Origin of the sequence: Georgenia sunbinii (assembly GCF_036421875.1) — a bacterium.
GTDB classification, from domain to species: Bacteria; Actinomycetota; Actinomycetes; order Actinomycetales; family Actinomycetaceae; genus Georgenia_B; species Georgenia_B sunbinii.
In genome coordinates, this window is the sequence record NZ_JAZGOL010000003.1 from 1 (window position 1) to 456,361 (window position 456,361).

Sequence of the window (456,361 nt, forward strand, 5' to 3'; positions counted from 1 at the left end):
TCGACTTGCATGTGTTAAGCACGCCGCCAGCGTTCGTCCTGAGCCAGGATCAAACTCTCCGTAGAAAAACTTAGCCACCCACACCCCGAAAGGCACAGGCACCAACCATACGAAGACAACCCACAACCCCGAAGAGCCATGAGCCAATCCAGGCAACACCCACCCATAACAGGCAGATGATAACCAAAACAAAACAATAGACCCTAAGCACCACCAAACAACCCACCAAGACTGGCAGGCAGCTCAATGACACCCAGAATCATATGGCATCAAAAAACTTGGCACACTGTTGAGTTCTCAAGAAACAGACACACACCGTCCGAACCGACCTATCAAGACCAGATCCGAACCGGGGCAACCTCTTAACCTTACCTGAGCGACTTCACCTTGTCCAACCGGCTTGGCCGGCCATCGTGGTGATCTCGTCTCAAGTTGCCCGACTGTCAGTGGGATCGCCTGTGAGGCGATCTTCCAGACTGTCTGACCCGCGGGACCGGCCACCAAGCTCTGCGAGCTGCTGTCCGTGTCTCCCTTGCGGTGCTAGAGGATCATAGGCAGGCTCGGAACGCCTGGTCAAGCCGAGGCGGACGCTCACTGCAGGGCCAGAATCGGCCTGGTTGCTGGGTTCTGTGGCTTTCTACAGCGGGCGGTCCTGATCTTGTGAGGCAGCGCACAACGTCCCCATCAGACGTCGGAGCGGTGCCCGACCGCGTCATTCCAGCTGTTCCAGCGGTCCCCACGACGAGGCGCCGGCCGCTGCTGAGGTTGCCTTGAGCTCTGGGTCCCGACGCAGCTCCCCGATCGCCGTGCCGGTCTGCTGCTCCTCACGCTGCTCCGCGGCCAGGCCTCGCACGGCTTCCGCCACTGCCTCGGCAACCCGCGTGTCGAAGACGCCCGGGATGATGAACGAGGGGTTGAGCTCGCCCTCGCCCACGACGTCCGCGATCGCGACGGCGGACCGACGGAGGGTCTCCTCGCTGATCTGGTGTGCGCCAGCATCGAGCAACCCTCGGAAGAGGCCGGGGAACGCGAGCACGTTGTTGATCTGGTTCGGGTAGTCGCTGCGGCCGGTGGCAACGACGGTGGCATGCGCCGACGCGTCGATCGGGTCGACCTCCGGCGTCGGGTTGGCCAGTGCGAACACCACGGCGTCGCCGGCCATGCGGGCGACGTCCTCGCCGCTCAGGATGTTCGCGGCCGAGACGCCGATGAAGACGTCCGCGTCGACGAGGCCCTCCGGCAGCGTCCCTGCGAAGTCGCCCGGGTTGGTGTGCGCGGCGAGCCAGCTCCGGTTGTCGTCCGCGGGCTCCTCGCCCGGGCGGACCGGGCCGTCGATGTCGAAGCCGACGATGTGCCGGGCTCCCTGGGCGTACAGCAGCTTGATGACGGCCGAACCTGCAGCGCCGACACCACTGACGACGATGCGGACCTCGGACAGCTCCTTGCGCACCACCTTGAGCGCGTTGATGAGTGCGGCGAGGACGACGATGGCGGTCCCGTGCTGGTCGTCGTGGAACACCGGGATGTCGAGCTCCGCCCGGAGCCGGGCCTCGATCTCGAAGCACCGCGGCGCTGAGATGTCCTCGAGGTTGACGCCGCCATACACCGGGGCCAGCGCCTTGACGATCGCGATGATCTCCTCGGTGTCGGTGGTGTCCAGGCACACCGGCCACGCGTCGACGTCACCGAACTGCTTGAACAGCGCGGCCTTGCCCTCCATCACCGGCAGCGCCGCGGCCGGGCCGATGTTGCCCAGGCCCAGCACGGCCGTCCCGTCGGTGACGACGGCGACGGTGTTGCGCTTGATGGTCAGCCGCCGGGCGTCCTCGGGCCGCTCCGCGATCGCCAGGCAGACCCGTGCCACGCCTGGGGTGTAGGCACGCGACAGGTCGCGCCGGGTCCGCAACGGCACCTTGAGAGCAACCTCGATCTTCCCACCGAGGTGCATGAGGAACGTGGAGTCCGAGACCTTCAGTACCCGCACGCCGGGCAACCCGCCGAGCACCTCGACCACCTGCTCGCTGTGCGGGCCGTCGACGGTGTCGCAGGTGAGGTCGACAGTCAGCGTCGTCGTCGTGGAGTGGGCGATGTCGACGCCCGTCACTGACGCCCCGGTGGCAGCAGCCGCCGCCACCAGCTCACTTGTCGCCAGCTGCGACGCCGGGGTCTCGACGCGCATCGTGATCGTGTAACTCGGGCTCGGCATGACCACTGCGGCCGGCTCCTCTCGTCGGTGCACGCAGCGTCGCGTGCACCGTAAGTATCCGCCGCGCTCCTGGTGTTGTCCCGCAGGCACTCCGTGACGGCGCCACATTCCGTCCCCACCGGCTGCGCACGATTCTGCGACCGTGTCCAATCTCGGGACGTTAGCCCCATAACCGGGACAACCGGTGCAGCCAGGATTGTTCTCAACAGCCCGCACCGACCACCCAAGGAGAGCAGTCAGATGGCTACGAGGACCGTTCCGACGACAGTCCGCACCACCTCCCCGGCGACGAAGCCGATGTACATGGAGGACATCGTCACGCGCCCCGGCGTTCGCAAGACGCTGGCCGTCTCCCGCATCCTCATCGGCTGGGTGTTCTTCTGGGCCTTCATCGACAAGCTGTTCGGCCTCGGCTTCGCTACCCCGGCTGAGCGGGCCTGGATCAACGGTGGCACCCCGGCACAGGGGTACATCAACGGCATCGAAGGCCCGTTCGCCGGCTTCTTCCAGCTGTTCGCCAACCCGCTCGGGGACTGGCTGTTCATGCTCGGCCTGCTGGGGATCGGCGTCGCCGTGATGACCGGCGCCGGCCTGAAGGTCGCGGCCGTCACCGGCACCCTCCTCATGGCATTCATGTACCTGGCTGCCATCCCCGCGGTGCTCGGTGGCACCAACCCGGTCACCGACTCCCACGTCATGGAGGCGCTGCTGCTGATCATCCCGGCGGTGACGCTGGCTGGGGACCAGTGGGGGCTGGGCAAGTGGTGGGCCGGCAAGGTGGGCAACAGCTGGCTCCGCTGAGAACGCCGCGAGAGCAGACCCGTCCGTGGACAAGTCTGCTCTCGCGGCGTTTGGTGGTTCGGGTCAGGCCTCGGCGCGCTCCATGATGAGCTCGCGGACCCGGGCGGCGTCGGCCTGGCCGCGGGTCGCCTTCATAACGGCACCGACGATCGCGCCGGCGGCCTGGACCTTGCCGCCACGGATCTTGTCGAGGACGTCGGGGTTGGCGGCCAGCGCCTCGTCGACGGCGGTGATGAGCGCGCCGTCGTCGGAGACGACCTCCAGGCCACGGGCGACGACGACGGCCTCCGGGGCACCCTCCCCGGCGAGCACGCCGGCCAGCACCTGGCGGGCGAGCTTGTCGTTGATCCGGCCTGACTCGACCAGCGACGCCAGCTCGGCGACCTGGGCGGGGGTGACCGCCAGTGCCCCGAGCTCGACTCCCTCGGACCCGGCGGTACGAGCCAGCTCGCCCATCCACCACTTGCGAGCGGCGGCGGCATCGGCCCCGGCGGCCACCGTTGCCTCGATGAGGTCGAGCGCGCCGGCGTTGACGACGTCCCGCATCTCGGCGTCGGCGTAGCCCCACTCGCCCTGCAGCCGACGACGGCGCAGCGCGGGCAGCTCGGGCAGCGAGGCGCGGATCTCCTCGACCCACTCGCGGCTCGGGGCCACCGGCACGAGGTCCGGCTCGGGGAAGTAGCGGTAGTCGTCGGCGTCGGACTTCGGCCGGCCCGACGACGTCGTACCGGTGTCCTCGTGCCAGTGACGAGTCTCCTGGACCACTGCGCGACCGGCGTCGAGGACGGCGGCCTGGCGGGAGACCTCGTAGCGCACCGCGCGCTCGATGGACCGGAAGGAGTTGACGTTCTTGGTCTCGGTGCGGGTGCCCAGCGGGGCGTCCGGACCGGGCCGCAGCGAGACGTTGATGTCGGCGCGGACGTTCCCGCGCTCCATCCGGGCCTCCGAGACGCCGATCCCGCGAAAGAGGTCGCGCAGCGTGCTCACGTAGGCGCGAGCCACCTCCGGCGCGTTGACGCCGGTGCCGGTGATCGGGCGGGTGACGATCTCGACGAGCGGCACGCCGGCGCGGTTGTAGTCGACGAGGGAGTGCTCGGCGCCGTGGATCCGGTTGCCGGTACCGCCGACGTGGGTGTTCTTGCCGGCGTCCTCCTCCATGTGCGCGCGCTCGATGGGGATCGCGACCGTCGTGCCGTCCTCCAGCTCGATGTCGATCTCGCCGTCGAACGCGATCGGCTCGTCGTACTGCGAGGTCTGGAAGTTCTTCGGGACGTCGGGGTAGAAATAGTTCTTCCGGGCGAAGCGGCAGTTCTCGGCAATCTCGCAGCCGAGCGCGAGGCCGATCCGGATGGCGTACTCCACCGCGGTGCGGTTGAGGACCGGCAGCGTGCCGGGCAGTCCGAGGGAGACCGGGGTGACGTGGGAGTTCGGCGCCCCGCCGAACTCGTTGGGTGCGCCGTCGAACATCTTCGAGGCGGTCCCCAGCTCCACGTGCACCTCGATGCCGATGACGACGTCGTACCGGCGCAGGGCCTCGTCGAAGTCGACGAGCTCGGGCGTGGTGGCGGTCATCGGGAGACCTCCTCAGCGGTGGCGGTGGGCAGGAGGGACACGTCGGCAAGCAGCCGGTGACCGCGCTGCTGGTCGAGCAGCCGCTCGAGGACGGCGCCGACGCGATAGAGCCGGGCGTCCTGGCGGGCCGGGGCCAACGCCTGGAAGCCGACCGGCAGACCGTCGTCACTCAGCCCGCTCGGCACCGAGATGCCGGGGATACCGGCGAGGTTGGCGGGGATCGTGGCCACGTCCATGAGGTACATCGCCATCGGGTCGTCGATGCGCTCCCCGATGGGGAAGGCCGTCGTCGGTGTGGTCGGGGAGACGAGGAGGTCCGCCTGCTCGAAGGCCGCGGCGAAGTCGCGCTGGATGAGCGTGCGGACCTGCTGGGCGCTGCCGTAGTAGGCATCGTAGTGACCGGCCGACAGTGCGTGGGTGCCCAGGATGATGCGTCGCTTGACCTCGTCACCGAAACCGGCGCCGCGGGTCGCGCTCATGACGCGCTCGGCGGTCAGCGGCCCGTCGGCCGGCTCGACCCGGAGCCCGAAACGCATGCCGTCGAACTTCGCGAGGTTCGAGGACGCCTCAGCCGGCAGGATGAGGTAGTACGCGGCCAGTGCGTGGACGAAGCTCGGGCAGGAGACCTCGACGATCTCCGCGCCCGCGCCGCGCAGCAGCTCCAGGGCAGCCGCGAAGCTCGTCTCGACGCCGGACTGGTACCCCTCCCCGCCGAGCTCCTTGACGACGCCGAGGCGCAGGCCGCGCAGGTCCTGCGAAGCGGCCGCCGTGACGAGGTCGCCCACCGGGCCCGGCAGCGACGTCGAGTCGCGCGGGTCGTGACCGCCGATGAGCTCGTGCAGCAGCGCCGAGTCGAGCACGGTGCGCGACACCGGGCCGGCCTGGTCCAGGCTGGAGGCGAGCGCGATGAGGCCGTAGCGGGACACCCCGCCGTAGGTGGGCTTGACGCCGACCGAGCCGGTGACCGATGCGGGCTGGCGGATCGAGCCGCCGGTGTCGGTCCCGATGGCCAGCGGCGCCTCGAAGGCAGCCACGGCCGCAGCCGAGCCGCCGCCGGAGCCGCCGGGGATCCGGTCCAGGTCCCACGGGTTGCGGGTAGGGCCGAAGGCCGAGTGCTCGGTGGACGAGCCCATGGCGAACTCGTCGAGGTTGGTCTTGCCGAGGATCGGCAGCCCCGCCTCGCGCAACCGGGTGACGATCGTCGCGTCGTACGGCGGGACCCAGCCCTCGAGGATCTTGGAGGCCGCCGTCGTCGGCTGCCCCTTGGTGACGACGATGTCCTTGACCGCGATCGGCACGCCGGCGAGCGGGTGCAGCTCCTCGCCGCGCGAGCGGCGATCGTCGACGTCTCGGGCGGTGGCCAGCGCTTCCTCGCCGTTGACGTGCAGGAAGGCGTGGACGGCGCCGTCGACCTCCGCGATGCGGTCGAGGTGGGCCTGGGTGACCTCGGTGGAGCTGACCTCCCCCGCACGCAGCCGCTCGGACAGCTCGGCTGCGGTGGCCGTGATGAGCTCGGTCATGCGTCCTCCCCCAGGATCTGCGGCACCAGGAACTGGTCGTCCTGGCTCTGCGGCGCGCTGGCCATCGCGTCTGCCACGGAGAGCGGCTCCTCGACGACGTCGTCGCGCATGACGTTGGTCAGTGCGATCGGGTGGCTGGTGGCGGGGACGTCGGGGGTGACGACCTCACTGACCTGGGCGACGGCCGAGGCGATGACGTCGAGCTCGCCGGCGAGGCGTTCGACCTCCTGCTCCGTGAGGTCGATCCGGGCCAGGACGGCGACGCGCGCGACCTCGGCTGCAGAGATGGTGGACATGGCTGCCGAGTCTATCGCGCCACCCGGGCAACCCGGCCCGTCGGTCACGTCCTGACATAGTGGTGCCATGAGCCTGCACAGCCTCCACACCTGGATGCGTCCTCGGCTGCGGCGGGCCGCCAAGTGGTCCGTCCTCGGCCTCGCCGCTGCCCAGCTTGCTGCCGCCGCCACGGTGTGGGGCGTGGACTCGGTGCGCAAGCGCCGGGAGCCGCCCGGCGGCGAGTTTCCCCGCACCGACCCGCAGGCGGTCACCGTCGCCGACTCCGAGTTCACCGTCTACACCTACGGCGTCGACGTGTACCGGGCGATGCTCGAAGCGATCCGCGGGGCGAAGAAGTACATCTTCTTCGAGACCTACATCTGGAAGGCCGACCCGGTCGGTCAGGAGTTCAAGGACGAGCTCATCGCGGCGGCCGAGCGCGGCGTCGAGGTCTACGTGGTGTTCGACTCGTTCGGCAACCTCGTGGTGCCAGAGGCGTTCAAGCGCATCCCGGCGCCGGTCCACACGCTGCGCTTCCCGCTCATCCGGCCCGGCGTCCTCACGCTGAACATGCGCAAGTCCGGACGGAACCACCGCAAGATCGTCGTCGTCGACGGCGAGCAGGGCTTCGTCGGCGGCTACAACATCGGCGAGCTCTACGCGACGCAGTGGCGCGACACCCACCTCCGGGTCGAGGGCCCCGCGGTGTGGGAGCTCGACAACGCCTTCGTCGACTTCTGGAACGCCCACCGGCGCCCGCACCACCCCGAGCTCGAGGACCGCGGAGCACGGTCGTGGGACTCGCGGATCCAGGCGGCGCGCAACTCGCCGTCGTCCCTGCTGTTCCCGGTCCGCGGCAGCTACATCAACGCGATGGACCGGGCCACCGACCACGTGCTCCTCACCCAGGGCTACTTCATCCCGGACGTCGAGTTCATCGACGCCATGGTCGCCGCCACCCGGCGCGGGGTGGACGTGCGGGTGCTCATCCCCGAGGTCTCCAACCACGTGCTCGCCGACTGGGTGGCACGTTCGCTCTACAGCCGGCTGCTGCGCGCCGGCGTGACGATCTGGCTCTACCAGGGCGCGATGGTGCACGCGAAGACCGGCACCGTCGACGGGCGCTGGACGACCATCGGCACGACGAACATCGATCGGATGTCCATGCGCGGGAACTTCGAGATCAACCTCGAGGTCTACGACCGGGACCTCGCAGGACGGATGGAGCAGATCTTCGAGACCGACCTGTCCAACGCCCGCCAGCTCACCCTCGAGGAGTGGGAGTCCCGACCGTGGCACGTCCGGGTGATCGAGGAGCTGCTCCACCCGCTGCGGTGGCTCTTCTGACCGGCTGACGACGATGATCGATGCCCTTGTCGCCACCCCGCTGCTGACGATCATGCTCGTCGTGGCGCTGGGCACGCTGCTGGGCGCGGTCCCGTTCGGCCCGGTGCGCTTCGGCGCCGCGGGCGCGCTCTTCGTCGGGCTGGCCGTCGGCGCGCTCGACCCGCGCCTGGGGCTGGGACTGGAACTGGTGCAGACGCTGGGGCTGGCGTTGTTCGTCTACACCGTCGGGCTGGCGGCCGGGCAGACCTTCTTCCGCAACCTGCGTAGCCAGCTGGCGCTGATGGTCGCCGGGGTCGGGGTGCTCGCCGTCGTCGCGGGCCTCACCGTCGTCGCCGCCCGGGTGCTGGACGTCTCGCCCACGATGGCCGCCGGCGCCTTCGCCGGATCGCTCACCAGCACACCGGCGCTGGCCGCCGCGAGCACCGCTGCCGGCACCCAGGAGCCGGCGGTCGGGTACTCCCTGGCCTACCCGGTCGGTGTGGTCGTGACGATCGTCGTCGTCTCGCTCGTGCTCGCTCGGCGCTGGCCGGCCGGCCGCGACCACGTCCCGGCGGCCGGCATCAGCCTCGTCGACGTCAGTGTCGAGGTGGAGCACCCCGGCCCCCTCGACGACATCCCCGGGTTCACCGCCGGCGAGGTCCGGCTCTCCTACCTCTCGCGCGACGGCCGGACCCGGGTCGTCGGCGACGACGAGGAGCTACGTGCCGGGGACCGCGTCGTCGTCGTGGGTTCGCGGGACGCGGTCGCCGACGCCGTCACGCACCTGGGGCGACGGGTGCACGAGCACCTCGCGCACGACCGCAGCGTCGTCCACTTCCGGCGCTTCGTGGTGTCCGACCCGCAGATCGCCGGCCGTACCGTGCGGCAGGTCGACGTCCCCGGGCGGCTCGACGGCGTCGTCACCCGGGTGCGGCGCAGCGACGTCGACATCCTCGCCCACGACGACCTCGTCCTCCAGCTCGGTGACCGGGTACGGGTGGTGCTGCCGCGCGGCCGGCTGAGCGAGGCGTCGGAGTTCTTCGGTGACTCCGAGCGCGAGGTCAGCGAGATCGACGCACTGTCCCTCGGGGCCGGGCTCGCGGTCGGCCTGACGCTCGGGCTCCTCACCCTGCCGCTGCCGGGTGGTCTGGCCTTCGCGCTCGGCTCGGCGGCCGGACCGCTGGTCGTCGGGATGGTCCTTGGCCGGCTGCACCGCACCGGTCCGGTGGTGTGGGCGTTACCGACGGCGGCGAACCTCACGATCCGTCAACTCGGCCTGCTGCTCTTCCTCGGCACCACCGGTCTCGCCTCCGGGCAGGCGTTCGCGGCGCAGGCGGCGACGGCGCTCGGCCTGCGGGTGGTGCTGCTCGCGGTGATCCTCGTGACCGTGGCGGCCGTCGGCTTCGTGCTGCTGGCACGGCTGCTCGGCCAGAGCTCGGCCCGAGGCGCAGGTGCGCTGGCCGGGCTCGTGGGGCAGCCGGCGATCCTCGCCTACGCCAACTCGCGGATGACCGACGAGCGGATCGAGTCGGGCTACGCCGCGCTGTTCGCGCTGGGCATGGTGGCGAAGATCGTCCTCGTCCAGGTAGTGGTCGGCTGACCGCCGATGTCACCGCGAGCGCCGACATGCTGCGTGCGGGCCGCGGCTTCGTAGACTTGCCCGCGTGACAGCGACACCATCGGGCGACCCGGAGCAATCTCTCGACGAGGCACGGGCGGAGGCCCTCGAGCTATCCGAGCGGATCGAGCAGGCGCGCGAGGCGTACTACGGCCAGGACACCTCGCTCGTCGACGACGCGACCTTCGACGGCTGGATGCAGCGGCTCGAGGAGGTCGAGCGGCAGCACCCGGAGCTGCAGACACAGGACTCCCCCACCCAGCGCGTGGGGGCGCCCGGGGCGACCGCGCTACCGACCATCGAGCATGCCCAACCGATGCTCAGCCTGGACAATGCCTTCTCGCCGGAAGAGCTGGCCGAGTGGTGCGCGAAGACGCAGGCGGCGGCCGGGCGCCCGGTTGCCTGGCTCACCGAGCTGAAGATCGATGGGCTGGCGGTCTCGCTGCGCTACGAGCGGGGCGCGCTCACCTCGGCCGCCACCCGTGGTGACGGCCGTGTCGGCGAGGACGTCACGAGCAACGCGAAGCGGCTCGGCATCATCCCGGAGCGGCTCTCGGGCGAGGGCCACCCCCCTCTGGTGGAGGTGCGCGGTGAGCTGTTCATCCCCGTCGCCGCCTTCGAGGAGCTCAACGCCCTCCAGGCCGACCTGCGCGAGCGTGCCGTCGACGAGGCTCGCACCCGGTGGGAGGCACGGCCAGCGGGCACTCGTGGCCCCTTCGACGAGGACCGGGCACGCACCAGCGCAGAACGCCGGTTCCCGGCCTTCGCCAACCCGCGGAACGCCGCCAGCGGCGGGTTGCGGCAACAGCTCGACAAGAAGGAGGGGCTCGAGCTCGAGGCCGGCATCGCCAGGCTCCGTTCCCTGGCCTTGTTCGTCCACGGGTTCGGCGCCTGGGACGACCCGCCGGTGTCGGCGCAGAGCGAGGTGTACGAGCTGCTCGCCGGCTGGGGACTGCCGACCAACCCGAGGACCAAGGTGCTCGACGGCATCGAGGCGGTGCGTGACTTCGTCGAGCAATACGGGCGTGAACGCAACGAGGTCGAGTTCCAGCTCGACGGCGTGGTGGTCAAGGTCGACGAGTTCGCCCTGCACGCCGAGCTCGGCCAGACGAGCCGCGCGCCGCGCTGGGCGATCGCCTACAAGTACCCGCCCGAGGAGGTGCACACCCGGCTGCTCGACATCCGGATCGGCGTCGGTCGCACCGGCCGGGCCACGCCCTACGCGGTGATGGAGCCCGTGCACGTGGCCGGCACCACGGTGCGCCAGGCGACCCTGCACAACCAGGACGTCGTCAAGGCGAAGGGGGTACTCATCGGCGACACCATCGTGCTGCGCAAGGCAGGGGACGTCATCCCCGAGGTTCTCGGGCCGGTGGACGGTCGCCGGGACGGCACCGAGCGCGAGTTCGTCATGCCCGCGAACTGCCCCGAGTGCGGTACTCCCCTGCGTCCGATGAAGGAGGGCGACATCGACCTGCGGTGCCCGAACGCCCGTTCCTGCCCGGCACAGGTGCGCGGCCGGGTGGAGCACGCCGGCTCCCGTGGCGGGCTCGACGTCGATGCCCTCGGCGAGGTCACGGCGGCGGCACTCACCCAGCCCTCCAACCCCGCCGAGCCACCGCTGACCACCGAGGCAGGGCTGTTCGAGCTCGAGCTCGAGCAGCTCGTGCCGATCGAGGTGGTCGTGCGTGACGCCGAGACCGGCGAGCCTCGTGTCGACAAGGACGGTCAGCCGGTGCGCCGCGCGCCGTTCCAGCGCGTCGAGCTGACGTACCCACCGGGGTACGAGGACGCCACCATGGCCGAGCGTCGCAAGGCGGGCGTGAAGAAGGACTTCCGCAAGATCCACCCGTCGAAGCAGGCTCTGACGCTGCTGGAGGAGCTGGAGAAGGCCAAGACGAAGGAGCTCTGGCGCCAGCTCGTCGCGCTCAACATCCGGCACGTCGGCCCGGTCGCGGCCAGGGCGCTGGCTCAGCACTTCGGCTCGCTCCCCGCCATCCGCGCAGCTGAGCACGCCGAGCTGGCCGCGGTCGACGGCGTCGCCGGCATCATCGCCGACGCCGTCAAGGACTGGTTCGACGTCGACTGGCACCAGGAGATCGTCGAGCGCTGGACGGCAGCCGGGGTGCGCTTCGCCATCCCTGGTCACACCGGCCCCGGAGCTGCGACCAGCACCGGTGGAGTGTTGGACGGGCTCACCGTCGTGGTCACCGGCGCGCTCGAGGGCTACTCCCGCGACGGCGCCAAGGAAGCCGTCCTCGCTGCCGGCGGCAAGGCTGCCGGCAGCGTGAGCAAGAAGACCGACTACGTCGCCGCCGGTCCCGGCGCCGGCTCCAAGCTCGCCAAGGCAGAGGACCTCGGCATTCCCATCCTTGACGCCGCGCAGTTCCGTGTACTCGTCGAGCAGGGTCCCGCCGCGCTGGAGTGATCCCCTGGGTGGATGTGACCAGTACGAGCGAGCCCCTACGCTGTCCCCCGACGACCACCCCTGCCCCGTGCCCCACGGACCCGGCGCGGTCTTCAGACGACCGCTGGCTCCCGTCTTCGAGGTAGACCCCCATGCCCTTGACCTTTGCCCACCCTGCCGCCGTCCTGCCGCTCATGCGCGCACCGCTCGTGCCCACCGCCCTCGTGGCCGGAGCCCTCGCGCCCGACATGCCGTACTTCCTGCGAGCTCTGCGCATCCCCGTCAGCGCGCAGTCCTGGTGGGAGCCCTTCCTCAACCCCACGACGACGCATGACTGGCCTGGAGCAGTGACCGTAGGACTACCTCTGGCTCTCGTCCTCTACCTCGCCCTGGCATTCTGCGCGAGACCTGCCCAGTGGGCGCTGCCAGCCGGCTCCAGCGCCGAGGCCACCCGGCGGGCACCCAGGCCGTTGTGGCTCGGGTGGGTGGTGCTCTCGCTCGTGCTCGGCCTGCTGACCCACGTGGTCTGGGACTCGTTCACCCACGGCGACGGCTGGGTCGTGCAGAACCTCGCCACGCTGCGTGCCGACGCCGTCGGGTCCCTCAGCTGGGATCGTCTTCTCCAGCACCTGAGCACCGCCGTCGGCCTGATCGTGCTCCTGGTCGTCGCCTGGCGGCACCGTGGCACCTGGCTCACCTCCTCGGACACCGCGCGCCGCGTTCGGTTCTTACGAGTGATGGCGGTCGTCCTCGCCTCAGCCGTCGCCGGCATGATCGCCGTTGCCTCCGTGCGTCACGAGGCAGGTGCAGGAGCCGAGCACCTGCTCTCGAGCGCGGCGATCGGCGCCGGCCTCGGCGCGGCCGGCGCCGCTGCCGGTCTGTCCGTCCTGTGGTGGGTGGTCCGGCCGGACAAGCCGCGCACGAAGTAAGTAGGCGGCCCAGCGTCGGGTCATCGTCAAGGTGAAGGGCCGCGCGGGCGGCGATGTCAGTGCTCAGCGATAGCGTCTTGATCAGCAGGAACGCAGGCACCACCGTCGATGTCAGTGCTCACCGATAGCGTGGAAACAGGTTCAACGGCGCCGCTGCCGGGAGGGAGGGACGATGACCCTCCTCGATGACGTTCCCGAGCAGTACCTCCGCTGGATGGTCCTGCCCCGCCCCGTCGAGGGCCTGAGCCGCGACGAGCAGGCCACGTACCACCGCATGATGGACGCCCTCCTCGACGCCGCATACCTCGACGGCGATCTCGCCGGTGACGACGCAGCCGTGCCGGAGGAGACCGACGGCCCCGGTCAGTCCGGTGCTGCACCTGCGCCGATGATGACGGCTGACGACCTCGCTGCCCGGGCGCCGGACGCCGAGCTCGCCGGTGAGCTCGAGGCAATGAACGCCAGAGAGGCGGACGATGACACCCTCGTCGAGATGGCGGCCGCCTACCAGCGGCTAGCGGCATGGGCGAACGCCGGGCTCACCAGGATGGCCGGCGAGCTCGCGATCCGGCCGCTCGTCAACAGCCGGGGTGCGCTCCCGCACCCCGTCGACGCCGGCAACATGGCGGCCGACGAGCTCGCTCCTCGGCTCGGGATCTCGCGCTGGGCGGCGCGGCGAATGGTTCGCAACGGTCGAGGTTTCCGGGGAACCTTCGCCGACACCGGTCAGGCGCTCGTGACCGGGGACATCGACGTGCAGAAGGCTTCGACCATCGTGTCGATGCTCGAGGACTACTCGGCAGAGATGGCCTTCCGGGTCCAGCAGGAGGTCCTGCCCGACGCCGGCCTGCAGACCCACTCCCAGCTCGTCGCCGCGATCCGGCGGGCTGTCATCGCGCTCGCGCACGACGACGCCGACCACCTGCACGCCAAGGCGCGTGCCAAGCGCCGGGTCGACCATCCCCGCCAGCTACCCGACGGGATGGCCTCGATCCTGGCGATCCTGCCCGCCACCGAGGCCGCCACCCTCGACCTCGCGCTGGAGACCGCGGCCCGCACCGCACGTCAAAGGGGAGACCAGCGCACCCTCGACCAGCTCCGTGCCGACACCCTCGCGCTCATGGGCCACGCGGCGCTCGCGAACGGCTACGTCGGTCTGACGCCGACAGCGCCGCCGCCGGCTGCCTCCCCGACGCCGACTCCCGCTCCCGCTGCCGCTGCCGCTCCGGCTCCCACTCCCGCTGCCGCTCCCACTCCGGTTCCCACTCGCACTCCCGCTCCCGCTCCGACTCCCCCTCCCGCTGCTGCTCCGGCTCCCACTCCCCCTCCCGAGAGCAGGATTGTCGACGGCACCGGGGGCCCTGCCAGCCACGAGAGCCCCGCAGATCTCGCCGCGACCGACGCCCAGGGGACAGCTGTGCCCGGCATCGGTCCGACGGGGACCGCCGCGCCCAGCACCAGCACCAGCACCGAGGAGCCACCGTCGACGCAGGCCGACCCGATCGACGAGCCCGGTCGGCCACCCGACCGGTCCGGCGGCTGTCATCTGGCCTCGACGTTCATGCCGCTGGGCCGTATCGGCGGCAGCCGGGCCCGGATCAACGTCACGGTGCCGCTCTCGGTACTGCTCCCCCCGGACATCGCCCGGCAGCTCGGCCTGCCGGCAACCGCCGTCGGCCGATCCTCACCTTCCGCAAGCACCACGGACCCACCAGCCACCGCCTCGCCACCGCCCGGCTCGCCACCGCCCGGCTCGCCAGCCACCGGCTCGCCACCGCCCGGCTCGCCACCACTGACCGATGAGCACGACTCCCCCGCCGAGCTCGTGCCGCTGCCCGAGGAGGACGAGCTCCTCGCCTTCCTCGAGCGGGACCCGGTGGAGGTCGCCGAGCTCGAGGGCTACGGCCCGATCTCGCCGGCCGTCGCCCGCGCGGCAGCGATCGGTGGCACCTGGCGCCGGATCGTCACCGATCCGCTGTCCGGCATCGTGCTGGACCACGGCCGCACCCGATACCGGCCGCCGGCCGACCTCGCCGAGCTGGTCCGCCTCCGGGACGGGACCTGCGTGCGCCCGGGCTGCTCCAGCCCCGCCAGGATCTGCGAGCTCGACCACACCGTCGCATGGAGCAACAACGGGACCACCGCGCTGATCAACCTCGGCAACCTGTGCGTCCGTGACCACCTCATCAAGACCAGCGGTGCCTTCCAGCTCAAGCACCTCGGCGGCGGCGCCTTCGAGTGGACAACGCCCAGCGGCCACGTCTACCGCCGGGACCGCGGCGGACGGGTCACACTGCGCGGCGTCGTCCCGTCACGGCCACCGGACACCGGGCCGCTGCCGTTCTGACCGCCCCGCATCAGCGGCCAGCACAGGCGCCGTCTCCACCCTGGGGTGGACACCGGCAATCAGCCCAACGGTTGACGCCAGATGTCACCGCCACCTGGCACGCTGAGGACATGTGCGGTCGCTATGCATCGTTCCGTCAGGCCCAGGACATCGCTCGAGAGTTCGACGTCATCGAGATCACCGAGGAGGCCGAGTCGGTCCACCCATCGTTCAACGTCGCCCCGACGGACTCGGTGCGCGTCGTGCTCGAGCGCACCACCGATCGCAAGGACGGGCCGCTACGGCGCGAGATGCACGCCGCCCGCTGGGGCCTGGTGCCCGGGTTCGTGAGCGACCCGCGCAGCGGTCCACCACTCATCAACGCGCGGATCGAGACGGTCGCCGAGAAGCGTTCCTTCGCGAGCTCGTTGGTCACCCGGCGCTGCATCGTGCCCGGTGACGGCTACTTCGAGTGGCGCAAGGACAGCGCGGACCCGAAGAAGAAGACCCCCTTCTTCATCCACCGCGCCGACGCCGCCCCGCTCGCCTTCGCCGGTCTGTACGCCTTCTGGCGCGACCCCGCGAAGGAGGACGACGACCCCACCCGCTGGCTGCTCTCGACGACGATCCTCACCCGTCCGGCCCGGGCCGACCTCGCCGGCATCCACGATCGCGAACCGGTCGTCCTGCGCCGCAAGGACATCGCCCGGTGGCTGGACCCCACGCTGCAGGACGCCGAGGAGGCCCTCGGAGTTCCGCTGCCGAGCCGACCGCGCCTCGGTTTTCACCGCGTAGGGCCCGAGGTGGGCAACGTCCGCGTCGACAACCCGGCGCTCCTCGAGCCCGTGGACTGACCGGTGAGCGGCCCCTCCGGCCCCTATCCATCCGCAGTACCGCGGCTGCGCGAGGACAGCCGGATCCTCGACCTGCTGTTCGTCACGGTGATGTTCCTGACGGTCGGGCTGCTCTCGTTCGCCGTCGGCAGCGCCTACGGCGGGGTGGCCGCCGTGGCGAGCGTGCTGGCCTCGATCGTGATGCCGGTCGCGCTCTACTGGCGTCGGACCAACCCGGTGGCATCCGCCGTCGTCGTCTACACGGCCGCCCTCGGCCACTTCGCGCTCGGTGCCCCGGTGCTGTTCACCGACCTGCTCATCTTCGTCGCGCTGTACTCGGTCACCGCCCACGGCCCGGTCTGGGCCGGCCGGCTGGCGCTGGGCGGCGGGTTCATCGGTGCCCTGCTCCAAGGCTCCGTCTTCGCCGGTACGTCCGGCCCCGGGTTGGGCGGTGAGCCGATCGACGCCCGGCTGGTCGCCGCGAACCCCGGCACCGTGGTGTACACCGCCGGCCTCATCGGCGTCCTGTGCCTCCTGGCCTGGGCCCTCGGGCTGCTCCGACGCAGCCGCCTCGCCCACACCGAGACGCTCGCCGAGCGTGCCCGTCGGCTGGAGATCGAGCGCGACCAGCAGGCGCAGATCGCCACCGCCGCGGAGCGGTCGAGGATCGCCCGGGAGATGCACGACGTCGTCGCCCACTCGCTGTCCGTCGTCATCGCGCAGGCCGACGGCGGCCGGTACGCCGCCCCCGCCGACCCGGACGCCGCCGTCCGGGCGCTGACGACGATCAGCGAGACCGGCCGGGCCGCACTGTCCGACATGCGCAAGATCCTCGGCGTGCTGCGCGCTCCCGCCGACGACGACGCCTCCGCCTCGGCCATCACCCCGCAACCGATCGACGCCGACCTCGACACCCTCGTCGAGCAGGTCCGCTCCGCCGGCCTGCCGTGCTCCGTGGTGCGCATGGGCCACGCCCGCCCGCTCCCGCCGGGGACCGGCCTCACGGTCCACCGGATCTGTCAGGAGGCGCTGACCAACGTGCTCAAGCACGGCGGTCCCTCGGCCACCGCCACGGTCATGCTGCAGTGGGGCCCCCAGCAGCTGACCATCCAGGTCGACGACACCGGTCGTGGTGCGGCGGCGACGAGCGACGGCCTGGGACATGGCATCCTCGGCATGCGGGAGCGGGTCGAGCTGTTCGCCGGCACCATCGAGGCCGGCCCCAGGCCTGGCGGCGGGTTCCGGGTGCGGGCGGTCATCCCGCTGCCGCGCCAGGTAGTCCCCGGGGCCGAGCCCGGCGGCGTACCGCTGACCCCCACGAGCTGGCCGGCGCCCACCCCACAAGAAGGACCACAGTGACACTTCGCCACGACACGCCCCAGGACACCGGCGACGGCGTCGCGCCCATCAGGGTCGCGATCGTCGACGACCAGCAGCTCGTCCGGGCCGGCTTCGCGCTGGTCATCAACTCCCAGCCGGACATGACGGTCGTCGTCGAGGCGGGCGACGGCGCCCAGGCGCTGCGGCTGCTCGAGTCCTACGAGACCGACGTCGTGCTCATGGACATCCGGATGCCCGGCATGGACGGGCTCACCGCCACCGAGCAGCTGACCTCGCGGCCGTCGGTCACCGGCGCCTCTCCGAAGGTCGTCATCCTCACCACCTTCGACCTGGACGAGTACGTCATGCGCGCCATCAAGGCCGGCTCGAGCGGCTTCCTCCTCAAGGACACCCCGCCGGAAGACATGCTCGCCGCCATCCGCACCGTGCACGCCGGTGACGGCGTCATCGCACCGTCCTCGACCAAGCGCCTCATCGAGCATCTCGCCGACATCCTGCCCGACGAGCAGAAGGCCTCCCCTGCGGTGCTCGACGGGCTGACCGACCGCGAGCGCGAGGTGCTCGTCCTCATGGCCCGTGGCCGCAGCAACACCGAGATTGCCGCCGACCTCTTCGTCGCGGAGGCAACGGTCAAGACCCATGTCGGGCGTGTGCTGTCCAAGCTCGGCGCCCGCGACCGGGTGCAGGCGGTCGTCGTCGCCTACGAGACCGGCCTGGTCGCCCCCGGCCGGTAGGCTCCGCGACCCGTCGGGTGGACACGCGGCCGACGGCGTACGACCACGGGATGACCCAGGAACGATGCCGGGGCCGGACGCGGTGGTGCCCGCTGCCGAAATAGCGTCGACCACGTCGGCACACCGCCGGCGCCGGACCGGCCACCGTGGCCCGCCGGCCACCCCCAGGAGGACAGCTGTGAGCATCGCCCCCACCACGACCAGGACCCCGGCAGTACGCGCCCGCGGCCTGACCAAGATCTACGGCAGCGGTGAGGTCGCGGTGCACGCCCTGCGCGGCGTCGACGTCGACTTCGCCGCCGGCGAGCTCACCGCGATCATGGGCCCCTCGGGCTCGGGCAAGTCCACCCTCATGCACCTGCTCGCCGGGCTGGACACCGCCACCGGCGGTCAGGTGCACCTCGGCGACACCGAGCTCACCACGCTCGGCGACACCCAGCTCACGCTGCTGCGTCGCGAGCGGGTCGGCTTCGTCTTCCAGGCCTTCAACCTGCTGCCGATGTTCACCGCGCTGCAGAACATCACGCTGCCCTGCGAGCTGGCGAGCACGAAGGTCGACCAGGAGTGGCTCGACGTCCTCGTCGACACCCTCGGGCTGAGCGACCGCCTCACCCACCGCCCCAGCGAGCTGTCCGGCGGGCAGCAGCAGCGCGTCGCCATCGCCCGTGCACTCATCACCCGGCCCGACGTGCTGTTCGCCGACGAGCCCACCGGAAACCTCGACTCCCGTTCCGGCGCCGAGGTGCTGTCCTTCCTGCGCACCAGCGTCCGCGAGCTGGGGCAGACGATCGTCATGGTCACCCACGACCCGGTCGCCGCGTCCTACGCCGACCGCGTCATCCTGCTGGCCGACGGCCGCATCGCCGGCCACATCGAGCGGCCGACGCCGGAGTCCGTCCTCGCCGGCCTCGACGCGCTGCGCACCGTGGAGGCCTGATGCTGCGCCTCACGCTCTCCCAGATGCGCCACAGCACCGGGCGCCTGCTCGCCGCCGGGCTCGCGATCGTCGTCGGCACCGCGTTCATCGCGGCAACCCTCGTCGGTTCGTCGATGATCCGCGACACCACCTACGCGGCGATGACCGCCGAGCTCGGCGACGCCGACGTCGTCGCCGAGAACCACTCCGTGACGCCGCTGAGCGCTGCCAAGCTCGCCGAGGTGCGTGCCCTTCCCGGGGTCCGCGTCGCCGACGGCCAGCTCACCAGCTACGGCACGGTGACGACCGGCGGCCGGCAGGACTGGGCGCAGGTCGACGCGGTCCCCGCGGCTGGCCTCACCGCCCCCGTGCTCGTCGACGGCGAGCTGCCGCGAGCGCTCGGCGAGGTCGCGCTCTCCGACTCCATGGCCGAGCGGCTCGACGCCGGCGTCGGTGACACGGTGACGCTGGAGACCGAGCTCTGGCTGCCCGCCGCCGACGGCACCGGGACCGACAGCACCGAGGACGGCGACCAAGTGGCGGAGCAGGTGACCGCCGAGCTCACCGTCGTCGGCATCACCGAGGCACCGCTGGCGATCACCTCCTACGGCAGCACCGCCATGGTGTCCGCCGCGCAGCGCGACGCCTGGGTGGACGAGGCGGGCCTGGTGCTCGGGTACTCCCGGCTCCTCGTCGGCGCCGACGACGGCGTCTCTCCCGACGCCCTGGCGGCCGACGTCGCGGCGCTGCTGCCCGGCGACAGCGTGCTCACCGGCCAGCAGCTGGCCGAGCAGCGCACCGCCGAGCTCACCGGCCAGAACGCCATCTTCACCACGCTGATCCTCGCGTTCGGCGCGATCGCGATGTTCGTCGCGGCCATCGTCATCACCAACACCTTCCAGGTGATCGTCGCCCAGCGCACCCACACCCTCGCGCTGCTGCGGGCGGTGGGCGCCACCAAGGCGCAGGTCCGACGCTCGGTGCTGATCGAGGCCCTGCTGCTCGGCACCCTCGCCGGTATCGCCGGGCTGCTCGCCGGGCTCGGGCTCGCCCAGCTCGCGCTGTGGATCCTCGGCTCGCAGGACGTCGGCGTCCCGCTGCCGGACTCGGTGTCGATCTCACCGGCCGTCATCCTCGTGCCGGTCCTCACCGGTGCGGTCGTCACCTTCCTGGCGGCGCTCGCCCCGGCCCGGGCCGCCACCGCGGTCTCCCCGCTCGCCGCGCTGCGGCCGCCACAGCCGCCCGACCCGCGTGGCGCCTCCCGGCTCCGGCTGGTCGTCTCGGTGGTGCTCATCGTCGTCGGCGGCGCGATGCTCGCCGGCGGCCCGGCGCTCGCCGGCAGCACCGCCATCCCCGAGGACTCCGCGGTCTATCTGGGGCTCGCGCTCAGCATCGGTGGCGGCGTCGTGTCCTTCGCCGGCGTGATGCTCGGCGTGGTGTTCATCGCCCCCGCCCTCGTCCGGCTCATGGGCGCAGTGGTCGGCCGGCTCGGCGGCGGCAGCACCGTGCGGCTGGCCACCGCCAACGCCACCCGCAACCCCCGTCGCACGGCGGCCACCGCCACTGCCCTGGTCATCGGCGTCACCCTCGTCACGCTGATGTCCACCGGCGCAGTCAGCGCCCGCGCCAGCCTGGACGCGCTGCTGCGCGCGGAGTACCCCGTCGACATGACGGTCACCTCGACCGAGTGGGAGGACGACCGTCCGACGGCGCTGACCGCCGAGCAGGTCGCGGCCATCACCGGAACCGCGGGCGTCGAGAGGACGGCCGACGTCGAGGAGGGCCTGGCGTCGATCATCGCCGGACCGGCGGCAGCGACGGAGTACGGCCAGGTCCCGATCCTCGGCCTCGACGCCGGCGCGGTGCGGGACGTCGCGCTCGACCCGACCATGGTCGCCGACCTGTCGGGCACCACCGTCGTCGTCCCTGCCGTGGTCGCCCGCGACCTCGACCTCACCACCGGCGACCAGCTCACCCTCGGCCTGGGCGACGACCCGGACGTGCCGGCGACCGGCGGCGTCGAGCTCACCGTCGCGGTCACTGAGGGCTTCACCCAGTGGCGCCTGATCGTCACCCCCGAGGTGCTCGCCGAGATCGACCCGGCCGCGACGATGGCCTCGCTGTGGGTGCGGCTCGACGAGTCGGTCGACGCGGCGCAGACCATCACCACCGCCCAGGACCGGCTCACCGAGGCCGCCGCCCAGCCGGGCGCCGCCGACGAGTTCGTCTCCCCGCCGTCGGTCGCCGGCCCGGCCGCCGAGCGTGCGATGTTCGAGCAGGTCATCAACACGCTGCTGGCGATCGTCGTCGGACTGCTCGGCGTGGCCGTGGTCATCGCGCTCATCGGCGTCGCCAACACGCTGTCGCTGTCGGTCCTCGAGCGCCGTCGCGAGTCCGCGGTACTGCGCGCCATCGGGCTCACCCGGCGCCAGCTGCGCGGGATGCTCGCCGTCGAGGGGGTCTTCCTCGCCGCCGTCGGCGTCGTCATCGGCACCGTGCTCGGGCTGCTCTACGGGTGGGCGGGCGCCGCGGTGATCCTCATCGGTACCGGTTCACTGAGCCTCGCGGTGCCGTGGGCCCACCTCGGGATCATCGTCGTCGTCGCGGTGCTCGCGGGACTGGCGGCCTCGGTGCTGCCGGCCCGCAGCGCGGCGCGCACGCCCCCGGTCGCGGCGCTGGCCGCCGAGTGACCCTCACGCAGGCCCGTCGACGTCGCGGTCAGCGGCGCGGCGGGCCTGCCGGGGCGGTCCACGCCACCGACGGCGGCACGAGCAGCCCGACAGCCACCACCACCGGGAGCACGACGAGCAGCGCCACCAGCCACCCCACGAGCGTCGCCGACTGTGACACGCCGATCGCCAGCAGCAGCAGCTGCCAGGTGATCACCGGACCGCGGCCCCACCGCTGGCCCAGCCACAGTGCCCGGCAGGCGAGCGCGAGCAGCACGGTCAGCAGCAGGAAGATCACAGCCAGCACCACGGTGCTGCCCGGGGTCTGCGCCGTGCCGCCGACGGCCTCGACGATCATCCCGACGGCGAGCGCGACGACCGCGCCGAGCTCGACGAGGACCAGCAGCAGTGCGACGGCCATCGCGGCCGGCAGGGAGGGGCGGGAAGTGGTCACCTGCCGAGCCTACGTGGTGTCAAGCGATGGTCGTTGTGACCAATACCACCGGCCTCCGAGCGCAGGTGTGACGTGTCCACCCCTTGTCGGGCGTAGTCGTCCGTGTGAGGCTAGTCCACAGCATCCAGCCTTCGTCTCGGCCCTGCCACGTCAACGTTTCATCGGTGTGGGCCGATCACTGTCCCAGAGGAGTTGCCATGGACTGGCGCCACACTGCCGCATGCCTGACCGAAGACCCCGAGCTGTTCTTCCCCATCGGCAACACCGGGCCGGCCCTCACCCAGATCGAGGAGGCCAAGACCGTCTGCCAGCGTTGCCCGGTCGTCGACGTCTGCCTCAAGTGGGCGCTGGAGAACGGTCAGGACGCCGGCGTGTGGGGTGGCTTGTCCGAGGACGAGCGTCGCGCCCTCAAGCGCCGCACCGCGCGCGCCCGTCGCGCCTCCTGACCACCCGGCGGCTGACATCGCCACCGCCAGCATGAGCCGACCCCCGGCACCTCTCGAGGTCCCGGGGGTCGCTGGCGTCAGCACCGACGGCGGCGGCTCGATCTTCACGACGATCACCGACTACGCGGTCTCCCTCATGGAGACCATGGGTGGTCCGGGCGCCGCCATCGCCATCGCCCTGGAGAACCTCTTCCCGCCGATCCCCAGCGAGGTCATCCTGCCCCTGGCAGGGTTCACCGCCAGCCAGGGCGAGCTCTCCCTCGTCGGCGTCATCCTGTGGACGATCCTCGGCTCCGTCGTCGGCGCCATGCTGCTCTACGGCCTGGGCGCCTGGCTGGGGATCCGCCGGCTGCGCGCGATCGCCGTCCGGCTGCCGCTGGTCAACGGCAGCGACATCGACGCCACCGAGGCGTGGTTCGCAAAGCACGGCACCAAGGCCGTCTTCTTCGGGCGGATGCTGCCGATCTTCCGCAGCCTCATCTCCATCCCGGCCGGCATCGAACGGATGCCGCTGCCGCTCTTCCTCGGTCTCACCACCGCCGGCTCGACGATCTGGAACACCGTGCTCGTGCTCGCCGGCTACTTCCTCGGCGAGCGGTGGCACATCGTCGAGCAGTACACCGGGATCCTGCAGTGGGTCGTCATCGTCGGCGTGCTCGTGCTCGTCGGGTGGTTCCTGTGGCGCCGGCTCGGGCCGGGCCGCCGCACCGACGAGGACGCCGCCACCGACGAGGACGCCGCGACCGACTAGTCGCCGCGCCGGCCTACCGGGCGTCGGCGAGCTTGGCCCGCACGACGACGTCGGTGCCGCCGCCCTCGGCCGCCCGCCACTCGATGGAGCCGTTCAGCTCGCCGCGCACGAGCGTGGAGACGATCTGCGTCCCCAGCCCGTTGGACTCGCTGCCGTCGGCCATGCCCACGCCGTTGTCGTGCACGACGACGTCGAGCAGCCGGCCGTCGCGCTGCGCGGTCACCCGTACCGTGCCGCCGGCCGCGGCCAGCCCGTGCTCGACCGCGTTCGTCACCAGCTCGGTGAGGACGACGGCGAGCGCCGTCGCGTCGTCGGCGGCGACCTGTCCGAAGGTCCCGTCGACCTCGGTGCGAACCTGCCGCTCCCCGGCGGCGACGTCCGCGGCCAGCCGCAGCACCCGGACGAACAGCGCGTCGAAGTCGACGATCTCGTCGATGATCTGGGACAGCATGTCGTGGACGAGCGCGATCGTGGAGACCCGGCGCATCGCGTCGTCCAGCGCGGTCCGCACCTCCTGGCTGCTCGAGCGCCGGGCCTGCAGCCGCAGCACCGCCGCCACCGTCTGCAGGTTGTTCTTCACCCGGTGGTGGATCTCGCGGATCGTCGCGTCCTTGGTGAGCAGCTCCATCTCCTGGCGGCGCACCTCGGTGACGTCGCGGCAGAGCACGACGGCGCCGCGGCGCTGGCCGTTGTCCATGATCGGGATGGCACGGAAGGACAGCACGACGCCGTGCGCCTCGACCTCGCAGCGCCAGGCCGCGCGGCCCATCATCACCAGCGGCAACGACTCCTCGACGGGACTGCGGTCCTCCAGCACCCCGGTGACGACCTCGACGAGCACCTGCCCGGCGAGGTCACCGATGATCCCCAGCCGGTGGAAGGCCGACATCGCGTTGGGGCTGGCGTAGAGCACCTCACCCTCGCGGTTGAGCCGGAAGAACCCGTCCCCCACGCGGGGCGCGCCACGACGCGAACCGCTCGGGGAGCTGTTCTGCGGGAACTCGCCGCGGGCGACCATCGCGGCGACGGCGTCGGCGGCCTCGACGTAGTTGAGCTCCATCCGGCTCGAGCTCCGGGCGATCCCGAGGTTCGCTTGGCGGGCGATGACCGCGATCGCCTCACCGTCGTGCACGACCGGGATGGCGTCCTCCCGCACCGCGTGGGACCCGATCCAGCGCGGCTCGGTGGCCCGCACCGGGACCTTGCGCTCCATCGCGTCGCGCAGCAGCCGGCGCCGCCCCGCTGGGATCAACCGCCCGACGATGTCTTCGTAGTGCACCGTGGCACCCGTCGCGGGCCGGCAGTGAGCCACGATGAGGAAGTCCTCCCCGTCGCCCATCGGGATGCACAGCAGCAGGTCGGCGAAGGACAGGTCGGAGATGACCTGCCAGTCGCCGACGACGAGGTGGATCCACTCGATGGCGTGCGCTTCGAGGCGCGAGCGGTCCGCGATGAGTTCACTGAGGGTCGACACCCGCACAGCCTACGGCCGTGGCTGCCGGGCGAGACGCCGGGCCACGAGTAGGGTGGATCACCCGGCAACCCGGCCGGCCCGAGAGGAGTGGCAGTGCGCTTCGACGCCACGATCGACTACCCCGCCGACATCGACCGGGTCGCCCGGATGCTCTCCGACGAGGAGTTCGTCCGCGCGAAGATCGCCGCGACCGGTGCGTTGGACTCCACCCTCGAGGTGAGCCGCGACGGCGACGCGTTCACGGTCACCACCCGTCGCCAGCTGCCCACCGACCAGGTACCGGCGAAGTTCCGCTCCTTCGTCGGGCAGTGCCTCGACGTCCGTCTCGTCGAGGCGTGGCAGGCGCCCGGCCCGGACGGCGCCCGCAACGGCACGCTGGCCATCGACATCGTCGGGGTCCCGGTGCGGGTCGCGGGCAGGATGACCCTCGTCCCCGGCGCCCAGGGCAGCGTGCAGACCATCTCGGGGGATATCACGGCGTCCATCCCGCTCTTCGGCGGGCCGATCGAGAAGGCGGCCGCGGGGGCGGTCGGCAAGGTCACCGCCGTCGAGCGTCGCATCGGCCTGGAGTACCTCGCCGCGCACCCGGACTGACTCACCGCGACACGTGCCCGTAGCGGTGGCGTGACTCGCTCACCGCCTGCTCCCGCAGCGCCCCGAGCAGCTCCCGCCGGCCGGTGGCGAGCACCGGGCCGCCGAGCAGCGTCACGTGGGTCTCGTCGGCCAGCGCCCGCTGCAGCTCGGCAATCTCCTCACCGACCACCCGCAGCCGGCCGGTGACCTCACCGCCCCGCACCCGGGCCACGAGCTGGGCGGTGGTCTCGGCCCGGTCGACGACGTCGGCCAGCCGTCGCACCGCCGCCGCGACGACGTCGCTGCCGGCCACCGCGGCGTGCAGCCGGTCGCTGAGCCCGCCGGCGAGGCTGACCCGGACCGGCGCGGCCACGCACCGTGCGGCGAGCAGCAGCCGGACGACGTCGTCGATGGCGGCGTCCGCGCCCGCCCTCACCCACAGGAACGCCGCCGGCCGGTACCGCAGCGCGTTGCGCTCGGCGGCGAGGCCGGTGACGTCATGCTCCCGGCCGAGCTCGTGCGCCCAGGCGTAGGCGTCGGACTCCGCGGCGACCGCCAGCCGACGCCGTCGGACGGCGAGCGTGCCCTGCTCCCCGCGGCCCCGGGCAGGCATCGCCAGGACCGGTTGGAGCGCCGCGAGCAGCTCCCGGACCTCCGCGGCGGGCCGGGTCCGGCGGACGGGCTCACCGGCCGGCAGCCAGCGTCCCAGCTGCGCGACGTAGTTCGGGCCGCCGGCCTTCGCCCCGGGGCCGACGGCGGAGCCCTTCCAGCCGCCGAACGGCTGGCGCCGCACGATCGCCCCGGTGATGTGCCGGTTGACGTAGGCGTTGCCCACCGCCGCGCGTGCCAGCCAGTGGGCGACCTCCGCCTCGTCCAGCGAGTGCAGCCCTCCGGTGAGCCCGAAGGCGGTGGCGTTCTGCAGCCGGATCGCGTCGTCGAGCGTGCGGGCGCGCATGAGGCCGAGCACGGGTCCGAAGCACTCGGTGAGGTGGAAGAACGAGCCCGGGGCGACGCCGTCCTTGAGGCCGGGCGACCAGAGCCGGCCGGTGCCGTCGAGCTGGCGGGGCGCCACCACCCACGACTCCCCCGGCTCGAGCGTGGTCAGCGCCCGGCGCAGCTTGCCCCGCGGGGGTTCGATGACCGGCCCCATCGTGACCCCGAGGTCTGTGGGCCAGCCCACTCGCAGTGACCGGACGGCGTCGGCGAGCTGGCGGGCGAACCGTGGCGACTCGCCGAGCGGGCCGACGAGGATGGCGAGCGAGGCCGCCGAGCACTTCTGGCCGGCGTGCCCGAAGGCGGAGCTCAGCAGGTCCGCCACCGCGAGGTCGACGTCCGCGGCGGCGGTGACGACGAGCGCGTTCTTGCCGGAGGTCTCGGCCAGTACCCGCGGCCCGCCCGGGTGCCCGGCCCGCCACCCGGCGAACCGGCGGGCGGTCTCGGCCGCACCGGTGAGCAGCACGGTGCCGATCCCCGGGTGGCTCACCAGCGCCCGCCCCACGTCGCCCTCGTCGGCCCGCACGAACTGGAGGACGTCGCCAGGCACGCCGGCAGCGTGGAGCGCCTCGACGACGATCTCGGTGCACGCCGGCACCGGGTGGGCGGGCTTGACGACGACGGCGCTGCCCGCCGCGAGCGCCGCCGTCGTCCCGCCGGTGGGGATGGCCACCGGGAAGTTCCACGGCGGCGTCACCAGGGTGAGCACGTCGGGCTCGAACCGGGCACCGTCGGTGCTCAGGCTCCCGCTGCTCAGCTCCTCGGCACGGTCCGCGTAGTACCGCGCGAAGTCGACGGCCTCGGAGACCTCGGGGTCGGCCTGCGCCACCGTCTTGCCGCCCTCGTGCGCCATCGCGGTGACGAGCTCGCCGCGACGCTCCTCGATGGCGTCCGCCGCCCGGCGCAGCACCGCCGCGCGGCGCGCACCGCCGAGCCCGGCCCAGCCCGGCGCCGCGGCCCGCCCGCGCCGCACGACGTCCTCGACGTCCGCCGCGGTGGCGAGCACCGGGGAGGCCGCGGCCCGCGGCAGCGCCGTCACCCGGGACCGGGCCCACCGCCGGACCTCGGGCAGCGCGGGGTCGGAGTCGGTGGTGCTGGCGAACCGGTCCGCTGCCGGCGATCGCTCGGTGCCCCGACGTCGCTGCGTCGGCGCGGTGGCCGCACCGGCCACCGAGTCACGGAACCGCCGGACCTGGGCGTCGAGGTCGCCGGGCCGGTCACCGGCCACCGCGTGGAGGAAGTTCTGCGGCGCCGCGTTCTCCTCCAGGCGCCGCACGAGGTAGGACACCGCGACGTCGAAGTCCTCGGGCGCTACCACCGGGGTGTACAGGAGCACCGACCCCACCTCCTCCCGCACCACCCGGGCCTGGGCCGGCGACATCCCCTGGAGCATCTCGACGTCGAGCATCGCGCCGACGCCGCGAGCCTGGGCCAGCAGGTGCGCCAGCGCCACGTGGAACACGTGGTGGCTGGCGACGCCCACCCGTAGCGCCCCGGCGAGCTCGGGGCGCAGCATCCGCTCGAGCAGCCGGACGTAGTTGGCGTCGACGTCCTCCTTCCGGTCGTACGGCGCCTGGGCCCAGCCGTGCAGCGCCGCCTCGACCTGCTCCATGGCGAGGTTCGCGCCCTTGACCAGTCGGACCTTGATGCCGGCGTGGCCGGCCTCGCGGCGGGCGACGGCGAGGTCGACGAGCCGCTCCAGCGCGGCCACCGAGTCGGGCAGGTAGGCCTGCAGGACCACGCCGACCTCGAGCTCGGCGAACTCCGTCTCCGCGAGGACGGCCGCCAGCACCTCGAGCGTGAGGTCGAGGTCGCGGTACTCCTCCATGTCGAGGTTGACGAAGGCGTGCGGCTCGCGGGCGAGCGCCGCCCGGCACACCGGGCGCAGCCGCTCGAGCACCCGGTCGCGCGAGCCCGGGAGGTCCCAGGTGCTCAGCTGGCTCACCAGCGAGGAGACCTTGACCGAGACGTAGTCGACGTCGTCGCGGGCGAGCAGCGCGATCGTGCGCCGGGTACGGGACGCCGCCTCGGCCTCCCCGAGCACCGCCTCGCCGAGGAGGTTGAGGTTGAGGCGGACGCCGTCGGCCCGGGCCCGCGCGAGGTGGCGGCCCAGGGCCGGGTCGTGGGCGTCGACGACCAGGTGGCCGACGATCTGCCGCAGCCGGCGGCGGGCCAGCGGGACGACCATCCCCGGTGCCGCCGGCGCGAGCCGCGCGCCCACCGCGAACAGCAGCCGGTCGGCGGGGCCGAGGAACCGCGGGGCCCGGTGCCGCAGCCGGAACAGCTCCGCGGCGGCGACGGCGTCCTCCTCGGGGCGCACCACCCGGTCGATGAAACGCACAGCCAGGTCGAGCCCGGCGGCGTCGGCGACAAGGGCAGCAAGCCGACCGCTGGTGGCCCGTTCCTGGCTGGTCTCGCCCGTCCGGGCAGTGGCCAGCCAGCGGCGGCCCAGGGCCACTGCCTCGTCGACGAGGCTCGCCGGCCCGGGCGCCGGTCGCTGCGACGGCGTCGTCATGACTGCCATCTTCCATGATTGCCCCGACCGCGGCTCGATGAGGCAGGATCGTCCCGTGGAGAGTCTTGCGGAGCTGCGCGACGTCGCCGGGAAGGTCCATGCCGCCATGTCTGGCGTCATCCAGGGCAAGGACGAGGTGCTGCGCACCGTGGTGACCGTGCTGCTCGCCGAGGGGCACCTGCTCATCGAGGACGTGCCCGGCGTCGGCAAGACGATGCTCGCCCGGGCGCTGGGCCGCACCGTCGACTGCTCGGTGCAGCGCATCCAGTTCACCCCGGACCTGCTGCCCAGCGACATCACCGGGGTCAGCGTGTTCAACCAGGACACCCACCACTTCGAGTTCCGGCCGGGGGCGGTGTTCGCCAACGTCGTCGTCGGCGACGAGATCAACCGTGCCTCGCCCAAGACGCAGTCGGCGCTGCTCGAGGCGATGGCCGAGAGCCAGGTGACCGTCGACGGCCACACCTACCGGCTCGAGGTCCCGTTCATGGTGATGGCGACGCAGAACCCGATCGAGATGGAGGGCACCTACCCGCTGCCGGAGGCGCAGCGTGACCGGTTCATGGCCCGGATCTCCATGGGATACCCGGATGCCGCCGCGGAGCTGGAGATGATCGGCGCGCACTCGGCCAGCGACCCGCTCGCCGCGCTGCGGCCGGTCACCGACGCCGGGACGGTGGCCCGCCTCGTCATGGCGGTCCGCGGTGTCTACGCGAGCCCGGCGGTGCTGCAGTACGTCGTCGACCTGGCCGCGGCCTCCCGCCGCCACTCGCGGCTACGGCTCGGCTGCTCGCCGCGGGCCGCCCTCCACCTGGTGCGGGCCGCCCGCGCCCACGCCGCGCTCGAGGGCCGCGACTACGTGCTGCCCGACGACATCCAGCAGCTGGCGGTGCCCGTCCTCGCCCACCGGGTCATCCTCAGCAGCGACGCCCAGCTCGCTCGTGACACGCCGGAGTCGATCATCACCGACCTCCTCGCCGAGGTCGCCGTCCCGGCCGCGGTCGGATGAGCAGGCGGCCGCGCCTGACGCCCCGGGGCCAGTGCTTCCTCGGGCTGGGGGTGGCGACGGCCGCCGTCGGGATGCTGCTCGGCTTCCCCGACATCACCCGCATCGGGGTGCTGCTCACCTGCCTGCCGTTCCTCGCCCTGCTCTCCGGCGCCCGGCCGCAACCCCCGCTGGACGTGCACCGCGGGGTGGCGCCCGCCCTCGCGGCACCCGGCACCACGGTCCGGGTGCGGCTGGTGCTGCGCAACAGCGGCCGGCGTCGGTCCGCCCCCTGGCTGGCGCACGAAGAGCTGCCAGACGAGCGGCGTCGCTCCCCCCGCTTCCTGGTACCGGTGATGGACCCCGGCGAGCACCACGCGGTCGACTACGAGGTGCCGGCCGAGACCCGCGGCAGCCACCCGCTCGGCCCGCTCGTGCTCGAGCACCGCGACCCGTTCGGCCTCACCGGCAGCCGCCGCGCGCTCCCCGACGAGCACGAGTACATCGTGCTGCCCCGCATCGAGCCGCTCGACCAGGCAGGTCACCACGGCGCCGGGCTCGGCCGCGACGGCCAGGTGCCCCACATGGTCGCGCTGCACGGCGAGGACGACATGAGCATCCGTGAGTACCGCGACGGCGACGACCTGCGCCGGGTGCACTGGCCCACGACCGCCCACCGCGGCGAGCTCATGGTCCGCCAGGAGGAGCGTCCCGCCCGGCGGCGCGCGGTCCTCGTGCTCGACACCCGCGAGGCGGCCTTCGCCGGCTGCCCGGAGGCTTTCGAGTGGGCGGTGAGCGCCGTCGCGTCGGCCGCCGTCCACCTCACGGGGCGGGGGTACGCGGTCCATGTCGTCGGGATCGACCCGGTCCCCGCCGCCGCCGGGCTGCCCGGGCTGCTGCGGGCGCTGGCGCTCGTCGAGCCCCACGCCACCTCCGTCGCCGCCGCGCTGCGGCAGGCACAGTCGCTCACCGGCGAGGGCGCCGTCGTCGTCGCGGCGGTCGCCGATCACGATCCCACCGACACGCTGCGGCTGGCAGCGGTCCGTACCCCGGGCAGCCCCGCACTCGCGCTCGTCCTGGACACCGCGAGCTTCGCGACCCGGTCCGGGCGGCCGGCGCCGGCCCGCGAGCGCACCGACGGCCTCACCGACGCCCTCGTCGACGCCGGTTGGCGGTGCCGGACCGTCACCGAGGGCGACACCGTCCAGGAGACCTGGGTGTCCGACCGCGCCGGCGCGGCCACGTCGTGGAGCCCCCGATGATCGCCCGCGGGCGGTGGGTCGAGTCGCTGCTCGCGGCGGTGGCCGTCCTCGTCGCCGGCTGGCCGGTCGGTGACCTCGTCGCCAACCAGCCGTGGGTGTGGCCGCTGGTGTGGATCATGCTGCTCGTCGTCGTCGCCGGCGGCCTCGCCCGGGGGCTGGGCAGCCCCCGCTGGGTGGTGCTGGTGGCCCAGCTCGTCACCGCGCTCAGCGTGCTGGCGTGGACGGTGCAGCGCGGCAGCGGCGGGAGCCCGGACGAGTCTGCCGTCATGGCGGCGCTCCGGCTCGTCGAGGAGGGCAGCCGCACCATCGCCACGTACGCCGTGCCCGCCCCGGCGACCGACGGCCTGGTGTTCATCGTGCTCGGCGCGATGGTGCTGCTCATGCTCGTCGTCGACGCCGTCGCCGTCACCTTCGCCGCCCCCGCGATGGCCGGGGTGCCGCTGCTGCTCATGTGCTCGCTGACCGCCTCGAGCACCGGCGAGCCGCTGCACCCCCGCTACTTCCTCGCCGCCGCAGCCGCCTGGCTGGTGCTGCTGGCGCGGCATGGGCGCACCGAGGTCGGTCAGTGGTCGGGGCAGACGACCGAGGTGACGACGGTCGACGCCCGGGCCGCCACCGCCGGCGCCACCCGGCGGTACGGCACGCTGGCCCGTGCACTGGGGGTCAGCGCGCTCGGCGTCGCCGTCGTCGTCCCGAGCCTGCTGCCCCACCTGCCCCCGACGGTCCTCATCGACGGGCTCAGCCGCAGCGGCTCGGACACGACGGGCACGGTGAGCTTCACCGAGACCCTCGACCTCGCCCAGGACCTCGCCGACCGGTCCCGTGCCCCGGTGATCCGCTACCGCACCGACGACACCTCACCCGGCCCGCTACGGGTCACCGTGACCTCGGACTACGCCGACGGCCAGTGGCTGCCCAACGATCAGGGCTTCGCCGTCCCGGGCTCCAGCGAGATCACCACGGTCAGCTCGATGGTGCAGCAGACGGCCGGGCTCGAGCCACGCACCGTCGAGACGACGGTCATCCAGAACGGCCTGCGCGCCCCACAGCTCGCGGTGCCCTACCCGCCGAGCCGGCTCGACCTCGGCGAGATCAGCTGGAGCTGGAACGTCGTCGACGAGACGGTCGTGGTCACCACCGCACCGGAGTCCTACGAGGTCAGCCACCAGGAGGTCGGCACGGTCGGCACCCTGCCGGCGGAGATCGGCGCGCCGCCCGAGCGGCTGCTCGACCAGTTCCAGGTGGCCTCGGAAGAGTCCATCGACGGCCTGCTGTACCGGTGGGGGCCGGACTCGCAGCTGCTCGAGGTCGTCCATCCCGGCGGGCAGCGCGACGAGTTCATGACCGACGGTTCCGCACTGGTGGTCGAGCCGGACGGCTCCACCAGACGGAGCCTGCGCACCGATCTCGGTGGCGTGCTCGCCGTCGACCCGGCGTCCGCCGACGTGGTCGGCCCGCTCGCCGACGAGCTCGCGGGCGGCCTCACCAACCAGATCGACATCGCGCTCGCGCTCCAGAGCTACCTGCGCGGCCCGGACTTCAGCTACTCCCTCACCCTCGCCGACCCCGTCGAGGGCTCCGACGGCGAGCCGCTCGACGCGGTCTCCCACTTCATGGCCACCAAGCAGGGCTACTGCACGCAGTTCGCCTCCGCGATGGTGATGATGGCCCGCTCGCAGGACATCCCCGCCCGGCTCGCGGTCGGCTTCTTGCCGGGCGACCCCGGGCTGGACGGCACCCGGACGGTCGTCGCGGCCGACGCCCACGCCTGGCCCGAGCTGTTCATCACCGGGCTCGGCTGGACCCGGTTCGAGCCGACCCCCGGCAGCCGGTCCGGGGCCGCCCCGGTCTACCAGACACCGGGCGGTGAGATCCCGGTGGAGCCTGCTCCGGAGGTCCCGGAGGAGGCCGACCCGACCCCCGGCACCGTGGTGCCGGACTCCGCCGCCGAGCAGGGGCGTCGCGACGACGCCGGATGGCTGGCGCAGCACGGCCCCGCGCTGCGCACCGGCCTGCTCGCCGTCGTCGGGCTGGCGGTGCTGCTGGCCGCGGCGCCCCTGGCGGCCCGGCTGGACCGTCTCCTGCGGCGCCGCAGCGGCATGCCGGTGGAGCGCGAGTGGACGGCCCTCGTCCGCTCGCTCGAGGACCTCGGCGTCACCCCGCGTCCCGAGCTGACCCCGCGTGGTCAGGCTGCCTACTACGACGCCGAGCTGGCGCCCGACACCGCGGCCCGTGACGCCCTGCACCGCGCCGTCGGCCGGCTGGAGTCCGCCCGCTACACCGCGGCCGGTGCGCCGGTGGGCACGATGGCCGAGGACGCCCGACGGGTGGTCGCCTGGCGGCGCGGGTCGCTGCCGCGGCGGAGCCGGGTCGCTGCCGCGCTGTTCCCGCTCAGCGGCCGGCGCCGGCTGGGCCTGGCCGCCGGGCGCCGGTCGGCAGGTCCCGGCCAGCCCTACTGGCCGAGGAACCAGCGGTGGGGAGCGACGAGCTCGGCCGCCGCGGCCGGGCCCCACGAGCCCGGCTCGTAGGGCAGCGGCGCCGGCCGGCCATCGCCCTGCAGCGGCGCGAAGGCGACGAAGGCCGCGCGCAGCCCAGCCGCGGTGGTGAACATCGACCGGTCACCGGTGAGCACGTCGAGCAGCAGGGCGGTGTAGGGCGCCAGCGCCTCGGCGCCGGCGACGTCCTCGAGCTGCAGGGTCGCGGTGGCGGGGCTGAGCGAGAAGTCGTCGGGCCCAGGGGTCTTGACGGTCATCCCGATCGACACCGACCCGGTGCCGGCGAGGGAGACCTGGATGGTGTCGGGCACGTCGACCTCGCCGATGAGCGGGCCGCGGGGCGGGCGCAGCACGAGCGTCACCTGCTGCGCGCTGGCCGCCATCCGCTTGCCGGTGCGCAGCAGGAACGGCACGTCGCGCCAGCGGTCGTTGTCGATCCACAGCCGGGCAGCGATGAAGGTGTCGGTGGCCGAGTCGTCGGCCACCCCGTCCAGGTCGCGGTAGCCCTCGACCTGGCCGAGCACCACCTCCGCGGGGTCCACCGGCCGGAAACGGGCGATGACTCCCTCGCGCTCGTCGAGGAGGCAGGCGGCGTCCCGGACGTCGGTGGGCGGCTCCATCGCCACCTGGGCAGCGACCTGGAAGAGGTGGGTGACGAGCATGTCCAGCGCCGCGCCGGTCGAGTCGTAGAACTCCGCGCGGTCGGCGACGTCGAGGTCCTCCGGGACGTCGATCTGCACCTGGGACACGTGCTGGCGGCTCCACACCCCACCGACGAGCTCGTTGGCGAACCGCAGCGCGTACAGGCTCTGCACCGCCTCCTTGCCCAGGAAGTGGTCGATCCGGTAGACCTGCTCCTCCTCGAGCACCGCCTTGACCCGGCGGTCGAGCTCCTCGAAGCTCGCCAGCGACGTACCGTACGGCTTCTCGAACACCACCCGGGACCGCTCGGCGAGCTGGTGCACGCCCAGCGCCTCGGTGATCGGCGCGAAGGCGACCGGCGGGACGGCGAGGTAGTGCACGAGGCGCGGGTCGCCGTCGATCCTGCCGCGGACCTCGGCGAGGACGTCGAGCAGCTCGCCCGGGTCCTCCTCGGTGAACCCGCCGCCGGCGAACCGCACCCGGCGGCACACCTCGTCCCAGTCGTCAGGCAGCTGGCCGAACTCGCGCAGCGACTCGGCGACGTGGTCACGGAACCAGTCGTCGTCGTGGGTCTTTCGGCCGCTTGCGACCAGGTACCAGTCGTCGGGCAGGCTGCCGCGTGCGTGCAGCGCGAAGATCGCCGGCAGCACCATCCGGCGGCTCAGGTCCCCGGTCGCACCGAACAGCACGATGACGACGGGGGCTGGGTCGGCCGACCGACCGGCAGGGTCCTGGGTCATGCGCGGCACGCTACGGCAGGCCAGCCGCACGGGCATCCGGTCCCGTGCCGTGGGCAGGCAACGTCGCGCCGTCGCGCGCGGCTCGTGCCACGATCGGGGCATGAGCCAGAACGAGACATCCCCGACGGAGACCTCGCCGGACGTCCGCGCGCTGTGGGCCGAGCGGCAGGGGCGGCCGGAGTACATCGGCTACAACTCCCGCGGGGCGGAGGTACGGATCGGCAAGGGCGATGCCGAAGGAGTGTTCTCCCCCGGCGAGCTGCTCAAGATCGCGCTGGCGGCGTGCACCGCGCTGTCGACCGACCACATCCTGCGCAGCCGGCTCGGCGAGGACTTCCCGGCCGCCGTCGGCGTCTCGTCGACGGGGGTGCCGGACGAGAACCGGTACGGGTCGCTCGACGTCGAGCTCGTCCTCGACCTTGCCGAGCTGGACGAGGGCCAACGCGCCAAGCTCGCCGAGCGGATCGACCGCACCTCCAGCCGGCAGTGCACCGTGGGACGCACGATCAAGGCCGGCGCCACCTACGAGGTGACAGTGACCGACGAGCCGCTGCGGGCAGAGCGATGAGCCGGCCCCGGCAGGCCGATGCCGGTCTCGGCACCGCTCTGGACGCTGCCGCTGACCTGGACGCCGCTGCCCCTGGCGCCGCCACCAACCGGCTCGAGCGGCTGGTCGAGCGGGCGCTGGCCAAGGGCGGCGGGCGAGCAGCGGCACGCGCCGAGGCGGCGCGGCGGGCTCGGCCGGACGGTTCCCCCGCGGACGTCATCGCGCTCCTCGAGCACCGGTACCGGCGCCAGGTGCGCGTCGTCAGCGCCGCCGTCGGCCTCACCGCAGCGGTGCCCGGGGTCGGGACCGCGGTGGCCGCGCTCCTCACCTCCGCCAACCTCGTCTTCTTCTTCCGGTCGAGCACCACCTACATCGGCGCCGTCGGGCACGTCCACGGCATCGCGATCGACGACGTCGCCCGCCGCCGCACCCTGCTGCTGGCCGCACTGCTCGGCGAGGACGGCGCCCGGGCGGTCAGCGGACGCCTCGGCGTGAGCAGCCTCTACTGGGGCCGCGGCATCCTCACCCGACTCCCGCTGGGCACCGTGCGCACCGTCAACCGGGGCCTGGCGCGACGCCTCGTACGGCTCGCCGGCACCAAGGGCGGGGCGATGATGCTCGGACGGCTGGCGCCGTTCGGCATCGGGGCCGTCGTCGGCTGGTACGTCGGCGGCCGGCTCGCCACGCAGGTGGTGACCGGCGCCCGCGACGCCTTCGGGCCGCCGCCCGACGACGACGCCGCCGGCCGATAGGGACGCTGTCGTCGCAGGTCGGACCGCGCCTTGAGTCGACGAACTCACTGCTCCCAGAACGAACTTGCGTCGATCCGCCACCAGCCTGACGCGTCGACGACAACCAAGTCGATCCTGAGCTCTTCCGGTTCGGACCGCGGGCCGGCAGTAACTCGCCATCTCCCCGTGGATTCCTCGATGACGTCGAAATCCTCGGTCGTCAGTGCTTCGGCCGACGAAAGGACTCCGTCTGACGTCCATGCGTCATGTGTTCGCCCAGCCAGTGCGAGGCAGTCCTCATCCCCTCCGGTGCTCACACCTTCGTCATTCCGGGATGAGGCTTCGGTGAGGACAAGGGCGCAGGCTTCATCGAGCTCCTCGCTGGCGATGAGCTCGATGAAGGTTGATGCGATTGACGCCGGCGGAATCTGATCCACCTGCGTCGGCGCGTCCTGGCCGCAGGATCCGAGCAGCATGCCGCACGCCATGACTGCGACGAATACGCGGCGATTCACTGGCTGCGCGCCGGCGCGAGGACGATTCATTGATGGAACGACAGTGCCTTCCGGCAGGGAAACTGGCTTTAGCGGGAGAACGAAGCGTCGGCGCACGCCGCACCGAGAGAGATTGAATATTGCGATCTTGACATGCAACGCGGCGTCGGATCAAGGTGCGCTTGCAGTTCCACCAGCGGACCGTGTCGCACGCACAATCTGCCACCCACCCGATGACGCCGCTGCTCAGGTTGAGCCGAGGTGACTCAACTTTTCTCGCCTAGCGAACCGGCTTAGCACTCACCCATGCCGAGTGCCAGAATTGGCGCTGGCGGCACCGGAGGGTGCCGCCCCCGGCCGAGCCGGGCGCCCGTCCCACGGAGGTATGCCATGACTCTGTTGACCGACCCGTTCCGCGACATGGAGCGCATCTTCGGTTCCGCGCTGCGCCAGGCGCCGGCGACCACCGCGATGCCGCTCGACCTCTTCCGCAAGGGTGAGGCCTTCGTCGCGCTGATCGACCTGCCCGGCGTCGACCCCTCGACGATCGACATCGACGTCGAGGACCGCACGCTGACCGTCCGCGCCGAACGCACCAGCGTTGCGGGCGACGACGTCCAGTGGCTGTCCCACGAGCGTCCCGCCGGGACGTTCGCGCGCCAGCTGACGCTGGGCACCGGCCTGGCACTGGACAAGATCAACGCCGACTACGCCGACGGCGTCCTCACGCTGACCATCCCGGTCGCCGAGGAGGCCCGGCCGCGCAAGATCGAGGTGGCCCACACGCCGCGAGCCCTCGAGTCGCGCGACGGCGAGAAGGTCGCCACCGGCGCCTGACGGCCGTCGATCGCGGACCCTCGACGGGGCCGTCGCCCACCGGGCGGCGGCCTCGTCGCCGTTCCCGCCACGTCGGCCTACCATGGCCCGGTGAGCCCACAGCCCGTCCCCGCGACCACTCCCTACGAGGACCTGCTCCGGCTGGTGCTGGCGCAGGGCACCCCGAAGTCGGACCGCACCGGCACCGGGACCCGCAGCGTCTTCGGTCACCAGATGCGCTTCGACCTGCAGGCCGGCTTCCCGCTCGTGACCACCAAGCGGGTGTTCCTGCGCGGCGTCGTCGAGGAGTTGCTGTGGTTCCTGCGCGGGGAGACCAACGCCCGCGCGCTGCAGGACAAGGGCGTGAAGATCTGGGACGAGTGGGCCGGCCCCGACGGTGACCTCGGACCGATCTACGGCTACCAGTGGCGCTCCTGGCCCACGCCGGACGGCCGTCACATCGACCAGCTCAGCGGCGTGCTCGACACGCTGCGCAACAACCCCGACTCGCGGCGGATGATCGTCTCGGCATGGAACGTCGCCGACCTCGACGAGATGGCGCTGGTGCCGTGCCACGCGTTCTTCCAGTTCTACGTCGCCGACGGCCGGCTCTCCCTGCAGCTGTACCAGCGCAGCGCCGACCTCTTCCTCGGCGTGCCGTTCAACATCGCCTCCTACGCCCTGCTCGCCCACATGGTCGCCCAGCAGGTGGGCCTGGACGTCGGCGAGCTCGTCTGGACCGGCGGGGACTGCCACATCTACGACAACCATGTCGACCAGGTGCGCGAGCAGCTCTCCCGCGAGCCCTACCCGCTGCCCCGCCTCGAGCTGCGGCCCGCGGCGTCGCTGTTCGACTACTCCGCGCAGGACGTCGTCGTGCACGACTACCGCCACCACCCCTCGATCAAGGCACCGGTGGCGGTATGACCCTCGGGATGATCTGGGCGCAGGCCCACGACCGTGTCATCGGCAAGGACAACGACCTGCCGTGGCACCTGCCCGAAGACCTGCGCCACTTCCGGCAGACGACCGCCGGTGACGCCGTCGTCATGGGCCGGCGCCAGTGGGAGTCGCTCCCGGAGCGGATCCGGCCGCTGCCCGGGCGGCGCAACGTCGTGCTCACCCGCAACCGCGACTACGAGGCCCCCGGCGCCGAGGTTGTCGACAGCCTCCCGGCGGCGCTGGCGCTGGTCGCCGGCGAGGACGCCTGGATCTGCGGCGGTGCCCAGGTGTACGAGCAGGCCATCGCCCACGCCGACCTGCTCGTCGTCACCGAGATCGACCACGCCGTCGACGGCGACTGCCACGCACCGATCATCGCCGGGGAGTGGCGCCTCACCGAGCAGGACCCGGCCGACGGCGGTTGGCAGGTCGCCGAGAACGGCATGCGCTTTCGCATCCTCACCTACCGCCCCCCCCCCCNACCTCCCCCCCCCCCCCCCGCTGACAGCAGACTTGTCACCGACAGCGGGATTGTCACCGACAGCAGACTTGTCACCGACAGCAGACTTCTCACCGACAGCAGGATTGTCACCGACAGCAGACTTCTCACCGACAGCAGGATTGTCACCGACAGCAGACTTCTCACCGACAGCAGGATTGTCGACGCGTCGACAATCCTGCTCTCGGCGACGTGGGCCTGGGCTGGCGGGCGGGGCTGGTTGGGAGACCGACGCGTTGACAATCCTGCTCTCGGCGATGGGAAGGGGGGGCTCTTGATAGGCGAGCGCACTAGCGTGGGGCCATGGGCACCGGAGCTGGACGCACCTCGGTCACGCCGCGCTCGCGCCTCCTCCTCCCGCTGCTGACCGCCGTCATCGCGCTCGCGGTCGTGATCGGCTCTGCCGTGTCCGCCCCCTGGCACGCCGATCCGGGCGGCACGGCGATCGACCAGCCGGCGCCGCAGATCACCCTCCCGGAGCAGCCAGCCGCCGAGCCCGCCGAGCCGCCGGAGGAGTCCACCGACTCCGGCGTGCCGCTGATGCTCTGGGCAGTCATCGCCGGTCTCGTCCTCCTCATCCTCGCGCTGCGGGCGTTCCTCGCCCGAGCGAGCTTCACCCGCGGCACCGACGGCGGCGTTGTCGAGACGACGACCGGCGGGGTGCTGCCGGTCGCCGACGTCCCGCTCGAGCCGGACCTGCCCGCGCTACGACGCGGGGTGGCGGCCGCGCGGGCGGCGCTCGCCGGCCACGCCGAGCCCGACGACGCCGTCATCGCCGCCTGGCTCGAGCTCGAGGCCGCCGCGGCCAGCTCGGGCGTCGACCGTGCCCCCTCCGACACCCCGACCGAGCTCACCACCGCCGTGCTCGGCGCCACCCGCGCCGACGCCGGCGCCACCCGTACCCTGCTGCACCTGTACCACCGCGCCCGGTTCGCACCGCACGCCGTCCTCGACGCCGCTGACGTCGCACGGGCGGTGGGCTGCCTGGAGCGCATCGCCGAGTCGTGGCAAGACACATGAGCCGCTGGCGGCTGCTCGGCAGCGCACTCCTCACCGCAGGCGTGGTCACCGTGATGACCCTGCTGAACTTCGACGGCGTCAACATCGCCCTCGGCGCAGTCGCCACCGTCGCGCTCAGCACGCTCACCGGGCACCGTGAGATCGGCGGCGACCTCGGCTGGCCGGCGCTGCCCGCCGACGAGCGCGGCGGCCACCGCCACGAGGTCTCCCAGCTCTCCTGGTCACTGACCGACCGGGACGGCCGGGTCGGCGAGCGCGGGCTGCGCCGGCTGCGCGACGTCGCCGCCGGCCGCTTACGCCTCGCCGGCATCGACCCCGACGACGACGACGCCGTCCGCGCCGCCATCGGCGAGCACGCCTGGCGCACCCTGCGCATCACCCGCGACAACCGACCGACCGTGCGGGCGCTGGACGCCTGCCTCACCGCACTGGATGACCTTCAAGGAGCCCCGCATGAGTCCTGAGCCCACTGCCGCGGCCGAGCCGCTGCCCGTCGCGGAGGTCGCCCGGCTGGGCGGCGCCGTGCTGGCGGAGGTCGGCACCGCCGTCGTCGGGATGGCGCAGCCGCTCCGGCTCGCGCTCGCCGCCATCCTCGCCGGGGGCCACGTGCTCTTCGAGGACGTTCCGGGGCTGGGCAAGACACTGGCGGCGCGCAGCCTCGCGTCCGCGCTGGGCCTCGACTTCCGGCGGCTGCAGTGCACGCCGGACCTGCTGCCGGCCGACATCACCGGCTCCTCGGTCTACGACCCGGCGACGTCGACGTTCTCCTTCCGGCCCGGCCCGGTGTTCACCGGCCTGTTCCTCGCCGACGAGATCAACCGGACCGCCCCCAAGACGCAGTCCGCGCTGCTCGAGGCGATGGCCGAGCGGCAGGTCTCGGTCGAGGGCACCAGCTACCCGTTGCCGTCCCCCTTCCACGTGATGGCCACCTCCAACCCGGTGGAGTACGAGGGCACCTACCCGCTGCCCGAGGCACAGCTCGACCGTTTCATGGTGCGCCTCGCCGTCGGCTACCCGAGCGCCGCGGCCGAGGCGGAGGTGCTCGGCCGGCGGCTGGCCCGGCGCCGGGAGCGCGCCGACGTCGAGCAGGTGGTCGGGCCCGAGCAGCTGCTCGCGATGCAGGCCGGCGTCGAGGCGGTCGACGTCGACCTCGACATCGTCGCCTACTGCGTGGCGCTGGCCGGCGCCACCCGCGCCCAGAGCGCCGTGGAGGTCGGCGCCTCCCCGCGCGGCTCGCAGGCGCTGCTGCTCGTCGGGCGGGCGCTGGCCGTCCTCGACGGGCGCGACTACGTCACGCCGGAGGACGTCAAGCTGGTCGCGGTGCCGGCGCTGGCCCACCGGCTCTCGCTCACCGCGGCGGCGTGGGCCGGCGGCACCCAGCCGGAGCGGATCGTCACCGGCCTCCTCGACGTCGTCCCCGGTCCCGTCAGTACCCGGCAGCCGGCCGCGTCCCGTTGACCGCGCCGCCCCGCACCGGCCGGACCAGCCGGTGGTTCCCGCTGACCCACCTCAGCGGCAGCCTGCTGCTGGGAGCGGGGCTGCTGGTCGCCGGTGCGCTGCTCGGCCGCGCCGACGTCGCGGCGATCGGTGTCGCGCCCCTCCTCGCGGCTGCGTGGGCGTGGAGCAACCGCCCGGACGAGGACCTCACCGTGGAGCTCCGGGCGGCCCAGCAGTTGTCGACCGACCGCACGCTGACCGCCCCGGTGCGGATCGACGCACCGCCCGGCGCGCGGGCCGCCCGGCTGCGGGTCTCCAGCCCCGGCACCGAGCCCGACGACGCGCTCGTCCGGCTGCCACCCGACGGGGCCCGGGAGATGGTCGTCGCCACCACGAGCGTGCGCACCGGGGAGAACGCGCTGTTCCGCGTGGACGCCGTGGGCCTCGGTCCGGGCGCCACGACCGCCAGCTCCGTGGTGACCGTGGGACCGGCGTCGGTCCTCGTCATGCCCGGCTGGCAGCCGCTCGCCGAGCTGCCGCTGCCCCTGCGGCTGCAGGGCCTCGTCGGGCCGCACTCGTCGCGCCGGATCGGCGACGGCACCGAGCTGCACGACGTCGCGCCGTTCGCCCCCGGTGACCGGCTGCGCCGGATCGACTGGCGCACCAGCGCCCGGCGGGGCATGCAGGGCGACCGGCTCCAGGAGCTCTACGTGCGACGCACCCAGGCCACCGCGGACGCCACCGTCATGCTCGTCATCGACTCCCGCGACGAGGTCGGCCCGGACGTCGCGACCTGGGCCGGCGCCTTCCAGGTGCTGCGCAGCGACGCCACCTCGCTCGACATCGCCCGCGAGGCCGCCGCCTCGCTCACCCGCGCCTACCTCGCGCAGGGCGACCGGGTGGGGCTGGAGGACCTCGGCCGCCGGCAGCGACCGGTGCGGCCGGCCGCGGGGCGCCGCCACCTCGAGCGGATCGTGCGCCGGCTGGCGCTCTCCGCACCGGAGTCGACGGTGCGGGCGCGGGTGCGGGCGCCGCTGCTGCCGTCCGGGGCGCTCGTCGTCGTGCTCTCGACGTTCCTCGACGACGACGCGATGACGCTCGCGCTCACCTGGCGCCACTCCGGCCACCGCGTGGTCGCGGTCGACGTGCTGCCCCCGGTGCGGACCTCCCAGCTGCGCACCCGGATGCGCCTCGCCCACCGGATGGTCGAGGCGCAGCGCGCCGACCGGCTGACGGTGCTGCGCCGCGGCGGGGTAGAGGTCGTGCGCTGGGCCGGCGACAGCCCGCCGCCCTCGGGCGGCCGGGTGGAGCTGGCCGCCCTCGGCCGCGGCCGCCACGGAGCGCCACGATGACGGCGCGGCAGCTGGTGGCGGCGGTCCGGCGAGCCATCGGCTCGCGGCGGCAGGCGGGGCCCGCCCGCACGACATTACGGACCGCGACGGCGATACCCGGCTGGGTCATCCGCCTCCTCATCATGCTCTTCGCGGCGGTCGCGGGCACCGGGGTGGCGAGCACCGAGCCGCAGTGGGCAGTGGTCGCGGCGGTCGCCGTCCTCCTGGCGGTGAACCCCCACGGCGCGCTGGTGCCGGTCGGCGTCGCCGTGCTCGCCGCCATGCTGGCACTCTCCGCTACCGGGGCCGGGTGGCAGCTGCCGGCGTTGCTGCTGGGCAGCCACGCGGTGGTCGCGCTGGCGCCGGTCGCGACGGCCACGTCCTGGCGCGGCAGGGTCGAGCTGGCCGTGCTGCGCGACCTGCTGCCGTCGTTCCTCGGCGTGCAGCTCGTGGCCCAGGCCGCCGGGCTCGGCGCCCGGGTCCTCCAGGGAGCGGGCGAGGTGCCGTGGCTGGTCGTCGTCGCGGTGGCTGCCCTCGGCGGGATCAGCTGGCTGCTCACCAGGCAGCTCACCCGCCGCCCGCCGCCGACGTCGAGGTCCGCCGCCCTCGAGCGCGACCGCCGCCGCTACTTCCCGTGACAGCAGACTTGTCACCGACAGCAGGATTATCAACGGTGGACAATCCCGCTGTCGGCGAGGGGGTGGGGGTGTCGCCGACAGCCGACTTGTCACCGACAGCAGGATTATCAACGGTGGACAATCCCGCTGTCGGCGAGGGGGTGGGGGTGTCGCCGACAGCCGACTTGTCGTCGACAGCAGACTTATCCACCAGGACCGAGCACAGCACGGACCAGGCGCCCGTCCGGCTCCAGCCGCAGGACCGTATCGAGATCGAGACGCTCGAGGAACGCCCGGTCGTGGCTGACGACGAGCAGACCTCCGCGGTAGGCGGTCAGCGCCTCGACGAGCTGGTCGACGCTCGGGATGTCGAGGTCGTTGGTCGGCTCGTCGAGGACGAGCAGCTCGGGCGGCGGGTCGGCCAGCAGCAGCCGGGCCAGCGCAACCCGGAAGCGTTCCCCGCCGGAGAGCGAGCCCACGGGCCGTTCGACCATCTCGCCGCGGACCAGCAGCCGGGCCAGCCGGCCCCGCACCTCGCCCGGCGTCAGCTGCGGAGAGGCCTCGCGGACGACGTCGAGCACAGTGGCGTCGTCGTCAAGGTCGTGGCGCTGCGGCAGGTAGCCCACCCGGACCGCCAGCTGCGGCAGCAGGGTCCGCAGCAGCGTCGTCTTCCCGACGCCGTTCGCGCCGACGAGCGCGACGCGCTCGGGCCCCTGGATGACGACGGCGCGACCGTCGCTGCTCGGCAGTTCGGCCAACCGCCGGCCTCGAGGCACGCGCGGGTCGGGGACGTCGACCCGGATAGCGTCGTCGTCCCGGACGCCGGCCTCGGCGAGCTCGACGGCCGCGCGGGCGGCGTCGACCTTGGCGTCGGCAGCTCCCCGACGCGAGCCTTGCGACTTCTCCGCCGAGTTGCGCCGGTCGTTGACCACCACCGGGATGTACTTGCGGTTCGCCCTGTCCTTGCGGCCCTGCCGCTCGCTGTGGGCGATGCGCTCCTCGGCCCTGGTGCGCGCACGTCGCTCCTTTCGCAGCGTCTGCTCGGCGGTGCTCAGCACTTGCCGGGCTGCCTCCTGCTGCGCGTCGAGCCAGCCGCGGTACTCGCTGTAGGGACCCCCGAAGGTGACCAGGCTCCCGCCGCGCAGCTCGGCGGTGGCGTCCATCAGCTCGAGGAGCGCGAGGTCGTGGCTCACGACCACCAGCGTGCCGCGCCACTGCCGCACGAGGTCGTAGAGCCGCTCGCGCGAGCCGAGGTCGAGGTTGTTCGTCGGCTCGTCGAGCAGCGCGATGTCCGCCCGCCGCAGGCGCACGCCGACGACGGCGGTGAGCACCGCTTCCCCGCCCGATAATGTCGTCACGGGCCGGTCGACGTCGTTGGGCAGGCCGAGGGCGCCGAGCCCGGCGGCGGCCCGCTCGTCGACGTCCCAGTCGGTACCGACGGCGTCGAAGTGAGCGGGGTCGGCGGAACCGGCCTCGATCGCGCGGAGCGCCTCCCGGGCGGGGGTGATGCCGAGGAGGTCGGCGATGGTGGCCCCGTGGCGTGCGGTGAGCCGCTGCGGGAGGTGGTCGACAATGCCGGCGGCCGTCACCGATCCGCCGGTGGGTTCGAGCCGCCCGGCGACGAGCCGCAGCAGGGTGGACTTGCCGGTGCCGTTCGCGCCGACGAGGCCGGTGCGGCCGCGGCCGAAGGTGCCCGAGACGTGCTCGAGGGCGGCTGAGCCGTCCGGCCAGCTGAAGGAGAGGTCGTGCAGGACGACGGGGGTGGACGAGGTCGACATGGAGCCTTCCCGGTGGCGGTTGCTGCGCCGCGCCCGGAAGCAGGCGTCAGCGCACGAGCGTGGAGGTACCGCTCCGCAGACCTGTCATTCCTCAATCCTTCGCATCCGTCCCCTCACACGCGGGAGGACCCGCGGGGACGCCCCTAGTCTCGGTGAGTCGCTCGCCGGCAGGCAAGCGAATAGGCGAGAATCCGTTGGATGACCGCCTTGGCCGACGCCGTCCTGCCCCTGATCCGCACCCGCGAGGACCTGCATCGCTGGAGCACCGCGAACCGGCACGGGGCGCGGATGCACGAGGCCGTCGACACTCTGGTGGATGCCGCGGCCACCGCCGATCCGGCGGAGCTCTACACCGTGACCCATCGCGCGCTCGCGTCTGCGATCAAGGTCATCGCACGGTCCGACGACTCCAGCGGGATCATCGGCGACGCCTGCCGCCGCCTCCTCGGGCTCCATCCTCAGGCAGCGGCAGCCGCGGACGTTGCGCCGGCCAGGCTCGTGGACTGGATGATCAAGTTCCAGTTCGACGGCGACGTCGACTACTTCGAGCTCGACCCGGTCGCCTACGCGCCGGCCTTGGGTGCGACCGGAATGGTCTCCTACCGCGCCAGGCTGGCGGCGGTCGAAGCAGGCCTGGGGTCCCGCCCGTCGACGGCCGGTCGCTGGACGTCGGAGCACAGCCACGAGTGGTTCGTCCTGGACTGGAACGCCAAGCGGCTCGCGGTGCTGGACCACGACGTCGATGCCATCGTGCGGACCCACGCGAAGGATCGGCGGGTCGCTGCCTGGCTGCACGACGCAGCCAGGGCCTTCGCGGAGATCGGCGAGCCCGGGCACGCGATCGACTGGGCCCGGCAGGCTCTCGACACCGGGCCGCAGCACCAGTCCCTCGCGGCTGCCGACTACTGGTGCACGCTGTTGCAGGAGCACCGTCCCGAGCACGTCCTCGACGCCCGCCTGCTGATCTTCCGTCGCTGGCCAACCTCGGCCACCGCCGCATCCCTCCATCGCGCGGCCGGCGTCACGTGGCCGGAACTTCACGACGAGGTACTCACCGCCCTTGCCGACAGCCCCCGGGAAGCCGTCGGCTTCACCCTGCGGACCCTCGAGAACGTCCAGCACGCCTGGGAGCTCGCCCACTCGCTCGATCTGCAGGACGACCGCACCTGGGCTGATCTCACCGCCGCCTACGAGAAGATCGACCCGCTCGCTGTCCTCCCCGTGCTCACCGAGCTGGTCGAGAACGACCTCACCGTGGCAGACGCGAGGAACTACCGGAGCGCCGCACGCCGGCTCGCCCACATGCGCAGGCTCGTCCACGGAACGGCCAGGTCGGACGAGATCGACACCCTCGTCGCAGAGATCCGCGAGGCTCACCGGCGACGTCCGCGCCTCCAGCAGGAGCTCGATCGCGCCGGCCTGCCGTGAAACGGCGGTTCCCACAGCAGACTTGTCGCCGAGAGCAGGATTATCAACGGTGGACAATCCCGCTCTCGGCGAGGGGTGGGGTGGGGTGGCGAGGGAGGGGGTGTCGCCGAGAGGCGACGTAGCCACCAGGACTGAGCAGGAATGAGAAAGACCCCCTCACCTGCATTGCTGCAAGTGAGGGGGTCTTTCCTTGGTAGCGGGGGGAGGATTTGAACCTCCGACCTCCGGGTTATGAGCCCGGCGAGCTACCGAACTGCTCCACCCCGCGTCGGTAAGTACAGCCTACGTCGCCGGCCCACCGGGAAGCAATCCGCGGAGCTGTGACCCCCCTCACCGGAGCCGGCGCCGGTGGTGAGCAGGGCGCCACGGCCCTGCTCACCACCGGTCAGCCGACCTACCCGTCGGCGTCGTCGGTGGCCGCGTCGTCCGCGGCGCCGTCCTCGGTGACCGGGGCCGGCACCTCCTCGGCAGCGATCTCCGCCTCGGCCGCGATGGCCTCGGTCAGTGCCGCGTCGAGCTGCTCCTGGGCCGTGCCGTAGGCCGCCCAGTCACCGGCGGCCATCGCTTCCTGGCCGGCCTGCAGCGCCGCGCTGGCGTCGGCCAGCGCGTCGGTCAGCCGCTGCTGGGCAGCGGCGTCGACCTCGGTCGTGCCCTCGGGTGCGTCCGGGTCGGCGCCGTCGGGAGTCTCGTCCACGACGTCGGCGTCCCCGCCCTCGGCACCGGAGTCGCCGCCGAACACCTGGTCGAGCGCCTCGGTGAGCGTCGGCGCGAAGCCGATCTCGTCCCCGAAGGCCACGAGCACGTACTGCAGCAGCGGGTACTGCGTCCCGGAGGACGCCTGGACGTACACCGGCTGCACGTAGAGCAGGCCACCGCCGACCGGCAGCGTGAGCAGGTTGCCTCGCAGCACCTGCGACCCGCTGCCCTCGAGCAGGTTGAGCTCGGTGGAGATTGTCGGGTTGGAGTTGAAGGTGTTCTGCACCTGGCCGGGGCCGGGCACCGTGACGTCGGAGGGCAGCTCGAGCAGCCGGAGCTGACCGTAGTCCTGCCGCACCTCCCCGGGAGTGTCCCCGGTCTCGGAGTCGACGGCGAGGAACCCGGTGAGGATGTTCCGCTCCGTCTGGCCACCGGGGATGAAGCTCGTCGTCAGCGAGAACTCCGCGGACTCCTGGCCGGGCATCTGCATCGTCAGGTAGTACGGCGGCTGCGGCACGTTCGCCGAGCCGGCGGTCGGCTCGTTCGGGATGTTCCAGAAGTTACCGCCGGAGTAGAACGAGGCCGCGTCGGTGACGTGGTAGCTGCTCAGCAGCTGACGCTGGACCTTGAACAGGTCCTCGGGGTAGCGCAGGTGGCTCATGAGGTCCCCGCTGATCTCGCTCTTGGGCGTCAGGTGGTCGGGGAAGACGTTCTTCCAGGTCTGGAGGATCGGGTCCTCCTCGTCCCACTCGAAGAGCGTGACCTCGCCGTCGTAGGCGTTGACCACGGCCTTGACCGAGTTGCGGATGTAGTTGACCTCCGCCGGGGCGGCACCGACGGCGACGCCGCCGAGCTCGTCGGTCAGTGCATCGGTCGTCGCCTCCTCCAGCGACTCACGGGCCGAGTACGGGTACTCGTTGGTCGTCGTGTAGCCGTCGACGATCCACACCAGGTCCTTCGGTGTGGACTCGTCGCCGTCCATGTCGACGATCGCCGGGTAGGCGCGGGCGTCGAGCGTGAGGTACGGGGCGACCTTGCCGACCCGCACGTGCGGGTCGCGGTCGTAGAGGATCTGGGACTCGGCGTTGACGCGGTCGGAGAACAGGATCTGCTCCGAGCCCATCCGGATCGCGTAGAGGACCTGGTGCCACAGGTTGCCCAGGCTGGGTCCGCCGTCGCCGGCGTAGGTGGTGTTGACCTGGCCCTGCTCGGCGGAGTCGTCCGGATAGTCCAGCTCCCAGTCCGGGCCGTCCTCGGGAGACCCGACGATGGAGTAGCTGGGGCTGTCCTGACCGAAGTAGACCCGCTCCTCGTACTCGCCGATCTCGCCGACGCTGGGGATGCCGTACTCGAAGAACGCGGGCTGTCCGTCGCCGGAGACGGTGTTGCCGTAGGCGGCCACCGCGCCGAACCCGTGGGTGTAGACGGTGTGGTCGTTGATCCAGGTGCGCTGGTCGGGCCCGAGGCCGTCCTGGTTGAGCTCGCGCACCGCGATGACGGTGTCGCGCATCTCGCCGTCGATCTCGTAGCGGTCCACCGACAGCGTGGAGTTGAAGTCGTAGTACTGCCGGTTCTGCTGCAGCTGGCGGAACGTCGGGCTGACGATGTTCGGGTCGAGCAGCCGGATGCTCGCGGTCGACTCGGTGTCGTCGCGCAGCTGACCGGGCTCGGTCTCGGTGGTGGCCGCGTAGGTCTGGGTCTCGAGGTCCTCCAGGCCGTAGGCCGCCAACGTGGCGTCGATGTTGCGCTGGATGAACGGCGACTCTGCCTCGATGGCGTTGGGCGCCACCTGGAACCGCTGCACGATCGCCGGGTAGATGCCGCCGATGACGACGCCGGAGATCACCATGACGCCGACGCCGGCCGCGGGCAGCAGCCAGTTGCCGCGGAACGCCGCGACGATGAACAGCACCGCGATGATGACGGCGATGATCGCCAGGATGGTGCGCGCGGGCAGGTTGGCGTTGACGTCGGCGAAGGATGCCCCGGCGAACCGCTCGTTCTCCCCGACCATCAGCGAGTACCGGTCGAGCCAGTAGTTGCCGGCGATGAGCAGGACGAAGATCGCCGCGACGATGGACAGCTGGACGCGCGCCGCCCGGGTGAGCTTCTGCGTCCGCCCGCTGAGCTGGATGCCGCCGTAGAGGTAGTGGGTGACGACCATCGCGATGGCGCTGATGAACACCACCGTCATGAGGAACGACACCGCGGTGCGCAGGATCGGCAGGGTGAACACGAAGAACCCGATGTCCAGCTGGAACTCCGGGTCGACGGCGCCGAAGGGCTCGCGGTTGATCCACATGAGGACCTGGGTCCACGAGCCGCTGAGCGAGGCACCGGCGAAGAGCGCGAGCACGATCGGCGCGCCGATCATCACCAGCCGGCGCAGCGGCTCGACGCTCTCGCGGTACCGGTCGAGGTTCTGCTGCTCGGGGGTCACCGGTGCGTAGACCGGCCGCGACCGGTAGGCCATCCGCAGCGCGAAGAACACCGCCAGCCCCATGACGAGGCCACCGACGGCGAACAGCGCCGCCCGGGTGCCCCACTCGATCCACAGCACCCGCTCGAACTCCAGGTGCGAGAACCACAGCACCTCGGTCCACAGCTGGGCCATGATCATCAGTGCCACGCCGAGCACCGCGAGCACGACGATCGTTGGTATCAGCGCCCCACGACGGCGGCGCCCTGCTGGTCGGGGCGGTCTCGGCACGGAAGCGGTCGTCACGGGATGGCACCTCTAGGTTGTGGGCTGAACACGTACTCGGCCGGCGGGCGCCGCCCTACTGTTCGGGTAACGACGCGGCCCTCCCCTAGGTTCCCACATGACGCAACCGTGACGGGAACGTGATCTCCGGTTGTCACCGGGGGGCGACGGTGATGGATCATTGCCGCCATGAGTACTTTCGCCGAGACCTTCGAACCCCGCACCGTCGCCCTCACGACAGCGGTGCGCGACATCGAGCGGCACGTCAACGAGATCGGCTGGGACCGGCCGGTGACGGTGTTCGCGCTCGTCAACACCGCCGCCGCCCTCGCGGTGAACCCGTCGCTGAGCACCGAGCTGCCCGACGGCGCCGCAGAGGCCGCCGAGGACGACCCCGAGCACCTGCTGTCGGTCGAGCAGGACGGCCTGCCCGACGCCGACAGCCTCGAGGACCTCCTCGCGCAGCTCGCCTGGCCGGCCGAGGTCGACGGCGCGGCGATCGTCGTCGAGCGCGTCGTCGTGCCGCCGGAGGCCGAGATCGACCTGCCGGACGACGCCGACGAGGCGCTGGCCTACCTCGAGGCCCACCCCGACCGGCAGGACGTCCGCCTCGCCGTGGGCGTCCTTCGCACCGGGGAGTCCTGGTGCACGCTGCGCACCCGGGCGAATGACGCGGACGACGCCGTCGCCGGCTCCCCCGACGCCGTGCCCGGGCTGGTGGCCGCGCTGCGCGCGACCTTCTCCTAGGAGGCGGCGCAGCTCGCCAGCCCGCCGGTGTCACCGGCGGCGATCGCCTCGAGCGCGGTGACCGCGTCGTCCAGCGTGTCGACCGCGACGACACCGAGCCCGTCGGGCACCCGGCCGACCACCTCGGCGCAGTTCTCCACCGGTGCCAGGAACCACGTCGCGCCGGCGTCCCGGGCCCCGACGAGCTTCTGCGCGATGCCACCGATCGGCCCGACGTCGCCGTCGATGGTGATCGTCCCGGTCCCCGCGACGACCTCACCGCCGGTGATCGCCCCCGGCGTGAGGACGTCGACGATGCCGAGGGCGAGCATGAGACCGCCACTGGGCCCACCGATGTTCTCGATGGCGAACTCGACGTCCACCGGAAGCTGCGCCTCCGGCTGGAGGTAGACGCCAAGGACGCTGCCGCCGGCGCCGTCGTCGCCCGTGCTGACCGGCACCGGCTCCTGCTGCCCGTCGCGCCGCACCCCGACGGTGACGGTACTCCCCGGCGGCGTCCGCGCCAGCACGCCGGTGAGGACCTCGAACGTGGTGATCTCGGTACGGCCGGCGCCGTCCGTCTCGATCCACTCGACGCGGTCCTCGGGCTCGAGCAGGCCGACGACGGGACCGTCATCGACCGTACCGATGACCGACAGCTCGGTCGGCACGTCGAACCCGGCCTCGACGAGCGCCGCGACGCTCGCGTTCGTCTGCGAGGACGCCATCTGCATGCTCGACTCCTCGCTGATCTCGTCGGAGGTGCGCCCGGGGTCGTAGGCGACCTCCCGCGGCACCACGGTGACGTCGGAGGACAGCCAGCCGGTGATGACCTGGCCGGTCGTCACCGGGTAGCCCGGGCCGCCACGGGTGGAGACGGTGGTGAGGAGCAGCTGGCCGTCGGTCGGGTACGTCGGTGCGCCGTCGACGGTGATGAGCGGCTCGTCGTCGCTGTCGCCGATGGTCTCGATGTTGCCGATGGTGTCGACGGTCGGCCCTGGGCTGTGGACGGCGTAGGGCGGGCTGATGAGCAGCATCGTCAGCGCGAGCACGAAGGCCACCGCTCCGGCGACCACCCCGGTGACGGTCCGTGCGGTGAGCAGCGGTGGCACGTCGTCGGCGGCCGGGCCGAGCTCCTGCGCGGCGGACCAGGTGGGACGGTCGTCGTCGGAGAGCCCGGAGCTGGGTCCGGAGGACCGGAGGTTCGGCGTGCGCACCCGCCCATCATCCACCGGCCGCCGCCGTGCACCCAACCGCGGCCGCCGTCACGCCGTGGGCGAAACCCTTCCGTGGCCGGGTGACCCGTGGCCCGGGCGGGGTTACCGTGGATTCCTTCCCGTCGACCCATCTGGAGCGCAGACATGAGCCAGGAACCGAGCCTGCCCGGCGACGAGAGCTGGGAGGCGCTGCTGCGCTCGATGCTTGGGTCGGAGGGGGCCGAGGAGGCCGTCGCCGCGATGCGGGCGGCCGGGCTCGACCCCGACGCGATGGCGCAGGCCGCCGGGCTGCCGCAGGACCGCGCCCAGCTGTCGCAGATGCTCACCCAGATGCAGCAGGTCCTCGCCGCCGGCGGCGACGGACCGGTCAACTGGGCGCTGGCCGGCGACATCGCCACGCAGACGATCCGTCAGGCGCCCGACCCCGTCATCACCGCCGCGCAGGCCGGTGAGGTCACCTCGGCGCTGCAGGTCGCCGACCTCTGGCTCGACGCCGCCACCGAGCTCGGCCCCAGCGGCGGTTACAAGCGTGCCTGGTCCCGCAAGGACTGGGTCGACCAGACGATGCCGACCTGGAAGCGGCTGGCCGAGCCGATCGCGACCTCGGTGGCACGCGCCCTCGAGGAGGTCCTCGAGGAGCAGACCCGCGAGCTCGACGAGCCGCACCCGTTCGCCGCGCTCGGTGGCGCTGGCGCTGGCGCTGGCGCTGGCGCTGGCGGGATGATCCGCCAGCTCGGCGGGGCCGTCTTCGGCATGCAGGTCGGCCAGGCGGTCGGCGAGCTCGCCGGCGAGGCGTTCGGCACCTCCGACACCGGCCTGCCGCTCGTCGAGGGTCCAGACACCACCCTGGTGCCGACGAACGTCGCCGCCTTCGCCGAGGGGCTCGATGCCCCCGCCGACGAGGTCCGGCTGTTCCTCGCCACCCGCGAGGTCGCCCACGCCCGGCTGTTCGCCCACGTGCCCTGGCTGCGGTCCCACCTCCTCGGCACCGTCGAGGCCTACGCCCGGGAGATCACCATCGACACCTCCGCGATGGAGGAGGCGGTGCGCTCGCTCGACCCGAGCGACCCCGAGGCGCTGCGCGAGGCCTTCGCCGGCGGGGTGTTCGCGATGGAGCAGAGCGACGCCCAGCGCGCCGCGCTGGTCCGGCTGGAGACCGCGCTGGCACTGGTCGAGGGCTGGGTCGAGGTCGTCGCGGGGCAGGCCGTCGCCCCGCACCTGCCCCACGCGGTGCCGCTGCGCGAGATGATCCGGCGCCGGCGCGCCGCGGGCGGGCCCGCGGAGCAGACCTTCGCCTCGCTGGTCGGCCTCGAGCTGCGGCCCCGTCGGCTGCGGGAGGCCGCCGCACTGTGGACGAGCCTCGGCGAGCAGCGTGGCACCGCCGCCCGGGACGACCTCTGGTCCCACCCCGACCTCATGCCCACCGCCGAGGAGCTCAGCGACCCCACCGGGTTCGTCGCCTCCCGCGACGCCGACGCGGTGGCCGACGAGGAGGTCGACGCCGCCCTCGCCAGCCTGCTGGGCGACGCCGCCGCGGCGGGCGACGACGACAACGGCGACACTCACGACGGCGAGAGCCGCAGCGACAGCGACGAGGCCCCCGAGGCTCCTCCGTCAGGCAGCTGAGCCGCGATCACTGGCCGGCCGGGACCCCGTCGAGGGTGAGCACCCCCTGGCCGGCCGGCGCGTCGTCGACGTCGTCGTCGTCGGTCACCGGCATCCGACCGGCGTAGGCCACGCCGCTGAGGAAGCCGCGAGCGCGCTCGGTGTGCGGGTAGCTCTCGACCAGCGCCCAGAAGTCGGCGCCGTGCCGGGGCACGAGCAGGTGCGCGAGCTCGTGGACGAGGACGTAGTCGACCACCCACCGGGGCATGCCCTTGAGCTGGTCGGAGATCCGGATGGTCCCCGTGGCCGGCGTGCACGAGCCCCACCGGCTGCGCTGGTTGCTCACCCAGGACACCGACTGCGCCACCGCCCGACCGCCGAGGAACTCGGCCGACAGCTGCGCGCAGCGGGCCGCCAGCTCGGTGTCGGACGGCCGGCGGTGCTTGCGCTCGAGCCGCTGCACCATCCGGGCGACCCACTGCTGCTCCTCCTCGGCGGTGAACCGCGCCGGGATGGCGACGACCGCCCGGCCGTCCTCGTAGAACGCGGTGACGGTCTTGCGTCGCCGGGTGCTGCGGCGTACCTCGATCTGGCTCACCACCCCAATCTACGGTCCGCCGCTGCCACCGGCCACGAGCGGCGACCGCTGCTGGGGACCGCGACGGTTGTCCACAGCCCAAGGTGACGCCGCTGCACCCCGGGCCGGGACCTGTCATCGTCGGGAACCACACCGAGGGGGTGGACGATGAGGTTGCGTCCGGGAGTCCATGTGCTGTGGCGGCAGGAGGGCGTCAGCCAGGTCGGCGTCGACCCGGGCAGCGCCGTCGTCCTCGACGGGCTGCGGCCGGCGGAGCAGGCGCTGCTCGACACGCTGGAGAGACCGGCGGACGAGCCGGAGATCCTGCGGCGGGGCCGGGCGATGGGCCTGCCCGCCGCGCGGGTGCGCCGGCTCCTCGAGCGGCTCGTGGCCTGCGGGGCGCTGGCCGCCACCGAGCCCGACCCGGCCCTGTCCCACCGCGGGCTGGGCGCCGAGGTCGATCACTGGAGCCGGGCCACCGGGGCCGACGTGGCACCCACGCTGGCTCACCGCACGACGACGACGGTCGGTGTCCTCGGCCTCGACCGGGTGGGCCTCGCGCTGGCGGGCATCCTCGCGGCCGCCGGCGTGGGCACCATCCTCGTCGAGGACCCGCGCCGGGTGCGGCGCGACGAGCTCGGCACCGGCTACCTGGCCGCGGACGTCGGCCACCGGCGGGCCGACCGTGCCCGGGCGGCGCTGCGCTCGGCCCACCCCCACCTGCGGCTGTCGGCGGCGCCGGGGACCCGGCCGGACCTCGTGGTCCTCGTGGAGCAGGACGTCAGCGACCCGGTCCGGCAGCGCCCGCTCATGCGCGAGGACGTCGACCACCTGCTCGTCGTCAGCCGCGAGGTGGACGTCGTCGTCGGGCCGCTGGTGACCCCGGGCCGGGGCAGCTGCGGGCGGTGCGTCGACCTGCACCGGACGGACGCCGACGACCGGTGGCCGGCGCTGGCCACCCAGCTGCTGGGGGCGGCGCGCCGCGGCGTGGAGACGACGTCGGCGGTGGTGGCGGCGGGGCTCGCCGCCGGGCAGGTGCTCGCGCACCTCGACGGGCGGCCGGTGTCCACCGCGAGCACGTCCCTGCTGGTGGACCCGCGCCGGCCGGTCCCCCGGACGCAGCAGTGGCCGGTGCACCCGCAGTGCGGGTGCACCGGCCTCCTGCCGCGGGACGAGCCGGATCGTGGGCCAGCGGTGCGGCGGCCGGCGACGGCATCAGGCGACGGCGGGGTTCTTCCGGGGCCGGCCTCGGCCGCGCTTGGTCGCCACGACCTCGCCGCCGACGAAGACCTCGCCGCCCCAGACGCCCCACGGCTCCTCACGAGCGATGGCGCCGCGCAGGCAGGCCTCGCGGACCGGGCAGCGTCGGCATAGCGACTTGGCGTGCTCGACGTCGGACTGCTGCTCGGCGAACCACAGGTCGGCGTCGGTGGCCTCCTGGCACGGTGCCGTCGTGGCCAGCACCGTCAGCAGGTCGGCGGTCTCGTCCGGCACCGGCCACGACTGCGACGAGCCCTGGGTCAGTCGATCGAGAAGGTTGGTGAGTTGCACGTGAAGTTCTCCGTGGGAGCGAACCGGGTCTGGACAGACCAGCGATCACGCCATCAGATGGCACGGACCGCGGCCGGGGGCAGCGCGGTCCTGGAGGAGAACGGGTGTGGTTCTACCTGCTCCGGAGCGAGCTGCACGGAAGGCTGGCGACAGGACGACGGCGCATGGCCGCAACGTCACGCCCACCGCCGGTGGGCCTCATATCAAGGAGGCGCACCGCGGTGGTACCGACTGCCTGACGGCTGATCTTGATCATCACTGGGCCACCTCCTCGGTGCTCTGGGTCCTCCCGTGCTGGCTAGGCACCGGACCGGTCTTCACGGACAGGAAAGACCTTACGGCTCTGCCGGTCGGGCAGGCAAGGGAATATCGGGACGAACTTTTCTCGGCGTCTTTCTCAGGCTCCGGGCGGCGGCACGACGACGTCCTCGCCGCGCACGATCGCCAGCACCGCACGTCCGTAGGCCTCGAGCTTGGCGGCGCCGATCCCGCGCAGGATGCCGAGCTGGCGCAGGTCCTTGGGACGCGCCGAGGCGATCGCCGCCAGCGTGGTGTCGTGCAGCACGGTGTAGGGCGGCTTGCCCAGCGCCGTCGCGACCTCACCGCGCCAGCTCCGCAGCCGCTCGAACAGCTCGCTGGCCACCGGGTCGGTCTCGGCGAGCGTGGTGCCACGCTCCTCGGCGGTCGGCCGGGGTCGCGGCGCCGAGCGGCGGGCGGCGCCCTCCTGCGGCCACAGCCCGTCGAGGAAGCGCGACGGCTTGCGGCTCGCCCGGCCGCCGACGTTGCGCGCCTTGGCGTAGGACAGCATGAGGTGCTCGCGGGCACGGGTGATGCCGACGTACAGCAGCCGGCGCTCCTCGGCGATCGCGTCGTCCCCCTCGGCGAGCGAGATCGGCAGCAGCCCCTCGCAGACCCCGACGAGGAAGACGGCGTCCCACTCCAGGCCCTTGGCCGCGTGCAGCGACGCCAGCGTGACCCCCTCGACGGGCGGCGCGTGCTGCGCGGTGGCGCGCTCCTCGAGCTCGGCGACGAGCCCCGCGAGGTCCGCGCCGCGGCTGGTGGCGAGGTCGTCCGCGAGCGCGACGAGCGACTGCAGGGACTCCCACCGCTCGCGCACCGCCCCGCGCGCCGCCGGCGGCTCGGCGCTCCACCCGGCACCGGTGAGGACGTCACGCACCGCGTCTGGCATCGCCACGCCGGCCATCGACCGCACCGCGCCGCGCAGCAGGACGAGCGCCTCACGGACCTCCCGCCGGGAGAAGAACCGCTCGCCGCCGCGCACGAGATAGCCGATGTCGGCCTGCGCCAGCGCCTGCTCGAGCGCCTCGGCCTGGCCGTTGGTGCGGTAGAGGACGGCGATCTCGCTGCGCGGCACGCCGGACTTCTCCAGCGCGGCGACCCGGGCGGCGACGCCCTCGGCCTCGGCGACGTCGTCGTCGTACGCCGCGAAGCTCGGGGCCGGGCCCGAGGGCCGCTGGGCGACGAGCTCGACGGCGGCGCTGGACCGGTGGCGCCCGGCGCGGGCCAGCACCTGGTTGGCGAGCGAGACCACCTGGGGGGTCGAGCGGTAGTCACGCACCAGCCGCACCACCTGGGCGTCGGTGTGGCGGCGAGGGAAGTCGGTGAGGAACGACGGGGTGGCACCGGTGAAGGAGTAGATGGTCTGCGAGACGTCACCGACGACGCACAGCTCGCGCCGGCCGCCCAGCCACAGGTCGAGCAGCCGCTGCTGGAGCGGCGAGACGTCCTGGTACTCGTCGACGACGAAGTGCCGGTACTGCCGCCGGACCTGGTCGGCGATGTCGCCGCGCTCCTCGAGGATGCCGACCATGAGGAGCAGGACGTCCTCGAAGTCGATGACGCCGCGCTCGGTCTTGGCGTCCTCGTAGACCTCGAGCAGCCGGGCAATCGTGGCACGGTCGTGGCCGGCGGCGCCGTCCCGGCCGGCAGCCGCGGCCTCGGTGACGTAGTCCTCCGGGGTCACCAGGCTGACCTTGGACCACTCGATCTCGGCAGCGAGGTCCCGGATCGCCACCCGGTCCACGCCCAGCGCGAGGCGCGAGGCAGCCTCGGCCACCAGCGGTGCCTTGTGCTCCTGGATCCGTGGCACGCCGCCGCCGATGGCGGCCGGCCAGAAGTAGGAGAGCTGGCGCAGCGCCGCGGCGTGGAAGGTCCGCGCCTGCACCCCGCCGACGCCGAGGTCACGCAGCCGCGAGCGCATCTCGCCGGCCGCGCGGGCGGTGAAGGTCACCGCGAGGACGGTCGACGGGGAGTACACCCCGGTACGGACCCCGTGGGCGATGCGGTAGGTGATCGCCCGGGTCTTGCCGGTGCCGGCGCCGGCGAGCACGCACAACGGCCCGGTGAGGGTCTGCGCGACGGTGCGCTGGTCGTCGTCGAGGGCGGCGAGCAGCTGCTCGACCTCGGGCGGGCCGGCGGCGCTGGGGTCGTGGAGGTTCATCGCTCCCAGTCTCGCAGTCGCCACCGACACCACCGGCCGCCGGTGCCCGCACCGGTGGAAATATCCCCCGCGACGGGTTCGTTGGCCACAGGTGCGGGCCGGCGGCCCGCCCCGCCAACGATCCGAGGAGAGGTTCTCGATGACCACGACACTGCCCGAGGCCGGCACCATCACGATGTACACGACGACGTGGTGCGGCTACTGCCGCCGCCTGAAGAAGCAGCTCGACGGCGAGGGCATCGGGTACACCGAGGTCAACATCGAGGAGGACCCGGCGGCCGCCGCCTACGTCGAGGAGGTCAACGGCGGCAACCAGACGGTGCCCACCGTGGTCTTCCCGGACGGCTCGGCGGCGACCAACCCGTCGGTCGGGGACGTCAGGACGCGCCTGGGCTGAGCGCGTCCCCGGCGAGCGGGATCGCGGAGTCGCGCACCACGAGCTGCAGCGGCAGCACCTGGTGGGTGACGCTGCCCGGTCGCCGGGTGGCGGACTCCAGCGCCGCCATCGCCTCGGTGGCCAGCTCGCGCACCGGCTGCACCAGCGTGGTCAGCCGGGGGTTGACCCACTCGCCGGTCCGGATGCCGTCGCAGCCGACGACCGACAGGTCCCGCGGGATGCTCACGCCCTGGAGGTCGGCGCCGCCCAGCAGCCCGACCGCGACGATGTCACTCGCCACGAAGACCGCCGTCGGCGCCGGCGCGGACGTCATCAGGTGCGAGAGCACGCTGGCGCCGAACCGCTCGGTGTACGGGCCGTGGAAGGTGAGGCCGGGGTCGACCTCCAGGCCGGCGGCGCCCATCGCGTCACGGTAGCCGCGGGTGCGCTCGAGCGACGTCGGCAGCCCCGCGGGCCCACCGATGTGCGCGATCCGGCGGTGGCCGAGCGTCGTGAGGTAGCGGGTCGCCTGGTAGGCCCCGGCGTAGTTGTCCACGGTGACGGTACTGACCGCGACGTCGTCGCCGAGCTCGATGTCCTCGTCGAGGATGACGGTCGGCAGGCCGCCGGCGATCGCCTGCCGCAGCTCCCGGTTGGTGCGGTTCATCCCGGCGTAGATCAGTCCGGTGATGTTCGGTGCCGCGGCGACCTGGCGCGTCAGCCGGCTCTCCCGGGCCGCCTGCTTGCCCGACAGCGAGACGAGCAGCGACATCCCCGCCTCCGCCGCCAGCGAGACGCAGGCCTCGGCGAGCGCGGCGTAGAACGGGTTGGCGAGCTCGGGCACGATGAGCGCGAAGAAGTCGTCGGAGGTGTCCGACGACGGCGGCCGGTACCCGGTGCGCCGCACCGCCTCGTCGATCCGGTCCCGGGTGGCGTCCTGCACCTTGAGCTGGCCGCGCAGGTACCGCGAGACGGTCGACGCCGCGACGCCGGCCTCCTTGGCCACCTCGCTCAGTGTCACGCCTCTGCCCCTTCGCGGCCGTCGCTCGATGCGGCCACCGGCCACGTTTGACTCACCCTACCGGCTGGAACTAGCGTCCTCACAACTCATTGCGCAACGGTTGCGCACGGTCGAGACGAGGAGTGACGATGAAGGTCCTGCTAGCGGGCGAGTCATGGATCAGTGCGGTGACCGACCACAAGGGGTTCGACCCCTTCCCCCACACCCAGGTGGAGATCGGCTGCGCCAAGCTCCTCGAGGTGCTCGGTGAGGCCGGCCACGAGGTCCACCACCTGCGGTCGCACGACGTCGCCGAGCTCTTCCCCCAGACGCTGGAGGAGCTGTCGGCCTACGACGTCGTCCTGCTCTCCGACATCGGCGCGAACTCGCTGCTGCTCTCGCCCGATGTCTTCACCCGTGGCCGCCCCGCCCCCAACCGTCTCAAGCTGCTGGCCGAGTGGGTCGAGCAGGGCGGCGGCCTGGCGATGTTCGGCGGGTACCTCAGCTTCCAGGGCTTCCAGGCCAAGGCGAACTACCACCGCACCGCGGTCGAGGCCGTGCTGCCGGTGAGCATCTCCCCCTACGACGACCGGGTCGAGACGCCCGAGGGCATCGGCGGCGCCCGCACCGCGGTGGCGCACCCGATCACCGACGGGCTCGCGCAGGAGTGGCCGATCCTCCTCGGCTACCAGCGGCTCGAGGCCAAGGACGACGCCGTCGTGCTCGCCACCATCGAGGACGCCCCGCTGCTGGCCGTCCGCGAGGTCGGCCGCGGCCGCACGCTGGCCTTCGCCTCGGACGTGTCCCCGCACTGGGCGCCGGACGAGTTCATGGACTGGCCGGGCTACGCCCAGCTCTTCGACCGGTCGGTGCGCTGGCTGGCGGGCGAGCCGTCGATCACCGGCCCGAGCGACGTGTGAGATGACCTCCGCCACGCGCCTTGACGTCGTCGTCGTCGGGAGCATCAACATCGACATCCGCCTCGAGGTGGACGCGATCCCGCGCAGCGGAGAGACGGTCTCGGCCGCCGGGATGCAGACCGCCGCCGGCGGCAAGGGCGCCAACCAGGCCGTCACCGCCGCTCGGCTCGGACGCCGGGTCGCCATGGTCGGCGCCATCGGCAGTGACGACGCCGCCGACGGCGTCCTGCGCCGGCTGCAGGAGGAACGCATCGTCACCACCGCGGTGAGCCGGCGCGAGGCGCCCACCGGCACCGCCATCGTGCTGTGGGAACGGCCCGAGTCGACGATCATCGTCCACGGCGGCGCCAACGACACCGTCACCGACACCCTCGTCGCCGAGCACCGCGAGCTCATCGCCGGCGCGCGCAGCGTGATGTGCCAGCTGGAGACGCCGACGAGCGCGCTGCCCGCGGTGCTCGCCGCGGCCACCGGCCTCACCCTGCTCAACCCGGCGCCCGCCATCGGGCCGCTCGACCGCGAGCTGCTCGCCGGTTTCGACGTCGTGGTGCCCAACCGCTTCGAGCTCGGCAACCTCGCCGGGCTCGACGCCGAGCCGACCTCGCCGGCGGAGGTCGCTGCCGCCGTCCGTGCCATCGACGTCCCGGTCGACTGGGTCGTCACGCTCGGCAGCGACGGTGCGATGGTCTTCCCCCGGGGCTCCGCGGAGTGGGTCCACGTCCCGGCGCTCCAGGTCTCGGCCGTCGACACCACCGGCGCCGGCGACTCCTTCTGCGCCGGCCTCCTCGACGGGCTGCTCGACGGCCAGGACCTCGTCGCCGCCACCCGGTGGGCCACCGCGGTCGCCGCCGCGACCACCACCCGCCACGGCGCGATGGACTCGCTGCCGCGGCGCGAGGCCGTCCACGCACTTGTCTCCTCCACCACCAACCACGAAGAGATTGCCAGGCAATGACGCACACCGACACTCCAGAAACGGCGCCCGTGCTGACGGACGCCCGTAAGACCACCGCCACCGCACTGCTCGTGCTGGCGACCGTCCTCGCCGGAACCCTCGGCCCGATGCAGGCCGCCGTCAACGGCGAGCTCGGCAGCTGGCTCGCCGACGGTCACGCGGCCGCCCTCATCTCCTTCGGGACCGGCCTGATCCTCATGATCATCGTCATCCTCGCGCGCTCCCGGACCCGCCGGCAGGCGCTGGCGATCCCGCGCATCATCAAGGAGCGCCGGATCCCCTGGCCGAACTTCCTCGCCGGTCTCTGTGGCGCGGTCATCGTGCTCTCCGAGGGCGTCTCGGTCGGCACCCTCGGCGTGGCGACGTTCCAGATCTCGCTCATCTCCGGCCTGGTCATCTCCGGCGTCGTGTGCGACCGGTTCGGGGTGGGCGTGCCGTTCAAGGTCCCGCTGTCCCTCCCGCGGGTCGCCGGCGCCGTGCTGGCGATCGCCTCCACCGTCATCGTCATGTCGCCGAACTTCCGCGCGCCGGACGTCATCGCGCTCGCGCTGCTGCCGTTCGCCGGCGGGCTGCTCGCGGGCTGGCAGCCCGCCGGTAACTCCAACGTCGCCAAGGCAACCGGGTCGATGTACGTCGCGATCGGCTGGAACTTCCTCGTCGGCTTCACCGCGTTGCTCATCGCCTACCTGGTGCGCGCCGCGCTCGGCGGGGTGGACTTCTCGCTGCCGGACACCTGGTGGATGTACCTCGGCGGCCCGCTGGGGCTGGCCTCCATCGCCCTGATGGCGCTGCTCGTCCGCGGCCTCGGGCTGCTGCTGCTCGGGCTGGCGTCCACCGCCGGCCAGCTCATCGGCGCCGTCGCGATCGACGGCCTGGTGCCGGCGCTGGGCAACACGGTGCACGCCGTGACGATCGTGGGCACGCTCGTCGCCCTCGTCGCGGCCGGTATCGCGATGGTCCCGCCGCGGTCCGCGGCGGCGAGCGACGCATGAGCGCCGGGTACGTCCAGACGGTCACCGGGCCGGTCGCGCGGGAGGACCTCGGCATGGTGCTGCCCCACGAGCACCTGTTCAACGACCTCTCCGGGGTCGTCGACAGCCCGTACTACGAGTTCTCCTCGGTGCTCGTCGACCAGCCGGTGAGCGCCGGGCTCATGTGGGCGCTGCGGCAGGACCCCTACTGCAACGCCGACAACATGGCGGACAAGCCGGTGGACGCCGTCGTGGCGGAGGTGGAGCGCTTCGCCTCGGTCGGCGGGCGGACCATCGTCGACACCACCGGCACCCCGGCGATCGGCCGCAACCCGCAGCGGCTGGCAGAGGTCGCCCGCCGCACCGGGCTCAACATCGTGATGTCGACCGGTCCCTACCTGGAGCGCTTCGAGCAGGAGTCGATCACCGCCCGCAGCGTGGACGACCAGGCACAGGCGATCATCGACGAGCTCGACCGGGGGGTGGCAGGGACCGGCATCCGGCCCGGCCTCATCGGCGAGATCGGGATCTCGCCGGCGTTCACCGACGCCGAGCGCGGTTCGCTGCGCGCCGCGGCGCTCGCGCAGACCGCCCGCCCCCACGTCGCACTCAACGTGCACCTGCCCGGCTGGGAGCGGTACGGGCAAGAGATCCTCGACATCGTCGTGGACGAGATGGGGGTGGCCCCGACCAAGGTGTCGCTCGCGCACGCGGACCCCACCGGTCACGAGCCGGACTACCAGCGCGCGCTGCTCGACCGCGGGGTGTGGCTGGAGTTCGACATGATCGGGCTCGACGTCACCTTCCCCAAGGAAGGGGTGTCGCCGACGCCCACCCAGACCGCCGACGCGCTCACCGCACTCGTCTCCGGCGGGTACGAGTCACAGCTGCTGCTCAGCCACGACATGTTCCTCAAGCAGATGTGGACGCAGCACGGCGGCAACGGGCTGACCTTCGTCCCGACGATCTTCCTCGCCATGCTCGAGCACCGCGGCGTGCCGACGGCGGTCACCAGCAGGCTCGTGCGGGACAACCCCGCGCGGATGCTCACCTGAGACGAGCCACGGCGGTCCGCTGCCGGCGTCATGCCGGCAGCGGACCGCCGAACCACTCCTCGATGAGGGCGCGGGCGATGGACGACCGCATCGGCAGGTGCACCTGCCCGGCACGCACGTCCGCGAGCAGCTCCTCGCGGCTGAAGAACCGGGCCTCGGTGATCTCGTCGCCGTCGACGACGACGTCGGTGCCTGCCCCGGCGCGCACCCGTGCCCGGTAGGCCATCATCAGCGAGCAGGGGAACGGCCAGGGCTGGCTGCCCCGGTAGCTGAGCTCGTCGACGTCGATGCTCGTCTCCTCCGCGACCTCGCGGCGCACCGCGGACTCGAGCGACTCCCCCGGCTCGACGTAGCCGGCGAGCGTGGAGAACCGGTTCGCCGGCCAGTGGGCGGCATGACCGAGGAGCAGGCGGTCGTCGGCGTCGGTGACCGCCATGATCACCGCCGCGTCCGTGCGCGGGTGGTGCAGCGAGCGGTCGGCGACGCAGCGACGCACCCAGCCGCCGTCGATGACCTCGGTCGGCTCACCGCACCGCGGGCAGCGCGGGTGCCGCTCGTGCCAGGCGGCGAGCGCGACCGCGGTGGCGCCCAGACCCGCGTCACGGTCGCTCAGCCGGTCCCCGAGGTCGCGCAGGTGTGCGAAGTCGGTGACGCCGGCGAGCTCGACGGCGCCGGTGTCGATCGGCACGCCGTCGAGGTCGCGCTCGGTGCCGAGCTGCTCGGGCAGGACGAGCGCGACGTACCGGGCGTCCTCGTCCCGGCCGAGGTACAGCAGCCGCTCCCGGTGCCACGCGCCGTCGGGCAGCCGGGCCCGGTCGAGGAGGAGGAGCGCGCCGTCGGCCACGCCGAGGAGGCCGTGGTGGACGAGCACCACCCGGGTGCGCGGGTCGGCGGACAGCTCGTCGAAGAGCGCCGGACGCGGCCGGGCGACGGCATCGGCGTCGATGGTCGTGCGGGCGAGCGGCAGGTGGGCAAGGATCACGTCACCACCGTATCCGGGCGCGAAGTTGGGGCGCGCCGTGGCACTGGCGCGCAACGGTCCCCCGCACGTCCTACGGTGTGGTCGTGCCTCGCCGAACCCCGCTGACCCTCGCGGCCCTCGCCACCGCTGCGGTGCCCGGGCTCGACGTCGTCGGTACCCGGTCGCCGCAGAGCACCACCGCCGACTTCCAGGTCACCGGCGTGCTCGACTCCGGCGGGCGCCACTGGGTGGTGCGCAGCCCGCTGCACGCCGCCGCCGGCGCAGCGCTCGAGGCCGAGGTGGCCCTGCTGGCGAACCTTGCACCGCAGGTGGCCAGCGGGGTGCTGCCGTTCGCGGTGCCGGAGCCCGCCGGCTTCGCCCAGCTGCCCGAGGGTGGCCGGGCGATGGTCTACCGCCAGCTGCCCGGACGCCCGCTCGACCTCGGCCGGCTGGCCCCGGGGCCCGGGCTCGCCGCCGACCTCGGCCGGTGCCTCGCTGCCCTGCACGAGCTGTCGCCGCGGATCGTCGAGGAGACCGGGCTGCCCTCCTACGACGCCGACGCCTACCGCAAGCGGTGCCTGGCCGAGGTGGACGCCGCGGCGCGCACCGGGCACGTGCCGCCGGTCGTCCTCGCCCGCTGGGAGCGCGCGCTCGAGGACGTCGCCCTCTGGCGGTTCCGCACTACCCCGGTGCACGGTGACCTCGCCGAGGACCACGTGCTCGTGCTCGACGGCGAGGTCAGCGCCCTCATCAGCTTCTCCGAGGCGCACGTCGGCGACCCAGCCGTCGACCTCGCCTGGCTGCTCACCTCCGCCCCGGAGGACTGCCTCGACGCGATCTTCGAGGCCTACGCCCTCGGCCGCCCGGAGAACGCTGACTCCCATCTGGCCGACCGCGCCCTGCTGGTGAGCGAGCTCGCGCTGGCGCGATGGCTCATGCACGGCGTCAACGCCGGCGACGACCACGTCGTCGCCGACGCCGTCGAGATGCTCGAGGACCTCGCCGCCCAGGTCGAGGGCAGCGAACCGATCGGCCACCGCGAACCGATCGTCGTCCCCGGCCGCCCCGAGGACTGGGACGCCGCCGAGCAGGACCCGCCCGACGACGAGCTGCCCGACGAGGAGCTGTCGGCCGACGAGCTGCCGGCCGAGGAGCTCGCGGCGGACGACCACGACGACGCCGCTCCCCCGGACGCCCAGGAGACCCAGCCGATCCCTCGGGTCGGCTCACCGGCGTCGGCCGTCACGCCCTGACTCCTCGCTGACCGCCGAGCGCTTCCGGATGCGGGAGCGTTGCTGGTGGTGTTTGCTGACGTCATCCGGTCGCCGCAGACCGGCTGACGCGCGAAGGAGTGGATGTGCGACGACGTCGAGCAGCCGCCGCCGGACTGGCGCTGACCGTGGCCACCGGACTCGCGGCGTGCAGCTCAGAGGGTGGGCCTCCGGTCCTCACCTGGTACATCAACCCCGACGACGGTGGCCAGGAGGCCATCGCCGCCACCTGCACCGATGTAGCCGACGGCGAGTACCGGATCGAGACCTCGCTGCTGCCGCGGGACGCGTCCTCGCAGCGCGAGCAGCTCGCCCGACGGCTGGCCGCCAGCGACAGCTCGATCGACATCATGAGCCTCGACCCGCCGTTCATCCCGGAGATGGCGGCGGCGAAGTTCCTCGCACCGGTCCCCGACGAGCTCCAGGACACCGAGGACGTCGTCCAGGGCGCCGTCGAGTCCGCGTCGTGGGCCGACGAGCTCGTCACGGTGCCGTTCTGGGCCAACACCCAGCTGCTCTGGTACCGGGTGTCGGTCGCCGAGGAGGCCGGCCTCGACATGGACGAGCCGGTGACCTGGGACCAGATCATCGAGGCGGCCGCCGACCAGGACAAGCTGCTCGGCGTCCAGGGCGCCAAGGCCGAGTCGCTCACCGTGTGGATCAACGCGCTCGTCACCTCCGCCGGCGGGGACATCGTCGCCGACCCCGAGGCACCCGCCGACGAGGTCGAGCTCGACCTCGACTCCGACGCCGGTCGGGCAGCCGCCGAGATCATGTCGCGCATCGGCCAGGAGGGCTTGGCAGGCTCCGGCTTCCCCACCGCCGACGAGAACGCCTCGATGAACCTCTTCAAGGGCGATGACGGCTCCTTCATGGTCAACTGGCCCTTCGTCTACCCGGCGATCTCCGCGTCCGACCCAGAGCTCATCGACGACATCGGCTGGGCCATCTACCCGCAGGTGGTCGAGGGCACCGACGCCGCTCCCCCGGTCGGTGGCATCAACCTCGGGGTCGGCGCGTTCTCCGAGCACGTCGACCTCGCCTACGACGCCGTCGCGTGCATCGTCGCGCCCGAGCACCAGGCCGAGTACTTCGTCACCAACGGCAACCCGCCGTCGTCCATCACCGCCTACGACGACGCTGCGGTGACCGACGAGTTCCCGATGGCCGAGACCATCCGCGAGTCCCTCGACCAGGGTGCGCCCCGGCCACAGACGCCCTACTACAACGAGGTCTCCGTCGGGCTCCAGGAGACCTGGCACCCACCGGCCTCGATCGACCCGGACAGCACGCCGCGCGAGTCCGCGGAGTTCATCACGGCCGTGCTGCGAGACGAGAGGCTGCTATGACGTCCACCGTTCCCGCGGCCGGGCAGGCCGCCCACCCCGCCGGCACCGCGCCGCCGAAGAAGAAGCGCGGCTCGGACCGGTCTCGTTCCGAGGCGCGGCTGGGCTGGTACCTCGCCGGTCCGGCGTTCGTCATCATGCTCGCGGTCACCCTCTACCCGATCCTCCAGGCCGTGTGGGACTCGCTGTTCAGCCTGCGGCTCACCGCACCGGACGAGACCGAGCTCATCTGGTTCCGCAACTACCGGGTCGTCCTCAGCGACCCGGCGTTCTGGGAGTCGCTGGGGGTGACGGTCTTCATCACGGTGGTCACGGTGGCCATCGAGCTGGTCATCGGCTTCCTGCTGGCGATGGTCATGCACCGCGCCATCAAGCAGCTGCGGGGCATCACCCGCACCGCGATCCTCGTGCCCTACGGCATCATCACCGTCGTCTCGGCCTTCGCCTGGTTCTATGCCTTCGACATCAACTCCGGCGGCTACGTGAACAACTGGTTCGACTGGGTCCCCGGGATCAACGAGAACCTCAACTGGTTCGCCTCCCAGGGTACGTCCCTGTTCGTCATCATCGCCTCGGAGATCTGGAAGACGACCCCGTTCATCTCACTCCTGCTGCTCTCCGGGCTGGCGCAGGTGCCCGGTGAGCTCGAGGAGGCCGCCAAGGTCGACGGCGCCACCGGCTGGCAGGTGCTGCGCAAAGTCATCCTGCCCAACATGAAGGCCGCGATCATGGTGGCGGTGCTGTTCCGTGCGCTGGAGGCGTTCCGGATCTTCGACAACGTCTACATCATGACGAACGGCGCCAACAACACCGAGGTGCTGTCGCTGCTGGCCTACAACACCTCGATCAGCCGGCTGGAGATCGGGCTCGGCTCGGCGATCTCCGTGCTGCTGTTCCTGTGCGTGCTCATCATCGCGGGGATCGCCATCAAGGGCTTCAAGGTGGACCTCGCGGGGACGAAGGGGGAGAGCTGATGGGCGCGCTGTCGGCCCGGCAGAAGGTCGGTTGGGCGGTGATCACCGTCATCGTGCTCGTGTGGTCGCTGTTCCCGGTCGCCTCGATCCTCATGACCTCGTTCAAGACGCAGTCCGGCCTGTTCTCCGGCACCTTCCTGCCGCAGGAGTGGACGCTGGACAACTACGAGCAGATCCTCGCCCCGGGTGGCGGCGCGCAGGACCTGTTCCTGCCCTCGCTGCGCAACTCGATCGGGATCTCGCTCATCTCGACGTTCATCGCCGTCGTGCTCGCCACGTTCTGCGCCTACGCGATCGCGCGGCTCGACTTCCGCGGCAAGAAGCTCATCCTCACCACCGCGCTGGCGGTCTCGGTGTTCCCGGTGGTCTCGATCGTCACGCCGCTGTTCAACCTGTGGCGCTCCATCGGCCTGTACGACACCTGGCCCGGGCTGATCATCCCCTACCTGTCCCTCACCCTGCCGATCTCCATCTGGACGCTGTCGGCGTTCTTCCGGCAGATCCCGTGGGAGCTGGAGCAGGCCGCCCAGGTCGACGGCGCCACCCCGTTCCAGGCGTTCCGCAAGGCGGTGGTGCCCCTCGCGGCGCCCGGCGTGTTCACCACCGCGATCATCGCGTTCTTCATCGCCTGGAACGACTTCGTCTACGGCATCTCGCTCACCTCGACGAGCGCCGCCCGGCCGGTGCCCGCGGCGCTGTCGTTCTTCACCGGCGCGTCCCAGTTCGAGGAGCCCACCGGCTCCATCGCGGCGGCGGCGATCGTCGTCACCGTGCCGGTCGTCATCGTCGTGCTCATCTTCCAGCGCCGCATCGTCTCCGGTCTCACCCAGGGCGCAGTCAAGGGCTGAGGCCCGTTACGGATCGAAGGAGTCCTCATGGCATCGATCAGCCTGAAGAACGTCGTCAAGACCTACCCGGACGGCTTCACGGCGGTCAAGGGCGTCAGTCTGGACATCGCCGACGGCGAGTTCGTCATCCTCGTCGGCCCGTCGGGCTGCGGGAAGTCCACCCTGCTGCGGATGATCGTCGGCCTGGAGGACATCACCGACGGCGAGCTGCTCATCGGCGACGAGGTGGTGAACGACAAGGCACCCCGCGACCGCGACCTCGCGATGGTGTTCCAGAACTACGCGCTCTACCCGCACCTGACCGTCTACGAGAACATCGCCTTCCCGCTCCGGTTGACCAGGGGGCAGTTCACCGACGACGAGGTCGACGAGCGGGTCCGCCGCGCCTCGACGCTCCTCGAGCTGGACGAGCACCTCCAGCGCAAGCCGGCCAACCTCTCCGGCGGCCAGCGCCAACGGGTGGCGATGGGCCGGGCGATCGTGCGCCAGGCGCAGGCCTTCCTGTTCGACGAGCCGCTGTCCAACCTCGATGCCAAGCTCCGTGGCCAGATGCGCACCGAGATCGCGCGGCTGCAGCGAGACCTGGCCACCACCACCGTCTACGTCACGCACGACCAGACCGAGGCGATGACCCTCGGCGACCGGGTCGCCGTGCTGCGCCGCGGCGAGCTGCAGCAGGTCGCCAGTCCGCGCGGGCTGTACGACCAGCCGCGGGGCCTGTTCGTGGCGGGCTTCATCGGCTCGCCGCCGATGAACTTCCTGCCGGGGATCGTCGAGGGCGACGTGCTCAGGCTGCCGATCGTCGACATCCCGCTCGACGACCGGCTGCGGGCCGCCGTCGGCGACCGCGAGATCGTCATCGTCGGCATGCGGCCGGACGCCGTCGAGGACACCGACACCATCGACGAGGACAAGGTCGACGGCGGGGTGACCTTCGACGTCGACATCGACGTCACCGAGTGGCTCGGTGAGGTGCTCTACGCCTACATCCCCTACGAGACCCACGAGGCGGTGCGCGACAAGCTCGAGGAGCTCGACCGTGACCTCGACGGCGAGGGGATGCGTACCCAGCTCATCGTCGCGCTCGACGCGATGAGCAGGGTCCGGCCCGGCGACACCGCCGAGCTGTGGCTCGACCCGGCCTCGCTGCACGTGTTCGACCCGGAGACCGGTGACAACCTCACCCGGGACGAGGAGCGTGCCGAGCAGCTCGAGGAGGACGCCCGCACCCAGCGCACCCGCGCGCTGGAGCGGGCGAAGGAGCGGGCCGAGCGGACGCCGGCCGGCGCCGCGGGGTGAGCCCGCCGCCGTCGTGGCGGGCAGTGCGCCAGGTCACAACCGGCCGGATCGTCTCAACATACGGACGCAATTCCTGGGCCCGCCACGGGCCGCGGGACAACGGTGACCTTCCCGCACGGTGGCAACCGAAGCAGGTGGTCGCCGGGGACGCCGTCAGCCGCCCCGCGGGGCCAGAGCAGAGCCGCCCGGGGTACCGGACCCGGCCGGATCTCGTTACGGTCGTATGTCGTATGCCCCAGACTCCCCCCGCAGTGCCCCGAGCCCAGAACATCACCACCCGTCACCCGTCGCTCGAGGACGGTGCCCAGATGTGGCGCCTGGCTCGCGACTCCGGTGCGCTGGACCTCAACACCTCCTACGCCTACCTGCTGTTCGCGCGCGACTTCGCCGACACCTGCCAGGTCGCCGTCGTCGACGGTGAGGTCAGCGCCTTCGCCCTCGGCTACCGGCGACCCACGCAGCCCGACACGCTCTTCGTCTGGCAGATCGCCGTCGACCCCGCCCAGCGCGGCCACGGGCTCGCCGCCCGGCTGCTCGACGCGCTGAGCGACTCCCTCGGCGTCAGCTACGTCGAGGCCACCATCACCGCGGACAACACCGCCTCGCAGCGGCTCTTCGCCGGGTTCGCCCGGCGCCGCGGCACCGACCTGGCCCGGGCCGAGCTGTTCGCCGCGGACCACTTTCCTGACGGGCACGACGCCGAAGGGTTGGTGAGGATCGGCCCGCTGCGGCCAACCGACCACTGACTCGACGTACGTCTCGGCGCTCGCGCCACCGCCCCACCCGAAAGGCACACTTTTCCGATGACGATCACCTCGCCCCCCACGACAGAGCTCGAGTCGCAGGTCCGCAGCTACTCGCGGTCCTGGCCCGTCACCTTCGACCGCGCCGTCGGCGCCACCATGGTCGACAGCGACGGCAACGAGTACATCGACTTCTTCGCCGGCGCCGGCTCGCTCAACTACGGGCACAACAACCCGGCGCTGAAGAAGGTGCTCATCGACTACCTGTCCGACGACCGCATCGTGCACTCGCTGGACATGTTCACCGTCGCTCGCGACGAGTTCCTCACGACCTTCGCCGAGACCATCCTGCGGCCGCGCGGGCTCGACCACAAGGTCGTCTTCCCCGGCCCCGGCGGCGCCAACGCCGTCGAGGCGGCCCTCAAGCTGGCCCGCAAGGTCACCGGCCGCGAGTCGGTCATCAACTTCACCAACGCCTTCCACGGCATGACGCTCGGCGCCCTCTCGGTCACCGGGAACTCGATGAAGCGCGGCGGGGCCGGTATCCCGCTCGTGCACGCCACCCCGATGCCGTACGACGACTACTTCGACGGCGACGTCCCGGACTTCCTCTTCCTCGAGCGCCTGCTGTCGGACTCCGGCGGCGGCCTCAACGAGCCGGCCGCGGTCATCGTCGAGTCCGTCCAGGGCGAGGGTGGCATCAACGCCGCCCGCGCCGAGTGGCTGCGCAAGCTCTCCGACCTGTGCCAGCGTCACGGGATCCTGCTCATCCTCGATGACATCCAGATGGGCTGCGGCCGCACCGGCAAGTTCTTCAGCTTCGAGGAAGCCGGGATCGTGCCGGACATCATCACGCTGTCGAAGTCGATCAGCGGCTACGGCCTGCCGATGGCGCTGACCCTCGTGCGCCCCGAGCTCGACATCTGGGAGCCGGGTGAGCACAACGGCACATTCCGCGGCATCAACCCGGCCTTCGTCACCGCCACCGAGGCGATCCGCCGCTACTGGTCGGACGACTCCCTCGAGCGCGCCACCATCGCCCGTGGCCTGACCATCGAGTCCCGGTTCAACACCCTCGTCGCCCGCTACGAGGCGCACGGCCTGGTAGCCAAGGGCCGCGGCATGGCCCGCGGGCTCCAGTTCGCCTCCGGCGAGCTCGCCGGCCGGGTGACCCACAACGCGTTCGAGAACGGCCTGCTGGTCGAGACCTCCGGGCCCAGCGACGAGGTGGTCAAGCTGCTGCCGCCGCTGACGATCACCGACGCCGAGTTCGAGAAGGGCATGCGGATCCTCGAGCGAGCGGTCGTCACCGTGCTCGAGAACGCCTGACCCACCGACCGACCCACCCGAGGAGACTTCCCCATGATCGTGCGCAGCTTCGACGACATCACCGACACCGACCAGGACATCAAGACCCCGAACTGGCGCTCCAAGCGCCTCATCCTCGCCCGCGACAAGGTCGGCTTCTCGCTCCACGAGACCACCCTGTACGCCGGCACGGTGAACGAGTTCTGGTACGCCAACCACATCGAGGCCGTCGTCATCATCGAGGGCGAGGGCACCATCACCGACCTCGGCACCGGTGAGGTCCACGAGCTGCGGCCCGGCTCGATGTACCTGCTCAACGACCACGACAAGCACGTCGTGCGCCCGCGCACCGAGGTGCGCACCATCTGCGTGTTCAACCCGCCGGTGACCGGCCGCGAGGTGCACGACGAGAACGGCGTCTACCCGCTCGTCGTCGAGGACGACTGACCGGGCGCCCCGCCAGACCGGGGCATCCCGCCCCGCCTCAGGCCGCGGACTATCGTGAAGGGTTCGTCAGCATTGCGCTGACGAACCCTTCACGGTCTCTACAGAGTGTCCCGGCGGGTCGTCAGAGGTCGGCGAGCCAGCGCAGCAGCAGCCGCGCGCCGTAGCCCGTGGGGCCCTCGGGAATCTCGTCCGTCGCCTTGGTCGCCCGGCCGGCGCCGGCGATGTCCAGGTGCGCCCAGCGGGTGCCTGCCGCGAAGTGCTGGAGGAACAGCGCCGCGGTGATCGACCCGCCGGCGATGGTGGGGTCGAGCGCCTGGTGGCTGATGTCGGCCACCGTGGAGTCCAGCGCGGGGCGGTAGGACGCTGCCAGCGGCATCCGCCACGCCCGCTCGCCGCTGCGCTCCCCCGCCGCCACGAGCGCCGCCGCGAGGGCGTCGTCATCGCTGTAGAGCGCGGCGTGGGTACGCCCCAGGCCGAGGGTCGCGGCGCCGGTGAGGGTCGCGAGGTCGACGATGACGTCCGGGGCGAGCTCGGCCCGCGCCCACGCGATGGCGTCGGCGAGCACCATGCGCCCCTCGGCGTCAGTGTTGGAGACCTCGATGGTGGTGCCGTCGTAACCGCGCACGACGTCACCGGGACGGTAGGAGGCGGCGCCGACAGCGTTCTCGGCGAGCGCGAGCACCCCGACCACGGTGTGCGGCGAGCGCTGCTCGGCGGCCGCCAGCGTGGCAGCGAGCACCGCGGCCGCCCCGGCCATGTCCGTCTTCATGCCGACCATCGCGTCGCGCGGCTTGAGTGAGATGCCGCCGGTGTCGAAGGTGATGCCCTTGCCGACGAGCACGACCGTGCGTCCCGACCGGTCGGCGGCCGGCGGGGTCCACCGGACGGTGACGAGGCGCGGCGGGCTGGCGGAGCCGGCGCCGACGGCCAGCAGCGCGCCCATGCCGTGGCGCCGCAGCCACTCCTCGTCGTGGCTCTCGACGCTGACGCCGGGCATGCCGGCAGCCAGCGCGTGGGCCTGGTCGACCAGCCACTGGGGGTCCTTGATGTTCGACGGCGTCGCGGCGAGGAACCGCGCGCGGCAGGTCGCGGTAGCGCCGGCGCGGGCGCGAGCGAGGACGTCGGCGTCGGCCGGTGAGCCGTTGCCGAGCAGCACCAGCTGCTCGGCGGGCGGCTGCCCCGGACGGTCGCCCTGGGCGCGGCGCGGCCCACGGTAGGCGGTGAGCCAGAAGCCTTCGGCGAGCGCGGCGAGGCCGGCATCGTCGGTGGCGCTGCCGACGGTGGTCACCACGGTGCCCAGGCCCGCGGTGGCCCGGCAGATGGCCGAGCCGACGGTGCGCATCGCCCGTGGCCCGCCGTCACCGATCCCGACGACGACGAGCCTGGCGGGCAGATCCGCCCAGCCGAAGTCGCGGCCGGCGACGGGGCGGGGAAGGTCGAGGACCGCGGTCTGGCCGGCCTTGCCGGTCAGCCGCGAGCGCGACGCCAGGTCGACGATGTCGATGCCGTACCGCGCGGCGGCATCAGCGGCGCCGGGCCGCGGCTCGACCCCCGCGTCCTCGGCCTCACCGGGCGCCACGGGGACGACGACGGCAGCCACTCGGGAGCCGTCGGACCACCACCCGTCGGTACCGAAGGTGGCGTCCTGCCCCGTGACGGCGGGTAGGTCGGTGAGGCCGAGGTCGCGCAGGGTCGTCATGCGGCGGGGCTCAGGAGACGACGGCGTTGAGTGCGTCGCCGAGCTCGCCGGCCTCTCCCGGTGTCAGCTCGACCACCAGGCGCCCGCCGCCCTCGAGCGGCACGCGCATGACGATGCCGCGTCCCTCCTTGGTGACCTCCATCGGGCCGTCCCCAGTCCTCGGCTTCATCGCGGCCATCTGCCATCCCTACCCTTCGTGTGATCGCCGCTGTCCCAAGGCCTGCGACGGCGGCTTAACCACCCCCATCTTAGGGCACCTGGCCTGCAGGGTCGTGGCTACGGGTCAGGAGGTCGCGGTCTCCTCGGCCACGGCGGTCTGCGCCCGCTCCTCCGCGTGCATCGTCGCCAGCCCGTCCTGCAGCCGCGCGACGGCCTCGGCGGCGGTGTCGACCACCGGCATGAGGTCGAGGTCGGCGGGGGCGATCATGCCGGCTTCCGCCATGGTGCTGCGCAGCCAGTCGACGAGACCGCCCCAGTACTCGGTGCCGACGAGGACGATCGGGAAGGAGCGCACCTTCTGGGTCTGCACGAGGGTGAGCGCCTCGAAGAGCTCGTCCATCGTGCCGAAGCCGCCGGGCAGCACGATGAAGCCCAGCGCGTACTTGACGAACATCGTCTTGCGGGCGAAGAAGTAGCGGAAGTTGACCCCGAGGTCGACCCACTCGTTCATGCCCTGCTCGAAGGGCAGCTCGATGCCCAGCCCCACCGACACCCCGCCGGCCTCGGAGGCGCCCTTGTTCGCGGCCTCCATGACCCCCGGGCCGCCGCCGGTGATGACGGCGTAGTCCGCGTCGACGAGCCGGCGGGCGATCTCCTCACCGAGCGCGTACTCGGGGCTGTCGCGCTTGCTGCGGGCCGAGCCGAAGACGCTGACGGCGGGGCCGAGCTCGGCCAGCGCACCGAAGCCCTCGACGAACTCGCTCTGGATGCGCATCACGCGCCAGGGGTCCTCGTGCAGCCAGTGGGCCGACTGGCCGTGGGCGAGCAGCCGCTCGTCGGTCGTCTGCGCCGGGATCTGGTCCCCGCGCAGGATCACCGGGCCCTTGCGGTAGACGTCGTCGTCCCGGCTGTCGGGGACAGTGGCGCGCCGGCCGTTGCTCCGGTTGTCATAGCTGCGGCTCATGCCTCTCCTCGTGATCGTGGTCGTGGTGGTCGCGGCCGGCTCAGTGCAGCGTGCGGGCCGCCTCGGCGATCGAGCCACTGAGGGAAGGGTAGATGGTGTAGACGTTGGCGAGCTGGTCGGCGGTGATCCGCTGCGTCACGGCGACCGCGAGCGGGAAGATCAGCTCACTGGCGCGGGGCGCGACGACCACCCCGCCGAGCACCGCCCCGGAGTGCCGGTCGGCGATGACCTTGACGAACCCGTCGTGGATGCCGAGCATCTTCGCCCGCGGGTTGCGGGCGAGCGGGATCCGGGTGACGGCGGCGTCCACGGTGCCCTCGGCGATGTCCTTCTCCGACATCCCGATGGTCGCGATCTCCGGGGAGGTGAAGATGTTCGCGGCGACCGCCGCGGTGTCCAGCGGCGAGACCGCGTCGCCCAGCGCGTGCCACATCGCCACCCGGCCCTGCATCGCGGCGACCGAGGCCAGCGGCAGCACACCGGTGGCGTCGCCGGCGGCGTAGACCCGCACCGCCGTCGTCCGCGAGACCCGGTCGACCTGGATGTGACCGCTGCCGGTGACCGCGACACCGGCCTCCGCCAGCCCGAGGTCGTCGGTGTTCGGCACGCCGCCGACCGCGACGAGGCAGTGCGAGGCGGCCACCGTGCGGCCGTCGGTGAGCTCGACGACGACCCCGTCCTCGGTGCGCCGCACCGCGGCGGCGCGCGAGCGCGACAGCACGGTCATGCCACGGCGCCGGAAGACGTTCTCGATGAGCTCGGCAGCGTCCTCGTCCTCTCCCGGCAGCACCTGCTCACGGCTGGAGACGAGGGTGACGGGCACGCCCAGACCGATGTAGGCGCCGGCGAACTCGGCGCCGGTGACCCCGGAACCGACGACGACGAGGTGCTCCGGCGGCGCGTCGAGGTTGTACATCTGCACCCAGGTGAGGATCCGCTCGCCGTCGGGCCGGGCGTCGGGCAGCACGCGCGGGCTGGCGCCGGGGGCGAGGAGCACGACGTCGGCGACGAGCTCGGCGGGCCCGTCGGGCGTCTCGACGGCGACGAGCCGGGTGCCGTCGCTGCGCAGGCCACCGGTGAGCCGGCCGCTGCCGTCGACGAGGGTGACGCCATCCCGCTCGAGGCGGGCCCGGATGTCCTCCGACTGGCGCCGGGCGAGGTCGAGCACCCGCCGGTTGACCACCCCCATGTCCACGGTGTGCGCGCCGCCGTCGTGCGACCGGATGCCGAGCTCCTCGGCGGACTCGGCCACGGTCGCCCACTCCGCGGTGGCGATGAGCGTCTTGGAGGGCACGACGTCGGTGAGCACCGCGGCGCCGCCCATCCCCTGCCGCTCGACGATGCACACCCGGGCGCCGAGCTGGGCGGCGACGAGCGCCGCCTCGTAGCCCCCGGGACCGCCGCCGATGATGACGACCCGGCTCCCCTCGCGCACCGGGGACCTGCCGGCCACCTCGTGGCTGCGGGTCCCCTCGACGGGGGCGGGGCGCGCCGGCGGCCCGGCGCTGGTGGGCGGCTCTGACGGTGACGGCTGCAGGATACTCACGTGAGGCATTGTGCCCCGTTCGCCGTGGTGGCTGCCTGTTCTGGCGCCGCGCGATACCGTCGCACCATGACCTCCGCCCCGTCCTCCCCCGCTCCCGACGACCCGTTCACGGTGGCGCGGCACGCCGCCGAGGTGGTCGCCGAGCTCACCGGGGTGGCGCGGCACGACGTCGCGCTCGTCCTCGGCTCCGGCTGGGGCGGGGCCGCCGACCTCCTCGGCGAGACCGTCGCGGAGCTGCCGGCGACGGCGGTCCCCGGCTTCCACGCGGCGGCGGTCGCCGGCCACGGCGGGACGATCCGCTCGATCCGGATCACCGCCGACGACGGCGCCACCCGTCACGCGCTCGTGCTCGGCGCCCGCACCCACTACTACGAGGGCCACGGGGTGCGGGCCGTGGCGCACGGCGTCCGCACCGCCGCGGCGGCCGGCGTCACCAGCCTCGTGCTCACCAACGGCTGCGGCGGCCTGCGCCAGGAGTGGCCCGCCGGCACCCCCGTGCTCATCGCCGACCACCTCAACCTCACCGCCGCCTCACCGCTCGAGGGCGCCACCTTCGTCGACCTCACCGACCTCTACTCCCCGCGGCTGCGCGACATCGCCCTCGGCGTCGACCCGGAGCTGCCGCAGGGCGTCTACGCCCAGCTGCCCGGCCCCCACTACGAGACCCCCGCCGAGGTCCGCATGCTGCAGCGGCTCGGCGCGGACCTCGTCGGGATGTCAACCGCGCTCGAGGCGATCGCCGCCCGCCAGGCCGGCCTGGAGGTGCTCGGCCTGTCGCTGGTGACCAACCCGGCGGCCGGCATCAGCCCCGTCCCGCTCGCCCACGAGGACGTGCTCGCCGCGGGCCGTGACGCCGGCCCGCGCATCTCCCAGCTGCTCAGCACCATCGTCCGTCGTATCTGAGGGACCCGGCCTACCGGGAGAGAGGCAAGGCACGAGACCATGCACTTCGAGGACGTCCGGACCTGGATCGCGCAGGACCCCGACCCGCAGACCGCCGCCGAGCTGTCGGAGCTGCTGGCCGTCGCCGGCGGCACCGGGGCTGAGGCCACCGAGGCCGTTGCCGAGCTCACCGACCGCTTCCGTGGCCCGCTGGAGTTCGGCACCGCCGGGCTGCGGGGGGCGCTGGGCGCGGGCCCCAACCGGATGAACCGCGCCGTCGTCATCCGCACCACGGCCGGCCTCGCCGTCTACCTCACCGCGCAGCTCGACGGGCAGGCGCCGCGCGTCGTCGTCGGGTACGACGCCCGGCACGGCTCGGCGACCTTCGCCGAGGACGCCGCGGCAGTCCTCACCGGAGCGGGCGCCGAGGCGCTGCTGCTGCCCGAGGCGGGCCCGACCCCGGTGCTCGCCTTCGCGGTCCGGGACCTCGGCGCCGACGCCGGCATCATGGTCACCGCCAGCCACAACCCGCGGGAGGACAACGGCTACAAGGTCTACCTCGGTGGCCGGGTGGTCACCGACGCCGGCCAGGGTGCCCAGCTCGTCGCACCCGCCGACGCGGCGATCGCCGCGCAGATCGCCACGGTCCCCGGCGCGACCGAGGTGCCCCGGCCCGGCTCGGGCTGGCAGCTGCTCGACGGCGCGGTCGCCGAGCGCTACCTGGCCCGGGTGGCCGCCCAGGTGCCCACCGGGTATGCCCGCGACCTGCGGATCGTCTACACCCCGATGCACGGGGTCGGGGGCGCCACCGCCGTCGCCGCGCTGGCCCGGGCCGGCTTCTCCGACGTCCTCGTCGTGCCGCAGCAGGCCGAGCCGGACCCTGACTTCCCCACGGTGGCGTTCCCCAACCCCGAGGAGCCCGGTGCGCTCGACCTCGCGCTGCACCTGGCCGTGCACGAGTCGGCCGACCTCATCATCGCCAACGACCCGGACGCCGACCGTTGCTCGGTGGCGGTGCCCGACCGCGACGCCGCCGGCGGCTGGCGCCAGCTCACCGGCGACGAGGTCGGCTCGCTGCTCGGCGAGCAGGCCGCGATCACCGGTGCGGTGGTCGGCGGCGGGGTGCTCGCCAGCTCGGTGGTGTCCTCCCGGCTGCTCGCCAAGATCGCTGCCTCCCACGGGCTGCAGCACCGCACCACCCTCACCGGCTTCAAGTGGATCAGCCGGGTACCGGGGCTGGTGTTCGGCTACGAGGAGGCCCAGGGCTACTGCGTGGACCCGGCCGCGGTGCGTGACAAGGACGGCATCAGCGCCGCGGTGCGGGTGGCGCTGCTCGCCTCCCAGCTGACCGACCGCGGCTGGACGCTGGGCGACGCGCTGGACGCCATCGCGGCGCGCCATGGCCTGCACGCCACCGCTCCGCTGACGCTGCGGGTATCGGACGTCTCGGTCATCGCGCCGGTGATGGCGCGGCTGCGCGAGCGGGGGCCGGCCTCGCTGGCCGGCTCACCCGTGGTGCACACCGTGGACCTGTCCCTCGGCGAGGGGGACCTGCCCCCGACCGACGGCCTGGTGTTCGTCACCGCCGCCGAGGACCGCGTCGTCGTCCGTCCCAGCGGCACCGAGCCGAAGCTCAAGTGCTACCTCGAGGTGATCGTGCCGGCCGCCGACCGGGCGCAGGTGCCCGCCGCCCGGCGCGCCGCCTCAGCTCGGCTCGAGACGATCCGCGCCGAGCTGGCCGCCACGATCGGGCTCGGCTAGCAGCAGGAGGCCTAGTAGTAGACCGCCAGCGCGCCGTTCGGGCCGTCGATCACCTGGACCGGGGTGTCGAAGACCCGGGTGAGGACCGGCTCGGTCATGATCTGCGCGCAGGTGCCGAACTCGACGACCTTGCCGTCCTTGACCGCGCAGATGTAGTCGGCGTAGTGGCTGGCGAAGTTGATGTCGTGCAGCACGATGAGGATGGTGCGGCCCAGCTCGGTCGCCGCTCGGTGCAGGTGCTTCATCATCTGCACCGAGTGGCGCATGTCGAGGTTGTTCAGCGGCTCGTCGAGCAGCACGAACTCGGTGTCCTGGCACAGCACCATGGCGACGTACGCGCGCTGGCGCTGCCCGCCGGAGAGCTGGTCGAGGTAGCGGTCCTCGAGGTCGGCCAGCTCGAGGAAGTCGATCGCCTGGCTGATCATCTCCTCGTCGACCTTCGTCAGCCGGCCCTTGGAGTACGGGAACCGGCCGAAGGCGACGAGCTGGCGCACCGTCAGCCGGGTGATGAAGTGGTTCTCCTGGCGCAGCACCGAGACGATCTTGGCGAGGTCCTTGGAGGCGGTGGTCGTGATGTCGTAGCCGGCGATCTCGACGGTCCCGGCGTCAAGGCCCAGGAGCCGCCCGATCATCGTCAGCAGCGTCGACTTGCCGGCGCCGTTGGGGCCGATGAGCGCGGTGATGCCGCCGGCCGGGATCTGCAGGTCGACGGGGCCGATGACCACCTCGCTGCTGTAGTCCTTGCGTACGTCGCGCAGCGTGATCACAGGCGTCCCTTTCGCAGGATGACGATGAGGAAGATGGTGCCGCCGACGAGCTCGATGATGATCGAGACGACGCCTTGCGCGTAGAACAGGTTGTTCATCACGAAGTACGCCCCGGCCAGGACGACGAACCCGACGAGCACGGCGACCGGGAACACGTACCGGTGGTCGTGGGTGTCGGTGAACTGGTAGGCGAGGGTGGCGACGAGGAAGCCGAAGAAGGTCATCGGGCCGACGAGCGCGGTCGACACCGCCATGAGGACGGCGACGAGCACGAGCACCTTGACGAGCTCGGCGCGGTGGTTGAGGCCCAGGCTGGTGGTGGCGTCACGGCCCAGCGCGAGCACGTTGAGCCGCCGGGCCCTGGCCCACAGCAGGCCGGCGGCCACCACGCACAGCGGGATGGCGACCGGCAGGTAGTCGGCATCGGCGTTGGACACCGAGCCGAACAGCCGGGCGGTGAGGATGTCGAACTCGCTCGGGGTGAGCAGCCGCTGCATGAACGTGGAGACCGAGCCGAGCCCGCCGCCGATGATGATGCCGATGAGCAGCATCACGTGGAGGTTGCCGTGCCGGCCCGAGAGCAGCCAGCCGTACAGCGCGACCGCCAGCCCCACCATGATGCCGATCTGGGTGAGGAACTGCGGCACGCCGGTGAGCGAGACGAGGCCGGCCGCACCGAGGAAGTAGACCGCCGACGTCTGGACGGCGATGTACAGCGACTCGAAGCCCATGATCGACGGGGTGATGATGCGGTTGTTCGTCACCGTCTGGAAGCTCACCGTGGCGATCGCCTGGCAGAACGCGACGATGAGCATGACGACGACGTTCTTGACCCGCAGCTGCGCGATCCGCCAGAAGCCGTCAGAGCCGACGGGCATCGGGTTGTCCCACGCGATGAGCCCGGCGGCGAAGGTGACCGCGAGCAGCACGAGGCCGGCGAGGATGATCCAGTAGCGGCGGCGCGCACGAGCCGTCGGCAGCGGGCCGGACCGGCGGGCCGGGCTCGACGGGCGGGGCGTGGCCCGCGCGGTGGTGACGGCGCTAGCCACGGCGGCGCTGCTTCAGCAGGAGCAGGATGAACACGGCCGCGCCGACGATGCCGAGGATGAGCGACACCGGCACCTCGAAGGGCATGATGATCGTGCGGCCGATGAGGTCGCAGGCCGCGGTGATGCCGACGCCGAGGAGGCACACCCACGGCAGGTTGCTGCGCAGGTCGTCACCGCGGAACATCGAGACGATGTTCGGCACGATGAGGCCGAGGAACGGCAGGTTCCCGACGACGACCGTCACCACCCCGGTGGCCACCGCGATGAGGCCGGTGCCGAGCAGGATGATCCGGTTGTAGCTGACGCCGACGTTGGTGGCGATCTCCTCGCCGAGCCCGGCCACGGTGAGCCGGTCGGCGACGACGAACACCACGATGCCGACGAGCGCGACGATCCACAGCGGCTCGTACTGGCCGCGCAGCGCCGAGGTGAAGCTGCCGGCGAACCAGATCCCGAGGTTCTGCAGCATGTCGGTCTGCAGCGCGACGAAGGTGGAGACCGACCCGACCACGGCGCCGAGCATGATCCCCACGATCGGCACGATGAGCGAGGACCGCAGCGTCACCCGGCGCAGGAACAGGAAGAAGAGCATGGTGCCGACGAACGCCGCGACGATCGCGCCGACCATCCGCGAGCCGATGCTCGCCGTCGGGAACAGGATCATCACGGTGAGCAGCCCGAGCCCGGCCCACTCGGTGGTGCCCGTGGTGGTCGGCTCGACGAAGCGGTTCTGCGTGAGCAGCTGCATGACCAGCCCGGACATCGCCATCGCGGCACCGGCGAGCACGAGGGCGATGGTCCGCGGGATGCGGGTGATGGCGAACATCTCGGCGCCGTCGTCGGCACCGAAGATGTCGTAGACGCCGGTGAACAGCGACACGACGAGCAGCGCGCCGACGACGAGCACCCCGATGAGGAGCTTCCAGTCGAAGAGCCGGCCGGCGGACCGGGTCGGCGGGCGGGCGGGGGCGATGGTCGTCATGGTGCGGCGCTCAGTTCATCGGTCGTCGTGGCACGGCAGTGGTGGGTGCTGCTCCTCGGAGCGGCACCCACCACTGCCGTGCGGTCGGCTGACGGTCAGTTGGACGCCTCGAAAGCGTCCGCCACGGCGTTGAAGAACTCCGTGTAGGTCTGGATGCCCTCGTTGGTGTAGGTGTCCGCGGGCATGTAGACGAGGTTGTCCTGCTGGATCGCGGTGACGCCGGTGAGCGCCTCGGAGTCCTCGAGGACGGCGGCAGCGGGCGAGTACTCCGCGTCGTCGGCGGCGACGGCGGCGTCACGGTCCATCACCAGGATCCAGTCCGGGTCGGAGTCGGCGATCGCCTCGACCGAGATGTCGTCGCCCCGGTCGCCCTCACTGGCCTCGGGAACCTCGAGCGCCGGGGTCAGCCCGAGGATGTCGAAGACCGGGCCGAAGGTGCGTCCGTTCCCGGGGGCGGAGTAGCCGATCTCGCCGCCGGAGGTGATGACGGCCATCACGGTGTCGGCCGGGTCGTAGGCGGCGCGCGCCCGCTCGATCGCGGCGTCGAGGTCGGCGTTCAGCTGCTCGGCCTCGGCCTGCTTGCCGAAGACCTCGCCCAGGATGGTGGTCTGTCGCTTGAGCTCGGCGTCGAAGGCCTCGCCGTCGCGAGGGTCGAGCGCGAGGACGACGGCGTCGGGAGCGAGCGAGAGGAAGTCGTCGTGGTACTCGGAGAAACGCTGGCCGTTGAGGATGAGGTCCGGCTCGGCGGCGACGACGGCCTCGAGGTCCGGCTCGCGGTGGTTGCCGAGGTCGATGATCGAGTCGTCCTGCGTGTAGGAGATGGTGTCGGGCATGAGGGCCACTGCTGCGGCGCTCAGCTCGACGTCCCACGAGGCGAGCGTCTCGAAGGTCCGGTTGTCGGTGGCGACGACGGACCGCGGCGGCGTCACGACGGTCTGCGTGCCGTTGTTGTCCTCGACCTCGATCGTCGTGGTGCTCGCCTCGGCCGCGTCGTCGTCGGTGGCGTCAGCGGCTGCGCCGCACGCCGCGAGGGTGAGGGCCGCGGCCAGACCAGCGGCGGTGAGCGACGCGCCGCGTCGCAACCGCTGGGGGGAAGTGATCTGCATGATGATCCTCTGTCTGTCGAACCGGTGCTCGACCGGGGCCGAGCTGTCCTCCCGGCGGCGCCTGACCGGGCTGTCTCACCCAACATAGTGCTTAGGTAAGGCTTACCTACAAGCCCTCGTCCGATATCTGACACGGCGACGTTGCGTAAATTGGGCAGCATTGGTCGTGCCGGCCCTCGCGCCGCCGCCGGTCGGCGGTGCGGGGACCCGCGGCATCTCGCGGCAGCACGCTCGGGCACCCGGTGCGGTGGCGGTGGCCGGCACTGCCCCACCGGCCACGGACGGGTGAGGGACCTCACAGCGGGCCGAACGTCCGTGGGCGCGATGTCGGCCGGCCGTGGCACGGTAGGGCGGTGACAGCGACCGATGTGCTCGAGGAACGCGCCCAGCAGACCCTTCAGGCGCTCGTAGGCCGTGAGGACGCCCGGCTGCGCCCGGACCAGTGGCGTGCCATCGAGGCGCTGGTGGTCGGGCGCCGCCGCGCGCTGGTGGTGCAGCGCACCGGGTGGGGCAAGTCCGCGGTGTACTTCGTGGCCACCGCGCTGCTGCGGTCAGGCGCCGCGGGCCCGCCGGCCGGGCCCACCGTCATCATCTCCCCGCTGCTGGCGCTCATGCGCGACCAGATCCAGGCCGCTACCCGCGCCGGGATCCGCGCCGTGACCGTCAACTCGGCGAACGTCACCGAGTGGGACGAGATCCACGCGGCCATCGCCCGCGACGAGGTCGACGTGCTCCTCTGCTCCCCCGAGCGGCTGAACAACCCGGGCTTCCGCGAGACCGTGCTGCCCCGGCTGGCGGCGTCGGCGGGGCTCGTCGTCGTCGACGAGGCGCACTGCATCTCCGACTGGGGCCACGACTTCCGGCCCGACTACCGCCGCATCCGCACCCTGCTGACGGAGCTGCCGGCGGGGGTTCCGGTGCTGGCGACCACCGCCACCGCCAACGACCGGGTGAGCACCGACGTCGCCGAGCAGCTCGGCGTGGGCACCGCGGACGAGGACGTCCTCGTGCTGCGCGGCGCCCTCGACCGCGAGTCGCTGCACCTGGGCGTCGTCGACCTGCCGGACCCGGCCGCCCGGCTCGCCTGGCTGGCGCAGCGCCTCGCCTCGTACGACGGGTCCGGCATCGTCTACACGCTCACCGTCGCGCAGGCCGAGCAGGTGACCGAGCAGCTGCGGGCCGCGGGGCTCGCCGTGGAGTCCTACACCGGGCGCACCGAGCCCGCCCGGCGCGAGGCGCTCGAGGCCGAGCTGCGCGAGAACCGGCTCACCGCGCTGGTCGCGACGTCCGCGCTCGGCATGGGGTTCGACAAGCCCGACCTCGCCTTCGTCGTCCACCTCGGCGCGCCCGCCTCACCGATCGCGTACTACCAGCAGGTGGGCCGCGCGGGCCGTGGGGTCGACCGGGCCGAGGTCGTCCTGCTGCCGGGCCGGGAGGACCGCGACATCTGGGCGTACTTCGGTTCCCTCGCCTTCCCGCCGGAGGCCACCGTGCGCGAGACGCTCGCCGCGCTCGACGGCGTCACGCTCTCCACGGCCCGCCTCGAGACCGCCGTCGACCTGCGTCGCACCCGGCTCGAGACGATGCTCAAGGTGCTCGACGTCGACGGCGCCGTCCGCCGGGTGACCGGCGGCTGGGAGTCGACCGGGCAGCCGTGGTGCTACGACGAGCAGCGCTACGCCCGGGTGGCGCAGACCCGCGAGCGCGAGCAGCAGGCGATGCTCGACTACGTCGCGCTGCCCGCCGGCGGCTGCCGGATGGCCTTCCTGCGCGAGCAGCTCTCCGACCCGGACCTGGAACCGGGCTGGCGCTGCGGCCGCTGCGACCTCTGCGGCGGCCTGACGCTCGACCCGTCGGTCGCCGCGGACGGCGTCGCGCAGGTCCGCGAGTCGCTCGCCCGGCCGGGCGTCGACGTCGCGCCGCGACGCCAGTGGCCCACCGGGATGGCCGACCTCGGCGTCCCGCTGCGCGGCCGGATCGCCGCCGAGGAGCAGGCGGAGCCGGGCCGCGGGGTGGCCCGGCTCGACGGCCTGGGCTGGTCCGGCGCGCTGCGCGAGATGCTCGAGCCGGCGCCGGACCGGCCGCCGGGCGCCGAGGCCCGCGGCGGCCACGACGGCGAGCTGCCCACCGCGCTGCGTGGCGCGGTGTCCCAGGTGCTGGCGGACTGGCTGCCCCGGCTGCGCCGGGCGGACGGCGAGCCAGGGGTCGACGGCGTCGTCGTCGTCTCGTCGGCCACCCGGCCGCGGCTGCTCGACCACCTCGCGCGCGGCGTCGCGCACCTCGCGGGGGTGCCGGTCGTCGGTGCCGTGACGCCCGACCCGCAGCTGGCGCCCGGCCGCCACGACCTCAACTCGGCGATGCGGCTCGCCGCCATCCACCAACGGCTGCGGCTGGAGCTCGGCGAGGCTGCCCGTGCCGGGCTGCCCGGCCGCACCGTCCTGCTCGTCGACGACCTCACCGACTCCGGGTGGACGCTGGCTGTGGCGGCCCGCCTGCTGCGAGAGGCGGGAGCCGGCGCGGTGCACCCGTTCGTCCTCGGCCAGCGTTGACCGTGCCGCGGTGGGGCCGGCACGGATACCATCGGGCGCAGCCGAACCCGCGAGGTGCGCGATGAGCCGTTTCACCGTCGAGATCGACGAAGCGCTGGACCCGTTGGTCCTCGCGCTGGACGTCGGGTCCACCGCGAGCCGTGGTGGCGTGTACGACGCCGCCGGCCGCCCGGTGCAGGGCCTGCGCCACAAGGTGCCGCACGCCTTCGACTCCACCACCGATGCCGCCGCCACCATCGATCCGCTCGCGGTGCTCGGTGAGGTCGAGGAGATCCTCACCGTGCTGGCCCAGCGCCGGGTGGAGGGCCGGATCGCCGCCGTGGGGCTGGACACCTTCGCGTCCTCGCTCGTCGGGGTGGACGACGCCGGGCGTCCGCTGACGACGTGCTTCACCTACGCCGACTCCCGGAGCGCGCCGCAGGCCGAAGAGCTGCGCGCGTCGCTCGACGAGGCCGCGGTGCACCAGCGCACCGGCGCCCGGCTGCACCCGAGCTACCTGCCGGCCCGGCTGCGCTGGCTGCGGCAGAGCGACCCGGCGACCTTCGCCGCGGTGCGCCGGTGGCTCTCGCTGGGCGAGTTCCTCCACCTGCACCTCGTGGGCACCACAGGCGCCGGGACGTCGACCGCCGCCTGGACCGGGCTGCTCGACCGTCGCAGCGCGACCTGGGACCCGGCGATGCTCGACGCGGCAGGGATCGGGCCGGAGCAGCTGTCGGCCGTCCATCACCCCGACCAGCCGCTGGTCGGTGCCGAGTCGCGCTGGCGGGCGCTGGCCGGGGCGACGTGGTTCGCCGCCGTCGCCGACGGCTACGCCGCGAACATCGGTTCCGGCGCCGTCGACCAGCACACCATGGTCGCCTCGGCCGCCACCAGCGGCGCGGTGAGAGTACGGGTGCCGGCCGACTTCGACGAGCTGCCCAGCGGCCTGTGGTGCTATCGCGTCGACGCCGGGCACAGCCTCCTCGGTGGCGCGCTCAACGACGTCGGCCGCACCGTCAGCTGGCTGCGCGACACCCTCCGGCTCGACGACGTCGACCTCGACGCCGTGCTCGACGCGGAGCCCGACGAGCGGACCCCGCTGGTGCTGCCGTTCCTCACCGGCGAGCGCAGCACCGGGTGGGCGAGCGACGCCCGGGCGGTGTTCGCCGGGGTGTCGGCCGGCACCGGCCCGGCGGCGCTGGCCCGTGGCACCCTCGAGGGCGTGGCACTGGCCTATGCGCGGGTGACCGCCGAGATGGCCAAGGTGGCCGGGACGCCCCGGCAGGTGCGGGCCAGCGGCCGGGTGAGCCAGGACCTGCCGAACCTCGTCCAGCTGCTGGCCGACGCCGTCGCGGCGCCGGTGGTCCCGGTGACGATCAAGCGGTCCACGCTGCACGGCACCGCGCTGCTGGCGCTGGAGACCGTCGCGCCGGGCATCGCCCGCACCGAGCCCACGAGCGACGAGACCCGCGAGCCCGTCCCCGGGCGCCGGGCCTACTACGAGCGGCGCGCCGGTGAGGCCGCCGCACTGTACGACGCCGTCATCGCCCGGTAGCCGGCCGGCCGGGCAGCGGGGGGGGGGGGGGGGGGGGGGGGGGGGGGGGGNGAGCCCGTCCCCGGGCGCCGGGCCTACTACGAGCGGCGCGCCGGTGAGGCCGCCGCACTGTACGACGCCGTCATCGCCCGGTAGCCGGCCGGCCGGGCAGCGGCGGGCGGCACCGAGCTCGTCGGTGCCGCCCGCCGCGACCGCAGCCGGTCACAGGTGGATACTGGTCACAGGTGGATGTTGATCTCCGCCGACTCACGCAGCTGCGTCAGCAGCTCGCCGATGACCTCGCCCTGGTGCTGCTGGGTCAGCTGCTCCTCGAGCTGCGGCCGGACCTCGTCGAAGGCGGGCGGCTCGGGGGCCTCCTGGCCCTCCGCGGCCGGCGGCTGCTGGGCGATGGCCTCGTCGTACAGCGCGCGAACCTCATCCTCGTTCGGGGTGTAGTCGCCGCCCTCGTCGGTGTACAGCTGGTCGATCTTCACCTGCTCGGTCAGCTGGGCCATCACCGTGTCCGCAGTCATCCCCTGGGCCTCCAGCGCCGCGAGGAACTCGTCGCCGGTGGCCATCCCGTTGGCCTCGGCCAGCTCGGTGAGGGTCGCGTCGACGTCCTCGTCCGAGGCGGCGAAGTCACGGGCCTCGGCCTCCTGGATGAGCAGCTGGGTGTCCACCAGCACGTCGGCGGTGTCCGCCTTGAGCGTGTCCTGGTCGAGCTCCTCACCGCTCATCTGCGCCTGCATGACGAGCTGCTGGAACTGCCCCTCGTAGGTCGTGACGAACTCGTCGCGGGAGATCTCCACGCCGTTGACATCGGCGATGACCTCGGGCAGCCCCTCGAGGTCCGGCTCGGGCATCTCCGGCGCCTCGCCCTCGGGTGCCTCGCCCTCGGGGGCCTCGGCGTCGGGCGCCTCGGTGGTCGTGGCGTCGTCGGTGGGCTCGTCGTCGTCGGTGGCACAGCCGCCGAGGGCGAGCAGGGCGACGGCGGCGGCGGCAGCCAGCCGGGTGGTGGTTCGCACAGGGGTTCCTCTCGAGTGACGGAACCGGCACCGCAGCACCGGCGGCCCGGGGGGGGGGGGNGGGCGCCGAGTACCTGGACACGGTCAGGGATGCCCCTGCCGCTCTTCCCCTCAGCGTGCGCGGCTCACCGGTAATGACGCAACCCGGTTCGCTCGTGGCGCAGGACTCAGTCGTCGGCGAACCGGACATCGACGGCGTCGGCGTGGGCCGGTAGGTCCTCGGCCACCGCCAGCGCACGCAGCGGCCGGGCCATCTTGCGCAGCGCCGCCCGGTCGTAGCTGACCACCTGCACCGGCTTGAGGAACGCCATGACGCTGAGACCAGCGGCGAACCGCGCCGTTCCACCGGTAGGCAGCACATGGTTGGAGCCGGCGAGGTAGTCCCCCAGCGGCACCGGGCTGTGGTCGCCGACAAAGATCGCGCCGGCGTTGCTGATCCGGTCGGCGACCGCGGCGGCGTCGGCGGTCTGGATCTCCAGGTGCTCCGCACCGTAGGCGTCGCACACCGCGATGCCCTGCTCGAGGTCGTCGACGAGCACGGTGGCGGACTGCGAGCCGCCCAGCGCGGTGCGGACCCGTTCCGCGTGCTTGGTGGTCGCGGCCTGCCGCGCGATCTCGACGTCGACGGCGTCGGCGAGCGCGACCGAGGCGGTGACGAGGACCGAGGCGGCCGCCGGGTCGTGCTCGGCCTGCGAGATGAGGTCGGCGGCGACGTTGCGCGGCTGGGCGGTGCCGTCGGCGAGCACCGCGATCTCGGTGGTGCCGGCCTCGGCGTCGATCCCCACCCGGCCCATCACCGCCCGCTTGGCGGCGGCGACGAAGATGTTGCCCGGCCCGGTGACGACGTCGACCGGCGCGCACAGCTGAGCGGCGTCGTCGGTGCCGGGCTCCCCCGCGGCGCCGTAGGCGAGCATCGCCACCGCCTGCGCGCCACCGGCCGCGTAGACCTCCTCGACGCCCAAGAGGGCGCAGGCGGCGAGGATGACCGGGTGCGGCAGCCCGTCGAACTCGCGCTGCGGCGGGCTGGTGACGGCGAGCGCGCCGACCCCGGCCACCTGCGCCGCGACGACGTTCATGACGACGCTCGACGGGTAGACCGCGAGCCCGCCGGGTACGTACAGCCCGACCCGGGAGACCGGCACCCACCGCTGCCGGACGTGCCCGCCGGGGATGATCTCGGTGTCCCGCTCGGTGGGCAGCTGGGCGGTGTGGCCCGCGCGGTTGTGCGCGATCGCCAGCTCCAGCGCCTCGCGCACCTGCGGGTCGAGCGTGGCAAGGGCTTCGGTGATCGCGCCAACGGGGACGCGCAGGTGGTCGGGGCGCACGCCGTCGAACCGCTCGGCGAGGTCGCGCAGCGCGGCGGCCCCACGCTGCCGGACGTCGGCGATGATCGGCACCACCTGAGCGGTGGCCGCCTCGACGTCGAGCGTGGCCCGGGGCAGGGCAGCGGCGAGGTCGGCGGCCGACGGCGCGGTGCCGCGAAGATCGATACGACGAAGCATGCCCCGATGGTAGAGCCCCGCCACCCCCGCCGGCCCCCCTGTCCGCGACAGCCGACTTGTCACCCACAGCCGACTTGTCACCCACAGCAGGGTTGTCACCCACAGCAGACTTGTCACCGACAGCAGGGTTGTCACCCACAGCCGACTTGTCACCCACAGCAGACTTGTCACCGACAGCAGGATTGTCACCCACAGCAGACTTGTCACCGACAGCAGGATTGTCACCCACAGCCGACTTGTCACCGACAGCAGGGTTGTCCACGCGGGCGATGAGGCATGATCGAGCCATGAGTGCGGACAACGTCATCCCGGTCGACGGCGAGATCCGCCTCGGTCAGTTCCTCAAGCTTGCCAACCTCGCCGAGTCCGGCGCCCAGGCCCGCGAGCTCATCGCCGACGGCGAGGTGAGCGTCGACGGCGTCGTCGAGGAGCGCCGCGGACGCCAGCTGAGCACCGGTGCGGTCGTCGAGGTCTCGCTGCCCACCGGGGTGGTCCGCGCCCAGGTCGGCTGAGACGCCCAGGGCCGGCGTTGCCGGTCCCCACAGTGTCGCGACCGCCAGGTTGTCCATGGACACAGCGCCTCGGCCGCGGAGTGGGCCGATAGCGTGGTGGCAGCTCCAGTTCGACAACCCGAAGGTGAACCCATGACCGTCAGCCCCGTTCCTGCCCGCGTCCTCAGCGACGTCCTGCCGGTTGGTCTCGTCCGCGACGCCGCCCTCGTCGCCGGTGGCGCAGCCTTCACCGGAGTGCTGTCGCAGGTGCTCGTCCCGCTGCCGTTCACCCCGGTGCCGCTGTCGCTGGGAACCTTCGCGGTGCTGCTCACCGGTGCCGCGCTCGGTCCGCTGCGCGGCGTGCTGGCGATGGTGCTGTACCTGGTCGCCGGGATGGCAGGGGTGCCGTGGTTCGCCGGGCAGTCCTCCGGGTGGCACGAGGCGTCCTTCGGCTACGTGCTCGGCTACGTGCTGGCCGCCGGGCTCATCGGGATGATGGCCCGCCGTCGCGCCGATCGCCGACCGGTCTCGATGCTCGGCGCGTCGCTCGTCGCTGCCGCTGCCGTGTACGTCGGTGGCGTGCCGTGGCTCATGGTCCACCTCGAGGTCGGGCTCGGCCAGGCGCTGCTGCTCGGCGTGGTGCCCTTCCTCGTAGGTGACGCGATCAAGGCCGTCGCCGCGGCCGGGCTGCTCCCCGCCGCCTGGCGCCTGCTCACCCGCAGCCGCTGACCCCACCCGGCGCCCGCGGGCTGCTGTGATCGGCTGCACCGCAGGTCCTCCGTGGGTGGTTATGGCCGCCAGAGAGCCATAACCACCCACCTAGGCGCTCCCTGAGCCGGGCGCGCGGCGAGCCAGCCCGAAGTCCTAGACCAGGCAGCTGGGGCCGAGCAACGCCTTGAGGTCACCGAACAGCGCCGTCGACGGCAGCACCCGGAAGCTGTCCTCCAGACGCATCGTCGTCGCCCGGCCGGGGCTGGTGAGCCGCAGCCGCACCTCGGAGCGGCCGGGGTGGTCGGTGAGGATGCCCTTGAGCCGCTCGACGAGCGGTGCGGTGCACCGGCTGGCCGCCAGCGTCAGCTGCACCGGGCCGTCGGTCACCTGGGACACGTCCGGCAGCGTCATCTCCGCCGCGTAGATCGTCGGGATGTCGTCACGCCGGTTGAGTCGACCCTTGACCGTGATGATCGAGTCCTCGGTGAGCATCGTGGACACCGTGGCGTAGCTCTGCGGGAAGAACAGCACCTCGATCGCGCCCTCGAGGTCCTCGACGGTGGCGATCGCCCACGGGTTGCCGTTCTTGGTCATCTTGCGCTGCAGCGACGTCACCAGGCCGGCGATGGTCACCGTTGAGCCGTCGGAACGGCTCTCGTCGATCAGCAGCGCCGCGACGGAGGTGTCGGAGGCCCGCTGCAGGACGTGCTCGAGGCCGAACAACGGGTGGTCCGAGACGTACAGCCCGAGCATCTGCCGCTCGAAGGTGAGCTTCTCGCGCTTCTCCCACTCCGGCAGCGGCGGGATCTCCACGGTGAAGCCCGAACCGGCCGCGCCGTCGTCGCCGCCGAGCCCGGCGAACAGGTCGAACTGGCCGACGGCCTCGTTGCGCTTGACGTCGATGACCATGTCGATCGCCTCCTCGTGGCGCGCGACGAGCGAGCGACGGGTGTGACCCATGGTGTCGAAGGCACCGGCCTTGATCAGCGACTCGATGGTGCGCTTGTTGCACACCACCGCCGGCACCTTGTCGAGGAAGTCCTGGAAGGACGTGTACTCGCCCTTCGCCTCGCGAGTGGCGATGATCGCCTCGACGACGTTGGCTCCGACGTTGCGGATCGCCGCGAGCCCGAAGCGGATCTCGTCGCCGACGGCGGTGAAGCTCCCGGCGGAGGTGTTGACGTCCGGCGGCAGCACGGTGATGCCCATGTGCCGGGCCTCGCCGAGGTAGAGCCCGAGGCGTTCCTTGTTCACCTGGGTGGAGGTGAGGAGCGCAGCCATGTACTCGGTCGGGTGGTTGGCCTTGAGGTAGGCCGTCCAGTACGAGATCATCCCATACGCCGCCGAGTGCGCCTTGTTGAAGGCGTAGTCGGAGAACGGCAGCAGGATGTCCCACAGCGTCTTGACGGCGGAGGCGGAGTAGCCGCGCTCGAGCATGCCGGCCTCGAAGCTGACGTACTGCTCGTCCAGCTCGGACTTCTTCTTCTTGCCCATCGCCCGGCGCAGCAGGTCGGCCTGTCCCAGCGTGTAGCCGGCGACCTTCTGCGCGATGGCCATCACCTGCTCCTGGTACACGATGAGGCCGTAGGTGGTGCCGAGGATCTCGGCGAGCGGCTCGGCGAGCTCGGGGTGGATCGCGTCGATCGGCTGCTGGCCGTTCTTGCGCAGCGCGTAGTTGGTGTGGGAGTTCGCTCCCATCGGCCCGGGCCGGTACAGCGCACCGACCGCGGAGATGTCCTCGAAGTTGTCGGGGCGCATCAGCCGCAGCAGGGTCCGCATGCCGCTGCCGTCGAGCTGGAACACCCCGAGGGTATCGCCGCGGCCGAGCAGCTCGTAGGTAGCCGGGTCGTCGAGGGTGAGGTTCTCGAGGTCCGGCACCTCCTTGCCGTTGCGCTCGAGGTTCTCCAGCGCGTCGTCGAGCACGGTGAGGTTGCGCAGCCCGAGGAAGTCCATCTTCAGCAGCCCGAGCGCCTCGCACTGCGGGTAGTCGAACTGGGTGATCGTCGCGCCGTCCTGGGGGCGCAGCATCACCGGGATGATGTCCTGCAGCGGCTCGCTGGACATGATGACGGCGCAGGCGTGCACGCCCCACTGCCGCTTGATGCCCTCGAGCCCCTGCGCGGTCTCGACGACGGCCTGCGCGTCCGGGTCCGCCGCGTGCATCTGGCGGAACTCCTCGGCCTCGCTGTAGCGCTTGTCGCGCGGGTCGAAGATGCCGGCGAGCGTGATGTCCTTGCCCATGATCGTCGGCGGCATCGCCTTGGTGAGCTTCTCCCCCATCTGGAACGGGAAGTCCAGCACCCGGGCGGAGTCCTTGAGCGCCTGCTTGGCCTTGATGGTGCCGTAGGTGATGACCTGCGCGACCCGGTCCTCGCCGTACTTGTCGGTGACGTACCGGATGACCTCCCCGCGCCGGCGCTCGTCGAAGTCGACGTCGAAGTCGGGCATAGAGACGCGGTCGGGGTTGAGGAACCGTTCGAAGTACAGGCCGTGCACGAGCGGGTCGAGATCGGTGATCCGCAGGGCGAAGGCGACCATCGACCCGGCGCCCGAGCCACGTCCGGGACCCACCCGGATGCCGTGGTCCTTGGCCCACTGGATGAAGTCGGCGACGACGAGGAAGTAGCCCGGGAAGCCCATCGAGGTGATGACCTCGACCTCGTAGCGAGCCTGCTTCTCGACGTCGGCGGGTACGCCCGCGGGGTAGCGGTAGGCCAGTCCCCGCTCGACCTCCTTGACGAACCACGAGTGCTCGTCCTCCCCGGCGGGCACCGGGAAGCGCGGCATGAAGTTCGCGCCGTCGGCGGCGGTGCGGAAGGTGACCTCACTCTGCTCGGCGACGAGCAGGGTGTTGTCGCATGACTCGGGAAGCTCGCGCCACAGCTCACGCATCTCGACGGCCGGACGCAGGTAGTACGTGTCGCCGGTGAACGCGAACCGGTTGCCGCCCTGGTCATAGCTCGGGTCGGTGAGCTTGGCACCGGACTGCAGCGCGAGCATGACCTCGTGGGTCTTGGCGTCGCCGGGCCGGGTGTAGTGGGAGTCGTTGGTCGCCAGCAGCGGGGCGCCGATGTCCTTGGCGAGCGAGAGGAGGTCCTTGATGGTGCGCCGCTCGATGTCCAGGCCGTGGTCCATGAGCTCGACGTAGTAGTTCTCGCGACCGAAGATGTCCTGGTAGTCGCGGGCGGCCCGGAGCGCCTCGTCGTACTGACCGAGCCGCAGCCGGGTCTGCACCTCCCCGGAGGGGCACCCGGTGGTGGCGGTGAGGCCCTCGGCGTAGGTGGTGATGAGCTCGCGGTCCATCCGCGGCCACTTGCCCATCTGGCCCTCGAGCGAGGCGCGCGAGCCGAGCCGGAACAGGTTGTTCATCCCGGTGTTGTTGCGCGCCAGCAGCGTCATGTGGGTGTAGGAGCCGCGGGCGGAGACGTCGTCGCGGCGCTGGTGCTCCTCGCCCCACAGCACCCGGGTCTTGTCGAAGCGTGAGGTGCCGGGCGTGACGTACGCCTCCATGCCGATGATCGGCTTGACGCCGTGCCGCTGCCCGGCGGACCAGAAGTCGTAGGCGCCGAAGAGGTAGCCGTGGTCGGTGATCGCGATCGCCTGCTGCCCGATCCGGGCCGCCTCGGCGACGAGGTCGTCGACCTTCGAGGCCCCGTCGAGCATCGAGTACTCGGTGTGGACGTGAAGGTGAACAAAGTCGTCAGATCCACCGGCAGCCATGCCTGCAAGTCTAGGTCGGTGACGCGAGCTCCCGGACAACCGGCCCGTCAGCCCACGTGCCGCGGCGTGTCGCGCGTGGACAATCCCGCTCTCGCGGACAACCCCGCTCTCGCGGACAACCCGGCTGTCGCGGACAAGTCTGCTGTCGGTGACAATCCCGCTGTCGGCGGGTGGGGGTGGGTGGGGTGGGTGGGTGGGTGGGGGTGGGGTGGGGTGGGGGCGGTCAGGAGGGCAGGGTGCGGGCCATGGCGCGGTGCCAGATGCCGGCGTCGAGGTAGCGCTGCTCGTCGACGACGGCGAAGCCGAGCCGCTCGTAGAAGCCGATCGCGGTCTCCTGGGCGCTGAGCGCCACGCGGACCGCGGGGGGCTGGCCGGCGGCGTGCGCGGCGAGCGCGATCGCGCTCAGCTCGGTGACAAGCATCGCCCCGATCCCCCGCCCCCTGGCCGCCCGGCGAACCGCCAGCCGGCCGAGGTGCACCTCACCCGGGCCGTCGCGCAGCAGCCGGCCGGTACCGAGCGCAGTGCCATCGGCGTCCAGAGCGAGCACGTGGCTGGTCGTCGCCTCGGTGTCGTGCTCGTCGACCTCGACGTCCTGCGGGACGCCCTGCTCGTGGACGAACACCTCGAAGCGGACCCGCCACGCCTCCTCGAGCTGGGCCCGGGTAGTCACCCGCACCACCGCCACGCTCACCCGCGCATCTCCTCGAGCGCGGCGGCGAGATCCGCCGGGTACTCGCTGGTGACGACGACGGGGCGGCCGTCGCGGGGGTGGTCGAAGGCGAGCCGCATCGCGTGCAGCCACTGCCGGGTGAGCCCGAGCCGCTCGGCGAGGAGCGGGTCGGAGCCGTAGGTGGTGTCGCCCACGCACGGGTGGCGCACCGCTGAGGTGTGGACGCGGATCTGGTGGGTGCGGCCGGTCTCGAGGTCGATCTCCAGCAGCGACGCGCCGGGCATCGCCTCGAGGGTCCGGTAGTGGGTGACCGCGTGCTTGCCGTCGGCGACGACGGCGAACCGGTAGTCGTGGCTCGGGTGGCGCCCGACCGGGGCGTCGATGGTGCCGTTGAGCGGGTCCATGTGCCCCTGGACGAGGGCGTGGTAGATCTTGTGCACGGTGCGTTCCTTGAACGCCCGCTTGAGGCCGGTGTAGGCGAGGTCGCTCTTGGCCACCGCCATCAGCCCGGAGGTGCCGGCGTCGAGCCGGTGGACGATCCCCTGCCGCTCCGCTGGGCCGAACGAGGACACCTGGAAGCCGGCGGCGCGCAACCCGCCGACGACGGTCGGTCCGGTCCAGCCCGGGCTCGGGTGGGCAGCCACCCCCACCGGCTTGTCGACGACGACGAGGTCCTCGTCCTCGTAAGCGATGGCCAGCCCGACGACCGGCTCCGGCGGCGGCGTGGCGGTCTCCGGCATGGTCACCTCGAGCCAGCCGCCGGCGACGAGCCGGTCGGACTTACCGAGCTCTCGGCCGTCGAGCAGGACGGCGCCGGCCTGGGCGATCTCGGCGGCCCGGGTGCGGGAGAAGCCGAGCAGCCGTGCCAGCGCGGCGTCGACCCGTTCCCCGGCCAGGCCCTCGGGCACCGGCAGCGCGCGGATGTCAGCCATCGTCGGAGGTGGCGGTGCGCATGTCACGGCGGCTGCGCCAGCGGGGCCGCTCCATCGGCGGGTGCGTCGGCTCGTCGGCGGCACCGTCCGGCGTGGCCGGGCCGGCAGGCAGCGGCTCTGGCGGCAGCGGGTCCGCGGGGCGCTCCGGGCTCACCTCGGTGGCGTCGTCGAGCGAGGTCTCGTGCTGAGCGGCGGGCCGGCCGTCGGAGACCCAGCGGGCGAGGTCGACGTCGTCGTCCCCGCCGGCTGCGGGTGCCACCAGCGGGGTGAACTCGTCGTCGTCGACGTCCGGCTCCTCGCTCAGCAGCGTGTCGTCGCCGTCCACGGCCACCGGCTCGGCGGAGTCGGTGCTCGAGACCCGCCGACCATCGATCTCCAGCCCGATGAGCGCGAGGACCGCCACGAGGACCGCCGCGCCGACGATCGCGATGTCAGCGACGTTGCCGACGAACCAGCCGTTGTAGTTGATGAAGTCGACGACGTGCCCCTGGGCGAAGCCGGGGTCGCGGACCAGCCGGTCCGTGAGGTTGCCGAGGGCCCCGCCGAGCAGCAGCCCGAGGGCGACCGCCCACGACTTCGAGCGCAGCTTGCGCGCCACCCGCAGGACGACGACGACCACCACGGCGGCGACGATGGTCAGCACCCAGGTCATCCCGGTTGCCATCGAGAACGCGGCGCCCGGGTTGAAGATCAGCTGCCAGCCGAGGTAGTCCCCGATGATCGGCACGACCACGCGGGGTGTGAGCCGCTCGACGGCGTAGAACTTGCTCAGCTGGTCGATCGCGAAGACCACCAGCGCGATGACGATCAGCGCCCCGACCAGCCTGGGCTTGCCGCGCGTCGGCTCGGTCGCTGTCATCGTTGTTTCCCCTCGACGCAACTCAGCGGCGGCAGTCCCGAGGGACCGCCGCCGCCGATGCTCACTCAGTGACCGAACTGCGGTGCGTTCTGCTCGCCGCGGCCCGAGACGTTGCCGCGACCCTCGACGTCGCTCAGCAGCGACTCGAGGTAGCTCTTGAGGCGGGTGCGGTAGTCCCGCTCGAAGACGCGCAGCTCGTCGATCTTGCGCTCGAGGAGCGAACGCTCCTGCTCGAGCTGGGCGAGCGTGCGGTTGTGGGTGTCCTCGGCCTCACGGACGATGCGGTCGGCCTCGGTCTTGGCCTCGTGGAGGACACGGTCGCCCTCCGCCTTGCCGTTGGAGACGTACTCGTCGTGGACCTTCTGTGCCAGCGCGAGCATCCCGGCGGCTGACGTCGGCGCGTCGCCGGCGTCCGCCTGCACGGCGGCGGCAGGGGCGAAGCTGGCGGCAACCTCGGGCTCAACCTCGGGCTCGGGCTCCGGTGCGGCCTGCGGCTCGGGCTCCGCCTCGACGACCGGCTCGGGAGCGGTCTCGACCGGCGCGGCGACGGCCTCGCCGCTGCTCAGCTCACTGACGCGACGCTCGGCGGCGGCGAGCTTGGCCTTGAGCTCCTCGTTCTCGTTCTGCAACGAGCTCAGGGTGTTGACGACCTCGTCCAGGAAGTCATCGACCTCGTCCTGATCGTAGCCTTCACGGAACTTCGTTGGCTGAAACTTCTTGTTCAGCACGTCGTCTGCAGTGAGCAGCGCCATCAGTCGTCACCTCGGTTGTCCGGTCATTCGGTTGTGAGCTCATCGTTGCGCGACTCACGGCTCCACGTTAGCGGAACGTCACTATGGCACGAATCGCGCCACGAGGTGAAACACGCCTCAGGACAGTCGTGCCGCGAACTGCATCGCGATGCTTACCGCAAGGAAAAGGATGATGAAGCCCAGGTCAAGTGCTACCGGACCGAGCCGCAGCGGCGGGATGTAGCGCCGCAGCCAGCTCAGCGGCGGGTCGGTCAGGGTGTAGACGAGCTCAGCCACCAGCAGCAGCGGGCCACGAGGTCGCCAGTCCCTGGAGAACACCTGGATCCAGTCGAGCACCAGCCGGCCGATGAGAACCAGCAGGTAGAGCAGGAGCAGGAAGTAGAGGACTGCGAAGACTGCGGACACCGTCAGCTCTGGTTGAACAGGCGTCCCGGCCCACCATCGGGCTCACCGGTGTCGGTGGCGACCTCGACGCTGGCCGGGGAGAGCAGGAAGACCCGGTTGGTGACGCGCTCGATGGCGCCGTGGAGCCCGAAGACCAGTCCGGCGGAGAAGTCCACCATCCGCTTGGCCTCGGTCTCGCTCATCCCGGTGAGGTTCATGATCACCGGCGTGCCGTCACGGAACGACTCGCCGATGACCCGTGCCTCGTTGTACGTGGTGGGGTGGACGGTGCTGATCCGGCGCAGGTCCGGCTCGGCCGGCTCCGGCGCGGGCACGACGCGCATCGGCGTCACCTGCGCGGTCCGCTCGACGGGCTCGGGACGCTCGGTGCGCTCCGGCTCGCGGTGGTCCTCGGCGTAGTGGCCCTCGACCTCGTGGTACTCACCGGCCTCGTCCTCGGCAAGCCCGAGGTAGGCCATCGTCTTGCGCAGTGCTCCGGCCATGGCTGCTCCTCATCGTGGGTTCGCGCGATCACACTCGTGCCGCTTCCATGTGTGACGCTAGACCAGCACCGCACCAGATGGCGCACCACCGCACGGCGTGTCGCGCGCCGGCCTCCTCGGGCCGCCCGGGGAGCACTCACCGCCGACGCTGGACGATCCCGGCGAACCGTCCGGTGACGCCGTCGCGGCGGTAGGAGTAGAGGGCGGGGTCCTCGTACGTGCACGCCGCGTGCTGCTCGACGCGGCGCACCCCGGCGGCCGCGAGCTGACCACGCACGCCGGCGGCGACGTCGAGCGCGGGCGTCTGCCACGAGGTCGTCGCGTGCGCCGCGGGGACGACGGCGGCCACCTCGGCGCGCAGCTCGGCGGGCACCTCGTAGCAGTGTCCGCAGATGCTCGGCCCAAGGCTGGCGTACAGCCGCGGCAGCGCGGCCCCCGCGTCGGCGAGCCGCTCCAGCGTGGCCCCGACGACGCCGGCCACCAGGCCCTGCCGGCCGACGTGCACCGCGGCGACGAGGCCGCCGTCGGGGGTGGCGAGCAGCAGCGGCACGCAGTCCGCCACCATCACCGCCACCGCCACCGGGACCACCCCGGCCGGGCCCGCGGGAGACGAGCCGACCAGCGAGTCGTGCGCCCCCATCGTCGTGCGGCCCGCGCCCGGTGGCCGGGCCACGACGCGGACCGACCGGCCGTGGCCCTGGCTCATCCAGGCGACGCGGCCGCCGGCCCACCGGTCGAGGAGGTCGCGGTTGGCGAGGACACGGTCGACGTCGTCATCGACGTGCAGGCCGAGGTTGAGCCCGCCGGTGCCGTCGGCCGAGCCGTAACGCCCCCAGGAGACGCCGCCGGCGCGCGTGGTGAAGCCACCACCGCCGGGACCGAGATCGGCGGGGAGCAGGTCGAGGACGGTCACGGGCCGGCCGTTCTCCTGCGTCCCCGCTCAGCGCAAGAAGTCGGGGATGTCGAGGTCGTCGTCGCGGCGGGGCCGCACCGGCTCCTCGTCGAACACCCGGGGCACCTCGAAGGACCGCTCCTGGTTGCCACCGGCGTACGCGGGGACCGGCGGGGCCGGCTGTGCCACCGGCTCGGGGCTCACCGCGACCGGCGCCTCGGGTGCGCTGGCGGCGACCGCCGGGCTGGCGACCGCCGGGCTGGCGACCTGCGGGCGCTCGACGGCGGCCGGCACCCGCTGCGGCTCGGCAGGCGCCGGTGCGGCGTTGCTGTGGTCGAAGCCGGCGGCGATGACGGTGACCCGCACCTCGTCGCCCAGGGCGTCGTCGATGACCGCACCGAAGATGATGTTCGCCTCCGGGTGGGCGGCCTCCTGGACCAGCCGGGCGGCCTCGTGGATCTCGAGCAGACCGAGGTCGCTGCCACCCTGGATGGACAGCAGCACGCCGAGCGCCCCGTCGATGCTCGCCTCGAGCAGCGGCGAGGATATTGCCAGCTCGGAGGCCTGGATCGCGCGATCCTCGCCGCGGGCGGAGCCGATCCCCATGAGTGCGCTGCCGGCCCCCTGCATCACGGACTTGACGTCGGCGAAGTCGAGGTTGATCAGGCCGGGCGTGGTGATGAGGTCGGTAATGCCCTGCACACCGGAGAGCAGCACCTGGTCGGCGCTCTTGAAGGCGTCGAGCACCGACACGTTGCGGTCGGAGATCGACAGCAGCCGGTCGTTGGGGATGACGATGAGGGTGTCGACCTCGGCGCGCAGCGCGTCGATGCCCGAATCCGCCTGCGTGGAGCGGCGCCGCCCCTCGAAGGTGAAGGGACGGGTGACCACGCCGATGGTCAGCGCGCCCAGCGAGCGCGCGATTCGCGCCACGACCGGTGCGCCTCCGGTACCGGTACCACCACCCTCACCGGCGGTGACGAAGACCATGTCGGCCCCTCGCAGGACCTCCTCGATCTCCTCCTCGTGGTCCTCGGCCGCCCGCTTGCCGACCTCGGGGTCGGCGCCGGCGCCCAGGCCACGGGTGAGCTCGCGCCCGACGTCGAGCTTGACGTCGGCGTCGCTCATCAGCAGCGCCTGGGCGTCGGTGTTGACGGCGATGAACTCAACACCCTTCAGCCCGACCTCGATCATCCGGTTGACGGCGTTGACGCCGCCCCCGCCAACGCCCACCACCTTGATCACTGCCAGGTAGTTCTGCGGTGCCGCCACGTCGGCCCCCCTCAGTCTTGATTGTTGTTCTCGGTCGGTGCCAGCGGAAACTCCCTCAAGCTTCAACCTCTACCTGAGGCTTAGACTTATGTCAGTTTCTGGCATCCGGAACGGTAGGTTGCGTTGCCCTGCGGAGCAACGACATCACCGGGTGTGTCGCGCTCAGTCAGAGGTCGTGGGCGAGCGCGGCACGGTGACGTCGTAGACGGCTGCCGGCTCGGACCGCAGCACCTCGAGCACCGCCGCCTTGAGCTCGGACTCCTCCGCGCCGCCCCACCGCACCTCGGCGCCGTCGTGCAGCTCGAGGACGATCGCCCCGGGGCCGGTGGCCACCGCGACCGCCACGTCCGCGCGCACCGCCGGGGGCAGCTCCGCCAGCACGGCGAGCACCGCCGTCAGCGTCTGCGGCGCCCGCTCCCCCGACCGTGGCACGTCGACCTGCGCCATGCCCTCGGGGACCTCCTCGACGGTGGCGACGGTGACGCCGTCCGCGTCGAGCAGCTCGATGGCCTCCTCGGTGCGCAACGCCGCCACCGGTTCGCGGGCGACGACGTCGATCGTCAGCCCGCGCGGCCACTCCCGGTGCACCTCGGCGCTGCGTACGGTGGCCAGCTGCTCGACCTCGCTGCGCATCCCCGGCGCGTCGAGGCGTGGCAGCGGTGTCCCGGCGTGCCGGTCGACGACGGCGGCCACGTCGGCGGTGGCCACCGTGGTGCCCTCGCCGGTGCCGGTGATGGTCACCTGCTCGGTGTCGAGGGCCAGCAGCGGGGAGAGGAGCACCGCCCAGCCGACGACGCCGACCGCCGCGACGATGCCCAGCGTGATGAGGACCGCGCGCCAGCGCAGCCGCCGCTGCGCCCGGTAGCGCTCGGTCAGCCGCTGGGTGAACGTCCCCGCCGGCCGGTCCGTGGCGCTGTCCGCTGGGCGCCGGCGGGCGAGCCGCCGCGGCTCGGGCGCTGCCGGCGGTGCGGCGGCAGGCCGCGCGTCGTCGTCGGGCCGGCCGTCGTCGGGCCGGCCGTCGTCGGGCTCCGGGTCCCGTCGCGGCGGCCGCGGGCGCGCGGGTGGCCTCACTGCTCGCCCGCCAGCCGCTGCAGGACGAGCGGGCCGAGCTCGGTGACGTCCCCGGCGCCGACGGTCAGGACGAGGTCACCCGGCTCAGCGGCGGCTGCCACGACGTGCGCCGCCTCCTCGCGGGGGGCGACGTAGCGGGCGCCGGGCAGCCGGTCGGTGATGAGCGTGCCGTCGACGCCGTCGACCGGGTCCTCCCGGGCGCCGTAGACGGCCGTGACGACGACGACGTCGGCGAGGGACAGCGCCTGCGCGAACTCCGCGGCGAAGGCCTGCGTGCGGGAGTAGAGGTGGGGCTGGAACAGCACGAGCACCCGTCCGCCGGCGGCGGCCAGCCGGGCGGTGCGCAGCGTGGCGGCCACCTCGGTGGGGTGGTGGGCGTAGTCGTCGACCACCCGCACGCCGGCGGCCTGCCCGCGCGGCTCGAAGCGTCGCCCGGTCCCGGTGAAGTGCCCGAGCGCCTGCGCCATCGCCGCCGGCGCGGCGCCGACCTCGACCCCGGCGCACCAGGCGCCGGCGGCGTTGAGGAGGCTGTGGGCGCCGGCGACCGCGAGGTCGAGGACGACCCCGGCGGCGGCCGGCGCGTCCCCGGTTGGCTCGTGGTGCAGGGTGGCGCGGGCGCCGTCGGCCCGCAGCTGGACGTCGGCGAGGCGGACGTGCCCACGACCCAGCCCAGGCGAGCTGCCGGTGCCGTAGGTGAGCAGCGGGCGGCTGCCGGCGACGGCACGTGCCAGCCGCAGCGCGCCGGGGTCGTCGGCGCAGACGACGAGGAGGCCGGTGACCCGCTCGGCGAAAGACACGAACGCCTGGTCGAAGGCCTCGTGGGAGCCGTAGTGGTCGAGGTGGTCGGCCTCGATGTTGGTGATGATCGCGACGGCGGGGCGATAGTTGAGGAACGAGCCGTCGGACTCGTCGGCCTCGGCGACGAAGGCGCGCCCCCGGCCCAGGTGCGCCCCGCTGCCGAGCGCGAGCACCGTACCGCCGATGGCGTAGCTCGGGTCGAGCCCGAGCTCGGTGAGGGCGACGGCGAGCATCGCCGACGTCGTCGTCTTGCCGTGGGCGCCGGCGACGGCGACGAAGTCGCGCCCCTCGGCCGCGCGTACCAGGGCCTGGCTGCGGTGGACGACCGGCAGCCCGAGCTCACGCGCGCTCCGCAGCTCGGGGTTGTCCTCGCGGACCGCGGTGGAGACCACGACCGTCGCCCCGGGACCCACCCGGGCGGCGTCGTGGCCCGCGCGGGCGTCGACGCCCAGGGCCCGCAGCCGGGCGAGGGTGTCGCTGTCGCGTGCGTCGCTGCCGGAGACCCGCAGCCCCCGGGCGGCGAGCAGCTCGGCCACCGGCGCCATGCCGGCGCCGCCGACCCCGATGAGGTGGAAGTGCTCAGCGGTCATCGCGCCGGCTCCCGCCCCGCCGCACGCAGCACGAGGTCCGCCAGCCGTGCGGCGCCGTCGCGCACGCCGGCGCCGGCGGCGGCGGCGGCCATCGCGGCGAGCCGGTCGCGGTCGGCCAGGAGCGGCAGGACGTCGCGGACCACCGCAGCGGGGGTGAGCTCGGCGTCGGGCACGATCACCCCGCCGCCGGCGGCAACGACGTCGGCGGCGTTGCGGCGCTGCTCGCCGTTGCCGATGGGCAGCGGGACGTAGACCGCCGGGATGCCGAGCGCGGCGAGCTCGCTCACCGTGCCGGCGCCCGACCGGCACAGCACGAGGTCGGCGGCGGCGTAGCCGCTGGCCATGTCGTCGAGGTACTCGAGCACGTGGTGCCCCGGCAGCGCCGCCGTCGCCGCACGGACGTCGTCAGCCTTCCCGGCGCCGGTGAGGTGCAGGACCTGGGTGCCGGCGTCGTGCAGCTGCTGGGCGCTGCCGGCGAGGGCGTCGTTGATCCGCTGGGCGCCGAGCGAGCCGCCGGTGGCCAGCAGGGTGGTGCGGCCGGGGTCGAGGCCGAGAGCGGCCGCCGCGGCCTGCCGGCGCTGCGCGGCGAGCTCCGGGGTGGCGCGCTCGGCGACGAGGGCGGCGATCTCCGGTCGCAGCGGCAGCCCGGTGAGGGTGGCACCGGGCAGCGGCGTGCCGGCGAACGAGACAGCCACCGCGCTCGCCCAGCGGGCGCCGAGCCGGTTGGCCAGGCCCGGTCGGGCGTTCTGCTCGTGAACGACGACCGGCACCCCGAGCCGCCGGGCGGCGAGGTAGGCGGGGGTGGCGACGTACCCGCCGAAGCCGACGACCACCTCCGCGCCGGAGCGGCCGATGGCCTCGCCTGCGGTGCGCACCGCCGCCCGCAAGCGGCCCGGCAGCCGGAGCAGGTCGGGCGACGGACGGCGGGGCAGCGGCACCCGGGGCACCACCTCGAGCGGCCAGCCGGCCGCGGGCACCAGGCGGGACTCCAGGCCGGCAGCCGTGCCGAGCACGGTGACGGTCGCCCCGTCGGGCCGGCCGGCGAGCTCGGCGGCGGTGGCGAGAAGGGGGTTGACGTGGCCGGCGGTGCCACCGCCGGCGAGCAGCACCCGCAGCTCAGCCACGGCGCCGCCCGGTGACCACCGCGAGCGAGCGGCGCACGGTGCCGCGGCGGGCCCGCAGCGCCTCGGGCGCTCCTGGCTCGCTGCGCGCGAAGGACAGCACGATCCCCATCGCCAGCAGGGTCGCGATGAGTGCCGAGCCGCCGGCGGAGACCAGTGGCAGCGGCACCCCGATCACCGGCAGCAGGCCGATGACCACGCCGATGTTGATGAGCGCCTGGCCGAGGATCCACGCCGCGATGCCGCCGGTGGCGATCTTGACGAACGGGTCCTCGTGACGGCGCACGATGCGGATGAGGCCGAAGGCGAGCGCGGCGAACAGCGCGAGGACGAGCAGCGTGCCGAGCAGGCCGAGCTCCTCGCCAAGGATCGCGAAGATGTAGTCGTTGTGCGCCTCGGGCAGGTAGGACCACTTCTCCCGGGACGCGCCGAGCCCCACGCCGGAGATCCCGCCGGTGCCCAGCCCCCACAGCCCGTGCTGGGTCTGGTAGCAGGCGGCCGAGGTGTCGCAGTCGCTGCCGAACACCGCCATGATCCGGTCCATCCGGTTCCGGGACGTGACGACGAGGAAGGCCGCGGCGCCGGCACCCATGACGGCGGCGAGGCCGAACCACTTGAGCGGCACCCCGGCGACGAACATCGTCCCCGCGACCAGCGCGGCCATGACGAGCACGGTGCCGAGGTCGTGGCCGGCGAGCACCAGGCCGAGGGCGAGGGCGGACACGACGAGCCCGGGCACGAGGACGTGCTGCCACTTGTGCAGCAGCGCGGACTTGCGGGCGAGCACCAGGCCGAGCCACAGCGCCAGCGCCAGCTTGAGGAACTCCGAGGGCTGGATGGTCTGGCCGACACCCGGCAGCATGATCCAGTTGGTGTTGCCCTTCTCGCCGCGGGCGAGCGGCGTGAAGATCAACGCCTGCAGGGCCAGCCCGACGGCGAGCGCCGGCCAGGCGATCTTCCGGTACCAGGCGACCGGGACCCGGCTGGCGACGAACATCAGCGGCAGCCCGAGGAGCGCGAACTTCGCCTGGTCGAGGAAGTACCCGTAGGGGTTACCGTCGTTCTCCCGGATCGAGCTGATGGACGACGCCGAGAGCACCATGACCACGCCGATCGCCAGGAGGAGCAGCGCGGCCCCGCCGACGAGGTAGTAGCTGAGGGTGACCGGTCCGCGGGCGAGCACGCTCTGCCGCTCCGCGGCGCCCTCGGTGGTGACGCGGGCGGCGCGGGCGGTCGTCACCCCGCGGGGACGGCGTACGGTGCGGTCGATGCCGGTGGCCCGGCGGCTGCCGGGCTGGACGGTGGTCATCGCGCCCCTCTCACAGCCGCCGCACGGCGGCGGCGAACGCGTCGCCGCGCTCGCCGTAGCTGGTGAACTGGTCCATCGATGCGCAGGCCGGGGCGAGCAGCACGGTGTCGCCCGGGCGGGCGAGGCGCGCGGCCTCGGTCACGGCATGGTCCATCACGGAGCCAGTCTCACCAGCGGTGACCTCGGTGAGCGGGATCTGCGGGGCGTGTCGCGCGAGCGCGTCACGCAGCGGCCCGCGGTCCACCCCGATGAGGACGACGGCGTGCAGCCGGTCGGCGACCCGCCGGACGAGGTCGTCGAAGCGGGCGCCCTTGGCCAGCCCGCCGGCAACCCAGACGCCGCGCCCCGGGGGCAGCGCGCCGAGGCTGGCGGCGGCGGCGTGGGCGTTGGTGGCCTTGGAGTCGTCGACCCAGGTGACGCCGTCACGCACCGCGACGACCTCGATGCGGTGCGCCCCGCCGCGGTAGTCACGCAGCCCGTCACGAACGGCCGCCCCGGGGACGCCGGCGGCACGGGCGAGGGCGGCGGCGCTCAGCGCGTTGCTCAGCACGTGCGCGGGAACCTCACCACCGGGCACTGCCGCCAGGTGGGCGAGGTCGCTCAGCTCGGCGAGCGGCTCGGCGTGCGTCTGGCGCCGGGGACCGAACGCGCGGTCGCACAGCACGTCCTCGACGATGCCCAGCTCCCCCGCCCCGGGTGGCCCGATCCGGGTGCCGACCGCACGGGCACCCTCGGCGACATCGGCCTGCTCGACCATCGCCCGGGTGGCGGCGTCGGCGGTGCTGTAGATGCACGCGACCCGGGTGCGTTCGTAGACCCGGGCCTTGGCGTCGCGGTACGCCTCGAACGAGCCGTGCCAGTCGAGGTGGTCGGCGGCGAGGTTGAGGCAGGCGCTGGCCAGCGGGGCCACGCTGTGGGTGAGGTGGAGCTGGAAGCTCGACAGCTCGACGGCCAGCGCGTCGTGCCCGCCGTCGGCGACCACCTGCACGACCGGGGTCCCGACGTTGCCGACCGTCGCGGCCCGCCGGCCGCCGGCGGCAAGGATCGCGCCGAGCATGCCGACGGTCGTCGTCTTGCCGTTGGTGCCGGTGAGGGTGAGCCAGTCCGGCCAGGCGCCCTCGTCGAGGATCTCCTGCTGCAGCTGCCAGGCGAGCTCGACCTCGCTCCAGCACGGCAGGCCGGCCGCCGCCGCCCGGCGCAGCAGCGGCGACACCGCTGGTACCCCGGGCGAGACGACGACGACGTCAGCGCCGGCCGCGAGGACCGCGTCGGCGAGCGCGTCGTCGTCGGGAACGGCTCGCAGCCGGGCGCGCGCGCCGACCGCCTCGTGGGCGGCGGCCACCGCCGCCTCCGAACGGTCCAGCCCGAGCACCGTGGCACCGAGCGTGGTGAGGACGTCGAGCGCCGCACGCCCCGAGGTTCCGAGACCGACGACGACGAGCCGTGCGTCGCGCAGCGAGCTCACGCGGTGACCCACTCGGCGTAGAACACACCCAGGCCGAGGGCGACGCACAGCGCGGCGATCAGCCAGAACCGGATGACGATCGTCACCTCGCCCCAGCCGCCCAGCTCGAAGTGATGGTGCAGCGGCGCCATCCGGAACACCCGTCTACCGGTGGCCTTGAAGAAGCCGATCTGGATGACGTCGCTCATGACGATGATGACGAACAGCCCACCGAGGATGATCGCGAGGAACTGGGTGTGGGTGAAGATCGAGAACCCGGCGATGGCGCCACCGAGGGCCAGCGAGCCGGTGTCGCCCATGAAGATCTGCGCCGGCGAGGCGTTCCACCACAGGAAGCCGAGGCAGGCTCCGATGAGCGCGGCACCGATGAGTGAGAGGTCGCGGGGGTCGCGGACCTCGTAGCAGGCCGACCAGGCGTCGCTGGTCTCGCTGAGGTACTGGCAGTTCTGGTTGGACTGCCACATCGTGATGACCGTGTAGGCGGCGAACACCATCGCCGACGCACCGGTGGCCAGGCCGTCGAGGCCGTCGGTGAGGTTGACCGCGTTGGACCAGGCGGTGATGAGGAAGTTCGCCCAGATGACGAAGAGGATGAGCCCGAGCACCGGCCCGGCGAAGGCGAGGTCGAACAGCGTGTCGCGCACCAACGAGATCTGCGTGGACGCGGGGGTGCGGAAGTTCTCGTTGGCGAACTGCAGGGACAGCACCGCGAAGGTGACCCCGACGGCTGCCTGGCCGATGATCTTCCACTTGGCGCTGAGCCCGAGCGACCGCTGCCGGCTGATCTTGATGTAGTCGTCGGCGAACCCGATGACGCCCAGCCCGACGACGAGGAACAGCAGCAGCAGCCCGGACGCACCCGGCAGCCGGCCGGCGAAGATGTTCGCCACCGCGTAGCCGAGGAGGGTGGCCAGGATGATGACCACCCCGCCCATCGTCGGCGTGCCGCGCTTGGTGTAGTGGGCGGTGGGACCGTCCTGGCGGATGAACTGGCCGTAGTTGCGCTTGGTGAGGAAGCGGATGAACAGCGGGGTGCCGAGCAGGCTGATGATGAGGGCGGTGGCACCGGCGATCAGGACGCTGATCATCGGTCCTCCCCCGCCGCGGTGGCGAGGAGGTGGTCGGCCAGCCGCCACACCCCAGACCCGTTGGAGCCCTTGAGGAGCACGAGGTCGCCGTCGGTGAGGAGGCCGTCGAGCAGCTGCTGCGCGGCGGTCGCGTCGCCGGATCGGTGGATCACCGGAGCATTGTCCCCGGCTTCCGCGGCGCCGGCGCCCACGTGCTCACCGATCGGTCCGAGCGTGACGACGACGTCGATCCCCAGCTCCCCAGCGAGCCGGCCCAGCGCGGTGTGCTCGACGTCGGCGTCCTGGCCGAGCTCGAGCATCTCGCCGAGCACGGCGACCCGCCGGCGGGCCGGCATCGCGGCGGTCGCCCGCAGCGCCGCCGCCATCGAGTCGGGGTTCGCGTTGTAGGAGTCGTCGAGCACGGTGACGCCGTCGGCGCGGTGGTGCAGCGCCATCCGGTGGCCGCTGACCCGCGCCGCGCCGGCGAGCCGGCCGGCGACCGCTCCGGGGTCGAGGCCGAGCGCGACAGCCGCGGCGGTGACGGCCAGCGCGTTGGTCACCTGGTGCTCACCGTGCAGCGCGAGGGTCACCGGGTGCTCGCTGCGGGCGCCGGCGACGTCGGTGACGAGCGTGAACGAGGCCCGGGCGGCCTCGTCGAGCGTGATGTCGGCGGCGCGTACCTCGGCCGGCCGGGACCGGCCGAACCGCAGCACCGGACCGGGGGCGGCGGTCGCCATCGTGGCCACCCGGGCGTCGTCGGCGTTGAGGACCGCGGTGCCGCCGGAGGTCAGCCCGGCGACGATCTCGGCCTTGGCCGCCGCGACCGCGGCGATCGACCCGAACCCGCCCATGTGGGCGTGGCCGACGACGAGCACGACAGCGACGTCGAGCGGCGCGATCCGGGTGAGGTAGTCGATGTGACCCGGCCCGCTGGCCCCCATCTCGAGGACGAGGAACCGGGTCTGGGAGGTTGCCGCGAGCACCGTCAGCGGCAGGCCGATCTCGTTGTTGAAGGACTCGCGGGGCGCCACCGTGGGGCCGGCGCCGGCGAGCACCTGCGCAAGCAGGTCCTTGGTGGTCGTCTTGCCCACGGAGCCGGTGATCCCGACGACCTGCAGCCGGCCGCCCTCGCGGAGCCGCGCGAGCACGGTGCGGGCCAGCTCGCCCAGCGCGGACACCGTGTCGGCGACGAGGACGTGCGGCGCGTCGACCGGGCGTGAGGCCAGCACCACGGTGGCGCCGGCCTCGTGCGCGGCGACAGCGTGGTCGTGCCCGTCGGTGCGCTCCCCGCGCACGGCGACGAACACGGCGCCCGGGGTGACGAGACGGGAGTCGGTGACGACGTCGCCGCCGACCCGCAGGCCCGCGTCGATGCCGGCGGGACGGCCGCCGACGGCCGCAGCGATCTCAGCGATACTCAGCTCGATCATCGCTCGCCTCGCGGTCGGGGGTGGTCAGTGGTCACGGCTGGACAATCTATCGCCACCCCGGTCACTCCGCCCCCAGCGGGTAGTGCGAGGCCTCGGTGCCCGACGGCGGGATGCCCAGGTGCTGCATGGTGAAGCCGGCGATGTCACGGAACACCGGGGCGACCATGATCCCCGAGGACACTTGACGGCTGGGGTGGTAGACGACGATGCCGATGGCGACCTGCGGGTCGTCCGCCGGTGCGACGCCGACGAAGTTCGCCACCGTCTCGGTGAGGCGGCCGTTCTCGTCCGGCACCTGGGCGGTACCGGTCTTGCCGGCGAGCCGGTAGCCGTCGAGCTGGCCCAGCACACCGTTGCCGTCGTCGGAGACGACGCTCTCCATCATCCGCACCATCTGGTCGGCGGTGTCCTCGGAGACCACCCGGACGCCCTCGGGCCGCTCCGCCTCGTGGAACCGGCCACCGGAGTCGGTGACGCCGTCGATCAGCCGTGGCGGCACCCGGACGCCGTCGTTGCCGAGGGTGGCGGCCACGCCGGTGTTCTGCAGCAGGTTGACGGCCATGCCCTGGCCGAACATCGTGGTGTAGCGCTGCCGGCCGTCCCACTCCTCGGGCGGCTCGAGGATGCCGGCGGTCTCACCGGCCAGCTCGACCCCGGTGCGCTGCCCCAGGCCGAAGGCCCGGAAGTACTCGTAGCGCTCCTCGTCGGAGATGAGGTCGCCGATCATCACGGTGCCGGTGTTGGAGGAGGTGGCGAGGATGCCGGTGACGGTCCGCTCCTCGGTGGCGTGCGGGTCGGCGTCGGAGAAGGTCTGGCCCGACGGCGTGGTGAACCGGTCGGGGGTGGTGAACATCGTCGTCGGGGTGACCGCCCCGGCGTCGAGGGCCGCCGCCAAGGTCGCCAGCTTGCCGGTGGAACCGGGCTCGTAGGCGGCCTGGACCGCGCGCGAGCCGCGCGCCTCGGGCGGCGTCTCCTGGTAGCTGCCCGGGTCGACCGACCCGCTGTCGGCGACGGCGAGCAGCCGACCGGTGCCGATCTCCTCGACGACGATGGCGCCCCACTCGGCGCCGTACTCGGCGACGGTCTCCTCGATGATCTCCAGCGCGCGGAAGTTGATGTCGCGGTCGATCGTCGTGTGCACGGTGTCGCCCGGCTCCGCGGGGGTGGTCTCGCGCAGCCCGGTGGGGATGGACTGCCCGGTGCGGCCGATCTCCACGACGCTGCTGCCGGGGATCCCGTGGAGCTGCTCGTCGTAGCGCAGCTCGAGGCCGGCCAGCCCCTCACTGTCGCGCCCGACGTAGCCGAGGACGTTGCCCGCGGTGGTGCCGTTGGGGTAGATCCGCTCGGCGGTGACCTCGGGCTCGATGATGCCGCGCAGCCCGAGCGCGTCGACCTCGCGCCACTCCTGCGGGGTCAGGCCCCGGGCGATGTAGACGAAGGTGGAGTCGCCGATCATCTCGGCGCCCAGCTCGGCGGCGTCGCGGCCGAGCACGGGGGCGAGCAGCGCCGCCGCCGCGACCGCGCCCTGCTTCTCCTCGCCGTCGATCTCGGCGGTGAAGTCCCGCACCTTCACCTGGTTGACGCCGACGTTGTAGCGCTGCACCGAGGTGGCGAGCACCTCGCCGTTGGCGTCGAGGATCTCACCGCGCGGTGCCTCGATGGTCGAGTGCGAGAGCCTGCTGCTGAGCGCGTCCTCGGCCAGCCGCGGCCCTTCGAGCGCCTGGACGTAGACGAGCCGGCCGGCGAAGACGAGGACGACGGTGAGGATCACCGTGAGCACGGCCCCCTGCCGGCGGACCGGCAACCGCGGGGTCACTCCGTCTCCTCGCTGCCACCGACGATCTCGCCGTCGGCCAACGAGATGTACCCGATGCCCTCCGCCGGCGCCATGCCCAGCGCAGCGGCACGACGCTGCAGGTGTGCCGGCGAGCCGGCCTCCTCCACCTGCTGGACGAGCGAGACGCCGGCCTCCGTGATCCGGTTGAGCTCGCGCTGCGAGTCGTGGATCTCGTAGGCGGTGACCGCCATGTGGGTGTTGATGATCAGCGCCCCGACGAGGGAGCCGAGGAGGATCGCAGCGCACAGCACGAGGTAGGGCACCAGCGAGCGTGCCGGGGCTGGGTTGCGCACGATGCGCAGCCGAGGGCGCCAGGAGCGCTGCGGCTCCGGTACGGCGGTGCGGGTGGGCAGTGCACTCATGCGGCTCTCCTCGTCTCGGTTCGCATGTGGTCGGGGGTCGGGCGGAGCCGTTCGGCGGCTCTCAGCCGCACCGACGTGGCTCGCGGGTTGGCGGCGCGCTCGGCGTCGTCAGCCTCTTCCGCGCCACGGGTGAGCTGGCGCAGGTAGGGCCGGTGGCTGACCGGCTCCACCGGCAAGCCGTGCGGCGCGGAGGAGGTGGCGCCGCGAGCCAGCGCCCGCTTGACGGCCCGGTCCTCCAGCGAGTGGTAGGACATCACCACGATCCGCCCCGTCACGGCGAGCGACTCGATCGCCCGGGGCAGCGCGTCGTGGAGCACGGTGAGCTCGTCGTTGACCGCGATCCGCAGTGCCTGGAAGGTGCGCTTGGCCGGGTTGCCGCCGGTGCGGCGGGTGGCCGCGGGGATCGCCGCGCGCACGATCTCGACGAGGTCCCCGGTGCGGGTGACCGGCCGCTCGGCGCGGCGCCGGACGATCGCGTCGGCGACCCGGCCGGCGAACCGCTCCTCGCCGTACTCGCGCAGGATGCGGCGCAGCTCGCCGGTCGAGGCGGTGGCGAGCAGCTCGGCGGCACTGGTGCCGGTCGTGGCATCCATCCGCATGTCGAGCTCGGCGTCGTGGGCGTAGGCGAAGCCCCGGTCGGCCTCGTCGAGCTGCAGCGAGGACACCCCGAGGTCCATGAGGATGCCGGCGACCGCGCCGCCGGCGTGCTCGGCGACGACGAGGTCGATGGCGTCGTACACCGCCTGCACCGCGGTGAACCGGTCACCGAACGGGGCAAGCCGGCGCGACGCCAGCGCGATCGCCTGGGGGTCGCGGTCGATGCCGACCACCCGCAGGCCGGGGAAACGACGCAGCGCAAGCTCGGTGTGACCTCCCATGCCGAGCGTGGCGTCGATGAGGACGGCGCCGTCCTCGTCGAGCGCCGGCGCGAGCAGGTCGAGACAACGCTCGGCGAGGACCGGGACATGGCGGGCCGCGGCGTCGCCACGGCTCGCGTCGTCGGGTGCCTCGTCATGCGTCGACGGTCCTGCCGTCATGGTCCTCACCTCCTCGCCTACGGTTCGTTCGGTCGTCGCTCTGGGCCCGGTGGGCTGCGAGGTAGCTGGTCGGGGGCCCTCCACCACCCGACCAGGACTCCCCCCGTCTGACTCTGGCGCCGGGGAAGTGCGTCAGAGTCGCGGTGGGAGACCTCGCCGTGCGGGGGACGGTGCGTCCGGCCCGGGCGTTCCTCAGAGGATTCCGGGGACCACCTCCTCGGCGATCTCGGCGAAGGCGTCCTCGGACGCGGTGATGTAGGCGTCCCAGGCCGCCGCGTCCCAGATCTCTGCGCGGCTGCCGTGGCCGATGACGGCCAGGTCCCGCTCGAGCCCGGCGTAGGTCCGCAGTGCCGGCGGGATGGTGATCCGGCCCTGCTTGTCGGGGACCTCGTCGGTGGCGCCGGAGAGCAGGATGCGGGAGAAGTCCCGGGCTCGGCGGTCGGTCATCGGCGCCTGGCGGAGCTTGTCGTGGACCTCCTCGAACTCGCGCATCGGGTAGATCGTCAGGCAGCGCTCCTGGCCCTTGGTCAGCACCAGGCCGCCGGCGAGCTGGTCGCGGAACTTGGCGGGCAGGATGACGCGCCCCTTGTCGTCCAGGCGCGGCGAGTAGGTGCCGAGGAACACGGCCCCACCCCCTTCGCATCACCCACCGACCTCCAACGACCTCCACATTACTCCACTTCCCTCCCCCGTCAACGCGAAACTGGTGCGTGATCGCGTCATTCCTGACCATCGCCGCAGGTCAGCATGGTGGGTGGGAGTGGAGCAGAAGTTCACAGAAAGGTCCGCTGGGCGTGTCTGTCCGGGCGTGGCGGGCCGCTCGACGGCACGCGCCCCCCGGGAATGCCGCCGCTCCACGACCTCGTGGAGCGAAGTGGAGGAGCGACCAGCCCATGTCAGCGACAGCAGACTTGTCCCCGACAGCAGACTTGTCCCCGACAGCAGCCTTGTCCCCCACAGCAGACTTGTCAGCGACAGCAGACTTGTCAGCGACAGCAGGCTTGTCCCCGACGACAGATCTGTCTCCAGACGTCGGAAGATGCCATGAGCACCTGGCGTGAGCGGGCGACCAGAGAACCGAGCGCGCCCGACCCGCTACCCGGCAGGCACGCCGGTGCTCGTCGGCGACGATCGCACCGTCACCTGCGGCAACATCGAGAATGCCTCTTCCGGCGTCACGCTGTGCGCAACGTGCGGGCTGATGTCTCAGCTGCACTCGGGCCGGCAGCCGGTCGCTTGTTCAGGTGCCCAGCGGAACCGTCCCGACGCCCGACGTCCTCCCGGGGCCTTCGACCCGACCCATCAAGACCCTCCGTGGCAGCCCACGGCCGTGGGCAGTCGTCCGTCGTGCGCACGCACCCGGCTTCAGCGCCGGGAGCCTCCGCGGACAAGTCTGCTGTCGCGGACAAGTCTGCTCTCGCGGACAAGCCCGCTCTCGCTGACAAGTCTGCTGTCGCGGACAAGTCGGCTGTCGGGGACAAGTCTGCTCTCGGGGATGGGGGGCGGGCGTCGTTGGCGGTGCGGGGTCGAACCAGCGGCTCAGTGACCGCGGTTGTCGCGCCGCTTGTCCCAGCGGTCCTCGAGACGCTGCATGAAGCCGGCCGATCCGCCGTTGCTGCTCTTGGACCTGGCCTTGGCCGGCTGCGCAGCCGGCGGCGCGGCCGCCGTGGCCGACTTCTGCTTGGAGATCGCGAGCATGACCCCACCGAGCATGGCGACGAACCCGAGGACACCCAGCCACACCAGCGAGGTGGCGACCCCGGCGACGAGCAACGTCAGCCCGAGGGCGACCAGCAGGGTACCGATCGTCAGCCGCCGCACCGAGTAGCGGGACTCCGAGGCCAACGAGCTGGCGAACCGAGGGTCGTCGGTGCGAAGCTGCTGCTCCATCTGGTGGAGTACGCGCTGCTCATACTCAGAGAGAGGCATCGGTCCTCCGCATTCAATGTTCCGGTGAGTGCCGACGAGGCACGTACCAGCAGTCTAGTTCGCTCTTGGCCCGGGCGAAAGCCGACCGTCACCCTCGTCGCGCGCGGTCGCTGCCGGACCCTCGGCAGTGCCGTCGAGCAGTGCCGCCGGCCGCAGCGCGCCGGTCCCGAACCGCTGCCGCACGGCGTCCATCGCCGACTCCGCCTCGCGTCGCTGGTCGCCACCGCCGAGCTGCAGCTGGACGCCGTCGCTGCCGGCCACAAGGTTCTCGGCCCGCACCCCGAGCAGCCGCACCCCGCTCGGCGGGATGTCCACCCGGTCGAGCAGCTCGCGGGCGACGGTGAACACGTCGTGGGCGACGTCGGTCGCGTCGACGCCGCGAGAGCGGCTGATGGTCCGGAAGTCGGCGAACCGCACCTTGATGGCCACCGTCCGGGTGAGCATGCTGCGGCTGCGCAACCGGGCCGCGACCCGGTGCGACTGGTCGAGGAGCACGGACTCGAGGCCGGTGCGCTCGGTGAGGTCGACGGCGAAGGTCGTCTCGTGCCCGACCGACTTCTCCACGCGGGTGACCTCGACCCGGCGGGGGTCGATGCCGTTGGCGAGCTCGTGCAGCCGCTGACCGGACGCCACCCCGACCATCCGGTGCAGCGAGCGCACCGGCAGCGCCGCCAGCTCGGCCACCGTGTCCACCCCGAAGCCGCGCAGCCGGTCACGGGTCTTGTCACCCACCCCCCACAGTGCGCCGACCGGCAGCGAGTGGAGGAACGGCACGGTCGCCTCGCGCGGGACGAGGAGCAGCCCGTCGGGCTTGGCATGGCCGGAGGCGAGCTTGGCGACGAACTTCGTCGCCGCCACCCCGACCGATGCCGGGATGCCGAGCTCACGGTGCACCCGCTCGCGGACCTGCTGCGCGATGCGCACCGGCGTGCCGAGCCGGCGCCGGGCACCGGACACGTCGAGGAACGCCTCGTCGATGCTCACCTGCTCGACGACGGGGGTGACGTCACCGAGGATCCGCATGACGTGCCGTGACGCCTGGGAGTAGCGCTCGTGGTGCGGCGGCAGCACCACCGCCTGCGGGCACAGCGCGCGGGCCCGCGACACCGGCATCGCCGAGTGCACCCCGAAGGCCCTGGCCTCGTACGTCGCCGAGAGCACCACACCACGCTGGTCGCCACCGACGATCACCGGGCGGCCAACGAGGTCGGGACGCTCCAGCAGCTCCACGGCCGCGAAGAAGGCGTCCATGTCGACGTGCAGGATCGTGCTGCCCGTGTCGTCGCTGCCCCAGTCGCGGCGGGCCGCCGGACTGCGCTCGCCCCTGCTCATCTCGGCTCAAGGCTAGCCTGGAGGGCATGTCCCTCCGACCCGCCGGCCGCCGGTCCGGCCGCACCACCCACCGATCCCCCGTGGACCTGCCCACCGGGCCGGTCCGCACCAGCACCGGCGTCGTCGAGCTGCTGCGCGACCCCGCCCGCCCGTCGGCCGTCACGGTCTTCATCAACGACGCCGAGAGCTCGTACGTCGACCTCGCCGACCCACGTCACCTCGAGTTCGAGTACATGCAGCAGATGTCCGTGGTGATCGAGGCACTCCTCGCCCCCTCGCCGGCCCCGGTCCGAGCTGTCCACCTCGGTGGCGCCGGCTGCGCACTGGCACGCGCGTGGGACGCGGAACGGCCCGGGTCGGCGCAGCTGGCGGTGGAGCTCGACGGCGAGCTCGCCCGGCTGGCCCGCAGCTGGTTCACGCTGCCCCGCTCCCCGCGGCTGCGCATCCGGGTGGCCGATGCCCGCGAGGCGCTGGAGTCACTGACGCCCGGCTCGTGGGACGTCGTCGTCCGCGACGTGTTCGCCGGCATCCAGGTCCCGTCGCACGTGCGCACCGTGGAGGCGGCCCGCGCCGCCCGCGCCGCGATCAGCGACGACGGCCTGTACCTGGTCAACCTCACCGACCGGCCGCCGCTGCCGCTCGCCCGGGCGGAGGTGGCGACGATGGCCGAGGTGTTCGAGCACGTCGCCCTCATCGCCGACCCGGCGATCCTGCGCGGCCGGCGCTACGGCAACGTCGTCCTCGTCGGCAGCTCCCGGCCGGTCGAGACGTCGCGGCTCGACCGGGACCTGCGCGGGCTGCCGCTGCCGGTGCGGCTGATGACCGGGGCCGAGCTCACCGCGTTCGCCGGCACCTACCAGCCGCTGCGCGACGAGCTGCTCCAGCCGGCAGCGGACGACGCCGGCGCCTGACCGGCTTCCCCGGGTAGCGAAAGACCTCGGGCCCGCACCGTTGCCGGTGCGGGCCCGAGGTCGATCAGCGAGGATCAGACCGCGCGAACGCTCTCCGCCTGCGGACCCTTGGGGCCCTGCGTGATCTCGAACTCGACGCGCTGCGCCTCCTCGAGGGAGCGGTAGCCGTCGGAGGCGATGGCCGAGTAGTGGACAAAGACGTCGGCGCCGCCGCCGTCCTGGGCGATGAACCCGTAGCCCTTCTCAGCGTTGAACCACTTCACGGTTCCCTGTGCCATGTGCTGTGTCCTTCCGGGGACGTTGTGACGCCGGCCGTTTGCCGGCGTCGTCGTGCCGCAATGCTTCGTCCCACGTCTTGCACAGCCTGGCCGGAGCCAGGGTCATCCGTAAGCGAACTGCAACTGCAACGGCGCAAGTCTGGCACGTCCAGCCGTCGATATCTAGCGCAAACGCGAGACGAAACGTCAGCCAGCGCGCTCGGGACCGCCGGTGGGACCCATCGGCTCGTCCTCACCCGGAGCAGTCGACTCGCCGGGATCGACCTGCTCCACGGCGTCGGGCTCGGCCCGCCGCGCGTCGTCGGGTCGAGGGTCGGCAGCCGGGTCCTGCTCGGCGAGGAACGCCTCGAGCGTGGCTCCGAGCTCGTCGGCGGTCGGCAGCTCCACCGGCTGGGCGAGCAGTGTGGCGCGAGTCTCCTGCGTGGCGCCGCGCATGAAGGCGTCGTACTGGTTCTCCAGCGCCTGGACGACGGCGAGCACCTCCTGCGAGCCGGCGACCTGTCGGCCGATTTCCAGCGCGGCCTCGCTCGCCGCCGCCTCGAGATCACCGACGGGCAGCGCGAGATCGCCGTTGCGGGCGATCTGCCGGACGAGCTCGGCGGCCGCCTGCGGGAACTCGCTCTGCGCGAGGTAGTGCGGCACGTTCGCGGAGAACCCGACGGCCTCGCGGCCGGCCAGCCCGAGCCGGTACTCGACCAGCCCGGTGACGCTGCCGGGAACCTCGATGGTGCCGAGGATGTCGGGCTGCGAGGCGATGAGGTCCGGCGAGCTGGCGTGGGCGCTGACGGTGGTGGGCCGGGTGTGCGGGACGCCCATCGGGATGCCGTGCACGCTGATGGTGCGGTCGACGCCGAACCGGTCGACGGCGGCCAGCACCGCGTCGGTGAACGCACCCCAGCGCATGTCCGGCTCCTGGCCGTGGAGCAGCAGCACCGGGCGTCCCTCGTCGTCCCGCAGCAGGTCGATGACGATCTCGGGCTCGTCATAGTCGGTCCACTGCCAGTTCTCGAAGGTCATCGCCGGGCGGTGGCTGCGGTAGTCGACGAGCTCGTCGACGTTGAAGGTCATCACCCGGTGGGTGTCGAGGCTGCTGGTCAGGTGGCGCGCCACGAGCGCAGCCGCGCGACCCGCATCCATCGTGCCGGTGAGCGCGTTGATGAGCACACCAGCACGCACGTCGTCCGCGTCGGGTGCCGTCTCGTACAGGTCCACGTAACCTCCTCCGTCCTGCGCGTGTGGGCGCACGCGCCGCAAATGTGCCACTGCGGGTGTCAACGCCGGTGGCAGCGGACGCATTCCCGGGCCGTCGGGCGCCGGGCCCCGCCCGGCTCAGTGCCCGGGCAGCCGGACCACGGAGACGAAGAAGTCGTCGATCTTGCGGACCACCGAGATGAAGCGGTCGAAGTCCACCGGCTTGGTGACATAGGCGTTGGCATGGAGGTCGTAGCTGCGCATGATGTCCTCCTCGGCCTCGGAGGTGGTGAGGACGACGACGGGGATGCTGCGCAGGTCCGGGTCCGCCTTGAGCGCGGCGAGCACCTCGCGGCCGTCCATCCGCGGCAGGTTGAGGTCGAGCAGCACGAGGTCGGGGCGCGGGGCGTCGGCGTGCTCGCCCTCGCGGCGGATGTAGGCCATCGCGGACTCACCGTCGGTCATCACGGTCAGGTGGTTGGCGACCTTGTAGTCGGCGAACGCCTCCTGGGTCATGAGGACGTCACCCGGGTCGTCCTCGACCAGCAGGACCTCAATCATCGTGCTCATGGCTCACCTCGGTCGGCTCGGAATCGTCATTGTGCCCCACGGCGCCCGTCGAGCTGCGCTCCTCGGCGGGGATGTCGTCGTGCACCGGCAGCGTCCAGCGCACCGTGGTCCCGGTGCCGGCGACGTCGGGGCGTTCGTCGATCCAGATCTGTCCGCCGTGCAGCTCGACGATCCGCTGGCACATCGCCAGCCCGATGCCGGTGCCCGGGTAAGCATCCTTGGCGTGGAGCCGCTGGAAGATCGCGAACACCCGGTCGGCGTGGCGCGGCTCCACGCCGATGCCGTTGTCGGTGCACCACAGCACCCACTCCGCGCCCACCCGGCGGGCCCCGATCGTCACCACCGGCGGCCGGCCGGGCTGGCGGAACTTGATCGCGTTGCCCACGAGGTTCTGCAACAGCTGGGTCAGCGCGACCGGGTGCCCGAGAACCGTCGGCACAGCTCCCTCCACGGTCACCGTCGCCGCGCTCTCCTCGACGGTGTCCTGCAGGTTGTCCAACGCCGCGGCGAGGCAGTCCTCGAGGGCGACCGGCTCCGGTTCCTGGCCGCCGCGCCCCAGCCGGGAGAATGCCAGCAGGTCCTGGATGAGGCGCTGCATCCGTCTGGCACCGTCGGCGGCGAACTCGATGTACTGCTCGGCCCGCTCGTCGAGCTGGTCGCCGTACCGGCGTTGGAGCAGCTGAGTGAAGGACGCCACCTTGCGCAGCGGCTCCTGGAGGTCGTGGGAGGCGACGTAGGCGAACTGCTCGAGGTCCCGGTTGGACGCCTCGAGCTCCACCCGCGCTGTTTCGACCTGGTCCAGCTGGCTGACGAGCCGGCGCCGCATCTGCTCGACGTCGGTCGCCAGTGACACGACCTCGTGAGGACCGGTGACGTGGACCTCGCGCTCGAGGTCTCCCTCGCTCACCGCCCGGCTCGCCTCGGCGAGCCGGTCCAGCGGGTCGGTCACCCAGCGGCGCAGGTAGAACCACAAGCCGGTGCCGATCGCGACGGCGGCCACCGCGATCGCGGCCACCGCGAACCCGAGCGAGGTCCGCCACATCCGCAGCTGGGCGGAGACCACCTCCCGGTGGTCGAGGAGCTCGTCCAGCGTCACCGCGGCCGCCTGACGGACCTCGCCGAGGTGACCGGCGGCGACCGGGACGGCGACGCCGGTGTCCGCCGCCGCGCCGAGCTGCCGGGTGCGGTCGATGAGCGGCTCGGCTCGCTGCTCGCGCCACCCGGTGATCGCGCTCGCCAGCTCGTCGATCGCGCCGGCGAGGCCGTCGGCCCCGGGCAGCTGCTGTTCCGCGCGCTGGTGCAGCTCGGCGAGCCGGTCGGGACCGACCGCCTCGTACGGTGCGAGGAACGCCTCGTCACCGGTGACCGCGAAGTCCCGCACCGCGGTGTCGGCGGCGAGCACGTCGCGCTCGAGGCGTTCGAGCACGATCACCGTCTCGAAGATGCTGGCAGTGACCTCCTCCTGGTAGCGGGTCACCTGGCCGAGCGCGATCGCGGCCAGCACCAGCACGAGCCCCAGGGCAGTGCCGGAGACCAGCAGGCCGGTCCGCAGCCGGTTGCGCAGCGTCCAGGCACGGGCCGGCGCGCTCACCCGGCGGTCCAGCCGAGCAGGACGAGGTGCCCGCCGGCCGGCTGGGCAGGGGCGGACCGCAGCACCTGGGCGACGGCGTCACCGAGCGCGTCGTCGTCCATCGTGCCGCCGCCCGCGAGCACGTCACGCAGGTCGACGCCGGCACTCGGGGCGGGCTCCGCCGGCGAGGCGACGAACGGCTCGTCGAGCAGCAGCAGCCGGTCCGGCTCCTCGAGCACGACGTCGACGACCTGCCGGGCGAGGTCGCCCGCGGCGCCCAGCGGTGCGCCGACGGCGCTGCCGCCCAGCCGGCGCACGTCGGACGCGGTGACGAGCACCGGCCCGCCATGCCCTGCCTGGGCGACCGAGGCGCGGCGGCTGCCGGGGTCGAGGTCGAGCACCACGACCTGCGCCGTCACGGCGCTGCTGCGCGCGACCCGGCCGAGCGCCTCGAGCACCGCGGGCAGCGGGAGGCCGGCGAGTGCGAGCGCACGGAACGAGGCACGCAGCAGAGCGGCTTGCGCGGCTGTGGTCGGGTCCTCGCCCACCACGTGGCCGAACAGCGTGAGGATCGTCTCGTCGGGCCGGGCGACGAGCTCGAAGAGCTCGGTGCCGGCACGGTCGGACCACCCGTCACGGACCGTCACCCGCACGCCGGCCGGCGGTGCGTCGTGCCACAGCTGGGGCATCGCCGTTGCGAGCTGCTCGGTGCGGGCACCGGCGTCCGCGTCGGCGCGGCTGCTGCGCTCGCGCTCCCCCCGCCGGCGTTCGACGGCGTACCGCAGCGCCCGGCCCAGCGACTCGCCGTCGACGCGGCCCTTGACGAGGTAGTCCTCGGCACCGGCGGCGACGGCCTCGACCCCGCCGTCGATACCGTCGAAACCGGTGAGCACGACGAAGGCGGCGTCGGACGCCGCCCGGAGCTGGATGAGCGCGTCAAGCCCGGTGGCGTCGGGCAGACCGAGGTCGAGCAGCACGCAGTCGACCGGCACGGTGAGCGCGTCGAGGGCGGCCTGCACGCTCCACGCCCGCGTGAGGTCCGGACGCAGCCCGGCCTCGGCGAGCAGCTCCTCGACGAGGAAGGCATCGCCGTCGTCGTCCTCTACCAGGAGCAGGTGGAACGGCTCCCCGCCATCGGTGTTCACGCACTGCCCTTCCTTCGATGGCCATATCGTACGCACCGCACCGCACCGCACCGCACCCGGCTGGCCCGGCTACCGGGCGCCGGGCACATATCGCCCCGGCGTCGTTGATAATGGTCTGCCGGCCGATCGGTCGGACGCAGGAGTGGGGGTTCAGTGCAGTCGAGCAGTGACATCGCGGGCGCGAGGCCCGGTGCGGTTTGGGCGGCGGACCAGGAGTTCGTCGACGCCGCCTACCTGCGGCTGGACGAGCTGCGCGGGCGCTACCGGGACCGGCTGGCCGAGGTCCGCCGGGAAGGGCCGAGCGGCTCGCCGCAGAACCGCTCGGAGCGTGACGCCTTCGCCACGCACTACGAGGACACGCTCGCGCGCCTCGACCAGGTCGAGAACCGGCTCGTCTTCGGCCGGCTCGACCTCACCGACGGCACCAGCCGCTACATCGGCCGGATCGGCATCGCCGACGAGGACCAGGAGTCGCTGCTCATCGACTGGCGGGCGCCGGCCGCCCAGCCCTTCTACCAGGCCACCGCTGTCCAGCGCGGGGACGTGCTGCGCCGTCGCCACCTCGTCACCCGCGGCCGCGTGGTCACCGGTGTCGAGGACGAGCTGCTCGATGCCGACGCCGACCTCGACGGGCTCACCGGCGAGGGCGCGCTGTTCGCCGCGATGGCAGCCAAGCGCGAAGGCCGGATGGGCGACATCGTCGCCACCATCCAGGCCGAGCAGGACCGGGTGATCCGCTCCGACCTCAGCGGCATCCTCGTCGTCGAGGGCGGGCCGGGGACGGGCAAGACGGCCGTCGCGCTCCATCGCGCCGCATACCTGCTCTACACCCACCGGGCGCGCCTCGAGCGCTCCGGGGTGCTCATCGTCGGTCCCAGCCCGGTGTTCCTGCGGTACATCGAGCAGGTGCTGCCGTCGCTGGGCGAGAGCGGCGTCGTCGCCGCGACGATGCCCGAGCTGCTCGGTGGGGTGACGGTCGACGGCACCGAGCCGGAGGAGGTCGCCGCGATCAAGGGCAGGGTCGCGATGGCCGAGGTGCTGCGGCGGGCGGTGCGGGCGATCCCCCGCCGGCTCGCCGAGCCGCGAGTCCTCGACGTCGACGGCGAGAAGCTCACCCTGGAGCCGCAGGACGTCCAGGCCGCCCAGGACCGCGCCCGGCGGACCACGCGGCCCCACAACGTCGCGCGCAAGACCTATGCCACCGCCGTGCTCAAGACCCTCGTGCGCCGCTGGTCGGAGCTCAAGGGGCTGGACCTCGACTCCGAGTACGACTACCTCCTGCAGTCGCTGCGCGAGTCTCGGGACGCCCGGCGCGAGATCAACCTCGGCTGGATGCCGACCACGCCGGAGCAGCTGCTGCGCCGGATCTACGCCGATCCCGCACTGCTCGCCCGCCACGGCCGGGGCCTCGACGACCGGCAGCGCGGGCTGCTGTACCGGCCGGTCGACGCCCCGTGGACGACCGCCGACCTCCCGCTGCTCGACGAGCTCGCAGTGCTGCTCGGCACGCTGGAGAGCGCCGACGCCGAGCGCACCAGGCGGGCGCAGGCGGCCGAGCGCACCGCGGCCGAGGCCTACGCCGAGCACGCCATCTCCGAGGACGGCATCGGCGGCGGGATCGTCGACGCCGCCACCCTCGCCGCGAGGTTCGCCGCACCGGCGCCGCGCGCGTCCCTGGCCGAGCGCGCCGCCGCCGACCGGGAGTGGACCTACGGGCACATCGTCGTCGACGAGGCGCAGGAGCTGTCGCCGATGGCGTGGCGCGCGCTGCTCCGCCGCAACCCGAGCCGCTCGATGACGCTCGTCGGCGACCTCGACCAGCGGTCCGGCCATCGCCCGGTGACGAGCTGGACGGGCCTGCTGGGGACGGCCGCCCGGGACCAGGTCCGCACCGAGGCGCTGACCATCAACTACCGAACCCCGGCGACGGTGATGGCAGCCGCGGTGCGTACGCTGCGAGCAGCCGGCGGTGCCCACGCCGCGCCGGCGAGCTCGGCTCGAGACGTCCCCGACGCGCTGCAGGTCACACCGCTACCCGCTGACGGCACCGAGGTCGCCCTGGCCGACGTCGTCGCCGCCGAGCTCGCCGCGCTCGACGGCGGCAGGCTCGCCGTCGTCACCGCCGACCGCGACGTCGCCGCGGTGCGCCGCACCCTGCAGCCGCGTCTCGGCGAGGCACTCACCGCGCCCGGCGGGGACTTCCTCGCGGCGCCCGTGGTCGTGCTCGACGCCGTCGCGAGCAAGGGGCTGGAGTTCGACGTCGTCGTCCTCGTCGAGCCCGCCCGGGTGCTCGAGGGTGGCCCCGGCGACCTCTACGTGGCGATGACCCGTCCCACCACGCGCCTCCACGTCGTCCACCAGGAGCCGCTACCGGCAGGCATCACCGAGTAACCACCACCGCTAGCCGGTTGGGTCGCTCTTCTGGGTACATATGGCGCGTTCGAATGAGCGACCTATGGCCCAGCAGAGCGACCCAAGTCGCGGGGGCGCCGGGTGGGGCGAGCGTCCGCAGGGCGGATGTGTTTTCCGGTGAGGGCCATCGTGGTCCACCATGGAGCGGTGCGAGCACTGTTACTGGAGAACCCCCACGCCAACGCCGACGCCACCCTCGAGGCGGCCGGCCTGGAAGTCGTGCGACACCCCGGCGCGATGGACGAGGACGAGCTCATCGCGGCGCTCGACGGCGTCCAGATCCTCGGGATCCGGTCCAAGACCCAGGTGACCGAGCGGGTGCTGGCGGCCGCGCCCGACCTGCTCGCGATCGGTACGTTCGCGATCGGCACCAACCAGATCGACCTGGCTGCCGCTGCGCACCGCGGCGTCGTCGTGTTCAACGCGCCGTTCTCCAACACCCGGTCGGTGGTGGAGCTGGCGGTCGCCGAGATCATCTCGCTCAGCCGGCGGCTCACCGAGCGCGACAGCAAGATGCACGCCGGCGTGTGGGACAAGTCCGCGGCCGGCTCGCACGAGGTCCGGGGCCGCACGCTCGGCATCGTCGGCTACGGCAACATCGGCACCCAGCTGTCGGTGCTCGCCGAGGCGCTCGGGCTGCGCGTCGTGTTCTACGACAGCGCCGAGAAGCTGGCCCTGGGCAACGCCCGCCGGATGGGCAGCCTCGACGAGCTCCTCGAGATCGCCGACATCGTCACGCTGCACGTCGACGGCCGCGCCGGCAACGCCGGCATGTTCGGCCGGGCGCAGTTCGACCGGATGCGGCCGGGCTCGATGTTCCTCAACCTCTCCCGCGGCTTCCTCGTCGACTACGCCGCGCTGCGCGAGAAGGTGCTCGCGGGCACCATCGTCGGCGCCGCCGTCGACGTGTTCCCCGACGAGCCCAAGCGCACCGGCGACCCGTTCGACTCCGAGCTGCGCGGCCTGCCCAACGTCATCCTCACCCCGCACGTCGGCGGCTCCACGGAGGAGGCGCAGGAAGGTATCGGCAGCTTCGTCTCGGGCAAGCTCGCCCGCTACCTGCTCGCCGGCACGACGACGATGAGCGTCAACGTGCCCCCGCTGGTGCTCGACCAAGCACCGGCCGCGCACTACCGGGTGACGTACCTGCACCGCAACACCCCCGGTGCGCTGGCGCTGGTCAACCAGGCGCTGGCCGAGGGCGGGGCGAACATCGAGGGTCAGATCCTCGGCACGGCGGGCGAGCTCGGCTACGTCATCACCGACATCGGCGGCGAGCTCGCACCCGAGTCGCGCGAGGCCCTCGCGCAGGTGCCGGACGCCATCCGGCTGCGGGTGCTGCTCGCCGCCGACCGCTGAGCGCGCGCCTGCTGACCGGTGGGCTGCCGACCGGTCGGCGACGCCGCTGGCGGCCGATACGGTGAGGTCATGACCTACCACGCACGTGAGGACCGCTACGACTCGATGACCTACCGCCGCTGCGGGCGCAGCGGTCTGGACCTGCCCGCCATCGCCCTCGGGCTGTGGCAGAACTTCGGTGAGGAGCACCCCGCCGCCACCCAGCGCGAGGTGGTGCTGCACGCCGTCGACCGGGGGGTCACCCACATCGACCTCGCCAACAACTACGGTCCGCCGCCAGGTGCCGCGGAGAGCTTCTTCGGCCGGCTCCTGGCCACCGACCTGGCGCCCTACCGCGACGAGCTGATCATCTCCTCCAAGGCCGGCTACCGGATGTGGCCCGGCCCGTACGGTGAGTGGGGCTCTCGCAAGTACCTCCTCGCCTCGCTGGACGCCTCGCTGCGCCGGCTCGACCTGGACTACGTCGACATCTTCTACTCCCACCGTGACGACCCGAGCACGCCGCTGCACGAGACGATGGGGGCGCTGAAGACCGCGGTGGACTCCGGCCGCGCGCTGTACGCCGGGATCTCCTCCTACACCGCCGACCGTGCCGCACAGGCGGTCGCGGTGGCCGAGGAGATCGGACTGACCCTGGTGGTCCACCAGCCGTCCTACTCGATGCTCAACCGGTGGATCGAGGACGGCGAGCCGAGCGCGCTCGACGTGACGCAGCAGGCCGGGATGGGCAACGTGGTGTTCTCACCGCTCGCGCAGGGGATGCTTACCGACAAGTACCTCGACGGGATCCCGGAGGACTCCCGCGCGGCCCGCGGCGGCTCGCTGCGCCAGGAGTTCCTGTCCGCGCAGAACCTCGCCCACATCCGTGCGCTCAACGAGATCGCACGACGTCGGGACCAGACGCTGGCCCAGCTGGCGATCGCGTGGGTGCTGCGAGACGAGCGGGTCACCACGGCGCTCGTCGGGGCGTCGAGCGTGGCACAGCTCGACAACTCGCTGGGGGCGCTGGACAACCTCGAGCTCAGCGCGGCGGAGATCGCCGAGATCGACGACCACGCGGTCGAGGCCGGGATCAACATCTGGGCGCGGCGCAGCAACTAGAACGAGACCGGCGTCGGTGACGGCTTCCCCTCCGTCACCGACGCCGGTGACTCGCACAGCGCACGAAGCGCCTGCCGACGATCGTAGCCGAGATCACCTTCGCCGTCTCAGAGACTGCCGGTGCCGGGAGCGGGAGGGGCCGACGCTACGAGGGGTTGGGGGCCGGCGTGCCCACGCTGCCGGCGTCCTGCACGGTGTCGGCGTCCTCGGCGGTGATGTCCTCGCCGACGGCCGAGTCGTGCACTTCGGTGGCGTGCTGCCCGGCAGCGGCGCCCTCGTCGACGTCGGTCGACGGCACCACCCGCGGCTGCTCGCGGCGCAGCGTCGCGATCGCGGTCTCGAAGTCCTCCAGCGAGGAGAAGGCGGAGTACACGCTGGCAAACCGGAGGTAGGCGACTTCATCGAGCTCGCGCAGCGGTCCAAGGATCGCCCGGCCCACGTCGTTGGCGTCGATCTGGGCCGCGCCGGACGCCCGGACGGCCTCCTCCACCTGCTGGGCGAGGACCGCGAGGTCGTCGTCGGACACCGGCCGCCCCTGGCAGGCCTTACGCACCCCGGAGACCACCTTCGCCCGGCTGAACGGCTCGACCACACCCGAGCGCTTGACCACCGAGAGGCTCGAGGTCTCCATCGTGGTGAAGCGCCGGTGGCAGTTCGGGCACTCACGGCGACGACGGATCGAGGAGCCGTCCTCCGCGGTGCGTGAGTCGATGACCCGGGAGTCCACGTGGCGGCAGAACGGACAGTGCACGCCACGCCCTCCTCGGTCCGTGCGGACCGTCGGTCGGTCCTGCAGACGTGCACCGTACGACTGCGGGGCCTCGCCGTGCAAGAATCCGCGCCTCACCGAGGAACGTGTGCCGGTCAGCCTGCCGGGACGACGAGCTGCTGGCCGGCGGCGAGGTCGCCGGTGGGCAGCGCGTTGAGCTCCTGGATCTGGCTGACGACCTCGCGGACGTCCTGGCCGCCGCCGGCCGAGGCAGCCGCGATCTCCCAGAGCGTCTGGCCGGCACCGACGCTGACCGTCGCGGTGGGGCCGTCGTACTGGGAGGCACCGGCGACGGCGCCGCCCAGCCAGCCGCCGGCCGCCACCGCGACCGTGGTCGCGAGCACGAGAGCCGCCAACGACCGGACCATCCGGCCACGCGCCGTCAGCCGCAGCCGGGGTTGCGCCGGCGCGGCTGCCGGCACGACAGGCCCAGCGGTCGGGACGAAGTCGGGACCGACGAGCTCCAGGTGGCCGCGCCGCACGGGGCGGACGGGTAGGGCCCGACGGGTCGGGGCGGTCAGCGGGACCGGGACTGCCAGTGCACTCATGATGCCTCCTCGAACATATGTCCGTCGAACGTCTGTACGGCAACGTACCGCACTGACCCGACAGATGTCGACACGCCGTCGAACAGATGTTTGATCTCGGACGTGATCGCTTCTACGCTGTCGGGGACAGCCCACCACCGAGCACTGACATCCAGCCCGCAGCAGCGGAGCGGCGAGGAGACGGACCCGTGAGCGCACCGAAGGACGACCCCGTCACGGTCGAGCCGACCGTCCACGAGCTGCCGTCGGCCGAGGACGCGCTGGGGCCGCTGACCTACCGGCAGCGCCTCATCCTCAAGACCATCGCCAGCAGCGTTGCCGACCGTGGCTACCCGCCGACGATGCGCGAGATCGGCTCGATCGTGGGTCTCGCCAGCCCGTCGTCGGTCAAGCACCAGCTGACCTCGCTCGAGCGCAAGGGCTACCTGCGTCGCGACCCGAAGCGTCCCCGCGCGATCGAGATCGTCGGGACCGAGGTCGAGAGCCCGGCGATGAGTACGTTCGGCAGCCCGGAGGACGGCTCCGACGCGCCGCCACCGATCATGGTGCCGGTCGTCGGTCAGATCGCCGCCGGCGGCCCCATCCTCGCCGAGCAGGCGGTCGAGGACGTCTTCCCGCTACCCCGCCAGCTCGTCGGCGACGGCGATCTGTTCCTGCTCCGGGTCCAGGGCGACTCGATGATCGAGGCCGCGATCTGCGACGGCGACTGGGTCGTCGTGCGCCGTCAGCCGGTGGCGGAGAACGGCGAGATCGTCGCCGCGATGCTCGACGGCGAGGCAACCGTCAAGACGCTGCAGCGCAAGGACGGGCACGTGTGGCTGCTGCCCGCCAACCCCGCCTACTCCCCCATCGACGGCGACCACGCCCAGGTGCTCGGCCGGATCGTCACGGTGCTGCGCAGCCTCTGAGCAGCACGGTCGCTAGCATGACGGCATGACGCTCGGCCGTGGCCAACCGGGCTGGCGACCAGTCGTCGCCGCGCTCGGCAATCCCCATGCCCGTCGGGTGTTTGCCCAGATCGTCCTGGGGCACGACCCGGAGGCGGTGGGCCGCGAGCTGGGCGGCGCGCGGCGACGCCACGCGTTGGACGCGCTGCTCGGCGCGGGGATCGTCCGCGAGCACGACGGCGGGTTCGACGTGGTGCCCGAGGCCTTCGGTCAGGTGCTGGCGGCCGGGTCGGGCCCCCGCCGGGTCGGGCCCGAGCGTTTCCTCGACGGCCGGGGTCAGATCGACCGGCTACCGTCCGACGCCACCGAACGCCGGGCGCTGCTGCAGCTCGTCGCGGAGCGATCGCTCGCACCGGCAGAGGTGCTCCCCGAGGCCGAGCTCAACGAGCGGCTGCTCGCGTTCAGCGCCGACACCGCCGGGCTGCGGCGCGCGATGGTCGACGACGAGATCCTCGAGCGCACCCGGTCCGGCTCGCAGTACGCGCGGGTCCAGGAGGGCTGAGCGGGCCGGTCACCTCGGCGACGGTCACGCTAGGCGTCGGCCGAGCCGGCAAGGAGACGTTCGGCGTCGCCGTCGTTGAACGCGGCCACGTGCCGCCGGACGAGCGTGTCGGCAGGAGTCATCCCGTGATGATGCCCGGTCGCTGCCCTCCGCCGTCAGTGGTCCGGCGGGACTCACCGGTCCGCCCGCGGCTCGGACCGCCCCCGGACGGTGCCGATGAACGCGGTGGCGGCGGGGCTAGGGTTGAAGTCGCTCCAGGCGAGGTGCTGGACACGCGTCGGTCCGTCGGTCAGCGGAACCGCTACCAGTCCGGGGTGCGACCCGGCGATGCCCGGCGGCAGCAGCGACACCGCCAGCCCCTGCTCGACGAGATCGAGGATGAGGTCGGCGGCCACCACCTCGAACGCCACCTCGCGACGGATGCCGGCCGCCCCGAAGGCGAGGTCGCTCTGGCTCCGACCGGGCGTACCTGACGGGAAGTCGGCGAAGGTCTCGTCCGCGAGGTCCCGCAGCTGCAGCTGCTCCCGGCCCGCGAGCCGGTGGTCGCCGGCGAGCATCGCCACGTGACGGTCCCGGCCCACCTCGCGGCTACGGACGCGCTGCGGACGGACCCCCTCGGGCAGGCCGAGGACGGCGACGTCGACCGTGCCGGCGTCGATCGCCGCGGTGAGCTCGTCGCTGCTGCCGCCGCGCACGAGGACGCGCACCGCCGGATGAGCACGATGGAAGTCGCTGAGCGACGCCGCGAGGTCGACGGCGGTGACGGTGGGGATGACACCGATGGTCAGCCGGCCACGGATCTCACCGACGGCGGCAGCCGCGTCGACCGCGGCCCGCTCGGCGGCCTCCAGGGCCGTGCGCGCCGCCGGCAGGAACGCTGCGCCGGCCTCGGTCAGCTCCACGCGTCTGCTCGTGCGGGCGAACAGCGTGACGCCGAGCTCGCGTTCCAGCGCCTTCACCTGGTGGCTCAGCGCCGACTGCACGACGAAGCACTGCCGTGCCGCCCGGGTGAAGTTGCGGGTCTCGGCCACCGCGAGGACGTAACGCAGCTGCTGCAGCTCCATCGATCAATCATGCCTGACGATCGGTGCGGTGAGAAGGATGTGTTGGACTCATCAGTCGTGCCGGCGGACAGTGGTCGGGTGACCACCACGACTCTCCCCGACGCGTCGGCGCGGGTGCCCAGTCGCCTGCGGTCGACCCTGCTGACCGCCGTCGCGCCGGCGGTCTGGGGCTCGACCTACATCGTCACCACCGAGCTGCTGCCCACCGGCCACCCGATGTTCGCCGCGCTCGTACGCGCGCTGCCGGCCGGGCTGCTGGCGGTGGCGATCTCCCGGACGCTGCCGCGCGGCGCCTGGTGGTGGCGGGCGGCGGTCCTCGGCACGCTGAACATCGGGATCTTCTTCCCGCTGCTGTTCATCACTGCCGAGCGGCTGCCCGGCGGTGTCGCGGCCACTCTCGGTGCTACCCAGCCGATCATCGTCGCACTCCTCGCGGTGGCGGTCCTCGACGAGCGGCTCTCGCGCTGGCGCCTGGGCTGGGGCGTCGTCGGTGTCATCGGCGTCGCCCTCGTCGTGCTCGGCCCCGGCGCGGCCGTCGACGTCGTCGGCACGGTCGCCGGCCTCACCGGCGCCGCGTCGATGGGGCTGGGCGTCATCCTCACCAAGCGCTGGGGCCGGCCCGACGGCGTGGGGCCGGTCGCGTACGCCGGCTGGCAGCTGACCGCCGGTGGCCTGGTGCTGCTGGCCCCCACTCTGCTGATCGAGGGCGTCCCCCAGCGGATCGACGCGCCCGCGGTCGCCGGCTACCTGTGGCTCGGGGTCCTCGGTGGCCTCCTCGCCTACACGCTGTGGTTCACCGGGCTGCGCCGGCTGCCGGTCACCGCGACCGCCCTGCTCGGCCTGCTGTCCCCGCTGGTCGCCGCCACTCTCGGAGCACTGGTGCTGGGCCAGACGCTGGCACCGGTCCAGCTCGTCGGGTTCGCGCTCGCCCTGACGGCGCTGGCCGCCGGGCAGCTGGCGCCCCGCGAGCCGCGTCACCCCCCGGCGAGGCGGCGGAGCGCGCCGAGGGCGACCTCGCGGTCGGTGGTGCGCCACAGCGGCGGCAGCGACGTGGTGAGGAAGCTGCCGTAGCGAGCGGTGGCCAGCCGCGAGTCGAGGACGGCCACCACCCCGCGGTCGCCGGTCGAGCGGATCAGGCGGCCGGCGCCCTGGGCGAGCAGCAGCGCGGCGTGCGAGGCAGCCACCTGCATGAAGCCGTTGCCGCCGGCGGCCGCGACCGCCTCCGAGCGCGCCGAGCGCACCGGGTCGTCGGGCCGCGGGAACGGGATCTTGTCGATGATCACCAGCCGGCACGACGGGCCGGGGACGTCCACTCCCTGCCACAGCGACAGCGTGCCCATGAGCGAGGTCGGCTCGTCCTCCGCGAACCGCCGCACGAGCGTCGGCAGCTGGTCGTCGCCCTGGCACAGCACCGGGGTGTCCAGCTCCTCACGGAGCAGCTCGGCAGCCTCGTCGGCGCCGCGCCGGGAGGAGAACAGCCCCAGCGTCGCTCCCCCGGCGGCCCGCACCAGCTCGACGAGCTCGCGCCGGAACGCCTCGGACGGGCCTTCGCGGTGCGGGGTGGGCAGGTGACGGGCGACGTAGAGGATGCCCTGCCGGCCGTAGTCGAACGGCGAGCCGACGTCCATCCCCTCCCAGCCGGGACGCGGTCCGTCCGTCCCCCTGCCGCGCGGCGCGACGGCCTGCCGGGGCGCGCCGTCGTCGGCCTCGTCGTCGCCCGTGGCGGCCGCCGCGGTCCCGAGCGGGCCCGACGGGACCGCGACCCGGTCGAGGTGGTCGAGCAGCGTGACGCCGAGGTTGCGGGCGGTCGCCTCGAAGGACCCACCGAGGGTGAGCGTCGCGCTGGTGAGCACCACCGCGCGGCCGGCGAACAGCTCGGTGGCGACCGACCCGGAGACGTCGAGCGGCGCGAGGTGGAGGCGCGGCGGGTCCATGCCGTCGCGGCCCCGCTCGCACCACAGCACGTCGCGGCGGGTGGCCACGCCGTCGTCGAGCAGTCGAGTGGCGATCTCGTGGAGGACGACGACGGCGGAACGCGCCATCGCGCGGCCACCAGGCTCGGCGTCGGTGCCGTCCTTGATCGCGCTCATCACCTCGCGGGCGGCCGCCTCGAGGATGGTGCAGGCGTCGGTCAGCTCGGCCGGCACCGACCGCATCCGCCCGGCCGGGGCGACCTCGAGGAACCCCTGGAGCGCGGAGGTGGCCGCGGTGAGGCTCTCGGCCGGCACCCCGGCGTGCTTGCGGACCAGCCGAGCCGTCCGCTCGACCACGGCCGGGGACAGCTCGAGGGTGGACTGCGCGGTGACCCGGTCGGCCAGCTCGTGCGCCTCGTCGACGACGAGGATGTCGTGCTCGGGCAGCACCTTCGACGACCCGCCGGCGGCGATGCCGAGCATCGCGTGGTTGGTGACGACGACGTCGGCGTCGTGAGCAGCCCGGCGGGCACCCTCCGGGAAGCACTCGTTGATCATCGGGCACTTCGCCCCGAGACACTCGAGCTTGGTGACCGAGACCTGGCGCCAGGCGCGGTCGGTCACGCCCGGGTCGAGGTCGTCGCGGTCGCCGGTGCGGGTCTCCTGCGCCCACTCCCGCACCCGGACGACCTGCTCGGCCAGCGGCCCGCGACCGGAGGCGGCGGCCGGGTCGCCGGTCCCGGCGTCGAGCGCGAACAGTCCCGGCTCGTCCTCCGCCGGGTAGCCGCCGCCGAGCTTGTGCTTGCACACGTAGTTGTGCCAGCCCTTGAGCAGCGCGGCGACCGGCCTGGGCGCTCCGGACGCGGCGACGACGTCCGCGACCAGCGGGACGTCGTGGCTCAGGACCTGCCGCTGCAGGGCGAGGGTGGCCGTGGAGACGATCGCGCGCTGGTTCTTGCGTACCGCGTGGTGAAGGACCGGCACCAGGTAGCCGAGGGACTTGCCGGTGCCGGTGCCCGCCTGGACGAGCAGCGTGCGCGGCTGGTCCAGCACCGAGGCGACGGCGCGGGCCATGTCCTGCTGCCCCTCGCGCTGATGCCCGCCGAGCCGTTCGACGGCCGCCGCGAGCAGGGGGTCGATCGACTCAGCCGGGGTCAAGGAGGTGGTCACTGGCACCAGCCTTCCACGGACCGGGCTCGAACCGGGAGTCAGGCCGGCTGCTGGGCGGCGTGCAGCTCGGCCGCGAGGTCTGCGTCGACGCGCGCGCTCAGCTGGGTGCCGTCCGCGGTGTGCTCCTCGGTGACGATCTCCCCGGTCTGGTGCGCCCGCGAGACGAGGTCGCCGCGCGAGTACGGCACGAGGACGTCAATGAGGACCGACGGCCGCGGCAGCATCTCGGCGACCACCTCCTGCAGCTCCTCGATACCGCTGCCGTCACGGGCAGAGACCGCCACCGCACCGGGGTACCGCGAGCGCAGCACGGCGATCTCCTCGGATGAGGCGAGGTCGGCCTTGTTGAGCACGATGAGCTCGGGGATGTCCTCGGTGCCGGGAATGTCGGCCAGCACGGTGCGCACCGCGGCGACCTGGCCCTGCGGGTCCGGGTGGGCCGCGTCGACGACGTGAAGGATGAGGTCGGCCTGCCCCACCTCCTCGAGGGTGGAGCGGAACGCCTCGACCAGCTCGTGCGGCAGCGACCGGACGAAGCCGACGGTGTCGGTCAGCGTGTAGGCGCGGCCGTCCGGGGTCTCGGCGCGACGGACGGTGGGGTCGAGCGTGGCGAACAGCGAGTTCTCCACGAGCACGCCGGCACCGGTGAGCCGGTTGAGCAGCGAGGACTTGCCGGCGTTGGTGTAGCCGGCGATCGCCACCGCGGGCACCTGCGAGCGGCGCCGCGCGGAGCGCTTGGTCTCCCGCGACGGCGCCATCGCGGCGATCTGGCGGCGCAGCCGCGCCATCCGGGTGCGGATCCGACGTCGGTCCAGCTCGATCTTCGTCTCACCGGGCCCGCGCGAGCCGATCCCGGCGCCAGCGGCCACCCGGCCACCGGCTTGCCGGGACATCGACTCGCCCCAGCCGCGCAGCCGCGGCAGGAGGTACTCGAGCTGAGCGAGCTCGACCTGTGCCTTGCCCTCCCGGGACTTGGCGTGCTGGGCAAAGATGTCGAGGATGAGCGCGGTCCGGTCGACCACCTTCACCTGGACGACGTCCTCGAGGCCCCGGCGCTGGGACGGGGCAAGCTCACTGTCGACGACGACGGTGTCCGCCCCGACCCGCTCGACGATCTCGGCGAGCTCGGCGGCCTTGCCGGAGCCGAGGAAGGTCGCGGGGTCGGGGGTGGAGCGGCGCTGGAGCAGCGCGTCGAGGACGACGGACCCGGCGGTCTCGGCGAGCGCGGCGAGCTCCTGCAGCGACACCTCGGCGATCTCCGCGGTGCCTCCGGACCACAGCCCGACGAGGACGACCCGCTCGAGCCGCAGCTGGCGGTACTCGACCTCGGTGACGTCCTCCAGCTCGGTGGACATGCTGTCCACCCGGCGCAGCGCCGAGCGTTCCTCGCGGTCGAGCTGGTCGCCGTCGAGCTCGGAGCCGTCGTCCTGCCCCACCTGCACCGCAGTGCTGGCTCGGGCAAGAATCCTGGCGACGACGTCGCGGGCCGGGTCCCCGGTGCCAGCCGTCGTGCCGAGCTCGTGGTCGTCTGGTGTCATAACCTGCCTGTCGTTGTTGATCACTCCCCCCAGGATCCCACGGCGGGCCGTGATCGGCGAGTAGATATCCACAGGCTCCGCGGTAGGTTCTCCTGGTGGACGAGCACTACTTCACCGCCCAGCCGGCGACCCCTGCCGAGAAGCGCCAGATCGACGTGACCCTTCGGGGACGCTCGGCCTCGATGACGACGGCGGCCGGGGTCTTCTCCGGCGACCGCCTCGACCCGGGAACCCGGGTGCTGCTCGATGCCGTGCCGGACCCGCCGATCACCGGCACCCTCGTCGACCTCGGCTGCGGCTGGGGACCGGTGACCGTCGCACTGGCGCAGGCGTCACCGGGGGCGCGCGTCGTCGCCGTCGACGTCAACGAGCGTGCCCGGCAGCTGACCGCCGCCAACGCCGAGCGGCTCGGGCTCACCGGGGTGAGCGTCGTCGCCCCCGAGGAAGCGGCGCCCCTGGTGGCCGACGGCATCGACGAGCTGTGGTCCAACCCGCCGATCCGGATCGGCAAGCCCGCGCTCCACGAGCTGCTGCGCACCTGGCTCGGCCGGCTGTCGCCCGACGGCCGCGCCCAGCTGGTGGTGAGCAAGAACCTCGGCGCCGACTCCCTGCAGCGATGGCTGGAGACCGAGCTGGGCATGACGACCGCGCGGATCGCCACCGCCAAGGGCTTCCGGGTGCTCACCGTCCGGCGGGGATGAGCGAGACGACCCGCTCGGCCGTCGCCTCCTCCGGCGCCAGCCAGACGAGGCGCGGGTCGCGCCGGAACCACTTCTCCTGCCGCCGGGCGAGCTGTCTGGTGGCGATGGCGATCACCTCGTGCGCCTCGTCAAGACCCATCCGGCCCTCGACGACGGCGATCGCCTGGGCGTAGCCGACGGCGCGGGAGGCGGTGCGGCCACGCGCCAGGCCGGCGGCCAGCAGCCGCTCGGTCTCCGCCAGCAGTCCGCCGTCGAGCATCGTCCTGGCGCGCGCGGCGATGCGCTTGTCGAGCTGGTCGCGGGGCACGTCGATCGCCACCTGGACGGCTGGCAGGTGGTAGGTGTGGTCGGGCATCGCGGCCGAGTACGGCCGGCCGGTGAGCTCGATGACCTCCAGTGCCCGCACGACGCGGCGCACGTTGGCCGGCAGGATCCGCCCGGCGGCCACCGGGTCGCGCCGGGCGAGCTCGTCGTGGAGCGGCCGCGCGCCGTGCTCCTCGGCCCGCTGCTCGAGGCGAGCCCGGACGTCGGCGTCGGTGCCGGGGAACTCGAGGACGTCGATCGCCGCCCGGATATAGAGGCCGGAGCCGCCGACGAGCAGCGCCCGCCGGCCGCGGGCCATGATCGCGTCGATGTCGGCCCGCGCCTCGACCTGGTAGGCGGCGACGTTGGCCTCGTCAGTGACGTCGAGGACGTCGAGCCGGTGGTGGGCGATGCCGCGCCGCTCGGCGGGCGCCAGCTTGGCGGTGCCGACGTCCATCCCCCGGTAGAGCTGCATCGCGTCGGCGTTGACGACCTCCGCCGCGGCGGGGCCACCGAGCAGCTCGGCGACGTCGAGGGCAAGGTCGGACTTGCCGGTCGCGGTAGGACCGACGACGGCGATGACGGGCAGCGGCACCGCGGTCAGGCCCGTCGCAGCGACGGCATCCCGAGGCTCACCGAGCCGGCCGCGGCCACCCCCGCGCCACCGCCGTGGTCGTGGCCGCCCTCGCGGGCGCGCTGCCAGGCGTCGCCGGCACGGGTGCGGCGCAGCTCGTAGCGCCCGCCCTGCAGCGCGGAGTCCGCCACCAGGTGGTGCGGTGCACCGTGGCTGACGGTCGCGGTGACCATGTCGCCGGGCCGGGGCAGGTCGGCGGCCACCGCCCCCTCCGGTAGCGCGACGTGGACCAGCCGGTTGTCCGCGGCGCGGCCGCTGATCCGCGCCGTCGCGCCGTCCTTGCGGCCCTCGCCGTCGGCGATGAGCACCTCGACGGTGCGACCGACCTGCGCCACGTTCTCCGCGGTACCGATCCGTTCCTGGAGCTTCATCAGCCGGCCGTAGCGCTCGGCGACGACGTCGTCCGGGACCTGGTCGGGCAGGTCGGCGGCCGGCGTGCCGGGACGCGGGGAGTACTTGAAGGTGTAGGCGGTGGCGAACCGGGAAGCCTCGACGACCTCGAGCGTCCGCGTGAAGTCCTCCTCGGTCTCCCCCGGGAAGCCGACGATGATGTCGGTGCTGATCGCGGCGTCGGGCATCGCGGCCCGGACGCGGTCGAGAATGCCGAGGAACTTCGCCGACCGGTAGGAGCGGCGCATCGCGCGCAGCACCCGGTCCGAGCCGGACTGCAGCGGCATGTGCAGCTGCGGCATGACGTTCGGGGTGTGCGCCATCGCCTCGATGACGTCGTCGGTGAAGGCTGCCGGGTGCGGGGAGGTGAAGCGCACCCGTTCCAGGCCGTCGATGTCGCCGGTGGCCCGCAGCAGCTTGGCGAACGCGCCACGGTCGCCGAAGCCGACGCCGTAGGAGTTGACGTTCTGCCCTAGCAGCGTGACCTCGATGGCGCCCTGCGCGACGACGGCCTCGACCTCGGCGAGGACGTCGCCCGGCCGCCGGTCGCGCTCCTTGCCGCGCAGGTGCGGCACGATGCAGAAGGTGCAGGTGTTGTTGCACCCCACCGAGATGGAGACCCAGCCGGCGTAGGCGGACTCCCGCTTGGTCGGCAGCGTGGAGGGGAAGACCTTGAGCGACTCCTCGATCTCCACCTGCGCCTCGGCGTTGTGCCGGGCCCGCTCGAGGAGCGTGGGGAGCACGTCGAGGTTGTGGGTGCCGAAGACGACGTCGACCCACGGCGCCTTGTCGACGATGCCGTCGCGCATCTGCTGGGCCAGGCAGCCGCCGACGGCGATCTGCATGCCGGGGCGGACCCGCTTGACCGACGCCAGCTGCCCGAGGTTGCCGAACAGCCGGCTGGCCGCGTTCTCGCGCACCGAGCAGGTGTTGATGACGATGACGTCGGCCCCCTCGGCGAGCCCGTCGCCGTCGGCCGCAGCGCGCCCGGACGCCGTCGGGTCCTGGGCGACCGGGACGTAGCCGGCGCCCTCGAGCATCCCGGCGAGCCGCTCGGAGTCATGGACGTTCATCTGGCAGCCCATGGTGCGCACGAGGTAGGAGCGCGGGGCGGTGATCGGTGTGTCGGTCATCGTGCGCCAGTCTAGGTCGGCCGTCCGCGCCCCGGGTGCTGGGACCTCGGGATGCTGCTGTGGCCGCATCGTGACCCGGATGTGCGTGACCCGCGCCACATCGGAGGTTAGGTTGTCTCACATGACAGACGCTGTTCCCCTCGACGCGATGCCCGCGCCGTCCACCGAACCGCTGGTGGAGATGCGAGACGTCGACAAGTACTTCGGCCAGCTCCACGTCCTCAAGGGCATCAACCTCACCGTGCACCGCGGCGAGGTCGTCGTGGTCATCGGCCCGTCGGGCTCCGGCAAGTCGACCCTGTGCCGCACGATCAACCGCCTGGAAACCATCGACTCGGGCGAGATCGTCGTCGACGGCACCCCGCTGCCCGCCGAGGGCAAGGCACTCGCCCAGCTGCGGGCCGACGTCGGGATGGTGTTCCAGTCGTTCAACCTCTTCGCCCACAAGACGGTCCTGGACAACGTCACCCTGGGACCGGTGAAGGTCAAGGGCCTGAAGTCGAAGGAGGCCAAGGAGCAGGCCATGGAGCTGCTCGAGCGGGTAGGCGTGGCCAACCAGGCTGCCAAGCTCCCCGCTCAGCTCTCCGGCGGTCAGCAGCAGCGGGTGGCGATTGCCCGGGCGCTGGCGATGCAGCCGAAGGTCATGCTCTTCGACGAGCCCACCTCCGCGCTGGACCCGGAGATGATCAACGAGGTCCTCGACGTCATGACCTCCCTCGCGAGCTCCGGCATGACGATGGTCGTGGTCACCCACGAGATGGGCTTCGCCCGCAAGGCCGGCGACCGCGTCGTGTTCATGGACGAGGGCGAGATCGTCGAGGAGAAGACCCCCGAGGAGTTCTTCACCCACGCAGAGACGGACCGGGCCAAGGACTTCCTCGGCAAGATCCTCACCTACTGACCCGCCTGACCGCTCGACCCGCTGAAGTGTCGCAACCGAAGGAGACAAACATGCGAAAGACCCGGAAGACCATGATCGCCTTGGCAGCAGCAGGAGTTCTGGTGCTGTCGGCCTGCGGTGACGACGACGGCGGCGGCAACGGCGCCGACCCCGCGGACCCTTCGGAGTTCCCGGAAGGCAGCACGATGGCGCGCATCGTCGAGGAGGGCACCATCACCATCGGCACGAAGTTCGACCAGCCGCTGTTCGGACTGCAGGGTCCCGATGGCGTGCCGGTCGGCTTCGACGTGGAGATCGGCCAGCTCATCGCCGACACGCTCGGTGTGGAGGCCGAGTTCGTCGAGGCGCAGTCGGCCCAGCGGGAGACCCTCATCGACAACGGGTCGGTCGACATCGTCGTGGCCACCTACACCATCAACGACACCCGCAAGGAGGTCGTCGACTTCGCCGGCCCGTACTACATCGCCGGCCAGTCGCTCATGGTGCTTCAGGACAACACCGACATCAACGGCCCGGACGACCTCGCCGGCCACACGGTGTGCTCCGCCGACGGGTCGACCCCGGCGCAGAACATCATCGAGAACTACCCCGAGGCCGAGCTGGTCACCTACGGTGCCTACACCGACTGCCTGGACCCGCTCCTCAGCGGACAGGTGGACGCGGTCACCACTGACAACGTGATCCTCGCCGGCTACGTGGACGAGTCCCCGGACGACTTCAAGCTGGTGGGTGACCTCTTCACCGAGGAGCCCTACGGCATCGGACTGGCCAAGGGCGATGACGAGTTCCGCGACTTCATCAACGACGTCATCGAGGACGCTTACGTGAGCGGTGCCTGGGAGGAGGCCTGGAACAACACCGCCGGCGCCGTGCTCGAGGTCCCTGAGCAGCCGGAAATCGACCGGTACTGAGCTGACGAACCTCGGTGGTCCGGGGCCCACCGCCCCGGACCACCGAGTCGCTGATCGGGAGCACTCTCAATGAACGTCGTCCTCGACAACCTGCCGGCCTTCTGGAACGGCTTCCTCACCACCCTGTACCTCGCGGTGGTCGCCGGGGCCATCTCCCTGGTGGTTGGGATGCTGCTGGCCGCCATGCGCGTCTCCCCGCTGTCCACGCTGCGCTGGGTCTCCACCGCGTGGGTCGAGGTGATGCGCAACACGCCGCTGACCCTGCTCTTCATCTTCGTCTCCGGCGTACTGCTGACGATGGACATCCTCATCCCGATCGGCCGCACCCAGGCGATCGTCGCCCTGTCGGTCTACACCTCGGCCTTCGTCTGTGAGGCGGTGCGCTCGGGCATCAACAGCGTGGGTATCGGTCAGGCCGAAGCAGCGCGGGCGATCGGCCTGACCGGTGGGCAGTCGCTCAACCTCATCGTGCTGCCGCAGGCGGTGCGGACCGTCGTGCCGCCGATCATCAACGTGCTCATCGCCATGATCAAGAACACCTCGATCGCCGCCGGCTTCGCCACCGTCGAGCTGGTGTCGACCGCCCGCCGGGTCTCGATATCCAACCCGGGCGAGTCGATCTGGATCTTCGGCGGCATCGCCATCTTCTACCTCCTCATCACCGTGCCCGCGGGCATGCTTGCCAACCGGATCGAACGGAAGGTGGCCTTCGCACGATGAGCACCAGCACCGTCCTGTACGACGCGCCCGGCCCGGTCACCCGGCGCCGGCAGCGACTGCTCTCCGCCCTGGCCGGGCTGATCATCCTCGCCATCTTCGCGTGGGGCATCTACGCGATGTACCAGAACGACATCTTCAACGACCGCTGGCTGGTGCTCATCGACCCGCCCCGCGGCCAGACGGCGAAGAACGTGTGGTGGGACTCCCTCCTCTACGGCGGGCTGATCCAGGGCACACTGCGGGCCGCCGCCCTCGCCATGCCACTGGCCGGGCTGCTCGCCCTCGTCCTGGTCATGGTGCGCACCACGCCGACGAGGATCGTCAGGGTTCCGGCACAAGGTGTCATCGAGATCTTCCGAGGTCTGCCGGTGCTCGTGCTGATGATGTTCGGGTACTTCGTCTTCGGCTTCAGCTCTTTTGCCTCGGTGGTCTTTGGCCTGGTGATCTACAACGCCGCCATCGTCGCCGAGATCCTCCGCGCCGGCCTCGCCTCACTGGCGAAGGGGCAGGGCGAGGCAGGTCAGGCGATCGGGCTGTCGTGGTTCCAGAACTTCTTCATCATCATGCTGCCGCAGGCGATCCGGGTGATGTTGCCGAGCCTCATCGCGCAGCTGGTGGTGCTGCTCAAGGACACCTCGATCGGCTTCATCATCGCCTACTCCGAGCTGCTGCGGGCCTTCCAGCTCAACTACAACTTCTTCGGTAACGAGAGCCGGCTCCCGCTGTTCCTCGCCACGCTGGCGATCTACCTGACATTGAACTTCACGCTGACCCGGGTGGCGATCTTCGTCGAGAGACGGCTGCGGCAGCGCGGCCAGAAGGCCGACCTCCCCGGCCCACTGACGGGCGCCTCGCACCCGTTCACCACGGGGTCGAGCGTGTGACTCAGACGCCGTCGTGCATCGGCTCGCCGTCGTCGGCGACATCCTCGCCGTCGGCCGCTAGCGCCTCGTCGACGGCGCGCATCGCCACCCCTGCGGGGTAGCCCTTGCGGGCGAGCATCCCGCCGAGCCGCCGACGGCGCTTGTCGCGGTCCAGGCCGCGGCTGGAGCGCACCCGGCGCATCGCGAGATCACGGGCGGCGGCCAGCTCGGCGTCGTCGTCGACCTGCTCCAGCGCCTGCTCGGCGACCTCTCCGTCGATGCCCTTGCGGCGCAGCTCCTGCGCCAGCGCCCGGCGTGCCAGCCCACGCTCGCGGTGACGGGTGCGTACCAGCATCTCGGCGTACGCGGCGTCGTCGAGCAGCTGGACCTCCTCGAAGCGGTCGAGGAGCGGCTGGACGATGTCGTCGGGCACGTCGCGGTCAGCGAGCTTGGCCGCCAGCTCCCCGCGGCTGCGCGGTGCGGCGGCGAGCAGCCGCAGCGCGATGGTCCGTGCCGCCTCCTCGGTCGGCGGCTCGGCGTCTGGCGTCCGCCCGCCGTCTGCCGGTTGCTCGCGGCGGCGGCGTTGACCGAAGTTGCCCCCGCCGCCGCGAGCGGACCCGCCGGTCGTCATGCTCAGAACTCGACCTCGGGCTCGGCTGCCTTGGCGGCCTCCGCCGCGGCCTTGGCCTTGGCAGCAGGGCTGATGCCGAGCTTGTCGAGGATCTTCGTCTCGATCTCGAGAGCCAGCTCGGGGTTGTCCTTGAGGAAGCTGCGCGAGTTCTCCTTGCCCTGGCCCAGCTGGTCGCCCTCGTAGGTGTACCAGGCGCCGGACTTGCGCACGATGCCGTTCTCCACGCCGAGGTCGATGAGACCGCCCTCGCGCGAGATGCCCTGGCCGTAGACGATGTCGAACTCGGCCTGCTTGAAGGGCGGGGCCATCTTGTTCTTGACGATCTTGGCCCGGGTGCGGTTCCCGACCGGCACCGTGCCCTCCTTGAGGGTCTCGATGCGGCGGACGTCGATCCGCACCGAGGCGTAGAACTTCAGCGCCTTGCCACCGGTGGTGGTCTCCGGGGAGCCGAAGAAGACACCGATCTTCTCGCGCAGCTGGTTGATGAAGATCGCGGTGGTGCCCGAGGCGGACAGCGCGCCAGTGATCTTGCGCAGCGCCTGGGACATCAGCCGGGCCTGGAGGCCGACGTGGGAGTCGCCCATCTCGCCCTCGATCTCGGCCTTGGGCACGAGCGCCGCGACCGAGTCGATGACGACGATGTCGATCGCGCCGGAGCGGATCAGCATGTCCATGATCTCCAGCGCCTGCTCACCGGTGTCCGGCTGGGAGACGAGGAGCGCGTCGGTGTCGACGCCGAGCCGCTTGGCGTACTCCGGGTCCAGCGCGTGCTCCGCGTCGATGAAGGCGGCGATGCCGCCGCCCTTCTGCGCGTTGGCAACGGCGTGGAGCGCGACGGTGGTCTTTCCCGAGGACTCCGGGCCGTAGATCTCCACGACGCGGCCGCGGGGCAGGCCACCGATGCCGAGGGCGACGTCCAGCGCGACCGAGCCCGTCGGGATGGTGGCGACCGGCGGGCGGGTGTCATCGCCCAGGCGCATGATCGACCCCTTGCCGAACTGCCGGTCGATCTGGCTCAGCGCCGCCTCGAGTGCCTTGCTGCGGTCTGCTACTGGTGCAGCCATCTGCGTTCTCCTTGGTGCTTGGCGGCCGCCGCGCTGCGCGACGTGCCGGTCGTGTGTAGGGCTGGTCTGTCAGGGCCCGCCCTCGCCGAGCGGCTACCTGTGGGGAGGCTATGTCCGACCACCGACATCCGGTCCAGGTGCCCCACGGGCTGTGGGGATCCGGGCACCGTCCTGCCCCTGTGCAGAAGCCTAGCCCGAACGGCTGTTCGAATGGAGTGGCGACACGCGAGGCAGTTTTGTCGCCGTCGCCGGAACGGGCGGGCCGCCGCCACGAGCGGTCAGCGGCGCTTGGGGTCCAGCGTGCCGCGGTGGCGCCAGCGCACCCGCTCGTCGAGCTCCATCTCCCGGCACACCGCGTCCCAGACCTCCTGCGGCGCCACGCCGTCGGCGAGCGCCTGCTCCGCGGTCCGGTTGCCCAGCGGCAGCAGCACGAGCTCGGTGGACAGCGTCCGGCCGTAGGCGGCGCCGAACGTCTCGTCCAGGGCGCGCCGGAACTCCGAGTACTTCACCGCACCAGGGTGCCACGTCGCGCACCCCACCTGTACCACCCCGCCCAGCAGCCGCGCCGGTGTCGGTGGCTGCCCCCACAATGGGGCGATGACCGAGGACCGTGCCACGCCGGTGGACTTCTCCGCGCCCACCCGCGCCTGGTTCAGCGGTGCCTTCGCCGCCCCCACCCCCGCCCAGCTGGGTGCCTGGGAGGCGATCGGGGCCGGGGACCACGCGCTCGTCGTCGCGCCGACCGGCTCCGGCAAGACCCTGTCGGCCTTCCTGTGGGCCGTCGACCGGCTCCTCACCAGCCCCGAGCCGGCGCGCGAGCAGCGCGCCCGGGTCATCTACGTCTCGCCGCTCAAGGCGCTGGCGGCCGACATCGAGCGCAACCTGCGGTCGCCGCTGGTGGGGATCCGCCGGGCCGCCGAGGCCACCGGCACCGTGCTGCGCGACGTCACCGTCGGGGTGCGCACCGGGGACACCCCGGCGGCCGAGCGCCGGTCGCTGGCCACCCGGCCGCCGGACATCCTCATCACCACCCCCGAGTCGCTCTACCTCGTCCTCACCTCGGCGGCCCGCGAGGGCCTGCGCGGCGTGGAGACGGTCATCGTCGACGAGGTCCACGCCGTCGCCGGCACCAAGCGCGGCGCCCACCTCGCGGTCACTCTCGAGCGCCTCGACGCCATGCTGGCCAGACCGGTGCAGCGGATCGGGCTGTCGGCGACCGTCCGGCCGGTCGACGCCGTCGCCCGGTTCCTCGCCGGCGCCCGCACCCCGGCGGACGGCGGCCGGCCGGTGCGCGTGGTCCGGCCGGCGACGGTCAAGGAGCTGCAGATCGACGTCGTCGTCCCGGTGCCCGACCTCACCGAGCTGCCCGAGCCCGCGGCGCAGCCCGGCGCCGACGCCGGCCCGGACCTCTCCGGCTCGGCCGCCGGCGCCCTGCCCGGCTCCCAGCGCGCCTCGATCTGGCCGCACGTGGAGGAGCGGCTGGTCGACCTCATCACCGCCCACCGGTCCACCATCGTGTTCGCCAACTCACGCCGCGGGGCGGAGCGGCTGGCGGCGCGGGTGAACGAGGTGTGGGCGCAGCGGCAGGCCGGCACCGACGGCGCCTCCCGCCCTGATCCTGGCGCCTCCTGGGCGGCGCAGGTCCCCGGGCAGTCCGGTACGGCGCTGCCTGCCTCGGACCACGGCGAGATCGCCCGGGCCCACCACGGGTCGATGAGCCGCGAGGAGCGCACCGCGATCGAGACCGAGCTGAAGTCCGGTCGGCTGCCGGCCGTCGTCGCCACCTCCACCCTGGAGCTGGGGATCGACATGGGCGCGGTGGACCTCGTGGTCCAGGTCGGCGCCCCGCCGTCGGTGGCCTCGGCCCTGCAGCGCATCGGCCGCGCCGGGCACCAGGTCGGCGCGCTGTCGCGCGGGGTGGTGCTGCCCACCCACCGCGGGGACCTCCTCGCCGCCTCGGTCGCCTCGATCCGCGCCCAGGACGGCGCCATCGAGGAGCTGCGGGGCGTGGCCAACCCCCTGGACGTCCTCGCCCAGCAGGTGGTGGCGATGCTCGCCGTCGACGACTGGTCGGTCGCCGAGCTCGCCGAGCTCGTGCGCCGCAGCGCACCGTTCGAGACCCTCGGGGACGCCTCGCTGCACGCGGTGCTCGACATGCTCGCCGGCCGCTACCCGAGCGAGGACTTCGCCGAGCTGCGGCCACGTGTCGTGTGGGACCGCTCCGCCGGCACCCTCACCGCCCGGCCTGGCGCGCTGCGGCTGGCCACCACCAGCGGCGGTACCATCCCCGACCGCGGCCTCTACGGCGTGTTCCTCGCCGCCGGCGGCGAGGGTGGCGGCGACGGCGCGGGTGCGGTCACCGCGGCCGGTCGCGGCGGGCGGCGGGTCGGGGAGCTCGACGAGGAGATGGTCTTCGAGTCACGGGTGGGCGACACCTTCACCCTCGGCTCGAGTACCTGGCGGATCGAGGACATCACGCCCGACCGGGTGCTCGTCTCCCCCGCCGCCGGGCAGCCCGGCCGGCTGCCGTTCTGGAAGGGCGACTCGCCGGGCCGGCCGGCCGAGCTCGGCCGGGCGCTCGGCGCCTTCGTCCGTACCACCGCCGCGCTGCCGGCCGCCCTCGCCCACGAGCAGCTCGCCGCGCACGGGCTGGACGAGTGGTCGCGCGACAACCTCCTCGGCTACCTCACCGAGCAGCGGGAGCACGCCCAGCTGAGCGACGACCGCACCATCGTGCTCGAGCGGTTCCGCGACGAGATCGGTGACTGGCGCCTCGTCATCCACTCCCCGTTCGGTGCCCGGGTGCACACGCCGTGGGCGCTGGTGCTCGCGGCGCGGCTGCGTGAGCGCCTCGGCATGGACGTCGCGGCGATGCCCGCCGACGACGGCATCGTGCTGCGGCTGCCCGACGTCGGCGGCGAGAGCGGCGAGCTGCCGATCGGCGCCGAGGACCTCCTGCTCGAGCCGAGCGAGGTCACCGGCCTGGTGGTCGAGGCGCTGACCGGCTCGGCCCACTTCGCCTCGCGGTTCCGGGAGGCCGCCGCACGGGCGCTGCTGCTGCCCCGGCGTCGGCCCGACCGCCGCCAGCCGCTGTGGCAGCAGCGCCACCGCGCCGCCCAGCTGCTCGGCGTCGCTGCCGACCATCCCGACTTCCCGATCGTCCTCGAGGCGGTGCGCGAGTGCCTGCAGGACGACTTCGACACCCCCGCGCTCACCGAGCTCATGGCACAGGTCGTGCGCCGCGAGGTCCGGGTGCTGGAGCTGGCCACCCCCACGCCGTCACCGTTCGCGCGCACCCTGCTGCTCGGGTACGTCGGCCAGTTCCTCTACGACGGTGACGCGCCCGTGGCCGAGCGCCAGGCTGCCGCGCTGGCACTGGACCCCCGGCTGCTCGCCGAGCTCATCGGGCCCGGCGCGGCGGAGCTGGCCGAGCTGCTCGACCCGCTCGCGCTGGCGGAGGTCGAGGCCGAGGTCTCGCTGCGCAAGTACCCGGCCGGCGATGTCGAGGCGCTGGCGGACCTGGTCCGACGGCTCGGCCCGGCGACGACGGCAGAGCTCGCCGGTCGCTGCGAACCCGCCGAGCGGGCCGACGAGTGGCTCGCCGAGCTCACCGGGAGCCGGCGGGTCATCCGGGTGACGGTCGCCGGCGAGGACCGGTGGGCGGTCGTCGAGGACGCCGCGCGGCTGCGTGACGCGCTCGGGGTGGCACTGCCGGTCGGGCTGCCGGAGGACGTCCTCGAGTCCGTCGCCGACCCGCTCGGCGACCTCGTCCGCCGCTACGCCCGCAGCCACGGGCCGTTCCCGGTCGCCGACCTCGCCGGCCACCTCGGGCTCGGCACGGCGGCGCTCGACCCGGTGCTGCGCCGGCTCACCGCCGCCGGCACGCTGGTCAGCGGCCGGCTGCGGCCCGGCAGCGAGGGTGAGCAGTACTGCGACGCCGACGTCCTGCGACGGGTTCGACGCCGTAGCCTCGCGGTGCTCCGCTCCGAGGTCGAGGCGGTGCCGGCGGCGGTGCTCGGCGCGTTCCTGCCCCGCTGGCAGCAGGTCGGTGCCGGCGCCACCGGGCCGGGTGCCCTCGCCTCGGTGATCGACCAGCTCGCCGGGGCCCGGGTGCCTGCCTCCGCTCTCGAGCCGCTCGTGCTGCCGGCTCGGGTGCCGGACTACCGCCCGGTCCAGCTCGACGAGCTCACCGTCGCCGGGGAGGTGGTGTGGTGCGGTGCCGGTGCGCTCCCTGGCGTCGACGGCTACCTCGCCGTCGTCCCGGCAGACTCCCCCGAGCTGCTGCCCGAGCCCCAGGAGCTGCCCGACGGGCCGCTGCCCCGCGCCGTCGTCGAGTCGCTGGCCGGCGGCGCCTACTTCTTCCGCGACCTCCTCGTCGCCTGCCGCCAGCACTCGGAGCAGACCGCGCAGGTCACCGGGACCGAGCTGGTCGAGACGCTGTGGGAGCTGGTGTGGGGCGGGCACGTCACCAACGACACGCTGGCACCGGTGCGCGCCCGGCTCGCCGGCGGCAGGCCCGCGCACGCGGCACCACGCCGTGGCCCGCGAGCCCACGGCGCCCTCTCGCGGCGTCGCTCGCTCGTCGCGTCGGCCGGTGCCCGGCCCGACGGCCCGCTGCCGCCGGCCGCCGCCGGCCGGTGGTCCCTCGTCCCCCGCGGCGCAGCCGAGGGGTCCTCCCACACGGCGCTCGGCAGGGTGGCGGCCCTCATCGAGCGGCACGGCGTGCTCACCCGTGGCGCCGCCGGCCTGGAGGACGTGCCCGGCGGCTTCGCCACCGCCTACCCGGTGCTCACCCGCCTGGAGGACGCCGGCCGGGTACGCCGCGGGTACCTCGTCGAGGGGCTCGGCGCCGCCCAGTTCGCGCTGCCCGAGGTGGTGGACCTGCTGCGAGACACCGCCCGTCGCAACGACGCCGCACCGCTGCTGCTCGCGGCGACCGACCCGGCCAACGCCTACGGCGCGGCGCTGCCCTGGCCCGAGCCCACCGCCGAGGGGGCCCGGCCGCGGCGGGCGGCGGGCGCCGTCGTCGTGCTCGTGGGCGGCGAGCTGGTGCTGTACGTCGAGCGCGGCGGCCGCACCCTGCTGTCCTTCACCGCGGACCCCGAGCCGTTGGCCGCCGCCGCCGGCGCGCTCGCAGATGTCGCGGCGAGCGGTCGGCTGGGCCGCATCACGCTGCAGCGGGTGGACGGCGAGCCGGCGCTCGGGGCCACCGGGCCGGTGCGGCAGTCGCTGGAGGCCGCCGGGTTCTTCGCCACCCCCCGGGGTCTGCGGCTGCGCGAGAACCGGTCGCTGCCCGAGGCCAGGAGCGCCGGTGCCCGAGGGTGACATCGTGCTGCGGGTGGCCCGGCGGCTGGACGCCGCGCTCGCCGGCGAGACGCTCGTGCGCGGCGAGCTGCGCTGGGGCGGGCTCGGCGGCATCGACCTCGCCGGCGCCGTCGTCCTCGCCAACGTCCCGGTCGGCAAGCACCTGCTCACCCGGCTGGACGACGGCCGCACCGTGCACACCCACCTGCGGATGGAGGGCAGCTGGTGGATCACCCGGGCCGGCCAGGAGCGCGGCGCCGACCGCTCCCACCGCGTCCGCGCGGTGCTCGGCACCGCCCGCTGGACGTGCCTGGGCCGCCAGCTCGGCATGGTCGACCTCCTGCGCACGAGGGACGAGCACCGGGTGGTCGGGCACCTCGGCCCGGACCTGCTGGCCGACGGCGTCGACCTCGCCGACTGCGGCCGTCGGGTGCAGGCGGCCGGAGACCGGGCCGTCGGCGCTGTCCTGCTCGACCAGACCGTCGTGTGCGGCATCGGCACCATCTACCTCGCCGAGTCGCTGTGGGCGCACCGGATCCACCCGCTGCGCCCGGCCCGGGACGTCACCACCGCCGCCGAGGTGTGCGCCACCGCCCGCAAGCTCATGCTCCGCTCGGCCGCGGCGACGCTGCCGACGGCCACCGGGGAGAACGGCCACGGCCGCACCTCCCACGTCCACGGCCGCGGGCGGCTGCCCTGCCGCCGCTGCGGCACGCCGATCCGGGTGGTGGAGGTCGGGCCGCCGGACAAGCGCCGGCCGGCGTACTTCTGCCCGGCGTGCCAGCCCGACTGAGCCGCCCGGACTGAGCCGGCCCGGACACAGCGGCGGTGCGGCCCAGGACGCACAAGAGCCCCGACCGTTCCCGGTCGGGGCTCAGGTGGACAGCTGGTGGGTCTAGGCGACGCCGACGAGCTCGCGCCGCATCGAGACGGCCAGCTCCTCCGGCACGGTGTCGGGGACGTGGACGCCCTCGGCGACCGCGATCCGGTCGCTCACCTGACGCAGGATGAAGGACAACGGGACGTCGAGCGCGCCGCAGATCGCGGCGAGCAGCTCGGAGGATGCCTCCTTCTGACCGCGTTCGACCTCGCTGAGGTAGCCGAGCGAGACCCGGGCGGCGGAGGAGACCTCACGCAGGGTACGACCCTGGTGCTGGCGGACGGAACGAAGGACGTCACCGATCTCTCGTCGCAGGACGATCACCGGGACCACCTCCTCATGCGTCACAGTCATGGCGCTACCGTACCCCGGTCGGGGGGTGCTGCGCCGGTTGTCCCGGCCGGCAGGGCGACTCGACGCCCGCCCCGGGCGGAGGCCGAGGTTCTTGTTCGTGTTCATTACCTGTCTCAACTCCGACCGGCCGGAGAATGTTCCCGGTCGATCAGCAGGCCGAGGAGGAGCGCCAGGGCCGAGTCGACGGTGGCCCGGCGGACCAGGGCACGGGTACCGGCGAGCTGCAGCCGGCGCACCGCCACGCGGTCATCGAGGCACGCCGCGACGAACACGGTGCCCGCCTCGTGGCCGTCGGCTTGCCCCGGGCCCGCCACCCCTGTCGTCGCCACGGCGCAGTCGGCCGCCATCACCCCGGCCGCGCTGCGCGCGAGCTGGCGGGCGACCTCAGCCTGGACGGGGCCACCGGCGGCCAGCAACGACCCGTCGACGCCGAGCACACCGGCCTTGACCTCGGTGGCATAGGCGACGACCCCGCCACGGACGACGGCCGAAGCCCCGGGCACCGCGGTCAGCGCCGCCGTGACGAGACCACCGGTGAGCGACTCGGCGGTCGCCACGGTGAGCCCGCCGGCGGTCAGCCGAGCGACGACGGCGGCGGCAACGGGGGCGGTCACGGGCTCAGGCCGACGCGCGGTCCGCGGGCCCCTCGGAGAACCGGGCGGCGCGGACGATGTAGTCGAGCCCGGTGAGCACGGTGACGGCCACCGCGATGATCATGATCCACCAGGTGATGGTGAGGATGACGTCCGCGACGCCGCCAGGCAGCAGCGCGGCCCACGGGACGAGGTAGGAGATGATGAAGGCCAGCTGCAGCACGGTCTTGAGCTTGCCGCCGCTGGACGCCGCGATGACCGACCGCCGGATCATCACGAAGCGCAGCACGGTGATACCCAGCTCGCGCACGATGATCACCACCGTCACCCACCACGGCACCAGCCCGTCGAGGGACAGCAGCACGAGGGCGCTGATGACCAGCGCTTTGTCGGCGATGGGGTCGGCGATCTTGCCGAAGTTGGTCACCAGGCCGCGGCTGCGGGCGATCTGGCCGTCGAGCCGGTCGGTGATCGCGGCGATGATGAAGACGGCGGTCGCGATGATCCGCGACGCGGTGGAGTCGCCCAGGAAGAAGACCACGAACACCGGCACGAGGAGAACCCGCACCATGGTGAGGATGTTGGCCAGGTTCCAGAGGGGCACCGGGGCGACAGTCGACATGAGCCCAGGGTACGGCCCGCCGTCCGGTCGAGGCGCCACCGGGCGGTAACCTCCCAGCCATGGCTCGTCATGCCCTTCCTCGGCGGCCGGTGCCGGCCGCCGCCCTGCTGCTCGTCGCCGCCGTCGTCGTCCTGGTGGCGGTGGCCGCGCTGTGGCGCCCGTGGGAGCCGGCGCCCGGCGCGCAGGCTCCGACGCCGGTCGCGACGACGTCGCCGGCCGCGGAGGAGACCCCCAGCACCGAACCGACGCCGGAGCCGGAGCCGTTGCCGGATGCGACGTTCACGATCATCGCCGGCGGGGACGTCCTGCCACACACCACCGTCATCAACACCGCCGCCACGGACGCCGGCGGGGACGGCTACGACTTCGAGCCCATGATGGCGGCCACCGCCGACTTCACCCGGGGCGCGGACCTCGCGCTGTGCAACTTCGAGGTGCCGCTCGCCCCGTCGGGGACCGCTCCCAGCGGCTACCCGATGTTCGGTGCCCCCACCGAGCTGGCGGGCGACCTCGTCCGGCTCGGCTGGGACGGCTGCTCCACCGGCACCAACCACACCCTCGACCGTGGCATGGACGGGCTGGTGCACACGCTGGACACGATGGACGAGGTGGGCCTGGGGCACGTCGGCAGCGCCCGCAGCCAGGCCGAGGCGGACAGCGCGCAGTGGTACGAGCTCGAGCGGGAGGGGCAGACCATCCGGGTCGCCCAGCTCGGCGCAACGTACGGCACCAACGGCATCCCGATCCCGGCCGACAGCCCGTGGGCGGTCGACCTCATCGACCCCGACCGCCTCGTTGAGATGGCCGCCGAGGCCCGGGAAGACGGCGCCGACCTCGTCGTCGCGAGCGTCCACTGCTGCAGCGAGTACAGCGGCACCCCGCACCCCGACCAGGTCGCGCTCGCCGAGACGCTCGCCGAGTCCGGCGAGGTCGACCTCATCATCGGTCACCACGCCCACGTCCCCCAGCCGATCGAGAAGCTCCCCGGCGGGCCGCACGGCGACGGTATGTGGGTGGCCTACGGCCTCGGCAACTTCATCTCCAACCAGGACGAGCGGTGCTGCGTGCCGCAGACCGCCACCGGCCTCCTCGCGCTGGCGACCGTCGTCAAGCCCGACGGCGAGCCGGCCCGGGTCGAGTCGATGGAGTGGACGGCGGTGACCGTCGACCGGGTCGGCGACCAGCGGCTCCACGTGCTGTCCGACCTCGTCGCCGGCGACCGCCCCGACGGCCTCACCCTCAGCGATACCCAGATCTCCAGCCGCTACGAGCAGGTGCTCGAGGTCGTCGGCGAGGACGCCACCGAGCGCACCCAACCGCCCGAGCCCACCGGCCCCGAGCCGACCGTCATCCCCCGTTCCCCCACCAGCTGACAGCTGCGCCGAAATACCCGATCTCGGCGCAGCAGAGCGCCGGAACATCCGGTCTCGGCATGAGATATCCGGTCTCGACGCCAGGGTCCGCCAGCGGACCCTGGCGTTCCATGGTGGTCCTGGGGTCGCCTGACCGCTGCGCCCCGGGTCTCACGCATTCGCCGAGATACCCGATCTCGGCGAAAGAGGGAGGGCTCAGCGGGGGGTGAGGTTCCAGGCGTCGTCGTCGCTGGCCTCGTCGTCGTCGTAGTAGTCGACGGCCTCGGTGATCGTGGGATCGTGCTGGGGCAGCACGGTGGTGGCCGGCGCACCGCCGTCGGGCTCGTCGTCGGTCTCGACGTCGTAGGGCTCGTCGTCGCCGGCCGGCGGCGGGTCCTCCCCGCGGAGCATCGCGAGAGTGCCCGGCAGGTCGTCCGGCTGGACGAGGACGTCGCGGGCCTTGGAGCCCTCGGAGGGGCCGACGATCTCGCGGGACTCGAGCAGGTCCATCAGCCGGCCGGCCTTGGCGAAGCCGACCCGCAGCTTGCGCTGCAGCATGGAGGTGGAGCCGAACTGGGTGGTGACGACGAGCTCAGCGGCCTGCAGCAGCAGGTCGAGGTCATCACCGATGTCCTCGTCGACCTGCTTCTTCTTCACCGTGGGGACGACGTCCTCCCGGTAGGTCGGCGTCAGCTGGGCCTTGACGTGCTCGACGACGGCGTGGATCTCGGACTCGGTCACCCACGCGCCCTGGACGCGCATCGACTTCGGCGCGCCCATCGGGAGGAACAGCGCGTCACCCTGCCCGATGAGCTTCTCGGCGCCGGGCTGGTCGAGCACCACGCGGGAGTCGGTGAGCGAGGACGTCGCGAACGCCAGCCGGGAGGGCACATTGGCCTTGATGAGGCCGGTGACGACGTCGACGCTGGGTCGCTGGGTGGCGAGCACGAGGTGGATGCCGGCGGCCCGCGCGAGCTGGGTGATGCGCTGCACCGAGGCCTCGACGTCGCGCGGGGCGACCATCATGAGGTCGGCGAGCTCGTCGACGACCACCAGCAGGTAGGGGTAGGTGGTGATCTTCCGCTCGCTGCCGGGCAGCGGCTTGACCTTTCCGGAGCGCACCCCGGCGTTGAAGTCGTCGATGTGCTTGTAGCCGTACGCGGCGAGGTCGTCGTAGCGGGCGTCCATCTCCCGCACCACCCACTCCAGGGCCTCGGCGGCCTTCTTCGGGTTGGTGATGATCGGGGTGATGAGGTGCGGGATGCCCTCGTAGATCGTCAGCTCGACCCGCTTGGGGTCGACGAGCACCATCCGCACCTCCTCCGGGGTGGCGCGCATCATGATCGAGGTGATCATCGAGTTGACGAAGCTCGACTTCCCCGCGCCGGTGGCGCCGGCCACCAGCAGGTGGGGCATCTTGGCGAGGTTGGCGACGACGTAGCCGCCCTCGACGTCCTTGCCGACGCCGATCATCAGCGGGTGCTCGACGCGCCGCGCGGCCGCCGAGCGCAGGACGTCGCCCAGGGCGACGGTCTCCCGGTCGGCGTTGGGGATCTCGATGCCGATCGCGGACTTGCCGGGGATCGGGGACAGGATCCGCACGTCGGCGCTGGCGACGGCGTAGGCGATGTTCTTGCTCAGCGCGGTGACCCGCTCGACCTTCGTCCCCGAGCCCAGCTCGACCTCGTAGCGGGTGACCGTCGGGCCGCGGGAGAACCCGGTGACCTTCGCGTTGATGTCGAACTGCTCGAGGACGTTGGACAGCGACTCGACGACGCGATCGTTGGCCGCGGAGCGGACCTTGTGCGGCGCTCCCTGGACGAGGACGTCGTCGGTCGGCAGCGTGTAGACGATGTCGGGCGCCAGCTCGAGCTGCTCGGCGCGTGCCGGCAGCGGCTGGGTCGGCGGCGCGTGCAGCTCGCTGGGCTCGGGCTCGGGCGCGGCGTCGGCAGTCGCGGCGGTCGCGACTGCCGCGGCGGCGGCGGGTGTGGTGCGGGCCTTGGCGGCCTTGGCCTTGCCGCGGCTGCCGGGCAGCACCGTGGTGCCCTCCTCGGCGGCGGCGACCTCGGCGGCCCGGGCGAACGCCTCGTCGGCGTGGTAGCCGGGCAGCGGCTCGGTGTCCGCCTTCTTGCTGCGGCGCCGTGGCTTGGCGGGGCGGTCCGGGTCCTGGGCGACGTCGTCGTGCTGGTCGTCGTCCTCGTAGGCCCGCTGCCCGAGCGAGGCCAGGCGTCGCGGGATCGAGGCGACCGGCGTCGCGGTGATGATGAGCACGGCGAAGAAGCCGAGGATGACGAGCACCGGGATACTCACCCACGGGCTGAGGAGCGTGGTCAGCGGGGTGCCGATGAGCCAGCCCACGAGGCCGCCGGCGGCTTGCACCCCGGCGAAGTCCTCGGTGGGGCTGGGGACGCCGCGGGCGACGTGGATGGTCCCGGTGACCGCGACGACGGCGACCGCGATCCCGATCGTCACCCGGCCGTTGGCCTCGTTGCGCTCGGGGTGCAGCATGAGGCGGACCGCGGTGAGGACGAGCACGAGCGGCAGCAGCACGCCGAGCACACCGATGCTCCCGGCGGCGACGGCGTGGATGACGTTCCCGGCACTGCCGGACAGGCCGAACCACTCGCGCGCGGCGACGATGACGGCGAGCGCCATCAGCAGCAGCGCGACGCCGTCCTTGCGCAGTGCCGGGTCCAGCCCGCGCGCTCCGTGTCCCATCCGCCGCAGCGTCCCTCCGATGACGTGGGCGAACCCGAGCCAGACGCCGCGCACGAACCGGACCGGCCACGGGGGCCGGGGCGGCGGTGGGGCAGGGCTCTTCCGACCTCCGGTGCGGGCCGCCGAGCTCGGACTCGGCTTGCTCGCCCGGGCGGACCGTCCGGGGGAAGTCGTACGGGTCGCCATGTGTGAGTGGTCCTCCAACCAGCAGGCGGGTGCAGGACACGCCTGTGCCCCCACTGAACCAGACGTTGGCGCCGATGGCCCGCGGGACACGCACGAGGGCGCCAGATGCGGCGCGCCCGGTCAGGCTGCGGCGAGCAGCCCGATGCCCAGGGTAGCGAGCCCGGCGATGAGGAACCCGGCACCGAGGTAGAGCAGGACGACGAGCCGGTTGGGCCGCTCGCGCCCGCGGCCCATCGCCGAGAAGAAGAACCCGGCCGGCATGACGATCGCGGCGACGAGGGCGCCGGTGCGCGCCAGCCAGGCCCAGCCACCGCTGAGGTCGGTGGCCTCGGTGAGCAGCAGGCAGACGAGGCCGAGGATGATGAACACCCCGGCGTGCGCGTGGCCAGCGCGGAAGAACGACGTCTGGAACGGTGTCGCCGGGACCTTCCCCGCGACGACGCGGGTCATGAAGTAGCCACCGGTGGTGACGGTGATCGCGGCAAGGACAGCGATGCCCGCGGTGAGCTGGGCTGGCTGGGAAAGTTCGAGCATGATGACCTCCTCTTCTAACACTGTTATCTAACAGCGTTAGACGTGCGGGGTCAAGACCAATAGACTTCTGCCCATGGCACGGCCCCTCCCCCACGACGACGCCCTGCGCATCACGCTCGTCGAGCTCGCTTCCCAGGCGGTCGTCGATGGGGGCGTTCAGGCACTGTCGCTACGAACGCTAGCGGCGGCGGCCGGGACGACAACGGCCGCGATCTACACGCTCTTCGGCGGCCGCGACGGGCTGCTGCGCGCCGTCGTCGATGAGGGCTTCCGGCGCTTCGCGAGCTATCTCGACACCGTTCCGCTCAGCACGGACCCGGGTGCCGACCTGCTCGCCCTGGGGGTCGCCTACCGGCAGAACGCACTGGCGAACCCGCACTTCTACCGTGTGATGTTCGCCGGCGGGCACCCGGGCGACTCCGCGGACGAGCCGGGGGTACCGCCGGTCGCCCGGCCGACGTTCGGCGTGCTGCGCGACGCTGTCGCGCGGCTCCCTCGCGAGGGGGCCGGCGCCGGCAGCGACCCGACCGACGTCGCGCTGGGGCTGTGGGCACTCGTCCACGGCCTGGTGAGCCTCGAGCTGGCCGGCCTGCTCCCCGGGCCGCCTGACGAACGCGCTCGACGCTATGTCGAGACGCTGCGGGCCGCTCGGGGCTGAACTGGTGACCGAGGCCGAACATCTACCACCGAGACCGAGTGTCTCGGCGCCCTCGTGCGCCGAGATCGAGTGTCTCGGCGCACGAGGGGCTGGGGTGGTTAGGCCTCGATGACCACGGGGACGATCATCGGGCGACGACGCAGCCGCGAGGACGCCCAGCGCCCCACGGTCCGTCGCATGATCTGCTGCAGCTGGTGGGTGTCGGTGCTGCCGCCCTGGATCGCCTTGGTCAGCTCCTCGGCCAGCTGCTTGCGGACCGGGTTGAAGACGGAGTCGTCCTCGGCCATGCCGCGGGCCTGGATGTGCGGGCCGGCGACGACCGCGCCGGTGGCGGGGTCCACCGCGGCGAAGATCGAGATGAAGCCCTCCTCGCCCATGATCCGACGGTCCTTGAGCTCGGCGTCGGTGATCTCCCCGACGGACGAGCCGTCGACGTAGACGTACCGGCTCGGCACGGCCCCGACGATGCGGGCCTTGCCGTCGATGAGGTCGACGACGACGCCGTCCTCGGCGAGCACCACCCGCTCGGCGGGGATGCCGGTCTTGACCGCGAGCGCTCCGTTGGCCACGAGGTGGCGGATCTCGCCGTGCACCGGCATGACGTTGCGCGGCTTGACGATGTTGTAGCAGTAGAGCAGCTCACCGGCGCTGGCGTGACCGGAGACGTGCACCTTGGCGTTGGCCTGGTGCACAACCTTCGCGCCGAGCCGGGTCAGCCCGTTGATCACCCGGTAGACCGAGTTCTCGTTGCCCGGGATGAGCGAGGAGGCGAAGATCACGGTGTCGCCGGGGCCGACCTCGACGCGGTGGTCACGGTTGGCGATGCGGCTCAGCGCGGCCATCGGCTCGCCCTGGGAGCCGGTCGCCATGAGGACGACCTCGTCGTCGGGCAGGTTGTCGACGGCCTTGATGTCGACGAGCGTGTCCGCCGGGACCTTCAGGTAACCGAGGTCGCCGGCGATCTTCATGTTGCGCACCATCGACCGCCCGACGAGGGCGACCTTGCGGCGGTGGGCGTAGGCGGCGTCGAGCACCTGCTGCACCCGGTGGACGTGCGAGGCGAAGGACGCGACGACGATCTTGTGCGTGGCGTCGGCGAACACCGAGTCCAGCACCGGGCCGATCTCACCCTCGGAGGTGGTGAAGCCGGGGACCTCGGCGTTCGTCGAGTCGGTCATGAACAGGTCGACGCCCTCCTCACCGAGGCGGGCGAAGGCGCGCAGGTCGGTGATGCGGCCGTCGAGGGGCAGCTGGTCCATCTTGAAGTCACCGGTGTGCAGCACGTTGCCGGCGCCGGTACGCACCATGACGGCCAGTGCGTCCGGGATGGAGTGGTTGACGGCGACGAACTCGAGGCCGAAGGGCCCGAGCTTGATGGTCTGGCCCTCCTTGACCTCGCGGGTCACCGGCTTGATGCGGTGCTCCTTGAGCTTGGCCTCGATGAACGCCAGCGTCAGCCGCGAGCCGATGAGCGGGATGTCCTTGCGCATGCGCAGCAGGTACGGCACGGCGCCGATGTGATCCTCGTGGCCGTGGGTGAGGACGACGGCCTCGATGTCGCCGAGCCGGTCGGCGATGTAGTCGAAGTCCGGCAGGATGACGTCGACGCCGGGCTGGTGGTCCTCGGGGAACAGCACCCCGCAGTCGATGATGAGCAGCTTGCCGCCGTACTCGAGCACGGCCATGTTACGGCCGACCTCACCCAGGCCGCCGAGGGCGACGATGCGCAGTGCACCGTCGCCCAACGGGGGCGGCGGGGTGAGGTCGGGATGGGGATGACTCACACAAGTCCTTCCTGGCGCAGCACCGTCTCCAGTGCCGCGATCTCTGTTTCGGAGGCGCGCACGAGCGGCAACCTCACGGTGGGGTTGGGGAGGCGTCCCTGCAGATGCAGTGCTTCCTTGACCATGACGGCACCCTGCCCGCCGCCCATGATCGCATTGACGAGCGTCCTCGTCCTGGTGGCGACGCCGCGGGCGGCGACGAGGTCGCCGTCGTCGACCTCCTGGACCATGTCTGCGTACTGCCTGGCGGCCAGGTGGCCGACGACGCTGACGACGCCGGAGGCGCCGTGGGCGAGCCAGGCGAAGTTGAGGTTGTCGTCACCGGAGTAGTACTCCAGGCCGGTGCGCGCCATCCGCTCGAAGCCGCTGGGGACGTCACCGGTGGCGTCCTTGACGGCGATGATCTGCGGGTGCTCGGCGAGCAGGTCGAGGGTGTCGTCGGCGATCGCGAGGCCGGTGCGGCCGGGGATGTCGTAGAGCATCGCCGGCAGGTCGGTGGCCTCGGCGACGGCGACCATGTGGGTGTACAGCCCGGCCTGCGACGGCCGGTTGTAGTACGGGGTGACGATGAGGATGCCGTGCGCTCCGCTGCGCTCGGCGCCCTTGGCGATCCGCACGGCGTGCGCGGTGTCGTTCGACCCCGCCCCGCCGATGATCATCGCGCGGTCCCCCACCGCCTCGACGACGGCGCGCATGAGCGCGTCCTTCTCCGGCTGGTGGGTGGTCGAGGACTCCCCCGTGGTGCCATTGACGACGAGGCTGTCGCAGCCGGCGTCGACCAGGTCGACGGCCAGCCGCTGGGCGGTGCCGAGGTCGACCGTGCCGTCCGCGTGGAACGGCGTGACGATCGCGGTGCTGACCGAACCGAAGGTCCGCGACGGCGTGGCAGAGACACTCATGGGATGACGGTACCGCTGCCGGCGACCGGGGCGGGGACGTGTCCGCCTCCTGGCGTAGCCTGGGCCCGTGACAACTGCCACCCCACGCCCCGGCCACGACGACTTCGGCGGGGACGACGTCCTCGGCGAGCTGGCCGCCGAGGTGGGTGCGTTCGCCGGTGATCCGCTGGTCGCGGCGCCGGTATCCGACCGCGCCGAGGAGCCCGATCCGCACGCCGGCCACGACCACGGCCCGACGGCCGACGTCTCGGTGCGGCCGGCGATCCCCGAGGACGCCGCGCTCGTCACCAGCGTGCAGCTGCAGGCCTGGCAGCGGCGCGGCCTCGTCGCGGCCGCGCAGCTCGCTGCGATCGACACCGCCGCGGTGCGGGCCCGCTGGCTCGAGGGCATCAGCAAACCGCCGTCGGCGCAGCACCGGGTGCTCGCCGCCTGTGACGGCTCCCTCGTCGTCGGGTTCGCGGCCTACGCCCCGGCGGCCGCCGTCGAGCTGCCCGCCGCGGGCCCCGTGACCGACGCCGTCGAGATCCTCGCGCTCGAGGTGGTCGCCGACCACACCCGCCACGGCCACGGATCACGCCTGCTGGCCGCCTGCGTCGACCTCGCCACCGACGCCGGCGCCGGCACCCTGCTCACCTGGGCCACCGACGACGACGACCCACGCACCCGCTTCCTCCACTCCGCCGGCTTCGCCCCAGGCGGTCTGCGCCGCGAGCTGCCCACCCCCGGCGGCACCATCGTCGAGCACTGCTGGTACACCCGGGTCTAATCGCCGGGCGAACGGTCGCGCCCAGGGCGCGCGCCGGCCACCGCCGGTACTCTGTGCGCTGAGCCCAATGACGGGAGCCAGCGGTGCGCCACAAGGTCATCCTCGACTGCGACCCGGGGCACGACGGTGCGCTCGCGATCCTGCTCGCCGCCGGTGATCCGCGCTGCGAGCTGCTCGGCATCACCACCGTGGCCGGCAACCACGTCCTCGACCAGGTCACCCGCAATGCCGGCGCGGTGTGCGCGGTCGCCGGCATCGACGTCCCGATCGCACGCGGCGCCGCCCGTCCGCTCGTGCGTGAGCCGATCGTCGCGCCTGGGTACCCGAGCGGCTCCACGCCCGACGGGCCGCTGCTGCCAGAGCCGCAGCGCGAGCCCGACAGCCGCAGCGCGCCGCAGTTCATCGTCGACACCGTGCTGGCCCACGCGCCCGGCGCGGTCAGCCTCGTGCCCACCGGCCCGTTGACGAACGTCGCGCTCGCGCTGGCCCTCGAGCCGGCGCTCGCCGGCCACCTCAGGCAGATCTGCCTGATGGGCGGCACCTACACCCGCGGCAACCGCACCCCGGCGGCCGAGTTCAACATCCTCGTCGACCCGGAGGCGGCCGACGCGGTGCTCTCCGCGCCGTGCCCGGTGACCATGGTCGGCCTCGACCTCACCTACCAGGTGCGGGCCGACGACGGCGTCCGGGGGCGGATCCGCTCAATCGACGGGCCGGTGCCGCGGTTCGTCGAGGAGCTGCTCGCGTACGTCGCCGCAGGCAACGGAGAGCTGGGGAACCCGGTACCGGCGGTGCACGACCTCTGCGCGGTCGCTGCGGTCGTCGCGCCGGAAATCATGACGTACCGGGAGGCCTTCGTCGCCGTGGAGCTGACCGGGCGCTGGACCACCGGGATGACGGTGACCGATTTCGACGGCCGGTTCGGCCGGGAGGCGAACACCTCGGTGGCGGTCTCGCTGGACCGTGACGCGCTCTGGGCGATGCTCATCGGGGCCGTCGAGCGGCTGGGCCGGGCGAGCTAGCCGAGGTCGAGCAGCTGGTCCAGTCCCACGGTCAGCCCCGGCCGGCCGCCGACCTCCCGCACGGCGAGGAGCACGCCGGGCATGAAGCTCACCCGGTCGAACGAGTCGGTGCGGATGGTCAGCTGCTCGCCGGGGTTGCCGAAGAGGATCTCCTCGTGCGCGACGAGGCCGCGCAGCCGTACCGCGTGCACCGGCACGCCCTCGACGTCGGCCCCGCGGGCGCCGTCCAGCTCCGTCTCGGTGGCGTCGGGCATCACCCCGAGGCCGGCGGCGGCCCGGGCGGCGGCGATGTGCTGGGCGGTGGCCACCGCAGTGCCTGACGGCGCGTCGACCTTGTTCGGGTGGTGCAGCTCGATGATCTCCGCCGACTCGAAGAAGCGGGCCGCCTGGGCGGCAAACCGCATCGCCAGCACCGCGGAGAGCGCGAAGTTCGGCGCGATGAGCACGCCGAGGCCGTCGGTGCGGGCAGCATGCTCCTGGACCCGGTTGATCGCGGCATCGTCCCAACCGGTGGTGCCCACGACGGCGTGCACCCCGGCGTCGAGCAGCGCGTGCACGTTGGCCTCGGTCGCCGACGGGACGGTGAAGTCGACGGCGACGTCGGCCCGGCCGGCGAGCGAGGCGACGTCGTCGTCCAGGTCGAGGCGGGCGACAAGCTCGAGCCCGGGAGCGTCGGTCACCGCCTGACAGACGGTGGCCCCCATCCGTCCCTGCGCGCCGAGCACTGCAACCTTGATCGAGTCAGCCATGAGCACGAGCCTACTGGCGCAGACGCCCCACCCCCACCTCCGCCGCCCACAGCAGGATTGTCCACGCCCCCACCGCCGACAGCGGGATTGTCCACGCCCCGCCCCCACTGCCGACAGCGGGATTGTCCACGCGACGCGCTCGTTGGAGCGCGTGGGCCGCTTGCGCAGACAACTCAGCTCTCGCGGACAAGTCTGCTGTCGACGACAAGTCAGCTGTCGGCGACAAGTCTGCTGTCGCGGACGATCCCGCTCTCGCGAGCAAGGGAGGGGGAGATCAGCGGGCGAGGATGTCGGCGGCGATGTCGTGGGTGAAGGGGCCGACAACGACCAGGGAGCGAACCCGGCCGGCGAGCTCGGCGGCGAGGTCCTGGACCTCCTGCGCGGTGACCGCGCGGATCCGCTCGAGCGCGTCGTCGACGGTGGTGAGCTCGCCGTGGACGATCTCCGCCCGGCCGAGCCGCGACATCCGTGAACCGGTGTCCTCCAGCCCCAGCACGAGGTTGCCGCTCAGCTGACCGATCGCGCGGCTGAGCTCGTCCGCCGGCAGCGGTGCTGCAGCGACCTTGTCGAGCTCCTCACCGAGCAGCTCGACGACCTGCCCGGTGTTCTCCGGGCTGCAGCCGGCGTAGAGGCCGATGGTGCCGGCCTCGGCGTAGGAGGACGCGAAGGCGTAGGTCGAGTAGGCCAGCCCACGGCGCTCCCTGACCTCCTGGAACAGCCGCGAGCTCATCCCGCCACCGAGGGCGGTCATGAGCACCGACAGCACCCAGCGGCGCTCGTCGGCAGCGCTGAGGCCCTGGCAGCCGAGGATGACGTTGGCCTGCTCGGTGGGGCGCTCGATGGTCAGCGCCCGGCCCGCCGTCGGCAGGTCGCCGGCCCGGCCGAGGGCCCCGACCGCTCCGCGGCGCGCCACCGGGGCGGCGCCGTCGTCGAGCTGCCAGCCGGCCGCCCGCACTGCGTCCAGCACCTGCTGGCACAGTGCGTCATGATCGATGGCGCCGGCGGCGGTGATGACGAGCTCGTCGGGGACGTAGGTGCGGCGGTAGTGCTCGACGACGGCGCCGTGCGGCACCGCCCGGATGCTCGCCGGGGTGCCGCCGATCGGCCGGCCGAGCGGGTGCGGCCCGAGGACCGCGGCGGCGAACTGCTCGTGGACGACGTCGATGGGGTCGTCCCCGGCCATCGCGAGCTCCTCGAGGATGACGCCGCGCTCAACCTCGAGCTCCTCCGGATCGAGCAGCGCGGAGGTGATCATGTCGGTGATGACGTCGACCGCCATCGGGACGTCAGCGTCGAGCACCCGGGCGTAGTAGCAGGTGTGCTCCTTGCCGGTGGCGGCGTTGGCCTCGCCACCGACGGCGTCGAAAGCGACCGCGATGTCCATCGCGTCGCGCCGCCCGGTGCCCTTGAACAGCAGGTGCTCGAGGAAGTGGGTGGAGCCGTGGTGGCCGTCGGTCTCGTCACGCGAGCCGACGGCCACCCAGGCGCCGATCGTCGCCGAGTGCTGAGCGGGCATCGCCTCGCTCAGCACCCGGATCCCGCCGGGCAGGACGGAGCGCCGGATGACGCTGCCGTCCTGCTCCAGGCGGACCTCGGTGCCCGGCGCGGCGGCCGGGCCGAGGTTGAGTACTACTGGCACCTCAGGCGTCGCCACCCTCACGGGTGCGGTTGCGACGCTCACGGCTCCGGTCACCACGGCGACGGCCGGCCTCGCGGGCCTTCTCGTCCTCCGTCTGGGCCGGGGCGTCCTCGGCGGCGGCCGGGGCCGGCGCGTCGGTGGACGCCTCCTCGGCGCCCTCCTCGTCCTCGACGACGGCGTGCAGCGAGAGCTTGCCACGCGCGTCGACCTCGGCGAGCTCGACCTGGACCTGCTGGCCGACCCCGAGGACGTCCTCGACGTTCTCCACGCGCTTGCCACCGACGAGGCGGCGGATCTGCGAGATGTGCAGCAGGCCGTCCTTGCCCGGGGAGAGCGAGACGAAGGCGCCGAACGACGTCGTCTTGACAACGGTGCCGACGAAGCGCTCGCCGACCTCCGGCATCTGCGGGTTGGCGATGGCGTTGACCGCCTGCCGTGCCGCCTCGGCGGACGGGCCGTCGACGGCGCCGATGTACACGGTGCCGTCGTCCTCGATGGAGATGTCCGCGCCGGTGTCCTCCTGGATCTGGTTGATCATCTTGCCCTTCGGGCCGATGACCTCACCGATCTTGTCTACCGGGACCTTGACGGTGATGACCCGCGGTGCGGTCGCTGCCATCTCGTCGGGGGTGTCGATGACCTGGGCCATGACGTCGAGGATGTGCAGGCGGGCGTCGCGGGCCTGGGTCAGCGCACCGGTGAGCACCGAGGCCGGCAGGCCGTCGAGCTTGGTGTCGAGCTGGATCGCGGTGATGAACTCCCGCGTCCCGGCGACCTTGAAGTCCATGTCGCCGAAGGCGTCCTCGGCGCCGAGGATGTCGGTGAGCGCCGCGAAGCGGGTCTCACCGTCGACCTCGTCGGACATCAGGCCCATCGCGATGCCCGCGACCGGGGCGCGCAGCGGCACACCGGCGTTGAGCAGCGAGAGGGTCGCGGCGCAGACCGAGCCCATCGACGTCGAGCCGTTGGAGCCCAGCGCCTCGGAGACCTGGCGGATCGCGTAGGGGAACTCCTCACGCGTCGGCAGCACGGGCTGCACGGCGCGCTCGGCGAGGGCGCCGTGGCCGATCTCGCGACGCTTGGGCGAGCCCACGCGGCCGGTCTCACCGACCGAGTACGGCGGGAAGTTGTAGTTGTGCATGAAGCGCTTGCGGGTCACCGGGGAGAGGGTGTCGAGCTGCTGCTCCATGCGGAGCATGTTCAGCGTGGTGACGCCCATGATCTGGGTCTCGCCGCGCTCGAAGATCGCCGAGCCGTGGACCCGGGGCAGCACCTCGACCTCGGCGGACAGCGTGCGGATGTCGCGCAGCCCACGGCCGTCGATCCGGACGCCGTCCTTGAGGACCCGCTGGCGCACGAAGTGCTTGGTGGCGGCCCGGAAAGCGGCCTTGAGGCTCTTCTCGGCGTCCGGGAACTGCCCGGCGAGCGCCTCGACGGTGGCGTCGCGGATCTCGTCCAGGCGGGTCTCGCGCTCCTGCTTGGCGGGAATCGCGATGGCCTTGCCGAGGTCCTTCGCGGCGTGCGCGGCGACGGCCTCGTACTGCTCGTCGGTGTGGTCGAGGTAGCGCGGCAGGTCGTGGGCCGGCTTGGTGGTGGTCGCGGCAACCTCGGCCTGCGCCTGGCACAGCTGGAGCAGGAACGGCTTGACGGCCTCGAGGCCCTGAGCGACGACGTCCTCGGTCGGGGCGGTGGCGCCCTGCTCCTTGATGAGCGTCCAGGCGTGGTCGGTGGCCTCGGCCTCGACCATCATCACCGCGACGTCCTCGTTGCCCTGCGCGTCGGTGACGACGCGGCCGGCGACGACCATCGCGAAGACGGCCCGCTCCAGCTCGGAGTAGCGCGGGAAGGCGACCCACTGGTCGTCGATGAGCGCGATGCGGGTGGCGCCGATCGGGCCGGAGAACGGCAGGCCGGAGATCTGGGTGGACAGCGACGCGGCGTTGATGGCCAGTACGTCGTAGCTGTCATCGGGGTGCAGCGCGAGGACGGTCTCGACGACCTGGACCTCGTTGCGCAAGCCCTTGGCGAAGGACGGGCGCAGCGGGCGGTCGATGAGCCGGCAAGCGAGGATCGCGTCGGTCGAGGGGCGTCCCTCACGACGGAAGAACGAGCCGGGAATCTTGCCGGCGGCGTACGAGCGCTCCTCGACGTCGACCGTCAGCGGGAAGAAGTCGAAGTGCTCCTTCGGGTGCTTGCCGTAGGTCGTCGCCGACAGCAGCATGGTGTCCTCGTCGAGGTAGGCGACGGCGGTGCCGGCGGCCTGCCGGGCCAGACGCCCGGTCTCGAAGCGGACGGTGCGGGTGCCGAACTTGCCGTTGTCGATGACAGCTTCGGCGGACGTGATCTCGGGTCCCTCCATGGGTGCCCTCCTTCGTGTTCGTCCGCGTCCGGTGCTCGTCGGCCTTCGATCGAGGCCCACGGACGAGCCGGCGTCGAGCCGGGGTTCCGGAGGCCACTACCGAGGACCGGGGCGAGTCCCCGGCGCGGTGTGATGGGTGCTTCAGTTGTTGTCCGCCACCAGGCGGACATGCACAACCGGCCCGGACCCCAGCGGGATCCGGACCGGTCGAGAGTCAGCGGCGCAGGCCGAGGCGCGCGATGAGGCTTCGGTAGCGCTCGATGTCCTCGCGCTGCAGGTAGCTCAGCAGCCGACGGCGCTGGCCGACCAGCAGCAGCAGCCCACGGCGGCTGTGGTGGTCGTGCTTGTGAGTGAGGCCGTGCTCCGTGAGGTCGAGGATGCGGCGCGTGAGCATCGCGATCTGGACCTCGGGTGAACCGGTGTCGCCCTCGTGGATGGCGTACTCGGTGATGATGGACTTCTTGACGTCTGCAGCGAGGGGCACAGTTCTCCTTGATGGTCGTTGCGCGGCGCACCGGGGCATTTCCACCCGGGCATGCGGCATCCGCGGCCGATCTGACGGCAGCGACGATCCTAGCAGAACTACCGTTGGTCGAGCGCGGCGGCCGCGTCGAGCACGTCCTGCTGCATCTGGGTGATCAGCGGCCCGACACCGTCGAAGCGCAGCGTGGGGCGCAGCAGCGTGACGAACTCCACCACGACCTCCTCGTCGTAGAGCTCCAGATCGTCGCGTCCGAGGACGTGCGCCTCGACGGTGCGACGGGCGACGTCGTCGAAGGTCGGGTTGGTGCCGACCGAGATCGCCGCGGGCATCGGCCTGCCAGTACCGCCGTGCCGGCTCAGCCAGCCGGCGTAGACGCCGTCGGCGGGCACCGCGCCGCTGGCGGCGGGCTCGAGGTTGGCGGTCGGGAAGCCGAGGTCACGACCGCGGGCGTGCCCGCGCACCACGATGCCGCGCATCCGGTGCGCCCTGCCGAGGATCTCGGCCGCCTCCGCGACGGCGCCGACCTCGATGAGCTCACGTGCCCAGCTGGAGGACCAGCGCCGCACGCCGGCCCCGCCGAGGTCGGGCACCACCTCCACCGCGAAGCCGTAGCGCTCCCCCAGCTCTGCCATGGTGCCGGTGTCGCCGCGGTTGTCGCGCCCGAACCGGGTGTCCTGCCCGACGACGACGGCGCGCGCCCGCAGCGACTCGACGAGGCAGCGGCGGACGAACTCCTCGGGCAGCGCCTGTGCGAAATCGAGGGTGTAGGTGACGACGACGGCGGCGTCGAGGCCGATCTCGGCGAGCAGCTCGAGGCGGTCGACGAGACCGGTGAGCAACGGCGGGGTCGACTCCGGGCGGTGGACCTGGGCCGGGTGCGGGTCGAAGGTCATCGCGACCGCCGGTAGCCCGAGCTCGCGGGCCCGCGCGACGGCGGCAGTGAGCACCGCCCGGTGGCCGCGGTGGACGCCGTCGAAGTTGCCGATGGTGACGACGCTCGCGACGAGGTCGGCGGGGACCTCGTCGAATCCGTGCCACACCTGCACCCTGCGGGCCTCCTTCGTTGCCGGCCGCGGACACGGCCGGTGCCGACCTTACCGGCGGTCAGCCGATGAGGATGCCCGCGACCGCGGCAGAGAGCAGATTGCCCAGTGTGCCGGCTGCCACAGCGCGCAGCCCGAGCCGGGCGATGACGCTGCGCTGGGTGGGGGCGATGCCGCCGAGCCCGCCCAGCAGGATGGCCAGCGAGCCGAGGTTGGCGAACCCGGTGAGCGCGAAGGTGATGACCGCCTGCGCCTTGGCGGAGAACTCCTCGGCGCGCGGCGCGAAGTCGGAGAAGGCGACGAACTCGTTGAGGATCACCTTCTGCCCGAGGAAGCTGCCGGCGTCGACCGCCTCGGTCAGCGGCACCCCGACCGCCGCCATCACCGGCGCGAACACGTAGCCGAGGACTTGCTCGATGCTGAGGTCCCCGTAGCCGAACAGTCCCCCGATGCCGCCAAGGATGAGGTTGCCCAGCGCGATGAGCGAGACGAAGGCCAGCAGCATGGCGCCGACGTTGAGCGCGAGGTCGAGCCCGTCCGATGCGCCGCGGGAGGCGGCGTCGATGACGTTGACCGGGGCGTCGTCGTCGTTCTCGTTCTGCTCGTCGTCGTTCTCGTTGTCGTCGTTCTCGTTCTGCTCGTCCGAAGCTCCTGCGGCGGCCACCGTCCCACCGCTCGCCCGCCGCACCAGCTCGTCGCGGCCGGCCTGCGTGTTGCCCCGCCGTGAGCCCCGCCGCAGCGCGCCGGCCAGTCGCGCCACGAGGCCACCGCGCGCCTCGGTGCCGGCGTCCCCCGCGGCGGCCGGTGGCGACGGCGGTGGCGCGACGACCTCGGCGTTCGGGCCGATGCCGGCCATCGCGCCGGCCGGCACGAGGATCTTGGCCATGAGCAGGCCGGCGGGCGCGGCCATGAAGCTGGCGGCGATGAGGTAGTCGAGGTTCGCACCGAGGAGCGCGTACCCGACGAGCACCGACCCGGCGACGGTCGTCAGGCCGCCGCACATGACGGCGAACACCTCCGACGGCGTCATCGCCTTGATGTAGGGCCGGATGACGAGCGGTGCCTCGGTCTGGCCGACGAAGATGTTCGCCGCGGCGTTCATCGACTCCGGCCCGGTGGTGCCCAGCGCCTTGGCGAGGCCGCCGCCGATCCACCGGGTGATGAGCTGGAGTATCCCCAGGTGGTAGAGCACCGCGGTGAGCGCGGCGAAGAAGACGATGACCGGCAGCACCTGGAAGGCGAACACCGAGCCCTCGTCGGGCAGCACCGGGCCGAAGAGAAAGTCGATCCCGGCCGCCGAGGAGTCGATGACCCCCTGAACGCCGCTGGCAACCGTGGTGAGCACCTGCTGACCGACGGGGACGTACAGCACGAGGACGGCGAAGGTGACCTGGATGAGGAGCGCCAGGCTCACGGTGCGCAGCCGGATCTTGCGCCGGTCCACCGACAGCAGCCAGGCGATGAGCAGGACGAGCGTCATCCCGCCGATCCCCCACAGCACTTGCACGTGTCCCCCTCGGGGCTCGCGTCCGGCGCGGCGGCCACCGTGCCGTGGTGGCAGCGTGGCACAGCCCCTGGCCCCCCGCCCGCCGAGCCCGTGGCCGGCCGCCGAGCCCTCGACCGGGAGCGGCGGCGCGTCAGGCCGGGTCGAGCACGAGGACCGGCTTCGCGCGGTCGTCCCGGTCCTCGAGGACGGCGACGACGTGGCCCGCCGGGGCGAGCACCGCCACCGGCCCCGGCTGCCCGCTGGGGGCGACCCGCTGGCCGTACCGCACCGCCGTCGTCTCCTTCTCGTCGAGCTGGCGCAGCGGGAAGGTCGCGCGGCAGGCGTCGGTGAGGGTGATCAGGGCGACCGGTTCGCCGGCCTCGTGGGCGGCTCCGAGCGCAGTGAGGTCTGCGGCGTCGTCACTGCCGAACGGGCCGACCCGGGTGCGCCGCAGCGCGGTCAGGTGCCCGCCGGTCCCCAGCGCCCCACCGAGGTCGCGGGCCAGGGCACGGATGTAGGTTCCCGAGGAGCAGCCGACGATGACGTCGAGGTCGGTGACCGGGGTGCCGTCGGCGGCGGTCGTGGTCCGCTGCGCGAGGAGGTCGAAGCGGTGGATGACGACCGGCCGGGCGGCCAGCTCGACCGTCTCGCCGCCGCGGACACGTGCGTATGACCGTTGGCCGTCGACCTTGATCGCGCTCACCGAGCTGGGGACCTGCTCGATCGGGCCGCGGAGCGCGGTCAGTGCGGCCTCGACGGCGTCCGGCGCAGTCGCGGGGGCACCGGCGGCCGCGGTGACCTCCCCCTCGGCGTCGTCGGTGACGGTCGTCTGCCCGAGCCGGATCGTGGCGGTGTACTCCTTGTCGGCACCGACGAGGTAGGTGAGCAGCCGGGTCGCGCGGTTGACGCCGAGGACGAGCACCCCGGTGGCCATCGGGTCGAGCGTGCCGGCGTGGCCGACCTTGCGGGTGCCGGCGAGCCGCCGGGTCCGGGCGACGACGTCGTGGCTGGTCCAGCCGGCCGGCTTGTCGAGGACGAGGATCCCGTCAGCGGGCACGGTGGAGCCGGAACGGGCGCGAGGGGAAGTCACGACGGCGACGCTAGCAGCGTCGGTACGGGGACAATCCCGCTGTCGCGGACAAGTCGGCTGTCGCGGACAATCCCGCTGTCGCGGACAAGTCGGCTGTCGCGGACAATCCCGCTCTCGCGGACAAGTCGGCTGTCGCGGACAAGTCTGCTGTCGGGGACAAGTCGGCTGTCGGGGACAAGTGGGGGGTCAGGGGCGGCGGGCGCGGCGGATCAGCTGGATCGCCGAGTAGACGAGCACGACGGCGAAGATCCGCTGCAGGCCGGTGCCCGGGAGGCTCAGCGCGAGGAGTGCGCCGAGCGGTGCGCCGAGCACGCCGCCGGCACCGAGGAGCGCGCCGGCGCGCCAGTCGGTGTAGCCGTGGCGGGCATGGCGCCAGGCTCCGAGCAACGAGACCGGCGCCATCACCGCGAGCGAGGTGCCCTGCGCCTCGTGCGGGCTGAAGCCGAAGGCGATGACCAGGACCGGGACGACGACGATGCCGCCGCCGATACCGACGAGTGCGGAGAGCACGCCCATGGCCAGCCCGACGCCGCCGTAGGCCAGTGCGACCCAGCCGGTGAGCCCGACGACGGCGGAGCCGCCGTCGGTCGCCGGCACCAGGGCCATCCGCAGCGCCACGACGACCATCAGGGCGGCGAACATCCAGCGGAGCTGTCGCTCGGACAGCCGGTGCACCAGCTCGGCCCCGAGCACGGTGCCGACCAGTCCCCCGGCGACGATGAAGGCGGCCGGCAGCAGCCGGACGTCGCCGGCGGCTCCGTACGTGACGGCGCCGGCCACCGAGACCAGCGTGATGGCGGCCAGCGACGTCGCCTGAGCCTGCTTCTGGGCGTGGTGGAAGAGGAAGACCAGCAGCGGCACCAGGACGATGCCGCCGCCGATGCCGAGCAGCCCGGACAGCGCTCCGACGCCGACGCCGGCGGCGAAGACCCCGAGGGGTCTCACCGCACGTCGTCGGCCAGCGGGCCTCCGTCGTCGTCGGCAAGCTCGTCGTCGTCCGGCTCCTCGAGCAGGACCTCACCGGCGGGCTGCCGGTAGGGGTCGGCGTCGCCGGCCGGGGTCGCGCCGGCGGCGATCTGGGCGAGCTCGGCGTCACGTGCCGCGGCGATGCGCAGCACCTCGTCGAGGTCCGCGGCGGTCTGCGGGACGACGTCGGGCGCGAACGCGAGCGTCGGCGTCAGCCGCAGCCCGAGCTGCTTGCCCACCTCGGAGCGGATGAGTCCGCGGGCCGAGCTGAGTGCCGCGGCGGTCTCCCGCTCGGCCTCCTCGTCACCGAGGACGGTGTAGAAGACGGTGGCGTTCTGGAGGTCACCGGTCACCCGGACCTCGGTGACGGTGACGAACCCCAGCCGCGGGTCCTTGATCCGCGACTCGAGCATGCGGGCCACGATCTGCTTGATCCGGTCACTCACCCGGCGCATGCGTTCGGTCTCAGCCATCGGTCTCTCCTGTCTGTGGGACGCCGTGTGGCGCCGGCCCTGGTGGACCGGNGCCGGCCCTGGTGGACCGGCGCCACACGACTAGAGCGTTCAGCCCCGCGGGATCTCGCGCATCTCGTACGTCGAGATGGTGTCGCCCTCGGTGACGTTGTTGAACGACCCGAGCCCGATACCGCACTCGAAGCCCTCGCGGACCTCGGTGACGTCGTCCTTCTCCCGGCGCAGCGAGTCGACCGACAGGTTGTCGCCGACGACCACGCCATCGCGCAGCACGCGGGCCTTGGTGCCACGCCGGATGGTCCCGGAGCGCACGATCGAGCCTGCGATGTTGCCGAACTTGGAGGAGCGGAACACCTGGCGGATCTCCGCCGTGCCCAGCTGGACCTCTTCGTACTCCGGCTTGAGCATGCCCTTGAGGGCCTGCTCGACGTCCTCGATCGCCGCGTAGATGACCGAGTAGTAGCGGATGTCGACGCCCTCGCGGTCGGCCATCTCGGTGACCCGCTCCGCGGGCTTCACGTTGAAGCCGATGATGATGGCGTTGTCCACCGTGGCCAGGTTGACGTCGTTCTGGGTGACGGCACCCACGCCGCGGTGGATGATCCGCAGCTCGACGTCGTCGCCCACGTCGATCTTGAGCAGCGAGTCCTCCAGCGCCTCGACGGCACCGGACACGTCGCCCTTGAGGACGAGGTTGAGGGTCTCGACCTTGCCCTGCTGGACGGCCTCGTTGAAGTCCTCCAGCGAGATCCGCTTGCGACGCTTCGCCAGCGACGCGGCACGGTCGGCCGCGGACCGCTTGTCGGCGATCTGCCGGGCGGTGCGGTCGTCACCGGCGACGATGAACGTGTCACCGGCGCGCGGCACGGACTGCAGCCCGAGGACCTGCACCGGGCGTGCCGGGCCGGCCTCCTCGACCTGCGCGCCGTGCTCGTCGAACATCGCCCGGACCCGCCCGTGAGCGGTACCGGCGACGATCGAGTCACCGACGTTCAGCGTTCCGGACTGGACGAGCACGGTCGCCACGGTGCCACGGCCCCTGTCGAGGTTGGCCTCGATGGCCACGCCTCGCGCGTCCTTGTCGGGGTTGGCCCGCAGGTCGAGCGCGGCGTCGGCGGTGAGGAGCACCGCCTCGAGCAGCTGGTCGATGCCCATCCGCTGCAGGGCGGAGACGTCGACGAACATGGTCTCGCCGCCGTACTCCTCGGCCACCAGGTTGTACTCGGTGAGCTGCTGGCGGATCTTCGCCGGATTCGCAGCCTCCTTGTCGACCTTGTTGACCGCGACGACGATCGGCACGCCGGCCGACTGCGCGTGGTTGAGCGCCTCCACGGTCTGCGGCATCACGCCGTCGTCCGCGGCGACCACGAGGATCGCGATGTCGGTGACGTTGGCACCACGGGCACGCATGGCGGTGAACGCCTCGTGACCAGGGGTGTCGATGAAGGTCAGCGCACGGTCCTGGCCCTCGTGCTCGGTACGGATCTGGTAGGCACCGATGTGCTGGGTGATCCCACCGGCCTCGCCGGCGACGACGTCGGTGCGCCGGATCGCGTCGAGCAGCTTGGTCTTTCCGTGGTCGACGTGACCCATGACGGTGACGACCGGCGGACGGGGCATGAGGTCCTCGTCCGTCTCGGCAGCCTCCTCGGCTGCCAGGTCGATGTCGAAGCCACCGAAGAGCTCGCGCTCCTCGTCCTCCGGGGAGACGATCTCGACGATGTAGCCGAGCTCGGTTCCCAGTGCCGCGAAGGTGTCCTCGTCCAGCGACTGGGTGGCCGTGGCCATCTCACCGAGGTGGAACAGCACGGTGACCAGCGCCGCGGGGTTCGCGTCGATCCGGTCGGCGAAGTCCGCGAGGCTGCCGCCGGCGCGGATCCGCACGACGGTCTTGCCGTCGCCGCGCGGGACGGAGACGCCGCCCAGCGACGGAGCCGACTGCTGCTCGAACTCCTGGCGCTTGGCGCGCCGCGACTTACGGCCACGGACCGGACGACCGCCGGGACGCCCGAAGGCACCCTGCGTGCCACCGCGGGCACCGGGACGACCACGACCGGCGAAACCGCCGCCGCCGCCGGGCCGTGCGCCACCGCCGCCGGCACCACCGGGACCGCCGCCACCGGGACGACCACGGCCGCCACCACGCGCGGGTGCACCGGGAGTACCGACCGAGCTCTTGCCGGGCATCATGCCCGGCGACGGGCGTGCGCCGCCCGGACCGGTCGGCCGCGAGCCGCCGGCCGGGGGACGGGGACCGCCGGCAGCCGGCGCGCCCGGACGCGGAGCGCCGGGGCGAGGACCACCGGAGCCACCGGGCCGGGGCATGCCCTGGCTCGTGGCGAACGGGTTGTTGCCCGGACGCGGTGCGCCCGAACGCGGGCCACCGGGACGCGGGCCACCGCCGCTGCCACCGGACCGGGGCATGCCCTGGCTCGGTGCGAACGGGTTGTTGCCCGGGCGCGGTGCACCCGGGCGGGGGCCCGGCGCCGCGGCGGGCTTGGGAGCCGCCGGCGTCGGAGCCTCGGCCGCAGGGGCCTGCGGCTCGGGAGCCTTCGGGGCGGGCGCCTTGGGGCCCGGTGCCGGAGCTGGCGCGGCCGCTGCGGGCGCCGCCGGTTCCTGCGGGGCGGCCGGTGCTGCGGGCGCAGCGGCTGCTGCGGGTGCCGCCGGCTGCTGCGGGGCGGCCGGGGCGGGCGCCGCCGGCGCGGGAGCCTCGGGGGCTGCCGGTGCCGGCTTCTTCGGCGCGGGCTTGGCCGCGGGGGCCTTCGCCTTCGGCGCGGATTCCGGCGCGGCGGGGATCGCCTCGCGGAGCTTACGAACCACGGGTGCTTCGACCGTGGATGACGCTGACTTGACGAACTCACCGAGCTCGGTCAGTTTCGCCAGGACCGTCTTGCTGTCTGTACCGAGCTCTTTTGCGAGCTCGTGGACGCGGAGCCTTGCCACATCTCTCCTGTCTCGGCCCGCCCGGGACAGGGTGGGGCCGTGCTAGTGCTGGGTGCTCATCGCTGGGTACTCATCGGGTGCCCATCGGCTTCCAACCCGCTTTCTTCTTCGATGACTCGAATGATCGTCACGCCGGGGTTCCGGTGTGAGGTGTGAACCAGTCACGCACGGCGGCGAGGTCCACCGGCCCTGCTGCTCGCAGGGCCCGAGGTACTGCTCGACGGCGCTCGGCCAGGTCCAGGCATGCCCGGTCGTTGTGCAACCAGGCACCCCGCCCGTGAGCGGCCGCCTGCTCGTCCACCACGGCGCGGGCCGGGTCTGGAGCGAGGACGAGCCGCACGAGGACGGATCGCGGGGCCGTGGCACGGCAACCGACACAGGTACGAACCGGTCCCGCACCGGGAGGTGGGGGCTGAGTTGGTGTCTGCATAGGATTCCGGGCGGTGGCCCGCCGTCGAGTCTACCCCCCTGGTACCAGAACAGGCACCATGACGAGCGCCACGCCCGCCTGCCAGAGCCGGGTGTGCTTGCTCACAGCGGCCGGCTCATCGGTGCTACCGCTCGTCGTCCGCGGCGGCGTCATCGGCCACCTCGGCCGCCGCCTGGTCCTCGGTGTCGGAGTGGATGTCGATCCGCCAGCCGGTGAGACGGGCCGCGAGGCGGGCGTTCTGGCCCTCCTTGCCGATCGCCAGCGACAGCTGGAAGTCCGGGACGACGACGCGCGCCGAGCGCTCCTCGAGGTCGACGACCTCCACGCTCGTCACGCGCGAGGGCGACAGCGCGCTGGCGACGAAGGCTGCGGGGTCGTCGGAGTAGTCGACGATGTCGATCTTCTCCCCGCCGAGCTCGCTCATCACCGCACGCACCCGCTGGCCCATCGGTCCGATGCAGGCGCCCTTGGCGTTGAGGCCGGCGACCGACGTCCGCACTGCCATCTTGGTGCGGTGGCCAGCCTCGCGGGCGAGCCCCATGATCTCCACGGTGCCGTCGGCGACCTCGGGCACCTCGAGCGCGAACAGCTCGCGCACGAGGTTCGGGTGGGTGCGGGAGAGGGTGACCGACGGACCTCGCATGCCGCGGGTGACCTCGAGCACGTAGGCCCGCAGCCGGTCGCCGTGGCGGTAGGTCTCGGTGGGGACCTGCTCGTGGGCCGGCAGCACCGCCTCGAGGTCGCCGATGTCCACGAGCACGGTGCGCGGGTCACGGCCCTGCTGGACGACGCCGGCGATGAGCTGGCCGGCGCGGTCGCGAAGGCTGCCCATCACCTGGTCGTCCTCGGCGTCCCGCAGCCGCTGCACGATGACGCTGCGCGCCGTCGCTGTCGCGATCCTGCCGAAGCCGCTGGGCGTGTCCTCGAACTCGCCGACGGCGTTGCCCTCCTCGTCGACCTCGGTGGCCATCACGGTCACCCGGCCGGTGCGGCGGTCCAGCTCGACCCGGGCCTTCTCGGCCGAGCCGGGGGTGCGCTGGTAGGCGAGCAGCAGCGCCTCCTCGATCGCGCCCACGAGGACGTCCAGGCTGATCTCTCGTTCGCGCTCGATCATCCGCAGCGCAGTCATGTCGATGTCCATAGGTCTTCCTCAGCCCTCGTCCTCGGTCGTCGGCCGGTTGAGCTCGGGCTCCACCGTGCCCGACGTCACGTGTGCCAGCGGCACCGTCCGTGTCGTGCCGTCGATCTCGAGGTGCAGCACCTCGCCCTCGACCGTGGTGAGGCGGCCGCGGAGCGGGCCGTCACCGGTGGTCAGCCGCAGCAGCCGGCCGACCGCGCGGCGGTAGTGACGCTCGTCGGTCAGCGGACGTCCGACACCCGGCGTGGAGACCTCGAGGGTGTAGGCACCGCGCACGACGTCGGCGTCGTCGAGCGCGGCGGAGATCGCCCGCGAGACGTCGGTGAGCGCGTCCGAGCCGACGCCCCCGGGGCCGTCGGGCAGGTCGACGACGATCCGCACGACGGTGGGCCGACCGGCGGAGCTGCTCACGTCCTCGAGGTAGAGCCCGGCGTCGGCGACGACGGGCTCGAGGAGGGCGCGCACCGCGGTGGCGACCTGGGACGGGCGGCTCATTGGCTCAACTCCTTGTGCTGATGTGAAGACCCCACACCCTACCCGCGCCCCACGCAACCGCCCCGCCCGCGCCCGCCGCCCAGGACACGTCAAGGCACCGTTCCGGGCCGTTCCTGGCGGGTGCGGCCGGGGCGCCGTGGCAGGATCGTGGCGATGCTCTCCCGAACCGCCCGCGTCGTCGTGGCGCTTGTCACCCTCCTCCTCCTCGCGGGCTGCTCGCTGCGCTGGGACACCCCGCCACCGGAGGTCCAGGCGCCCGACGCCGCGGAGGTCGCCCGGCAGGCCGCGGCCACGCAGTCCGCCACGCTGGCCGGCCTCGCCGTCCCGGACGGGGACGACGCCGCGGCGGCCGTGCTCGCCGACGTCGCCGTCGACGCCGAGGCCCACCTTGCGGCGCTCGGCGGGGTCTGGGAGCCGTGGCCGGGTGCCGGCCCCGGGGCGACCGCCTACCCGACGGCTCCCCCGGCCCCGTCGGCGGCGCCGCCGCTGACCGCCGAGCAGGCCCTCACCACCCTCGTCGACGGCGCAGGCTCCGCCGGCGAGGCCGCCGCCGCGGCCCCCGGTGAGCTCGGCCGGCTGCTGGCCGCGGTCTCGGTCTCCCGGACCTTCGCCGCGGCGGACCTCGCCGCTGCACTCGGCGTCGAGCCGCCGCCGTCGGCCGGCGCGCCGCTGCCCGCCCCGGCGGCCGGTCTCGACGCCCCCACCGTGCAGGCGCTGGACGCCGCCCGCTATGCCTTCGAGGTGGTCGCGGCGCAGAGCTCCGGCGGGGCGCGCGAGACCGCCGTCGAGCGCGCCACCGAGCTCGGCGCGCTGGCCGCCAGCGAGGTCCCCGGGGAGGATCTGCGTGAGGTCGCCTACGACGTCAGCACGGTGCTGGCGGCCGCGCCGGAGGGCACGACCCCGCAGCGCCACCTGGCGGCGCAGGCCGAGCTCGACGTCATGACGGCGTTCCTCGCCCGTCTCGCGTCGGCCGACGCCGCGCCGCTCCCCGACGCCGCAGCGCTGGTCGCGGCCGCCACCCACGCCGCGGGGCAGGCCCGCTCGTGGGACGCCGAGCTGCCGGCCCTGCCGGGGCTGACCGGCTGACGGGCCAGGGCCGGCTGCTCGCTAGCGGGCGAGACCGTCGCGGACGGCCGCCGCAACCGTCTCGACCGCGTCGGCGACGGCAACCTGTAGCCGCTCACCGGTGGCCCGGGAGCGCAGCTCGACGGTGCCGTCGGCGAGCCCGCGGCCCACGACGAGCACGAACGGCATGCCGAGCAGCTCGGAGTCGGCGAACTTCACGCCGGCGGACATCTTGGGCCGGTCGTCGAGCAGCACCTCGATGCCCCGCGCGGACAGCTCGGCGCCGATCCGCTCCGCCGCCGCGAACACCTCGGGGTCCTTGCCGGTGGCCAGCAGGTGCACCTGGTAGGGCGCGAGGTCGATCGGCCAGGCGAGCCCGAGGTCGTCGCAGGTGTTCTCCGCGACCGCCGCCAGCGCGCGGCTGACGCCGATCCCGTAGGAGCCCATGGTGACCGTCACAGCCTTGCCGTTCTCGTCGAGCACCTTGAGCCCGAGCGCCTCGGCGTACTTGCGGCCGAGCGCGAAGACGTGGCCGATCTCAATACCGCGAGCCAGCTCGAGAGGTCCCGAGCCGTCCGGCGCCGGGTCCCCGGCGCGCACCTCGGCGGCCTCGATGGTGCCGTCGGCGGCGAAGTCGCGGCCCGCGACGAGACCGAAGACGTGCGTGCCCTCCTCGTTCGCGCCGGTGATCCAGCTGGTGCCGGGGACCACTCGGGGGTCGAGGAGGTAGCGCAGCGCGGTGCGGTCCTCGCCGTCACCGGCGGGCGTGTTGGGGCCGAGGACCTGGGGCCCGAGGTAGCCCGTGACGATCTCCGGACGGCCGGCGATCTGCTCGTCGGTGGCCGGCGTGACGACGGTGGGCTCGAGCGCTCCCTCTAGGCGGCCGAGGTCGACCTCGCGGTCGCCGGGCAGGCCGACGACGACGAGCTCCTCGGTGCCGTCGGGGTGGGCGAGGGCGAGCACGACGTTCTTCAGGGTGTCGGCCGCGGTCCACGGCCGGCCGTCGCGGGGGTGACGCTCGTTGGCGAGGTCGACGAGCGTCTCGATGGTCGCGGAGCCGGGGGTGTCGCGGACCTCGGCGGCCGGCAGGCCGGTGGCGTCGATGCTCTCGGGCACCGCGCTGAGCGCGGCCTCGACGTTCGCCGCGTAGCCACCGGGCGAGCGGACGAAGGTGTCCTCGCCGGACGGCGTCGGGAAGAGGAACTCCTCCGAGCGGGAGCCGCCCATCGCGCCGCTGGTCGCGGCGACGACGACGTACTCCAGGCCGAGCCGGGTGAAGATGCGCTCGTAGGCGTCGCGCTGCGCCTGGTAGGAGCGCTCCAGCCCGGCGTCGTCGATGTCGAAGGAGTAGGCGTCCTTCATGATGAACTCGCGCCCGCGCAGCAGGCCGGCGCGCGGCCGGGCCTCGTCGCGGTACTTGGTCTGGATCTGGAAGAGGGTGAGCGGCAGGTCCTTGTACGAGGAGTACAGGTCCTTGACCAGCAGCGTGAACATCTCCTCGTGGGTGGGCGCGAGCAGGTAGTCGTTGCCGCGCCGGTCCTTGAGGGTGAACAGGTTGGGGCCGTAGTCGGTCCACCGGCCGGTCGCCTCGTAGGGCTCGCGCGGCAGGAGCGCCGGGAAGTGCACCTCCTGGGCGCCGGCGGCAGCCATCTCCTCGCGCACCACCTGCTCGATCTTGCCGAGCACCCGCAGCCCGAGCGGCAGCCAGGTGTAGATCCCGGGGGCGGCGCGCCGGATGTAGCCGGCACGCACGAGGAGGCGGTGGCTGGGAAGCTCGGCATCGACCGGGTCTTCGCGCAGCGTCCGCAGGAACAGGGTGGACATCCGATTCAGCACGCGGGCCAGCGTATCGCGACTAGAACAACACGGTGGCGTACGTCCCGACCTGCCGGAAGCCGGCCCGGCGGTACGTCGCGATGGCGGCGGTATTGAAGTCGTTGACGTAGAGCGACACGGTGGGCGCCAGCCGCGCCTGGACGTCGGCGACGACGGCGGCCATCGCCGGGGCCGCGACGCCCTGCCCGCGGTAGGCCGGGTTCACCCAGACGCCCTGGATCTGCGCCACGCCGAGCGCCAGCGCGCCGACCTCGGCCTTGAACACGACGTGGCGGCCGTCGGGGCCGTCGTCGATCCGCACGTAGGAGCGCCCGCCCGTGACGAGCTCCTGGACCCGCTGGGCGTAGCCGCCCCCGGCGGACACCGGTGAGTAGCCCACCTCCTCGGTGAACATCGCCACGCACGCGGGCACGACGAGCCCGAGCTCGTTCACCCGCGACAGCCGGACCCGCGGGTCCGGCGCCACGGCCGGCTCGCCGTCGATGACCATCGACGGCTGCGCCGCGCGGATCTCCCGGGGCCGCGACCAGCGCCCGCCGAGCCGCTGCCACAGCGCCAGTACCTGGTCCGCCGGGCCGACGATCGAGGACGCACGCCGGCCACGCTCCGCGACGTGCTCCGCGAGCAGGTCGAGCAGCCCGGGGGTGGTGACGCCGACGGGCACGAGGTTGGCGCCCGCCCAGCACAGCGCCCGCAGCTCGCTGTCCTCCCAGAGGCCGAGGACCTCCATGCCGGGCAGCCGTCGCTTGCCGAGCTGCTCGGCCTGCACGGCGGCGAGCACGCTGCCGACCGGGTCGAGGGCGCACAACGCCAGCGCGGCGTCCTTGTCCTCGCCGCGCAGCGCGCGCACCCGGGTGCCGTGCTGGCGCCACCGCCCGATCACTATCGTCTCAGCCGACGGTGACGACCGGCCCGGCGGCGTCCGTCTCGAGCCCCATCTCGGCGGCGATCCGGTTCGCCTCGGCGATGAGCGTCTGGACGATCTCGTCCTCCGGGACGGTCTTGATGACCTCACCCTTGACGAAGATCTGGCCCTTGCCGTTGCCCGAGGCCACGCCGAGGTCCGCCTCGCGCGCCTCGCCCGGGCCGTTGACGACGCAGCCCATCACCGCGACCCGCAGCGGCACCGTCATACCCTCGAGCCCGGCGGTGACCTCGTCGGCGAGCGTGTAGACATCCACCTGGGCGCGCCCGCAGGAGGGGCAGGACACGATCTCCAGCTTGCGGGGCCGCAGGTTGAGGGACTCGAGGATCTGGTTGCCGACCTTGACCTCCTCGACCGGCGGCGCGGACAGCGAGACCCTGATGGTGTCCCCGATGCCCTGCGACAGCAGCGCCCCGAACGCGGTGGCCGACTTGATGGTGCCCTGGAAGGCGGGGCCCGCCTCGGTGACGCCGAGGTGCAGCGGCCAGTCGCCGCGCTCGGCGAGCATCTCGTAGGCCCGGACCATGACGACCGGGTCGTTGTGCTTGACCGAGATCTTGAAGTCGTGGAAGCCGTGCTCCTCGAACAGCGAGGCCTCCCACACCGCGGACTCCACGAGTGCCTCGGGAGTGGCCTTGCCGTACTTCTTCAGCAGCCGCGGGTCGAGGGACCCCGCGTTGACGCCGATCCGCAGCGACACGCCGGCGTCCGAGGCCGCCTGGGCGATCTGCTTGACCTGGTCGTCGAACTTGCGGATGTTGCCCGGGTTGACGCGGACCGCGCCGCAACCGGCGTCGATCGCCGCGAAGACGTACTTCGGCTGGAAGTGGATGTCGGCGATCACCGGGATCTGCGACTTCATCGCGATGATCTTCAGCGCCTCGGCGTCCTTGTCGGTCGGGCAGGCCACCCGGACGATGTCGCAGCCGGACGCGGTGAGCTCGGCGATCTGCTGCAGCGTGGCGTTGATGTCGTGGGTCTTGGTGGTCGTCATCGACTGCACCGTCACCGGCGCCCCGCCGCCGACCTCCACGTCACCGACCCGGATCCGGCGGGTGGCCCTGCGGGGCGCCAGGACCGGCGGCGCCTCCTTGACGGTCGGGATGCCCAGGGAGATCGGTGTGCTCACCACGCCAGTATCACCCAGATCGCTGCGCGGCACACGACGCACGGCTCATCCGGTGAGGGTGACGGGACGGACGATGTCGGCGTAGGCGAGCAGCAGGCTCATGCCGAGCATCGCGACGACGACGACGTACGTCAGCGGCAGCGCCCGCGCGACGTCCACCGGGCCGGGGTCGGGCCGGCCGCGCAGCCGGGCGAGCCGCCGCCGCAGCCCCTCCCACAGCGCGCCGGCGACGTGACCGCCGTCGAGCGGGAGCAGCGGGATGAGGTTGAACATGAACAGCGCGAGGTTGAGCGAGGCGAGCAGCCCGAGCATGTCCGCGGTGCGCTCGGCGAGCCCGTAGTCGGCGCCCTCGAGGGAGGCGATCTCCCCGGCGAACCGGCCCACCCCGACGAGGCCGACCACCCCGGGGTCCCTCTCCTCCTCGCCGAAGGCAGCCTGGGCGACGTCGACGAGCCGTTGCGGCAGGGTGAGGACGACCCGGCCGGTCGCCACGACGGCGTCCCAGGCGTAGCCGGGCACCTCGGCCGGCGACTGACGCACGAGCGCTGCCGTCGGGCCGATGCCGACGAACGGCGCGGGCGCTGTCACCGGCTCGCCGGCGGAGTCCAGCCGGACCTCGCCGTCGTCGACGACGGGCCGTTCCACCATCGCGGCGCTGACGGTGAGCGGCACCCGCTGACCGTCCCGCTCGACGACCACCGGCACCGCGCCGGTCCCGGCGTCGGCGATGGCGGCCCGGACGTCGTCCCAGTCCTGGGTGGGCACCCCGTTCCACGACAGCACGGTGTCGCCGGCCAGCAGTCCGGCCCCGGCTCCCGGGGCCGACGAGCCGGCCGGGCAGCCGGCCTCGAGCCCGGTCCCGTCCTCGGTCTCGAGGCACTCCTGCACGTTGCCGAGAGTGCGGGTGAACGCGGGCGTGCCGAAGCCGACGAGGATGACGGCGATGAGGACGACGGCGATGAGCAGGTTCATCACCGGCCCGCCGAGCATGACGACGAGCTTCTTCGGCACGCTCAACGCGTAGAAGGTGCGGTCCTCCTCCCCCGGCAGGACCTCTGCCTGGGAGTACTCGCGGGCCTCCTCGACGAGCGTGGCCCGGCCCGACGGCTTGCGGCGCACCGGGGTGCCGGCGCGCGCCGGCGCGTACATGCCGACCATCCGGACGTAGCCGCCGAGCGGCACGGCCTTGACGCCGTACTCGGTCTCCCCGCGGCGCACCGACCACAGGGTCTTGCCGAAGCCGACGAAGTACTGGCTGACCTTGACCCCGAAGCGCTTGGCGGGCAGCAGGTGCCCGACCTCGTGCAGCGCGATCGAGAGCATGAGGCCGACGACGAGGACGAGTACCCCGACCAGGAAGCTCATCGTGCCGACACCAGCTGCCGGGCGCGGGCGCGTGCCTCGCGCTGGGCCTCGTGCAGCCCGGCGAGGTCGAGACGGTCGGCGGGCACGCCGTCGTGCTCGGCGAGCACCTGCTCGATGACCTCGGTGATGCCGAGGAAGGACAGCGCGCCGGCCCGGAAGGCGGCGACGCACTCCTCGTTGGCGGCGTTGAGCACCGCCGGGTGGGTGGCCGAGGCTGCCGCGGCCTGCCGGGCGAGCCGGACGGCCGGGAAGGTGTCCTCGTCGAGCGGCTCGAAGGTCCACGCGGTGGGCTCGTCCCAGCGGCACGGAGCGACCGCCTGCTGCGACGGTCGCTGCGGCCAGGACAGCGCGAGCGCGATCGGCAGCCGCATGTCCGGCGGTGAGGCCTGGGCGATGGTCGACCCGTCGGTGAACTCGACCATCGAGTGGACGACCGACTGCGGGTGGACGACGACGACGATGTCGTCGGTGGGAACGTCGAACAGCAGGTGCGCCTCGATGAGCTCGAGGCCCTTGTTCACCAGGGTGGCGGAGTTGATGGTGATGACCGGGCCCATCTGCCAGGTCGGGTGGGCCAGCGCAGACGCGGCGGTGATGTCGCGCAGCTCGGCGCGGGTACGGCCCCGGAACGGCCCGCCGGAGGCGGTGAGGACCAGCCGGGCGACCTCGTGGGAGGCGCCCGAGCGCAGCGCCTGCGCCATCGCGGAGTGCTCGGAGTCCACCGGCACGATCTGGTCCGCGTCGCGCCGGGCGGCCCGGACGAGCGCGCCGCCGACGACGAGCGACTCCTTGTTCGCCAGCGCCAGCCGCGACCCGGCCCGCAGCGCGGCGAGCGTCGGCTCGAGGCCGACGGACCCGGTGATCGCGTTGAGCACCACGTCGCTGCCGGCGCCGGCGAGCTCGGTCATCGCCGCCGGGCCGACGAGGACGTCGACGGCGGGGGCCGGCCGGCCGCGCTCGGCGGCCACCGCGGCGACGGCGTCCCGCACGTCCTGGGCGTCACCGGTGGCGACGGCGACGACCGGGACGTCGTGGTCGAGCACCTGCTCGGCCAGCGTCCGCAGCTGGTGCCCCCCGGCGCCGAGCGCGGCGACCGCCACGCCCTGCTGCGCGACGACGTCGAGCGCCTGGGTGCCGATCGAACCGGTGGCACCCAGCAGCGTGAGGGTGGTCATTCGACGGCCAGCAGGACCTCGACGGCACGGTCGAGGTAGGCGTCGACCGGCCCCTCGGCATAGGCGTTGGCGGCCCGGGCCGACGGGAAGATGGCGGCGCGCAGCTCGGCGGCGCTGAGGTCGGCGTCGGCGTCGAAGTAGCCGATGAGCCGGTCCATGACGGCGTCGACGGCCTCCCGCTGGTAGCCCTTGCCGGACTCCGGCGGCGCGAACCGCTCACCGGCCGGCCGCACCAGCCGGGGGTAGAGCGTGGTGGCGAGGTCAGCGACCTTGTCCATCCAGGCCTGCTGCCCCTGGCCGCCGATGAAGCTGTCCCGGCGGCGCTGCACGAGCGCCGCCTCGAGGCGGTCGAGCGCGGCGTCGACGGCGACCGTGCTGTACCCGGCGCGGACGAGGTCGAAGGCCACCGAGCGAACGTCGTGCTCGGTCAGCGGCTCGGCGGTGCCCCCCTCGTAGTCGGCGCGGGCGCGGGCGAAGAAGGCGTCGACCTGCTCGCGGTCGTACCCGGTCGACATCCGGCCCGCGGCCGGGAACAGCGTGGTCATCGCGGCGGCTCCTCCCCCTTCGGGGCCGAGCGGGCGAGCGACTCGGCGGCGAGCTGGCCGCACGCGCCGTCGATGTCGCTGCCGCGGGTGTCGCGCACCGTCGTCGGGATACCGGCGCGGCGCAGCGTGCGCACGAAGGTGTCCTCGACCTCCGGGTCCGAGGCGGTCCACTTCGAGCCCGGCGTCGGGTTGAGCGGGATCGGGTTGACGTGCACCCAGCCCTTGCCACGCTTGGTGAGCTCGTCGGCGAGCAGCTGGGCCCGCCACGCGTGGTCGTTGATGTTGCGGATGAGGGCGTACTCGATGCTCACCCGGCGGCCGGTGGCCTCGAAGTAGCGGCGGGCCGCGTCGAGCAGCTCACCGACCTTCCAGCGGGAGTTGATCGGGATGAGGTCGTCGCGCAGCTCGTCGTCCGGGGCGTGGAGCGAGACCGCGAGGGTGACCGGCATGCCCTCCGCGGCGAGCTTGTCTATCGCCGGCACGAGACCGACCGTGGAGACCGTGACGTTGCGGGCGGACAGCCCGAATCCGGCCGGCGACGGCTCGACCATCCGGCGCACCGCGCCGACGACCGCCTTGTAGTTGGCCAGCGGCTCGCCCATCCCCATGAACACGATGTTCGTCAGCCGGGTCTCGCCGCCGGCGAGGAGCCCGTCACGGCACGCGGCCGAGGCCAGCCGGACCTGCTCGACGATCTCGGCGGTCGAGAGGTTGCGGGTCAGTCCCTGCTGGCCGGTGGCGCAGAACGGGCAGGCCATCCCGCAGCCGGCCTGGGAGGAGACGCACAGCGTCGCCCGCGACGAGTAGCGCATGAGCACCGACTCGACCTTGGCGGCGTCGTGCAGGCTCCACAGCGTCTTACGGGTCGCACCGCCGTCGGCGGCCATCGTGTGGACGTCGGTGAGCAGCTCCGGCAACAGCTCGGAGACCAGCTCCGGGCGGCCGTCGGCCGGCAGGTCGCTCATCTCGAGCTCGTCGCGGGTCAGGTGGGTGAAGTAGTGGCGCGACAGCTGGTCCGCGCGGTACCCGGGCAGGTCCTTGTCGACCAGTGCCTGGGCGCGCTCAGCGCGGGTGAGGTCCGCGAGGTGACGCGGCGGCTTGGAGGGGAGAGGGGCGGGGGAGTGGTGGTGGCCATAGGGATGCGATTCTTCCAGATGTTGCTGAGGATCTGCTGATCGGCAGGTCAGCCGACGAGCGTGGTGAGCAGGAGGTAGCTGGCGGGGGCGGTCATCAGCAGCGAGTCGAGGCGGTCGAGCACCCCGCCGTGACCGGGCAGCAGGCTACCCATGTCCTTGAGGCCGAGGTCCCGCTTGAGCAGGGACTCGGCGAGGTCGCCGAGGGTCGCGGTGACCACCGCCACCGCGCCGACGAGCAGCCCGACCCACCACGGTGCGTCGAGCGCGAGCACGGCCATCGCCGATCCGACGGCGCAGGCGAGGACGAAGGACCCCGCCAGGCCCTCCCACGACTTCTTGGGGCTGATCGACGGTGCCAGCGGGTGACGGCCGAGCAGCACCCCGGCGATGTAGCCGCCGGTGTCGTTGGCGACCGCGCAGAGGATGAAGGTCAGGACCAGCCACGGCCCACGGTCGTGGCTGAGGAGCAGGACCGCGAAGCCGGCGAGCACCGAGACGTAGCAGGCGCCGAGCACCCCGGCACAGGCGTCACGCAGCGCGTCAGGCCCACCGCCGTCGAGCACCCGCCACACGAACACGCCGCCGGCGGTCAGGAAGAACGCGACGAGCATCGCGTCGGTGCCGGCGGCGTAGGCCGAGACGATGATGCCGGCGTTGCCCACCCACAGCGGCAGCAGCGGGACCGTGATGCCGCGGGCCGCGACGGCCCGGGCAAACTCCCACAGCCCGCCGCTGGTGGCGACCAGTGCGAGGACGACGAACGCCTCCGCGCGGACGAACAGGCTCAGGCCGAGGACGGCGAGCAGCCCGAGCCCGACGCCGATCGCCGCGGGCAGGTTGCGCCCGGCGCGGCTGGTCACCTCGGGCGCGGGCTTGGGCGCCACCGGGGGCACGAGTGGCTGCCGCGCGAGCTCGGCCGCCTCTCGCAGCTGGCGTCGCGTCGGGGACGGCCCTCCCTCACTGATGCTCACACCGACCGCTCAGACCTCGAGCAGCTCTCGCTCCTTGCCGCCGAGCAGCTCGTCGACGGTCTCGACGTGCTGCTTGGTCAGCGACTCCAGCTCCTTCTCGGCGCGGTCGACCTCGTCCTCGCCGGCCTCGCCATCCTTCTTCAGCCGGTCGAGGTCCTCCTTGGCGCGGCGCCGGACGCTGCGGATGGAGATCCGTGCGTCCTCGGCCTTGGTCCGGGCGAGCTTGACGTAGTCCCGGCGCCGCTCCTCGGTGAGGACCGGCAGCGTGATGCGGATGACGTTGCCGTCGTCGGTCGGGTTCACCCCGAGGTTCGACTCCCGGATGCCCTTGACGATCGCGGCGGTGGCGCCGCGGTCGTACGGGGTGATGAGCACGGTGCGGGCCTCGGGGATGGTGAGCGACCCGAGCTGCTGGAGCGGGGTCGGGGCGCCGTAGTAGTCGACGAGGATGTTCGTGAACATCCCCGCGTTCGCGCGGCCGGAGCGGATGTTCGAGAAGTCCTCGCGCGCCACCTCGACAGCCTTGTCCATCTTCTCCTCGGCCTCGAGGAGGATCTCGTCGATCACCGCTGCTCCTTCGTCTCGTCCACGTCCGCCTGGTCGGCGTCGGTCGGTCCGGCCTCGACGGCGGGTCCGCCGTCGACCGTGACCAGTGTGCCAATCTTGTCACCCAGCAGCGCGCGCGTGACGTGGCCCGGGGTGGTCATGCCGAACACTCTCATGTTGAGACCGTTGTCCATGCACAGCGAGAACGCCGCGGCGTCCACCACGCGCAGGCCACGCTGCAGCGCGTCGCCGTAGGTCACGTGGCGAAGCAGCCGGGCGTCGGGCTCGAGGCGCGGGTCGGCGGTGTAGACGCCGTCGACACCGTTCTTGCCGACGAGCACCTCGACGCAGTGGGTCTCCAGCGCGCGCTGCGCGGCGACCGTGTCGGTGGAGAAGTACGGCATCCCGGCGCCGGCGGCGAACACGACGACGCGCCCCTTCTCCAGGTGCCGGATGGCACGCAGCGGGATGTAGGGCTCGGCGACCTGGCCCATGGTGATGGCGGTCTGCACCCGGGTGCGCACCCCGGCCTGCTCGAGGAAGTCCTGCAGCGCGAGGGCGTTCATCACGGTGCCGAGCATGCCCATGTAGTCGGCGCGGGACCGGTCGATGCCGCGCTCGGAGAGCTCGGCGCCGCGGAAGAAGTTGCCGCCGCCGACGACGATCGCGATCTCGACGCCGGTGCGCGAGGCCTCAGCGATCTCCCGGGCGACCCCGGCGACGATGTCGGCGTCCAGACCGATGGCGCCACCACCGAAGACCTCGCCGGACAGCTTGAGCAGGACGCGGCGGGCAGCCGGCGTGTCGGTGGTCCCCGCAGGGACGAGGTGATCGGTCATGGGTGCCTCCGGATGGTCATGCACCGGTGGCCCCGGCCCGTGCGGGCCGAGCCTCGACGATCTTGCCGACCGTCGACTTCGGGTCACGCGCGAAGGGCTGGTCCAGCAGGACGACCTCCTTGAAGAAGCCACCGACACGACCCTCGATGATCTTCGGCAGCGCGGCCTCCGGCTTGCCCTCGTTGCGCGAGGTCTCCTCGGCGATCCGACGCTCGCCGGCGACAGTCTCCTCCGGGACGTCCTCACGGGTGAGGAAGCTCGGGGAGAACGCCGCGATGTGCATCGCGACGTCCCGGGCGACCTCTGCCGCGGCGGCATCGGTGGCCACGAGCACGCCGACCTGCGGGGGCAGGTCCTTGGCGGTGCGGTGCAGGTAGCTCGTCACCTTCTCGCCCGAGACACGGACGACCCGGCGCACGACGAGCTTCTCGCCGAGGGTCGCGGCGGTCTCCGAGACCAGCTCGCCCACGGTGGTGTCACCGGTGGGGGCGGCAAGCAGTGCCTCGACGTCTGCGGCGCCGGTGGCGACCGCGGCGGCGAGCACCTTGTCGGCGAGCGCGACGAAGATCTCGTTCTTTGCGACGAAGTCCGTCTCGGAGTTCACCTCGACGAGGACGCCGGTCTCGCCGTCGCCGTCGGCGACGACCTCGACCGCGACGAGGCCGTCGGAAGCGGCCCGGTCCTCACGCTTGGCCACGCCCTTGAGCCCCTTGACGCGGATGATCTCCAGCGCCTTCTGCGAGTCGCCGTCGGCCTCGTCGAGGGCCTTCTTGACGTCGAGCATGCCGGCGCCGGTCTTCTCGCGCAGGGCCTTGATGTCAGCGGCTGTGTAGTTCGCCATGTGCAATCTCTCCGGAGTGTTGAGGGTGGCTCAGGCCTGGTCGGCTGCGGGCTTGTCCGCGTCGGCGGGTGCCTCAGCGGCTTCCGCGGGTGCTTCAGCGGCCTCGGCGGGTGCCTCGGCGGCCTCCGCTGCGGCCTCGGCGGCCGGCGCGTTGTCCGCGGTCTGCGTGGCGTCGGCGCTCTGGGCGTCGAGCACCGGGGCAGGAACCTCGGCGGTGTCGGCGGCCTCCGCGACGTCGACGGCCTCGTTGGTGGTGCCGGCGACGTGCTGCGCGGCCTCGACCGCGGCGTCAGGCTGCTCGGCGGCGGCCGGCGAGGCCTGGTCGCTCTGCGTGGCCTCGTGGGTGGCGAGGAGCTCGCGCTCCCACTCGGCGAGCGGCTCGGCCTCGGTCGGAGCGGCGCCGCCGCTGCCACCGTGACGGACGACGAGGCCCTCGGCCGCGGCGTCGGCGATCACGCGGGTGAGCAGGCCGACCGCGCGGATCGCGTCGTCGTTGCCGGGGATGCCGTAGTCGACCTCGTCCGGGTCGCAGTTGGTGTCGAGGATCGCGACGACCGGGATGTTGAGCTTGCGCGCCTCGGCAACCGCGAGGTGCTCCTTCTTGGTGTCGACGATCCACACCGCCGACGGCACCTTGACCATGTCGCGGATCCCGCCGAGCGTGCGCGTGAGCTTGTCCTTCTCGCGGCGCTGCATGAGCAGCTCCTTCTTGGTGAAGGAGCTGGCGGCGACGTCGTCGAAGTCGACCTGCTCGAGCTCCTTGAGGCGCTGCAGACGCTTGTTGACGGTCGCGAAGTTGGTGAGCATGCCACCGAGCCAGCGCTGGTTGACGTAGGGCATGCCCACGCGTGCGGCCTGCTCGGCCACGGCCTCCTGCGCCTGCTTCTTGGTCCCGACGAACAGGATGGTGCCGCCGTGGGCGACCGTCTCCTTGACGTACTCGTAGGCACGGTCGATGTCGGTCAGCGACTGCTGGAGGTCGATGATGTAGATACCGTTGCGCTCGGTGAAGATGAAGCGCTTCATCTTCGGGTTCCAGCGGCGGGTCTGGTGCCCGAAGTGGACGCCGCTCTCGAGGAGCTGGCGCATGGTGACGACGGCCATGGCTCGTCCTTTCTCGGTGCGAGGTGTCCTCGCACGTCGGGCGCGCCGTACCGGCGGGAGGCCCGTCTCGGTCGGCACGCAGTTCGGTTGTTCGCATCCGGTCAGGTGACCGCTGCGCCTGGTGCTCACGACCACCGGCACCCGCGGTGAAGCGGGACCTTGCCGGCGAGCCTCGTCGAGCTGGGTCGGGATGAACCGACTGCGCGACGACATGTGGGCACGCGATGTCAGCCGGATGACTCCGGCTGCGCGGCAATCCTACCGCACCCCCGCCCCGCCCCCTCGCGCCGACAGCAGAGTTGTCCCCCACACCACACCTGGCGCCGACAGCGGGATTGTCCGCGAGAGCAGACTTGTCCCCGACAGCGGGATTGTCCGCGAGAGCAGACTTGTCCCCGACAGCGGGATCGTCGCCGACAGCGGGATTCTCCACGCGTGCTCCCGCACGTTGCTCCACAGCTGCCCGGGCAGTCACGGCGCCCACCCGAGCACCGACGCCGCAAGCGGGCTCGATGTGGCAGCACGATGATCGTCCGATGGGTATGTGGACGGCAGTCGCGACCGGGACGGCCCTGCTCGCGGTGGGCGGCGCGCTGCTGCTGGGGCACCAAGGCGACCGCGACCTCGCGACGTCGTCGACGGTCGAGCTGGCGCGGGCTACCGTCCCCGCCACCGCACCTGACAGCCGTGGCCGGTCGATCTACGACTGGCCGACAGGCGGCGCTGTACCGCTCGTCCGGGGCTTCGACGGCCCGGACGTCCCGTGGGCAGCGGGCCACCGAGGCGTCGATCTCGAGCTCGATGACGGCGCGCCGGTGCTGGCAGCGGCGGACGGCGTCGTCGCGTTCGCCGGGCGGGTGGTTGACCGGGGCGTCGTCTCCATCGATCACGACGACGGCGTACGAACAACGTACGAGCCCGTCGAGGCGGAGGTGGTCCGGGGCCAGCACGTGTCGCGGGGCGACGTCGTGGGTCGGCTGGCGGGCCGGAGCCACTGCGCTCCGACGTCGTGCCTCCACTGGGGGGCCCGCCTCGGCAAGGACGACTACATCGACCCGATGGCGCTGCTCCGCGACGAGGTAGTGATCCGGCTGCTGCCGGGGCACGGACGTCCCTGACTACGTCGAGCCGAGCCTCCCAAGAACGTTTCCGGGATCACTCTGCGCGCGTCGACAACTCTGCTCTCGGCGAGAAGCCTGCTCTCGCAGACAAGTCTGCTGTCGGCGAGAAGTCTGCTCTCGCGGACAAGTCTGCTCTCGGCGAGAAGTCTGCTCTCGCAGACAAGTCTGCTGTCGGCGAGAGGTCTGCTGTCGCGGACGGTGGGGAAGTCAGGCGCGGGGGTGGGCTTGGCGGTAGGCGGCGCGCAGCCGCTCGGGGGTGACGTGGGTGTAGCGCTGCGTCGTCGCGAGCGAGGAGTGGCCGAGGACCTCCTGGACGGTGCGCAGGTCGGAGCCGCCGGCGAGCAGGTGGGTCGCGGCGCTGTGCCGCAGCCCGTGCGGGGCGAGGTCGCGCACGCCGGCGAGCGCGGTGAGCGCGTGGACCCGCTCGCGCACCGCCCGGACGCCGAGCCGCCCGCCGCGGGCGCCGAGGAACACCGCCGGCGGCGAAGCGGCGGTGGCCAGCGCTGGCCGGCCGTGGTCGAGCCACTGCCCGAGCGCGCCGTCGGCCGGGATCCCGTAGGGCACCACCCGTTCGCCGCCCCCCTTGCCGAGCACCCGCACGGTGCGTTCGGGCCGGTCGACCGCTCCGAGGTCGATCCCGACGAGCTCGCTCACCCTCACTCCGGTGGCGTAGAGCATCTCGAGCGCCGCCCAGTCGCGCAGTGCTGCCGGGTCGCCGTCATCGGCCAGCCGTGCCGCGACCTCGAGGAGGGTCGTGGCCTCCCCGACGTCGAGCACCTCGGGGACCCGCTTGTCCGGCCGGGGGCTCTGCAGCCGGGCGCCGACGTCCTCGGTGAGATGGCCCTGCCGGTGGGCCCACGTGCTGAACGCGCGGGCTGCCGCGGCGCGGCGCGCGATGGTGGCGCGCGACCGGCCGGCGCGGGACTGCTCGGCGAGCCAGCGGCGCAGCGCGGTGAGGTCGAGCTCGGCGAGGTCCACGGTGGGCTGACCGCCGTCGTCGTCCTCACGGGCGATGGTCGCCAGCAACGACCGGGTGTCGCCGAGGTAGGCGCGCACGGTGTGCTCGGACAGGCTCCGCTGCAGCGCGAGATGGCGCCCGAAGGCGTCGAGGAGTCCGTCGAGGTGCGCCATCCCCCCACCGTGCCGCGCGCATGCCCGCGACGTCGGCCCCCACGCCGGTGGCGGGCGTAGCCGGCTGCGGCTCACCGGTCGTCACGGGCCCGCCGCCAGCCGCTGCCGTGCCGTTGCACCTCGCCCGCCAGCTCGAGCCGACCGAGGCCGGACCGCACCTCCTCCGGGCTGAGCCCACCGGCGCGCGCCAGGCTCTGCGGCGTCGCCGCACCACGCGCCGGCATCGCGTCGAGCAGCCGGCCGGCCACCGGGTCGAGGCCGTCGAGCAGGCCCGGCGCGACCGCCGGCTCGGTAGGCAGGTGGTCGCCGATCGGGGCGAGCAGCTCGAGGACCTCCGCGGCATCGGTGACGCACACCGCGTCGCTCTCGCGCAGCAGCCGGTGGCAGCCGGCCGACGCCATCGAGGTGACCGGACCGGGCACCGCGGCCACCGGTCGCAGCAGGCCGGCCGCGTGGTTGGCGGTGTTCAGCGCCCCCGAGCGCCACGCGGCCTCGACGACGACGCAGACCTGCCCGAGGGCGGCGATGAGCCGGTTGCGCTGGAGGAAGCGCCAGCGGGTAGGAGCACTGCCCGGCGGGAATTCCGCGACGACGAGCCCGTCGTCGAGGATCCGCTCGAGCAGCGCGGTGTTGCCCGCCGGGTAGAGCCGGTCCACGCCCCCGGCGAGCACCGCACAGGTCGGTGCGTCCCGGCTGAGCGCGCCGCGGTGGGCGGCGGCGTCGATGCCGTAGGCGCCACCCGAGACGACGACGACGCCACTGCCGGCCAGCCCGCTCGCCAGCTCGGCCGCGACGTGCTCGCCGTAGCCGGTGCTGGCCCGGGCACCGACGACCGCCGCCGTCCGGCGCAGGTCGGTCAGCCGGCCGTGCCCGCGCAACCACAGCGCCGCGGGTGCGGCGGCCCCGAGATCGTCGAGCGCTGCCGGCCACTGAGGCTCGGCCGGGACGACCAACCGCCCACCGAGAGAGGCGAGGACGTCGAGCTCACGGCGGATGTCGAGGTCGGGCAACCGGGGCAGCCAGCGGGCCACCGACTGCGACCAGCGCGCCTGAGAGGCCTCGCCAGCGCTCATCCAGGACGGCCGGGCAGCCGCGGCGGCCGGGCCCTGACGCGCCGCGTGGCACAGCCAGTCGAGCGCGCCGGACGCCCCGAGGGCGGCTCGCAGCAGCCCGGCCGCCAGGTCGCCCGCCTCGGCGAGCCGCGTCCACGCCGCCGCCGCGAGACGCTCATCGGTGACGTCGAACGGCAGGTCAGCCATAGCTCGCTCCTCGCGTCCGCAGGCTCATCGCGCCGCCGATCTCGTCGAGCCCGGGCTGGGCGACGCCGGCCAGGTCGGCCAGCGTCCACGCCAGGCGCAGCACCCGGTCCATGCCGCGCAGGCTGAGGGTGCCGGCGTCCAACGCCCGTTCGAGCGCCACCCGCGGACCGTCGCCGAGGCCGTGCTCGGAGGACCGCAACCAGCCACCGGGCACCTCGGCGTTGGTGCGCCACGGGGTCTGTGCCCACCGGTCCTGCTGGACCTGCCGCGCGCGCCGTACCCGGGCGGCGACGTCGGCGCTGCTCTCCGCCGTCGTCGAGAGCTCCGCGCGGGTGACGGCGGGGACGTCGAGCTGGATGTCGACCCTGTCCAACAGTGGTCCGGACAGCCTCGCGAGGTAGCGGCGGCGCACCAACGGCGAGCACGTGCACCGCAACCCCTTGCCGGAGGCCTGGCCGCACGGGCAGGGATTGGCGGCGAGCACCAGCTGGAACCGGGCGGGATACCGGGCGGCGCCGCGGGCGCGGTGGATGACGAGCTCGCCATTCTCCAGGGGCTGGCGCAGCGAGTCGAGGACGCGCCGCTGGAACTCCGGCGCCTCGTCGAGCAGCAGCACCCCGCGGTGCGCACGGGAGGCCGCTCCCGGCCGCGGGACGCCCGAGCCGCCGCCGACGACGGCCGCCGCCGTCGCGGTGTGGTGCGGGTCCTCGAACGGTGGTCGGCGCAGGAGGCCGGCGGCGGGGTCGAAGGTGCCGGCCACTGAGTGGATCGAGGTGACCTCCAGCGCGGCGTCGTCGTCGAGGTCAGGCAGGATGCCGGGCAGCCGGGCGGCGAGCATGGTCTTGCCCGCCCCGGGCGGCCCGACGAGGAAGAGGTGGTGCCCGCCGGCCGCCGCGACCTCGAGCGCGAACCGGGCGTCGGGCTGGCCGAGGACGTCGGCGAGGTCGGCGTCGAGTTGCGGGGGCGGCGGCGCGGCCGGCACCGGGGCGGGCGGCGCGGGCGCAGCGACGTCGAGGCCGTAGTCGCGCGCCAGCTCGGCGAGGTGGTGGACGCCTCGCACACGGGCGCCGGGAACGAGCCGCGCCTCGGCCAGGTTCCCGGCCGGGACGACGACGTCGCGCCGGCCGGCGGCCACTGCCGCGGCGACCGCCGGCAGCACGCCGCGGACCGGGTGGATGCGGCCGTCGAGGCCGAGCTCGCCCAGGTGGACCGAGCGGCCGGCCACCGCTGCCGCGGGCAGCCCGGACGCCAGCAGGCAGGCGACCGCGACGGCGAGGTCGAAGCCCGAGCCAGCCTTCGGCAGCGATGCCGGGGAGAGGTTGACGGTGCGGCGCCGGGCCTCCCACGGCAGCTCGCTGGAGGTCACCGCGGCGCGCACCCGCTCCTTGGCTTCCGACAGCGACGCGTCGGGCAGCCCGACGATGATGAACGCCGGCAGCCCGTTGGCCACGTGCGCCTCGACCTGGACGAGGTGGCCCGCCACGCCGACCAGTGCCACCGACCAGGTGCGCCCGAGCCCCACTCAGCCCACCGCCCGCAGGTGCTCGACGAGCGCCGGCCGACCCGGTCGCGGCCACACCGCGACGACGTCGATGCGGACCTGCCCGGCATGCGTGGCGTGCTCGGTCAGCCACCGGCCGGCCAGCCGTCGCAGCCGGCCGAGCTTGGCGGGCGTCACCGCCTCGGCGGGGTGCCCGAAGCGCATGCCGCTGCGGGTCTTGACCTCGACGAAGGCGATCGCGCCGTCCTGCGGGTCGCGGGCGACGATGTCGATCTCGCCCTCGCGGCAGCGCCAGTTGCGGGTGAGGATCTCGAAGCCGTCCGCCTCGAGCATGGCGGCGGCGATCCGCTCCCCCGCGGCACCGACCTCGTCCTTGGCGGCCACCGGCCATCACCTCCGCGACCAGCGTCGCGCAGGCGCCCGTCATGGCGACCGGCGGCGGGTGCCACCGGTGGACGGGCACGTCGTCGGGCGGTGCGGTGCAGCAACCCGCCCCGGCCAAGCGGTTAGGAGGGCAGGTTGAGCTCCGCCTTGGGCAGCTCCTCGACGTTGACGTCCTTGAACGTCACCACCCGCACCGACCGGACGAACCGCGCCGAGCGGTACACGTCCCACACCCAAGCGTCGCCGAGCGTCAGCTCGAAGAACACCTCGCCGCCCGCGGACCGCACCTGCAGGTCGACCTCGTTGGCGAGGTAGAAGCGGCGCTCGGTCTCGACCACGTAGGAGAACAGCCCCACGACGTCGCGGTACTCGCGGTAGAGGCCCAGCTCCAGGCCGGCCTCGTAGTTCTCCAGATCTTCAGCACTCACCGGTCCATCATGCCCCTTCGACGGCCAGCGCACGGCCAGCGAGCACCGCGGGCGCCGCCTCCCGGACGGGCAGCCGCCAGGACTGCCGGTGCCACGGCGTGGGGCCCATCGTCCGTAGCGCGGCGAGGTGCCCCGGCGCGGAGTAGCCCTTGTTGGATTCCCAGCCGTATGCCGCGTGCTGCGGCGCGAGGTCGACCATGAGCCTGTCGCGCTCGCACTTGGCCAGCACGCTGGCCCCGGCGATGACCGCGCAGCGCAGGTCGCCCTTGATCTCGGTGCGGACCGGCGGCGTCGCTGCCGGCTCACCGAGCCCGGCGAACAGGTCGACCGGCGGGGTGAGCCAGTCGTGGTTGCCGTCGAGCAGCACGATGTCGGGCACCAGGCCGGCGGTGGCGAGGGTCGCCAGCGCCCGGGTGCCGGCGAGGCGGAGCGCCGCGATGATGCCGATGGTGTCGATCTCGGCGGCGGCCGCGTGTCCGACGGCGCTGCCGACCGACCACCGCCGCACCGGCTCGCACAGCGCCTCGCGGGCCTGGGCGGTGAGCAGCTTGGAGTCGCGCAGCCCCCGCGGCAGCCGCCCGGTGGTCGCGTCGACGACGACGACACCGACGCTCACCGGCCCGGCCAGCGAGCCGCGGCCGACCTCGTCCATCCCGGCGACGAGGCGGTGCCCGGCGTCGAGCAGCTCACGCTCGAGGCGGCGGGTGGGTGGCGGAGCGACGGGTGGCACTCCCCCATCGTAGGAAGCCGCGGCGCCGGGTCAAACCTGCCCCGCCGGGACCGGCGCCTAGGGTGCCGGGACGGTGGCGAAGGTGTCGCCGGGGTTGCGCAGGATCGTCCAGTGGTCGGCCGGCCACATGATGAGGAAGGCGTTGCCGACGACGTTGCGCAGCGGCACGGCGCCGCCGCCCGGGTCGCCGGTGTGGGAGCGGGAGTCCTGGGAGTTGGAGCGGTTGTCGCCCATCAGCCACAGGTGCTCGTCGGGCACGGTCCGGGAGAACTCGCTGTTGCTGGGCTCGACGCCCGGCTTGAGGTAGGGCTCGTCGATGCCCACGCCGTTGACGGTGAGGCGGCCGTCGTCGTCGCAGCACGCGACGGTGTCCCCGCCGACGCCGATGACCCGCTTGATCAGGTGCTCCCCGGCATTCTGCGGCAGCAGCCCGATGAAGGTGAGGACCTCCTCGACCGTCTCCCGTACCGGTCCGCGGTCCACCGGCTGGTGGTCCAGCCAGCCGCCCGGGTCGACGAACACGACGACGTCGCCGCGGTTGACGTCCAGCGGCCCGGGGGTCAGCTTGCTCACCAGCACCCGGTCACCGACGGCGAGGGTGTCCTCCATCGAGCCGGACGGGATGAAGAACGCCTGGACGAGGAAGGTCTTGATGAGGATTGACAGCACCAGCGCGCTGACGACGACGATCGCCGTCTCGCGCAGCATCCCTCCCTTGCGGCGGGCCGGCTTGGTGGTGCGGGCCTCGCCGGCGGCGGCGGCCGACGTCGCGTCGTCCTCGCCGCGCAACCGGTCCCGGTCGCGTCGCGGGATGGCAGAAGGAACGCCGTCGGCCTGTGCGTGCTCGTCCTCGTCCAACACGACCGCCGTTCTGCTGCTCGGAAACACCACTGCCCGGCTCGAACGAGCCGGGCAGTGGTCCATGTTACGGGAGGGGCGTCACTTCGCGGTGAAGCGCTTCTCGCGGATCTTGGCCTTCTTGCCGTGCAGGCCGCGCAGGTAGTACAGCTTGGCGCGGCGCACGTCACCCTGCGCGACGACCTCGATGTGGTCGATCGACGGGGAGTGCACCGGGAAGGTGCGCTCGACGCCGACGCCGAAGCTCACCTTGCGGATGCAGAAGGTCTCGCGGACGCCGGCGCCGTTGCGGGCGATCACGTGGCCCTGGAACACCTGGATACGCGACCGGCTGCCCTCGACGACCTTGACGTGCACCTTGAGGGTGTCGCCGGCCCGGAAGGCGGGGATGTCGTCGCGCAGCGATGCTGCGTCGACGTGGTCAAGGGTCTGCATAGTTGGTGTCCTTCCACCGGTGCCACAGGTCACCGGCGCTTCATTGTGGCAGCGCGGGGGCTGCCGAGGTCATTGGATGATGGTCATTGCCCTTGCGGTACCGGATCCCCTGAGGCAGACACGGCTCACGGACGAATGACCTGCCCATTCTGCCACACCGCGCCCGGGGCCCGGAACTATCGCGGCGTCGCAGCGGGCACTGTGCGGGACATCACGACGTCGTCTTGCGGCTCTCCCCCGACGACGAACTCTCGTCGGCCGGCAAAGCTGAACCCCTGCCGCTCGTAGAACCGCCGGGCCGGCCGGTTGGCGACGTTGGTGCCGAGCCACATGCTCACCATCGCGTGCTCCGCCGCGGCGGCGAGCGACGCCGCCACCAGGCGGCCGGCCAGCCCGCTGCCCTGCACCTCGGCGAGGACGTAGCACTTGCTCAGCTCGGCGACCGCGCCGGCCGCGGCTCCGGTCGGCGGCGGGGAGTCGAGCACCACCATGGTGTAGCCGAGCAGCTCACCGGTGGCCTCGTCGGCCGCGACCGTGACGATCCGCCGCGGGTCGGCGAGGTACCGGCGAAAGCTCGGCGCGTCGAGGTTGGCGGCGATGAAGTCGGCGATCGCGTCGGCGCCGAGCGTCGGCGGGCAGGCGAGGGGGAAGGTGACGGCGGCCAGCGCGGCCAGCGCGGCGGCGTCGTCGTCGGCCGCCGGACGGAGCGTCGCGCGCCGGGGGCCGGTCGGTGCGACGTACCAGCCGAGCCCGGCGAGCACCCGCCGGTCGGCGCGGTCGAGGTCGACGGGGGCGAGCGCCGCCAGCAGGTCGGGCCGGCGTGTCGCGGTGCGCTCGAGGGCGCGGTCGCGGCGCCACCGGGTGACGTTGCCGTGGTGGCCGGAGGTGAGGACGCCGGGGACCTCGTGGCCGCGCCAGCTCGGCGGCTTGGTGTAGACGGGGTACTCCAGCAGCCCGGCGGCACCGTGGGACTCCTCGACGAGCGACTCGGGGTTGCCGACGACGCCGGGCAGCAGCCGGGCGACGGCCTCGACGACGACGAGCGCGGCGACCTCGCCGCCGTTGAGCACGTAGTCACCGATCGACAGCTCACGGACGACGATGCCAGGCCGGGCGGCATACTCCTCGGCCACCCGGGCGTCGATGCCCTCGTAGCGGCCGCAGGCGAACACCAGCCGGTCAGCCCCGGCGAGCTCCTCGGCCATCCGCTGGCTGAAGACCTCCCCTGCCGGGGTGGGCACGACGAGGACGGTGCGCGCCTCGCGCGCCTGCCGGCCGTCGTCGTCGTCGGCGCCGAGGCTGTCGTCGTCGAGACTGCCGTCGTCGAGGCCGCCGTCGTCGAGGACCGCGTCGAGCGCGGTGCCCCACACGTCGGGGCGCATGACCATGCCGGCGCCACCGCCGAACGGGGTGTCGTCCACGGTGCGGTGCCGGTCGGTCGTCCAGTCCCGCAGGTCATGGACGGCGAGGTCGAGGACGCCGGAGCGGCGCGCCTTGCCCACGAGCGACAGCTCGAGCGCGGCGAGGTAGTCCGGGAAGATCGAGACGACGTCGATACGCACGGCTCAGTCCTCGTCGGCGGCGAGCAGTCCCCGGGGCGGGTCGAGGACGACGCGGCCGCCCGCGACGTCGACGACCGGCACGATCTCGGCGACGAACGGCACGAGGGTCCGCTGCCCGCCGGTCTCGGTGACGACGAGGACGTCTTGCGCCGGGTAGTGCTCCAGCGCTGCCACAGTGCCGATCGCTCGCCCGGCGGTGTCCTGGACGGCGAGGCCGACGAGCTCGTGGCGGTACCAGGCGTCGTCCTCGGGCTCCGCCTCGGCGAGCAGCAGAACCCCGCGCAGCTCCTCGACGGCGGTCCGGTCGGCCGCCTCGACGAACCGGACGTGCCAGGTGCCGCCCTGCTCGGTGCAGGTCGCGACGGTGAGCGGTCCGGCGTCGGCGGGGTCGGTGGTGAGCACGGCGCCGGGGGCGAGCCGGCCGGCGGGGTCGTCGGTGCGGATCTCTAGCCGCACGTCCCCACGCAGCCCGCGCGGCGCCCCGATACGAGCGACAACGAGTTCCATCTCAGGCTCCCTCTTCCCGCCCGGCTGGGCGAGGACGGCGGTGGGTGGGGACACGTGAGCCCTGGGTCGCCGGGGCGGCCCAGGGCTCACGTACGCGTGGTGCGTCAGTCGCGGTCGGTGTCGACGACGTCGACCCGGACCGGGCCGCGCGTCGACAGCGCGGAGACAACGGTGCGCAGCGCGCGGGCCGTGCGTCCCTGACGGCCGATGACACGGCCGAGGTCGTCGGGGTTGACCCGGACCTCGAGCAGCTCACCGCGACGCAGCGACCGGGAGGTGACGGTGACGTCGTCAGGACTGTCGACGACGCCGCGCACCAGGTGCTCGAGTGCGTCAGCCAGCATTGGTCTCGTCGGCGCTCTCGTCGGCGCCCTCGGCCGCGGCCTCCTCGACCGGTGCTGCAGCGGCGGCCTCGGCCGCGGCCTTGGCCTCGGCGGCCTTCGCCTTGCGCTTCTCGGCGTCGTCCTCGGCAGCCTTGACCGCGGCAGCCTTCGCCTCGGCGGCGGCCTCGGCCGAACCCGCCTTGGTGCGCAGGGTGCCCTCGGCGCCCGGCAGGCCCTTGTGCTTCTGCCAGTCGCCGGTGATCTTGAGCAGCGCGGCGACCTGCTCGGAGGGCTGTGCGCCCACAGAGAGCCAGTACTGGGCCCGCTCGGAGTCGATGTCGATGAGCGACGGCTCCTCGGTGGGGTGGTACTTGCCGATCTCCTCGATCGCCCGGCCGTCGCGCTTGGCGCGCGAGTCCATGATGACGACGCGGTAGTACGGCGCGCGGATCTTGCCCATGCGCTTGAGACGGATCTTAACTGCCACTGTGGTGGACGCTCCTGGTTCAGATGGGTATGGCCCTTGCACGGTCCCGGTGGGTCGGTCACGTGATGAGGCCTTGACACGGCACCGTCAGGAGAGAGGGTCCCTCAGGTCCGAGTACAGCGGATCATTCTGCCAGAGATCCGGCGGCGGTGACACCTGCCTCCGGCGGCGCCCCCGCGACGTACCTCACACCGCGCTAGGACCAGCGGAACACCTTGGCGGTCAACGGGTAGACGACGACGGCGTAGCCCGCCATCACCGCCAGCTCCAGCCACGGCGTCGCACCGCCGAACCAGGCCGTGGTGAGGACCTGGCTCGCGGCTCCGAGCGGGGTGAAGGTCGCGATGGTCTCGAGCACGTCCGGCATGAGCGCGATCGGCAGCCACAGCCCGGCGAAGAACAGCATCGGGAAGTAGACGCCCATGCCGATCGCCGATGCGGTGCTGGCCTTGGGCGAGACGCCGGCGATGAGCAGCCCGACGGCGAACAGGGCGAGCGTGGCCAGCACGAAGCCGGCGACGGCGAGCAGCGGCTGCTGCGGCATCGGGATGTCGAGCAGGAGGGCCCCGGCCCCCACCGCGAGGACGATCGCCAGCACGGTGACGACGCCGCTGACCACCACGTGCGCGAGCAATACGCCCGCGGGGCGCATCGGCGTCGTCGACATCCGGCGGAACACGCCGTGCTCGCGGTAGCCGGCCACGTACGCGGGCAGAGTGGACAGCCCCACCGTGGCGACGGCCACCGCGACGACCACCGGTGCCCACAGGTGGATGAGCGGCATCCCGTCCAGACCGGTGCCCATATCGGTGACCGGCTCGGTCATCCCCGGGATGATCAGGCCCATCCCGAGCAGCAGCACGACCGGGAAGAACAGCGCGAAGAACACCGCGCCGGCATCGCGCCGGAACAGCGTGGCCTCGGTGCGGATGAGGGTGCCCAGGCCACGGCGGCCGGGGCGCGACGCGGTGGCGAGGGGGCTGGTCGTCGTGGTCATGATCCGGCTCCTTGCGTGGTGAGTTCTCCGGTGAGGTCGAGGAACACGTCCTCGAGGTTGTGGCTGACGGTGTTGATCTCGTCGGGGACGATGTCGTGGCGGGCCAGCTCCAGGACGACGGCGGGCAGCACGGTGCGGCTGCCGGTGACCTCCACCGACCCGCCGTGGGCGACGGCCCGGCTGACCTCCGGCAGCGCCCGGATGACGTCGAGGTCGATCTGCCGGTCGGTGGTCATCCTGAAGGTGCGCTCCTCGCCCGAGCGGGCGGCGAGCGTCGCCGGGGCGCCCTCGGCGACCACCCGGCCGTTGTCGATGATGATGACGCGGTCGGCGAGGTGCTCGGCCTCGTCCATGAAGTGGGTGACGAGCAGGACGGTCACCCCGCGCTGGCGGACCTGGTCGATGAGCGCCCAGGTCTCGCGGCGCGCCTGCGGGTCGAGCCCAGTGGTGAGCTCGTCCAGCACCGCGATCCGCGGGTTGCCGACGAGCGCCAACGCGATCGACAGCCGCTGCTGCTGGCCGCCGGAGAGCTTCTCGAAACGCTTGTCCCGGTGGTCGGCGAGCCCGAGCGACTCGAGCAGCTCGTCGCCGTCGGCCGGGGCGGCGTAGAACGACGCGTACAGCGCGACGGCTTCGGCCACTGTGATCTTGGCCGGCAGCTTGGCCTGCTGCAGCTGGATCCCGACGTGCTCGCGGATGCGCTCGGGATGCCGCTGCGGGTCGACGCCGAGCACCCGGATGGTGCCAGAGTCGATGGCGCGCAGGCCGGTGAGCGCCTCGACGGTCGTCGTCTTCCCGGCGCCGTTGCGGCCGAGGATGCCGACGATCTCGCCGGGGTGGACGTCGAAGCTGACGTCGTCGACGGCGACCGTGGTGCCGTAGGTCTTGCGGAGGTTGCGAACCTCGATGATGGGTTGCATGTCATGACTCCTTCCGGGCGATGGGGACGTTGCGGGCCAGCAGGACGAAGGCGAACCCGCCGGCGAGGATGAGGACGACCGTGACGACGGTCCCGAAGGTCGGCGTGAGGACCCAGGAGCCGAACGTCAGCTGGGTGTCGCCCCCGAGGAACGTCACGGCGAGCGCCGGCAGCACCGTCAGCGGGAGCGCCAACGTGCCCCACCAGCCGCCGGCTCGGTAGTAGGCCATCCCGACGAGCAGGCCGGCGACGGCGCCGCTGAGGCAGGCGAGGGTGTAGTCGAGCAGCATCGGTCCGAATCCTTGCTGCCACACCCCCGCTGCCGCGTCGGCACCCGAGGTGGCGTCGTGCGCCCACCCCATGGCGTCGTAGACGGCGCCCTCGGCGAGCACCGCGAGGCTCATCGGCACGGAGAAGAGCAACGAGCCGAGCAGCGCCGCCAGCAGCGCGCCGCGGATGGCGGACCGACGGGTCAACCCGTTGGCGACGTGGAACGGCAGGTAGCCGGTCGTGACGATGACCGCCACCGCGAACAGCATCCAGATGCCCGGCCCGTTGCGGACGAACTGCAGGATCGAGACGTCGACGGTGCCGACGCGGTCGGTGATCAGCAGGATGACGACGGTCGCGGGCAGCACGATCGCCCACATCCACACCCCGAGGAAGGCGTAGACCTGCAGGTACCACTTGCTGCTCCGGGCCCACTGCGGGGCGGTGGAGCTGATGCGGCCACCCAGCCGCGGGGTCGTCGCGGGACTCATGAGCGGGCCTCCTTCTCGGTGAGAGCGATGAACATGTCCTGGATCGGCACCGCGCCGACCTCCAGCCCCGCGGCGGCGAGCGCCGCCCGGGTCGCGCCGTCGAGATCACCGACGACAGTCACCTGCTTGGTGGGGCCCAGCGCCCGCTCGCTCAGCACCCGCAGGTGCCGGACCGCGTCGTCGACCCGGCCAGCCGGGCCGGTGATCGTCGCGCCCTGGCCGCGGAGGTCCTCGGCGTCCGCGGCGAGCAGCACCCGGCCGCGGTCGAGGACGACGACGCGCTCGAAGAGCTGCTCGACCTCGCTGATGAGGTGGCTGGAGAGGATGATCGTGCGCGGGTGCTCGACGTAGTCGACGAGGAGCAGGTCATAGAACCGCTGCCGCGACGGGGCGTCCATGCCGAGGTAGACCTCGTCGAACATGGTCACCGGCGCCCGGGAGGCGAGCCCGATGACGGCGCCCAGTGCCGAGCGCTGGCCGCGCGACAGCCTGCTCGGCTTCTTGCGGACGTCGAGCTCGAAGGCGTCGAGCAGCTCCTCGGCGTAGGCCTGGTCCCAGTGGGGCCGGGCGGCGGCGACGAAGCCCAGGGTGGCCTTCATCTTCTCCTCACCGAGCACGTCACCGCTCTCGCGGATGAGGGCGACCTGCCCCATGAGGTGCTCGTCCTCGTACGGGTCGCGGCCGTCGACGAGGACGGTGCCGCGGGTGGGACGCCGCAGCGACGCGATCGCGGAGAGCATCGTCGTCTTGCCCGAGCCGTTGCGCCCGAGCAGGCCGGTGATGGTGCCGGCGGGGAAGCTCGCCGTGACGCCGTCGACGGCCTTCGTGTCGCCGAAGTGCACGCCGAGGTCGCGCAGCTCGATGTCGAGGCCGGTCATGCGCCGGCTCCCTTCTGCTCGATGTAGCGGACGAGCTCGGCGGGGCCGATGCCGAGCATCCTGGCCTCGTCGAGGACCGCGTCCACGTGGTCCGTGAAGAACGCACCCCGGCGCCGCTCGCGCAGCCGCTCCCGGGCGCCGTCGGCGACGAACATCCCCACTCCTCGTTGCTTGTAGATGACGCCCTCGTCGACCAGCAGCGTGAACGCCTTGGCCGCGGTGGCGGGGTTGATCCGATACGTCGTGGCGAACTGCGTGGTGCTCATCACCTGGTCGCCCTCGTTGAGCGTGCCGGTGAGGACCTGGCTGCGCAGGTGCTCGGCGATCTGCAGGTAGATCGATTCAGGACCGTCGAACATCTCCCACCTCGGCTCGTTGGTTCATTACTTGACTAATGAACCACAGAGCCTCCTCGAGTGTCAAGCACTCCCCCACCCGCCCCGTCACCACCCCGCCGACAGCAGGATTGTCCGCACCCCCCCATCACCGACAGCGGGGCTGTCCGCACCCCCATCACCGACAGCGGGGTTGTCCGCACCCCCATCACCGACAGCGGGGTTGTCCGCACCTTCGGAGCCCACAGCAGGCTCGTGGGCCACGTCGGTCCTCGATGCCAAACCCTGCCCGCGTGGACAATCCCGCTGTCGGCGAGAAGTCTGCTGTCGGCGAGAAGTCTGCTGTCGGCGAGAAGTCTGCTGTCGAGGACAAGTCTGCTGTCGGGGACAATCCCGCTGTCGCGGGCAAGTGTGCTGTCGAGGGACAGGACCTGGGGTCAGTAGCGGGTGCCGCGGAGGATGACGGCGAGCGGGCTGGCGAGCACGGTGATGTCCTCGCGGGGGTCCTCGGCGTAGACGACGACGTCGGCGGAGGCGTTCTCGGCGATGCCCGGCACGCCGAGGGTCTCGCGGGCGCGCCAGGAGGCCGCGGCGACGACGTCGCCCAGCGGCACGCCTGCCCTGGCCACCTCGGCCAGCTCGGCGGGCAGCGAGCCGTGGGCGATGGTGCCACCGGCGTCCGAGCCCATGAGCAGCGGCACGCCGGCCTCGTGGAGGGCCAGCACCTGGGCGTAGCGGTTCTCGTGCATGGCGCGCATCCGGGCGGCGTACACCGGGTACCGGGTGCCGGCCTGCTCGGCGAAGTCGGCGAAGCTGCCGACCTGCAGCAGGGTGGGCGTCACCGGGATGCGCCGCCGGGCCGCCTCGGCGATGTGGTCGGCCGTCATCCCGGTGCCGTGCTCGATGCCGTCGATGCCGGCGTCGAGGAGGTCGTCGATCACCTCGCGGGAGAAGGCGTGCGCGGTGACCTTGGCGCCGTTCTCGTGAGCGGCGGCAATCCCCTCGGCCAGCAGCGCGGCGGGCCACAGCGGGCGGAGGTCGGAGTCGGCGCCGTCGGCGCGGTCGATCCAGTCGGCGACGATCTTCACCCAGCCGTCGCCGGCGCGCGCCTCCTGCGCCATCGCCTCGGGCAGCTGGGCGACGTCGTCGAGGTCGCGGCCGTAGTCGCGCAGGTACCGCTTGGGCCGCGCCAGGTGCCGCCCGGCACGGATGAGCCGCGGCAGGTCCTCGCGCTGCTGCACCCAGCGGGTGTCGACCGGCGAGCCGGCGTCACGCACGAGCAGCGTCCCGGCGTCACGGTCGGCCTTGCCCTGGACCTCGGCCTCCGCGTCGCTCACCCCACCGGCGAGACCGAGCCCGATGTGGCAGTGGACATCGACGAGCCCGGGCAGCACCCAGCCCTCGAGCCGCGTGGCACCGGTCGCGCCGGGCGGCGGGTCGAGCGTGAGGCGGCCGTCAGCAACCCAGAGCTCGTCGAGCTCGGCGTCGTCCCCGAGGACGATCGTCCCGGTCAGGTGCAGCGGCCCGGTCATCTCAGCGCAGGAACTTCTGCAGCTCGTCGAGGTCGGGCAGCGGCGTTCCCCCGGGCTCGCCCTCCTTGCCACGCAGCCCGAAGGCGGAGCCCGCGGGTGCGGCCGGCTGCTCGTCGCCCCGGCTGGTGGCCTGCGCCTCCTGCTGCGCCCGCTTGGCGGGGTTGGCGGACTTGCCCTTCTTGCCGCGCTTGGGCGGCGGCGCCATCCGGCCGCGGGACTTCTTGCCGCCGCCGGGCAGGCCCCCCATGCCGGGCATCATCTTCCCGCCGGTGCGGGACATCTGCCGCATCATCGTCTTGGCCTGCTCGAAGCGCTCCATGAGCTGATTGATCTCGTTGACCGTGGTGCCCGAGCCGCGGGCGATCCGCGAGCGCCGCGAGCCGCTGATGAGCTTCGGGTTGTCCCGCTCGGCCGGGGTCATCGAGCGGACCATCGCCTCGATGCGGTCCACCTCGCGCTCGTCGAAGTTCTCCAGCGCCTCGCGCATCTGGCCCGCGCCCGGGAGCATCCCGAGCATCTTCTTCATCGAGCCCATCTTCTTCAGCTGCTGCATCTGGTCGAGGAAGTCCTGCAGCGTGAAGTCCTCACCGCCCGCGACCTTGGCGGCCATCCGCTCGGCCTCGTCGGAGTCGAAGGCCCGCTCGGCCTGCTCGATGAGGCTGAGGACGTCGCCCATGTCGAGGATGCGCGAGGCCATCCGGTCGGCGTGGAACCGCTCGAAGTCGGTGAGCTGCTCACCGGTGGAGGCGAACAGCACCGGCCGGCCGGTGACCTTGGCGACCGACAGCGCGGCGCCACCGCGGGCGTCGCCGTCGAGCTTGGACAGCACGACACCGGTGAAGTCGACGCCCTCGAGGAAGGCCTGGGCGGTGGTGACGGCGTCCTGGCCGATCATCGCGTCGAGCACGAACAGCGTCTCGTCCGGCTCGACGGCGTCGCGGATCGCGGCGGCCTGCGCCATCATCTCGGCGTCCACACCCAGCCGACCGGCGGTGTCGACGACGACGACGGAGTAGAGCTTGTCCTGCGCGTGCGCGAGCCCGGAGCGGGCGACGGCGACCGGGTCGCCGACCCCGTTGCCGGGCTCCGGCGCCCACACCGCCACCCCGGCGCGCTGCCCGACGATCTGCAGCTGTCCGACGGCGTTGGGCCGCTGGAGGTCCGAGGCGACCAGCAGCGGGGTGTGCCCCTGGTCCTTGAGCCACTTGCCGAGCTTGCCCGCCAGGGTGGTCTTCCCGGCGCCCTGGAGGCCGGCGAGCATGATCACCGTCGGCGGGCGCTTGGCGAAGTGCAAGTCACGGGCCTGGCCGCCGAGGATCTCGACGAGCTCCTCGTTGACGATCTTCACGACCTGCTGGCCGGGGTTGAGCGCGGCGGAGACCTCTGCGCCGCTGGCCCGCTCCCGCACCGCGGCGGTGAACTGGCGCACGACCGGCAGCGCGACGTCGGCCTCGAGCAGCGCGCGGCGGATCTCGGCGACGGTGGCGGCGACGTCCTGCTCGGAGAGCCCGCCCTTGCCGCGAAGGTTGCGGAAGGTGGCTGTCAGGCGATCAGAAAGGCTGGCGAACAAGGTGGTCCTCATGCTCGATGGGTCCGGTCAGACTCCCAGGGTATCCGCCGTGGCCGACGAGCGGCGACGTCGGGAGCTCGCCCTGGCCATCCGCGCGAGCTCCCGGCGCACCACCCGTCCTCACACCGCGGCGGGGCCGCGCTCGCCGGTGCGGACCCGGACGACGTCGTCGACCGGCACGGTCCACACCTTGCCGTCGCCGATCCGGCCGGTCTGCGCGGCCTTGACCAGCGCGCCGGTGACGAGCGCGACGTCGTCGTCCTCGACGAGGACCTCAAGACGTACCTTCGGGACGAGGTCGACGGCGTACTCGGCGCCGCGGTAGACCTCGGTGTGGCCGAGCTGGCGGCCGTAGCCGCTGGCCTCGGACACCGTCATGCCGCGCACACCGACGTCGGTGAGCGCCTGCCGGACCTCGCTCAGCCGGTGCGGCTGGATGACTGCGGTGATGAGCCTCATGACGAGACCTCCTGGTTCATGACGACGGGACGGGCGCTCGTGGCGGCCGGCACCGTGGCCGGCCGGGCAGCGCCGACGCCACCGCCGATGCCCTCGTAGGCCGACTCGCCGTGGACCGCGGAGTCGACCCCGGCGGCCTCGACGTCGTCGGGCACCCGCCAGCCGAGGGTGGCCTTGAGCGCCAGCGCGATGACCAGCGTGACGACCGCGGAGAACACCATGGCCACCACCGCGATGATCACCTGGACGGCCAGCAGGCTCGGCCCGCCGCCGTAGAGCAGGCCACCGTCGGTGGCGAGGAAGCCGATGAGCACGGTCCCGACGAGCCCGCCGACGAGATGGACGCCGACGACGTCGAGCGAGTCGTCGAAGCCGAAGTGGTGCTTGAGCGAGACGGCCAGCGCGCACAGCCCACCGGCGAGCAGCCCGAGCACGATCGAGCCGACCGGGCTGAGGGAGCCCGCCGCGGGGGTGATGGCCACGAGGCCGGCGACGATCCCGGAGGCGGCGCCCAGCGAGGTGGCGTGGCCGTCGCGGAGCTTCTCCACGGCCAGCCAGCCGAGCACCGCCGCGGCGGTGCAGGTGGTGGTGTTGACCCAGGCGAGCCCGGCGAGACCGTCGGCGCCGTAGGCGGAACCGGCGTTGAAGCCGAACCAGCCGAACCACAGGAGCGCGGCGCCGAGCATGACGAACGGCAGGTTGTGCGGCCGGCTCGGCTCCCTGCCGAAGCCGCGGCGCTTGCCGACGACGAGCGCCAGCACGAGGGCGGCGACGCCGGCGTTGATGTGGACGACGGTCCCGCCGGCGAAGTCGATGGGCTCGGCGATGGCCGCGAAGGGGCCGTCTCCACTGAGCAGCCCGCCGCCCCACACCATGTGGGCCATCGGGAAGTAGGCCAGCGTCACCCACACCCCGGTGAACACCAGCCAGGTGCCGAACTTCACCCGCTCGGCGAGCGCGCCGCTGATGAGCGCGGTCGTGATGATCGCGAACGTCACCTGGAAGCCGACGTCGACGACGACCGGAAGCCCGCCGTCGACGACGAACTGCCCGGCGTCGTCGTAGATCGCGCCCTGCAGGCCGAACATCTCGAGGGGGTTGGCAACGACGCCGCCGAGGCTCTGCGAGCCGTAGGACATCGACCAGCCCCACAGCACGTAGACGACGCCGATGACGCCCATCGCCCCGAAGGACATCATCATCATGTTCAGTACTGACCTGGACCGGGTCATGCCGCCGTAGAACAGCGCCAGCCCCGGTGTCATGAGCAGCACCAGGGATGCCGAGATCAGCATCCACGCGGTGATACCGCTGTCGAGCTCCATGGGTGGTCCTCTCGCTCCCGGCTCTGTCGGCCGGACGAGGACCACCCTGCTCGCGCCGCGTTTCGGTCACGGGGCAGCAATGTTGCCGTCACGTGACAACTTGGCGCGTCGTGTGACGGGAGTGTTACGCGCTGTACCGGCGGTGCTCGGCCGAGCGGTCACCACGGCCGCGCGAGACCGGACAGCTCATACCCAGGTGGCTGGTTTCGGCGCCCGTTTCCGCCGAGATACCCGATCTCGGCGAAAGGTGGGGGGCGGGGCGGGTTAGGCGAGGAGCGCGTCCACGAACTCCTCGGCGACGAACGGCGCGAGGTCGTCGGCGCCCTCCCCCAGGCCCACGAGCTTGACCGGGACGCCGAGCTCGCGCTGGACGGCCACGACGATCCCGCCCTTGGCGGTGCCGTCAAGCTTGGTGAGCACGATCCCGGTGACGTCCACGACCTCGGCGAACACCTGCGCCTGCCGCAGCCCGTTCTGGCCGGTGGTGGCGTCGAGCACGAGCAGCACCTCGCTCACCGGCGCCTGCCGGGAGATCACCCTTTTGATCTTGCCGAGCTCACCCATGAGGTCGGCCTTGTTCTGCAGCCGTCCGGCGGTGTCGACGAGGACGACGTCCGCGCCGGTCTCCCGGCCGGACCTCACGGCGTCGAAGGCCACCGCGGCCGGGTCGGCGCCGTCGCGGTCCGCGCGCACGGTGCGCACCCCGACGCGCTCGCCCCAGGTCTGCAGCTGGTCCGCGGCAGCAGCCCGGAAGGTGTCGGCCGCGCCGAGCACGACGTCGAGCTCTTCGGCGACGAGCACCCGGGCGAGCTTGCCGACCGTCGTCGTCTTGCCGGTGCCGTTGACGCCGACGACGAGCACGGTGGCGGGGTGGGGCTCGCCGTCGTCGCCCACGCCCTTGGTGGTGCGCAGCGAGCGGTCCATCGTCGGGTCGACGAGCTCGAGCAGCTCGGCGCGCAGCACCTCGCGCACCGCGGCGGCGTCGTCGGTGCCGAGCACCTGGACGCGGGTGCGGAGCTTGTCCATCAGCTCGGTGGTGGGGCCGATGCCGATGTCGGCGAGCAGCAGGGTCTCCTCGATCTCCTCCCAGTCCTCCTCGCCGAGCGAGCCGCGGGAGAGGATCGCGAGCAGCGAGCGGCCCAGCGTCCCGGAGCGGGCCAGCCGGTCGCGCAACCGAACCATCCGCCCCGCGACCGGCGCGGGGCGCTCGATCGTGGCCGCTGGCGCGGCCGGCTCGTCGACGGGCTCGCCGTGCTCAGGTGCGTCGGGCTCGGTCTCCGGGGCGGCGTCGGGGAGGGTGACCGTCGGCGAGGGACCGGTGAGGTCGACCTCCTCCGGCGGCAGCGACGGGCCGCGGCGGCGGCGCACCCCGGTGGTGAGGGCAGCGCCCCCGGCGATGAGGACAAGGACGACGGCGGCGAAGATCGCCCACAGCTGTTCGGTCACAACAACCAAGTGTGACGCACCGCGGCGGGTGAGGCGAACCTCGGGTCAGCCGGCGTGCGAGGCGCGCCGCGGCCGGGCGCGCGGCGCGGACACCCGGTCCGACGCGTGGTGCCGGGAACGGGCCACGATGCCGATGCGCTCCTCGAGGTCCTCCGGCGGCAGGGTGTAGCCGTTGCCGGGCTCACTCATGAGGAACAGCGTGCCGAGGTCGCCGACCGCCGAGTCATCGACGCCGCCGTCGGCGTCGACCCAGGTCAGCTCGCGGCCCCGCCACGCGGCGTAGGCGCCGCGCAGCCAGCCGCCCCAGCCCTCAGCAGGGCGGCGGGTGACGAGAAGCACGGCAAACACGCCCGCGACGCACAGCGCCGCCAGGATGGTGATCGCTATCGCTGCCGGCATAGGCCTATTATCACTCATCACGCCGGCGATGAGCAGTGAGATTCCCCGTGTTGCCACCGTCTGCCGGTGATCTCTCTCACCGGACCGGGGCGGCCTCGGCGCGGTCCTCCTCGCTCAGCCGTTGGCTGATCACCGTGGTGACGCCGTCGCCGCGCATCGTCACGCCGTAGAGCGCGTCGGCGATCTCCATGGTGCGCTTCTGGTGGGTGACGACGATGAGCTGGGAGTCCTCCCGCAGCTCGGTGAAGATCTCCAGCAGCCGGCCCAGGTTGGTGTCGTCCAGCGCCGCCTCGACCTCGTCCATGACGTAGAACGGGCTGGGCCGGGCCTTGAAGATCGCCACCAGCAGCGCGACCGCGGTGAGCGACCGTTCCCCGCCGGAGAGCAGCGACAGCCGCTTGACCTTCTTGCCGGCCGGCCGGGCCTCGATCTCGATGCCGGTGGTCAGCATGTTGTCGGGGTCGGTGAGCACGAGGCGACCCTCGCCGCCGGGGAAGAGCCGACCGAACACGTCGACGAATGCCTCGGCGGTGTCGGCGTACGCCTCGGTGAACACGCGCTCGACCCGCTCGTCGATCTCCCGGATGATCTCCATGAGGTCCGCGCGGGACTTCTTCAGGTCCGCGAGCTGCTCGGTGAGGAACCGGTGGCGCTCGTCCAGCGCGGCGTGCTCCTCGAGCGCCAGCGGGTTGACCTTGCCGAGCCGGGCGAGGTCGCGCTCGGCGCGGCGCAGCCGCTTCTCCTGCTCCTCGCGCACGTACGGGACCGGCTCGCGCGGCTCCTCGCCGTCCGGGACGACGACCGGCACCAGCTGGTGGGGCCCGTACTCCTCGACGAGCACCTGCGGGTCGGTGCCGAGCTCGCTGATCGCGCGCTCCTCGAGCTGGCCGATCCGCAGCCGCTGCTCGGTGCGGGCGACCTCGTCGCGGTGGACGGCGTCGGTGAGCCGGGCGAGCTCGGCGGTGGTGCTCTCCTGCTCGGCGCGCACCGCCGTGATCTCGGCCTCGCGGGCCGCGCGTGCCTCCTCGGCGTCCTCACGGGCGTCGGCCGCCTGGGCCAGCGACCGTTCGAGGGCGGTCAGTGCCTGCTCGGCACCGGCCTGCACGGCGCGGGCGGTGCCGGCCTGCCGGGCCCGCCGCGCTTCGCGCTCGGCGGCCTTGCGGCGGGCCGCCCGCTCGGCCTGCGCGGCCCGCTCGAGGGAGGTGGCCCGGCCGGCGAGCGCCGTCGCCCGCTCCTCGACCGTCCGCAGCGCGAGCCGCGCCTCGGTCTCGTGCCCGCGGGCGGCGCGGGCGGCCTCGGCGGCATGGTCACGCTGCTCGGCGGCCGCGGCCAGGTCGTCCTCGGTGCGCTCCGGCTCCCGCTGGGCGACCTCGAGGCGCTCGAGCAGCGCCGCCAGCTCGGCCTCGTGCTGCTCGCCGGCAGCGACCAGCTCGGTGATGGCGGGGCGGACCCGCTCGGCCTCGGCCTCCGCCGAGCGGGCGGCGGAGCCGAGCCGGCCGAGCCGGTCGGCCACCCCGGCCAGCCGCGCGTCCGACGCGTGGAGGTCGGTCAGCGTCGCCTCGGCCGCCTCCCGGGCACGGGCCGCCCGGTCCCGAGCCCCGACGAGGGCGAACCGTGCCTGCTCGGCCCGGGCGGTGGCGTCGGCCAGCTCGGCGACAGCCTCCTCGTGGGCGGCGTACAGCTCGAGGACGCTGGGGCCGGCGCTGGTGCCGCCGCTGGCGCTCGACCGGGACAGCACGTCCCCGGCGAGGGTGACCGCGGTGACGTCGGCCTGCGCCACCGCGGTGCGGGCGGCAGCGAGGTCATCGACGACGACGACGCCGGCGAGCAACGTCGACAGGACGTCCCCCAGGCCGTCGCGGGCGGTGGCGACGTCGGTCGCCCACCGGCCGCCGGCCGAGGCGGTGCCGCTGGCCGGCGACGCGGCCGCGCCGGCCACGACGAGGCGCACCTGGCCGAGGTCGTTGTCGCGGGCGCGGCGCACGGCGTCCACGGCGACGTCGGTGGACTCGGCGACCGCGGCGTCGGCGAGCGGGCCGAGGGCGGCGGCGACCGCGGTCTCGAAGCCGGGCTCGACGTGCACCGAGTCCGGCAGCGCGCCGCGCAGCCCGGCGAGCGGCTCCGCGGCGTCGAGCAGCGCGCCGGTGCCGTCCTTGCGGGCGAGGGAGAGCTCGAGGGTGTCGCGGCGGGTCTGCCAGGTGCGGCGCTCGCCGTCGGCGGCCCGCTCGTCCTCGACCAGCCCGGCGACGGCGGCGTCGGCGGCGTCGAGCTCGGCGAGGGCGGCCTCGTGGGCGTCGTCCAGCCCCTCCTCGCCCTCCTCGGCACCGGCGGCCTGCTGCTCGAGCGCGACGAACTCGGCGGACGCCTCGGCGGCGCGCTGCTCGGCGGCGGTGAGGTTGGCGCGCAGCCGGCCGAGCTCGGCCTGGGCGCCCTCGGCGGCGCTGCGCCGGGCAGCGACCTGTCCGGTGAGCCGGGCCAGCCCCTCGCGGCGGTCGGCGACCCCGCGGTGGACGGCGGCCAGCGCCCGCTCCGCCTCCCGCTCGGCGTCCTCCTGCGCGCCGCGGGCGGTCACCAGCTCGGCGAGCGCGGCCCGCGCCTGGTCGAGCTCCTCCCCCAGGGCCTCCTCCTCCGCCCTCGCGGTGGCCGCCCGGGCGTCGAGCTCGTCGGGGTCGCTGCCGTGCTGCTCGGTCGTGGGGGTGGCGAGCAGCCGGGCACGCTCGGCGGCCAGCGAGTGCAGGCCGCGCAGCCGCTCGCGGAGCCCGGAGAGGGCGTGCCAGGTGTCGGTGGCCTCGCGCAGCTGCGGCGCAGCGGTGGCGGCCGCCGCCTCGAGGGCAGCCAGCCGGGAGCGGGCGACGTCCGCGGCGGCCTCGACGGCGGCCCGGCGCTCACGCAGCGCGGTCTCGTCGGCGACCTCCTGCTCGACGGTGGCGGTCAGCTGGACGAGGTCGTCGGCGAGCAGCCGCGCCCGGGAGTCGCGGACGTCGGCCTGGATGACCTGTGCGCGGCGGGCGACGTCGGCCTGCCGGGCGAGCGGGCCGAGCTGGCGGCGGATCTCGGTGGTGAGGTCGGTGACGCGGTCGACGTTGGCGCGCATCGCCTCGAGCTTGCGCAGCGACTTCTCCTTGCGCCGCCGGTGCTTGAGCACCCCGGCGGCCTCCTCGATGAAGCCACGGCGCTCGTCCGGGCCGGCCGACAGCACGGCGTCGAGCTGCCCCTGCCCCACGATGACGTGCATCTCGCGGCCCATGCCGGTGTCGGAGAGCAGCTCCTGGATGTCCAGCAGCCGTACCCCCTCGCCGTTGATCGCGTACTCCGAGCCGCCGCCGCGGAACAGCGTGCGGGAGATCGTCACCTCGGAGTACTCGATCGGCAGCAGGCCGTCGGTGTTGTCGATGGTCAGCGACACCTCGGCGCGACCCAACGGGGCGCGCGAGGAGGTGCCGGCGAAGATGACGTCGGCCATCGTGCCGCCGCGCAGCGACTTGGCCCCCTGCTCCCCCATCACCCAGGCGAGCGCGTCGACGACGTTCGACTTCCCCGAGCCGTTGGGGCCCACCACGCAGGTGATCCCCGGCTCGAGGTGGAGGGTCGTCGCCGACGCGAAGGACTTGAACCCTCGCAGCGTCAACGTCTTCAGGTACACAGGCGGCAGCCTAACCGGCGGCGGGGACCCCCTCGCGTCACACCCGACGCCGCCCTCTCGCGCCGCCCTCTCGCCGAGACCGAAGGTTCGATACCGAGACCGAGGGTCTGGGCGTGCCCGGAGGCCGAGATCACGTATCTCGGCGCACGAACGGGAGGGGTTAGTGAGTTGGGAACCAGAGGGCGATCTCTCTCGCGGCGGACTCGGGCGAGTCCGAGCCGTGGACGAGGTTCTGGATCACCTGGGTCTCCCAGGCGCGGGCGAGGTCGCCGCGGATGGTGCCGGGCGCCGCGGTCGTCGGCTCGGTGGCACCGGCGAGCGAGCGGAAGCCCTCGATGACGCGAACGCCCTCGACGACCGCCGCGACCAGCGGCCCGGAGCCCATGAACTCCACCAGCGGCGCGAAGTGGGGACGGCCCTCATGCTCGGCGTAGTGCTCGGCGAGCAGCGCGTCGGGCGCCTCGCGCAGCTCCAGCGCGACGATGCGGTAGCCCTTCGCCTCGATCCGGCGCAGGATCTCGCCGACGAGGTTGCGCTGGACGCCGTCGGGCTTGACGAGGACGAGGGTGCGTTCGGTCTGCGTTGAGGAAGTCACGGCCCGACCCTACCCGTCGGCGCGCTCGAGGTACTCGCGTTCCTCACGCTCCCGGACGACGCGCTCGGCATCGATCTGGCCACCGACCCGCAGGCTCACCAGCCACAGCACCGCGAACACGCCGCCGATGCCAAACATCATCGGCACCACGAGCCCGGTGGCGACGATGGCCAGCTGGAGCATCGAGCCGAGCACGTAGCCGGCGATCCCGCGGCGCAGCAGTCCGGCCGCGACGATCGCCCACACCATGAGCGCGCCTCCGCCCCAGAGGATCGCTGCGGTCGAGGCGAGCTCCAGGCCGTGGGCGACCAGCCCGGCGAACAGCACGACGAGCGCCTCGGTGACGAGGACCGAGCTGGCGAACATCGCCCGGGCACTGCGCCTGGGCCGGGCGGTGGCGGTACGCGTCATGAGGTGGTGGGGCCAAACTCGGTCACCAGCGGCACGACGTCGGCGATCGAGTCCATCACCCGGGTAGGCACGAACGGGAACCGGTCGACCTGGTCGGCGCGGGTGGAGCCGGTGAGCACGAGGATGGTCCGCATGCCGGCCTCGAGCCCGGAGATGACGTCGGTGTCCATCCGGTCGCCGACCATCACGGTGGTCTCGGAGTGGGCGTCGATCTGGTTGAGCGCGCTGCGCATCATCAGCGGGTTGGGCTTGCCGACGAAGTACGGCTCGACGCCGGTGGCCCGGGTGATGAGCGCGGCGACCGCACCGGTGGCCGGCAGCGTGCCCTCCTGCGACGGCCCGGACGGGTCGGGGTTGGTCGCGATGAACCGGGCGCCGCCCTCGATCAGCCGGATCGCCCGGGTGATCGCCTCGAAGGAGTAGGTGCGGGTCTCGCCGAGCACGACGTAGTCCGGGCGCGCGTCGGTCATCGTGTAGCCGATGTCGTGCAGCGCGGTGGTGAGCCCGGTCTCGCCGACGACGTACGCGCTGCCGCCGGCGCGCTGGCTGTCGAGGAACTGGGCGGCGGCCAGCGCGGAGGTCCACAGCGCCGACTCCGGGATGTCGATGCCGCTGGCCTGCAACCGGGCACGCAGGTCGCGCGGGGTGTAGATCGAGTTGTTGGTCAGCACGAGGAAGCGGCGGCCGCTGGCGGTGAGCGCCGCGATGAACTCCGCCGCCCCCGGGATCGCGCGGTTCTCGTGGACGAGAACCCCGTCCATGTCGGTCAGCCAGGTCTCGACGGGTCGTCTCTCGGTCATGGCACTATCGTGCCCTACTCCTCACCGAACCTGTCAGCGACGACCCGGCCGACGGCGTCGAGGACGTGCTCGGCCTGCGGGCCGGCCGCCCGCAGCCGCAGCAGCGCGCCCATCGGCAGCTCCAGCGCGGTGAGCGCGGACGTGCTGGTGCCGTCGACGCCGTTGATCTCGACCCGGGCGTCGAAGCCGGCGACGACGCTGGCGAGCATCGCCGCGGCACGGGCGTGCAGGCCGAGGTGGTTGCGCAGCTCGACCGCCCGGTCGATGACCTCGGCGGGGTCCGGCGCGGCGACCTCCGGCGCACGGGCGGCGGTGAAGAACAGCGCGGCGTCCTGCGCGGCGCGGTGGACCGCGGCGAGGTCGCCGCCGATCTGCGACTCGACCGCTGCGGCGACGGCGCCCTCGACGAGCGGCCCGTCGGCGAGCGCGAGGCGGCCCGGGTCGTCCAGCGCCTCGAGCACCGCCTCGGCGGTCATCGTCGCCGAGCCGATGTCGGTGAGGACGACGACGCTCTGCGCGCGCTCGGCGAGCTCGCTGACCGCGGTCATCACGGTGTCGAAGCTGGTGCCGATCCCGCCGTCGTCGGTGCCGCCGGCCGCCCGGAGCTCGACGTCGGGCGCCATCTGGGCGGCCAGCTCCACGACGCCGGCCGCCAGCTGCTGGGAGTGGGAGACGACGACGATCGCGGTCGTCGGGGCGGTGCCCACGGTCACCGGCCGCCGGTCGCGTCGGCCGCGGCGCGCAGCAGCAGCGCGCTGGACTGCGCGCCGGGGTCGCGGTGCCCCGTCGAGCGCTCGCCGAGGTAGCTCGCCCGGCCCTTGGTCGCCACCATCGGCTCGGTGGCGGCCGCACCGGCGGCCGCGGCCTCGGCTGCCGCGGTCAGCGCGGCGGCCGCGTCACCGCCGACCTCGGCGGCTTCCCGGGCGGCCTGGGCGGCCGGCGCCCACGCGTCGACCATGGTCTTCTCCCCGGTGGTCGCCTTGCCGCGCGCCATGACGCCCTCGACTGCGGCAGTGAGCAGCGCGGCGACGCCCGCGCCGTCGAGCCGGGCGTTGCCGGCCGCGGTGGCGGCGCGCAGGAACGCGGTGCCGTACAGCGGGCCGGCGGCGCCACCGACGCTGGACATCAGCGTGGTGGCGATGATCTTGAGGGCGTCCGCGGCGCTCTGCGGCGCGGCGTCGGGCAGCTTGGCCTGCACCGCGGTGAAGCCGCGGTCGAGGTTGTCGCCGTGGTCGCCGTCACCGATGGCACGGTCGAGCTCCATGAGCTCGATGCGGTGCTCGGCCACGACCTGCTGGGCGAGCTCGGCCCACCGCAGCACCCACTCGGTCCCCAGCGTCGGATCGGTCATCTCGTCCTCACAGTCCGTGTCGTAGGGCGGGCGTACGGACGGGAGCATCCCACAGCTCGGTGAGCTCGTGGTCGAGCGGCATGACGCTGATGCTCACGCCGGACATGTCTAGCGACGTGACGTAGCTGCCGACCAGCGAGCGCGTCACCGTGGCGCCGTGCTCCTCGAGCCACCGCCGCGCCCGGCCGTAGACGACGTGCAGCTCCATGCTGGGCGTGGCGCCCATGCCGTTGACGAGCAGCAGCACGTCTCGGCCGGCGACGTCGCCGAGGTCCGCGATGATCGCCTCGAGCAGCAGCGCGGTGACCTCGTCGGCCGCCGGGGCGGTGATCCGCTCCCGGCCGGGCTCGCCGTGGATCCCGACGCCGAGCTCTGCCTCACCGGCGTCGAGGTCGAAGGACGGCCGTCCCGAGGCGGGCGAGGTCGGTGCGGTGAGCGCGATGCCCATGGTGCGCACGGCGTCCGCGGCCCGCTGCGCGACGGCCGCCACGGCGTCCAGGTCATCGCCCCGTTCGGCGGCCGCGCCGCCGACCTTCTCGACGACGAGGGTGCCGGCGACCCCGCGGCGGCCCGCGGTGTAGGTCGAGTCCTGCACCGCGACGTCGTCGGCGACGAGCACGGTGCGCACCGCCAGCCCCTCGGCCTCGGCCAGCTCGGCGGCCATCTCGAAGTTGAGGACGTCCCCGGTGTAGTTCTTCACGATGTGCACGACGCCGTTCCCGCCGTCGGCGGCCTGCGTGGCAGCGAGGATCGGGTCGGGCGTGGGCGAGGTGAAGACCGGTCCCGGCACCGCGGCGTCGAGCATGCCGACGCCGACGAAGCCGGCGTGCAGCGGCTCGTGGCCGCTGCCACCGCCGGAGACGAGGCCGACCTTGCCCGGCACTGCCTCGCGGCGGGAGACGAACAGCGGGTCGGTGTGCAGCTCGAGGAGGTCCTCGTGCGCCGCGACGAGGCCGGCGACGGACTCCGCGACGAGGTCGGCAGGGTCGTTGATGAGCTTGTGCATGGTGCTCCCTCGGTCAGGTGGCGGTCCCTCGCTCCCCCATCCTGCCCGCTCCCCCCGCCCCGCGGAAGGCGGCCGCTCTCCCCGCGACAGCCGACCCCTCCGCGACAGCGGGATTGTCCGCGACAGCCGAATTGTCCGCGACAGCGGGATCGTCCGCACGGGCGCTCGTGCAGACAATCCCGCTCTCGCGGAAGGGGGTGGGCGCGAGCGGGGTCTGCTCAGCCGCGGCCGAGGAGCATCCGCGCTTCGCCCGCGAGGATGACCGAGCCGGCGACGAGCACCGCACCACCGGTCGCCCCGCCGTACTCGGCGCGGGCAGCGGCGAGGTCGATGGCCTCGTCGAGGCGCTCGCGCACGTGCACACGGTCCTCGTCGAACACGTCCCGCGCGATCTCGGCGAGGTCCTCGACGTCGTGGGCCCGGTCGGTACCCGCCCGGGTGATGACGACCTCGGCGAGCAGCGGCTCGAGCCCAGCGAGGATCGACTCGGCGTCCTTGTCGGACATGACGCCGACGACACCAATGAGACGGGTGAGGTCGAAGGCCTCGTTCATCGCCTCGCGCAGCGCGTCGACGCCCGCGGGGTTGTGCGCGGCGTCGACGAGCACGGTGGGGCTGGTGCGCACCAGCTCGAGGCGGCCGGGCGAGTCGACGGCGGCCAGCGCCTGCTCGACGACGCCGCCGTCGAGCACGCCGCCGCCGAAGAAGGTCTCGACGGCGGTGAGCGCGAGCGCCGCGTTGTGCGCCTGGTGGGCGCCGTGCAGCGGCAGGAAGACGTCGGTGTAGGTGCCGGCGGGGGTCCGCAGCACGAGCATCTGGCCGCCGACGCCGAGCTGGCGGTCGACGACGTCGAGGTCACTGCCGTCGACGAGCAACCGCGCGTCGAGCGCGTGGCTGGCGTCCTGGACGACCGCCGTGACCTCCTCCTCCTGGGCCGCGCTGACCACGGTGGAGCCGCGGGTGATGATGCCGACCTTCTCCGCGGCGATCTGGCTGAGCTCGTGGCCGAGCCAGCGCTCGTGGTCGCGGGAGATGGGAGTGAGGATCTCCACGGCGGCGTCCACGACGTTCGTCGCGTCCCAGCGCCCACCCATCCCGGTCTCGACGACGGCGACGTCCACCGGTGCGCCGGCGAAGGCGGCGAACGCCATGACGGTGAACACCTCGAAGAAGCTCAGCCGCGGCCCGCCCGCGGCGAGCGACTGCTCGTCGACCATCGCGACGACCGGCTCGATCTCCTGCCAGGTGGCGACGAACTCCTCCGGGCTGATCGGCTCGCCGTCGATCGCGATGCGCTCGCGCACCGAGAGCAGGTGCGGGGAGGTGAAGCGCCCGGTGCGCAGCCCCTTCTCCCGCAGCAGCCGCTCGACGATCCGGGCGGTGGAGGTCTTGCCGTTGGTGCCGGCGATGTGGATGACCGGGTAGGCACGGTGCGGGTCCCCGAGGAACTCGCACGCCCGTGCCACCCGCTCGAGGCTCGGCTGCACGTCGTGCTCCGGCGCGCGGGCGAGGATCTCGGTATAGATGCGGTGCACCTCGGTCTCCGCCAGCGCCCGCTCGGTCGCGTCCGGGGGCAGCGGCTCCTCGGTGACGTCGGGCGCGGCGAGGACGTCATCGACGATGCTCGGGTCCGGCCCGGTGAACAGGCCCGAGGCGAGCAGCTCGCGGGCGGCCGCGTCGTGCGGGTCGGGCGCCGGCGCCTCGGGGACCTCCTCGTCGGGAAGTCTGCTGTCGCGGGTGGCGGGGGGCAGGTCGGGGGTATCGGGCGTGTCGCTCATGAGGTCACCACGGTGAGTCGGACACCGAGCTCGTCGGTGTGGCTGACGTCGACGGTGAGCGAGACGGCGAGCGTCTCGTCGGTGACGACGTGGGAGTTGGTCTCGATCCAGCGGGCGTAGGTGGCGGGCACCTCGAGCTGGAGCGCGATGCGGTCGGTGACGTGCAGGCCGGCGGCCTTGCGCTCATCCTGCACCCGGCGCACGACGTCGCGGGCGAAGCCCTCGGCGAGCAGCTCGTCGTCCAGGCCGGTCTCCAGGACGACGAACCCGCCGGCGGCGAGCACGCCGGCGGCGATCTCGTCGCCGGCCCGGTCCTCGACCTCGGTGGTCAGTGTGTACTCCGGCTCCTCCAGCGCGATGCCGTCGACGACGACGACGCCGTCGGCGGTCTGCTCCCAGGCGCCCGAGCGGGCGGCCTTGATGACGCGCTGGACGTCCTTGCCCAGCCGCGGCCCGGCGGCGCGGGCGTTGACGGTGAGCTTGGTGTAGACGCCGTACTCCGCGGCGGCGCCGTCGGCCAACGAGCGCAGCTCGACGGCCTTGACGTTGACCTCGTCGGCGACGAGGTCGGTGAACGGCTCGAGGGCGGCGGCGTCGTCGGTGACGACCCGCAGCGCGCTCAGCGGCTGGCGCACCCGCAGCGAGTTCGCCTTGCGCAGCCCGAGCGTCGTGGAGACGACGTCGCGCACCCGGTCCATGGTGGCGACGAGCTCGTCGTCGCCGAACGCGTCCGGCAGCATCGGCCAGTCGGTCAGGTGGACGCTGCGACCGCCGGTGAGGCCGCGCCAGACCTGCTCGGAGATGAGCGGGGCGAGCGGCGCCATCACCCGCATGAGCACCTCGAGCGCGGTGTGCAGGGTGTTGAACGCGTCGGCGTCCTCCGCCCAGAAACGGTCCCGCGAGGTGCGGACGTACCAGTTGGTGAGCATGTCGAGGTGCTCACGCACCGCCTGGCAGGCGCCCGGGACGTCGTAGCCCTCGAGCAGCTCGCGGACCTGCCCCGCGAGCGTCCGGGTGCGGGCGAGCAGGTAGCGGTCCATCACCGGCAGGCCGGGGACCTCCTCGGCGGTGACCTCGCGCCCGACCATCCCGTCGCCGTCGTTCGTGACGCCCGCGTACAGCGAGAGGAAGTGCCAGGTGTTCCACACCGGCAGCAGTACCTGGCGCACGTTCTCCCGGATGCCCTCCTCGGTGACGACGAGGTTCCCGCCGCGCACCACCGGGGAGGCCATGAGGAACCAGCGCATCGCGTCCGAGCCGTCGCGGTCGAAGACCTCGTTGACGTCGGGGTAGTTGCGCAGCGACTTGCTCATCTTGCGGCCGTCGGAGCCGAGCACGATCCCGTGGGAGACCGCCGTGGTGAACGCGGGACGGTCGAACAGCGCGGTGGCGAGCACGTGCAGCGTGTAGAACCAGCCGCGGGTCTGGCCGATGTACTCGACGATGAAGTCACCCGGGTAGTGGTGCTCAAACCAGTCGGCGTTCTCGAACGGGTAGTGCACCTGGGCGTAGGGCATCGACCCGGAGTCGAACCACACGTCGAGGATGTCGGTGATGCGTCGCATCGTCGAGCGGCCGGTCGGGTCGTCCGGGTTGGGCCGGGTGAGCTCGTCGATGTAGGGGCGGTGGAGGTTCGGCTTGCCGTCCGGGCCGGTGGGCAGCCGCCCGAAGTCGGCCTCGAGCTCGGCGAACGAGCCGTAGACATCGGTCCGGGGGTAGGCGGGGTCGTCCGACACCCACACCGGGATGGGGGTGCCCCAGTACCGGTTGCGGGAGATCGACCAGTCCCGGGCGCCGGCGAGCCAGTTGCCGAACTGGCCGTCCTTGATGTGGTCCGGCACCCAGCTGATCTGCTGGTTGAGCTCGACCATCCGGTCGCGGAACTCGGTGACGCGCACGAACCAGCTGGTGACGGCCTTGTAGATGAGCGGCTGGCGGCAGCGCCAGCAGTGCGGGTAGGAGTGGTCGTAGGTCTCCTGGCGCACGAGCACCGGCCGCTGCGCCTCGGGGCGGCGCGCGAGCGAGCCGGTGCCCGCCTTGAGGTCGGCGATGATGTCCTTGTTGGCGTCGAAGACGTGCGTACCCGCGTAGTCGGGCACCTCGTCGGTGAAGCGCCCGCCGGCGTCCACCGGGACCACCGTGGCGATCCCGGCGGCCGCCGAGACCGTCATGTCCTCCTCACCGAAGGCCGGTGCCTGGTGGACCAGGCCGGTGCCGTCCTCGGTGGAGACGTAGTCGGCGGTGAGGATGGTCCACGCCCGGTCGCCGAGGTCGTCGCGGCCGACGAAGTAGTCGAACACCGGGGAGTAGCCGCGGCCGGCGAGCTCGGTGCCGGTGGTGCGGGCGACGACCTGCGGCTCCTCGCCCAGCTCGCGGGCGTAGGCGGCCAGCCGCGCCTCGGCGAGCAGCACCCGCTCGCCGGCGAGCGCGCCGTCGGTGGGCACCACGGTGACGTACTGGACGTCCGGGCCGACGGCGACCGACAGGTTCGACGGCAGCGTCCACGGCGTCGTCGTCCACAGCAGCGCCAGCTCACCCGTCGACAGCCGCACGCCGACGGTGACCGAGGGGTCCTGCCGCATCTGGTAGACGTCGTCGTCCATCCGCAGCTCGTGGTTGGACAGCGGGGTCTGGTCGTTCCAGCAGTAGGGCAGCACCCGGTAGCCCTCGTAGGCCAGCCCCTTGTCGTACAGCTGCTTGAAGGACCAGATCACCGACTCCATGTAGGAGGGGTCGAGGGTCTTGTAGTCGTTGGCGAAGTCCACCCACCGTGCCTGGCGCGTGACGTGCTCGCGCCACTCATCGGTGTAGCGCAGCACCGAGTCCTCGCAGGCCTTGTTGAAGGCCTCGATCCCCATCTCCTCGATCTGCGACTTGTCGGTGATGCCGAGCTCACGCTCTGCCTCGAGCTCGGCGGGCAGCCCGTGGGTGTCCCAGCCGAAGCGGCGCTCGACGCGGCGGCCGAGCTGGGTCTGGAACCGGCCGACGACGTCCTTGACGTACCCGGTGAGCAGGTGGCCGTAGTGCGGCAGTCCGTTGGCGAACGGCGGGCCGTCGTAGAAGACGAACTCGTTGCCGCCGTCCTCGCCGGCGTCGCGGTTGTCGATCGATGCCTGGAAGGTGTCGTCGGCCTTCCAGTAGGCGAGCACCTGCTCCTCGAGGGCGGGGAAGCTCGGGGAGGCGGGGACCTCGGGGTAGCGCGGGGCGCTGGGCATGGTGGTGGTGCTCCTCGTCGTCGTTCGCGTCGATGCGAGGACGACGACGCTCCCGCCCTGGACGGGGCCGCTGCCGCGGTACCACCTCGCTTGCCGCCGGCGCGTGGCTGGGTGCCGCGTTCCGGGGCCACTCTCGTGCGGGGATGACGGTCCGCGTCCGGCCGGGTCTACTGGGAGCTGGCGCCCCGTTCTTCCGGCAGCTCACCGGTGATGGCCGGGTCGTCGCCTGTCGGGCGATTCTAGCCTCTACTCCGTCCGGGCGACCACCGTGTTCGACGCCTGCGCGCGGGGCCGCAGCACCATGAGGTCGACGTTCACGTGGTGCGGGCGGCTCAGCGCCCACGCGACGGCGTCGGCGACGTCCTCCGCGACGAGCGGCTCGGCGACGCCTCGGTAGACGGCCTCGGCGGCATCGGCGTCGCCGCCGAGCCGGTTGAGGGAGAACTCCTCGGTCTGGACCATGCCCGGGGCGATCTCCAGCACCCGGACCGGCTGGCCGACGAGCTCCAGGCGTAGCGTCGTGGCGACCACCCGCTCGGCGTGCTTCGCCGCGACGTAGCCGCCACCGCCGGGGTAGGTGTCCAGCGCGGCCGTCGAGGTGAGCACGAGGACGTCGCCGGCGCCGCTGTCGCGCAGGTCCGGCAGCAGCTGCTGGGTCAGCCGCAGCGTGGCGAGCACGTTGCGCTCGTACATCGCCAGCCAGTCCTCGGCCCTGCCGTGCTCGACGCTGTCGGCACCGACCGCGCCGCCGGCGTTGTTGACCAGGCTGTGCAGCACGCCACCGCCGCGGACGTGCGCGACGAGCGCGGCGACGTCGTCGGCGCGGGTGAGGTCGGCCGGGAAGAACGTGCAGCCGGTCTGCGCGGCGAGCGCCTCGAGCCGGTCGGCGCGCCGGGCGGTGGCGACGACGTCCCAGCCGTCGGCCCGCAGCCGCCGGACGGTCGCGGCGCCGATCCCGGTCGAGGCGCCGGTGACGAGGGCGCGGCGGGGCTGGGCGGTGGGCACGGCAGGATCGGTCATGGCGGCCATCTTGCCCGAGCAGTCAGTCGTGCTCGGGGAAGCCCAGGTTGAGCCCGCCGTGGCTGGGGTCCAGCCACCGGCTGGTGACGGCCTTCTCCTGGGTGTAGAACGCCAGCCCGTGGCGTCCGTAGGCCTTCGCGTCGCCGAACAACGAGGCCTTCCAGCCGCCGAAGGAGTGGTAAGCCACCGGCACCGGGATCGGCACGTTCACCCCGATCATGCCCGCGGTCACCTCGAGCTGGAAGCGGCGCACCGCACCGCCGTCGTTGGTGAAGATCGCGGCGCCGTTGCCGTAGGGGCTCGCGTTGACCAGCGCCAGGCCCTCGTCGAAGCCGGCGACCCGGATCACCGAGAGCACCGGCCCGAACACCTCGTCGGTGTACACCGTCGAGGAGGTGGGCACCTGGTCCAGCAGCGTGGGGCCGAGCCAGAACCCGCCGGGGTCCCCGTCGGGCTGCACGTCGCGCCCGTCGACGACGAGCTCGGCGCCGTCGGTCACCGCGACGTCCACGTAGGAGGCGACCTTGTCCCGGTGCGCGGCGGTGATCAGCGGACCCATGTCGGTGCCGCGCCGCCCGTCCCCGGTGCGCAGCCCGGACATCCGCTCGGTGATCTTGGCGACCAGCTCGTCGGCGACGGAGTCGACCGCCAGCACCACCGAGATCGCCATGCACCGTTCCCCGGCGGAGCCGAAGCCGGCGTTGATCGCGGCGTCGGCGACGAGGTCGAGGTCGGCGTCGGGCAGCACGAGCATGTGGTTCTTCGCCCCGCCGAGCGCCTGCACGCGCTTGCCGTGCGAGGTCGCCGTCTCGTAGACGTGCCTCGCGATCGGGGTGGACCCGACGAAGGAGATGGCGGCGACGTCCGGGTGGACGAGCAGCGCGTCCACCGCCTCCTTGTCGCCGTGGACCACGTTGAAGACGCCGTCGGGCAGCCCGGCCTCCTGCAGCAGCCCGGCGAGCCAGCTCGCGGCGCTGGGGTCCTTCTCCGAGGGCTTGAGCACCACGGTGTTCCCCGCGGCGATCGCCAGCGGGAAGAACCACAGCGGCACCATCGCCGGGAAGTTGAACGGGCTGATCAACCCGACCACGCCCAGCGGCTGGATCACCGAGTACACGTCCACCCCGGTGGAGACGTTGACCGAGTACTCCCCCTTGAGGTGGGCCGCCGCGCCGCAGGCGAACTCGACGACCTCGAGCCCCCGGGCGATCTCGCCGCCGGCGTCGGAGAGCACCTTGCCGTGCTCCGCGGTGAGGATGTGCGCCAGCTCGTCCCGGCGGGCGGCGAGCAGCTCCCGGAAGGCGAACATCACCCCCTGGCGCTTGGCCAGCGACACTTGGCTCCACGCGCCGAACGCGTCCTTCGCGGCATCGACCGCGGTGGCCACGTCGGCCGCGGAGGCGAGGCGGACCTGCTTGCTCACCACGCCCGTCGCGGGGTCGTAGACCGGCCCGGTCCGGTTCCCCGTGCCGGCGTGGGTGGCGCCGGCGATCCAGTGGTCGAGCACGTCGGTGGTCATGTCGTCTCCTCCAGGTTGTTGCGGTCAGCCGAGCAGGTCGATCGTGAGGACCTCGTCGAGCGCGGCGACGCCCCGGGCGACCTCCTCGGCGGTGATGACGCACGGCGGCACCACGTGGATCCGGTTGTCCACGATCATCGGCAGCACCCCGCGCGCGAGCAGCTCGGTCTTCACCCGGCCCATCACCACCCCGCTCGCCGGCTCGCGGGTGGTGGGGTCGGCGACCAGCTCCAGCACCCAGAACACGCCCTCGCCGCGGGCCTCGCCGACGACGGCGTGGCGCTGCGCCAGGTCCGCCAGCGCGGGACCGAGGACCTCGGCGCCGATCCGGGCGGCGTGCTCGACGATGCCCTCGGCGGCCATCGCCGTGATCGAGCCGACGATGCTGGCCATCGCCAGCGGGTGGCCGGAGTAGGTGAGCCCCCCGGGGTAGACCCGGTCGTCGAAGGTAGCGGCGATCTCGTCGGAGATGATCACCCCGCCAGCCGGGACGTAGCCCGAGTTCACCCCCTTGGCGAAGGTGATGAGGTCCGGAACGACGTCGTACCCGTCGAGCGCGAACCACCGGCCGGTGCGGCCGAAGCCGGCCATCACCTCGTCGAGGATGAGCACGATGCCGTGGCGCTCGGTCAGCTCGCGCACCCCGCTGAGGTAGCCGGGGGGCGGGACGAGCACCCCGGCGGTCCCGGGCACGGTCTCCAGCAGGACGGCGGCGATCGACTGCGGCCCCTCGGAGATGATCATCCGTTCCAGGTGGTGCAGCGCCCGCTCGCACTCCTCCTCGGGTGTCGTCGCCCAGAACTCGCTGCGGTACAGGTAGGGGCCGAAGAAGTGCACGTGCCCCCGGGCGTACTCGTTGGGCACCCGGCGCCAGTCACCGGTGGCGACGATCGCCGCCCCCGTGTTGCCGTGGTACGAGCGGTAGGTGGAGAGCACCTTGTCCCGGCCGGTGTGCAGCCGGGCCATCCGGACCGCGTTCTCGATCGCGTCGGCCCCGGCGTTGGTGAAGAAGACCTTGGACATGCCCGACGGCGCACGCTCGGTGATGAGGCGGGCCGCCTCGCTCCGGGCGGCGTTGGCGTACGCCGGGGCGACGGTGGTGAGGATCTCGGCCTGCTCCCGGACAGCGGCGACCACCGCGGGGTGCTGGTGGCCGATGTTGACGTTCACCAGCTGGCTGGAGAGGTCCAGGTACTCCCGGCCGGCGCCGTCCCACACGGTGCTGGCACGACCGCCGGCGATGACCATCGGGTCGAGCGCGCCCTGGGCGGACCACGAGTGGAAGACGTGGGCGCGGTCCAGGTCGCGGACCTCCTGGTCGGTCATGGGGTGCTGGGACATCGGTTGCCGCCTTTCTCGAGGGTCGGTGCTCACGCGCGGGCCGTCACGTGCTCGCCGAGGGCCGGGATGACCGTCTCGCCGTAGACCCGCAGCGTCTCTTCCTTGTTGTCGTGCTGCAGGTAGCCGGCGAACTGGTCCACGCCCAGCGCCTGCAGCGCCCGGAGCTTGTCGATGTGCTCGGCGGCCGTGCCCATGACGCAGAACCGGTCGACGATCTCGTCCGGCACGAACTCGGTGTGGGTGTTGCCGGCGCGGCCGTGCTCGTTGTAGTCGTACCCCTGCCGCCCGGCGATGTAGTCGGTCAGTGCGGCCGGCACGGCGCCGCCGGTGCCGTAACGGGCGACGATGTCGGCGACGTGGTTGCCGACCATGCCGCCGAACCAGCGGCACTGCTCACGCATGTGGGCGGTGTCGGTGCCGATGTACATCGGGGCGGCGACGCAGACGGTGATCTCCGCGGGGTCGCGCCCGGCGTCGGCGGCGGCCTGGCGCACCGTGGCGATCATCCACTCGGCGATGTCCAGGTCCGCCAGCTGCAGGATGAACCCGTCGGCGACCTCACCGGCGAGCTGGAGCGCCTTGGGCCCGTACGCCGCGACCCACAGCTCCAGCTCGGAGCCGCGGGACCAGGGGAACTGCACCTGTACCCCCTGGTGCTCCACCGGCCGGGAGTTGGCCAGCTCCCGGATGACGTGCACCGCCTCGCGCAGCGTCTGCAGCGTTGTCGGCTTGGCCCCCAGCACCCGCACCGCGGAGTCGCCGCGGCCGATCCCGCAGACCGTACGGTTGCCGTACATCTCGTTGAGGGTGGCGAAGACCGACGCGGTGACGGTCCAGTCCCGGGTGGCCGGGTTGGTCACGAACGGCCCGACCTTGATGGTGCGGGTGCGCTCGAGGATCGCCGAGTGGATGACGTAGGGCTCTTGCCACAGCAGGTGGGAGTCGAAGGTCCACACGTGGCTGAAGCCGTGCTGCTCGGCGAGGGCCGCCAGCTGCACGGTGCGCGCAGCCGGCGGGTTGGTCTGCAGGACGACACCGAAGTCCATGCTCGCTCCTCAGCTGAGGTACTGGGTCAGGTCGCGCTTGAGGTAGCGGCCGTCGCCCTTGCGCCCCAGGTAGGCGCCGTCGTCGACGACGACCTTGCCACGGGAGAGCACGGTGTCCACGTGCCCGTCGATCTCGAAGCCCTCCCACGCGGAGTAGTCCATGTTCATGTGGTGCGTCTTGCCGTACCCGATCGACGTGTGCCCGTTCGGGTCGTAGACGACGATGTCCGCGTCCGCGCCGGGCACGATGACGCCCTTGCGGCCGTACAGGCCGAACATCCGCGCCGGGGTGGTCGAGGTGAGCTCGACCCAGCGCTCGAGGGTGAGCCGGCCGGTCACCACGCCCTGGTACATGAGGTCCATCCGGTGCTCGAGCCCGCCGATCCCGTTGGGGATGGCCCGGAAGTCGCCGCGGCCCAGCTCCTTCTGGTCCTTGAAGCAGAACGGGCAGTGGTCGGTGGAGACCATCTGGAGGTCGTTGGTGCGCAGCGCCTGCCACATCGCGTCCTGGTGGCCCTCCTCGCGGGACCGCAACGGCGTCGAGCACACCCACTTGGCGCCCTCGAAGCCGTCCTGCCCGCCGGCGGCGAGCTGTTCCTCGAGCGACAGGTAGAGGTACTGCGGGCAGGTCTCGCCGAAGACGTTCTTGCCGGCGTCGCGGGCGGCAGCGAGCTGGGCGACGGCCTGCTTGGCGCTCACGTGGACGACGTACAGCGGTGCCCCGGTGACGTCGGCGAGCATGATCGCGCGGTGGGTGGCCTCCTCCTCGAGCTGCCAGGCCCGCGCGATGCCGTGGTAGTACGGCCCGGTCTTGCCGGCGGCGACCAGCTGCTCGGCGAGGACGTCGATCGCCGGTCCGTTCTCCGCATGCATCATCGTCAGCAGCCCGGTGTCGCGGGACGTCTGCATCGCGCGCAGCACCTGGGCGTCGTCGGCGTAGAAGACGCCCGGGTAGGCCATGAACAGCTTGTAGCTGGTCACGCCCTCGTCGACGAGGGAGCCCATCGCGGCCAGCGAGTCCTCGTCCACGCCGCCGATGATCTGGTGGAACCCGTAGTCGATCGCGCAGTTCCCGGCCGCCTTCTCGTGCCACGTGGCCAGGCCGTCCTGGACCCGCTCCCCGTGGCGCTGGACGGCGAAGTCGATGATGGTCGTGGTGCCGCCGTGCGCTGCGGCCCGGGTGCCGGTCTCGAAGGTGTCGGAGGCGTTCGTCCCGCCGAAGGGCATCTCCATGTGGGTGTGGGCGTCGATGCCGCCGGGGATGACGTACTTGCCCGCGGCGTCGATCACCCGGTCCACCGAGGCGGCCAGGTCGGTGCCCAGCAGCACGCTGCCGGGGGCGAGGACGGCAACGATCCGCTCGCCGTCGACGAGGACGTCGGCGGCCCCGCGCCCGGTGGCGCTCACGACGGTCCCACCGGTGATCAGGGTGGTGCTCATGCGCAGCTCCTTCGCTGGTTACGGCTGGGGTATCGCGGTGTAGGTGTCGGGGCGGCGGTCGCGGTAGAACTGCCAGTCGTCGCGCATCTGCTGCACCAGGTCCAGGTCGAGGTCCCGGACGATCAGCTCCTCCTGCTCGGCGGAGCCGAGCTCGCCGACATGGTTGCCGCGCGGGTCGATGACCTGGCTGGTGCCGTAGAACGTCACCGCCTCGTCGCCGTACTCGTTGTCCTCCAGCCCCACCCGGTTGGGCTGGAGCACAAAGTAGCCGTTGGCGACCGCGGCGGACGGCCCCTCGACCTCCCACAGCCGGTTCGACAGCCCCGGCTTGGTGGCGTTGGGGTTGAACACGATGTGCGCCCCGCCCAGGCCGAGCTCGCGCCAGCCCTCGGGGAAGTGCCGGTCGTAGCAGATGTAGGCGCCGACCTTGCCGACGGCGGTGTCGAACACCGGGTAGCCGAGGTTCCCGGGACGGAAGTAGAACTTCTCCCAGAACTTCTCCAGGTGCGGGATGTGGTTCTTGCGGTACTTGCCCAGAACGGTGCCGTCGGCGTCGACGACGACGGCGGTGTTGTAGTAGATCCCGGGCTGCTCCTCCTCGTAGATCGGCAGCACCATCACCATCGACAGCTCCTTGGCCAGCGCCGCGAACCGCTGCACGATCGGCCCGTCGGCCGGCTCGGCGAGCCGGTAGTACTTCTGGTCCTGGGTGATGCCGAAGTAGGGGCCGTAGAACAGCTCCTGGAAACAGATGATCTGCGCGCCCTGCGCGGCGGCATCACGCGCGAACTGCTCGTGCTTGTCGAGCATCGACGCCTTGTCGCCGGTCCAGGTCGTCTGCGTGATCGCTGCCCTGACGGTGGTCACTGTCGCCTCCCGTTCATCGACTGCTCCCTCGGCGGCGAGGGGGTCTGGGAACGGTATCGGACCGGGCGGCAAAGACAACCCCCTTCGGCCACCGGAGTTCGGCGTCGCTCGCGTCATACTGGGCACCGCCCCTACTTATCGCAGGAGAGATCATGACGATCGGATTCATCGGGGCCGGCAACATGGCCGGCGCCATCATCCGCGGCCTCGTGGCCGCCGAGGTCGTCACCGGCCGCGACATCCTCGTCCACGACGTCAGTCCGCAGGCCGCGCAGGACCTGGCCCGGGAGACCGGCGCCTCGGTCGCGAGCTCGGCGTCCTCCCTGGTGGCCGGCAGCGAGGTGGTCGTGCTCGCGGTCAAGCCGCAGGTGGTGGCGGCGGTGCTGCGGGAGACCGGGGAGACCATCGCCGGCCACCGGCCACTGATCGTCTCGATCGCGGCGGGCACCACGCTGGCCACCCTCGCCGGCCACCTGCCGGCGGGCAAGGACGTGCCGGTCGTGCGGGTGATGCCCAACGTCAACGCGATGATCGGCGCCGGTGTGGCCGCCGTCTGCGGCAACGAGGCGGCCACCGCCGCGGACCTCGCCCGGGTGCAGGAGATCTTCGCCGCGGTGGGCGAGGTCGTCGAGCTGCCGGAGAAGGACTTCTCGACGTTCACCGCGCTCGCCGGCTCCGGACCCGCGTTCGTCTTCACCTTCATCGACGCGCTGGCCCGCGGCGGGGTGATGAGTGGCATGCCGAAGAAGCTCGCCACGCTCATCGCGGCGCAGACCGTGCTCGGCAGCGCGCAGCTCGTCCTCGACAGCGCGGAGGACGGCCACACCCCGGCCGATCTCGTCGACATGGTCAGCTCGCCGGCGGGCACCACGGTCGCCGGGCTGGTCGCCATGGAGCAGGCCGGCTTCTCCCCTGCCGTGGTCCGCGCCGTCCAGGCCACTGTCGCGCGCGGCGACGAGCTCGCCGGCTGAAGACGTTCGGCGCGCCGAACCCCACCGCCGTCGCTACGGTCGGCAGACCACTCGACGGGGGGAACGCGACATGACCGACACAGCACCGACCGCCACGATGAACGGGCGGATCCTGGGCATCAGCCTGGCCGCCGCGATGGGCGGGTTCCTCTTCGGCTTCGACACCGCGGTGATCAATGGTGCGATCGAGGCGATGAGCGCCGACTTCGGCCTCAGCGGGTTCCTCAAGGGCTTCGCGGTGTCCTCGGCGCTGCTCGGCTGCGTCGCCGGTGCCTGGTTCGCCGGGCCGCTCGCCTCCCGCCAGGGCAGGGTCCGAGTGATGGTCGTCGCGGCGGTGCTGTTCGCCGCCTCGGCGATCGGCTCGGGCCTGGCCTTCGGCACCTGGGACCTCATCGCCTGGCGGGCGCTGGGCGGCCTGGGAGTCGGCGCCGCCTCGGTGATCGCGCCGGCGTACATCGCCGAGGTCTCACCCGCCGACGTCCGCGGCCGGCTCGGCTCGCTGCAGCAGCTGGCGATCGTGCTGGGGATCTTCGCCGCGCTGCTCACCGACGCGTTCCTCGCCGACGTCGCCGGCGGCTCGGCCGAGGTGCTGTGGCTGGGCCAGGAGGCCTGGCGGTGGATGTTCCTGGCCGAGGCGGTGCCCGCGGTGCTCTACGGCCTGTTCGCGCTGACCATCCCGGAGTCGCCGCGGTACCTCGTCGACCAGGACCGCGACGACGAGGCCGCCGAGGTCCTGCGGAAGTACACCGGGGTCAAGGACACCGCGGCGAAGATCAACGAGATCCGCAAGTCGCTGCAGCGCGAGGCCCGCGAGGGCCTGGGCGACCTCAAGGGCGGTGCGATGGGCCTCAAGCCCATCGTGTGGGTCGGCATCGCGCTGGCGGTGTTCCAGCAGTTCGTCGGGATCAACGTCATCTTCTACTACTCGACGACGCTGTGGCGCTCGGTCGGCTTCGACGAGAGCCAGGCGCTGACCACCTCGGTGATCACCTCGGTCACCAACGTCCTCGTGACCATCGTCGCGATCCTGCTAGTGGACAAGGTCGGCCGCCGGCCGATGCTGCTGTTCGGCTCGATCGGCATGGCGGTCACGCTGGGAACGATGGCGGTCGCGTTCTCCCAGGCGGATGTCGTCGACGGCGTGGCCACCCTGCCGCAGCCGTGGGGGACGGTCGCGCTCATCGCTGCCAACGGCTTCGTCGTCGCGTTCGGCGCCACGTGGGGGCCGGTGATGTGGGTGCTGCTCGGCGAGATGTTCCCCAACAAGATCCGGGCGACCGCGATCTCGGTGGCGTCGGCGGCGAACTGGGTGGCGAACTTCGTGGTCTCCACGACCTTCCCGACGCTCTCGGAGATCGGGCTCACGCTGGCCTACGGCCTGTACGCGTTCTTCGCGCTGGTCTCGTTCTTCTTCGTGCTGTGGAAGGTGCCGGAGACCAAGGGCCGCGAGCTGGAGGACATGAGCGACGAGAGCCACCAGCGCGGCCCCGCCACGACGGCTGAGGGGACCGGCATGTAGTCTGGGCGGCGGATCCCGGGCGGTGCCCGGTGGCCGGCCTCGATCTGGGCCGGCGATCCGCGCGCGGCGCTGTGACTGCGCAGAGTTCCTCATCCGAACCTGCCTGGAGTCCCTGTGCACCGTCGCCCGCTTTCCGTCGCCGCCTCGCTCGGCGGCCTGGCCCTCCTGCTCGCCGGCTGCGGCTCGGCCGCGACCGAGGAGCCCGGCGCACCGGCCACCACCGCGACGGCCGGCTTCCCGGTCACCGCGAGCAGCTGCGGCACCACGACGACGCTCGACGCGCCCCCGGAGCGGATCGTGACGATCAAGTCCTCGGCGACCGAGATGGTCCTCGCGCTGGGCGCCGGCGACCGGCTCGTCGGCACCGCGTTCTCCGACGGGCCGCTGCCCGACGGCGTCCCCGAGCCGCCGGTCCTCGCCGAGCAGAACCCGTCGCGCGAGGCCGTCCTCGACCTGGAGCCCGACCTCGTCTACGCCGGCTGGGAGTCCAACCTCTCCGACGACGGCGCCGGCGAGCGCGCCGGGTACGAGGAGCTGGGGATCTCGACCTATGTCTCCCCCTCTGCCTGCGAGGACCCGCAGCTGGCGCCCGACGCGCTCGGCTTCGAGGACGTGTTCGCCGAGATCGAGGAGGTGGGCCGGATGCTCGGCACGCCGGACGAGGCCGCCGCGCTCGTCGCGGAGCAGCGCGAGGCGCTGGCGGCGGTCACCCCGACCGGCGAGGGGCTGACCGCGCTGTGGTACTCCTCGGGATCCGACACCCCGTTCGTCGGCGCCGGCATCGGTGCCCCGCAGATGATCATGTCGGCCGCCGGGCTGACGAACATCGCCGACGACGTCGCCGACACCTGGACGTCGCTGTCCTGGGAGGCGGTCGCCGACCGCAACCCCGACGTGCTCGTGCTCGTCGACTCCGCCTGGAACACCGCGGAGTACAAGATCGACCTGCTCGAGTCCAACCCGGTGACCGCGGCCCTGCCTGCCGTGCAGGAGCAGCGCTACGTGGTGATCCCGTTCCCGGCGACCGAGGCCGGCGTCCGCAACGTCGCCGCCGTCGAGGACCTCACCCGTCAGCTCGCCGAGCTGAGCGTGACGCCATGACCGACCTCGACCGCCCCCGGTCCCCCACAGCCGACTTGTCCCCCACAGCAGGATTGTCACCCACAGCCGACTTGTCACCGACAGCGGGATTGTCCCCGACAGCAGACTTGTCACCGACAGCCGACTTATCGCCGACAGCGGGATTGTCCACGGCGCCCCCGCGCCGGCCCGGCCGGCTGCGGCTGGGCGTGGTGGTCGCCGTGATGCTGGCCGCGCTGCTCGCCGCGATGAGCTGGGCGCTGACCGTCGGTCCCGCGTCGATCACGGTGACCCAGGTGTGGGCCTCGGCCTGGCACCACGTGTGCACCGCGCTGACCCCTGGCTCGATCAGCTGCTCGGCCGACTCCCTCACCGCGATCCAGGACGCCATCGTGTGGCAGGGCCGCGGCGCCCGGGTGGTGGCGGCGGTGGCCGTCGGGGCGGGGCTGGCGGTGGCCGGGACGGTGATGCAGGCCGTGGTGCGCAACCCGCTGGCCGACCCGTACCTGCTCGGCGTGTCCTCGGGCGCGTCTCTCGGAGCGGTCAGCGTGCTCGTGCTGGGGATGACCGTGCTGCTGCCCGTGGCCGCCTTCGTCGGCGCGATGGGCGCACTTTTCCTCACCCTGCTGCTCGCGGCGGGCCGCGGCGGCGGGCTGCCGCCGGTGCGCACGGTGCTCGCCGGGGTGGCAGTCGGCCAGGCGTTCTCCGCGATGGTGAGCTTCGTGATCTTCTGGTCGGCGACCGGCGACTCCTACCGCGAGATCCTCTCCTGGCTGCTCGGCTCGTTCGGCGGGATCAGCTGGCCGGAGGCGCTGCTCGCGCTCGGCGCCACCGTGGTGCTCGGCGGGCTGCTCGCCTCGCGCGGCCGGGTGCTGGACGCCTTCGCCTTCGGTGACGTCTCCGCGTCGTCACTGGGCATAGACGTCCGGCGAGCCCGCTGGCTGCTGCTCGTGGCGGTCACGCTGCTGACCGCCGTCCTCGTGTCGGTGTCCGGCGCGATCGGCTTCGTCGGGCTCGTCGTGCCGCACGCGGTACGGCTGGTGATCGGCGCGCGCAACCACCGGGTGCTGCCGGTCGCCGCCCTCGTCGGCGCACTGTTCCTGCTGCTCGCCGATACCGGCGCCCGCACCCTGTTCGACCCGCGCGAGCTGCCGGTCGGCATCCTCACCGCCGCCATCGGGGCGCCGGTGTTCGCCGTCCTGCTGCGACGGAGCCGGCTGTGAGCACGACGACGGCGCGTACCGGTGCTGCGCTCACCGTCGCCGGCCTCGACGCGACCATCGACCGGACCGCCATCCTGCGCTCGGTCGCCGCAGAGCTGCCGTCGGGCGCGGTGAGCGCGGTGGTGGGCCCCAACGGCTCGGGCAAGTCCACCCTGCTGCGCGTCCTCGTCGGCGCGCTCGCCGCGGATCGCGGCGCAGTGCTGCTCGACGGCCGCGAGCTGGCGGCGCTCTCCCGGCGGACCCGGGCCCGTGAGCTCGCGCTGGTCGAGCAAGACTCGGCGGCGGCCGTCGCGATGGACGTGCTCGACGTCGTCCTCCTCGGCCGGACCCCGCACCGTGCGGCGTGGGGCGCGGACTCCGAGCACGACCTCGCCGTCGCGCACGACACGCTGCGCCGCACCGGCGCGGACGGGCTCGTCGGCCGCGACGTCGCGACGCTGTCCGGCGGTGAGCGGCAGCGGGTCCACCTCGCTCGCGCGCTGGCGCAGGCGCCGCGGCTGCTCATGCTCGACGAGCCGACCAACCACCTCGACGTCGCCGCGCAGCTGGACGTGCTGCACCTCGCCGGCGAGCTGGCCGCCGGCGGCGTCACCGTACTCACCGCGCTGCACGACCTCAATCACGCGCTGCGTTACTGCGACCACGTCGTCGTGCTCGACGGCGGCCGGGTGGTCGCCGCCGGCGCGCCCACCGAGGTGCTCACCGAGGAGCTGGTGTCCCGCGTCTACGGCGTGCGCGCCGAGCGGGTGCAGGTCCGCGGCCGGGAGATGCTGGTCTTCGAGCGCGGCTGACGTCGTTACGCCCGGTCGTCCGTCAGCCGCCCGTCGGCCAGCCCGCGGGCGTAGGCCTCGGCCGCGCCCTCCCGGAACAGGTCGTCGCCCGCCGGCCGGGCGAGCAGACCGGCGCCGGCACCGTCCTCGACGGTCACCAGGTGCCCGAGCCCCCGCACGACGGCGACCGGCCGGCCCTCGGCCTTGCCCTTGACCAGCTCGGCGGCGGCCGCGATCTCGTCGGCAGCGGCGATCGTCGTCATCTGCAGCTGCCGGCCGTAGCCGTCGCGCCGGCCGCGGTGGTCGACGAGCACGACGACGCCGGCCGCGCCGATCGCAATGTCGGCCACGCCTTCGCGCCACGGCCGTCCGACGGTGTCGGTGACGACGACGCCGGGCCGCACGCCCAGCCGCGCGTCGAGGCCGCGCCGCAGCGCCCGGGCCGAGGCGTCAGGGTCCTCCGGCAGCAGCAGCGCGGTGCCCAGCGGCACGTCGGAGGTGTCGACGCCGGCCGCCGCCAGCACCAGGCCCTGCGGGGTCTGCACGATCTGCAGCGTCGAGCCGTCGGGCCGCGCCCGCTCGGCGACCACCCGCACCGTCTGCGAGGCGATCGCCGCCGCCACCTCGGCGCGGTCACGGCCGGCCACCAGCCGCCGCTCCGCCTTGGCGATCACCTTGCTGGCCACGACGACGACGTCGCCGTCGGCCATCCCGGTCGAGCCGTCGGGCCACACCAGCGCGCGCAGCGCCGGGGCGATGATCGCGGGGAGGTCGTCCCCGCCGGTGACCGGGGGCAGCCCCTCGACGGCCTGGACGAGCAGCATCAGCGCACCACCTTCGGCAGCACCTCGCGGCCGAAGACCTCGGCCCACTCGCGCTGGTTGCGCCCGACGTTGTGCAGATAGATCCGGTCGAACCCGAGGTCGACGTACTTCTCGATCTCGGCACGGTGGACGTCGGGGTCGGCGGAGATGACCATCCGGCCCTCGAAGTCCTCGGCCCGCACCTGCTTGGCCATCGCGGCGAAGTCGAACGGCGAGCGGACGTCGGACTTGGCGAACCGCATCGCGCCGTTGGGCCACTGCTCGAGTGCGTTCGCCACGGCCTCCTCGTCGGTGCGCGCCCACGACAGGTGCAGCTGGAGCAGCTTCGGCATGGTCGCCGGGTCCTTGCCGGCCTCGCGGGCGCCCGCGGCGAACCGGGCCAGCAGCCCGTCGACCTTCTCCACCGGCGCCCCCATCGTGATGAGGCCGTCGGCGTGCTTGCCGGCGCGGCGCGCGGTCACCGGGCCACCGGTGGCGACGTAGATCGGCGGCGCGACCTCCGGCATGGTCCACAGCCGGGTGGACTCGTGGCGGTAGAAGCTCCCGGAGTGCCGAGTGTCCTTGCCGGCGAGCGAGCTGGTGAACAGCTTGCTGATGATGTCCACCGCCTCGAACATCCGGTTGATCCGCTCCGGCGCCTCGGGCCAGTAGCTGCCGGTGACGTGCTCGTTGAGAGCCTCGCCGGAGCCGACGCCGAGCCAGTGCCGGCCGGGGTTCATCGCCGCGAGCGTCGCCGAGGCCTGCGCGACCATCGCCGGGTGGTAACGGAAGGTCGGGGCGGTGACGCCGGGACCGAGGTCGCCGCGGGTGCGCTCCCCGAGGGCGGCCAGCACGTTCCACACGAACGGCGCCTGCCCCTGCGAAGGGGTCCACGGCTGGAAGTGGTCGGCCGCCATGACGCCGGAGAAGCCCTGCGACTCCGCGTACGCGGCGAGGTCCACCGCCTCGGTGGGGTGGAGCTGCTCGAGGGCAGCGACGTAACCGATCGTCAGGTCCATGGGGCAAGTCTCTCAGGGCCACGCGGTGGCGATAGCCTGGCGTCCATGATGAGCGGCGCCCTGATGATCGCGGCCGTCGACGGTCTCCCGCAGCTGCAGCACGGCGACGAGCTGGTCGACGTCCTGCTGCCCGGACTCACCGGGCTGCGCTGGCCCGACGGCACCACCGGGCTGCGCCCCGACGACATCGTCGTCGTCACCAGCAAGGTGGTGAGCAAGGTCGAGGGCCGGCTGGTGCGCACCGACCGCGAGCAGGCGATCGCCGCCGAGACCGTCCGGGTGGTCGCCAGCGTCCGGCGCGGTGACGTCACGACGAGCATCGTGGAGAACCGCCAGGGCCTGGTGATGGCCGCCGCCGGCGTCGATGCCAGCAACACCGAACCGGGCACCGTGCTGCTGCTGCCGGTCGACCCCGACCGGTCGGCCGCGCAGCTGCGGTCCGAGCTGCAGGAGCGTACCGGCACCCGGCTCGGCGTCGTCGTCACCGACACCGCGGGCCGGCCGTGGCGCTCGGGGCTGATGGACCTGGCGATCGGCAGCGCCGGCGTGCGGGTGCTGGAGGACCTGCGCGGGCAGCTCGACTCCCACGGCAACGCGCTGACGTCGACGGTGGCGGCGGTGGCGGACGAGATCGCCTCCGCGGTGGAGCTGGTCACCGGCAAGACCACCAACCGCCCGGTCGCGGTCGTGCGCGGGCTGTCGCACCTCGTCACCGACGAGGACGGGCCGGGCTGCCGCAGCGTCCAGCGGCCGTCCGACGAGGACCTGTTCCGGCTCGGCGCCGCCGAGGCCTACGCCGAGGGCTGGCAGGCGGCTCTCGCGTCCACGCCCACCGCACCGTGACACCGGTCGGCCGCACCGACCGGGCCGTCACGCTGCTGTCCGGCGGCGGCGGTGGCGCGAAGCTCGCCGATGGTCTGGCCCGGGCCACGGCGGGGCTGACCGTCGTGGTCAACACCGCCGACGACGCCGTGCTCTACGGGCTCTCGGTCAGCCCCGACGTCGACACCGTCATGTACACGCTCGCCGGCCGGGTCAACCCGCAGACCGGGTGGGGCGTCGTCGACGAGACGTTCACGACGCTGACGACGATGGCCGCCCTCGGCGAGGACATCTGGTTCCGGCTCGGCGACCGCGACCTCGCCACCCACATCCTGCGCACCCAGCGGTTGCGCGACGGCGCCACGCTGAGCGAGGTGACGGCACAGCTGTGCACCGCGCTGGGCGTCGCGCCACGCGTGCTGCCGATGACCAACGACCCGGTGGTCACCCGGGTGGCCACCGCCGCCGGGACGATGAGCTTCCAGGAGTACTTCGTCGGCCGCCAGCACCGCGACGAGGTGCACGGCATCTCCTTCGCCGGGATCGACGGCGCCCGCCCGGCCCCGGGCGTGCTGCCCGCGCTCACCGACGCCGACGTCGTCGTGCTCGGCCCGTCCAACCCGTTCGTGAGCATCGGGCCGATCCTCGCCGTCCCCGGCGTCCGGGCGGCGCTGGCTGCCAGCTCGGCGCACCGCGTGGCGGTCAGCCCGATCGTCGGCGGCGGCGCGCTCAAGGGGCCGGCCGCGGCGATGCTCGCCTCTCTCGGCCACGAGGTCTCCCCGCTGGGCGTCGCGCGGCTGTACGGCGGCCTGGTGGACACCTTCGTCCTCGACGAGCTGGACGCGCAGCTCGCCCCGGCCGTCGAGGACCTGGGGATGTCCGTGCTCGTCACCCGGACGGTGATGGCCACCGCGAGCGACCGGGAGCTGCTCGCCGGCGAGCTCCTCGCGGCGGCGGCGTGACCCGCCCGGTGACCACCGCCGTCGTCCCGCTTCGCGACGGCTCCGGCAAGACCAGGCTGGCCGACCGGTTCGGCGCCCAGCAGCGCAGCGACCTCGTCGCGGTGCTCGCCCGGCACGTGGTGGCCGCGCTGCTCGACGCCGGCGTGGTCCGCGACGTGCTCGTCGTCACCCGCGACCCCGGCTTCGCTGCTGCCGCCCTGCCGGCCGACCCGCGGCTGACCGTCGTCAGCCAGCCCGTGGACCGGCCCGGCCTCAACGCCGCCGTGGACCTCGGCCGCCGGCTCGCGGTCGTCGGGGGCGCCGGCCGGCTGCTGATGATCCACGCCGACCTGCCGCTGCTCGATGCCGCCGATGTGCGTGCCCTGCTCGCGCCGGACGCCCCGCTCGTGCTGGCGCCCGACGACGCCGGTGAGGGCACCAACGCGCTCGTGCTCGACGCGTCGGTGCGCGGCTTCGCCTTCCGGTTCGGCCCCGGCAGCCGGGCCGCGCACGCCGTGCACGGCGCCGCGCTCGGGCTGCGCACCGCCGTCGTGCACCGGCCGGGGACCGCGACGGACCTCGACACCCCGGCCGACTGGGCGCGGCTGCCGGCGGCCACGCGCGAGACGCTCAGTGCGTCCAGTGACCGCGGCGGACGACGTCCTCGACCGGCGTCCGCGGCCGGCTGACCGCCGAGCCACCGGCGCGCTCCTGCGGCGCCGGGTGCCCCACGGTGATGGCGCCGACCGGCGCGTAGGCCGACGGCACCCCGAACTCCTCGCGGAACACCTCGAGCCGGCCGCCGGGGATGCCGAAGAAGCACGCCCCCAGCCCCTCGTCGGTGGCCGTCAGCAGGATGAGCAGCGACGCCATGCCGGCGTCGACGTGCCAGTAGGGCACCGGCCAGCGGTCCTCCCGCCGGTCGGTCCACCCCTTGTCCGGCTCCGCGTACCGGTCGAGGTAGGCGGCCTTGCTCGACAGCGGCACGATCACCACGGGCGCCGCCCGCATCCCCCGGAGCCAGCCGTCCGGCTCCGCTGCGCGCGCCGGCGGCGTCGTCGCCGTCCAGAAGCGCTCGACGTCGGCCGGCCGGTCAAGCACGAGGAACGCCCAGCCCTGGCTGAAGCCGGCGCTCGGGGCGCGCACCGCGGCGCGGACCAGCCGGTCCACCACGGCGGGGTCCACCGGCTCGTCGGAGTACCTGCGCACCATCCGCCGTTGGTGCACGACGTCGTCGAGTTCCACCCCCGGAGTATGGCAGTCGACAACCATGAAAGAATCGGGCCTCATGACCGACGCGCACTCCCCGGACCAGTCCGCCCCGCTGCCCGCCCCCGCGGTCCCGGACAAGGTGAGCCTCGACGGCCTCGAGCTCACGTGGGCCGCGGCGTGGCAGGAGAACGGCACCTACGCCTTCGACCGCACCGCCACCCGCGAGCAGGTGTTCTCCATCGACACCCCGCCGCCGACCGTCTCCGGGTCGCTGCACGTCGGCCACGTGTTCTCCTACACCCACACCGACGTCGTCGCCCGCTACCAGCGGATGCGTGGCAAGCAGGTGTTCTACCCGATGGGCTGGGACGACAACGGCCTGCCCACCGAGCGCCGGGTGCAGAACTACTACGGCGTCCGGGTCGACCCCTCGCTGCCCTACGTCGCGGACTTCGTTCCCCCGCACGACGGCGGGGACGGCAAGAGCGTCAAGGCCGCCGACCAGCAGCCGATCTCCCGCCGCAACTTCGTCGAGCTGTGCGAGCGCCTCACCGTCGAGGACGAGAAGCAGTTCGAGGACCTGTGGCGCTACCTCGGGCTGAGCGTCGACTGGGCCCACCACTACCAGACCATCGGCAACGACGCCCAGCTCGTCGCGCAGGCGGCGTTCCTGCGCAACCTCGCCCGCGGCGAGGCCTACCAGGCCGCCGCGCCAGGGCTGTGGGACGTCACCTTCCAGACCGCCGTCGCCCAGGCCGAGCTGGAGGCCCGCGACCACCCCGGCCACTACCACCGGGTGGCCTTCGCGCTGTCCGACCCGGCTCTCGGCGCCGACCTCGAGCAGGTCACCGACGGCAAGGTCTACATCGAGACGACCCGTCCCGAGCTGCTGCCCGCCGTCGTCGCCCTCATCGCCCACCCCGACGACGAGCGCTACCAGCCGCTGTTCGGCACCACGGTCCGCTCCCCGCTGTTCGACGTCGAGGTCCCGGTCCTCGCGCACCCCGCCGCGGAGATGGACAAGGGCGCCGGCATCGCGATGTGCTGCACCTTCGGCGACCTCACCGACGTCCAGTGGTGGCGCGAGCTCGACCTGCCCACCCGCCCGGTGGTCCGCCGCGACGGCCGGCTGCTGGCCGAGGCACCCGAGTGGGTCGCCACCGAGCAGGGCCAGGCGCTGTGGCACGAGTCGATCGCCGGCCGCACCACCTTCACCGCCCGCAAGGAGATCGTCGACGCGCTGCGCACCAGTGGCGACCTCGACGGCGAGCCGGTCGCCACCCAGCGCAAGGTCAACTTCTTCGAGAAGGGCGACAAGCCGCTGGAGATCGTCACCTCCCGGCAGTGGTACATCCGCAACAGTGGCCGCCCCGGCACCGACGCGCAGGGCCGCGACCTCCGCGAGGCGCTGCTCGCCCGCGGCCGCGAGCTCGGCTTCCACCCCGAGTTCATGCGGGTGCGGTACAACAACTGGGTCGAGGGCCTCAACAGCGACTGGCTCATCTCCCGCCAGCGGTTCTTCGGCGTCCCGATCCCGGTCTGGTACGGGCTGGACGACGACGGCGAGCCGGACTACCAGCGAGTGCTCAGCGCGGACGAGGCGAGCCTGCCGGTCGACCCGAGCATCGACGTGCCGCCCGGCTACACCGAGGACCAGCGTGGCGTCCCCGGCGGGTTCGTCGGTGAGGTCGACATCATGGACACCTGGGCCACCTCCTCGCTCACCCCGCAGATCGCCGGCGGCTGGCTGCGCGACGAGGACCTGTTCGCCCGGGTGTTCCCGATGGACCTGCGCCCCCAGGGGCAGGACATCATCCGCACCTGGCTGTTCTCCACGGTGGTCCGCTCCCACCTGGAGTTCGACTCGCTGCCCTGGCAGCACGCCGCGATCTCCGGCTGGATCCTCGACCCGGACCGCAAGAAGATGTCGAAGTCGAAGGGCAACGTCGTCACCCCGATGGGTCTGCTCGAGGAGCACGGCTCGGACGCGGTGCGCTACTGGGCGGCCTCCGCCCGGCTGGGCACCGACGCCGCCTTCGAGGTCGGCCAGATGAAGATCGGGCGCCGGCTGGCGATCAAGCTGCTCAACGCCTCGAAGTTCGCGCTGACCATGGGCGGCGACGCCCCGGTGAGCATGGAACTCACGGCGGTCACTGAGCCGATCGACCGCGCGCTGCTCGCGGGCCTGGCCGACGTCATCGAGACCGCCACCATCGCGCTCGAGCGCTACGACCACACCCGGGCGCTGGAGGTCACCGAGACGTTCTTCTGGACGTTCTGCGACGACTACCTCGAGCTGGTCAAGGACCGCGCCTACGACTCCGAGGGCAGCCACGGCGCTGCGGCGACCTCCGCCCGGGTCGCGCTCGCGGTGACGATCGACTCGATGCTGCGGCTGCTCGCGCCGTACCTGCCGTTCGCGGCCGAGGAGGTGTGGAGCTGGTGGCGCACCGGCTCGGTGCACGCCGCACCGTGGCCGACGTCATCGGCGCTGCGGGCCGCGGTGCCCGACGGCGAGCCGGCGCTGCTGACCGCGACCGGTGAGGCGCTGGCCGCGCTGCGCAAGGTGAAGTCGGAGGCCAAGGTCTCCCAGCGCACCACCTTCGCCCGCGCCCGCCTCGAGCTGCCCAGCGACCACGTCGAGCACGTCTCGCGGGCGCTGACCGACCTGCGGGCCGCCGGCCGGGTCCGGGGCGACCTCGAGATGCTCGGCCGCAGCGCGCTGGACGGCGCCGAGGTCACCGACCACGAGCTCGACGACCCGCCCGCCAAGCGCTAGGAGCACCGATGACCGAGCAGCGACCGCACGCGCGCACCCCCGGCCTCGGCCGGGTCGAGCCTCAGATGTCCATCCCGTGGCTACTGACCGACCGGGTCTCCCGCGACCCCGCCGGCACCATCTTCGAGCGGAAGTCCGCGCTGGGCACCGAGTTCGTCCCGGTCTCGACGACGACCTTCGCCGACGAGGTCACCGCGGTGGCCAAGGGGCTCATCGCGATGGGCGTCGAGCCCGGCGACCGGGTCGCGATCATGTCCCACACGAGCTACGAGTGGTCGCTGCTGGACTTCGCGGCCTGGTCGGCCGGCGCCGTCCCGGTGCCGGTGTACGAGACGTCCTCGGCCGAGCAGGTCGAGTGGATCGTCTCGGACTCCAGGGCCCGGCTGGTGTTCACCGAGACCCGCGCCATGGCAGGGATGGTCGACCCGCTGCTCGCGACGCTCGACGACCTCGAGGACGTCCTCATCATCGGTGAGGACGCCATCTCCGGGGTCATCGAGCGCGGCGCCGCCGTCGCGGCCGAGGAGGTCGCCGCCCGGCAGGCGGCGCTGACCACCGACAGCCTCGCGACCATCATCTACACCTCGGGGACCACCGGCCGTCCCAAGGGTGTGGAGCTGACGCACGGCAACTTCGTCACGCTGGTCGTCAACGGCACCGACGACCCGAACTTCTCCGACGTCGTGCGCGGCGCCGACAGACGCACACTGCTGTTCATGCCCCTGGCCCACGTCTTCGCCCGGTTCGTCCAGGTGCTGTGCGTATACTCCGGCGCCGCCATGGGCCACGTCCCGGACGCCAAGAACCTCGTGGCGGACCTCGGCGTGTTCCGCCCGACCTTCCTCCTCGCGGTGCCGCGGGTGTTCGAGAAGGTGTACAACTCCGCCGACGCGAAGGCCGGTACCGGCACCAAGCAGAGGCTCTTCCGCTGGGCGGCGAAGGTCGCCATCGAGTACTCCCGCGCGCTGGAGACCACCGCCGGGCCGCCGGCCGGGCTGCGCGCGCAGCGGGCGCTGGCCGACCGGCTCGTCTACGCCAAGATCAAGCAGGCGATGGGCGGCTCCCTCGACTGGGCGATCTCCGGCGGCGGCCCCCTCGGCGAGCGGCTGGGCCACTACTTCCGCGGCATCGGGGTCGGCGTGCTCGAGGGCTACGGCCTCACCGAGGTCGGTGCCCCCACGACCGTCAACCGCCCTGGGCTGGTCAAGATCGGCACCGTCGGTCCGCCCTACCCCGGCACCGAGATCGCCATCGCCGACGACGGTCAGGTGCTCGTGCGCGGCGACCACGTGTTCCGCGGCTACCACGACGACCCGGAAGCGACGGGGGCGGCCTTCACCGAAGACGGCTGGTTCATCACCGGCGACCTCGGCACCCTCGACGCCGACGGCTACCTGCGGCTCACCGGGCGCAAGAAGGAGATCATCGTGACCGCGGGCGGCAAGAACGTCGCTCCGGCGGTGCTCGAGGACCGGTTGCGGGGCCACCCGCTCGTCAGCCAGGTGGTCGTCGTCGGCGACGGTCGCCCGTTCATCGGCGCACTCGTCACCCTCGACGAGGACATGCTCCCGAGCTGGCTCGCCAACCACGCCCTGCCGGCGATGACGGTCGAGCAGGCCGCCACCGACGAGCGGGTGCTCGCCGCCCTCGACCGCGCCACCACCCGGGCCAACGAGGCGGTCTCACGGGCCGAGTCGATCCGTAAGGTCTCGGTGCTCACCACCGACTTCACGATGGAGAACGGCTACCTGACGCCGTCGCAGAAGGTCAAGCGGGCCAAGGTGCTGCGGGACTTCTCGTCGGAGATCGACGCGATCTACGGCAGCTGAGCCGGCTCAGCGCGCCTGACGGGACTCGGCGGTCGCCTCGTGGTGACGGATGACCTCCGAGACGATGAACGCGAGGAACTTCTCCGCGAACACCGGGTCGAGGCCGGCCTCCTCGGCCAGCGCGCGCAGCCGCTGGATCTGCCGCGCCTCACGACCGGGGTCGGAGGCCGGCAGCCCCAGGTCGGCCTTGAGGTGCCCGACGCGCTGCGTGCACTTGAAACGTTCGGCCAGCAGGTGGATGAGGGCCGCGTCGATGTTGTCGATGGTCCCCCGGGCACGGGCGAGCTCGTCGGGGATCGCCTGCGGCGTCGGTTCGTCGCTCATGGGTCGATCCTAGGACGCCGACGCACTCGCCCGGCCCGGGCGTCCACCGGTGGTCGCGCTACACCCGCGAGGTGTCAGCGCTCTGGGTGTGGACCGACTCCCCCGGCGTCGAGGCGTCGCGCCAGCGCAGCAGGGCACCGACGCCGTCGGCGATCTCCACGCTGGCCTCGTCGACGATCGTCACGCCGGCGCCCTGCTCCGCGGCGGCGCGCCCGGTGGCGAGACCGACCGGCACCTCCCGAGGCTCGGTGACGCCCAACGAGGCGAGGTCGGTCGCGTCCGCCGCGATCTGCAACGGGTCGTCCCCCACCCACAGCGTGCGCCCCAGCAGCGGCGAGTTCGGTCCGGTGGTGTCCTCGCGCAGGATGAGCTCGGCGACCTGTCCCCGCCGCAGGGCGTCGACGACGTCCGCCAGGCCCTGGGTCGCGGCGCCGTCGCGCCCCTCCTCCTGGCGGAACCGGTCGAGCACGTCCTCCCGGCGTCGCGCCCGGAAGGTCGCCAGCGCCTCCTCGACCTTGCGCTCGAAGGCATCCTCGTGGACGCCCGACGCCCGGGAACCGCCCTCGATGACCGTGACGAGCGGGCCGGCCTGGGCACCGAGGCGGTCACGGACCAGGGCCACCGCCCGGACGTCGCCGGTGAGCAGCACGATCTCCGCGTGGCGGCTCGTGACGATGCGGTCGACCTCCTCGGCCACGGCCTCGGCGTTGCGCTCCCAGGAGTCCTCCGCGCGCGCCTGCAGCCGCCGCGAGGCCATCCCGGCCCGACGGACCTTGTTGATGACGTCGTGGCCACCCTCGACGCTCGACGTGCTGTCGTCGTCGCCGCCGTACTCGACGGCGGCGCTGTGCTGCAGCGTGAGGTCCGCGCCGTGGCGGTCGACCTCGACGAGCAGGTAGCGCACCGTCCGGTCGGCGATCCGCGCGAGCGAGGTCACGCACACCCCGACGACCGCGACGTCCAGCGGCGGTGGGACGTCGATGACCCGGTCGATCACGACCCCGTCACGCCCGCCGACGATCACCCTGCCGTGCCGTCCTGCCACGTGGGTGGGGACCCGCACCTGCTCACCGACCCGGTCGAGGGCCTGGGCCGAGGCGCCCCGGGCCTCGAGGGTACGGCGCAGGTCGCGCCACCGGGTGAGCACGGTCTGCGCGCCGAGCTCGCTCTCGGTCGTCGCGTCGAAGGCGATGGTCACGACGTCGTCGTCGTCGGGGATGAGGTTCGTGAGCCAGTCGATCTGCATGGTGGGCACCTCGCTCGTCTCGAGTGAATCGGGTGAGCGACGACGGTGCGGAGCGTCCGGCGTCGCTCACCGTCGACACTACGGGAGGTCGGCCGGGCTGTCGCCGGGGAGGGGCGAGGTCAGGCGCTCTTCTCGCGAGGAGGGCGACGCTTCTTCTCGCGAGGCACGAGCGTGGGGTTGACGTTCTCGTCGACGACCTCACGGGTGATGAGGACCTTGGCGACGTCGTCGCGGCTGGGCACGTCGAACATCGGCTCGCGCAGGATCTCCTCGAGGATCGCCCGCAGGCCCCGTGCGCCGGTGCCGCGCAGCAGCGCGAGGTCAGCGATCGCCTCGAGCGCGTCGTCGGAGAACTCCAGCTCCACGCCGTCGATCTCGAACATCCGCTGGTACTGGCGCACGAGCGCGTTGCGCGGCTCGGTGAGGATCCGGACCAGCGCCTCCTGGTCGAGGGGCGACACGCTGGCGACCACCGGCAGCCGGCCGACGAACTCGGGGATGAGACCGAACTTGTGGAGGTCGGCGGGCCGGACGTCCTTGAGCTGGTCCACGGTGTCGTCCGTGGAGCGGAGCGTGGCGCCGAAACCGATCCCGCTGCGGCCCACCCGCGAGGTGACGATGTCCTCGAGCCCGGCGAACGCGCCGGCGACGATGAACAGCACGTTCGTGGTGTCGATCTGGAGGAACTCCTGGTGGGGGTGCTTACGACCGCCCTGCGGCGGCACGGAGGCCTGGGTGCCCTCGATGATCTTCAGCAGCGCCTGCTGCACGCCCTCGCCGGAGACGTCACGGGTGATCGACGGGTTCTCGCTCTTGCGCGCGATCTTGTCGATCTCGTCGATGTAGATGATGCCCTTCTCGGCCTTCTTGACGTCGAAGTCAGCGGCCTGGATGAGCTTGAGGAGGATGTTCTCGACGTCCTCGCCGACGTAGCCGGCCTCCGTCAGCGCGGTGGCGTCGGCGATCGCGAACGGCACGTTGAGCATCCGCGCGAGGGTCTGGGCGAGGTAGGTCTTGCCGGTACCGGTGGGGCCGACGAGGAGGATGTTGGACTTGGAGAGCTCGACGCCCTCCTCGGTGCTGGGCGCCTTCTCCGCCGCCTGCACCCGCTTGTAGTGGTTGTAGACCGCCACCGCGAGCGAACGCTTGGCGGGCTCCTGGCCGATGACGTACTCGTCGAGGAACTCGAAGATGTCCTTGGGCTTGGGCAGGTCCACCAGGCCGAGCTCGCTGGCCTCGGCGAACTCCTCGTCGATGATCTCGTTGCACAGGTCGATGCACTCGTCGCAGATGTACACGCCGGGGCCGGCGATGAGCTTCTTCACCTGCTTCTGGCTCTTGCCGCAGAAGGAACACTTGAGCAGGTCCGCACCTTCAACACTCCGCGCCATGCCTACTCCTTCGTCGTCCTCGCACCGTCGCTGTCCATTGGACACCACAGCCTGCCGAATGTCCTGCCCTTGGCCCGGCGCGGTGCGCCGCCCCGCTTCTCCATGCTAAACGACGGCGCGGACACCGCGCGTGCCGCGGGTCCGCGCCGTCGTCGAGGCGAGATCAGGCCTCGATGACCTGCGGCTTGCGCGACTCCAGCACCTGGTCGACGAGGCCGTACTCGAGGGCCTCGGCGGCGGTGAGGATCTTGTCGCGCTCGATGTCCTGCCGCACCTGGGCGACATCCTTGGTGGAGTGGAACGCGATGGTCTCCTCGAGCCACTCGCGCATCCGCAGCACCTCACGGGCGTGGATCTCGATGTCCGAGGCCTGGCCGTAGCCACCGCCCTCGAGCGCCGGCTGGTGGATCATCACGCGGGAGTTCGGCAGCGCGAGGCGCTTGCCGGGCGCACCGGCAGCCAGCAGCACCGCGGCCGCGGAGGCCGCCTGCCCGAGGCAGACGGTCTGGATCTGCGGCTTGATGAACTGCATGGTGTCGTAGATCGCGGTCAGCGCCGTGAAGGAACCGCCCGGGGAGTTGATGTACAGCGTGATCATGCCGTCCGGGTCGCCGCTCTCGAGGACGAGCAGCTGGGCCATGACGTCGTCGGCCGACGCGTCGTCGATCTGGACGCCGAGGAAGATGATGCGGTCCTCGAACAGCTTGGTGTACGGGTCCTGGCGCTTGAAGCCGTAGGCGGTGCGCTCCTCGTACTGGGGCAGCACGTACCGCGAGGACGGGCCGGCGGGGGCCATGCCCCCGGGGAAGGCCGAGCCGGCGAGGTGCCCGGCCCGGGCGATGAACTGGGATTCGGTGCTCACAGATGCTCCTGGGTCGTCGAGGGGGTGGTCGGGCCGGGTACTAGTCGGTGCTGTCGGTTCCGCCGCCACCGGAGACGGCGGAGGCGTTCTCGACGACGCGGTCGATGAAGCCGTACTCGAGGGCCTCGGGCGCGGTGAACCAGCGGTCCCGGTCGGCGTCGGCGTTGATCTGCTCGACGCTCTTGCCGGTCTGCTCGGCGGTGATCTCCGCCAGCACCCGCTTCATGTGGAGGATGAGCTCGGCGTTGATCCGGATGTCGGTGGCCGTACCGCCGATGCCGCCGGACGGCTGGTGCATCATCACCCGGGCGTGGGGGGTGGCGTACCGCTTGCCCTTGGTGCCGGAGGAGAGCAGGAACTGGCCCATCGAGGCGGCCATCCCCATCCCCACGGTGGCGACGTCCGGCTGGACGTACTGCATGGTGTCGTAGATCGCCATGCCTGCGGTCACCGAGCCGCCCGGCGAGTTGATGTAAAGGAAGATGTCGCGCTCGGGGTCCTCGGCGGCGAGCAGCAGCAGCTGGGCGCAGATCGCGTTGGCGTTGTCGTCACGCACCTCCGAGCCCAGCCAGATGATGCGCTCCTTGAGGAGACGGTTGTAGATGTTGTCGTTGAGACCGAGGGCGCCGCCGTCGGTCTTGGCGGTGTGGGGCATCTGGCTCACGTGGCATGCTCCTGAATCTTCGTGGTCCGGTGTTCAGCGACAGTAACGCCGACCGATCGCGTTTCCTGCCGGGGAACCGGCGGTTTCGCTGTTGGCGCACTCCCGCCGGTAGACGGACGGGGCGGCGCCTGTCGGCACCGCCCCGTCCCCTTGCGTCAGTGTGTCACTCGGCGCTCTCGGCCGACTTCGCGCTGTCGGCGCTGTCAGCAGAGTCGCCGCTGTCAGCCGAGTCGGCAGAGTCGCCGCTGTCGGCGGAGTCGGCACTGTCGGCCGAGTCGTCACGCTCGGCGGCGTCAGCGACGGCCGCGGCGGCCTGCACGGCGGCCTCGGCGTCGTCCTCGTCGGAGCCGACGAAGGCCGACAGGTCGACGGCGTTACCCGACTCGTCGACGACCTTGACCTGGCGCAGCGCCACCGCCAGCGACTTGTTCCGGGCCAGCTCCGCGCTGAACAGCGGGATCTGGCCGGCCTCGCCGATCGCCTGGAAGAACTCGTTGGGGTCCATCCCGGACTGGCGGGCCTGGGTCAGCAGGAACTCGATGAGCTCCTCCTGGCCGACCTTGACCTCGAGGGACTCGGCGAGCTCGTCGAGGATGAACTGGTCGCGCATGAGGCGCTCGGTGTCCTCACGGACCTCCTCGCCGTGCGGGTCGTCGGGCTCCTTGCCCTCCTGCTCGAGGTGGGCCTTGATCTCGGCGTCGACCGCGTTGGCCGGCAGCGGGAAGTCGAGGTCCTCGCGAAGCTTCTCGAGGAGCAGGTTGCGCGCCTGGACGGCCTGGTTGCCGGCCTTGTCCTTGCCCACCTGGGTGCGCAGGTCGGCCTTGAGCTCCTCGAGGGTGTCGAACTCGCTGGCGAGCTCGGCGAACTCGTCGTCGGCGGCGGGCAGCTCACGGACCTTGACGCTGCCGACGGTGACGGACACCTCGGCGTCCTCCCCGGCGCGCTCGCCACCGACGAGCGTCGAGGTGAAGGTGGTGGACTCGTCGGCGGTCAGACCGGTGACGGCCTCGTCGAGCCCGTCGAGCATGTTGCCCGAGCCGATCTGGTAGGACGTGCCGGTGACGGAGTCGATCTCCTCGTCGCCGATCGCGGCGCGCAGGTCGATGGAGACGAAGTCGCCATCCTCGGCGGCGCGGTCGACACCCACGAGCGAGCCGAAGCGCTCACGCAGCGCGTCGAGACGCGAGTCGACGTCCTCGTCGGAGACCTCGAGGGAGTCCACGGCCAGCTCGTAGCCGGACAGCTCGGGCAGCGTGATCTCGGGACGGACGTCGACCTCGGCGGTGAACACCAGCTTGCCGCCGGGTGCGCCGGTGACGGCGGGCACCTCGGTGACGTCGACCTCGGGCTGGCCGATCGGCTTGATCTTCGTCTCGACGACGGCGTCGCGGTAGAGGTTCGGCAGCGCGTCGTTGACGGCGTGCTCGATGACCGCACCGCGACCGACCCGCTGGTCGATGATCCGCGCGGGAATCTTGCCCTTGCGGAAGCCGGGAACGTTGACCTGTTCGCCGATGTGGGAGTAGGCGTGGTCGATGGTCGGCTTGAGCTCCTCGTACGACACCTCCACGGTGAGCTTGGCCCGGGTGGGCTCGAGGTTCTCGACGACGCTCTTCACTGCGATGCTCTCCACTCTTCGGAAATTCATGGGCCGGCGGGCGACGCGTGGCCGTGCGCACAGGCGCAGTCCATCGTAGTGCACGGCCGGCGCCGGAGGCGACGTCAGCGGTGACTTCCTGCGACGACATCGGTGTCGTCTCGCTCACACGTGTGTCGGGATGGCGGGATTCGAACCCACGACCTTCCGCTCCCAAAGCGGACGCGCTACCAAGCTGCGCCACATCCCGTCGGCCGAGGCCGCCTGCCGATTGTAGGTGACGGCGCGGGTCGCGTTACACTCGTCCAGCGAGGTCGAGCCGGTGGGCCTCTTGCGGGTGTAGCTCAATGGTAGAGCCTCTGCCTTCCAAGCAGATGGTGCCAGTTCGATTCTGGTCACCCGCTCCAGCTCGTCGCCGGCACCGTCGCCGCGCCCTGAGCTCATGTCTTCTCTCGATCAACAACGAACGGCCGCCACCCCGAGGGGTGACGGCCGTTCGTGGCAGGCTCGCCCTGAGAGTCAGCCCTCGAGGATGAGGCCCTGCTGGTAAGCCTTGGCCAGGCGCCGGGGCACCTGGATCTCGCGGCCCTCAACGCGGACGGCCTGGAGCGTGGTGGGCTCCGCCTTCCACTGGGACCGGCGAGAGCGGGTGTTGCTGCGGGACATCTTGCGCTTCGGAACTGCCATGTGTCCGCCGCTCCTTTCGTGGTCGAGACGTTTGCCGTCGGCTAGTTTGCCACGTCCGGGCCGGTTCTGACCAACCGTCCCCCTCCGCTCCGGTGTGACATTCGCCGCTCCGGCCGCCGTCCGGGGCCGGTGGCGCACAATGGCCTGACCATGGACGCCCGCACCCTTGCCCGCGCCGCGACGGTCACCACCGAGCTGGAGATCCGCCGCTCCCGCTTCATCACCTGGCTCGCCCGCGCCGAGGACGAGGCGGCAGCCCGCGCGCTGGTCGACGAGGCGCGACGGGCCTTCCCCGACGCCCGCCATCACTGCTCGGCGTTCATCGTGCGGGTCCCCGGCGCCAACCTCGTCGAACGCTCCTCCGACGACGGCGAGCCGGCCGGCACCGCGGGCATGCCGATGCTCGAGGTGCTCCGCGGCAGCGGGCTGGTCGACGTCGTCGCCGTCGTCGTGCGCTACTTCGGCGGGGTCAAGCTCGGGACCGGCGGCCTCGTGCGCGCCTACTCCGACGCGGTCCGGTCCGCACTGGAGGTCGCCGCCATCGTCGTCGAGCGCGAGACCACCCTGTTCGCCGTCGACCTGCCGCACGACTCCGCCGGCCGGGTGGAGTCCGAGCTGCGGGCGGCGGGCTTCGCGGTGGCCGACGTCGACTACGGCGCACACGTCACGCTCACGCTGGCCACCGACGACGACGGCGCGCTCGCCTCCGCCGTCGCCAGCCTCACCGGCGCGGAGGCGCAGCTGCGCCCCGCCGGGTCGCAGGTCACCGAGCATCCGGACCGCTAGGCAAAGTTGTTATAGATGAACTAGAGCATTAGACTCTGGCCATGCTCTGGCGAATCGATCCCGCGTCGGCCGTGCCGATCTTCGAACAGCTGGCCACCCAGGTGCGGGTCGCCGTCGTCGCCGGGGACGTCGTGAGCGGCCAGCGGCTACCCACCGCGCGCGGCCTCGCCGAGTCGCTGGAGATCAACGTCCACACCGTGCTGCACGCCTACCAGCTGCTCCGGGACGAGGGCCTCATCGAGCTGCGTCGCGGCCGCGGCGCCACCGTCACCGCGCACGCCGTGGAGCACTACGAGGCGCTGCTCGACGCCCTCACCACCGTCCGCCAGGAGGCCGCCGCGCTCGGGCTGCCGATGTCTGCGGTCGCCGCCATGCTCACCACCACCGAGGAGAACCGATGACCTCCCGACCACCACTGCCCCACCGCCCCCGGGCCTGGCTGCTCGGCGTCGTCGTGCCGGCCCTCATCACCGCGGCGGCGTGGCTGGCGATCCTTGCCCTCCTCCCCCGCGTCCCGGACCCGGCGGCCGTGCACTGGGGCCTCTCCGGCGTCGACCGCGCCGGCAGCACCGCTGAGCTGCTGGTGACGATGGGCGCGACCAGCGGCCTGTCGCTCGTGGTCATGGCGGTGCTGGCCGTCCGCACCGGTCGGCAGGCCCTGACCCGCCGGACGACGCTCGCGCTCGCCGTCGCGCTGGCCACACTGTTCGCGGGGGCCACCCTGGGGACCGTCGTCGTCCAGCTCGATGCGCCGACGGCGGCCGCCGCGGGCTCGCCGGAGGGCTGGATCGTCGGCGCTCTCGTGCTCGCCGTCGTCCTCGGCGCGGTCGCGGGCACGCTCGCCGGCGCTGATCCTGCGATGCCCGCCACCGGCGCGGCGGCGGGCGGCGCCACCACCGCCGACCCGCCCGAGGGGCAGCGGGCGGTGTGGATCACCAGCGTGGCCGGGCTTGGCGAGCGCACCACCGGGCTGCTGCTCGCCGGCGGCGTGGTCGTCGCCGTGGGTCTGTGGCTGCTGACCCAGAGCCTCGTCCCGCTCGTCGTGCTGGTGCCACTGCTCCTCGTCCTGCTGGTGATGACCACCTGGCAGGTGCAGGTCGACCACCGGGGCCTGACCGCGCGCAGCAGCTTCGGCTGGCCGCGGCTCAGCGTCCCCGCCGGTGAGGTCGAGCGCGCCGACGTCACCCGGGTGAGCCCGCTGAGGGAGTTCGGCGGCTGGGGGCTGCGCACGAGCACCGCCGGCACCGTGGGCGTGGTCATCCGCGCTGGCGAGGCGATCGCCGTGGAGCGCAGCGGCGGGCGACGGCTCGTCGTGACGGTCGACGACGCCGCCACCGGGGCCGCGCTGCTCAACACCTACGCGGCACGCAGCCGCCAGGGGCTCGACCGGTGACGGCGCTGGGCACCCGCCCGGGTCTGCCGCACCGCCGCCGCGCCTGGCTGCTGGGGGTGGTCGTCCCCACCGCGATCACCCTGGTGGCCGTCGCGCTGCTCGTCACTTGGGCGCCGCGACTGCCGGACCTCGTCGTCGTCCACTGGGGCGGTGACGGGCCGGACGCCACCGGGTCGCTCGCGTCGCTCGTCCTCCCCTTCGCGGTCTACGGCGGGGTCAGCCTCGTGGTGTGCGGGCTCTTCGCCGTTCTCACCGGCCGCACCTCGATGGTCCGGCGCATGACGGCAGGCATCGCGACCGGGATGGCCGCCCTCAACGCGGGTCTGGTCCTCGGCGCCGTGCACGTCCAGCTCGACGCCGCGCTGCCCGCCGAGGTCGCCGACCCGATGAGCCGGATCGCCCTGGCCATGCTGCTCGCCGTCGTCATCGGCGTCCTCGCCGCAGCGCTCGCCGGCGGCGACCCTCCGCTACCGAGCAGCTCGCCGCTGCCCGCTGACGGCACCCACGCGGCCCTCGACCACGACGACGCACCGATCTGGGAGGTCCGCGCCACGGTGTCCCGGGCGGGCCGGGTGGCGAGCTGGACAGGTGCGGCGGGACTGGTCGTGCTCGCCGTCGGCCTCGGTGCGGTGACGAGCAGTTGGTGGCTGGGCGCGATCATGCTGGTGCCGGTCCCGCTCGTGCTCCTCTTCCTCTCCTGGCGGGTGCGGGTCGACGCCACCGGCCTCACGGTGCAATCGACGCTCGGACGTCCCCGGCAGCACGTGCCCGCCGAGGAGGTCGACCACGCGGAGGTCGTGGAGGTGAGCCCGTTGAGCGAGTTCGGCGGCTGGGGGCTACGCATCGCGCCGGACCTTCACGGCACGGTCGGCGTCGTCGTCCGCAGCGGTGAGGCGATCCGCGTCTGCCGCAGCGGCGAGCGCCGCTTCGTGGTCACCGTTGACGACGCCGCCACCGGGGCCGCGCTGCTCAACACCTACGCGGCGCGCGCACGTTCGTGACGTCATGGTGGATTGCCCGGCCCGCACGGCTGGTTTACTGTTCAACGTAGGACCGGGCGCCACCGACGCGAGAGGAGACCGCCGCAGTGACGCGTGCATCGACCTCTCTCTGCGCTGCGCCGTCCTGTCTCCTCGCCCCGGCGTGTTGCCGCTGTCTGTAGAGCGCCCGGCTCAAGCGTGCGGTGATGCCGCATGCCAGGCGCTCCGGTCGAGGACCACTCCCCCCGTCTTCGACGTACCCACGTTCCTCACACCCGAAGGAGTCACCTCATGGCACAGATCTACGATGACGTCACCGCCCTCATCGGGCGCACCCCGCTCGTGCGCCTCAACCGGCTGACCGAGGGGCTGGGCGCCACGGTGCTCGCCAAGCTCGAGTTCTACAACCCCGCCAACTCCGTCAAGGACCGCATCGGCGTCTCGATCATCGACGCTGCGGCGAAGTCCGGCCAGCTGCCCCCCGGCGGCACCATCGTCGAGGCCACGTCCGGCAACACCGGCATCGCGCTGGCGATGGTCGGCGCGGCCCGCGGCTACAACGTCGTCCTCACCATGCCGGAGACGATGAGCAAGGAACGCCGCGCGCTGCTGCGCGCCTTCGGCGCCGAGCTCATCCTCACCCCGGGCGCCGGCGGCATGAAGGGCGCTGTCGACAAGGCCGCGGAGATCGTCGCCGAGCGCGACGGCGCGATCCTCGCCCGCCAGTTCGCCAACGAGGCCAACCCCGCGATCCACCGCCAGACCACCGCCGAGGAGGTGTGGAACGACACCGACGGCGAGGTCGACTACTTCATCGCCGGTATCGGCACCGGCGGCACCATCACCGGCGTCGGCCAGGTGCTGCGGGAGCGCAAGCCGGACGTGAAGATCATCGCCGTCGAGCCCGAGGAGTCCGCCATCCTCAACGGCGGCCAGCCCGGACCGCACAAGATCCAGGGCCTGGGCGCCAACTTCGTCCCCGAGATCCTCGACACCGAGGTCTACGACGAGGTCATCGACGTCAACGTCGAGCAGTCCATCGAGACGGCCCGCAAGCTCGCCACCGAGGAGGGCATCTTCGCCGGCATCTCCTCCGGTGCCGCGGTCGCCGCCGCCCTCCAGGTCGCCGCCCGGCCCGAGGCGGCGGGCAAGACGATCGTCGTCGTCGTCCCGGACTTCGGCGAGCGCTACCTCTCCACCCCGCTGTACGCCCACCTCGTGGACTGACGTGCACAACTCCCCCGTTCCGTTCTGGGTCCTCATCCGCGAGGACCTGGAGGCTGCGCGCCGCGGCGACCCCGCGGCGCGCAGCCAGGTCGAGGTGGCGCTGGGCTACCCCGGCGTCCATGCCCTGTGGGTGCACCGGCTGTCCCACCGGATGTGGCACGCCGGGCCGCTCGGCAAGCTGCCTGCGCGGCTGCTGTCCCAGCTCGTGCGAGCGCTGACCGGGGTGGAGATCCACCCCGGCGCCTCGCTGGGCCGCCGGATGTTCATCGACCACGGCATGGGGGTCGTCATCGGGGAGACCGCCGAGGTGGGTGACGACGTCGTCATCTTCCACGGCACCACCCTCGGCGGCCGCTCGATGACCCGCGGCAAGCGCCACCCCACGGTCGGGGACCGGGTGACCATCGGGGCCGGGGCAAAGGTCCTCGGCCCGATCAGCATCGGTGACGACGCCCAGATCGGCGCGAACGCCGTCGTGGTCAAGGACGTGCCGGCCGGGGCGGTCTCGGTGGGCGTGCCCGGCAAGCTCATCGAGCGCCCCGCGGAGATCGACCCCTACGCCGATCCGGCGCTGTTCATCTGACGCTGCGAAGGTCGGATCGCCGAGCCTCGCGGCGCACCGCGCCCGGCGTCCGACCGACCGTGCGGGTGAAGGCCCGGCTGAAGGCGGCCTCGGACTGGTAGCCGAGCTCGGCGGCGAGCGCCGCGACGGTGTCGCTGCCGTCGGTCAACCGGCGCTGCGCGATGCCCATCCGCCAGCGGGTGAGGTAGCTCAGCGGTGGCTCACCGACGAGCTCCGTGAAGCGCGAGGCGAACGAGGACCGCGACATCGTCGCCGTGCTCGCGAGGAGCTCGAGGCTCCACCCCCGGCCGGGGTCGGTGTGCATCGCCTCGAGCGCCCTGCCGATCCGGTCGTCCTGCAGCGCCCGGAGCCAGCCCTCGCGAGCCTCCGGGTCGTGCGTCAGCCAGGCGCGGATGGCCTGGACGACGAGGATGTCGGCCAACCGGGTGGCGACGGCCTCGCCGCCGGGCTGCGGCCTGGACAGCTCGTCGGCCATGAGCCGGAGCATGTCCCGGACCGACGACGGCACCGCCGCTGTCCCCTCGCCCAGAAGGAGCACGCTCGGCAGCAGGCGGAGGAGCTCGCGGGCGGCGGGCTCGTCGAAGGCGACGACGCCGCACACCAGCTGCGCGGTCCGTCCGCCCCCGCCGTGGTGCAGCACCGAGTAGTGCTCGCTCAGGTAACGCTGCGGCAGCAGGTCCACGCGCTCGGCCGGTCCCGCCGCCGGCGAGCTCAGCAGCTCGTGGCCCCGGCCGTGCGGGACGACGGCAAGGTCGCCCGGCCGCAGCTCGACCGGTGCCCGACCGGCCAGCCGTAACCAGCAGGAGCCGACGGTCGGCACGTGGAAGCTCACCGAGTCCGCGACAGCGGGCATCGCCAACGCCCACGGCTCACTCAGCTCGGCGTGGCAGTAGAACGTGCCACGCATCCGCAGCGTGTGGAGCGCCCGGCTCAGCCGGTCCTCGCTCTGCCAAGGCGTCAAGACGGCCATCTCCCGATTGTCGCACCCTTCCGGACGAACGATCAAGGATCCTGGCAGTTCGGCCATAGATCCTCCGACATCTCCGCCATAGCGTTGGAGCATCAGGCCATCACGACCGAGGGAGCAGCACCATGTACGTCGTCGCCGGAGCAACCGGACGGGTCGGATCCGCGACCGCGAGGAACCTGCTGGACGCCGGGGAGCAGGTCCGAGTGCTCGTCCGCAGTCAGGCCGCCGCGGATGACTGGTCCCGACAGGGCGCCGAGTGCCGGGTCGTCGACCTGCGCGACCGCGCAGCGCTGGGTGGTGCTCTCGCTGGCTGCGTGGGCTTCTTCGCCCTCCTGCCCTTCGACCTCACCGCCTCCGACCCTGCCGCCCACGAAGGTGCGGTCGTCGCCGCCCTCGCGGGAGCGGTGACCGACCAGGCGGTCCCTCACGTCGTCGCGCTCTCCTCGGGCGGCGCCGACCTGACGCACGGCACCGGTCCCATCGCCGGGCTCCACCGTCTCGAGCAGGCGCTGCTGGCCACCGGGGCCGTGGTGACAGCCCTGCGGTCGGGCCATTTCCAGGAGAAGGTCGGTGACGTCGTCGGCCCCGCCCGGTCCAGCGGGACCTACCCGGTCTTCGCCACCTCGGCGGACGCCCTGCACCCCATGGGCGCCACCGGTGACGTCGGCGCGGTGGCTGCTCGCGTGCTCCGGTCCCCCACGTCGGTGAGCGAGGCGGTAGATGTCCTCGGTCCCCGCTACTCCGAGCGCGAGGTCGCGCGTGTACTCGGCGACGCGCTCGGCCGCCAGCTCGAGGTCGTCACGCTGCCCGAGCCGGCGTGGGGCGCGTCCCTGGCCGACGCCGGCGTGCCGCCGCACGTCGCCCCGAGCCTGGCAGAGCTCTATCGCGCCGACGAGGCAGGGATGCTCGCGCCCCGCGGTGACCGGACGGTCCACGTCGCGACGAGCATCGAGACCACCATCGCGAGGCTGGTGGCGGCATGACGTCGGCACTGCTGGTCACCGCGACCGTCGGCAACGGGCTGCTCGCCGGACTGTTCTTCACCTTCGCCGTCGCCGTCACCCGCGGGCTGCGGCGCGTCGACGACGGCAGCTACGTCGCGACGTTCCGCGCGGTGAACGCCGCGATCCTCAACCCGTGGTTCCTCGTGGTGTTCCTGGGCACCCCACCGGTGACAGCCGCTGCCAGCCTGGTCGGTGCCGGCTCCTCGGGCCGCACACCGTGGCTGCTCGTGGCACTCGCGTGCAGTGCGGCGACGTTCCTCGTCACGGCGCTCGTCAACGTCCCGCTCAACCGTCGCCTCGACGCCGCGCCGGCGGAGACGGCCACCCAGCTCGCGACGGCACGCCGCGCCTTCGAGGTGCGCTGGAACCGCTGGAACGCCGCGCGCGCCGCGGCCAGCGCCGCGGCGCTGCTGCTCCTCGCGACCGCGTCGGTACGGTGACCCGCCGGGCAGCCACCGTCAGGCGGTGACCGCCGGCCGCCGCTGCTCGCGCGGGCACCAGAACACCCGGCGCGCGGCCATCTGCTCCTCGACCACCGTGCTGCCGCAGCGCAGGCAGGGGCGGCCGGTGCGGTGGTAGACGTACCAGGTGTCGTCCTCCTCCTGGCGGTCCGCCGGCTCGGTGGTGACGATCCGGCCGGTGGCCACGCCGTCACCCATGAGCAGCTCGAGGTCGGCCCACATCGCGCGCAGCGTCGCCGCTGGCACGTTGCGGCCGAGCCGGCGTGGGTGGACCCGGGCCCGGAACAGCACCTCGGCGCGATAGATGTTCCCGACGCCGGCGATGACCGCCTGGTCCATGAGCAGCTCCCCCACCGGTCGCGAGCGCCGCCGCACCTCGGTGACGAAGGCGGCCGCGTCGCCGTCCTCGCGCAGCGGGTCGGGTCCCAGCCGGCGCTGCGCGGCGGCCTTCTCCTGCGGGGTGATGACCTCGCAGGCCATCGGGCCGGTGAGGTCGGCGACGCCGTGGCGGGAGACCAGCCGCGCCCGGACCGCGCCGCGCGGCTCGGGCAGCTGCCAGCTGCCCTGCTCGACGACGACCGGTGCCAGCGCCGTCTCCTGCTCGGCCACGCGGCGCCGGGGCGCGCCGATGGAGTGGGTGCCGTGGAAGTCGCTGTCGCCGTCGAAGGTCCACGAGCCGTAGAGGCCGAGGTGTACGCGCAGCCAGCGCAGCTCGTCGTCGGCGGCTGCGTCGTCGCCGGCGAAGCCGAGGAACAGGTGCTTGCCGTGGGCGTCGGTGCGCACGAGGCGGTGGCCGTCGAGCAGCTCGGCGCCGGCCGCGAACCGGCCCTGCGGGGAGCTGACGGCGAGGCGCTCGCCCACCATGAGCTCGTCGAAGGCCAGCGCGAGGCGCCGGATCGAGTGACCTTCAGGCATCCATCTCCTCCAGGGGGTCCCACATCGCGCGGTCGAGGTCGACGCCGCCGGCCGGGCGCCGAGCGGTGCCCTCCGCGTCGTAGTGCACCGCCGCGCGGTCGCGCAGCGGCTCCGGCAGCGTGCCGTCGGCCCGCACCACCCGCCACCAGGGCACTGCCGCGCCCTCGGTCGCCATGAGCCTACCGACCTGCCGCGCGCCGCCGCGGCCCAGCCGCGCCCGCACCGCCTCGGCCACCAGGCCGTAGGTCGTCGCGCGGCCGGCGGGCACCTGGTCGACGACGTCGAGCACGGTTTCGCTCCACTCGGTCACCCGGCCATTGTCACACCGCGCAATTCCCTCGCGCCGCGGGCCACCGGTCTGTCATCGTGCTGCGGTGACCACCGACGCACCCACCGTTCCGCCCGACGTCCCGCTGCCCGCCGGCTATCTGCTGGCCGAGCTCGACGACGTCGCCGACCGTGACGCGATGATTGAGGTCGACCGGTGGGGCTTCGCCTTCGAGTTCGCCCCCGAGGACGTCCCGCACCTGGTGTGGACCCTCGAGCCCGGCCGCACCGTCGGGGTGTGGCGCGAGGTCGCGGCCGGCCGGCGGCTGGTCGCGGTCCACTCCTCCTTCGCGTTCCGGGTGCAGGTCCCCGGCGGGGCGCAGGTGCCGGCCGCCGGGCTCACCTGGGTGGCGGTCCACCCCGGTGAGCGGCGTCGCGGGCTGGCCCGCGCCATGCTCCACGCGCACCTGCGCCGCTCGATCGAGCGCGGCGAGGTGGTCTCGGTGCTCAACGCCGCCGAGAGCGGCATCTACGGCCGCTACGGCTACGGGATCGCCAGCCACCGTGCCTCTGCGACGCTCGGTCGCGGCGCGGCGCTGCATCCGGTCCCCGGCAGCGACGACCTCGTCGTGGAGTTCGCGACGCTCGACCCGGCCGCCCACGGCGACCTGATCGAGGCGCTCCACGGCGCGGTCGTGCGGCCGGGCTGGATCACCCGCGACACCGCGGCACTGCGCGCCGACCACCTGGTCGACTGGCCCTCCGCCCGTCGCGGGGCGGAGGCCCGACGCATCGCGATCGTGCGCGACGCCGACGGCGCCCCGCGCGCCTACGGCACCTTCCGACGCAAGGGCAAGTGGGCCGACGAGGGCCACCCCGACGGCGCCGTCCGGGTGCACGACACCGTCGCGCTGGACGCCACCGCGGCGCGCGCGCTGTGGGGCGCCCTCACCGACATGGACCTCATGACGTCGGTGGAGGTCGGCAACCTCCCGCCCGACGACGCGGCGCTGGGCCTGCTCACCGACCTGCGCGGCACCAAGCTCCGGGTGCACGACGACGTCTGGCTGCGGATCCTCGACCTGCCCGCCGCGCTGCGGGCGCGCACCTACCCGGCGCCGGTGGACGCCGTTCTCGAGGTGACCGACCCGCTCGTCGCGAGCAACGCCGGCCGCTGGCAGCTGCGCGCCGCCGACACTGAAGTGACGGTCACCCGGACCGATGCGCCGGCGCAGCTGGCGATCGACGTCGCGGACCTGGCCGCCGCCTACCTCGGCGGCACCTCGCTGGCGGCGCTGGCCGCCGCCGGCCGGGCGACGGAGCTGGTCCCGGGCTCGCTCACCGCGCTGAGCACCGCGTTCGGCTGGCCGGTCGCCCCGAGCACCGGCTGGGGGTTCTAGAGTCGGCTCGCTCAGCGCTGCTCGTAGGCCGCCAGCTGGTCGATCCGGCGCTGGTGGCGCTCGTTGCCGGAGAACGGCTCGGCGAGGAAGGCGTCGACGAACGAGATCGCCTCGTCGACGGTGTGCTTGCGAGCGCCCAGCGAGATGACGTTGGCGTCGTTGTGCGTCCGCGCCAGCGTGGCGGTGTCGAGGTCCCAGGCGAGGGCCGCGCGGACCCCGCGCACCTTGTTCGCGGCGATCTGCTCCCCGTTGCCCGAGCCGCCCAGCACGATGCCCAGGCTGCCGGGATCTGCCACGACGGCCTCACCGGCGTCGAAGCAGAACGCCGGGTAGTCGTCGAGGGCGTCGTAGGTGTCGGCCCCGTGGTCGACGACGTCGTGCCCCGCGGTGGTGAGGTGCTCGACGAGGGCGGCCTTGAGCTCGAACCCGGCATGGTCGGCGGCGATGTGGATGCGCATGCCTCTATCCTGCCCCGTTCCGGCCGCCGGGCGGGGAGCACGACACATGGTGAGCCGGCGGCGCCCTCCCGTATCGTCGAGGCATGACGAACGACACCGCTCCCCTCACGCCGCCGACGACCGAGGCCTTCACGGCCGCGATGGACCGCTCCGTGCGCCCGCAGGACGACCTCTACCGCTTCATCAACGGCAGCTACGTCCGCGACCACGTCATCCCGGCCGACCGGGCCCGCGACGGCGCCTTCATGGTGCTGCGCGACCTGTCCGAGGAGCGGGTGCGTGACATCATCACCGCGGCCGCCGAGGCGGACGACGTCTCCGGGGAGGCCGAGCAGATCGGCAACCTCTACGGCTCGTTCATGGCGCAGGAGCGCATCGAGGCGCTCGGCACCGAGCCGCTCGCACCGGACCTCGAGCTGGTGACCGCGGCGATGGACAAGGACGCCCTCGCACGTGCGCTCGCGTCGCTGGCGCCCACCGGGGTGGGCGGCATCGTCGAGATGTTCGTCGACACCGACTTCAACGACCCCGACCGCTACACCTGCTTCCTGTGGCAGGGGGGCCTGGGCCTGCCCGACGAGTCCTACTACCGCGAGGACACCCATGCCGAGACCCGCGCGGCCTACGTCGCGCACGTCGCCGTCATGCTCGAGCTGTCCGGGCTCGTCTCCGCCGACGAGGCGGCCGGCGCCGCGCAGCAGGTGATGGCGGTGGAGACGCGGCTGGCGGCCGGTCACTGGGACCGGGTCAAGAGCCGCGAGGCGGACCTCCTCAACAACCCGCGCAGCTGGGCGGAGATCGTCGACTCCGCCCCCGGCTTCCCGTGGGACGCCTGGCGCGAGACGCTCGCGCTGCCCGACGGCGCGCTCGACAGCTCGATCGTCGGCCAGCCCTCCTACCTGACGCACCTCGCGGCGGCCTGGCAGGAGCTCGACGTCGCCGCGCTGCGGCTGTGGCTGCTGTGGCACGTCGTCTCCGCCCGCGCGCCCTACCTGCCCGCCGCCTTCGTCGAGGAGCGGTTCGACTTCTACGGCCGCACCCTCACCGGCGCCACCGAGCTGCGTGACCGGTGGAAGCGCGGCGTCGCGCTCGTCGAGGGCGCGATGGGCGAGGCGGTCGGCAAGCTCTACGTCGAGCGCCACTTCCCGCCGTCGCACAAGGCTGGCATGCAGGAGCTCGTCGGGAACCTCATCGAGGCCTACCGCCGGTCGATCACCGAGCTGGACTGGATGAGCGAGGAGACCAAGCGCCGCGCGCTGGCCAAGCTCGAGGCCTTCACCCCCAAGATCGGCTACCCGGACGCGTGGCGCGACTACAGCGCGCTGCACACCGACCCCACCGACCTGCTCGGCAACGTGCGGTCCGCGAACGTCTTCGAGACCAACCGCAACCTCGCCAAGCTCGGCCGGCCGATGGACCGCGACGAGTGGTTCATGCCGCCGCAGACGGTCAACGCGTACTACAACCCCACGATGAACGAGATCGTCTTCCCGGCCGCAATCCTGCAGCCGCCGTTCTTCGACCCGCAGGCCGACGACGCCTGGAACTACGGCGGGATCGGCGCGGTCATCGGCCACGAGATCGGTCACGGCTTCGACGACCAGGGCAGCAAGTACGACGGCACCGGCAAGCTCGAGGACTGGTGGACCGACACCGACCGGGCCGAGTTCGAGGCCCGGACCGCCACCCTCATCGCCCAGTACGACGCCTTCTCCCCGGCACAGCTGGCGGACTCCCACCGGGTCAACGGCGCGCTGACCATCGGGGAGAACATCGGCGACCTCGGCGGCCTGACCATCGCGATCACGGCCTACGAGATCGCGCTGCGCAACGCCGGCCTCGCCGGCCTGGACGAGGCGCCGGTGATCGACGGCGTCACCGGGCTGCAGCGGATCTTCTACTCCTGGGGCCGGGTCTGGCAGCAGAAGGCCCGCGACGCGGAGGCGATCCGGCTGCTGTCGATCGACCCGCACTCCCCCAACGAGTTCCGGTGCAACGGGGTGGTGCGCAACCTCGACAGCTTCGTCGAGGCGTTCGACGTCCAGCCCGGCGACGCCCTCTACCTGCCGCCCGAGGAGCGCGTGAGCATCTGGTAGGTCAGAGCAGCTCGTAGTCGGCGCGGGCGACGTCGAACCCGGAGCCGGACTCGTCGTGGCGGCAGCTGACGCCGGACTCCTCGCTCTCGCAGGTGAAGCCGTGCGCGGTGATCGTCTCACCGTAGGCGAGGGCGGGGACGTCCCCGGCGACGACGAGCGGGTCGCAAGGCATCGAGGCGCCGGCCGGCTCCACCCGCAGGTGGCCGCCGGCGGCGTCGTCGTCGCACTGCTGCGCGTCCTCGGGCTCGTACGTGAAGGCCGCGATGACGCAGTCGGCGCTGTCGACGGTGATCGAGCAGGCGATGTTGCCCGACGGCGACGCGAAATAGGTGGGCTTGTCGTCCGGCGTCTCGTCCTTCGACGGCGTCGCGCCGTCGTCGTCGGGTGGCGCGACATCGTCGGCCGACGCGTCGTCGTCGGGCGCGGTGGTCACGACGGCCGACGGCGTGGTCGCGTCGGCGGCCGGTGAGCCGCCGCTGGTCGCGCGCTGCACAAGCATGACGACGAGCAGCAGGACGAGCACCGAGACCACCGCGATGAGCAGGATCTGCGGCGCCGTCAGTCGTGGGCTCCGACGGTCGGGTGGAGCGGACATGGTCACCTCGTCACTGGAAGACAACCAGGCACGGTACGTGACGAGGTGACCCGAGCGAAACTCAGTCGAAGACCGGGCCCTGGGTGCGGGTGCGCTTGAGCTCGAAGAAGCCCGGCACGCCGGCGACGAGGACCAGCCCGTCCCACAGCCGGCCCGCTTCCTCGCCCTTGGGAGCAGGAGTGATGACCGGGCCGAAGAACCCGGTGCCGTTGAACGCGACGACGGGGGTGCCGACGTCCTCGCCGACGATCGAGATGCCCTCCTGGTGCGAGGCGCGCAGCGAGTCGTCGAGCTCGTCGGAGGTCGCGTAGCGGGCGAGCTCGGCAGGCAGCCCCGCCTCCGCGAGCGCCTCCTCGAGCACCGCCACGTCAGCGGTGGCGCGGCCGCCGGGGTGGTAGCGGGTGCCGAGCGCGTCGTAGAGCGGCTTGACGTACTCCACGCCGTGCCGCTCGCGCGCGGCGTTGACGACCCGGGCCGGGCCCCACGCGTCACGCATGACCTGCTGGTAGTCCTCCGGCAGGTCCCGGCCCTCGTTGAGGACGGCCAGCGACATGATGTGCCAGCGCACCGTCACGGGCCGGATCTGCTCGACCTCACTCATCCACCGGGAGGTCATCCATGCCCAGGGGCACACCGGATCGAACCAGAAGTCGACGACATCACTCACGAAAAGCTCCTATCGATCGCACGGTCGCACGGCCGCGTCCGCCATCACCGCCAGCCTAATCGGGACGCGGCAATCGACATGCCGCCCTCGACACCCCCGTGAAAGGATCGACCGAGCCCGCCCGCTGAGCCAAGGAGCACCCGTGCCCGGAGAGAACCTCACCCGTGAGGAGGCGGCCGCACGCGCCGCGGTCGTCGACGTCGAGTCCTACGACGTCGCCCTCGACCTCACCCGCGGCGATCGCATCTTCGCCTCCCGCACGACGGTCCGGTTCCGCGGCACCCCGGGCGCCGAGACCTTCATCGACCTCATCGCCGACGCCGTCCACGAGGTCCGCCTCAACGGGCGCCAGCTCGACGTCCACCTGTGGGACGGTGCCCGGCTGACGCTGCCCGGCCTCGCCGCCGAGAACGAGCTGCGGGTGGTGGCCGACGGCCGGTACATGAACACCGGCGAGGGGCTGCACCGGTTCGTCGACCCGGTCGACGACGAGGTCTACCTCTACAGCCAGTTCGAGGTCGCCGACTCCCGCCGGGTGTTCGCGGTGTTCGAGCAGCCAGACCTCAAGGCGTCGTTCGGCTTCACCGTCACCGCGCCGGAGCACTGGACGGTGGTGTCCAACTCCGCCACCCCTGAGCCGCAGCCGACCGACGACGACTCCGAGGCGGCGGTGTGGCACTTCACGCCGACCCCGCGGATCGCCAGCTATATCACCGCGATCATCGCCGGGCCGTACCACCGCGAGACCGGCGAGCTGACGAGCAGCGACGGCCGCACGATCCCGCTCGGGGTGTTCTGCCGGGCGTCGCTGGCGCCGCACCTGGACACCGAGAACATCCTGGAGATCACCCGGCAGGGCTTCGCGTTCTACGAGGAGGCCTTCGACCGGCCGTACCCGTTCGAGAAGTACGACCAGCTGTTCGTGCCGGAGTTCAACGCCGGCGCGATGGAGAACGCGGGCGCGGTCACCTTCCTGGAGAACTACATCTTCCGCTCCAAGGTGCCGCAGGCGACCGTCGAGCGGCGCGCGGTCACCATCCTCCACGAGCTCGCCCACATGTGGTTCGGCAACCTCGTGACCATGCGGTGGTGGAACGACCTGTGGCTCAACGAGTCCTTCGCCGAGTACATGTCCACCTGGGCGGCGGCCGAGGCCACGCAGTGGCGCAGCGCCTGGACGACGTTCTCCTCGCTGGAGAAGTCCTGGGCCTACCGCCAGGACCAGCTGCCCTCGACCCACCCGATCGTCGCGGAGATCACCGACCTCGAGGACGTCGAGGTGAACTTCGACGGCATCACCTACGCCAAGGGTGCCTCGGTGCTCAAGCAGCTCGTCGCCTGGGTGGGGCAGGACGCCTTCCTCGCCGGCGTGCGGGCCTACTTCACCAGGCACCAGTGGGGCAGCACCGAGCTGCGCGACCTGCTCGTCGAGCTCGAGGCCACGAGCGGGCGCGACCTCACCGCCTGGTCCGAGCAGTGGCTCGAGCGCGCCGGCGTCACCTTGCTACGGCCGCAGGTCACCACCGACGACGACGGCGTCATCACCGCCTTCGCGGTCCTCCAGGAGGCCCCGGCGGAGCACCCGGTGCTGCGCCCGCACCGCCTCGTCGTCGGGACCTACGACCTCGTGGGCGACGGCGAGGACGCGCGCCTCGAGCGGACCGGCCGCGTGGAGCTGGACGTCGACGGCGCGCGGACCGACGTCCCCGAGCTCGTCGGGCGCCGTCGCCCGGACCTCGTCCTCGTCAACGACGAGGACCTCGCCTACGCCAAGGTGCGGCTGGACGAGCAGTCGCTGCGCACCGCCGTCGACCACCTCGCGAGCTTCGACGACTCCCTCACCCGCGCCCTCGTGTGGGCGGCGGCGTGGGACATGACGCGCGACGGCGAGATCGCCGCCCGCCGGTTCATCGACCTGGTGCTCAGCAACATCGGGGCGGAGACCGACTCGACGCTCGTCCTCGTGCTGCTGCGCCAGCTCACCCTCGCGGTGTCGGCCTACACCGACCCCGCGGACCGGGAGGAACGCACCCACGACGTCGTCGGCCGGCTGTGGCAGCTCGCGGTGGACGCGCCGCCGGGCTCGGACCGCCAGCTCCAGCTCGTGCGGTCGTTCGTCGGCCGGGCCAGGTCCGCGGACCAGCTGGCGACCGTCGCCGGGTTGCTCGAGGGCACCACCGCGCTGGCCGGCCTGGAGATCGACACCGACCTGCGCTGGGCGCTGGTGACCTCGCTGTCGGCCGGTGGCCGGGTCGACGGGGCCGCGATCGACGCCGAGGAGCGCCGGGACCCCACCGCCACCGGTCGCCAGGCCGCCGCCCGCGCCCGCGCCGTGCGACCCACCGCCGCGGCGAAGGCGGAGGTGTGGGCTGCGGCGGTCGACTCCGACGAGCTGCCCAACGCACTCCAGGGCGCGGTCATCTCCGGGTTCACCGACGTCCACGACAGGTCGCTGCTGGTGCCGTTCGTCGACCGCTACTTCGACGCCCTCGAGCGGGTGTGGCGCGAGCGCACCAACGAGATCGCGCAGGGGATCGTCACCGGGCTGTACCCGTTCGCGCTCGCCGGGCTGGCCGACGAGCTCGGCGTCGACGTCCTCGCCCGCAGCGACCACTGGTTGGCACGCCACCCCGAGGCGCCCGCCGCGCTGCGACGTCTCGTCGTCGAGGACCGCGACGCCGTCCGGCGGGCGATCGCCGCCCAGCAGGTCGATCGGGCGGCCGGTGACCGCTGAGCTGATCGCGCCACGCCGCACGATCGGGGCGCGGGACTTCGACTTCGCCCGCCGCGCCGCGGTGATGGCCATCGTCAACCGCACCCCCGACTCGTTCTTCGACCGTGGCGCCACCTTCGCGCTCGACGCGGCGGTGACCGCGGCGCTGGACGCCGTCGCCGCGGGCGCCGACTGGGTCGACGTCGGCGGGGTGCCCTTCTCGCCCGACACCCCCGAGGTCTCGGTCGCGGAGGAGATCGACCGGGTGGTGCCGATCGTCGAGGCGGTCGCGGCCCGCAGCGACGTCGTCATCTCGATCGACACCGCCCGCGCGGAGGTCGCCGCGGCCGGGCTGGCCGCCGGCGCCAGCGTCGTCAACGACACCAACGGGGTGCGCGACCCGGCGATGCTCGAGCTGCTCGCCGGCTCCGACGCGTCGGTGATCGTCACGCACTCGCTCGCCGCACCGCACGTGCACCACCCGCGACCTCGCTACGACGACGTCGTGACCGAGGTCGTCACGTTCCTGCGGGACCGCGTCGCGGCGCTGGTCGACGGCGGCATCGGGCCGCAGCGGCTGTTCATCGACCCCGGGCCGGACCTCAACAAGAACACCCGGCACACCCTCGCGCTGCTGCGCCGGTTCGGGGAGATCACCGCGATCGGGCTGCCGACGCTGGTGGCAGTGTCGAACAAGGACTTCGTCGGTGAGTCGCTGGACCGCGAGCGCGACGAACGGCTGGCCGGCTCGCTGGCGGCGACGACGCTGGCGGTGGCCGCCGGCGCCCGGGTGGTGCGCACCCACCACGTGCCGCAGACCGTCGACGCGGTCCGGATGACCGAGGCGGTCCTCGGTCTGCGCGAGCCCGCGTACCTGCGCCACAACACCTGACCGGGAGACGACGATGCTCGCGCACGACCAGCTGCTCACAACCTACGGCCGCACCGACCGCTCGCGGCGGTGGGTGCGGGCGAACTTCGTCGCCAGCCTCGACGGCGCCGCCACCCACGACGGTCACGCCGGCGGGCTCGGCGACCCGGAGGACCAGCAGGTGCTCCTGCTGCTGCGCAGTCTCGCCGACGTCGTCGTCGTCGGGGCCGGCACGGTGCGCGCCGAGGGCTACGGCGGTCTGGGGGTCGAGGACCCGCCGCCGCTGGCCATCGTGTCGGCGTCCCTGGACCTCGACCCGACGGCCGCGGTGTTCACCGCGCCGGGGCCACGGCCGCTGGTAGTCACCCACGGGCGGGCACCGGCCGACCGGCGTGCCGCGCTGGCGCCGGTCGCCGAGGTGCTCGTCTGCGGCGACGACGTCGTCGACCTGCACGTCCTGCTCGACACGCTCGCCGCCCGGGGGATGACCCAGGTGCTGTGCGAGGGCGGCCCGCGGCTGTTCGGCTCGTTCGTCGCGGCCGACGTCCTCGACGAGCTGTGCCTGACCCTCTCGCCGCAGCTCGAGGGCGGCAGCGCGACGCGCATCAGCCGTGGCGACGCGCAGACGACGCGCCCGATGCGCCTCGGCCACGCGATCGCGGGCGAGCGGATGCTCTTCCTGCGCTACGAGCGCGAGGGGTAGGGCACCAGCGGGCGGAGGTCGGGCACGACGGCGTCCGCGCCGGCCTGGGCCAGCGCGTCCAGGCCGAGGCTGGTCGTCACGCCGAGCACCAGCCCGACGCCGGCGGCGCGCGCCGAGGCGAGCCCGGCGAGCGAGTCCTCGGCGGCCACGCAGGCGGCCGGCTCGACCCCCAGCCGGCGGGCACCGAGCAGGAACGGGGCGGCGGCCGGCTTGCCCACCGGGGTGTCCTCGGCCGTCACCAGCCCCACGCCGGCGCCGGCGACGCCGAGCAGCACCAGCGCCTCGGTCGCCCACGACCGCATCGCGGAGGTCACGAGGGACACCGGCAGCCCGCGCTCGCGCCAGCCGGCGATCGCCTCCCCGGCGCCGGGGACCGGGCGTGGCGGGTGGGCCACCGGGTCGACGAGCGCGAGCACCGCGTCGGTGAGCGCGACCGGGTCCTCACCGCGCCACGGCCCGTCGACGGCGGCGAACGACTCGTGGCCCCGCCGTCCCATGAACTGCCGCACGACGTCGTCGGGCACGTCCCAGCCGCGCGCGACGAAGTAGGAGCGGAACGCGGCGCGCTGCATCGGCTCGGAGTCGAGCAGCGTGCCGTCGAGGTCGAGCAGCAGGCCCGCGCCCGGCGCCGACAGCGTCTCGTGCAGCCGTCGGCGCAGCGTCACGCCCACTCGAAGATGGTGTCCCCCGCCGCCACGGCGTCGCCCGGCGCCACCGCGAAGGTCAGCGCGGCACCGTCGCCCTCGAGCGCAACGACCGGGCTCACCGGCGACCGGCCACCGGCCGCCACCTCGCCGGGGTTCCAGGAGATGAGCACCTGACCGGCGCTGACGGTGTCCTGCTCGGCGGCATGGAGCGTGAAGCCCTTGCCCCCGAGCTGGACGGTGTCCAGCCCGAGGTGGACGAGCACCCCGCGGCCGTCGCCGTCGACGACGACGAAGGCGTGCGGGTGGAGCTTGAGGATGGTGCCGTCGACCGGTGACACAGCGTCGACCTCACCGCCACGGTCCGGGTCGATGGCGATGCCCGGTCCGACGATCGACTGCGCGAACACCGGGTCCGGGACGTCGGTCATCGCCACGGCGGTACCGGCGACCGGCGCCAGCACCCGGGTCGTCACCGAAGGTCCTCGATGTCCTCGACGATGTTGTCCGCCTCGGGGCCGACGACGACCTGCACAGCGCTGCCCTGCTGGACGACGCCGAACGCACCCGCGGCGCGCAGACCCGACTCGTCCACCTTGCTCGCGTCCTCGACCTCCACCCGGATCCGGGTGATGCACGCCTCGAGGTCGACGATGTTCTTGTCGCCGCCGAGGGCCGCGAGGATGGACTCTGCCTTGCTCATCGTTACTCCACATCCACGGCCTGTGCCGCTGTCTGGTGCGGTCGCCGACTGCGCCGCCGCATACATCCCCACAGTAACCGGCTCAGCGGCAGCGGACACCCCGGCGACTCGCCCGCCACGGTGTTGACAGGTCGATCCGCCGACGGTCTAGTGGGGCACCACCCGCGCATCTGCACTCGATGAGGAGATGACCGTGTCAGCAGCAACCGCCGGCTCCGCACCCGCCAAGAAGGAGCGCCGGCCGATCCCGGGCTTCGCCCAGCTGCAGCGTGTGGGCCGGTCCCTCATGCTGCCGATCGCCTCGCTACCCGCCGCCGGCATCCTGCTGCGGCTGGGGCAGCCGGACATGCTCGGCGCCGACGGCGTCGCGAGCTGGTCCGCCATGGGCTGGGTGCAGCCGGTCGCCGACGTGTTCGCCGCCGCCGGTGGCGCGCTCATGGACAACCTGCCGATGCTCTTCGCGGTCGGCGTCGCCGTCGGCTTCGCCCGCAAGTCCGACGGCTCGACGGCGCTCGCGGCGGTCATCGGCTACCTCGTGCTCACCAACGTGCTCGGCGCGCTGGCCCCGATGACCGCGCCGTGGGGCGGGACCTTCGGCACCGAGGCGGACACCGGGACGTTGGACGCCGAGAGCGGTGAGGCGATCATCGAGCACTCGATCAACTACGGCGTCCTCGGCGGGATCACCATCGGCATCGTGGCGGCGGTGCTCTACCAGCGGTACTACCGCATCAAGCTGCCGCCCTACCTGGCGTTCTTCGGGGGCCGGCGCTTCGTGCCGATCATCACGGCCTTCACCGCCGTCGTCGTCGCGGTGGTCTTCGCCTTCCTCTACCCGGTCTTCGACACCGTCATCACCGGCTTCGGCGACTGGGTGACCAACCCGGGCAACTCCGTCGTCGGTGGCTTCGTGTTCGGTACCGTCAACCGGCTGCTCATCCCGTTCGGGCTGCACCACCTGCTCAACAACCTGCCGTGGTTCCAGTTCGGTGAGTTCACCAACCCCGACACCGGGGTGACCGCCCAAGGCGACATCTTCCGCTTCCTCGCCGGCGACCCCACCGCGGGCACCTTCATGACCGGCTTCTTCCCGATCATGATGTTCGCGCTGCCCGCCGCGGCGCTGGCGATCTGGCACACCGCCAAGCCCGCCCGCCGCAAGATCACCGGCGGGATCATGGTGTCGGTCGCGCTCACCGCGTTCCTCACCGGGATCACCGAGCCGCTCGAGTTCGCCTTCGCCTACGTCGCCTTCCCGCTGTACGCGCTGCACGCGGTGCTCACCGGGACATCGTTGGCGCTGGTCAACGCGCTGGACATCAAGAGCGGGTTCACCTTCTCCGCCGGCGCCATCGACTACCTGCTCAACTTCAACATCGCCACCCGGCCGTTGCTGATCATCGTCATCGGCCTCGGGTACGCGGTCATCTACTACTTCCTGTTCCGCTTCGTCATCACCAGGTTCCAGCTCAAGACGCCCGGCCGTGAGGACGAGGGCGACGGTGGCGTGGCCGCGCCGTCGGTGTTCGACGAGGCGCAGGAGGCGGCGGCGGTCTCCACCGGCAAGCGGGCCGCCGAGGAGGACAAGAAGAAGGAGTGAGGGCGCGTCCTACCGGGCGCGCTCGGCCATCGCGCCGCGCACGACCTTCATCAGCGACGCCAGCCGGGCGGAGCCGGCGAGCTCCTCCACCGGCACCGGACGCTCAGACCCGTCTGCCAGCGGCACCTTCCAGTTCGGGTACTCGGTGTCGGTGCCGGGCTGGTTCTGGGCGCGCCGCTCCCCCACCGCGTCGACGAGCGCGACGCCGACCAGCTGGGCGGGAGTCCGCGCGATGTAGACGTGCAGCGCCTCGACGATCTGCCGCTCGGTGGCCCCCGCGGGCAGCAGCTCGTACTCGCGCAGCCGGTCGAGCATCCGCTCCCGCTCCCGGCGGGCGGCCAGCCGCACCGTGGGGACCGGCTCGGTGAGCAGGCCGAGCCGCTCGCGCAGGTCGACGTGCTCCTCCGCGAGGTAGCCGGCGGTCGGCGGCAGGTCGTGGGTGCTGACGGTGGCGAGCACCAGCTCGCGGTACTCCTCGGGACGCAGCGGCGCGTCGTCGCCGTCCTTCTCGAACCACAGCACCGAGGTGCCGAGCACGCCGCGCTCGGCCAGGTAGTCGCGCACCCAGGGCTCGACGGTCCCGAGGTCCTCACCGATGACGACGGCGCCGGCACGGTGCGCCTCGAGCATGAGGACACCGACCATCGCCTCGTGGTCGTAGCGCACGTAGGTGCCGTCCGCGGCGCCGTGGCCGTCGGGGATCCACCACAGCCGGAACAGCCCGAGGATGTGGTCCACCCGTACCGCCCCGGCGTGGCGCAGCACGGTGCGGACCATGTCGCGCAGGGGGGCGTACCCGCTCGCCGCGAGGGCGTCGGGCCGCCACGGCGGCTGCGACCAGTTCTGCCCCTGCTGGTTGTACATGTCCGGCGGGGCGCCCACGCCGATGCCGTGCGCGAAGACGTCCTGGTCGGTCCAGGAGTCCGCGCCGCCGGGGTGGACCCCCACGGCGAGGTCGTGCATGATCCCGATCGACATCCCCGAGGCACGGGCGAGGGACTGCGCGGCGGCGAGCTGGAGGTCGGCGACCCACTGCAGCCAGACGTAGTAGTCGAGGCGGTCGGCGAGCTCGTGGCGCACCCGGTAGACGGCCGGGGAGGCGATGTCCTGCAGCTCGGCCGGCCATGCCTCGCCCTCGTGGCGCTCGTGGATCGCGCACCACAGCGCGAAGTCCTCCAGGCCCTGGCCCTGCCCGGCCCGGAACTCGTCGAGCAGCCGCTGCCGTGCCGGGGAGCGGCCGGCGGCGTAGATGACCTCGAGCGCCTGGCGCTTGGCGGCCCACGCGGCGTCGCGGTCGATCGGCCCCGGGGCCGTGGCGGTGCCGCGGACCTCCTCGGCCGCCCACTCGACGAGGGCGCGCTGCGGCCCGCCGAGGTAGGCGCACTCGCGGATGTCCTCGGGCCTGATGTAGATCGGGTTGACGAACCGCCGGGTCACCGGCAGGTAGGGCGACGGGGTCATGTGGCCGGTCTGCTCGGCCGCGTGCAGCGGGTTGATGAGCAGGAAGTCGGCGCCCTCACCACCGAAGAGGCTGCCGAGCTCGGCGAGGTCGGCGAGGTCGCCGATCCCCCAGGAGTCCGCCGACCGCACGGAGTAGAGCTGGGCCATCATGCCCCAGCCGCCGGTGGCCGGGACGCTCGGCGGCGCCATCGCCGCCGGGGTGACGGCCAGCGCGCAGCGCCCCGCCTCGACGCCGTCGACGACGGCGACCAGCTCGTGCCAGCCCAGCGGCAGGTCCGCCGGCAGGACGAAGCTCGCGCGGCCGACGCGCCGGCCGTCGACGTCACGCGGCTCGACCCACCGGTCGAGCTGACGCGCGCTGCGACGCCCGCCGTCCTCGAGCGAGACGTGGACCTCGACCTCCGAGCCGTCGGGCACGTGGCTGGCGACCTCGCGCTCCTCGCCCGTCCGCACGACCACGCTCGGTGGCAGCACCGTCAGCCACGGGGCGTCATCGGCGTCCTGGAGCGCGGCAGCGGCCGCGGCGTCGGTGCCGGCCGTGATACCCAGCGCCGCGAGCACCGCGGTGATGGTGCTCGCCGGGACCACCCGGTGGTTGCCGGTGAAGTCCCAGAACTCCGTCGCCACGCCGTGGCGCTGCGCCAGGCGCTGCAGCACGTCGCTGGGCACGTCGCCGCTGCCCTGTGGGCGTGTCGTGTTCACTGGCTCGTTCGCTCCTCGCTGTGCGCCCGGACTCGGCCACCGGCCGGTCACGTGATCCTGACAGAATCCCATGCCGCCGCACGCGATGCGCTGTGGCGCGCCCGGCGGGCCGGTAGTCTCGTCGCCGACCCGACGCTGCTCGTCGCGGACGACGTCGTGCAGTGGGACACTGTCCGGACGGGACACCGACGTGAAACAGGAGTGCATGTGACCACTGAGCAGGTCGAGCCGGGGACCATCGCCGTCACCGGCGTGGGAGTCAGTCCCGGGCGCGCCGCGGCCCGGGTGGCACAGTTCGTTGGCGCCGTCGAGGCCCCCGATCCCTACGACCGGCTCCCCGAGGACGCCGACGCCGACGCCGCGGCGTCAGCCGTCGGTCACCATGCCCGGCTGGTGTCCGAGAGCCTCACCGCGGCTGCTGCCGCCACCGTCGGCCAGAGCCGGGAGGTGCTGGAGACCACCGCCCAGATGGCCGTTGACCCGGCACTGCTGGACGTGGCCCGGGCGACCGTCCGCGACACCCGCCGCACCCCGGTGCTCGCCGTCTGGCAGGCCGCCGAGGGCATCGCCGAGCAGTTCCTCGCGCTCGGTGGCTACATGGCCGAGCGTGCCCGCGACATCCGGGACGTGCGCGACCGCATCGTCGCCAGCCTGCAGGGCCTGCCGATGCCCGGCATCCCGCGACGGGACGTGCCCTTCGTCCTCGTGGCGGTCGACCTCGCGCCGGCCGACACCGCGCAGCTCGACCCCACCAAGGTCCGGGCGATCGTCACCGCCGAGGGCGGCCCGACCTCGCACACCGCGATCCTCGCCCGCTCGCTAGGGATCCCCGCGATCGTCGGCGCCCGGCACGCGATCGAGCTGCTCACCGAAGGGCTGCCCGTGCTGGTCGACGGCGCCGCCGGGACCGTCGTCGCCGACCCGAGCGAGGCGCAGGTCCGCGCCGCCGAGCGGATCGCGGCCCAGTCCCGCACCTTCGACGGCACCGGACGCACCAGCGACGGTCGCCGGGTCCAGCTCCTCGCCAACGTGGGCGAGCCCGCCGGGGCGGCGCAGGCGGCGGCCGCCGGCGCCGAGGGCGTGGGACTGTTCCGCACCGAGTTCTGCTTCCTCGACCGGGCCGAGGAACCGAGCGTCGCCGAGCAGGTCGAGCAGTACCGCACCGTGCTCTCCGCGTTCCCGGGCAAGAAGGTCGTCATCCGCACGCTCGACGCCGGCGCGGACAAGCCGATGCCGTTCCTCACCGATACCGCTGAGCCCAACCCGGCGCTCGGGATCCGCGGCCTGCGCACGTCGTGGCGCAACCCCAAGATCCTCGACAACCAGCTGTCCGCGATCGCCAGGGCCGCCGAGGCCGAGCGGGCGGACGTGTGGGTGATGGCGCCGATGATCGCCACGGTCAACGAGACCGAGGAGTTCGTCGCCGCCTGCAGCAAGTACGGGTTGAGCACCGCCGGGGTGATGATCGAGGTGCCGAGCGCCGCGCTCCTCGCCGGGCCGATCCTCGCCCGGGCCTCGTTCGCCTCCATCGGCACCAACGACCTCACCCAGTACACGATGGCCGCCGACCGCCTGCTGGGCTCGCTGGCGCTGCTGTCCGACGCCTTCCAGCCGGCAGTGCTGCGGCTGATCCACGCGGCCTGCCAGGGAGGCGAGCAGCAGGGGCGCCCGGTGGGCGTGTGCGGCGAGTCCGCCGCCGACCCGGCGTCCGCCGTCGTGCTCGTCGGCCTGGGGGTGAGCTCGCTGTCGATGTCGCCGCGGGCGCTGGCCGACGTCGACGCCGTGCTGTCGCGGACCTCGTTCGAGCGCTGCCAGGAGCTGGCGCAGCTGGCACTGGGCGCCGAGTCGGCCGAGCATGCCCGGGCGATGGTCCGCGGCCGGCTGCCGATCCTCGACGAGCTCGGCCTGTGACCGCCGGGGCATCGCCGGAGGTGACGGTCTACCAGGCGATGGGCGGTCGGGCGACCTTCGAGCGCCTCGTCCGCCGCTTCTACGCCGGCGTGCGGGAGGACGACGTCCTCGCCCCGATGTACCCGCCGGAGGACTTCGACGGCGCCGTCGAGCGGCTGACGATGTTCCTCGAGCAGTACTGGGGCGGCCCGTCGACCTACTCCGAGACCCGGGGCCACCCGCGGCTGCGGATGCGGCACGCGCCGTACGCGGTGACGCCGCTCGCCCGCGACCGCTGGCTGGCGCACATGCGCGACGGCGTCGACGAGCTCGGGCTGTCGGCCGAGCACGAGGACCTGCTGTGGGACTACCTCGTGCGCGCCGCGTACTCGCTGGTCAACACCATGGAGCAGCCATGAGCACGGTGGACGTGGGCGAGCCGACCGAGGCGCTGGCCGCCGTGCTCGCGCTCCTCGACCTCGAGCACATCGCCCCCGACCGGTGCCTCGGCGACTCCCTCGAGCACCTCAGCGGCCGCGTCTACGGCGGTCAGGTCCTCGCGCAGTCGCTCGTCGCCGCCGCGCTCACCGTCTCCGACGCCGGGCTGCCGCAGCCCCGGCTGCCGCACTCGGTGCACGGCTACTTCCTGCGGCCGGGCCGGTTGGACCGCCCGATCAGCTTCGAGGTGGAGCGGCTGCGCGACGGCGGGTCGTTCAGCGCCCGGCGCACCCACGCCCTCCAGGACGACGAGCCGATCCTGTCGATGATCACCTCCTTCCAGGCGGAGCAGGCCGGCCTCGACCACTTCGAGGCGCCGCCGCAGGCACCGCCGCCGGAGCAGCTGGAGAGCTCGGCGGACCTGTTCGCGCGCTACGACCACCCGGCGGCGCGCTTCTACGCAAAGAACGGCGCCTTCGACATCCGGCACGTCGACGGCCAGATCTACACCCCTCGCGGTCGCTCCCCGTTGAGCCGGCAGGCGCTGTGGATGCGCTCGCGCGGCCGCGTCGAGGGCGGCCAGCTGCTCCACCGGGCGCTGCTCGCCTATGCCTGCGACCAGGTCATGCTCGAGCCGGTGCTCCGACGTCACGAGCTGGGCTGGCTGGCTCCTGGGCTGTCGGTGGCGAGCCTCGACCACGCGATGTGGTGGCACCGCGACGTCCGCGTCGACGAGTGGCTGCTATACGTCCAGGACGCCCCCAGCGCGCAGGGCGGCCGCGGGCTGGGCCTGGCGCGCGTCTTCGACCGGGCAGGCACCCTCGTGGCCACCGTGGCCCAAGAGGGCATGATCCGGCTGCACCGGGACTGAGCCCGCGGTGCGGCTGCGCAGGGTGAGCGTCGATGCTCCCGGCCTCACGCGCCGGCGCAGCGGGCGCGGGTTCAGCTACCTCGACGCGGACGGGCGGCGGGTCACGGACCCCGACGTCCTCGCGCGCTGCCAGGCGCTGGTCATCCCGCCGGCGTGGCAAGAGGTGTGGATCTGCCGGGACCCGGCCGGCCACGTCCAGGCGGTGGGGACCGACGACGCCGGCCGGCGGCAGTACCTCTACCACGAGAAGTGGCGCGAACGCCGCGAGCGTGCCAAGCACCACCACGTGCTGGAGGTCGCCAAGGACCTGCCGGCCGCCCGCCGGACCGTCGCCGAGCACCTCGCGCTGCCCGGATTCCCGCGCGACCGTGCCCTCGCCGTCGCCTTCCGGCTGCTCGACGGCGGCGCGTTCCGCATCGGCGGCGAGGTGTACGCGACCCGCCACGAGACGTACGGGCTGGCCACGCTGCGCAAGGACCACCTGCGGATCTCGCGCGACGGCGCCCTGGAGTTCCGGTTCGTCGCGAAGTCCGGCATGCGCCAGTCGCTGGTGCTGCACGACGACGAGCTCGTCGGGCCGCTCACCACGCTGCGGCGCCGTCGCGGCGGCGGGGACGAGCTGCTCGCCTACCGCGACGGTGCGCGCCGCTGGGTCGACGTGTCCTCGGCCGACATCAGCACCTACCTCAAGGAGCGCCTCGGCCCCGAGGCGAGCGCCAAGGACTTCCGCACCTGGCGCGGCACGGTCCTCGCGGCGGTCACCCTCGCCCAGGCGGACCCGCCCACCTCCGCGCGCGAGGAGCAGGCGGCGGTCCGGGCGGCGGTCGCGCGGGTCGCCCAGGAGCTGGGCAACACCCCCGCCGTCGCCCGCGGCTCCTACATCGACCCCCAGGTGGTCGCCGCCTTCGCCCGCGGCCAGACCGTCCCGGCGCCGGCCACCACCCCCGACGAGACCGAGGTCGCGGTGATCGAGCTGCTTTCCTGACGGCCGGCTTTGCCCCGGGCCCTGGCAGCGAACTAGGTTCGACGGACCATGGTCTCCCCGCTGCGCCTGCGCGCGCTCCTCGCGGTGGCCGTCCTCCTCCTGACCGGTGCCGGGCCCGCCGCGGCCGAGCCTGCCGGGGCAGCGACCGAGGCGATCCACGACGCCCAGCCCGGCCACGACTACGCCAACCTCGACATCCGCGGCGAGGGGAACGCCGCCGCACAGGTCTTCGTCACCGCCGACACCGAGCTGCGCAGCCTCGGCGCCTGGATCGTCAGCGAGTCGACGACGGGCACGGTCGTGGCCTCGGTCCGCACCGACGTCACCGACCCAGCCACCGAGGTCGCCGACGCCGTGGTGGACCTCGAGGCACTGGGTGGCACCGGCAAAGGCTGGCTGCGGCTCAGCTTCGACGACGTCGAGGTACGGCCGGGCGAGCCGTACGCGCTCGTCCTGCAGGCCACCGGCACCGACGGCCCGGTCACGTGGTGGGGAGACCGCGACGAGGCTCCCGGCGCACCGATGTGGAACCACGACCTCTCCTACTGGGGCGGCTGGGTGCAGTACGGGGCGCCGCCCGCCGAGCGGTTCGCCAGCTGGAACCTGGCGTTCTACGTCAACGACTCGCTCGCTCCCGGGGGCTGCGCCGCGGTCAACGAGTGCTGGCGGCCGCTCGCGACGGACCACCCGGAGGTGAACCCGGCGGGACTGCTGGGGACACCCGGCAACCGCTACGCGCTGTCCACCTTCGAGGTGGCCGGGGCGCAGTACGTCCGGGCGTCCAGCGTGCTGGAGCTGCCGGACGGCCAGTGGCTGTACCTGCCCGACGGCGCGATCGCACCGACGGTCGTCCCGGCCGGGCACGCCGAGGCCCTCGCGCAGATCGAGGAGAGCCGCGCCTGGCTCGCCTCGGGCACCGTCCCGGGCGCCGACGACGACCGGGAGATGAGCGAGCGCGCGCTGCTGGACATGCGGCTGCTGCTGCAGGAGAACGGCGCGGTGGCCGCGGCGTGGTTCGGCGCGTGGAAGTACTCCTGGCCGCGGGACTCGGCGTTCACCTCGGTGGCGTTCACCGTCACCGGGCACCTGGAGGAGTCCTACCGGATCCTGCGGTTCATCGCCGAGACGCAGCGGGCGGACGGCACCTGGGAGGCCCGCACCCGGCTCGACGGCTCCGGCCCACCGGACTCCCGCGGCTGGCAGCTGGACGCCAACGGCTGGTTTCCGTGGGCCACCTGGCAGTACCTGCAGGCCGCCCCCGAGGAGCAGCGGGAGGCCGCGATCGCCGAGCTCTACCCGACGGTCCGGGCGGCGGCCGACCACGCCGCCGCCAGCCTCGACGAGAACGGCATCCCGCCCGCACGCCCGGACTACTGGGAGAGCGGCTACCCGGCGCCGAACCTCGGCACCGCGGCGCCGCTGCTCGCCGGCCTGCGCGCGGCGGCGGCCATCGCCGAGACGGCCGAGGAGCACGACGACGCCACGCGGTGGTTCGCGGCCGCCGACCACCTGCAGCGCGGGATCGACATGTCCTTCGGCTCGATCGGCTACCAGCGCACGATCGTCGCCGGCAGCGGCAAGGACTCCGCCGTCACCTGGTTGGCGCCGCCCTTCAACCCGGCCGACGACGTCGTCCTCGCCGAGCTCGACACCAGCTGGCAGGCGCTGGTGCAGGAGACCGGCGGGGTGCAGCCGGGCGAGGCGTGGCGCGACGACATGACGTGGACCCCTGAGACGATGTTCTTCGCGCTCGCCTGGGCGCAGGACGGGCAGACCGACCGGGCGGCCGCGCTGGTCGACTGGCTGGACGACCACCGCACCTCGATCGGCGCCTTCCCGGAGAAGGTCGACCCGCAGGGACGGCCGGCGGCGGTGGCCACCCTCGGCTGGACGGCGTCGCTCGCCGTCATGACGCTGGCGGCGCTGGAGTCCCCGCTGCCGGTGCCGCCGGCCGGCACCGCGCAGCCGGCCGCCGCGGCCGCCGACGACACGGCCGCAGACAACGCGGCGACGCCGGCGCTGGTGACCACCGCCGGCCTGCTGGGCCTTTTCCTCGCCGCAGCGCTGCTGCTGCGGCGCCGCCGCCGCTGAGGCGCGGTCACCAGCTGTGGGCGAGCTCCGGTTCGCGCTGCACCTGGTCCTCGAGCGTGGCGGGACGGCACGCGACGTACCCGCTGACGAGGAGCACGGCGAGGCTGGTGAACAGCACGACGAACGAGCCGGTCCAGGTCCCAGAGGCCGCGTAGAGCGCTCCGATGCCGAACGGCCCGAGGCACGCGATGGCGTACCCGACGCCCTGCATAGCGCCCGACAGCACGGTGGCGCCGGCGGTGGTGCTCGTGCGCGCGTTGACGAGCGTCAGGCACAGCGGGAACGTGCTGACGCCGAGCCCGAGGAGCACCACCCACACGACTGCTCCGGCGGCGGGCGAGAGCAGCAGGCCCAGGTAGCCCGCGACCATGCAGGCCGTGCACACCGCGACGATGACGAACGGGTTGCGCATCCGGATGGCCAGGGGCGGCACGACGAACGCCGCCGGGAGCCCGAGCACCGAGAAGAGCGCCAGCAGCGCCCCGCCTGACGCAGGGTCGGCGCCCGCGTCGACGAGGATCGCGGGAAGCCAGGTGAACACCGCGTGGACGTTGAGGCTGGTGATCCCCATCATGAGCACCAACGACCACAGCAGCGGAGTGCGCCAGGCGCCCGCGAGGCGCACCGGGGCCTCGTCCGTGGGACGCTCGACGACGCCTGATCGCCCTGCGAGGGCGATGAACAGCACGGCGGCGACGCCGGTCAGCAGCGCCCACATCCCGATCGCCCACCGCCAGCCCACCGCGAGCGCCACCGGCATCGCGACGAGCGGCGCGACGAACTGGCCGACCTGCAGCAGGGCGATGTAGAGCGAGCTCACCGCCTTGAGGTGCGCGGCGAAGTACTTCTTCACCAACGGGATGACGAGCACGTTGGACGCGCCGACGCCGGTGAACGCGATGACGGTGGACGCCACGAGCGCCGGCGTCGACGGCGAGAGCGCGCGCAGCAGGATGCCGGCCGTGGTGAGCACGACCGCGATCGCGATCGTGCGCTCGAGTCCCAGCCGGCGCGCGACGGAGGCTGCCAGCAGCCCGAACACGGCGAAGCTCGCGGTGACGATCGTGCCCAGCACGCCGTAGAGCGAGGGCCCGAAGCCGAGGTCCGCGCCGATGAGGTCGAGGAGGGGCGTGAACCCGGTGACCGCGGTGCGTAGATTGAGGGCAGTGAGGATGACGGCAAGCACGGGAAGCGCACTCGCGCGGACTCGGTCGGTCACGGATAGTCCAAAGGTAGGATGATGGGATGAATCGGCTCGACTCTAGCGGGTCCCCCACCCCCGTGCGCAAGGCGCCGAGCATGACCGACACCGTGACGGCGCGGTTCCACGACGCGATCGCGTCGGGCACGTGGCCCGTCGGCGAGCGGATCCCGGTCGAGGCCGAGCTCATGGCGTGGGTCGGGGCGGGGCGCAACACCGTCCGGGAGGCGATCCAGTCGCTCGTGCAGGCAGGGCTGGTCCGCCGCGAGCAGGGACGCGGCACGTTCGTCATCGCACGCTCGGAGCTCGTGACATCCGTCGCGCGTCGCGCGTCGCGGGTCGCTCGCCGCGATGTCCTCGAGCTGCGCGACGCGATCGACGGCGCCGCGTCGGCCATCGCCGCGCGCCGACGCGACGACGCCGACGTCGCCGCACTGCTCGGCGCGCTCCATGCCCGCACCCGGGCGTGGGAGTCGACGGACCGGAGCGTGCGGGTCGCCGCCGACCTCGCCCTGCACCGTGCGGTCATCGCCGCGACGCACAACGAGCTGTTCACCGAGCTCTACGACGGCCTCGTCCCCCTCTACGAGGAGGTGCTGGCGGACGACGTCGACCACGCCGACGATCCCCACCAGGCCGAGCACGAGCGGCTCGTCCACGCGATCATCGACGAGGCCCCGGCCGATGCTGCGGCGGCCGTCTCCGCCATCCTCGCACCGCTGATCGACGGCATCGCGGACTGAGTCAGTGCGGGCGGCGCTCAGTCCGTGCTGAGGTGCCCGGCGAGCCGGCCGTGCCGGGCCGCGCTCGCCTCGTTGAGCCCGGTGATGGTCACGTTCTTGCCGCGCTGCCGGTACTTGTGGGTGATGGCGTCCAGGGTCGCCACCGTCGACGCGTCCCAGATGTGGGACCGGGAGAGGTCGATGACGACGTTCTGGGGATCACCGGCGTAGTCGAACTGGTAGACGAGGTCGTTGGACGACGCCCACAGCAGCTCGCCGAGCACGGCGTAGACCCGGGTGTCGGCGTCCGGGTGCGCGACCTCGACGACCTCGGTCATGTGCGCGACCCGGTTGACGAACATCACGGCCGCCACCACCACGCCGGTGATGACCCCGATCGCCAGGTTGCCGGTGGCCACGGTGACCGCGACGGTGGCGAGCATGACGGCGGTCTCGCTCTTGGGCATCCGCCGCAGCGTGCGCGGGTGCACCGAGTGCCAGTCGAAGGTGCCCACCGAGACCATGATCATCACCGCGACGAGCGCCGCCATCGGGATCTGGCTGATGATGTCGCCGAAGCCGACGACGAGCACGAGCAGGAACAGCCCGGCGAGGAACGTGGAGATCCGGGTCCGGGCGCGGGAGACCTTGACGTTGATCATCGTCTGCCCGATCATCGCGCAGCCGCCCATGCCGCCGAAGAACCCGGTGATCACGTTGGCCGTGCCCTGGCCCCAGGCCTCACGGGTCTTGTTCGACCGGGTGTCGGTGACGTCGTCGACGAGCTTGGCCGTCATGAGGGACTCCATGAGCCCGACGAGCGCCATCCCCGCGGCGAACGGGCCGATGATCTGCAGCGTCTCCCAGGTGAGCGGGACGTCGGGCACGAACAGCGACGGCAGCGAGTCGGGCAGCTCGCCCTGGTCACCGACGTTGGGGACCGTGATGGAGAAGACGAGGGTCACCGCGGTGAGCACGACGATCGCGACGAGCGGCGCGGGCACCGCGGTGGTCAGCCGCGGCAGGTAGACCATCACCGCGATCCCGGCAGCGACCATCGCGTACACCGGCCACGGCACGTCGCTGAGGTAGGGCAGCTGGGCGAGGACGATGAGGATCGCCAGCGCGTTGACGAAGCCGATCATCACGCTGCGCGGGATGAACCGCATGAGCCGCGCGACGCCGAGCACGCCGAGCGCGACCTGGATGATGCCGGCGAGGATGACGGTAGCGATGAGGTAGTCCATGCCGTGCTCGCGCATCACCGGGGCGATGACCAGCGCCACCGCGCCGGTGGCCGCCGAGATCATCGCCGGCCGACCGCCGAGGAAGGCGATCGACACCGCCATGGTGAACGAGGCGAACAGTCCTACCCGCGGGTCGACCCCGGCGATGATGGAGAACGAGATCGCCTCGGGGATGAGCGCCAGCGCGACGACGAGTCCGCCGAGCACCTCGGTGCGCAGCCGTCGCGGGTTGCGCAGCGCACCGAGCACCGAGGTCACGTCCTCGGTCCGGATCCGTCGACGCTGCTCAGGTGTCAGGCGGGGCGGGCCGACGGGCGATGACATGGTTCTCCTTCAGCGTGATCGGCGCCGGCGGAACTCCACCGGCGCCTCGAGCAGCTCGCTCCAGGTGCTGCGCTCGTCCTCGGTGAGCCGGCGGGGCCGGCCGGTCGCGGCATCGACGAGCACGAGTGTCGTCGTGGCGCGGGCGGCGACACCGCCCGGCCCGGGGACCTCGTAGCAGACGTCGAGGCTGGCGCCGCCGAGGCGTCCCAGCCACATCTGCACGTCGATCGGTGCGGTCGTGTACTTCACCGGGGCGAGGTACTCGATCTCCTGGTGAGCGATGAGGGTCGCGGTGCTCGCGCCGTCACCGGCGGCGAGGAGGCCGCCCGCGGCGGCGCCGTCGTCGGCCGGGTCCGCCCAGAACGCGGCGATGCGCGCCTCCTCGAGGAGGGTAAGCATCGCCGCATTGTTGACATGCCCGTAACCGTCGATGTCGGACCAGCGGATCTTGACGGGAACGGTGAGTCGGGTCACGGAGCGTCAGTCGCGGGTGAGCTTGCGGTACGTCATCCGGTGCGGGCGCGCCGCGTCCTGGCCGAGGCGCTCGACCTTGTTCTCCTCGTAGGCCGCGAAGTTGCCCTCGAACCAGTACCAGCTCGCCGGGTTCTCGTCGGTGCCCTCCCACGCGAGGATGTGGGTGGCGACGCGGTCGAGGAACCACCGGTCGTGAGAGACGACGACGGCGCAACCGGGGAAGTTGAGCAGCGCGTTCTCCAGCGAGCCGAGGGTCTCGACGTCGAGGTCGTTGGTGGGCTCGTCCAGCAGCAGCAGGTTGCCGCCCTGCTTGAGGGTGAGCGCGAGGTTGAGGCGGTTGCGCTCACCGCCGGACAGGACGCCGGCCGGCTTCTGCTGGTCGGGGCCCTTGAAACCGAACTGTGAGACGTAGGCCCGCGAGGGGATCTCGACGTTGCCGACCTGGATGAAGTCGAGGCCGTCGGAGACGACCTCCCACAGCGTCTTCTTCGGGTCCAGGCCACCGCGGCTCTGGTCGACGTAGGAGATCTTGACCGTCTCGCCGATCTTCAGGTCACCCGCGTCGAGCGGCTCGAGGCCGACGATCGTCTTGAACAGGGTGGTCTTCCCGACGCCGTTGGGGCCGATGACGCCGACGATGCCGTTGGGGGGCAGCGTGAACGAGAGGTTGTCGATGAGCTTCCGGTCGCCGAAGCCCTTCTCCAGGTCCTTCGCCTCGATGACGATCGAGCCCAGCCGCGGGCCCGGCGGGATCTGGATCTCCTCGAAGTCGAGCTTGCGGGTGCGGTCGGCCTCTGCGGCCATCTCCTCGTAGCGGGCGAGCCGGGCCTTGGACTTGGCCTGGCGCCCCTTGACGCTGGAGCGGACCCACTCGAGCTCGTCCTTGAGGCGCTTCTGCAGCTTGGCGTCCTTCTTGCCCTGCACCTGCAGCCGGGCGCCCTTCTTCTCCAGGTAGGTGGAGTAGTTGCCCTCGTAGGGGTAGAGCCGGCCGCGGTCGACCTCAGCGATCCACTCGGCGACGTGGTCGAGGAAGTACCGGTCGTGAGTGATGGCGATGACGGCGCCGGCGTACTTGGCCAGGTGCTGCTCGAGCCACATCACCGACTCGGCGTCGAGGTGGTTGGTGGGCTCGTCGAGCAGCAGGAGGTCCGGTGCCTCGAGGAGCAGCTTGCACAGCGCGACCCGGCGGCGCTCACCACCGGAGAGCACGGTGACGTCGGCGTCGGGCGGCGGGAGGCGCAGCGCGTCCATCGCCTGCTCGAGCTGCGAGTCGAGGTCCCACGCGTTGGCGGCGTCGATCTCCGTCTGGAGCGTGCCCATCTCGGCCATGAGCGCGTCGAAGTCCGCGTCCGGGTTCGCCATCTCCTCGCCGATGGCGTTGAAGCGGTCGAGCTTGCCCTTGATGCCGGCGACACCCTCCTGGACGTTCTCCAGGACGGTCTTGGTCTCGTCCAGCGGCGGCTCCTGCAGCAGGATCCCGACGCTGTAGCCGGGGGTCAGGTGCGCCTCGCCGTTGGAGGGCTGGTCGAGCCCGGCCATGATCTTGAGGATCGTCGACTTGCCGGCGCCGTTCGGACCGAGCATGCCGATCTTCGCGCCGGGGTAGAACGCCATGGTCACGTCGTCGAGGATGACCTTCTCGCCGTGCGCCTTGCGTGCCTTGACCATCGAGTAGATGTACTCGGCCACATCTCTCCTGTGTGCTTCGAGGGTTGGCGGCCGGCGGTGGCCGGTCGCTGCACCCTCCAGCGTAGGTCACCCGTCCCGCGTTGACCTACCCGGCGAGCTTCTCCCAGTCGAGCGGCTCCACCGGCTCCGGGGCGAGGTACTCCTCGGTGTCCTCGTCCGGGCCACCGGGCTCGTCGGCCGAGGCTGCGGCGTCGGCCGAGGCGGTGGAGCCGGCGACGACGCCCGGGGTCTCGCGGGTGACCTTGGTGTAGGTCACCCGGCCGTACCGGATGTCGACCCCGATGGTGCGGCTGGTGACCACGTTGGTGTGCCGCGTCCCGTCGTCGGAGGTCCACTCCTCCGAGGAGAGCACGCCCTGGACGATCACCGGTGTCCCCCGGGTGAGCGAGGACGTGACGTTGTCGCCGGCCGGTCCCCACACCTTGACGGTGAACCACTCGGTGGGCTTGTCGCGCCACTGACGGGTGACCGGGTCCATGAAGCCGCTGGTAGACCCCAGCCGGAAGTTCACCACCTGCCGGCCGGCGGCCGTGATGTGGATGCTGGGCTCGGTCCCGACCCGGCCCCGCAGCGTGATGAGGTTGCTGTCGCTCATGATGTTCCCCTTCTCGCGGCCGGACGGCTGCCGGCCTGGGGACCAACGGTGCCGCGCGGCGGTGACCTCCCGCCGAGCGGGTGGGCCCGGCGGTGGACGGCGGAGCTGCGGGGCGGCGCTGTGGAGGAACGTCAGCCGAGGGCGCGGCGCAGCCGCCGGTGCCGGTCGAGCACCGCGGTGGTGGGCGCGGCGAGGTCGCGCCGTACCACCTGGTCGAGCGCCTCGTCGACGCTGCGCTCGTACCCGTCGGCCAGCTCGGCGGCGCGCGCCCGGCGCTGGGCGCGGGAGGCGAGCACGAGCACGACGCCGGCCACGCCCGCAGCTGCGCCGGCGGCCAGCAGCAGGGTCGTCGGCCAGCTCAGCGACGCCAGCAGGCCGACGGCGCCGAGGACGACGGCGACCAGGCCGAGGACACCGAGCACCAGGCCGCCGACGTGCGCGGCGAGCGCGCCCGGCTGCTTGATGACCGGCAGCGTCACCTGGCCGGCGGCGTCGGCGACATGCTCCCGGAGCTGCTCGGCACTCTCGGTCTCCCGCTCGACGGCGGTGCGCCACCGCTGCGGCAGGCCGGTGGTCGCGGTGGTCAGCCAGCCGGACCGGACCGCCTCGACTGCGGCCGGGGTGGGTGGCTGGGGGCGGGCGAGCGCCGCGCCCCGCAGGCGCGCGGCGCCCACCCGGATCGAGTCGGCGACGGCGTCGCGGCCGCTGGCGCGGCTGAGCTCGTCGGTCGCGGTGCGCACGGCGGCCGCGCCGACGGCGGGCTCCTCGGTGCCGACCGCGACCCGCAGCCGCGCGGACAGCGCGTCGACCTCGGCCTCGGCGGTGCGGGCAGCCGTCGAGCGGCGGGCGACGGCCCGGGCGAGGACCTCGCGGACGTCGCCGATGCCTTCGTGGGTGCGGGCGGAGGTGGTGAGGACCTCGACGTCGGCGAGCCCGCCCTCGCGCAGGAGGTCGCGGACCGAGTCGCGCACCCGCGGGACGGCGTCGGCCGGGATGGTGTCGACCTGGTTGACGAGCACGAGCATGGCGTCCTGCCGGCCGGCGAGGCCGCGCAGGTAGCGGGCGTGCAGCGCGTTGTCGGCGTACTTCTGCGGGTCGACAACCCAGATGAGGATGTCCACGAGCGGCAGCAGCCGGTCGACCTGCTCGGAGTGCGCCTCGGCGACGGAGTCGTGGTCGGGCATGTCGAGCAGCACGAGGCCGTGCAGGGACCGCTCGTCGTCGGCGTCGAGGGCGCTCTCCCGGCCGATCCGGCGGTGCTCGGCGACGCCGAGGAAGTCGAGCAGCTCGGTGGCCTCGGCGCCCCAGACGCAGGCGGCCGCCCGGTCGGTCGTCGGTCGGATGGCGCCGACGTCGGCGAAGCTCAGCCCGGAGATGGCGTTGAACAGCGAGGACTTGCCCGAGCCGGTGCCCCCGACGAGGGCGACGACGGTGCGGTCCACCCCGAGGCGCAGCCGGTCCTCGACCTTCGCGAGGTCCTCGAGGGACTGCCGGACGAGGGCGGGGTCGACGTCGCCGCCGTCGGCGCGCAGTGCGTCGCCGAGGATCGACACCCGTTCAGCGAGCCGCGCCTCCTGCCCGGTGGGGGTCGCGGCGTGGGCGCCGGGCCGGCGCTGGTCGTCGGTCATCGGTGTCCCTTCAGCTCGCTGGCCCGCAGCCGCAGGCCGGCGCCGGCCTCGCTGCGCAGCCCGAGCGCGTCGAGCCGGGTGAGGTAGGGCCGGGCCTCGGCCCGGACGGTGGCGGCGACGGTCTCCTCGAGGTCGGCGGTGACGCGCGGCAGCGGTGCCCCCTCCGGCAGCAGGGACCGGGCCGCGCGCGCTGCGCCGTCGAGACCGGCGGCCGCCGCCTGGAGCAGTGCGCTGAGGCCGGGGACGTCGATCACCTTGGCGAGGTACGGCGGACCGGCGAGCGCCGCCATCTCGGCGAGCTCGTCGGTGCGCGCGGCCCAGCCCGCGACGGCGGCGGCGACGCGCTCGTCGCGGGTGGCCCCGCCGTCGTCGTCGGCGAGAAGGGGGCCGGCGCCACGGCCGGGCTCGGACCAGACATCGCGGACGGCGGAGTCGGCCGCCACGCAGGCGTCACGCAGCAGCGCGACGAGGGCGCCGCGGGTCTCGGTGCCGATCGCGGCGGCGGCCTCGCTGCGGGCGCGCAGGCCGGCGCCGCGCCAGCCCCGGCGGACCCGGCTGAGGTCGCCGGTGAGCGGGGCGAGCGCTCCCCCGGTGCTGGCCGCCGCGAGCCAGCGCGTGGTGGGCGCACCGTGGGAGGCGACGCCGGCGCGCAGCCGGGTGGTGAGGTCGTCCGCGGTCGCGGTGACGGCGCGGTCGGCGGCGGCGCGCAGGCCGCCGGCGGCCATCGCCTGGGCCGAGATGCCGTCAGCGAGCCGGAGCAGCTCGTCGCGCAGGCCGCCCCACACCCCCTGGGTGGTGCGCCGGACGATGCCGCGGGAGGTGTTGCGCCCGCCGAGCAGCGCCAGCCAGCCCTGGAGCTCGGCGATGCTCGCGGCGGGCAGCGGGCCGTCGTGCGGCCCGACGTCGCGGATGACGAACAGCGGGGCGGAGCCCAGGCCGAGGCCGGTCATCCGGCGCATGAGGTCGGCGCGCACCTCGGAGAGGACGTCCCGGGGCACCCGGTTGAGGACGACGGCGATGGTGATGCCGCGCTCCTGCGCCTGGGCGAGCACCCGCCACGGGATGGCGTCGCCGTAGCGGGACGCGGTGGTGACGAAGACCCAGAGGTCGGCGGTCTCGAGGAGCAGGTTGCCCAGGGCGCGGTTGCCCTCGACGACGGAGTCGAGGTCCGGCGCGTCGAGCAGCGCCAGCCCGCTGGGCACGCCGTCGTCCTCGACGACGCCGGCGAGCTCGGTGATCGGGTGGTCGGCGACGAGCCAGGCGTCCGCGGGGGTGACGGCGAGCACCGGGCGGCGGGTGGTGGGCCGGATGACGCCGGCGGCGGTGACCTCCCGGCCGATGACCGAGTTGACCAGGGTGGACTTCCCGGCGCCGGTGGAACCGCCGAGGACGACGACGGCGGGGCCCGCCTCGCGTCGCAGGCGCGGCAGCAGGTGGGCGCCGATCTGGGTCTGCACCCGCTCGCGAAGCTCGCGCAGCTCCTCGGCCCCGGCGAGGTCGAGCGGGAAACCGGCCTCGGCGACGTCGTCGTGAAGGTCGGTGACGACGTCGAGGATGGGTGACCGGCCACGCACGTGACGATGGCGTGCCGCGGCCCCGTCACGCGGGAGCGAGGAGGAGTCGGCGGTCACTGCACCAGCCTGCCCGGTCCGGGCGCCACCGCCAAGCCTCCGCGCCGGTGACGGGGCGCCTGAAGCCGTAGGCTGGGGCGAACAACGCCGGCAAGGAGAGTTGAGGGGCACCGTGGAGCTCGACGATCTTCTCCAGGCGCTGAACACCGGGCAGACCATCACCGGTGACTCACCGCTGCACGAGGTCATGCACCGCGTCAGCCAGGACGCCCTGCGCATCACCGGCGAGCTCAACGGCGGGTACCAGGAGCCGGCGCGGGTGCGGGAGCTGCTCAGCCGGCTGACCGGCCGGCCGGTCGACGAGTCGGTGACGGTGTTCCCGCCGTTCTACTCCGACTTCGGCAAGAACATCACCCTCGGCAAGCGGGTCTTCATCAACTCTGGGTGCCGGTTCCAGGACCAGGGCGGTGTGGTCATCGGCGACGACTGCCTCATCGGGCACAACACGGTGCTGGCGACGCTCAACCACGACCTTGCCCCGTCCCGCCGCGCGGACATGCACCCGGCGCCCATCGTCCTCGGACGCAACGTGTGGCTCGGCGCGAACGTCACCGTGCTGCCTGGCGTGACGATCGGTGACAACGCCGTCGTGGCTGCCGCGTCCGTGGTCACCAAGGACGTCCCGGCGAACGCGGTCGTCGTCGGCTCGCCGGCACGCGTGGTGCGAACACTGACGACCTGAACACCCCAGGTCACGCTACGGTTGTTCCCGGCCCGGGAGGGCCGCCGCCCCCGTAGCTCAACGGATAGAGCAACGGCCTTCTAATCCGTAGGTTGCAGGTTCGAGTCCTGCCGGGGGCACCACCACGTCATCGGTGCGGATACACCGCCGCCCGCCCCTGGAACTCCAGGATCGCGGGGTTCTTGATCACGCCGTCGCGGATCTCGATGGCGTGGTCGATGGTCGCGTCCTGCGCCCAGGCAGCCGGCCCCGCCATGACCGTCGCGAGGAACGGCAGCATCGCGGCGCTGTTCTCCCAGCTGGCGGAGTTCCAGAGGTAGGACGGGCTGTGGTCCACCGCGTAGTAGTGGACGCCGTGGTCGAGCTGGATGATCGGCTCGGCGAACGTCGTCGGGCGTGCCCACGAGAACCCCATGCCCTCGTCGCACGAGACGTCGACGATGAGGCTCCCGGGGTGGAACCGCGGCAGGTCGTCCTCGTGCAGGTAGAGCAGCGGGGCGTTGGGGTCCTGCAGCGTGCAGTTGACCACGAGGTCGCTCTCGGCGAGGAACGGCACCAGCGGCACTCGGCCGTCCTCGGTGATGACCTCGCTGAGGTAGGGCCCTTCCTCGTGGTCGAACCGGACCATGTCCACCGAGTGGATCGGGGAGGCGACGGCGGCGACCTCACGGGTGGTCAGCACCCGGATCGCGGAGATGCCGTGGGCGGTCAGCGCGGTGATCGCACCCCGCGCGGTGGCGCCGAAGCCGATGACGGTCGCGGTGAGCCGCCTGCCGTAGTTGCCGGTCGTGCCCATCAGCTGGAGGGAGTGCAGCACCGAGCAGTAGCCGGCCAGCTCATTGTTGGCATGGAAGACGTGCAGCTTGAACGAGCCGTCGGCGCCCCAGTGGTTCATCGCCTCGAACGCGATGACCGTCAGCCGCTTGTCCACGGCCAGCTGGGTGAGCGTGCGGTCCTGCACGCAGTGCGGCCAGCCCCACAGCACCTGACCGTCGCGCATCGCCCGCACGTCCTCGTGCTGCGGCTTGGGCAGGACGACGACGTCGGCGGCCTCGATCACCTCGGCCCGGCTCCCGACGCGAGCCACGGATCTTGCCAGCTCGGCGTCCGAGACGCCGAAGGCGGCTCCGTACCCCTCTTCGATGAGGATGTGCCGCCGCATCTCGGCAGGGATCCGGTCGAGGTGCCCGGGATGCAGAGGCACCCGGCGCTCGTCCGGCTTCGTCGAGGTACCGATGATTCCGAGCGTGAGCACGTGTCGTCCCATCCTGGACGCCGCGGTGGCTCCCTGGCTCCCGACGATAGAGCATCGCGTCACACCAGCGAACACGACCGCAGCTGCGATGAGACAATTGGTCGCTGTGACGTCACCCTTCTCCCGCGGCTACCAGTGGGCCCGGCGATCGGCCTGGCTGGTGTGGCTGATCGGGGCGGGCGTCTACTTCCTCGGGATGGTCCACCGGGCGTCCCTGGGGGTGGCCGGGCCCGACGCCATCGACCGGCTGCAGATCTCCGCGACCGAGCTCGGGTCGTTCGTCATGGTCCAGCTCGGCGTGTACGCCCTCATGCAGGTGCCCGCGGGCCTGGCGATCGACCGGTGGGGTCCGCGCCGGATCCTCGTCCTCGCCACCCTGACGATGGGCACCGCGCAGGTGCTCTTCGGGTTCGCCACCAGCTACCCGGTGGCCCTCGGCGCCCGCGCGCTGCTCGGCATGGGCGACGCCGCGGTGTTCATCGCCGTGCTGCGGCTGGCGTCCGGCTGGTTCCCGCGCCACCGCTACGCGGTGCTGACGATGGCCACCGGCCTGCTGGGGATGGCGGGCAACCTGCTGGCCACCGTGCCGCTCGTCGTCGTCCTCGACGCGGTCGGCTGGACGCGCACCTTCGTCATCAGCGGGCTCGCGTCGATCGTCTACACCGTGCTGCTGCTGCGGCCGGCGGTCGCCGCCCCCTACCGCAGCCCTGGCCTGCCGGCCTCGCAACCGGCGCCGCAGCGGCTTCCGGTGCTCGCCGAGGTCCGCGCGACGCTGTCGCTGCGAGAGACCCAGCTCGGCTTCTGGACCCACCAGGCCACGATGGCCGGACCCACCGTCATCTCCCTTGTCTGGGGCTTCCCGTTCCTCACCGAGGGGCTGGGCTACACCAGCGGAGCGGCCGCTTCCCAGCTGTCGCTGTACGTCATCGCCACGCTGTGCGCGAGCTTCGTCGTCGGGCCGGTCGCCGGTCGCCGGCCGGGCTGGCGGATGCCGATGGCGATCGGCATCTCGGTGTCCGTCGTCCTCGCGGTGCTCGCGCTCGTCGCCTGGCCCGGCGGGGTACCGCCGACCGGCGTGGTCTCCGCGGCGATGATCGTCCTCGCGGTCGGCGGCCCCGGTTCGCAGATCGGTTTCCACATCGCCCGGGACTACAACGCCCCCTCGCGGGTCTCGACCGCTACCGGCGTGGTCAACAGCGGCGGGTTCAGCGCCGCGATGGTGGCGGCGATCGTCGTCGGCATCGTGCTGGACGTCCGCTCCGGCGGCGCCACGCCCACGCTGCTCGACTACCGCTGGGCGATGTCGTCGATCGCCGTCATCTCCGGGCTGTCGACGGTGGCGATGATCGTCACCCTGCTCTCGGTGCGCGGCGGTGTGCTCCGCCGGATGGTGCGGCGCGAGGACGTCGTCGTCCCGGTCTACCCGCGCTGGTGGGACCAGACCTACGCCCGGATGGTGCGTGTCGACCAGTCCGAGGCCGCCGAGCTAGCCGGCGAGCCACAGCCCGAGGGCCGCGGCGCCCAGCCCGAGCACGAGCATCCCGACGGCGTGCCCCACCGCGGCCGGCCGCCGCTCGTCCCGGACCAGCCGGACGGCATCGAGGCTCGCGGCGCTGAACGTGGTGTACCCGCCGAGCAGCCCGGTGCCGAGCACGGCGCCGAGCTCGCCGGCGCCGAACCAGCCGACCACCAGACCCAGCACGAACGACCCGGTGACGTTGACGACGGGGACCCCGAGCCGCCCGCGCCCGCAACGGGTGACCAGTCCGTCGACGAGGAACCGCAGGACCGCGCCGACGCCGCCGCCCACCGCGACGAGGACGGCGATCACGCGTCGCCTCCTGCGGGGGCCACCGGACCGCCCAGCCGGTAGCCGGCGGCCGCGGCGACGATCCCGGCCGCCACGCTGAGGGTCCCGTAGCCCAGCCCGGTCAGCGCGGAGCCGTCGCGCAGCAGCAGCACGACCTCGACGGCGAAGGTGCTGTAGGTGGTCAGCCCGCCGAGCGCGCCGGTCCCCGCGAGCAGCCACAGCCGCTCCCGGCCGGTGCTGCCCCACCGGCCGGCCGCGAGCGAGGTGAGCAGCAGGCCGAGCAGGAACGAGCCGAGGACGTTGACGGCGAAGGTCGGCCACGGCCAGCCGCCCGCCGCCGGTGCGAAGGTCTCGCCGGCCCACGCGCGCACCGCGGTGCCCAGCGTGCCGCCCGCGAGCACCAGCAGGAGCTTTGTCGTCACGCTGCCGGAGCCTACTCGCCACTGACCTGGGTCTTGCCACCTGACTGAACGACCGTTTAGTATGCTGTGCATGCGATCAGCCGATGACCTCCACGCCAAGGCGAGGATCCGCAATGCCGCCGTGGCACGGTTCGGCGCCGACGGCTTCGACGCCGGGCTGCGGACCGTCGCGGCCGACGCCGGGGTGAGCCCGGCGCTGGTCCTCCACCACTTCGGCTCCAAGGCCGGGCTCCGGGAGGCCTGCGACACCTACGTGCTCCAGGTCATCCACGAGGGCAAGGTCGACGTCGTCGGGCCGGGCGGGCCGGAGCACATGCTCGCCCAGCTCGCGGCGACCGAGGAGTACGCGCCGGTCGCGGCCTACGCCGTCGCCAGCCTCGCCGCCGGCGGCCACCTCGCACACGCGCTGGTCGAGCAGATCACGGCCTCGACCATCGAGTACCTCGAGCTCGGCGTCGCGGCCGGCACGATCCGGCCCAGCGCCGACGCCGCCGCCCGCGCCCGTTACCTCGCACTGTCCGCCCTGGGGCTCATGCTCACCACCTACCGGCTGCGCGCTGAGGAGGCACGCCCCGTCGACATCACGGCCCTGTTCGACGAGGTCACCACGCTCACGGTCGCCCCCGCCCTCGAGCTGTTCACCCAGGGCCTGTTCACCGACTCCCGATTCCTCGACACCTACCGGGCCAGCCCCACAGGAGGAGATCACTCATGACACCGACGATCGAGGTCCGCGACCTCGTCAAGACCTTCGGCGCCACCCGCGCTCTCGACGGCGTCGACCTCACCGTCGAGCAGGGCGAGGTGCACGGCTTCCTCGGACCGAACGGTGCCGGGAAGTCGACGACCATCCGGGTGCTGCTCGGCCTGCTGCGAGCGGACTCCGGCCGTGCCACGGTGCTCGGCGGCAACCCGTGGCGCGACGCCGTCGAGCTCCACCGCCGGCTGGCCTACGTCCCTGGCGACGTCTCGCTGTGGCCCAACCTCACCGGCGGGGAGACGATCGACCTGTTCGCCCGGCTGCGCGGTGGCTTCGACCAGCGCCGCCGTGACGAGCTCGTCGAGCGCTTCGACCTCGACCCGACGAAGAAGGGCCGCACCTACTCCAAGGGGAACCGGCAGAAGGTCGCGATCGTCGCCGCGCTCGCCTCCGACGTCGAGCTCCTCGTCCTCGACGAACCCACCGCGGGCCTCGACCCGCTCATGGAGACGATCTTCGCCGAGGCGATCGTCGAGGAGCGCGACAAAGGCCGTACCGTGCTGCTCTCGAGCCACACGCTGGCGCAGGTGGAGAAGCTCTGCGAGCAGATCTCGATCATCCGCCAGGGCGTCATCGTCGAGTCCGGCTCGCTGTCGGCGATGCGTCACCTGACCCGCATCACCGTCGTCACCCAGACCGAGCGCCCGGCCCGTCTGACGGACGTGCCGGGCGTCCACGACGTCGTCGACGACGGCGACAACCAGCTCCGCCTCGACGTCGACTCCGAGCATCTCGACGGCGTCGTCGGGGCTCTCCACGCGGCGGGGATCCGGTCGCTCGTCTCGCACCCCGCGACGCTCGAGCAGCTGTTCATGCGCCACTACGGCGAGGACCTCGCCCAGCTCGAGGGCACCCGGAGCGCCTCATGAGCACCGCCACCACCACCGCTCCGCAAACGCACCGGGCGCCCCAGCGTGCCGGCGCCCTCACCGGGCTCGGCACGTTGCTGCGCTTCAACCTGCGCCGCGACCGGGTCCGGCTCCCGGTGTGGATCCTCGGCACCGTGCTCGCCACGGTGTCCACCGCCGTCAGCTACGAGTCGATCTACCCGACCGCGGCAGACCGGGCCGCCGCGCTGCTGACCATCAACAACCCGGGCACCACGGCCCTCATCGGCGCCGTGTACGGCGACGGCGACTACACCTACGGCATCATGGTCGGCCACCAGCTGGTGGCGCTCATCTCGGTCCTCGCCGCCCTCATGAGCATCTTCACCCTCGTGCGCCACACCCGGCTGGAGGAGGAGACCGGCCGGGCCGAGCTGGTGCGGGCCTCGGTGGTCGGCCGGCACGCGGGCACCGTGGCCGCCGTGACCGTCGTCGTCGGCGCGAACGTCGTGCTGGCGCTGCTGCTCGCCGTCGGGCTCGGCTCGCTGGGGATCGACACCGTCACCTGGGAGGGCTCGCTGCTGTTCGGGGCGGCCATCGGGGCCGTCGGCCTGGTCTTCGCCGGGGTCGCAGCAGTGAGCGTCCAGCTGACCGAGAACGCCCGGACGGCGTCGAGCATCGCCGGGCTCACGCTCGCCGCGGCCTACGTGCTGCGTGCGATCGGCGACGTCGGCGAGGGCTGGATCTCGTGGCTGTCCCCGATCGGCTGGTCCCAGGCCACCGAGACGTACGACAGCAACAGCTGGGCGCCGCTCGGGATCTCGCTGGCGGCCGCGGTGCTGCTCCTCGGCGTCGCCGTGCCGCTGAGCCGGCGACGCGACGTCGGTGCCGGTCTCTTCGGCACGCGGCCCGGGCCCGCGAGCGCCGGCGGGCTCCTCGGCAGCCCGCTCGGGCTGGCGGTGCGGCTGCTGCGCGGCACCGTCATCGGCTGGGGCCTGGCACTGTTCCTCTTCGGCATCATGTACGGCCCGGTCCTCTCCGAGGCGGACACCTTCCTCGAGGACCTGCCGATCATGGCCGAGTTCCTGCCGGACATCGGCGACGCCACCGGCGCCGAGCTGTTCGGGGCGACCGTCCTGGCCGTAGCGGCGATCCTCGCCGCCGTCCCCGCGGTGCAGATCGCGCTGCGGCTGCGCGCCGAGGAGACGGCCGGCCGCGCCGGTCCGCTGCTGGCGACGCCGGTCTCCCGGGTGCGCTGGGTGGGCGCTTACCTCACAGTCGCCGTCGTGGGTGGCGCCGTCGTCCTGCTCGCCCTGGGCCTGGGGATGGGGCTCGGCGCCGGGTGGTCGTTGTCCGACATGAGCTGGGTCGGTGCCGCCGTCGGCGCGGCCCTCTCCTACCTGCCGGCCACCGCCGTGCTCGTCGGCGTCGCGGCCCTGCTGTTCGGGGTCGCGCCCCGCGCGGCCGGGTGGGCGTGGGCGCCGCTGGGGTTCGCCGTCGTCGTCATGTACTTCGGTGGGTTGCTCGACTTCCCGCAGTGGCTCATCGACGTCTCCCCCTACGCCCACGTGCCGCAGCAGCCGGCAGCAGCCTTCGACCTCGCGCCGCTGCTGTGGCTGACCGGGATCGCGGCGGTCCTCGTCGCGGCGGGGCTGGCAGGCGTCCGACGCCGGGACGTCCTCGACGCCTGAGAGGTGATGCTCCGGATCACCCGCCGGAAGCGTTGCCGGTCCGCCGTGTCAGCAGGTATGCCTACTCTGGGAGGGTGAAGAAGAACGCGCTGCGGGACCCCATCGTCTGGATCGACTGCGAGATGACGGGCCTCGACCTCGTCAACGACGCCCTCATCGAGGTGGCGGTGGTGATCACCGACTCCCAGCTCCGCCCCGTCGACGCGGGGATCGACGTCGTCATCGCACCGCCCGAGGGTGCGGTAGAGCAGATGGGCGACGTCGTGCGGGAGATGCACACGACGTCGGGCCTGCTCGTCGAGCTGCCGTCGGGGCTGACGATGGCCGAGGCCCAGGAGCAGGTCCTTACCTATATTCGTCGGTGGGTGCCGGAGCAGCGCAAGGCGCCACTGGCGGGCAACTCGGTGGGGACCGACCGGTCGTTCCTCGCCCGGGACATGCCCGAGCTCGTCGAGCACCTGCACTACCGGATCATCGACGTGTCCTCGATCAAGGAGCTCGCCCGGCGCTGGTACCCGCGCGCCTACTTCAACTCCCCTGCCAAGAACGGCGGGCACCGCGCATTGGCAGACATCCTCGAGAGCATCGACGAGCTGCGGTACTACCGCGCGGCGCTGTGGCCCGAGGGCGACGGCCCGGACTCCCCCACGGTCAAGGCGGTGGCGGCCGAGATCGCCACCCAGCCGACGGCCTCGATCATCGCCGGCCTGGTCGACGACGTCGCCCCCGGCCCGCGACGCGCCACGGTGAGCACAGGTGAGACGCATGCCACGCCGCCAGCCCCCGAGGCTGGGCTCTGACCACCTCCAGGAGCGGCTACACTAGACAATTGCTGCGCCGCCCCGGTGGGACGGCCAGGCATGGTGGGTGTAGCTCAGTTGGTAGAGCGCCGCGTTGTGGTCGCGGATGTCGCGGGTTCAAGTCCCGTCACTCACCCCATGCGAACGAGGCCCGAACGCCGACCAGCTCGGTGTTCGGGCCTCGTTCTCTTTCTGGGCGTTCCGAGCTCGCCGCCGACCGCACCTACTTGCTGAGGTTGCGGAACTGTCGCACGGCCAGCGGGACGAAGACGGCCATGATGACGACCGGCCAGAGGAGCGCGCCGGCGAGCGCGTGGCCGTCGATCCAGTAGCTCGCGTCCCCGGTGCCAGCGCCAGGGGTCGCGAAGAGCTCGCGGATCGCGCTCGCCGTCGAGGACACCGGGTTCCATGCCGCGACGGCGCCGAGCCAGTCCGGCATCATCTCCGGGGGCGTGAACACCGAGGAGATGAATCCCAGCGGGAAGGCGACGGCGAACAGGGAACCGGCCACCTCTGTGTTCTTGATCCGCAGGCCGAGGTAGATGCCCACGAAGATCAGCGCGAGCCGCAGCCACAGCAGGAGGAGGAAGGCGAACAGCGACTCCCCCAGGCTCCCGCCCGCGCGCCAGCCGATCACCAGCGCCAGCCCGGCGATGACCGCCAGGTCGATGGCCGCCTGGATGATGTCGGCGACCCCGCGCCCGGTCACCACTGCTGACGGGGACATCGGCATCGACCGGAATCGGTCCATGAACCCCTTCTCCTTGTTCAGCGTGACGGTGAAGGCGGTGTTCATGAAGCCGAAGGCCATGATCATCGCGAACATCCCGGGCATGGCGTAGTCGACGTAGCCCTCACCGGCACCCTGCCCGGTGACATCCATGGCCGAACCGAAGACGTAGACGAACATCAGCACCATGACCACCGGCATGCCGAGCTGCCAGGCGAAGGTGGAGGGCTGACGCACCAGGTGGGTGAACTCCTGCACGACGATCGTCCAGCAGTCCTTCACCGCCCAGGTGAGTCGGTAGGCGGCGGTGGCACTCATCGGATGGCCTCCTTGGCGGTCTGGGTGGTCAGCTGGAGGAACGCCTCGTCGAGGGTGGGGCGGCGTAGCCCGATGTCGTCGACCTCCAGGCCGAGCCGGCTGATCTCGGCCGCCACCGCGGTGAGGGCGCGGACGCCGTCGGGGACCGGCACGCTGATCCTGCCGTCAGCGACCACCACGTCGACGTCGACCGCCCAGCCCACGACCTCGGCAACCCGGGCCAGGGTGCCCGGATCGGCGACGGCGACCTCGAGCCGCTCGTCACCGATCCGCCGCTTGAGCCCGGCCGGGGTGTCCTCGATGAAGTTCCGGCCCTCGTCGATGACGCTGATCCGGTCGCAGAGCTTGTCGGCCTCGTCAAGGTAGTGGGTGGTCAGCAGCACCGTGGTGCCCTGCGCAGCGAGCTCACGCACCGTCTGCCACACCTCGCGCCGGCCGGCGGGGTCCAGGCCGGTGGTCGGCTCGTCGAGGAAGAGCACCTGCGGGGCGAGGATCATGCTGGCGGCGAGGTCGAGCCGGCGCCGCATCCCGCCCGAGAAGGTCTTGGGCGAACGCCCTGCGGCGTCCCGCAGTCCGAAGAGCTCCAGCAGCTCGTCGGCACGACGGCGGGCGGCCGCCCTGTCCAGCCGGAAGAGCCTGCCGAAGATGGTGAGGTTCTGCCGGGCGCTGAGGAGGTCGTCGACGGCGGTCTGCTGGCCGACCAGGCCGATGCTCGCGCGCACGTCTCGCGGCTGGGTGCGGACGTCGTGACCGGCGACCGACGCCTCGCCGGAGTCGGCTCGGGTGAGCGTGGCCAGGATCCGGACCGTCGTCGTCTTCCCTGCTCCGTTGGGGCCGAGCAGGCCGTGGACGGAGCCTCGCGGGACCGCGAGATCGACGCCGTCGAGCGCGAGCTTCGGCCCGTACCGCTTGGTAAGGCCGCTGGTGCGGACCGCGATCTGTGAGGGGTGCATGGCAGCTCCCAGGGTTCTGAGTACATTGCACGCAGCACGTTAGCGTACGCTGTCCGCAGAACGCAACGCCTTTTCTGCCAAGGGATCGAGATGTCCGACGAGAACCCGCTCGCCCGCAGCCATCAGCTGCTCTGGGAGGGGCTGCCCGCGACGACGAAGGGGCCCAAGCCCACGCTCACGCTCGAGCAGATCGTCAGTGCGGGCATCGAGATCGCCGACACGGAGGGCATCGACGCACTCTCGATGCGCAGGCTGGCCACGACGCTCGGAATGGGCACGATGTCCCTGTACCGCTACATCCCCAGCAAGACCGAGCTGCTCAACCTCATGCTCGACCACGTCAGCGGCACCCAGCTCGGCCGCATCGACCACGACGGCGGCTGGCGCGACACCTTGACCACCGCCGCGCGGCGGGGCCGGGAGCTGTACCTGCGCCACCGGTGGTTGCTCCAGGTCAACTGGGCACGGCCGGTGCTGGGCCCGGGCAGCGTCGCGCAGATGGAGGAGAACATGTCCGGGCTGACCGACCTGCCATTCAGCGACCAGCAGACGATGATGGTGGTCTCCCTGCTGGACGCCTACGTCACCGGCTCGGTCCGGGAGGAGATCCTCTACGACAACGCCGCCGTGGAGAGCGGCATGACCGAGGACGCGTTCTGGAACAACCAGCTGCCCATGCTGGTCCGGGCCATGGAGTCGGGAAAGTACCCGACCATGGCCTCGCTGGACGAGGACGTCTTCAGCGCCGACTGGGCGGAGACGTTCGAGCTGGGGCTGCGCTTCCTGCTCGACGGGATCGAGTGCGAGGTCGCCCGCCGTCGCGCGTGAGACGGAGACAACCTGACGGCGGCCATCGTCGGTCGGTCCGGCGCACCCGCGGCCGGCGCGAACCGCGTGATTGCAATGGTTCTCGGTCGATGTCAGTGGGCTCGTCTACGGTGAAGACAGGCCCGAAGAAGGGTCGGCACAGCGCGGGAGGTGATCCAGGTGACCGTCATCGAGGACCGTCGCGCGGACACGCTGGTCACGGCCCAGGACGAGGCAGAGATGGCGTGGCTGGAGGCCATGGGCGACCTCGAGGAGCTGTTCGCCGGTCCCTGCCCCACCCCCGAGGAGCTCGCCGAGCTGCGAGAGCTGGAGATGGCTGCCCTGGGCCCCCAGCGGGTGGACCTGGTGAGCGTCGCCGCCTCGCTGCAGCAGACGCTCGCCGGGGTCGCGCTGGACCCGACCGGCGTCGTGACCGGTCTGACCGAGGCCGAGCACCTCGACGTGGTTCGTGCCCTGGAGGACGTCAAGGCCGCCACCGCCGCCGCCCAAGCGGTGCTCGTCACCAGTTTCGAGCGGGTCCGACGTGACCGGGAGAAGGACGAGGGCGTGCGCGCTGCGCGCCGGGGCAAGGGCGTCAGCGCCGAGATCGCACTCGCCCGGCGGCTGTCCCCGCACCGGGCCGGCCGCGAGCTCGCCCTGGCCAGGAAGATCGTCGCGGGCATGCCCCGCACCCTGGCAGCGATGCGCACCGGCGCACTCAGCGAACGGCGCGCCGGACTCCTCGCGGCCGAGACCGAGGCAATGGACGCCACCGAGCGGACCACCCTCGACGAGCAGGTGTGCACCGACCCGGCACGATTCGCCACCTGGGGCGACAAACGACTGACCGCCGAGGCCCGGCGCGCGGCCTACGAGCTCTCCCCCGACGCCGCAGCCGAGCGCACCACCAAGGCCGCCAAGGACCGGCGGGTAACACTGCGCCCAGCAGCCCACGGCATGGCCTACCTCAGCGCGCTACTGCCCGCCGCCCAAGCACTGACCTGCCACTCCACCCTCACCAGGGCCGCCGACTCCGCCATCGCCACCGGCGACCCCCGCGGCCGGGGCCAGCTCATGGCCGACACCCTGATCGGGTACGTCACCGGCCAGTTCGACAGCCCCGCCGTACCAGTCCAGGTCCAGCTCGTGATGACCGACCACGCCCTGCTCAACGACAGCAACGACCCCGCCGTGCTACCGGGCTACGGCACCGTCCCCGCCCCATGGGCCCGCGACCTCATCGCCCGCGCACTGGCCACCGACCGGCCCACCGGCGTCTGGCTCCGCCAGCTCTTCACCCACCCCACCACCGGCCAGCTCGTCGCGATGACCTCGCGCGCACGCACCGCACCCGCAGGCCTAGCCACCTTCATCACCCTGCGCGACGGCGCCACCTGCCGCACCGCCTGGTGCGACGCCCCGGTCCGACACATCGACCACGTCGTACCCCACGCCCGCGGCGGCCCCACCACCGCCCCCAACCTGCAAGGACTCTGCGAACGCTGCAACTACATCAAAGAACTCCCCGGCTGGCAGGCCAGACTCGACGGCGCCCTCGGCCGCCTCCCCGGCACCGCCCCACCAACACCCCACCCCATCGGAGCCACCGGAGCCATCGGCACCGGATCCTCAGGCACCTGGCCCGCAGTGATCACCACCACCCCCACCGCCACCAGCTACACCACCCGACCACCACCAACCACCGGCCAGTAAGGCGCCAGGCGCCGCAGGACGACCTGCGGCGCCCCGCTCCCCACCACACAATGACCCCATGCCACTACTGACCGTCGGGCACGGCACGCTCGACCGACCCGCCCTCACCAGCCTGCTCACCGGCTTCGCCGTCGACCACATCGTCGACGTCCGGCGATTCCCCGGCAGCCGCCGCAACCCGGACGTCAAGCGAGAGGCACTGGCCGACTGGCTGCCGGCAGCCGGGATCTCCTACCGGTGGGAGCAGCGGCTCGGCGGACGGCGTCACCTGCGCAAGGCCGAGGATGCCGCCTCACCCGACACCTGGTGGCGGGTCGACGCCTTCCGCGCCTACGCCGGGTACACCCGCAGCGACGAGTTCGGCGAGGGCCTGGCCGACCTGCTCGCCGAAGTGTCGCAGGCCCGGGTCGCCGTGATGTGCTCGGAGACGGTCTGGTGGCGGTGCCACCGCCGTCTCATCGCCGACGTCGCGACTCTGACGGTCGGCGTCCCGGTCCACCACCTCATGCCCGACGGCTCCGAGCGACCGCACGAACCCTCCGCCGGCGCGCGGCTGGCCGGCGACGTCGTGGTCTGGGACGGCTCCGACTGACCGTCAGCGCCGCGGACCGTCAGCGGTCGACGTGCAGCACCTCGCCCGAGGTCACCGCCACGTAGACGTCGACGTCGTCACCGTCGGTGCGGTCGATGGAGACCTCCCAGGCGAAATCGCCGTGCTCCTCGTCGAGGCTCGCGTCGTCGAAGCGGCCGGGCACCTCGGTGAGCGCCGTCGCGATCGCCTCGGCGAGGCCGACCGTCGCCGCGTCGAGGGCGGCAACCTCGTCGTCGTCCGCCGAGCCGTCGGCGCGCGAGTCGAGCACTTCGGTGCCGTCGGCCGAGACGATGACGTCGATCTCGTCGCGGTCCACTGCCACGGAGATCTCCCACCTGCCGTCGTCCTCGCGGTCGATCTCGAAGGCGGTGCCGCCCGCGTCCGACTCGGCGAGGCTGATGGCGGCCGCGACCTCAGCGGCCTGGGCGTCCTCGGCACCATCAGTGCCGCCAGTCTCGTCGGCACTCGCGGTCGTCTCGCTCGGCGACGCGGTGTCGTCGGCAGCGGGCGTGGACTCCTGCGACGTGCCGCCAGTGATGGCCGGCGACGCCTCTGAGCCGTCGTCGTCGCTGTCGCCGCAGCTGGCGAGCGGCACTGCCAGCGCGAGAGCCGCGGTGGCGGTGAGGACGGACCGGGTGCGCATGTGCTTCTTCATGCCTCAACCATCTCGCGCCAAGGCGCCGTGAGCACGCCAGAATGCCGATTGTGGGAGCACTCTCATGCGTGCCTCAGCAGGCTCTCACCCGCGAGCGGCCCGGCGCTCCGCGGCAGCCGGCTTCCTCACCAGAACGCGCGCGACGCGATGGCGTCGGCGAAGTTCTCCAGGGCGCCCGGCACGGTCCCGAGGAACAGCGCGGCATCGACGAGCGAGACCTCCATGACGACCGGCCCGTCGTCGTTGCCCTCGACGATGTCGATCCGGCTGTAGAGCAGCTGCGCGTCGCGGCCCAGCCGCGACTTGATGTGCCCGTGGATCGCGGCGCGCGCGTTCTCCCCGAGCTTGAGCTCGGCCTCGGTCGCCTGCCGGGCGACGGCGACCTCCTCGGCGACGGCGTCCGGGGCGGCGAGCGGCCCCAACAGCATGGCCTGCTTCTCCACCGCGTGGGACAGCACGCCGTTGAAGTAGATGAGCGCGGTCTCGCCGCGCTTGTCCACCGACTTCACGTACCGCTGCACCATCACCGACCGGCCGTCCTGGAGAAGGCCATAGGCGTGCTGGATCGCGTTCATCCGCGAGACGGCGTCGCGCGCCGTGTACCGCCCGGTGTCACGCGAGCCCGACGACACCGCGGGCTTGACCACGAAGTCGCCCTGGGAGGGGAAGCGGGTGTGGACCTGGTGCTTGCTGAAGCCTCGGTCCGGCTCGAGCCACATCGTGTCGATGGTCGGCATGCCGCGCCGCCCGAGCTCCTGGAGGTAGTGCTTGTCGGTGTTCCAGTCCACGACGTCCGCGCTGTTGAGCAGCTTGCGGATGCCCTTCGCCCACGCGACGAAGTCGTCCCGGCGCGAGGCGTAGTTGTGCACCGACCGGATGACGACGACGCCGGCGTCGCTCCAGTCGACCGACTCGTCGTCCCATGAGACGACCTGCGGGTCGATCCCACGCTCGGCGAGAGCGTCGGGCAATCCCTCTTCACCGAGGTCCAGCGCGGGGCTGTCGGAGGAGTTGACTAACGTGACACGTGGCTTGGGCACCACCCCAACTTATCCGACCCCGGCAGCACTCGTGCCCAGGCTCGACCGGCGCGGTGATCCTCATCACGAGGGGCCTCCTCGGTTACAGCGCGCCGAATCTCGGTGGTAGTGTCTTGCACTGTTCATGCGCCACTAGCTCAAGTGGTAGAGCAACTGACTCTTAATCAGTGGGTTCAAGGTTCGAGTCCTTGGTGGCGCACAACAAGACGAGGCCGCATCCGATCCGGGTGCGGCCTTCGTCGTTCCCGCATCCTAGGGTTTGGCTGTGCCCATGCCGCCGTCGTCCGACCGGACCGTGCTCGTCGCCGTCGCCGTCGCCGTCGCCGTGCTGGCGGCCGCGGGGCTCGCCGTGGCTGCGGCGGACCCGCCCCTCGTCCCGAGGCTGCTCACCATCGGCGTCGGGCTGACGCCGCTCGCCTTCCTCGCCACCTCACGGTGGCGAGCCGGCCGCGTGCTCGCGGTCGTCGGCGGGCTCACGATGGTCGTCGTGGGCGTGCTCGTCCTCGTCCGGATCGGCGTTCCTGCGCTCCGGCTGCCACCGTCGTCGCGGCTGCTCCTCGTCGACGCCCACGCCGCCTACCCGCCGGTCGGGCTGGTCCTGCTGGGCGTGGCCTGGTCGACGACGGCGGTCGTCGCCGTCCAGGCCGGACGGCGGGGCCTCGTCGTGGTCGCCGGCTGGCTGGGCGGGATGACGGCGGCCGGGCTCGCTCTCGCTGTCCTGGCATGGCCGGTGTATCGCCTCGTCCGCAGCGACGCCCTCGAGCTCACCGCCGGCCAGGTTGCCGCTGCTGCCCTCGGCGCCGCCGTCGCCGTCGTCGTCCCGCTGCTCGCTCACCGCACGGCACGGTTCTTGCCGTCACGTGCCGGTGGCCCCGCTCGGCCCGCGCGGCATGGGCTGCGGCTCGCCGTCGCTACCGGCGTCCTAGCCGTGGTCGCAGTGGCGGGTGTGCTGGTCGCTCGTCCGTTCGTGCAGCGCGAGGCCTTCGCCGAGATCCTGCCCGACGGCGCACTGGCGGCCTGCGTCGCGAGCGCGGCCGGCGCCGACGGGCCCAGCACCGGCGTCACGCGTAGCGAGCTGGCCGAGGTCCTGTCGCTCGACTGCTCCGGCTCGGGCATCCGCGACCTCACCGGCATCGGCACGCTGACGAACCTCGCGTCCCTCGAGCTTCGTGAGAACGAGGTGAGCGACCTCTCCCCGCTCGTCGGGCTGGCGAAGCTCGGCCGGCTCGGCCTCACCCACAACGAGGTCAGCGACCTCGCGCCACTGACTGAGCTGCCGGTGCTCGGTGACCTCGGGCTGTCCGGCAACCGGGTCAGCGACCTCGGGCCGCTCGCCGGCATCACGACGCTCCACCATCTGGGGCTCGCGGACAACGAGGTCACCGACGTCACGCCCCTGGCGGATCTCGACCTGCTCGGCGAGCTCGACCTCTCCCGGAACCGGGTCGTCGACGTCGGTCCGCTCGCCGGGCTTGACCGGCTCGGCCGGTTGACCATCGCCGACAACCACCTGAGCGACCCGTCGCCGCTGGGCAGGCTCCCGGTGCTCACGATGCTGGACGTCTCCCGTAACGAGATCGCCGCCCCCTCCCTGTTCACCGGATTCCCGGAGCTGACCGAGCTGTGGGTGGGCGCGAACCCGGTGGACGACCTTGCCCCGCTGGCGGAGCTGCCCTCGCTCACCGGGGTGGACATCAGCGGCCTGGCCGACGCCACCGGTCGTGACGTCCTCGAGTCCCACGGCGTTTATGTCGGCGGCGGCGCCAAGTGAGATGCTGGGCGCGACGTCCAGAACCGACCGAAGGAGAACCGTGGCCCGGCTCGCTGTGGGAGACACCGTCCCCGACTTCACGCTTACCGCCTCCGACGGGTCCGAGGTGAGCCTCGCCGCGTTGCGTGGGTCCGCCGAGCAGGGCGTCGTCGTCTACTTCTATCCCGCCGCCGCGACCCCGGGCTGCACCACGCAGGCCTGCGACTTCCGCGACAACCTCAATGCGCTGGCGGCCAAGGGCTACACGGTGGTCGGGGTCTCCCCCGACGAGCCGGCCAAGCTCGCCTCGTTCGCCGCCGACGAGGGCCTGACCTTCCCCCTCGTCTCGGACCCGGAGCACGAGGTCATCGAGGCCTGGGGCGCGTGGGGCGAGAAGAAGAACTACGGGCGCACCTACGAGGGCCTCATCCGCTCCACGGTCGTCGTCGACCCGGCGGGTACCGTCACGCTGGCTCAGTACAACGTCAAGGCCACCGGCCATGTCGCTCGCCTCCGCAAGGAGCTCGGGGTCGACTAGCCTGATCCCGGGCACGCGCGAGTGGCGTAATTGGCAGCCGCGCCAGGTTTAGGTCCTGGTGTCTTCGGACGTGCGGGTTCGAGTCCCGCCTCGCGCACCAGCCGCGCCGCTGGGTCAGGCCGTCGCCAGCAGGCCGGCGGCCCAGGCGGCGCGGTACTCGGCCACGGTGGCGTCGTCGAACTCCGTCAGCTCGTCGTACCCGGGCCCGGAGTCGATGAACGCGGTGAGCTCGTACGGCTGGGCGCCCAGCTCGGCAGCGAGGCTACGAATAGTGGCCATGGCAATTGACTCCCCGTGTCGATTGTCCGTCCAGAAGTCAAACGATACGGCGAGCCGGCCGCCCGGCAACCGGAACTGTCTACGACCGTTCCTCGCGGGCCCTGACCGACTCGGTCCGTGCGCCGACGAGCTCGAGCTCTCGGCGCCAGTACTCGTAGAAGTCCTCGATCGGCCGGGACGTGCCGTCCTCGTGACCAACCTGTTCAACCCGCATGATGCCTCCCGAGCTGTGCCGCCGAGGTGATCTCGTGCCACAACCATGGCGTGGCCACCCGCAGCCGGGCAATCCTGCGAGCGCAGTAATCCGGCTACGACTTTCGTCGCTCCCCGGCGCCGTTGATACGCTGCGAATCCCGCGCTCGCGCACCACCCCGACCACGACGGAGACACCATGAGCGGTCTGGCCTCGGACGACATCACCCCGTGGCTCCCGCCGGACGAGCTCGAGTTCGTCCGCGCCCGGGTCCCGATGCTCTACCTCGACCTGCTGCCGGTCAGGGTCGGTGCCACCGGCGCGGTGGAGGAGGTCGGTCTGCTGCTGCGGGTGTCCCAGGGCAGCCTCACCCGCGCCCTCGTCTCCGGCCGGGTGCTCTACCACGAGACGATCCGCCAGGCGGTGGTGCGCCACCTGGAGAAGGACCTCGGGCCGCTGTGCCTGCCGCGCCTCGCGCCGTCGCTGCAGCCGCTGACCGTCGGCGAGTACTTCCCCACCCCCGGGCAGGGCTTCCACGACTCCCGGCAGCACGCCGTGTCGCTGGTCTACGTCGTTCCGGTCGACGGCGACTGCCAGCCGCAGCAGGACACCCTCGAGCTCAGCTGGTTCAGCCCGCAGGCCGCCCTCGAGCCGGACGTCCTCGCCGAGCTGGTCGACGGCCACGAGGCCGTGCTCCGGCTCGCGCTGTCGCAGGCCGCACGTTGACCGCGACCACCCGCCCCAGCCTCGGCTCCGCCATCGCCATCATGCTCGTCGACTGGCTGGCGATCCTCGTCTTCATCTTCGCCGGCCTCGGCAGCCACGACCAGCAGGCGACCCTCGGCAACCTGCTGCTCACCGCGTGGCCGTTCCTCGTGGCACGGATGGTCGCGCTCCCCGCCGTCCGCGGCCGCGCGGAGGCGCTGTGGCCCGGCGGCGTCATCGCCTGGCTCGTCACCTGGGCGCTGGGCATGGGGCTGCGTGCCCTCACCGGGGCCGGGACGGCGCTGGCGTTCGTCCTCGTGTCCCTCGGGATGCTCGGGCTGCTGCTCCTCGGCTGGCGGCTGCTGTCCGCCGTCGTGCGCTGGCAGGTCCGGCGCAACGCCGAGCTGGACTAGGCGCCCAGCACCGCCGCGATCCGCGGGGCCAGCGCGCGCAGCGCCTTGCCGCGGTGACTGATGGCGTTCTTCTCCTCGGCACTGAGCTCGGCCGCCGACCGGCGCTCGCCGTCGGGCTGCAGGATCGGGTCGTAGCCGAAGCCGCCGTCACCGCGAGGCGCGCGCAGCAGCGTGCCGGGCATCGCGCCGACCTCCACCACCTCGCGGCCGTCGGGCGTGACGAGCGCAGCCGCGCAGACGAACTGCGCGGCGCGATGCTCGTCTGGGACGTCACCGAGCTGGGCAAGCAACAGCTCGAGGTTGGCGCGGTCGTCGCCGTGGCGACCCGCCCACCGGGCCGAGAAGATCCCCGGGGCGCCGCCAAGCACGTCGACGGCGAGGCCAGAGTCGTCCGCGACGGCCGGCAGGCCGGTGGCCGCGGCAAGCGCTCGCGCCTTGACCAGCGCGTTCTCCTCGAAGGTGACGCCGTCCTCGACCGGGTCGAGGTCCCCGACGTCGGCGGCTCCGACGACGTCGCCCTCGGTCAGCCCCGGCAGCAGGGGCGCGAGGATGGCGCGCAGCTCACCGATCTTGTGGACGTTGCGGGTCGCGAGGACGAGCCGCGGGCTGGCGCTGCTCACGCCTGGTTGGGCAGCGGCAGGGCCAGCGCGGCGCGCTGCAGCTCGGTGAGCTTGGCGGTGCCCGCGACGGCGAGGTCGAGCAGCTCGTCGAGCTCGTGGCGCTCGAACGGCTTGCGCTCGGCGGTGCCCTGCACCTCGACGAACCCGCCGCTGCCGGTGACGACGACGTTCATGTCCGTCTCCGCCGCGACGTCCTCGACGTAGGGCAGGTCGAGCACCGGCTGCCCGCCGACGATCCCGACGCTCACTGCCGCGACCGAGTCGGTGAGCACCTGGCCCGCGGCCACCGCGCCCTGCGCCTGGCCCCACGTGATGGCATCGACGAGTGCGACGTACGCGCCGGTGATCGCCGCGGTGCGGGTGCCGCCGTCGGCCTGCAGGACGTCGCAGTCGAGCACGATGGTGTTCTCGCCCAGCGCGCTGACGTCGATGATGGCGCGCAGCGAGCGGCCGATGAGCCGGGAGATCTCGTGGGTGCGCCCGCCGACCCGGCCCTTGATGGACTCCCGGTCGCTGCGGGTGTTGGTCGCGCGGGGCAGCATCGCGTACTCCGCGGTCACCCAGCCCTGGCCCGAGCCCTTGCGCCAGCGCGGCACGCCCTGCGTGAAGGACGCGGCGCACAGCACCCGGGTGCCGCCGAACTCGACGAGGACGCTGCCCTCGGCGTGGTCCAGCCAGCCACGGGTGATGGTGATCTTCCGGAGCTCGTCGGATGCGCGGCCGTCGGCGCGGGGAACGAGGGTGCTCGCGGAGGTCGAAGTCATCGGTCCAGCGTACCCGCGTCCGCGATCATCCCCAGCGCATCGCCGAGGACCTCGGGGAACGGCGTCCGTCCCGGCGCCCGCCGCGACCAGGCCCGCAACGCAGCGAGGAACGCGCCCGCCTGCGCCGCCCCCACGACCTCCGCGTGCAGGTCAGCCAGCCCCCGCGCGCGCAGGTGGCCGGCGATGATCCGGGCGGCACGCCGCTGCCGCCGCGCCGCGGACTCCTCCAGCTCCTCCGCCACGCCCATCGGCTCGGCGTTGGCGAACGCGAGCAGCACGGTGCCAGGTTCCAGCCGGGCGGCCACGCGCAGCAGTGCGGCGGCGCTCTGCGTCACCGCGCCGTCGTCCGTCGGCGAGGACACCAGCTCGGCAGGCAGGCCGTCGAGCGCGTCGTCGACCGAGGTCCACAGCAGGTCGCTCTTCGCCGGCACGTAGTTGAAGAAGGTGGCCCGACTCACGCCGGCACGCTGCGTGATGTCAGCCACAGAGGTCGCCTCGTACCCCTGCTCGAGGAACAGCTCGCACGCCGCTTCCTCGAGGACCGCGCGGGAAACGGCCCGGGGCCTGCCCACTTTCCGCTCCTGCCGCATGCCGAGATCCTAACGTTGTCCCGGCCACGACAGGCGATATTGTTGGACGCAGACCAATAATGCGTTTCGAGTAGCGAGGACCCTCCCATGGCCCAGGCCCCCACCCCCGCCAGGCTCGCTGCCGGCGCCGTCGCGCTCAGCCTGCTGCTCGCGGCGTGCGGCAGCGGCGCCGGCTCCGACTCGCCCGACGCCAGCGGTGAGCCGGCCGACGGCGGCACGCTCGTCTACGCCACCGGCGACGCGGAGCCGACCTGCCTCGATCCCCACGTGGGCGGCAACTACCCGCAGGCGCTCATCAGCACCCAGTACCTCGAGCCGCTCGTCGGCCGCGACGCCGACGGCGAGATCCAGCCGTGGCTGGCCACCGAGTGGGACGTCAGCGACGACGGCCTCACCTGGGACCTCACGCTGGCCGAGGGCATCACCTTCAGCGACGGCACCCCGCTGGACGCCGAGGCCGTCAAGGTCAACGTCGAGCACCTGCAGGACCCCGAGACTGCCTCCTCCACCGGCTACCTCGCGGTGCAGAAGATCGCCGAGGTGGAGCCGGTGGACGCCACCCACGTGCGGTTCCACCTGAGCGAGCCGGACTCCGCGCTGCTCGAGTCCTTCACCATGCAGTGGACGGCGATCCAGTCCCCCGCCGGCATCGCCCGTGGGATGGACGAGAACTGCGCCGCGCCGATCGGCACCGGGCCCTTCGTGGTCTCCGAGTGGGTGCCCCAGCAGCACGTCATCCTCGACCGCAACGAGGACTACGCCACCCACGGCCCGCAGGCCCAGAACGACGGCGCCGCGCACCTCGAGCGCATCGAGTGGCGCTTCATCCCCGACCCGGCCACCCGCTGGGCGGCGCTGCAGGCCGGCGAGGTGCACGTCATCGACAACCCCGAGCCTGACGCGATCGTCACGGCCGAGGCCGGCGAGGAGATCACCCACATCGCCGCCCCGCGGCCCGGGGCGGCGAACCGGATCGAGCTCAACTCCTCCCAGCCGCCGTTCGACGACGCCGGCGTGCGCGAGGCCTTCGTCCGCTCCGCCGACATCGACCCGGGGATCGAGGCCCTCTACCAGGGCGTCGCCACCCGGTCCTTCTCCCCGCTCTCGAGCGTGGAGCCCCTCGGCTACAGCGACCCCTCGCTGTTCGGCACCGACGTCCCGGAGGCCGAGCGCCTGCTCGACGAGGCCGGCTGGGACGAGGTCGACGACGAGGGCTACCGCGTGCGCGAAGGCGAGCGCCTCACCGTCCGCTTCCCGGTGAGCACCAACCAGTCAGTAGCCGCCGAGCGGGCACTGTTCGAGCAGGTCCAGGCCAACACCAAGCGGGTCGGCTTCGAGGTCGTCCTCACCCCACTCGACCTCTCCGGCTGGTACGGCGCCCTGGCCGCGCCCGCGGACGGCGGCGAGAACACCTATGAGGCGGTCAGCGCCCCGTACACCAAGGTCGGCCCCGACGTGCTGCGGATCCTCTTCCACTCCGACAGCACGGTGCCCGCGCCGAGCGGCTACTTCGCCAACCTCGCCCAGGTGACCGACGACGAGATCGACGCGACCCTCGAGGAAGCCGCCCGGATCACCGACCCGGAGCAGCGCGCCGAGCTCTACGCACAGGTGCAGCAGCAGGTCCTCGAGGGCTACTACCTGCTGCCGCTCTACGACCAGCAGAACCACTTCCTCACCCGCGGGGTGACCGGGGTGGCCACGCTGGGCACGGTGGCGACGCCGACCTTCATCGACACGCGCCTGACGTCCTGACGCCCGATGCCCGTCCTGCGCTGGCTGCTCGGCCGGCTCGCCGCCGCGGCCCTCGTCGCCTGGGTCGTCGCCACCGTGGTGTTCTTCGCGCTGCGGTCGGCCGGCGGCGACCCCTCCGAGGCGATCCTCGGCGGGCCGGGCTCCCAGGCGAGCCCGGAGGCGATGGCGCAGGTGCGCGAGGAGTACCGGCTCGACGATCCGCTCGTCGTCCAGTACCTGCTGCAGCTCGCCCGCACGCTCACCTTCCAGCTGGGTGACTCCTACGCCCGACGGCGGCCGGTCGCCGAGCTCATCGGTGACCAGATCGGCGGCACCCTCGTGCTCGCGGGCCTCGCGCTCGTCCTCGCCTGGCTCATCGCACTGGCGGTCGCGACGCTCGCCGGCCGCTCCCGCGGCCGGGCCAGTCGACCCGTGGTGGCGGTGCTGCGCGGCGCGGAGGTGGTGGCCTCGGTGATGCCCCACTTCTGGCTCGGCGCGGTCCTCATCGCGGTCTTCGCCGGCGGGCTGGGCTGGCTGCCGGCGACGAGCAGCGGCAGCTCCCTGCGCGCCCTGCTGCTGCCGGCGATCACCCTCGCGGTCCCGGTCGCGGGCTTCCTCGGCCAGGTGATGCGCGACAGCCTCGACGAGGCGCACCTCGCCCCCTTCGCGACGACGTCGCGGACCCGGGGCGCCTCGGAGACCTGGGTGCTGTGGCGCCACTCGCTGCGGCACGCGGCGCTGCCGGCGATCGCGCTGAGCGGCTGGGCCTTCGGCTCGCTGCTGTCCGGCGCCGTCGTGGTGGAGACGCTCTTCGGGCGTCCTGGCCTGGGCCGGCTTCTCATCGAGGCGACCCACGCCCGCGACGTCCCGCTCGTCATCGGCGTGGTGCTCGTCATCGCGCTCGGCTACGTCGTCGTCATGTCGGTCGCCGACGTCCTCGAGCGGGTCGTCGACCCGCGGCTGCGCGGGCGGGTCCGGGTCGTCACCGACACCCCCACGAGCGAGGTGATGGGCTGATGCGCCGGGTCTTGGGGCTCGGCGGGCTGGTGAGCCTCGCCGTCATCGTCCTCGTCGTGCTCGCTGCGCTCTGGCCGGGGCTGCTCGCGCCCGGCGACCCCACCGCGGTCGCGCCGTCGGACGCCTTCGCCGCCCCCAGCGCGGCGGCGTGGTTCGGCACGGACACCTCCGGCCGGGACGTCTTCACCCGGGTGGTCCACGGCGCGGGCCAATCGCTGGGCATCGGCGCCGCGGCGACCGCCATCGGGATGGCGCTCGGGGTGCTGCTCGGCTTCGGTGCCGCGCTCGGGCCACGCTGGCTCGACGGCGTGCTCAGCCGGGTCATCGAGGTGCTCTTCGCGCTGCCGAGCCTCGTGCTCGCGCTGCTGCTGGTCTCGGTGATGGGCGCCGGCGTCCGCGCGTCGGTGATCGCCGTCGGGCTGGCGACCGCGCCGGGCTATGCCCGCATCCTGCGCTCGCGCGCCCAGGCCGTCACCCGCAGCCCCTACGTGCAGGCCGCTCGGCTCGAGGGCCTCGCCGGGCCGCCGGTGTTCGCCCGGCACGTGCTGCCCAACACGGTGTGGCCGCTGGTGGCGGTGGCGACGCTCGGCATCGGGCAGGCCATCGTGTGGGTGTCGGCGCTCAGCTACCTCGGCCTCGGCGCGCTGCCGCCGTCCCCGGAGTGGGGCGCGATGCTCAACGACGGGAGGCTGTACATCACCAGCGCCTGGTGGCTCACCGTGGCGCCGGGCCTGGCGATCACCGCGACGGCCGCGGCGCTGACCATGCTCGGACGACGGATCAGCGCGGTGGCACCGGCATGAACGACACCGAACCGATCCTCGACATCGCCGGGCTCAGCGTGAGCTTCCCCGGGGTCGGCGCCGTGCTGGACGACGTCGACCTGCGGCTGCTGCCGGGGCGCTGCCTGGCGATCGTCGGCGAGTCCGGCGCCGGCAAGTCGGTGCTGGCGCGCAGCATCGTCGGCCTCGCGGGTGAGGGCGGCGCGCCCGCGCGGGTCACGGCATCGAGGTTCACCGTCGCCGGGCACGACGTGCGCACCGCCACGCAACGCACCTGGCGCCGACTGCGCGGGGCGCACGTGGGCTTCGTGCTGCAGGACGCGCTGCAGTCACTCGACCCGTTGCGCACGGTCGGCGCCGAGGTCGGCGAGGCGCTGCGGCTGCGCGGCGTGGGACGGGTCGAGCGCGCACGGCGGGTCGAGGAGGCGCTCGCCCTCGCCGGGCTGGACGAGCCCGCGGTGCGCGCCGCCCAGCGTCCCGGTGAGCTGTCCGGCGGCATGCGGCAGCGCGCCCTCATCGCCTCGGCGATCGTCTCCGACCCGCCGCTGCTCGTCGCCGACGAGCCGACGACGGCGCTGGACGCCACCGTCGCGCGCGGCGTGCTCGACCTGCTCGCCGGGCTGCGCGACGCCGGGCGGGCCGTGCTGCTGGTCACCCACGACCTGTCCGCCGTCGCGCGGATCGCCGACGACGTCGCCGTGCTCGACGCCGGCCGGGTCGTCGAGCACGGGCCGGTCGACGAGGTGCTGCGCCGGCCGCGGCACGAGGTCACCCGGGCGCTGCTCGCCGCGGTGCCGCGCGGGCCCCGGCCGGGCGCGGCGGAGACCGGTACTCACGTGCCCGACGGCGAGATCCTGCGCGCCACCGGGCTGCGGCACCACTACCGGCTGCCGGGCGGAGGCTCGGTGGCCGCGCTCGACGACGTCGACCTCGTCGTGCGGCGCGGTGAGGCGCTGGGCGTCGTCGGCGAGTCCGGCAGCGGGAAGTCGACCCTCGCCCGGATGCTCGTGGCCGCCGAGCAGCCGGACGCCGGGACGGTGCTGCTCGACGGCGAGCCGTGGTCGCAGGTGACCGAGCGGCACCGCCGGGCGCGCCGCGCGCTGGTGCGGCTCGTGCCGCAGGACCCGCTGGGCTCCTTCGACCCACGCTGGAGCGCCGGGCGGATCCTGCAGGCGGCGCTGCGGGTCGCCGGCAGCGCCCGGACGCCCGCCGAGCTGCTGGCGATGGTGCGGCTGCCGGCGGAGGTGCTGCGCCGCCGGCCGCGGTCGTTGTCCGGCGGGCAGCGGCAGCGGCTGGCCATCGCACGGGCGCTGGCCGCCGAGCCGGCCGTGCTCGTGCTCGACGAGCCCGTCTCCGCGCTCGACGTCACCGTGCAGGCGGCGATCCTCGACCTGCTCGTCGACCTCCAGGAACGCACCGGCACCGCGCTCGTGCTCATCTCCCACGACCTCGCCGTGGTGCGCAAGGTCTGCGCGACGGTCGCGGTGATGGACCGCGGCCGGATCATCGAGCACGGGCCGGTGGAGGACGTCTGGGCGCGGCCCGCTCACTCCGTGACGCGGGCGCTTCTGGAGGCTGCGTCCTAGCTCGACCCGCGGGCCGCCTCGACGGTCCGTCCGGCGAGGATCGCCGTCGGATCGACCAACCGCGTGGGCAGCTCCTGCGAGGTGAGCAGCAGCGGCAGCTCGGTGCACGCGGCGACGACGACGTCCGCTCCGCGCTCGGCCAGGCCGGCGGCGACACCGATCAGCGCAGCCTTCTGGCCGGGCGAGACCGTCCGCGACTTCACCGCGAAGATCGTCTCCATCACCGACCGCTGATCTGCAGCGGCGGGGACGACCGGCTCGATCGCCGCACCCTCGAGGCCGTCCTGGTAGAGGCGAGCCGTCAAGGTCGCGTCGGTGGCGAGGATCCCCGCGCGCCGGACTCCCGGCAGCGCTGCGAGGTGGTCGACGGTGGCGTCAATGATGCTGAGGTAGTCGAGGTCCACCTGCTGGCGCACCCGCGGCAGGAAGGCGTGGGCACCGTTGCACACGACCACGTAGAACGCCGCGCCCGCCGCCGCGAGGTGGCGGGCGCCCTCGACCAGCCGCGGCGTCGGGTCCTCGCCGTCCCCGGCGATCGCCGCGCTCCGGTCGGGGACCGTGGGGTCCGCCCAGATCATCACGCGCAGGTGGTCCTGATCGCGCTGCGCGGCGGTGGCGGCGATGAGTTTGGCGTAGAAGTCGACCGTCGCCGCCGGCCCCATCCCCCCGAGGACGCCCACGAGCGGCGGCTCGGCACGTCTCACCTGGTCACGCTCATGCCTCCACCGAGCAGCGCGGGCCGGGCCAGTGCCGTGTACTGGCCCAGGGCACCGGTGTGCGAGATCGCCGGACGGGTCCACGCCGCACGGCGCCGGTCCCACTCGCGCTCGACGTCCCCTGGCGCCACCCGCGCCCCCCGCAGGCCCACGACGTCGAGGCTGCGCCGGGGGATGTCGATCTCGATGAGGTCGCCGTCCTGGAGGTGGGCCAGCGGGCCACCGTCGATCGCCTCGGGGTGGGCGTACCCAATGCACGGGCCGCGGCTCGCACCGGAGAACCGTCCGTCGGTGACGAGCGCCGTGGTTGCCGCCAGGGTCGGGTCGGACGCGATCAGCTCGGACAGGAAGAACATCTCGGGCATGCCGGTGGCCCGCGGCCCCTGGTACCGGACGACGACGACGTCCCCGGGCTCGATCGCGCCGTTGACGACCATCTCGATGGCGTCCTCCTCCCGGTCGAAGACACGGGCGGGGCCGGTGTGGGTGAGCATCGAGTCCGCCACCGCGTGGGACTTGACGATCGCCCCGTCGGCCAGGTTCCCGGTGAGCAAGGCGGTCGAGCCGGACTCGTAGACGGGGTCGTCGATGGGCCGGATCACCTGCTGCGCCTGCAGCTGGTAGTTGCCGAGGAACATGGCGGCGTGCCGCTGGAGCTGCCCGCCGATGAGCCGCTCGAGGTTCTGCCCCACCGTCACGCCGCTGACGGTCAGCGCATCCAGGTGCAGCCGGTCGCCGAGCTGGAGCATGAGGGCGGGTACCCCGCCGGCGTACCAGAAGAGCTCGGTCGGGTAGCGTCCGGCGGTCTTGGCGTCGACCAGCACGGGGGTCCGGCGGTGGATCTCGTCGAAGTCCTCCGCTGTGATCGTGATCCCGGCCTCCTGCGCGATCGCCGTCAGGTGCATCACGGCGTTGAGCGAGCCACCGATCGCTGCGTGCACGGTGATCGCGTTCTCGAAGGCTTCACGGGTGAGGATCTGGCGCGACGTGATGCCGTCGCGCAGCAGCTGCACGGCCTGCTCGCCGGCGGCCCGCGCCATCCGCCGCAGCTCGGCCATCGGGGCGGGGATCAGCGCGGCCCAGGGCAGCGCCAGCCCGAGCGCCTCGGACATCACCTGCATCGTGGCGGCGGTGCCCATGTACTGGCATGCCCCGCAGCCGGGGCAAGCGAAGCGCTGGAACGCGAGGAACTCGTCGAGCTCCATCGTGCCGCGGTCGACGCTGACCTTCATGCTCCACAGTTCCTCGTTGGAGCGCAGCGCCGGCCCGGACGCCATCGCGCCACCGGGCACGTGGACCGCGGGCAAGTCGAGGCGGGCCATCGCAAGCAGGTGGGCGGGGACGGCCTTGTCGCCCGACGACGCGAGCACCATCGCGTCGAACGGGGTCGCGTTGGCGTGGATCTCGACCATGTTCGCGATGAGCTCCCGGGACGCCAGCGGGTATCGCATCCCGTCGTGGGCCTGGGCGATGCCGTCACAGATGTCCGTGGTGGTGTAGTCGGCGGGCTTGCCGCCGCTCTGCAGCACGCCCTTGGCAGCTTCGGCACCGAGGTCGGCCAGGTGGTAGGAGCTGGGGTGGGAGTCCCCGGCAGCGGTCTCCACGAGGACCTGCGGGCGGGCCAGGTCGGCGACCGACCAGTCCATCGACATCCGCAGGGCATCGCCCTCGAAACTGAACTGCCGTACCCGCTGACTGGCGAGCGCCGGGTCCGCGCCGGGGATGGAGCGCGGGCTGGAGGTGGTGGTCATCATCAATCTCTCGCTAGATGGAACTTACGGTTCAGTCTCCGGCACGCAGGAGGGGAGGTCAAGGACGCTGCACGGGTTGACCGTGACGGGGAGACGTGACTAGCGTTGCAATCCTCGAAATCACCCTTCCACTAGACAGAACTTACGACCGTTTGGGCCGTGAGCCACCGGAGGAACACATGCGGATCGCCACGCTGGGCTTCAGCCACGAGGCCAACACGTTCTCCACGGTCCCGGCCGGCATCGAGCAGTGGCAGCGGGCCGGGATCCTCGAGGGTCGTGCCATCGTCGACCAGTACGGCGGCGCGCAGGCGACCATCAGCGGCTTCCTGGAGCTCGCCACCGTCGAGCACGACGTAAAGATCGTCCCGTTGGTCTTCAGCCGCATCACCCCCATGGGCTCGATCCCGGCCGACGCGTTCGAGATGCTCGTCGACCGCCTGCTCGCCGCGCTGCGGGACCACGGGCCGTGGGACGCCGTACTGCTGGCCCTGCACGGCGCCGCCGTCAGCGACGAGCACCCCGACGCCGACGGCGAGGTGACCCGCCGCGTCCGCGCCCTGGTCGGGCCGGACGTCCCGATCGGGCTGACCCTCGACATGCACGCCAACCTCTCCCCGCTCCTGGTCGACCACGCCGACGTCGTCACCGTCTACCAGACCAACCCGCACCTGGACGCCCGGTCTCGGGCGCTGACCGCCGGCCGGCTCATCGTCCGGGCGGTGCGCGGCGAGATCCGCCCCACGATGGCCCTGGAGATGCCGCCGGTAGCCATCAACATCCTCGCCCAGGGCACCGACGACTCCCCCGTCCGCGAGCTCGTCGCCCACGCCCGCCAGCAGGCCCGGCGCCCCGGCGTGCTCGACACCAGCGTCGTCGAGGGATACCCCTACGCCGACGTGGCCGAGATGGGCATGAGCTTCCTGGCGATCACCGACGGCGACGCCGCACTCGCCCAGGACGTCGCAAGGACCATGGCCCGTACCGCCTGGGACGGGCGCGAAGGCTTCGACGCCGAGGCACTGACCGTCGACGACGCGCTGGGCAGGGCCGACCGGATCGCCGACGAGGGACGCGGGCCCGTCGTCCTGCTCGACACCGGCGACAACGTCGGCGCCGGCAGCCCCGCCGACTCCACCGTGCTGCTGGCCGCGGCCCAGGCGCGCGGCGTCCGTGGCGTCTTCTGCTCGCTGTGCGACCCCGACGCGGTGCAGCAGTGCGTCGTCGCGGGCGTCGGGGCCAGCGTCGAGCTGCTGGCCGGCGGCAAGACCGACGGTCGTCACGGTGACCCGGTCCGGCTCCGGGGGACGGTCAGGCTGCTGCACGACGGCCGTTGGGAGGAGACCGGCCCGACCCACGGCGGCTTCCGGTACTTCAACACGGGCCCCGGCGCGCTGCTCGCCACCGAGGACGGTCACGACGTGCTGCTGATCAGCCGTCCGCATGGGAACGTCAGCCGGCAACAGTTGAGCGCCGTCGGGCTGGACCCCGCCCGGCAGCGGATCATCATCGCCAAGGGCGTCAACTCTCCCCGGGCGACCTTCGAGCCGATCGCGGCCGAGCTGCTCTTCGTCGGCACACCGGGGGTGACCAGCGCGGACCTGTCGACCTTCGGCTACCAGCACCGGCGGCGGCCGATGTTCCCCTTCGAGCGCGAGGCGACCTACTGACCCCCTCACCGACGTCCGCTGCGGATCGCCAGCTCCAGCAGCCGGGCGGCAGCCGGCAGCACCGACTCGTCCAGGTCGAAAGTGGCCGAGTGGTGCGGGCCGTACGTCCCCGAGCCGAGCAGCAGGTAGGCGGCGTCGCCGCCGCGGCGTTGCGTCGCGCTCATCAGCACGCTCGCGTCGTCGCTCGCCCCGAGGGACCGCGGCCCGACCGCGGTCAGTCCGGCGGCGGCGGCCCCGGCCAGCACGGCCCGCACCAGCCGCTCGTCGTTGGTCGCCGCGGTCGCCGCACCGGTGACGACGATGTCCAGGCCGACCTCGTGCATCACCGCGGCTCCCTGCAGCACCAGCCGGGCGCGCCGTTCCAGCTCGGCGTGCGACTGCTGGTCGCCCGCCCTGACCTCGGCCTCCAACCGGGCCTGGGCGGGCACGATATTGGGTGCGCCGTCGGCCCGCAGCGACCCGACGTTGACCCGTGTCGAGATCCCCGCGAAGCGCGGCAGGCCGTGCAGCGAGACGGTGGCCGCAGCCGCCGCCAGCAGCGCGTGACGGCCCTCCTGCGGGGCGTTCGCCGCATGGGCAGGGCGGCCGGTGAACGTGGCCCGCAGCTTGGTGGTGGCCAGCAGGTCGCGGGCCTCGGCGACCTCCCCCGGGCGCAGCCCGAAGCCGAGATGGAAGGCCAGCATCGTGTCGAGGTCGTCGCAGGCCCCCGCCGCGGCGAGCAGAGCCGCACCCCGCACCCCCTCCTCGGCGGGCTGGAACAGCAGCCGCACCCGGCCCGGGAAGTCCCGGTCGGCGGCGAGTCGCGCCGCCAGGTCCAGCCCGACCGCGACGTGACCGTCGTGGCCGCACGCGTGCATCCGGCCGGGGACTGCCGAGGCGAACCCGGCCCGCGCGGGGTGGTGCTCGCGGGCACCGGACTCGTGGATCGGCAACGCGTCCAGGTCGACCCGGATACCGACCGTGAGGCCCGGCCGGCTCCCCATCAGCTCGGCGACGAGGGCGGTGTGACCGCCGCTGAGCCGGTCGACGCTGACGGCGTCGACCCCGGCGGCGCGAGCCTCGACGCAGGCCTGGTCGAGCTCGTCGACCGGCGCCAGTCCGACGTAGCCGACGGCGTCGGTCAGTGCCGTACCGCCGGTCACCGACCATCCCAGCCGCTCGACGGTGCGCCAGACCAGGTCCGCGGTGCGAATCTCGCAGAACCCCAGCTCGGGCCGGGCATGGACGTGGCGGCGGACCGCGACGGGGTCCCGCGGGTCAATCAGCTCGGCGGCGGCACCGGCAGCCGGCTCAGACCGCGACAACTGCCTCGACCTCGACCGGCGTCCCCAGCGGCAGCTCGGCGACGCCGACCGCCGACCGGGCGTGATTGCCCGCCTCCCCGAGTACCTCGGCGAACACCTGGGACGCGCCGTTGGCCACCGCGGGCTGGTCCCGGAAGCCGGGTGCGCTGGCGACGAACACGGTGAGCTTGAGGACCTGCTTGACGGCCGACAGCGAGCCGAGCTCCTCCTGCAGCCTGCCGAGCAGGTTGATCGCGCACTGCCGGGCACAGGCCTGGCCGGTCGGGATGTCGACGTCGTCGCCGAGCACCCCGGTCGCCAGCAGCTCCGAGCCGACGAAGGCTACCTGCCCCGACATCATGATCACGTTCCCCTCACGGCGCAGCGGTCGGACGACGGCGTCCGGCCCGGGGACTGGGGAGAGGTCGGGCTCGAGGGCAGCGAACCGGGCGTCGGGCGTCGTGGTGGTCATGAGGTGCCTCCTGGAGTGCGCTGTCGGGTTGGTGGTGCTGGTCGTGCGCGGTGTGCTCAGCTGACCGGCTCGAGCACCCGGCCGGGGCGGACGCCGGTGTCGGCGCCGTCGAGGATCACCGCACGGCCGGCGACGAGGACGTGCCGGATCCCGATCGGTGTCAGCAGCGGCTCGTCGAAGGTCGCCCGGTCGGCCACGGTGAGCGGGTCGAGCACGACGAGGTCCGCCTCGTAGCCGGGCGCGACCACGCCGCGCCGCCCGAGCCGGAACCGCTGCGCAGGCACCGAGGTCATCCGGCGGATTATCGACGGCAGGTCGGCCACCTGGCCGTCGCGCACGTACCGGCCGAGCACCCGGGCGAAGGTGCCCGCCGTGCGGGGGTGCGGCCTGCCGGGCAGCGGGATCGTGTCGGACCCGATGAGCATCTGCGGCTGAGCCAGCAGCAGCCGGATGTCGTCCTCGCTCATCATGTGCAGCACCACCAGGACGTCCCCGCGCAGCTCGGTCAGCACCGAGGCGACGACGTCGGCCGGCTGCTGCCCCCAGGCCCGAGCGAGGTCGGCGATGCTCCGCCCCTCGATCTCGCGCCGCGCAGGGGCGCCGGCGATGACGATGCCGTCCCACCCGGCGGCGGCAGCGAAGTTCTGCCACCCCGGCAGCCCGGAGACGAACTCGGCGGCGATCCGCCGTCTGGACCTAGGATCGGCGAGGTGGGTGAGCATCGCGTCGATACCGCCCTCGTTGACCCAGGGCGGCAGGATCGCGCGGAGCATGGTGCTGCCGGCGGTGTACGGGTAGACGTCGCCGCGGACGTCGAGGCCGTCGGCCACCGCCCGGTCGATCTGGTCGATCACCGTACCGACGGTGCCCCAGCGCTCGCGGCCAGCGACCTTGATGTGCGAGAGCTGGACCGCCGCCCCGGTCCGGCGGGCCACCGCGATGCCCTCCTCGACGGCCTCGCCGACCGTCTCCATCTCGTTGCGCATATGGGTGGCATAGATGCTCCCCCGGCGCGCGAGCACCACGCCCAGCGCCCGCAGCTCCTCGGCCTGGCTGTACACGCCGGGCGGGTACACGAGCCCGCTCGACATGCCGAACGCTCCCTCGTCGAGGGCCTGCTCGAGCATCCGTTCCATCGCCGCGGCCGAGCTCGGGCCGCTGCCCACCCGGCCCAGACCCAGCACCGCGGCACGGATCGTGCCGTGCCCGATCAGCGGGGCCAGGTTGGTGGGCAGCGGCCGGCCGGCCATCGCGGTGCGGTACTCCGCGACGGTGTCGAAGGTCCGTGCCGCCCCGCCGAACACGGCCGTCACGTGGTCACGGATGAGCGCGCGACGTTCCGCGACGGCCGGGAACGGGGTCCAGCCGCAGTTGCCGACGACCTCCGACGTCACGCCTTGACGGACGGCGGCCAGCTTGACGTCCTCGGCGTCGTCGGGCAGGAAGGTGGTGAGGTCGCTGTGCGTGTGCACGTCGACGAAGCCCGGGGTCACGACCTGACCGGTGACGTCGTGCTCGCGCGCGGCACGGACGCCGGTGAGGTCGCCGACCACCTCGACGCGTCGCCCGCGCAACCCGACGTCGGCCACCACGCCGGCCGAGCCGGTGCCGTCAACGACGGTCCCCCCACGCACGATCGTGTCGAGGTTCATCTCGGTGCCTGCTCCTGTCGTCGTACGGTCAGATCGTGGGGCCGTGCCGGTCAGCCGGCGGAGCTCGCCCCACCGAGCACGAGCATGTTGTCGATGTTCCGCTCGACACCCGTGACGTCAGGGCTGATGGCCCACAGCATCGGCATGTACCCGACGGTCGGGACCCACATGGCCTCGATCATGACCTCGTTGAGCTCACGGAACGCGGCCTGCTGCTCCTCCTCGGTCACCGCGGCGTTGGCGGCGGCCACCGCCGGCTCGTACTCCGGGAAGATCTCGACCGCGTTCACCGGGTTGTCGGAGATCCGGTAGATGCTGTTGGTGGTGAACCGGGTCGGGTACTTCTGCCCGTTGCCCATCCCGGAGAACACGATCCCGAAGTCACCGACGAGCATCCGCTCGGTGTAGTCGGCGTTGTCGAGCACCTCGATCTCGAGGTCGAAACCGATCTCGCCCAGCGACGCCTGCAGGATCTGCGCGGCCTGCGAGGTCCTGGCGTTGGCACTGGTGACGGTGACCGCAGCCTGGAGCTCGTCGCTGGACAGCCCGGAGGTCTCGATGAGCTCGCGGGCCCGGTCCAGGTCGTACTCCAACGAGGCGGCCAGCTCGGCGTCGTACGCCGGCGACTCCTGGCTGTAGGGCAACGAGACCGGCTCCGAGTAGCCGTGGTACATCGCCTCGACGAGCGTCTCACGGTCGGTGGCGTAGTTGATTGCCCGCCGGACGTTCTCGTTGTCGAACGGCGGCACGGTGGGGTTCAGCCGCCACTGGTCGATCAGCGCACCCATGTTTCCGACGAGCACGGTGCTGGTGCTCTCCAGCCGCTGGGCCTCCAGCGGCGGCACGTCGACGACCACGTCCACCACGCCCGACTCGAAGCCGGAGATGAGGGAGTCCATGTCCCCGAACACGCGGTAGTGCAGGGTCTGGTACGCCGGGGCTTCGCCCCAGTAGTCGTCGAAGCGCTCCAGCACGATCTGCTCGCCGGGCAGCCACTCGGAGAACTGGAAGGGACCGGTGCCCACGCCGCGGGTCGAGTCGTCCAGCGAGGCCGGGTCGCCGATGGTCCAGGACTGCAGCAGGTCGGTGATCTGCAGCTCGGCGATCGGCTGGGTGAAGGTCACCTCGAGAGTGGACTCGCCCACCGCCTCCCAGCTGTCGACGACCGACATCGGGGCGAGCAGCTGCTGACCGGTGTCCGGGTCCGCGAAGAACTCCAGGTTGGCCGCGACGGCCTCGGCGTTGAACGGGGCACCGCTGTGGAACGTCACGTCGTCACGCAGGTTGATCGTGACCGAGGACTGGTCGTCGCTGATCGTCCAGTCGGTCGCCAGCTGAGGGCTGGTCCCCAGCTCGTCGTCGTACTCGATGAGGGACTCGTACACCTGTCGGGTGAACGGGAACAGGATGGTCTGCACCCGGCTCGGTGACCAGTCAGTCGGCTCGACGTGAACCCCGAGGTTCAGCGTCTCGGCAGCGCCGTTGCCGCCTGGAGCGTCGCCGCCGCCGTCGTCGCCGCTGCAGGCCGTCAAGGCCAGCGGGACGGCGACGATCATGGCGACCGCTGAGAGCAGGCGATTCTTCTTCCTCGTCATGATGCCTCCAGAATTTGTCGTTCCACTGCGCACCGAGCGGTGCGTCAGGGTGATGCGGTCATGCGTAGGAGATCCGTGGGTCCAGGTAGGCGTAGACGATGTCGACGATCAGGTTCACCAGCGTCACCGCGGCGATGATCATCAACGTCGCGCCCTGGATCAGGGCGTAGTCGCGCTGCTCGATGGCGGTCAGCAGCATCCGGCCGATGCCGGGGTAGTTGAAGACGGACTCGGTCACCACCGTGCCCCCGAGGAAGGTCCCGAGCTGCAGCCCCAGGATGGTGACGAACGGCAGCAGCGCGTTGCGCAGCGCGTGGCGGCCGACGACGAAGGTCTCGCCCAGGCCCTTGGCACGAGCCGTGCGCACGTAGTCACGGCCCAGCGTCTCGGACAGCGACTGCCGCAGGAACCGCCCGAGGATCCCGGAGATGAAGATGCCCAGGGTCAGCCCCGGCAGCAGCAGGTTGCGCATGGCTTGCCACGGCGACTCCCAGAACGGCACGTAGTCCGACACCGCGGGGAGCACCTGGAGCTGCACGGCGAAGACCAGGATCAGCAGGATGCCGACCCAGAACGTCGGCACACTGAGCGACAGGATGCTCTGTGCGCTAGTCAGTCGGCCGAGGAACGACTTCGGCTTGAGCGCACCGAAGAACGCGATCGGGATCGAGAGCAGCAGCGCGAACACGAACGAGACGAACGCAAGCTGGAAGGTCGGCATCAGCCGCCGGCTGATGGCCGCGCTGACCTCCTGGCCGGTGATGTAGGACTGACCGAAGTCTCCCCGCAGCACGTTGCTCATCCAGGTGACGTACTGGTTGACCAGCGGCTGGTCCAGGCCCATCCGCTGGCGCTCGTACTCGACCATCTCCGGCGTGGCGTTTTCCCCGGCGAGCGCGACGGCCGGGTCCCCTGGCAGTGCGTAGACGATCAGCCAGATGAGCAGCGACGCCACGATCAGCGTCGGCACCGTCTGTAGCAGCCGGCGCAGGACGTAGGCGATCATGCCCGGACCTCCAGCTCGACGTTGGTGTCGGTCGAGCCCTCACGGAGCTTCTGCAAGCCGCGACCGATGAGGTCCAGGGCGAGCACGGTGACGGTGAGCAGGATCCCGGGCAGCACCGCGTAGTAGGGCGCGTTGTTGAGGAAGCCCTTGCCGGTGCGCAGCATGTCTCCCCAGGTGGGTGCCGGCGGCTGGGTGCCCAGCCCGAGGAAGCTTAGGGCCGCCTCGAGCAGGATCGCGACCGACGCCGTGATCACCATCTGCACGATGATCGGACCCATGGCGTTTGGCAGGATGGTGCGCAGCATCGTGTAGCCGTTGCCCCCGCCCAGCGCCTTGACAGCCGTGACGTACTCCTCTTCCTTGAGCGACAGTGTCGAGGCCCGGACGATCCGGGCGAAGGTCGGGATGCTCGCGATGCCGACCGCCACGATCGAGCTGACGAACCCGCGGCCGGCCAGCACGATGATGATGAGGGCGAGCAGGATCGCCGGCACGGCGATCTGGATGTCGACGGCGCGCATGATCAGCGCGTCGGTCCAGCGGCCGAAGTAGCCGGACAGCAGACCGAGCGGCACACCGATTGCGGCCGCCCCCAGCGTGGCGAGCAGACCGGTGAGCAGCGAGGCCCGCGCCCCGAAGAGACTGCGGCTGAAGATGTCGCGTCCCAGCTCGTCGGTACCGAACCAGTGGACCCCGTTCGGCGGGGCGAACGCGTTGGCCGGCGCCAGCGCCAACGGGTCGAACGGGGCCAGCAGGGGCGCGAGGGCGGCGGCCAGGCCGAGCACGAAGATGATCACCGACCCGATGACCAGGGCTGGGCTGCGGCCGAACGTGTCTCGCAGCACGCGCCACGGCGAACGGCGCGACGGCCGCTTCACCGACGGTGTGGTGGCGGTCATCGGTTCACTTCCTTGCTTGCGGAGCCGGGTCGGACGGTGGGCGTCGCCAGCTCGAGCGGCCCGCTGAAGTGGCACGCCGTGGGGTGCGACTGGCCGTCACGGGTCTCGAACGCCGGCTCGGCCGTGGCGCAGACGTCCTGGACCTTGAAGCACCGCGTGCGGAACCGGCACCCGCTGGGCGGGTTGCTCGGGCTCGGCAGCTCGCCGCGAAGCAGGATGCGCCCCTCGCCGTGCTTGCGGCTGGGATCGGGCACCGGCACGGCGGACAGCAGCGCCTGGGTGTAGGGGTGCAGCGGGTTCTGGTAGATCTGCTCGCGGGTGCCGGTCTCGACGATCTTGCCGAGGTACATCACCGCGACCCGGTCGGAGATGTGCCGCACCACCGACAGGTCGTGGGCGATGAAGATATAGGCCAGGCTCAGCTCCTCCTGCAGCTCCTGCAGCAGGTTGACGACCTGGGCCTGGATCGAGACGTCGAGCGCCGAGACCGGCTCGTCGAGCACCAGCAGCTGCGGGTTGAGGGCCAGCGCCCGGGCGATCCCGATGCGCTGCCGCTGCCCGCCGGAGAACTCGTGCGGGTAGCGGTAGCGCTGGTTGCGGTTCAGCCCCACCCGGACGATGAGGTCGTCGATCATGTCGGCTGAGGTGGAGCCCTCGTACATCCCGTGCAGCCGCAGCGGCTCGGCGAGGATCTCGTGGACCCGCAACCGCGGGTTGAGGGAGGCGAACGGGTCTTGGAACACGATCTGCATATCCCGGCGCACCGGACGCATCTGGGCGCGGGAGAACCGGGCGATGTCCTGCCCCTTGAAGAGCGTGCGTCCTCCGGTCGGCTCCATCAGCCGCAGGATGGTCCGACCGGCGGTCGACTTGCCGCAGCCCGACTCACCGACGAGGCCGAGAGTTTCCCCCGCGGCGACCTCCAGGTCGATGCCGTCGACCGCCTGGACCCAGCCGGTGGTCCGCTTCGCGACGCCGGTCTTGATCGGAAAGTGCTTCTTGAGCCCTTCGACCCGCAGCAGCGTCTCGCCCCGGGCGACGGGTGCGTTGTCCCAGCGAGTCATCGTGCCTCCTTCCGTTCGGTGTCGGCCGGTGCCTGGTGGGACATCTCGGCGGACCTGATGGTGTCGCGGAACCCCGCGACCTCCTCGCGGAAGTGGCAGCGGGACTCGGTGCCGTCGGCGGCCCGGACCAGCGCGGGCTGCTCCTCGACACAGGCGGACCGCCCGCCGCTGAGGTCGCACCGGGGACTGAAGCGGCACCCGGTGGGCTGCTGGCGACCGCTCGGCGGGTTGCCGCGGATCGGGATGAGCCGTTCGAAGCGCGAGTCCAGGCGCGGCAGGCTGCCCAGCAGACCGACGGTGTAGGGATGGGACGGCGAGCGGAAGACCTGCTCCACGGTCCCGGACTCGACGATCTGACCGGAATACATCACCGCCACCCGGTCGGCCATCTCGGCGACGACGCCGAGGTCGTGGGTGATGAGGATCGTCGCCGCGTCGGCGTCGTCCTTCGCCTTGCGCAGCACGTCGAGCACCTGTGCCTGGATCGTGACGTCCAGGGCAGTGGTGGGCTCGTCGGCGATGACGAGCTGCGGGCTGTTGGCCACCGCCATCGCGATCATCGCGCGCTGCCGCATCCCGCCGGAGTACTCGTGCGGGTACTGCTTGAGGCGTGCCTCGGGGTTCGACACCCCGACCGCGGTGAGCAGCTCGGCGGCGCGCGTCCGCGCGTCCGCGCGCGACATCGGCCGGTGCACCCGGATCGACTCGGCGAGCTGGAAGCCGATCGTCAGCACCGGGTTCAGCGCGGTCATGGCATCCTGGAAGATCATCCCGATGGATGCGCCGCGGACGGCGCGCAGCTCGCGCGGGGACATCGTCAGCAGGTCACGGCCCTCGAAGACCGCGCTGCCGCCGACGATCCGCCCGGGTGGCTGTGGGATGAGCCCGAGCATGGACATCACGCTGACGCTCTTGCCAGAGCCCGACTCTCCGACGATCCCGAGGGTCTCCCCCGGGTACACGTCGAAGCTGACACCGTCTACCGCGTTGACCGCTCGGCCCTCGTCGCCGAACGCGACTCGTAGGTCGCGGACCGTCAGCAGCGGCTCAACCATGAGCGTCCACGCTGCCCGCGAGGGACGACGATCGCATCGCGTCAGAACTGGTCTCGAGGTGCATCTGATGTCTCCCGTCGGGGCGGGCGGAGCCCGTCCTCAGCTTCGTTACGGAGGAAAAATACCGGAGGGTTGTTTCCAACTAGTGACATGACTATTACAGACTATGAAACCATGCAGACGCTGGGAGGACCAGCATCCGGGCGCTCGACTTCGCCGGCGCGCGCCGAAACGGCTCTTGGCCTCACCGCCAGTCGGCGAGGTCCCGATCGATCGGGTAGATCGGCCGGGGCACCCGCCGCCAGGGCAGCTCGGTGATGCTGGACTGCGTCGGCCCAGCGGTGTCGACACGGATGACCGACATGGTCAGGTGCTCATACCACTGAAAGTTGCTCGCCGTCTTGAGCACGACGACGCCATACTCGGCCGGGCGCAGACCTAGGTGCTCGTACATCCCCGGATGGTTGCCCGCCACCCCCGGCCGCTCGCTGATCACCAGCGTGACGTTCGCGACGACAGCCACGACGGTCGTTCCCATGCGAACCTCAGCCTCCGTGTACCCCGGCAGGTCACGCAGGACGGGGTCAGCAACCGTGACCACCTCAGCGACGACCTCCACCGGGGCAAACCACTGCGTCAACCCACCACCGACTGCCAGCTCGACGCGCTCGCCGACGCCCGCCCGGGCCAGGGTCCGCGCCGCCTCCGGGTCGATCAACGGCACCAACGCGGTCGGCGCGCCAACCCTCAGCAGCTCAGCGAGCAGCACCGTGCTGTCCCCGCCCGCGCCGCCGAAGACCGAGTCACCGGTGTCGCTGAGGATCACGAGCCCCGAACTGCGCGATGCCAGCGCCACGGCCTGCTCCGGCGAGACCGACGTCGTCTCCTGGAACTGCGCACGCATGGACCAGGCCAGGTCCGCCATCTCGTCCGCGTGCCGCGCGGCCAGCTCGCGGTCGCCGTCAGTGACGACGACGACCGACCAGCCACCCTCGGCAAGGTCGAGCCAGGGCTGCATCGGGAACGGCGAGACCGCCAGCACCCCGTCCTCCTGCTCGATCGCGCGGGCGGCGTCGAACCAGGTCTTCATCGGCCCCTGGCCGGTAAGGAACTGCTCCTGGTGGGACAGCAGGCGCAGCGTACGTGCCGCGACCGTCGGCGCCACCGCGCCGGTCGCCACCCGCAGCGCGAGCTCGCCCGCCCGTCTCCCGGTGTCAGACGGGTCGTGGGGCTGGGTGCGGTGACCGATGATCGCGGTCGAGAGGTCGACCATCCGCTCGGTGATGTTCGCGTGATGGTCGAGACCGACGACGATCGGCAGCCGGGGCCCGGCGACCGTGCGCGCCGCGGCCAGCAGGTGACCGTCGGCGTCGTCCTCCCCCTCGGCGGCGCACGCGCCGTGCAGCAGCATCACCAGCACGTCCAGCGGGCCCGCACCGGCCAGCAGCGCCGTCAGCTCGCCGGCGAGCGCGTCCAGCGTCGCGGCGGCGAGCCGGCCACCGGCGACGTCGCGCGCCTTGAGCAGCGGCACCACCTCCACCGGGCCGTCCCACGCCTCGATGGCGGACAGGAAGCCGCCGACGGCCCCGACCCCGGCCAGCTCGCCAAGCATCCGCTCGCCCCGGTACACGCCGAACGACTCGAAGCCGACCATCGTCGCGGGGTGCGGGTTGAAGGTGTTGCTCTCCTGCGAGATGAACGCGACACCGATCCGGACCGGCGCCTGCGCCAGTCCCGCCGGAGCGTCGACGCCGAACCTTTCAACCTTCGCAGCCATCCCGATCGCCTACTTTCCGTTTCACTAGTCGAACCTGTCGTGCCATGTGGTGATGTCTACCCGACCGGCCACCCTCCGGGCAAGTAGCACCCTTCCCGCTCAGTCGGCAGCCCGGGCCGAGGACCAGGCGATGGCCGCGTCAAGGGGGTACAGCGGCCGCGTGACCTTTGAGTACGGCAATCGCTCGAGGCGAGAGTCAGACGGGCCACGGGTGTCGACATCGATACACTCGCGGGCGATGGGATCGAAGAACGCGCGGTAGCCACCGGCAGACTTGGTCACGACGACATGGGCATCCCGAGGGTCGAGCCCGACATGCAGGTACAGCTGATAGTCAAGCTGGCTCGCCGGGCGCGAGACGATGACGACATGCAGGTGTTCGCCCACGCGGACGACGGCGGTGGTCCCGAGGTCCGCGGGCGCCGGCGGGTAGAGGGAACGGAACCGACCATCGCTGAGCGTGACGACAGTGCCGCCGACCTCCACCGCGGAGTGGAAACCCGGAGCGAGCCTGCCACCGACATCCACCGCAACCTGCCCACCCAGCCCCACCGTCGCGCACCGGTCCGCCGCTGCCGCGTCAGTGACAATCACCTGGGCCCGGCCGGTGAGCTGCGACCGCAGCAAACCGGCCAGCACCTCGACGCCATCGCCGGTGGCGCCGGCGGAGACGCTGTCGGCGCCGTCGCCCAGCACGAACGGACCACGGCCATCGGTCGGGTCTGTCGCAGCCGCGGCCCGCAGCGCCGCGTCGATGCCGACCTTGGGTGCGAGCACCCGCTCGCGCCGGTCCCAGACCATCTGCGCCAGCTCGTCGGCGCGCGTCTGCGCCAGTCCAGGGTCACCATCCGTCAGCACGAGTGCGGACCAGCCCAAGGCAGGGACGTCGAGCCACGGCTGGGTCATGAACAGCGACGCGTCCAGCACGCCTGGCTCCGCGCTGATCACGCCAATCCGGTCCATCACCTCACTGATGGGCGGATGGTTGGTGTCCTGCCCCTCCGCTGAGGTGATCATCGGAATGTGCCGCCAGCCGAGGGTCGGCCGGGCACCCCGGAGCCGGGCGAGCAGCACGGTCATCGCGCGGGCACCGGTCTCGATCATGTCCACGTGCGGCAAGGTGTGGTAGCCCGCGATCAGCGGAGTAGCCGCGCCCATCGCGTCGGTGAAGTGGCAGTGGAGGTCGAACGACGCTGCGACCGGGACGTCCATGAGGTCAACGACCGCCTGCAGCAGGTTCCCTTCGACGTCAGGCTCGTCCTCCGCCACCATCGCACCGTGCAGTTGCAGGTAGACGCCGTCGACCTGACCGCGGTGCGCGGCGAGACCGTCGAGCAGCCGACGGCGCAGCACCGGATACACGCCGGCGGCCACCGTGGGACCGCTCATCGCACCGGCGCTGGTGGTCGGGACGACTGTCACACCCGCTGCTTCCGCCACGGCGACGGCCCCGGCCACCGAGTCGAGCCCGCCACCAACAGTGAGGACGGCCGGCCCTTCGACGAAGGTCGAGCCCTCGAAGGCAGCCAGGCCGGTGGCGCCGGGTGCGAAAGTGTTGGCCTCGAACATCAGGCCGGCAACCGCGATGCGAGGCGGCTTACCAGCGATCCATGCCATCGACAACGTCATAACGTTTCCATTCGTAGAAATAGCGGTTTCATTAACTGCGACCGTAGTGGTCATGACGGGTTCGGGCAACGACGTTCGACGGTCCGATCGGCACGTCCCGTGTTTCGGTAGCCGAAAATGGCGTACCATTCCCGACATCTCCACCCCACGAAGCACGATGGGAACCCACGATGACCGCAGAGTCAGCCGCCGGCGCGACGACCTACCCGATCCGCGCCGTCGACCGCGTGTGCGACATCCTCGACGCCCTGGCCAACGCCCCCGACGGCTCGTCCCTGTCGGTCGTAGCCGAGCAGACCGGCCTGCCCAAGAGCTCAGCGTTCCGCTACCTCACAGCCTTGGAAGCCCGGCACTACGTCGAGCGGGAGGTCGACGGCGCGTCCTACCGCCTCGGCCTGGCCTTCCGCCCGCAGAACACCCGCGGCATCGACCGCCTCGCCACCCTCGCCCGTCCGCGCCTGGACGCACTGCGCGACCAGTTCGAGGAGACGGTCAACCTCGGCGTGCTCGACGGCAGCCAGGTCGTGCACGTCGCCGTGGCCGAGTCGCCGTACATGATGCGGCTGGCGGCCCGGGTGGGCGAGCGCGGCCACGTCCACTGCACCGCACTGGGCAAGGCGATGTGCGCGACGCTGCCCGACGACCGGGTGCGCGCCATCCTCGACACCGCGGGCATGCCTCGGGTCACCGCCGCCACCATCACCGACCCCGACGCCTTCGTGGCCGAGCTGGCACGGACCCGCGCGGCGGGGTACGGCATCGACGAGGCCGAGAACCAGGCCGCCGGTCGCTGCGTCGCCGTGGCCGTCGAGGGGCTGCCCTTCCCTGCCGGCGTCAGCGTCAGCGCGCCGATGTCACGCCTGTCGCTCGACCGTGTCCCCGACGTCGTCGCCCAGCTGCAGAAGCTGGCCCGGAAGCTGACGCGGGCGATGCGGACCACCTGACCACCGACGAAGCACCAGCCAACCCACCCCCAAGGAGACCGATGCACTTCCTGCGCGTAGGCGAGCCCGGCGTCGAGCGGCCCGTCGTCGTCGATGATGACGGCACCGCCCACGACCTGACGCCGGTGACCGCCGACATCGACGGGGCGTTCCTCGCCGCCGACGGGATCGCCACGACCCGGCGCGCCCTGTCCGACCGGCGCCTGCCGGTGCTCGACATCGCGGGTCAGCGGCTGGGGTCGCCGGTGACCCGGCCGCACGCGGTGTGGTGCATCGGGATGAACTATGCGGCCCACGCCGCCGAGTCCGGCGCCCAGCCGCCGGCCGCGCCGATCCTGTTCTTCAAGACGCCGAACACCGTGGTCGGACCCGACGACGACGTGCTGATCCCTCGCGGCTCGACCAAGACCGACTGGGAGGTCGAGCTGGCGGCCGTCATCGGGACGCGGGCCCGCTACCTCGACTCCCCCGCCGACGCGGCCCGGCACATCGCCGGGTACACGATCTCCAACGATGTCTCCGAGCGCGCCTTCCAAATCGAGGAGTCCGGCGGGCAGTGGTCCAAGGGCAAGTGCGCCGAGACCTTCAACCCGCTCGGCCCGGCGCTCGTCCCGGCCGACGAGCTGAGCGGCGGCAACCTGCGGCTGACGTCCTCGGTCAACGGTGAGCCGCGGCAGGACTCCACGACCGCCGACCTCATCTTCGGCATCGACCACCTGGTCTGGCACCTGTCCCAGTTCGCGGTGCTGGAGCCTGGCGACGTCATCAACACCGGCACGCCGCAGGGGGTGGCCCTCTCGGGCCGCTTCCCCTACCTGCGTGCCGGTGACGTCATGGAGCTGACCATCGAAGGTATCGGCACCCAGCGCCAGAACGTCCGCCAGGCTTGAGGCCTCAGAACCAGGTGGTGGCCGCCCCGACGACGCGGTCGTCGTCGTCCAGCACCGCGACCAGCGGCCACTTGTCGAACGCCGTGCACGGGTGACACGGGCCGAGGCGGACGACGTCGCCGACCCGCAGCGTGTCGGGGTGGGCGAGGAACCCGTGCTGGTCGTTCATCCGTTCCACGGTGACGGCGCCCGCATCGACCCCCTCCCCGTCACGCCGCACCTCCAGAACCACCGGCGGATGAGAGTCGTACGGCGCGTCCCGCTTGCCGAAGGCCGCGAGCGCGAGACCGGGCTCCGGGGTGGAGACGACGGCGACCCACAGGTCGAGCGCCGGGCGCAGCGCTCCGAGCGGGTGCGCTGCCTCGGCGGCCAGCGGCGCGTTCGCCGACGACGGCCCGTGGTCATGGGTGGCGGTGGCACCGGAGCGCACGACGACGCGGACGGGACGGCTGAGTCTCGGCACGTCGATGGCGGCGACCCGGTCGGGGTAGACCGACCCGCCGGCGGTCAGCACGATCTCCTCGACGGCGTCGAAGTACCCTCGGCCGTCCAGGCGTGCCGCGGCGGCGGCGAGCCCGGCGAGGTAGTCGTCGACGGTCCGCAGGTGCTCGGGGGTGCGGCCCACCGGAAGGATTCCCTCGAAGCCCTCGACGCCGGCCAGCACCAGCGAGGGGCTGGCGTGCACGGCGCCGGCCAGCACCTCCAGGGCGTCCAGGTCGCGTGCGCCGGAGCGCCCGCCAGGCACGCCCAGCTCGACGAGCACGGGCAGGGGCCGGGTCGAGGCGGCGGCGACCAGGTGCTGCTCGAGCGCGGCGACCCCCTCGACCGAGTCGACCAGCGTCATCACCACCGTGCCGGGGTGGCTGCCCTCGAGCCGGGCCAGCGCGGCGATATTGGCAGCGTCCACGACCTCGTGGGCGATGAGCACGCGGGGCGCACCGATGGCGGCCAGCAGCCGGGCCTGGTGGACGGTGGCCGCCGACATCCCCCAGGCGCCGGAGTCGAGCTGGAGCCGGACGATCTCCGGCGACAGGTGCGTCTTGGCGTGAGGAGCTTGCGACACGCCGACCGAGGCGCACCACCGCGCGTGCAGGGCGACGTTGTGCTCGATCGCCCCCGCCCGCAGGGTCAGCGCCGGGAGCAGCAGGTCGGTCAGCTGCCAGCCCTGGCGACCGACCTGGTCGGCGGGCAGGCCGGGATCGGGCAGGCTGCGGAAGCGCGGGAGGGCAGGGGCGTCGGACCCGGCGGCGGACGCACGGCCCGCGGAGGTCGTCCAGTGGATTGACCGGTTCATCGGGCGATAGTAGCGTGACACCTAGTGGAACTTCGATTCCAACAGTTAAAACTACCGAGGGAGCTCCCGCACATGGTGATCACGTCGTGGCCGGCATCGAAGCAGGCATGGGAGCAGACTCGGACCGCGCTGGGCGGCGGGGTCTCCACCGGGCTGCGCGCCTCGATGAAGCCTCACCCGTTGTTCTTCGCCGGCGGGTCCGGCCCGCGGATGACGGACCTCGACGGCAACACCTATCTCGACTACGTCCTGGGATGGGGGCCGGTCATCCTCGGCCACGGCCACCCGGGCCTGACCGCGGCGGTCACCGCCCAGGCACCGTTGGGCGCCACCTACGGGTCGGGCCACCTGCTCGAGGGAGAGGTGGCCGAGAAGGTGCTGTCCCGGATCCCCGGCACCGAGCGGGTGCTGTGGAGCAACACCGGCTCCGAGGCGACGCAGGTCGCGCTGCGACTGGCCCGCGGCGTCACCGGCCGGCAGCGCTTCATCAAGTTCGGCGGCCACTACCACGGCTGGTCCGACACGATGCTGGTCGGCTACCGCCCCGGCGCCGACGGCGCCCTCGGGCTCGGCAGCCGCGGGCAGAACCCGTCGTCGCTGACCGACCTCAGCCTGGTGGAGTGGGGCGACCTCGACGCCGTCACCGAGCTGCTGCAGTCACCGACGTCGGACATCGCGGCCGTGTTCTGCGAGCCGGTCGTCGTCAACTCCGGCGTGCTGATGCCGCCCGACGGCTTCCTCGAGGGGCTGCGCGCGATCTGTGACGCCACCGGGACGGTGCTGGTCTTCGACGAGGTGATCACCGGGTTCCGGGTCGCCTCCGGCGGTGCCGTCGAGCGGTTCGCGGTCGTCCCCGACCTGGTTGTGCTGGCCAAGGCCATCGCCGGGGGCTACCCGCTGGCCGCCATCGCCGGCAAGGCCGAGATCCTCGACCAGGTCACCCAGGGAATCGTCCACTCGGGCACCTACAACGGCAACCCGATCGTGCTGGCGGCTGCGAACGCCACCCTCGACGCGCTCGGCGAGCCCGGCGTCTACGAGGCCTTCGAACAACACGGGACGTCGCTGGCCACCGGGATGCGGACGGCGATGGCCCGCCATGACGTGCCGGGGACGGTCAATCAGGTGGGGCCGCTCGTGCAGTGCATCCCCGGCGTCGTGGGCTCCCGCAGCTTCGCCGACTTCATGGCGGCCGACCAGGAGTTCTACGACCGGCTGATCGTCGAGATGCTGCGCCGCGGTGTGTTCGCCCTGCCCGGCGGCCGCTGGTACCTGTCGACCGCCCACAGCGACCAGGACGTCGCCGACACCGTGGCCGTGATCGACGACGCCCTCGGCGCCACGCTCGCGGCGGGGCCCGGCCCCGTCGCGCGTGGGCGTTGACCAGCTCGCACACGATCCTTGACATGACCGTCACGACCCCCCCCGCCGCCCTCAATGCCACGACGCTGGCGGCACTCCGCGGCCTGGGCGAACCGCAGGACGTCCGGAACCGTGCCGGCGACCTGGCGGCCATGGCGCACGATGCCTCGCACTACCTGCTGCTACCGCAAGTCATAGCGGCCGCCCGGGACATCACTCACGTGGCCGGCCTGCTGCGGGTCGCCGGGGAGCACGGCCTGCCGGTGACGTTCCGGTCGGCCGGGACCAGCTTGTCCGGCCAGGCCGGCTCGTCCGGGCTGCTGATAGACACGCGCCGCCACTTCCGTGAGATCACCGTGCTCGACGACGGCGCACGGGTGCGCTCCCAACCAGGAGCAACCGTGCGGTCGGTCAACGCACGGCTCGCCCGGCATCACACCCAGCTCGGCCCGGACCCGGCCAGCGAGGCGGCATGCACCGTGGGTGGCGTGATTGCCAACAACTCCTCCGGGATGGCGTGCGGCACCGAGCACAACGCCTACCAGACGGTCGAGTCGATGGTGCTGGCCCTCGCCTCAGGCACCGTGATCGACACCGCCGACCCAGCCGCCGACGACCGGCTGCGCGAGCGTGAGCCCACGCTGTGGACCGGCCTCGCCGAGCTGCGCGACCGGGTACGGCACGATGCGGCCATGGTCGCGACGCTGCGCCACCAGTTCTCCATGAAGAACACGATGGGCTACTCGTTGCACGCCCTGCTCGACCACGACCGACCGGTCGACATCCTCAGCCACCTGCTCGTCGGCTCCGAGGGAACGCTCGGGTTCGTCGGCGAGGTGACGTTCCGGACGGTGCCTGCGCACCCGTTCGCCGCCACTGCGCTGCTGGTGTTCGCCTCGCTCGACCGGGCCACCGACGCGCTGCCCGGCCTGCTGGCAGCCAGCGCACGCACCATCGAGCTCCTGGACGCCGCGTCCCTGCGCGTGGTCCAGCGCGACCCTCAGGCGTCGGCCGACCTGGCTGCACTGCGGGTGGTGGACCACACCGCACTGCTGGTCGAGATCCAGGCACCCTCGGCCGACCTCCTGGACCAGGAGCTGGCACGCGCGCGGTCGGCGATCACGGCGCTGGAGCTCTCGGCCCCGGCAGCCTTTGTCGTCGACACCGCCGAACGCGCAGCACTGTGGCACCTGCGCAAGGGCCTCTACACGGCGGTGGCCGCGGCTCGCCCGCCGGGCACCACGGCGCTGCTCGAGGACATCGTGGTGCCGCTGGACGTGCTGACCCGCACGACCGGCCGACTGATCGAGCTCTTCGCCACCCACGGGTACGACGACGCCGTCATCTTCGGTCACGCGAAGGACGGCAACCTCCACTTCATGATCACGCCACGGCTTGACGACCCGTCGGAGGTCGCACGCTACGAAGCCTTCACCGAGGACCTCGTCGACCTCGTGCTGGACGCCAACGGCTCCCTCAAGGCCGAGCACGGCACCGGACGGATCATGGCACCGTATGTCCGGCGCCAGTTCGGCGACGAGCTGTACGAGGTGATGCAGCGGATCAAGGCGCTCTGCGACCCGACCGGCCTGCTGAACCCCGGGGTGATCCTCACCGACGACCCCAAGGCCCACGTCGCGAACCTCAAACCTGCCCCTGTGGTCGACCCCGCCGTGGATGCCTGCGTCGAGTGCGGCTACTGCGAGCCGGTCTGCCCGTCCCGCGACGTGACCACCACGCCGCGCCAACGCATCGTGCTCATGCGCGAGATCGCACTGGCCCAGGAGCGCGGGCAGACAGCGCTGGCCGCCGAGCTGCGTCAGCAGTTCGGGCACGACGCGATCGACACCTGCGCCGCCGACTCCATGTGCATGACCGCCTGCCCGGTGCTCATCGACACGGGAGCCGTGATGAAGCGGATGCGAGCCGAGCGCGCCGGAGCCACGGCCCAGCGGGTCGGCACGGTGGCCGCCGAGCACTGGGGCCGGGCGGTCACCGGGCTGCGTGCCGGACTCCGGGTCGCCGACGCGCTGCCATCGCGGCTGCTGGCGGCCGGGACCGGCGTAGCCCGCCGCGTGCTACCGCACGACCTCGTGCCGCAATTCAATGCCGACCTCCCGGGGCCAGGGGCACGGCGCCCGCTCCCCAGGCACCCCGCCGACGCCGTCGCCGTCTTCTTCCCGGCGTGCATCGGGTCGCTGTTCGGGCCGGCCGAAGGTGGCAGTGGCGCCACGGCGGCGTTCCTGACGCTGTGCGAACGCGCCGGGCTGCCGCTGGGGGTGCCCGACGGGATCGCCGGGCTCTGCTGCGGCACACCGTGGTCGTCCAAGGGCCTGACCGACGGCTACCAGGAGATGGCGCAGCGGACCTTCGACGCCGTCTGGACCGCCTCGCGAGGTGGCCTGCTGCCTGTCGTCTGCGAAGCGTCCTCGTGCACGCTCGGCCTGCGTGACATCGGACCGCACCTGGCCGGCGAACCGGCCGCGCGGTTCGGTTCACTGCGGATCGTCGACGCCACGACCTTCGTCCGCAGCGAGGTGCTGCCGCGCGTCACCGTCAGCCAACAGCTGGGTTCGGTCGCGGTCCACCCGACCTGCTCCAGCGAGCACCTGGGGTCGACCTCAGACCTCACCGGCATCGCCGAGTTCTGCGCCGAAGACGTCGTCGTCCCGACCGCGTGGAGCTGTTGCGGCTTCGCCGGGGACCGCGGGATGCTGCACCCGGAGGTCACCGCCGGCGCCACGGCGCCCCAGGCCGCCGAGCTCGCCGACCGCGGCTTCGACGCGTACGTGTCGAACAACCGGCCGTGCGAGATGGGCATGTCGCGGGCCACTGGTCAGACCTACCGGAACGTCCTCGAACTCTTGGAGACGTTGACCCGATGAGGCGCATGCTCGGCCGGACCAGGCTCAGGCAGCGGGCGGGGGGCGCAGAATTGCTCGGGTGAGCGCCTCGACAGGTTCCCGGGCGGACCGCGGGTTTGCGACCAGTGTGGTGTCGACGTGGCCGACCGCGGGCAGGCCGAACCGTCCGGAAAGATCGACCAACCCCTCAGGGACACGACTCTCGGCGAGAAGGCCAATACCCATTCCGGCGTGCAATGCCGCATGAATGCCGTTCATCTGCCGTACGTTGCAGGTGATGCGCCACGTCCGTCCGTCACCTTCCAGAGCGCGAATTGCTGCATCGCGACTGAAGCTCGGCGCTTGATAGGTGACCAACGGAACAGCACGGGACGGTTCGATCGGCACCCCGTCGAGCCCCACCCACACCAGACGGTCACGACGGACCAGGCGTCCGCCCGGACTGTCCGGCGCCTGGTTGACGTAGACCAGGTCCAGGTGCCCGGCGTAGAGCCTTCGTAGCAATGCCGCGCTCTGGGTGACGGTGAGCTCCAGGTCAATCCGCGGGTGCCCGAGCCGGAAGGACCGAAGCACCTGCGGCAGCTCGGTCCGGGCGAGCTCGTCGGCCGCGCCGAACCGCAACCGCCCTCGCATCGCGGAACCGGTGAAGTAGCTGATTGCCTGGTCCTGAGCAGCAAGGATGGTCCGCGCGAAACCGAGCATCGCGTCGCCGCTGTCCGTGAGGGTCACAGTGCGGGTGTCCCGGGCGACCAGCACCTGACCGACGCACTCCTCGAGCCGTCGCACGTGCTGGCTGGCAGTGGGTTGGCTCAGACCGAGGCGCTGCGCACCCCGTGTGAAGCTGCGGAGCTGGGCAACGGCCACGAAGGTCCGCAGCAGCGCCGGGTCCAGCGCCCGGTCCACGGCCACGATGTCCCTCCACTCAGAGGCCTCTCCGGCTCGTCATTGCGACTCGCAATACTAGTTATAGCCTCAATAGGGTTCCATAATGGCGTGGAACGTCGATATCGTCAAGTAAGAAATCCACGTTCGACTTACCAGGAAAAGGCTCCCGTGCTCCCGGCCAGCGCCGTACTGCGTCAGCACAACTATCGACTCTTCGTCTCGTCACAGGTGTTCGCCAACACCGGTGTGTGGATGCAGCGCATTGCCCAGGACTGGCTGGTGCTCAGCCTGACCGGCAGTGTCACGGCGGTCGGCATCACCTCGACGCTCCAATTCACCCCGGTGGTGCTGTTCGGGATGTTCGGCGGTGTGCTGGTCGACCGCTACTCCAAACGAATGCTGCTCCTCGTCACGCAGGGTGCCGCCGCCGTGCTGGCCACCCTGCTCGCGGTGCTCACGTTCACCGGCACCATCGGGGTCGGGCACGTTTACCTCATCGCTCTGGCGCTCGGTCTCGTCACCGCGGTCGACAGTCCGGCCCGGCAGGTCTTCGTGCCCGAGCTCGTCGGCCGCGACCACCTGCGCGCCGCCGTGTCGATCAACTCGTCGGTCTTCCAGCTCGGTGGACTGGTGGGCCCAGCCATCGGAGGCTTGGTGATCGCGACGTTCGGCGAGGGCTGGGCATTCGCCGCCAATGCTGTCGGCTGCGTCCTCGTCATGGCGATGCTGCTTCGCATCCGTCCGGGCCTGCTCCACCGGTTGCCGAGGTCGCCACGGGCACCCGGGCAGCTCCGCATGGGTCTACGGTATGTCTGGACCGCACCACCAATCCTGTGGTCGATCGTGCTGGTCGGCACCGTCGGGATGGTCTCGCTAAACCTTCCGGTGATGCTCACCGCCTTCGCCGACCGGGTGTACGAGTCCGGGGCGGGAGGCTTCGGCACCTTTAACGCGATGGTCGCCGTCGGCGGGGTGCTCGGTGCGGTGACGGCGAGCCGTCAGCAGACCAACCGGATGCGCCGCCTGGTGACGATGGCCGCGCTCCTCGGCCTGGCACTGACGCTGGCTGCCCTAGCGCCGAGCGCCACCGTGTTCTCAGCGGCACTGGTGCTCGTCGGCATGATGACCCTGCGGGTGCTTATCGCCGCTCACCTGCTCGTCCAGCTCGGCACTGATCCCACGCTGCAAGGTCGCGTGATGGGAATCTACCTGCTGGTCCAGCTCGGTGGCCGTGCCGTCGGCGGGCCGGTGGTCGGCGGCGTTAGCGAGGCGCTCGGCGCCCGGGCGTCCCTGCTCGCCTGCGGGCTGGTGATGGTCGGGGTCGCGCTGGTGGTGGGCATGGTGCTCGCCCGGGTAGGGTCACTGCGGCTGTCCTTGCGCCGACCGCGGACCACCGACCTCCGACTGTTCGCCATCACCTCGTGAGGTAGGCCTGCACGTCCACCTCGAACTTCAGCGAACCGAGCCCGCCGGACAACGTCGTGCGCGCCGGCAACGGTGCGGTGAAGTAGCGCGAGTACTGGGCGTTGTACTCATCGCGATAGCAAGCGTCGCCGAGGTAGGCCCGGACCTGGACGACGTCGTCCATCGTCGCGCCGGCCGCCGCCAGGATCCGTTCGACGTTGCGCATGGACCTTTCCATCTCGCCGGCGAAGTCGTCCTCGACGTAGGCCCCGGTGTCATCGACCGAGGCCTGCCCGGAGACAAACACGAAGTCCCCGGCGCGGACCGCGGGCGAGAAGGGCAGGTGGCTGAGCGGGACGTCCCCGCTCGCGATCGCTTCGATGGCCATGTCAGTCCTCCTGGAGTTGGTCAGTGGTTTGCGGGTAAGTAGGTGGTCTCCGACTCGTACGGATACATCGGTCGACGCCGGTTGACGTAGCTGAAGCCGTCGACGGACAGGCGGGTCACCCCGGGGGTATCTGCCACGACCAGGCCACTGCACACGTCGGCATAGCCCGCTCGGGGACCGTTGACACCCTTGGCGACGATGGCGCGGAACGACTCAGGGGCGAGGCCCACGGCTCGAAGCTGGTGCGGGGTGATGGGCTGGACCAGCTTGGAGGTCAGCACGACGGCGATGTCAACGGCGCTGCTCCGCAGCGCCACCATCTCCCCCGCGTCGAAGTACCTCAGCCCGCCGTGCGCCATGGTGGGCTCCTCGTAGCGTCCGTCGCAGCGGCCGGTGATGACCGCGTCCAGCGGCACGGGCTCGCCGTCCTGCTCGGCGCTGCGCCCACCGACGGCCACCCAGACCCGGTCGCCGAGAGCGGCACCGGCGACCTCACGAACCGCGGCCGGGTCGAGCAGCACGATGACCAGGCCGTCGATGCCGCGCCGAAGCGCCTCGGCGAGCAGCACCGTCGAGTCACCCGGCCCCCCGCCGCCGACGTTGTCGCCGACGTCGAGCACCAGCAACGGCTGGTCACCTCGATGCTCGGCCACGGCGCTGATCGCGTCCGCGACACTGACCCCTCCGCCTTGCAGCGCGTCCCTCGCTGCCCAGACCAGCTCGGCCATCGCGACGGCTACCTCGCGGGCGGCCGCCGCGCCGTCCCGGTGGGCGACGACGACGGACATACCCATCTGGGGGACGTCGGCGTAGGGGAAGCCTTCGACCACACTCACATCGAGCACGCCGTCGAGCTGCTCCAGCCCACGGGCGTGGTCAAGCAGGCCAGCCATCGGCTCGTCGCGAGTGTCCTGCCGGGTGATGGTGACCACGAGGGGCAGCTGCTCGAGCACGAGGCCCGGCCGTGTGTTCCGGCCGACGAGCTCGAGCACCCGGCCCCGGCATTCGATGCCTCGTTCCCGAGCATCGACGTGCGGGTTGGTCTGGTACGGCAGCAGCACGTCGACGGCCTCGAGGAGGCGGTGGTCGAGGTTGGCGTGCATGTCGACCACGACGCCGACGGGCACGTCGGGGCCGACGACGGCCCGCACCCGGGCAGCGATCTCGGCGTCGGCGTCGAGCTGCCCGACCGCGACGGCGGCACCGTGCAGCCCGAGCAGCACCCCGTCCACCGGGCCGGCTGCACGCAGCATCGCCACCATCTCGCCGAGGATCGCGCCAAAAGCCTCGGCGGTCACCGCCCCGCACGGGTTGACCCATGCCGCGAGCAGCGGGACGACCTCGACGTCCTGGTCGTCGTGGGGGGCGAGGAACCCGGCGTAGGTCGCCTGGGACTCCAGGTACTCGTCGACGAGGTCTTGACCGCGATGGATGCCGCCGTCGTCGTAGGCGGCCATATCGGCCGGGACGGTCGAGAACGTGTTGGTCTCGTGCCCCAGGCCGAGGACGGCCAGTCGTACGGTCATCGGGGCGTTCCTCCGGTCGTCGCCGCCCGCGCGGTCCCGGCCAGCCAGCCGCTGACCCGGCCCGGGAGCTGGTCGATGGTGGTAGGGACGGGCCGACGGGCCGTCCCGGTGAAACGGCCCAGGTCCTTCAGGCCATGGCCGGTGAGCACGACGCAGGGCTCGTCGGCAGCGCCCAGGCGGCCGGCCGTTGCGTCGGCCCGCACGGCGGCGAGGGCGACGGCGGAAGCCGGCTCGACGAAGATGCCCTCCGCTCGAGCGAGCTCGTCCTGCGCCCGCCAGGCGTCGTCGTCGGGCACCGCGCAGCCCCAGCCGCCGGAGTCGGTGACGGCACGGACGGCGAGGTCACCGTCGGGCGGGAGCGGTAGCTGCAGCCCGGAGATCGCGGTGACCCAGGTGTCGATCCGCGGTTGCGGGATCTGCCCCGCGACCGCGCAAGCGATCGGTGCACAGCCGGCTGGCTGGGCGACGACGACGGGCACAGCGCTGCCACTGTTGCGCAAACCTCGGGCGGTGGCCACGAGCAGGCCGCCGCCGCCGGTAGGGACATAGACGTGAGTCGCCCGGCCGTGGGCAGCGATCTCCGCGCCGATGCCGTCCGCCCCACGCATGCCGACGGGGTTGTACCGGTGCGCGGTGATGGTGAGGATCAGCCGCTCCGCAGCCGCGATCGCGCCAAGCCGGGCCATGACGTCGGGCCCCATCGGTCCCGCCGAGAGCAGCAGCACCCCGTACGGCGTAATCGAGGCGAGCTTCTCGGCCGGCGCGTCGGCCGGTACCAGCAGCACTCCGGGAAGCCCCGCCCGCACCGCATAGGCGGCCATCGCAGCACCCCCGTTACCCGACGACGTCCCGAGCCAGCCGCGGTAGCCCTCGCGCCGGGCGTGCGCCATCGTCGCGACGGCGATGCGGTCCTTGTAGGAGCCGGTCGGATTGAGGTACTCGGCCTTGCCCCACAGCCCGCCCAGCCCCCAGCGCGCGGCGAGCACGTCGAGTGCCACTATCGGTGTCCCGCCCTCGCCCATGGTCAACGCTGCACTCATCGGGGGCCGCCGACCCGCTCGGCGACGATGGCGACGGTGTCACCGGTGGACACCGCGGCGCGTCGGCGGGTGAGCATGACGATGCCGTCGCGCGGGCTGTCGACCTTCGCGAGCACCCGGCCACGCTGGTCGACGATCTCACCGAGCACCTGGCCGGTCGTCACCTGCTCCCCCACGCCGGTGGACGTGACGAAGAACCCAGCGGCACCAGCCTCGATGCCGCCATCTGTGTTCCCGTCCCCCCGAACCACCACCGGCTCGGGGCCCGGTACGGGGCCGTCGTTGAGGACCCCGAGCAGGTGAAGGACACGCAGCACACCGTCGACGTAGCCGTCCAGGTCCCGGCGACGCACCTGCCCGCCCCCCTGGCCCTCGACGTAGACCGACGGCACGCCGAGCGCGGCGGCTGCGGACAGCGACCGGCCAGCCCCGGGCTCGGGATGCTCCCATCGGAAGGGCGCTCCGAAGGCCGCCGCAACGTCGGCTGAACGGAGGCATACCGGGTGAGGACCGGCGTGGTAGCCGACCATGAGCGGCATGTCGAAGCTCTGGCCACCCGAGTGAAGGTCGATCAGCAGGTCGGCGCCGGCGATCACCCGGGTGGTCAGGTGCGCAGCGACCTGCTCGGTAGGGCTGCCCTCAGCCGATCCGGGGAACACTCGCGCTAGGTTGAGTCCGTCGATCGGACTGGCCCTCGTCCCGGCAGCCCATGCGGCGGGATGCGCAGGGGCGACCACCCGGACCGTGCCGTGCATGCGACCTGGGTCCAGCGCCCGGAGCCGGTCGATGACGATGCGGGCAGCCAGGACACCCTCGAGCTCGTCGCCATGCACGCCGCCCAGCACCGCGATCACCGGGCCCACACCCGGTGTACCAACGTCGATCGCCTCAGGCAGCATGGTCGTCCTGACTTCCACTCAGAGAAATAAGAGTTTCACTATAGGCGCATCAGCGGGGCGGCGACACCCCGTGACTTACCATTCAGGCACGGCCGATGACGATGACGGAGGTCTGACCGTGACAACGAGCGAACCGACACCGCCAACCCCCGTGACCGCACCGGCGTATCCACTGCGCGCAGTGGACCGCGTTTGCGACATCCTCGACATCCTCGCCAACAGCACCGACGGCGCATCACTGACCGAGGTCGCCGACGGCGCCGAGCTGCCCAAGAGCTCAACCTTCCGCTACCTCACCGCCCTGGAGTCGCGACGCTACGTCATGCGCGACGCCACGACGGGGGTGTTCCGCCTGGGCCTGGCGTTCCGACCCCAGAACACCCGGGCGGTCGAACGCCTGACTGGGCTCGCCGAGCCCGCCCTGGCCAAGTTACGCGACCAGCTGGGCGAGACGACGAACCTTGGCGTGCTTGACGGCGCGTTCATCGTGCACACCGCCGTCGCCGAGTCCCCGCACATGATGCGCCTGGCCGCCCGCGTCGGCGAGCGCGGCTACATCCACGCCACCGCGCTGGGGAAGGCGATCTGCGCGACCCTGCCGCCCGAGACAGTCCGATCGATGCTCTCAGCCACCGGGATGCCCCGGTTCACCGACACCACCATCGTCGACCCCGATGCGTACCTGACTGAGCTCGACGAGGTCCGCGCGGTCGGCTACGGTCTGGACGACGCCGAGAACCAGCCCGCGGGACGGTGCGTCGGCGTCGCCATCGCCGACATCGGTTTCCCCGCAGGGCTGAGCATGAGCGCCCCAGCCGACCGCTTCCCGGCCGCCACCACCGAGCACGTCGCTTCGCAGCTTCAGAAGGTCGCCCGCGCGCTGAGCCGGCAGATGCAGGGTTAGCCATTCGCGGCTGAGTGCCGTTGCGTCAGTCCAGGCCCTCCCCTAGGGTTCCCCTCACTGGAACCAGAATGCCGATGGTTGGAATAGGCGGCGCCCCTGGTTCGCCGAGCGATCACACTCAAGGGACTTTGATATGCACGTCGACCTCCTCATCCACGACGGCCTGCTGATGGATGGGACTGGCGGTCGGCCCGACCATGCCGACGTTGCGGTGCTTGACGGGAGGATCGTGGCAGTCGGCGAGCTGGCCGACGTCACCGCCGACAACCTAATCGACGCTGCCGGGAAGATCGTCGCTCCCGGCTTCATCGATCTGCACACCCACTCGGACATGAGTTTGCTACTCAATCCACTGGGCGAGAGCAAGATCCTTCAGGGCGTGACCACCGAAGTCACCGGCAACTGTGGTTTCTCGCCGTTCCCGATTGCCGCCGGCCATCTCGAGCTGCACGTGGACCACCTGGCCCGCATCGGCGATGATCCCTACCCGATCACCTGGCGCGATCTCGACGGCTATGCCGTGACGCTCGAGCGTCAGGGTATCGCACCCAACGTCGTCCCCCTCGTGGGGCACGGGACGGTGCGGTGCGCGGTCCTCGGGGTCGACCAGCGCGACGCCACCCCAGCCGAGCTGGAGCATATGCGGCAACTCGTGGCCGAAAGCCTCGAGCAAGGCGCCTTCGGCATGTCCACGGGGCTCACTCACATTCCGTCAGGTTACGGCAGCACCGCTGAGGTCACCGAGCTCGTGCGCGTCGTCGGTCGCTATGACGCGATGTACGCCACCCACTCAAGGGCCACTCGGTCCAACGAGGGCTTTCCCGCCGTCCAGGAGGCCATCGACACCTGCCTCGCGGCAGGTGCGCGCTTGCAGTTCTCCCACGCTGCGATCAATGAGCCGGACAAGTGGGGCCGCGGCAGCGATCTGACCAGCCTCTTCGAGAAGGCCGAGGCTGACGGTCTCGACGTGAAGTTCGACGTCTACCCGTACGACGCGTCCTCGTCGTCCCTGACGCAGTACCTGCCCAGCTGGGTGCAGGAAGGCGGGACGGAAGGCATGCGCCGCCTCCTCGCAGAGCCGGCTGCCCGTGCTCGCGCCGAGGTCGAGCTGGCTGCCGGCTGGATGGGTGGCATCCCGTGGTTCTGGGACCGAGTCGTGCTGAGCCGAACCGGCGAGGGTTACGAGGAACACGTCGGCCTCAGCATCGAGGCGGCCGCGGCCAGTGCTGGGGTCCCCCCGCAGACCTACACGCTGGACCTGTGCTTCGCGCTGGGCAACGCCGTGCAGGTCGTCCTGTTCTACCGAACCGAGGAGGACATGACGCACTTCCTCTCCCACCGGCTCTCACTCGTGGGCTCCGACGGCTCAGCGGTCCCGCTCGACCAGCGAGGCGAGAAGCCACACCCCCGGCACTTCGGGTCCTTCCCGAGGATCCTCGGACGTTATGTGCGCGACACCCGGTTAATGCCCCTTGAGACCGCCATCTACAAGATGACGGCGGGCGTTGCCGAGCGGCTCCAGCTGACCGACCGCGGCACGGTGGCGGTGGGGCTCGCGGCTGACCTGGTCGTGATCGACCCCACGACCGTGATCGACCGAGCGACGTTCACCGACCCTGCCCAAGCGCCGCTGGGGATCGACACTGTGATCGTCAACGGGCAGGTCGTCGTCGCTGATGGAGCGGTCACCGGTGCGCTGCCTGGCCGAGTGCTGCGTCGCCGCAGAGGCCGCGTGGCTGACCGGCACGCGTCCGACTGAGAAGGGCTACGGGTTCAGGGTGCCCTGGGCCATGCCGTCCTCAACTCGATGAGCAGTCCGGTACGCCGCGAGGACCGAGAGCGGCAGCCGTCCCCGAGCGGCCACCACGTGTCCGTTCGTCTGGGCCCAGCGGCGGATCGCGGCCGGGGTTTCCGTCGGCAGCGCCTGCGTCATTGGGGCCGTGGGCATCGGCTGCCCAGCTCCGCCATGGGTCCGTGGCATTGCCGGCTGAAGGTGGGTGAGCAACCGTTCGAACTGGTCGTGATCGACGAGCCTGGTCTGGTGCTCGGCAGCCCTACGCGCCTTGGTCCCGACGAACGAGCCGTCGGTGACGAGCACCTTGGTCAAGCTCGAGACGTTGCCCATCACCCGTATGCCGAGTGCTTCTGCGCGTTGCTCGAGCCGGGCTCGCCGGCTCGGGTCACCGCCCGTGAACGCGACGCGATCGGCGACACGCAACGGCTCGCCGCCAGAGCAGTCCGGTGGCAGCTGTTGGAGCCCGGCACTGAGGCGCACCTGTCGTGCTTCAGTCACATGAGCCAGGAGATTGCTGACGATGGTGGTGTCCAGCTGCAGGATCTCTGCCACGTGCTGGAGCTCGTCACGCTCGCGGACGGTGATTCGTCCGTCATCCATCGCCAGGTGGCACAACGCGAGGAGCATCGCACGGTTCGCAGACTCGACGTCCTCGGGCGTCATGTCGTAGATGGACGCAACGTCTTGGAGCGCCGCGTGCTCCGGTTCCGACAGCTCGGCGTCCTGCAGTGCTTCCGCAAGCAGCTCGAGATAGGCCATTGACCCTTCGGGGGCGCCTTCGTCGATGACCTCTGCGAGGGTGAAGTCCGCAAGGACACTCACGAGGGCGGCAGGGCTGGGCCTTGGGGGCGGGCGGCGAACGGCCCGGGGCACGGGTGCGCGGGCCGGCGTGGGTACCCGCAGGGGCGACGACGTCGCGGCTCGGGGCTGCGTGGCGAGCACGATGTCGTGGGCCATCGGCGGAGTGTCGACATATCTGCGAAGCAGGCCTGCGGTCGCGCGCGCATCGCCGAGCGCCGAGTGTGCGTCGAGGAGCTGGACGCCGGCAGCGGCGCAGCAGTCGGCCAGTCTGCGACGGTCAAGGCTCGGGAAGTAGTGGCGACTGACCTCGAGCGTGCACACTGCGGACAGCCACGGCAGCGCGTGACCGGAGCGCGAGTACTCCGCCCGGATGAACGCCAGGTCGAACCGCGCGTTGTGAGCGGCGACCGTCAGATCGGAGAGCCTCGCGGTCACCAAGTCTGCGACATCGCGGAAGGCCGGAGCATGGGCGACGTCCCGCTGCGTGATGCCGTGGATGTGACTCGCGCCGACGGGCCCCTCGGGGTTGATGAGCGTGGTCCACTCGTCGATGACCTCGCCCCGCGCATCGACTCGGACGATGGCGAGATCGAGGATGCGGTCTGCCTTCGGGGAAAGCCCGGTGGTCTCGACATCGACGACGGCGAACACCGCCGGAGTCGCTGCTATCTCGGGCCGGCGATGCTGGTCAGCCGCTATCGGAGGCACAGCCGGTACCGCCTGCTTGCCTGCTCTCCGGCCGCGGATCCATTCGAGAAGTCGCATCTGACTCCTTCTCAGCTCGATTGTGTCGGGCGGGCGTCGTCGCCCTTCCCGCTGCGCTTGTGCTGTTCAACAGCGGCGAGCTCATTCAGGTCTTGGAGCTCCTCGGTCTCCGCCTGATGTGCTTCCTCGGTGCGGCGCCGGTTGTCGAAGTGGCTGTAGCGCTCGGCGGTGATGCGCTCCATCGAGGCGGTCGACACGCGGCCCGCGTCAGTGAGGACCGCTCGTTCGTTGAACTCGAGGAAGCGGTCGGCCTGGGCGAGCCAGTCGGTCATGAGGGTGGTCTGTCGCCGGCGGGCGCGGTCCTCAGCGAAGTCGAGAAACATGGTGGTCAGGCGGTTGAGCTCGCTCATCTCCTCTTCGGTGAGGTAGTTCTTCGAGACCGAGACGTCACCCCTGCGCACACGGTCACCCTTCCACGTCGTGAGCCCCATCGTTGGGTGCATGGCATCAGCACGCGCCTCGATGAGCTCAGCGGCCGTGTGCCCCGTGACGGCGTAGAGCAACTTGTTCTGAATAGTGGCGAAGAAGGTCCGGGCGGTCTCGCTCGCGCCGTCGTAGTCGGCACTCGTGGCCGCGAAGATGTCGCGGACTTTCTGGTAGAAGCGCTTCTCGGAGGCTCGGATCGCGCGGATGCGTTCGAGAAGCTCATCGAAGTAGTCGGTCGCTGCCGGATCCTTGAGTCGCGCGTCGTTGAGGCTGAAGCCCTTGACCAGGTATTCCTTGAGGACGGTCGTGGCCCACTGCCGGAACTGGACGGCGCGGGGCGTGGTGACGCGGTAGCCGACAGCGAGCACCATGTCGAGGTTGTAGACGTTCAAGCGTCGACGGACGTCCCGGCTGCCTTCGGTTCGAACTATTAACTCTGAGTTAATGGTTGCCTCGCCGACCTCACCATCGGCGAGCACCCGGCCGATGATCTGAAGGATGTTCGGCACCGAGGTGCCGTAGAGCTCGGCCAGCTGAGCCTGCGTGAGCCAGACGGTGCCGCCGGCCGCCCGCAGCTGCAGCGACGACTTGCCGTCGTCACTGCGGTAGAGGATCACCTCGCCGGTCGGCTCGTTCATGCCGTCACGTCCTTCAGGTACTCGCCGGCACGCTGCGCGCTGTTCATCGTTGGTGCGGTGCCTCTCCAGGCGGCGGGGTGATCCAGCCAGGGTATCGAGCCGTACCGACATCCGAGGCCGAGCGGCCCCCTCCCGCCAGGAGCATCATGGCCCTCGGGAGGCAAGCGTCGTGGACTGGTTCATCGCGGACGGCTACGAGCTGGCGCGGCTCGTGCTGCAGCGAGGTGTCGCGCTGCTGTACGTCATCGCCTTCGTCGCCGTGCTGCGGCAGTTCCCGGCGCTCCTGGGCGAGCGCGGGCTGCTGCCGGTCCCCCGCTTCATCGCGCGGGTACCCGCGCGCGCCACCCCCAGCCTGTTCCACTGGCGGTACTCCGACCGGCTGCTGCTCGCCGTCGGGTGGCTCGGGCTGGCGCTGGCGGTCGCCGTCGTCCTCGGGCTGCCGCAGCAGGGGCCGCCGTGGGTCCCGATGCTCGTGTTCCTGGCGCTCTACGGGCTGTACCTGTCGGTGGTCAACGTCGGGCAGGTCTTCTACGGCTTCGGCTGGGAGTCGCTGCTCCTCGAGGCGGGCTTCCTCGCCGCCTTCCTCGGCTCGGACCAGACCGGCACCCCGCTGATCACCCTCATCGCCTTCCGGTGGCTGCTGTTCCGGGTGGAATTTGGCGCCGGGATGATCAAGATCCGCGGCGACTCCGTCTGGCGGGACCTCACCGCGCTGCACTACCACCACGAGACCCAGCCCATGCCCGGGCCGCTCAGCCGGTTCTTCCACCACCTGCCCGGCCCGCTGCACAAGGTGGAGGTCGCGGCCAACCACGTCACCCAGCTCGTCGTGCCGTTCCTGCTCTTCGCGCCGCAGCCGGTGGCCACCTGGGCGGCCGGCGTCGTCGTCGTCACCCAGCTGTGGCTGGTGCTGTCGGGGAACTTCGCCTGGCTCAACTGGATCACCATCGTGCTGGCGTTCGCCGCCGTGGGCGACGACGTCGTCCCGCTGCTCGCCACCGACGAGGCTCGCGGGCCCGCGCCGCTGTGGTTCGTCGTCGTCGTCATCGCCGTCGGCGGCCTCATGCTCGTGCTCAGCTGGTGGCCGGCGCGCAACCTCGTGGCCAAGCGGCAGAAGATGAACGCCTCGTTCAACTCGTGGCACCTCATGGGTGCCTACGGCGCCTTCGGGTCGATCACCCGGCGGCGCGAGGAGGTCGTCGTCGAGGGCACGCTGGCGGCCGACCCCGGCGACGACGACTGGCACGAGTACGTCTTCCGCGCCAAGCCCGGCCCACCCGGGCGCCTGCCCCGGCAGTACGCGCCCTACCACCTCCGGCTCGACTGGGGCATGTGGTTCCTCGCGCTGGGCTCGGCCGCGCAGCTCGCCTGGTTCCTGCCGTTCCTGCAGCGGCTGCTGTCAGCCGATCCGCGCACCCTGCGGCTGCTGCGCCGCGACCCGTTCGACGGCGAGCAGCCGGTGTGGGTGCGGGCGCGGGTCTTCTCCTACCGCTACAGCACCTGGACCGAGCTCCGCGCCGACGGCGTGTGGTGGGTCCGGCGCGAGGTCGGCACGCTCATCGGCCCGCAGCGGCGGCGGTGAGCGTCACAGGGCGTCGAGGGCGTTGATGAAGCCGAGGATCTCCGGTACCCGCACCAGCGCGTCCCGGGCGATGAGGAACCCGACGATCCCGACGATCCATGCGGTGGTCTCGCCGCCGTTCTTCGCCATCCAGCGCGAGATCCGGTCCAGCAGAGGCGTCACGAGGCGGCGGGCGACGAGGCGCAGCGCGAGCAGCACGAGTGCCGGCAGGATCATCACCAGGCAGTAGGCCGCGAGCACGAGCACCCGCTGCGGCCAGCTGAGGTCGGCGGCGCCGATGAGCCCGGTGGCGGCGAGGTAGGGCAGCATCGAGGCGACCTCCACCAGTGCGGCCGCCAGCGCCAGGCCCATGAGGCCACCGAGGCCGGTGCCCTCCGCCATCGCCCGGTCCCGCCACCGCAGCAGCCGGCCGTTCCCGTCGCGCTTCTTCTTGCCGATGAAGAAGCTCCACACGACCAGGCCGACACCGACGACGAGCTGTGCCCGCGCGACGACGGGATTGTCCAGCAGCCGGCCGACGTCGCCGAGGAACGTCCCCATCCCAGCGACGAGGACGAGGCCCAGCAGGAGGTAGAAACCGGCGACCGTCCCGAGGAACACCAGGATCCGCCCGGGCCGCAGCCGCCCGGGAGCGAGGAGGAACCAGACCGGGATGAGCAGCGTGCCGAAGCTCGTGGAGTCGATGAGGGCGAGCACCCCGAGCGGGGCGAGGAGTTCCAGTGACATGACCCCAGCGTGGCCCCGGCGGCCCGGTCGCGGCGTCGGGCATCGGGTGGACCAGGCGCCCTCGCGCATACATCGTTCGACGGACACGCACAGCCGGCCGGTGTGCTGGGATGGTCGCGTGGAGACCATCGGCCGGCTGTGGCGCACCCGGGTGCGCGCGACGGAGCGCAACCGGGACGTCAGCGACGCCGTGCTCACCTTCGCCGGCGGGGCCGCGCTCGTGGCGGTCGGTGTCGTCGAGACCTGGGGCGCCGTCCCGGGGACCCTCACCACCTCGCGCTGGCTGTTCCTGCTGCCGCTCGCCGCCATCTGCGCGGTCATGCTGGTCAAGCGCCACCACCCGGTCCCCGCCCTCGCCGCCGGCGGGCTCATCTTCGCCGCCGACTACGCGATCGGCGGCAGCCTCGGCGTCATGCTCGCGATGTTCGACCTCATCTACGCCGCCGCGCTCTACGCCGCGGCGCCCTGGGTGCGCCGCCTGGAGGTCGGCGTCGCGGTGGTCGTGCCCGCGACCACCGCCGCGGTCTTCGTGGCCACCGGCGACCTGCGCTCGAGCGTCGTCCTCGGGATCCTCGTCTTCGCCATGCTCGGCACCCCGCTGTGGTGGGGACGGTCCGTGCGGCAGCAGGTCGAGCTCACCCGGATGGCCGCCGCCCGCGCCGGCGACCTCGAACGGCTGGCACAGCTGCGCCAGGAGGAGGTCGTGCGGGAGGAGCGCACCCGGATGGCGCGCGACCTGCACGACGCCCTCGCCGGTCAGCTGTCGACCATCGCGATCCACGCCGAGGGCATCCTCGCCGTCCCGCAGGCCGACCCGGCGCGCCGCGACCAGGGCGTCCGGGCGATCCGGACCGCCTCGGTCGCCTCACTGCGGGAGATGCGCTCGATGATCGGGCTGCTGCGCACCGGGGAGGACGCCGCGACCTCCCCGGCTCGGCTCGCCGAGCTCGACTCCCTCGTCACGCAAGTCGGCGCGCAGGGCCGGCCGGTCGCACTCGCGGTCACCGCGCCGCTGCCCACGCTGCCCGCCGCCGTCGATCAAGCGGCGTACCGGATCACGCAGGAGGCACTGACCAACGAGCTCAAGCACGGCGCCGACGGCGAGGTGTCGGTCCGCGTCACGCCGTCCCCGCAGCTGCTGACCGTCGAGGTCCTTGGCGCGCCGTCGGCCGGGCCGGCGCCGACCTCACCGGCGACCACGCCCGACGGTGTCAGCGCAGGCATCGGTCTGGTGACGATGCGGGAGCGGGCCGAGGCTCTCGGTGGCACGTTCACGGCCGGCTGGCACGGCCCGTCGGGCAGCTCCCGGTGGCGGGTCCTGGCCACCATCCCCCTGGAGGAACCGGCATGACCGTGCGCGTGCTCATCGCCGACGACCACGCGGCCATCCGCAGCGGGCTGCGGTTCATCCTCGACGGCGCCGCCGACATCGAGGTGGTCGGGGAGGCCGGCGACGGCGCCGCGGCGGTGACCAACGCCCGCGCGCTGCGCCCCGACGTCGTCCTCATGGACATCCGGATGCCCGGCACCGACGGCATCGCCGCGACCACCACGATCGTCGGGGAAGGGCTGGCCGAGGTCGTCGTGCTCACCACCTTCGACGTCGACGAGTACGTCTACGGCGCGCTGCGCGCCGGCGCGGCCGGGTTCCTGCTCAAGACGGCCGACGCCGTCACGCTCGTCGACGCCGTCCAGCGGGTCGCCGCCGGTGAGGGGGTGCTCGCGCCGGAAGTGACGCGCCGGCTGCTGCGCACCTTCGCCGAGGCCCCGACCGACCCGCAGCCCGCCGAGGTCCCTGGCGTCGCCGAGCTCACCGACCGGGAGCGCGAGGTGCTCGCCGCGCTCGGCCGCGGCCTGTCGAACGCCGAGCTCGCAGCCGAGCTGGTGATCAGCGAGGCCACCGTCAAGACCCACGTGTCGCGGGTGCTGACCAAGCTCGGCGCCACCTCGCGCCTGCAGGCTGCGATCGTCGCCCGCGAGGCCGGCCTCGCGTAGCCGGCTCAGCCGGTGTTCTGCAGCCCCGCGGCGATCCCGTTGACCGACAGCAGCAGCAGCCGCTGGATCTCGGCGGCCTCCGCCGGGTCGCGGGTGTCGACGTCGTCGGCCCGCAGTGCGCGCAGCGCCCGCAGCTGCAGCAGCGAGAGCGCGTCGACGTACGGGTTGCGCAGCTGCACCGCCCGGCCCAGCACCCGGCGGCCCTCGAGCGGCCGGCTGTGGCCGGTGATGTCCAGCACCCAGCGGGTCGTGAGGTCGAGCTCGTCGAGGACGAGCTCGGTGAGCTCGGGCCGGTCGCCCAGCTCGAGGTACTGGCGGGCGATGCGCCGGTCGGTCTTGGCCAGCGACATCTCGACGTTGTCGATGAGGGTGTTGAACAGCGGCCAGTCGCGATAAGCCTCGCGCAGCACCGCGAGGTCCCCGACGGCCTCCAGCGCCGAGCCGAGCCCGAACCAGCCGGTGAGGTTGATCCGTGCCTGCGTCCAGGCGAACACCCACGGGATGGCCCGGAGGTCGTCCAGCGACTCCACCGACAGCCCGCGGCGGGCCGGCCGGGAGCCGAGCGGCAGCAGCCCGACCTCCTCCTGCGGCGTCACCTGGGCGAACCACGGCGCGAAGCCCTCGGCGTGGACCAGCTCGAAGAACCGGGCGCGGGACACCTCGTCCATGGTCGCGGCCACCGGGGCGAAGTGCTTGGCGGCGGTCGCGTTGCGGTCCTCGGTCGAGGGAGCCAGCGCGAGCAGCGTGGCAGAGGCCACCTGGTCGATGTGCCGAACCGCGATCGCCGCGGTGCCGTACCGGGCGTTGATGACCTCGCCCTGCTCGGTCACCTTGAACCGGCCGTCGACCGAGTGCGGCGGCTGGGCGAGGATGGCCCGGTTCGCCGGGCCGCCGCCGCGGCCGAGCGCGCCCCCGCGGCCGTGGAACAGCGTGAGCCGGATGTCGTGGCGCAGCGCCCAGGCGGTGATCTCCTCCTGCGCCTCGTACAGCGCGAGGGTGGCCGCGACCGGGCCGACGTCCTTGGCAGAGTCGGAGTAGCCGAGCATGACCTCGACCTCCCGGCCGGTAGCCGCCAGCCGGGCCTGCACCTGCGGCAGCTCGAGCATCTCGTCGAGGATGCGCGGCGCGGCCTGGAGGTCGTCGAAGGTCTCGAACAGCGGGATGACGTCGAGCACCGGTGCCGCCTCCGGGCCGCCGAGCGCGTGCTCGGCGAGCTGGTAGACGGCGGCGAGGTCCTCGCTCGTGCGGGTGAAGGAGATGATGTAGCGGTGGCAGGCCGCCTCGCCGTGGCGGCGCTGGATCGCGGCGATCGACCGGAAGGTCTCGAGGACCTCCTCGGGGGCGACGCTCGGCTCCGGCACCGAGGCCGGGTCGGCGATCCACGCGAGCGTCTGGGCGTGCACCTTGGAGTGCTGGCGCACCTCCAGCTCGGTGAGGTGGAAGCCGAAGGACTCCACCTGCCAGATGAGGTTCTGCAGCTCACCGTGCGCCTTGCGCAGCGCGCCGGCCTGCCGCAGCGAGTCCTGCACGGTGCGCAGGTCGGCGAGCAGCTCCTGCGCGTCGGCGTAGGCGAGGTCGGCGTCGCGCTCCCGGGTGGCCGCGAGCCGGGCGGCGGCCACGAGCATCACCCGGCGGTGGGGCTCGCGCGGCGAGCGCGCCGCCACCTGGCTGGTGACCTCGTCGGAGAGCTGGCGCTGGGTGGACCACAGGGCCAGCAGCTCCTCCGACGGCGGCGTGCCGGTCTCGTCGAGGGTCATCGACAGCCCGATACGGGTGGTCTCGCGCTCGAGCGCGACGAGGATGTGCTCCGAGGCGATCGCGGCAGCCTGCCGGGTGACCTTCGCGGTGACGTTGGGGTTGCCGTCGCGGTCGGCGCCGATCCAGCTGCCGAGCCGCACGAAGGGCGTGGCGCGGGGCGCGTCGAGTCCCCGGCGGTCACCCTGCAGCCAGTCGTCGGCCTCTCGGTAGACCACCGGCAGGACGTCGAACAGCGTCTGGTCGAAGATCGACATCGCGGTGTAGACCTCGTCCACCGGCGACGGCTTGTCCTGCCGCAGGTGGGCGGTGCGCCACATGGTGTCGATCTCGGCGAGCATCCGGCGGCGGATGCGCAGCTGGGCGTGGGCGCCCAGGCGCGGGTCGTCGGACTCCTCGACCAGCTCGGAGATCCGGCGGATGGTGCCGGAGATCGCACGACGCCGGGCCTCGGTGGGGTGGGCGGTGAGGACGGGGTGGAACTTCAGCTCGCGCAGCCGGCGGGCCGCCTCCTCCGTCGAGGTCTCGGAGACGAGCCGCTCGTAGGCCCCGGCGAGGGTGTCGGCGCGGTGCGCCGGGCCGTCGGGGGTGTCGCGCGCCCGCAGCGACCGCACCCGGTGGTACTCCTCGGCGAGGTTGACGAGGTGGAAGTAGCAGGTGAACGCCCGGGCGACGGCGTCGGCCCGCTCGAGGGTGAACGAGTCGACCAGCTCCTGGGCCTCGCGCAGCTGGCCCTCGCCGTCCGCGTCGACCACCGCCTCGATGGCCAGCTCGCGCAGCTTCTCGACGTCGGCCAGCAGGCCGGGCCCGCCGTCCTCCTCGAGCACCTGCCCGAGCAGGGCGCCGAGCGTGCGCACATCGGTCCGCAGGGCATCTGGCATCGCGAGGCGGGCGTTGCTGCGTGCCTCGTCCGGGCTGGAGGTCTGCTTCGTCATGCCGCCCAGGCTATCGACCGAGGGGCTAGATCTCCCAAGTGGCGCCGGGCTCGGCCAGCCCGATGGGCCCGCCGAAGGCCGACCGCGCCTCGGTGCGGATCGTCTCGGCGTCGTTCCACGGCTGCAGGTGGGTGAGCACGAGGTGCTTGGCACCTGCCTGGTGCGCGGCCTGACCGGCCCGCAGGCCGGTGAGATGGATGCCACGGACCGCGTCGCGGCCCTCCTGGAAGGCGGCCTCGCACAGCAGCAGGTCGGCGTTGGCCGCCACCTCGAGCAGCCCGTCGCAGGTGTCGGTGTCGCCGCTGTAGCCGAGCACGACGTCGCCCTCGCCGGTGGTCGACGGGCCGGTGATCCGCAGCCCGTAGGCCTCGATCGGGTGATTGACCTCACGCGGCTCGATGCGCAGCGGTCCCACCTGGTGGACGCTGCCGGCGTCGAGCGTCTCGAACTCGAAGGACTCCCCGAGCGACTCGACGGTGTCCATGGTCAGTGCCGCGACCCGCTCCGGCGTCGCCGCCGGGCCCAGCACCCGCACCGGCGGCAGCGCGCCGCCCGGCCCGTACCGCAGGTAGACCTCGAGGCCGGTCATGTCCACGACGTGGTCGGCGTGCAGGTGGGAGAGCACGACGGCGTCGATCAGCGCCGGGTCGAGGTAGCGCATCAGCGACCCGAAGGCCCCCGAGCCGAGGTCGAGCAGGACGTTCCAGGTGCGGTCGCCGTCCGAGGCCTGCACGAGGTAGCAGGACGCCGCGGAGCGGGGACCGGACATCGAGCCGGAGCTGCCGACCACGGTGAGCCTCACGTGGCGACCTCCAGCTCGGCGTCGCTGTCCACGTGGTCGACCTCGGGACCGAGGAACCGGCGGGCCAGGTGGGTGAACGCCGAGCCGTCGCCGGTGGCGAGGAACCGGTGGCGCGGCGGCGGCGCCGACGGGTCGCGCAGCAGGTCGTGGGCGACGAGCGTGCGGTAGGTGTCCTTGGCGGTCTCCTCCGCGCTCGACACCAGCGTCACCTGGTCACCCATGACGTAGGAGATGACGCCGGTGAGCAGCGGGTAGTGGGTGCAGCCGAGGACGAGGGTGTCGACGCCGGCCGCGCGGACCGGCTCGAGGTACTCCCGGGCGGCGGCGAGCACCTCGGGACCGGAGGTGGTGCCCCGCTCGACGAGCTCGACGAAGCGCGGCGCCGCTGCCATCGTCAGCTCGAGGTGCGGCGCGGCGGCGAAGGAGTCGCGGTAGGCACCCGAACCGATGGTCGCCTCGGTCCCGATGACCCCCACCCGGCCGGTGCGGGTGGCAGCGACGGCGCGGCGCACCGCGGGCTGGATGACCTCGACGACGGGCACGCCGGCGCCGACCGCGTACCGCTCGCGCGCGTCGCGCAGCACCGCGGCGGAGGCCGAGTTGCACGCGATGACCAGCGCCTTCACGCCGGAGGCGACCAGCCGGTCCATGATCTCCAGCGCCATCGCACGGACCTGGGCGATCGGCTTGGTGCCGTACGGGCTGTTGGCGGTGTCGCCGATGTACAGCAGCGACTCCTGCGGCAGCTGGTCGATGATCGCGCGCGCGACCGTCAGACCTCCGACACCGGAGTCGAAGATCCCGATCGGTGCCCCGTCCACGCTGCCAGAGCCTAGTGTCACCGCGCCTGCCCGGACATCGCCTCGAGCAGTGACTCCTGCCACCAGGTCAGCGCCGCGTACAGGCTGGTGAGCGCGGCGTCGAGCTCGGCGGCGCTGGTCTGCGGCTCGCCCTGCCCGGCACGCTCGTAGACCCGCTCGGCGTCGTCGTCGGTCGTGATCCCCAGCCGCGACGCGAGCACGAGCCGGACGTCGGTGATCGCCGAGAGCCAGGCCCGCTCCTGCCCGGCACGGACGATGACGACGCCGGAGCTCGCCGTCAGCGTGCGGTGCACCACCCGCAGGTGGTCGACCTTCGTCGCCCGCAACGAGCCCTCGGTCAGCCGGCGCACCTCGGCGGCGAGCTCGTCGTCGTCGGTGCTCGCCGGTGGCAGCAGCCGCGCCAGCGCCGGGTCGCGCGGCGGCGCGCCGTCGGCGACGTCCCACGCGAGCGCGGCCAGGACCGCGTCGTCACCGGTGGCGTCGGGCGCCGCGGGGCCGTCGTCGTCGACGTGGGTGCCGAGCAGCTCGCAGGTGTCGGCCACCACCCGGGACAGGATCCGCAGCTCGGAGTCCTCGAGCTCGCAGGCGTAGCCGCCCGGGACGGCGATGAACGCGCGCACGTCAGCCGTCCTGCTGGGGCGAGAGCGTGGCCCACAGGCCGTAGGTGTGCATCGCCTGCACGTGAACCTCCATGGTCTCCCGCGAGCCCTCGGCGACGACGGCGCTGCCGTCGTGGTGCACCTGCAGCATGAGGCTGTGCGCCTTCGCCTTGGAGTAGCCGAAGTAGCTGCGGAAGACGTATGTGACATAGCTCATGAGATTGACCGGGTCGTTCCACACGATCGTGCGCCAGGGCCGCGCCGGGACGGCCTGCTGCTCCTGGTTCACGGTCTGCTCCGGCGCGGTGCGCGGGGAGGACTTGGTCGCCGACATGCCCACAGCCTATGCACCCCGCGCGCCCGGCTCGCTAGGTTTGCCCCATGTCACGCATCCGGCCGACGACGGCCCTGCTCACCGATCGATACGAGCTGACCATGCTCGAGGCCTCACTGCGCTCGGGCGCGGCGACGCGTCCGAGCGTGTTCGAGTGCTTCGCCCGCCGGCTGGCCGGCGGCCGGCGCTACGGCGTCGTTGCCGGCACCGGCCGGGTGCTCGACGCCATCGCGGACTTCCGCTTCAGCGGCGCGGAGATCGACTGGCTGCGCGACGAGGAGGTCGTCGGCGCGGCGACGCTGGACTACCTGCGCGACTACCGGTTCGGCGGGAGCATCGACGGCTACGGCGAGGGCGAGTGCTTCTTCCCCGGCTCCCCCATCCTCACCGTCACCGGCTCCTTCGCCGAGGCGGTCATCCTGGAGACCGTCATCCTCTCGGTGCTCAACCACGACAGCGCGGTCGCGGCCGCGGCGTCCCGGATGACGATGGCCGCGCACGGCCGGCCCTGCCTGGAGATGGGCGCCCGGCGCACCCACGAGGAGGCGAGCGTCGCCGCGGCGCGCGCCGCCGTCGTCGCCGGCTTCGCGGGCTCCTCGGTGCTCGAGGCGGGACGCTCCTACGGGATCGGGACCATCGGCACCGCCGCCCACTCCTTCACGCTCGTGCACGACGACGAGGAGTCCGCCTTCGCGGCGCAGGTGGCCGCGCTCGGGCCCGGCACCACGCTGCTCGTCGACACCTACGACGTCGAGGCCGGCGTCGAGCGCGCCGTCACTGCCGCACGCAACGCGGGCGGGGAGCTCGGCGCGGTGCGGCTGGACTCCGGGGATCTCGTCGCCCAGGCGTTCACGGTGCGCGCCCAGCTGGACGCGCTCGGCGCGACGACCACGAAGATCACCGTCACCTCCGACCTCGACGAGTACGCCATCGCCGCACTCGGCGCGGCCCCGGTGGACTCCTACGGCGTGGGCACCAAGCTCGTCACCGGGTCCGGCCAGCCCACCGCCGAGCTGGTCTACAAGCTCGTCGCCCGGGAGAGCTCGGCCGGGGTGATGGAGGAGGTGGCCAAGCGGTCGACCTCCAAGGCGTCCGTCGGCGGCTACAAGGTGGCCGGGCGGGTGCTGCACGACGGCGTCGCCCGCGAGGAGCTCGTCGTCGCCTGCGGCTCGGCGGACGAGGGCCTACCGGTGCTCGCCGAGGCCTCCGCCCGGCCGCTGCACGTGTCGCTCGTGCGCGACGGCGTCATCGACGACACCCACCGCGGCCCGGCGGCGCTGGCGGCTGCCACCGAGCGGCACGTGCGCTCCCGCGCCGAGCTGCCCTACGAGGGCTGGCGGCTGTCCGAGGGCGACCCGGCGATCCCCACCCGGCACGTCGACCGCGCGGGCTGAGCAGCGTCTCGAGATGCCGTGACCGTCGATCACCGCCAAGGTTGGTGAGCAGCACCACCTCCGGTGCTGCGAGTGAAAGGACGTCACATGTCTCTCTGGTTGCTGCTCATCATCGTCGGCGCGATCCTCCTCATCGTCGGCGTCGCCACGGAGGTCGGGATGATCCTCGTGTGGATCGGTGTCGCGATCCTCGTCATCTCGCTCATCATGATGGTCGTCGGGCGCGGCAAGAAGAACCGCGTCTGAGGGCTGGCGGCTACTTCTGGCCGACGAACCACTTACGCAGCTGGGCGATGCGGGCCTCGATCTCCTCGACGCTGGCCAGCGCCACCTCCGGGCCGCCGCACTTCTTGCGCAGCTCGGTGTGGACGACGGCGTGGGCCAGGTTGCTGCGCCGGGCCCACGCCGACACCAGGCTGGACAGCTCCTTGCGGAGTGCGGCGCGGCGGCGGTGGTCGGAGATCCCGGAGTTCGTGTCGCGCTGCTGCTGCGCCTGGACCTCACGCTTCTGGTGCTTGACCTGGTCGGCCTGCCGGGCGCGCAGCAGCGACCGCACCTGGTCCGGCTCGAGCAGGCCGGGGATGCCGAGGTAGTCCTGCTCCGCCGCGGAGCCGACCTCCGCCCCGGTACCGAACTCGCCACCGTCGAACAGCACCTTGTCGAAGGACGCCTGGGACTGCAGCGCCTCGAAGCCGGGCAGCATGAGGTCGTCGCTGGCCTTCTCCTCGCGCTGCGCGGCGGCGAGCTCGGCCTCCTCGGGGGTGAAGAAGGTGCCCTTCTCCTCCGCGGTGAGCACCCGGTCGAGCGCGTGGTCGCGCTCCAGCTCCAGCGCGTTCGCGTGCGCGAGCAGCAGCTGCACGCTCGGCAGGAACACCGAGGCGGTCTCGCCGCGGCGCCTGGCCCGCACGAAGCGGCCGACCGCCTGGGCGAAGAACAGCGGCGTCGACGTCGAGGTCGCGTACACCCCGACGGCGAGCCGTGGCACGTCCACGCCCTCGGAGACCATCCGCACCGCGACCATCCAGCGCTGCTCGCTCGCCGCGAAGTCGTCGATCCGGGCCGAGGAGCCGTCGTCGTCCGACAGCACGACGGCGGGCCGCTCGCCGCTGATCTCGTGCAGCAGCCGGGCGTAGGCACGGGCCTTGGTCTGGTCGGTGGCGATGACCAGACCACCGGCGTCGGGCATGCCACGACGGACCTCGGTCAGCCGCCGGTCGGCCGCGGTCAGCACCGACGGCATCCAGTCACCGGCCGGGTCCAGCGCGGTGCGCCACGCCTGCGCGGTGAGATCCTTGGTCAGCGGCTCCCCGAGACTGGCGCTCACCTCGTCGCCCGTCCGGGTGCGCCAGCGCATCTGGCCCGAGTAGGACAGGAAGATCACCGGCCGCACGACGCCGTCACGCAACGCGTCGGCGTAGCCGTAGGAGTAGTCCGCGCGCGAGCGCCGCACGCCGTCGGTGCCGCGCTCGTAGGTGACGAACGGGATCGCGGCGGTGTCGGAACGGAACGGGGTCCCGGTGAGCGCCAGCCGGCGGCGGGCCGGCTCGAAGGCGCGCTGCACCCCCTCGCCCCAGCTGAGCGCGTCACCGCCGTGGTGGACCTCGTCGAGGATCACCAGGGTCGGCTGCGCGGAGGTACGGCGGCGGTGCAGCTCGGCGTTCGCGGCGATCTGCGCATAGGTGACGGCCACGCCGTCGAAGGTCGCGCCGTGGCGCTCCTGGGCGTTGCGGAAGTCCGGGTCGAGCTGGATGCCGACCCGTGCCGCGGCGTCGGCCCACTGCCCCTTGAGGTGCTCCGTGGGCGCGACCACGGTGACCGCGGTGACGACGCCGGCGGCGAGCAGCTCGGTGGCCACCCGCAGCGCGAAGGTGGTCTTGCCGGCACCGGGGGTCGCGACGGCGAGGAAGTCCTGCGGTGAGGCAGCGCGGTAGGCCTCCAGCGCCTCGGCCTGCCAGGCACGCAGCCGGGAGGCCGTCCCCCAGGCAGCACGCGCCGGGTAGGCGGGCGAGAGGTGCTCGGCCGCGGCCGTCGAGGCGGCGGCGGGCACCCCGGTGGTCGTCGTCGACCCGCGCTGCTGCGCGGCGCTCACTCCCCGCTTCCGGAGCTGTCGCCGCCGCGGCCACCGAAGCCGAACGGGCCGCGCCCGCGCCCGGAGCCGCCCTTGATGCCCTCGTAGATCTCCTTGCACTCCGGGCACACCGGGTACTTCTTGGGGTCCCGGCCGGGGGTCCACACCTTGCCGCACAGCGCGACGACCGGCTGGCCGGACATCGCGGAGGACACGATCTTGTCCTTCTTCACGTAGTGCGAGAAGCGTTCGTTGTCGCCCGGCTCCTGCTCCCGCAGCTCCTCGCGCTCCAGGACGCTGGTGCCCGACTGGGTCATCGGGTCGCTGGGGCTGCTGGGGGGCTCGGTGGAACTCATGGCGTCAGTCTAAGCAGACTAGGCTGAGGCCGACATCGGCAGACACGAGAGGTGGCAGGTATGGCGGGCGACGGCGAGATCCTGGTCGAGACGGTCGACGAGGACGGTCGGGCGACCGGCACCAGCGAGAAGCTCGCGGTCCACCGTGAGCCGGGGATCCGGCACCGGGCGTTCTCCCTCTTCGCCTTCGACGACGACGGCCGGCTGCTGCTGCAGCGCCGCGCGTCGGTGAAGTACCACTCGCCCCTGCTGCTGACCAACAGCACCTGCGGCCACCCGTTCCCCGGGGAGCCGGTCGCCGACGCCGTCGCCCGCCGCGCCCAGGACGAGCTGGGCGGACCGGTCACCGGGCTCGTCGAGCTCGGCACCGTGAAGTACCACGTCCACGACGAGGCGAGCGGGCTGTACGAGCGCGAGTTCAACCATGTCTTCGCCGGCCGCGTAGACCCGGCCGCGCTGGTCCCGGAGCCCTCGGAGATCGACGAGATCGTCCTCGTCACCGCGGCCGAGCTGGCCGAGCTGCGCGCCCGCGAGCCCTTCACTGCGTGGTTCGACCACGTGTGGCAGGTCGCACTGCCGCGGATCGGTGAGTGGGGGTTCTAGACTTACCCTCGGTTCCCGCACTCCTTCTCGAAAGTCGACCGATGCCCTCACCCCGCTTCGCCTTGCCGCGCGCCGCTGCGGGCTCGGCGCACGCCAAGGGCATCCTCATCGGCGAGCACTCCGCGGTCTACGGCCACCCCGCGATCGCGCTGCCCCTCACCCCGCTGCGCACCGTCGCCGAGGTCCGCCCCGCCGCCGGTCCGCTGCTGCTGAGCACCGACGGCCGCAGCCTGCCGGTGGACCTGCTGCCGGAACGGTTCGTCTCGGTCGGCGTCGCGGCGACCGCCGCCCTCGACTTCTTCGGGCTGCCGGCACGGGACCTGGAGATCACCGTCCACAGCGACATCCCGCCGCGCGCCGGGCTCGGCGCGAGCGCCGCCGCGGCCAACGCGATCATCGAGGCGGTCCGCGCGTACGCCGGAATGCCGCTGGACGAGGACACCCGCTTCGCGCTGGTGCAGACCGCCGAACGGGTGGCCCACGGCAATCCCAGCGGCATCGACGCGTACGCGACCCGCGCCGACGGCCCTTTCCTCTTCACCGACGGCCGGCGCACACCGCTCGCCGTCGGCGCACCGGCGTGGCTCGTCGTCGCCGACACCGGCGTGCGGGCCTCCACCGGCGAGGCCGTCGCCGGTGTCCGGCGCGCGATCGACGCCGACCCCGCGCGCGGCGAGGAGCTGCTCGCCGGGCTCGGGGACCTCACCCGCGGCGTCGTACGTGACCTCGAGCTCGGCCGGCTCGCCGCGGTGGGCACGGCGCTCACCTCGGCGCAGGAGTCGCTCAGCGCGCTCGACGTCGGCCACCCGGCGGTCGACCTGCTGGTCGGCGCCGCGACGGACGCCGGCGCCGTCGGGGCGAAGCTCACCGGCGCGGGCCGCGGCGGGTGCGTCATCGCGCTGGCCACCGGTGCTGCGCAGGCCCAGGCGGTCCTCGGTGCGATGACCGCTGCCGGCGCCGTCGCGGGCTGGGTCGTCACGGTGGACCCGGCATGAGGGCCACCGCGGTCGCGCACCCGAACATCGCGCTCATCAAGTACTGGGGCAAGCGCGACGAGCAGCTCTCGCTGCCGGCGACCGGCAGCCTCTCCCTCACCCTCGACATCGCCCCGACCCGCACCACCGTCGCCCTCGCCCCCGACGCGGCCGACGACGTCGCGACGTGGCGCGGCGAGCCGATGACGGGCGGTGAGCTCGAGCGGGTCCGCGCGTTCCTCGCCCTGGTGCGCGAGCGTGCCGGCAGCACCGTCCCCGCGGTCGTCGACACCGCCAACGAGATCCCCACCGGCGCCGGCCTGGCCTCCTCCGCCTCAGGCTTCGCGGCGCTGGCCGCCGCGGCGAGCGCGGCCTACGGCCTGGAGCTCAGCGACCGCGACCTCTCGCGGCTCGCCCGGCGGGGCTCTGGCTCGGCCGCCCGGTCGATCTTCGGCGGGCTCGTCGTCTGGCACGCCGGCGACGACGACGCCTCCTCGTACGCCGAGCCGATCGACGCCGCCGGGCTCGACGTCGCGCTCGTCGTCGCGGTGCTCACCAGCGCCCGCAAGGCCGTCGGCAGCCGCGAGGCGATGCGCCGCACGGTGGCCACCTCACCGTTCTTCCCGGCCTGGGTTGAGTCGGTGCCGCGCGAGCTGGCCGAGATGCGACGAGCCGTCGAGCGCGCCGACTTCACCGCCGTCGGTGAGCTCGCCGAGTCCAACGCGCTGCGGATGCACGCGACGATGCTCGGCGCGGTCCCGCCGGTGCGCTACTGGAACGCCGACACCGTGGCGGCGATGGACCTCGTCGCCCAGCTGCGCCAGGACGGCATCGAGGCCTACGCGACGATGGACGCCGGCCCGAACGTCAAGGTGCTGTGCCGCCCGCAGGACTCCACGGCGGTGGCCGACAGGTTCGCCGCCGCCTTCGACGGCCTCGATCTGCTGATCTCCGGCGCCGGCCCCGGGGTCCGGGTCCTCGGGCAGGACCGATGATCGAGGCACGCGCCGCAGGCAAGCTGTTCGTCGCGGGCGAGTACGCCGTCGTCGAGCCCGGCGGCAGCGCCGTGGTCATCGCCGTCGACCGGCACGTGACGGTCCGGCTGCAGTCGGCCACCGGCCGCGGCGCCGTGCGGTCCGAGCAGGACGGCCACCGGCCCTTCGGCTGGCGGCGCGACGAGACCGGCGCCGTGCTCGAGGACGACCGGCCGGTCGACCACGTGTTCTCCGCGATCCGTACCGTCGAGACACTGGTCGCCGACCTCGGCCTGGCACCGCGGTTCCACTCGATAGCGATCAGCAGCGAGCTCGACGACGCCAGCGGCCGCAAGTTCGGCCTCGGCTCGAGCGGCGCGGTGACCGTCGCCGCGGTCCGGGCGCTCGACGAGCTCTACGGGCTTCGGCTGACCCGCACCGAGCTGTTCAAGCTCGCGCTGCTCGCCACCGTCGACGTCGCGCCCACCTCCTCCGGCGGCGACGTCGCCGCGAGCTGCTTCGGCGGGTGGGTCGCCTACCGCTCCCCCGACCGGGCCGCGCTCGCCGCGCTCCGGCAGCGCGACGGCGTGCTCGCCGCGCTCCGGACACCGTGGCCGCACCTGGAGATCAGCCGGCTGCCGGCGCCGGCGGGGCTCGACCTCGTCGTCGGCTGGACCGGCGAGGCCGCCTCGACGTCGGACCTCGTCGACGACGTCCACGCCCGCCGCTCGATGCAGAGCCTCTCCTACGACCGGTTCCTCGCCGAGAGCCGCGCCCGGGTCGAGGAGCTGACCGCCGGGCTGCGCGACGGCCGGCCGGAGCAGGTCCTCGGCGCGGTGCACGCGGCACGACGCCTGCTCGTCGGCCTCGGCACCACCCTGGGGATCGACATCGAGACCCCGGCGCTGACCCGGCTGTGCGAGGCGGCGGAGGGTGTCGGCGCCGCCGCGAAGTCCTCCGGCGCCGGCGGCGGCGACTGCGGCATCGTGCTGGCCCCCGCCGGCACCGACCTCGAGCCGATGCTGCGCGGCTGGCAGCAGGCCGGTATCCGCCGGCTCGCGCTGGCCGTGGCGCCACCGGTGGTCGACTTGGCAGCGGAGTGACGGATGATGGAGCGATGAGCGATTCCACGGCGGCCGTGCCCCTCAGCTGGGTCGGCCCGATGAACCTGAGCGGCAACGTCGTCACCGGGCAGCACAAGGTGCCGCTGGCGACCTACGAGACCCCGCTGTGGCCCTCCGTGGGCCGCGGCGCGCGGATCTCCCGGCTGATCGACGGCGGCATCGCCACCACGCTGGTGACCGAACGGATGAGCCGCTCGGTCCTCTTCGAGCTCGACGGCGCCGGGGTCGCGGTGCGGGTGCTCGCGCAGGTGCGCGACCGGTTCGCCGAGCTGCAGCAGGTGGTCGCGGCGAGCAGCCGGTTCGCCCAGCTCATCGACATGCACAGCGAGATCGCCGGCCGGCTGCTGTTCGTGCGCTTCGAGATCACCTCCGGCGACGCGTCGGGCCACAACATGGCCACCCTCGCCGCCGAGCGGCTGATGACCCACCTCATGGCCACCTGGCCCGAGCTGCGCTACGGCTCGATCTCCGGCAACTACTGCTCGGACAAGAAGGCGACGGCGATCAACGGGATCCTCGGCCGGGGCAAGCACGTCGTCACCGAGGCGGTCATCCCGCGCGCCGTCGTCGAGAAGTGGCTGCGCAGCACCCCGGAGAAGATCGCCGAGCTCAACACCCGCAAGAACCTCATCGGTACGATCCTCGCCGGCGGCATCCGCTCGGCCAACGCGCACTACGCGAACATGCTCCTCGCGTTCTACCTCGCCACCGGGCAGGACGCCGCGAACATCGTCGAGGGCTCCCAGGGCGTCACGCAGGCCGAGGTCGATGGCGGGGACCTCTACTTCTCCTGCACGCTGCCCAACCTCATCGTCGGCACCGTCGGCAACGGCAAGGGGCTGCCGTTCGTCGAGGAGAACCTCACCCGGCTCGGCTGCCGCGAGGACCGTGCCCCCGGCGACAACGCCCGCCGGCTCGCGGGTCTGTGCGCCGCCGCGGTGTGGTGCGGGGAGCTCTCGCTGCTGGCCGCGCAGACCAACCCGGGCGAGCTCATGGCCGCCCACGTCGCCATCGAGCGCAAGTCGCGCAGCACCGTAGACTTGACCCCTTCGACCGAGGAGTGACCATTTCCCCCGTGATCGGCATCGACGACCTCGCTTTCGCGACCGGCACCTACCGCATCGACCTCGCCAGCATCGCCGCCAGGCTGGGGTCGGACCCCGCCAAGTACCACCGCGGCCTCGGGCAGACCGAGATGAGCGTCGTCGCGGAGGACGAGGACATCGTCACGCTTGGTGCCGCCGCGGCACTGCCGGTGGTGGAGCGGGCGGGACGCGACGGCATCCGCACCCTGCTGTTCGCCACCGAGACGGGGATCGACCAGTCGAAGGCGGCCGGGGTGTACGCCCACCGGTTGCTCGGGCTCAACCCGAACGTGCGGGTCGTCGAGCTCAAGCAGGCCTGCTACTCGGCGACGGCCGCGATGCAGTTCGCCACCGCCCTCGTCGCACGCAACCCGGCCGAGAAGGTGCTGGTCATCGCCAGCGACATCGCCCGCTACGACCTCGGCTCGACCGCCGAGCCGACGCAGGGCGCCGGCGCGGTGGCGTTCACCGTCACCGCCGACCCTGCCCTCCTCGAGCTGGAGCCCGCCGCCGGCCTCTTCACCGAGGACATCATGGACTTCTGGCGGCCGAACCACCGGGTGACCGCCATCGTCGACGGCCAGAGCTCGATCACCGCCTACCTCGACGCCGTCGCCGGCGCCTTCGCGGACTACCGCGCCCACGGCGGCGCCGAGTTCTCCGCGATCGACTACTTCTGCTACCACCAGCCCTTCACCCGGATGGCGCTCAAGGCCCACCGCCACCTCGCGCAGCGTGCCGGCTCCGACCTCGGCGCCGCGGCCCTGGCCGCGCAGATCGACCCGACGACGGGCTACAACCGCCGCATCGGCAACAGCTACACCGCCTCGGTGTACCTCGCGCTGCTCTCCCTGCTCGACAGCGACGCCGACCTCACCGGTGAGCGCGTGGCGATCGCCAGCTACGGCTCGGGCGCCGTCGCGGAGTTCCTCACCGGGCGCGTGGTGGCGGGCTACCAGGACGGGCTGCGCCGGGCGGCGAACGAGCAGATCCTCGCCGACCGCATCCCGGTCGACGACGAGGACTACCTGGTGCGCCAGCGCCGGCAGTCCGACCCGTCGAGCCACGTCAACCGCCGGGAGACGACCGGGCCGTTCCGGTTCGCCGGCGTCGAGGGCGACCAACGGCGCTACGAGCCGACCGCCTGATCACCGGCCACGTAGGCCGCGACGCCGTCGAGGATCCGTTCGATGGGGAAGCTCGCGTAGTAGGCGTCCGCATCCTCGTCGGCGACGCCGGGCGGCATCGAGAAGAGCTCGCCGGCGGCGGCCATCGCGTGGAGCAGCGGGAACCGCCCGTCGGCGGTGAGCCGGAGCATCGCCCGCTCGTACAGCGGCCCCTCGTCCTCGGCGCCGATGCCGCGCTCGGCGTAGGCGCGGCGCATGTTGACCGTCGTGGTGGCCTCGCTGCGGGCGTGGCCGGCGAGCAGCGTGAGCAGGGCGAGCTTCTCCATCCCGCTGAGCGGCAGCTCGGCCATCAGTGACATCGCCGCCTCCATCCAGGCCAGCGAGTTCGGCATCAGCGGCGGGCCGGTGACCGGGATGTCGAGCACCCACGGCCGGTCGATCGCGGCCGCGGTCTGCGCCTCGGTCCACCGGCGTAGGCCCGTGCGCCAGTCGGTCGTGGCGGCGAGGTCGGCGGGCGGCCGTGGCAGTCCGGCGTCCTGCATGTGGGCGAGCAGCTCGTCCTTGCTGCCCACGTGGCGGTAGAGCGACATCGTGGTGTAGCCCAGACGGGCCGCCACCCGGGCCATCGAGACCGCCGCCAGCCCGTCCTCGTCGGCGAGCGCCATCGCGGCGTCGACGATGCGGTCGAGACTGAGCGCCGGCTTGCCGCCGCGGCGCCGCTGCTGCGCGATGCCGTGAGCCGCCCGCACCTCGGGCAGCAGCAGATCGTCGTCCATCCCACTCCTCGTCTCGGCCGGCCAGCAGCATATCCCTTGCGTACGCCCCACACTGCGTGTGTATCGTACAGACTATGTCTACTGCATACACAGCCACCGATCCTCCTGCCATCGAGATCAGCGACCTCCGCAAGGCCTACGGCACCACCCAGGTGCTCGACGGCATCAGCCTCACCGTGCCCCGGGGCAGCGTCTTCGCGCTGCTCGGGCCCAACGGCGCCGGAAAGACGACGACGATCAACATCCTGTCCACCCTCGCCAGGCCCGACGCCGGGCGGGTGACCGTCGCGGGGCACGACGTCGTCCGCTCGCCGCGCGCCGTCCACCACGCCATCTCGCTCACCGGGCAGTTCGCCGCGGTCGACGACCTGCTCACCGGCCGGGAGAACCTGCGGATGATGGCCCAGCTCAACCACCTGCCCCGCCGCACCGTCGGCGGTCGGGTGACCGAGCTGCTCGAGCAGCTCGACATCGCCGACGCTGCCGACCGCCTGGTGCGGACCTACTCCGGCGGGATGCGCCGGCGCCTCGACATCGCCATCAGCCTGCTTGCCCGGCCCCAGGTGCTCTTCCTCGACGAGCCCACCACCGGCCTGGACCCGCGCAGCCGGCAGGGCGTGTGGCGCCAGGTGCGCGAGCTCACCGCCGACGGCGTCACCGTCGTCCTCACCACCCAGTACCTCGAGGAGGCCGACTCGCTGGCCGACACCATCGCGGTCCTGCACCACGGCCGGATCGTCGCCGAGGGCAGCGCCGCCGAGCTCAAGCGACGGGTGGGTGCCGACGTCGTCGAGGTCGGCTACGCCAACGGCACCCGGGAGGCGATCCCCACCGACGGGTCGGTCGCGGACCTGCGGCGGATCCTCGCCGACGTCGACGACGACGGCCGCGTCGTCGACCGGATCGGGCTGCGCGAGCCCAGTCTCGACGACGTCTTCCTGCTCCTCACCCGCGCCCCTGAGACCCGGGAAGGAGTCCGGCCATGACCACGCTCACCAGCCACCGCACCGCACCGCTCGCCGACACTCTCGTGATGATCCGGCGCAGCCTGCGCCATGCCGTCCGCGAGCCCGAGGTGATCCTGCTCGGCGTCGCACTGCCGGTCGGCATCATGCTGCTGATCACGATCGTCTTCGGCGGCGCGCTCGACACCGGCGGCGGGGCGTACGTCGACTACGTGGTGCCCGGCGTGCTGCTGCTCGTCGGCGGCTACGGCGCCGCGCAGACCGCGATCAGCGTGACCAAGGACGTGACCGAGGGGATCGTGGCACGCTTCCGCACCATGCCGATGACGCCGTCGGCGGTACTCACCGGGCACGTCGTGGCCAGCGTGCTGCGCAACCTGGTGTCGCTCGCGCTGTCCCTGGCGACGGCGCTGGCCATCGGGTTCCGGCCGACCGCCGGCCTCGCGGAGTGGCTCGGCGCCACCGGCGTCATCGCGCTGTACATGCTGGCCGTCTCGTGGCTGTCGGCCGCCGCCGGGCTTGTGGTCAAGACGGTCGAGGGCGCCTCGGCGGTGAGCTTCGCGCTGCTCTTCCTGCCCTACCTGTCCAGCGCCTTCGTCCCGGTGAGCACGCTGCCCAGCTGGCTGCACGGATTCGCCGAGCACACGCCGTTCACGCCGATCATCGAGACGGTCCGCGCGCTGCTCTTCGGTCAGCCGACCGCGGGGCACCTGGGCCCGGCGCTGGCATGGCTCACCGGCCTGCTCGCCGTCGGCATCGTTGGCTCCGCGGTGATGTGGCGCCGGTCCGCGCGCGGCTGACCGCGGTCAGATGTGCGGCCAGCCCGGCCGGGCGATCGTGCTGCGGTAGAAGTCGGCGTGCACGAGGCGGCTGGCGGCCGGCTCGTCGACCAGCACGGTGGCGTGCCGGTGGTGCTGCAGGATGGTCGCCGGCCACATCGCACTGACCGATCCCTCGACGAGCTGCGCGACGGCCTCGGCCTTGCCCTCACCGAAGGCCACGAGCACGACGTGCTCGGCGTCCATGATGGTGCCCAGACCCTGGGTGACGGCGTGCTCGGGGACGGCGTCGATGTCGCCGGCGAAGAACCGGGCGTTGTCCTCGCGGGTCTGCTGGTGCAGCCGCTTGACGCGGGTGCGCGACGCCAGCGAGGACGCCGGCTCGTTGAAGGCGATGTGCCCGTCGGTGCCGATCCCCAGGATCTGCAGGTCCACCCCGCCAGACTCGGCGATGTCCCGCTCGAAGTCGGCGCACTCGGCCGGCAGGTCGGCGGCGGTGCCGTCGGGGCCGCGCACGGCCGACGGTGCGAAGTTGACGCGGTCGGTGAACTCGCGCTTGATGACGTTGTGGTAGGCCTCGGGGTGGTCCGCCGGCAGGCCGACGTACTCGTCGAGCGTGAAGCCCTTCGCTCGCGCGAAGGAGAGGCTGCCGGCCTCGTAGCGGCGGATGAGCTCGGCGTACACCGCCAGCGGGCTCGACCCGGTGGCCAGGCCGAGCACGGCGTCGGGCTTGCGCGAGAGCAGCCGCTGCACCGCGTCCGCGACGATGGCTCCGACGTCCTCGGGACGGGATCTGATGATGACCTTCACGGGACTCCTTGCGCCGAACTGCTCGAGCAGAACGAGGCGGGCAGGACGGCTAGCACCCTGCCCGCCTCGCTGATGCGATCATCACATCACTTGTTGGAGACGGCCTTCTTCAGGGCCGAACCAGCGGAGATCTTCACGCCGAAGCCGGCGGGAATCTGGATCTCCTCGCCGGTGCGGGGGTTGCGGCCAGTGCGCGCGGCGCGCTCGACGCGCTCCACGGACAGCAGACCGGTGATCTTGACGGCCTCACCCTTGCCGACAGAGTCGACAAGGACGTCCTGCAGGGCCGACAGAGCAGCATCGGCCTGGGACTTGGTGAGCGAGGAGCGCTCGGCCACGGCGGCGACGAGCTCGGTGCGGTTGACGGACATGTAATCCCTCTCATCGGTCGGCGTACGCACCCAATCGAGTGCGACTGCGCCGACACTACGACTTCCGACCCTCGATTGTCGCGTGCACTCGCCGCTTTTTCGGTGTGTCTGCGCGGATTCCTCTTCTCAGTCTCCCCACCAGTCACATCCGTCACAGATCTGGCGGCGTTTGCGGTCTCGGGGATACTCGAGGCATGACGAACCTGGAGCCGCGTCCGGTCGCGCAGGAGTGCGTCGCGGGTGGTGCCGCGCCCGATGGCCCGCTGGAGCACATCGAGCCGCGCGACGTCCCCCTCGGTGGTCCGCGAGCGATGACGGTGCGGCGCACGCTGCCCACCCGCGAGCGCTCGCTCATCGGCCCGTTCTGCTTCCTCGACCACTACGGGCCCGACGACGTCGCCGCCACCGGCGGGATGGACGTCGCCCCGCACCCGCACACCGGGCTGCAGACGGTCACCTGGCTGTTCGAGGGCGAGGTCCTGCACCAGGACGCCCTCGGCGCGGTGCAGCCGATCCGGCCCGGGCAGCTCAACCTCATGACCGCCGGCCACGGCATCTCCCACTCCGAGGAGTCCATCACCTCTCCCGTGCTCCACGGCGTCCAGCTGTGGACGGCGCTGCCGGACACCGGTCGCCACGGCGACGCCGCGTTCGAGCACGTCGCCGAGGTGCCGGTGGTCGAGCGCGACGGCATGCGGCTGCAGGTGTTCATGGGCAGCCTCGACGGCGTGAGCTCACCGGCACGGGCCTACTCCCCGCTCGTGGCCGCCCAGGTCGACCTCGAGCCCGGCGCGGAGGTGACCGTGCCGCTCGACCCAGCCTTCGAGCACGGCATCCTGCTCGACGCCGGCACGCTCACCGTCGACGGTGAGGACCTGCGCACCGCCTGGCTCAGCTACCTCTCCCCCGGGCGCACCGGCACCACGCTGCGCGCCGGGACCGACGGCCCGGTGCGGGCCGTGCTGTTCGGCGGGGCGCCGTTCGAGGAGCACATCCTCATGTGGTGGAACTTCGTCGGCCGCGGCCACGAGGAGGTGGTCACCGCCCGCGCGCAGTGGCAGGCCGTCGTCGCCCACCTCACCGCGGCCCCCGGCACCGAGCCCGACGACGCCACCCGGGCGGCGCTGCTGCGCTTCGGCCGGGTCGACGGCTACGCCGGCGGCCCGCTGCCCGCCCCGGAGCTGCCTAACGTCACGCTCCGGCCGCGGCGGCGCTGACCGGTCCCGGTGGGACGACGAGGGCCCCGGTCCGCACCTGGCTGGGTGCGGACCGGGGCCCTCGTCGTTGGTCAGCGGCCTGCTGCCGCGCGCCGGGTGACCACGAGGACGCCGCCGAGGCCGAGCAGCACCAGCAGCGCGAGCACGATGCCGGCCAGCTCGGCGCCGGTCACCGGCAGCGAGCCGCTGCCGGAGCCCGAGCCGGACGAGCCGTCCGAGCCGCCGGCGCCGGGCCGGTCGTCGTCGGTGCTGACGTCGTCGTCGCCGTCGTCCCCGCCTGCCGGCGGGTCCACCGGTGCCTCGGTACCGACGAAGGTCAGCTGCCGGACCTCGGACTGCACCTGGCCGCCGTGGGCGTCGGTGGCCTCGGCGTACCAGCCGTGGCTGCCGTCGGTCGGCGTCCAGGCCGCGCTGACCGTCGAGCCGCTCGGCACCGCGGCGGACGCGGCGATCTCGTCGTCGATGAGCACCTCGTCGGTGAGCACCTCCGCCCGGAACGCGTCGCCGCGCAGCTCCTTGACCCGGCTGGTGATCCCGGCGGTCTCGTAGCTGATGACGAAGTCCTGGTTCTCCGGCTCGAGCGTGGCGTGCTCAGCGTTGTACTGCTCGAGCGACGGCGAGTAGGTCCGGACCCGGATCTCCTCGTCCTCGTTGTCGAACTGCAGCAGCCGCAGGAAGCCCTGGCCGCCCTCGGGCAGGCCCTGGTAGTCGAACAGCATCTGCGTGACGGTGCGGTCGTCGACGCCGTCACCGTCGTCGTCGAAGGAGTCGTAGCGGGTGTAGGCGTCGTGGTAGTGCCCGGACATCACCATCGAGACGTTGGCGTTGGTGGCCACCACCTCGTCCTGGATCTGCTGCGGGATCGGGCCCATGCCACCGGTGGTGAGCAGGTACTCGTGGACGTTGATGATCCCGACCCGCTCGGGGTACTGCGCGAGGACCTCGTTCATCCAGGCGATCTCGGCGTCCCCCGGGTCCCAGCCCATCGACACCACGATGAAGTCGATGCCGCCGGCGGAGAACAGGTCGTAGTGGCCGCGGTTGTTCTCGTAGGAGCCGCCGAACCACGGGTTGGCGGCGAACCGCGCGTCGCCGAAGTACTCGCCGTAGGACGAGTAGTCGTTCGCGAAGTTGCCGACGTCGTGGTTTCCGGCGAGCACCCCGTAGGGCAGGCCCGCGTCGTCGAGCATCGCGTAGGCGGCGTCGGCGTTCTCCCACTGGTAGGGCTGGTCGTGGTTGTCGACGATGTCGCCGGTGTGGAACAGGTACTTGAGGTTGACGTCCTCACGCTGGTCGAGCAGGTACTCGTGGATCGCCAGCTGGTGGTCGTAGAACTCCTCGTTGTAGTACTGCGTGTCCGACTCCCAGCCGAGCGTGAAGTCGTACTCGTCGCGCGCGGTGTCGTCCGGGTGCGCCGGGTCGACCACCGTGGTGCGGTCGGAGGTGTCCGCACCGGCGAAGCCCTCGGAGTGCTGCACGAGGAAGCGGGCGGCGGCGCCGGCGACATGGTCGGTGACCGGCACGTCCGCGGTCAGCGTGAAGGCGCCGCCGTCCTCGGTGAGGTGACGGTCGGTCTCCTCCCAGGCCTCGGTGGCGGTGTTCCACACGTGGAGCAGCACCTTGGCCGAGTCGTTGGCCGAGCCCTCCCAGCTGACGCGGACCGAGGCGCCGTCCCCGGCCGTCTCAGGCACCGCGACGTCGAACAGCTGGTAGGGAAGCGCGTCGCTGCTGGCGACGGTGGCCGTCTCGCCGTCGGCGCCGTCCAGTGCGGCGAGCTCGTCGTCGCTCAGCGCGGCGCCGTCCCGCTCGGCCGCGAGCGCGTCGCGGGTCTGGCCGGCGGTGGCGGTGACCACCGCGTCGCTGGCGCGGTAGGCGTGCGCCGCGCGGAAGGTGACGTCGAGGTCGTCACCGGCGGGGTCGGTCACCCGGGCGGAGAGGTCGACGTGGGTGCCGGTGACGGTGGCGCCGTCGGCCGGCGTGAGCAGCTCGATCGCTGGATCCTCCTCGGGCGTCGTGAAGGTCTCGGTGACCTCCGCGACGTTGCCCGCGGCGTCGGTGGCGGTGATCGTCAGCACGTGCTCGCCCGCGGCGAGGTCGGTCGAGGACGTCACGTGCGGCAGCTCGACGGCCATGCCGTCGAGGGTGGCGACGACGTCGACGACCTCGGTGGTCGCGTCGGTGATCGTGGCGTCCAGCGTGATCGCGCCCTGGAGCTGCGCGTCGCGCACGGTGTCCGCGGTCAGCTGCGGCTCGACCACCGGGGCCGTGTTGTCGACGACGACCGCGGCGGTGTCGGTGTCGTCACCGTCGGTGGCGGTGACGGCGACCTCACCGTCGGCCACCTCGGTGGTGTCCCACGCGTAGCCCTGCGCGACGTAGGCGTCGTCGGGGATGGTGAAGACGGCCGGGTAGTTGTCGTACTGGCCGTCGTTCGAGTCACCCATCCCCAGGTTGCCGCTGGTGTAGCCGGCCGGCGCCAGGGTGCGGCCGTCGGGCAGGATGAGCCGCGGGTTGCTGATCGTGTAGTCGTCGTTGTTCTCGTCGTCGTCCTCGCAGGGCCAGGCCTTGGTGCCGGCCGAGACGAACAGCGTGAGGTCCTCACCCTGGGTGACGGCGTCGAGCGGCACCTCGGTGGTGACCGTCTCGACCTCGGAGTAGGTGCCCTCGTCAAAGATCGTCAGCACGCGCCCGTTGACGCACTGCTCGTTGGTGGTCGCGCCGTCACCGGGCAGCAGGATGCCGTTGCGGAAGTAGTCGTCGGTCGCGGTGACCTCGACGGCGAACGTCGGGGCCGCCTCCAGCTGCGGCGTCGTCGGGGTGCGGACCTCGCCGTCGATGGTCAGCGAGAGCTCCGCCGGGTAGGTGGTGCCCGCCGCAGAGACGGTGGTGGTGCCGGCGACCACGTCGCCGTCGGTGACGCTCAACCGGACCGGGCTCGTGTCGACGCCCTCGACGTCGACGCGCACCGTGTCGGTGACCACCTGGTTGCTGCCGTCGGAGGCGACGAAGCGGTACTCGAAGTACTGCTTGCCGGTGAGGTCGACGGCGCCGATGGTGTGACCGTAACTGTCATTCTCGCCGACGAGCAGGTTGTGGTCGGTGAAGTCGTCAGCGAGGTTGGCGCGCAGCTGCAGCGTGACGCTGCGGACCAGGGTGTCGTCGGTGACCGTGGCCGAGACGGTGAAGTCCTCCGCCGGGTCGATGGTGGCCGGCGTGGTGTCGACGACGACCGGGGTGGTGGAGTCGGTGGCCATGGTGGTGAGCTCGGTGGGCACCTGGTCGGGCTCGACGGCGCCGGGGGTGGCGGCGCGGGTGGCGACGATGCGCTGCAGCGAGAAGTCCGCCGGGTCCACGCCGTAGGCGATGCCCTGGTCGACGGCGACGTCACGCGCGCCGGCCATGTTGTAGAAGCCGTGGTTCACCGTGACGCCGGTGTCGGTCATGATCTCGATGCCGCGGGCGCTGCCGTTGGCCATCCCGCCGGCGTAGATCTCCAGCAGCTGTGCCTCAGGGACCGTGGTGCCCCAGAAGGCGTTGAAGTCGGCCGGGGTGAGGTCGTCGTTCTGGCCGTTCTTGATCCACAGCACGAGGGTGCCGCCGGCCGGGATCGTGGCGTCCTGCGGCGTCGCGGGCCACAGCGCGGTGCTGCCGCTGTCGGGGTAGAGGTAGCGGATCTGGTAGTCGCCGAACTCGATCGGCTCGGTGGTGGTGTTGTACACCTCGACGAACTCGTAGCCGTCCGCGCTGCCGACGTTGGTGCTGTCGACGACGAGCTCGGTGAGCAGCAGGTTGCCGACCAGCGAGTCGGCCGCCGGGCCGGCGATCGGGCCGGTGGGCTCCTCGGGCTCCTCCGGCTCCTCGGGTGTCTCGCTGTCGCGGTCCTCGAGCTGGGCAGGGTCGACGACGCCGGGTGACGGCGTTGCGTTGCCGGCCAGCAGGTCCATCGACCGCTCGGCGGCGTCCACCGGGATGCGGAACTGGGCGGCCTGGTCGATGCCGGTGGAGCCGGCCTGGTAGTGCGACCAGCCGACGGGCTCGCCGTCGGCGTCGAGCACCCGGATGCCGCGGTCGCCGCCGTTGGCCATCCCGGCCTGGCCGGTGACCTGCACGATCTCGTACGACGAGTCCCCGCCCCCACGGGTGGCCCAGAAGGCCCGGAAGTCGTTCTCGTCGTAGGCGAAGGAGTTGACGTTGCCGTCGGGGCTCTCGTAAGCGACCCAGAAGACGACGGTGCCGCCGGCCGGCACCACGGTGCCCGCCGGCGCGGTGAGCGCGACGTCGCGGGCGGTGTCCGCGGAGTCCGTGTAGGAGTAGGCGAAGGAGTAGCCGCCCTCGCCGATCGTCACGTCGGCGTCGGTCGGGTTGGTGACCTCGAAGTACTCGAAGTGGTCGTAGCTGTCGGGGTTGGGAACGATCTCGGTGACGACCAGCGGCCAGGTCGGTGCCGGGGCAGCGGTGGCGATGGGGATCACCGTGCCGAGCGCGATGGCGGCCAGCGCGGCGGACGCGACGGTGGCGCGCACCCGCCTGACGGGGAGCGAGGTCATGGTTTCCGGACTCCTTCTTCGGGGACCCCGGCAGGGTAGGGAGGTGGGATGACCTCGCGGTGAACGGACGGTGACCGCAGTCAGACCAGGTCGGTCAGCTCGCTGCTGGCGCGGCCGCGCACCGCCTCCAGGGCGTCGACGGCGGTCCGGGCGGCGCGGGCCGCGCGGGCCAGCGCCTGGCACTCCGGCAGCGTGTGCAGCGCGAGGGCGAGGCGCACCGCCGGCACCTTGCTCGGCGCCATCGACAGGCTGGTGACGCCGAGCCCGACGAGGACGAGCGCGAGCAGCGGGTCGCCGGCGGACTCCCCGCAGACCCCGATCGGGCGGTCGACCCGCCGGGCGCCCGCGCAGGCGGCCGCGACGACGTCGAGCACGGCGGGCTGCCACGGGTCGAGCAGGTCGGACAGCTCGCCCTGCATCCGGTCGGCCGCCATCGTGTACTGCGCGAGGTCGTTGGTGCCCAGGCTGGCGAAGTCGAGGTCCGCCAGGACGTGCTCGGCGCGCAGCGCGGCTCCGGGCACCTCGATCATCACCCCCGCCTTGGGCAGCCCGTTCTCCCGGACGCGCCGGGCGAACCACGCGGCCTCCTCGGCGGTGGCGACCATCGGCGCCATCACCCGGACGTCCGCGCCGGTCTCCTTGGCGGCCACCGCCAGCGCCTCGAGCTGGGCGTCGAGCAGGTCGGGCCGCTCGGCCGACAGCCGCAGCCCGCGCCGGCCGAGGGCAGGGTTCTCCTCGGGGCCGAGGTCGGCGAACGCGAGCGGCTTGTCCGCCCCGGCGTCGAGCGTGCGGACGACGACGCGCCGGCCCTCGAACGGCTCGAAGACGCCGCGGTAGATCTCCACCTGTTCCGCGACGGTCGGTGCCCGGGTCGCCGAGAGGTAGACGAACTCGGTGCGGAACAGCCCGACGCCCTCGAGGTCGCGCGCGCCGGCGTCGACGGCGTCCGCCACGCCGCCGATGTTGGCGAGCAAGGCGACCGGCACACCGTCGCTCGTACGTCCCGGGCCGCTGTAGGCGGCCAGTGCCGCCGCACGGCGCCGCACCCGGTCCTCCTGCGCCGCGACGAGCGCCGGGTCGGGGTCGATGGTCACCTCGCCGGTGTCCCCGTCGAGTGCCACCTGGGTGCCGGCCGGGACGTTCGTGGCGCCGGCGAGCTGGACCACCGCTGGGATGCCCATCTGGGCGGCGAGGATCGCGGTGTGGCTGGTGCGGCCGCCGGCCTCAGTGACGATGCCGACGACGAGCGACCGGTCGAGGGTGGCGGTCTCCGCCGGAGCGAGGTCGCGGGCGACGATGACGCTCGGCACGGTGAACGGTGGCACCCCCGGCGGGGCGACACCGAGCACCGCGGCGACGGCACGGTCACCGATGTCGCGCAGGTCGGCGACCCGTTCGGCGAAGTAGCCGCCGAGCGCCTCGAACTGCACGGCGTACTCCTCGACCGCGCCGGCGATCGCGGTCGCCGGGCCGCGACCGGCCGCCAGCTGCTTGCCGGCGGCGTCGATCAGCCCGGTGTCGCGGGCGATGAGCGCGGTGGCCTGCAGGATCTGCTGGGCGGTGTCGTCGACGAGGGCGGCGCGCTGCTCGAGCGTGACGGCCACCGACTCGAGGGCGGCCCGCACGTCGGCGAGCGCGGCCTCCTGGTCCTCGGCCGGCGGTTCGTCAGCCGGCGGTGGGACGGGCGGCGACACCTGGACGACCGGGCCGTGGGCGGTGCCCGGGCTGACGCCGATCCCCTGCTTCGTCTCGGACGCCATGGCCTACTCCGCGTCGAGGTCGCGGGCGAGCAGCGCGACGAGGCTGTCGAGGGTCGGGTCGGCGTCGTCGCCGTCGGCGCTGAGGACGACCTCCTCGCCGTGCTTGGCGCCCAGGGCCATGACGCCGAGGATGCTGCGGGCGTCGACCGGGGTCTGGCCCGGCCGGCCGATCTTGACTGCGAGGCCGGAGGCGGTGGCCTCCTGGACGAACATGGCGGCGGGCCTCGCGTGCAGGCCGACGGACGAGGCGATGGTGACGTTGCGGGTTGCCATGGCGGTGCTCCTTGGGTCAGGTGAGGGTGAGCGTGAGGTCGGGGTCGACCGTGGTCTCGACGACGATGCCGTCGAGGTCGGCCGGGGTCGGGACCCGGCTGCCGGGCAGCGTGACGGCTGCCGCGCCCCAGCGCACCCCGGTCGCCAGCGCGGCCGCGGCGGTCGTCCCGCTCGAGAGCCCGTGGAGCAGGCCGGCGAGCATGCAGTCACCGGCCCCGACGGTGGAGAGCGGGGCGCCGACCGTGGCCCGGGCGTGGACCACGGTGTCCGCGGTCACCAGCAGCGCGCCGTCACTGCCGAGGCTGACGGCGACGATCGTGATCCCGCTGGCGACGAGGTCCCGAGCGGCGGCCCGGACGTCAGCGAGGGTCGGCAGTGGGTGCCCGACGACCTCCGCGAGCTCCTCGTGGTTGGGCTTGACGAGGTCCGGGCGGGCCGCGACGGCGGCCACCATCGGGGGGCCGGAGGAGTCGATCGCCACCAGCCCGCCGCGCGCCCGCACCCCCGCCACGAGAGCGGCGTAGAAGTCCGTGGGAGCGCCGGGCGGCAGGCTGCCGCACCCCGCGACCCAGGCCCCGTCGCCCGCCGGCGCGATGGTGGCGGTGAGCAGTGCCTCGGTCTCCGCCGGTGACAGCTCCGGGCCGGGCTCGTTGAGCTTCGTCGTCGTGCCGTCGGGCTCGAGGACGCTGACGTTCATCCGCACCGCGCCCGCGACCGGCACTGCGGCGTGGTCCACCCGCGCGGCGGTGAGCAGCTGCTCGAGCAGGTGCCCTTCGGGACCGCCGACCGGCAGCACCGCGAGTGTCGCGGCACCTTGCGCGGCCAGCGCACGCGAGACGTTGACCCCCTTGCCACCGGGATCGACCCGGACCCCGCCGGCACGGTGCACCTCGCCGCGCCGGAGGGCGTCGACGACGATCGCGCGGTCGATGCTCGGGTTGGGGGTCAGCGTGACCACCGCGCCGTGCCACTGCCTCGCTGCTTCGCTCACCGGACCCCCACGTCGCGACCATGTGCCTGCGCCTATGACACCACCCATACGGCGCAATGTAAAGGCATTCGGACACTCCAAATGTGGGTTCTGTTGGGTCTCGCAGCTCCGTGGCGACCGGTCAGCGGAACCGGCGCCCCTCGTCGCGGCGGAAGGCGAGCACCGCCAGTGCCGTGAACAGCGCCAGCCATCCCACGAGGACCGGCAGCGCGAGCGCGCCCGCCGGCTCGCCGGTGAGGACCTGGACCACGAGGTCGCGGCCGGCGCGGCTGGGCAGCCACTCGGACAGCGAGTCGAGCCAGCCGGGGAACATCTGCGGCGGCAGGAACAGACCGCCGGCGAAGGCCATCGGGAACAGGACGACCTGGACGACGGCGATCGCCGCCTTGCTGCTCATCCGGTAGCCGATCGCCAGGCCGAGCATGAGGAACGGCAGGCCCGCGGCGACGACGGCGATGATCCCGAGCAGCAGGGTGCCGGCCGGCACGGTGGCATCGGTGAGCAGCCAGCCCAGCACGATGAGCGGCACGAGCGCGACGACCGAGAAGATGATCCCGGTGACGACCCTGCCCGCCAGTCGCGGCGTTGCGCCGGCCGGCAGCGTCCGGACGTAGCCGTCGAAGGGCAGTGCCCGGTCCTCCGCCACCCCGGTGCCGAAGGTGAACAGGAAGGCGGCCATCACGGCGAACATCGCCAGCTGCCCGACGGCGGCGGTCGCGACGGTCGGGTCGCCGGCGATCGCCGAGCTCGGCACCACGAAGAACACCAACGCGAGCGCGGGGAACATCAGGTTGCTGATGACCGCGATCGGGATGCGGACGGTCTCGAGGATGTTGAACTTCGCGTGGAGCGCGACGAGGCGCAGCGCGGACGGCGCGGTAGGAGCGGTCACGGCGCTCATGCCACCGCCTCCTTCCGGGTGAGGGCGAGGAAGGCCTCCTCGAGAGAGACACCGCGCACCTCGAGGGAGTCGAAGGCGATGTCGCGTCGGACGAGATCGGTGACGAGGGCGTCGGAATCGGTGGTCAGGAGGTGGTGGCGGGTGCCGTCGTGCGTCACCGAGGTGACGCCGGGCAACGCCAGGAGCCGGTCGTCGGCCGCGGGGGTGCGGAGCGTGACCTGGCGGACGCTGACCCGGGCGAGGACCGTGGCGAGCTCGCCGTCAGCGAGGATGCGGCCGTCGTCGATGACGACGACGCGCTGCGCCAGGGCCTCGACCTCCTCGATGTAGTGGCTGGTGAGCAGGATGGTGGCGCCGTCGGCGTGGTAGTCGCGGATCGCCTGCCACAGCGCGCGGCGGCTCTCGACGTCGAGGCCGGTCGTCGGCTCGTCGAGCAGCACGAGGCGCGGCCGCCCGACGAAGGCGAGCGCGACGGCGAGCCGGCGCTGCTGCCCGCCGGAGAGCCCACCGGTCTGCCGGGCGGTGAGGTCGGTGAGGTCGAAGCGGGCGAGCAGCTCGGAGCGGTCGACCGGGTCGGCGTAGTGGCCGGCGACGAAGTCGACCACCTCCCCCACCCGCAGCGTCGGCGGCAGGCCGGTCTCCTGCGGCGTCGTGCCCAGCGCCAGCCGGGACGCAGGCAACCGGGGGTCACCGCCGAAGATCCGCACCGTACCGGCGTCGGCGCGGCGCCGGCCGCTGATGAGGGAGAGCAGGGTGGTCTTGCCGGCCCCGTTGGGGCCGAGCAGGCCGACGAGCTCGCCGGCGCCGACCTCGAGGCTGATGCCGTCGAGAGCGACGACCTCGCCGAAGCCGCGCCGGACGTCGAGCGCACTGATGACCGGTTCCATCACTTCATCCCCCTCAGCAGTGCTTCCAGCGACTCGGTGTAGGCGTCGAAGGCCTGGCGGCCCTTCTTCGTCAGGGCGACGTGGGTGGCGGGGCTGCGCCCCTCGAACGACTTCTCGATGGCGACGTACCCCGCTTCCTCGAGCTTGCGCAGGTGGGTGGAAAGGTTGCCTGCGGTCATCTCGAGCAGCTGCTGCAGCTTGGGGAAGCTCAGGCGGTCACCGGCGCCGAGCGCGGCGAGCGTAGCCATCACCCGCAGCCGGGACTGGGCGTGGATGACCGGGTCGAGCTCGACGTCGGTCATGCCGGCCGCCGGGAGCTCCGCCGGGCGTCCACCGCGGCGGCCACGAGGAACCCGCCGCCGCCGGCCACCGCCATCACCAGGTAGATGGCCGGCGCGCCGGCGAGGGACGCGACGCCGGCGACGACGGCGATCCAGCCGCCGAGCGCGAACATCCGCCACTCGCGCCACAACATGCCGCCGGCCATGTAGATGAGACCGACGACGAGGCAGCTGACGCCGTTGGTGAGCACGGTCATCACCTCGGACCCGGCGCCGGCGCGGACCGCACCGCCGAAGACCAGCGAGGCGACGACGAACCCGATGAACCAGGTCCAGCCGTACATCGCGCCGACGGTGGCGGACTCGCCGCTGACCCCGGCGAACCGCCGCCCGATGTGGACCATGGTGACGGCGACCGCCATCACCAGGAGGATGGCGAAGACGATGAACGCCCACGCGGGCGGGGCTGCCCGGGAGGCACCGCCGGTGAGGAAGAGCGTGAGGTAGCCGAGGAGCCACGCGCTGCCCCACGCCGTGGCGATCACCGCCAGGCTCGGCTCGGTGCGGCGCCTGGTCTCCTCGCGCTGCTGCACGATGAGCGCCAGCAGCGCGACCGGGTCGGCGCCGGTGGGCAGCAACGACCCGTCGGTCCGGTCGTCGGGTCGTGGACCCATGAGCGTCTCCTCAGCTGCAGATCAGTTTGCGTCACAAACCAGTCTGCAGGATGGGGCGCCTGGGTGCAACTGCCCTACTGCCGAGAGCGTCGGTCGTCGCGGCGCGAGCCGCCGTGCTTCTTGTGCACTGCCTGCTTGGAGACGCCGAGGAGGAACGCAATCTCGGCCCAGGTGAGCCCCTGCGCGCGGGCGCGCCGCACGAGCACCACCTCGCGCCGGTCCGCCTCCTGGCGCAGCGCCACCAGCGCGCCGAGCTGGGCGAAGACGTCGTCGCCGTCATCGACGGCATGGGCGAGCGAGTGCATCGAGACCTCCCGAGGGTCGACCATGACGTCAATCTACATTGACGCCTGGCGGCCGTCAATCATGGTTGACGCGGCGGGGAGGTCGGCCAGGGGTGCGGTCGGGCGGGAGGTCGGGAGGTCAGCGACCGCCGAAGAGCAGCACCGCGTAGGGCCCGCCGGACCCCATCGCGTAGCCGACACCGACGTGGGTGTAGGCGGTGTTGAGGATGTTGGCGCGGTGCGGCGCGGAGTTCTGCCACCAGTTGAACATCCACGAGGTGATCTCGCCGGCGCCCCAGGACTGGGCGCCGGTGTTGCGCACGATGTTCTCCCCCGACCGCGACCAGCCGCCACCGATCTGTGAGGCGTAGTTCGGGTTGTGCTGCAGCACCTGGTTGCCGGCCATCCACTCCGCCCAGCTCTGGGCGACCTGGTCGAGCGTGCCGTCCCGGGAGAGGCCGCTCAGCCCGTTCTGGCCGCGGTAGCTGTTGACCATGCCGGCGAGGGAGCCGCGCTCCCCGCCCTGGGAGGCGGTCATCGGCGCCGGCTCGCTCTCGGCCTCGGGCTCGCTGCCGTCTGCCGCTTCGTCCTGCTGCTGCCCGGCTTGCTCCTGCCCGGCTTGCTCCTGCTCGGCCTGCTCCTGCTCGGCTTCCCGCTGCTCGAGCGCCTGGCGCTCGGCGTTACGGGCGGCGACCTGCACCTCGCGCAAGTGGCGGATGTCCTCCTTCTCCAGCTCGACGTCGACCTCGACGGGAGCCAGCGCCCAGTCCGCCACCTCCGGCGCGGTGATCGAGTTGTCCGGCGCGGCTGCTGCCTCGAGGCGCAGGCTCGCCAGGTCCGCCCGGGCGGTGCCGGCCGCGTCGTCGTCGACGACGGCAGCGGCGCCTACCGCGCCCACGAGGACGACGGCCAGGCCCGCTGCGACCGCGGAGCGGTACGTGCGCTGGAGCCGGGCAGCGACGGTCCGGCGGTGCAGGACGATCCCGTGCAGCGGGGTGAGTGTGGTTGGTCGGGGCACAACGCGTCTTCCCAGTCCCCGGGGCCGGCGCATCCGCCCGTGCGTGCCCGACCCGTCCTGCACCTGGTTCGTCGTCCACGGCCGGCAGCAGGGAGGGGGACCGGACGCGGGTCGCACGAGGGAGGGCTCGACGACCTTGACGACGATAACGACCGACTCCCCCAATGTCACGTTTAGGTCACGACGGGTGTCCGATCCCACGTCGGCTGCAGCGCCGGGGCCACCTCGCGGGCGACGAGCTCGATGGAGCGCAGCACGTCGGCGTGGGGAGGGTCGATGGAGTGGACCTGGAAGGACAGGTGCGTGGCGCGCGCGACCGCGGAGTCCGCCGCGAGGGTCTCCCGCACCGCGGCCGGCTGCCCCACGTGGGAGTCGGTGGCGGTGACGAGCTCGGCGGCGGTCAGCGCCGCGGCGTCGCGCCCGGACGTCGCCGCGACGAACGGCGCCACCCGCCGCAGCCCGGTGCCGGCCAGCTCGAGGGCGCGGGCGCCGTCGTCGGCGACGAACACGGAGCGGGCGACGCTGATCCGTGGCGTCGCCCCGGCGGGCAGGTGCTCGAGGTAGGCGTCGATGAGCCGGTCCTGCAGCGCACCGAGGGGCAGGTCGGGCTCGCCCTCCGGGCGCGGCTGGGTGCGCGAGAGCATGAGGCCGTGGCCGCGCCGGCCCGCCTCGACCGCCCAGGGCTCGGAGAAAGTGGCGATCCACAGCCGCTCGGCCAGCGTGCCCGGTGGCGGGTACAGCGCCCGGCCGCCGGCCAGCTCGACGCCCGCGAGGGCCGCCTCGAGGGTGTCGAGCTTGCGGGCGAACAGGTCGCGGCGGTCGGCGAAGTCGAGCCCGAAGGTCGCGAAGGCCGCCGGTGAGCCGCCGGAGGCGAAGCCCAGCTCGAGGCGCCCGCCGCTGAGGTGGTCGAGCACGATGGCGTCCTCCGCCACCCGTACCGGGTCCTCGAGCGCGAGGGTGATGACGCCGGTGGTCAGCCGCACCCGGGAGGTGACGGCAGCCGCGTGGCCGAGGAACACCAGCGGTGCCGGCAGGCCACCCTCGTCGCCGTCGAGGTGGTGCTGGGCGACCGCGACGGCGTCGTAGCCCTCGGTCTCGGCGTGGCGGATCTGCTCCAGCGCCAGCGCGTAACGCTCGGCGGGCGGGGCGGCGTCAAGGACGCGGGTGAAGAACCCGAGCTGCTGGCGGGTCATGGCGTGGGGACCTCCGGCTCGCCGAGGGAGAGCATGAGCCGGTTGGCCCAGTTGAAGAAGGCGGCGCCATTGATGACGTCGACGATCTCGGGATCGCCGAGGCCGGCGTCGCGCAGCTGCTCGACGTGCTCGGGGCCGAACCGGACCGGGGTCGCGGTCAGCGCCTCCGCCGCCGCGATGATGGCGTCCCACCGGGGGTCGATGGTCGCGGCGGTGCCCTCGTCCAGCAGCCGGTCGACGTCGTCGCCCCGCTTGGACAGCCGGGTGGCGAACCGGGCGTGGATGGCCGCGCAGAAGACGCAGCCGTTCACCCGGGAGGCGGCGGCCGCGGCGATCTCGCGCTCGGGGCGGGGCAGCCCGCCGTCCTCGTTGTAGAAGATGTCGTTGTCCAGCCGGGTGCGCGAGCCCAGCACCTCGGGGTCGCGGGCGAGCAGCCGGAAGTACGGCGAGGCGATGCGGCTCTCCTCCACCAGCCCGTCGAGGTGGCGCGGCGTCAGCTCGTCCGCGGCGAGCGGCTCGAGCCACGGCACCCAGCCGATGCCGCCGCGGGTGAAGGCCTCGGGCCGGTGGAGGTCGGGGTAGTGGTGGACCACGGTGCTCATGCTCGGTCTCCGTTCAGGGTGGCGTGCAGGACGGCGAGGCCGGTGGCGGCCCGCAGCTGGAACGCGAGGAACGCGACGAGCTGGGAGAGCGTGACGATGCCGGTGGCGCTCCACCCGGCGGCGACGAGCCTCTCCAGCCGCTCGGGCCGGGAGTCGCGCGGGTGCAGGACGAGGAGGTGGGCATGCTCGAGGGCGGCTGCCAGCCGCTCCCCCAGGATCGCGCGGTGCTGCGGCGCCACCCGGTGCTCGGGGCCGGGCACGCTCTCATGGGCGAGCCCCTCCTCGCGGTAGGTGCCGTACGGGCCCTCGGTCCGGCCGGCGACGGTCTCGGCGCCGACCGCGGCCACCAGCTCCGGGCCGGCACCGGCATCCGCCAGCGCCTGGCCGTAGTGGGCCGAAGCGGCCTCGTGACCGTGCACGCCGGCGACGAAGGTGGCGACGGCGAGGCGCTCGACGAGCGCGACCTCACCGTCGTCGACCGGGTGGAACAGGTAGTCGTAGGTGGCCTGGGCGTCCTCCCGGGCCACCGGTCGGGCGTCGCGCAGCCGCTCGACCCGGCTGCCGACGGGGACGCCGGAGAGGGCGCGCAGGACGTCCCCCACCGCCGTCGTCGGGCGCTGGTCGAGCTGCTCGTCGGTTCTGATGGTCATGATCTCTCTCCTTGGTGAGGCACGTCAGGGTGCGGGGATCGGGTGCTCGAGGCGCGGGCGCGCGATGGCGTCGAGCAGGTCGCGGGTGTACTCGCTGCGTGGCGAGCGGAAGATCTGCTCGGTCGTCGCGGTCTCCTCGACGCGGCCGCGGCTCATCACGGTGACGGTGTCGGACACCTGCCGCACGACGTCGAGGTCGTGGGAGATGAACAGGTAGGTCAGCGCCAGCTCGCGCTGCAGCTCCGCGAGCAGGTCGAGGATCTGGGCCTGCACGCTGACGTCGAGCGCGGAGACCGGCTCGTCGAGGACGACGACGCTGGGCTCGAGGACCAGCGCGCGAGCGATGGCGACCCGCTGCCGCTGGCCGCCGCTGAGCTCGGCCGGCCGGCGGCCGTGGACCTCGGCCCCGAGCGCGACCCGGTCGAGCAGCGCGGTGGCCGTGGCCCGCCGGCTGCGGCGGTCGCCCAGCCGGAAGTTCCGCAACGGCTCCGCGACGATCTCCAGCACCGGAAGCTTCGGGTCCAGCGAGCTGAACGGGTTCTGGTGGACGAGCTGGATGTGGCGGCGGAACTGGCGCCGGGCTTCCCTGGACAATGCCGCGACGTCGGTGCCGGTGACGAGCGCCGTCCCGCTGGTCGGTGTCTCGAAACCGAGCAGGATCCGCGCCGTCGTCGACTTGCCGGAACCGGACTCCCCGACGACCGCGTGCGTGGTGCCCGGGGCCACGGTGAAGCCGACGCCGTCGAGCGCGGCGACGTCGGCGCCCCTGCTGCCGCGGCCGGCGAACACCTTGCGCAGGTCGCGGACCTCGATGGCAGGCTCCACCGCGGCGCCCGGCCCGGCCGGCCGCGGTGGTGGCCGGAAGGTGACCGGACCGAGGGCGGGGGCGTTGCGCAGCAGCCGCTTGGTGTACTCGCTCGTCGGGTTGCCGAGCACCTCGGCCACCGGGCCGGAGTCCTCGATGCGGCCGTCCTTCATCACGAGGATCCGGTCGGCGCGCTCGGCGGCGGCCCCGAGGTCGTGGGTGACGAAGAGGATGCCGCTGCCGTCCTCCCGGCGCAGCTCGTCGAGCAGGTCGAGGATCCGGCGCTGGACGGTGACGTCCAGCGCGCTGGTCGGCTCGTCGGCGATGAGCAGCGAGGGCTGCAGCGCGAGCGCCGAGGCGATGAGCACCCGTTGGCGCATCCCGCCGGAGAGCTCGTGGGGGTAGGCGCGGGTGATCCGCTCGACGTCCGGCAGGTCGACGCGGCGCAGCAGCTCGGCGACGCGGGCGGCGACGACGTCGCGGTCCCGTTCGCCGTGGATCCGCAGCGTCTCACCGATCTGCCACCCCACGGTCTTGAGCGGGTCGAGCGAGCTGCCGGGGTCCTGCGGGATGAGGCCGACCTGCGTGCCGCGGACGGTCTCCAGCCGCTTGCTCGACCAGCCCCGGACGTCCACCCCGTTCAGCAGGATCTCGCCGCTGTCGACCGTCGCGTTGTGGGCGAGCAGGCCGATGACGGCGCTGGCCGTGGTGGTCTTGCCGGAGCCGGTCTCGCCGACGATCGCCACTACCTCGCCGGCGGCGACGGTGAGCGAGACGCCGTCGACGGCACGGTGGTCGGTCCCGCGGCGGGTGCGGTAGGTGACGCCGAGGTCACGGATGTCCAGGAGGCTCATCGTTCGCTCCCCACCGCACGGCTGATCCGGTTGGCCGACAGCACGACGAGGACGATGACGGCGCCCGGCAGGGTGGTGACCCACCACGCGGCGCCGAGGAGGTCCCGGCCCTGGCTGATGATCATTCCCCACTCCGGGTCCGGCGGGGTGACCCCGTAGCCGAGGAAGCCGAGGGTGGAGAGCGCGAGGATCGCGACGCCGAACTGGAGGGCGGCCAGCGCGACGACGGGACGCAGCGAGTTCGGCAGCACGTGACGCCACAGCACGCTGAGGAACCGGCCGCCGCTGCCGTAGGCGGCCTCGACGTACTCGCTGCCGCGGACCTGGACGACCTCGGACCGGACCAGCCGGGCGAAGGTGGCGACCGAGCCGATCCCGACGGCCAGGGCCGCGTTGACCGTGCCGGGGCCGAGGAGGATGACCACGGTCAGCGCGAGCAGCAGGCCGGGGATGGACAGCAGGATGTCGACGAAGCGCATGATCGCGTCCTCGGCGAAGCCGCCGAGCGAGCCGGCGAGCACGCCGAGCACGGTGCCGGCAGCCAGGCCGACGGTCACCGCGACGAGAGCGCCCGAGAGTGACTCCGAGGCGCCGTGCACCACTCGCGAGAACAGGTCGCGGCCGGTGGCGTCGGTGCCGAACAGGTGGCCGGCGCCGGGCTCCTGCAGCGCGCCGCCGGCGCCCGAGTAGGCGTCGAAGGGGGCGAAGAGGCCCGGCAGGAAGGCCCACAGCAGCACGGTGACGACCACCGCCCACGCAAGCACGAGGCTGAGAGCGGGCAGCCGGCGGCGCCGGTGCGGGGCGGGCTTCGTGGAATCGTTGCCCGGTTCGCGGGTGACGACGGGCGCGCTGCGCGCGGTCCGGGTGGCGGTGGCGGTCATGGCCGGGTCCCTCCAGTCGTGACGAGCGGTTCCTCGGCCACCGCGTCGGCGGACGGCACGAGGGCCGCCGGCTGCGCCGTCGTCGTCCGTGGCGGCGGGGTCGGCTTGCGGGCGGTCCGCAGCCGCGGGTCGAGCACCGGGTAGAGCAGGTCGACGGCGAGGTTGATCGTCACGAACACGACCGCGGCGACCACGACGATCGCCTGCATCACCGGCAGGTCCTGGGCGCTGACCGCGAGGTTGGTCAGGCGGCCGAGTCCGTCGCGGCCGAACACCGTCTCGACGACGACCGAGCCGGAGATGAGCTCGGCGAACAGCAGGCCGCTGATCGTCAGGGTCGGCAGCAGCGAGTTGCGGGCGGTGTGCCGGGTCAGCGTCCACCAGCGCGAGGCCCCCTTGGCCTCCACGACCCGCACGAACGGCCGGGTGGCGATGTCGTCCAGGGTGCGCAGGATGATCTGCGCGAGCGGTGCGCTCACCGGCACCGCGAGGGTGAGGACCGGCAGGATGAGCTGCTGCCAGTCCTCCCCGCCGATCACCGGCACCCAGCCGAGGCGGAACGAGAACACCTGGAGCAGCACGATGCCGAGCCAGAACGCCGGGATCGAGATGAGGAGCGAGGGCACCGAGGCGATGGTGTTGCGCAGCCACGGGCGCCGCGCGTAGCTCGCGGCCAGCGACACGACGACCGCGATGCCGACGGCGAGCACGAACGCGAGGCCGGCGAGCTGGATCGTCGAGGGCAGCGCCGCGGCGATCCGGTCCGCGACCGGTGCGGCGGTCTCGATGGAGTACCCGAAGTCCCCGCGCAGCGTGCCGGACAGCGCGTGCAGGTACTGCAGCAGGAGCGGGTCGTCGACGCGGTAGTAGTCGCGGATCATCGCGACCTGGTCGGTTGACAGGCCGAGCTCGGGGTTCTCGAACTTGATGAGGATCCCGTCGCCGGGCATCGCGTTCAGCAGCAGGAAGGACAGCGTGTAGGCGGCCCACAGGACGAACAGCGCCTGCCCGATCCGGCCGACGACGTAGCGCGGGGTCATCGGATCACTCCTCGCTGAGCCAGACGTCGTACAGGTGGGCCCGGCCGACCGCCTCGTAGCCGAAGCCGTGCACGTGCGGGGCGGCGGCGTAGGTCTGCGGCTGCTCGAACAGCGGGATCGTCAGCGCGTGGTCGATGAGGTACTCCTGGACCTCGGCGGCCTTGGCGTACCGGTCCTCGGTCGCGGCGAGTGCGGTGATCTCCTCGAGGAGGCCGTCGAGCGCGGCGTCCTCGCTGAGCAGGTAGTCGCGCTGGCTGCTGTGGAAGGCGCTGTACAGGACGTCGGGGTCCACCCGGCCGACGTGGCTGGTGTTGACGCCGATGTCGGTGGCGTCCTGCACCCGGACCGTCGAGGCCGCGGCGTCGACGAGCTCGATGTTCAGCTTGATGCCGATGGCCTGCCACTGCTGGGCGATGAGCTCGTTGGTCTGCTGGTGGAGCGGGAAGACCGCGTGGATGAGCGTCGTCAGCTCCAGCTGCTGCCCGTCCTTGACCCGGATGCCGTCCGGGCCAGGCTCCCAGCCGGCGTCGTCGAGCAGGCGGTTCGCCTCGTCCGGGTCGTAGGCGAGCCGGTCGGACAGGTCGACGTAGCCGGTGGCGCCCGCGCTCAGCGGCGAGGTCGCCACCGGGTAGCTGTCGGTGAACAGCGTGTCGACGATGGCGTGGGTGTCGGTGCCCTTGAGCAGCGCCTGGCGCACGGACTCGTCGGCGAGGATCGGGTTGCCGGGGCGCAGTGCCAGCTGCGGGTTGACCCCGTTGGTCTGCGGCGCGTACAGCTCGAAGCCGGCCGCGGTGAGCGCCGGCTCGTCGTAGGCCTGGACGGAGCGGATCGCGTCGGCCTGCCCGGAGGTGAGTGCGCCGATGCGGACACTGTCCTCAGGGGTGACGATGATGTTGATCTCGTCGAGGTAGGCCCGGCCCTGGTGCTCCAGCGACGGCGGCGCCCAGTCGTAGTCCTCCCGGGCGGTGAGCGTGTACTCCTGCTCCGGGACGATGTCGGTGACCGTGAACGGTCCGGAGCCGACGAAGTTCTCCAGCTGGCACTGCTCCTCGTAGGACAGCTCGTAGGTGGCCGGCGCGACGATCGCGGCACCGACGACCGACGTCGCCTGGAGGAAGCCGGGGACGGGCGCGTCGAAGCGGAAGGTCACGGTGTGCTCGTCGACGACCTCCGAGCTCGCGTAGTTCGCGACGAACTCCTGGCTCGCCAGGCCCAGGGCCTCGTCGCCGAGGCCGAAGTGGTCGAAGTTCGCTGCGACGGCCGTCGCGTCGAGCGGGCTCCCGTCGGAGAAGGTGACGCCCTCGCGCAGGTGGAAGGTGTACTCGGTGGCGTCCTCGGACACGTCCCAGGACTCGGCGAGCCACGGGTGGATCTCGCGGGTCTCGGGGTCCTGGTAGGTGAGCTTGTCGCCGATCTGGTTGAGCACGGTGGCCACCGGGTAGTAGCCGGAGCCGCCGGCGTAGAAGCAGGTGGGGAACTGGTACTCGAGGAAGGTGAGGGTGCCGCCCTGCTGCGGCTCGCCGGCGACGGTCGCGGCACCGGCGGGCGGATCAGGGGTGCCCGCGCCGTCGCCACACGCCGCGAGGGCCATGGTCGCGGCGGCCAGGGTGGCTGCTGCCTGCCATGTGCGGCGACGTGCGGTCATCGGTGGTCCTCTCACAGTGCGGGGTGCCGCGGATGACGCCCCGGGTGGACCTCCACGATCGACCGGTGCCGAAACCGCCGACGGGGCGCCACGGGGAATCTCAGCAGGTGAGATCTACGAGGTGGTGAGGGTCGCCGACCGAGACGTTCCTGGCCTCTGCCGGACCGTTCAGAGCAGCCAGCGGGAGGCGGCGCCCACCGGGGTGCGCTGCGCCGGGTCGCGGCCGGGCGCCGGGGCCGACGCTGTCGCCGGCGCCTCGGCGCTGCTGACGACGGGTGCCTCTCGGGTGAGCGCCACGCGGCGGAGGACGGCCTCGACCGCGATGCCGGTGAGTGCACCGGTGAGCACGCCGAGAGCGACCGACACGAGCGGGCTGCCGCCGGTGAGCGACTGCGCACCGATGGCGATGAGCGCGTTGTAGCTCGCCCACAGCAGCCCGGCCGCGCCGGCGGCGACCGTGAACCGGCGCGCGGGGAAGCCGAGCGCGCCGGCGCTCATGTTGATCGCTACCCGGCCGACCGGGATGAATCGGCCGGTGATCACCATGGTGGTCCCCCGACGGTCCAGTGCGGCGCCCGCGCGTGCCCAGGCTCGTCGGCCGCGCTCACCACGCAGCCAGGGCAGCCGGTGCAGCGGGAGGTGCCGGCCGACGGCGAAGGCCAGCAGGTCGCCCACGAGCGCGCCGGTGGCGGCGGCCGCGACCACGAGGGCCAGGTGCGGACCGTCCGCGGTCATGGCGAGGACGGCGGCGGTGATGAGGACCGTCTCGCTGGGGACCGGCGGCAGCACGCCGTCGACCACGGTGAGGACGAGGACGAGCACCAGCAGCCACGGGGAGGCGCCGAGCTGGGTGGCGAAGGCCTCCATCTGCGCGAACAGCTCCATGGCCGGCCCCCTCCCCTGCGTCGATCAGTCCGTCCAGTCAACGGCAGCGGCCCGAGGGCGGTCCATCGGTTATCCCCCTGAGCGGACCCTGGTTGGGAATGGGGATCGTCAGGGTCCCCGGAGCGACGGTCAGAAGGGCGACGGGCTCGGTTTGAGCGGCGGCAGGTAGTGGGACACGGCTGGGGCGAACGGATCGTCTGCCGGCGGCTGCGGGGTGACCGGGAGCTCGACGGCCCGGCGCAGGATGTGGTCGATGGTGGCCTGGTCGTCGTTCCAGGTGGGGGTATCGCCGGCGGGACGGTCGCCGCGGTTGGCACGGGCGACGGTGCGAAGGGCGTCGGCGGCGCCGCGGGGCAGTCGGGTGACGCGGCCGTCGAGGTGACGGCGGTAGCCGTGACCGGCCGGGGTGGTCCAGGCGAAGCTGCCGTCAGCGGCGCGGGCGACCGTGAAGGCGCCGACGGTCTTGAGGATGTGGTCGCGCTTGCACAGCGACTGCAGGTTGGTGACCGAGGTGTGCCCGCCCAGGTGCCACTCCTTGCCGTGGTCCTGGTCGCAGAGCCGGGCCGGTGTCACGCAGCCGGGGCGGATGCAGGTGCGGTCGCGCTCCCGGACGTGGTCGGCGATGGCGGTGGTGGGCTGGTAGCGGGTGCGGCCCACGTCCAGCACCTGGGTGCCGGTGGGGTCGGTGACCAGGCGGCGCCAGGTGCCGCCGGCCGCCAGCGCTCGGGCGACCTCCGGCGGCACCGGGCCGTACCCCTCGAGGTCGGCTACCGGCACGGGTTCACGGTCCAACGCATGGGTCTGCGGCGGGTCGAGCTCGGGCAGCATGACGTGCAGCGGCACGGTGATCCGGATGTCGGCCCGTCCGCCGGCGATCATCCCGAGCCGGACGTGGGGCAGGACGCAGCCGGGGACCCGGTGGCCGGGATGGGGTGGGCCGTCAGCCGGCCGGTGGCGCAGCTGTCCCCTGGACGCCGGGTCAGGTGGTGGGTCCGTCGCGGCGGTGCCGGTGCCGTCCGTCATCGAGTCCGGTTCGTCGTCCGCCGCGGCGCGCGGTGCCGGAGGTGGATCGTCGCCGTCGCGGTTGTCCGTCTCGGCCGGCGGCGACGGTGAGGTGTCCGGCGTCGTCGTCGTGGTGGTGCAGCCGCAGGTGCAGTGGGTCTCGGGGTGGGGGCCGACGTGGCCGGTGGCCAGCGCGGTGTGGCCCATGAGCGCCAGGGTGTCCGCGCGCAGCTGGTCCAGCGTGCGCTGGTCACCGTTGTTCTTCGCTGCCCGCGCAGCGCCCTCCAGCGCCAGGTCCAGCCCGACGGCGTCGGCCGCCGGCAGCACCGCGGACATCAGCGCCATCCCGTCGGCCAGTGCCCGGGGGTGGTTGACCCGCCGCTCCTGGCGTGCCGCGACGTGGCGCTGGTCGGCGCCGTCGGGATCGACGGCGATCACCGCCGCGGCGAGGTCCTGGCGGACCTGGTGCAAGGTGCGGCCCGGGGCTCGGTCCAGCACCGTCAGCTGGGCGGCCAGCGCCACGTCGGCCGGCAGGTCCTCCAACGCCCCCACGATCGCCTGCGCCTTGGCGAAGTCGATCTCGCCGGCCTCCAGTGCGTCCTGAGTGAAGTCGAAGATCCCTTGGAACGCCCGGCCGGTCAGCCGGCGTGCCGTCATCCGGCTGATCCCCAGCCGCAGCGCCAGCTCGTCCCCGCCGAAGCACGGCGGGCCGCCCGTGGCGCGGAACGTCACCGGCCACGTGGAGTCGAGCGCCTCCCGCTTGGAGAGCACCGCCGCGGCCTCCGCCGCCCGGGCCGCCGACCACCCTTCCATCCGCTTGTGCGCGGCGACGACCTCCACGAGGGAGTAGTCGTCGACCTGCGACAGGTCGATCGCTGCCAGCAACCGGCCCAGCAGCACCCCGGCAGGTAGCACCTCCAGGAACTCTCCGAGCACGCCTTCTCGGCCGTCGAGGTGGTCGAGCACGTCCGCCGGCCATGACGGCGGCGGCTCCAGCCGGTAGCCACCGAACCCGAACCCCAGGAACTCGGCCACCAGCTCGTCGTCCTCCGGGCCGGCCGCAAACACCTCGACCGACGACGCTCCCGCTGCGCGCGTCGCCGCCGCAACGAGACCACCGAGGACCGCCTCGACTGCGCTGCGGTCGTCCGTGTGGGCCTCGGTACCGCGCTCGGCATCGTCACCATCGACGAGCACATCCGGGTGAAGTCCCACAGCGAGTACCTCCTGCGACCCAGTTTATCGGACGTACGTACGAGTCACAAGGGTGTAGTTCGATCAATTTTCGGCGACTTTCCGGCGGGCGCGCCGAGGCTCGGGCTGCGAGCCTTGAGCGATGGCAGCAACTGCGCGCGGAACCGCGTCGGACATCGGCGACAGCCGGGTCGTCACCACAGGTGCCCGACTCGGCTACGCGGCCGGCGGGCTGCTCCATCTGGTCATCGGTTGGCTGGCGGTGAGCCTGGCGTGGGGCGGCTCGGGAAGCTCTGCGGACCAGTCGGGGGCATTGTCGGAGGTCGGCTCCACGCCCCTGGGGAGCAGCCTGCTCTGGGTCGTCGTCGTGGGCTTCGCGCTGCTCGCCGTCTGGCAGGCGACCGCGATCGTCACCGCAACGAAGGCCAAGGACCGGCTCACGCACGTCGCCAAGGCGGTGACCTACGTGGCGCTCGCCGGCCTCGCCGCCGCCATCGCGACCGGCTCGAGCTCCGGCGGCGGCTCCGGGGAGACGAAGAGCATGACGGCCACCGTGATGGCGCAGCCGCTGGGGCAGCTGGCCGTCGGCGTCCTCGGAGCGGTGATCATCGGGGTGGGCATCTTCCACGTGGTCAAGGGATGGCGCCGGACGTTCCTCGAGGACCTGCGGCAGAATCCGGGCAGGTGGGTGGTGCTCGCGGGCCGGGTCGGCTACGTCGCCAAAGGGATCGCGCTAGGGGTCGTCGGGGCGTTGTTCGTCATTGCCGCACTGACCAACGACCCAGAGGAGGCCGAGGGTCTCGACGGCGCGCTGCGCACCCTGCTCGAGCTGCCGCTCGGCAAGGCGCTGCTCACCGCCGTCGGGATCGGCCTCGCCGCCTACGGCGTCTACTCCTTCGGCCGGGCGAGGTACGCGAAGGTCTGAGCTACTCCTCCACGACGCAGAGCAGGTCCCCGGCGGCCACGTCCTCCCGGGCACCGATCGCCAGGCGGGCGACGCGGCCGGCGACCGCTGCGGTGATGGTGGCCTCCATCTTCATCGCCTCGATCGTGGCCACCTGGTCGCCGCGCGCCACCGTCTCGCCGGCGGCGACGCGCATCGTCACCGCGCCGGAGTAGGGCGCCGCGACGTGCCCGGGCTGGTCCGGATCGGCTTTCTCGGCGACGTGCACCTCGGCCTCGACCTGCCGGTCGCGGACGTAGACGGGTCGCAGCTGCCCGTTGAGGGTGGTCATCACGGTGCGCACGCCGTGCTTGTCGGGCTCGCTGATCGCTTCCAGCCCGATGTTCAGCTGGACGCCCCGCTCGATCTCCACGACGTACTCGGTCTGCCCGTCGGACAGCCCGTGGAGGTAGTCGAGCGTGTCGATGACCGACACGTCGCCGTACTTCTCACGGTTCTCCCGGAAGGCGTAGGTCGGCTCGGGGAACAGCAGCTCGTTGAGCAGGTCCCGCCTCGTCGTCCCCGGCTCACGCAGCAGCGCGGTCTGGTGGTCGCTCAGCTCGCGGACCGACAGGTCCGGCGTGCGGCCGGCGAGCACCTTGCTGCGGAACGGCTCGGGCCAGCCGCCGGGCAGCTCGCCGATCTCGCCGGCCATGAAGCGGATCACCGAGTCCGGGATGTCGAAGGCTCCCGGGTCACGCTCGAACTCCGCAGGGTCCGCGTGCGCCGCGGCCAGCTGCAGCGCGAGGTCGCCGACCACCTTCGACGACGGCGTCACCTTGGGGATCCGGCCGAGGATCGCGTCGGCCGCCGCGTACATCTCCTCGATGAGCTCGAAGTCGTCCGCCAGCCCGAGCGCGATGGCTTGCTGGCGCAGGTTGGAGAGCTGACCACCGGGGATCTCGTGCCGGTAGACCCGCCCGGTGGGCGCCGGCAGCCCCGACTCGAACGGCCGGTACGCCTCGCGCACCGCGCCCCAGTACGGCTCGAGGTCGTTGACCGCCGCCAGCGCCAGGCCGGTGTCCCGCTCGGTGTGCTGCAGCGCCGCGACCAGTGCCGACATCGCCGGCTGGCTGGTGGTGCCGGCCAGTGGTGCGCTCGCGACGTCGACCGCGTCCACCCCGGCCTCGGCGGCAGCGAGGAGCGTGGCGAGCTGCCCGCCGGCGGTGTCGTGGGTGTGCAGGTGCACCGGCAGGTCGAACCGCTCGCGCAACGCGCTCACGAGTCGCGCGGCAGCCGCCGGGCGCAGCAGTCCCGCCATGTCCTTGATGGCGAGCACGTGCGCGCCCGCCGCGGTGATCTGCTCGGCCAGCTGCAGGTAGTAGTCGAGCGTGTAGAGCCGCTCGTCGGGGTCGAGCAGGTTGCCGGTGTAGCACAGCGCGACCTCGGCGACCGCGGTGCCGGTCTCCAGCACCGCGTCGATCGCCGGCCGCATCTGGCTCACGTCGTTGAGCGCGTCGAAGATCCGGAACACGTCGATACCGGTGGCCGCCGCCTCCTCGACGAATGCCCGCGTAACCGTCTCCGGGTACGGCGTGTAGCCCACCGTGTTGCGGCCGCGCAGCAGCATCTGCAGGGCCATGTTCGGCATCGCCTCGCGCAGCGTGGCGAGCCGCTCCCACGGGTCCTCCTGCAGGAACCGCAGCGCGACGTCGTAGGTCGCCCCGCCCCAGGCCTCCACCGATGTCAGCTCCGGGGTGAGCCGGGCGACGTACGGCGCGATGCGGGCCAGGTCCCGGGTGCGGACCCGGGTGGCGAGCAGCGACTGGTGCGCGTCACGGAAGGTGGTGTCGGTGACGCCCAGCGCGGACCGCTCGCGCAGGTCTCGGGCGAACCCTGCCGGCCCCAGCTCCTGCAGCCGCTGCCGGGAGCCGGCCGGTGCGTCGTCGTGCAGGTCGATCGTCGGCAGCTTGTCACGCGGGTTGACGACGACGGCGGGCCGCGGCCCGTGCGGCTGGTTGACGGTGACGTCGGCGAGCCAGGACAGCACCTTGGTGCCGCGGTCCTGGGACTTGCGGGCGGTGAGCAGCTCGGGCCGCTCGGTGATGAACGCGGTGCTCAGGTCGCCCTCGACGAGCGCCGGGACGTCGAGCACCGCCTGGAGGAACGGGATGTTGGTCGCGACGCCGCGGATGCGGAACTCCGCGAGCGCCCGACGTGCCCGGTTGACCGCCGTCGGGAAGTCCCAGCCCCGGCAGGTGAGCTTGGCGAGCATCGAGTCGAAGTACGGGCTGATCTGCGCGCCGACGCTGGTGGTGCCACCGTCGATTCGGATGCCGGCGCCGCCGGGCGAGCGGTAGGTGGTGATCCGCCCGATGTCGGGCTGGAAGTCGGCGGTCGGGTCCTCGGTGGTGATCCGGCACTGCAGCGCGGCGCCGCGCACCTGCAGCGACTCCTGACGCAGCCCGATGTCCGCCAGTGACTCCCCCGACGCGATGCGCAGCTGCGCCTGGACGAGGTCGACGTCGGTGACCTCCTCGGTGACCGTGTGCTCCACCTGGATGCGCGGGTTCATCTCGATGAACACGTGCTGCCCGGCGCGGGGCCCGGCGGTCTCCAGCAGGAACTCCACCGTGCCGGCGTTGACGTAGCCGACGGCGCGGGCGAAGGCCACGGCATCGTCGTGCAGCTGCCGGCGCACGTCGTCGTCGAGGTTCGGTGCGGGGGCGATCTCCACGACCTTCTGGTGGCGGCGCTGCACCGAGCAGTCGCGGTCGAAGAGGTGGACGACGTCGCCGTACTGGTCGGCGAGGATCTGCACCTCGATGTGCCGGGGCCGCAGCACGGCCTCCTCGAGGAACATCGTCGCGTCGCCGAAGGCGCTGCCGGCCTCGCGCATCGCCTCCTCGAGCGCCGGGCGCAGCACGTCGATGCTCTCGATACGCCGCATCCCGCGCCCACCGCCACCGGCGACCGCCTTGGCGAACACCGGGAACGTCAGCTCGGCAGCGGCCGCGACGAGGGTGTCGGCGTCGTCGGAGGACGGCGAGGACCGCAGCACCGGGATGCCGGCCGCCTTCGCGTGCTCCTTCGCGGTGACCTTGTTCCCGGCCCGCTCGAGCACGTCTGCGGGCGGGCCGACGAAGACCAGCCCGGCGGCGTCGGCCGCGCGCGCCAGCTCGGGGTTCTCCGAGAGGAACCCGTAGCCGGGGTAGATCGCGTCCGCCCCGGCGTCGAGCGCGGTACGCACGATCTCGGCGACGTCGAGGTAGGCCGCCACCGGCTGGCCGCGGGTCCCGATCTCGAAGGCCTCGTCGGACTTTTGCCGGTGCATCGACGCGCGGTCCTCGTACGGGTAGACCGCCACCGTTCGGGCGCCGAGCTCGACGGCAGCACGGAACGCGCGGACGGCGATCTCACCGCGGTTGGCCACCAGGATCTTGTCGAACATCTCATCCTCCGAGCCGGGAACGTCTCGCCGGATGGTAGCGAGATCCCCGGCGGGAGAGGCCGGGTGTCCATATGTGCTGCAGCGCCCCGGCGCACCCGCCGGGCCTGGCCTCAGCCCAAGAGGCCGGCGCGCTCGGCCAGGACGGCGACCTGCACGCGGCCGCGGACGTCGAGCTTGGTCTGGGCGGCGGCGAGGTGCGACTTGACGGTGGCCGCAGAGACGAACAGGCGGGCGGCGATCTCTGCGTTGCTCAGCCCGTGCCCGACGCCGACGGCGACGTCTCGCTCCCGCTCGGTCAGCTGGGCCATCGCCTCCTCGGCCGCCTGCCGGGCCCGCGAGTCCTCGGTGCGGGCGTAGTGGTCGAGCACCTGACGGGTGCTGCGCGGGGAGAGGACGGCGTCGCCGACCATCACCGACCGGACCGCGCCGATGATCTCCTCGGGGGACGCCGTCTTCAGCAGGAAGCTGGCCGCGCCGGCGTCAAGGCTGCGCAGGACGGCGTCGTCGACGTCCCATGTGGTCAACGCGATGACGTTCGGCGGGGCGGGCAGCTGCCGCACCTGCCGAGTGGCCTCGATGCCGTCCATCCGGGCCATCCGCAGATCCATGAGGACCACGTCCGGCGCATGACGCTGGACAGCCTCGACCACCTCGTCACCGTCTCCCGCCTCGCCGACGACGTCCATGGTTGGGTCACTGGTGAGCATGAGGCGCAGCGCGGTCCGCACGAGCGGGTCGTCGTCGACCAGGAGGATCCGGTGCGGGGCGCTCATCCCGCCATCGTAGGCGCGGGTGGACCGGTCAGGGCTCGCGGCCGCGCCACGGCAGGTCCACCGTGACGCGGAAGCTCCGACCGCCGTCGTCCAGGCCGTAGGCGAGGCTCCCGCCGAGCAGCTCGACCCGCTCGGCGATCCCCCGCAGCCCCTGACCGTCGGCGCTCACGGTCTCGCCGGGGTGCGCCGCGGCGAGGTAGGGGTTGCGGGCATCGATCCGCATGCCGGTGGCGGGGCCGCCGGCGACCTCGAGACGGACGGGGGCGCCGGCCGCGTGGCGTCGCGCGTTGGTCAGCAGCTCTTGGACGATCCGGTAGACGGCCCGGGCGAGTGCCGGGTCGGCCTGCTCGGCGTCGGTGACGAACACCGAGGAGCTGACGGGCACACCGGCGACGACCGTCTCCTCGATCATCGCGGGCAGGTCGACCAGGGAGAGATCGGGCTCGGCGGGCTCGGCGGCGAGCGGCTCGTTGAGCATGGCGAGCAGCGAGCGGAGGTCGGCCATCGACCGCGACGCGCTCTCGCGCACCAGCCGGGCGCTCTCGCCCAGCCCCCCCGCCGACGGCGCATGAGCCTCGAGCGCGCCGGCGTGGAGGTTGAGCAGGGAGAGCCGGTGCCCGAGGACGTCGTGGACCTCGCGACCGATACGCTCACGCTCACGCTGCCGGGCGAGCTGGTCGCCGAGCTGGTCGCTCGTCTCCTGCACGGCACTGGCCTGGCGCGTGGCGGCGGCAGCCTCCCGCCGGGCCCGGACCGCCAGGCCCGCGCCGACGGCGAGCGCGATGCTCAGCACCGTGAAGAGCGGTGCCACCCACCAGCCGAGGTCCACGGCGGTGCCCGGTAGCGCTTGCGCCGGGGCGAAGACCGTCTTGAGCAGCGACGTCGCGCTCGATGAGCCGTGCGCGTCACGGACCGTGGTGACGAGGGTGGCGACGGCCACGCCGCCGGTGGTCCACCACACCTCCCGGCCGCGGCGGCGCCCGAGGAGCGAGGCGAGGGCGGCGAGGGCCGTCCATGTCCCTATGGGGAGGACGGCTGCCACGGCGGCCGCCACGATGGTCACGGCGAACGGGGCGCGATGGCGCCAGACCAGGACGAGCGGCAGGGCGAGTGCGACGAGGAGCACCACGCCCGTGAGAAGGATCTGCCAGCCGTACTCGTCCGCCCGAGCCAGCTCGGAGAACGTCACGCTCGTGACCGACGCGGCCGCGCAGAGCGTCCCCCAGGTAACGGTCCGCCACCACGGCGGGCGCCGGGTGGTGACGACGGCTCGCTGGTCCATGACGTCACGGTAGACAACCTCGCCGACATGCAGCACCGCCGTCCGGCTGCTCACGGCGCCCCGGCCCTCCCCCGATCGGCTAACGCGCTCTGGGCGACCGGCCGATGCGGCAGGCCCGGCCGGTCGCGTTGGCTGGTGGCAGCCGAGAACGGCCAACGACCGAGGAGGACACCATGAACCACCCCGACACCGGGCAGCCGCCCGCCGTCCCGCACGGATTCGCGCCGCAGGGACCCGATGCCTACCGCACGCCCGGCGCTCAGCCGGCGCAGCACCCGTACGCTGCTCCCGCCCACGGCGGCGCCCCGGGCACCCCGCCGCAGCCGCCGCGCAAGAGCTGGTTCGCCCGGCACAAGATCCTCACCGCCATCCTGGCGATCGTCGTGCTCATCGTCCTCGCCAATGCCTTCGGCGGTGGCGACGACGAGCCGGGCAGCGCGGCACCAGCGGCGACGACCGGCACCGACACGATGGGCGACGGCGCCGCGCCCGCTGACCAGGCAGCTGCCGACGCCGCCGACGCCGCCGACGCCGCCGACGCCGCCGACGCGGAGCAGGTCGAGCCCGAGCCGGCCGACGAGGCCGGCCCCGGGATCGGCGACGCCGTGCGCGACGGCAAGTTCGAGTTCACCGTGACCGACGTCGAGGCCGGCGTTGCCGAGGTGGGCAACGAGTGGCTGAACGAGCAGGCACAGGGCCAGTTCGTGCTCGTCCACGTGACGGTGGCCAACATCGGGGACCAGGCGCAGATGTTCCACGGCGACAACCACACGCTCGTCGACGACCAGGGCCGCGAGCACTCGGCCAACAGCGCGGCGGCCATCTACCTGGAGGACTCCGACTCGTTCCTCACCGACATCAACCCGGGCAACACGGTTGAAGCGGTGGTCGTCTTCGACATCCCGGCCGACGCCGTGCCGGCAGCCGTCGAGCTGCACGACTCGATGTTCTCCGGCGGCGTGACGGTGTCACTGAGCGACTGAGGCCCAGCTCGCCGCTAGGCCGCCGGCCGAGCGGCGATGTCGGCGAGCAGCTCGGTCAGCGCGAGCGCGTCGAACGGCGCACGGACCTTGGCGTCGTTGTCGAAGTAGACGACGACGTCGTGGCCGGCGGCGTGCCACGCCCGCACCTTCGCCGCCCAGCGGCGGAGGGCGGGCTCGTCGTACCCGCTGACGTAGAGCTCGGCGTCGCCGTGGAGTCGGACGTACACCAGCCGGGCGGTGGGCTCCTCGAAGACCGGCCAGGCGGTCCCGCCGTCGGAGACGACGAGCGCGACGTCGTGCTCGCGCAGCAGCCGGAAGAACGCCGGGTCCGAGAAGCTGGCGTGGCGAACCTCGAGGGCGTGACGCAGCGGCCGGTCGGCGTCGGCCGTGGTCCATGCCCTGCAGTCGAGCCGTTCGTCGTGCCCGGCGGCGAGCGCCGCCGCGCGGCGGGTGCTGGTCGGCAGCAGCTCGAGGAACTCGGCCACCGCGTCGAGGTCGAGCCGGCGTCGCGCGGGCAGCTGCCACAGCACCGGGCCGAGCCGGTCGCCGAGGGCGAGGACCCCGGAGGCGAAGAAGTTGGCGAGGGGCACCGCGGCGTCGCGCAGCTGCTTGACGTGAGTGATGAACCGCCCGCCCTTGACCGCAAAGCGGAAATCTGGCGGCGTGCTCTCCCGCCAGCGCTGGTAGGACTCGGGCCGCTGGAGGGAGTAGAAGGACCCGTTGAGCTCCACCGTCGGGAACGTCGAGGCGATGAACTCGAGCTCGCGGCGCTGCACCAGGCCAGGCGGGTAGAACGTCTTGCGCCAGGGCGGGTACCGCCACCCGGACACCCCGATCCGCACCTCGGCCATGTCGGCGAGTGTAGGGATCACCTCGGAGGGTCGCGCGGGCTCGGTCCGCACCCACCGATGAGTTCCGGCGCCACCGCCGGTCGGTAGGGAGCAGGAGCACGACAACAGCGCCGCCGCCCACGACCCGACGGAGAACCATGATGACCGCGACCACCGCCGAGACCCAGACCCTCGATGTCCCCGGAGCCACGCTGACCTACGACGTCCGTGGCCCGCTGCCGACCATGGACGGTGCGCCGCCGCTCCTGCTCATCGGCCAGCCGATGGACGCGAGCGGGTTCACCACCCTCGCCTCGCACTTCGCGGACCGCACCGTGGTGACCTACGACCCGCGCGGCATGGGCCGCAGCGTCCGCCACGACGGCAGCCTGCGACAGACCCCCGAGCAGCAGGCCGACGACGTCCACCGTCTCATCACCGCGCTCGACGCCGGACCGGTGGACCTGTTCGGCAGCAGCGGCGGTGCGATCACCGGGCTGTGCCTCACCGCGACCCACCCGGCAGCGGTACGGACGCTGGTGGCGCACGAGCCGCCGCTGATCACCGTGCTGCCCGACGCCGAGCGCGCCCTCGCCGCTTGGCACCGGGTCGAGCAGGTCTACCAGGAGCGCGGCTGGAGCTGGGGCATGGCCGCCTTCATCGCCATGACGTCATGGTCCGGTGAGCTCGGCGACGACTCCCTGAGCGACCCGCCCGACCCAGCGACCTTCGGCATGCCCGTCGACGACGACGGCTCCCGGGAGGACCCGCTGCTATCTGGGGCCGCCGCTGCGATCACCGGCTACCGGCCGGACGGCGCTGCCCTCGCCGCGGCATCGACCCGGATCGTGCTCGCCGCCGGCATCGGGAGCAAGGACACGCTCACCTGGCGCACCACCGCTGCTCTCGGCGAGCGGCTCGACCTGGAGCTCACCGTCTTCCCGGGCGACCACGCCGGCTTCCTCGGCGGCGAGTACGGGCAGACCGGGGAGCCGGACGCGTTCGCCGCGCGGCTGCGGGAGGTGCTCGCGGACGCGTCCGTCTGACACCGCCTGCACCTGGCGCAGCTGCGCCGCTGAATTCAGGGTGCCCGGCGGCCGGCACACTGGAATCGTGAGCGCATGTCGCTGACGTCCGTCGCCCAGCAGCTGGCCGTAGCGGGGTGCGTCCGCCCGGAGGACGAGGCGCGGATCCTCCTCGAGGAGGCCGCCACCCCCGGGCAGCTCGATGCGATGGTGGCGCAGCGGGTGGCCGGCGTGCCGCTCGAGCACATCGTGGGGTGGGCCGAGTTCTGCGGCCGCCGGTTCATCGTCGAGCCAGGCGTCTTCGTCCCTCGGCCGCGCAGCGCCCACCTGGTCGCGGAGGCGTCGTCGCTCGCCCGCTGCATCGCCGGGTCCGGCCGTGGCGTCGTCGTCGTCGACCTCTGCTGCGGTGTCGGCGCGATTGGTGCGTCGATCGCTGCAGAGGTGGCCGGGGTGGACCTGCACGCCGCCGACATCGACGCTCGCGCCGTCGCCTGCGCCAGGCGCAACCTCGCGCCGTGGGGAGGCACCGTCCACCACGGCAACCTGTTCGCACCGCTGCCCCGCCGGCTCCGCCATCGGGTCGACGTGCTCGTCGCCAGCCCGCCCTATGTCCCGACCGACGAGATCCAGCTCCTCGCGGCTGAGGCCCGGGAGTTCGAGCCGACGACCGCCCTCGACGGCGGCGCGGAGGGTCTCGACGTCGTCGTGAGGATCGCCCGCGACGCCCGCCAATGGCTCTCGGCCGACGGCTGCCTCGTGGTGGAGGTCGGGACCCGCGAGGCCGAGCGTGCCGCTCACGTGCTCGAGGAGCTCGGCTACCGGGCGCGCTGCACGCGGTCCGCGGCGGACGACGCCGCGGCCGTCGTCGGACGTCGCACTGACCCGGCCGCGGGCACAGAAAAGGCCGCCTCGCTGTCGGAGACGGCCTTCGGTGAAGGGTGAGCGTGAACTAGCTGGTCAGCGGGTCCGCGGGGGCATGCTCTGCGGGAGGTGAGCGAAGCCGGCCACGCCGGTCTTGTTCATCGCGGCGGAGGAGGCGACTCGGCGAGTAGCACCCCGACGGACGGAGCGGCGGCCAGCGGCGCGAGGCCGTGTCACCTTGAGGCTGGAGGCGAGGGTCTGCAGTGTTGTTGTCATGGTTCAAGTGTGGCCCACCTGCGCCTATGCGTCCAATAGATATTTGACATACGATCCATGCCCGAACAGCATATGTGCATGGACGTTCGAACGTTGCGGTGGTTCCAGCAGGTCGCCGACGGCCTCACGCTCACCGAGCTGGCAGCCGCGGAGTTCACCGCGCAGTCAGGCATCTCGCGCGCCCTCGCCCGGCTCGACGCCGAGGTCGGCACCCCGCTCCTGCAACGGTCGGGGCGCACCCTGCGCCTCACGCACGCCGGCTCCGTGCTCAAGCGGCACGTCGACGCCGCGATCCACGAGCTCGACGACGGCATGGCCGCCCTCGATCAGCTCCTCAACCCGGAGACCGGCTCGGTCCGCGTCGCCTTCCAGCCGTCGCTCGGCAGCTGGCTGGTGCCGGACCTCGTGAGCACCTTCCGCGAGGAGTACCCCGACGTGCACTTCGACCTGGTGCCCAAGCGCGACGAGCTCGTGAGCGTCGTCGGCCGCCGCGCCGCCGCGGATCTCGAGTTCACCACCCGCCACCCCACAGAGGCGGACCTGGAGTGGCAGCAGCTCGTGACGGAGTCGTTGCTCCTCGCGGTGCCCGACACCCACCACCTGGCGGGCCGCCCCACGGTCGACCTGTCCGACTGCGGGGACATCCCCTTCGTGATGATCCACCCCCACTCCGAGCTCCGGGCCGCCAGCAGCGGCCTGCTCTCCCGTGCCGGTGTGTCGCCGACGATCACCTTCGTCTGCGACGACCTCCCGACGATGCGCGCCTTCGTGGCCGCCGGGCTCGGGGTGGCGATCATGCCCCGGCCCCACGGCACCGAGGCCGAGCGGGGCGCGCTGCGCTATCTCCCGATCGCCGACCCGGACGCCAAGCGGGAGGTCGGGATCGCGTGGCCGAGCAACCGGCGGCTGCTGCCGGCCGTCGGGCTGTTCCGCAACCATGTCCTCGAGCGCCGCGCCCAGGGGTTGCTGCAAGCTGGTGATCTCCGTTGAGGCAGTGACCTCCTACCGAGCCACCTCGGACAGCGTCAGCCCGGTGTCCGCGTCGAAGAGGTGCGCACGGTCCAGGTCGACGGTGACGGACATGCGTTCGCCCGGTGTGCCGGTGACGGTCGGCCGCGCCTTGACCTTGAGCATCTCCTTGCCCACCTTGACGTCGACCACGGTGCGGTCGCCGAGCGGTTCGAGCCCGTAGAGCTCTCCGTCGAGCGCTGTGTCGCTGCGCACCTCGACGGACAGGTCCTCGGCGCGCACGCCGAGCAGCAGCGGACGGCCGTCTTCCGCCGTCGTCCATCGCGGCCGTGGGAGTGTCCAGCCCTCCGCCCCGACGAGCCGGTCCCCCTCGGCGTGGCAGGCGAGCAGGCTGATCCGCGGGCTCCCGACGAAGCCGGCGACCCACTGGTTGGCAGGGCGGTCATAGATCTCCGTCGGGGTGCCGACCTGCTGCACCGTGCCCTCCCGGAGCACCGCGACCTGGTCGGCCATGGACAGTGCCTCGACCTGGTCGTTGGTCACGTAGACGAATGTTTCGCCCAGACTGCGGTGGATCCGGGTGAGCTCGGTGCGCATCTCGACCCGAAGCTTGAGGTCGAGGTTCGTCAGCGGCTCGTCCATGAGGAACGCCCGCGGGCGGCGGACCAGCGCACGGGCCAGTGCGACGCGCTGCATCTCACCGCCCGACAGCTGGCCGGGCTTACGCTTCAGCAGCCGCTCGATGTGCAGCAGGCTCGAGACCTTCTGCACCGCCGTGGCGATCTCGTCGGACGAGGCCTTGCGGGCCCGCAGGGGCGAGGCGATGTTCTCGAAGACCGTCTTGCGCGGGTAGAGGGCGTAACTCTGGAACACCATCGCCAGGTTGCGGGCGGCCGGGGTGTCACCAGTCGCGTCCTTGCCGTCGAGGTGCACCGAGCCGGCGTCGAGCTTCTCGAGCCCGGCGATCGACCGCAGGGTCGTCGTCTTGCCCGCACCGGACGGCCCCAGCACCACGAAGAACGCGCCGTCTGGCACCTCCAGGGTCACCCCGTCGAGCGCCTGCACCTCACCGAAGGACTTGCGCAGCCCGTAGGCAGCCACCGTTCCCATCAGGCCACCAGCTCTTCCGTGCTCGAGTCGTAGACCGGCGGGGTCCCGCCGGTGTGCCGCAGACCCACCGGCGCCTCGGGGCCGAAGCGGACGGTCGGAGGCATCCGCACGCGGACGTCTCGCCCCCCGCTGGCCACGACGTAGATGATCTCGTCGCCCAGGAGCTCGGCTGAGACGACCCGGCCCGGAACCGTTCCGTCCGCCCCGGCCGGAGTGATCTCCAGCGCCTCGGGCCGGACGCCCGCGACGAGCGTACGATCACGCTTGAGGCCCGGCGGTGGGGTGAGCGCGAGCCCACCGGCCGCCCGTAGCGCACCGTCGGCCACCTCGACGTCGAACAGGTTCATCGGCGGGGAGCCGATGAAGGCTGCGCAGAACAGGCTGGCCGGGCGGTCGTAGACCTCCAGCGGCGTCCCGACCTGCTCCACCCGACCCTTATTGAGGATCGCGATGCGGTGCCCGAGCGACATCGCCTCGACCTGGTCGTGCGTGACGTACACCATCGTCGTGCCGAGCTGGGCCTGGAGGTGCTTGATCTCGGTCCGCGTGTCCGCTCGCAGCTCGGCGTCGAGGTTGGTCAGCGGCTCGTCCATGAGGAAGGCGCGCGGCCGCCGTACGAGGGCCCGGGCCAGTGCGACTCGCTGCTGCTCCCCGCCGGACAGCCGGTGCGGCTTGCGGTCCAGGAGCGGGCCGAGCTGCATCATCCGGGCGGCCTCGTCGACCCGTTCGCGGATCTCCGCCTTGGGCCGGCCCTCGGCAAGCAGCGGGAAGGCCAGGTTGTCGCGGGTCTTCAGGTGCGGGTAGAGGGCGTAGAACTGGAACACCATGGCGATGTCCCGCTCGGCGGGCGGCAGGTCGTTGACCAGCGTGTCCCCGATGCGGATATCGCCCGACGTCTGTCGCTCGAGACCGGCCATGGCGCGCAGCGTGGTCGTCTTGCCGCACCCCGACGGGCCGAGCATGACGAACAGCTCGCCGTCACCGATGGACAGGTCGACGTGCTCGACCGCCACGGTGCCGTCCGGGTACTGCTTGTGCAGGGAAGTGACTTCGATACCGGCCATCAGCGTCGCACCGCCCCGAGGGTCACGCCGGCGACCAGGTGCTTGCGCACCAGGTAGGCGAAGATCAGCACCGGCAGCGCGAAGACCACCGTGGCGGCGGCGACCAGGCCCCAGTTCACCGTGGTACCGCCGATGAGGCCGGCGATGGCCGGTGGGGCCGTGCGGACCTCCTGGCTGGAGGTGAGGAAGATCGCATAGACGAACTCGTTCCAGGAGAAGATGAGCGCGAACACCGCCGTCGCGGCGATGCCGGGGATGAGCAGGGGAAGGGTGAACTTCCAGAACGCCTGCAGACGGGTGTAGCCGTCGAGCATCGCGGCGTCCTCGTACTCCGATGGCACATCATCGACGAAGCCCTTCATCATCCAGATCGTGAACGGCAGGTTGAACGCCGTGTAGATGAGGATGAGGCCGAGCTTGGTGTCGATGAGCCCGAGGTTGCGGTACATGAGGAAGATCGGGATGACGACCACCACGGGCGGCATGAAGCGGGTGGAGAGGATGAAGAACAGCTGGTCCTTCTTGGCCTTCAGGGTGAACCGTGAGTAGGCCCACGCCGCAGGAACCCCGAGCAGGGTGGCCAGCACGGTGGAGGTCCCGGCGACCACGACGGAGTTCATGAACGACACGGACAGGTCCGAACGCCCCCCGCCGGGAGCGACGAAGACGTCCTTGTAGTGCTGCATGGTGACGTCGAAGCCGAAGAACTTCGCCGGGACGGCGTAGATGTCCTGGCCGGTCTTGAACGACGTCTGAAGAATCCACATCACCGTGAACAGCGAGGTGCTCAGAAGCACGACCAGCAGCGCGATCTCGATGATGGCCCGGACCTTGCCGCCTCCGCGGCGGGCTCGGGACGCGGAGCGGGTGACGGGCCCGGGTACGGCCTCGTCGACGGAGATCGCCATCAGCCCTCCTTCAGCTTGTTGAGGTAGCGCAGGTAGAACTGCGCCAGCACGATGACGATGAGGACCATGAGGATGCCGTACGCCGAGGCGGTCCCGGTGTTGAAGCCGAGGAAGGCCACCTTGTACACGTGGAACGACAACGTCTCGGTGGACACCCCTGGCCCACCGTTGGTGAGGACATAGACGAGGTCGAACTGGCGGAAGGCCTCGATGGCGCGGAACATCACCGCGATGAGGAGCAGCGGCCACACCATCGGCAGGGTGATGTGACGGAACCGGAACCACTCCGAGGCCCGGTCGATGGACGCCGCCTCGTACAGGTACTTGGGCACCGCGGTGAGTCCCGCGAGCGCGATGAGCATGATGAACGGCGTCCACTGCCACGTGTCGACGAGGATGAGGGAGAACAACGCCGTCCGCTGCCGAGTGAGCCACTCGATCGGTTCGAACCCGAGAGAGCCCAGGATGCTGTTGACCACCCCGAACTGCGCGTCGAGCATGAACCGCCAGAACAGCCCGACGACGACGGGCGAGAGCATCATCGGGATGAGGAACAGCGTCGTCAGCAGCCCGCGCCCGTGCACCCGCCGCGAGATGAGGTACGCGATGGAGAATCCGAGGACGGTCTGCAGGAGCACCGCACCTGCCACGAAGAGCGTCGTCGTCAGCGCTCGCCCGTGGACCTCCGACGACGTCAGGACGTCGGCGTAGTTCTCCAACCCGACGAAGCCGGCGGGCGCGTTGCCCGTTGCCGAGTAGTTCGTGAACGACAGGTACAGGGCCCACAGCAACGGGAAGACCGACATGCCGAGCAGCAGGAGCATCGCCGGCGAGATGAAGATCCAGGCGAGCCCACGGTCACGCAGGCGGGGGGACCGCCCCGGTGCAGGAGGCAGGGCTGCTGCATCCTGCACCGGGGCGTCGATCGACTTCGTCATGCTCAACTCACAGCCCGCCGTCGCCGTCTAGCACGGCCTGCTGCTCCCGAGCGATGTCGTCGAGCGCCGTCTCCGGGTCCTTGGCCCCATTGAGTGCGGCGTTGACGTTGGTGTTCTCGATGTTGATGAGCTGTGCGTACTCGGGCACGTTCCACATGTCCTGCTGGCGCGAGACCGAGTCGGTGTAGACCTGGTTGAACGGTCCGGCGTCGAGGAACTCCGAGGACTCCAGGGCGTCCGTGCGCGACGGCACGCCGCCGGCTTCGGCCCACTTCTTCTGGATGTCCTCCTGCTCGAACCACCGCATGAAGTTCAGGGCCTCCGCCACGCGCTCGTCGGGCGCATAGGCCGAGATGTGCATCCCCATGCCACCGAGCGGCACGATGTCCGTCTCCTGCGACGGCAGGGTGGCGAAGCCGAGGACGTCGAGGATCTCCTCGGGCGTGTCACCGAGCGTCGACTGCGTCGGGTCGATGAGGCCACCGCTCGCCGCGATCCAGTTGAACGCGATGCACGCCGTGCCCTGCCCGACCGCCGCGTTGACCTCGTCGAGGAACCAGTTGCCGGAGCCGGGTGCGGTCAGCGGCTTCATCTCGTTGACCAGGACGTCCATCGCCTTGTGCCCGGCGTCGTCGTTGATGATGCCTTCGATCTGCCCCTCGGACTGGTCCCAGAGCTCGCCGCCGTAGAGGGCGTTCACGGTGTTGTAGGTGACCGCTGCGGCGTCGGAGCCGTTGGCCTGGTGGAAGGCCAGCCCATAGACGCCGGGGTTGTCCTCCTGGCACTGCGCGGCCACGTCGATCATCTCGTCCCACGTCGCGGGGGGCTCGTCGCCGATGAGGTCCTTGCGGTAGATCATCGTCCAGGTGTCACCGAGCAGCGGCAGGCCGTACATCCTGGCGTTCTCGTCCCGCTGGCCGGTCACAGCCTGGGGGTACTGGCCGTAGGCGGCCAGGAGATAGGGGTCGTAGGCGTCGGTCTCGATGTTCTCGTTGATGAAGTCGGTGATGTCGAGGATGTTGCCGTTGGTCACGGCCTCACCGATGTGCTGCGAGTCGAGGACCGCGATGTCGAAGTCCGTCTGGCGCGCGGCGAACTGGGTGAACATCGCGTCGTGCCAGTTGGCGTTCGGCACGGTGTTGACCTTGACGGTGACGTTCGGCCGCTCCTTGGAGTACTCCGCGTTCGCGAAGTCCTCGAGCAGCTGAGCGGGGGGCCACTCGAACCAGATGAAGCTGAGGTCCAGTGGCTCGTCGGTGAGCTCGGGGACCGTCGCGGGCGCCGCAGGGCCACTCGCCTCCGCGTTGCCGTCGTTCCCGTCGTCGCCGTCGTCACCGCTGGCACCGCCGCCGCAGGCCGCCAGGGTCATGGCGACCAGCGTGGTCGCCGCCGCCGCCCGCACCTTGTGGCTGAGGCGAGAACTCCGTCGGTCTCGCTGTGTGTTGCTCATCGGTTCTCCTGCTTCCTGCATCGGGGATGTTGCGGAATCTGTTGCTGACTTGCGGTCCGGCGTCACCAGGACGTCGCTATGTACTGGGTCTCCATGAACTCGAGCAGTCCCTCGGTGCTCCCCTCGCGTCCCAAGCCGCTCTGCTTGGTGCCGCCGAAGGGCGCGGCCGGGTCGGAGACGAGCCCGCGGTTGAGGCCGACCATGCCGCTCTCGATGGCTTCCGCCAGACGCAGTCCGCGGCCGAGGTCGCTCGTGTAGAGGTAGCTGACCAGGCCGTACTCGGTGTCGTTGACCATCGCCAGCATCTCCTCCTCCCGCTCGAAGCGGACCACCGGGGCCACCGGTCCGAAGATCTCCTCGTGCAGGACGCGGGCGTCCGGCGGCACGTCGACCAGCACCGTCGGGGGGTAGAAGGAGCCGGACCCGTCGGGTCGTTCGCCGCCGAGCACGGCGCGCGCGCCACGCTCGATGGCGTCCCGGACCAGCTCGTCGACCTTGCGGGCGGCACCCTCGTTGATGAGCGGACCGCACTGGGTGCCCTCCTCGGAACCCGGGCCGACGCGGACCGCGGCCATCTGGGCGACGAGGCCAGTCACGAAGGCGTCGTGAACCGGTGCCTGCACGAAGAACCTGTTCGCGGCGGTGCACGCCTGGCCGCCGTTGCGCATCTTCGCGATCATCGCGCCCTCGACCGCTGCGTCGACTTCCGCGTCGGCGAGGACGACGAAGGGTGCGTTGCCGCCGAGCTCCATCCCGCACTTGAGCACCTGGTCGGCGGCGGTGCGCAGCAGGCTGCGGCCGATCTCCGTCGACCCGGTGAACGAGAGCATGCGTGTCCGGGGGTCGGTGAGCATGGTCTCGACGACGGGACCGGGCTTCGTCGTCGTGATCACGTTGAGCACACCGGGTGGCAGGCCGGCCTCCTGCAGCAGGGCTGCGACCGCGAACGCCGTCAGCGGCGTCAGGGTGGCTGGCTTGAGGATCGCGGTGCAGCCGGCCGCCAGGGCCGGTGCGATCTTGCGGGTCGCCATGGCCGCGGGGAAGTTCCACGGGGTGATGAGCACGCTGATGCCGACGGGCTGGTGGGTGACCAGCAGCCGGTTGGCCCCGCTTGGGGAGCGGCCCAGCTGGCCGTGCAGCCGGACTCCCTCCTCGGCGTACCAGCGGAAGAACTCGGCGGCATAGGTCACCTCGGACCGGGCGTCGGCCAGCGACTTGCCGTTCTCAAGACTGATGAGCAGGGCGAGCTCCTCGCGCTTCTCATGCATCAGCGTGAAGGCCCGCAGCAGCAGGTCGGCCCGGGCGCGGGGCGCCGTAGCCGCCCACCCCGCCGCCGCTGCGGCCGCGGCATCCACCGCCGCCTCGGCGTCATGGACGCCGGCGTCGGCGACCGATGCCAGCACCGCACCCGACGCGGGATCGCGGACGTCGATCCGTCCCCCGTCGGAGCCGCCGCGCCAGGCACCCGCGACGAGCAGGTCGGTGGGCACGTCGAGGCCGTCGAGGACCGGACGCATGGACTCGTGCATCGTGTTGTTCATCGAGTACCTGCTGTCGTGGTGGTGAGGTCCGGCGAGGCCGACCCGGAGGGGGTCTCTCGCAGGGCGGTGCGGTCGCCGCTGTACGCGGCGCGGACGATCCGTTCGAGGGCGTCGACATCGAGCGGACGCGGGTTGTTCGCGATGAGGCGCGCGGAGCCGAGGGCCTGCTCGGCCGTCCAGCGCAGCCGGTCGGCGGGCAGCCCGAGGTCCGCGAGGGTGGCCGGAATGTCCACCGAGGCGAGCAGGGCGGCAACCCGGTCGATCGCCTCGTGGGCAAGGTCCTCGTCCGACGCGTCGGCGGAGGCGCCCATCGCGACGGCGATGGCGGCGAACTCGGGGATCCGCACGGGGCGGTTGAACTCCATGACGTACGGCAGCACGACCCCGACCCCGATCCCGTGCGGGGTGTGGGTGAGGGCGCCGACCGGGTACTGGATCGCGTGCGCCGCGGCCGTGCCGGCCGTGCCCAGGGCGAAGCCGCCGGCGGTGGCCCCGAGCATCATCGCCTCACGGGCGGCCATGTCGCTGGGCTCCGACCAGGCCCGGTGCATGCTGCTCGCAACCAGCCGGACGGCCATGAGGGCGTAGGTGTCGGTCAGCTCGTTCTTGCCGACGAAGACCCGCTCCGTCGCGAGCTCGGGGGTCACCGGGCGACGGATCGCGGTGAAGGCCTCGAGCCCGTGCGACAGGGCGTCGGTGCCGGCGCTCGCCGTGAGGCTCGGCGGGCAGCCGAGGGTGAGCTCGGGGTCGCACACGGCGGTGTGCGGGATGAGGTGCGGGCTCGAGATGCCGACCTTGCTCACCCGCTCGGGATCGGTGAGGACGGCCACGGGCGTGACCTCCGACCCGGTCCCGGCGGTCGTCGGCAGGGCCACGACCGGGATCACGGGTCCGGGGACCCGGGACTCGCCGTAGTAGTCCGACGGCACGCCCCCGTGCGTGAGAACCACGGCCGTCGCCTTGGCCAGGTCGATGCAGCTGCCGCCACCCATGCCGATGACGACGTCGAGGGCGGCGTCCGCGGCGAGCGCCGCGCACTCGGTCACCTGGTGCACCGGGACGTCCGGCTGCACCTGCGCGAACACCGTCACGTGGACGCCAGCACCCTCGAGCAGGCCAACGAGCTCGGCGAACTCCTCCGTCTCGCCGAAGCGGGCATCGGTGCAGACCAGCGCGCGTGTGCCGAGCGCGGCCACCAGCGTGCCGAGGGCGCGCCGCTGGCCGGCGCCGAACACCACCTGTCGAGGCCCACGCAGGACGCCGAGCATGCTCATGGGGTCTCCAGAGGTAGACAGTGGGAGGAGGAGCCAGCGAGACCGATATGCGACGATGCGAGAACGGTGACGCACTGGGCTTTCCGATACGATCCGATTTGCGGTGATCATGGAGCAGCGGAGTGGCCGCTGTCAACCATGATCGCCAACGAGGTGGATAGGGGGCACACCCATGAACGACGGAGCGACGATCGGACAGGACCTCGGGACCCGCGGCGCGCAGCCGAACGGGCGACCACGCGGACGGCTCGCCGACGAGGTGCACGACACGCTGCTCCGCCAGCTCATGTCGTCGCGCATCGTGCCGGACTCCCGCGTCACGATCGACGCCCTGGCGCGCGAGCTGGGGGTCTCGCAGACGCCGATCCGCGACGCCCTCAACCGCATGGAGGCCGATGGGCTGGTCGTCCGGGTGCCGAACGCCGGCTACCGGATCGCGCCCCAGATCACCCGCGAGCGGTTCGATGACATGCTCGAGATCCGCCTCCTCCTGGAGCCCGCAGCCGCCCGCCGCGCGGCGGAACGCGCCACTGCGTCGCAGGTCAGCGAGCTGCGCCGGCTGCTCGAGGAGATGGCGGAGCTGGAGGAGGGGGACGGCCCGATGGCGTACGGCGCCTTCGGGCTGCGCGACGCGGCGTTCCACGATCTCGTCGCGCAGGGTGGGGGGAACCACCTCATCCGCGAGGCGCTCGCCCGGCTGCACACGCACGTGCACCTGTTCCGGCTGGTCTATGACACCCAGGTCACCAACCTGGCCATGGGCGAGCACGACGAGATCCTCGCCGGCATCGCCGCGCGTGACCCCGATGCGGCCGCCTTCGCCATGCGCCAGCACATCCTGCTGTCAGGTGACCGGTTCCGCCGGCTGTTCGACCACGCCCCGTCCGCGGACGCCCGGCAGCCGGCGCTTGACTGACGGGCCCGAGCGCGCCATTCTTACCCATCCGGTCAGATCCGATCGGATATGATCCACTCGTCCCTCTCGGCCGAGTGCCATCCCACACCCACCGTTGAGTGCGAGGAGAATTAGGTGCCCAGAGCGTTGCTCCTGACCGGCGATGCCGCCGAGGAGCTTGACACGATGTATCCCTACTACCGCATCCGAGAGGCGGGGTGGGACGTCGACGTCGCCAACAAGTCGATGCGTGACGTCCAGCTCGTCATCCACGAGTTCGACCCGAATTGCGATGCGTACGTCGAGAAGGACGGCCGCAAGCTGCCGGTCGACGTGCTGTGGCAGGACGTGGACGTCTCGCTCTACGACGGCCTCATCATCCCCGGCGGCCGTGCTCCCGAGTGGATCCGGGTGGACGAGCATGTCCAGCGGATCACCGAGCACTTCTTTGCCGCCAACCTGCCGATCGCGCTCGTGTGCCACGGCGCGCAGGTGCCGGCCGACTACGGGCTGCTCAAGGGTCGCAAGACCGCGTGCTTCCCGCCCATCACCCGCGACATGGAGCACGCCGGAGCGACGGTCATCGACGCGCCGGACGTCGTCGACGGAAACCTCGTCTCCTGCCGAGGCTGGCCGGACATGCCGTGGTTCGGCAAGGCGATGGTGGACCTCTTCTCGAAGTCCGTCAGCGCCTGATGAGCACGACTGCCGTCGACCGGTGACGGCCGAACGTACCGTCGCCGTCGACGGCTCGCCGGTCCAGGTGCTCGTGGGTGGCACCGGACCGGCGGTGTTGCTGCTCCACGGTTCCGGCCCCGGGACGACCGGGTCCGGAACCTGGACGGCCACCATCGAGGCGCTCGGGGACTCGTTTCAGTTCGTCGCGCCCGACCAGGCCGGCTTCGGCCGGACACCGGTACCGCCCGGCACCCGCGGCGGGCTGCGGGTGTGGACCGAGCAGGCTGCCGGACTGATGAACGCGCTGGGGCACAGCTCCTACGCCGTCGTCGGCCACTCGATGGGCGGCGCCGTCGCCCTGGCGTTGGCGGCCGCGCGTCCCCAGCAGGTCAGCGCCGTCGTGCCGGTGTCGACCATGGGCGCCCCCGGGGCGCCGCTGTCGCCCGCGCTCGACGCGGTCTGGGCCACCCCGCCCACCGAGGACGGTGCGCGGGACATGCTCGGCCGTCTGCTGCTCGACCCGTCCCTCGTCACCGAGGCCGCGGTCGCGGCCCGGACCGCAGCGATGCAGGCCGGCGAGGCCGCGTACCCCACACTCTTCCCGCCGCCCCGGGCACAATGGGTCGAGGACCTCACCCTGTCCGCGGAGGCACTGGCGGCGATCAGCGCCCCGGTCCTGCTCGTCCACGGCGCCCAGGACCCGGTCACACCCCTGCGCGAAACTGCCCTGCCGCTGCTCGACCACCTCGCCGACGTCCGCCTGCACGTCCTCGGGCGGTGCGGGCACGCGCCGGCGGTCGAGCACCCGCACGACTTCCACCGCCTGCTGTCGGACATCTTCAGCCGGGAGTGACTGTGGGCTCAGAGCGGGCCTCCGCTTCACAGCGAGATGTGGCCAGTGTTGCCATCGACGGTGACCGCGGACGACGGGAGGAGGAGCTCGGTCGCTCGTGAGACTGAGAGTACGGCGGGTATCCCGACTTCCCTGGCGACGATCGCGGCATGGGAGAGCACTCCACCTCTCTCGGTCACCACTGCCGACGCAATGGTGAACAGCGGTGTCCACGCAGGATCGGTGTGGCGGCAGACCAGCACATCCCCGCGCTCGACCTGAGGGAAGTCGCCCGGCCCGCGGACCAAGCGGACGGGACCGGTGGCCACTCCTGGACTGGCCGCCTCGCCGGTGATGGTGACACTGCCGGCGGCCGTCGGCGACGGTGCTGTGGAGTCAGGGACGACTGCGGTCACGGGTCGGGCTTGAAGGACCCACGTCGTGTCGTCCCTGATGGCCCATTCGATGTCTCTGGGACCACCCAACGTGGTGGAGACCTCCTTCCCGAGGGCGTGCAAGAGCGCAACGTCGCGGTCCGTGAGACAGAGCTCCTCCCGCTCTGTCGGCACTGTGGCTCGGGTCAGAGGTGCCCGTCGTGGCGGTCGGTGCGCTCGGTCGTGAGTCCTGGTCGGCGCTCGACGATGCCAGAGTCTCTGACGCGCCAGGAGTCCGGAGTGACGTGGCCGGCGACGAGCCGTTCTCCGATGCCCCACGAGGCTTCGATCACGCTGGTGGTGCCGGTGAACATGATCCCGGAGACGCTGGCATCCACGAACCGTTGGACGAGCACGGCCATGTCGACCGACGCCTTCGGCGCTTGGCGAGCTCGGTACGCGGCAGCGCGCTCGGTCCACAGCGAGGCCCAGCACTTGAGGATCGCCTGGCACACCTGCTCGGTGCCGCGCACGGCAAGGAAGCTGTCATGCTGTCCTGCGGCGGATGCCTGGGCGTTGTCCTCGGCGATCGAAGATGACCGCACGGCCACGTATTCAGTCGGCGCCCCGTCGGTGATGTGCTCCAACGCCCGCGCGACGGCGTCGACAACGCCATCCAGGAGGCGAGAGCGCAGGATTCGCGATCGAGCCTCTTCGGGGTGATCGGTGGAGAGCTCGGTGAGGCCAAGTGCCAAGGCCGCGGCTCGGTAGGTGGTCGCTGGCACCACGAAACCGGTAGGTACGTTGAAGCCAGCCCGTGTCAGCTCGGCCAAGGGTGCGGCTTTGCCACCGGCGGTCGAAGGGGCGGCGTCGATGAGGTCCACGACGTTCACAGCTGCCTCCTGCCAGCGAAGCCTGTCCACCGCAGCTCGGCGGGCAGGTGAGACATGTCGTTGACCATCACCACGCCAGGGGGTTCCCCGTCGGTGTGCTCAATCACCGTGAGCCCGGTGTTGGCGACACCGGCCAGCGACATCCATCGGGCAGGTGGCGCACTGAGCGCATCGCGCACCAGCCAGGCGATCGGGTACGCGTGGGTCACGGCTACCTCGTGGGTCGAGCGCCGTGCTCGGGTGCTCGGCGTGCCGAACCGTGCCGCCAGGCGATCTGCGGCACTTCGACCGGCATCGGCTTCGCTGCGGTCGTAGCCGTCGAAGAATCCCAGCCATGAGGGTGAGAGGTCGTCGCGGTTCGGAACGAAGGGGACCGTGCGAGTCGCTGGCCGATCAATCGGGACTGTTCCCGACCTTCGTCAGTCAGCTGGCCCCAGGCGTCGGCCGCCCCGTGGCGCAGGAGGTAGACCGTGCGAGCAGCCATCACCGTCCTCCTTGATGTGGCTCCGCGGAACGGTCGCGACCGAGGGTGGACAGCAGGTCCTGATGGAGCTCTGCCCACACGAGGTGGCACGAGAGACGGCCCACACCGGCCACCCACTGATGGTCACCCGCGCGAGCCTTCGCCACGGCCGCCGAGAACTGCCGCGGGTACCGGCCGAATCGCGGGAGCCGGGTACCCAGCTCAGCCATGAGGTCGTTGAGAGCATCAGCCAAGTCCGTCAGCTCCCGCAGCAGCTCCACGCTGCGGTCCGTACGGTCAGCGGATGAGAGCAGCTGCCAGTCGGTCACCGCCCGGACGAGGCGGGGATTCACGCCGCTCTCGAACTCCGCCACCGTGGCTTCGAGGACGGGCCGCACGCCGGACGCCTCGAGCTCTTCCTGCAACAGCTCACCATCGCGGCTCCGGCCCTCCTCGGTGAGGATCCACCCACCGGAGTCAGCGAACGTCATGCGCTCGACCAGGTGCTGCTCTTCGAGGACGCGGAGCGTGTCAGCCACGATGCCCGCTGGCAGGTCGGCATGGTCAGCGACCGCCCCGGTGTCCGCGAACCCGGCGAGGCGGACCGCGTGAAGCACCAGCAGCTCGTCACTGGACCGCCACGTCGTATCGGATCGTTCAGCTGTCATTCTGGTTGCTCCGCGACGTCGTCGGCCTGGGCGCGGGTCGACACCCGCTGGAAGCGCTGCTGGGCAGCCTGCGGAGACTTCACTCCCAGCTGCTTGGCGATGTCCGGCCAGGTCAGCCCCTCTGCCCGCGCGATCAGCATCAACCCGGCTTCGAGCGCATCAAGATAGGCACGTGCCGGCTCCAGAAGTGTCAGCGCGGCACGAAGATCGCCGTGAGAAGCGGCGCCGACGGTCGAGTTCGCTCGCCACATCGCCAGCCGCAACAGGGTCACATCGTCAGGCATCGCCTCCGGCGGCAGCCAGGGGAGCGAGGGCAGCTGATCGGCACCGGACTCGCACAGTCGTCGCCGCGCCGAGTCCATCTCGTTCAACTCATCGAACTCATTCGGAGCACCAGGAACCATCCCGTCACCCTGGCAGCACCAACAGCACGTTGTCAACATTCTGTTGATGTCCGCACCCGGCATCGATGGCCAGACACACCGAAGGCCGCCTCCCTGTCGGGAGACGGCCTTCGGCCAAGGGTGATCGTGGAGATGGCGGGAATCGAACCCGCGTCCGACGGCGTGGAACCAGAGCTTCTCCGGGTGCAGTCTGCTGCGATTTTCTCGGCCCCAGCAATCACGCAGACAAGTCGCTGACGGGCTCAGTCATCTGAAAGTCCCCGGAACCCCGATGACGAGGGCTACGAGCAGTGGCTCTCTAGCTGACGCCAGGAACCGGGGCGAGAGCTACCCCGGGCTGACGGACTTCAGGACTCGCTCAGGCGGCGAGTGCGAAGTCGGTGCGCTTGGAATCGGCACCTGTTGGTTTGCAGAGATCGTTGACGAGATGACTCTGCATCCTCGACCCGCTTCCTCTGGCACGACAACCATCGTCGAAACCGATCATCCCCCTGTGTAATTTTCAAGCCACCGGCCGAAGCCAGTGAGGCCAGTCTACGTCGTCAACCACGAGGTGCCCACCGGTTATTCCCCGGCGGCCAGCTCCGCGTCCACCAGGGGCTTGACCTGCGTCCCCAGCAGCTCGATCGAGCGCAGCACCTCGACCTGCGGCACCCCGGCATAGTCCATCTGCAGGATCTGCCGGTCGTGGCCCAACGCCTGGTGCAGCGTGACGATCTTGTCCGCCACCACCTCAGGACTGCCGACGAAGAACGCACCGTGCTTGCCGGACTGCGCCTCGAAGGAGATCCGGTTGGGCGGTGCGAACCCGCGCTCGGCGGCGATGTTCGCCATGTTGGCCGAGTGGTAGGGGTAGAAGAACGCGCGGGCACCGGCGTCGTCGTCGGCCAGGAAGCCGGGGCCGGAGATCGTCACCCGCCCCGGGGTGTGGTGGCCCGCCTCGGTCCGCGCCTGCCGGTAGTAGTCCACGAGGGGCGCAAACCGGCGCCCCTCCCCGCCGATGACAGCGAAGTTCACCGGCAGCCCGAGCCGTCCGGCGCGCACCGCAGAGGCCGGCGATCCCCCGGTGGCGATCTCGATCCGCAGGTGCTCCCCCAGCTCGGGCTTGTCGACCGGCCGCGGCAGGATGTCGGCCTCCCGCAGCGCCGGCCGGAAGCGGCCGGACCACGTCACCGGGTTGCCGGCGTCGAGCCGGAGCAGCAGGTCGAGCTTCTCCTCGTACAGCTCGTCATAGTCCTCGAGGTTGGCGCCGAACAGCGGGAACGACTCGATGAAGGACCCCCGGCCGGCCATGAGCTCGACCCGGCCCTGGGAGAACTGGTCCATCGTCGCGAACTGCTGGAAGACCCGCACCGGGTCCTCCGTCGACAGCACGGTCACCGCCGAGCCCACCCGGATCCGCTCGGTCTGCGCGAGGGCCGCCGAGATGACGATCGCCGGCGCCGAGATCGAGTAGTCGGGCCGGTGGTGCTCGCCGATGCCGGCATAGTCGAGGCCCACCTGCTCGGCCAGGCGGACCCGCTCGAGCACGTCGCGCAGCCGCTGGCCGGGAGAGACCCGGGGACGGCCCGGACGTTGGTCGAGGTCACCGAAGGTGTAGAAGCCGAGTTCCATGCCTATGCAAACACATGCACCTCAGGGGTATTCCCCGGCGGTCACTTCCGCCGTGAGGTCAGGGCATCCACCACGAGCCCGAGCCCGATGCCGAGCATGAAGACGTCCTTGGCAACGGCGGTGCCGTCACTCGTCGGCCGGACGCCGTCCTCCTCGGTGAGGCCGGGGGTACTGAGGTACATCCGCAGCAGCGAGCCGGAGAAGGCAGTCAGCCCCAGACCAGCGAGCCAGGACGGCACGATCGGCAGCAGCAGGGTGGCACCGAGAGCGATCTCCCCGGTAGAGACCAGCTTGCCGAAGTCCTGCGGTGACATCTCCTTCAGCTGCGGGAACGCGTTGGCCGCCATCCCCTGCAGGCCGGCCGCGGACTCCTCGTCGAGCCCTCGTTTGCCCAGGCCGGAGTTGAGGATGAACGCGCCGGCCGCCAGCCGCGGCGGCACGTGTCGAAGCTTGATCGGCAGACCCATGAGGTGACTCCTGTCGTGCGAGGTGGGTGATGACCCCCAACCTAACCCCGCGCCCCTGCTCTGTCGCGGCGTCCTTACCAGCTGCCTCCGCCGGTGCCGCCCACCCCGCCACCGACCGAGCCGGAGAACCCGGAGCCACCGCTGCCGGCGGAGGTCACCGCGGAGGTCGCTGCACCGGCGAACGCGCCGATGGAGGCGTCGAAGCCGGCCGCCGCGGACCACCAGGCGTACCCGGCCGTGTACGGGACGTACCAGCCGGTCGGCTCCGGGGCGCTGCCCTGCGCCGCAGCCTGGGCGAAGACCTCCGCCCACCGGTCGGCGAGGTCGAAGGCGATGGCGTACGGCAGGTACCGCGAGAAGATGTCCTGCCCCTCCTCGAACCGGATCTGTGCGGCCTCCGCGGTCGCGAGGTACTGCATGAAGCCCAGCGTCTGGGCGAGCACGGCGGTGCCGGCCGCGGTCCGCGCCGGCGCCGCGTACGCCGCGAACGCCACGACCAGCCCGATGACCAGCAGCGGCAGCGCGAGCACGACCGGCGCCCGTAGCAGCACCAACGCGATCCCGAGCGCCACCCCGAGCGCGAGCACGCCGAGGCCGCTGAGCACCCACCGGGTGCGTACGTGGCTCGGGTTGCCGCGGAACCAGCCGCGCTCGGTCACCGCCTCGTAGAGCTTCTCCTGGGTCTTGGACACCGCGAGGGCGTAGCGGCCCGACACCTCGGACAGCAGCACCGAGCCGTCGTCGCGTGCGCCGGCCGCCGCCTCGTCGTCGTCATCGTCGTCGTCATCGTCATCGTCGGGCGTGAAGACGCGCTCGAGGAGCCCGGCCTCGTACGCCTCGAGCTCACCGCCGTCCCAGCCCCGCAGCGGCACCAGCCGCCAGTCCTCGACGTCGTCGCCCTCGTCGCCCGGCTCGACCTCCTCGATGCGCAGGTAGCCGCGCACCGCGAGGTCGATGAGGGTCGCGGAGACGTCGCGGGCATCGGCGGTCTCGTCCTCGAGCGTGCCGATCTCCCCGGGCCGCACGCCGTCGGGCGGGGTGAAGCGCACCGCGACCGGCTGCCGGCGGGACCGTCCCACCCGCGGCGGCTCGCCACCGGCGGGCATCAGGCCCGGAGTGGTGCCGAGGTAGGCCTTGTCGCGGCCACGACGGGTCGCGACGGCGATCGCGCCACCGGCGCCCAGCACGGTGACCAGGCCGGCGATGCCACCGGTCACCGGCGTCAGCTGCATGGTGTTGGCCCAGGTGCGGCGCGGCTCGAGCACGGGCTCGGCACCGGTGAAGGTGCCGGCGGGCCAGCCGACCACCACGCTCAGCCCCTCCCCCTCATCGAGGGCGCCCTGCGTGAAGTCGGTGGCGGTGCCGGGGTCGCCGGCCGAGTCGCAGGGGGTCGTCGAGCTGCTCCGGCCGGCGAAGCAGGCGGTGGCCTCGCTGGCGGCCGGCCCGGTGACGCTCACCGAGACGTCGTCGAGCGGGATGTCGAAGCCACCGGACGAGACGACGTTCCAGAACAGCTCGTCGCGCACGGTGCCGTCCGGACCGGTCACCGCGGGGTCGACGAGCCCCTCGACCGTGTACGCCACCCGGTAGCGGTGCTGCCCGGTGACATCGACGTCCTCGTCCCCGATGTACAGCTGGACCGCGCCACTCTCCCGCTCCACCCGCAGGTCCCCGGGGGCGTCGGTGAGCGACTCTGCGGTGATGTCGTCGATCGCCATCTGCCGGTAGTGGTCCGGGTCGTCGGCGATCTCCTGGCGCTCGGCGAGCACGAGGAACGGGCCGTGCGCCTCGTCGTCGCCGAAGTCGTAGTCGAGGTCGATCTCGACGCGCGCCGTCCCGCCGTCGGCGTCGAGCGTCGCGGTGACGTCGTAGCGGGTGATCTGGCCGACCGACCCGTCGTCGGCGCTCGCCGGCAGCGGCAGCGCGAGGACGACGACGACGGCGAGCAGCAGCGCCGTCAGCGCGCCGACGAGCGTCGCGCGAGGGCCAGGCAGCGTGCCCGGCGCCATCAGCGGTGGGCCCGCAGGCTCATCGCTCGCTGCGCCTCGCGCTGGTCCTGCTGCTCGCGCAGCGCGTGGCGCTTGTCGTACTCCTTCTTGCCTCGGGCGAGCGCGACGAGGACCTTGGCCCGGCCACGGATGAAGTACAGCTCCAGGGGCACGATGGTGTGGCCCTTCTCCCGGGACTTCACGGCGAGCTTGTCGATCTCCTCACGGTGGAGCAGCAGCTTGCGCTTGCGTCGCACCGCGTGGTTGGTCCAGGTCCCCTGGTTGTACTCGGGGATGTGCACGCCCTGCAGCCAGGCCTCGTCGCGGTCGATCTCCACCCAGCCGTCCACCAGCGAGGTGCGCCCCATCCGCAGCGACTTCACCTCGGTGCCGGTGAGCACGAGACCGGCCTCGAAGGTGGCGTCGATGTGGTAGTCGTGGCGCGCCTTCTTGTTGCGGGCGACGACGGTGCGCTTGTCCGACTCGGCCTTGGCCTTCTCGGCCGCGGTGAGCTTCTTCGGCGGCGTCGTGGCGGGCACCGGTGGACTCCTTCGGGTGGTGGGGAGGGGCAACCCCAGCCTAGGCCAGGTGAAGCCGCGCAGTCGTGGTGATACCCCCGGGTGGGGCATCGGACGGCCCTAGCGGCGGAACCCGGGCAGGCCCATCGGGTCGATCGTCGAGCCGTTCTTCCACACCTCGAAGTGGACGTGGCAGCCGGTGACGTTGCCGGTGGCGCCGGTGTAACCGACGACGTCTCCCTGGTTGACCCGCTGACCGGGCCGCACGTTGAAGCGGATGAGGTGGTTGGTCACGGTGACGTAGCCGCTGCCGTTGATGGTGCCGTGGTCGATGATGACCTGGTTACCGTGCGAGGCGTTGCCCGCGGCCGGGATGGTCGCGTTGACGGTGCCGCTGGCCGCAGCCACCTGCGGGTTGCCGCACGCGGAGCGGACGTCGACGCCGGCGTGGAACCACTGGTACCCCGCCAGCGGGTGCATCCGCATGCCGTACGGCGAGGTGACGTACAGCGGGTTGGGCACCGGAGGGATCATCGACGCCGATCCGCCGCCACCGCCGCCGCTGCCACCGCCGCCACTGCTGCTACCGCCACCGGAGCTGCCGCCACCGCCGGAGCTGCCGCTGTTGTTGCGGGCGGCCTCACGCTCAGCGCGCTCCTGACGCTCCCGTTCGATGCGGGCCTGCTCCGCCTGCTGGGCGGAGACGGTCTCGGAGCGGTCGGCCTCGATCCCCGCGATAATGCCGGCGAGCCGGTCGTCGTCGGCCTGCCGTTGGGCGAGGTCCTCGTCGAGCTGGGACTTGGCGGCCTCGAGCTGGGCAGCCAGTGCGGTCTGCTCGTCTTGGATCTGGCGGATCTCGTCGGTCCGGGCGGCGGCGTCGGCGCGCGCGGTGTCGGCTGCCGTGACGGCGTTCTCGGCCTCGACGAGCAGGTCGGCCACCCGTTCGCGCACGGCGTCCTGCCGCAGCTCCCGGTTGCGGTTGACCGCCGTGAGGTTCTCCAGGTCGGTGATGACCTTGGTCTGGCTGCGCACCGCGGTGTCGACGACGGCGCTCTGCTTGATGAAATCCTCGCTGGAGGAGGCGTTGAGGACCACCGACAGCGTGCTCAGGCTCGAGCCGCCACGGTAGGTCGTGCGGGCGAGCTCGCCGATCGATGAACGGGTCGCCTCGATCTGGGCGTCGCCGTCGTCGAGGGCCGCGGTGAGGTCCTCGAGCTCGACCTCGGCGACGGCCAGGCGGTCGGCGACGGCCTGCTGCGCGCGCTCGGCGGCGGCCAGCTCGGCCTCGGCCGCCGCCAGCTCGGCCTCGGCGATCGGCAGCCGGTCGTTGGCGTCCTGCAGCGCCAGGTAGGTCTCGGCGAGGTCGGCCCGCGTCCCCTCGAGCCGGGACTCCAGCTGCTCGCGCTCCTCGGCGTTCTGGCGCCGTTCGCGCTCCTGCTCGGCCAGCTGCTCGTCGTACTGGGAGATCTGGTCGTCGTAGTCCGCCGACGCCGGGGCACCGGCGAGGAGGAGCGCGACGCCGAGCGTCGAGGCAAGCAGGGCACGCAGCACCGGTCGGCGGCGCGACGGTCGTGGCGTCGTCGTCATCTCACACCCTCGTGTATCGGCTCAGTGACACCAGCGAGCTGATGCCGGCGAGCAGGATCGCGGCCAGCGCGAGGACCGGCGCGACCATGAGGACGTCGCCGGTGTCGACGAACTGCACCCACTGGAACTCGGTGGCCAGCCAGCCCTCGACGAGGTACTTCGCGGCGAGCCACAGGCCGCCGACGGCGAGCGCTGCACCGAGCAGCGCGGCCAGCGCGCCTTCGAGCATGAACGGCAGCTGGATGAAGAGGTTCGAGGCACCGACCAGCCGCATGATCGACGTCTCGCGGCGCCGGCTCATCGCCGACAGCCGGATCGTCGTCGTGATCAGCAGGACGGCGGTAAAGGTCATCACGCCAGCGAGCGACACGGCGAGCAGCGTGGCACGGTCCAGGATGAGGAACAGCGGCTCGAGCAGGGCACGCTGGTCGACGACGTCCTCGACGCCGGGGCGGCCGGAGAGCTCGTCGGCGACGACCTGGTACTGCTCGGGGTCGACCAGCTTGATCCGGAACGACACCTGCATCTGGTCGGCGGTGAGGGACTGCGTCCACACCGAGTCCGGCAGCTGCTCCTGGAAGGCCGCGAAGGCCTCCTCCTTGGTCTCGAAGAAGATCTCGTCCACGTAGGGCGCGAGTGCGTCGGAGTCGAGCAACGCCCGGACCTCGTCGAGCTGCTCGTCGGTCACCTCGCCGGCGGCGCAGGTGGCCACGCCGGAGTCCTGCGGGCACATGAAGACCGAGACCTCGACGCGGTCGTACCAGTCGTCCTTCATGTTGCCGATCTGCATCTGCAGCAGCAGCGCGGCGCCGACGAAGACGAGCGAGATGAAGGTGACGAGGACGACGGAGATGGTCATCGCGACGTTCCGGCGCAGCCCGGAGGCGAGCTGGGCGAGGACGAACTGGAGTCTCATCGCGCCCCTACCGTGCCGCGCCGTAGACGCCGCGGGACTGGTCACGCACGGTGCGGCCGTCGACGAGCTCGACGACGCGCTTGCGCATCTGGTCGACGATCTCGTCGTCGTGGGTGGCCATGACCACCGTGGTGCCGGTGCGGTTGATGCGGTCGAGCAGGCGCATGATGCCGATCGAGGTCGTCGGGTCGAGGTTGCCGGTGGGCTCGTCGGCGAGCAGCACGGCGGGCCGGTTGACGAAGGCGCGGGCGATGGCGACGCGCTGCTGCTCACCGCCGGACAGCTCGTGCGGCATCCGCCGCTCCTTGCCCTCGAGACCGACGGTCTCGAGCACCTCGGGCACCGTGGTGAGGACGTGGTGGCGCGGCTTACCGATGACCTGCAGCGCGATCGCGACGTTGTCGAAGACGTTCTTGTTGGGCAGCAGCCGGAAGTCCTGGAACACCATGCCGAGCTGGCGGCGCAGCTGCGGCACCCGCCACTGGCTGATCTTCGACAGGTCCTTGCCGAGCGCGAAGACGTCCCCGGACGTGGGCCGCTCCTCGCGCAGCACGAGCCGCAGGAAGGTGGACTTGCCCGAGCCCGACTGGCCGACGAGGAAGACGAACTCGCCGCGCTCGATCTCCAAGGTCACCTGATCGAGCGCTGGGCGGGCGCCTCGCGCGTACACCTTGGAGACGTTCTGAAAGCGGATCACTTGCTGCCATCGGCCAGTCTCGGAAGCAGGGGAAGAACTCTGGCCTGTCCAGCACACTAAGCACCAGCAGCCCCGCCGCGGTGCGCGACACGCCGCACGCGCCCGCCGGGCGGCCGGTGGGTCAGCGCCGGATGTAGCCCCGCTCGGTCGCGGCGGCCACGGCCGCGGTGCGGGAGGTGACGTCGAGCTTGGTGTAGACGTGGGCGAGGTGGGACTTGACGGTCGCGAGGCTGAGGTAGAGCTCCTCGGCGACCTGCTGGTTGCTCATCCCCTGCGCAACAAGCTCGAGGACCTGCGTCTCGCGGCTGCTGAGCGCCTCACCGCGGTCGCGCACCCGGCTGAGCAGCCGGGTCGCGATCGCCGGGGCGAGGGCGGAGCGCCCGGCGGCGGCGGCCCGGACCGCCGCTGCCAGCTCCTCCGGCGGCGCATCCTTGAGCAGGTACCCGGTCGCGCCGGCCTCGACGGCGGCGAGGACATCGACATCGGTCTCGTAGGTGGTGAGCACGAGGACGCGGGGACCCGCGTCCCGCGCGGTGATGGCCGCGGTCGCCTGGGAGCCGTGCATGCCCGGCCCGAACTGCAGGTCCATGAGGACGACGTCGACGGCGATCTCGTCGACCAGCTCGACGGCGCGCTCGGCGGTGGCTGCCTCGGCGACGACGACGAAGTCCGGCTCCGTCTCGAGCACCGCCCGCAGCCCGGCGCGGACCACCGGGTGGTCGTCGGCGAGGAGCAGCCGGACGGGTGACGTGGTCATGACTGCTCCCCCGGCACCGGCAGGCTCACCGAGACCACCGTGCCGCGCCCCGGCGCCGAGTCCACCGCCATCGTGCCGTGCAGCGCCAGCGCCCTGGAGCGCATCGTCGTCAGGCCGAAGCCGCGCGTCGCCGGGTCGAAGCCCACGCCGTCGTCAGCGACCTCGAGCCGGACGGCGCCGTCGGCACCGTCGAGGGTGAGCCGCGCCCGGGTCGCACCGGCGTGCTGGACGACGTTCGCCAGCGCCGACTGCGCCACGCGTAGCAGCGCGACCTCGTGGCTGGTCGGCAGGTCGAGATGCTCGCCGGACAGCACGACGGCAGTCGGCATCCCGGTGTCCGTGGTCGCGGCCGCCAGCCGCTCCAGGGCAGCCGGCAACGCCCCGTCGTCCAGCCCCGGCGGTGTCTCGTCACGGACGAAGCGCCGTGCCTCAGCGAGGTTGTCCACCGCGGCCTCCCGGGCGCGGGTGATGTGGCGGGCCGCGTCGTCGGGCCGGTCCGGCAGCGCCCGTTCGGCCGCCCGCAGGAGGAGCTGGATGCTCGACAGGCCTTGGGCGAGGGTGTCGTGGATCTCCCGGGCGAGGCGCTCCCGCTCGGTGAGCATCCCGGCCGCCCGTTCGGCGGCAGCGAGCTCCGCGCGGGTCTCGGTGAGCTCGACGATGAGCCGCCGGCGGGCGTCGCTCTCCCGGTACAGCGCCTGGTAACCAAGGACCGTGGCGACGGCGACCGCCGCTCCCAGCACCGGTCCGACGACCATCGGTCCGGTCAGCGCGTGCTGGTGCCAGCCGAAGCCGGCGACCGCCGCGACCGTCGTCGCCATCACGGCCGGCAGCCCGGCGCGCAGCGGCAGCAGGTGGAGCTGGAGGAAGAACAGCGGGAAGGCGAGCCACACGGCGTCGGCGGAGAGCACGAGAAGGACGAGCCAGCACAGGGAGACGGCCGCCAGCCACAGCGCGGCGGCGCGCACGGACCGCCGGACGGCCGGCAGCAGCGCCCCGGCGGCGTAGACGACCATCATGGCGACCGCCGACGCGACCACGGCGCCCACGCCCAGCACCTGCGACTGCCCGGACACGGCGCGCAGCACCGCGAGCCCGAGCATGGCGATGACGAGCAGGTGCAGGCACAGCCGCAGCACCCGCAGCACGGGGGTCAGCGCGTCGGGGTTCACAAGGTCCCCAGCGTAGGCACCGGCCGGCCCGACGGCATCGGCCGAAAGGTGTAGCGACCGCACCACCCTGCGGCGCCCGGGAAGCAACCACCCGCCCGATGCCGGCTCACGGCCCTGCCGCGCAGGCTGGATGCAGCGCCGGGGAACCGCCCCGGCCACCGACAGTGAGGAGGGCCGCTCGTGTTCCTGGCCTGGAGAGACCTGCGATTCGCCAAGGGGCGGTTCGCACTCATGGGGGCCGTCGTCGTGCTCATCACCGTGCTCGTCGGGCTGGTCTCCGGACTGACCGCCGGCCTGGCGCGCCAGAGCACGTCGGCGATCACCGACCTGCCCGCCGACCACCTCGCCTTCGCGGCCCCGGCCGACGGCGAGGACATCTCGTTCACCGCCTCGGCCGTCGAGGAGGCCACCTGGCGGTCCTGGGCCGAGCAGCCCGGCGTGACCGAGGCCCAGCCGGTCGCCGTTGCCACCGCTCGGGCCGAGGCCGACGGCGTCACCGCGAGCGTGTCGACCTTCGGCGTGCTGCCCGGCTCCGGGCTGGCGCCCGGCGACGTCACCACCGGCTCCGTCGTCCTGTCGACCACGGCGGCCGAGGACCTCGGCGCCGCCGTCGGTGACACCGTGGCGATCGCCGGCACCGACCTCACCGTGGCCGCCGTGGCGGGCGACGACTCCTACAGCCACACCCCGGTGGTGTGGGCGGCGCTCAAGGACGTCCAGCAGCCTGGGCACGACGGCCCGCCGGCAGCCACCGTGGTCGCGCTGCAGACCACCGACGCCGCCGACCTCGCAGCCGTCGACGCCGAGCTCGGCACCGCGACCGTCAGCCGCGCCGACTCGCTCAGCGCGATCGGCTCCTACACCTCGGAGAACGGCTCGCTGCAGCTCATGCGCGGGTTCCTGTTCGCGATCTCCGCGCTCGTCATCGGGGCGTTCTTCACGGTGTGGACCATCCAGCGCAGCGGCGACGTCGCGGTGCTCAAGGCCCTCGGCGCCTCGACCTCCTACCTGCTGCGCGACGCCCTCGGCCAGGCCGCGGTGCTCCTCGCGCTCGGTACCGGGCTGGGGACGGCGATCGTCGCCGGGCTCGGTCTGCTCGTCGGCGGCGCCGTGCCATTCGTCCTCAGCGTCGCCACGACGCTGCTGCCCGCCGTCGTCCTCATCGTCCTCGGTGTCCTCGGCGCGGCCCTCGCCATCCGCCGGATCACCTCCGTCGACCCCCTCACCGCCCTTGGGAGCGCCCGATGACCCTCACCCTGTCCCACGTCACCCTCACCTACCCCGACGGACCGTCCCGGCTGACGGCGGTCGACGACGTCACGCTCGACGTCCCCGCCGGCACCATGACCGCACTGGTCGGGCCGTCGGGCTCGGGCAAGTCGAGCCTGCTCGCGGTCGCGGCCACGCTGATCACGCCGGACTCCGGGCACGTGGTCGTCGCCGGCACCGACACCACGGGCCTCGACCGCGGCGAGCTGACCGAGCTGCGCCGGGCACGCATCGGCACCATCTTCCAGCAGCCCAACCTGCTGCCGTCGCTGACGGCCGTGGAGCAGCTGCAAGTGGTCGCCCACCTCGCCGGGAAGTCAGCCTCGGCGGCCCGGGCGCGCGGCCTGGAGCTGCTCGACGCCGTCGGCATGGTCGACCGCGCCGACCACCGTCCCCACCAGCTCTCCGGCGGTCAGCGGCAGCGGGTGAACATCGCCCGGGCGCTGATGAACGAGCCGTCGGTGATGCTCGTCGACGAGCCGACGAGCGCGCTGGACCACGAGCGCGGCGCTGCCGTGCTGGAGCTGTTGACCAGGCTGACCCGCGAGCAGGGCACTGCGACGGTGCTCGTCACCCACGACCACTCCCAGCTGGGAGGCGTCGATGCCGTCGTCGAGATCCACGACGGCCGGCTCACCAGCCGCAGCGAGCTCAGTCGTTCAGGTGCTGGCGACGCCAGCGGATACCGGCCTCGATGAAGTCGTCGATCTCGCCGTCGAACACCGCGGACGGGTTGCCCTGCTCGTGCTCGGTGCGCAGGTCCTTGACCATCTGGTAGGGCTGCAGCACGTAGGAGCGCATCTGGTCGCCCCAGCTGGCCTTGACGTCGCCGGCGAGCGCCTTCTTGGTGGCGTTCTCCTCCTCCTTGCGCTGCAGGAGCAGCCGGGACTGGAGCACCCGGAGGGCGGCGGCGCGGTTCTGGATCTGGGACTTCTCGTCCTGCATCGACACCACGATCCCGGTGGGGATGTGAGTCATCCGCACCGCGGAGTCGGTGGTGTTGACGCTCTGCCCGCCGGGGCCGGAGGACCGGAACACGTCGACCTTGATCTCGTTCTCCGGGATCTCGACGCTGTCGGTGCTCTCGATGAGCGGGATGACCTCGACGGCGGCGAAGGAGGTCTGGCGCCGGCCCTGGTTGTCGAACGGCGAGATGCGCACCAGCCGGTGGGTGCCGGCCTCGACCGACAGCGTGCCGTAGGCGTAGGGCGCCTGGACCTCGAAGGTCACCGACTTCAGGCCGGCCTCCTCCGCGTAGGAGGTGTCCATCACCTTGGTCGAGTAGCCGTTGCGCTCGGCCCAGCGCAGGTACATCCGCAGGAGCATCTCGGCGAAGTCGGCGGCGTCGACGCCGCCGGCTCCGGCGCGGATGGTCACCACGGCGTCACGGACGTCATACTCGCCGGAGAGCAGGGTGCGCACCTCCAGCTCGCCCAGGGCCTTGCGCAGCGGACCGAGGTCCTTCTCGGCCTCGGCGAGGGTCTCGGCGTCGTCCTCCTCGGTGGCAAGCTCGACGAGTGCTTCGAGGTCGCCGATCCGCGTCTCCATCGTCTCCAGCCGCTCGAGCTCGTGCTGGGCGTGGGACAGCTGGCTGGTCACCGCCTGCGCGGCGTCCTGGTCGTCCCACAGGTCCGGGGCCGCGGCCTTCTCGGAGAGCTCGGCGATCTTCGCCCGGATCTGCTCGGGCTCCAGGACCGCGTTGATCTGACGGAGGGTCGAGCGCAGGTCACTGATCGCTGCGGAGAAGTCGGTAGCCACAGTCCCCCAGGCTACGCGATGTGCTCGGCCCCGCTGTGCGGGGTGGCTCCTCAGAGGGTGTAGACGACCACCATCAGGCCGATGAGGAGCAGCGCGATGGCTGCTGAGACCGCCCGCCACCAGGGCGGTCGCACCGGGCGGTGCCGCTCGCTCTGCCACGGCAGGTCGTTCAGCTCAGGTGGGAGATCAGTCATGGTGCGTCCATCCTGCCACCACCGCGGTAGGCCGGGGTGCCGACCGCGACGACGACGAGCGCGAGCGCGACGACCCCGACGATGACGACCGACATCGCCACCGCGCCGTCGCCGATGACACCGACGAGCGGGCTGACGGTGCCGGCCACCCCGGACTGCACGGCACCGATGAGTGCGGCAGCCGAGCCGGCCCGCTCACCGTGGCGGCTGAGGGCCAGCGCTGTCGAGTTCGGCGGCACCACCGAGTTCACCGCGAGGATGAGCCACAGCGGCACCATCAGCCCGACGAGCCCGCCGAAGTCCTGCCAGGCGACGACGAGCAGCACCAAGGCAAGCAGGAGCACGAGCGGCACCGCGACCCGGATCATGTGCAGCGGCTCGAACCGTCGCACGAGCGCGGCGTTGACCTGGGCGCCGAGCACGAGACCGATCCCGTTGACCGCGAACAGCAGCGCGAACTGGGTCTCGCCCAGCCCGTACTCGCCGCGGAAGACGAACGGTGAGCCGGCGACGTAGCTCATCAGCGCTCCCATGGCGAGACCGGGCAGCAGCGCCAGCGCCATGAACTGGCGGTCACGCAGCAGCAACCGGTAGCTGCGCAGGGCGCCTTTGGCGCCGTCGTCCCGGCGTTGGAAGTGCGGCAGGGTCTCGGGCAGGAAGCGCCAGATGAGGGCCATCAGCCCGACTCCGAGCAGCGCGAGGACCGCGAACACCATGCGCCAGTCGGAGACCTGGGCGATGAAGCCGCCGAAGGTCGGGGCGAGCAGCGGCGCGACCCCGACGACGAGCATCAGCCGGGAGAGGACCGCCGAGGCGGCGGCGCCGGTGTAGCGGTCGCGGATGACGGCCATCGCCGTCGTCATCGCCGAGGCGTTGCCGACGCCCTGGATCAGCCGGAGCACCAGCAGCGGCACGATCCCGGCGGCGAAGATGCACAGGATCGAGGCCACGACGTGCAGCGCGATCCCCACCATCACCGGGCGGCGACGGCCGAACCGGTCGGAGATCGGGCCGATGAGCAGCTGGCCGACGGCGCCGCCGATGAGCACGCCGGTGATGGTCGCCTGGACGAGCGCCGGCGTGGTGTCGAGGTCGGTGGCGACCTCGGGCAGCGACGGCAGGTACATGTCGGTGGTCAGCGCCGGCAGCGCCGCCATCGCGCCCATGAGGAGGACGAACCTCGCGCTGGGTCGCGGGGCGGCTGGGACGAGGTTGCTCACGCGGGACATGGTCGCACCCGCGCGGGCCTGCGTCAGCCCGGAGCCGGGCTGCCGGCGCGCGCGACCGCCTCGAGCAGGCGCGCCTCGATCTGCTCCTCGGTCAGCCGGCCCGCCTCGACGGTGAGGTCGGGAGCGACGAAGTAGAACGCGGCGTGCACGTCGTCGAGCGGGGTGCCGGTGTGGCGGGCCCAGGCGAGCCGGTACAGCGCCAGCTGCAGCTCGCGCTGCGCGAGCGCCGTCTCGTCCCGGGGCGGGGCGCCGGTCTTCCAGTCGACGACGTGGGTGCCGAGATCGTCGTCGAACACGGCGTCGATCCGGCAGCGGATGACGGTGCCCGCGACCGGCGTCTCGAGGTCGACCTCGATGGCGACCGGAGTTCGGGCCGCCCACGGCGACGCCTCGAAGGTCCGCTTGAGGGCGGCGAGGTCCGGGACGTTCCCGGCGCCGCCGGTGCCGGCCGGCGGCGCGTCGGCGTCGAGGTCGAGCAGGGACGGAGCGCCGTAGAACTCCTCGACCCAGGCGTGGAACAGGTTGCCGACGGCGGCGTGCTCGCTGGGTGCGGTGGGCATCGGCCGGCGCCGGTCGAGGGCGAAGGCCTGCGGGTCGCCGGCGAGGCCGACCGCCGCGGAGGCCGACAGGTGGCTGCCGAGGCCGACGTCGAGCTCCGGTGCCCCGGACGACGCCCGCTCGCGCAGCAGCAGGTCGGTGTCCCGCAGCCAGCGCCGGACGTCCGGGTCCGCCGGCGGCGGCTCGGTGGCCGCGTCCGGGGCGACGCCGCGGACGGCGGCGGCCGCCATCTCGGTCCGGTCGCGCCGCGCACCGAGCGGGTCGAACGGCCACGCAGCGGTCTGCGCCTCCTCGAGGTCCGGGTTGGTGGCATCGGCCGGCGGCGGCTCGGTCCACGCGAGGGCGCCGTCGAGGTCCTCGACCAGGCCGAGGTCACGAGGGCCGGCGACGAAGCGCGAGGGCGGCAGCGGCTTCTTCCCGGCGCGGAACCACGAGCCGGTGAGCAGCAGGGTGTGCTTGGCGCGGGTGACCGCGACGTAGGCCAGGCGTCGTTCCTCGGCAACGGCGTGGGTGCCGACGGCGCGGCGGAGCTCCAGCAGCGCGTCACGGACGTCGGCATGGCTGCCGGCCCCATCGAGATCGAGCAGCGGCAGGCTGGGCTCGTCACCGCGCAGCGGGTAGGGCAGGGTGCGGCGGTCGGTGAGCCAGCCGGCGGCGCTCACCGCACCGGAGTTCTTCGGGGCGCCGGCGTAGCTGGGGAACTGGGACTCGACGAGGCCGGTGACGGCGACGACGTCCCACTCGAGCCCCTTGGCGGCGTGGATGGTGAGTACCTGGACGGCGCCGGGCTCCGGGTCGGAGTCGACCGGCTCGAGCCCGCGTTCTCGCTTGTCGGCCACGTCCAGCCAGCCGAGGAACGCCCCCAGCTGGGCGCCGTCGGCGTCGGCCGCGAAGCCGGCGGCGACGTCGACGAATGCGTCGAGGTCGGCCCTGGCGTGGGCCCGGGACCGGCCGGCGCGCGCCGCCACCTCGATGTCGAGGCCCATGAGCGTGATGGCGTGGGAGACCAGCTCGGGCAGCGAGAGGTAGGACGCCGAGCGCAGCTGGCGCAGCAGGTCGCCGGTGCGCCGTACCCGGTCCGCGCCGGCCGGGCTGAGGCTCGCCCCGCCGGGCGACCGCCACGAGGGCTCCGGGGGGTGGTCGACGGCCTCGACGAGGCTGCTCTCGCCGCGGGCCTCCTGGCCGGCGAGGTGCCGTGCCCAGGCGGCGAGCACGTGCAGGTCCCGCGGCCCGACCCGGGCGCTGGTGAGCAGCCGCATCACCGAGTCGCCGCGGGCGGCGTCGTGGGCGGCCTCGAGGGCGGCCCGGAGGTCGACGATCTCGGGCGTGAAGAGCAGCCCGCCGAGGCCGACGACCTCGACCGGCACGCCGCGCTCCTCGAGGGCGGCGACGACGGCGCCGAACTGCGAGCGCGCCCGGCACAGCACCGCGGCGGTGCTGGTCGTGCCCGGCCGCCACCACCGGGCGAAGAAGTCCGCGACGCCGGTGGCTTCCTCCGCCGCGGCGGCGGGGTAGCCGGCGAGCACCTGGCCGCGCTCCGCGCCGGGGCGGGGCACCAGCTCGGGGACGTCGACGTGCGGGGCCCGCGACGCGGGGTCGGGCACCCGCAGTGGCGCCGAGATGGCGTTGGCGACGTCGAGCACCGCGGTCTCGTTGCGCCACGACGTACGCAGGTAGCGCGTGGGGGTGCGCTGCTGCCCGGCCCGGCCGAGGCTGGGGAAGTGGTCGGGGAACTCGGCGAGCGCGGCGGCCGCCGCCCCGCGCCAGCCGTAGATCGCCTGGTTGGGGTCGCCGACCGCGGTCACCGGGTGCCCGTCGCCGAAGATCGTGGCGAGCAGCCGCAGCTGGGCGACCGAGGTGTCCTGGTACTCGTCGAGCAGCACGAGCCGGTACTGCTCACGCAGCGCGGCACCGACGGCCGGCACCTCGACGGCGATCCTGGCGGCGAGGGCGACCTGGTCGCCGAAGTCCATGACGCCGCGGTCCCGCTTGGCCCGGGTGTAGGCGTCGACGACGTCGAGCACGGCGATCCGCTCGCGCAGCGCGGCGACCACCTTGACGGTGTCGGCGTAGGGCGCCTTGCGCGACGGGTCGTGGATCGCGGTGAGGGAGTCGACGAGGTCGGTGAGCTGCTCGCGGGCGTCGTCGGTGGACAGCAGGTGCTCCGACAGCGCCCCGGAGAGCGAGAGCACCACCTCGGTGACGGTCGCGGGGGTGGCGTCGGTGTCGAGCGCGTCGTGCCAGCCCTGGACCACGGAGTCCGCGAGCTGCCAGGCGCCGGCCTCGGTGACCAGCCGGGTGTCGGGGTCGGCGCCGACGCGCAGCGCGTGCTCCTTGGCGATGTCGGCCGCGAAGGAGTTGTAGGTGGCGATGGTCGGGCGGTCGACGTCGAACCCGCCGGCGCCGGCCGGCCCGATGGCGCCCGAGCGGCGCAGCTGGCGCAGCCGCAGCCGGACCCGGTCGGACAGCTCGGCGGCGGCCTTGCGGGTGAAGGTCAGGCCGAGCACCTCGTCGGCCCGGACGTCGCCGTTCGCGATGTGGAACACCACCCGCGCGGACATCGTCTCGGTCTTGCCTGACCCCGCGCCGGCGACGACGAGCTGCGGGGCGAGCGGTGCGGTGATGACCGCCTGCTGCTCCTCGGTGGGGACGTGCTGGCCGAGCGCCTCGGCGATCTGCTGCGGGCTGAGCCTGGTCACTGCGCCACCTGCTTCCCCTCGGTCTGCAGCGGGCAGCTGCGCCGGACCGGGCAGTAGGAGCAGCCGGGGTTGCGCCGGGCCTCGAACTCGCCGCCGGCCATGGTCTCGGCCACCCGCCCGACGAGCTCGCGCCCCCAGGCCGGGTCCTCGGCCGAACCCATGGCCACCTGCTCGCGGGCCGCCGGCCCGGTGCTGCCGGTGCCGAGGTAGACCAGCCGGCCACCGGCCGACGTGGTGCCCTCCCCCAGGCCGCCGGCATCGATGGCGACCTGGTAGGTGGCCAGCTGCGGGTTGCGGTGGCCGTCCTCGACCGAGACCGGGTTCTTGGAGGTCTTGAGGTCGACGACGCGCACCTCGCGCGGCTCGGCGGCAAGCTCTTCGATCCGGTCGATGCGGCCCTTGAGCCGGGCCCGGCCGACGTCGGCGAGGAACTCGGCCTCGACGGTCACCGGCCCGGGCACGCCGGCGACGTAGTGCGCGAGGCGGTCGACCATCGCGCGGGCCTGGTCGTGGAGCGCGCGCCCCACCCAGCCGTCGCCCACCCCGAGGCCGGCCCAGCGCTCCTCGAGCGCGGCGTGCAGCTCGTCGGCGGTGCCGCCCGGGTGCTGCTCGGCGATCTCGTGGACGAGGGTGCCGAGCGACTGGTCCATGGTGTCCTCGCGCTGCCCGCCGCCGGCCTGCAGCGCCCAGCGCAGCGGGCAGCGGTCGGCGGACTCCACGCTCGACGGCGACACGACGACCTGCTCGTCCGGCGCCCGCAGCGGCTCGGTGGTGGTCGCGGGCGACAGGCCCGCCCACTCCTCGGGGGCGGCGCCCGCGACCCGCTCTGCGGCGAGCCGCGACAGCAGCGACGCCGCCACGGTGAGGCGCTGCTGGTCGGGGCCCGTGCCGGCGAGCTCGGTGTCGAGCGCGGCACGCAGCTCGGCGACGAGCCCGCGCAGGTCGAGCGCCGGCGGGACGTCGTGCACCCGACGCTCGACGGCGCCCTCCCCGGCCGGGTCGAGCAGCTCGAGGAACGAGGAGGGCCGCTGCTCGAGGTCGAGCACCGCGGTGGCGACCAGCCGCCGGCTCGCGCGGCTGACCGCGACGGCAAGCATCCGCAGCTCGTCGTCGAGGACGTCGCGGCGGGCCTGGCGCCGGTCGGCGGCGGCGTCGGCCGCCCGGCGACCGGAGCCGATCTCCGCGAGCACGCCGGCACCGAGGAGGGTGTCGCGCAGCCGGAGGTCGGGCCAGACGTCCTCCTGCAGGCCGGCGATCACCACCACCTCCCACTGGTCCCCCTCGGTTGCCGCGGGGGTGAGCACGGCGACCGACTCCCGGTGCTGCGCCCGCCGGGCGAGGGTGTCGGCGGCGATGTCCTGGGCGAGCAGCTCGGCGACGAAGCCGCCCGGGCCGGCGCCGGCCTGCCGCTCGTCGAACTGCTCGGCGGCGCGGAACAGCGCGACGACGGCGTCGAGGTCGGCGTCGGCGCGCACCCCGGCGGGGCCACCGGCCAGCGCCCGCTGCCGCCACGGCCGGGCCAGCCCGGCCGCCTGCCACACCGCCCACAGCGCCGCGGTGGCGCCGGCGCCGTCGGTGACCGCCCGCCGGCCGGCGGCGAGCACCTGGCTCACCCGCTGCGGCCCGGCGCGGTGGAGGGTGGGCAGCTCGGCGGCCGCCGCCGGCTCACCGAGCAGCTCGACGAGGTACTCGTCCACCGCGGCGCGCACCGCCACCGGCGCGCTGCTCTCGGGCAGCCCGGCCGCGGCAGCACCGCGCAGCGCGCGGCGCAGCGCCCGCAGCGACACGGCGTCCATCGCCCCGATCGGCGAGCAGAGCAGCGCCACCGCGCGCTCGGCGTCGAGGTCGTCGCCGACCGCGACCTGCAGCGCGGCCAGCAGCGGGCGCACCGCGGGCTCGGTGTGCAGCGCACGCTGGCCGGACTCGTGGGTCACCGGCACGCCGGCCTCGCGGAGCATCCGTCGCAGCCCGGTCACCTGCGCGGCCGACCGGACGACGACCGCCATCTGCGACCACGGCGTGCCGTGGTGCAGGTGCTCCTCGCGCAGCCGGCGCGCGACGTGCGCCGCCTGCTGGCTCTCGCTGCGCAGCACGGTCACCTCGGCACCGGCGGGCCGGCTCGTGCTCGCCGGGCCGGCTGCGGCCGCTCGACGGTGCCGGGCCCCGCCGACCACCGAGATCGGCGCCGTCACCCGCGCGACGACCTCGCGCAGCTGCCGGTCGCCGCGCCACACCGTGGTGAGCACCTCCTGGCGCGCGTCGAAGCCGCCGATCGCCTCCCGGGTGGTCGCCCGGCCGACCAGCGCCGGCGTACCGCCCCGAAAGCCCTGCACCCCGGCGTCCGGGTCGCCGAGCAGCACGAGCTCGGCGCCGTCGTCGGCGAGCGCTCCCAGCAGCCGCGCGGTCGCCAGGGTGGCGTCCTGGTAGTCGTCGACGACGACCGTCCCCCACCGCGGCGGCTCGGCGCCGGGCAGGTCACGCCGCCAGGTCCGCAGCGCCTGGGTGGCGACGTCGACGATGGCGGCGACGTCGTAGCGGGCGCCGCGGTCGTGCGGGCCCTCGCTCAGCGTGGTGACGTCGACGTACTCCTCGAGCACGGTCGCGGCCGAGACCCACTCCGGCCGGCCGCTGCGCCGGCCCAGCCCGGCCAGCTCCGCCGGTGAGAGCCCCAGCTCCACCGCCCGGGTGAGGAGGTCGCGCAGCTCGGCGCGGAACGCCGGCAGCTGGCGGGCCTGCGGCCCGACGGACTCCGGCCAGCGCGGGTCACGACCGTGGCCCTCGCGGTGGCCGGCGAGGAGGTCGGCGAGGATGGCGTCCTGCTGCGGGCCGGTGATGAGGGCGGGCGGCGGCAGTCGCAGCATGGCGGCCCGGGCGCGCACGACGGCGTAGGCGATCGCGGCGACCGACCGCACCGTGGCGGCGGCCCCGCCGGTCCCGAGCAGCCGGGCGCCGACGGTGTCGCGCACCCGGTCCGCGGCACGGCGGCTGGGGGCGAGGAAGAGCGCCGCCCCGCCGAGCGGGTGGGCGCTGCGCGGTTGCGGCGCGGCGGCCCGGGCGCGGGCGACGAGGGTCTCCACCGCCGTCGTCGTCTTGCCGGTGCCGGGAGCGCCGACGACCAGGAGGTGCCCCTGCCCCGGCACCGCGCTGACCACGCGCTGCTGGTCGGCGTCCAGCAGCACCGGTGACGGCGTGGCCGGCTCACCGGTCGGCGCGAGGAGCGTCGTCTGCTGGGACATGCCTCCGATGGAACCACGCACCACCGACATCGCCGGGCACGCACCGCCGGGCACTGCGGCCGGCCACCGGTTGCGGACCGTCGCGCCCGGGCAGACCCTCTCCTCACGACCCGATGCCCAGGGAGCGACGATGACCTCGAGCCATGCCCGGCACGACCCGGACCACCCGCGCAAGCCTGCCTCGCCCACCGACCTGAGCACACCGTCGTGGACGTACGTGCTGCGCACGACCGTGCGCGAGTTCATCGCGGACGAGTGCACCATGCTCGCCGCCGCCCTCACCTACTACGCGGTGCTCTCGGCCTTCCCGGCGCTCATCGCGCTCGCCTCGATCCTCGCGCTCGCCGGCCAGGGCGAGGAGGGCACCGACCAGATCACGACCATGCTCGGCGACGTCCTGTCCGAGGACACGATGGAACAGCTCCAGCCCGTCATCGACAGCATCACCAACGTCGGTGCCCCCGGGATCGGCCTGGTCATCGGCCTGCTCGTCGCGCTGTGGACGGCCTCGAACTACGTCACCGGCTTCGCCAAGGCGATGAACCGGATCTACGAGATCCCCGAGGGCCGGCCGATCTGGAAGCTGCGTCCCTGGACCTACCTGCTCACGCTCGTGCTCCTGCTGCTCGTGGCGGTCGCCGTCGTCATCCTCGTCGTCAGCGGCCCCGTCGCGCAGACGGTGGGCGACCTCATCGGGCTGGGCTCCACCGCGGTGACCGTGTGGTCCATCGCGAAGTGGCCGGTGCTGCTCGTCGTGGTCATCGTCATCATCGCGCTGCTCTACTACGGCGCACCGAACGTCAAGCAGCCGAAGATGCGCTGGATCAGCATCGGCGCGGTGCTCGCCATCGTGATCGCGGCGCTCGCCACCGTCGGCTTTGGTCTCTACGTCGCGAACTTCGGCAGCTACAGCGCCACTTACGGCGCCCTCGCCGGTGTCATCATCTTCCTGCTGTGGCTGTGGATCATGAACCTCGCGCTCCTGTTCGGCGCAGAGTTCGACGCCGAGCTCGAGCGCGGCCGCCAGCTGCAGGGCGGCATCGAGGCCGAGGAGCACATCCAGCTGCCGGCGCGCGACACCCGGGCCGCGGAGAAGAAGGCCGCCAAGAAGCGCGAGCACGTCGAGCGCGGCCGCGCGCTGCGGCTCTCCCGCGGCCGCACCGAGGACGACGGCGAGCCCGCCCCGCCCGACGACGACCGATAGCCGGCCGGTCACGCCCGGCGCGAACACGTGCGCGGTCCGCGCCGCCACCCACCTACGATGGCAACTCCATCCCGTCGGCCGTCCGCGGCCGTCCCACAGCAAGGAGCACACTCAGGTGGAGATCACCATCGGCATGCACGACGTCGCCCGCGAGCTCACCATCGAGACGGCCTCGGACACCAAGGCGATCACCAGCGCCGTCAAGGACGCGATCGGCAAGGGCGAGATCCTCGTGCTGCCCGACTCCCGCGGCGGGCAGGTCATGGTGCCGGCAGCGGCGATCGCCTACGTCCGGCTGGGTACCGAGGAGCAGCGCCGCGTCGGCTTCGACGTCGCCTGACCCTCAGGCAGTCAGCCGCAGGCGGTCCATCCGCCGGGCATGACCGCCCGACATCGCGCTCAGCGCCGGCGCCACGAGCCCGGCGCCGTCCTCGCCCAGCGACGACATCGCCGGGTGGACGAGGCCGAGCGCCTCGCCGGCGACCCGCCGTCCCCACAGCGCCAGCCGGGCACGGAGGCGCTCGTCGCCGCCGATCGCCGGGGCCAGCAGGTCAGCCATCGGCTCGACCGGGTCCGGCACCGTCGCCGCCCGCGCGCGGTGCACCGCAGCCACCTGGTCGAGGAGCACGGTCTCGAGGTCACGGACCATCCCGCCGACGACCACCGACCGCATGAGCCGCTCCCACCAGTCCGACGGCGTGGTCCGGGCGCCCATCTCCTCGAGCAGACGCAGGTGCGGCACGGTCGCCGTCGCCGGGTCGGCGCCGAGCTCGGCCAGGAGCGCGGAGACGTCGCCGGCCAGCTGGCCGGCCGCCAACCGCGACAACGACTCCCGGGTGACGACGTCGGGGGCGTGGGCGGCGTCCTCGGCCAACCAGCTGAAGGCGGTGAGCCGGTCGGCGGCGACGAAGCCGAGGACGGCGACGGTGGTGGGCATCGTCCCAGGATAGGCGCGAGTCACACCTCACAGCGGACCGGTGCCGGTCCGCGCTACACTGACCCGCGTACACGGTTGCCCGGTCGTCTTGCACACACCGAATCCTGGTCGTCACGCGCGGCCCGTCAGTTCACGATCGGCTGCCACGACCACGCGGAGCCGCCGACGACATCATGTCGTCGCCCCGCGACAACCGGATAGGTATCTCTCATGACCGACACTTCCTCGGGCGTGCTCGCACCCAGCGACGACCACGCGCTCGACATCTCCACCGCCGCCGACACCGCTGCGCTCAACGACGCCGGTATCGCCACCATCGACACCGACATCACCGACACCTCCAACGAGGCGCTCGCCCCGGAGCGGACCTTCGCGGACTTCGGCGTCGCCGAGGCCATCGTCGGCGCGCTGCGCGACGTGGGCATCACCCACCCGTTCCCGATCCAGGCGCTCACCCTGCCGGTGGCGCTCAGCGGGCACGACATCATCGGCCAGGCCAAGACCGGCACCGGCAAGACGCTCGGCTTCGGCATCCCGCTGCTGCAGCGTGTCGTCGCCCCCGGCGAGGACGGCTGGGACAGCCTGCCCGACGCCGGAAAGCCGCAGGGCCTCGTCGTGGTTCCCACCCGCGAGCTCGCCGTCCAGGTCGCCGGTGACCTCGTCGCCGCCTCCCGTCGCCGCTCGGTGCGGGTCGTGCAGGTCTACGGCGGACGCGCGTACGAGCCGCAGGTCGAGGCGCTCGCCCGCGGCGCGGAGGTCGTCGTCGGCACCCCCGGCCGGATGATCGACCTGCTCAAGCAGGGGCTGCTCAACCTGTCCCGGGTCAAGACCGTCGTCCTCGACGAGGCCGACGAGATGCTCGACCTCGGCTTCTTGCCCGACGTCGAGACCCTCCTCGCCGCCACCCCGGCGACCCGCCACAGCATGCTGTTCTCCGCGACGATGCCCGGCGCCGTCGTGGCCCTCGCCCGGCGCTACATGACGCAGCCCACCCACATCCGGGCGCAGGACCCCAACGGCGACGGCGCCACCGTCAAGGCCACCCGCCAGGTGGCCTACCGGGCGCACGCCCTCAACAAGGTCGAGATGCTCTCGCGCATCCTGCAGGCCGAGGGCCGCGGGCTGACCATCGTCTTCACCCGCACCAAGCGCACCGCGGCGCGCGTCGCCGAGGACCTCGCCGAGCGCGGCTTCGCCTCGGCCGCGATCCACGGCGACCTCGGCCAGGGCGCGCGCGAGCAGGCGCTGCGCGCGTTCCGCTCCGGCAAGGTCGACGTCCTCGTCGCCACCGACGTCGCCGCCCGCGGGATCGACGTCGACGACGTCACGCACGTCGTCAACTACCAGTGCCCCGAGGACGAGAAGACCTACCTGCACCGCATCGGTCGCACCGGCCGCGCCGGCAACACCGGCACCGCGGTCACCTTCGTCGACTGGGACGACATGCCGCGCTGGGGGCTCATCAACAAGACCCTCGGCCTGGGCCAGAGCGACCCGGTCGAGACGTACCACACGTCCCCGCACCTCTACGCCGACCTCAACATCCCGACCGGCCTCACCGGGCGGCTGCCCCGCAGCGCCCGCACCCGCGCCGGGCTGGACGCCGAGAACCTCGAGGACCTCGGCGAGACCGGCAAGAGCGCCGGCCGCGGCGGGCACCGAGGCAACGGCGGCGGCTCGGGCGACCGAGGCCGGGGCGGCCGGGCGTCCGGTGGCCGTAGCGAGGGTGGCCGTGGCGTGGGTGGCCGTGGCGGCCGCTCCGGCGGCGGCGAGCCGCGTCGCAGCGAGGCCACGACCGCGCCGACCGGCGACGGTCAGCCGCGCCGTCGTCGCCGTCGCACCCGCAGCGGCTCGACCGGCGCAGCGCCCACCGCCGAGGGCTGACAACCACGACACAACCCCCGACCGGTTCATCCGGCCGGGGGTTGTGTCGTTCCCGCGCCCCACTCCTTCTGCGAGCTTCCATAGTGGCTTCCGTCACTCGTAGGCGCTAAGGTCGGCTGTCATGCGCTGGTGCGAGGGGGGACACGCGTGCCGGGCGGTACTGACCGCCGGCGCGGTCGTCGCACTCTCGCTGCTGCTCCACCTCGCGGCCGGCGGCAGCGCTCCTGAGCTGCCGTCGTTGGTGGCCCTCACCGCCCTGACCGCGGCGGTCACCGGGCTGCTCACCCGGCGGCGGGTCGAGCTGCCGAGCCTCATGCTCGTCCTCGGCCTGGTCCAGGTCACGCTGCACGTCGCCTTCGACTCGCACGGCCCCGGCCACACCGGGGGGCACGGCCCGACCAGCGGCGCGATGGCGACGATGGTCGCGGTGCACGCGGCGGCGACGCTGCTCACCGCCCTGCTGTTCGCCCAGGGCCGCGCCGCGCTGCGCAGCGCCTCGGTGTGGCAGGCACTGCGCCGGCTGGTGCGGGCCCCCCGCCGGCTGCCGACTACCCAGGCCCGGCCACCGGTCCCGCAGCTGCGACGGCCCCCGACGGCCGTCTGGGTACGCAGCTGGGCCCTCGAGCGCGCGCCACCCTCTCCGATCGTCAGCTGATCAGGTCGCGGCACCCGCCGCGGCCTCCTGCGCGCGTGCCCTGGTTCCGCCACGGCCATGCGGCGCAGCCCAGTGTCGTTCCAGAGAGGCAACCCAATGAAGCGTTCCATCCGAGCATCCGTCATCGCCGTCGCCACCGCCGGCCTCATCGCCGTCGGTGCCACCGGCGCCGCCGCGCACGTGTCGGTCAGCGCCACCACCACCGAGGCCGGCGCTTCCACCATCCTCACCTTCAGCGTGCCGCACGGCTGCGGCACGTCGGCGACCACCGCGGTCGCCATCCAGGTCCCCGAGGAGTTCAGCAGCGTCACCCCGACGGTCAACCATGGGTGGCAGCTGGAGAAGGTGATGGAGACACTCGACCCGCCGGAGGACGACGGCCACGGCGGCCAGCGCACCGAGCGGGTCGCCGAGGTCGTGTACACCACCGACGCCCCGCTGCCGGACGGCCAGCGCGACACCTTCGAGCTGTCCGTACGGCTGCCCGAGACCCCGGGCACCGTGCTCTCCTTCCCCGTCGTGCAGACCTGCGAGGAGGGCGAGGCCGCCTGGGTCCAGGTTCCGGCCGAGGGCCAGGACGCGGGGGCGCTGGAGATGCCGGCCCCCGCCATCACCCTCACCGCGGCCGACGGCGACGCGGCCGACGCCGAGCCCGCCACCGAGGAAGCGACGGCGGAGCCGACCGAGGAGGCAATGACCGAGGAGGCAGTGACCGAGGAGGCGGCCGAGACCGGCACCGACCCGGCCGCATCGGCGTCCGACGACGGCGCCGGCGTGCCCGCGGTCGTGCCGTGGGTCGCCCTAGCGCTCGGCGCCGGCGGTCTCGTCCTCGGCGGTCTCGCCTTCGCCCGCGCGCGCAAGGCCTGACCTGCCCATGACGGTCCAGCGACTGCGCCGGACCGCGCTGGTGCTCGTCGCCGCGATGGCCGGGGTCCTGCTGACGTTCCTGTCAGCGGCCCCGGCCACCGGCCACGCGATGCTCATCGGCACGGATCCCGCGGACGGCGACGTGCTCCCGGCACCGCCCGCCGTCATCACCCTGATGTTCAACGAGCCGGTGCAGGTCTCCCCCGACGGGGTCCGGCTGCTCGACGCGTCCGGCGAGGCGCTGCCCAGCGGCGCCACGGCGATCGGCGAGGACGTCGAGCTCGAGGCGCCGGCCGACCTGGCGCACGGCAGCTACATCGTCGACTGGCGGGTCACCTCCGCCGACGGGCACCCCATCTCGGGTGCCTTCACCTTCTCCGTCGGTCAGCCGAGCGAGTCGCACGTCGAGCTCCCCGACGAAGGCTCCGCCGTCGTCGAGGGCCTCCACCGGGTGAGCCAGGTACTCGTCTACGTCGGGCTCCTCGGGGCCACCGGGCTGGTGCTCTTCACGGTGCTGCTCCTCGACAGTGGCGCGGCCGCGGTCAGGGGCCGCCTGACGCAGCTCGCCGCGGTGCTCGGCATCGTCGCGGCCGTCGGCCTGCTGGCGACAGTGCTCGTCGAGGGCGCGTGGCGGACGGGCGCCGGTCCTGCCGGCCTCGTCGACCTGGGGCTCATCGGCGACACCCTGACCACACCCACCGGCCTGGCCACCGCGCTCGGCCTCGTCGGGCTCGCGCTGGCGGTGGACCTGGCGCGGCGAGCCGCACGGTCGACCCCGCTGGCCTGGCTGGCGTGCGGCGCCGCCGTGCTCGCGCTCGTCTCCCTCGCGCTCACCGGCCACACCCGCAGCTTCGGCCCGGGCTGGCTCGTGGTCGGCAGCGACGTCCTGCACGTGATCGCCGGCAGCGTGTGGTTCGGCGGCCTGCTCGGCCTGCTCATCACGCTGCGTGCCACGTCGGTGCCGGCGCCCAGCGCGGCCCGGACGGTCACCCGGTTCTCCACCGTCGCGGCGTGGGTCGTCGTCGTGCTCGCCGTCAGCGGCACCCTGCTCGCCTGGCGGATCATGCCCGGGCTCAGCACGCTGATCTCCACCGGGTACGGCTTCACGCTCATCGCCAAGGTCGGTCTCGTCGCGGTCATCGTCGCGATCGCCGGCTGGAACCGGTTCCGGCTCGTGCCGCAGGTCGAGCAGGCGGACGAGGAGGCGACGGCGCGGTCCCGGTTGCGCCGGAGCGTCACCGCGGAGGCGCTCGTCGTCGTCGCGGTGCTGGCGGTCACCGGCATCCTCGTCTCGCAGAGCCCGACGGAGGCCGACGAGGTGGTGGCCGCCCCCACCGAACCGGTCTCCCACCACGAGCCGCTCGGCGACGGGATGATCGAGGCGCACGTCCAGCCGGCGGTCGTCGGCGACAGCACCGTCGAGCTGGTCCTCACCGATGCCGACGGCGCCCCGCTGGAGCCGCTGGCCGACCCCGAGCTGCGGCTGAGCCTGCCCGAGGCGGGGCTGGGTCCGCTGCTCCCGGAGGTCACGGCCACCGGTCCGGGAACGTACGAGGCGGTGCTGTCCATCCCGCTCGCCGGGGACTGGGAGCTCGAGGTGGCCGTGCGGACCTCGACGTACGACAGCCCAGTCGTCGTCCTCCCGCTGCCGGTGTCGCCCTAGGACGCCGGGCTGCGTCAGGTGTTCGCGGCGACGAACGCGAACACCGCGTCCGCCATCAGCTGGACCGCGATGGCGGCGAGCAGCAGCCCGGCGAGCCGGGTGACGAGCGTGGTGCCGCCGTCGCCGAGGACGCGGTGGACGACGAGCGAGAACCGCATCGCGAGCCACAACGTCACGTGGACCCCGATGATCGCCAGCGCGATGGCGAGCCAGCCCGGGGACCCGTCAGCCTCCTGCACCGCGAGCATGGCGGCGACGATCGCGCCCGGCCCGGCGAGCAGCGGGGTTCCCAGCGGGACGAGGGCGACGTTGACCTTGCCGGCGCCGGCCGGACGCGGCTCCTCGGCCTTGCCGGTGAGCAGCTCCATCGCCACGAGGAGCAGCAGCAGACCACCGGCGAGCTGCAGCGCGGGCACCGAGATCCCGAGGAAGTCGAGGATGTACTGGCCGAACACGGTGAACACCGCGATGACCCCGAAGGCCACCGCGGTGGCCTGCAGCGCGGCCCGTTTGCGCTCCTTCGCGGTGCTCGTCGAGGTCAGCGCGAGGAAGACCGGTACCGTCCCCGGCGGGTCCATGATGACGAACAGCGTGAAGAACGTGGTCGCGAGCAGCGGGACGTCGAGCACGTCGCTCACGGCGTGACCATCGGGGTGCGTCCCTCGGCCGCGATCTGCTCGAGCACCTGCGGTGCGGTGACGTTCTCGCCCAGCCGGTTCGGCTTGCCCGCGCCGTGGTAGTCGCTGGAGCCGGTGACGAACAGGCTCAGCGACGCGGCGAGCTCGCGCAGGTGGCGGCGGGCGTCGTCGTCGTGGTCGCGGTGCTCGACCTCCAGGCCGGCGAGGCCGGCGGCGGCCATCTCCTCGATGACGCCGTCGGTGACGATCCGCCCTCGCGCGCCGGCCCGCGGGTGCGCCATCACCGGCACCCCGCCGGCGGCACGCACCATCGCGACGGCAGCCACGGCGTCGGGCGCGTCGTAGGGGACGTAGTACGGGCCGCGGCCGGCGAGGATGGTGTCGAAGGCGGCGGAACGGTCGGGGACGTCGCCGCGGGCGGCGAGCGCGTCGGCGATGTGCGGGCGGCCGACGGTGGCGCCCGGCTCCACATGCGCGACGACCTCCTCCCAGGTGAGGCCGTAGTCGGCGCCGATCCGTTCGACCATCACCCGTGCCCGGTCCAGCCGCGACCGGCGCGACCGTTCGGCGGCGGCGAGCAGCGCGGCGTCGTGAGGGTCGTGCAGGTAGGACAGCAAGTGAACCGAGATGCCGCCGACCGACGTCGACAGCTCGGCGCCACGCAGCAGCGCCACCCCGGTGCTCGTCGCGGCCGCCGCGGCCTCGTCCCAGCCGTCCCAGGTGTCGTGGTCGGTCAGCCCGAGGACGCCGATGCCGGCGTCACGGGCGGCGCCCACGAGGTCGGTCGGTGACTGGGTGCCGTCGGACAGGTTCGAGTGCGTGTGGGGGTCGATGAGGACGGCGGGCACGTCGCCAGGGTAGCCGTGGCCACCGGGACCTGCCCCGCGCCGGGGCGCGTGCGACGATGAGGACATGACTGAGCGAGACACCCCGACGTCCGAGCAGCCGCTGGAGGACCGCGGCTCCAACCGGTCGCAGCGTCCCTCCTCCCCGGCGTTCCGGGCGTTCATCGCCGACAGCTGGCAGGAGCGCCCGCAGACGCTGCCCGAGCAGAGCGCCGCCGCGCCGTACGCCGCCGAGCGCCGAGAGCGGCTCAGCCGGCTGTTCCCCGGGGAGCGGCTGGTGATCCCCGCCGGCCCGCTCGTCACCCGCTCGAACGACACCGACTACCGGTTCCGGCCGCACTCGGCGTTCGCCCACCTCACCGGGCTCGGCACCGACGAGGAGCCCGACGCCGTCCTCGTGCTGCACCCGGACGACGATGCCAAGGCCGGCCACGAGGCGGTGCTGTACTTCCGGCCGCGCGCCGGCAAAGACACCGAGGAGTTCTACGCCGACTCCCGCTACGGCGAGCTGTGGGTCGGCGAGCGGCCGAGCCTAGCGGAGGTCACCGCCCTCACCGGGCTGCGGACCGCGCACATCGACACCCTCACCGACGCGCTCGCCAAGGACGCGGGCGCCGGCGGCGTCCAGCTCCGGGTGGTGAGCCAGGCCGATGCCGCCGTCGAGGCGCTGGTGGCGACCGCGCGCGCCGGGCAGGCCGGCGCCCAGGAGGCCGACGCGGTGCTCGTCGAGGCGCTGTCCGAGCTACGGCTGCGCAAGGACCCGCACGAGGTCGACCAGCTCCGCCAGGCGGTAGCGGCCACCGCCGACGGCTTCGCCGACATCGTCCGTGCGCTGCCCCGCGCCGTCGCCCACGCCCGCGGCGAGCGAGTCATCGAGGGCGTCTTCGGCGCCCGGGCCCGCGAGGACGGCAACAACGTCGGCTACGACACCATCGCCGCCGCCGGCAACCACGCCAACACCCTCCACTGGATCCGCAACGACGGCGAGGTGCGCCCGGGCCAGCTCGTGCTCATCGACGCCGGGGTGGAGGTCGACTCGCTGTACACCGCCGACGTCACCCGCACGATCCCGGTCGACGGCGTGTTCAGCCCGGCGCAGCGCAAGGTCTACGAGGCGGTCCTCGAGGCCGCCGACGCCGCGTTCGCCCGCGCCGAGCAGCCCGGCGCGCGGTTCCGCGACCTGCACACGGCGGCGATGGAGGTGCTCGCCCACCGGCTGGCCGAGTGGGGCCTGCTGCCGGGCACCGCAGAGGAGTCGCTCGCCCCCGAGGGGCAGTTCCACCGCCGGTGGATGGTCCACGGCACCAGCCACCACCTCGGCCTGGACGTGCACGACTGCGCGCAGGCCCGCCGCGAGATGTACCTCGAGGCCGAGCTGCAGCCCGGCATGGTGTTCACCATCGAGCCCGGACTGTACTTCCGGGCCGACGACCTCGCCGTCCCCGAGGAGCTGCGCGGCATCGCGGTCCGCATCGAGGACGATGTCCTCGTCCGCGAGGACGGCTCGGTGGAGAACCTGAGCGTCGCGCTCCCCCGCCGTCCCGACGACGTCGAGACCTGGATGGCCGCCCTGCGGTAAGGCTGAGGCGGCCGCAGCGGGCGGCGGCACAGCCGCCCTCAGGCGCGGTCGGCCACGCCGTGCTCTCCCGCCTGCCGGGCACAGCTGGCGCAGCAGAAGATCCGCTCGTCGGCCTCCACGCCGTGGCCCAGGATGCGGCAGCCGCAGTGCGCACAGGTCGGTGCCATCGCGTGGACCGCGCACTCGAAGCTGTCGAAGGTCCCGGTCCGGTCACCTTGGGTGAGGGTGAAGGTCTTGTCGTACTCGTTGCCGCACACGTCACATGTCGCCATGGTTGGCCTCCTCCGTCGTTGTTCAGTCGACCGGTTTCAACGGGTCGTGCCCCAGTGACATGAGGGCGTGACGCCACGCGGTCTCGCCGGCCTCCGGC

General features: G+C 72.5%; 412 protein-coding genes, 7 tRNA genes, 1 rRNA gene, 1 other RNA gene and 3 pseudogenes (1 of these 424 cut by a window edge). 161 read left to right on the forward strand and 263 right to left on the reverse strand.

The window, feature by feature from the left end; all coding sequences use genetic code 11:
- Positions 1–65 (reverse strand): 16S ribosomal RNA (locus tag V2J52_RS07835); the annotation flags it as partial.
- 647 nt (positions 66–712) lie between these two features.
- Positions 713–2,212: an NAD(P)-dependent malic enzyme gene (locus V2J52_RS07840; RefSeq protein WP_331227139.1), complete on the reverse strand. Its 1,500-nt coding sequence runs from the start codon at positions 2,210–2,212 to the stop codon at positions 713–715.
- Positions 2,213–2,446: 234 nt separating this feature from the next.
- Here V2J52_RS07840 and V2J52_RS07845 point away from each other — a divergent pair, with 234 nt between their 5' ends.
- Positions 2,447–3,007: a DoxX family protein gene (locus V2J52_RS07845; protein WP_331227140.1), complete on the forward strand. Its 561-nt coding sequence runs from the start codon at positions 2,447–2,449 to the stop codon at positions 3,005–3,007.
- A 63-nt stretch (positions 3,008–3,070) separates the two neighbouring features.
- On the opposite strand, the gene gatB is transcribed toward V2J52_RS07845, so the two are convergent.
- From gatB to gatC, 3 genes are read right to left on the reverse strand one after another with little or no spacing between them, the layout of a single operon-like run.
- Positions 3,071–4,579, reverse strand: a complete 1,509-nt coding sequence (gatB, locus tag V2J52_RS07850; RefSeq protein ID WP_331227141.1) for an Asp-tRNA(Asn)/Glu-tRNA(Gln) amidotransferase subunit GatB — start codon at positions 4,577–4,579, stop codon at positions 3,071–3,073.
- Positions 4,576–6,099 (reverse strand): Asp-tRNA(Asn)/Glu-tRNA(Gln) amidotransferase subunit GatA, encoded by a 1,524-nt coding sequence (gene gatA / locus V2J52_RS07855; protein ID WP_331227142.1) that lies wholly within the window; start codon positions 6,097–6,099, stop codon positions 4,576–4,578. Before gatA ends, gatB begins: the two co-directional genes overlap by 4 nt.
- Positions 6,096–6,395: an Asp-tRNA(Asn)/Glu-tRNA(Gln) amidotransferase subunit GatC gene (gatC, locus tag V2J52_RS07860; RefSeq protein ID WP_331227143.1), complete on the reverse strand. Its 300-nt coding sequence runs from the start codon at positions 6,393–6,395 to the stop codon at positions 6,096–6,098. Before gatC ends, gatA begins: the two co-directional genes overlap by 4 nt.
- A gap of 67 nt (positions 6,396–6,462) precedes the next feature.
- On the opposite strand from gatC, the gene V2J52_RS07865 reads away from it, so the two are divergent.
- From V2J52_RS07865 to V2J52_RS07910, 10 genes are all read left to right on the forward strand, one after another.
- Entirely contained in the window at positions 6,463–7,722 is a 1,260-nt protein-coding gene (locus V2J52_RS07865) for a phospholipase D-like domain-containing protein (protein ID WP_331227144.1), read from the forward strand.
- Between the two features lie 13 nt (positions 7,723–7,735).
- Positions 7,736–9,301 carry an aspartate:alanine exchanger family transporter gene (locus tag V2J52_RS07870; protein WP_331227145.1) on the forward strand — a complete coding sequence of 522 codons (1,566 nt, stop codon included), beginning with the start codon at positions 7,736–7,738 and terminating at the stop codon, positions 9,299–9,301.
- Positions 9,302–9,365: 64 nt separating this feature from the next.
- Entirely contained in the window at positions 9,366–11,747 is a 2,382-nt protein-coding gene (gene ligA / locus V2J52_RS07875) for an NAD-dependent DNA ligase LigA (protein WP_331227146.1), read from the forward strand.
- A gap of 131 nt (positions 11,748–11,878) precedes the next feature.
- On the forward strand, positions 11,879–12,655 hold the full coding sequence (locus V2J52_RS07880; protein ID WP_331227147.1) for a DUF4184 family protein: 777 nt from the start codon (positions 11,879–11,881) through the stop codon (positions 12,653–12,655).
- Between the two features lie 172 nt (positions 12,656–12,827).
- Positions 12,828–15,002, forward strand: a complete 2,175-nt coding sequence (locus tag V2J52_RS07885) for an HNH endonuclease signature motif containing protein (protein WP_331227148.1) — start codon at positions 12,828–12,830, stop codon at positions 15,000–15,002.
- 110 nt (positions 15,003–15,112) lie between these two features.
- Positions 15,113–15,835, forward strand: coding sequence for an SOS response-associated peptidase (locus V2J52_RS07890; RefSeq protein ID WP_331227149.1), 723 nt, complete (start codon positions 15,113–15,115; stop codon positions 15,833–15,835).
- Between the two features lie 3 nt (positions 15,836–15,838).
- A complete protein-coding gene (locus tag V2J52_RS07895; RefSeq protein ID WP_331227150.1) occupies positions 15,839–17,173 on the forward strand; it encodes a sensor histidine kinase in 1,335 nt (444 codons plus the stop codon).
- On the forward strand, positions 17,170–17,889 hold the full coding sequence (locus V2J52_RS07900; RefSeq protein WP_331227151.1) for a response regulator transcription factor: 720 nt from the start codon (positions 17,170–17,172) through the stop codon (positions 17,887–17,889). Before V2J52_RS07895 ends, V2J52_RS07900 begins: the two co-directional genes overlap by 4 nt.
- Before the next feature lie 178 nt (positions 17,890–18,067).
- Positions 18,068–18,826, forward strand: coding sequence for an ABC transporter ATP-binding protein (locus tag V2J52_RS07905; RefSeq protein WP_331227152.1), 759 nt, complete (start codon positions 18,068–18,070; stop codon positions 18,824–18,826).
- The gene (locus V2J52_RS07910; protein WP_331227153.1) at positions 18,826–21,495 is read left to right on the forward strand and encodes an ABC transporter permease; all 2,670 of its coding nucleotides are present in this window, start codon (positions 18,826–18,828) and stop codon (positions 21,493–21,495) included. The genes V2J52_RS07905 and V2J52_RS07910 overlap by 1 nt, the downstream gene beginning before the upstream one ends.
- Positions 21,496–21,523: 28 nt before the next feature.
- On the opposite strand, the gene V2J52_RS07915 is transcribed toward V2J52_RS07910, so the two are convergent.
- The gene (locus V2J52_RS07915; protein WP_331227154.1) at positions 21,524–21,928 is read right to left on the reverse strand and encodes a hypothetical protein; all 405 of its coding nucleotides are present in this window, start codon (positions 21,926–21,928) and stop codon (positions 21,524–21,526) included.
- A 197-nt stretch (positions 21,929–22,125) separates the two neighbouring features.
- On the opposite strand from V2J52_RS07915, the gene V2J52_RS07920 reads away from it, so the two are divergent.
- Together V2J52_RS07920 and V2J52_RS07925 are read left to right on the forward strand one after the other, a co-directional pair.
- Positions 22,126–22,374, forward strand: coding sequence for a WhiB family transcriptional regulator (locus V2J52_RS07920; protein WP_331227155.1), 249 nt, complete (start codon positions 22,126–22,128; stop codon positions 22,372–22,374).
- A 31-nt stretch (positions 22,375–22,405) separates the two neighbouring features.
- Positions 22,406–23,125 carry a DedA family protein gene (locus V2J52_RS07925; protein WP_331227156.1) on the forward strand — a complete coding sequence of 240 codons (720 nt, stop codon included), beginning with the start codon at positions 22,406–22,408 and terminating at the stop codon, positions 23,123–23,125.
- A gap of 13 nt (positions 23,126–23,138) precedes the next feature.
- On the opposite strand, the gene V2J52_RS07930 is transcribed toward V2J52_RS07925, so the two are convergent.
- On the reverse strand, positions 23,139–24,599 hold the full coding sequence (locus V2J52_RS07930) for a sensor histidine kinase (protein WP_331227157.1): 1,461 nt from the start codon (positions 24,597–24,599) through the stop codon (positions 23,139–23,141).
- Between the two features lie 93 nt (positions 24,600–24,692).
- Here V2J52_RS07930 and V2J52_RS07935 point away from each other — a divergent pair, with 93 nt between their 5' ends.
- The gene (locus V2J52_RS07935) at positions 24,693–25,193 is read left to right on the forward strand and encodes a DUF2505 domain-containing protein (RefSeq protein ID WP_331227158.1); all 501 of its coding nucleotides are present in this window, start codon (positions 24,693–24,695) and stop codon (positions 25,191–25,193) included.
- A gap of 1 nt (position 25,194) precedes the next feature.
- Here V2J52_RS07935 and V2J52_RS07940 read toward each other — a convergent pair whose 3' ends face one another.
- The gene (locus V2J52_RS07940; protein WP_331227159.1) at positions 25,195–28,680 is read right to left on the reverse strand and encodes a bifunctional proline dehydrogenase/L-glutamate gamma-semialdehyde dehydrogenase; all 3,486 of its coding nucleotides are present in this window, start codon (positions 28,678–28,680) and stop codon (positions 25,195–25,197) included.
- Positions 28,681–28,717: 37 nt separating this feature from the next.
- Between V2J52_RS07940 and V2J52_RS07945 the strand changes: the two genes are divergently transcribed.
- The 3 genes from V2J52_RS07945 to V2J52_RS07955 are packed head-to-tail and all read left to right on the forward strand — an operon-like array spanning position 28,718 to position 33,455.
- Positions 28,718–29,689: an AAA family ATPase gene (locus V2J52_RS07945; protein ID WP_331227160.1), complete on the forward strand. Its 972-nt coding sequence runs from the start codon at positions 28,718–28,720 to the stop codon at positions 29,687–29,689.
- Positions 29,686–30,927, forward strand: coding sequence for a DUF58 domain-containing protein (locus tag V2J52_RS07950; RefSeq protein WP_331227161.1), 1,242 nt, complete (start codon positions 29,686–29,688; stop codon positions 30,925–30,927). The genes V2J52_RS07945 and V2J52_RS07950 overlap by 4 nt, the downstream gene beginning before the upstream one ends.
- Positions 30,924–33,455, forward strand: coding sequence for a transglutaminase TgpA family protein (locus V2J52_RS07955; RefSeq protein ID WP_331227162.1), 2,532 nt, complete (start codon positions 30,924–30,926; stop codon positions 33,453–33,455). Before V2J52_RS07950 ends, V2J52_RS07955 begins: the two co-directional genes overlap by 4 nt.
- Here the strand turns inward: V2J52_RS07955 and V2J52_RS07960 are convergent.
- The gene (locus tag V2J52_RS07960; protein WP_331227163.1) at positions 33,380–34,804 is read right to left on the reverse strand and encodes a glucose-6-phosphate dehydrogenase; all 1,425 of its coding nucleotides are present in this window, start codon (positions 34,802–34,804) and stop codon (positions 33,380–33,382) included. The genes V2J52_RS07955 and V2J52_RS07960 overlap by 76 nt on opposite strands.
- 100 nt (positions 34,805–34,904) lie before the next feature.
- Here V2J52_RS07960 and V2J52_RS07965 point away from each other — a divergent pair, with 100 nt between their 5' ends.
- Positions 34,905–35,372 carry an OsmC family protein gene (locus V2J52_RS07965; RefSeq protein ID WP_331227164.1) on the forward strand — a complete coding sequence of 156 codons (468 nt, stop codon included), beginning with the start codon at positions 34,905–34,907 and terminating at the stop codon, positions 35,370–35,372.
- Positions 35,369–36,103 (forward strand): hypothetical protein, encoded by a 735-nt coding sequence (locus tag V2J52_RS07970; protein ID WP_331227165.1) that lies wholly within the window; start codon positions 35,369–35,371, stop codon positions 36,101–36,103. Before V2J52_RS07965 ends, V2J52_RS07970 begins: the two co-directional genes overlap by 4 nt.
- Positions 36,104–36,147: 44 nt before the next feature.
- On the opposite strand, the gene V2J52_RS07975 is transcribed toward V2J52_RS07970, so the two are convergent.
- Entirely contained in the window at positions 36,148–36,558 is a 411-nt protein-coding gene (locus V2J52_RS07975) for a hypothetical protein (RefSeq protein ID WP_331227166.1), read from the reverse strand.
- 408 nt (positions 36,559–36,966) lie between these two features.
- On the opposite strand from V2J52_RS07975, the gene V2J52_RS07980 reads away from it, so the two are divergent.
- From V2J52_RS07980 to V2J52_RS08015, 8 genes are all read left to right on the forward strand, one after another.
- Positions 36,967–37,413: an Hsp20/alpha crystallin family protein gene (locus tag V2J52_RS07980; RefSeq protein ID WP_331227167.1), complete on the forward strand. Its 447-nt coding sequence runs from the start codon at positions 36,967–36,969 to the stop codon at positions 37,411–37,413.
- 90 nt (positions 37,414–37,503) lie between these two features.
- The gene (locus tag V2J52_RS07985; protein WP_331227168.1) at positions 37,504–38,319 is read left to right on the forward strand and encodes a thymidylate synthase; all 816 of its coding nucleotides are present in this window, start codon (positions 37,504–37,506) and stop codon (positions 38,317–38,319) included.
- Positions 38,320–38,327: 8 nt separating this feature from the next.
- Complete coding sequence (locus V2J52_RS07990; protein WP_331227169.1) at positions 38,328–39,200, forward strand: dihydrofolate reductase; 873 nt, start codon at positions 38,328–38,330, stop codon at positions 39,198–39,200.
- A complete protein-coding gene (locus tag V2J52_RS07995; protein ID WP_331227170.1) occupies positions 39,137–39,853 on the forward strand; it encodes a DUF4129 domain-containing protein in 717 nt (238 codons plus the stop codon). The genes V2J52_RS07990 and V2J52_RS07995 overlap by 64 nt, the downstream gene beginning before the upstream one ends.
- Positions 39,850–40,317, forward strand: a complete 468-nt coding sequence (locus V2J52_RS08000) for a hypothetical protein (protein ID WP_331227171.1) — start codon at positions 39,850–39,852, stop codon at positions 40,315–40,317. Before V2J52_RS07995 ends, V2J52_RS08000 begins: the two co-directional genes overlap by 4 nt.
- Complete coding sequence (locus V2J52_RS08005; protein WP_331227172.1) at positions 40,307–41,311, forward strand: AAA family ATPase; 1,005 nt, start codon at positions 40,307–40,309, stop codon at positions 41,309–41,311. The genes V2J52_RS08000 and V2J52_RS08005 overlap by 11 nt, the downstream gene beginning before the upstream one ends.
- On the forward strand, positions 41,308–42,642 hold the full coding sequence (locus V2J52_RS08010) for a DUF58 domain-containing protein (protein ID WP_331227173.1): 1,335 nt from the start codon (positions 41,308–41,310) through the stop codon (positions 42,640–42,642). Before V2J52_RS08005 ends, V2J52_RS08010 begins: the two co-directional genes overlap by 4 nt.
- Positions 42,639–43,259, forward strand: coding sequence for a hypothetical protein (locus V2J52_RS08015; RefSeq protein ID WP_331227174.1), 621 nt, complete (start codon positions 42,639–42,641; stop codon positions 43,257–43,259). Before V2J52_RS08010 ends, V2J52_RS08015 begins: the two co-directional genes overlap by 4 nt.
- A 182-nt stretch (positions 43,260–43,441) precedes the next feature.
- On the opposite strand, the gene V2J52_RS08020 is transcribed toward V2J52_RS08015, so the two are convergent.
- Positions 43,442–45,016, reverse strand: a complete 1,575-nt coding sequence (locus tag V2J52_RS08020; RefSeq protein ID WP_331227175.1) for an ABC-F family ATP-binding cassette domain-containing protein — start codon at positions 45,014–45,016, stop codon at positions 43,442–43,444.
- Between the two features lie 198 nt (positions 45,017–45,214).
- Here V2J52_RS08020 and V2J52_RS08025 point away from each other — a divergent pair, with 198 nt between their 5' ends.
- Positions 45,215–46,444 carry a DUF6880 family protein gene (locus V2J52_RS08025; RefSeq protein WP_331227176.1) on the forward strand — a complete coding sequence of 410 codons (1,230 nt, stop codon included), beginning with the start codon at positions 45,215–45,217 and terminating at the stop codon, positions 46,442–46,444.
- A gap of 191 nt (positions 46,445–46,635) precedes the next feature.
- On the opposite strand, the gene V2J52_RS08030 is transcribed toward V2J52_RS08025, so the two are convergent.
- Positions 46,636–46,712: transfer RNA gene (locus V2J52_RS08030), tRNA-Met, on the reverse strand.
- A gap of 126 nt (positions 46,713–46,838) precedes the next feature.
- Entirely contained in the window at positions 46,839–49,865 is a 3,027-nt protein-coding gene (locus V2J52_RS08035; RefSeq protein WP_331227177.1) for a UPF0182 family membrane protein, read from the reverse strand.
- 168 nt (positions 49,866–50,033) lie between these two features.
- Here V2J52_RS08035 and V2J52_RS08040 point away from each other — a divergent pair, with 168 nt between their 5' ends.
- On the forward strand, positions 50,034–50,591 hold the full coding sequence (locus V2J52_RS08040) for a PPA1309 family protein (protein ID WP_331227178.1): 558 nt from the start codon (positions 50,034–50,036) through the stop codon (positions 50,589–50,591).
- Here the strand turns inward: V2J52_RS08040 and V2J52_RS08045 are convergent.
- Positions 50,588–51,787 carry a YlbL family protein gene (locus tag V2J52_RS08045; RefSeq protein ID WP_331227179.1) on the reverse strand — a complete coding sequence of 400 codons (1,200 nt, stop codon included), beginning with the start codon at positions 51,785–51,787 and terminating at the stop codon, positions 50,588–50,590. The two genes, V2J52_RS08040 and V2J52_RS08045, sit on opposite strands and share 4 nt — an antisense overlap.
- Positions 51,788–51,931: 144 nt before the next feature.
- Here V2J52_RS08045 and V2J52_RS08050 point away from each other — a divergent pair, with 144 nt between their 5' ends.
- Positions 51,932–53,413: a zinc-dependent metalloprotease gene (locus V2J52_RS08050; RefSeq protein WP_331227180.1), complete on the forward strand. Its 1,482-nt coding sequence runs from the start codon at positions 51,932–51,934 to the stop codon at positions 53,411–53,413.
- Positions 53,414–53,420: 7 nt separating this feature from the next.
- Here V2J52_RS08050 and V2J52_RS08055 read toward each other — a convergent pair whose 3' ends face one another.
- The gene (locus V2J52_RS08055; protein WP_491062180.1) at positions 53,421–53,981 is read right to left on the reverse strand and encodes a M48 metallopeptidase family protein; all 561 of its coding nucleotides are present in this window, start codon (positions 53,979–53,981) and stop codon (positions 53,421–53,423) included.
- A 330-nt stretch (positions 53,982–54,311) separates the two neighbouring features.
- Here V2J52_RS08055 and V2J52_RS17115 point away from each other — a divergent pair.
- Positions 54,312–54,695 (forward strand): annotated as a pseudogene (locus tag V2J52_RS17115) (ThiF family adenylyltransferase); the annotation flags it as partial.
- Positions 54,696–55,184: 489 nt separating this feature from the next.
- Here V2J52_RS17115 and V2J52_RS17120 read toward each other — a convergent pair.
- Together V2J52_RS17120 and V2J52_RS08070 are read right to left on the reverse strand one after the other, a co-directional pair.
- On the reverse strand, positions 55,185–55,463 hold the full coding sequence (locus V2J52_RS17120) for a WhiB family transcriptional regulator (RefSeq protein WP_331227746.1): 279 nt from the start codon (positions 55,461–55,463) through the stop codon (positions 55,185–55,187).
- A 454-nt stretch (positions 55,464–55,917) separates the two neighbouring features.
- Positions 55,918–57,981 carry an ATP-dependent helicase gene (locus V2J52_RS08070; protein WP_331227182.1) on the reverse strand — a complete coding sequence of 688 codons (2,064 nt, stop codon included), beginning with the start codon at positions 57,979–57,981 and terminating at the stop codon, positions 55,918–55,920.
- Positions 57,982–58,120: 139 nt separating this feature from the next.
- Between V2J52_RS08070 and V2J52_RS08075 the strand changes: the two genes are divergently transcribed.
- On the forward strand, positions 58,121–58,378 hold the full coding sequence (locus tag V2J52_RS08075; RefSeq protein WP_331227183.1) for a mycoredoxin: 258 nt from the start codon (positions 58,121–58,123) through the stop codon (positions 58,376–58,378).
- Here V2J52_RS08075 and V2J52_RS08080 read toward each other — a convergent pair.
- A complete protein-coding gene (locus V2J52_RS08080) occupies positions 58,359–59,378 on the reverse strand; it encodes a LacI family DNA-binding transcriptional regulator (RefSeq protein ID WP_331227184.1) in 1,020 nt (339 codons plus the stop codon). The two genes, V2J52_RS08075 and V2J52_RS08080, sit on opposite strands and share 20 nt — an antisense overlap.
- A 128-nt stretch (positions 59,379–59,506) precedes the next feature.
- Between V2J52_RS08080 and V2J52_RS08085 the strand changes: the two genes are divergently transcribed.
- The 4 genes from V2J52_RS08085 to V2J52_RS08100 are packed head-to-tail and all read left to right on the forward strand — an operon-like array spanning position 59,507 to position 63,258.
- A complete protein-coding gene (locus V2J52_RS08085) occupies positions 59,507–60,277 on the forward strand; it encodes a glutamine amidotransferase (protein ID WP_331227185.1) in 771 nt (256 codons plus the stop codon).
- Between the two features lies 1 nt (position 60,278).
- On the forward strand, positions 60,279–61,232 hold the full coding sequence (locus tag V2J52_RS08090) for a ribokinase (protein WP_331227186.1): 954 nt from the start codon (positions 60,279–60,281) through the stop codon (positions 61,230–61,232).
- The gene (locus V2J52_RS08095) at positions 61,229–62,224 is read left to right on the forward strand and encodes a DMT family transporter (RefSeq protein ID WP_331227187.1); all 996 of its coding nucleotides are present in this window, start codon (positions 61,229–61,231) and stop codon (positions 62,222–62,224) included. The genes V2J52_RS08090 and V2J52_RS08095 overlap by 4 nt, the downstream gene beginning before the upstream one ends.
- Positions 62,221–63,258 (forward strand): phosphotriesterase family protein, encoded by a 1,038-nt coding sequence (locus tag V2J52_RS08100; RefSeq protein WP_331227188.1) that lies wholly within the window; start codon positions 62,221–62,223, stop codon positions 63,256–63,258. The genes V2J52_RS08095 and V2J52_RS08100 overlap by 4 nt, the downstream gene beginning before the upstream one ends.
- Before the next feature lie 28 nt (positions 63,259–63,286).
- Here V2J52_RS08100 and nudC read toward each other — a convergent pair whose 3' ends face one another.
- On the reverse strand, positions 63,287–64,240 hold the full coding sequence (gene nudC / locus V2J52_RS08105) for an NAD(+) diphosphatase (RefSeq protein ID WP_331227189.1): 954 nt from the start codon (positions 64,238–64,240) through the stop codon (positions 63,287–63,289).
- A gap of 83 nt (positions 64,241–64,323) precedes the next feature.
- Between nudC and V2J52_RS08110 the strand changes: the two genes are divergently transcribed.
- The 8 genes from V2J52_RS08110 (at position 64,324) to V2J52_RS08145 (ending at position 72,455) form a co-directional block, all read left to right on the forward strand.
- Positions 64,324–65,472, forward strand: a complete 1,149-nt coding sequence (locus V2J52_RS08110; protein ID WP_331227190.1) for a phosphotransferase — start codon at positions 64,324–64,326, stop codon at positions 65,470–65,472.
- Between the two features lie 104 nt (positions 65,473–65,576).
- Positions 65,577–66,839, forward strand: coding sequence for an extracellular solute-binding protein (locus V2J52_RS08115; protein ID WP_331227191.1), 1,263 nt, complete (start codon positions 65,577–65,579; stop codon positions 66,837–66,839).
- Positions 66,836–67,810 (forward strand): carbohydrate ABC transporter permease, encoded by a 975-nt coding sequence (locus V2J52_RS08120; protein ID WP_331227192.1) that lies wholly within the window; start codon positions 66,836–66,838, stop codon positions 67,808–67,810. The genes V2J52_RS08115 and V2J52_RS08120 overlap by 4 nt, the downstream gene beginning before the upstream one ends.
- Entirely contained in the window at positions 67,810–68,658 is an 849-nt protein-coding gene (locus tag V2J52_RS08125) for a carbohydrate ABC transporter permease (RefSeq protein WP_331227193.1), read from the forward strand. Before V2J52_RS08120 ends, V2J52_RS08125 begins: the two co-directional genes overlap by 1 nt.
- 27 nt (positions 68,659–68,685) lie before the next feature.
- Entirely contained in the window at positions 68,686–69,957 is a 1,272-nt protein-coding gene (locus V2J52_RS08130) for an ABC transporter ATP-binding protein (RefSeq protein WP_331227194.1), read from the forward strand.
- Between the two features lie 230 nt (positions 69,958–70,187).
- A complete protein-coding gene (gene ectA, locus V2J52_RS08135; RefSeq protein WP_331227195.1) occupies positions 70,188–70,703 on the forward strand; it encodes a diaminobutyrate acetyltransferase in 516 nt (171 codons plus the stop codon).
- A gap of 57 nt (positions 70,704–70,760) precedes the next feature.
- A complete protein-coding gene (gene ectB, locus V2J52_RS08140) occupies positions 70,761–72,029 on the forward strand; it encodes a diaminobutyrate--2-oxoglutarate transaminase (RefSeq protein WP_331227196.1) in 1,269 nt (422 codons plus the stop codon).
- Positions 72,030–72,062: 33 nt separating this feature from the next.
- Positions 72,063–72,455 carry an ectoine synthase gene (locus V2J52_RS08145; RefSeq protein ID WP_331227197.1) on the forward strand — a complete coding sequence of 131 codons (393 nt, stop codon included), beginning with the start codon at positions 72,063–72,065 and terminating at the stop codon, positions 72,453–72,455.
- A 121-nt stretch (positions 72,456–72,576) separates the two neighbouring features.
- Here the strand turns inward: V2J52_RS08145 and V2J52_RS08150 are convergent, their stop codons facing one another.
- From V2J52_RS08150 to V2J52_RS08165, 4 genes are all read right to left on the reverse strand, one after another.
- Positions 72,577–74,154 (reverse strand): leucyl aminopeptidase family protein, encoded by a 1,578-nt coding sequence (locus tag V2J52_RS08150; protein WP_331227198.1) that lies wholly within the window; start codon positions 74,152–74,154, stop codon positions 72,577–72,579.
- A 10-nt stretch (positions 74,155–74,164) separates the two neighbouring features.
- Complete coding sequence (locus V2J52_RS08155) at positions 74,165–74,332, reverse strand: DUF3117 domain-containing protein (protein ID WP_331227199.1); 168 nt, start codon at positions 74,330–74,332, stop codon at positions 74,165–74,167.
- Positions 74,333–74,437: 105 nt separating this feature from the next.
- Entirely contained in the window at positions 74,438–75,277 is an 840-nt protein-coding gene (locus V2J52_RS08160) for an LOG family protein (protein ID WP_331227200.1), read from the reverse strand.
- 40 nt (positions 75,278–75,317) lie between these two features.
- Complete coding sequence (locus V2J52_RS08165) at positions 75,318–76,730, reverse strand: NAD(P)H-quinone dehydrogenase (protein ID WP_331227747.1); 1,413 nt, start codon at positions 76,728–76,730, stop codon at positions 75,318–75,320.
- A gap of 159 nt (positions 76,731–76,889) precedes the next feature.
- On the opposite strand from V2J52_RS08165, the gene V2J52_RS08170 reads away from it, so the two are divergent.
- Both V2J52_RS08170 and V2J52_RS08175 read left to right on the forward strand, forming a co-directional pair.
- The gene (locus V2J52_RS08170; RefSeq protein WP_331227201.1) at positions 76,890–77,726 is read left to right on the forward strand and encodes a purine-nucleoside phosphorylase; all 837 of its coding nucleotides are present in this window, start codon (positions 76,890–76,892) and stop codon (positions 77,724–77,726) included.
- Positions 77,727–77,765: 39 nt separating this feature from the next.
- Entirely contained in the window at positions 77,766–79,466 is a 1,701-nt protein-coding gene (locus tag V2J52_RS08175; RefSeq protein ID WP_331227202.1) for a phospho-sugar mutase, read from the forward strand.
- Between the two features lie 11 nt (positions 79,467–79,477).
- Here V2J52_RS08175 and V2J52_RS08180 read toward each other — a convergent pair whose 3' ends face one another.
- The 4 genes from V2J52_RS08180 to V2J52_RS08195 form a co-directional block, all read right to left on the reverse strand.
- Positions 79,478–80,233, reverse strand: coding sequence for an iron ABC transporter ATP-binding protein (locus V2J52_RS08180; RefSeq protein WP_331227203.1), 756 nt, complete (start codon positions 80,231–80,233; stop codon positions 79,478–79,480).
- Positions 80,230–81,282, reverse strand: coding sequence for an iron chelate uptake ABC transporter family permease subunit (locus tag V2J52_RS08185; RefSeq protein ID WP_331227204.1), 1,053 nt, complete (start codon positions 81,280–81,282; stop codon positions 80,230–80,232). The genes V2J52_RS08180 and V2J52_RS08185 overlap by 4 nt, the downstream gene beginning before the upstream one ends.
- Positions 81,275–82,264 (reverse strand): ABC transporter permease, encoded by a 990-nt coding sequence (locus V2J52_RS08190; RefSeq protein ID WP_331227205.1) that lies wholly within the window; start codon positions 82,262–82,264, stop codon positions 81,275–81,277. Before V2J52_RS08190 ends, V2J52_RS08185 begins: the two co-directional genes overlap by 8 nt.
- Before the next feature lie 95 nt (positions 82,265–82,359).
- The gene (locus V2J52_RS08195) at positions 82,360–83,370 is read right to left on the reverse strand and encodes a siderophore ABC transporter substrate-binding protein (protein WP_331227206.1); all 1,011 of its coding nucleotides are present in this window, start codon (positions 83,368–83,370) and stop codon (positions 82,360–82,362) included.
- A gap of 353 nt (positions 83,371–83,723) precedes the next feature.
- Between V2J52_RS08195 and V2J52_RS08200 the strand changes: the two genes are divergently transcribed.
- Positions 83,724–85,919, forward strand: coding sequence for a RecQ family ATP-dependent DNA helicase (locus V2J52_RS08200; RefSeq protein ID WP_331227207.1), 2,196 nt, complete (start codon positions 83,724–83,726; stop codon positions 85,917–85,919).
- A gap of 61 nt (positions 85,920–85,980) precedes the next feature.
- On the forward strand, positions 85,981–87,453 hold the full coding sequence (locus V2J52_RS08205; RefSeq protein WP_331227208.1) for a gluconokinase: 1,473 nt from the start codon (positions 85,981–85,983) through the stop codon (positions 87,451–87,453).
- Positions 87,454–87,671: 218 nt separating this feature from the next.
- On the opposite strand, the gene V2J52_RS08210 is transcribed toward V2J52_RS08205, so the two are convergent.
- Together V2J52_RS08210 and hisD are read right to left on the reverse strand one after the other, a co-directional pair.
- Complete coding sequence (locus V2J52_RS08210) at positions 87,672–88,457, reverse strand: SurA N-terminal domain-containing protein (RefSeq protein WP_331227209.1); 786 nt, start codon at positions 88,455–88,457, stop codon at positions 87,672–87,674.
- Positions 88,458–88,624: 167 nt separating this feature from the next.
- On the reverse strand, positions 88,625–89,959 hold the full coding sequence (gene hisD, locus V2J52_RS08215; protein WP_331227748.1) for a histidinol dehydrogenase: 1,335 nt from the start codon (positions 89,957–89,959) through the stop codon (positions 88,625–88,627).
- Between the two features lie 287 nt (positions 89,960–90,246).
- On the opposite strand from hisD, the gene V2J52_RS08220 reads away from it, so the two are divergent.
- On the forward strand, positions 90,247–90,471 hold the full coding sequence (locus V2J52_RS08220; RefSeq protein ID WP_331227210.1) for an RNA-binding S4 domain-containing protein: 225 nt from the start codon (positions 90,247–90,249) through the stop codon (positions 90,469–90,471).
- 132 nt (positions 90,472–90,603) lie between these two features.
- Positions 90,604–91,179: a biotin transporter BioY gene (locus V2J52_RS08225; RefSeq protein ID WP_331227211.1), complete on the forward strand. Its 576-nt coding sequence runs from the start codon at positions 90,604–90,606 to the stop codon at positions 91,177–91,179.
- Positions 91,180–91,314: 135 nt separating this feature from the next.
- On the opposite strand, the gene dnaE is transcribed toward V2J52_RS08225, so the two are convergent.
- The 22 genes from dnaE to dinB all read right to left on the reverse strand — a co-directional run bounded on the left by dnaE (position 91,315) and on the right by dinB (position 116,493).
- Positions 91,315–94,881, reverse strand: a complete 3,567-nt coding sequence (gene dnaE / locus V2J52_RS08230) for a DNA polymerase III subunit alpha (protein WP_331227212.1) — start codon at positions 94,879–94,881, stop codon at positions 91,315–91,317.
- 223 nt (positions 94,882–95,104) lie between these two features.
- Positions 95,105–95,572, reverse strand: a complete 468-nt coding sequence (locus V2J52_RS08235; RefSeq protein ID WP_331227213.1) for a GNAT family N-acetyltransferase — start codon at positions 95,570–95,572, stop codon at positions 95,105–95,107.
- Positions 95,569–96,483: an RluA family pseudouridine synthase gene (locus tag V2J52_RS08240; protein WP_331227214.1), complete on the reverse strand. Its 915-nt coding sequence runs from the start codon at positions 96,481–96,483 to the stop codon at positions 95,569–95,571. Before V2J52_RS08240 ends, V2J52_RS08235 begins: the two co-directional genes overlap by 4 nt.
- A complete protein-coding gene (locus V2J52_RS08245) occupies positions 96,476–97,342 on the reverse strand; it encodes a signal peptidase II (RefSeq protein ID WP_331227215.1) in 867 nt (288 codons plus the stop codon). The genes V2J52_RS08240 and V2J52_RS08245 overlap by 8 nt, the downstream gene beginning before the upstream one ends.
- Positions 97,343–97,407: 65 nt before the next feature.
- Positions 97,408–98,094, reverse strand: a complete 687-nt coding sequence (locus tag V2J52_RS08250) for a DivIVA domain-containing protein (protein ID WP_331227216.1) — start codon at positions 98,092–98,094, stop codon at positions 97,408–97,410.
- 117 nt (positions 98,095–98,211) lie between these two features.
- Positions 98,212–98,499 (reverse strand): YggT family protein, encoded by a 288-nt coding sequence (locus tag V2J52_RS08255; RefSeq protein ID WP_331227217.1) that lies wholly within the window; start codon positions 98,497–98,499, stop codon positions 98,212–98,214.
- 2 nt (positions 98,500–98,501) lie between these two features.
- Complete coding sequence (locus tag V2J52_RS08260; RefSeq protein WP_331227218.1) at positions 98,502–98,981, reverse strand: cell division protein SepF; 480 nt, start codon at positions 98,979–98,981, stop codon at positions 98,502–98,504.
- A 136-nt stretch (positions 98,982–99,117) separates the two neighbouring features.
- The gene (locus tag V2J52_RS08265; protein ID WP_331227219.1) at positions 99,118–99,894 is read right to left on the reverse strand and encodes a purine nucleoside phosphorylase YfiH/LACC1 family protein; all 777 of its coding nucleotides are present in this window, start codon (positions 99,892–99,894) and stop codon (positions 99,118–99,120) included.
- A 27-nt stretch (positions 99,895–99,921) separates the two neighbouring features.
- Positions 99,922–101,145, reverse strand: coding sequence for a cell division protein FtsZ (ftsZ, locus tag V2J52_RS08270; protein ID WP_331227220.1), 1,224 nt, complete (start codon positions 101,143–101,145; stop codon positions 99,922–99,924).
- Between the two features lie 162 nt (positions 101,146–101,307).
- Positions 101,308–102,216, reverse strand: coding sequence for a cell division protein FtsQ/DivIB (locus tag V2J52_RS08275; RefSeq protein WP_331227221.1), 909 nt, complete (start codon positions 102,214–102,216; stop codon positions 101,308–101,310).
- The gene (gene murC, locus V2J52_RS08280) at positions 102,213–103,604 is read right to left on the reverse strand and encodes a UDP-N-acetylmuramate--L-alanine ligase (RefSeq protein WP_331227222.1); all 1,392 of its coding nucleotides are present in this window, start codon (positions 103,602–103,604) and stop codon (positions 102,213–102,215) included. Before murC ends, V2J52_RS08275 begins: the two co-directional genes overlap by 4 nt.
- Positions 103,601–104,719: an undecaprenyldiphospho-muramoylpentapeptide beta-N-acetylglucosaminyltransferase gene (murG, locus tag V2J52_RS08285; RefSeq protein ID WP_491062181.1), complete on the reverse strand. Its 1,119-nt coding sequence runs from the start codon at positions 104,717–104,719 to the stop codon at positions 103,601–103,603. Before murG ends, murC begins: the two co-directional genes overlap by 4 nt.
- 1 nt (position 104,720) lies before the next feature.
- Positions 104,721–106,034, reverse strand: a complete 1,314-nt coding sequence (gene ftsW / locus V2J52_RS08290) for a putative lipid II flippase FtsW (RefSeq protein ID WP_331227224.1) — start codon at positions 106,032–106,034, stop codon at positions 104,721–104,723.
- Positions 106,035–106,044: 10 nt separating this feature from the next.
- Positions 106,045–107,499: a UDP-N-acetylmuramoyl-L-alanine--D-glutamate ligase gene (gene murD, locus V2J52_RS08295; RefSeq protein WP_331227225.1), complete on the reverse strand. Its 1,455-nt coding sequence runs from the start codon at positions 107,497–107,499 to the stop codon at positions 106,045–106,047.
- A complete protein-coding gene (mraY, locus tag V2J52_RS08300) occupies positions 107,496–108,587 on the reverse strand; it encodes a phospho-N-acetylmuramoyl-pentapeptide-transferase (protein WP_331227226.1) in 1,092 nt (363 codons plus the stop codon). Before mraY ends, murD begins: the two co-directional genes overlap by 4 nt.
- Entirely contained in the window at positions 108,584–109,996 is a 1,413-nt protein-coding gene (locus tag V2J52_RS08305) for a UDP-N-acetylmuramoyl-tripeptide--D-alanyl-D-alanine ligase (RefSeq protein ID WP_331227227.1), read from the reverse strand. Before V2J52_RS08305 ends, mraY begins: the two co-directional genes overlap by 4 nt.
- Positions 109,997–110,057: 61 nt before the next feature.
- Positions 110,058–111,812 (reverse strand): peptidoglycan D,D-transpeptidase FtsI family protein, encoded by a 1,755-nt coding sequence (locus tag V2J52_RS08310; RefSeq protein WP_331227228.1) that lies wholly within the window; start codon positions 111,810–111,812, stop codon positions 110,058–110,060.
- Positions 111,809–112,195: a cell division protein FtsL gene (gene ftsL, locus V2J52_RS08315; RefSeq protein WP_331227229.1), complete on the reverse strand. Its 387-nt coding sequence runs from the start codon at positions 112,193–112,195 to the stop codon at positions 111,809–111,811. Before ftsL ends, V2J52_RS08310 begins: the two co-directional genes overlap by 4 nt.
- The gene (gene rsmH / locus V2J52_RS08320) at positions 112,192–113,232 is read right to left on the reverse strand and encodes a 16S rRNA (cytosine(1402)-N(4))-methyltransferase RsmH (protein WP_331227230.1); all 1,041 of its coding nucleotides are present in this window, start codon (positions 113,230–113,232) and stop codon (positions 112,192–112,194) included. The genes ftsL and rsmH overlap by 4 nt, the downstream gene beginning before the upstream one ends.
- Before the next feature lie 192 nt (positions 113,233–113,424).
- On the reverse strand, positions 113,425–113,856 hold the full coding sequence (gene mraZ / locus V2J52_RS08325) for a division/cell wall cluster transcriptional repressor MraZ (RefSeq protein ID WP_331227231.1): 432 nt from the start codon (positions 113,854–113,856) through the stop codon (positions 113,425–113,427).
- A gap of 915 nt (positions 113,857–114,771) precedes the next feature.
- On the reverse strand, positions 114,772–115,161 hold the full coding sequence (locus V2J52_RS08330) for an SCO2097 family morphological protein (RefSeq protein WP_331227232.1): 390 nt from the start codon (positions 115,159–115,161) through the stop codon (positions 114,772–114,774).
- A gap of 54 nt (positions 115,162–115,215) precedes the next feature.
- The gene (gene dinB, locus V2J52_RS08335) at positions 115,216–116,493 is read right to left on the reverse strand and encodes a DNA polymerase IV (RefSeq protein WP_331227233.1); all 1,278 of its coding nucleotides are present in this window, start codon (positions 116,491–116,493) and stop codon (positions 115,216–115,218) included.
- A gap of 26 nt (positions 116,494–116,519) precedes the next feature.
- Here dinB and V2J52_RS08340 point away from each other — a divergent pair, with 26 nt between their 5' ends.
- Positions 116,520–117,404 carry a spermidine synthase gene (locus V2J52_RS08340; RefSeq protein WP_331227234.1) on the forward strand — a complete coding sequence of 295 codons (885 nt, stop codon included), beginning with the start codon at positions 116,520–116,522 and terminating at the stop codon, positions 117,402–117,404.
- Between the two features lie 74 nt (positions 117,405–117,478).
- Here the strand turns inward: V2J52_RS08340 and V2J52_RS08345 are convergent, their stop codons facing one another.
- From V2J52_RS08345 to V2J52_RS08365, 5 genes are all read right to left on the reverse strand, one after another.
- Positions 117,479–117,682 carry a cold-shock protein gene (locus tag V2J52_RS08345; RefSeq protein WP_331227235.1) on the reverse strand — a complete coding sequence of 68 codons (204 nt, stop codon included), beginning with the start codon at positions 117,680–117,682 and terminating at the stop codon, positions 117,479–117,481.
- A 186-nt stretch (positions 117,683–117,868) separates the two neighbouring features.
- Positions 117,869–118,894 (reverse strand): proteasome assembly chaperone family protein, encoded by a 1,026-nt coding sequence (locus tag V2J52_RS08350; RefSeq protein ID WP_331227236.1) that lies wholly within the window; start codon positions 118,892–118,894, stop codon positions 117,869–117,871.
- Between the two features lie 117 nt (positions 118,895–119,011).
- Positions 119,012–119,443: a response regulator gene (locus V2J52_RS08355; protein ID WP_331227237.1), complete on the reverse strand. Its 432-nt coding sequence runs from the start codon at positions 119,441–119,443 to the stop codon at positions 119,012–119,014.
- The gene (locus V2J52_RS08360) at positions 119,427–121,034 is read right to left on the reverse strand and encodes a sensor histidine kinase (protein ID WP_331227238.1); all 1,608 of its coding nucleotides are present in this window, start codon (positions 121,032–121,034) and stop codon (positions 119,427–119,429) included. Before V2J52_RS08360 ends, V2J52_RS08355 begins: the two co-directional genes overlap by 17 nt.
- On the reverse strand, positions 121,031–122,158 hold the full coding sequence (locus tag V2J52_RS08365; RefSeq protein WP_331227239.1) for a response regulator: 1,128 nt from the start codon (positions 122,156–122,158) through the stop codon (positions 121,031–121,033). The genes V2J52_RS08360 and V2J52_RS08365 overlap by 4 nt, the downstream gene beginning before the upstream one ends.
- A gap of 153 nt (positions 122,159–122,311) precedes the next feature.
- Here V2J52_RS08365 and V2J52_RS08370 point away from each other — a divergent pair, with 153 nt between their 5' ends.
- The 3 genes from V2J52_RS08370 (at position 122,312) to V2J52_RS08380 (ending at position 127,030) form a co-directional block, all read left to right on the forward strand.
- Complete coding sequence (locus V2J52_RS08370) at positions 122,312–124,549, forward strand: HelD family protein (RefSeq protein WP_331227240.1); 2,238 nt, start codon at positions 122,312–122,314, stop codon at positions 124,547–124,549.
- 126 nt (positions 124,550–124,675) lie between these two features.
- On the forward strand, positions 124,676–125,929 hold the full coding sequence (gene serA / locus V2J52_RS08375; protein WP_331227241.1) for a phosphoglycerate dehydrogenase: 1,254 nt from the start codon (positions 124,676–124,678) through the stop codon (positions 125,927–125,929).
- A gap of 69 nt (positions 125,930–125,998) precedes the next feature.
- Entirely contained in the window at positions 125,999–127,030 is a 1,032-nt protein-coding gene (locus V2J52_RS08380) for an aldo/keto reductase (protein WP_331227242.1), read from the forward strand.
- Positions 127,031–127,175: 145 nt separating this feature from the next.
- Here V2J52_RS08380 and nrdR read toward each other — a convergent pair whose 3' ends face one another.
- Positions 127,176–127,781, reverse strand: a complete 606-nt coding sequence (nrdR, locus tag V2J52_RS08385) for a transcriptional regulator NrdR (RefSeq protein ID WP_491062077.1) — start codon at positions 127,779–127,781, stop codon at positions 127,176–127,178.
- 113 nt (positions 127,782–127,894) lie between these two features.
- Positions 127,895–128,347, reverse strand: coding sequence for a LysM peptidoglycan-binding domain-containing protein (locus V2J52_RS08390; RefSeq protein WP_331227243.1), 453 nt, complete (start codon positions 128,345–128,347; stop codon positions 127,895–127,897).
- 86 nt (positions 128,348–128,433) lie between these two features.
- Here V2J52_RS08390 and lexA point away from each other — a divergent pair, with 86 nt between their 5' ends.
- The gene (gene lexA, locus V2J52_RS08395) at positions 128,434–129,255 is read left to right on the forward strand and encodes a transcriptional repressor LexA (protein ID WP_491062078.1); all 822 of its coding nucleotides are present in this window, start codon (positions 128,434–128,436) and stop codon (positions 129,253–129,255) included.
- A gap of 25 nt (positions 129,256–129,280) precedes the next feature.
- The gene (locus V2J52_RS08400) at positions 129,281–129,796 is read left to right on the forward strand and encodes a DUF2087 domain-containing protein (RefSeq protein WP_331227244.1); all 516 of its coding nucleotides are present in this window, start codon (positions 129,281–129,283) and stop codon (positions 129,794–129,796) included.
- A gap of 173 nt (positions 129,797–129,969) precedes the next feature.
- Here the strand turns inward: V2J52_RS08400 and V2J52_RS08405 are convergent, their stop codons facing one another.
- Positions 129,970–130,860 carry a LysR substrate-binding domain-containing protein gene (locus V2J52_RS08405; protein ID WP_331227245.1) on the reverse strand — a complete coding sequence of 297 codons (891 nt, stop codon included), beginning with the start codon at positions 130,858–130,860 and terminating at the stop codon, positions 129,970–129,972.
- Between the two features lie 78 nt (positions 130,861–130,938).
- On the opposite strand from V2J52_RS08405, the gene V2J52_RS08410 reads away from it, so the two are divergent.
- Positions 130,939–131,931, forward strand: coding sequence for an EamA family transporter (locus V2J52_RS08410; protein WP_331227246.1), 993 nt, complete (start codon positions 130,939–130,941; stop codon positions 131,929–131,931).
- On the opposite strand, the gene V2J52_RS08415 is transcribed toward V2J52_RS08410, so the two are convergent.
- On the reverse strand, positions 131,835–133,949 hold the full coding sequence (locus V2J52_RS08415; RefSeq protein WP_434056395.1) for an ATP-dependent DNA helicase: 2,115 nt from the start codon (positions 133,947–133,949) through the stop codon (positions 131,835–131,837). The genes V2J52_RS08410 and V2J52_RS08415 overlap by 97 nt on opposite strands.
- 32 nt (positions 133,950–133,981) lie before the next feature.
- Complete coding sequence (gene hflX, locus V2J52_RS08420; RefSeq protein ID WP_331227247.1) at positions 133,982–135,481, reverse strand: GTPase HflX; 1,500 nt, start codon at positions 135,479–135,481, stop codon at positions 133,982–133,984.
- A 95-nt stretch (positions 135,482–135,576) separates the two neighbouring features.
- On the opposite strand from hflX, the gene V2J52_RS08425 reads away from it, so the two are divergent.
- Entirely contained in the window at positions 135,577–136,182 is a 606-nt protein-coding gene (locus V2J52_RS08425) for a class I SAM-dependent methyltransferase (RefSeq protein WP_331227248.1), read from the forward strand.
- On the opposite strand, the gene miaA is transcribed toward V2J52_RS08425, so the two are convergent.
- Positions 136,163–137,074: a tRNA (adenosine(37)-N6)-dimethylallyltransferase MiaA gene (gene miaA / locus V2J52_RS08430; protein WP_331227751.1), complete on the reverse strand. Its 912-nt coding sequence runs from the start codon at positions 137,072–137,074 to the stop codon at positions 136,163–136,165. The genes V2J52_RS08425 and miaA overlap by 20 nt on opposite strands.
- An 11-nt stretch (positions 137,075–137,085) precedes the next feature.
- Positions 137,086–138,642, reverse strand: coding sequence for a tRNA (N6-isopentenyl adenosine(37)-C2)-methylthiotransferase MiaB (gene miaB / locus V2J52_RS08435; RefSeq protein ID WP_331227249.1), 1,557 nt, complete (start codon positions 138,640–138,642; stop codon positions 137,086–137,088).
- Positions 138,643–138,814: 172 nt separating this feature from the next.
- Between miaB and V2J52_RS08440 the strand changes: the two genes are divergently transcribed.
- From V2J52_RS08440 to V2J52_RS08455, 4 genes are all read left to right on the forward strand, one after another.
- Positions 138,815–139,543, forward strand: a complete 729-nt coding sequence (locus V2J52_RS08440; protein ID WP_331227752.1) for an amino acid ABC transporter ATP-binding protein — start codon at positions 138,815–138,817, stop codon at positions 139,541–139,543.
- 50 nt (positions 139,544–139,593) lie between these two features.
- Positions 139,594–140,454 carry a glutamate ABC transporter substrate-binding protein gene (locus tag V2J52_RS08445; protein ID WP_331227250.1) on the forward strand — a complete coding sequence of 287 codons (861 nt, stop codon included), beginning with the start codon at positions 139,594–139,596 and terminating at the stop codon, positions 140,452–140,454.
- Between the two features lie 69 nt (positions 140,455–140,523).
- A complete protein-coding gene (locus V2J52_RS08450) occupies positions 140,524–141,174 on the forward strand; it encodes an amino acid ABC transporter permease (RefSeq protein WP_331227251.1) in 651 nt (216 codons plus the stop codon).
- Entirely contained in the window at positions 141,171–142,058 is an 888-nt protein-coding gene (locus tag V2J52_RS08455; protein ID WP_331227252.1) for an amino acid ABC transporter permease, read from the forward strand. Before V2J52_RS08450 ends, V2J52_RS08455 begins: the two co-directional genes overlap by 4 nt.
- 1 nt (position 142,059) lies before the next feature.
- Here V2J52_RS08455 and V2J52_RS08460 read toward each other — a convergent pair whose 3' ends face one another.
- The 3 genes from V2J52_RS08460 to V2J52_RS08470 all read right to left on the reverse strand — a co-directional run bounded on the left by V2J52_RS08460 (position 142,060) and on the right by V2J52_RS08470 (position 144,241).
- Positions 142,060–142,668: a regulatory protein RecX gene (locus V2J52_RS08460; protein ID WP_331227253.1), complete on the reverse strand. Its 609-nt coding sequence runs from the start codon at positions 142,666–142,668 to the stop codon at positions 142,060–142,062.
- 2 nt (positions 142,669–142,670) lie between these two features.
- Positions 142,671–143,732, reverse strand: coding sequence for a recombinase RecA (recA, locus tag V2J52_RS08465; protein WP_331227254.1), 1,062 nt, complete (start codon positions 143,730–143,732; stop codon positions 142,671–142,673).
- Positions 143,733–144,010: 278 nt separating this feature from the next.
- Positions 144,011–144,241, reverse strand: coding sequence for a DUF3046 domain-containing protein (locus V2J52_RS08470; protein WP_331227255.1), 231 nt, complete (start codon positions 144,239–144,241; stop codon positions 144,011–144,013).
- An 88-nt stretch (positions 144,242–144,329) separates the two neighbouring features.
- Between V2J52_RS08470 and V2J52_RS08475 the strand changes: the two genes are divergently transcribed.
- Together V2J52_RS08475 and V2J52_RS08480 are read left to right on the forward strand one after the other, a co-directional pair.
- Positions 144,330–149,057 (forward strand): Lhr family helicase, encoded by a 4,728-nt coding sequence (locus V2J52_RS08475; protein ID WP_331227256.1) that lies wholly within the window; start codon positions 144,330–144,332, stop codon positions 149,055–149,057.
- Positions 149,044–149,829, forward strand: a complete 786-nt coding sequence (locus V2J52_RS08480) for an Fpg/Nei family DNA glycosylase (RefSeq protein ID WP_331227257.1) — start codon at positions 149,044–149,046, stop codon at positions 149,827–149,829. Before V2J52_RS08475 ends, V2J52_RS08480 begins: the two co-directional genes overlap by 14 nt.
- 102 nt (positions 149,830–149,931) lie before the next feature.
- Here V2J52_RS08480 and V2J52_RS08485 read toward each other — a convergent pair whose 3' ends face one another.
- The 3 genes from V2J52_RS08485 to pgsA all read right to left on the reverse strand — a co-directional run bounded on the left by V2J52_RS08485 (position 149,932) and on the right by pgsA (position 151,485).
- On the reverse strand, positions 149,932–150,270 hold the full coding sequence (locus tag V2J52_RS08485) for a helix-turn-helix domain-containing protein (protein ID WP_331227258.1): 339 nt from the start codon (positions 150,268–150,270) through the stop codon (positions 149,932–149,934).
- A gap of 113 nt (positions 150,271–150,383) precedes the next feature.
- Complete coding sequence (locus V2J52_RS08490; RefSeq protein ID WP_331227259.1) at positions 150,384–150,884, reverse strand: CinA family protein; 501 nt, start codon at positions 150,882–150,884, stop codon at positions 150,384–150,386.
- Between the two features lie 4 nt (positions 150,885–150,888).
- Positions 150,889–151,485 (reverse strand): CDP-diacylglycerol--glycerol-3-phosphate 3-phosphatidyltransferase, encoded by a 597-nt coding sequence (gene pgsA / locus V2J52_RS08495; protein ID WP_331227260.1) that lies wholly within the window; start codon positions 151,483–151,485, stop codon positions 150,889–150,891.
- 59 nt (positions 151,486–151,544) lie between these two features.
- Here pgsA and V2J52_RS08500 point away from each other — a divergent pair, with 59 nt between their 5' ends.
- A complete protein-coding gene (locus tag V2J52_RS08500; RefSeq protein ID WP_331227261.1) occupies positions 151,545–152,858 on the forward strand; it encodes a CapA family protein in 1,314 nt (437 codons plus the stop codon).
- A 195-nt stretch (positions 152,859–153,053) separates the two neighbouring features.
- Here the strand turns inward: V2J52_RS08500 and V2J52_RS08505 are convergent, their stop codons facing one another.
- A complete protein-coding gene (locus V2J52_RS08505) occupies positions 153,054–155,555 on the reverse strand; it encodes a DNA translocase FtsK (protein WP_491062079.1) in 2,502 nt (833 codons plus the stop codon).
- A 306-nt stretch (positions 155,556–155,861) separates the two neighbouring features.
- Positions 155,862–156,275: a hypothetical protein gene (locus V2J52_RS08510; protein ID WP_331227263.1), complete on the reverse strand. Its 414-nt coding sequence runs from the start codon at positions 156,273–156,275 to the stop codon at positions 155,862–155,864.
- Between the two features lie 73 nt (positions 156,276–156,348).
- Here V2J52_RS08510 and V2J52_RS08515 point away from each other — a divergent pair, with 73 nt between their 5' ends.
- The gene (locus V2J52_RS08515) at positions 156,349–156,933 is read left to right on the forward strand and encodes a TetR/AcrR family transcriptional regulator (RefSeq protein ID WP_331227264.1); all 585 of its coding nucleotides are present in this window, start codon (positions 156,349–156,351) and stop codon (positions 156,931–156,933) included.
- 98 nt (positions 156,934–157,031) lie between these two features.
- Here V2J52_RS08515 and V2J52_RS08520 read toward each other — a convergent pair whose 3' ends face one another.
- Complete coding sequence (locus tag V2J52_RS08520) at positions 157,032–158,717, reverse strand: ribonuclease J (protein ID WP_331227265.1); 1,686 nt, start codon at positions 158,715–158,717, stop codon at positions 157,032–157,034.
- Entirely contained in the window at positions 158,714–159,616 is a 903-nt protein-coding gene (gene dapA / locus V2J52_RS08525; RefSeq protein WP_331227266.1) for a 4-hydroxy-tetrahydrodipicolinate synthase, read from the reverse strand. The genes V2J52_RS08520 and dapA overlap by 4 nt, the downstream gene beginning before the upstream one ends.
- Before the next feature lie 67 nt (positions 159,617–159,683).
- On the opposite strand from dapA, the gene V2J52_RS08530 reads away from it, so the two are divergent.
- Entirely contained in the window at positions 159,684–160,382 is a 699-nt protein-coding gene (locus V2J52_RS08530; protein WP_331227267.1) for a GNAT family N-acetyltransferase, read from the forward strand.
- 83 nt (positions 160,383–160,465) lie between these two features.
- Entirely contained in the window at positions 160,466–161,404 is a 939-nt protein-coding gene (locus V2J52_RS08535; RefSeq protein WP_331227268.1) for a nucleoside hydrolase, read from the forward strand.
- On the opposite strand, the gene dapB is transcribed toward V2J52_RS08535, so the two are convergent.
- The 13 genes from dapB to rimP all read right to left on the reverse strand — a co-directional run bounded on the left by dapB (position 161,401) and on the right by rimP (position 176,699).
- Complete coding sequence (gene dapB, locus V2J52_RS08540) at positions 161,401–162,153, reverse strand: 4-hydroxy-tetrahydrodipicolinate reductase (protein WP_331227269.1); 753 nt, start codon at positions 162,151–162,153, stop codon at positions 161,401–161,403. The genes V2J52_RS08535 and dapB overlap by 4 nt on opposite strands.
- 274 nt (positions 162,154–162,427) lie before the next feature.
- Complete coding sequence (locus V2J52_RS08545) at positions 162,428–163,792, reverse strand: M16 family metallopeptidase (protein ID WP_434056396.1); 1,365 nt, start codon at positions 163,790–163,792, stop codon at positions 162,428–162,430.
- A 1-nt stretch (position 163,793) separates the two neighbouring features.
- Positions 163,794–166,151: a polyribonucleotide nucleotidyltransferase gene (locus V2J52_RS08550; protein WP_331227270.1), complete on the reverse strand. Its 2,358-nt coding sequence runs from the start codon at positions 166,149–166,151 to the stop codon at positions 163,794–163,796.
- Between the two features lie 214 nt (positions 166,152–166,365).
- The gene (gene rpsO / locus V2J52_RS08555; protein ID WP_331227271.1) at positions 166,366–166,635 is read right to left on the reverse strand and encodes a 30S ribosomal protein S15; all 270 of its coding nucleotides are present in this window, start codon (positions 166,633–166,635) and stop codon (positions 166,366–166,368) included.
- 98 nt (positions 166,636–166,733) lie between these two features.
- On the reverse strand, positions 166,734–167,681 hold the full coding sequence (locus V2J52_RS08560; protein ID WP_331227272.1) for a bifunctional riboflavin kinase/FAD synthetase: 948 nt from the start codon (positions 167,679–167,681) through the stop codon (positions 166,734–166,736).
- Between the two features lie 58 nt (positions 167,682–167,739).
- Positions 167,740–169,158 (reverse strand): NupC/NupG family nucleoside CNT transporter, encoded by a 1,419-nt coding sequence (locus tag V2J52_RS08565; RefSeq protein WP_331227273.1) that lies wholly within the window; start codon positions 169,156–169,158, stop codon positions 167,740–167,742.
- 157 nt (positions 169,159–169,315) lie between these two features.
- Entirely contained in the window at positions 169,316–170,254 is a 939-nt protein-coding gene (gene truB, locus V2J52_RS08570) for a tRNA pseudouridine(55) synthase TruB (RefSeq protein ID WP_331227274.1), read from the reverse strand.
- A 186-nt stretch (positions 170,255–170,440) separates the two neighbouring features.
- Positions 170,441–171,199 (reverse strand): sulfite exporter TauE/SafE family protein, encoded by a 759-nt coding sequence (locus V2J52_RS08575; protein ID WP_331227275.1) that lies wholly within the window; start codon positions 171,197–171,199, stop codon positions 170,441–170,443.
- A complete protein-coding gene (gene rbfA, locus V2J52_RS08580; protein ID WP_331227276.1) occupies positions 171,196–171,693 on the reverse strand; it encodes a 30S ribosome-binding factor RbfA in 498 nt (165 codons plus the stop codon). Before rbfA ends, V2J52_RS08575 begins: the two co-directional genes overlap by 4 nt.
- A gap of 90 nt (positions 171,694–171,783) precedes the next feature.
- Complete coding sequence (gene infB, locus V2J52_RS08585) at positions 171,784–174,636, reverse strand: translation initiation factor IF-2 (protein WP_331227277.1); 2,853 nt, start codon at positions 174,634–174,636, stop codon at positions 171,784–171,786.
- A 127-nt stretch (positions 174,637–174,763) separates the two neighbouring features.
- Positions 174,764–175,066 (reverse strand): YlxR family protein, encoded by a 303-nt coding sequence (locus V2J52_RS08590; RefSeq protein WP_331227278.1) that lies wholly within the window; start codon positions 175,064–175,066, stop codon positions 174,764–174,766.
- A 124-nt stretch (positions 175,067–175,190) separates the two neighbouring features.
- On the reverse strand, positions 175,191–176,207 hold the full coding sequence (gene nusA, locus V2J52_RS08595) for a transcription termination factor NusA (protein WP_331227279.1): 1,017 nt from the start codon (positions 176,205–176,207) through the stop codon (positions 175,191–175,193).
- A 9-nt stretch (positions 176,208–176,216) separates the two neighbouring features.
- Complete coding sequence (gene rimP, locus V2J52_RS08600; protein ID WP_331227280.1) at positions 176,217–176,699, reverse strand: ribosome maturation factor RimP; 483 nt, start codon at positions 176,697–176,699, stop codon at positions 176,217–176,219.
- A 153-nt stretch (positions 176,700–176,852) separates the two neighbouring features.
- Between rimP and V2J52_RS08605 the strand changes: the two genes are divergently transcribed.
- Positions 176,853–177,785 carry a hypothetical protein gene (locus V2J52_RS08605; protein ID WP_331227281.1) on the forward strand — a complete coding sequence of 311 codons (933 nt, stop codon included), beginning with the start codon at positions 176,853–176,855 and terminating at the stop codon, positions 177,783–177,785.
- A gap of 21 nt (positions 177,786–177,806) precedes the next feature.
- Here V2J52_RS08605 and V2J52_RS08610 read toward each other — a convergent pair whose 3' ends face one another.
- From V2J52_RS08610 to V2J52_RS08670, 13 genes are all read right to left on the reverse strand, one after another.
- Entirely contained in the window at positions 177,807–179,600 is a 1,794-nt protein-coding gene (locus V2J52_RS08610; protein ID WP_331227282.1) for a proline--tRNA ligase, read from the reverse strand.
- Between the two features lie 19 nt (positions 179,601–179,619).
- Positions 179,620–180,483 carry a GNAT family N-acetyltransferase gene (locus tag V2J52_RS08615; RefSeq protein WP_331227283.1) on the reverse strand — a complete coding sequence of 288 codons (864 nt, stop codon included), beginning with the start codon at positions 180,481–180,483 and terminating at the stop codon, positions 179,620–179,622.
- 7 nt (positions 180,484–180,490) lie between these two features.
- Entirely contained in the window at positions 180,491–181,654 is a 1,164-nt protein-coding gene (gene ispG, locus V2J52_RS08620) for a flavodoxin-dependent (E)-4-hydroxy-3-methylbut-2-enyl-diphosphate synthase (protein ID WP_331227284.1), read from the reverse strand.
- Positions 181,655–181,699: 45 nt separating this feature from the next.
- Complete coding sequence (locus V2J52_RS08625; RefSeq protein WP_331227285.1) at positions 181,700–183,019, reverse strand: M50 family metallopeptidase; 1,320 nt, start codon at positions 183,017–183,019, stop codon at positions 181,700–181,702.
- Positions 183,016–184,194: a 1-deoxy-D-xylulose-5-phosphate reductoisomerase gene (gene dxr / locus V2J52_RS08630; RefSeq protein ID WP_331227286.1), complete on the reverse strand. Its 1,179-nt coding sequence runs from the start codon at positions 184,192–184,194 to the stop codon at positions 183,016–183,018. Before dxr ends, V2J52_RS08625 begins: the two co-directional genes overlap by 4 nt.
- Positions 184,191–184,739, reverse strand: a complete 549-nt coding sequence (locus V2J52_RS08635) for a DivIVA domain-containing protein (RefSeq protein WP_331227287.1) — start codon at positions 184,737–184,739, stop codon at positions 184,191–184,193. The genes dxr and V2J52_RS08635 overlap by 4 nt, the downstream gene beginning before the upstream one ends.
- On the reverse strand, positions 184,736–185,893 hold the full coding sequence (gene rlmN, locus V2J52_RS08640; RefSeq protein WP_331227754.1) for a dual-specificity RNA methyltransferase RlmN: 1,158 nt from the start codon (positions 185,891–185,893) through the stop codon (positions 184,736–184,738). Before rlmN ends, V2J52_RS08635 begins: the two co-directional genes overlap by 4 nt.
- A gap of 29 nt (positions 185,894–185,922) precedes the next feature.
- Complete coding sequence (locus V2J52_RS08645) at positions 185,923–186,759, reverse strand: phosphatidate cytidylyltransferase (protein WP_434056415.1); 837 nt, start codon at positions 186,757–186,759, stop codon at positions 185,923–185,925.
- A gap of 96 nt (positions 186,760–186,855) precedes the next feature.
- The gene (frr, locus tag V2J52_RS08650; RefSeq protein WP_331227289.1) at positions 186,856–187,413 is read right to left on the reverse strand and encodes a ribosome recycling factor; all 558 of its coding nucleotides are present in this window, start codon (positions 187,411–187,413) and stop codon (positions 186,856–186,858) included.
- Positions 187,410–188,231, reverse strand: a complete 822-nt coding sequence (pyrH, locus tag V2J52_RS08655; protein WP_331227290.1) for a UMP kinase — start codon at positions 188,229–188,231, stop codon at positions 187,410–187,412. Before pyrH ends, frr begins: the two co-directional genes overlap by 4 nt.
- Positions 188,232–188,247: 16 nt before the next feature.
- A complete protein-coding gene (gene tsf / locus V2J52_RS08660; RefSeq protein WP_331227291.1) occupies positions 188,248–189,072 on the reverse strand; it encodes a translation elongation factor Ts in 825 nt (274 codons plus the stop codon).
- A 30-nt stretch (positions 189,073–189,102) separates the two neighbouring features.
- Complete coding sequence (rpsB, locus tag V2J52_RS08665) at positions 189,103–190,176, reverse strand: 30S ribosomal protein S2 (protein WP_331227292.1); 1,074 nt, start codon at positions 190,174–190,176, stop codon at positions 189,103–189,105.
- Positions 190,177–190,434: 258 nt separating this feature from the next.
- Entirely contained in the window at positions 190,435–190,623 is a 189-nt protein-coding gene (locus tag V2J52_RS08670; protein ID WP_331227293.1) for a hypothetical protein, read from the reverse strand.
- Positions 190,624–190,712: 89 nt separating this feature from the next.
- On the opposite strand from V2J52_RS08670, the gene V2J52_RS08675 reads away from it, so the two are divergent.
- Entirely contained in the window at positions 190,713–191,294 is a 582-nt protein-coding gene (locus tag V2J52_RS08675) for a M23 family metallopeptidase (RefSeq protein WP_331227294.1), read from the forward strand.
- Between the two features lie 210 nt (positions 191,295–191,504).
- On the opposite strand, the gene V2J52_RS08680 is transcribed toward V2J52_RS08675, so the two are convergent.
- The 38 genes from V2J52_RS08680 to V2J52_RS08870 form a co-directional block, all read right to left on the reverse strand.
- Complete coding sequence (locus tag V2J52_RS08680; protein WP_331227295.1) at positions 191,505–192,428, reverse strand: tyrosine recombinase XerC; 924 nt, start codon at positions 192,426–192,428, stop codon at positions 191,505–191,507.
- A 71-nt stretch (positions 192,429–192,499) separates the two neighbouring features.
- Complete coding sequence (gene dprA, locus V2J52_RS08685; RefSeq protein WP_331227296.1) at positions 192,500–193,687, reverse strand: DNA-processing protein DprA; 1,188 nt, start codon at positions 193,685–193,687, stop codon at positions 192,500–192,502.
- Positions 193,680–195,209 carry a YifB family Mg chelatase-like AAA ATPase gene (locus V2J52_RS08690; protein WP_331227297.1) on the reverse strand — a complete coding sequence of 510 codons (1,530 nt, stop codon included), beginning with the start codon at positions 195,207–195,209 and terminating at the stop codon, positions 193,680–193,682. Before V2J52_RS08690 ends, dprA begins: the two co-directional genes overlap by 8 nt.
- Entirely contained in the window at positions 195,210–195,572 is a 363-nt protein-coding gene (locus V2J52_RS08695; protein WP_331227298.1) for a YraN family protein, read from the reverse strand.
- 122 nt (positions 195,573–195,694) lie between these two features.
- Positions 195,695–196,000, reverse strand: coding sequence for a DUF2469 domain-containing protein (locus tag V2J52_RS08700; RefSeq protein ID WP_331227299.1), 306 nt, complete (start codon positions 195,998–196,000; stop codon positions 195,695–195,697).
- Positions 196,001–196,007: 7 nt separating this feature from the next.
- Positions 196,008–196,730, reverse strand: coding sequence for a ribonuclease HII (rnhB, locus tag V2J52_RS08705; protein ID WP_331227300.1), 723 nt, complete (start codon positions 196,728–196,730; stop codon positions 196,008–196,010).
- Positions 196,731–196,787: 57 nt separating this feature from the next.
- Complete coding sequence (gene lepB / locus V2J52_RS08710; RefSeq protein ID WP_331227301.1) at positions 196,788–197,591, reverse strand: signal peptidase I; 804 nt, start codon at positions 197,589–197,591, stop codon at positions 196,788–196,790.
- A 78-nt stretch (positions 197,592–197,669) separates the two neighbouring features.
- Positions 197,670–198,023 carry a 50S ribosomal protein L19 gene (rplS, locus tag V2J52_RS08715; RefSeq protein WP_331227302.1) on the reverse strand — a complete coding sequence of 118 codons (354 nt, stop codon included), beginning with the start codon at positions 198,021–198,023 and terminating at the stop codon, positions 197,670–197,672.
- 176 nt (positions 198,024–198,199) lie between these two features.
- On the reverse strand, positions 198,200–199,585 hold the full coding sequence (gene trmD / locus V2J52_RS17035; RefSeq protein ID WP_434056397.1) for a tRNA (guanosine(37)-N1)-methyltransferase TrmD: 1,386 nt from the start codon (positions 199,583–199,585) through the stop codon (positions 198,200–198,202).
- 3 nt (positions 199,586–199,588) lie between these two features.
- Positions 199,589–200,092 (reverse strand): ribosome maturation factor RimM, encoded by a 504-nt coding sequence (gene rimM / locus V2J52_RS08730; RefSeq protein WP_331227303.1) that lies wholly within the window; start codon positions 200,090–200,092, stop codon positions 199,589–199,591.
- A gap of 104 nt (positions 200,093–200,196) precedes the next feature.
- Positions 200,197–200,436, reverse strand: a complete 240-nt coding sequence (locus V2J52_RS08735) for an RNA-binding protein (protein WP_331227304.1) — start codon at positions 200,434–200,436, stop codon at positions 200,197–200,199.
- Complete coding sequence (gene rpsP, locus V2J52_RS08740) at positions 200,426–200,902, reverse strand: 30S ribosomal protein S16 (RefSeq protein WP_331227305.1); 477 nt, start codon at positions 200,900–200,902, stop codon at positions 200,426–200,428. The genes V2J52_RS08735 and rpsP overlap by 11 nt, the downstream gene beginning before the upstream one ends.
- A gap of 196 nt (positions 200,903–201,098) precedes the next feature.
- Complete coding sequence (locus V2J52_RS08745; protein ID WP_331227306.1) at positions 201,099–201,899, reverse strand: ABC transporter permease; 801 nt, start codon at positions 201,897–201,899, stop codon at positions 201,099–201,101.
- Positions 201,896–202,819: an ABC transporter ATP-binding protein gene (locus tag V2J52_RS08750; protein WP_331227307.1), complete on the reverse strand. Its 924-nt coding sequence runs from the start codon at positions 202,817–202,819 to the stop codon at positions 201,896–201,898. Before V2J52_RS08750 ends, V2J52_RS08745 begins: the two co-directional genes overlap by 4 nt.
- A gap of 1 nt (position 202,820) precedes the next feature.
- Positions 202,821–203,579 (reverse strand): hypothetical protein, encoded by a 759-nt coding sequence (locus V2J52_RS08755; RefSeq protein ID WP_331227308.1) that lies wholly within the window; start codon positions 203,577–203,579, stop codon positions 202,821–202,823.
- The gene (locus tag V2J52_RS08760; RefSeq protein WP_331227309.1) at positions 203,576–204,457 is read right to left on the reverse strand and encodes an ABC transporter ATP-binding protein; all 882 of its coding nucleotides are present in this window, start codon (positions 204,455–204,457) and stop codon (positions 203,576–203,578) included. Before V2J52_RS08760 ends, V2J52_RS08755 begins: the two co-directional genes overlap by 4 nt.
- Positions 204,454–204,816, reverse strand: coding sequence for a GntR family transcriptional regulator (locus V2J52_RS08765; RefSeq protein WP_331227310.1), 363 nt, complete (start codon positions 204,814–204,816; stop codon positions 204,454–204,456). Before V2J52_RS08765 ends, V2J52_RS08760 begins: the two co-directional genes overlap by 4 nt.
- A 413-nt stretch (positions 204,817–205,229) precedes the next feature.
- Positions 205,230–206,324 carry an amidohydrolase family protein gene (locus V2J52_RS08770; protein ID WP_331227311.1) on the reverse strand — a complete coding sequence of 365 codons (1,095 nt, stop codon included), beginning with the start codon at positions 206,322–206,324 and terminating at the stop codon, positions 205,230–205,232.
- 1 nt (position 206,325) lies between these two features.
- Positions 206,326–207,894, reverse strand: a complete 1,569-nt coding sequence (gene ffh, locus V2J52_RS08775) for a signal recognition particle protein (RefSeq protein WP_331227756.1) — start codon at positions 207,892–207,894, stop codon at positions 206,326–206,328.
- Between the two features lie 120 nt (positions 207,895–208,014).
- On the reverse strand, positions 208,015–208,353 hold the full coding sequence (locus V2J52_RS08780; RefSeq protein WP_331227312.1) for a P-II family nitrogen regulator: 339 nt from the start codon (positions 208,351–208,353) through the stop codon (positions 208,015–208,017).
- Positions 208,350–209,678, reverse strand: coding sequence for an ammonium transporter (locus V2J52_RS08785; protein ID WP_331227313.1), 1,329 nt, complete (start codon positions 209,676–209,678; stop codon positions 208,350–208,352). The genes V2J52_RS08780 and V2J52_RS08785 overlap by 4 nt, the downstream gene beginning before the upstream one ends.
- Positions 209,679–209,942: 264 nt before the next feature.
- Positions 209,943–211,124, reverse strand: coding sequence for a signal recognition particle-docking protein FtsY (ftsY, locus tag V2J52_RS08790; RefSeq protein ID WP_331227314.1), 1,182 nt, complete (start codon positions 211,122–211,124; stop codon positions 209,943–209,945).
- A 45-nt stretch (positions 211,125–211,169) separates the two neighbouring features.
- Positions 211,170–211,523: a hypothetical protein gene (locus tag V2J52_RS08795; protein WP_331227315.1), complete on the reverse strand. Its 354-nt coding sequence runs from the start codon at positions 211,521–211,523 to the stop codon at positions 211,170–211,172.
- A 76-nt stretch (positions 211,524–211,599) separates the two neighbouring features.
- On the reverse strand, positions 211,600–215,166 hold the full coding sequence (gene smc, locus V2J52_RS08800; RefSeq protein ID WP_331227316.1) for a chromosome segregation protein SMC: 3,567 nt from the start codon (positions 215,164–215,166) through the stop codon (positions 211,600–211,602).
- Positions 215,167–215,326: 160 nt separating this feature from the next.
- On the reverse strand, positions 215,327–215,761 hold the full coding sequence (gene ndk / locus V2J52_RS08805) for a nucleoside-diphosphate kinase (protein ID WP_331227317.1): 435 nt from the start codon (positions 215,759–215,761) through the stop codon (positions 215,327–215,329).
- 9 nt (positions 215,762–215,770) lie between these two features.
- The gene (locus V2J52_RS08810; RefSeq protein WP_331227318.1) at positions 215,771–216,172 is read right to left on the reverse strand and encodes a DUF4233 domain-containing protein; all 402 of its coding nucleotides are present in this window, start codon (positions 216,170–216,172) and stop codon (positions 215,771–215,773) included.
- Complete coding sequence (locus tag V2J52_RS08815; RefSeq protein ID WP_331227319.1) at positions 216,169–216,972, reverse strand: HAD-IIA family hydrolase; 804 nt, start codon at positions 216,970–216,972, stop codon at positions 216,169–216,171. The genes V2J52_RS08810 and V2J52_RS08815 overlap by 4 nt, the downstream gene beginning before the upstream one ends.
- A 14-nt stretch (positions 216,973–216,986) precedes the next feature.
- A complete protein-coding gene (dhaM, locus tag V2J52_RS08820) occupies positions 216,987–217,685 on the reverse strand; it encodes a dihydroxyacetone kinase phosphoryl donor subunit DhaM (RefSeq protein WP_331227320.1) in 699 nt (232 codons plus the stop codon).
- The gene (gene dhaL, locus V2J52_RS08825; RefSeq protein WP_331227321.1) at positions 217,682–218,323 is read right to left on the reverse strand and encodes a dihydroxyacetone kinase subunit DhaL; all 642 of its coding nucleotides are present in this window, start codon (positions 218,321–218,323) and stop codon (positions 217,682–217,684) included. The genes dhaM and dhaL overlap by 4 nt, the downstream gene beginning before the upstream one ends.
- Before the next feature lie 7 nt (positions 218,324–218,330).
- A complete protein-coding gene (dhaK, locus tag V2J52_RS08830) occupies positions 218,331–219,329 on the reverse strand; it encodes a dihydroxyacetone kinase subunit DhaK (RefSeq protein ID WP_331227322.1) in 999 nt (332 codons plus the stop codon).
- Between the two features lie 218 nt (positions 219,330–219,547).
- Positions 219,548–221,107, reverse strand: a complete 1,560-nt coding sequence (locus V2J52_RS08835) for a bifunctional folylpolyglutamate synthase/dihydrofolate synthase (protein ID WP_331227323.1) — start codon at positions 221,105–221,107, stop codon at positions 219,548–219,550.
- Positions 221,104–224,322, reverse strand: coding sequence for an isoleucine--tRNA ligase (gene ileS, locus V2J52_RS08840; RefSeq protein WP_331227324.1), 3,219 nt, complete (start codon positions 224,320–224,322; stop codon positions 221,104–221,106). Before ileS ends, V2J52_RS08835 begins: the two co-directional genes overlap by 4 nt.
- 246 nt (positions 224,323–224,568) lie before the next feature.
- Positions 224,569–225,342 carry an SDR family oxidoreductase gene (locus V2J52_RS08845; RefSeq protein ID WP_331227325.1) on the reverse strand — a complete coding sequence of 258 codons (774 nt, stop codon included), beginning with the start codon at positions 225,340–225,342 and terminating at the stop codon, positions 224,569–224,571.
- 22 nt (positions 225,343–225,364) lie between these two features.
- On the reverse strand, positions 225,365–226,861 hold the full coding sequence (locus tag V2J52_RS08850) for a CoA-acylating methylmalonate-semialdehyde dehydrogenase (RefSeq protein ID WP_331227326.1): 1,497 nt from the start codon (positions 226,859–226,861) through the stop codon (positions 225,365–225,367).
- A gap of 24 nt (positions 226,862–226,885) precedes the next feature.
- Positions 226,886–228,202: an aspartate aminotransferase family protein gene (locus V2J52_RS08855; RefSeq protein ID WP_331227327.1), complete on the reverse strand. Its 1,317-nt coding sequence runs from the start codon at positions 228,200–228,202 to the stop codon at positions 226,886–226,888.
- A 29-nt stretch (positions 228,203–228,231) separates the two neighbouring features.
- On the reverse strand, positions 228,232–229,248 hold the full coding sequence (locus V2J52_RS08860) for a TIGR03842 family LLM class F420-dependent oxidoreductase (RefSeq protein ID WP_331227328.1): 1,017 nt from the start codon (positions 229,246–229,248) through the stop codon (positions 228,232–228,234).
- A 9-nt stretch (positions 229,249–229,257) separates the two neighbouring features.
- Positions 229,258–230,688 carry a dihydropyrimidinase gene (gene hydA, locus V2J52_RS08865; protein ID WP_331227329.1) on the reverse strand — a complete coding sequence of 477 codons (1,431 nt, stop codon included), beginning with the start codon at positions 230,686–230,688 and terminating at the stop codon, positions 229,258–229,260.
- Positions 230,689–230,706: 18 nt separating this feature from the next.
- Positions 230,707–231,555 (reverse strand): nitrilase-related carbon-nitrogen hydrolase, encoded by an 849-nt coding sequence (locus V2J52_RS08870; protein ID WP_331227330.1) that lies wholly within the window; start codon positions 231,553–231,555, stop codon positions 230,707–230,709.
- Between the two features lie 152 nt (positions 231,556–231,707).
- Here V2J52_RS08870 and proC point away from each other — a divergent pair, with 152 nt between their 5' ends.
- The 5 genes from proC to V2J52_RS08895 all read left to right on the forward strand — a co-directional run bounded on the left by proC (position 231,708) and on the right by V2J52_RS08895 (position 237,139).
- Positions 231,708–232,526 (forward strand): pyrroline-5-carboxylate reductase, encoded by an 819-nt coding sequence (gene proC / locus V2J52_RS08875; RefSeq protein ID WP_331227331.1) that lies wholly within the window; start codon positions 231,708–231,710, stop codon positions 232,524–232,526.
- A 70-nt stretch (positions 232,527–232,596) separates the two neighbouring features.
- Positions 232,597–234,045 (forward strand): sugar porter family MFS transporter, encoded by a 1,449-nt coding sequence (locus V2J52_RS08880; RefSeq protein ID WP_331227332.1) that lies wholly within the window; start codon positions 232,597–232,599, stop codon positions 234,043–234,045.
- 114 nt (positions 234,046–234,159) lie between these two features.
- Entirely contained in the window at positions 234,160–235,146 is a 987-nt protein-coding gene (locus V2J52_RS08885) for a putative F420-0 ABC transporter substrate-binding protein (RefSeq protein WP_331227333.1), read from the forward strand.
- 143 nt (positions 235,147–235,289) lie between these two features.
- Entirely contained in the window at positions 235,290–236,348 is a 1,059-nt protein-coding gene (locus V2J52_RS08890) for an iron chelate uptake ABC transporter family permease subunit (RefSeq protein WP_434056398.1), read from the forward strand.
- Complete coding sequence (locus tag V2J52_RS08895) at positions 236,345–237,139, forward strand: ABC transporter ATP-binding protein (protein ID WP_331227334.1); 795 nt, start codon at positions 236,345–236,347, stop codon at positions 237,137–237,139. The genes V2J52_RS08890 and V2J52_RS08895 overlap by 4 nt, the downstream gene beginning before the upstream one ends.
- A 5-nt stretch (positions 237,140–237,144) precedes the next feature.
- On the opposite strand, the gene cofE (V2J52_RS08900) is transcribed toward V2J52_RS08895, so the two are convergent.
- Positions 237,145–237,942, reverse strand: a complete 798-nt coding sequence (gene cofE, locus V2J52_RS08900) for a coenzyme F420-0:L-glutamate ligase (RefSeq protein WP_331227335.1) — start codon at positions 237,940–237,942, stop codon at positions 237,145–237,147.
- Positions 237,942–238,940 (reverse strand): TIGR03557 family F420-dependent LLM class oxidoreductase, encoded by a 999-nt coding sequence (locus V2J52_RS08905; RefSeq protein ID WP_331227336.1) that lies wholly within the window; start codon positions 238,938–238,940, stop codon positions 237,942–237,944. Before V2J52_RS08905 ends, cofE (V2J52_RS08900) begins: the two co-directional genes overlap by 1 nt.
- 45 nt (positions 238,941–238,985) lie before the next feature.
- On the opposite strand from V2J52_RS08905, the gene cofE (V2J52_RS08910) reads away from it, so the two are divergent.
- The 3 genes from cofE (V2J52_RS08910) to cofC are packed head-to-tail and all read left to right on the forward strand — an operon-like array spanning position 238,986 to position 241,392.
- Positions 238,986–239,783: a coenzyme F420-0:L-glutamate ligase gene (cofE, locus tag V2J52_RS08910; RefSeq protein WP_434056399.1), complete on the forward strand. Its 798-nt coding sequence runs from the start codon at positions 238,986–238,988 to the stop codon at positions 239,781–239,783.
- Complete coding sequence (gene cofD / locus V2J52_RS08915) at positions 239,780–240,724, forward strand: 2-phospho-L-lactate transferase (RefSeq protein WP_331227337.1); 945 nt, start codon at positions 239,780–239,782, stop codon at positions 240,722–240,724. The genes cofE (V2J52_RS08910) and cofD overlap by 4 nt, the downstream gene beginning before the upstream one ends.
- The gene (cofC, locus tag V2J52_RS08920) at positions 240,721–241,392 is read left to right on the forward strand and encodes a 2-phospho-L-lactate guanylyltransferase (RefSeq protein WP_331227338.1); all 672 of its coding nucleotides are present in this window, start codon (positions 240,721–240,723) and stop codon (positions 241,390–241,392) included. The genes cofD and cofC overlap by 4 nt, the downstream gene beginning before the upstream one ends.
- Here the strand turns inward: cofC and V2J52_RS08925 are convergent.
- Positions 241,334–241,948, reverse strand: coding sequence for a nitroreductase family protein (locus tag V2J52_RS08925; RefSeq protein WP_331227339.1), 615 nt, complete (start codon positions 241,946–241,948; stop codon positions 241,334–241,336). The genes cofC and V2J52_RS08925 overlap by 59 nt on opposite strands.
- Before the next feature lie 43 nt (positions 241,949–241,991).
- On the opposite strand from V2J52_RS08925, the gene valS reads away from it, so the two are divergent.
- Together valS and V2J52_RS08935 are read left to right on the forward strand one after the other, a co-directional pair.
- Positions 241,992–244,694, forward strand: a complete 2,703-nt coding sequence (gene valS / locus V2J52_RS08930) for a valine--tRNA ligase (RefSeq protein WP_331227340.1) — start codon at positions 241,992–241,994, stop codon at positions 244,692–244,694.
- An 8-nt stretch (positions 244,695–244,702) separates the two neighbouring features.
- On the forward strand, positions 244,703–246,523 hold the full coding sequence (locus tag V2J52_RS08935; protein WP_331227341.1) for an AMP-dependent synthetase/ligase: 1,821 nt from the start codon (positions 244,703–244,705) through the stop codon (positions 246,521–246,523).
- A gap of 6 nt (positions 246,524–246,529) precedes the next feature.
- Here V2J52_RS08935 and V2J52_RS08940 read toward each other — a convergent pair whose 3' ends face one another.
- The 7 genes from V2J52_RS08940 to V2J52_RS08970 all read right to left on the reverse strand — a co-directional run bounded on the left by V2J52_RS08940 (position 246,530) and on the right by V2J52_RS08970 (position 252,857).
- Positions 246,530–246,847: a chorismate mutase gene (locus V2J52_RS08940; RefSeq protein ID WP_331227342.1), complete on the reverse strand. Its 318-nt coding sequence runs from the start codon at positions 246,845–246,847 to the stop codon at positions 246,530–246,532.
- A 58-nt stretch (positions 246,848–246,905) separates the two neighbouring features.
- The gene (locus V2J52_RS08945) at positions 246,906–248,093 is read right to left on the reverse strand and encodes a baeRF2 domain-containing protein (RefSeq protein ID WP_331227343.1); all 1,188 of its coding nucleotides are present in this window, start codon (positions 248,091–248,093) and stop codon (positions 246,906–246,908) included.
- Positions 248,094–248,212: 119 nt separating this feature from the next.
- A complete protein-coding gene (clpX, locus tag V2J52_RS08950; protein WP_331227344.1) occupies positions 248,213–249,484 on the reverse strand; it encodes an ATP-dependent Clp protease ATP-binding subunit ClpX in 1,272 nt (423 codons plus the stop codon).
- A gap of 163 nt (positions 249,485–249,647) precedes the next feature.
- Positions 249,648–250,346 carry an ATP-dependent Clp protease proteolytic subunit gene (locus tag V2J52_RS08955; RefSeq protein ID WP_331227345.1) on the reverse strand — a complete coding sequence of 233 codons (699 nt, stop codon included), beginning with the start codon at positions 250,344–250,346 and terminating at the stop codon, positions 249,648–249,650.
- Between the two features lie 40 nt (positions 250,347–250,386).
- Positions 250,387–251,001 (reverse strand): ATP-dependent Clp protease proteolytic subunit, encoded by a 615-nt coding sequence (locus V2J52_RS08960; protein ID WP_331227759.1) that lies wholly within the window; start codon positions 250,999–251,001, stop codon positions 250,387–250,389.
- Between the two features lie 172 nt (positions 251,002–251,173).
- Entirely contained in the window at positions 251,174–252,628 is a 1,455-nt protein-coding gene (gene tig / locus V2J52_RS08965; protein WP_331227760.1) for a trigger factor, read from the reverse strand.
- A gap of 155 nt (positions 252,629–252,783) precedes the next feature.
- Positions 252,784–252,857, reverse strand: a tRNA-Pro gene (locus tag V2J52_RS08970).
- Positions 252,858–252,940: 83 nt separating this feature from the next.
- Here V2J52_RS08970 and V2J52_RS08975 point away from each other — a divergent pair.
- Positions 252,941–253,014, forward strand: a tRNA-Gly gene (locus tag V2J52_RS08975).
- Between the two features lie 112 nt (positions 253,015–253,126).
- Here V2J52_RS08975 and rpmF read toward each other — a convergent pair.
- On the reverse strand, positions 253,127–253,294 hold the full coding sequence (rpmF, locus tag V2J52_RS08980; protein WP_331227346.1) for a 50S ribosomal protein L32: 168 nt from the start codon (positions 253,292–253,294) through the stop codon (positions 253,127–253,129).
- Between the two features lie 150 nt (positions 253,295–253,444).
- On the opposite strand from rpmF, the gene V2J52_RS08985 reads away from it, so the two are divergent.
- From V2J52_RS08985 to epsC, 6 genes are all read left to right on the forward strand, one after another.
- Complete coding sequence (locus V2J52_RS08985; RefSeq protein WP_331227347.1) at positions 253,445–254,080, forward strand: IMPACT family protein; 636 nt, start codon at positions 253,445–253,447, stop codon at positions 254,078–254,080.
- Between the two features lie 41 nt (positions 254,081–254,121).
- Positions 254,122–254,481 carry a GntR family transcriptional regulator gene (locus tag V2J52_RS08990; RefSeq protein WP_331227348.1) on the forward strand — a complete coding sequence of 120 codons (360 nt, stop codon included), beginning with the start codon at positions 254,122–254,124 and terminating at the stop codon, positions 254,479–254,481.
- Complete coding sequence (locus tag V2J52_RS08995) at positions 254,478–255,473, forward strand: DUF1648 domain-containing protein (protein ID WP_331227349.1); 996 nt, start codon at positions 254,478–254,480, stop codon at positions 255,471–255,473. The genes V2J52_RS08990 and V2J52_RS08995 overlap by 4 nt, the downstream gene beginning before the upstream one ends.
- Entirely contained in the window at positions 255,470–256,474 is a 1,005-nt protein-coding gene (locus tag V2J52_RS09000) for a DUF1648 domain-containing protein (RefSeq protein ID WP_331227350.1), read from the forward strand. The genes V2J52_RS08995 and V2J52_RS09000 overlap by 4 nt, the downstream gene beginning before the upstream one ends.
- Before the next feature lie 270 nt (positions 256,475–256,744).
- Entirely contained in the window at positions 256,745–257,680 is a 936-nt protein-coding gene (gene cysK, locus V2J52_RS09005; protein WP_331227351.1) for a cysteine synthase A, read from the forward strand.
- Between the two features lies 1 nt (position 257,681).
- The gene (epsC, locus tag V2J52_RS09010) at positions 257,682–258,263 is read left to right on the forward strand and encodes a serine O-acetyltransferase EpsC (RefSeq protein ID WP_331227352.1); all 582 of its coding nucleotides are present in this window, start codon (positions 257,682–257,684) and stop codon (positions 258,261–258,263) included.
- On the opposite strand, the gene V2J52_RS09015 is transcribed toward epsC, so the two are convergent.
- Positions 258,256–259,233 (reverse strand): AraC family transcriptional regulator, encoded by a 978-nt coding sequence (locus tag V2J52_RS09015; RefSeq protein WP_331227353.1) that lies wholly within the window; start codon positions 259,231–259,233, stop codon positions 258,256–258,258. The two genes, epsC and V2J52_RS09015, sit on opposite strands and share 8 nt — an antisense overlap.
- Before the next feature lie 122 nt (positions 259,234–259,355).
- Between V2J52_RS09015 and V2J52_RS09020 the strand changes: the two genes are divergently transcribed.
- Entirely contained in the window at positions 259,356–260,216 is an 861-nt protein-coding gene (locus V2J52_RS09020) for an NmrA family NAD(P)-binding protein (RefSeq protein WP_331227354.1), read from the forward strand.
- Positions 260,213–260,677, forward strand: a complete 465-nt coding sequence (locus V2J52_RS09025; protein ID WP_331227355.1) for an anthrone oxygenase family protein — start codon at positions 260,213–260,215, stop codon at positions 260,675–260,677. The genes V2J52_RS09020 and V2J52_RS09025 overlap by 4 nt, the downstream gene beginning before the upstream one ends.
- Before the next feature lie 18 nt (positions 260,678–260,695).
- Here the strand turns inward: V2J52_RS09025 and V2J52_RS09030 are convergent, their stop codons facing one another.
- Positions 260,696–261,613 carry an Fpg/Nei family DNA glycosylase gene (locus V2J52_RS09030; protein ID WP_331227356.1) on the reverse strand — a complete coding sequence of 306 codons (918 nt, stop codon included), beginning with the start codon at positions 261,611–261,613 and terminating at the stop codon, positions 260,696–260,698.
- Positions 261,606–261,923 carry an MGMT family protein gene (locus V2J52_RS09035; RefSeq protein WP_331227357.1) on the reverse strand — a complete coding sequence of 106 codons (318 nt, stop codon included), beginning with the start codon at positions 261,921–261,923 and terminating at the stop codon, positions 261,606–261,608. Before V2J52_RS09035 ends, V2J52_RS09030 begins: the two co-directional genes overlap by 8 nt.
- 64 nt (positions 261,924–261,987) lie before the next feature.
- Between V2J52_RS09035 and V2J52_RS09040 the strand changes: the two genes are divergently transcribed.
- Positions 261,988–263,280: a GNAT family N-acetyltransferase gene (locus tag V2J52_RS09040; RefSeq protein WP_331227358.1), complete on the forward strand. Its 1,293-nt coding sequence runs from the start codon at positions 261,988–261,990 to the stop codon at positions 263,278–263,280.
- Positions 263,281–263,291: 11 nt separating this feature from the next.
- Here V2J52_RS09040 and V2J52_RS09045 read toward each other — a convergent pair whose 3' ends face one another.
- Positions 263,292–263,738 (reverse strand): ribose-5-phosphate isomerase, encoded by a 447-nt coding sequence (locus V2J52_RS09045; protein WP_331227359.1) that lies wholly within the window; start codon positions 263,736–263,738, stop codon positions 263,292–263,294.
- Between the two features lie 83 nt (positions 263,739–263,821).
- Between V2J52_RS09045 and V2J52_RS09050 the strand changes: the two genes are divergently transcribed.
- Positions 263,822–265,834, forward strand: coding sequence for a M13 family metallopeptidase (locus V2J52_RS09050; RefSeq protein WP_331227360.1), 2,013 nt, complete (start codon positions 263,822–263,824; stop codon positions 265,832–265,834).
- A gap of 1 nt (position 265,835) precedes the next feature.
- Here V2J52_RS09050 and V2J52_RS09055 read toward each other — a convergent pair whose 3' ends face one another.
- Together V2J52_RS09055 and V2J52_RS09060 are read right to left on the reverse strand one after the other, a co-directional pair.
- Positions 265,836–266,429: a hypothetical protein gene (locus V2J52_RS09055; protein ID WP_331227361.1), complete on the reverse strand. Its 594-nt coding sequence runs from the start codon at positions 266,427–266,429 to the stop codon at positions 265,836–265,838.
- 61 nt (positions 266,430–266,490) lie between these two features.
- The gene (locus V2J52_RS09060) at positions 266,491–267,096 is read right to left on the reverse strand and encodes a mycothiol-dependent nitroreductase Rv2466c family protein (protein ID WP_331227362.1); all 606 of its coding nucleotides are present in this window, start codon (positions 267,094–267,096) and stop codon (positions 266,491–266,493) included.
- 142 nt (positions 267,097–267,238) lie between these two features.
- Between V2J52_RS09060 and pepN the strand changes: the two genes are divergently transcribed.
- From pepN to V2J52_RS09075, 3 genes are read left to right on the forward strand one after another with little or no spacing between them, the layout of a single operon-like run.
- A complete protein-coding gene (gene pepN / locus V2J52_RS09065) occupies positions 267,239–269,830 on the forward strand; it encodes an aminopeptidase N (protein WP_331227363.1) in 2,592 nt (863 codons plus the stop codon).
- Positions 269,820–270,701, forward strand: a complete 882-nt coding sequence (gene folP / locus V2J52_RS09070; RefSeq protein ID WP_331227364.1) for a dihydropteroate synthase — start codon at positions 269,820–269,822, stop codon at positions 270,699–270,701. Before pepN ends, folP begins: the two co-directional genes overlap by 11 nt.
- Before the next feature lie 13 nt (positions 270,702–270,714).
- Complete coding sequence (locus tag V2J52_RS09075) at positions 270,715–271,383, forward strand: pyrimidine reductase family protein (protein WP_331227365.1); 669 nt, start codon at positions 270,715–270,717, stop codon at positions 271,381–271,383.
- On the opposite strand, the gene V2J52_RS09080 is transcribed toward V2J52_RS09075, so the two are convergent.
- The 3 genes from V2J52_RS09080 to V2J52_RS09090 are packed head-to-tail and all read right to left on the reverse strand — an operon-like array spanning position 271,365 to position 272,730.
- Positions 271,365–272,048, reverse strand: a complete 684-nt coding sequence (locus tag V2J52_RS09080; protein ID WP_331227366.1) for an HAD family hydrolase — start codon at positions 272,046–272,048, stop codon at positions 271,365–271,367. The two genes, V2J52_RS09075 and V2J52_RS09080, sit on opposite strands and share 19 nt — an antisense overlap.
- Positions 272,045–272,503: a PTS sugar transporter subunit IIA gene (locus V2J52_RS09085; protein ID WP_331227367.1), complete on the reverse strand. Its 459-nt coding sequence runs from the start codon at positions 272,501–272,503 to the stop codon at positions 272,045–272,047. Before V2J52_RS09085 ends, V2J52_RS09080 begins: the two co-directional genes overlap by 4 nt.
- Complete coding sequence (locus V2J52_RS09090; protein WP_331227368.1) at positions 272,500–272,730, reverse strand: PTS sugar transporter subunit IIB; 231 nt, start codon at positions 272,728–272,730, stop codon at positions 272,500–272,502. Before V2J52_RS09090 ends, V2J52_RS09085 begins: the two co-directional genes overlap by 4 nt.
- Before the next feature lie 187 nt (positions 272,731–272,917).
- Between V2J52_RS09090 and V2J52_RS09095 the strand changes: the two genes are divergently transcribed.
- Positions 272,918–274,330, forward strand: a complete 1,413-nt coding sequence (locus V2J52_RS09095; protein WP_331227369.1) for a PTS transporter subunit EIIC — start codon at positions 272,918–272,920, stop codon at positions 274,328–274,330.
- A 9-nt stretch (positions 274,331–274,339) separates the two neighbouring features.
- Here V2J52_RS09095 and malQ read toward each other — a convergent pair whose 3' ends face one another.
- The gene (gene malQ, locus V2J52_RS09100) at positions 274,340–276,493 is read right to left on the reverse strand and encodes a 4-alpha-glucanotransferase (protein WP_331227370.1); all 2,154 of its coding nucleotides are present in this window, start codon (positions 276,491–276,493) and stop codon (positions 274,340–274,342) included.
- Positions 276,494–276,700: 207 nt separating this feature from the next.
- Between malQ and ptsP (V2J52_RS09105) the strand changes: the two genes are divergently transcribed.
- From ptsP (V2J52_RS09105) to V2J52_RS09125, 5 genes are read left to right on the forward strand one after another with little or no spacing between them, the layout of a single operon-like run.
- Positions 276,701–278,404: a phosphoenolpyruvate--protein phosphotransferase gene (gene ptsP, locus V2J52_RS09105; protein ID WP_331227371.1), complete on the forward strand. Its 1,704-nt coding sequence runs from the start codon at positions 276,701–276,703 to the stop codon at positions 278,402–278,404.
- Positions 278,401–278,802 (forward strand): globin, encoded by a 402-nt coding sequence (locus tag V2J52_RS09110; protein WP_331227372.1) that lies wholly within the window; start codon positions 278,401–278,403, stop codon positions 278,800–278,802. Before ptsP (V2J52_RS09105) ends, V2J52_RS09110 begins: the two co-directional genes overlap by 4 nt.
- Positions 278,799–279,692, forward strand: a complete 894-nt coding sequence (locus V2J52_RS09115) for an acyl-CoA thioesterase (RefSeq protein ID WP_331227373.1) — start codon at positions 278,799–278,801, stop codon at positions 279,690–279,692. The genes V2J52_RS09110 and V2J52_RS09115 overlap by 4 nt, the downstream gene beginning before the upstream one ends.
- A 22-nt stretch (positions 279,693–279,714) precedes the next feature.
- Positions 279,715–280,677 (forward strand): DNA topoisomerase IB, encoded by a 963-nt coding sequence (locus V2J52_RS09120; RefSeq protein WP_331227374.1) that lies wholly within the window; start codon positions 279,715–279,717, stop codon positions 280,675–280,677.
- Between the two features lie 48 nt (positions 280,678–280,725).
- Positions 280,726–282,768, forward strand: coding sequence for a glycoside hydrolase family 15 protein (locus tag V2J52_RS09125; RefSeq protein WP_331227375.1), 2,043 nt, complete (start codon positions 280,726–280,728; stop codon positions 282,766–282,768).
- A 7-nt stretch (positions 282,769–282,775) separates the two neighbouring features.
- Here V2J52_RS09125 and V2J52_RS09130 read toward each other — a convergent pair whose 3' ends face one another.
- Positions 282,776–283,987, reverse strand: coding sequence for an MFS transporter (locus tag V2J52_RS09130; RefSeq protein ID WP_331227376.1), 1,212 nt, complete (start codon positions 283,985–283,987; stop codon positions 282,776–282,778).
- A gap of 80 nt (positions 283,988–284,067) precedes the next feature.
- On the opposite strand from V2J52_RS09130, the gene V2J52_RS09135 reads away from it, so the two are divergent.
- Positions 284,068–284,712, forward strand: coding sequence for a FadR/GntR family transcriptional regulator (locus tag V2J52_RS09135; protein WP_331227377.1), 645 nt, complete (start codon positions 284,068–284,070; stop codon positions 284,710–284,712).
- A gap of 17 nt (positions 284,713–284,729) precedes the next feature.
- On the opposite strand, the gene V2J52_RS09140 is transcribed toward V2J52_RS09135, so the two are convergent.
- The 6 genes from V2J52_RS09140 to V2J52_RS09165 form a co-directional block, all read right to left on the reverse strand.
- Complete coding sequence (locus V2J52_RS09140; RefSeq protein WP_331227378.1) at positions 284,730–286,262, reverse strand: SulP family inorganic anion transporter; 1,533 nt, start codon at positions 286,260–286,262, stop codon at positions 284,730–284,732.
- 9 nt (positions 286,263–286,271) lie between these two features.
- Positions 286,272–286,736, reverse strand: coding sequence for an acyl-CoA thioesterase (locus tag V2J52_RS09145; RefSeq protein ID WP_331227379.1), 465 nt, complete (start codon positions 286,734–286,736; stop codon positions 286,272–286,274).
- A 6-nt stretch (positions 286,737–286,742) separates the two neighbouring features.
- Positions 286,743–288,425: an energy-dependent translational throttle protein EttA gene (ettA, locus tag V2J52_RS09150; protein ID WP_331227380.1), complete on the reverse strand. Its 1,683-nt coding sequence runs from the start codon at positions 288,423–288,425 to the stop codon at positions 286,743–286,745.
- An 85-nt stretch (positions 288,426–288,510) separates the two neighbouring features.
- Positions 288,511–289,020, reverse strand: a complete 510-nt coding sequence (locus tag V2J52_RS09155) for a single-stranded DNA-binding protein (protein WP_331227381.1) — start codon at positions 289,018–289,020, stop codon at positions 288,511–288,513.
- Positions 289,021–289,151: 131 nt separating this feature from the next.
- The gene (locus V2J52_RS09160) at positions 289,152–290,648 is read right to left on the reverse strand and encodes a GTPase (protein WP_331227382.1); all 1,497 of its coding nucleotides are present in this window, start codon (positions 290,646–290,648) and stop codon (positions 289,152–289,154) included.
- A complete protein-coding gene (locus V2J52_RS09165; RefSeq protein ID WP_331227383.1) occupies positions 290,645–292,279 on the reverse strand; it encodes a GTPase domain-containing protein in 1,635 nt (544 codons plus the stop codon). Before V2J52_RS09165 ends, V2J52_RS09160 begins: the two co-directional genes overlap by 4 nt.
- 112 nt (positions 292,280–292,391) lie before the next feature.
- Between V2J52_RS09165 and V2J52_RS09170 the strand changes: the two genes are divergently transcribed.
- Entirely contained in the window at positions 292,392–292,961 is a 570-nt protein-coding gene (locus V2J52_RS09170) for a DapH/DapD/GlmU-related protein (RefSeq protein ID WP_331227761.1), read from the forward strand.
- Positions 292,962–293,007: 46 nt separating this feature from the next.
- Positions 293,008–293,083: transfer RNA gene (locus V2J52_RS09175), tRNA-Arg, on the forward strand.
- 5 nt (positions 293,084–293,088) lie between these two features.
- Here the strand turns inward: V2J52_RS09175 and V2J52_RS09180 are convergent.
- On the reverse strand, positions 293,089–294,228 hold the full coding sequence (locus V2J52_RS09180) for a N(5)-(carboxyethyl)ornithine synthase (protein ID WP_331227384.1): 1,140 nt from the start codon (positions 294,226–294,228) through the stop codon (positions 293,089–293,091).
- Positions 294,229–294,304: 76 nt separating this feature from the next.
- On the opposite strand from V2J52_RS09180, the pseudogene V2J52_RS09185 reads away from it, so the two are divergent.
- Positions 294,305–295,426 (forward strand): annotated as a pseudogene (locus tag V2J52_RS09185) (MFS transporter); the annotation flags it as partial.
- Between the two features lie 276 nt (positions 295,427–295,702).
- On the opposite strand, the gene V2J52_RS09190 reads toward V2J52_RS09185, so the two are convergent.
- Positions 295,703–296,047, reverse strand: a complete 345-nt coding sequence (locus tag V2J52_RS09190) for a fluoride efflux transporter FluC (RefSeq protein WP_331227762.1) — start codon at positions 296,045–296,047, stop codon at positions 295,703–295,705.
- Entirely contained in the window at positions 296,044–296,448 is a 405-nt protein-coding gene (locus tag V2J52_RS09195; protein ID WP_331227385.1) for a fluoride efflux transporter FluC, read from the reverse strand. The genes V2J52_RS09190 and V2J52_RS09195 overlap by 4 nt, the downstream gene beginning before the upstream one ends.
- A gap of 70 nt (positions 296,449–296,518) precedes the next feature.
- On the opposite strand from V2J52_RS09195, the gene V2J52_RS09200 reads away from it, so the two are divergent.
- The 5 genes from V2J52_RS09200 (at position 296,519) to V2J52_RS09220 (ending at position 300,665) form a co-directional block, all read left to right on the forward strand.
- A complete protein-coding gene (locus V2J52_RS09200; RefSeq protein ID WP_331227386.1) occupies positions 296,519–297,163 on the forward strand; it encodes a TetR/AcrR family transcriptional regulator in 645 nt (214 codons plus the stop codon).
- Entirely contained in the window at positions 297,160–298,077 is a 918-nt protein-coding gene (locus V2J52_RS09205) for an ABC transporter ATP-binding protein (RefSeq protein ID WP_331227387.1), read from the forward strand. Before V2J52_RS09200 ends, V2J52_RS09205 begins: the two co-directional genes overlap by 4 nt.
- Positions 298,074–299,726: an ABC transporter permease gene (locus V2J52_RS09210; protein ID WP_331227388.1), complete on the forward strand. Its 1,653-nt coding sequence runs from the start codon at positions 298,074–298,076 to the stop codon at positions 299,724–299,726. The genes V2J52_RS09205 and V2J52_RS09210 overlap by 4 nt, the downstream gene beginning before the upstream one ends.
- Positions 299,727–299,800: 74 nt before the next feature.
- Entirely contained in the window at positions 299,801–300,526 is a 726-nt protein-coding gene (orn, locus tag V2J52_RS09215; protein ID WP_331227389.1) for an oligoribonuclease, read from the forward strand.
- A gap of 63 nt (positions 300,527–300,589) precedes the next feature.
- Positions 300,590–300,665 (forward strand) — tRNA-His (locus tag V2J52_RS09220).
- 84 nt (positions 300,666–300,749) lie between these two features.
- Here the strand turns inward: V2J52_RS09220 and V2J52_RS09225 are convergent.
- Both V2J52_RS09225 and V2J52_RS09230 read right to left on the reverse strand, forming a co-directional pair.
- Positions 300,750–301,574 (reverse strand): ABC transporter permease, encoded by an 825-nt coding sequence (locus V2J52_RS09225; protein ID WP_331227390.1) that lies wholly within the window; start codon positions 301,572–301,574, stop codon positions 300,750–300,752.
- A complete protein-coding gene (locus V2J52_RS09230) occupies positions 301,571–302,527 on the reverse strand; it encodes an ATP-binding cassette domain-containing protein (protein WP_331227391.1) in 957 nt (318 codons plus the stop codon). The genes V2J52_RS09225 and V2J52_RS09230 overlap by 4 nt, the downstream gene beginning before the upstream one ends.
- Positions 302,528–302,617: 90 nt before the next feature.
- On the opposite strand from V2J52_RS09230, the gene V2J52_RS09235 reads away from it, so the two are divergent.
- The 3 genes from V2J52_RS09235 to V2J52_RS09245 all read left to right on the forward strand — a co-directional run bounded on the left by V2J52_RS09235 (position 302,618) and on the right by V2J52_RS09245 (position 305,639).
- Complete coding sequence (locus tag V2J52_RS09235; RefSeq protein ID WP_331227392.1) at positions 302,618–303,355, forward strand: TetR/AcrR family transcriptional regulator; 738 nt, start codon at positions 302,618–302,620, stop codon at positions 303,353–303,355.
- A gap of 159 nt (positions 303,356–303,514) precedes the next feature.
- Positions 303,515–305,047 (forward strand): HNH endonuclease, encoded by a 1,533-nt coding sequence (locus V2J52_RS09240; RefSeq protein ID WP_331227393.1) that lies wholly within the window; start codon positions 303,515–303,517, stop codon positions 305,045–305,047.
- Positions 305,048–305,105: 58 nt separating this feature from the next.
- On the forward strand, positions 305,106–305,639 hold the full coding sequence (locus tag V2J52_RS09245; protein WP_331227394.1) for a DUF488 domain-containing protein: 534 nt from the start codon (positions 305,106–305,108) through the stop codon (positions 305,637–305,639).
- 19 nt (positions 305,640–305,658) lie between these two features.
- Here the strand turns inward: V2J52_RS09245 and V2J52_RS09250 are convergent, their stop codons facing one another.
- Both V2J52_RS09250 and V2J52_RS09255 read right to left on the reverse strand, forming a co-directional pair.
- The gene (locus V2J52_RS09250) at positions 305,659–306,294 is read right to left on the reverse strand and encodes a PepSY domain-containing protein (protein WP_331227395.1); all 636 of its coding nucleotides are present in this window, start codon (positions 306,292–306,294) and stop codon (positions 305,659–305,661) included.
- Positions 306,295–306,419: 125 nt separating this feature from the next.
- Positions 306,420–307,334, reverse strand: a complete 915-nt coding sequence (locus V2J52_RS09255; RefSeq protein WP_331227396.1) for an ATP-grasp domain-containing protein — start codon at positions 307,332–307,334, stop codon at positions 306,420–306,422.
- A gap of 126 nt (positions 307,335–307,460) precedes the next feature.
- Between V2J52_RS09255 and V2J52_RS09260 the strand changes: the two genes are divergently transcribed.
- The 4 genes from V2J52_RS09260 to V2J52_RS09275 all read left to right on the forward strand — a co-directional run bounded on the left by V2J52_RS09260 (position 307,461) and on the right by V2J52_RS09275 (position 309,722).
- A tRNA-Lys gene (locus V2J52_RS09260) sits at positions 307,461–307,533 on the forward strand.
- A 66-nt stretch (positions 307,534–307,599) separates the two neighbouring features.
- On the forward strand, positions 307,600–309,105 hold the full coding sequence (locus V2J52_RS09265) for a leucine-rich repeat domain-containing protein (protein WP_331227397.1): 1,506 nt from the start codon (positions 307,600–307,602) through the stop codon (positions 309,103–309,105).
- 40 nt (positions 309,106–309,145) lie between these two features.
- Positions 309,146–309,622, forward strand: coding sequence for a thioredoxin-dependent thiol peroxidase (bcp, locus tag V2J52_RS09270; RefSeq protein WP_434056402.1), 477 nt, complete (start codon positions 309,146–309,148; stop codon positions 309,620–309,622).
- Between the two features lie 15 nt (positions 309,623–309,637).
- Positions 309,638–309,722: transfer RNA gene (locus tag V2J52_RS09275), tRNA-Leu, on the forward strand.
- A 14-nt stretch (positions 309,723–309,736) separates the two neighbouring features.
- Here the strand turns inward: V2J52_RS09275 and V2J52_RS09280 are convergent.
- Both V2J52_RS09280 and V2J52_RS09285 read right to left on the reverse strand, forming a co-directional pair.
- The gene (locus V2J52_RS09280; RefSeq protein WP_331227399.1) at positions 309,737–309,901 is read right to left on the reverse strand and encodes a hypothetical protein; all 165 of its coding nucleotides are present in this window, start codon (positions 309,899–309,901) and stop codon (positions 309,737–309,739) included.
- A gap of 79 nt (positions 309,902–309,980) precedes the next feature.
- Entirely contained in the window at positions 309,981–310,115 is a 135-nt protein-coding gene (locus V2J52_RS09285; RefSeq protein WP_331227400.1) for a hypothetical protein, read from the reverse strand.
- 177 nt (positions 310,116–310,292) lie between these two features.
- Here V2J52_RS09285 and V2J52_RS09290 point away from each other — a divergent pair, with 177 nt between their 5' ends.
- Entirely contained in the window at positions 310,293–310,820 is a 528-nt protein-coding gene (locus V2J52_RS09290) for a DUF4916 domain-containing protein (RefSeq protein WP_331227401.1), read from the forward strand.
- The gene (locus V2J52_RS09295) at positions 310,817–311,212 is read left to right on the forward strand and encodes a DUF3054 domain-containing protein (RefSeq protein ID WP_331227402.1); all 396 of its coding nucleotides are present in this window, start codon (positions 310,817–310,819) and stop codon (positions 311,210–311,212) included. The genes V2J52_RS09290 and V2J52_RS09295 overlap by 4 nt, the downstream gene beginning before the upstream one ends.
- Here the strand turns inward: V2J52_RS09295 and rdgB are convergent.
- From rdgB to V2J52_RS09310, 3 genes are read right to left on the reverse strand one after another with little or no spacing between them, the layout of a single operon-like run.
- Positions 311,209–311,832, reverse strand: coding sequence for an RdgB/HAM1 family non-canonical purine NTP pyrophosphatase (rdgB, locus tag V2J52_RS09300; RefSeq protein WP_331227403.1), 624 nt, complete (start codon positions 311,830–311,832; stop codon positions 311,209–311,211). The genes V2J52_RS09295 and rdgB overlap by 4 nt on opposite strands.
- A complete protein-coding gene (gene rph / locus V2J52_RS09305) occupies positions 311,829–312,596 on the reverse strand; it encodes a ribonuclease PH (protein WP_331227404.1) in 768 nt (255 codons plus the stop codon). Before rph ends, rdgB begins: the two co-directional genes overlap by 4 nt.
- Positions 312,593–313,168 carry a TetR/AcrR family transcriptional regulator gene (locus tag V2J52_RS09310; RefSeq protein ID WP_331227405.1) on the reverse strand — a complete coding sequence of 192 codons (576 nt, stop codon included), beginning with the start codon at positions 313,166–313,168 and terminating at the stop codon, positions 312,593–312,595. The genes rph and V2J52_RS09310 overlap by 4 nt, the downstream gene beginning before the upstream one ends.
- 105 nt (positions 313,169–313,273) lie before the next feature.
- Between V2J52_RS09310 and V2J52_RS09315 the strand changes: the two genes are divergently transcribed.
- From V2J52_RS09315 to V2J52_RS09330, 4 genes are read left to right on the forward strand one after another with little or no spacing between them, the layout of a single operon-like run.
- Positions 313,274–314,941: an ABC transporter substrate-binding protein gene (locus tag V2J52_RS09315; RefSeq protein ID WP_331227406.1), complete on the forward strand. Its 1,668-nt coding sequence runs from the start codon at positions 313,274–313,276 to the stop codon at positions 314,939–314,941.
- 6 nt (positions 314,942–314,947) lie between these two features.
- A complete protein-coding gene (locus V2J52_RS09320; protein WP_331227407.1) occupies positions 314,948–315,937 on the forward strand; it encodes an ABC transporter permease in 990 nt (329 codons plus the stop codon).
- Complete coding sequence (locus V2J52_RS09325) at positions 315,937–316,740, forward strand: ABC transporter permease (RefSeq protein WP_331227408.1); 804 nt, start codon at positions 315,937–315,939, stop codon at positions 316,738–316,740. The genes V2J52_RS09320 and V2J52_RS09325 overlap by 1 nt, the downstream gene beginning before the upstream one ends.
- A complete protein-coding gene (locus V2J52_RS09330) occupies positions 316,737–318,305 on the forward strand; it encodes an ABC transporter ATP-binding protein (RefSeq protein ID WP_331227409.1) in 1,569 nt (522 codons plus the stop codon). The genes V2J52_RS09325 and V2J52_RS09330 overlap by 4 nt, the downstream gene beginning before the upstream one ends.
- On the opposite strand, the gene cuyB is transcribed toward V2J52_RS09330, so the two are convergent.
- A complete protein-coding gene (gene cuyB / locus V2J52_RS09335; protein WP_331227410.1) occupies positions 318,302–319,009 on the reverse strand; it encodes a cysteate racemase in 708 nt (235 codons plus the stop codon). The genes V2J52_RS09330 and cuyB overlap by 4 nt on opposite strands.
- Entirely contained in the window at positions 319,006–320,772 is a 1,767-nt protein-coding gene (gene ilvD, locus V2J52_RS09340; RefSeq protein WP_331227411.1) for a dihydroxy-acid dehydratase, read from the reverse strand. The genes cuyB and ilvD overlap by 4 nt, the downstream gene beginning before the upstream one ends.
- Positions 320,773–320,951: 179 nt before the next feature.
- Between ilvD and V2J52_RS09345 the strand changes: the two genes are divergently transcribed.
- Positions 320,952–322,442, forward strand: coding sequence for a M81 family metallopeptidase (locus V2J52_RS09345; protein WP_331227412.1), 1,491 nt, complete (start codon positions 320,952–320,954; stop codon positions 322,440–322,442).
- Between the two features lie 5 nt (positions 322,443–322,447).
- Here the strand turns inward: V2J52_RS09345 and V2J52_RS09350 are convergent, their stop codons facing one another.
- From V2J52_RS09350 to V2J52_RS09395, 10 genes are all read right to left on the reverse strand, one after another.
- Entirely contained in the window at positions 322,448–323,746 is a 1,299-nt protein-coding gene (locus V2J52_RS09350) for an amidohydrolase (protein ID WP_331227413.1), read from the reverse strand.
- Entirely contained in the window at positions 323,733–324,197 is a 465-nt protein-coding gene (locus V2J52_RS09355) for a RidA family protein (RefSeq protein WP_331227414.1), read from the reverse strand. Before V2J52_RS09355 ends, V2J52_RS09350 begins: the two co-directional genes overlap by 14 nt.
- 56 nt (positions 324,198–324,253) lie before the next feature.
- On the reverse strand, positions 324,254–325,849 hold the full coding sequence (locus V2J52_RS09360; protein ID WP_331227415.1) for an N-acyl-D-amino-acid deacylase family protein: 1,596 nt from the start codon (positions 325,847–325,849) through the stop codon (positions 324,254–324,256).
- 50 nt (positions 325,850–325,899) lie between these two features.
- On the reverse strand, positions 325,900–327,444 hold the full coding sequence (locus V2J52_RS09365) for an ABC transporter substrate-binding protein (RefSeq protein WP_331227416.1): 1,545 nt from the start codon (positions 327,442–327,444) through the stop codon (positions 325,900–325,902).
- A 58-nt stretch (positions 327,445–327,502) separates the two neighbouring features.
- Positions 327,503–328,450: an ABC transporter permease gene (locus V2J52_RS09370; RefSeq protein WP_331227417.1), complete on the reverse strand. Its 948-nt coding sequence runs from the start codon at positions 328,448–328,450 to the stop codon at positions 327,503–327,505.
- Positions 328,447–329,349 carry an ABC transporter permease gene (locus V2J52_RS09375; protein ID WP_331227418.1) on the reverse strand — a complete coding sequence of 301 codons (903 nt, stop codon included), beginning with the start codon at positions 329,347–329,349 and terminating at the stop codon, positions 328,447–328,449. The genes V2J52_RS09370 and V2J52_RS09375 overlap by 4 nt, the downstream gene beginning before the upstream one ends.
- On the reverse strand, positions 329,346–330,413 hold the full coding sequence (locus tag V2J52_RS09380) for an ABC transporter ATP-binding protein (RefSeq protein ID WP_331227419.1): 1,068 nt from the start codon (positions 330,411–330,413) through the stop codon (positions 329,346–329,348). The genes V2J52_RS09375 and V2J52_RS09380 overlap by 4 nt, the downstream gene beginning before the upstream one ends.
- On the reverse strand, positions 330,410–331,468 hold the full coding sequence (locus V2J52_RS09385) for an ABC transporter ATP-binding protein (protein ID WP_331227420.1): 1,059 nt from the start codon (positions 331,466–331,468) through the stop codon (positions 330,410–330,412). The genes V2J52_RS09380 and V2J52_RS09385 overlap by 4 nt, the downstream gene beginning before the upstream one ends.
- Positions 331,469–331,712: 244 nt before the next feature.
- Entirely contained in the window at positions 331,713–333,245 is a 1,533-nt protein-coding gene (locus tag V2J52_RS09390; RefSeq protein WP_331227421.1) for a M81 family metallopeptidase, read from the reverse strand.
- A gap of 99 nt (positions 333,246–333,344) precedes the next feature.
- Positions 333,345–335,012 (reverse strand): M81 family metallopeptidase, encoded by a 1,668-nt coding sequence (locus V2J52_RS09395; RefSeq protein ID WP_331227763.1) that lies wholly within the window; start codon positions 335,010–335,012, stop codon positions 333,345–333,347.
- Between the two features lie 32 nt (positions 335,013–335,044).
- Here V2J52_RS09395 and V2J52_RS09400 point away from each other — a divergent pair, with 32 nt between their 5' ends.
- Both V2J52_RS09400 and V2J52_RS09405 read left to right on the forward strand, forming a co-directional pair.
- Entirely contained in the window at positions 335,045–335,818 is a 774-nt protein-coding gene (locus V2J52_RS09400) for an IclR family transcriptional regulator (RefSeq protein WP_331227422.1), read from the forward strand.
- A 41-nt stretch (positions 335,819–335,859) separates the two neighbouring features.
- The gene (locus tag V2J52_RS09405) at positions 335,860–336,708 is read left to right on the forward strand and encodes a fumarylacetoacetate hydrolase family protein (RefSeq protein ID WP_331227423.1); all 849 of its coding nucleotides are present in this window, start codon (positions 335,860–335,862) and stop codon (positions 336,706–336,708) included.
- Between the two features lie 4 nt (positions 336,709–336,712).
- Here the strand turns inward: V2J52_RS09405 and V2J52_RS09410 are convergent, their stop codons facing one another.
- Positions 336,713–338,002, reverse strand: a complete 1,290-nt coding sequence (locus V2J52_RS09410) for an alanine racemase (RefSeq protein WP_331227424.1) — start codon at positions 338,000–338,002, stop codon at positions 336,713–336,715.
- A 72-nt stretch (positions 338,003–338,074) separates the two neighbouring features.
- Between V2J52_RS09410 and V2J52_RS09415 the strand changes: the two genes are divergently transcribed.
- Positions 338,075–339,385: an aspartate aminotransferase family protein gene (locus V2J52_RS09415; RefSeq protein ID WP_331227425.1), complete on the forward strand. Its 1,311-nt coding sequence runs from the start codon at positions 338,075–338,077 to the stop codon at positions 339,383–339,385.
- Positions 339,386–339,408: 23 nt separating this feature from the next.
- Positions 339,409–342,249 carry an FAD-binding and (Fe-S)-binding domain-containing protein gene (locus V2J52_RS09420; protein WP_331227426.1) on the forward strand — a complete coding sequence of 947 codons (2,841 nt, stop codon included), beginning with the start codon at positions 339,409–339,411 and terminating at the stop codon, positions 342,247–342,249.
- Positions 342,250–342,273: 24 nt separating this feature from the next.
- Here the strand turns inward: V2J52_RS09420 and V2J52_RS09425 are convergent, their stop codons facing one another.
- A complete protein-coding gene (locus V2J52_RS09425; protein WP_331227427.1) occupies positions 342,274–343,137 on the reverse strand; it encodes a LysR substrate-binding domain-containing protein in 864 nt (287 codons plus the stop codon).
- Between the two features lie 144 nt (positions 343,138–343,281).
- On the opposite strand from V2J52_RS09425, the gene V2J52_RS09430 reads away from it, so the two are divergent.
- Positions 343,282–344,538, forward strand: coding sequence for an MFS transporter (locus tag V2J52_RS09430; RefSeq protein ID WP_331227428.1), 1,257 nt, complete (start codon positions 343,282–343,284; stop codon positions 344,536–344,538).
- Here V2J52_RS09430 and V2J52_RS09435 read toward each other — a convergent pair.
- The 4 genes from V2J52_RS09435 to V2J52_RS09450 are packed head-to-tail and all read right to left on the reverse strand — an operon-like array spanning position 344,528 to position 348,370.
- Complete coding sequence (locus V2J52_RS09435; RefSeq protein ID WP_331227429.1) at positions 344,528–344,905, reverse strand: RidA family protein; 378 nt, start codon at positions 344,903–344,905, stop codon at positions 344,528–344,530. The two genes, V2J52_RS09430 and V2J52_RS09435, sit on opposite strands and share 11 nt — an antisense overlap.
- Before the next feature lie 20 nt (positions 344,906–344,925).
- The gene (locus tag V2J52_RS09440) at positions 344,926–346,431 is read right to left on the reverse strand and encodes a M81 family metallopeptidase (RefSeq protein ID WP_331227430.1); all 1,506 of its coding nucleotides are present in this window, start codon (positions 346,429–346,431) and stop codon (positions 344,926–344,928) included.
- The gene (locus tag V2J52_RS09445) at positions 346,428–347,471 is read right to left on the reverse strand and encodes a pyridoxal-phosphate dependent enzyme (RefSeq protein WP_331227431.1); all 1,044 of its coding nucleotides are present in this window, start codon (positions 347,469–347,471) and stop codon (positions 346,428–346,430) included. Before V2J52_RS09445 ends, V2J52_RS09440 begins: the two co-directional genes overlap by 4 nt.
- A complete protein-coding gene (locus V2J52_RS09450; protein ID WP_331227432.1) occupies positions 347,468–348,370 on the reverse strand; it encodes a succinylglutamate desuccinylase/aspartoacylase family protein in 903 nt (300 codons plus the stop codon). Before V2J52_RS09450 ends, V2J52_RS09445 begins: the two co-directional genes overlap by 4 nt.
- Positions 348,371–348,551: 181 nt before the next feature.
- On the opposite strand from V2J52_RS09450, the gene V2J52_RS09455 reads away from it, so the two are divergent.
- Together V2J52_RS09455 and V2J52_RS09460 are read left to right on the forward strand one after the other, a co-directional pair.
- A complete protein-coding gene (locus V2J52_RS09455) occupies positions 348,552–349,274 on the forward strand; it encodes an IclR family transcriptional regulator (RefSeq protein WP_331227433.1) in 723 nt (240 codons plus the stop codon).
- Between the two features lie 133 nt (positions 349,275–349,407).
- The gene (locus tag V2J52_RS09460) at positions 349,408–351,033 is read left to right on the forward strand and encodes an N-acyl-D-amino-acid deacylase family protein (protein ID WP_331227434.1); all 1,626 of its coding nucleotides are present in this window, start codon (positions 349,408–349,410) and stop codon (positions 351,031–351,033) included.
- Between the two features lie 6 nt (positions 351,034–351,039).
- Here V2J52_RS09460 and V2J52_RS09465 read toward each other — a convergent pair whose 3' ends face one another.
- Both V2J52_RS09465 and V2J52_RS09470 read right to left on the reverse strand, forming a co-directional pair.
- Positions 351,040–352,635, reverse strand: a complete 1,596-nt coding sequence (locus V2J52_RS09465) for an exonuclease domain-containing protein (RefSeq protein WP_331227435.1) — start codon at positions 352,633–352,635, stop codon at positions 351,040–351,042.
- 11 nt (positions 352,636–352,646) lie between these two features.
- Positions 352,647–353,699: a virulence RhuM family protein gene (locus tag V2J52_RS09470; RefSeq protein ID WP_331227436.1), complete on the reverse strand. Its 1,053-nt coding sequence runs from the start codon at positions 353,697–353,699 to the stop codon at positions 352,647–352,649.
- Between the two features lie 169 nt (positions 353,700–353,868).
- Between V2J52_RS09470 and V2J52_RS09475 the strand changes: the two genes are divergently transcribed.
- Positions 353,869–355,281 (forward strand): lipase maturation factor family protein, encoded by a 1,413-nt coding sequence (locus tag V2J52_RS09475; protein ID WP_331227437.1) that lies wholly within the window; start codon positions 353,869–353,871, stop codon positions 355,279–355,281.
- 3 nt (positions 355,282–355,284) lie between these two features.
- Here V2J52_RS09475 and V2J52_RS09480 read toward each other — a convergent pair whose 3' ends face one another.
- Positions 355,285–356,007 carry a GAP family protein gene (locus tag V2J52_RS09480; RefSeq protein ID WP_331227438.1) on the reverse strand — a complete coding sequence of 241 codons (723 nt, stop codon included), beginning with the start codon at positions 356,005–356,007 and terminating at the stop codon, positions 355,285–355,287.
- 118 nt (positions 356,008–356,125) lie between these two features.
- Between V2J52_RS09480 and V2J52_RS09485 the strand changes: the two genes are divergently transcribed.
- Both V2J52_RS09485 and V2J52_RS09490 read left to right on the forward strand, forming a co-directional pair.
- Entirely contained in the window at positions 356,126–357,358 is a 1,233-nt protein-coding gene (locus V2J52_RS09485; protein ID WP_331227439.1) for a sensor histidine kinase, read from the forward strand.
- Entirely contained in the window at positions 357,355–358,002 is a 648-nt protein-coding gene (locus V2J52_RS09490) for a response regulator transcription factor (RefSeq protein WP_331227440.1), read from the forward strand. Before V2J52_RS09485 ends, V2J52_RS09490 begins: the two co-directional genes overlap by 4 nt.
- A gap of 5 nt (positions 358,003–358,007) precedes the next feature.
- Here V2J52_RS09490 and V2J52_RS09495 read toward each other — a convergent pair whose 3' ends face one another.
- Genes V2J52_RS09495 through clpS form a run of 5 tightly spaced genes read right to left on the reverse strand, consistent with a single transcriptional unit; the run spans position 358,008 to position 363,248 of the window.
- On the reverse strand, positions 358,008–360,692 hold the full coding sequence (locus V2J52_RS09495; protein WP_331227441.1) for a phosphoenolpyruvate carboxylase: 2,685 nt from the start codon (positions 360,690–360,692) through the stop codon (positions 358,008–358,010).
- Positions 360,693–360,717: 25 nt separating this feature from the next.
- The gene (locus V2J52_RS09500; protein WP_331227442.1) at positions 360,718–361,494 is read right to left on the reverse strand and encodes an MBL fold metallo-hydrolase; all 777 of its coding nucleotides are present in this window, start codon (positions 361,492–361,494) and stop codon (positions 360,718–360,720) included.
- Positions 361,491–362,315: a glutamate racemase gene (murI, locus tag V2J52_RS09505; protein WP_331227443.1), complete on the reverse strand. Its 825-nt coding sequence runs from the start codon at positions 362,313–362,315 to the stop codon at positions 361,491–361,493. The genes V2J52_RS09500 and murI overlap by 4 nt, the downstream gene beginning before the upstream one ends.
- 17 nt (positions 362,316–362,332) lie before the next feature.
- On the reverse strand, positions 362,333–362,935 hold the full coding sequence (locus tag V2J52_RS09510; RefSeq protein ID WP_331227444.1) for a DUF2017 domain-containing protein: 603 nt from the start codon (positions 362,933–362,935) through the stop codon (positions 362,333–362,335).
- 1 nt (position 362,936) lies between these two features.
- A complete protein-coding gene (gene clpS, locus V2J52_RS09515) occupies positions 362,937–363,248 on the reverse strand; it encodes an ATP-dependent Clp protease adapter ClpS (protein WP_331227445.1) in 312 nt (103 codons plus the stop codon).
- 47 nt (positions 363,249–363,295) lie between these two features.
- On the opposite strand from clpS, the gene V2J52_RS09520 reads away from it, so the two are divergent.
- Together V2J52_RS09520 and V2J52_RS09525 are read left to right on the forward strand one after the other, a co-directional pair.
- Positions 363,296–364,642, forward strand: a complete 1,347-nt coding sequence (locus V2J52_RS09520) for a nicotinate phosphoribosyltransferase (RefSeq protein ID WP_331227446.1) — start codon at positions 363,296–363,298, stop codon at positions 364,640–364,642.
- An 87-nt stretch (positions 364,643–364,729) separates the two neighbouring features.
- Positions 364,730–364,888 carry a hypothetical protein gene (locus V2J52_RS09525; protein WP_331227447.1) on the forward strand — a complete coding sequence of 53 codons (159 nt, stop codon included), beginning with the start codon at positions 364,730–364,732 and terminating at the stop codon, positions 364,886–364,888.
- A 10-nt stretch (positions 364,889–364,898) separates the two neighbouring features.
- Here V2J52_RS09525 and V2J52_RS09530 read toward each other — a convergent pair whose 3' ends face one another.
- Both V2J52_RS09530 and V2J52_RS09535 read right to left on the reverse strand, forming a co-directional pair.
- Complete coding sequence (locus V2J52_RS09530; RefSeq protein ID WP_331227448.1) at positions 364,899–366,731, reverse strand: DEAD/DEAH box helicase; 1,833 nt, start codon at positions 366,729–366,731, stop codon at positions 364,899–364,901.
- A complete protein-coding gene (locus V2J52_RS09535; protein WP_331227449.1) occupies positions 366,728–367,066 on the reverse strand; it encodes a DUF3039 domain-containing protein in 339 nt (112 codons plus the stop codon). The genes V2J52_RS09530 and V2J52_RS09535 overlap by 4 nt, the downstream gene beginning before the upstream one ends.
- 60 nt (positions 367,067–367,126) lie before the next feature.
- Here V2J52_RS09535 and idi point away from each other — a divergent pair, with 60 nt between their 5' ends.
- From idi to V2J52_RS09565, 6 genes are read left to right on the forward strand one after another with little or no spacing between them, the layout of a single operon-like run.
- The gene (idi, locus tag V2J52_RS09540; protein WP_331227764.1) at positions 367,127–367,669 is read left to right on the forward strand and encodes an isopentenyl-diphosphate Delta-isomerase; all 543 of its coding nucleotides are present in this window, start codon (positions 367,127–367,129) and stop codon (positions 367,667–367,669) included.
- A gap of 41 nt (positions 367,670–367,710) precedes the next feature.
- Positions 367,711–368,664: a mevalonate kinase gene (gene mvk / locus V2J52_RS09545; RefSeq protein ID WP_331227450.1), complete on the forward strand. Its 954-nt coding sequence runs from the start codon at positions 367,711–367,713 to the stop codon at positions 368,662–368,664.
- Positions 368,661–369,638 carry a diphosphomevalonate decarboxylase gene (gene mvaD / locus V2J52_RS09550; RefSeq protein WP_331227451.1) on the forward strand — a complete coding sequence of 326 codons (978 nt, stop codon included), beginning with the start codon at positions 368,661–368,663 and terminating at the stop codon, positions 369,636–369,638. The genes mvk and mvaD overlap by 4 nt, the downstream gene beginning before the upstream one ends.
- A complete protein-coding gene (locus V2J52_RS09555) occupies positions 369,635–370,720 on the forward strand; it encodes a phosphomevalonate kinase (RefSeq protein WP_331227452.1) in 1,086 nt (361 codons plus the stop codon). The genes mvaD and V2J52_RS09555 overlap by 4 nt, the downstream gene beginning before the upstream one ends.
- Positions 370,721–370,734: 14 nt before the next feature.
- Complete coding sequence (locus V2J52_RS09560; protein WP_331227453.1) at positions 370,735–371,805, forward strand: hydroxymethylglutaryl-CoA reductase; 1,071 nt, start codon at positions 370,735–370,737, stop codon at positions 371,803–371,805.
- Positions 371,806–371,807: 2 nt separating this feature from the next.
- The gene (locus tag V2J52_RS09565; RefSeq protein WP_491062087.1) at positions 371,808–372,974 is read left to right on the forward strand and encodes a hydroxymethylglutaryl-CoA synthase; all 1,167 of its coding nucleotides are present in this window, start codon (positions 371,808–371,810) and stop codon (positions 372,972–372,974) included.
- On the opposite strand, the gene V2J52_RS09570 is transcribed toward V2J52_RS09565, so the two are convergent.
- Positions 372,956–373,729 (reverse strand): TetR/AcrR family transcriptional regulator, encoded by a 774-nt coding sequence (locus V2J52_RS09570; RefSeq protein ID WP_331227455.1) that lies wholly within the window; start codon positions 373,727–373,729, stop codon positions 372,956–372,958. The two genes, V2J52_RS09565 and V2J52_RS09570, sit on opposite strands and share 19 nt — an antisense overlap.
- A gap of 74 nt (positions 373,730–373,803) precedes the next feature.
- Between V2J52_RS09570 and V2J52_RS09575 the strand changes: the two genes are divergently transcribed.
- Together V2J52_RS09575 and V2J52_RS09580 are read left to right on the forward strand one after the other, a co-directional pair.
- The gene (locus V2J52_RS09575) at positions 373,804–374,715 is read left to right on the forward strand and encodes an ATP-binding cassette domain-containing protein (RefSeq protein WP_331227456.1); all 912 of its coding nucleotides are present in this window, start codon (positions 373,804–373,806) and stop codon (positions 374,713–374,715) included.
- Positions 374,712–375,494, forward strand: a complete 783-nt coding sequence (locus V2J52_RS09580) for an ABC transporter permease (protein ID WP_331227457.1) — start codon at positions 374,712–374,714, stop codon at positions 375,492–375,494. Before V2J52_RS09575 ends, V2J52_RS09580 begins: the two co-directional genes overlap by 4 nt.
- Before the next feature lie 6 nt (positions 375,495–375,500).
- On the opposite strand, the gene nagB is transcribed toward V2J52_RS09580, so the two are convergent.
- A complete protein-coding gene (nagB, locus tag V2J52_RS09585; RefSeq protein WP_331227458.1) occupies positions 375,501–376,283 on the reverse strand; it encodes a glucosamine-6-phosphate deaminase in 783 nt (260 codons plus the stop codon).
- 86 nt (positions 376,284–376,369) lie between these two features.
- A complete protein-coding gene (locus V2J52_RS09590; protein WP_331227765.1) occupies positions 376,370–376,654 on the reverse strand; it encodes an HU family DNA-binding protein in 285 nt (94 codons plus the stop codon).
- Between the two features lie 194 nt (positions 376,655–376,848).
- Between V2J52_RS09590 and V2J52_RS09595 the strand changes: the two genes are divergently transcribed.
- Positions 376,849–377,871: a pirin family protein gene (locus V2J52_RS09595; RefSeq protein ID WP_331227459.1), complete on the forward strand. Its 1,023-nt coding sequence runs from the start codon at positions 376,849–376,851 to the stop codon at positions 377,869–377,871.
- Positions 377,872–377,942: 71 nt separating this feature from the next.
- On the opposite strand, the gene V2J52_RS09600 is transcribed toward V2J52_RS09595, so the two are convergent.
- The 19 genes from V2J52_RS09600 to V2J52_RS09690 all read right to left on the reverse strand — a co-directional run bounded on the left by V2J52_RS09600 (position 377,943) and on the right by V2J52_RS09690 (position 400,259).
- On the reverse strand, positions 377,943–382,418 hold the full coding sequence (locus V2J52_RS09600; RefSeq protein ID WP_331227460.1) for a lamin tail domain-containing protein: 4,476 nt from the start codon (positions 382,416–382,418) through the stop codon (positions 377,943–377,945).
- A gap of 80 nt (positions 382,419–382,498) precedes the next feature.
- Entirely contained in the window at positions 382,499–384,178 is a 1,680-nt protein-coding gene (gene ptsP, locus V2J52_RS09605) for a phosphoenolpyruvate--protein phosphotransferase (RefSeq protein WP_331227461.1), read from the reverse strand.
- Positions 384,179–384,181: 3 nt separating this feature from the next.
- The gene (locus tag V2J52_RS09610) at positions 384,182–384,451 is read right to left on the reverse strand and encodes an HPr family phosphocarrier protein (protein ID WP_331227462.1); all 270 of its coding nucleotides are present in this window, start codon (positions 384,449–384,451) and stop codon (positions 384,182–384,184) included.
- 16 nt (positions 384,452–384,467) lie between these two features.
- Positions 384,468–385,442, reverse strand: a complete 975-nt coding sequence (gene pfkB / locus V2J52_RS09615) for a 1-phosphofructokinase (protein WP_331227463.1) — start codon at positions 385,440–385,442, stop codon at positions 384,468–384,470.
- A 121-nt stretch (positions 385,443–385,563) separates the two neighbouring features.
- On the reverse strand, positions 385,564–386,343 hold the full coding sequence (locus V2J52_RS09620; RefSeq protein ID WP_331227464.1) for an ABC transporter permease: 780 nt from the start codon (positions 386,341–386,343) through the stop codon (positions 385,564–385,566).
- A complete protein-coding gene (locus V2J52_RS09625; protein ID WP_331227465.1) occupies positions 386,340–387,230 on the reverse strand; it encodes an ABC transporter ATP-binding protein in 891 nt (296 codons plus the stop codon). Before V2J52_RS09625 ends, V2J52_RS09620 begins: the two co-directional genes overlap by 4 nt.
- A complete protein-coding gene (locus V2J52_RS09630; protein WP_331227466.1) occupies positions 387,230–387,532 on the reverse strand; it encodes a winged helix-turn-helix domain-containing protein in 303 nt (100 codons plus the stop codon). Before V2J52_RS09630 ends, V2J52_RS09625 begins: the two co-directional genes overlap by 1 nt.
- Positions 387,529–388,185, reverse strand: coding sequence for a hypothetical protein (locus V2J52_RS09635; protein WP_331227467.1), 657 nt, complete (start codon positions 388,183–388,185; stop codon positions 387,529–387,531). Before V2J52_RS09635 ends, V2J52_RS09630 begins: the two co-directional genes overlap by 4 nt.
- A 74-nt stretch (positions 388,186–388,259) precedes the next feature.
- The gene (locus V2J52_RS09640) at positions 388,260–388,514 is read right to left on the reverse strand and encodes a hypothetical protein (RefSeq protein ID WP_331227468.1); all 255 of its coding nucleotides are present in this window, start codon (positions 388,512–388,514) and stop codon (positions 388,260–388,262) included.
- Between the two features lie 94 nt (positions 388,515–388,608).
- Entirely contained in the window at positions 388,609–389,487 is an 879-nt protein-coding gene (locus V2J52_RS09645) for a CAP domain-containing protein (protein ID WP_331227469.1), read from the reverse strand.
- A 173-nt stretch (positions 389,488–389,660) separates the two neighbouring features.
- Positions 389,661–390,680: a putative FMN-dependent luciferase-like monooxygenase gene (locus V2J52_RS09650; protein ID WP_331227470.1), complete on the reverse strand. Its 1,020-nt coding sequence runs from the start codon at positions 390,678–390,680 to the stop codon at positions 389,661–389,663.
- A complete protein-coding gene (locus V2J52_RS09655) occupies positions 390,677–391,282 on the reverse strand; it encodes an alkylhydroperoxidase domain protein (RefSeq protein WP_331227471.1) in 606 nt (201 codons plus the stop codon). The genes V2J52_RS09650 and V2J52_RS09655 overlap by 4 nt, the downstream gene beginning before the upstream one ends.
- Positions 391,279–391,932 carry a CMD domain protein gene (locus tag V2J52_RS09660; protein ID WP_331227472.1) on the reverse strand — a complete coding sequence of 218 codons (654 nt, stop codon included), beginning with the start codon at positions 391,930–391,932 and terminating at the stop codon, positions 391,279–391,281. Before V2J52_RS09660 ends, V2J52_RS09655 begins: the two co-directional genes overlap by 4 nt.
- 24 nt (positions 391,933–391,956) lie before the next feature.
- A complete protein-coding gene (locus tag V2J52_RS09665) occupies positions 391,957–393,591 on the reverse strand; it encodes an ABC transporter ATP-binding protein (RefSeq protein WP_331227473.1) in 1,635 nt (544 codons plus the stop codon).
- A complete protein-coding gene (locus V2J52_RS09670; RefSeq protein ID WP_331227474.1) occupies positions 393,588–394,472 on the reverse strand; it encodes an ABC transporter permease in 885 nt (294 codons plus the stop codon). Before V2J52_RS09670 ends, V2J52_RS09665 begins: the two co-directional genes overlap by 4 nt.
- The gene (locus tag V2J52_RS09675; RefSeq protein WP_331227475.1) at positions 394,469–395,512 is read right to left on the reverse strand and encodes an ABC transporter permease; all 1,044 of its coding nucleotides are present in this window, start codon (positions 395,510–395,512) and stop codon (positions 394,469–394,471) included. The genes V2J52_RS09670 and V2J52_RS09675 overlap by 4 nt, the downstream gene beginning before the upstream one ends.
- A 4-nt stretch (positions 395,513–395,516) precedes the next feature.
- A complete protein-coding gene (locus V2J52_RS09680; RefSeq protein WP_331227476.1) occupies positions 395,517–397,157 on the reverse strand; it encodes a TIGR04028 family ABC transporter substrate-binding protein in 1,641 nt (546 codons plus the stop codon).
- Between the two features lie 168 nt (positions 397,158–397,325).
- On the reverse strand, positions 397,326–398,042 hold the full coding sequence (locus V2J52_RS09685) for a DedA family protein (RefSeq protein ID WP_331227477.1): 717 nt from the start codon (positions 398,040–398,042) through the stop codon (positions 397,326–397,328).
- Between the two features lie 129 nt (positions 398,043–398,171).
- A complete protein-coding gene (locus tag V2J52_RS09690; protein ID WP_331227478.1) occupies positions 398,172–400,259 on the reverse strand; it encodes an HNH endonuclease signature motif containing protein in 2,088 nt (695 codons plus the stop codon).
- Positions 400,260–400,380: 121 nt separating this feature from the next.
- Between V2J52_RS09690 and V2J52_RS09695 the strand changes: the two genes are divergently transcribed.
- On the forward strand, positions 400,381–401,163 hold the full coding sequence (locus tag V2J52_RS09695) for a DUF1206 domain-containing protein (protein WP_331227479.1): 783 nt from the start codon (positions 400,381–400,383) through the stop codon (positions 401,161–401,163).
- 1 nt (position 401,164) lies between these two features.
- Here V2J52_RS09695 and V2J52_RS09700 read toward each other — a convergent pair whose 3' ends face one another.
- The 3 genes from V2J52_RS09700 to V2J52_RS09710 all read right to left on the reverse strand — a co-directional run bounded on the left by V2J52_RS09700 (position 401,165) and on the right by V2J52_RS09710 (position 406,627).
- A complete protein-coding gene (locus tag V2J52_RS09700) occupies positions 401,165–404,572 on the reverse strand; it encodes a pyruvate carboxylase (protein ID WP_331227480.1) in 3,408 nt (1,135 codons plus the stop codon).
- A 110-nt stretch (positions 404,573–404,682) separates the two neighbouring features.
- Positions 404,683–405,345 carry a response regulator transcription factor gene (locus tag V2J52_RS09705; RefSeq protein WP_331227481.1) on the reverse strand — a complete coding sequence of 221 codons (663 nt, stop codon included), beginning with the start codon at positions 405,343–405,345 and terminating at the stop codon, positions 404,683–404,685.
- 28 nt (positions 405,346–405,373) lie between these two features.
- The gene (locus V2J52_RS09710; RefSeq protein ID WP_331227482.1) at positions 405,374–406,627 is read right to left on the reverse strand and encodes a sensor histidine kinase; all 1,254 of its coding nucleotides are present in this window, start codon (positions 406,625–406,627) and stop codon (positions 405,374–405,376) included.
- Between the two features lie 173 nt (positions 406,628–406,800).
- Between V2J52_RS09710 and V2J52_RS09715 the strand changes: the two genes are divergently transcribed.
- The gene (locus V2J52_RS09715) at positions 406,801–407,610 is read left to right on the forward strand and encodes a DUF4352 domain-containing protein (protein ID WP_331227483.1); all 810 of its coding nucleotides are present in this window, start codon (positions 406,801–406,803) and stop codon (positions 407,608–407,610) included.
- 14 nt (positions 407,611–407,624) lie between these two features.
- Here the strand turns inward: V2J52_RS09715 and V2J52_RS09720 are convergent, their stop codons facing one another.
- Positions 407,625–408,461, reverse strand: a complete 837-nt coding sequence (locus V2J52_RS09720) for a DUF72 domain-containing protein (protein ID WP_331227484.1) — start codon at positions 408,459–408,461, stop codon at positions 407,625–407,627.
- 140 nt (positions 408,462–408,601) lie between these two features.
- On the opposite strand from V2J52_RS09720, the gene V2J52_RS09725 reads away from it, so the two are divergent.
- The 3 genes from V2J52_RS09725 to V2J52_RS09735 all read left to right on the forward strand — a co-directional run bounded on the left by V2J52_RS09725 (position 408,602) and on the right by V2J52_RS09735 (position 411,592).
- Positions 408,602–409,486: an alpha/beta fold hydrolase gene (locus V2J52_RS09725; RefSeq protein ID WP_331227485.1), complete on the forward strand. Its 885-nt coding sequence runs from the start codon at positions 408,602–408,604 to the stop codon at positions 409,484–409,486.
- A 75-nt stretch (positions 409,487–409,561) separates the two neighbouring features.
- Positions 409,562–410,407 carry a putative protein N(5)-glutamine methyltransferase gene (locus V2J52_RS09730; protein WP_331227486.1) on the forward strand — a complete coding sequence of 282 codons (846 nt, stop codon included), beginning with the start codon at positions 409,562–409,564 and terminating at the stop codon, positions 410,405–410,407.
- 273 nt (positions 410,408–410,680) lie between these two features.
- Positions 410,681–411,592, forward strand: a complete 912-nt coding sequence (locus tag V2J52_RS09735) for a LysR family transcriptional regulator (protein WP_331227487.1) — start codon at positions 410,681–410,683, stop codon at positions 411,590–411,592.
- A 12-nt stretch (positions 411,593–411,604) separates the two neighbouring features.
- On the opposite strand, the gene V2J52_RS09740 is transcribed toward V2J52_RS09735, so the two are convergent.
- The 7 genes from V2J52_RS09740 to V2J52_RS09770 all read right to left on the reverse strand — a co-directional run bounded on the left by V2J52_RS09740 (position 411,605) and on the right by V2J52_RS09770 (position 419,856).
- On the reverse strand, positions 411,605–412,681 hold the full coding sequence (locus V2J52_RS09740; protein WP_331227488.1) for an ABC transporter ATP-binding protein: 1,077 nt from the start codon (positions 412,679–412,681) through the stop codon (positions 411,605–411,607).
- A complete protein-coding gene (locus V2J52_RS09745; protein WP_331227489.1) occupies positions 412,681–413,745 on the reverse strand; it encodes an ABC transporter ATP-binding protein in 1,065 nt (354 codons plus the stop codon). Before V2J52_RS09745 ends, V2J52_RS09740 begins: the two co-directional genes overlap by 1 nt.
- Complete coding sequence (locus V2J52_RS09750; protein WP_331227490.1) at positions 413,745–414,653, reverse strand: carbohydrate ABC transporter permease; 909 nt, start codon at positions 414,651–414,653, stop codon at positions 413,745–413,747. Before V2J52_RS09750 ends, V2J52_RS09745 begins: the two co-directional genes overlap by 1 nt.
- Positions 414,653–415,591, reverse strand: a complete 939-nt coding sequence (locus V2J52_RS09755) for a carbohydrate ABC transporter permease (protein ID WP_331227491.1) — start codon at positions 415,589–415,591, stop codon at positions 414,653–414,655. Before V2J52_RS09755 ends, V2J52_RS09750 begins: the two co-directional genes overlap by 1 nt.
- Positions 415,592–415,598: 7 nt before the next feature.
- Positions 415,599–417,041 (reverse strand): extracellular solute-binding protein, encoded by a 1,443-nt coding sequence (locus tag V2J52_RS09760; protein ID WP_331227492.1) that lies wholly within the window; start codon positions 417,039–417,041, stop codon positions 415,599–415,601.
- A gap of 62 nt (positions 417,042–417,103) precedes the next feature.
- Complete coding sequence (locus V2J52_RS09765) at positions 417,104–418,582, reverse strand: NAD-dependent succinate-semialdehyde dehydrogenase (RefSeq protein ID WP_331227493.1); 1,479 nt, start codon at positions 418,580–418,582, stop codon at positions 417,104–417,106.
- Complete coding sequence (locus V2J52_RS09770; protein WP_331227494.1) at positions 418,579–419,856, reverse strand: iron-containing alcohol dehydrogenase; 1,278 nt, start codon at positions 419,854–419,856, stop codon at positions 418,579–418,581. The genes V2J52_RS09765 and V2J52_RS09770 overlap by 4 nt, the downstream gene beginning before the upstream one ends.
- 172 nt (positions 419,857–420,028) lie before the next feature.
- Here V2J52_RS09770 and V2J52_RS09775 point away from each other — a divergent pair, with 172 nt between their 5' ends.
- The 3 genes from V2J52_RS09775 to V2J52_RS09785 all read left to right on the forward strand — a co-directional run bounded on the left by V2J52_RS09775 (position 420,029) and on the right by V2J52_RS09785 (position 422,282).
- Complete coding sequence (locus V2J52_RS09775) at positions 420,029–420,772, forward strand: GntR family transcriptional regulator (protein WP_331227495.1); 744 nt, start codon at positions 420,029–420,031, stop codon at positions 420,770–420,772.
- A 114-nt stretch (positions 420,773–420,886) separates the two neighbouring features.
- Positions 420,887–421,447: a DJ-1/PfpI family protein gene (locus V2J52_RS09780; protein ID WP_331227496.1), complete on the forward strand. Its 561-nt coding sequence runs from the start codon at positions 420,887–420,889 to the stop codon at positions 421,445–421,447.
- Positions 421,448–421,469: 22 nt separating this feature from the next.
- Positions 421,470–422,282, forward strand: a complete 813-nt coding sequence (locus tag V2J52_RS09785) for an alpha/beta fold hydrolase (RefSeq protein ID WP_331227497.1) — start codon at positions 421,470–421,472, stop codon at positions 422,280–422,282.
- Between the two features lie 26 nt (positions 422,283–422,308).
- Here the strand turns inward: V2J52_RS09785 and V2J52_RS09790 are convergent, their stop codons facing one another.
- The 15 genes and pseudogenes from V2J52_RS09790 to V2J52_RS09860 all read right to left on the reverse strand — a co-directional run bounded on the left by V2J52_RS09790 (position 422,309) and on the right by V2J52_RS09860 (position 434,776).
- The gene (locus V2J52_RS09790; RefSeq protein WP_331227498.1) at positions 422,309–422,830 is read right to left on the reverse strand and encodes a PEP-utilizing enzyme; all 522 of its coding nucleotides are present in this window, start codon (positions 422,828–422,830) and stop codon (positions 422,309–422,311) included.
- Positions 422,831–422,841: 11 nt separating this feature from the next.
- Entirely contained in the window at positions 422,842–423,528 is a 687-nt protein-coding gene (locus V2J52_RS09795) for a PEP/pyruvate-binding domain-containing protein (RefSeq protein ID WP_331227499.1), read from the reverse strand.
- Positions 423,525–424,012, reverse strand: a pseudogene (locus tag V2J52_RS09800) (histidine phosphatase family protein). Before V2J52_RS09800 ends, V2J52_RS09795 begins: the two are co-directional and overlap by 4 nt.
- A complete protein-coding gene (locus tag V2J52_RS09805; RefSeq protein WP_331227500.1) occupies positions 424,012–424,659 on the reverse strand; it encodes a transcriptional regulator in 648 nt (215 codons plus the stop codon). Before V2J52_RS09805 ends, V2J52_RS09800 begins: the two are co-directional and overlap by 1 nt.
- On the reverse strand, positions 424,656–425,030 hold the full coding sequence (locus V2J52_RS09810) for a hypothetical protein (RefSeq protein WP_331227501.1): 375 nt from the start codon (positions 425,028–425,030) through the stop codon (positions 424,656–424,658). The genes V2J52_RS09805 and V2J52_RS09810 overlap by 4 nt, the downstream gene beginning before the upstream one ends.
- Positions 425,031–425,187: 157 nt before the next feature.
- Positions 425,188–425,554, reverse strand: a transfer-messenger RNA (tmRNA) gene (ssrA, locus tag V2J52_RS09815).
- Positions 425,555–425,627: 73 nt separating this feature from the next.
- The gene (locus tag V2J52_RS09820; protein ID WP_331227502.1) at positions 425,628–426,677 is read right to left on the reverse strand and encodes an LLM class flavin-dependent oxidoreductase; all 1,050 of its coding nucleotides are present in this window, start codon (positions 426,675–426,677) and stop codon (positions 425,628–425,630) included.
- Between the two features lie 41 nt (positions 426,678–426,718).
- Positions 426,719–427,144 (reverse strand): hypothetical protein, encoded by a 426-nt coding sequence (locus V2J52_RS09825; RefSeq protein ID WP_331227503.1) that lies wholly within the window; start codon positions 427,142–427,144, stop codon positions 426,719–426,721.
- Positions 427,145–427,218: 74 nt separating this feature from the next.
- Positions 427,219–429,153: a DUF2207 domain-containing protein gene (locus V2J52_RS09830; RefSeq protein WP_331227504.1), complete on the reverse strand. Its 1,935-nt coding sequence runs from the start codon at positions 429,151–429,153 to the stop codon at positions 427,219–427,221.
- Positions 429,153–429,671, reverse strand: coding sequence for an SsrA-binding protein SmpB (gene smpB / locus V2J52_RS09835; RefSeq protein ID WP_331227505.1), 519 nt, complete (start codon positions 429,669–429,671; stop codon positions 429,153–429,155). Before smpB ends, V2J52_RS09830 begins: the two co-directional genes overlap by 1 nt.
- A 99-nt stretch (positions 429,672–429,770) precedes the next feature.
- A complete protein-coding gene (locus tag V2J52_RS09840) occupies positions 429,771–431,237 on the reverse strand; it encodes a peptidoglycan DD-metalloendopeptidase family protein (RefSeq protein WP_331227506.1) in 1,467 nt (488 codons plus the stop codon).
- Position 431,238: 1 nt separating this feature from the next.
- Complete coding sequence (ftsX, locus tag V2J52_RS09845) at positions 431,239–432,153, reverse strand: permease-like cell division protein FtsX (protein ID WP_331227507.1); 915 nt, start codon at positions 432,151–432,153, stop codon at positions 431,239–431,241.
- A gap of 7 nt (positions 432,154–432,160) precedes the next feature.
- A complete protein-coding gene (gene ftsE / locus V2J52_RS09850) occupies positions 432,161–432,850 on the reverse strand; it encodes a cell division ATP-binding protein FtsE (protein ID WP_331227508.1) in 690 nt (229 codons plus the stop codon).
- Positions 432,851–432,971: 121 nt separating this feature from the next.
- Positions 432,972–433,607 (reverse strand): response regulator transcription factor, encoded by a 636-nt coding sequence (locus V2J52_RS09855; RefSeq protein WP_331227509.1) that lies wholly within the window; start codon positions 433,605–433,607, stop codon positions 432,972–432,974.
- The gene (locus V2J52_RS09860; protein ID WP_331227510.1) at positions 433,604–434,776 is read right to left on the reverse strand and encodes a sensor histidine kinase; all 1,173 of its coding nucleotides are present in this window, start codon (positions 434,774–434,776) and stop codon (positions 433,604–433,606) included. The genes V2J52_RS09855 and V2J52_RS09860 overlap by 4 nt, the downstream gene beginning before the upstream one ends.
- 180 nt (positions 434,777–434,956) lie before the next feature.
- On the opposite strand from V2J52_RS09860, the gene V2J52_RS09865 reads away from it, so the two are divergent.
- Both V2J52_RS09865 and V2J52_RS09870 read left to right on the forward strand, forming a co-directional pair.
- Positions 434,957–436,024, forward strand: a complete 1,068-nt coding sequence (locus V2J52_RS09865) for an ABC transporter permease (protein WP_331227511.1) — start codon at positions 434,957–434,959, stop codon at positions 436,022–436,024.
- Positions 436,021–436,743: an ABC transporter ATP-binding protein gene (locus V2J52_RS09870; protein WP_331227512.1), complete on the forward strand. Its 723-nt coding sequence runs from the start codon at positions 436,021–436,023 to the stop codon at positions 436,741–436,743. The genes V2J52_RS09865 and V2J52_RS09870 overlap by 4 nt, the downstream gene beginning before the upstream one ends.
- Here V2J52_RS09870 and prfB read toward each other — a convergent pair.
- Genes prfB through V2J52_RS09895 form a run of 5 tightly spaced genes read right to left on the reverse strand, consistent with a single transcriptional unit; the run spans position 436,697 to position 445,719 of the window.
- A complete protein-coding gene (prfB, locus tag V2J52_RS09875) occupies positions 436,697–437,803 on the reverse strand; it encodes a peptide chain release factor 2 (RefSeq protein WP_331227513.1) in 1,107 nt (368 codons plus the stop codon). The two genes, V2J52_RS09870 and prfB, sit on opposite strands and share 47 nt — an antisense overlap.
- 50 nt (positions 437,804–437,853) lie before the next feature.
- Entirely contained in the window at positions 437,854–437,997 is a 144-nt protein-coding gene (locus V2J52_RS09880) for a hypothetical protein (protein ID WP_331227514.1), read from the reverse strand.
- Complete coding sequence (locus tag V2J52_RS09885) at positions 437,994–439,226, reverse strand: multidrug effflux MFS transporter (RefSeq protein ID WP_434056403.1); 1,233 nt, start codon at positions 439,224–439,226, stop codon at positions 437,994–437,996. The genes V2J52_RS09880 and V2J52_RS09885 overlap by 4 nt, the downstream gene beginning before the upstream one ends.
- A gap of 23 nt (positions 439,227–439,249) precedes the next feature.
- Entirely contained in the window at positions 439,250–442,483 is a 3,234-nt protein-coding gene (locus V2J52_RS09890) for an ATP-dependent helicase (RefSeq protein ID WP_331227516.1), read from the reverse strand.
- Positions 442,480–445,719, reverse strand: coding sequence for an ATP-dependent DNA helicase (locus tag V2J52_RS09895; protein WP_331227517.1), 3,240 nt, complete (start codon positions 445,717–445,719; stop codon positions 442,480–442,482). Before V2J52_RS09895 ends, V2J52_RS09890 begins: the two co-directional genes overlap by 4 nt.
- 130 nt (positions 445,720–445,849) lie before the next feature.
- Between V2J52_RS09895 and V2J52_RS09900 the strand changes: the two genes are divergently transcribed.
- Both V2J52_RS09900 and V2J52_RS09905 read left to right on the forward strand, forming a co-directional pair.
- Positions 445,850–446,923, forward strand: a complete 1,074-nt coding sequence (locus V2J52_RS09900; RefSeq protein ID WP_434056417.1) for a YihY/virulence factor BrkB family protein — start codon at positions 445,850–445,852, stop codon at positions 446,921–446,923.
- Positions 446,924–447,038: 115 nt separating this feature from the next.
- Positions 447,039–447,263 carry a DUF3107 domain-containing protein gene (locus V2J52_RS09905; protein ID WP_331227519.1) on the forward strand — a complete coding sequence of 75 codons (225 nt, stop codon included), beginning with the start codon at positions 447,039–447,041 and terminating at the stop codon, positions 447,261–447,263.
- 3 nt (positions 447,264–447,266) lie between these two features.
- Here the strand turns inward: V2J52_RS09905 and V2J52_RS09910 are convergent, their stop codons facing one another.
- Positions 447,267–447,860: a ferritin-like fold-containing protein gene (locus V2J52_RS09910; protein WP_331227520.1), complete on the reverse strand. Its 594-nt coding sequence runs from the start codon at positions 447,858–447,860 to the stop codon at positions 447,267–447,269.
- Positions 447,861–448,070: 210 nt separating this feature from the next.
- Between V2J52_RS09910 and V2J52_RS09915 the strand changes: the two genes are divergently transcribed.
- The 4 genes from V2J52_RS09915 to V2J52_RS09930 all read left to right on the forward strand — a co-directional run bounded on the left by V2J52_RS09915 (position 448,071) and on the right by V2J52_RS09930 (position 452,929).
- On the forward strand, positions 448,071–449,744 hold the full coding sequence (locus tag V2J52_RS09915; protein WP_331227521.1) for a DEAD/DEAH box helicase: 1,674 nt from the start codon (positions 448,071–448,073) through the stop codon (positions 449,742–449,744).
- A 121-nt stretch (positions 449,745–449,865) separates the two neighbouring features.
- Positions 449,866–450,399: a hypothetical protein gene (locus tag V2J52_RS09920; protein WP_331227522.1), complete on the forward strand. Its 534-nt coding sequence runs from the start codon at positions 449,866–449,868 to the stop codon at positions 450,397–450,399.
- A gap of 96 nt (positions 450,400–450,495) precedes the next feature.
- On the forward strand, positions 450,496–451,266 hold the full coding sequence (locus tag V2J52_RS09925) for a YcnI family copper-binding membrane protein (protein ID WP_331227523.1): 771 nt from the start codon (positions 450,496–450,498) through the stop codon (positions 451,264–451,266).
- Positions 451,267–451,273: 7 nt separating this feature from the next.
- Positions 451,274–452,929: a copper resistance protein CopC gene (locus V2J52_RS09930; RefSeq protein ID WP_331227524.1), complete on the forward strand. Its 1,656-nt coding sequence runs from the start codon at positions 451,274–451,276 to the stop codon at positions 452,927–452,929.
- A 14-nt stretch (positions 452,930–452,943) separates the two neighbouring features.
- On the opposite strand, the gene V2J52_RS09935 is transcribed toward V2J52_RS09930, so the two are convergent.
- The gene (locus tag V2J52_RS09935; RefSeq protein WP_331227525.1) at positions 452,944–453,567 is read right to left on the reverse strand and encodes a MarC family protein; all 624 of its coding nucleotides are present in this window, start codon (positions 453,565–453,567) and stop codon (positions 452,944–452,946) included.
- Positions 453,564–454,415 carry a PHP domain-containing protein gene (locus V2J52_RS09940; protein ID WP_331227526.1) on the reverse strand — a complete coding sequence of 284 codons (852 nt, stop codon included), beginning with the start codon at positions 454,413–454,415 and terminating at the stop codon, positions 453,564–453,566. The genes V2J52_RS09935 and V2J52_RS09940 overlap by 4 nt, the downstream gene beginning before the upstream one ends.
- Positions 454,416–454,479: 64 nt before the next feature.
- Here V2J52_RS09940 and V2J52_RS09945 point away from each other — a divergent pair, with 64 nt between their 5' ends.
- Positions 454,480–455,991 carry an aminopeptidase P family protein gene (locus V2J52_RS09945; protein WP_331227527.1) on the forward strand — a complete coding sequence of 504 codons (1,512 nt, stop codon included), beginning with the start codon at positions 454,480–454,482 and terminating at the stop codon, positions 455,989–455,991.
- 38 nt (positions 455,992–456,029) lie between these two features.
- Here V2J52_RS09945 and V2J52_RS09950 read toward each other — a convergent pair whose 3' ends face one another.
- Entirely contained in the window at positions 456,030–456,263 is a 234-nt protein-coding gene (locus V2J52_RS09950; RefSeq protein WP_331227528.1) for a hypothetical protein, read from the reverse strand.
- 22 nt (positions 456,264–456,285) lie between these two features.
- Positions 456,286–456,361, reverse strand: partial view of a DUF3140 domain-containing protein gene (locus V2J52_RS09955; RefSeq protein ID WP_331227529.1) — the 3' end only. The gene runs 263 nt beyond the window's last position; 76 of the gene's 339 nt are visible here — the last part of the coding sequence; its start codon lies off the right edge, out of view; it ends in the stop codon at positions 456,286–456,288.

Coding starts and splice junctions, on each gene's coding strand:
- V2J52_RS07845 (WP_331227140.1), top strand. CDS start 2,447: ATGGCTACGAGGACCGTTCCGACGACAGTCCGCACCACCTCCCCGGCG.
- gatB (WP_331227141.1), bottom strand. CDS start 4,579: ATGACCGCCACCACGCCCGAGCTCGTCGACTTCGACGAGGCCCTGCGC.
- gatA (WP_331227142.1), bottom strand. CDS start 6,099: ATGACCGAGCTCATCACGGCCACCGCAGCCGAGCTGTCCGAGCGGCTG.
- gatC (WP_331227143.1), bottom strand. CDS start 6,395: ATGTCCACCATCTCTGCAGCCGAGGTCGCGCGCGTCGCCGTCCTGGCC.
- V2J52_RS07865 (WP_331227144.1), top strand. CDS start 6,463: ATGAGCCTGCACAGCCTCCACACCTGGATGCGTCCTCGGCTGCGGCGG.
- V2J52_RS07870 (WP_331227145.1), top strand. CDS start 7,736: ATGATCGATGCCCTTGTCGCCACCCCGCTGCTGACGATCATGCTCGTC.
- V2J52_RS07880 (WP_331227147.1), top strand. CDS start 11,879: ATGCCCTTGACCTTTGCCCACCCTGCCGCCGTCCTGCCGCTCATGCGC.
- V2J52_RS07885 (WP_331227148.1), top strand. CDS start 12,828: ATGACCCTCCTCGATGACGTTCCCGAGCAGTACCTCCGCTGGATGGTC.
- V2J52_RS07890 (WP_331227149.1), top strand. CDS start 15,113: ATGTGCGGTCGCTATGCATCGTTCCGTCAGGCCCAGGACATCGCTCGA.
- V2J52_RS07910 (WP_331227153.1), top strand. CDS start 18,826: ATGCTGCGCCTCACGCTCTCCCAGATGCGCCACAGCACCGGGCGCCTG.
- V2J52_RS07920 (WP_331227155.1), top strand. CDS start 22,126: ATGGACTGGCGCCACACTGCCGCATGCCTGACCGAAGACCCCGAGCTG.
- V2J52_RS07925 (WP_331227156.1), top strand. CDS start 22,406: ATGAGCCGACCCCCGGCACCTCTCGAGGTCCCGGGGGTCGCTGGCGTC.
- V2J52_RS07940 (WP_331227159.1), bottom strand. CDS start 28,680: ATGACGACGCCGTCGCAGCGACCGGCGCCCGGGCCGGCGAGCCTCGTC.
- V2J52_RS07945 (WP_331227160.1), top strand. CDS start 28,718: ATGAGGCAGGATCGTCCCGTGGAGAGTCTTGCGGAGCTGCGCGACGTC.
- V2J52_RS07950 (WP_331227161.1), top strand. CDS start 29,686: ATGAGCAGGCGGCCGCGCCTGACGCCCCGGGGCCAGTGCTTCCTCGGG.
- V2J52_RS07955 (WP_331227162.1), top strand. CDS start 30,924: ATGATCGCCCGCGGGCGGTGGGTCGAGTCGCTGCTCGCGGCGGTGGCC.
- V2J52_RS07960 (WP_331227163.1), bottom strand. CDS start 34,804: ATGACCCAGGACCCTGCCGGTCGGTCGGCCGACCCAGCCCCCGTCGTC.
- V2J52_RS07965 (WP_331227164.1), top strand. CDS start 34,905: ATGAGCCAGAACGAGACATCCCCGACGGAGACCTCGCCGGACGTCCGC.
- V2J52_RS07970 (WP_331227165.1), top strand. CDS start 35,369: ATGAGCCGGCCCCGGCAGGCCGATGCCGGTCTCGGCACCGCTCTGGAC.
- V2J52_RS07975 (WP_331227166.1), bottom strand. CDS start 36,558: ATGCTGCTCGGATCCTGCGGCCAGGACGCGCCGACGCAGGTGGATCAG.
- V2J52_RS07980 (WP_331227167.1), top strand. CDS start 36,967: ATGACTCTGTTGACCGACCCGTTCCGCGACATGGAGCGCATCTTCGGT.
- V2J52_RS07995 (WP_331227170.1), top strand. CDS start 39,137: ATGGGCACCGGAGCTGGACGCACCTCGGTCACGCCGCGCTCGCGCCTC.
- V2J52_RS08000 (WP_331227171.1), top strand. CDS start 39,850: ATGAGCCGCTGGCGGCTGCTCGGCAGCGCACTCCTCACCGCAGGCGTG.
- V2J52_RS08005 (WP_331227172.1), top strand. CDS start 40,307: ATGAGTCCTGAGCCCACTGCCGCGGCCGAGCCGCTGCCCGTCGCGGAG.
- V2J52_RS08015 (WP_331227174.1), top strand. CDS start 42,639: ATGACGGCGCGGCAGCTGGTGGCGGCGGTCCGGCGAGCCATCGGCTCG.
- V2J52_RS08020 (WP_331227175.1), bottom strand. CDS start 45,016: ATGTCGACCTCGTCCACCCCCGTCGTCCTGCACGACCTCTCCTTCAGC.
- V2J52_RS08025 (WP_331227176.1), top strand. CDS start 45,215: ATGACCGCCTTGGCCGACGCCGTCCTGCCCCTGATCCGCACCCGCGAG.
- V2J52_RS08040 (WP_331227178.1), top strand. CDS start 50,034: ATGAGTACTTTCGCCGAGACCTTCGAACCCCGCACCGTCGCCCTCACG.
- V2J52_RS08050 (WP_331227180.1), top strand. CDS start 51,932: ATGAGCCAGGAACCGAGCCTGCCCGGCGACGAGAGCTGGGAGGCGCTG.
- V2J52_RS08070 (WP_331227182.1), bottom strand. CDS start 57,981: ATGAACCTCCACGACCCCAGCGCCGCCGGCCCGCCCGAGGTCGAGCAG.
- V2J52_RS08075 (WP_331227183.1), top strand. CDS start 58,121: ATGACCACGACACTGCCCGAGGCCGGCACCATCACGATGTACACGACG.
- V2J52_RS08085 (WP_331227185.1), top strand. CDS start 59,507: ATGAAGGTCCTGCTAGCGGGCGAGTCATGGATCAGTGCGGTGACCGAC.
- V2J52_RS08090 (WP_331227186.1), top strand. CDS start 60,279: ATGACCTCCGCCACGCGCCTTGACGTCGTCGTCGTCGGGAGCATCAAC.
- V2J52_RS08095 (WP_331227187.1), top strand. CDS start 61,229: ATGACGCACACCGACACTCCAGAAACGGCGCCCGTGCTGACGGACGCC.
- V2J52_RS08100 (WP_331227188.1), top strand. CDS start 62,221: ATGAGCGCCGGGTACGTCCAGACGGTCACCGGGCCGGTCGCGCGGGAG.
- V2J52_RS08120 (WP_331227192.1), top strand. CDS start 66,836: ATGACGTCCACCGTTCCCGCGGCCGGGCAGGCCGCCCACCCCGCCGGC.
- V2J52_RS08125 (WP_331227193.1), top strand. CDS start 67,810: ATGGGCGCGCTGTCGGCCCGGCAGAAGGTCGGTTGGGCGGTGATCACC.
- V2J52_RS08130 (WP_331227194.1), top strand. CDS start 68,686: ATGGCATCGATCAGCCTGAAGAACGTCGTCAAGACCTACCCGGACGGC.
- ectA (WP_331227195.1), top strand. CDS start 70,188: ATGCCCCAGACTCCCCCCGCAGTGCCCCGAGCCCAGAACATCACCACC.
- ectB (WP_331227196.1), top strand. CDS start 70,761: ATGACGATCACCTCGCCCCCCACGACAGAGCTCGAGTCGCAGGTCCGC.
- V2J52_RS08145 (WP_331227197.1), top strand. CDS start 72,063: ATGATCGTGCGCAGCTTCGACGACATCACCGACACCGACCAGGACATC.
- V2J52_RS08150 (WP_331227198.1), bottom strand. CDS start 74,154: ATGACGACCCTGCGCGACCTCGGCCTCACCGACCTACCCGCCGTCACG.
- V2J52_RS08155 (WP_331227199.1), bottom strand. CDS start 74,332: ATGGCCGCGATGAAGCCGAGGACTGGGGACGGCCCGATGGAGGTCACC.
- V2J52_RS08160 (WP_331227200.1), bottom strand. CDS start 75,277: ATGAGCCGCAGCTATGACAACCGGAGCAACGGCCGGCGCGCCACTGTC.
- V2J52_RS08170 (WP_331227201.1), top strand. CDS start 76,890: ATGACCTCCGCCCCGTCCTCCCCCGCTCCCGACGACCCGTTCACGGTG.
- V2J52_RS08175 (WP_331227202.1), top strand. CDS start 77,766: ATGCACTTCGAGGACGTCCGGACCTGGATCGCGCAGGACCCCGACCCG.
- V2J52_RS08190 (WP_331227205.1), bottom strand. CDS start 82,264: ATGACGACCATCGCCCCCGCCCGCCCGCCGACCCGGTCCGCCGGCCGG.
- V2J52_RS08195 (WP_331227206.1), bottom strand. CDS start 83,370: ATGCAGATCACTTCCCCCCAGCGGTTGCGACGCGGCGCGTCGCTCACC.
- V2J52_RS08205 (WP_331227208.1), top strand. CDS start 85,981: ATGAGCCGTTTCACCGTCGAGATCGACGAAGCGCTGGACCCGTTGGTC.
- hisD (WP_331227748.1), bottom strand. CDS start 89,959: ATGCTTCGTCGTATCGATCTTCGCGGCACCGCGCCGTCGGCCGCCGAC.
- V2J52_RS08220 (WP_331227210.1), top strand. CDS start 90,247: ATGAGTGCGGACAACGTCATCCCGGTCGACGGCGAGATCCGCCTCGGT.
- V2J52_RS08225 (WP_331227211.1), top strand. CDS start 90,604: ATGACCGTCAGCCCCGTTCCTGCCCGCGTCCTCAGCGACGTCCTGCCG.
- dnaE (WP_331227212.1), bottom strand. CDS start 94,881: ATGGCTGCCGGTGGATCTGACGACTTTGTTCACCTTCACGTCCACACC.
- V2J52_RS08240 (WP_331227214.1), bottom strand. CDS start 96,483: ATGGCTGACATCCGCGCGCTGCCGGTGCCCGAGGGCCTGGCCGGGGAA.
- V2J52_RS08245 (WP_331227215.1), bottom strand. CDS start 97,342: ATGACAGCGACCGAGCCGACGCGCGGCAAGCCCAGGCTGGTCGGGGCG.
- V2J52_RS08250 (WP_331227216.1), bottom strand. CDS start 98,094: ATGGCGCTGCTCACTGCAGACGACGTGCTGAACAAGAAGTTTCAGCCA.
- V2J52_RS08260 (WP_331227218.1), bottom strand. CDS start 98,981: ATGGCCGGAGCACTGCGCAAGACGATGGCCTACCTCGGGCTTGCCGAG.
- murC (WP_331227222.1), bottom strand. CDS start 103,604: ATGACCGCTGAGCACTTCCACCTCATCGGGGTCGGCGGCGCCGGCATG.
- ftsW (WP_331227224.1), bottom strand. CDS start 106,034: ATGACCACCGTCCAGCCCGGCAGCCGCCGGGCCACCGGCATCGACCGC.
- mraY (WP_331227226.1), bottom strand. CDS start 108,587: ATGATCAGCGTCCTGATCGCCGGTGCCACCGCCCTCATCATCAGCCTG.
- V2J52_RS08305 (WP_331227227.1), bottom strand. CDS start 109,996: ATGATCGAGCTGAGTATCGCTGAGATCGCTGCGGCCGTCGGCGGCCGT.
- ftsL (WP_331227229.1), bottom strand. CDS start 112,195: ATGAGTGCACTGCCCACCCGCACCGCCGTACCGGAGCCGCAGCGCTCC.
- rsmH (WP_331227230.1), bottom strand. CDS start 113,232: ATGACGGCAGGACCGTCGACGCATGACGAGGCACCCGACGACGCGAGC.
- V2J52_RS08330 (WP_331227232.1), bottom strand. CDS start 115,161: ATGCCTCTCTCTGAGTATGAGCAGCGCGTACTCCACCAGATGGAGCAG.
- dinB (WP_331227233.1), bottom strand. CDS start 116,493: ATGAGCAGGGGCGAGCGCAGTCCGGCGGCCCGCCGCGACTGGGGCAGC.
- V2J52_RS08340 (WP_331227234.1), top strand. CDS start 116,520: ATGTCCCTCCGACCCGCCGGCCGCCGGTCCGGCCGCACCACCCACCGA.
- V2J52_RS08345 (WP_331227235.1), bottom strand. CDS start 117,682: ATGGCACAGGGAACCGTGAAGTGGTTCAACGCTGAGAAGGGCTACGGG.
- V2J52_RS08355 (WP_331227237.1), bottom strand. CDS start 119,443: ATGAGCACGATGATTGAGGTCCTGCTGGTCGAGGACGACCCGGGTGAC.
- serA (WP_331227241.1), top strand. CDS start 124,676: ATGTGTTTTCCGGTGAGGGCCATCGTGGTCCACCATGGAGCGGTGCGA.
- V2J52_RS08380 (WP_331227242.1), top strand. CDS start 125,999: ATGACCTACCACGCACGTGAGGACCGCTACGACTCGATGACCTACCGC.
- V2J52_RS08390 (WP_331227243.1), bottom strand. CDS start 128,347: ATGAGTGCACTGGCAGTCCCGGTCCCGCTGACCGCCCCGACCCGTCGG.
- lexA (WP_491062078.1), top strand. CDS start 128,434: ATGTTTGATCTCGGACGTGATCGCTTCTACGCTGTCGGGGACAGCCCA.
- V2J52_RS08400 (WP_331227244.1), top strand. CDS start 129,281: ATGACGCTCGGCCGTGGCCAACCGGGCTGGCGACCAGTCGTCGCCGCG.
- V2J52_RS08405 (WP_331227245.1), bottom strand. CDS start 130,860: ATGGAGCTGCAGCAGCTGCGTTACGTCCTCGCGGTGGCCGAGACCCGC.
- hflX (WP_331227247.1), bottom strand. CDS start 135,481: ATGACACCAGACGACCACGAGCTCGGCACGACGGCTGGCACCGGGGAC.
- miaB (WP_331227249.1), bottom strand. CDS start 138,642: ATGACCGACACACCGATCACCGCCCCGCGCTCCTACCTCGTGCGCACC.
- V2J52_RS08445 (WP_331227250.1), top strand. CDS start 139,594: ATGCGAAAGACCCGGAAGACCATGATCGCCTTGGCAGCAGCAGGAGTT.
- V2J52_RS08450 (WP_331227251.1), top strand. CDS start 140,524: ATGAACGTCGTCCTCGACAACCTGCCGGCCTTCTGGAACGGCTTCCTC.
- V2J52_RS08455 (WP_331227252.1), top strand. CDS start 141,171: ATGAGCACCAGCACCGTCCTGTACGACGCGCCCGGCCCGGTCACCCGG.
- V2J52_RS08460 (WP_331227253.1), bottom strand. CDS start 142,668: ATGACGACCGGCGGGTCCGCTCGCGGCGGCGGGGGCAACTTCGGTCAA.
- recA (WP_331227254.1), bottom strand. CDS start 143,732: ATGGCTGCACCAGTAGCAGACCGCAGCAAGGCACTCGAGGCGGCGCTG.
- V2J52_RS08475 (WP_331227256.1), top strand. CDS start 144,330: ATGACCGAGGACCGTGCCACGCCGGTGGACTTCTCCGCGCCCACCCGC.
- V2J52_RS08485 (WP_331227258.1), bottom strand. CDS start 150,270: ATGACTGTGACGCATGAGGAGGTGGTCCCGGTGATCGTCCTGCGACGA.
- pgsA (WP_331227260.1), bottom strand. CDS start 151,485: ATGTCGACTGTCGCCCCGGTGCCCCTCTGGAACCTGGCCAACATCCTC.
- V2J52_RS08500 (WP_331227261.1), top strand. CDS start 151,545: ATGGCTCGTCATGCCCTTCCTCGGCGGCCGGTGCCGGCCGCCGCCCTG.
- V2J52_RS08505 (WP_491062079.1), bottom strand. CDS start 155,555: ATGGGACACGGAGCGCGCGGGCTGGACCCGGCACTGCGCAAGGACGGC.
- V2J52_RS08510 (WP_331227263.1), bottom strand. CDS start 156,275: ATGCTCGAACTTTCCCAGCCAGCCCAGCTCACCGCGGGCATCGCTGTC.
- V2J52_RS08515 (WP_331227264.1), top strand. CDS start 156,349: ATGGCACGGCCCCTCCCCCACGACGACGCCCTGCGCATCACGCTCGTC.
- dapA (WP_331227266.1), bottom strand. CDS start 159,616: ATGAGTGTCTCTGCCACGCCGTCGCGGACCTTCGGTTCGGTCAGCACC.
- dapB (WP_331227269.1), bottom strand. CDS start 162,153: ATGGCTGACTCGATCAAGGTTGCAGTGCTCGGCGCGCAGGGACGGATG.
- V2J52_RS08550 (WP_331227270.1), bottom strand. CDS start 166,151: ATGGAGGGACCCGAGATCACGTCCGCCGAAGCTGTCATCGACAACGGC.
- V2J52_RS08565 (WP_331227273.1), bottom strand. CDS start 169,158: ATGACGCTCGTCCTGCTCATCGCCTGGCTGCTGTCGGTGGACCGGCGC.
- rbfA (WP_331227276.1), bottom strand. CDS start 171,693: ATGGCTGAGACCGAACGCATGCGCCGGGTGAGTGACCGGATCAAGCAG.
- V2J52_RS08590 (WP_331227278.1), bottom strand. CDS start 175,066: ATGCAGACACCAACTCAGCCCCCACCTCCCGGTGCGGGACCGGTTCGT.
- nusA (WP_331227279.1), bottom strand. CDS start 176,207: ATGGACATCGACATGACTGCGCTGCGGATGATCGAGCGCGAACGAGAG.
- rimP (WP_331227280.1), bottom strand. CDS start 176,699: ATGAGCCGCCCGTCCCAGGTCGCCACCGCGGTGCGCGCCCTCCTCGAG.
- V2J52_RS08605 (WP_331227281.1), top strand. CDS start 176,853: ATGCTCTCCCGAACCGCCCGCGTCGTCGTGGCGCTTGTCACCCTCCTC.
- V2J52_RS08625 (WP_331227285.1), bottom strand. CDS start 183,019: ATGAGCTTCCTGGTCGGGGTACTCGTCCTCGTCGTCGGCCTCATGCTC.
- dxr (WP_331227286.1), bottom strand. CDS start 184,194: ATGACCACCCTCACGCTGCTGGGTGCCACCGGTTCGATCGGCACCCAG.
- V2J52_RS08635 (WP_331227287.1), bottom strand. CDS start 184,739: ATGACCACGCTGTTCCCGGCCGCGGGCCGGATGTCGACCGGGTACGAC.
- pyrH (WP_331227290.1), bottom strand. CDS start 188,231: ATGACCGATCACCTCGTCCCTGCGGGGACCACCGACACGCCGGCTGCC.
- tsf (WP_331227291.1), bottom strand. CDS start 189,072: ATGGCGAACTACACAGCCGCTGACATCAAGGCCCTGCGCGAGAAGACC.
- rpsB (WP_331227292.1), bottom strand. CDS start 190,176: ATGGCCGTCGTCACCATGCGCCAGCTCCTCGAGAGCGGCGTCCACTTC.
- V2J52_RS08675 (WP_331227294.1), top strand. CDS start 190,713: ATGGGTATGTGGACGGCAGTCGCGACCGGGACGGCCCTGCTCGCGGTG.
- V2J52_RS08680 (WP_331227295.1), bottom strand. CDS start 192,428: ATGGCGCACCTCGACGGACTCCTCGACGCCTTCGGGCGCCATCTCGCG.
- dprA (WP_331227296.1), bottom strand. CDS start 193,687: ATGGCTGACCTGCCGTTCGACGTCACCGATGAGCGTCTCGCGGCGGCG.
- rplS (WP_331227302.1), bottom strand. CDS start 198,023: ATGCAGACCCTTGACCACGTCGACGCAGCATCGCTGCGCGACGACATC.
- rimM (WP_331227303.1), bottom strand. CDS start 200,092: ATGGAACTCGTTGTCGCTCGTATCGGGGCGCCGCGCGGGCTGCGTGGG.
- V2J52_RS08735 (WP_331227304.1), bottom strand. CDS start 200,436: ATGCTGGCTGACGCACTCGAGCACCTGGTGCGCGGCGTCGTCGACAGT.
- V2J52_RS08745 (WP_331227306.1), bottom strand. CDS start 201,899: ATGACCACGACGACCAGCCCCCTCGCCACCGCGTCGCGCCCCGGCCGC.
- V2J52_RS08750 (WP_331227307.1), bottom strand. CDS start 202,819: ATGCAACCCATCATCGAGGTTCGCAACCTCCGCAAGACCTACGGCACC.
- V2J52_RS08755 (WP_331227308.1), bottom strand. CDS start 203,579: ATGAGTCCCGCGACGACCCCGCGGCTGGGTGGCCGCATCAGCTCCACC.
- V2J52_RS08760 (WP_331227309.1), bottom strand. CDS start 204,457: ATGACCGGCCTCGACATCGAGCTGCGCGACCTCGGCGTGCACTTCGGC.
- V2J52_RS08765 (WP_331227310.1), bottom strand. CDS start 204,816: ATGTTCGACGGTCCTGAATCGATCTACCTGCAGATCGCCGAGCACCTG.
- V2J52_RS08770 (WP_331227311.1), bottom strand. CDS start 206,324: ATGACCGGGCCGCTGCACCTGACCGGGACGATCGTCCTCGGGGACGAC.
- V2J52_RS08780 (WP_331227312.1), bottom strand. CDS start 208,353: ATGAGGCTCATCACCGCAGTCATCCAGCCGCACCGGCTGAGCGAGGTC.
- V2J52_RS08785 (WP_331227313.1), bottom strand. CDS start 209,678: ATGGAGCTCGACAGCGGTATCACCGCGTGGATGCTGATCTCGGCATCC.
- V2J52_RS08795 (WP_331227315.1), bottom strand. CDS start 211,523: ATGCCGGCAGCGATAGCGATCACCATCCTGGCGGCGCTGTGCGTCGCG.
- V2J52_RS08810 (WP_331227318.1), bottom strand. CDS start 216,172: ATGACGCGTACCGCCACCGCCCGGCCCAGGCGCAGTGCCCGGGCGATG.
- V2J52_RS08815 (WP_331227319.1), bottom strand. CDS start 216,972: ATGACCGAGAGACGACCCGTCGAGACCTGGCTGACCGACATGGACGGG.
- dhaL (WP_331227321.1), bottom strand. CDS start 218,323: ATGACCGATCCGACGCTGGGGACCGAGTGGGTGCTGCGGTGGGCCGAG.
- dhaK (WP_331227322.1), bottom strand. CDS start 219,329: ATGCACAAGCTCATCAACGACCCTGCCGACCTCGTCGCGGAGTCCGTC.
- V2J52_RS08835 (WP_331227323.1), bottom strand. CDS start 221,107: ATGAGCGACACGCCCGATACCCCCGACCTGCCCCCCGCCACCCGCGAC.
- ileS (WP_331227324.1), bottom strand. CDS start 224,322: ATGCCCAGCGCCCCGCGCTACCCCGAGGTCCCCGCCTCCCCGAGCTTC.
- V2J52_RS08845 (WP_331227325.1), bottom strand. CDS start 225,342: ATGACCGATCCTGCCGTGCCCACCGCCCAGCCCCGCCGCGCCCTCGTC.
- V2J52_RS08850 (WP_331227326.1), bottom strand. CDS start 226,861: ATGACCACCGACGTGCTCGACCACTGGATCGCCGGCGCCACCCACGCC.
- V2J52_RS08855 (WP_331227327.1), bottom strand. CDS start 228,202: ATGTCCCAGCACCCCATGACCGACCAGGAGGTCCGCGACCTGGACCGC.
- V2J52_RS08860 (WP_331227328.1), bottom strand. CDS start 229,248: ATGGACTTCGGTGTCGTCCTGCAGACCAACCCGCCGGCTGCGCGCACC.
- hydA (WP_331227329.1), bottom strand. CDS start 230,688: ATGAGCACCACCCTGATCACCGGTGGGACCGTCGTGAGCGCCACCGGG.
- proC (WP_331227331.1), top strand. CDS start 231,708: ATGACGATCGGATTCATCGGGGCCGGCAACATGGCCGGCGCCATCATC.
- V2J52_RS08880 (WP_331227332.1), top strand. CDS start 232,597: ATGACCGACACAGCACCGACCGCCACGATGAACGGGCGGATCCTGGGC.
- cofE (WP_331227335.1), bottom strand. CDS start 237,942: ATGCTGCTCGTCCAGGCCGTCGAGGGGCTGCCCCCGGTCACCGGCGGG.
- V2J52_RS08905 (WP_331227336.1), bottom strand. CDS start 238,940: ATGGACCTGACGATCGGTTACGTCGCTGCCCTCGAGCAGCTCCACCCC.
- cofE (WP_434056399.1), top strand. CDS start 238,986: ATGATGAGCGGCGCCCTGATGATCGCGGCCGTCGACGGTCTCCCGCAG.
- valS (WP_331227340.1), top strand. CDS start 241,992: ATGACCGACGCGCACTCCCCGGACCAGTCCGCCCCGCTGCCCGCCCCC.
- V2J52_RS08935 (WP_331227341.1), top strand. CDS start 244,703: ATGACCGAGCAGCGACCGCACGCGCGCACCCCCGGCCTCGGCCGGGTC.
- V2J52_RS08940 (WP_331227342.1), bottom strand. CDS start 246,847: ATGAGCGACGAACCGACGCCGCAGGCGATCCCCGACGAGCTCGCCCGT.
- V2J52_RS08945 (WP_331227343.1), bottom strand. CDS start 248,093: ATGCAGATCGACTGGCTCACGAACCTCATCCCCGACGACGACGACGTC.
- clpX (WP_331227344.1), bottom strand. CDS start 249,484: ATGGCGCGGAGTGTTGAAGGTGCGGACCTGCTCAAGTGTTCCTTCTGC.
- V2J52_RS08960 (WP_331227759.1), bottom strand. CDS start 251,001: ATGCCCCACACCGCCAAGACCGACGGCGGCGCCCTCGGTCTCAACGAC.
- rpmF (WP_331227346.1), bottom strand. CDS start 253,294: ATGGCAGTTCCGAAGCGCAAGATGTCCCGCAGCAACACCCGCTCTCGC.
- V2J52_RS08985 (WP_331227347.1), top strand. CDS start 253,445: ATGGACGCCCGCACCCTTGCCCGCGCCGCGACGGTCACCACCGAGCTG.
- V2J52_RS08990 (WP_331227348.1), top strand. CDS start 254,122: ATGCTCTGGCGAATCGATCCCGCGTCGGCCGTGCCGATCTTCGAACAG.
- V2J52_RS08995 (WP_331227349.1), top strand. CDS start 254,478: ATGACCTCCCGACCACCACTGCCCCACCGCCCCCGGGCCTGGCTGCTC.
- cysK (WP_331227351.1), top strand. CDS start 256,745: ATGGCACAGATCTACGATGACGTCACCGCCCTCATCGGGCGCACCCCG.
- V2J52_RS09015 (WP_331227353.1), bottom strand. CDS start 259,233: ATGGCCGTCTTGACGCCTTGGCAGAGCGAGGACCGGCTGAGCCGGGCG.
- V2J52_RS09020 (WP_331227354.1), top strand. CDS start 259,356: ATGTACGTCGTCGCCGGAGCAACCGGACGGGTCGGATCCGCGACCGCG.
- V2J52_RS09025 (WP_331227355.1), top strand. CDS start 260,213: ATGACGTCGGCACTGCTGGTCACCGCGACCGTCGGCAACGGGCTGCTC.
- V2J52_RS09030 (WP_331227356.1), bottom strand. CDS start 261,613: ATGCCTGAAGGTCACTCGATCCGGCGCCTCGCGCTGGCCTTCGACGAG.
- V2J52_RS09045 (WP_331227359.1), bottom strand. CDS start 263,738: ATGCGCATCCACATCGCCGCCGACCATGCCGGGTTCGAGCTCAAGGCC.
- V2J52_RS09050 (WP_331227360.1), top strand. CDS start 263,822: ATGACGAACGACACCGCTCCCCTCACGCCGCCGACGACCGAGGCCTTC.
- V2J52_RS09055 (WP_331227361.1), bottom strand. CDS start 266,429: ATGTCCGCTCCACCCGACCGTCGGAGCCCACGACTGACGGCGCCGCAG.
- V2J52_RS09075 (WP_331227365.1), top strand. CDS start 270,715: ATGCTCGCGCACGACCAGCTGCTCACAACCTACGGCCGCACCGACCGC.
- V2J52_RS09090 (WP_331227368.1), bottom strand. CDS start 272,730: ATGAGCAAGGCAGAGTCCATCCTCGCGGCCCTCGGCGGCGACAAGAAC.
- V2J52_RS09095 (WP_331227369.1), top strand. CDS start 272,918: ATGACCGTGTCAGCAGCAACCGCCGGCTCCGCACCCGCCAAGAAGGAG.
- V2J52_RS09115 (WP_331227373.1), top strand. CDS start 278,799: ATGAGCACGGTGGACGTGGGCGAGCCGACCGAGGCGCTGGCCGCCGTG.
- V2J52_RS09125 (WP_331227375.1), top strand. CDS start 280,726: ATGGTCTCCCCGCTGCGCCTGCGCGCGCTCCTCGCGGTGGCCGTCCTC.
- V2J52_RS09135 (WP_331227377.1), top strand. CDS start 284,068: ATGACCGACACCGTGACGGCGCGGTTCCACGACGCGATCGCGTCGGGC.
- V2J52_RS09140 (WP_331227378.1), bottom strand. CDS start 286,262: ATGTCATCGCCCGTCGGCCCGCCCCGCCTGACACCTGAGCAGCGTCGA.
- V2J52_RS09155 (WP_331227381.1), bottom strand. CDS start 289,020: ATGAGCGACAGCAACCTCATCACGCTGCGGGGCCGGGTCGGGACCGAG.
- V2J52_RS09160 (WP_331227382.1), bottom strand. CDS start 290,648: ATGACCGACGACCAGCGCCGGCCCGGCGCCCACGCCGCGACCCCCACC.
- V2J52_RS09180 (WP_331227384.1), bottom strand. CDS start 294,228: ATGGGACGACACGTGCTCACGCTCGGAATCATCGGTACCTCGACGAAG.
- V2J52_RS09200 (WP_331227386.1), top strand. CDS start 296,519: ATGCGATCAGCCGATGACCTCCACGCCAAGGCGAGGATCCGCAATGCC.
- V2J52_RS09205 (WP_331227387.1), top strand. CDS start 297,160: ATGACACCGACGATCGAGGTCCGCGACCTCGTCAAGACCTTCGGCGCC.
- V2J52_RS09210 (WP_331227388.1), top strand. CDS start 298,074: ATGAGCACCGCCACCACCACCGCTCCGCAAACGCACCGGGCGCCCCAG.
- V2J52_RS09225 (WP_331227390.1), bottom strand. CDS start 301,574: ATGAGTGCCACCGCCGCCTACCGACTCACCTGGGCGGTGAAGGACTGC.
- V2J52_RS09230 (WP_331227391.1), bottom strand. CDS start 302,527: ATGCACCCCTCACAGATCGCGGTCCGCACCAGCGGCCTTACCAAGCGG.
- V2J52_RS09235 (WP_331227392.1), top strand. CDS start 302,618: ATGTCCGACGAGAACCCGCTCGCCCGCAGCCATCAGCTGCTCTGGGAG.
- V2J52_RS09245 (WP_331227394.1), top strand. CDS start 305,106: ATGCCACTACTGACCGTCGGGCACGGCACGCTCGACCGACCCGCCCTC.
- V2J52_RS09250 (WP_331227395.1), bottom strand. CDS start 306,294: ATGAAGAAGCACATGCGCACCCGGTCCGTCCTCACCGCCACCGCGGCT.
- V2J52_RS09280 (WP_331227399.1), bottom strand. CDS start 309,901: ATGGCCACTATTCGTAGCCTCGCTGCCGAGCTGGGCGCCCAGCCGTAC.
- V2J52_RS09285 (WP_331227400.1), bottom strand. CDS start 310,115: ATGCGGGTTGAACAGGTTGGTCACGAGGACGGCACGTCCCGGCCGATC.
- V2J52_RS09290 (WP_331227401.1), top strand. CDS start 310,293: ATGAGCGGTCTGGCCTCGGACGACATCACCCCGTGGCTCCCGCCGGAC.
- rph (WP_331227404.1), bottom strand. CDS start 312,596: ATGACTTCGACCTCCGCGAGCACCCTCGTTCCCCGCGCCGACGGCCGC.
- V2J52_RS09315 (WP_331227406.1), top strand. CDS start 313,274: ATGGCCCAGGCCCCCACCCCCGCCAGGCTCGCTGCCGGCGCCGTCGCG.
- V2J52_RS09320 (WP_331227407.1), top strand. CDS start 314,948: ATGCCCGTCCTGCGCTGGCTGCTCGGCCGGCTCGCCGCCGCGGCCCTC.
- V2J52_RS09325 (WP_331227408.1), top strand. CDS start 315,937: ATGCGCCGGGTCTTGGGGCTCGGCGGGCTGGTGAGCCTCGCCGTCATC.
- V2J52_RS09330 (WP_331227409.1), top strand. CDS start 316,737: ATGAACGACACCGAACCGATCCTCGACATCGCCGGGCTCAGCGTGAGC.
- ilvD (WP_331227411.1), bottom strand. CDS start 320,772: ATGACCACCACCTCCAGCCCGCGCTCCATCCCCGGCGCGGACCCGGCG.
- V2J52_RS09345 (WP_331227412.1), top strand. CDS start 320,952: ATGCGGATCGCCACGCTGGGCTTCAGCCACGAGGCCAACACGTTCTCC.
- V2J52_RS09355 (WP_331227414.1), bottom strand. CDS start 324,197: ATGACCACCACGACGCCCGACGCCCGGTTCGCTGCCCTCGAGCCCGAC.
- V2J52_RS09360 (WP_331227415.1), bottom strand. CDS start 325,849: ATGAACCTCGACACGATCGTGCGTGGGGGGACCGTCGTTGACGGCACC.
- V2J52_RS09365 (WP_331227416.1), bottom strand. CDS start 327,444: ATGACGAGGAAGAAGAATCGCCTGCTCTCAGCGGTCGCCATGATCGTC.
- V2J52_RS09370 (WP_331227417.1), bottom strand. CDS start 328,450: ATGATCGCCTACGTCCTGCGCCGGCTGCTACAGACGGTGCCGACGCTG.
- V2J52_RS09375 (WP_331227418.1), bottom strand. CDS start 329,349: ATGACCGCCACCACACCGTCGGTGAAGCGGCCGTCGCGCCGTTCGCCG.
- V2J52_RS09380 (WP_331227419.1), bottom strand. CDS start 330,413: ATGACTCGCTGGGACAACGCACCCGTCGCCCGGGGCGAGACGCTGCTG.
- V2J52_RS09385 (WP_331227420.1), bottom strand. CDS start 331,468: ATGGTTGAGCCGCTGCTGACGGTCCGCGACCTACGAGTCGCGTTCGGC.
- V2J52_RS09390 (WP_331227421.1), bottom strand. CDS start 333,245: ATGGCTGCGAAGGTTGAAAGGTTCGGCGTCGACGCTCCGGCGGGACTG.
- V2J52_RS09395 (WP_331227763.1), bottom strand. CDS start 335,012: ATGTCGGGAATGGTACGCCATTTTCGGCTACCGAAACACGGGACGTGC.
- V2J52_RS09400 (WP_331227422.1), top strand. CDS start 335,045: ATGACCGCAGAGTCAGCCGCCGGCGCGACGACCTACCCGATCCGCGCC.
- V2J52_RS09405 (WP_331227423.1), top strand. CDS start 335,860: ATGCACTTCCTGCGCGTAGGCGAGCCCGGCGTCGAGCGGCCCGTCGTC.
- V2J52_RS09410 (WP_331227424.1), bottom strand. CDS start 338,002: ATGAACCGGTCAATCCACTGGACGACCTCCGCGGGCCGTGCGTCCGCC.
- V2J52_RS09415 (WP_331227425.1), top strand. CDS start 338,075: ATGGTGATCACGTCGTGGCCGGCATCGAAGCAGGCATGGGAGCAGACT.
- V2J52_RS09420 (WP_331227426.1), top strand. CDS start 339,409: ATGACCGTCACGACCCCCCCCGCCGCCCTCAATGCCACGACGCTGGCG.
- V2J52_RS09435 (WP_331227429.1), bottom strand. CDS start 344,905: ATGGCCATCGAAGCGATCGCGAGCGGGGACGTCCCGCTCAGCCACCTG.
- V2J52_RS09440 (WP_331227430.1), bottom strand. CDS start 346,431: ATGACCGTACGACTGGCCGTCCTCGGCCTGGGGCACGAGACCAACACG.
- V2J52_RS09445 (WP_331227431.1), bottom strand. CDS start 347,471: ATGAGTGCAGCGTTGACCATGGGCGAGGGCGGGACACCGATAGTGGCA.
- V2J52_RS09450 (WP_331227432.1), bottom strand. CDS start 348,370: ATGCTGCCTGAGGCGATCGACGTTGGTACACCGGGTGTGGGCCCGGTG.
- V2J52_RS09460 (WP_331227434.1), top strand. CDS start 349,408: ATGCACGTCGACCTCCTCATCCACGACGGCCTGCTGATGGATGGGACT.
- V2J52_RS09465 (WP_331227435.1), bottom strand. CDS start 352,635: ATGCGACTTCTCGAATGGATCCGCGGCCGGAGAGCAGGCAAGCAGGCG.
- V2J52_RS09470 (WP_331227436.1), bottom strand. CDS start 353,699: ATGAACGAGCCGACCGGCGAGGTGATCCTCTACCGCAGTGACGACGGC.
- V2J52_RS09480 (WP_331227438.1), bottom strand. CDS start 356,007: ATGTCACTGGAACTCCTCGCCCCGCTCGGGGTGCTCGCCCTCATCGAC.
- V2J52_RS09490 (WP_331227440.1), top strand. CDS start 357,355: ATGACCGTGCGCGTGCTCATCGCCGACGACCACGCGGCCATCCGCAGC.
- V2J52_RS09495 (WP_331227441.1), bottom strand. CDS start 360,692: ATGACGAAGCAGACCTCCAGCCCGGACGAGGCACGCAGCAACGCCCGC.
- clpS (WP_331227445.1), bottom strand. CDS start 363,248: ATGTCGGCGACCAAGTCCTCCCCGCGCACCGCGCCGGAGCAGACCGTG.
- V2J52_RS09520 (WP_331227446.1), top strand. CDS start 363,296: ATGTCACGCATCCGGCCGACGACGGCCCTGCTCACCGATCGATACGAG.
- V2J52_RS09525 (WP_331227447.1), top strand. CDS start 364,730: ATGTCTCTCTGGTTGCTGCTCATCATCGTCGGCGCGATCCTCCTCATC.
- V2J52_RS09535 (WP_331227449.1), bottom strand. CDS start 367,066: ATGAGTTCCACCGAGCCCCCCAGCAGCCCCAGCGACCCGATGACCCAG.
- idi (WP_331227764.1), top strand. CDS start 367,127: ATGGCGGGCGACGGCGAGATCCTGGTCGAGACGGTCGACGAGGACGGT.
- mvk (WP_331227450.1), top strand. CDS start 367,711: ATGCCCTCACCCCGCTTCGCCTTGCCGCGCGCCGCTGCGGGCTCGGCG.
- mvaD (WP_331227451.1), top strand. CDS start 368,661: ATGAGGGCCACCGCGGTCGCGCACCCGAACATCGCGCTCATCAAGTAC.
- V2J52_RS09555 (WP_331227452.1), top strand. CDS start 369,635: ATGATCGAGGCACGCGCCGCAGGCAAGCTGTTCGTCGCGGGCGAGTAC.
- V2J52_RS09560 (WP_331227453.1), top strand. CDS start 370,735: ATGAGCGATTCCACGGCGGCCGTGCCCCTCAGCTGGGTCGGCCCGATG.
- V2J52_RS09570 (WP_331227455.1), bottom strand. CDS start 373,729: ATGGACGACGATCTGCTGCTGCCCGAGGTGCGGGCGGCTCACGGCATC.
- V2J52_RS09575 (WP_331227456.1), top strand. CDS start 373,804: ATGTCTACTGCATACACAGCCACCGATCCTCCTGCCATCGAGATCAGC.
- V2J52_RS09580 (WP_331227457.1), top strand. CDS start 374,712: ATGACCACGCTCACCAGCCACCGCACCGCACCGCTCGCCGACACTCTC.
- V2J52_RS09590 (WP_331227765.1), bottom strand. CDS start 376,654: ATGTCCGTCAACCGCACCGAGCTCGTCGCCGCCGTGGCCGAGCGCTCC.
- V2J52_RS09595 (WP_331227459.1), top strand. CDS start 376,849: ATGACGAACCTGGAGCCGCGTCCGGTCGCGCAGGAGTGCGTCGCGGGT.
- V2J52_RS09600 (WP_331227460.1), bottom strand. CDS start 382,418: ATGACCTCGCTCCCCGTCAGGCGGGTGCGCGCCACCGTCGCGTCCGCC.
- ptsP (WP_331227461.1), bottom strand. CDS start 384,178: ATGGCGTCCGAGACGAAGCAGGGGATCGGCGTCAGCCCGGGCACCGCC.
- V2J52_RS09610 (WP_331227462.1), bottom strand. CDS start 384,451: ATGGCAACCCGCAACGTCACCATCGCCTCGTCCGTCGGCCTGCACGCG.
- V2J52_RS09620 (WP_331227464.1), bottom strand. CDS start 386,343: ATGAGCGCCGTGACCGCTCCTACCGCGCCGTCCGCGCTGCGCCTCGTC.
- V2J52_RS09625 (WP_331227465.1), bottom strand. CDS start 387,230: ATGGAACCGGTCATCAGTGCGCTCGACGTCCGGCGCGGCTTCGGCGAG.
- V2J52_RS09630 (WP_331227466.1), bottom strand. CDS start 387,532: ATGACCGACGTCGAGCTCGACCCGGTCATCCACGCCCAGTCCCGGCTG.
- V2J52_RS09635 (WP_331227467.1), bottom strand. CDS start 388,185: ATGGGTCCACGACCCGACGACCGGACCGACGGGTCGTTGCTGCCCACC.
- V2J52_RS09640 (WP_331227468.1), bottom strand. CDS start 388,514: ATGGTCGACCCTCGGGAGGTCTCGATGCACTCGCTCGCCCATGCCGTC.
- V2J52_RS09650 (WP_331227470.1), bottom strand. CDS start 390,680: ATGACCCGCCAGCAGCTCGGGTTCTTCACCCGCGTCCTTGACGCCGCC.
- V2J52_RS09655 (WP_331227471.1), bottom strand. CDS start 391,282: ATGAGCACCGTGGTCCACCACTACCCCGACCTCCACCGGCCCGAGGCC.
- V2J52_RS09660 (WP_331227472.1), bottom strand. CDS start 391,932: ATGACCATCAGAACCGACGAGCAGCTCGACCAGCGCCCGACGACGGCG.
- V2J52_RS09665 (WP_331227473.1), bottom strand. CDS start 393,591: ATGAGCCTCCTGGACATCCGTGACCTCGGCGTCACCTACCGCACCCGC.
- V2J52_RS09670 (WP_331227474.1), bottom strand. CDS start 394,472: ATGACCGCCACCGCCACCCGGACCGCGCGCAGCGCGCCCGTCGTCACC.
- V2J52_RS09675 (WP_331227475.1), bottom strand. CDS start 395,512: ATGACCCCGCGCTACGTCGTCGGCCGGATCGGGCAGGCGCTGTTCGTC.
- V2J52_RS09680 (WP_331227476.1), bottom strand. CDS start 397,157: ATGACCGCACGTCGCCGCACATGGCAGGCAGCAGCCACCCTGGCCGCC.
- V2J52_RS09685 (WP_331227477.1), bottom strand. CDS start 398,042: ATGGAGCTGTTCGCGCAGATGGAGGCCTTCGCCACCCAGCTCGGCGCC.
- V2J52_RS09695 (WP_331227479.1), top strand. CDS start 400,381: ATGGCAGCAACTGCGCGCGGAACCGCGTCGGACATCGGCGACAGCCGG.
- V2J52_RS09700 (WP_331227480.1), bottom strand. CDS start 404,572: ATGTTCGACAAGATCCTGGTGGCCAACCGCGGTGAGATCGCCGTCCGC.
- V2J52_RS09705 (WP_331227481.1), bottom strand. CDS start 405,345: ATGAGCGCCCCGCACCGGATCCTCCTGGTCGACGACGACCCGCTCGTG.
- V2J52_RS09710 (WP_331227482.1), bottom strand. CDS start 406,627: ATGGACCAGCGAGCCGTCGTCACCACCCGGCGCCCGCCGTGGTGGCGG.
- V2J52_RS09715 (WP_331227483.1), top strand. CDS start 406,801: ATGAACCACCCCGACACCGGGCAGCCGCCCGCCGTCCCGCACGGATTC.
- V2J52_RS09720 (WP_331227484.1), bottom strand. CDS start 408,461: ATGGCCGAGGTGCGGATCGGGGTGTCCGGGTGGCGGTACCCGCCCTGG.
- V2J52_RS09725 (WP_331227485.1), top strand. CDS start 408,602: ATGACCGCGACCACCGCCGAGACCCAGACCCTCGATGTCCCCGGAGCC.
- V2J52_RS09730 (WP_331227486.1), top strand. CDS start 409,562: ATGTCGCTGACGTCCGTCGCCCAGCAGCTGGCCGTAGCGGGGTGCGTC.
- V2J52_RS09735 (WP_331227487.1), top strand. CDS start 410,681: ATGGACGTTCGAACGTTGCGGTGGTTCCAGCAGGTCGCCGACGGCCTC.
- V2J52_RS09740 (WP_331227488.1), bottom strand. CDS start 412,681: ATGGGAACGGTGGCTGCCTACGGGCTGCGCAAGTCCTTCGGTGAGGTG.
- V2J52_RS09745 (WP_331227489.1), bottom strand. CDS start 413,745: ATGGCCGGTATCGAAGTCACTTCCCTGCACAAGCAGTACCCGGACGGC.
- V2J52_RS09750 (WP_331227490.1), bottom strand. CDS start 414,653: ATGGCGATCTCCGTCGACGAGGCCGTACCCGGGCCCGTCACCCGCTCC.
- V2J52_RS09755 (WP_331227491.1), bottom strand. CDS start 415,591: ATGACGAAGTCGATCGACGCCCCGGTGCAGGATGCAGCAGCCCTGCCT.
- V2J52_RS09760 (WP_331227492.1), bottom strand. CDS start 417,041: ATGAGCAACACACAGCGAGACCGACGGAGTTCTCGCCTCAGCCACAAG.
- V2J52_RS09765 (WP_331227493.1), bottom strand. CDS start 418,582: ATGAACAACACGATGCACGAGTCCATGCGTCCGGTCCTCGACGGCCTC.
- V2J52_RS09770 (WP_331227494.1), bottom strand. CDS start 419,856: ATGAGCATGCTCGGCGTCCTGCGTGGGCCTCGACAGGTGGTGTTCGGC.
- V2J52_RS09775 (WP_331227495.1), top strand. CDS start 420,029: ATGAACGACGGAGCGACGATCGGACAGGACCTCGGGACCCGCGGCGCG.
- V2J52_RS09805 (WP_331227500.1), bottom strand. CDS start 424,659: ATGACAGCTGAACGATCCGATACGACGTGGCGGTCCAGTGACGAGCTG.
- V2J52_RS09820 (WP_331227502.1), bottom strand. CDS start 426,677: ATGGAACTCGGCTTCTACACCTTCGGTGACCTCGACCAACGTCCGGGC.
- V2J52_RS09825 (WP_331227503.1), bottom strand. CDS start 427,144: ATGGGTCTGCCGATCAAGCTTCGACACGTGCCGCCGCGGCTGGCGGCC.
- V2J52_RS09830 (WP_331227504.1), bottom strand. CDS start 429,153: ATGGCGCCGGGCACGCTGCCTGGCCCTCGCGCGACGCTCGTCGGCGCG.
- V2J52_RS09840 (WP_331227506.1), bottom strand. CDS start 431,237: ATGACGACGACGCCACGACCGTCGCGCCGCCGACCGGTGCTGCGTGCC.
- ftsX (WP_331227507.1), bottom strand. CDS start 432,153: ATGAGACTCCAGTTCGTCCTCGCCCAGCTCGCCTCCGGGCTGCGCCGG.
- V2J52_RS09855 (WP_331227509.1), bottom strand. CDS start 433,607: ATGACCACGTCACCCGTCCGGCTGCTCCTCGCCGACGACCACCCGGTG.
- V2J52_RS09870 (WP_331227512.1), top strand. CDS start 436,021: ATGACCCTCACCCTGTCCCACGTCACCCTCACCTACCCCGACGGACCG.
- V2J52_RS09880 (WP_331227514.1), bottom strand. CDS start 437,997: ATGACTGATCTCCCACCTGAGCTGAACGACCTGCCGTGGCAGAGCGAG.
- V2J52_RS09885 (WP_434056403.1), bottom strand. CDS start 439,226: ATGTCCCGCGTGAGCAACCTCGTCCCAGCCGCCCCGCGACCCAGCGCG.
- V2J52_RS09895 (WP_331227517.1), bottom strand. CDS start 445,719: ATGTCCCAGCAGACGACGCTCCTCGCGCCGACCGGTGAGCCGGCCACG.
- V2J52_RS09900 (WP_434056417.1), top strand. CDS start 445,850: ATGACCTCGAGCCATGCCCGGCACGACCCGGACCACCCGCGCAAGCCT.
- V2J52_RS09910 (WP_331227520.1), bottom strand. CDS start 447,860: ATGCCCACCACCGTCGCCGTCCTCGGCTTCGTCGCCGCCGACCGGCTC.
- V2J52_RS09915 (WP_331227521.1), top strand. CDS start 448,071: ATGACCGACACTTCCTCGGGCGTGCTCGCACCCAGCGACGACCACGCG.
- V2J52_RS09920 (WP_331227522.1), top strand. CDS start 449,866: ATGCGCTGGTGCGAGGGGGGACACGCGTGCCGGGCGGTACTGACCGCC.
- V2J52_RS09925 (WP_331227523.1), top strand. CDS start 450,496: ATGAAGCGTTCCATCCGAGCATCCGTCATCGCCGTCGCCACCGCCGGC.
- V2J52_RS09930 (WP_331227524.1), top strand. CDS start 451,274: ATGACGGTCCAGCGACTGCGCCGGACCGCGCTGGTGCTCGTCGCCGCG.
- V2J52_RS09945 (WP_331227527.1), top strand. CDS start 454,480: ATGACTGAGCGAGACACCCCGACGTCCGAGCAGCCGCTGGAGGACCGC.
- V2J52_RS09950 (WP_331227528.1), bottom strand. CDS start 456,263: ATGGCGACATGTGACGTGTGCGGCAACGAGTACGACAAGACCTTCACC.